Source organism: Microbacterium sp. NPDC008134 (genome assembly GCF_042957055.1).
Lineage (GTDB): Bacteria > Actinomycetota > Actinomycetes > Actinomycetales > Microbacteriaceae > Microbacterium.
Window position 1 is genome coordinate 1,077,442 of record NZ_JBIBHO010000001.1, and the last position, 452,439, is coordinate 1,529,880.

Below are 452,439 nucleotides of genomic sequence, written 5' to 3' on the forward strand. Positions count from 1 at the left end.
TCGAGGCCTATCAGAAGCTCTCTGCGGCCTCGATCGCGACGGCGAAGGATGACGCGATCGATCTGGTGATCGACGAGCTCACCGACCGGTACGGCACGCCCCCGACCGAGGTCGAGGGGCTCATCGCGATCGCTCGTCTGCGCCGTCGCGCGGCTCGTGCCGGGCTGGCCGACGTCGTCGTGATGGGATCCAACCTGCGCATCGCTCCTGCCCGCCTGGAGGACTCGATCAAGGTGCGCCTGCAGCGTCTCTACCCGAAGGCGAAGCTCGTCTCCGGCGGCGAAGCTCTGGTCGTGCCGATGCCGACGGTGCCGGCCACGGTCGGTGTCGGTCTCGAACCCCTGCCGGACGCCGAGCTGCTCGAATGGGTCGGGCAGCTGTTCACCGCGATCTTCCCGGAGCCCGTGAAGGCCGAGACCGCGGGTTGAGCCCGAAGAGCTGAACCCGAGGAGGAGAGCGGGCGATCTAACCCGGGGACGGCACGCCGAGGTAGAGCGCGTTGCCGTCAGGATCCCTCACCTGAGCGACCATCTCGCCCCAGGGCATGGCGGCGGGAGCGTCCACCGAATCCGCGCCGGCGGTGACCGCACGGCGGTAGGCCGCATCGATGTCATCGACGTACAACCACAGCGCGATGCTCTCGCCGCGGTCGACCTCCGGATCCCAACCGAGTGCGAGAGAGCCGCCCCCGATCTCGAACGCGACATAGACCTCGATACCGTCCTGCTCATACCGGTACGAGACCCGCGCGCCGAAGGCATCCGTATAGAACCGTCGCAACCGTTCGAGGTCGCGCGTGCGGAGGATGGGGAAGAGTGACTTCACCGCCATGCACGAAAGCGTAGATCCCCGCTCTGCGTCGATCAACGGCCATCGCCGCGTGCCACACGGCTACAGCGAGAACCCTCCGTCGGACGTGAGCACCTGGCCGACCACCCACGAACCGGCGTCGGTGCAGAGCCAGCCGATCAGCGAGGCGGGGTCGTCCGGTCGCCCGACACGTCCGAACGGAGTGCCGGAGATCCAGTCGGCGACTCCGGACAGATCGCGATCAGTGGTGTCCTCATCGAGGTATCCCGTGTTCACCGGACCGGGATTCACGGTGTTCAGAACGATCCCGACATCGAGCAGCTCGGCCGCCGTGGTGCGCGTGATCCCGGCAAGAGCTGCTTTGCTCGTGGCGTAGGACATCTCTCCCCGCATCGCCCCGTGCCCCTGTCCCGACGTCATCCAGATCACGTGCCCCGTCGGCTTCTCGAACGCGCCGGCCTGCACGACACGGTCGCCGGGGCGGGCAGCGGCGGAGCCATCGACGCCGAGTTCGGTGCGACGGCGTCGGGCGAGACCGGCGGTGAGCAGCAACGAGGCTCGCGCATTCGCCTGCCAGTGCGCGTCGAGTACATCCGCGGTCATGTCGAAGATGCTGCCGTCGCGCCCGCTCATCGCCTGATTGCACACGAGGATGTCCAGGCGGCCGGTGAGCGCGGATGCCGCGTCCAGCAGGGGCTCGATCGTCGCTGGGTCTCGCAGGTCTGCGTGATTATCGCCCATCACCGCACCCGGAGTCAGAGCATCCGCGATGCCGGTGCAGACCGCGTCGATGTCGTCGGCTCCCCATGGATGGTCGACATCGTGCGGCCGATAGTGGTGGAGGAAAACGCTCGCGCCGAGCACGGCGAGGGTGTTCGCGGTGGCGAAACCGATCCCGCGGCGGCGGGAGACACCCGTGACGAGAGCGGCCTTGCCGCTGAGGGGGAGATCCTGGGTATGCATGCGCTGACCTTTCTAGCCGAGGGGTGCGATCGCGTCAACGGGGTGTGGCGCCTTCGTCGCCCGGCGGATGCTGGGGGCATGTGGACTCTTCTGATCATCCTGCTCGTCGTGTGGGCCGGCCTCGCCGTGTTCGGCTTCGTGGTCAAGGGCCTCGTCTGGCTCGCCGTCCTCGGAATCGTTCTGTTCCTCGCGACGCTCGTCATCGGCATGCTCCGGCGCACCGCCGCGACCAAGGACTGACCCTCCCGCCACGCGCTCCGGCACCACTACGCTGTGTGCATGTTGTACGAGCACCTCGGGGCTCGGCCCCGGATCCATGACGCCGCCGTCATTGCTCCCACCGCCGTCGTCTCCGGCGACGTCGAGATCGGACCCGGCTGCCAGGTATTGCACGGCGCCGTGATCACGGCCGAGGGCGGACCGATCACGCTCGGTGCGCACGTGATCGTGATGGAGAACGCGCTCATCCGGGCGACCGCCGCGAATGCCGTGCACATCGGCGACCACACCCTCGTCGGAACGCTCGCGAGCATCGCCGGTGCCACGGTGGGCGAGGAGGTGTTCCTGGCCTCCGGGGCGCGGGTTTTCAACGGTGCGATCATCGGGGCGCGTAGCGAGGTGCGTGTCAATGCGATCGTGCAGCGGCGCGCTCGCGTCCCCGAGGGCACGGTGGTGCCGATCGGCTGGGTGGCGGTGGGGAACCCGCTTCAGTTGTTCTCGCCCGACCGGGATGCCGAGATCGCGGCGGCGCAGCCCGACCTCGACTTCCCCGGGCATGTGTTCGGCGTTGATCGGGACACTCCGGATCTGATGGTGCAGCTCACCGAGCGGTACGGCTCGTCCCTCGCGCGGCACGTCGACGACCGCCCGCTCGATGATGAGGGCACTCCGACCTGACACGGCGGTCGCCGCGAGATGCTTCGAATCGCGCGTATTTTCTTCATGTTAAATACGCATTTCGAATCGAATTGGGGGTCGCGCTGAGGAATACCAGTGCTCCATACTGATCCTCACACGTCGGACGACCCGAGTCCGGCCCTGGCGCTGTTCCACCGAGGAGTACCCATGGCACTGAAGACGAAGCCGCTCGCCCAGGGCGGCGGAACGCTCAGACGGAATCTCGGCCTGTGGGCCATCGTCGGTCTGGGGCTCGGATACATGACGCCCACCGTGGTGTTCGACACCTTCGGCATGGTTGCGCGCGACACGAACAACGTCGTCCCCGCCGCCTACCTCGTCGCGCTGGTCGTGATGGTGTTCACGGCCATCAGCTACGGCAAGATCGCCGGTGCTATCCCGAGCGCCGGTTCCGCCTACACCTACGTGCGCGAATCGATCCACCCGAATCTCGGCTTCATGGTCGGGTGGACGTCGTTGATCGACTACGTGCTGCTGCCGATGGTCAACTGCCTCATCATCAAGAGCTATCTCGAGGCGATGTTCCCCGAGGTGCCGGCCTGGATCTGGGTCGTGCTCTACTGCATCCTCGTCACGAGCATCATCTACATGACCATGCGCGGCACGTCGAACCTGAACGTCGTCCTGCTGGTCTTCTCGATCATCGTCATGATCGTGTTCGTCGTCCTCGTGGTCGCGCAGCTGCTGCGCGGCGACGGCGCGGCGACCATCCTCTCGGTCGGAGCGCTCCTGCACGACGACGTCACCTTCACCGCGGTACTCACCGGCGCGACCATCGTCTGCTTCTCGTTCATCGGATTCGACGCCGTGACCATGTACGCCGAGGAGGCGAAGGACCCGAAGGTCATGCCGAAGGCGATCCTGCTCACCGTCCTCATCGGTGGCGGCATCTTCCTCGTCTCCTCCTACGCGTCGCAGCTGCGGTTCCCGGACTGGAACGAGTTCGCCCCCGGCGGCGACATGCAGTTCGTCGAAGACTCGACGCTCCCGATCATCGGCGACCTCGTCGGCGGCAACGTCCTCATGGCGGTGCTGACCGCGGCCGGGTTCTGCGCCACACTCGCCTCGGGTCTCGCATCCCACGCCTCGGTCTCGCGCATGCTGCTCGTGATGGGGCGTAACAACGTTCTGCCTCAGAAGGCCTTCGGCTACATCAATCCGCGCACCCACACGCCGACGTTCAACATCGTGCTGGTCGGGGCGATCTCGTTGCTCGCGATCCCGTTCACGCTCGAGCTCATCGCGGCGTGGATCAACTACGGGGCGCTGATCGCCTTCACCTTCGTGAACGTCTCGGTGATCGCCTGGTTCGCGATCCGCAAGGGGCGCCGCAAGACGCCGGCCGACATCTTCAACTTCATCGTCATGCCCGGCATCGGCATGCTGCTCACGGGGCTCCTCTGGGCGAATCTCCATCAGGACGCGCTCATCGGCGGTCTCACCTGGACCGCGATCGGCTTCGTCTACCTGCTCGTGATCACTCGGGGCTTCCGCAAGAAGGTCGCGGCTTTCGACGAGAACCAGGCGGTGACCGGTTTCAACAAGGTCGTGAAGGTCCCCGTCGACGAGGGCTGAGCGCCCCCGGACGCACGAAAGGCCGTCTCCCGAGGATCACGGGGGACGGCCCTTCGACAGAGGTCAGATGACGCCCTGCGCGAGCATCGCCGCAGCGACTCGCTCGAAACCGGCGATGTTGGCGCCGGCCACGTAATCGCCCGCCACGCCGTAGCGCTCGGCGGCGTCGAAGGATGCCGTGTGGATGTCGGCCATGATCTCGCGCAGCTTGTTCTCGCTGTCGCCGAAGGTCCACCGCTGACGCGAGGCGTTCTGGCTCATCTCGAGAGCAGAGGTCGCGACACCGCCGGCGTTGGCCGCCTTGCCGGGGGCGAAGAGCACGCCCGCCTTCTGGAACGCCTCGACGGCTTCGGGAATGCACGGCATGTTGGCGCCCTCGGAGACCGCGCGCACGCCGTTCGCGATGAGCGCCTGCGCGTCGGCGAGGGAGACCTCGTTCTGCGTCGCCGAGGGCACGGCGATGTCGACGGGCACCTCCCAGACGCTGCCGCCTTCGACGAAGCGAGCGCTCGGGCGACGGTTCGCGTACTCGACGATGCGTGCGCGCTCGACCTCCTTGATCTGCCGCAGCAGTTCGACGTCGATGCCGGCGTCGTCGACGACGTAGCCGGAGGAATCGGATGCCGTCACCGGCACGGCCCCGAGCTGCGTGGCCTTCTGGATCGCGTAGATCGCGACGTTGCCCGAACCCGAGATGCCGACGCGCTTGCCCTCGAAGGAGTCGCCCTTCACGGCGAGCATCTCCTGTGCGAAGAAGACGGCGCCGTAACCGGTGGCCTCGGTGCGCACCTCGGCTCCACCCCAGCCCGTGCCCTTGCCGGTGAACATGCCCGACTCGTGGCGGTTGGTGACCTTGCGGTACTGCCCGAAGAGGTAGCCGATCTCGCGGCCACCCACGCCGATGTCGCCCGCGGGGACGTCGGTGTGCTCGCCGAGGTGGCGGTAGAGCTCGTTCATGAACGACTGGCAGAAACGCATGATCTCGGCATCCGAGCGGCCGTGCGGATTGAAGTCCGCACCGCCCTTGCCGCCACCGATGCCCTGGCCGGTCAGCGCGTTCTTGAAGATCTGCTCGAAGCCGAGGAACTTGATGATCGAGAGGTTGACCGAGGGGTGGAAGCGGAGTCCGCCCTTGTACGGTCCGAGCACCGACGAGAACTGGATGCGGTAGCCGCGGTTGACCTGCAGCTTGCCCGCATCGTCGACCCACGGAACACGGAAGAGGATCTGCCGCTCCGGTTCGACGAGGCGCTCGAGGATGCCGCCGTCGACATACTCCGGGTGCGCCGCGAGCACCGGCGCGATCGAGTGCAGCACTTCGTGCACCGCCTGGTGGAACTCGGGTTCGTGCGGGCTGCGGGAGAGCACCGTGTCGAACACGGGCTGCACGGCGGCGTCGAGCGGGTGGAAGGCGGCAGGGGAGAGTGCGGTCACGCGAAAAGACTTTCTGGGGTGGGGAGGGTGGTGCAGCGATCGTGTCGCGTGAGGCTTCGCCGGATCGGGCGCGAGTTTTCACTCTAGCGCGCACGCTCCGTCGAGCCTCTCGCGAGCACGACGCCCGCGATCACCCGGTGTTCTGCAGGCCCGCCGCGACGCCGCTGACCGACAGCAGCAGCAGTCGCTGCTGCTCGGCGTCGGCACCGGAACCCGTCGGCTCGGCATCCGCCGGCGACCGCAGCGCTCGCAGTGCGCGCAGCTGGAGGAGGGAGAGGGCGTCGACGTACGGGCTGCGCAGCTGCACCGCGCGCTGCAGCACGGGCTTGTTCTCGAGGAGCCCCTCGCCGCCGGTGAGGCGGATGACCCACTGACGGGTGAGAGCCAACTCGTCGAGAACCAGGGCGGCGAGGTCGTCGCGGTCGCCGAGGGCCAGGTACTCGCGAGCGATGCGCTCGTCGGTCTTGGCGAGGCTCATCGCGACGTTGTCGATCATCGTGTGCAGCAGCGGCCACTCGCGGTACGCCTCGGCGAGCAGGGCCTCGTCGCCGACGGCCTCGAGCGCGGTGCCGAGGCCGAACCAGCCGGCGAGATTGATGCGGGCCTGCGTCCACGCGAACACCCACGGGATGGCGCGCAGGTCTTCGAGCGACTCCACCGAGAGACCGCGGCGCGCGGGGCGGGAGCCCAGGGCCAGCAGACCGATCTCCTCCATGGGGGTCACCGTCGCGAACCAGGGGGCGAAGCCCTCGGCCTTGACGAGCGAGAAGAAGCGGTCACGAGAGGACCGGTCCATCACGGCCGCCACCTCGGCGTAGCGGGCGGCGGCACCGCTCGTGCGCTCCTCGACCGAGGGGGAGGAGGCGAGCAGCGTCGCCGCGGCGACCTGGTCGATGTGCCTCATCGCGATGGCGGGCTCGCCGTAGCGGGCGAAGATGACCTCACCCTGCTCGGTGAGCTTGAAGCGTCCATCGACCGAGTGCGGCGGCTGGGCGAGGATCGCCGAGTTCGCGGGGCCGCCGCCGCGCCCGAGGGCGCCTCCGCGGCCGTGGAACAGCGTCAGTTCGATGCCGGCGTCCTTCGCCCAGAGCGCGATCTTCTCCTGTGCTTCGTAAAGCGCGAGGTTCGCGGCCACCGGCCCGACGTCCTTCGAGGAGTCGGAGTACCCGAGCATGACTTCGAGGCGGTTGCCGGTCTCGGCCATGCGTGCCCGGAACTCGGGGAAGGTCACGGCCTCGGCGAGGATGCCGGGTGCCGCCTGCAGGTCGGCGAAGGTCTCGAACAGCGGCACGACGTCGAGCACCGGGGCATCGTCGCCGAGCGCGTGGCGGGCGAGACGGTGCACGTTCGCGAGGTCGGAGGCCGCCTGGGTGAACGAGACGACGTAGCGCCCGGCGGCGCGCAGGCCGCGGTCGCGCTGGATCTCGGCGATCGCACGGAAGACCTCGAGAACTTCCTCGGTCTGCGCGCTGATCGGCTCGCCGCTTTCCAGCTCGGCGAGAGCCTTGGCGTGCACCTGCGAGTGCTGGCGCACCTCGAGTTCCGTGAGGTGGAAGCCGTAGGTCTCCACCTGCCAGATCAGGTGCTGCACCCCGCCGAACGCGTGGCGGCGTGCGCCGGAGGCGACCAGGGAGGCCTGCACGGCGCGCAGGTCGGCGAGCAGCTCCTCGGGCGAACCGTAGCGCTGCGCGCCATCGCCCTGACGCGTCGCTGCGACACGGTGCGCGAGCAGCAGCAGCACGCGCCGGTGCGGTTCGTCGGGGGAGCGGGTGGCCAGCGCCGCCGCGGCGTCCGCATCGGCGTCGGCGAAGTCGTTCCAAAGGGCGGCGACCTCGGCACTGGGCGGCGTGGTTTCGGCGTCGAGCGTGAGCGTGCGGCCGATGCGCTCGAGCGCACGCTCCAGGCCGCGGAGCACGTGGTCCGAGGCGATCTGCGACGCTTCGCGGGTGACGGATGCCGTCACGAACGGGTTTCCGTCTCGATCGCCGCCGACCCACGATCCGATGCGCACGAACGCGGGGACGACCGGCGCGCTGGCCCCGGACTCCTCGCCGCGGAGGGCATCGTCGATGCGGCGGTAGACGTGCGGCACCGTCGTGAACAGGGTCTCGTCGAAGACGCCCATGACCGTGCGCACCTCGTCGGTCGGGGAGGGTTTCTGGGCGCGCAACGGTGCGGTGCGCCACAGGGTGTCGATCTCCTCGAGCATGCGACGACGGGCGCGGTGCTGCTCGGCGCCACCGGCGCTCGAGGCATCGTGCTGCGTCAGCAGATCGGAGAGGCGGCGGATGCTCGACGAGACGGCCCGGCGGCGCGCCTCGGTCGGGTGAGCCGTGAAGACGGGGTGGAAACGCAGGCCCGCCAGACGACGACGGGCCTCCTCGTCACCGACCTCGGTGCGCAGACGCGCATAGGCGGTCGCGACGGTGTCGGCGGCGTCCTCGCGACCGGGCTGGCCCGCGCGCTCGCGCAGCACGCGCACGCGCTGGTGCTCCTCGGCGAGGTTCACGAGGTGGAAGTAACAGGTGAATGCGCGCGCGACCTCGTCGGCACGGGCGATCGTGAACGACTCGGCGATCGCCGAGGCTCGCTCGAAGGCATCCGAGGTCGAGTCCTCGTAGGCCTGGATGGTCGCGAGGCGCAGGCGCTCGACGTCGTCGAAGAGGTCGTCGCCGCCGGCCTCGCGGAGCACCTGTCCGAGGAGCCCGCCGAGCATGCGGACGTCGGATCGCATCGCATCCGGTATGCCCTGGCCGGCCTCGAAGCGCCCGATGACGCGGATGGCTTCGGTGTTGGTGGGCTCGGTGAAGACGTGTTCGGGGGTCACCCGTCGAGCGTATCCCGGTCGGCGGGGGTGCTCCGAACGCATGACGGCGTGCGACGTCGTGACGCCGCCTAGCCTGGTGGGGATGCGCATCTCGGCGAACCCCCTCCGCGGCCAGCAGTTCCCCGCCGTCCTCCTTCTGGTGGCAGCGGGCCTCGGCCTGCTGCTCGCGAACCTCCCGACGCACGACCCGATCGCGGCGGCGCTCGACGTCCATCTCGCGATCCCGGGCACGGGCCTCGACCTCTCGCTCGCGCACTGGGTGTCGGACGGTCTTCTCGCCGTCTTCTTCTTCGTGGTGGCGATCGAGTTGCGGCACGAGCTGACGCACGGGGAGCTCGACTCCTTCCGCAAGGTCGTCCAGCCCGCCATCGCGGCGACGGGTGGCGTGCTCGTGCCGATCGCGATCTACCTGCTGATCGCGGGCGACGGGGCGACGGCATCCGGCTGGCCGATCCCCACGGCCACCGACATCGCGTTCGCGCTCGGAGTGCTCGCGATGTTCGGCCGGGGCCTGCCGTCGACCGTGCGGGTGTTCCTGCTCGCCCTCGCGATCCTCGACGACATCATCGGCATCGTCTTCATCGCGGTGCTGTTCGCGCACGACGTGCAGTGGGTGCTGCTCGCGGCGGCGATCGTCGCGGTCGCCGTCTTCTGGGCTCTCAGCAGATGGCTCGGCGCCACCGGACACACGGGTATCGCCGTGCTGATGGTGCTGGTCGGCATCCTCTGCTGGGGTCTGGTCGCAGTCTCCGGCATCCACGCGACGATCGCCGGGGTGATGCTGGGCCTGGTGATGGCCCCGACCCCTGCCGAGCGTGCGCGTCACGCGCTCGAGCCGACGGTCAACGGTGCGATCCTTCCGCTGTTCGCGTTCGTCGCGGCGTTCGTGGTGATCCCCGCCGTCTCCCCGACGCAGCTCTCCCCGGCGTTCTGGGCGATCGTGGTCGCCCTTCCACTCGGCAAGCTCATCGGGATCGGCCTATTCGGCTGGCTCGCGATGCGCATCCGCCCGCGCGGCACGGAACCCGCGCTCGTGCTGCCGGACATCCTCGCCGCCGGTGCCCTCGGCGGCATCGGGTTCACCGTCTCGCTGCTGCTCGCCAACCTCGCGTTCGCGTCCGACGCCGGCATCCGCGATCAGGCGATCCTCGGCGTGCTGGTCGGTTCGCTGCTGTCGCTCCTGTTCTCGGGGGTGGTCGTGTCGGCGCGGGCGCGGCACTATCGTCGGATCGCAGCGGCTTCGTCCTGAGCATCGCGTCCGGACCGCCGTCGATCGAAGGAGAGCCCATGCCCCCGCACGATTCCCTCCGCGCCGCGGCCGACACCATGCGCGCCGTGCGGGAGCGCTGCGTGTGGTCGCAGCAGATCACCCACCGCGACCTCGTGCCCTACCTGATCGAGGAATCCCACGAGGTGATCGACGCGGTCGAGAGCGGCAGCCGCGACGACCTGCGCGAGGAGCTCGGAGATCTGCTGTGGCAGGTGCTCTTCCACGCGGCGATCGCCGCGCAGGACCCCGACGACCCCTTCGACATCGACGATGTCGCCGACACTCTGACCGAGAAGATGGTGCGGCGGCATCCGCATGTCTTCGCGGGAGAGACCGCCACCACGCCCGACGATGTCCTCGTGCACTGGAACGCCGCGAAAGCGGCCGAGAAACGCACGCGCACGAGCGTGCTCGACGGGGTTCCTCGGGGGATGCCGGCGCTGGCGCTCGCGCAGAAGCTCACCGGCCGCGCGGCGGGGGCGGGGATCGAGACGCCGGTGGCCGAGGGGCCGTCGACCGAGGCGGAACTCGGTGAGGCTCTGCTCGCCCTCGTGGGGCGCGCCCGCGCTGAAGGGTGGGATGCCGAGAGGGCGCTGCGCGAACGGCTCCGCTCTCTCGAGAACGACGTGCGCGCCGCCGAAGCCTGAGTCCCCTGGGCCGCTGCGCCGCCGCCCTGGGTCGCTGAGCCACCCCCTTCTGGGTCGCTGAGCCACCCCCTTCTGGGTCGCTGAGCCTGTCGAAGCGTCCCAGCCCCCGGAGCAGACCTGGAAGGATGGAGTCGTGGCTACTGTGAACCCGCCGCGCGGTATGCGCGACATCCTCCCCGCCGACAAGGCCCGTCGTGAGCGCGTGCTCTCCGTCATCCGCGAGCGCTACCGTGCGCACGGTTTCGACGAGATCGAGACGCCGGTCGTCGAGGAGTACGCCCGCCTGCATGCCGGCATCGGCGGCGACAACGAGAAGCTCGCGTACAACGTCCTCCGCCGCGGCCTCGACGCCGACGCCATCCGCGAAGCCGCCGACGACCCCGCCGCGCTGTCCGACCTCGGTCTGCGCTACGACCTGACCGTGCCGCTCGCGCGTTTCTATGCCAGCAACCGTGCGCAGCTGCCCGCCGTCTTCCGCTCGATCCAGATCGGTGCGGTCTGGCGGGCCGAGCGGCCGCAGAAGGGGCGCTATCGCCAGTTCGTGCAGTGCGACATCGACATCATGGGTGACGATTCCTCGCGCGCCGAGGCCGAACTCATGGTCGCCTCGCTCGACGCGGTCGACGCGCTGGGGCTCGAAGGGGCGACGGTCCGCATCAACGACCGTCGGGTGCTCGACTGGATGCTCGGGAGCTTCGGGTTCTCCGAGGACGAGCGTCCCGGGGTGCTCATCACGATCGACAAGCTCGACAAGATCGGCCCCGACGGCGTCGCCGCAGAACTGCGCGAGCGCTCCGCGACCCCGAGCGCCGTCGACGCGTTCGAGGCGTTCCTGCGCCGCCCGCAGACGCGCGAGTACCTGCCCTATGGTGAGGCCCAGATCCGCAAGGCATTGCCGGCGGATGCCCCCGATGAGATCGTCGACCACCTCGTCGGCATCGGCGAGGCCGTCGCCGTCGGCCGCGCGTCGAGCGACATCCCGCTCGTGTTCGACCCGTTCCTCGTGCGCGGCATGGGCTATTACACCGGCACGATCTTCGAGCTCGCGCACCCCTCGGTCGGCTATTCGCTGGGCGGTGGCGGGCGCTACGACGGCATGATCGGCCGTTTCCTCGGCCAGCAGGTGCCGGCGGTGGGTTTCTCGCTCGGGTTCGAGCGCCTCGTCGACCTCGTCACGGCCGGCGATGACGACCACGAGGACGCGATCGTCCTGGTGCACGACGCCGACGTCCCGGTCGCCGAGCTGCTCGCGCACAAGACCGCCTTGATCGCCGAGGGTGCGCGTGTGCGTCTGGAACGCCGCCCCAAGAACCTCAAGGGGCTGCTCGAGCGGGCGTCCGCCGACGGCTTCACGTCGTTCGCCACGGTCTCGGCCGGGGTGGAGTCGGTGGAGCGCAAGCCTCTCGCCTGACAGCCTGGCCCGCGCTCGCGTTCACGCGGCGTTCACGTCTCCGGGATCGAATCGGGGCATGGGACGAACACGCCTCTCGGTCCTCCTCGGCGCCGGCGCGCTGACCGCGAGCCTCGTTGTCGGGAGCCGGATGCTCCTCACCCGTCAGGCGGCGATCGCCCGCCGTCGGATCGGCAAGCCGCTGGGGGAGGATTCGCTGGACGCGGATCGTATCTGGCGGCGCTCCCTCGACGGTGAGCCGATCGAGCTCCTCGTTCTCGGTGACTCGCTCGCCGCGGGTCTCGGCGCGGCGAGGCGCAAAGAGACCCTCGGCGGGCGCCTCGCGAAGGGGCTGGCTCTCCGTGAGCACCGGCCGGTGCGGTTGCGCACCGCGGCGGTCGTCGGGTCGGAGTCCCCGGACCTCGATGCGCAGCTCGACGGGCTCGCGACCGGATACCGGCCCGATGTCGCGGTGATCGTGGTGGGCGGCAACGATGTCACCCACCGTCTGCCGGTCGCGACCTCGGTGCGCCATCTCGATGCGGCGATCCGGCGGCTGCGATCCCTCGGCACGGAGGTGGTGGTGGGCACCTGCCCCGACCTGGGATCGCTGCGTCCGGTGCCGCAGCCGTTGCGGAGGATCGTGTCGAGCCTGTCGCGGCGGCTCGCGATCGCGCAGACGGATGCCGCGCGCCTCGCCGGAGCCGAGCCCGTGGATCTGCGCCGATCGGTCGGCCCGATGTTCTTCGACGAGCCGGAGCAGATGTTCAGCCTCGATCGTTTCCACCCCAGCCCCCTCGGCTACCGTCGCACGGCCGAGGCCCTGCTGCCGGCGGTCGGCCGCGGAGCACAGCGGGCGGTCAGGAGGCGTCCGAGTCCGACGTCGCGCTGAAGGAGGCGGCCCACTCGGCGACCCGGCGGGCGCTCTCCTCGTCGGAGAGATCCTCGACCCGGCTCATGATCGACCAGCGCACGCCGAACGGATCGCGGATGCTCGCATAGCGATCGCCCGAGACGAAGTGCGAGGGTGCTTCGCGCACCGTCGATCCCGCGTCGATCGCCCGCGCGACCACCGCATCGACGTCTTCGACGTACAACCCCATCGAGTAGCAGTCGTCGTCACCCGCCGGCGCCGGCACGAGGTGGTAATCGGGGCTCGGTTCGCCGAGCTGGAGCAGTCCCGTGCCGAAGTCGAGGTCGGCGTGCGCGACGACGCCGCCGAACTCGGTGACGTCGACGACGCGTGCTCCGAAGACGTCGCGGTAGAAGGCGATCGCATCGCTCGCGCGAGGGATCGCGAGGAAGGGGGTGAGAGACGTCGCGCTGTGCGGACGGCCCGCGGTGGTGTGGGTTCCGGTCACGCCGGTGGTGGGGATGTCGGTGTTCATGCGACGACCGTACGGCGGTGCGGATGCCGCACGCTTGAAGATCCGCGACAACCCGTGTCGGCCGCTCGATCTAGGGTGGGCGCATGGTGGATCCGACCCGAGGCGTGCTGTACCCCGAGCGCCTGCCGACGTTCCACCGGGTCGCGCCCGAGGGGGCGACGGCAGAGCTCGTGGAGTGGTTCTGGATCCCGGAGTGGCGGCTCCCAGCCGACGAGGTCTCCCGCCAGCACGTCGTCGGATACCCGGCGGTGAACCTCGTGGTCGAGCGCGACGGCGTCGGCGTGTCCGGCGCGACGACCCGGGCGTCGTTCCGGGATCTGCGCGGGGAGGGATGGGCGGTCGGCGCCCTCCTTCGTCCGGCAGCGGTCGGCGCGCTCCTCGACGATCCTGCGGCGCTGGTCGACGGCATCCGCCCGTTCGCTGCGCCCGATCTGCACGACGCCGTCGCCGAAGCGATGCGCTCGGGTGAAGGGCACCGCGCGCGGGCGACCGAGGCGTTCGGTGCGTGGCTCACCGCGCGGGTCGGCGTGCTCGACGACGCCGCACGCCAGGCGAACGCGCTCGCTGTCGAGCTGCTGGGGGAGCGCGGAGCGACCTCGCCAGAGGAGGCGACGACGCGGCTGGCCGTGTCGGTGCGCACGCTGCAGCGGATGGCGCACCGCTACGTCGGGATCGCTCCCGCGGCGATGATCCGGCGTCGGCGGCTGCAGGAGGCCGCGCAGCGGGTGCGCGATGACCCGGGCGTCGACCTCTCACGGATCGCGGCCGAGCTCGGCTATGCCGACCACGCGCATCTCACCCGCGATTTCCGCGCGGTGCTCGGGTTCGCACCGAGCGATTACCGGTCGGATGCCGGTGGCTGAGGACGAGACGCTCGACGGCACCGGACTTGGAGCACGAATGCTCGTCCGACGGCGCCGACGAGCACGACCGCCGTGCCGATGATCGATGCCACCACAGGGAGAGTGTTCACGAGCAGCAGGCATCCGAGCGCGCCCACGACCTGCAGTGCGCGGGGGAAGCGACGAGCCGCCCCCTGCTGTCGGAAGGCGGCGGCGTTCGCGATCAAGTAGTAGAGCAGCACCCCGAACGACGAGAATCCGATCGCGTCGCGCAGATCGGTTACCGCGACGATGCAGATCACGATCAGCCCGATCGTGATCTCGGCGCGGCGGGGCACCTGCCAGCGCGGATCGACCTTCGCGAGCGCCGCGGGAAGGTCGCGTTCGCGAGCCATCGCGAGGGTCGTGCGCCCGATTCCCGTGAGCAGTGCCAGGAGAGCGCCGAGGGAAGCGGTGGACGCCGCGACGCGCACGACGGGAGCGAGTGGTTCCCAGCCCGTCGCCGAGAGCACATCGACCAGCGGGGCGGGGCTCGTCGCGGCATCCGCCCCCAGCGTGAGCACCACGACGGTCGCGACCGCGCCGTAGACCACGACCGCACCGCCGAGGGCGAGCAGGATCGCCCGGGGGATCGTGCGCCCGGGGTCCACGACCTCCTCGCCCATCGTCGCGATGCGGGCGTACCCGGCGAACGCGAAGAACAGCAGGCCCGCGCCCTGCAGCACGCCATAGGCCGTCGCATCGGGAAGGGGAAGGGCAGCGGTGGCCGGCGATGCGCCGAACCCCGCGGCGACGACTGTCGCGAGACCGATCAGCGAGGCCACCACCAGAAGGCGCGTGACCAGAGCCGTGCGCGTCACGCCGAAGCAATTCACCGCGACGAGGGCGGCGACGGCGACCACCGCGACGGGCGTCTCCCACCCGGCGGGCGCGGCGTAGGCGGCGAAGGTCATCGCCATGGCCGCGCAACTCGCGATCTTGCCGATCACGAAGTTCCACCCGGCGACGAATCCCCACCACGGGCCGATCTCGGCGCGGGCGTAGGCGTAGGTACCGCCCGCCACGGGGTGGGCCTCGGCGAGCTGGGCCGAGGCGGTGGCGTTCGCGTAAGCGACGATCGCCGCGATCGCGAGGGCGACGGGAAGCCCCGCGCCGGCGACGCCGATCGCGGGCGCCCAGACCGAGAAGACTCCGGCGCCGATCATCGAACCGAGACCGATGAACACGGCATCGGAAAGTCTCAGTCGGCGAGCGAGGGGCATCCGCTCATCGTCGCATCGATCGGTGAACGGCGGGTGACCCGGGTCACCGACGTGCGTCGGTCACCCGTTTCTTCTCGCGGATGTAGACCTCGCGCCGCACGCGGGCGACGACGTCCCCTTCCCGATCGGTGATGACGGTCTCGAACCACTCGAGCACCTTCGCACCTCCCTGCGCCTTGCGTCGGATGTCTTCTGCCCGTGCCTTCGAGACCGCGAACTCCGCGGTGAGCACTCCGCGCCCCGGTTTGATGAGGTCGATCTCGCCGCGGGTGTCCCACACGACATAGTCCCGGCCGAGCTGGTGCATGACCAGCATGAAGAAGTACGGGTCGGTCATCGCCGACATCGATCCGCCGAACGCCGTCTTGACGTAGTTGCGGGTGAAGACGTTGACGTGCAGCTCGACGGTCGCCCGGGTCCAGTCCTCGCTGAAGCGGCGGACGCGGATGCCGCTGAACAGATTCGGGGCCCACAGGCTCATGCCGATCGCGAGGCGGCGGGGAGTGATGCGCATGGCGCCAGTGTGGCGGAGGGCGCTCGGGGCAGGAAGTTCGCTGGAGGCTTGCGACAATTGTTCTAGTTTTCATAGAATTAATCAAAGAAAGAAGGTCGGATGCTGATCAGGGTCGACATGGCGAGCGGGACGCCGCTCTACGAGCAGGTCGCCGCCTCCGTGCGTGCCGACGTCATCGCGGGATCGCTCGCGCCCGGCGACCGCCTGCCCTCGGCGCGCGAGGTCGCCGAGACCCTCGAGATCAATCTGCACACCGTGCTGCACGCTTACCAGCAGCTGCGTGACGAGGGCTTGATCGACCTCCGACGGGGGAGGGGTGCCGTGGTCTCGACATCCATCGGACCGCTCGCCGAGCTCACCGTCGACCTTCGGGCGCTCGTCGCCCGCGCCGCTTCCCTCGGGGTCGCTCCCGCCACCCTTGCCGCTCTCGTGAAGGAGATCGCCGTATGACCGCCGCCGTCCGCCGAGCCCGCACCGCTTTCCTGTGGGTGGGGGTGATCGTGCCGCTCACGATGATCGCCGTCACCGCGATCATCGTGGTGCTGTGGCTGCCCGAGATCCCGGAACCCGCGGCGATCCACTGGGGCACCGACGGCGTCGACGGCTATGGCCCGGGATGGACGCACCTCGTGGTGCTCGCAGGGATCGCGCTGATGATCGCGGTGTTCGCCCTGCTCGCGTGGTTCGCCCACCGTCTGCCCGAGAAAGGCGGGACGGCCGCCACGTCGACGGGGGAGCGTGCCCAGTGGTCGCCGACCGCGCGTTTCCTGGGGGCCACGAACCTCGGCATCGCCGGGCTCATCACGTTGGTCACGCTCGTCGGAGTCGGTTCGCAGCGCGGTCTGACGGATGCCGCGCAGACACCCGACATCGGTTTCGCCGTCTTCGGCGGATTCGTCCTCCTCGTCGTCGGAGCAGTCGTGGGCTGGTTCGCGCAGCCGTCGACACCGTCCACGGCATCTGACGCGGTCGTCGATGCCGCACCGTTGCCGGCCGCGGCATCCGAGCGGGTGGTCTGGATCGGTACGGCGACGATCGCGCGGAGCGGGCTCGCCGTGCTCGGGGGCTCGGTGCTCGTCGTGAGCGCGCTCGCCGCGGTGATCCTCGCCACCGGCTCGGGTGACGCCTGGTCGCTCGTGATCATGCTGGCCTCCGTCGCCGTCGTGATCTTCGCCCTCGTGGTCACCTTCGCCTTCCGCGTGCGGATCGGGCCGGCAGGACTCCTCGTCCGCTCGCGGGTCGGCTGGCCGAAGGTGGAGATCCCCGCGCGCGACGTGGCCTCCGTGCGCACGGTCGACGTGCACCCCTTCGGCGAGTTCGGTGGATGGGGCTTCCGCTACGGACTGGACGGACGCACCGGCGTCGTGCTGCGGCGCGGCGAGGGGATCGAGGTCACGCGCGCCGACGGGCGCCGCTTCGTCGTGACGATCGATGACGCCGAGACGGCGGCAGCGGCCCTCGCCACCGCCGCCCGGAGAGAGGCCTGAGACATGACCGCACCGACTCCCGAACTGCCGCGCGTACCGTGGCCGTCGGTCCTCGCGTTCGTGGCGATCGCGTGCGGCCTCGCCTGGCTCGTGGCGCTGCCGCTCTGGCTCGGCGACGGCCTCGCCGAGCCCGTCGCCGGGCTATTGCTTCCGGTGATGATGTTCACGCCCGCGGTGGCGACGCTCGCCGTGGTCTTCGCTCTGCGCGCGCCGACTCGCGAGCGCGCACGTTTCCTCGGGCTCTGGCCCCTGCGCCCGGCCCGTCGCGTCGTCTGGCTGATGGTGGCCGCGTGGCTCGTGCCGCCCGTGCTCGTGGCCCTCGGGGTACTCGTCGCCGCGGCGCTCGGTTTCGTGCAACTCGACCTCGCGTTCGCCGGGTTCGCGGCGCAGATCGAGGCACTCCTCCCGCCGGGAGCATCCGCCCCGCCGATCGAATTTCTCGTCTTCGCGCAGTTCGCCATGATCCCCGCGGGCGCCCTCGTCAACAGTGTGCTCGCCTTCGGCGAGGAGCTCGGATGGCGCGGCTGGCTGCTGCCCGCCCTGCGTCCGCTCGGGACCTGGCCCGCGCTGGTGCTCAGCGGCGCGATCTGGGGTCTCTGGCACAGCCCGGTGATCCTGCTCGGCTACAACTTCGGACGCACCGACATCACCGGTCTGCTCTTCATGGTCGGCGGGTGCGTGGCGTGGGGCGTCCTGTTCGGCTGGCTGCGGCTGCGATCCGGATCGGTGTGGCCCGCGGTCATCGCGCACGGTGCGCTCAATGCGGCGGCCGGTATGGTGCTCGTCGTCGCGGCGACGCCGCCCGACATGGCGCTGGCCGGTCCACTCGGGGTCGCGACCTGGATCGTTCTCGTCGTCGTCGTACTCGTGCTGCTCGTCACCGGTCAGTTCCGACGCCAACCCGAACTCGCGCGGCGTCAACCCTCTTGACCCCGCCGCGACCGCCGGGTTGGCTGAGGCCATGGAATCCACACCGCAGACCTGGTCGGACGCCGATGTCTACCTCGCCGACACCCTCGTCGGACACGATGATGCACTGGAGGCGGCACTCGCCGCCCAGCGTGCCGCGGGCCTGCCCGAGATCGAGGTCGCGCCGGTCAGCGGCAAGCTGCTGAACCTCCTCGCACGGATCAGCGGCGCACGCCGAGTGCTCGAGATCGGCACTCTCGGCGGGTACTCGACCATCTGGTTGGCACGAGCGGTCGGTCCCGAGGGGCGCGTCGTCACGGTGGAAGCCGAATCAGCCAACGCGGCCGTCGCCCGTGAGAGCATCGACGCCGCCGGCGTGGGGGAGCGGGTCGACATCCGGATCGGCCGTGGCGCGGACGTCCTGCCGACCCTCGTCGGAGGCTTCGACCTCGTCTTCATCGACGCCGACAAGGAGTCGAACACGATCTACCTCGACTGGGCCGCGAAGCTCGGGCACCCCGGCACCGTGATCGTGCTCGACAACATCGGCCGCGAGGGCGAGATCGTGCGCGAGGACGCGGCCGATCCGAAGGTGGTCGGCACGCGCGACGGACTGCGGATGCTCGGCACCGATCCGCGATTCGACGCCACCGCGCTGCAGACGGTCGGCATCAAGGGATGGGACGGTGTGGCGATCGCCGTCGTCGTCTGACGTTCGGCTGCCGTTCGCCCTGCGGGGGCTTCGGAGCGTCGGAGGGGGCGGGCTAGACTGGGCGACGGATCGAAGACGCTCCACATCACTTTTCCCCCTGAACAAGGAGCACATCAGTGGCACTGATCGAGGCTGTAGGCGCACGTGAGATTCTCGACTCGCGCGGAAACCCGACCGTCGAGGTGGAGGTGCTCCTCGACGATGGCATCGTCCAGCGTGCCGCCGTTCCCTCCGGTGCCTCCACGGGCGCGTTCGAGGCGTACGAGCTGCGCGACGGCGACAAGAGCCGCTACAGCGGCAAGGGTGTGCTGAAGGCCGTCGAGGCCGTCATCGATGAGCTCGGCCCGGCCCTCGAGGGCGTGGAGGCCAGCGAGCAGCGCATCGTCGACGAGATCCTCATCGAGGTCGACGGCACCGAGAACAAGAAGCGCGTCGGCGCCAACGCCATCCTCGGCGTCAGCCTCGCGGTGGCGAAGGCCGCGGCCGACTCCGCCGACCTGCCGCTGTTCCGCTACCTCGGCGGACCGAACGCGCACGTCCTCCCCGTGCCGCTGTTCAACGTCATCAACGGTGGCGAGCACGCCGACAACGGCATCGACATGCAGGAGTTCTTCCTCGCCCCGATCGGTGCGGAGACCTACTCGGAGTCCCTCCGCTGGGGCGTCGAGACCTACCACGTGCTGCGCAGCGAGCTGAAGGCCGCCGGCTACGCGACCGGCCTCGGCGACGAGGGCGGCTTCGCCCCCGACCTGCCCAGCAACCGTGAGGGCCTCGACTTCCTCGTCAAGGCGATCGAGAAGGCCGGCTTCACGCCGGGTCGCGACATCGCCCTCGGCCTCGACGTCGCCGCGACCGAGTTCTTCACCGACGGCGTCTACCGCCTCGACAACAAGGACTGGGATGCCGAAGCGCTGACCGAGTACTACGTCGGTCTCGTCAACGACTTCCCGATCGTCACGATCGAGGACGCCCTCGCCGAGGACGACTGGGACAACTGGAAGCACCTCACCGAGGCGCTCGGCTCGAAGGTCCAGCTCGTCGGCGACGACCTGTTCGTGACCAACCCGGCTCGTCTCGCCGACGGCATCAAGCGCGGCGTCGCCAACTCGCTGCTGGTCAAGGTCAACCAGATCGGAACGCTCACCGAGACGTTCGACGCGGTCAGCCTGGCGCAGCGCTCGGGCTACACCGCGATGCTCTCGCACCGCTCGGGTGAGACCGAGGACACCACGATCGCCGACCTCGTCGTCGCGACGAACGCGGGTCAGATCAAGGCGGGTGCGCCTGCTCGCAGCGAGCGCGTCGCGAAGTACAATCAGCTTCTGCGCATCGAAGAGGAACTGGGCGATGCGGCGGTCTTCGCCGGCCGCTCGGCGTTCCCGCGCTACCAGGGCTGATCACAGCTGAGACATCGACGAAGGAGGAGCCGTGGTACGACGACCGGCTCCTCCTTCGGCGTCTCCGGGCGCGTCCAAGACGGCCTCGGGCAGGGGGGCAGCGACCAAGCCCTCGCAGCGCCGAGCTCGCGCGGCCGAGGCGAAGGTCGACGTGCGGGAGTGGGCCGCCGGCATCCGTCTCTCGGCATTCTCGGTGATCATGCTGTCGCTCGTGGTGCTGGGCGCCTGGGTGCTCGTCCCGACTCTCGGCACGTTCATCGACCAGCGGCAGAAGATCGCGGCCCTCGAGGCCTCCGTGCAGGTCAGCGAAGAGCAGATCGCCGAGCTCGAGCAGGAGCGCGAGCGCTGGGACGACCCGGCGTACATCACGACGCAGGCGCGCGAGCGCCTCTACTACGTCAAGCCCGGTGAGGTCGTCTTCCTCATCGACAACGACCTCGACGCCACCGACCTCCCGCGCGAGCAGGAGCCGGTCAGCGACACGCTCGAGGAGAGACCTGCCGACTGGATGCCGCAACTCCTGCGCACCCTGGTGTCGAGCGGTCTGAGCGATACCGCCGCCGTCGCGCGGTGACCGCCACTCCGAGCATCCTCTCGGCAGCCTCCCCTACGCTGGTGGGGTGACCACGCCGCCTTTCTCCGCGCCCACCGCCGCCGAACTCGCCGTCGTGTCGGCCCAGCTCGGGCGGCCCGTCCGCGGAGTCGTCGGCATCGCCGCGCGCTGCGCCTGCGGCAACCCGACGGTCGTCTCGACGACGCCCCGTCTGCCCGACGGCACCCCCTTCCCGACGTTCTACTACCTGACGCACCCGGCGGCGACGGCCGCGATGTCGACGCTCGAGGCCACTCAGGTGATGCCCGAGCTCGCCGCGTTGCTCGAGACCGACGACGAGGTGGCCGCGGGGTACCTGGCCGCGCACCGGGCGTACCTCGCCGACCGCGCCCAGTTCGGCGATGTCGACGAGATCGATGGAATCTCCGCCGGCGGGATGCCGACGCGGGTGAAGTGCCTGCACGCGCTGGCGGGCCATGCGCTCGCGGCTGGCCCCGGCGTCAACCCGATCGGCGACCTCGCGCTCGCCCGCTCGAGCTGGTCGCCGGAGGTGTGCCGGTGCGAGAACCCCGGAGCGGCGCTCCGCGACGAGACGGATCCGTCGGCGTGACGGTCGGGCGGACGCTGCGAACCACCGCCGCGGCGGCGCTGGTGGCGGTGTCCGTCCTGCTCCTGGGCGCGACGGCGACTCCGACCCCCGGACCGGGGACCGGTCCCGTCCCGGATGACCCCACCGATCCCGTACGTGCGCAGGAGTACTGGCTCGACGGCGCGCGGATTCGCGAGGCGTGGCAGACCACGCGCGGTGAGGGCGTCACGATCGCGGTGATCGACACCGGGATCGGTCGAGTGCCCGAAGCGTTCGGCGACGCCGTGGTCGGCGGCACGGACGTCTCCGGCACGGGCTCGCCCGACGGCCGCACCGCGCTGGGTGCGGTCGACGGAAACCACGGTTCGTGGGTCGCATCTCTCGCGGCCGCTCGCGGTGCCGCCGACGGCACCGGCATGATCGGGGTCGCCCCCGAGGCGAATCTGCTGTCGATCTCGGTCGGGTTCGGTGCCGCGGCCGCCGTGCCGTTCAGCGAGCAGGTCGCCGAGGGCATGCGCTGGGCGGTCGACCACGGTGCTGACGTGATCAACCTCTCCTTCACCACCAACACGCTGGACTGGGACGAGAGCTGGGACGACGCGTTCCTCTACGCCTTCGAGCATGACGTCGTCGTCGTGGTCGCCGCCGGCAACAGGGGGAGCGGCACGAGCATCATCGGCGCACCCGCGACCATCCCCGGCGTGCTCACCGTCGGCGGCGTCGACCAGACCGGCACGGCCAGCGTCGAGGCATCGACTCAGGGCATCACGATCGGTATCTCGGCGCCGAGCGAGGGGCTGCTGGGGATCTCGGCCGACGGCAAGCTCGCCTCCTGGAGCGGCACGAGCGGCGCGGCCCCGATCGTCGCGGGCATCGCCGCACTGATCCGGTCGGCCCACCCCGACCTCCCGGCGATCGACGTGATCAACCGCATCATCAAGACCGCGATCCCCGTGCCCGGTGTCGCGGATGTGCCGGACCCGCTCTACGGCTACGGACTCGTGGATGCGCAGGCGGCGATCTCCGCCGATCTCCCGGCGGTCGACAAGAACCCGATGGGCGATCTGGCCGAGTGGGTGCGGTTGTATCGTCGGGCCGCGGCGGCCGATCCGGAGCCGGAACCCGAGGCGACGCCGGTGCAGGTTCCGCCGCTCCCCGCAGCCGATGCGCCGACCGAAGCCGGTTCCCCGCTCCTTCCCAGCGCTGATTCACTGCGCTACGGTACCCTGCCGCTCGTCGCACTCACAGTCCCTGGTATCCTGGTGGGGCTTGGCGTCACCGCAGCTGCCCGGCGCATCCGATCGGCGCGCGTTCGACGTACGCCACATTCCTGACTCCGAGGAGTTGTCCCCCTGTGCCTCAGAACAGCACTGTGCCCAAGATTCTGATCGTCGGTGGAGGCTACGCAGGCTTCTACAGCGCATGGAAGCTCGAGAAGCACCTGCGCAAGGGCGAAGCCGACGTGACCATGGTCGACCCGCTGCCGTACATGACGTACCAGCCGTTCCTGCCCGAGGTCGCCGCAGGTTCGATCGAGGCCCGTCACTCGGTCGTCGCGCACCGTCGCCACCTCAAGCGCACGAACGTGATCACCGCCAAGGTGACGAACATCAACCACGCCGAGAAGGTCGCCACGATCACGCCGCCCTCGGGCGAGCCGTACGAGTTCGCGTACGACCAGATCGTCGTCACCGCCGGTGCCGTGTCGCGCACGTTCCCGATCCCGGGCATCGCCGACAACGCGATCGGCCTCAAGACGATCGAAGAGGCCGTCGCGATCCGTGACCGCGTGATGTCGAACTTCGACAAGGCGGCGTCGCTCCCCGCCGGCCCCGAGCGCGACCGCCTGCTGACGGTCGTGGTCGTCGGTGGCGGGTTCGCCGGTATCGAGGTCTTCGCCGAGCTGCGTTCGCTCGCCTCGTCGCTGGTAGCCAAGTACCCGCAGCTGAGCTTCGACGACACGCACTTCCACCTCATCGAGGCCATGGGCCGCATCATGCCCGAGGTCTCCCTGCAGACGAGCGAGTGGGTGCTCAAGGACCTCGCCAAGCGCGGTGCGAACGTGCACCTCGACACGCAGCTCACGGGCGCCGTCGACGGCAACGTCGAACTGTCGACCGGTGAGATCATCCCGACCGACGTGATCGTCTGGACCGCCGGCGTCATGGCGAACCCGACCGTCGTGCGCGGCGGTGACCTTCCCGTCGAGGAGCGCGGTCGCATCCAGACCCGCGCAGACCTGCGCGTCGGAACCCCGGAGGCCTTCGTCGAGGGCGCCTGGGCCGCCGGTGACGTCTCGGCCGTCCCCGACCTGTCGGGCGGTGGCGTCGGAGGCTTCTGCGTCCCCAACGCGCAGCACGCCGTGCGTCAGGCGAAGCTGCTCGCGAAGAACCTCGTGGCCGTCCTCCGTGGCGAGGAGCCCAAGGAGTACTTCCACAAGAACATGGGCGCCGTCGCCGGTCTCGGCCTCTACAACGGTGTCTTCCAGTCCGGAAAGATCGCGCTCAAGGGCTTCGTCGCCTGGGTCGCGCACCGTGGTTACCACGGCCTCGCGATGCCGACGTGGGAGCGCAAGTGGCGCGTGCTGTGGGGCTGGTGGAACAACCTGTGGCTCGGTCGCGACATCGTGAACCTGCAGACGGTGCAGAACCCGCGCTACGTCTTCGAGGAGTTCGCCGCCCGTCCGCGTCCGGCCGCTCCGGCCACCGCCCCGGCAGTGCCCGCCGAGAAGGCGCCGGCGAAGGCGGATGCTGCGGCCGAGAAGGCCGAGAAGGCCGAGAAGGCTCCTGCGAAGAAGGCTCCCGCGAAGAAGCCCGCCGCGAAGAAGCCGGCTGCCGAGAAGGCCGCCGAGCCCGCCGCCGCGAAGTAGTCCGTGTCGCGAACGCCCCGACTCCCGTCCGGAGTCGGGGCGTTCGTGCGTCTGCCGGCATTCGCACGGAGCTCATAGGTGCGTTCATTACGCTCGTGCGTGCAAGGGGAGTACTCCCGTCTGCGGTGGTGTCGTCATTACGGACATGTCGACGTGTCCCGGCCCACCGGCCCCGACCGGGGTGGAGGAGACCTGGCGTCCGCCGTCGCGGACAGCCGTGGATCCCGCGTCCCTTGCGTCGTGGTTCCCCTGGTCGTCCGCACACGACCCGAAGGAACCGCATCTCATGGGAAAACTCTCCCGACTCATCGGAATGGCCACGCAGGCGCTGGATCTCGACTCCGGTGATCGCAGTCGACACCAGACCGCACCGCAGACGGCAGCGCCGCGTCAGCCGGCGGGCGGCCATGACCCCTACGCACCGCCGCCCGCTCCCGGAGCGCATGGCTCGGCGTCGCGCGCGGGCGCCGCGACATCCGACGCCGATCGCGCGGCGATCGCGCGCTACGACTATCTGATGCAGACGGCCGATCCGCAGCGGATCGAACAGATGCACCGCGAGGCCTTCGAGCGTCTCACCCCGGCGCAGCGCGCGCAGGTCCAGGAGCGCATGCATGCGGAGCTGCCACCGCACGAACGTCCGGCATCGGCGTCGTCCGACAACCTCGCTCGGGCGGCCGGCCGGGCCGAGGCGGCGAAGCCCGGTCGGATGCGGGGACTGCTCTCCCGCGTCGGCGGGGGTGGCCGCGGAGGTGTCCGTGGCCTCGGGGCGGCGGGCGCAGTGGGCGGCGCGGCGGTCGGCGTGCTCGGGGCCGTCGCTGGCGGCGCGGTGCTCAGCAGCGTTGCCGGCCCCCTGCTCGACCAGGCAGCCAACCTGGGCGTCGACTTCACGGCGCTCGCCGAGGGAGTCGACCTCGAGGCGATCGCGGCGGGAGTCGATGTCGACGGATTCGCCGGAGCAGCGGAGGGGATCGCCGGGACGGCCGGAGAAGCGGTCAGCGGACTGGGCGAGACGGCGAGCGGCTGGGGGGAGAAGCTCGGAGAGTTCGGACTGCCCGACATCCGCGATTTCTTCGGGCGATGATCTGCGACCACGAGGAGTGCCCCCGCTGGGACTCGAACCCAGACTGAAGCGATTTTAAGTCGCCTGCCTCTGCCATTGGGCTACGGGGGCCTCTTCGTGGCCAGCCTATCGAAGCATCCGCGTGCGATCCGGTTCCGCGATCCGTGACCCTGAGTCCTGGAAGCCGTAGGGTGGGGGAGTGCTCGACCTCACAGCCGAACTGAGCCCCGATCCGCACCGATCCGTGGTGTCCCCCGAGTGGGAGGACCCCGCGCGATACTGGTCGCGCCTGTCGGCCGCCACCGCGCATCTGCCGGCGCCGGTCGCGGTGATCGATCGTGACGCGCTCCGCTACAACGCGATGGACATGCTCGTGCGCGCGGGGGGTCTGCCGATCCGTGTCGCCTCGAAGTCGGTGCGCGTGCGTGCCGTGCTCGACGCCGTCCTCGCACTTCCGGGCTACCGCGGCATCCTCGCCTTCACACTCCCCGAGGCGCTGTGGCTGGCGGAGACGCACGACGACATCGTCATCGGCTACCCGACGGTCGACCGCGCGGCCCTCGCCCAGCTGTTCGCCGACGAACAGGCCGCGCAGCGCATCACCCTGATGGTCGACGACCCCGTGCACCTCGATGTCATCGACAGCGTGGCGGCCCCCGGGAGCCGCCCGGAGATCCGGGTCGCGATCGACGTCGACGCCTCGTGGCGCTCGGCCGTGCTCGGCCACATCGGCGTTCGCCGATCCGCCCTCTTCACCGCGGGCGAGGTCGCGGCGTTCGCCCGCGAGGTGGCGGCGCGCCCCGGGTTCCGGCTGGTCGGGCTGCAGATGTACGACGCCCAGATCGCGGGGCAGGGTGACGACGCGGGATCGGATGCTCCGCTCATCCGTCTCGTCCAGGCACGCTCCCGGGCCGAGCTGCGCGAGCGGCGGGCCGCGATCGTCGCGGCGGTTGCGGACGTCGTCCCGCTCGAGTTCCTCAACGGCGGCGGCACGGGCTCCCTCGAGTTCACGGCGAGCGACGAGTCGCTCACCGAGGCGAGTGCCGGGAGTGGCCTTCTCGGCGGTCACCTCTTCGACGGCTACCGCTCGTTCCAACCCGCCCCGGCATCCGCGTTCGCCTTCGATGTCGTGCGGCGGCCCGCCGGTGACATCGCCACGGTGCTCGGCGGGGGATGGATCGCGTCCGGTCCGCCCGTCGCCTCCCGTCAGCCCCGGCCCGTATGGCCGACCGGTCTGCGCACGCTGCCGCGCGAGGCCGCGGGCGAGGTGCAAACGCCGTTGCAGGGGCCGGCGGCGACATCGCTCGGCGTCGGTGACCGGGTCTGGTTCCGGCACGCGAAGAGCGGTGAACCCGCGGAGCGCATCGACCACTACCACCTCGTCTCGGGTGACGAGATCATCGACGAATTGCCCACCTACCGCGGCGAAGGAAAGGCGTTCCTGTGACGAGAATCGGCGGCACCTGGCAGAACTGGGGGCGGTCGGCATCCGTCAAGCCCGTCCGCGTCGAACGTCCGCGCTCGCCTGAGGGGGTGCAGCGCGCCGTCGTGGCCGCGGCGTCGCAGGGGCTGACGATCAAGGCGGTCGGCGCCGGGCACAGTTTCACCGGGATCGCCGTCGCCCCCGGGGTACTGCTCGAGCTCGACGACCTGCAGGGGCTGGTGTCAGCGGATGCCGCGACAGGCCGGGTGACGTTGCTCGCCGGCACTCGCCTGCATCGCGTTCCCGGCCTGCTCGCCCCGTTCGGCCTCGCCATGGAGAATCTGGGAGACATCGACCGGCAGTCGATCTCCGGCGCGATCTCGACGGGCACGCACGGCACCGGCACCGGCTTCGGCGGACTCGCGACGCAGGTCGTCGGTGTGACCCTGGTGACCGCGGCCGGCGAGTTCCTCCGCGTCGATGACGACCAGAACAGTGATCTGCTGCCCGCCGTCGCGCTCGGTCTCGGGGCGCTCGGCATCATCGTCGAGGTGACGCTGCAGTGCGTTCCCGCGTTCGTGCTGCACGCGGTCGACGAGCCGGCGCCGTTGACCGATGTGCTCGCGACGCTGCACGACCGCGCCGCGGCATCCGATCATTTCGAGTTCTACTGGTTCCCGCACACCGACGTCGCTCTCACGAAGCGGCAGACCCGCCTGGACGAATCGGCCGTACGCAAGCCGCTCCCGATCGTGGGCAAGTGGATCGACGAGACGCTGCTGTCGAACGGCGTCTACCGTGCGGTGTGCGCGGCGGGTCAGGTGGCACCGACCATCACACCCCCCTTCAGCCGCCTCGCCGTGAAACTGACGGGCGACCGGGAGTACACCGACCGCTCCCACCGCGTGCTCACGCAGTCGCGCACCGTGCGCTTCCGCGAGATGGAGTACGCGGTTCCGGCGGACCGGATCGTGCCGGTCTTCCGCGCAGTGCAGGCTCTGATCGCGCAGCGCGGCTGGCGGATCGAGTTCCCGCTCGAAGTGCGCTTCGCGGCAGAGGACGACCGCTGGCTGTCGACCGCCTACGGGCGTGCCAGCGCCTACATCGCGGTGCATCGCTATTGGCGCGCGGACCCCACGGAGTACTTCGAGGCGGTCGAGCAGATCATGCTCGAGCACGGAGGGCGTCCGCACTGGGGGAAGTTGCACACGTTGAACGCCGATCAGCTGCGCGAGCGGTACCCGCGATTCGATGACTTCGTCGCAGTGCGCGACCGACTCGACCCCGATCGGCTCTTCCGCAATCGGTACCTGGATCGCATTCTCGGAGCCTGAAGGCATTCACAGGTCGGAGACGCGTCATGCCCAGTCCACGTGCAGGAGCGATGGATAGGATGAGAGAAACACGAGGAAGGGTGGGCCTCTGATGGAATGGCTCGTGCCGGTACTGATCATCGTCGGCGTGATTCTGCTGGTCGGAATCTATCTGTGGGCCACGTACAACTCCCTGGTGCAGTTGAACGTCCGCGTCGACGAGGCATGGAGCGGCATCACCGTCCAGCTCAAGCGTCGAGCGGATCTCATCCCCAACCTGATCGAGACCGTCAAGGGCTACGCCTCGCACGAGAAGGCCGTCTTCGAGAACGTCACACGTGCGCGCGCCGAGACGCTGTCCGCCAGCGGTCCCGGTGCCGCCGGTATCGCCGAGGGGCACCTGCAGCAGGCTCTGCGCAGCCTGTTCGCCGTCGCCGAGGCGTACCCGCAGCTGCAGGCCAGTACGAACTTCCTGCAGGTGCAGCAGGCTCTCGTCGACACCGAAGACAAGATCCAGGCTGCCCGGCGTTTCTACAACGGCGGTGTGCGCGAGCTCAACACCAAGATCAAGGTGTTCCCGAACAACCTCTTCGCCAAGGGGCTGGGCTTCACCGAGCGCGAGTTCTTCGAGGTCGCCGACAGCGGCGCGATCTCGGAGCCGCCGCGCGTCCAGTTCTGATCGCGCCCCGCTTCCTGCTCCTTGCATGACCCTCACCACACGGTGAGGGTCGTCTCGTTGCCGGCGAACGACACCTCGCCGTGTACCGCCCAGTTCTCGCTGCGATAGGTGGTCGTGCGCTCAGTGCCGTCGTGAGCGGTGCCGGTCAGCGTCGCGACGAGCTCTCCTCCGCTCGCGGTGAAGCTCGTGCCGTCGTCGGCGAGCACCACGGTCGGCAGCGTCTCGATGCGGAAGGCGACGTCGTCGACCGCGCGGAGTTCGGTCCCCCACGGGATCCGGACGCCGCAGCCGTCAGACGGAAGGGCCGTCTCGGCCTCGCACTCCTGGAGGAGCTCGTCGAGTCGTTGCTGCACGGCATCCGTCGCGTCGGGCCGGAACGACGCCTCGATCGCGGTCTCGTCCGTCGCGCCCGGAAGGGCCACGACGCCGATCGACCCCGACAGGTATGCCGCGGGCGCGACCGCGACCGTGTAGGCGGCGGGGAGGAGGGAGAGCGGCTCGGAAGTCTCGAACACCGCTTCTCCGATCGAGACGGCCGTGCCCACGGTCTGCGAGACGGTCACGGCGGCCAGACCGGAGTCATCGGGGATCCAGCGCCCGTCGCTACGGGCGAGCGTGAGGACTGCTTCGTGCGCGGCGTCGCCCAGCACGAAGGAAACGCGCGCCGTCGCTTGCGATCCCGTCTCGTCGACCGAGGTCACGGTGGCATCCGAGACGAGCGACTCCGCGCTGTCGAACGCCAGCAATGCCTCGTCCGAGACGACGATCCCGGTGGCCTCGACCGCCGAGCGCTCGCCGGATTCGAGCGCCCTCAGATACGCCTCCGCCGCATTCTCGGCGGAGTCCGACCGTGAGGACGACTGCCAGATGATGAGGCCCGCGACGACGAGAAGCACGACGGCGGCTGCGGCGATGACCCACCCCCACACCCGCTTGCTTCGGCGCCGTGCGCCTGCATGCTGATCCGTCGCGCGGTGATCGCTCATCCGGCGGCCTCCCGAAGGTGCACGTGTCTGCGCACGACGCCGCCGAGGGCGTGCAGTGCACCGTGAATCGCGTCGGCGGCGTCTCCCCAGCCCGACACCGAGACGTGCTCGAGGCCCTGCCAGGAGGCCGCGAGAGCGAGCTCGCGGGCGATCGGTTCGGCATCCTCGGGCCGGGCCTGCGGCTCCCACCAGGCCGACTGCACCTGCAGGGTCGACGACGAGCGGTCGGCCTTGAGGTCGACACGGGCGACGATGCGGTCGCCGACGAGGACGGGCAGCGAGTAGTAGCCGTAGCGACGTTTCTCGGCCGGGACGTAGATCTCGATGCGGTAGTCGAGGTCGAACGTGCGCAGCGCACGATCGCGGAACCATACGACGGGATCGAACGGGGTGAGCAGCGCCGCCGCTCCGACGGTGCGGGGGAGGACGCTGTCGCGATGCCGCCATGCCGGGAGGGGGCGGCCGCCGCGCTCCCACCCGCGCACCTGCACGGGGACGAGCTCCCCGTCATCCGTGAGGTCGGCGATCGCCTGGGACACCGCGGCGCGATCGCGGATGCGGTAGTAGTCGGCGAGGTCGGACTGCGTCGCGAGGCCCGACGAACGGGCGGCACGGCGCACGAGTTCACGGATCGCCTCGGCGCGGGGAACCGTTCGGGCTCGCACCTCGGCCGGGATCACGTGCTCGGCGAGCGCGTAGGTGCGCTCGAATCCCCTCCGGCCGCTGATCGCGACGTCGCCCGTGCGCCACATGTGTTCGAGAGCGAGCTTGACGTCGTCCCAGTCCCACCAGGTGCCGCGCTCGCGGGGAGCGTCGTCACGCAGATCCACCGGGCGCAACGGGCCGCGCCTGCTCATTTCGTCGCGCACCCAGGCCAGGGTGCGGGCGTTCTGACTCGTCCAGGAGTCTTCGCCGGACCAGCGACGGCGGAAGTCGTCCATGCGGAACTGCCAGAGCGGCCAGTCCTCGACCGGGATGAACGTCGCCTCGTGGGCGAGGTACTCGACGTAGTGCGTCGTGCGCGACAGGAACACCCGGTCGAGGAGGGCCGGATCGTAGGCTCCCAGGCGCGAGAACAGGGGCATGTAGTGCGAGCGTGCGAAGACGTTGACGGAGTCGATCTGCAGTACGCCGAGCCGCTCCATCGCGCGGTGCACGTGCCGCGACGAGACCGCGGCCGGGCGTGCGCGGGTGAACCCCTGAGCGGCGAGGGCGATGCGTCGCGCCTGGGTGGCGCTGAGGGTTTCGGTCACGTCGGAAAGCGTAGCCTCGGCCGCCGACATCGCGAACGTGTCGCCCGGTGTCGAAGGATGCTCCTGACGGCATACGGCCTCGCCGTAGACTTGGGCGATGAGCGACGAGCAGCGACCGCGGTTGAGGGATCTCCTGCGTCCGCGTCCGGTCTCGACAGAGCGGACGGTGACGACCGAGGCGGAAGAGGCCGTGCCGCTCCCGCTCCGGATCACCGCCGGCTACGCGTGGCGCCTCCTGCTGATCGCCGCAGTGGTCGCCGGGTTCATCTGGATCGTCATCCAGCTCAAGCTGCTCGTCATCCCGCTGATGGTCGGCATCCTCATCACGGCTCTGCTGTGGCCCGCGTTCGAGTGGATGCTACGGCACCGGTTCCCCCGATGGCTCGCCGTCGCCGTCTCGATCCTGGGCACGATCGCGATCGTCACCACGCTGATGTGGCTCGTGGTCTGGCAGATCCGCGCCCAGCTCCCCGACGTCCAGGAGCGCACGGGAGCGGCGATCGAGCAGTTCCGTCAGTTCCTCCTCGAGGGCCCACTGCACCTGACCGAGAAGCAGATCCAGGGATACATCGACCAGGGCTTCGCGCTCCTCAACGAGCAGGCCCAGTTGCTGTTCAACGGCGCGCTCGCGGTCGGCACCACGGCCGCGCACGTCGTCACCGGCGCGGTGCTGTCGCTGTTCATCCTCATCTGCCTGCTGGCCGACGGCGCCGGTATCTGGCGCTGGACGCTCCGACTCTTCCCGCGCAAGGCCCGTCCCGCCGCCGACAGCGCCGCCCGCAACGGCTGGTCGACGATCATCAACTACGCGCGCACGCAGCTGCTCGTCGCCGCGATCGACGCGGTCGGCATCGGCACCGGCGCCGCCCTCCTCGGCGTGCCCCTCGCGCTCCCGGTGGCCGTGCTCGTCTTCCTCGGCTCGTTCATCCCGATCGTCGGTGCCGTCGTCACCGGCGCGATCGCGGTGCTGCTCGCCCTCGTCTACAACGGCCCGTGGATCGCGCTGGCGATGCTCATCGTCGTGCTCGGGGTCCAGCAGCTCGAGGGCCACGTCCTGCAGCCGATCCTCATGGGGTCCGCCGTGAAGGTGCACCCGCTCGCGGTCGTGCTGGTCGTGGCCGGAGGATCCATGATCGGTGGCATCCCGGGCGCGCTGTTCGCCGTGCCCCTGGCCGCATTCGTGAACGTGGCCGCCGTGACCGTCAGTACCGGGTCGTGGCGCACCGGAGACCAACCAGACGCAGACTTGATCTGGAGCACAGTACCGCGACAGCGGAGACGGAGAAATCGATGAGCGCAGTCCCCAGCCTGACCGAGTTCGAGCACGCCGCTCAGAGTCTGGCTGAGGTGATCTCGCACACGCCGACCCTGCCCTCGCGCGCCCTGTCCGACATCCTCGGCGCCCCGGTCCTCCTCAAGATGGAGAACCTGCAGCGCACCGGATCGTTCAAGATCCGGGGCGCGGCCTACCGCCTCTCGCGGCTCAGCGCCGAGGAGCGCTCTCGCGGCGTGGTCGCGGCATCCGCGGGAAACCATGCGCAGGGCGTCGCGCTCGCCGCGCAGGCCCTCGGCATCCCGGCGACGATCTTCATGCCGCTGGGAGTGCCCGTGCCCAAGCTGCTCGCCACGCGTGGCTACGGCGCCGAGGTCGTGCTCGAGGGGGAGACCGTCGCCACGTCGCTGCGACTGGCCGCGGAGTTCGCCGAACGGACCGGCGCCGTGCTCATCCCGCCGTTCGACCACCGCGACGTGGTGATCGGTCAGGGCACGCTCGGCCTCGAACTGCTCGACGATGCTCCCGACGTCGACACGATCGTCCTCGGCATCGGCGGGGGAGGGCTCATCGCGGGTGTGGCCGCAGCGGTCAAGGCGCGCGCAGCCGAGCTCGGCCGCGAGGTGCGCATCATCGGAGTCCAGGCCGAGAACGCGGCAGCCGTGCCGCCATCGCTCGCAGCCGGCCGCCCGGTCGACATCGAGACGCGCCCCACGATCGCCGACGGCATCCTCGTGGCGCGGCCCGGTGCGATCCCCTTCGACATCATCCGGGACCTCGTCGACGAGGTCGTCACGGTCTCCGACGACGATCTCGCCCGCGCGATCCTCATCCTCCTCGAACAGGCGAAGGTCGTGGTCGAGCCCGCGGGCGCGGCGGGCGTCGCGGCGATCCTGGCGGGCAAGGTCGAGGCCACGGGCACCACGATGGCGGTGCTCTCGGGTGGCAACATCGACCCGCTCCTGCTGCAGCGCGTCGTCTCGCACGGTCTCGCGGCCTCCGGTCGCTACCTGACGATCCGCATCCCGCTGCCGGATCGGCCGGGCCAGCTCGCGCGAGTCTCCGAACTGATCGCCGAGGCCGGGGCGAACGTCATCGAGGCGATGCACACCCGTCACGGGCACGGTCTGCAGATCAGTGACGTGATCCTCGAACTCAGCGTCGAGACCCGCGGGCCCGAGCACTCCGGGCACACGCTCGACACGCTGCGGCGCGAGGGCTTCGAGCCCATCGTCGTCCCGGACTGACACGGTCCGTCGACCCGAAAGCAGAACGCCCCTCCGCCTGACGGCGCGAGGGGCGTTCTGCAGACTGAAGCGTCAGCCGGTGTAGGTCTCGACGTTGACGATCTCGACCGAGATCGAGCGGCCGTTCGGTGCCTCGTACGACGACTTCTCGCCGACCTTCAGGCCGAGGATGGCCTGGCCCAGCGGGCTGGCCTCGCTGTAGACGTCGAGGTCGCTGCCGACCGCGATCTCGCGGCTGCCGAGCAGGAAGACCTCTTCACCACCCGCGACGAGCGCCGTGACGACCGTCCCGGGCTCGACGACTCCGCGACTGGCCGGAGCCTCGCCGACCTTGGCGGTCTTGAGCAGGTTCTCGAGCGTGCGGATGCGCGCCTCCTGCTTGCCCTGCTCGTCCTTCGCGGCGTGGTAGCCGCCGTTCTCCTTGAGATCGCCCTCTTCGCGGGCGGCCTCGATGCGCTTCGCGATCTCGTCGCGGCCCGTGGTGGAGAGGTTCTCGAGCTCGGCGACGAGCCGGTCGTAGGCTTCCTGCGTGAGGAAGGGAACCTGAGCGTCCGTGGACATGACGAAGCTCCTTCTATCGGTATCGCTCCCGCTCGCGGCGGGGGATATGCCAAGACGCCCCGGCACTTGCCAGGGCGTCGTCGTTCTGCGTCGAGTCTAGGCGACCCAGCAGGTGTTCACCAAACCTGTCGTCGCCTCGGCGACGGTCGGGATGGTGGCGGCCAGGGCCTGAGCATGGCTGTCTCCGGCGGGGATCTCGACGACCTTCCACCCCACGACCCCGAACTCCTCGTCGAGCGCCTCGACGATGCACACCACGTCTTTGCCCTGCACGCCCGTGATCTGGAACCGCACGTCGACGCTGTGCTCGTCGACCAGGGTGTAACCCAGATCGTCGGCGTCGACCTGGTTCATCGACTGCGCCACGATGCCCCAGCCGTAGCCGCCCACGAGCAGGATCGCGACGATCCCGGCGATGATCCACGGGGTGCGCCGCCGACGGGTGCGGCCGTAGCGTTCGTCGAGCTGCTCTGGGGTCGTCACGTTGCAGGTCTCCCGATCGTTAGGCTGGTGATACCAGGTTATGCGACCTGCGTACGAAAGGCCGATTCATGCTCGCTCTGTCCGAGACCCCGATGCCGACGCCCACGATGACCGTCGACCCGGAGTCCGTCACCCCCGGCTTCGTCGGGTTCGCGGCGATCGTCGTCGTCCTGATCGCCGTCATCCTGCTGATCTGGGACATGAACCGCCGCATCCGCCGCGTGCGCTATCGCGAAGAGGTGCGCGACGAGCTCGATGCCGAAGAGGCGGCGCGCGCCGCCGATGAGGCGACCGAGACGGATGCCGACCTGCCGATCGTGCGCGAGGGCGACGACGGCCCCGCAGACGACGGCCCCGCAGCAGACGGTCCGCGCCCCGCCTGATAGATCAGGCGGGAACGCCGAGCGACGGCGACAGCGGCGCGAGGGTGATCAGCAGGCACGCCGTCCAGTGGCAGAGGAACGCCAGCACCGTGCACACGTGGAAGATCTCGTGGAAGCCGAAGTGGCCCGGCCACGGGTTCGGCTTCTTGAGCGCGTAGACGATCGCACCGCCCGTGTAGAGCAGCCCACCCACGATGACGAGCACCATCATCGCGACGTTCGCGTTGAGCAGGTCGACGATGTACATCACGGCGGCCCAGCCGAGCAGCAGGTAGAGCGCGACGTAGAGCCACCGCGGCGCGTTGATCCAGAACACCCGGAACAGGATGCCGAGCAGGGCACCGCCCCAGACGAGGAAGAGCAGCAACGTTCCCTTCTCCGGAGGGAGGGCGAGGGTCGCGAGTGGCGTGTAGGTGCCGGCGATCAACAGCAGGATGTTCGCGTGATCGATGCGCTTGAGCACGATCTTGGTGCGCGGTCCCCAATCGAAGCGGTGGTACACGGCGGAGTTGCCGAAGAGCAAGAGCGACGATGCCATGAATACGGCCGCGGCCCATTTGGCCGGCGCTCCCTGCGAGAGCACGATGAGCACCACGCCGGCGGCGATCGCCACGGGGAAGGTTCCGGCGTGGATCCATCCGCGCCAGGAGGGCTTCAGCTCGATCGCGGCGTCGGCCGCGGCGGCCTCCATCAGAGGAAGCTGGGGGAGGTCGGGTCCGGAGTCTTCGGGAGTGCTCACGTGCACACTCTATGCGGGGTGGCATTCCGCCTGCCGTACATGTCCACAGCATCCACCCCGGTGGCACAGGGGAGGACGCTGTAGCGTAGGAAGGTGATGTCAGGGGAGAACCAGGGGCGCGGGCCGCTGTACCGGCTCTACAGCAATCGGTTGCGCCGCCGCCTCGATCCGGCGTCCGTTCCGCACCACATCGCGATGATGATCGACGGCAACCGTCGGTGGGCGCGACAGCTCGGCTACGCCACGGCTGCGCACGGCCACCGTGCGGGCGCGATCAAGATGCGCGAGTTCCTCGGTTGGTGCGACGAGCTCGGCGTGCGCGTGGTCTCGCTGTATCTGCTCTCGAGCGACAACCTCCTCAAGCGCGACTCGGCCGAGCTCGCCGACCTGATCGAGATCATCGCCGACCTCGCCGACAGCCTGTCGCGGGAGGGGAACTGGCGCGTCCAGCACGTCGGGCGCTCCGACATCCTCCCGGCGGATCTCGCTCGCGTGCTCGCCGATGCCGAAGAGCGCACGAAGGATCACACGGGGCTCCACGTCAACCTGGCCGTCGGGTACGGCGGCCGCAACGAGATCGTCGACGCGGTGCGCAGCATCCTGATGACGCACGAGGCGTCCGGCGGCACGATGGAGGATCTTGCGGCGCAGCTCACGCCCGAGATGATCGGGGAGCACCTCTACACCGGGGGACAGCCGGATCCGGATCTCGTGATCCGCACGAGCGGCGAGCAGCGCCTCAGCGACTTCCTCCTGTGGCAGAGCGCGCACAGCGAGTTCTACTTCGTCGAGGCCCTCGGGCCGGATCTGCGCGAGGTCGATTTCCTCCGTGCGATGCGGGACTTCGCGGATCGGGACCGTCGCTTCGGTCGGTGACGAGCGGCCGGGCAGGTATCGTCGCGCCGACGGCGTCGTGCCAGACTTACTCGGTGAGCACCATCCACGACTACCTGGCCACGTTCGACGTCGAACCGGGGTATCTCAATTGGGCCGCGTTCGGGCCGCTGTCACCGTCGGTGCGCGAAGAGGTCTTCGCCGACGCCGACCTGCTCGGTAGCGGACGCCCCGCCTCGCTCGCGCTCGTCGCGGAACGCGTCGGGCAGGCTCGCGAGATCGTCGCCGACATCCTGCAGGCGGATGCCGAGGACGTGACGGTGCAGCCCTCGTCCACTCAGGGTCTCGCGCAGGCGCTCTACGGTGCACGGGGCGCGGTGATCGCCTCGACCGCCGAGTTCCCCAGCGTCAGCCTCACCCTCGACCGCGCGGCCGGGTTCTCCCAGGGTGCGCTCTCTCCTCGGTGGATCAGTCCGGCCGACGGCCGCGTGACCCCGGATGCCGTCGCGCAGGCGCTCGACGACGACGTGACCGCTCTCGCCGTGAGTCACGTCGATTTCCGCACCGGCTATCGAGCCGACCTCGCGGCGCTGCGCGAGACGATCGGCCCGGACCGGCTGCTCATCGTCGACGCCGTGCAGTCGTTCGGCGTCGTCGACACCGACTTCCGGGTGGCCGACGTTGTCGTGGGCCACGGTTACAAGTGGCTGCGGGCCGCCCGCGGGACCGGCTTCGCGTGGTTCTCGGCCCGGGCGCGCGAGCGCATCGTCCCCGTCTTGAGCGGGATCACCGGCACCGAGGGGGAGGGGCTCGCCGTCGACGAACGACCCTCGCCCACGGCATCCGCTCGTGCCTTCACCACCAGCGGCCCCGATACGCTCGCCGCCGGTCGTCTCGCCGTCGGCGCGCGCAGCGTGCGCGATGCCGGCATCGCCGAGATCGAGGAGCATCTCGCGAGCCGCGTCGACGCGATCATCGAGATCGCCGACCGCCACGGTATCGCCGTCGTCTCCCCGCGTGAACGCGAGCGCCGCGCAGGAATCGTCGCCCTCGCCCCGGAGGAACCGGCCCGCCTCGCCGCCGCCCTCGCCAACGCCGGAATCGTCGTGACCGCCCGCGGTTCGGCGGTTCGCGTCGCCCCGCACGCCGGTACCGACGACGAGACGATCCGGATGCTCGACGACGCGCTCGCCGGATTCGGCAACGAGACGTTCACCATCGCGTAACACTTCGCTGGCGTGTCGAGCCGCGGAAATGTCGGCGGCTGGTCGTACCTTCAAGGCATCGGGCATGGTGCCCGGTCGGGTCGGCCACAGGCAAACGACTCGTGACCCCCTGGTCGACTCGTTCGAATAGCCGGGATTCCCCGGGTCGGGAGTGGGTCGTGACCACACGTTCAGCGCAGCAGTCCACCAGCACCGCGCAGCAGTCCACCCGTCAGTCGGATCGACGGGCGTCGTCATCGGATCCGGATCAGGATCTCCGCACGTACGTCCTCGACACCTCGGTTCTGCTGAGCGATCCGCAGGCGTTCTTCCGATTCGCCGAGCACTCCGTCGTGCTCCCGGTGGTCGTGATAACCGAGCTCGAGGGCAAGCGGCACGACCCCGAGATCGGATATTTCGCCCGGCAGGCGCTCCGGCATCTCGACGACCTGCGCATCGAGCACGGTCGTCTCGACTTCCCGGTCGAGGTCGGGGAGGGCGGCACTCTCCGCGTCGAGCTCGCGAACACCGACTCCTCGGTGCTCCCCGCCGGCATCCGCCTGAGCGACAACGACACGCGCATCCTGTCTGTGGCGATGCACCTGGCCCAGGACGGCCAGGACGTCACGATCGTCTCGAAGGACCTGCCGATGCGGGTGAAGGCGGCGTCCCTCGGTCTCCGGGCGGAGGAGTACCTCGCCGAGCAGGCGATCGACTCGGGCTGGACCGGCATCTCGACGCTGAATCTCTCGGGCGACGACATCAGCGACCTCTACGAGAGCGAGGTCGGCATCAGTGAGGACGCACGCGGGCTTCCCGTGAACACGGGCCTCATCATCCACTCCGAGCGGGGCTCCGCCCTCGGGCGGGTGACCGGAGAGGGCGAGTACAAGCTGGTCCGCGGCGACCGCGACATCTTCGGGATGCACGGACGATCCGCCGAGCAGCGGATCGCGATCGATCTGCTCACCGACCCGGACGTCGGTATCGTGTCGCTGGGTGGTCGTGCCGGCACCGGAAAGTCGGCCCTGGCGCTGTGCGCGGGACTCGAAGCCGTGCTGGAGCGGCAGCAGCAGAAGAAGATCATCGTCTTCCGTCCGCTGTTCGCCGTCGGCGGGCAGGAGCTCGGGTATCTCCCGGGCGACCAGGGGGAGAAGATGGGGCCGTGGGGCCAGGCGGTCTTCGACACCCTCGGGTCCGTCGTCTCGGGCAACGTGATGGAGGAGGTCGTCGAACGAGGGCTGCTCGAGGTCCTTCCCCTCACGCACATCCGCGGTCGCTCGCTGCACGACGCCTTCGTGATCGTCGACGAGGCGCAGTCCCTCGAACGCAACGTCCTCCTCACGGTGCTCAGCCGCATGGGCCAGAACTCGCGGGTGGTGCTCACGCACGACGTCGGACAGCGCGACAACCTCCGCGTCGGACGACACGACGGCATCGCCAGCGTGATCGAGACCCTGAAGGGACACGATCTGTTCGCCCATGTCACGCTCATGCGTTCCGAACGCTCCGCGATCGCGGCGCTGGTCACCGAGCTGCTGGAGGGCGGCGAACTGAGCTAGCAGTCCTCCCCGTCCGCGCAGGAAGACGAGAACGCCGGCCCCGCGAGGGACCGGCGTTCTCGTGCGGGCGGGCGGTTCAGCCCGCGTGGGTCATGGACAGCAGGTCGAGCTTCTCGTCGAGCTGCTCGAGCGTCAGGTCGCCGCGCTCGACGTAGCCGAGATCGATCACGGCGTCGCGCACCGTGATGCCCTGGGCGACCGCGTGCTTGGCGATCTTGGCGGCGGCCTCGTAGCCGATCAGCTTGTTCAGCGGCGTCACGATCGACGGGCTCATGCCGGCGAACGCGGCGGCACGGTCGAGGTTGGCCTGCAGGCCGTCGATCGTCTTGTCGGCCAGCACGCGCGAGGCGTTGGAGAGCAGGCGGATCGACTCGAGCAGGGCCGTGCCCATGACGGGGATCGCGACGTTGAGCTCGAACGAGCCGGAGGCGCCGGCCCAGGCGACGGTCGCGTCGTTGCCGATCACGCGCGCGCACACCATCAGCACGGCCTCCGGGACGACCGGGTTGACCTTGCCGGGCATGATCGACGAGCCGGGCTGCAGATCGGGGATGTGCAGCTCTCCGAGGCCCGTGTTCGGGCCGGAGCCCATCCAGCGCAGGTCGTTGTTGATCTTCGTCAGCGAGACGGCGATGGTGCGCAGAGCACCGGATGCCTCGACGAGGCCGTCGCGGTTGGCCTGCGCCTCGAAGTGGTCCTTCGCCTCGGTGATCGGCAGTTCGGTCTCGGCAGCGAGCAGCGCGATGACCTTCTGCGGGAAGCCGAGCGGGGTGTTGATGCCGGTGCCGGTGGCGGTGCCGCCGAGGGGGACCTCCGCGACGCGGGGGAGCGCCGACTGCACGCGTTCGATGCCGAGACGCACCTGACGGGCGTACCCGCCGAACTCCTGGCCGAGCGTGACCGGGGTCGCATCCATGAGGTGGGTGCGGCCGGACTTCACGGCGTCCTTCCACAGCTCGGCCTTCGCCTCGAGCGCCACGGCGAGGTGGTCGAGCGAGGGGATGAGCGTGTCGATGAGCGCCTGGGTCACCGCGATGTGCACCGAGGTCGGGAAGACGTCGTTCGACGACTGCGAGGCGTTGACGTGGTCGTTGGGGTGCACGTCCGCGCCGAGGATGCGCGTCGCCAGCGTCGCGAGCACCTCGTTCATGTTCATGTTCGACGACGTGCCCGAGCCGGTCTGGTACGTGTCGACCGGGAACTCGCCGTCGTGGGCGCCGGTGGCGACCTGGTCGGCCGCCTGCGCGATCGCGTCGGCGATGGCGCCGTCGAGCGTGCCGAGCTCCTTGTTGGCGAGTGCTGCGGCCTTCTTGATCCGGGCGAGGGCTGCGATCTGCGTCGACTCCAGCCCCTTGCCCGAGATCGGGAAGTTCTCGACGGCGCGCTGCGTCTGCGCTCCGTAGAGCGCGTTCACGGGCACCCGCACTTCACCCATGGTGTCGTGCTCGATGCGGTACTCGGTGTCGGTCATTCCGATCCCTCCTGCGTTTCGGGGTCGATCCCCACGGTGATGACGGGCACGGCCGTGCCCTCGGCCAGACGGTAGTTGGCGCCGACGATTCCGAGGCGACCCTCCGCGACGGCATTGCTGATGATCTCGGACGACTGCAGCAGGTCGGCGACGGTGTTGCGCAGGTGCTCCTGCCCGACGAGCTCGGCGTCGATCTCGGCGACCGTCGTGCCGCCGCTCTCGGCGAGCACCTTGCGGGCAGCGGGGACGATCGGCGCGATGAGCTTCCAGATGTGCGGGGGGACGGGGGCCGCGTCGATCGCGGTACCGTCGATCGCGGCGCGCACGGCACCGCAGGAGTCGTGCGCCAGAACGACGATGAGAGGAACGCCCAGCACGGCCACCGCGTACTCGAGGCTCGCGACGATCGACTCGCCGATCACCTGGCCGGCGTTGCGCACGACGAACAGGTCGCCGAGTCCGAGGTCGAAGATGATCTCGGCGGCGAGACGCGAGTCCGAGCAGCCGAACAGCGTGGCGACCGGGTTCTGCGCCTCGGCGAGGTTCTTGCGGCGGGCGACGTCCTGATTCGGATGCCGCGGCTCCTCGTTCACGAAACGGCGGTTGCCGTCGAGCATCTGCTTCCAGGCTGCGGCGGGAGTCAGGTCGTGCGTCATGAGGCCTCCGAGAGGGTGCGGATCTGGGGAGTGAGCGATGCGGCGAGTTCGGCGGTGGAATCGGCCGACCGTGATCCGTACAGCAGCACGTAGTCGTCGCCGGCCTGCGTGCCGAGGGCGTACGAGATGTTCGAGGCCGAGTCGCCGGGGGAGAAGACGTCCCACTCGATGCCGTCGATCGTGACGGTGTCGGTGGGAGCGGTTCCCTCGAGGCGCTGCGGCGCCCACCGGGAATCGGCATCGAAGGCCTGGGCGACCTTGATGAACCCGCGCTCGTCGTCGGCGGCCGGGGCGAGCGTGATGTCCCACACGACGGTGGCGCCGCTCTGCAGCTCGGCGGCGTTGACGCGCCAGAAGTCGCCGAGCTCCGGCACGATCACGGCGCTGTCCATCGTGTTCTCGACGTCGGCGGCGATACCGGTGAGGTCGACCGACGGAGTGGATGCCGGCTCACCGCGCGGAACGGCGAAGATGATCACGGCCAGCACGGCGAGCGTCGCGAGCAGAGCTGCGATGAGGCTGCGCACGGTCTGACTCGACCGGTAGGCCTTGCTGGATGCGGCCTTGCGGGCGGCGGTCTCCTCCGGGGTCTCGGGGCGTCCGAGCTCCGCGACGATGGGAGCGGGCTTGTTCATCGCTCGTCTCCGTCGTCGGCGGCGGCGCGGGCGGCCTCGAGTCGGCGCTTCGCGCCGAGCAGCCACTCTTCGCAGCGGGCGGCCAAGGCTTCGCCTCGCTCCCAGAGGGCCAACGACTGCTCGAGAGTCGGCGCACCCTGTTCGAGCTCCGCCACGACGGTGACCAGCTCGTCACGAGCGGCCTCGAACGTCAGCGTCTCGACAGGGGTATCGTTCAGCGCGCTCACTCCTCCATCCTACGGCGTGCTGTCGTGATCGGTGAGCGGCTGCCGGCCGCGCGGGATCAGGAGGCCTCGGCGATCTCGCCCTCGGACCGGGCGGCCACCGACCCTCGATCGACGGTGATGGTCAGGGCGCTGCCGGCCGGGGCATCCGCCGCATCGCGCAGGATCACACCGCCCTCGAGGTGCGCGATCGCATAGCCGCGCGCGAGGGTCGCCGCCGGCGACAGCGCGCGCAGGGATGCCCGCAGTTCGCTCGTGCGGCGACCGGCGGCATCGAGGTGACGGGTGAGGGTGTCACGACCGCGCGAGACGAGCAGCCACAGCTCCTGCGAGCGGGAGTCGATGATCGGATCGGGGGAGCGGAGCACCGGGCGCGACCGCAGTTGTTCCAATTGTGCGATGTCGTGCGACAGCCGCTGGGCGAGCCGCGTGGTCGCGCGGGAGCGGAGTTGGCCGATCAGCGCGCGCTGCTCGCCGACGTCGGGAACGACCCGCTTCGCGGCATCCGTCGGCGTCGAGGCGCGCAGGTCGGCGACGTCATCGAGCAGGGGATGGTCGTTCTCGTGCCCGATCGCGCTCACGACCGGGGTGGATGCCGCGGCGACCGCCCGCACCAGACGCTCGTCGCTGAAGCCGAGCAGGGTCTGCGGGTCCCCGCCGCCGCGGGCGATGATGATCACGTCGACGTCCGGGTCCGCGTCGAGTCGGGCGAGGGCGGCGAGCGTGTCGGGCACGCATCGGTCTCCCTGCACCGCCGCGTACTCGGTGCGGAAGCGCACCTGCGGCCAGCGCAGCTCGGCGTTGCGGTGCACGTCTTTCTCGGCATCCGATCTCTCGCCCGTGATCAGTCCGATGACGTGGGGGAGGAAGGGGAGTCGTTTCTTGCGCGACGGGTCGAAGAGCCCTTCCTGCCGCAGCTGGGCGCGCAGCTTTTCGAGTCGCTCGAGTTGATCGCCGAGGCCGACGTGCTTCATCGCGGAGACGGTGAAGCTGAAGTCGCCGGCCTTGACGAAGTAATCGGCCTTGACCGCGGCGACGACGTGATCGCCGACGGCGAGGTCGGACGGGATACGCCCGCGGACGCTCGACCACACGCGGATCGAGATCTGCGCATCGGACTGGACGTCCTTGAGGCGTGCGAAGACGTTGCCGCCGCGCACGTTCCACGAGGTGATCTCGCCCTCGACCCAGACCGTGTTCCAACGGGCGACGAAGTCCCGGATGGTGGCGTTCAGGCGCGCGACCGAGGTCGGGGCATCCGCCGTCGAGTCGCGGGGCGCGACGGCATCCGCCGGAGGGGTCTCGCCGGGGCCGGCGGCTGCTTCGAAGACCGTCATCTGCTCTCGTCCCTGGGGGTTGTCGTGCGGGGAGGATTCCCGGCTTTCTCAGGGTCGACGCCGGTAGAATCGCCGGGTGACCTCGACTGCCGTGCATCTCCCCGTCCCTCGCCTCCCACGCGTGCGTGCGGCGGCCGGGCGGCTTCAGGATAACGCGGTCGCCGGACGCAAGCGTGTGCTGCTCGCCGCGCCGCGCGGATACTGCGCCGGTGTCGATCGTGCCGTCGTCGCCGTCGAGAAGGCGCTCGAGCGCTACGGGGCGCCGGTGTACGTGCGCAAGCAGATCGTGCACAACATCCACGTCGTCAGTGAGCTCGAGGCGAAGGGCGCGATCTTCGTCGAGGAGGTCGACGAGATTCCAGCCGGAGCTCACGTGGTCTTCAGCGCGCACGGTGTCTCGCCGGCGGTCGTGAACGCGGCATCCGATCGCGGGCTGCACGCGATCGACGCGACCTGCCCCCTGGTCACCAAGGTGCACCGCGAGGCCGTGCGCTTCGCGCGCGACGACTTCGAGATCCTGCTGATCGGCCACGAGGGGCACGAAGAGGTCGAGGGCACCGCCGGCGAGGCACCCGATCACGTGACGATCGTCAACTCGCCCGACGAGGCCGACACGGTCGTCGTGAAAGACCCGAACAAGGTCGTCTGGCTGTCGCAGACCACCCTCTCGGTCGACGAGACGATGGAGACGGTCAACCGTCTGCGCACGCGCTTCCCCGAGTTGCACAACCCGCCGTCCGACGACATCTGCTACGCGACGCAGAACCGTCAGGTCGCGATCAAGAAGGTCGCCGTCGGTGCCGACCTCGTGATCGTCGTCGGATCGGCGAACTCCTCGAACAGCGTGCGACTGGTCGAGGTCGCCCTCGAGTACGGGGCCAAGGCCGCGTACCGCATCGACTACGCCGAGGAGATCCAGCAGGAGTGGCTCGACGGCGTCGAGACCGTCGGCGTGACGAGCGGAGCATCCGTGCCCGAGGTTCTCGTGCGCGAGGTGCTCGACGCGATCGGCGACGCCGGATACCGCGATGTCGAAGAGGTGAAGACGGCCGAGGAGGACCTCATGTTCTCGCTGCCGAAGGAATTGCGTCAGGACGCCTCGGGCAAGCGCGACGATCGGGCCCTCGGCGGACGCGCGTCCGGAGGAGGCGCATAGCGTTGAGCGCCGCCGAGGCGCCGGAACCCACGCTCATCGGATCGGTGCAGCGGGCTCTCCGTCTGGTCGACATCGTCGCCAACTCTCCCCGTCCGCTGCCGACGAAGATGCTGGCGGCGATCACCGGGCTCACCCCCGGCACCACGTACAACCTCGTCCGGACGCTCATCCACGAGGGGTATCTGGCGGCCGAACCCGACGGGCTCGTGCTCGGGGCGCGCTTCCCGACGTTCCAGCGCGAGATCGACACGCGCGGCGTCTTCCTCGCCCGCGTGCGGGCGGCGCTCCGGTCCGTCACCGACGAGGTCGGGGCCACGGCATATCTCTCGCGCTACGACGACGGGGAGATGCACCTCATCGACATCGTCGACGCCGAGCAGAACCCGCGGGTGGAGCTGTGGGTCGGACTGCAATCGAGCGGCCATGCGACGGCCCTGGGCAAACAGATCCTGGCGGAGCTCCCCGACGAGGACCGCTTCGACTACCTCTCCCGGCATCGGCTCGAAGAGCTCACGCCGCGGACCATCAGCGACCGACGCACACTGCTCACGCAACTCGAGCATTCGCCGGGATGGACCCTCGACCAGGAGGAGTACGTCATAGGCGCGACCTGCGTCGCGGTCCCCGTGATCGCGCCCGATGTCACCGCTTCGCTCGCGATCTCGCTGCCCTCGGATCAGGCGATCGTCGACCGCGAACTGGTGACGAAGCTGCAGAGGGCGGCGCGGCGGTTGTCGCTCCAACTCGGCGCGGACACGCTGGGTGGCATCGATCCGGGGCCCGAGTTCACTATCTGAAAAACCTCAGTGGTATCGGGTTCCGCCGTTGCCTATTCTTGTATCCGTAGGCGTCTGTACATCACGGCACTACGAGTCGCGAGCAGGATCCCCAGTCCTTCGCGACTGACTGGGATGAGGAAGCGTCCCCAGCGCTCCTCGTCCGCGGCCCCGAGGAGTCCCCACTTCTCCGGGGCCGCCACCATTTTCGGCGGGTCCGCTGCTGGGAGTCCGAAACGGCTGCGGCCGTTAGCATGGCGGGATGAGCGAACAGCGGCCCCAGTACGGCGAGATCGCCACCCCGGAGGAGCAGCGGCGCGCCGCAGGCCTCCCGCCTCTCTCCGAGATGCCGCCTTCGCCTCTCGCCGAGAACGCGCCGCCCGTCGAGAGCTCCTCGGATGCACCGAAGCGGGCGCATCCTGTCGACCGGTTCGTGACGATCGGGCTGCTCGCCTACGGGCTGGTGAACGTCGTGGTCACCGGCCTGCAGTACCTCGACCTTCCGACCGTGATGAACCAGGTGCTGTCGGTCCTGGGCGTCTCCGGCGAGTTCACGAACTTCGCACAAGGCAGGGTCTGGGGGACGATCGCCGCCGTGGTGCTCGTCGCCGGATGGGCGCTGACGGCCACTCTGTCGATCCGTCGCCTGCGCCGCGGGAAGCTCACCTGGTGGCTGCCGATGGTCGGTGCCGTGGTGACGCTGGGCATCGCCGCGATCTGCATCTCCATCCCGATGATGGGAGACCCCGCATTCATGTCGTTCCTGCAGGCCCCGCCCGGCTCCTGACCTCGCACGCCCGCAGAGACGAGAACGGGTGCCCCGCCGGAAGGCAAGGCACCCGTTCTCGTGTGTGCGGTGGTCAGCTCTTCGACTGGCCGTACGAGCCGAGCTGACGCGTCGACTCGATGACGCGGGCGGCCATCGCGGTCTCGGCGACCTTGCCCCAGGCGCGGGGGTCGTACTGCTTCTTGTTGCCGACCTCGCCGTCGACCTTCAGCACGCCGTCGTAGTTCTTGAACATGTAGTCGGCGATGGCACGCGTGTAGGCGTACTGCGTGTCGGTGTCGATGTTCATCTTGATCACGCCGTTCGCGACCGCGGTGGCGATCTCCTCGTCGGTCGAGCCCGATCCGCCGTGGAAGACGAGGTCGAGGGGCTTCGGGCCCGTGCCGTACTTGGCGGCGACCTCGGCCTGGATGTCGCCGAGCAGCTCGGGGCGCAGCTTCACGCCGCCCGGCTTGTACACACCGTGCACGTTGCCGAAGGTGAGGGCGGCGATGTAGCGGCCCTGCTCGCCGAGGCCGAGCGCCTGGACGGCCTGGTCGACGTCGGAGAAGGTCGTGTAGAGGGCGTCGTTCGAACCCTCGTGCTGGACGCCGTCCTCTTCGCCGCCGACGACGCCGATCTCGACCTCGAGGATCGCGTTGATCGCCTTCATGCGGGGGAGGAGGTCCTTCGCGATCTCGATGTTCTCGGCGAGCGGCACGGCAGAGCCGTCCCACATGTGCGACTGGAAGATCGGGTTGCGGCCGGCCTTCACCTCTTCTTCGGAGGCGGAGATCAGCGGCTCGACGAAGCCGGCGAGGGCGTCCTTCGGGCAGTGGTCGGTGTGGAGGGCGACCGTAATCGGGTAGTTCTTGGCGACCTCGGTCGCGAAGCGGGCGAAGGCGAGGGCGCCGGTCGCGCGGCCCTTGACGGTGTGGCCGGCGAAGTAGTCCGCGCCACCGGTCGTGACCTGGATGATGCCGTCGGAGCCGGCTTCGGTCAGCCCCTGGAGGACGGAGTTGATCGTCTGCGAGCTCGAGACGTTGAACGCGGGGTACGCGAAGCCGCCGGCCTTCGCGCGGTCGAGCATTTCGGCGTACTGATCCGGGGTGGCGACGGGCATGAGAACTCCTGCGGTAGATGAAGCCTGGGACAGCAGTCACTCTAGCCGGGAGCGTGGACGGATGACGGGGGCCGGCGTTCGATGCCGGTGCGTGTCTCCTATCGTTCTGTTAAGAAACGCGAATCCTTCACTGTCGTGGCGGTGCAAACGGGGAGGTTCGGCCATACCGGCTGGCTAGGCTGACCTCATGGTGAGTCTTACTGCTGATCTGAGCCCGCTTCGTCCTGACCGCAACCTCGCGATGGAGCTGGTGAGGGCGACGGAGGCGGCGTCGATCCGTGCCGTGCCGTTCATCGGGCGGGGTGCGAAGGAAGCAGCCGACGGGGCAGCGGTCGACGCGATGCGCGCCTTCCTCGGAACGGTCGACTTCCAGGGTCGTGTGGTGATCGGCGAGGGCGAGAAGGACAACGCCCCGATGCTGTTCAACGGCGAGATCGTGGGCACGGGGCGTGGCCCCGAGTGCGACATCGCCGTCGACCCGATCGACGGGACCTCGCTCACAGCTGCCGGTCGGCAGAACGCCCTCTCGGTCATCGCGGTCTCGGACCGCGGCACGATGCTCGATGCCTCGAGCGTCTTCTACATGGACAAGCTCGTCACGGGACCCGCGGGTGTCGGCGTCGTCGACATCCGTCTCCCGATCGCCGAGAACATCCGCCGACTCGCCGGCGCTCTCGAGAAGCCCGTCGACGAGATCGTCGTCTCGGTGCTCAACCGTCCCCGCCACGAGCAGCTCATCCAGGAGATCCGCGACGCGGGTGCGGGAACGCGTCTGATGAGCGACGGCGATGTCGCCGGCGGCATCAACGCGGCACGCCATGACGCGCGCACAGACATGTGCGTCGGCGTCGGCGGCAGCCCGGAGGGTATCGTCACCGCCTGCGCCATCAAGGCCCTCGGCGGCCACATCCAGGGACGCCTGTGGCCGCGCGACGACGACGAGCGCCAGCGCGGGATCGACGCCGGACTCGAGATGGATCGCGTCTACGAGGCGGATGACCTGGTGAAGGGCAATAACACGATCTTCGTCGCGACCGGCGTGACCGACGGGCAGCTCGTCGCCGGAGTGCGTCGCGAGCGCGGGTACGTATACACCGAGAGCGTCGTGCTGCGCGGAGCCTCGGGAACGCTGCGCCGGATCGCGTCGGAGCACCTCGTCTCGAAGTGGTTGTAAGTCTCGGACGGTGACACGTCGAGGCCTCCGGCGGATGCCGGTGGCCTCGGCATCGTTACCGACCCGGTATCGCTCCTGCACTCACGATCCTGCGATTCGGCGCGGGTCGTGTCAGACTTGAGCCTGGGTTTGTCGCCGAGGACGGAGCCGTTCGGCACCGCAGGCACAGGAGGGCGAACACATGACCACGCCGCAGACACGCAGCTCGAAGGCTGCACCGACGAAGATCGTCACCACGAACACCGGACGCATCCTGCGTGTGAGCGCATCGGATGCCGAGGGCAGTATCGCGGCGGCCACTCCTGCCGTTCCCGCCGCTCAGCCGGTCGTCGACCCGGCTCGTCGTGCCGACGTGCTCTTCCGCAAGCGCCGCGCCGAAGGTCAGGAGATGAGCGCCTGGTGGATGATCGGGGCCTTCCTCGCGACGAGCGGACTCGTCATCATCCTGCTCAGCGGCGTTCCGGTGTGATCGGGGCGTCGATCCGGTCGCGCACCGCACCGATCTCGGCCTGAACCTTCTCTTCGCGCTCCGGCGCCTCGACCGCTTCAGGCTCTGGCGCCTCGACGAGTTCGGACGCCGTGAATCGGCGTGCGTTCGCGGTGATGCTCGCCGGCTGCGCGTCGAGGGTGGTCGCGTCGATGCCGGGGAACTGACGCGCTGTCACGAGGACGCGGGTCTCGAGTGAGCCGGCGAAGCGGTTGTAGCTGTCGACCGTGCGCTCCAGTGCGCGACGGAGGTCGTCGGCGTGCCCGGCGAGAGTACCGAGGCGGTCGTACAGCTGCGTGCCGAGGTTCAGAAGCGTGCGGGCCTCGGTCGAGACCTCCTGCTGCGTCCAGGTGTACGCCACGGTCTTCAGGACGGCCCAGAGGTTGACCGGGGAGGCGAGCGCCACGCGTCGACCGAACGCGTAGTCGAGGAGCGTCGGATCCTCGTCGATCGCGGCGGCGAGGAGGGATTCGCTGGGAAGGAAGCAGATCACGAACTCGGGGCTCGATTCGAGTCCGGCCCAGTACGCCTTCTTCGCGAGAGCATCGACGTGTGCGCGCACCGCCTTGACGTGCTTCTGCATGTGCGCGCGGCGCTGGGTCTCGTGCGCGTCGCCGACGGGGAGCGCCGACGCCTCGAGATACGCGTCGAGCGGCACCTTCGCGTCGACCGCGATGGAGGCGCCGCCAGCGAGGCGGATGACCATGTCGGGGCGGCCCTGCCCGTGATCCGATGAGATGTTCACCTGCAGGTCGAAGTCGACGTGCCGTGTGAGGCCTGCGGCCTCGACGACCCGCCGAAGCTGCGTCTCACCCCAGACGCCGCGCGTCGCGGTCGAGCGCAGGGCGCCGGCGAGCGACTCGGTGGTCGTCCGCAGCGCCTCATCGGACTCCTGTGCTCGCCGTAACTGCTCCGCGAGCGAACCGAACTGTGCGTGGCGCTCCTGCTCGATCGTCGCGACCTTCTGCTGCATCTGCTGCAGACTCTCGCGCACTGGGGCGAGGGCGGTGAGCACGGCGTTCTGCTGCTGCACCCGCTGCGCCTCCGCACGTTGCTCGACGCGCGCGTGCTCGACGGCATCGCGGTAGAGGTCGTACTGGCGATCACGGTCATCGCGGGCCGCGGCGAGTTCGGCCTGCACCCGAGCGAACTCGGCGGCTCCGCGACCGGCGCGCAGGAACCATCCCACAGCCGCTCCGGCGCACAGCGCGGCGACGACGAGGAGAACCATCAGGAGAGCATCCATGTGCTCATGATGCCCCCGGCCACCGACATTCTCGGGAGGCGTCCCGATCAGGCGACCGCGCGCTCCTCGCGGGCGACCGGCGCGCCGCCGAGGCGAAGTCCCAGGACCTCGGCGAGCATCTCGACGTCGGAGGCCGCTGCGCGGCGTGCGGCGTCGATCACGATCTGCGCGCAGGCCCGAGCATCCGCCAGTGCGTCGTGATGCGAGAACTCGGCGAATCCCGCCGCCGCTGCCGCCTTCGGGAGACGGTAGGAGTCGAGCTGGTAGGTCTTGCGCGCGACCTGCAGACTGCAGAGCGAGCGGTACGGCGGGCAGGTGCCCCCGGTCGCCTCGGACGCTCGACGGAGCACATTGAGATCGAAGCCGGCGTTGTGGGCGACGAGCACATCGGACCCGGCGAAATCGCACAGACGATCGAACTGCTCGGTCCACGTGGCCGCCGTGAGGACGTCTTCGGGCTGGATGCCGTGGATACGGACGTTCCATTCCTGGAACTCGTCGTGTCCGGGCGGAGGCTGGATCAGCCATCCGGCCTGCGCCACGACTTCGCCGCCGCGCACCCGCACGAGCCCGACGGAGCACGCGGAGGCGGGGCTGGAGTTCGCTGTCTCGAAGTCGATCGCGGTGAAGTCCAGGGGCACGCATCCACTCTCGCCCGGGCGTCCTGTTCGCCGCGGGCGGCGCGCCGTATGCTGACGACATGGCGGACAGCAGAGCGACGTCGTTCGGCGCGCAGGCGCAGGACTACGAGGCGGGGCGACCCGAGTACCCCTTCGACGCGGTGGCGTGGATGCTCGAGATCCTGTCGCCCGGAGCCCGGCGCATCGCCGATGTCGGGGCCGGAACGGGCAAGCTCACCCGGGCCCTCGTCGAGGCACCGGGGGCGCAGATCGTCGCGATCGATCCCGACCCCGCCATGCTCGCTGCGCTCCGTGAGAACGTCGCGGCAGTGCCCACCTTCCTCGGCACAGCCGAGTCCCTTCCGCTTCCGGACGACAGCCTCGATGCCGTCGTTCTCGGCCAGGCCTGGCACTGGGTCGATCCCGCTCGGGCTTCCGACGAGATAGGGCGTGTCGTGCGCGCGGGTGGAGTCCTCGGACTGATCTGGAACATCCGCGACAAGCGGGTCGGGTGGGTCGGCGACCTCAGCCGCATCATGCACCGCAGCGCGGCGGAAGAGGCGCTCGCCGCCGGAGATCCTGTGGTGACCGCGCCCTTCGGGCCGCTCGAGACCGAGGTCTGGGAATGGTCGCGGCCGATGACGCGTGAACAGTTGCACCGCATGGCCTCGTCGCGCAGCGCCGTGATCACCGCCTCGGCCGAGGAGCGGGATCGCATCCATCAAGAGATGGACGCGCTCTTCGACTCGCTGGAGTTCGCCGATGGGGTCATCGATCTCCCCTACGTCACGAAGGCGTTCCGCGCGCGTCGCGGCTAGTCATGACCGAGCCCGCCGTCGACGAGGGGAGCGGGAGCGCCCGAGGCGGATGGGCGCGCCGACACCGCCGCACGGTCACGGTTCTCACGGTGCTGTCCGTGGTGGTCGCGCTGCTCGTCGCCGACGGCATCCGCCGCTATGCCGAGGGCGAAGCGGAGCTCGCCAGCGATCCCGCGTTCTACGCACTGCCGTCACCTGTGCCGACAGGCCAGGCGGGCGCGATCATCCGCCGCGAGTCGATCGCGAGCGCGCCCGCCGGGTCGACGGCCTGGCGCGTCATCTACCACTCGCGCGATCTCGCGGGGGAGGACATCCCCGTCTCGGGCATCGTGATCGTTCCGAACTCGCCTGCACCACTCGACGGGCGCCCCATCGTGGCGTGGGGGCATCCGACCACCGGAGCCGCGACGCGGTGCGCGCCCTCGCTCGGCCTGGACCCGTTCCAGCTCATGGAGGGGATGCACGAGCTGCTCGCCGAGGGATATGCGATCGCGGCGACCGACTACCCGGGCCTCGGCGTGGCGGGTGGGTCGTCGTACCTGCTGGGTGTGCCCGAATCCAATGCCGTGCTCGACAGCGTGCGCGCAGCGCGGGGTATCGACGAGGCGCAGATCGGCGATCGGTTCGTGCTCTGGGGGCATTCGCAGGGCGGGCAAGCGGTGCTCTTCGCCGCCGAGCGCGCCGCGGACTACGCGCCTGAGCTCACGCTCGAGGGTGTCGCCGTCGCCGCCCCGGCAGCCGACCTGAGCGCGCTCATGAGCGACGACATCGTAGACATCTCGGGCGTGACCATCGCCTCGTACGCGATCCCGGCCTACACCGCGGCATACGAGGATCGATTCGGCGAGGAGGCGATCTCGGCGATCCTCACTCCGGCGGGGGCGACGGCGACGCCGAAGATGGCCGAGCTGTGTCTGCTCGCTCAGAACGAGCAGATCCACGCGATCGCCGATCCGCTCGTCGGCGGATACGTCACGAGCGATCCGGCCACGACCGAACCCTGGCGGACGATGCTGCGCGAGAACAGCGCCGGCGCTTCACCGATCACCGTGCCCGTGTTCGTCGGGCAAGGCGAAGCCGACGAACTCGTCATCCCTTCAGCCACGGAAGAGTACGTCGCGCGACTGTGCGCGCAGAAGACCAACGTGTCGTTCCACCGCTTCCCGGGCGTCGATCACGGCTTCGCGGCCTACGCCTCGGTGCCCGCGCTGCTGTTGTGGCTGGCGGAACTCGAATCCGGGACGCCGAAGGGCAACTGCCCCGCGTGATCGCGGGTGGCGGCGGCCGCTCCGGGTAGACTCGTTGCCCGTGGCTCTCACTATCGGAATCGTCGGCCTGCCCAACGTCGGCAAGTCCACCCTCTTCAACGCTCTGACCAAGAACGACGTGCTCGCGGCGAACTACCCGTTCGCGACGATCGAGCCCAACGTCGGTGTCGTGAACCTGCCGGATCCGAGGCTCGACAAGCTCGCGCAGATCTTCGGCAGCGAGCGCATCCTCCCCGCTGCGGTGTCGTTCGTCGACATCGCCGGCATCGTGCGCGGTGCCAGCGAGGGGGAGGGGTTGGGCAACCAGTTCCTCGCGAACATCCGCGAGGCCGACGCGATCGCGCAGGTCGTCCGCGGGTTCGCCGACGACGACGTCGTGCACGTCGACGGTGCGGTGAACCCGGCATCCGACATGGAGACGATCAACGCCGAGCTCATGCTCGCCGACCTCCAGACCGTCGAGAAGGCGATCACGCGGTACGAGAAGGAGGTGCGCGGCAAGAAGATCGACCCGTCGGTCCTCGACGCGGCCAACGCGGCGAAGGATGCCCTGGAGCGCGGTCAGCTGCTCTCGATCAGCGGCCTCGACCTCGAGCCGATCCGGGAACTCGGCCTCCTCACCGTGAAGCCCGTCATCTTCGTCTTCAACGTCGACGAGGCCGTACTCACCGATGACGCGCGCAAGGCGGAGCTCGCCGCGCTCGTCGCTCCGGCCCAGGCGATCTTCCTCGACGCGAAGATCGAGTCCGAGCTCATCGACCTCGATCCCGAGGATGCCGCCGAGCTGCTCGCAGCGACCGGTCAGGACGAGTCGGGCCTCGACCAGCTCGCTCGCATCGGCTTCGCCACCCTCGGCCTGCAGACCTACCTCACCGCGGGTCCGAAGGAAGCACGCGCCTGGACGATCCCGCAGGGCGCCAAGGCCCCGCAGGCAGCCGGCGTCATCCACACCGACTTCGAGAAGGGCTTCATCAAGGCCGAGATCGTCTCGTTCGAAGACCTCGTCGAGACCGGTTCGGTCGTCGAAGCCCGTGCCAAGGGCAAGGCCCGCCTCGAGGGCAAGGACTACGTCATGAAGGACGGCGACGTGGTGGAGTTCCGCTTCAACAACTGAGCGCTCCGGCGGCTCATAGACTCGCAGCGTCTCCATCGTCTTCGCAGGTCTCCGGCGTGAACGGAATGCATGTACGAAGAACGTCACCCCGACTCGTCCGTGCTGGAGTGCGTGTGGCAGGCGCGGGCGACGCGAGATGAGCGCTACCTCGTCTCGGCGGTCGAGTACTGGGATCTCTGGTTCACCCGCGAGCCGGGCGGAGCGACATTCGCCGGCCTGACGGGTCCCACCCTCGGACACCGCTGGATCCGCTCGAAGGTGGGCGAGCACAGCTGGGGCATCCAGCTGAAAGCTCACGTCATCGTTCCCGGAGTGAGCAAGCAGCTCCTGCGTGGTGGCGACCAGTCCCTCGTGGTCGAAGCGGGGAAGATCACGATCGCACAGCATTCGCTGCCGTTCCCGGAGTCCGAGGACCTCGAGAGCTTCACCGATCGGCTCCTCGAACTCGACGTGTTGCGCGACGACGACGAAGTCAGGCGGATGCTCGCCGGCGATGACGCGGGCTACTCGGAAAGGCACCGTCAGCGCCGGGTCCGCGACGTGACAGGCCTCACCCGCAAGCAGATCGATCAGCTGTCGCGTGCGCGTGAAGCGTACGCGCTGCTGCTGCAGGGTGTGCGGCCGATCGAATGCGCGGCGCGCTGCGGTTTCGCCGACCAGGCTCATCTGACTCGCTCGCTGCATGCCTTTCACGGCCAGACGCCGGCCCAGGTGCTGTCAGGTCGATGATGGCGGAAATGTTCAAGACGGGGCGCGTCACCCGGTGATGGACTGAGGGCATCGCATCCATCACCAGCAGAGGAGCAGATGATGTCCGCACCTGCCGCCCCCGAGGGCTACGCGACCGTCAACCCGTTCATCATCACGACAGGAGCCGAGGAGCTGACTCGCTTCGTGATCGAGGTCCTCGGCGGAGAGGAGCGTACCGAGGCGCGCACCGTCGATGACGACGGGCTTCTCCTGCAGGCAGAGGTGCGGGTGGGCACGACCACCATCATGCTCGCCGAGCGCAAGCCGGGCTGGCCGTTCACTCCGAGCCTGCTCCAGGTCTACGTCGACGATCTCGATGCCGTGCTCGAGCGCGCTCTCGCGCGCGGGGGCCGTCTCGTCACGAAGGCTACAGATTTCTTCGGCACGCGGTTCGCGCGTGTGCAGGATTCCAGTGCGAACCTCTGGTGGATCTGGCAGCACGGTGAGGTGGTCTGGGACGCGGCTGACGGGGAGAGCGAGTGGGATGTCGAGGTGGGTGAGGCCGGATGGGGCGAGGTGTCGCCCGAGCTCGCATACATCCACGACACGTTGCTCGAGGCGATGACCGCACTGCGCGACCCGGAGGCCTGAGAAGCGCCTCGTCGCTGTCGAGGACGTGCGCGATATGCGACGTGCGACACCCGGGATCGCCGTCAAGCGGGTCAGGTCCGACGGTCGAGATCCCGCCTCAGCGCCTCGGGCCAGGTCTCGATGTCTCCCGGCGTGCCCGCAACCGTCAGGGTCGCGTTCGGGAGCAGGGCGACGAGTGCTTCCGCCGTCGACAGCGGATGCCCGGGGTCGTTCGTCCACGCCAGGATCGTCGTCGGCACCTCGATGCGTGCGACGGTTTCCCGCGCGGGGAGGTCGCTGAGCGCCGCGCCCCGCAGGACCGAGGGCAGGAGTTCCCCGGTGACATCGGGCCCGGGGTCGGGTACGGCCTCGGCTTCGGGGGAAGGCGCAGCGCCGCGCGTGCTCGCGAGGTATGCCTCCATGCCCTCGGTGTCGATGAGATCGGCCGCCGCTCGGTAGTTGGCCGCCTGCGCGGGGCGGGTGTCCCACGCCGTCGGCGGCGCCATGAGTGTGAGTCCCGTGAAGCGGTCCGGATCGATCGTCGCCGCGTGCAACAGTGTCGCGGTGCCCATGGACGGGCCGACGCCGTGCACGCGCTCGTCGGGGAACCAGTGGTCGAGCAGTCTCAGAAGGTCGTCGGCGAGGTTCTGCCAGCGATAGTCCTCCGGAACTTTCTGACCGGACGATCGGCCATGGCCACGTGCGTCGTAGCGCAACAGCCGCGTTCCGCTGAGACCTCGGCCGAGGTCGAGCTCGAGTCCTCGGTCGCGCTCTCGGCTCGCGGTGAGCCCGTGCAACTGGACGACCGGCTGTCCGCCTTCATCGCTCATGGCGACGGCCAACTCGGCTCCGGGGACCGCGAATGTATGCATCAGGCTCCTCGCTCGTGACGACCGCATCGGCTGGGCGGTCGGTGTGATCTTCAGGTTATCCGGGGGCGATATGGTGCTACGCATGCGCCTGACCAATGTGACGCACCTCCGTCTCCCGTTCGGACGGCTCTGGGGATACGCCGTCACGGCGTCCGCGCCTGGCCGTCGCCTGCCGGTGTCTTTCGACCAGCGCCTCCACGTCGGGGCGGGCGATCGACGGGGCTCGTGGATGGCGCTGTCCTTCCGCCTCCCCGCGCCGATCCCTCGCGAGTCGATCGCGGAGGCCTGGCTGGCCGTGATCGGCCGGCACGGCACACTGCGGACGGCGTTCACGCCCGGTGCGGACGGCGAACCCCTGCTCCACGAGATCGAGGTCGGCCCCGGGGAGTGGGTCGAGCACGAGATCGCGCCCGGGCAGGCCGTCAACGATGCTCTGCGGGACGTGCTCGATGACGCGTGTTCGCCGTACCGGCATCCGTCCCACCGTCTGTGCGTGCTGGAGACGGCGGCAGGATTCACGATCGTGATCGCCGCCGACCACGCGCACGTCGACATGTGGTCGATGCTCGTGCTCGCGCGCGACCTGCTGGCCGCGCTCGACACGCGGCACGCCGGAGCGCGGCCGATCCCGGCGCCGGCATTCGTCGAACACACGCAGGCGCTGTTGGATCGGGATGCCGCCCCCGACAACGTGCGTCGGCGGTGGGAGGACATCATCGACGGCAGCGGCGGTGTGATGCCGCAGTTCCCGTTGTCGCTCGGCACGCCCGAGCCGCATCGTGAGCGCGTGGAGGTGCGTGACGTGTTCGATGTCGACGACGCCGCGGCGTTCGCCGCGCAGGCCCGCGACGACGGCGTGTCGACGCTCGCGCGCGCCGTGGTCGCGATGACCGCGGTGACCAGTGAACTGGCGGATGCTCCGCTCCGCGCCGTCTTCCCCGTGCACAGCCGATTCGACGATAACTGGCACGACTCGGTCGGCTGGTTCATCACGAACTCCGTGCTCGAGTCGGATGTCGACGAGCCGAAGGCCGCGGCGGCTGCGGTGAAGGAGGCGGTGCAGCTCGGCACATGGCCGCTCGCCGACGTACTCGCACCCTGGGGAGGTATGCCGGTCGCGCCCGGGATGTTCGCGATCTCCTGGCTGGATCTGCGCAGGCTTCCCGTACGCATCGACTCGGTCGGGCTCGACGCGCAGTACGTGAGTGCGGCGACCGACACCGACGGCGTGATGCTGTGGTTCATCCTGGACGAGTCGGGACTGCACCTGAGGTGCCGTTACCCCGACACCGTGGAGGCGCGCGCGAACGTCGGTGGATGGCTCGACCTGCTCGTCGCCCGGCTGCAGGCGGATGCGCGGTCGTCCGTGCGCGGGCGACTGCACGTCGCCGGACGGACCTTCCGGCTCGAGAGGGCGAACCGTGACGACATCGAGGCCATCGCCGCGCTGCTGTTCGACGACGATTTCGGCCCGGATCGGGAGGGGGTCGAACTCGAGCGCTACGAGGCGGCCTTCGGTGCGGTCGCGCGCGACGGCTCCAACTACCTCGGGGTCGTTCGCGACAGCGACGACCGTCCGGTCGCGACGATGCAGTTGACCGTGATCCCCGGCCTCTCCCGCGGCGGTTCGACCCGGCTGCAGATCGAGGGCCTGCGCGTCGCGGCCGGCGCCAGGTCCCAGGGGCTGGGGGCGGCGATGCTCGAATGGGCGCACGAGTTCGGGCGGGTGCGCGGGGCGCGGCTGTCGCAGGTCACCACCGACGACGCGCGGGACCGGACGCGAGCCTTCTACACCCGGCACGGGTACGAGACCGCGCACGTCGGGATGAAGCGGGCGCTGTGAATGACGCAGCGCGGCTAGGGTGGCACCGTGTCTGAGCCCACCGCATCGCATCCCGCCGAAGAGCGGGTGCAGAAGTTCATGGCCGAGTTCGAGGCGCAGTGGCGGATCGCCGCTCCCGCCTTCGAGGACCGCAACCCCGACGAGCCCCGCCGGGCGTTCGACCTCTGGCGCGATTTGATGGTCGAGACCACGCGAGAGCACTTCACCGACGACACCGGCGTGAACCTCGCCGGATCGTTCAGCCGGCCATCCGTGTACGGCCCCGACGTGGAGAAGTTCGTCCGCTCGGAGCAGGTCGATGACGTCTTCTACGTTCTGACGCAGACGACGTTGCCGCTGAAGAGCTTCCATGAGTACATGCTTCGGGAGCAGGCAGGCCAGTGGCGGATCGCTGCGATCGCCGACCACTACGGCGACCCCACTGAGCCGTTCGAGGACCCGGAGCACATGCGAAAGCGCGTCGCCGAGTGTGGTCCCGACGCGCCCTTCGACGAGATGCCGGAGGCTCAGGCGCAGCTGGATGAGCGACGCATGTTCACCGACCGCGTCGTCACACGCCCGCGAGACGGCGAGACGGACGAGGCGCGGGTGTCGCGGATCGGGACCCTCCGCACGGGGTCCGGTGTGCTGTCGGTGCTGGACTTCGGATACGACAACGACGACGCACGACCTCTCGCTCGCACGGTCTCGCCCGGAACGTACGTCGTGGAACGCGTCACGGCCTTCGGCCGCAACGCCGCGGTTCGAGTACTCTTCTCCGACCGGGACCCCGTGGCGTGGCATCCGGCGTCGATTCCGGGCAGCGGCCACGTCATCGGAGTGGATGCCGGGTGCGTCTGCATCGTCGACTACCCGGCGTACGCATCCGTCTCACGGCGTGCGAAGGCGGCAGCGTTCGACCGGTTCATCGCCGCGGAGAGCCCCACGGCGATCGAGATCTCGCTGGGCGCCGAGGAGGTCGGGATCGCGGTCGACTCCGGGTACGGCGACGGCAGTTACCCCGTCTACTGGGGAGTGGATGCCGAGGGCATGATCGTCCAGTTGGTCGTGGACTTCATGATGCTCGTCGACCAGGACGACGACGGCGTGCTCACCACTCTCTGAGCAGCCCCGTGAACACAGTCAGCTCGACCAGACCGAGAGCATCTGCCAGCCCTCGGGAATCTGCGCCTCGAGCGCGGCCATGTCGTCGGCCTCGATCTGGCGGACGCCGTCGCGGCGGTCGAACCGCGCGGTGGCCTCGATGCCCTGCGCGCCCTTGAGCATGCGCACGGGAGCCGACACGAGGTCGAACCCGTCCGGTGCGTGACTCTCGATCTGGCTGTAGACCTCGTCGAGCGAGATGCCGGCGACCTCGACGGTGTGGGATTCGACGGGACGGATGAGAGCGGCGAGCATCCGACCAGCCTACGACGGCTGCGAACGCAGTGCCCGACTTCGCACGTCGGCTGACGGGCAGATACGCTGGGTAAGGCCCACCTCACCAAAGGAGACTGCCGCACTATGGCTGACATTCAGATCTTCGAACCCGCTGGACGCGCGATCCCTTTCACCGTGGAAGGTGAAGGCCCCGCACTGATCCTGATCGCCGGGCACGGTCTGAACGTCACGTATCTCGAGCTTCTGTCTCATTCGGTGTCGGAGGAGGACTTCCGTGTCGTGAGCATCGGTTCTCGTCGTCCTTCGGGCGACGCGGTCACGATGCACGATCTCGCGCAGGACGTCGTCGATGTCATGGCGCACCTCTCGATCTCGGATGCCTGGGTCGGCGGTCACGCGTTCGGCGGCGCAGTCGCGCGCGTCGTCGCGCTCGACCACCACGATCGCGTCAACGGTGTGCTGCTGCTCGGCGTCGACGAGACCGGCCCGTCGGCCGAAGCGCTCGACGCGATCCCCGCCCCCGCGCGTGACGCCGAGGTCGATGCACTGCAGGCTGCCGCATGGGAGGCTCCCGCCCCGCTCGCCGAGGGCGTTCCCGTGCTCGTCGTGCAGGGGACCGAGGATCCGATCTCCCCGCTCGCGAACGGTGAGAAGCTGCAGGCCGCAGCTCCCGACCGCGTCAGCGTGGTGGGCGTGGACGGCGGCGGATACCTCTTCCCGTTCACCCACATGGGGGCGACGTCGTGGGCGATCGAGGACTACCTCGACTGGGACTGACCGCCCGGGCTGAGAGGATGGTCTGATGACCGCCACCCTCGTCGCCCAGAACCTCTCCGGCGGCTACGGCCACCGCATCCTCTTCGACGGCGTCGATCTGACGGTCGCGCCGGGCGACGTCATCGGTCTCGTCGGCGCGAACGGTGCCGGCAAGTCGACGCTCCTGCGGTTGCTCGCCGGGGCGAACGCACCGATCGAGGGAAGCGTCGCACTCGCTCCCGCCGATGCCTTCGTGGGCTGGTTGCCGCAGGAGCACGAACGTGTCGAAGGTGAGACCGTCGCGGAGTACATCGCGCGCCGCACGGGGTGCGCAGAGGCGACACGCCAGATGGATGCTGCGGCCGAGGCTCTGGGCGACCCCTCGCTCGCACAGCCCGGCGTCGATCCGGCCGACGCGTACTCCACCGCGCTCGAGCGCTGGCTCGCGTCCGGTGCCGCCGACCTCGACGAGCGGGTGCCGTCCGTCCTCGCAGACCTCGGATGGTCGAGCGGCGGTGCGCTGACTCCCGACGCGATGATGACCTCACTCTCGGGCGGCCAGGCGGCCCGCGTCGGGCTGGCGGCGCTGTTGCTCTCGCGATTCGACATCGTGCTGCTCGACGAGCCCACCAACGACCTCGACCTCGACGGTCTCGACCGGCTGGAGGCGTTCGTGCGCGGGCTCCGCGGCGGCGCGGTCCTCGTCAGCCACGACCGTGAGTTCCTCGCACGCAGCGTGACCAAGGTGCTCGAACTCGACCTCGCGCAGGGGACGCATCGTCTCTACGGCGGCGGGTACGACTCTTTCATCGAGGAGCGCGCGACGGTCAAACGGCATATGCGTGAGCAGTACGACGAGTACGCCGAGAAGAAGGCCGATCTGGTCGCTCGCGCGCGCACGCAGCGCGAGTGGTCGAGCCAGGGCGTGCGCAACGCGATGAAGAAGTCTCCCGACAACGACAAGATCAAGCGCAAGGCGTCGATGGAGTCGAGCGAGAAGCAGGCGCAGAAGGTGCGCCAGATGGAGAGCCGCATCGCGCGCCTCGACGAGGTCGAGGAACCGCGCAAGGAGTGGAAGCTCGAGTTCACGATCGGCTCCGCCCCGCGCTCCAGCACGGTCGTGTCGACACTGAGCGGTGTGGTCGTTCGGCAGGGCGGATTCACGCTCGGACCGGTGAACCTGCAGGTCGACGCCGGCGACCGCATCGGGATCACCGGGCCGAACGGCGCGGGCAAGTCGACGCTGCTGCGTACCCTTCTCGGCACCCGCGCCCCCGACGAGGGGAGCGCGAGTCTCGGTACCAGCGTGCAGATCGGTGAGATCGATCAGGCGCGCTCCCTGCTCGTCGGAGATGCCGCGCTCGCCGAGGCCTTCGAGCTCCTCGCGCCCGAGATGGCGTCCGCCGACGTGCGAACACTGCTGGCCAAGTTCGGGCTCAGAGCAGACCACGTCACGCGTCCCGTCGACGGTCTGTCACCGGGGGAGCGCACCCGCGCGGCTCTCGCGCTGCTGCAGGCCCGCGGCGTCAATCTGCTCGTGCTGGATGAGCCGACGAACCACCTCGATCTCCCGGCGATCGAGCAGCTCGAGCAGGCTCTCGAGTCGTACACGGGCACGCTAATGCTCGTCACGCACGATCGGCGGATGCTCGACGCGGTCGAGACCAACCGTCGGTGGAACGTCACCGACGGCCGGGTCACCGAGCTCTGAGCATCAGCGTCCCTGGCGCTTCTTGTACGGCTTGGGCTGGCCCTTCACGATGGGAGCCCGGCCTTTCCCCTTCGACGCCTTGGCCTTGCCTCCTGCGGGCGCGACGTTCTTCGGCGCGGGCGGGGGAGCGGCCGCGACGGCGGCCCGCGCCTCGACGAGGAACAGCTCGCCGACGCTCGTGAGTCGCGGCGTGCCCTCGCGGTTGATCAGTGTGTGCCCCACCTCTGCCTCGAGCTTGTCGAGCGACGTGTAGAGCGAGGCGAGCGGGATGCCGAGCTCCTTCGCAGCGCGCGGGAAGTGCAGGGACTCGGCGAGGACGACGTAGCGGCGCAGGAGGGCGATCTTCATGGGGAGGCTTTCGGGTCCGCGGCGATCGCGGCTCTCCTCTCAACCTACGGGATCGGTCGGACGCAGCGGATGCCGCGGCTCTGGCGAGCCGCGGCATCCGAAGTCTGGACTCAGGCGACCTGGGGCAGGACCGCGAACGACACGGCCCCTTCGTCGTCGACGCCCGCATCGAGGATCTTGTCGTCGAGCGCGACTGCGGCCGTCTCGTCGAGGAAGAGGCGGGTGCCCGAGATCTCGACCACCTGGTCCTGCGGTTCGGGATCGGTGGTCACCAGCACGGCGAGCCGGGACTCGCCGGTCGGGCCCTGGGCCTCGGTGGAGTGGATGCGCAGACCGGCATCCGGAGCCTCGCTCTGTCGACTCACGAGCGTGGTGACGATGGCGGAGGCGTTGTCGGTGAGGGTGAGCACGAGACTCTCCTTCCGGTTGGGGAACGCCGCGGTACCGCGACGTGTCCGGGCCACGATTCCGAACCACGACGAGGCTTTCAAGCCCGACGCGCCGGTTCGGAGGAACCTCTCACCTGCGCAACAGCTTTCGCAGGAAGACCTGATCCGTGCCGTCACCCTGAGGGATCCGCTCGCTCTCCTCGTACCCGCACGCCTCGTACAACCGGAGGTTCGCCTCGCTGAGGCTGCCGGTGAAGAGTTCGGCCTGCGGTGCGGTCGACGCCTGCTCGGCGGCATCCAGGAGCGCTCGACCGATGCCCTCTCCCTGCATGTCGGGGGCGATCGCGATCCGCCCGATCAGCAGGAGCTCATCGCTCTCCCGATAGCGGATCGCGCCCACCAGGCGTCCGTCGATCCGCGCGGCGAATCCGGTGCCGGTGGCGAGCTCCGCCCGCACCTCGTCGAGGGTCTGGGTGAGCGGCGGCATGTCCGCGCTGCCGTAAATCTGTGCCTCGGAGACGAACGCGGCGCGCTGGATCGTCATCACCTCACCGGCGTCCTCCTCTCGCACGGGCGCGATATCGATCCGCGAGGCGGCGCGCCGATCGTTCTGGTGTGTGGTTTCTGATGCAGTCACCCGCCCACGTTCGGTGGTGGCGGCGCAGAGTGTCAACCCCCTCGGAAAGGCCGCTCGATATCGATACCGTCGCGGTCAGGAGGTCAGAACATGGCAAGCAAGAGCACATCCACGACGGCCGCGAAGAAGGCCGGCACGAGTAAGCGCGGTGCGAAGACCACGCGTCCGCAGAACGCGGAGCAGGGCTTCACGGCCTCGCCGACGCTGGCCGCGAACCTTCAGTCGGTCCTCGTCGATCTGGTGGAACTCTCGCTGCAGGGCAAGCAGGCGCACTGGAACGTCGTCGGACGCAACTTCCGCGACATGCACCGTCAGCTCGACGAGATCATCGACGACGCCCGCACGTTCAGCGACACGATCGCCGAGCGGATGCGTGCGCTGCACGCCGTGCCGGACGGTCGCAGCGCCACGATCGCGTCGACCACGTCGCTTCCCGAGTTCCCGGCGGGTGAGGTGTCGACCACTGAGACGGTCGACCTCATCACCGAACGTCTCGAGGTGACAGTGGGCACGTTGCGTGACGTGCACGATGCCGTCGACGACGAGGATCCGACCTCGGCAGATCTTCTCCACGCCATCATCGAACGCCTCGAGCAGTTCGCCTGGATGGTGAGTGCGGAGAATCGAGAGCCTGCGGGGCGCTGAAGGGAGTGACCCGCACGGCCGCGCGTCAGGGGAGCGGCGCGCTGGGGTGCGGCCGGGTCAGTCCTTCGGGCTGCCTCCCGGCCGCACTGCGCTGCGGATGACGCGAGGCAAGACGATCCAGAGCGCGGTGACCGCCACCAGTGCGGCACCGAGCGCGATGAGTCCGGCGGTGCGATTCACGGTGAAGTCGACGATGAGGGTCGTGACTCCGATCGTCAGCGCGCCGATGACGATGAGATCGATCTTCGCGATGCGCGCGGCGATGTGCACGAGTTCGGGCTTGCGCCGCCGACCGAAGAAGGCGCGGTGCATCCCGACCGGGGCGAGGGCGAGGATCGTCGCGATCGCGGCCAGCGCCACCAGCACGACATACAGGTCGCGTTGAAGCTCGTCCATGTCGGTGAAGCGCGGCTGGAAGGCGACGGCCAGCAGGAAACCCGTCAGGATCTGCGTGCCGGTCTGCATCACCCGGAGCTCCTGCAGAAGCTCGTCCCAATTGCGGTCGGCCCGCTCGTTCGGGGTCTCGTCCCGGCCGTCGGCGCGGTCGTCGAACTCGGCTGCGGACGCATCGTCACGGCTCATGAGTTCAGTCTGTCCGCCGCTTCAGATCCGTGTCCAGACGCTTGACGTGGGAGGGAGAATGACAGCATGACCCTTCCCCCGATCCGCGACTGGTGGCCGCATCTCTCGACCGAGGCCCGTCGCAGCCTCCTCGACGGAGACCTCCCGCACCTGACGGAGGAGGTGCGCGAGGAGATCCGCGACGTCACCGGCGCCGTGGTCGGCATGCAGGAAACGCTTTCGGACGATGACCTCGAGTACGCGCGTGCCGAGGTCGAGGCATCCGACGAGTGAGCGCTCAGCCGATGGCCGAACCGGATGCCTGCTCCTCGCGCAGCCGCGGTTCGGTGCGTCGCTCGGGGCGCACGCCCGCCTTGTCGGCGTAGAACGCGCGGATGCGGTCCATGTCCGCGCGTACGTCGCCCGTGACCTCGATGGTCGGGCCGAGACCCGTCGTCATTGTCGTGCGATCCACGAAGCCGAGCGTCAGCGGCATCCCGGTCTCGGTCGCGATGCGGTAGAAGCCGGATTTCCAGAAGTCGTTGCCGCCGCGGGTGCCGTCCGGAGTGATCACAAGGCCGAAGACCTCGCCCGCGTGCACTTGGCTGACGACGTCGGCGACGACTCGTCCGGGGTTCTCGCGGTCGACGGGTACACCGCCGAGACGTCGCATGATCGGACCGCGCCAGCCGCGGAAGAGGCTCTTCTTACCGAGCCAGTGCACCTCGATCCCGAGCCGCCAGGAGATCGCCAGCATGAGGACGAAGTCCCAATTCGAGGTGTGGGGTGCTCCGATGAGGATCGTCGGTCGGGTGGGGACGGCGTCGTTCCCGACGAGCGTCCAACGGCTGAGGGCCCAGAAGAGGCGGGCTATCGAACGCGTGATCATGTCTCCACCGTACGGGGCACGGCTATCGGTCCGCTGGCGGCGAGGGTTCCTCGGAATCGCCCGCGAGACGGATGAGAGCGGCGGCCGTGCCCGGCGGGAGTCCCGGCACCGCATCGACGGGCACCGCGAGCGCCTGCAGCGCTCGACTGAAGTAATTGCGGAGCGAGGCCGCGAGCGCGATGTCGACGATCTGTCGATCGCTGAAGCCGAGATCGCGCAGCTCCTGCGAATCGGCATCCGTCATCGCCCTCGAGGTGGTCGACAGACGCGCCGAGAAGCGCACGACCGCCTGCTCGGCCGGCCCGAACCCGCGATCGTCGTGAGCGCTGAACGCCGCAAGCCCGTTCTCGTCGAGCACTCCGACCGCGAGGGCCCGACGGCCGTGCGCGAGAAGGCAGTGCGTCGAACCGATCGCGCGGGCGGCACCGAGGGTCGCCGCTTCGTACACGCGCACCCCGATGGACGGAACGATCGCATCGATGAGGTCCTCGAATGCGGCGTGCGCTTCGGGATTCATCGCCATGGCCTGCGTATGGGCGTAGACGAACCCGTCGTCGGAGATGTCGTCGGCGTACATCTCGGCGGCGTGCCCGTCGACGGATGCCGCATCCGGGGGAGTGATGATCATCGCTGCTCCTTCGCGTCGACGCTCGGGTTCCCAGCGAACGTTACGCCGCGCGGGCGTGCCACAACACCCGGATCGACGCCGACAGCTCAGGACAGGCGTACGATCGAGGGATGACCGATCAGCAGGGAGACGCCACCGAGCAGGACGCAGCCCTCGGGCTCGCGCCTCTGCCCGGAACCCTCAACCTTCTCGACGGGGATGCCGCGGGCCTCTGCAGCGGCGGCGTCTGCCACTTCCCCGCTCCGAAGAGGAGATAAGCGCCGGACGCCGCCGATCGGCGTCAGTGACCGCCGTGGAACTCTCCGCCGACGTCGTCGGCCGGCTTCCGCACGAACGGGCTCAGCGCCACGGCCGCGAGCGAGATGATCGCCGCGATCAGGAACGCCATACGTGCGCCGGGCGCACCCGCCAGCGCGGTCGACAGGCCCTCGTCCTCACCCGCGTGCAGGATCGCGGAGTACGTCACGAGCAGAACCGCGACTCCGGCCGCACCCGCCACCTGCTGCATGGTGTTGAGCACCGCCGAGCCGTGCGAGTAGAGCGAGCGCTGCAGTGAACCGAGCGATGCCGAGAAGAGCGGCGTGAACGACATCGCGAGACCGACCGACATCACGGCCTGCACGATCACGAGCACCCACCACTCGGTGTGCTCGCTGACGGTCGAGTAGAAGAACAGCGACGCCGAGACCAGGATCGTGCCCGGGATGAGCAGGGGACGGGTGCCGCGTGCGTCGTAGATGCGGCCCATGATCGGGCCGAGCAGACCCATCATGACCGATCCCGGCAGCAGGATGAGGCCCGCGTAGAACGACTCGAGGCCGACCACGTTCTGCAGGTACTGCGGAAGCAGCGTGAGCGTGCCGAACATCGACAGGGCGAGGATCGACATGATGATCACCGAGAAGGTGAAGTTCGTGGAGCGGAAGACGCGGAGGTCGAGCAGGGCGTCGTCGACGCGCTGGAGCACGAGCTGACGCCAGACGAAGAGCGCGAGCGACACGACGCCGACGACGAGCGCGACGATGCCGGCGGTCGCGCCGGCGCCGGCGCCTTCGCCGCCGAGCTGGCTGATGCCGAACACGATTCCGCCGAAGCCCAGTGCGGCGAGCGGGATCGAGACGATGTCGAGCGGCATGCGGCGGGTCTCGCCGAGGTTCGTCATCCAGCGGATGCCCATACCGAGGGCGATCAGCGCGATCGGGAGGATGATGGCGAAAAGTGCGCGCCAGTTGAACGCCTCGAGCACGGCGCCGGCGAGCACCGGGCCGGTCGCGGGGGCGAGCGAGATGACCATGCCGACACGACCCATCATCCGACCGCGGGACTGCGGGGGCACGACGTTCATGATCGTCGTCATGAGCAGCGGCATCATGATTCCGGTTCCGACGGCCTGGATCACACGGCCGATGAGCAGCACGGCGAAACCGGGCGCGATCAGCGACACCAGCGTGCCGAGCGAGAACGAGATCATCGCGGCGATGAACACCTGACGCGTCGTGAAGCGCTGCAGGATGAACCCTGTCGTCGGGATGACCACGGCCATGGTGAGCATGAAGGCGCTCGTGAGCCACTGACCGAGCTCGGGCGGGATGCCGAGGTCGGTGTTGAGGTGGGGGATCGCGATCCCCATCGTGGTCTCGTTGAGGATCGCCACGAACGCGGCGACGAGAAGCAGCCAGATCACGCGCATGTCGGAGCGAGCGATCGCCCCGTCGGCGGGAGCGGTGGTCGGAATCGACCCGGTGTCGACGGCAGACATACGGCCTCCAGGGCACAGGAAGGGAAGAGGTGCGCGAGAGCGCCAAGGTCATTCAGCGTAACCTCAGGGTCGGACATTTCATTCCGCGTCGGCGATATATCTGCCGAGGGCGGATGCCGCGGCCCCGGATGTCCGCACCGCTGGCTACGCTGACGTCATGAGCATGGGCGGCGGAATGGGCGGGCGGCACCCCGGAGGTTTCCGCGGTGTCGACGAAGAGGCCCAGCGCCGGTTGAACGCCGAGGCCCCGCGGATCAGCGGACTCGGCGCCCGGGTCGTCACGCTCTTCCGCCCCTACAAGTGGCGGATCGTCGTGACGGGCATCCTCGTCGTGCTGGGCGCCGGCGTCGCCGTGATCCCGCCGCTGATCGTTCAACGCGTGTTCGACGACGCCCTCTTCCCCGTCGACGGCGGCGGACCGAACCTCGATCTCCTGGTGTGGCTCGTGGTCGCCATGATCGGACTGTTCCTCGGGTCCGCGGCGCTCGGCGTCGGGCAGACCTGGCTCACCGCGACGGTCGGCAACAGTGTCACCGGCGATCTGCGGGTACGCCTGTTCGAGCACCTCCAGGCGATGGAGCTGGGGTTCTTCACCCGCACCAAGACCGGCGTGATCCAGTCCCGCCTGCAGAACGACGTCGGCGGCGTCTCGGGTGTGTTGACGAACACCGTCACCAGCATCCTGGGCAATGCGGTCACCGTGATCGCCTCGCTCGTCGCGATGATCCTGATCGACTGGCGACTGACGCTCATCGCGATCATCCTCATGCCGTTCCTCATCATCGTGCAGCGCCGCGTCGGGCAGGTGCGGGCGCGCATCGCCGGCGAGACGCAGGAGTCCCTCTCGGAGCTCACCTCGATCACGCAGGAGACGCTGAGCGTCTCGGGCATGCTGCTGTCGAAGGCGTTCAACCGGCAGCGGGCGGAATCGTCGCGCTACCAGGCCGAGAACCGCAACCAGGTGCATCTGCAGGTGCGCCGGGCGATGAGCGGACAGGGCTTCTTCGCGGTCGTGCAGGTCATCATGGCGAGCGTTCCCGCGATCATCTATCTCGTCGCCGGGTATCTCATCGCGGGCGGCACCGGCGCCATCACGGCCGGAACGATCGTCGCCTTCACCACGGTGCAGGCGCGGCTGCTGCAGCCGCTGATGGGGCTGATGCGCGTCTCGCTCGATCTGCAGACCTCGTCGGCGCTGTTCGCCCGCATCTTCGAGTACCTCGACCTGGTGCCGGAGATCGAGGACGCCCCCGACGCGATTCCGGTCACGGAGGCTCCCGGACCGCGTGGTCGCGTCGAGTTCCGCGAGGTCGTCTTCCGCTATCCCGACGCGACCGATGACGCGCGCCCCACGCTCGACGGCGTGTCGTTCGTCGCTGAGCCGGGACAGCACGTCGCGTTCGTCGGACCGTCCGGGGCGGGGAAGACGACGGTGCTCTATCTCGCCCCGCGCCTCTACGAAGCTCGCGGGGGAGCGGTGCTCTTCGCCGGTGCCGATGTGCGCACACTCACACAGGAATCGATCATCGACGACGTGGGCATCGTGTCGCAGGAGACCTACCTCTTCCACGCGAGCATCCGCGAGAATCTGCTGTACGCCAAGCCCGACGCGAGCGAGGCCGAACTGATCGAAGCGACGACGGCGGCGAACATCCACCACATCATCGCGGGCTTCGAGGATGGCTACGACACCGTCGTGGGCGAGCGCGGGTATCGCCTCTCCGGCGGCGAGAAGCAGCGCATCGCCATCGCGCGCGTGCTGCTCAAGGACCCGCCCGTGCTCCTGCTCGACGAGGCGACATCGGCTCTCGACACGGTATCGGAGCGCGTCGTCCAGGAGGCGCTCGACGAGGCGGCCAAGGGGCGCACGACCATCTCGATCGCGCATCGGCTCTCGACGGTGATGGGTGCCGACGTGATCCACGTGCTCGAAGCGGGCCGCATCGTCGAGTCCGGCACACACTCCGAGCTGCTCGCCCAGGACGGGCTCTACGCCGAGCTCGCGGCTCAGCAGGTCGCCGCCTCCCGTGTCCTCGCGACCGAGGCGGCCGTCGAGAAGACCGTCACCGGCGGCATGGCCACCGCGCTGAGCGATCGCCGCGCCGATCGCGCTCCCGACGACTCCGTGTCGGCGGACGCGGTCGAGACGTTGACGGCATCCGTTCCGTTGCTCGACGCGGAGACCGACCGTCGGATCTACCCGACCCAGAACTGAGCGACCGCGATCCGGTCGCGATCAGTGCGCCGACAGGCCTCCGTCGACGAACAGCGAGTGCCCGGTCACGTAGGCCGAGCCGGCGCCGGCGAGGAACACAGCGGCACCCGCGAAGTCCTCGGGAAGACCGTTCCGCCCGATCATCGTGCGCGCGGCGAGGCCGGCGACGGCCTGCGGGTCCTGCTGCAGCCGAGCGTTGAGCGGGGTCAGCACGAAACCGGGAACGAGCGTGTTGCTCGTGACTCCGGTTCCACCCCAGGCTTCGGCCTCGGAGCGCATGAGGGATTCGACCGCGCCCTTCGACGCTCCGTAGATGCCGCTCGTGGCGAAGGCCCGGTGCGCCTGCTGCGAACTGATGTGGATGAGGCGCCCGTACCCGCGCTCCACCATTCCGGGTGCGAAGCGCTGGCCGAGAAGGAACGGCGCGAGCGCGTTGACGGTCATCGTCGCGTCCCAGTCGTCCTCGGTGATCTCGACGAAGGGCGGGCGGATGTTGATCCCGGCCGAGTGCACCACGATGTCGGGCTCGCCGAACGGGCGCACCGCGTCCTCGGCGACGGCATGGATACCGGCGCGGGTGCTGAGGTCGCCGACGACGCCGTCCGCGGTTCCCCCGGCGTCGCGCAGTGCGCCGACGGTCTCGGCGATGCGCTCGGCACCGCGCGCGACGATGACGGTGGAAGCTCCCGCTCCGGCGAGGGCGGTCGCGATACCGCGTCCGATCCCGGAACTGCCGCCGGTGACGAGCGCCGTCCGTCCGGTCAGCGAGAACAGGCTGTCGAGGTAGGTCATGGGTCTCCGGGGTCGGTCACCAGCCGAGGGCGGCCGTGAGCGAGTGGTCGGGTGCGGCGTCGGCGTATTCGGACAACGCCTCGATCTCGGACACGAAATCCGAGACCGCTGAGGCATAGGCGGGGTCGAGGTGCGTGCGTGCGATCTCGTGCAGCGGCGGCAGGTCCATCGCGATGATGAGCGACAGGCGGGCTGCGACGGCGGCGTGCGCCCCGGCATCCTGCAACACGCGGATGCCGCCGCGCAGCGCCGCGAGATAGTCGAGCAGTACCGGGAGTCGTGCCTTGCCCTGCGTGATCGAGGTGCCGTCCGCCCGCACCCGCCAGTGCGCGACGACGTCGGGGATCACATCGAAGGCGGACGCGCGGGTGTACATGAGCTGCGCGACCACCTGATCCTCGTAGGCCACGCCCTCGGGGAAGCGGAGATCGCCCCAGAAATCGGTGCGGCTGATCTTCGACCAGGCCACGATGTTCGCCGATGCGGCGGGGTGGGCGAGGATCGTCGTGCCGAGGCGCTGCGGATCCGTCGCCCGCGCGACCCAGGGCTGAACCCGTCCGGCGACGTAGGAGTCGCCCTGCAGACGGGAGCGCACGTACGCCCCCGCCACGAAGTCGCTGCCGCTCTCGGTGAGAGTGCCGGTCAGCCGGGCGAGGGCGGTCGGGGTGAGTTCGTCGTCGGCATCGAGGAAGCCGAGCAGGGGGGTGTCGACGAGTTCGACTCCCGCGTTCCGCGCGGCTCCGAGACCGTGCGCCTCGTCTCGGCGGAGCAGACGGAATCGCGAGTCGTCGGCCGCTGCGGCCCGGAAGACGTCGGTCGTGCCGTCGACCGATCCGTCGTCGACGAGGATCGCGCACCAGCGCAACTCGGTCTGCGCCCGCAGTGAGTCGATCGCGGCGGGGGCGAAGGCGGCGATGTCGCGCCCGGGGACGATCATCGTCACGATCGGGTCGGTTGCGCTCACTCACCGATTCTATGGCCGCCGGGTCAGGCGAGGATGGCGCGCACCGACTCCGCGACGAGCCGGGCGAGATGTTCCGGGGCGTCGTCAGGGAGGGTCCCGCGGCCGAACGTGAAACGAACCGACGTCCGCGCGGTCACGGGTGCGATACCGCACGCCAGCAGCACGGGGGAGGGCTCGTCACTGCCTGCCGCGCACGCCGATCCGCTCGACGAGACGACTCCTCGGCGCTCGAGCTCGAGGAGGACGGACTCCCCGCTCGTGCCGGCGAACGTGAAGCTCGCGGTTCCCGGGAGCCGTCGCACGGGATCTCCCGTGAGCGCGGCTTGCGGGATCTCCGCCAGGATCGCGGCGATGAATCGTGCCGATGCCTGCCCGACCCGCGCGACGACATCGATCCGCTCGGCCTCGGCCAGGTCGAGAGCCGTCGCCAGCGCGACAGCGCCCGCGACGTTCTCGGTGCCCGATCGGCGCCCGCGCTCCTGCCCGCCGCCGTGCAGCAACGGTTCGAGCGGCACGCGGCCGCGGACGGCGAGTGCGCCGGTGCCCTTCGGCGCGCCGAGCTTGTGCCCGGCGATCGACACGGCATCCGCGCCGAGCCCGTCGAGGGGAAGCCACCCGGCGGACTGCACGGCGTCGAGGTGCAGTGGAATTCCGGTGGCGCGCGCGACATCGGCGAGAGCCGCGGCATCCTGCACCGTGCCGATCTCGTTGTTCGCATGGCCGATGCTCACGAGCGCGGTGTCGTCACGCAGGAGCGCCTGCACATCGGAGGGCGTGATCCTCCCGAACCCGTCCACAGCCAGCGGGGACACCTCGACGCCGTGGAAACGACGCAGGAAGTCGGCGGACTCCAGGATCGACTCGTGCTCGATCGGCGAGACGATCAGGTGGCGTCGGCCGCGCTCCAGTGCACCGAGCACGATGCCCTTGACCGCCAGGTTGTTCGCCTCGGTGCCGCCGGACGTGAAAACCACGTCTCCCGCCCGCATGCCGAGCACTCGGGCGACACGGCGACGCGCGTCACCGAGCGCGCGCGCCGCGGCCTCGCCCACGGTGTGGTGGCTCGAGGGGTTGCCGAAGACGTCCGTGAGGTACGGACGCATCGCTTCGAGAACCTCCGGGCGTACCGGTGAGGTCGCGGCATGGTCGAGGTAGAGCACCGCGTCAGCCGATCCGCAGGTCCAGGCCGAGGTCGAGCGCCCGCGCGGAGTGGGTCAGCGCGCCGACCGAGATCACATCGACGCCGGTCGCGGCGATCGATGCCACCGTGTCGAGGTTCACGCCGCCCGAGGCCTCGACCGTGGCGCGCCCGTCGACCAGCGCGACGCCCGCACGGAGGTCATCGAGGGTGAAGTTGTCGAGCAGCACGGTGTGCGCGCCGCCCGCGAGCACGGCCGGGATCTGGTCGAGACGATCGACCTCGACCACAACGTGCGCCGTGTGCGGCAGGCGCGCGATCGCAGCGCGCAGCGCCGTGGCGGTGTCGAGACCCCCACGCGTGAGGACGGCGAGATGATTGTCCTTCGCCATGACGGCATCCGACAGTGAGTACCGGTGATTGCTGCCTCCGCCCGAGGCGACGGCATGGCGCTCGAAAGCGCGCAGACCCGGAGTGGTCTTGCGGGTGTCGGCGATGCGGACGGGGGTTTGCGCGACCGCCCGGACGTAGTCGGCGGTGATCGTCGCGATGCCGCTCATGCGCTGCGTGAAGTTCAGCGCGACGCGCTCGGCGGTGAGGATGCTCCGCGCCGGTCCCGACACGGATGCGAGCACGTCGCCGGCGACGAACGCATCGCCGTCTCCGACGTGCAGGTCGACGCGTACCGCGGGATCGGTCAGGGCGAAGGCGGCGGTGAAGACGGCGCCGCCGCTGAAGACGCCCTTCTCCCGCGCGACGAGATCGGCGGTGGCCGTCGCATCGGTGGGGATCAGCGCGTCGCTCGTCAGGTCGCCCCACGGGGCATCCTCCTCGAGGGCGGCGGCGACGACACGGGTGAGGGTGGCGGCGGTCAGCATCAGACTCCGATCAGGGCGGGTTCGCGGAAGTGGGCGCCGACGGAGGCGGTGCGGTGGAGGGCGGCGGATGCCGTCGCCTCGGCGAGCAGGAGCAGATTCGCGTCCTCGTGCGCGGCCACGTCGGCGAGTGCGAACGGTCGTCCGCGCCAGGCGCGGATGGTCGTCAGCGCGTGACGCAGCCCGTCGTCGGTGCGCAGCAGCCCGACCTCGTTCCACATCACCCGTTGCAGAGCGTCGCGGGAGAACGGCGGAGCGACCGGTGTCGGAGAGGTCTGCGTCGGGGAGGTCTGCGCGGGTGAGTATGCGCCCGCGCGCTCGGCTGACGGTGTCTGCAGCGGGGCCCAGGGCAGCCCGATCGCTTCGGCAGCGCGGGCGCCGAACACAGCCCCCTCGAGCAACGAGTTCGAGGCGAGACGGTTCGCCCCATGCACTCCGGTGCGGGCGACCTCGCCGACGGCGAAGAGACCGGGCATCGTCGTGCGGCCGTCGAGGTCGGTCGCGATCCCGCCCATCAGATAGTGGGCGGCCGGGGTCACGGGGATCGGTGAGCGCGCCCAATCGAAACCGCGCTCGCGAGTGACGCGATCGATCGTCGGGAAGCGCCGGGCGAGGGCCTCGGCTCCGAGCATCGTGGCGTCGAGGCGGACCGGCGATCCCTGCTGCGCGGCCTGACGGGCGATGGCCCGGGACACGACGTCGCGCGGCGCGAGCTCACCGTCGGGGTGGCTGTCGAATGTGAAGCGCCTTCCGGCGTCGTCGATCAGTGTCGCCCCCTCGCCGCGCACGGCCTCGGAGATGAGGAAGGCCGGGTGCGCGTCGAGGATCGTCGGGTGGAACTGCACGAACTCGAGGTCGGCGACCGCCGCGCCCGCGCGCAGGGCTGCGGCGATCCCGTCGCCGGTGGTGCCGTCCGGGTTCGTGGTGTGCGCGTAGAGGTGCCCCGCGCCTCCGGTGGCGATCACGACGGCATCCGCGGTCAGGTCGGACAGCACGCCGCCGTGCAGCAGACGGATGCCGTTGACGGCCGCTCCGTCGACGATCAGGTCGACGAGGAAGGCGTGCTCCACCACCGTGATCGCCGTGCCCCGTACGGCGGCGGTCAGTGCACGGGCGATCTCGGCGCCGGTCGCGTCGCCGCCCGCGTGCACGATGCGCGCGTGGCCGTGCGCGGCCTCGCGTCCGAGCAGGAGCGTCCCGTCGGGGGCGCGGTCGAAGGCCGTGCCGCGGGCGATCAGCTCGGCGATCCGCGTGGCCCCGTCGGCGACGAGCACGTCGACCGCCGCCTCGTCCGACAGGCCGGCGCCCGCGGTCAGCGTGTCGGCGGCGTGCAGGGCGGCCGAGTCGCCCGCGCCGTAGACGCCGGCGACTCCGCCCTGCGCGTAGCCCGTGCATCCGTCGCCGAGCGCGCCCTTCGTCACCACCGTGACGGCGTGGCCCGCCTCGTGCGCGTGGAGGGCCGCGGTGAGACCCGCGATCCCCGACCCCACCACGACGATGTTCATCGCGCGCCCGCAACCACCGGCGGCTTCGCGGCGAGCATCCGTTCCAGGGAGACGCGCGCGGGATCGGCGACGTCGGACGTGACGCTGATCCGGTTCGGCGTGCGGCCGGCGACCAGTTCCTCCAGCACCCAGGCGAGGTACCCGGGGTGGATGCGGTACATCGTCGAGCACGGGCAGACGACCGGGTCGAGGCAGAAGATCTCGTGCTGCGGGTGCTGCGCCGCCAGCCGCTTGACGAGGTTGATCTCGGTGCCGATCGCGAACGTCGTCGGTTCGGTCGCCGCGTCGATCGCACGTCGGATGTAGTCGGTCGATCCGGCCTCGTCGGCGGCATCCACGACCTCCATCGGGCATTCCGGGTGCACGATCACCCGGACGCCGGGGTGCTGGGCGCGCGCCTGCTCGATCTGTCCGACCGTGAAGCGGCGGTGCACCGAGCAGAAGCCGTGCCACAGGATCACCCGGGAGCCCTCGAGGATCTCGGCACTCGATCCGCCGAGGGGCTTACGGGGGTTCCACATCGGCATCTGCTCGAGCGGGACCCCCATCGCCTTGGCGGTGTTGCGGCCGAGGTGCTGGTCGGGGAAGAACAGGACGCGGCGTCCGCGTTCGAACGCCCACTCGAGCACGGTCTGCGCGTTCGACGACGTGCAGACGATCCCGCCGTGCCGACCGACGAACCCCTTGATCGCGGCCGAGGAGTTCATGTAGGTGACCGGGATCACGGGCACGCGCCCGTCGTCGTCGGTGGCGTCGAGGTCGCCGAGCACGTCTTCGAGCTGCTCCCAGCACTCCTCGACCTGGTCGATGTCGGCCATATCGGCCATCGAGCAGCCGGCGGCGAGGTTCGGCAGGATCACGGCCTGATCGGGGCCGGACAGCAGATCGGCGGTCTCGGCCATGAAGTGCACGCCGCAGAACACGATCGCCTCGGCATCCGGTCGTCCCTTGGCCGCGGTGGCGAGCTGGAAGGAGTCGCCCACGTAGTCGGCGTGGCGCACGACCTCTTCACGCTGGTAGAAGTGGCCGAGCACGACCACCCGGTCTCCGAGCGTCTGCTTGGCGGCCCGGATGCGCTCGTCGAGCTCGGCCTCGTCCGCTTCGCGGTACTCGACGGGGAGCTCGCCCTGACGCGGGGCGCCGGTCGGGATCACGTCACCCATCGAGGAGCCGGGGCCGTAGCCGGGGCGCGTGTCGAAGTCCCAGGGGCCGACGGCGAGGTCGGTCGTGCAGGTCTCGTCGACGGAGGCGCCCGTGACGATGGCCTGGATCGCGTGGTCGACCGAACCGTCGCGCGGCGGGACGGCGGGGGCGGGAACGAAGGTGATGCTCATCGGATGCTCGTTTCTTCGGGACCGAGGGGGCCGCGGGCGGCCAGTTCGACGTCGGTGTTGTCGCGGTACAGGCGGGCGGGACGGTGGCTGCCGGTGCGGAAGCGGTCGGTGGGGATGAGGTTCCCGGTCGCTTCGACCTGGCGCCGGAAGTTGGCGGGGTCGAGCTGCCGGCCGAGGATCGCCTCGTAGGCCTCGCGCAGGTCGGCGAGGGTGAACTCGGAGGGGAGGAAGCCGTGGGCGACCCGGCTGTAGCCGACCTTGCTGCGCAGGCGCCAGAGGGCGTACTCGATGATGTCGGCGTGGTCGAAGGCGAGCTCGGGCAGTGCCTCGACGTCGAACCATTCGACGTTCTCGGGGGCGCGCCCGGATGCCCGATGCGCGGCGCTCTGAGCGAGCACCTCGTCCTGACGCAGGAGCGCCCAGTAGACGATCGAGATCACGCGGGTGGGGGAGCGGTCGACGGCGCCGAAGGCGTACAGCTGCTCGAGGTAGGAGGGCGTGAGACCGGTGGTCTCGGCCAGTGTGCGCGCCGCGGTGTCGATCGGGGACTCGTCCGGGGCGATCCAGCCTCCGGGCAGCGCCCACCGGTCGGCGTAGGGCTCGCGAGTGCGCCGCACGAGGGGGAGGGCGAGCGTGGGCGTGCCCGACGGCGACGGGCGCAGCGTCAGGATCACGGTGGATCCTGCGACGCGGATGTCGTCAGTTCGAGTCATAGTTACCTTAACCTCCGACTCGATCTTAGTGTCATCGAGACACTTAGTGCGAACGGATGACGCGCGATGGCGTCGAGTCCGAAACGTTATGCGAACGCGGAGAGAACTCTTGTTCCCCCGGACGGGGTTTGTTAGGTTACTGTCCTAACAAACCCCGTCGCTCGGCAGAGCAGCCGACGACGGCCACGATCCCCACCCCCGAGGATCGGCTCCGCACCCGGAGCACCCCTCCTGCAGTGCAGCACCGAGAGGAAACAAGAATGATCCGTAATGGCAAGCGCAAGATCGCGCTCACCGCGGTAGCGGGGGCATCCGTCCTCGCTCTGGGCCTGACCGCCTGCGGTTCGGGCGGCAGCGGCGACTCCGACGCGAACGGCGACCGCGCCCTCCGTGTCTGGGCGGGCAGCCAGACCCCGATCACGGCCAACTACAACCCCTTCGCGCCCACCGTGCTCCACGGTGCGCTCGGCCCGATCTACGAGCCGCTGTTCTTCTTCAACAAGACCGCGGACACCGAGCCGGTCGGCCTCATCGGCGACACCTACGAGTACAACGAGGACGGCACGGTGATCACCGTCACCATCAAGCCCGACCTCAAGTGGAGCGACGGCGAGCCCCTCACCGCCGGCGACGTCGCCTTCTCGTTCTCGTACGAGGCCAACAGCCCCGACACCAACGGACTCGTCTCGGCCGAGGCCACCGACGACACCACTGTCGTGCTCACCTACGACAGCGCCCAGTACACCACCGAGTTCCAGCGTCTCGGCTCGACGTACATCCTCCCCGAGCACATCTGGAAGGACATCGAGGACTACGCCAACTTCGCCAACGAGGACCCGGTCGGATCCGGTGCCTACGTCGTCGACAAGACCACGAGCGAGTCGTACACCCTGGTGGCGAACGAGAACTTCCGCGACGCCGCCGACCTCGGCGTCAAGAAGGTGCAGTACATCGCGGTCGACAACAACCAGACCGCTCAGGACCTGCTCGCCGCCGGCAAGCTCGACTGGACGGGCATGTTCATCCCGAACCCCGACGACGTCACCGCGAACGGCGCGATCGACTGGATCAACACGCCGCAGGACCCGACGGTGCTCTACACCTGCTCGAACGCCGACCTGGGCTGCACGGGCCCGCAGACCGACGTCGCCGTGCGCCAGGCCCTCAACGCGGCGATCGATCGCGGCACGATCAAGGAGAAGGCGTTCGTCGACCTGACCGCCGAGATCTCGCCCACCTACGCCCTGCTGCCGCGCGACGAGAAGTGGGTCGCCGACCCCGCGAACGAGCTCAGCCCGCAGGAGGCCAACGCCGCCGAGGCCGGGTCGATCCTCGAGGCCGCCGGCTACACGAAGGGCTCCGACGGCATCTACGAGAAGGGCGGCGTGCCCGTCGAGCTCAGCCTGACGTCGGTCGACGGCTGGACCGACTACAACGACGCCGCGAAGCTCATCGCCGAGCAGGCCGAGGCCGCGGGCATCAAGATCAACGCCTCGACGGTGCAGTGGCAGGAGTTCTCCGACACCCGTCAGAGCGGTGAGTACCAGCTCATCGTCGGCGGCATGATCGGCACCTCGGTCGCCGACCCGTTCCAGATCTACCGCGACTGGTTCGGCGGAACCGCCGTGGCATCGACCGGCCCCGTGGGCGAGGAGATCCCCACCGGCCGCTGGAACTTCAGCCGCTACGACAACCCGACCGTCGACGCCGCGATCCAGTCCGCGATCAGCACGAACGACGAGGCGACGAAGAAGGAGCTCTACGCGACGATCCAGACCGAGATCGTCCGTGACCTCCCGTACATCCCGCTGGTGATCAACGCCACCCAGACCTTCTACAACACGAAGGATTACACGGGCTGGCCGACGGAGAGCGACCTGTACGCGTTCCCGCCGTCGTGGGGTGCGATCGCGGCGGGCTACGTCCTGACGCATCTGCAGCCGGTCAAGTAACCGTCGATCATCGGGGAAGCAGGAAGTCAAGGAAGACTCGCACATGAAGTTCTATGCACGACGGATCGGGTTCTACGCGTTCACGCTGTGGGCCGCGATCTCCATCAACTTCCTGCTTCCCCGAATGATGCCGGGCAATCCCGCCGACATCATGATCGCCAAGATGCAACGCGCGGGCGGCGACGTCTCCGAGACGACCATCCGCAACATCAAGCTCCTCCTCGGCGGTGACGACTCGTCGCTGTGGGAGCAGTACCTGTCCTACTGGGGGCGGATGTTCCAGGGCGACCTGGGCGTCTCGGTGACGAAGTTCCCGACCCCCGTGACCGAACTCATCGGGCAGGCACTGCCCTGGACGCTGATCCTCGTCGGCACCGCCACCGTCATCTCGTTCATCCTCGGCGTCGTGCTCGGCGCCTGGGCCGGGTGGAAGCGCGGTACGTGGGTCGACCACCTGATCCCCGCCACGACCGTGCTGCAGTCGATCCCGTACTTCTGGATGGCGCTCATCCTCGTCGCCGTGTTCGCGGTCGGCCTCGGCTGGTTCCCGATCTTCGGCGGCTACGACGTCTTCGACTTCCCCGACGGACCGGAACCGACGTGGGCGTTCTTCACGAACGCGGTCTCGCACGCGATCCTCCCGGCAGTCACCATCGTGATCAGCTCGGTGGGTGGATGGCTCTTCGGCATGCGCAACATGATGGTCTCGACCCTCGCCGAGGACTACGTGCTCACCGCCGAGGCCAAGGGCCTCCGCCCGCGCCGCATCCTCACGACCTACGCCGCGCGCAACGCCGCCATCCCCTCGATCGCGGGCTTCTCGATCACCCTCGGGTTCGTCGTCGCCGGCTCCATCGTGATGGAGCAGGTGTTCACATACCCCGGCATCGGCAAGCTGATGTTCCAGGCCGTCACCAACAACGACTACGCGCTGATGCAGGGGCTCTTCCTCGTCATCACGATCACCGTGCTCGCCGCCAACTTCTTCATGGATCTCATCTACGGATTCATCGACCCGAGGGCTCGCCAGAATGTCTGACACCAAGCTCACCCCGATGCAGATCGTCAAGGAGCAGCCGACCGACGAGCCGGCGACCACCATGACGCTCGCCACCGCGACCGGCCGCCCGAAGCGGGGCCGCGGGCTGATGCCCACACGCTCGGCGAAGTTCATCACCGGTCTCGTACTCGTGCTCGCGATCGTGCTGTTCGCGATCATCGCGCCGCTCTTCACCCAGAACCCGCGCAGCACCGACAACGCGGCCCTGCAGCCACCCTCCGCAGAGCATTGGCTGGGTACGACGAAGCTCGGCAACGACATGCTCGCCCAGCTCGCGATCGGCGCGCAGGGATCGTTGCTCGTCGGCGTCACCGCCGGCGGCATCGCGATCGTGCTGTCGCTGCTCTTCGGCGTGCTCGCCGGATACCTCGGCGGGTGGCGCGAAGACGGGCTCGCCCTCATCACGAACGTCATGATCGTCATCCCCGGTCTGCCGCTCGTGATGGTGATCGCGTCGTTCGTGCCGCAGCGCAGCTGGCAGCTCGTCGCGTTCGTGCTCGGCATCACGTCGTGGGCGGGGGCGGCGTACGTGCTGCGTCTGCAGACGCGCTCGCTCCGCACCCGCGATTACGTGTCGGCCGCGAAGGTGGCGGGGGAGCGGTCCTTCCGCGTCATCCTCGTCGAGATCATGCCGAACCTCCTGCCGCTGCTCACCGCCCAGTTCCTCTTCGCGATCATCTTCGCGATCCTCGGCGAAGCGGGCCTGTCGTACCTCGGACTCGGCCCGAACTCCTCGATCACCTGGGGCACGATCCTCAACGACGCGCAGTCCGGGCAGGCGCTGGGCCGCGGAGCCTGGTGGTGGTTCGTCCCGCCGGGTGTGATGATCGCGCTGCTCGGCGCGGGACTCGCGCTGATCAACTTCGCCATCGACGAGATCATCAACCCGAAGCTGCGCAACGCGCCGGATGCGGCTCGTCGTGTGCGCAAGGCCGCCAAGAAGAAGGGGGTCGTGGCATGAGCGACGCCGTCCTCACCGCCCGCGACGTCTCGATCGAGTACGAGGTCGACCCTCCGGTCAAGGCCGTGCGCAACGTCTCGCTGACCCTCCACCGTGGCGAGATCCTCGGTCTCGCCGGCGAATCCGGGTGCGGCAAGACCACGCTCGCCTACGGCATGAACCGGTTGCTCAAAGCGCCCGCGCTCATGACGAGCGGCGAGATCGTCTTCCACGACCGTGACGGCGACGACATCGACATCGTCGGTCTGCGCGACGACGGGCTGCGCGCCTTCCGCTGGGACAAGATCTCGATGGTGTTCCAGGGGGCGATGAATTCGCTCAATCCCGTGATCGATGTCCGGGCCCAGATCTACGACATCTTCGACACGCACCGCCCCGGCATGACGCGCGCCGCGAAGAAGAAGCGCGCGGAGGAGCTGTTGACGCTCGTGGGGGTCGACCCCGCGCGGCTCACGAGCTTCCCGCACGAGCTCTCCGGCGGCATGCGCCAGCGCATGATGATCGCGATGGCTCTGGCGCTCGACCCGCAGGTCATGATCATGGATGAGCCCACCACGGCGCTCGACGTGGTGGTGCAGCGCGGCATCATCCGCGAGATCATGCGATTGCGCGAGAAGCTCGGCTTCGCGGTGATCTTCATCACCCACGACCTGCCGATGCTCATCGAGATCTCCGACCGCATCGCCGTGATGCTGCAGGGCGAGATCGTCGAACAGGGCACCGCCGAGGAGATCTACCGGTCGCCGCAGCACGAGTACACGAAGCGGCTGCTGTCGAGCTTCCCCAGTCTGCGCGGCGAGCGCGGGGACTTCGTCCGCACCGGGATGCACGAGAGTCAGGAGCAGGTGCGATGAGCGCTATCCACACGGATGCCGGTGGCACGACGCGCACGCTGGAGGCGCGCCACCTCACGAAGGACTTCCACCTGCGGTCGGGCTTCCAGACCAGCATCCTGCACGCGGTGAAGGACGTCTCCTTCACGCTCGAGGCGGGGAAGACGATCGCGCTGGTGGGGGAGTCGGGGTCGGGCAAGTCGTCCATCGCGCGCATGCTCATGAAGCTCGAGACGCCGACGAGCGGACAGATCCTTCTCGACGGATCAGAGACCGGCACACGGGGTCAGGCGCTCGCCCGCTACCGCTCCGACGTGCAGATGGTGTTCCAGGACCCGTTCGCCTCGTTGAACCCCTTCCACTCGATCGTCCACCACCTCGAGCGCCCCCTGCGCATCCACCACCCGGAGCTGAACGGAGCGCAGGTGCACGAGCGGGCTCTGGAACTGCTCGAGCGCGTGCGGCTGTCGCCCGCGACGGGGTTCGCCGAGCGCAAGCCGCACGAACTGTCGGGTGGGCAGCGCCAGCGTGTCGCGATCGCCCGTGCTCTCGCTCCGGGGGCGCGTTTCATCGTCGCCGACGAGCCGGTGTCGATGCTCGACGTGTCGATCCGTCTCGGGGTGCTCAATCTGCTCGCGGACCTCCAGCGCGAGGACGACCTGGGCGTGCTCTACATCACGCACGATCTCGCCACGGCCCGGCACTTCTCCGACGAGATCATGGTGCTCTACAAGGGCGATGTGGTCGAGCGCGGGCCGGCGGACGAGGTGATCCTCAACCCGCAGCACGAGTACACCAAGACGCTGTTGGGAGCCGCCCCGGAGCCCGAGAATCTCGGCCGTCTGCGCGACGAGGTCAGGCAGGAGCTCGCGACGGAGACCCGCTAGACTGAGCGGACAATCGAACACGGGCCGAATGACCCCCGCGGGAGAGCCCCGGCGAATGCAGCCGGGCACCGAAGGAGCAAGCCTCCCCGCCAATCTCTCAGGTACGCGTACCGCGCGGTTCCGGCCACTCTGAAAAGCGATCCCGCCCGTCGGGGGATCCGCCGACGGTGAAAGCCCTGCGTCCGCGCGGGCGAAACTCTCAGGCCCATGACAGAGGGGGAGTTCCGAGGAACGGCGACGCCGTCGTTCCGCCCGTCTGCAACCGGGAGAACTCCATGTCCGATCCCCGTTACACCCCGCTCCGCGAGCGCCACGAGGCGCTCGGTGCTTCGTTCACCGACTTCGGCGGCTGGCAGATGCCGGTGCGCTACACCTCCGATCTCGCCGAGCATCACGCGGTGCGGCAGGCGGCCGGTCTCTTCGACATCTCGCACATGGCCGAGTTCACGGTGCAGGGTGCAGCCGCCGATGCGTTCCTCGATCACGCACTCGCCGGACGGCTCTCCGCGCTCGCGATCGGCAAGGCGAAGTACTCGCTGCTGCTCGCCGAGACGGGCGGCATCATCGACGACGTGATCGTCTACCGACTCGGTGACGACGATTTCCTGATCATCTCGAACGCGGGCAACCGCGACGCGGTGCGCGAGGCGCTCGCGTTCCGGGCCGGCGGCTTCGACGTCGAGGTGCGGGACGTCTCCGACGACTACGCACTCATCGCCGTGCAGGGTCCCGCTGCCGAGACGATCCTCGCGGCCACCGCCGGGATCGACGAGGTCGGCATCCCCTGGGCCGAGCAGCGGTATTACGCCTGGGCGTCGGCGACGTTCGGCGGTGAGCCGCTGCTGCTCGCCCGCACCGGCTACACGGGCGAGGACGGCTTCGAGCTGCTCGTCCCCGCCGCCCTGGCCGTGAGCCTCTGGGACGCGGTCCTCGCCGCCGGCGAGGCGTTCGCACTCGTGCCCGCCGGGCTCGCCGCGCGCGACACGCTGCGGCTCGAGGCGGGCATGCCGCTCTACGGTCATGAGCTGAGTCTCGAGACCCGACCCGCGCAGGCCGGACTCGGCCGTGTGGTCGTGACGGCGAAGGAGAGCTTCGTCGGCAAGGACGGAGTGGATGCCGCCGCCGACGCCCCCGTGCTCGTGGGGCTCATCGCCGAGGGGAAGCGGGCCGGTCGCGCCGGCTACGCCGTGGTCGACGCCGACGGCGTGCCGCTCGGCGAGATCACCAGCGGTGCTCTCAGCCCCACTCTCGGCCATCCGATCGCGATGGCCTACGTGACCCCTTCTTCCGCGGAAGAGGGAACCGCAGTATTCCTGGATGTGCGGGGAACGAGGATCCCCGCGACCGTGACCGCTCTGCCTTTCTACCGGAGGACGAAATGACCGATCTCAGCACCCTGCACTACACCGAGGAGCACGAGTGGATCGCCGCGGACGGCGACACCCTCACCGTCGGCATCACCGACTACGCCGCCGAGAAGCTCGGTGACGTGGTCTTCGTCGAGCTGCCCGCCGTGGGCGCCGAGGTCGCCGCGGGCACCGTCGTCGGCGAGATCGAGTCGACGAAGTCGGTGGGCGAGCTCTACGCGCCCGTCACCGGCACGGTCGTCGAGGTCAACGACGCCGCGGTCGACGACCCGTCGCTCGTCAACGCCGAGCCCTTCGCGGGAGGCTGGCTGATCAAGGTCTCCGTCGAGGGCTTCACCGCCGACGGACTGCTCGACCGCGATGCCTACGTCGCACTCACGGAGGGCTGATCCGCACGTGGTCTCTTTCGCCGATCGTCATATCGGACCCACGGCCGACGCGCAGCGTCGGATGCTCGATGCTCTCGGTATCGGGCCGGACGCCGACCCCGAGGGTCCGCTCGAGGCGCTGATGACCGAGGCGGTGCCCTCGTCGATCTTCACGGCGGCGCCCTCGGCGTCCGCGCTCGCGGGCAGCAGCATCCCCGCCGCAGCCAGCGAGACCGAGGCGCTCGCGGAGCTGCGCTCCCTCGCCGCGCGCAACACCGTCAATCGACCGATGATCGGGCTCGGGTACTACGGCACGATCACCCCGCAGGTGATCCAGCGGAACGTGCTCGAGAACCCGTCGTGGTACACGGCGTACACGCCGTACCAACCGGAGATCTCACAGGGCCGCCTCGAGGCGCTCATCAACTTCCAGACGATGGTCGCCGACCTCACAGGGCTCTCGACTGCCAACGCGTCGATGCTCGACGAGTCCACCGCCGTCGCCGAGGGCATGCTCCTCGCCCGACGCGCGTCCAAGGCGAAGACCGACGTGTTCGCGGTCGACGCCGATGCCCTTCCGCAGACGCGTGCGCTCCTCGAGAACCGGGCGGATGCCGTGGGCGTCCGTCTCGTCACGGTGGACTTCGCCGCGGGGGAAGAACTCCCCGCCGAACTGTTCGGCGTGTTCGTGCAGTACCCCGGCGCCTCCGGTCGCGTGTGGGATCCGTCGGCGGTCATCGACGCGGCGCACGTCGAGGGCGGCCTGGCGGTCGTCGCGGCCGATCTGCTCGCGCTGACACTCCTCACGTCGCCGGGCGCGCTCGGCGCCGATGTCGCGGTGGGCACGACCCAGCGCTTCGGGGTGCCGATGGGCTTCGGCGGTCCGCACGCCGGCTACATGGCGGTGCGCGCCGGACTCGAGCGTCAGCTGCCCGGTCGCCTCGTCGGCGTCTCGGTCGATGCCGACGGCAAGCCCGCCTACCGTCTGTCGCTGCAGACCCGCGAGCAGCACATCCGCCGCGAGAAGGCGACCTCGAACATCTGCACCGCCCAGGTGCTGCTCGCGGTCATGGCCTCCATGTACGCGGTGTACCACGGGCCGGACGGACTGACGGCGATCGCGCAGAGTGTCGCGGGCAAGGCCGGTCTGCTGCGCTCCTGGCTCGTCGAGGACGGCGCCCACGTCGTGCACGACGCGTTCTTCGACACCCTGCAGGTGCGCGTCCCCGGGCGCGCGGCCGAGTACGTCGAGCAGGCGCATCACGGCTACGGCATCCTGTTGCACGCGGCGGATGCCGACACCGTGGGCATCTCGGTCGATGAGACCACGACCGTCGACGAACTGCTGCAGGTCGCCCGCGTCTTCGGCGGTCGCGACGAGCGCGCCTTCGCCTTCGCCGCCGGCGCGAACGCACTGCCCGAGAGTCTGCGGCGTCAGGACGAGTTCCTCACGCACCCCGTCTTCCACGCGCACCGCAGCGAGACGGCCATGATGCGGTATCTCAAGAGCCTCGCCGACCGCGACTACGCGCTCGACCGCGGCATGATCCCGCTCGGGTCATGCACGATGAAGCTCAACGCGGCGACCGAGATGGCGGCGATCACGTGGCCGGAGTTCGCGGGCATCCACCCGTTCGCACCGGCATCCGATGTCGCGGGCTACCTCGACCTCATCGATCAGCTCGAGGCGTGGCTGGCCGAGGTCACCGGGTACGACGCGGTGTCGCTGCAGCCGAACGCGGGTTCGCAGGGCGAGCTCGCGGGGCTCCTGGCGATCCGCGGTTACCACCTCGCGAACGGAGACGAGCAGCGCACGGTGTGCCTCATCCCGTCGTCGGCGCACGGTACGAACGCCGCGTCCGCCGTGCTCGCCGGGATGAAGGTCGTCGTCGTCGCGTGCGACGAGCTCGGCAACGTCGATCTCGACGACCTTCGGGCGAAGATCCAGACGCACGCCGAGGAGCTCTCGGCGCTGATGATCACCTACCCGTCGACGCACGGCGTGTACGAGCACGACGTGGTCGAGATCACCTCGGCCGTGCACGACGCGGGCGGTCAGGTGTACGTCGACGGCGCGAACCTCAACGCGCTGCTCGGCTACGCCCGCTTCGGCGACCTCGGCGGCGACGTCTCGCACCTCAACCTGCACAAGACGTTCGCGATCCCGCACGGCGGCGGCGGACCGGGCGTCGGCCCGGTCGCGGCCAAGGCGCATCTCGCACCCTTCCTGCCCTCGCACCCCCTCGCGCAGCGCGCGGAGCACGCGGGCGGCCACGTCTTCGCGGGCGGCGTGGTCTCGGGCGCCCCGTACGGCTCGGCCGGTGTGCTCCCGATCTCGTGGGCGTACGTGCGGATGATGGGCGGCGAGGGTCTGCGCCGCGCGACCGCCGCGGCCGTGCTGTCGGCGAACTACATCGCCGCGCGCCTGGGCGAGCACTACCCGGTGCTCTACACCGGCGAGAACGGACGCGTCGCGCACGAGTGCATCCTCGACCTGCGCCCGCTGAAGGAGGCGACGGGTATCACCGTCGACGACGTTGCGAAGCGTCTGATCGACTACGGTTTCCACGCGCCGACCATGTCGTTCCCGGTCGCGGGGACGCTGATGGTCGAGCCGACCGAGTCGGAGGACCTGGGCGAGATCGAGCGATTCATCGAGGCGATGATCCAGATCAAGGCCGAGGCGGATGCCGTCGCCGCGGGTCGCTGGCCCGCCGATGACAACCCGCTCGTGCGCGCCCCGCACACGGCCGTGTCGCTGATCGCGGAGGAGTGGACGCACGCCTACACCCGCGAAGAGGCCGCGTATCCGGTGCACGCGCTGATCGCCGGAAAGTACTGGCCGCCGGTGCGGCGCATCGATCAGGCCTACGGCGATCGCAACCTCGTCTGCGCCTGTCCGCCGATCGAGGCGTTCGCCTGAACCGTTAACACGCCGACGGCACCGTTCTTCTCCGAAAGGCGGTGCCGTCGGAAGTTTTACGGCGTGTTGCCGTGTGTTTCGGCGATGTTTCAGATGGTCACCACTCAGTAACGGTTGATTAGCCGGGCGCGTCGGGCGTCAGATGCCGGGATACTCTGAAATATCCCTACGTGCTCGACGATGAGCGCGCAGTCAGAAGGACACGTCCTAGGAGGACACATAGTGAAGCGCAACAAGATCGCCCTTGCGGGCACCGCGCTGTTCGCGATCGGCGCCCTGGCGCTCGCGGGCTGCGCGAGCGGTGGTGGAAGCGACTCCGACGGCGGCAGCGCCTCGGGCGAGGCGAACCCTGACGCCATCATCACCACGAACGGCTCGGAGCCGGAGAACCCGCTGATCCCGACCAACACCAACGAGGTCGGCGGCGGAAAGATCCTCGACGAGATCTTCGCGGGACTCATCTACTACGACGCCGACGGCGAGCCCGTCAACGACGTCGCCGAGGAGATCACGACCGAGGACCCGCAGCACCTCACGGTCAAGATCAAGGAAGGCCTCACCTTCACCGATGGTGAAGAGGTCACGGCCGACAACTTCATCAAGGCGTGGAACGAGGGCGCCAAGCTCTCCAACGGCCACCTGTCCAGCTACTTCTTCGAGGACATCGAGGGTTTCAGCTACGACGAGGACTCCGAGCTCACGGGTCTGCAGCAGGTCGACGACTACACCTTCACGATCGCGCTGAACAAGCCGGCATCCGACTTCGCCCTGCGTCTCGGCTACTCGGCGTTCTACCCGCTCCCGGACGTCGCGTTCGAGGACATGGACGCCTTCGGCCAGAACCCGATCGGCAACGGCCCGTACAAGATCGACGGCGACGACGCGTGGCAGCACGACGTGCAGATCGACCTCGTCCGCAACGACGACTACGAGGGCGGCCGTCAGGCGAAGAACGGCGGTCTCACGATCAAGTTCTACGCGACGCAGGAAGCGGCGTACGCCGACCTGCTCTCGAACGAGGTCGACGTCATCGACGCGATCCCGACGAACTCGCTGGCCGTTTTCACCGACGAGCTCGGCGACCGCGCCGTGAACCAGCCGTCGGCCGTGTTCCAGTCGTTCACCATCGGCCAGTTCCTCCCGCACTTCTCGGGCGAAGAGGGCAAGCTGCGTCGTCAGGCGCTCTCGATGGCGATCAACCGCGAAGAGATCACCGAGACGATCTTCTCGGGTTCGCGCACCCCGGCCTCCGACTTCACCTCGCCGGTCATCGCCGGCTGGTCGGACTCGGTCCCCGGTTCCGAGGTCCTCGACTTCGACCCCGAGAAGGCGAAGGAGCTGTGGGCCGAGGCCGACGCCATCTCGCCGTGGGAGGGTGACTTCAAGATCGCCTACAACGCCGACGGCGGGCACGACGCCTGGGTCGACGCGGTGAGCAACCAGATCAAGAACAACCTCGGAATCTCGGCTTCGGGCGACCCGTACCCCACCTTCCAGGACCTTCGCACGAAGATCAACGACCGCACCATCACCACGGCTGCGCGTTCGGGATGGCAGGCGGACTACCCGGGTCTGTACAACTTCCTCGGACCGCTCTACGCCACGGGCGCAGGTTCCAACGACGGTGACTACTCGAACCCCGAGTTCGACGAGCTCATCTCGGCCGGTATCAGCAACCCCGACGCCGACGCGCAGATCGAGGACTTCACCAAGGCCCAGGAGGTTCTCTTCCAGGACCTGCCCGCCATCCCGCTGTGGTACTCCAACGTCACCGGTGGATTCAGTGAGAACGTCGAGAACGTGACGTTCGGCTGGAACTCCGTGCCGCTGTACTACGAGATCACGAAGGCCGGCGAGTAAGATCTAACGGCACTTCACCTGTGAGGCGGTGACGATTTTCGTCACCGCCTCACAGGCTTGTGTTCGCACGGTTTTCTTACTCCCCCTTCAGAAGGGACAGCGGATGCTCGGTTACATCCTGAGACGTCTCCTGCAGGTGATCCCCGTCTTCTTCGGCGCCACCCTGCTCATCTACTTCCTCGTGTTCGCCATGCCCGGCGACCCGATCCTCGCCCTGTTCGGCGACAAGACCCCCAACCCGGCGGTCGTCGAGCAGCTGCGCGAGCAGTACCACCTGAACGACCCGTTCATCGTGCAGTACTGGTACTACATCACCGGTGTGTTCCAGGGAGACCTCGGCAACACGTTCTCGGGTCGCCCCGTCTCCGACGTGCTCGCCGCGACGCTCCCGGTCACCGGCCGCCTCGCGGTCATGGCGATCGGCATCGAGTTCACGCTCGCGATCATCATCGGAACGATCTCGGCGCTCCGCAAGGGCAAGATCTTCGACAACGTGTCGTTGATGGTCGCGCTCGTCGCGATCGCGATCCCGATCTTCGTCGTCGCCTTCCTCGCGCAGTACTTCCTCGCGATCAAGCTGGGCTGGTTCAAGCCGACGGTCGGTGCCGATAACGACTGGGGTGGCCTCTGGCTCCCCGCCATCGTGCTCGGCTTCAGCCTCTACGCCGTGAGTATGCGTCTGATGCGCAGCTCCGTCATCGACACGCTCAACCAGGATTGGGTGCGCACCGCGTACAGCAAGGGCCTGTCGCGCGGTCGCGTGATCCCCGTGCACGTGCTGCGCAACTCGCTGATCCCCGTGATCACGAACTCCGCCACCAACTTCGGCGTGCTGCTCGTGGGTGCGACCGTCACCGAGGGCATCTTCAACGTGCCCGGCGTCGGCAACACCCTGTTCCAGGCGATCCAGCGCGGCGAGGGACCGACCGTGGTCTCGTTCGTCACCGTGTTCGTCATCCTGTACGTCCTGGTGAATCTGCTCATCGACCTGCTCTACGGTCTGCTCGACCCGAGGATCCGCTATGTCTGACCCCACGACCCAGAAGCACTACGTCGCTCCGGTCGAGACCGAGTCGATCGCGGTCGACGCGGTCCGCATCTCCGAGAAGCCCAGCAACCTGTGGCGTGACGCGTGGCAGGACCTGCGCCGTCGCCCGCTGTTCTGGTTCTCCGTCGTCCTCGCGCTCGTCTTCCTCGTGATGGCGCTGTGGCCGACGCTGTTCACGGCGACCCCTCCGGATTCCTGCGATCTGGCGAACAGCAACGGCGGACCGGAGGCCGGACACCCGCTCGGCTTCACGTTCCAGGGCTGCGACATCTACGCCCGCATCGCCTGGGGTGCGCAGACCTCGCTCGCGGTCGGCCTGATCGCCACGCTGATCTCGTCGTTCCTCGGCCTGATCATGGGAGCCCTCGCCGGCTTCTACGGCGGATGGCTCGACGGCGTGCTCTCGCGCATCGGCGACATCTTCTTCGCCATCCCGTACATCCTCGCGGCCGTCGTCGTCATGACGGTCTTCCGTGACGCGCGCTCGGTCTGGACGCTGGCGCTCGCGATCGGTGGCTTCGCCTGGGCCTCCACGGCCCGCGTCGTGCGTGCAGAGATCCTCCGGGTGCGGCAGGCGGACTTCGTCATGGCCTCGCAGGCGCTCGGCCAGTCGAAGTTCAAGACGCTGCTCAACCACGTGATCCCGAACGCGATCGCGCCGCTGCTCGTCGTCTCGACGCTCGGCCTCGCCGCGGCGATCGTGGCGGAAGCCACGCTGTCGTTCCTCGGCGTCGGCTTGGGCAGTGACGTGATGTCGTGGGGCAACGACATCAGTGACGCCCAGGCGTCACTGCGCGTCGCCCCGATGGCGCTCATCTATCCGTCGATCGCGCTGACCCTCGCGGTGCTCGCGTTCGTGACCCTGGGTGAGCTCATCCGAGACGCCCTCGACCCGAAGGCGAGGGCACGCCGATGAGCGAGCGCATCACCGATCAGGCGCCCCTGCTGAGCATCCGCGACCTCAAGGTCGCCTTCCGCACCCAGGAGGGTCTGCGCGAAGTGCTCCACGGCGTCAGCTTCGACGTCTTCCCGGGCGAGACCGTCGCGATCGTGGGGGAGTCGGGTTCCGGCAAGTCCACGACCGCCACCGCGATCGTCAACCTCCTGCCCGGCACCGGCACGGTCACGGGCGGATCGATCACCCTCGAGGGGCGCGAGCTCACCACGCTGAGCCGCACCGCGATCGAGAAGGTGCGCGGCCGCGACATCGGCTTCGTGCCCCAGGACCCGATGTCGAACCTGAACCCGGTGTGGAGCATCGGATTCCAGGTGAAGGAGGCCATCCGCGCCAACGGCATCGCCCAGGGGCGCCAGGCCGTCAAGGCCCGTGCGGTCGAGGTGCTGCAGCAGGCGGGTCTCGCCGACGCCGAGCGGCGTCTGCACCAGTTCCCGCACCAGTTCTCGGGCGGTATGCGCCAGCGTGCACTGATCGGCATCGGCCTCGCAGCCGACCCGAAGCTCCTGATCGCCGATGAGCCGACCTCGGCCCTCGACGTCACGGTGCAGCGTGTGATCCTCGATCACATGGCCTCGCTCACCCGCGACAAGGGCACCTCGGTGCTGCTCATCACGCACGACCTGGGTCTGGCCGCCGAGCGCGCCGACAAGATCATCGTGATGAACGGCGGCAACATCGTCGAGGCCGGGCCCAGCCGGCAGATCCTCGAGGATCCGCAGCACCCGTACACCAAGCGGCTCGTCGCCGCGGCTCCCAGCGTGGCGTCGCAGCGTATCCAGGCCGTCGTGGAGGACCGGGGCATCGAGACGCTCGACGACCTCTCTGCCCTGCCTCCGACGGTGCGAGTGGCGGGTCTCACGAAGGACTACAAGATCCGCCAGGGTGGCTTCCGCAGCGAAGCCTTCCGTGCGGTCGACGATGTGTCGTTCGAGATCCCCAAGGGCAAGACGCTCGCCCTCGTCGGCGAGTCCGGCTCGGGCAAGTCCACCGTCGCGAAGATGGTGCTCAAGCTCGAGGAGCCCACCGCGGGCACGATCGAGATCGATGGCGAGGACGTGTCGCGGCTGTCGAACGCCCAGGCGTTCGGTCTGCGTCGGCGCATGCAGCCGGTGTTCCAGGACCCGTACGGCTCGCTCGACCCGCTGCGCAACATCGGCAACACCATCGCCGAGCCGCTGCAGATCCACGGCGTCGGCGATCGCGCATCGCACCGAGCTCGCGTGGAGGAGCTGCTCGACCAGGTCGCGCTTCCGCGGGCCCTGGCGACGCGCTACCCGAACGAGCTCTCCGGCGGTCAGCGGCAGCGCGTCGCGATCGCCCGTGCTCTGGCGCTCAAGCCCGACATCATCGTGCTCGACGAGGCCGTCTCGGCCCTCGACGTGCTCGTGCAGGACCAGGTGCTCCAGCTCCTGGCCGAGCTGCAGTCGGAGCTCGGCCTGACCTACCTGTTCATCACCCACGACCTCGCGGTCGTGCGCGTGTCGAGCGACCTGGTCTGCGTCATGGAGAAGGGCCGGATCGTCGAGCAGGGGACTGTCGACGAGATCTTCGCCAACCCGCAGCAGGAGTACACGGATCGTCTGCTCCAGGCCATCCCGGGTGCCTCCATCCCGCTCGGCGGAAGCGGCGCGTGACCGCTGCCGACAAGCCCGAGGACGCGCGGACCTTCCGCGCGTCCTCGGGCACCGCCGTGCTCGTTATCTCGGGAGCGCTCGCGCTCTTCCTGCTCGGCGACACGGTCGTGCGTGGGAGCTGGACGCAGATGCTTCTGGTGGCGCCCTGGGTGCTGCTCGGGATGTGGGTCGTCTACGAGCTGAGCTTCGTGTCGATGGTGCGCATCGACGACCGCGGCGCGGTCGTGCAGAACATGCTCCGACGCACCTCTTTCGGCTGGGCCCGGGTCCGCGATGTTGACTTCCGCTGGCAGCTCGAGTTCTCCCTCGACGACGGCTCGCGCGTCAGCGCATACGGCGGGCCCGCCCGCGCCCGTCCGTCACGTCGTGAGGCCGCCGAGGGCGAAGCATCCAAGGCCCCGGCCGGCATCCGCGATCTCACCGAGATCCGTGACCGCTGGGCGGCGGCGAGCGGCGCGGATGCTCCCATCCGCCGGGAGTGGGACGTCTATGCGCTCCTCGCCCTGGGCGCCATCGCGCTGTGGGCGGTCGGTGCGATTCTGATCGCGAACGCCGGCTGAGGCGGGATCGCTTCGCTCAGCCCGGGAGACCGAAGAGCGTCGGCCATGTCGCCGCCGCCCACGGGTAGCCGACGAACACCGTCGCATCGATCAGGAAATGCGCGACGAGGAACGGCAGCAGGCGTCCCGTCCGCAGGAACAGCCAGCCGAACAGCAGCCCCATCGCCAGATTGCCGATGAACGCTCCCGGTCCCTGGTACAGGTGATAGGTCGCCCGCAGCACCGAAGTGGCGATGATGATCGTCCACGGTGACCAGCCCAGCTGCTTGAGCCGGGCGAACAGGTAGCCGAGCACGACGAACTCCTCCTGCAGCGACGCGCGCGCGGCGGCCAGCAGCAGCACCGGGATCGTCCACCAGTGCGTGTCGAGGCCGCCCGGGTTCACGGCGACGAACAGGCCGAGCGCCCGGCCGACGAGATACAGCCCGAGGCCGGGCACGCCGATCGCCAGCACGAGCAGTGTGCCGCGGCCGATGTCGCCCCCGACGCGCGTGCCGTCGAGACCCAGACGCGCGAGGTGGGGTCGGCGCCGCTGCCAGAGCAGGAAGCAGACCAGGAGCACCGGAACGAGCGAGAAGCCGATCGAGAGCACCTGATAGATGAGGTCGAAGATCTCCCGGTCGCTGCGCGAGGGGTTCAGCGTCGCGGTCTGGTCGGCGAGGGGCGTGTCGTCGGTGAGTCGGTACGCGAGCTGCACGATCGCGTAGATCGCGGACTGGCCGAGGCCGAGGGCGAGCACGATCGCCATCTCCCACCAGAGGCGGGTGCGGGACGGTGTCGGGGTCACTTTTCCGATGGTATTGCTTCTGATCAGGAACGAGCCGTGTGTGTGCGTTATCCTGGAACGTCGGCTTCCCGGCACCACCCCAATCCCTTCTTAGGACTTCTTCATGGCGCATGCCCTCCGCTCTGACCTCCGCAACGTCGCAATCGTCGCTCACGTCGACCACGGCAAGACCACGCTCGTCGATGCGATGCTGCGCCAGACGGGCTCGTTCGGCGAGCACTCGCACGTCGAAGAGCGCGCGATGGACTCGAACGACCTCGAGCGTGAGAAGGGCATCACGATCCTCGCCAAGAACACGGCGATCACCTACAAGGGCAAGCACGCCGACGGCAAGGAGATCACGATCAACGTGATCGACACCCCCGGCCACGCCGACTTCGGCGGCGAGGTCGAGCGCGGCCTGTCGATGGTCGACGGCGTCGTGCTGCTCGTCGATGCGAGCGAGGGCCCGCTCCCGCAGACCCGCTTCGTGCTGCGCAAGGCGCTCGAGGCGAAGCTGCCCGTCATCCTCCTGGTCAACAAGACCGACCGCCCCGACGCCCGCATCGCGGAGGTCGAGGAGGAGGCCCACGACCTGCTTCTGGGCCTGGCGTCCGACCTCGTCGACGACGTGCCCGACCTCGACGTCGACGCGCTGCTCGACGTGCCGGTCGTCTACGCGTCCGGCCGTGCCGGCGCGGCGTCGCAGAACCGTCCCGCCGACGGCTCGCTGCCCGACAACGACGACCTCGAGCCGCTCTTCGAGGCGATCCTCGAGCACGTCCCGGCCCCGGCCTACGACGACGAGGCTCCGCTGCAGGCCTGGGTCACGAACCTCGACTCGAGCCCCTTCCTCGGCCGTCTCGCGCTGCTGCGCGTCTTCAACGGCACGATCAAGAAGGGCCAGACGGTCGCCTGGGTGCGCTCCGACGGCACCACCAGCAACGCCCGCATCACCGAGCTGCTGATGACCCGTGCGCTCGAGCGCTACCCGGCCGAGTCGGCCGGCCCCGGTGACATCGTCGCGATCGCGGGCTTCGAGAACATCACGATCGGCGAGACGATCGCCGACCCCGAAGACGTGCGCCCGCTTCCGGCGATCACGGTCGACGACCCCGCCATCTCGATGACGATCGGCACCAACACCTCGCCGCTGATGGGCAAGGTCAAGGGCCACAAGCTCACGGCGCGCATGGTCAAGGACCGTCTCGACAAGGAGCTCATCGGTAACGTCTCGCTCAAGGTCGTCGACATCGGGCGCCCGGATGCCTGGGAGGTCCAGGGCCGCGGTGAGCTCGCTCTCGCGATCCTCGTCGAGAACATGCGTCGCGAGGGCTTCGAGCTCACGGTCGGCAAGCCGCAGGTGGTCACGAAGAAGATCGACGGCAAGACCTACGAGCCCTTCGAGCACCTCACGATCGACACTCCGGAGGAGCACCTCGGCGCGATCACCCAGCTCCTCGCGAACCGCAAGGGTCGCATGGAGAACATGACCAACCACGGCACCGGCTGGGTGCGCATGGAGTTCATCGTCCCGTCGCGCGGCCTCATCGGATTCCGCAGCGAATTCCTCACCACGACGCGCGGAACCGGCATCGCGAACGCGATCTCGCACGGTTACGAGCCCTGGGCCGGTTCCATCACGACGCGTCAGAACGGCTCGATCGTGGCCGACCGTCAGGGTGTCGTCACCCCGTTCGCGATGATCGCCCTGCAGGAGCGCATGTCGTTCTTCGTGCAGCCGACCGCCGAGGTCTACGAGGGCATGGTCATCGGCGAGAACTCGCGCGCCGACGACATGGACGTGAACATCACCAAGGAGAAGAAGCTCACCAACATGCGTGCGGCGAGCTCCGACTCGTTCGAGTCGATGACGCCCCCGCGCGTGCTGACGCTCGAGGAGAGCCTCGAGTTCGCGCGTGACGACGAATGCGTCGAGGTCACGCCCGAGTCGGTGCGCATCCGCAAGGTGAACCTCGATGCCAACACGCGTGCGCGCGAGACCGCCCGCCTGAAGCGTCAGGACGCCAACGCCTGAGTCCGATCCGGACCCGAGAAAGAGGGCCTCGCACCGCAGAAATGCGGTCGCGGGGCCCTCTTCTCATGAAAACCCCAGGTTAGGCCTATATTCCGCCCAGGCTTCCCGGAGGTTTCGTCCAGAAACATGACGCAGAATCGATGACTTGCGTCCGATGAGTCGGCTCCCGATGAGCCGCCCTCTCCGCAGGTCCGGGCGCTCGACGACCCGAAAGTCGAATCTTTGCTTCACCTTCAGAACACCCGTGCTTCCCGGCGCGCCCTCGAGGCCGCCTCCGCCCACTCCGCCGTCCGTTCGCGTCGGCCGTTGCTGCTGCTCGGCACCGCCGTCGGCGCGATGCTCGGCATCACTCTGAGCGCCGGACTCGTGGCGGGGCCGGCTGCCGGCGCCGTCCACCCCGATGACGCGTCGCCCTCGGCGACCACCGGCACCACGACGACCGTCGAAGCCTCCGACGACATCGCGGCGACGGCATCCGCAGCGACCGATGCCATCGACGCCGCGGATGCGCTCTCCGCCGAGATCGACGCCGCCGGCTTCGACCTGAGCGGGGTCGTCCCGGCCGTCGAGACCGCACAGCTGCAGAGCAGCATCGACACCCTCGATGGTCGGAAGTCCGTTCCGGCCATCGAGCTCTCGCTCACCACGGTCATCGCCCAGGAGCACACCGAGAAGGTGATCGCGCAGACCGCTGCGCTCCAGTCCGCGTTCACCGCGGCGCAGGAGAAGAAGGCCGCAGACGACGCAGCCGCCGCCGCAGCCGCTCAGGCGCAGGCGGAGGCCGAGGCGGCAGCGGCCGCTCTCGCCTCGTCGAACACCCCCGAGGGGGCCAAGGCGACCGCGCGCGCGATGGCGGCCAACCAGTACGGCTGGGGCGAGGACCAGTTCTCCTGCCTGAGCTCGCTGTGGCAGAAGGAATCGAGCTGGAACTACCAGGCCTACAATCCGAGCGGCGCGACCGGCATCCCGCAGGCGTTGCCCGGCAGCAAGATGGCCTCGGCCGGAAGCGACTGGCAGACCAACGCCGCGACCCAGATCGCCTGGGGTCTGGGCTACATCTCCTCGGTCTACGGAACCCCGTGCAGCGCATGGGGGCACTCGCAGGCGATGAACTGGTACTGAGCCCGTAGACACCCCCTGAACGCCCCCGGCAGATCTCTTCTGCCGGGGGCGTTCGAGCGCTATCGTGGCGAAGGACGGCTGGGGCGTCGTCGAGCGCGAGGAGAGCCCGTGGATACGGCCGGATGGGACGACGTCCCGCAGCAGGTCTCGACCGGGGCATTGCCCGGATGGGGTGACGTCGAGCGGCTGGTCGAAGACGCGCACGCGCGCTTCGCCGGCGACATCGACGGCGTGGTCGCCGACTACATCCCCGTGCTCGCCGAGGCCGATCCCGACCTCTTCGGCCTCGCCGTCATCGAGGTCGGCGGGGGAGTGCACGACGCGGGCGACGCGCAGTATCCGTTCTCGATCCAGTCGATCTCGAAGATGTTCGTCTACGCCCTCGCCATCCAGGAGCACGGGCACGCGCACGTCCGCGACATCGTCGGCGTCAACAACACGGGGCTGCCCTTCAACTCGGTGATGGCGCTCGAGCTGAACGCCGGGCATCCCATGAACCCGATGGTCAACGCGGGCGCGATCGCCACCACTGCGCTCATGCCGGGGCAGACGTCCGCTGAGCAATGGGAGCGCATCCGCGAGGGGCTGTCGGCGTTCGCGGGTCGCGCCCTCGGCCTCGACGGGGTCGTCTACGCCTCCGAGGCTCGCACCAACGACCGCAACCGGGCGTTCGGTCGTCTGCTGACCAGCTACGGCCGCCTGGAGGGCGACCCCGACGAGGTCGTCGACGTCTATACGCGTCAGTGCGCTCTCTCGGTCACCGCGCACGATCTGGCGGTCATGGGGGCGACGCTGGCCGACGGCGGCGTCAACCCGATCACGGGGGAGCGGGTCGTCTCGGCCGACGTCTGCCGCGACACGCTCGCCGTCGTCGCGGCCAGCGGCCTGTACGAGCGCTCGGGGGAGTGGCTCTTCGAGATCGGGCTCCCGGCGAAGTCCGGCGTCTCCGGAGGAATCGTCGCGATCGCCCCGGGCAAGGGCGCCGTCGCCGGATTCTCGCCCCGCCTCGACGACGCCGGCAACTCCGTCCGCTCGCAGCGCGCGATCGGTTATCTCTCCCGGTCGCTCGGGCTCAACCTCTTCGCGTCCGCCCCGGTCCCCGCCCCCGAAACCGTTCCCGCCTCCGCCCCCGGCCCCGAGGAGTCCCGATGACCGAGTCCGCGCCGCAGACGGCATCCGCCCCCGCCGCGTCGTCCTGGCTCCCCATGATCAGCCTGTTCATGGCGCAGGTGCTCATGTCGTTCAACGTCGCCGCCCTTCCCATCTCGATCGGCGGGATGGTGAGCGAGTTCGGCGTGCCGCCCACGGTCGCGAGCACCACGATCGTCATGTACGGGCTCGCCGTCGCCGCGCTCGTGATGACCGGCGCGAAACTCGGCCAGCGCGTCGGGTGGGTGCTGATCTTCCGCGTCGTGATCGCGCTCTTCGCGGCCTCGTCGGTGCTCATGCTGATCGCGCCGAGCATCGGGTGGGCGATCGCGGGCCAGGCGGTCGCGGGAGCGGCGGCCGCGATCATCGTGCCCTCGATCGTCGCGCTCATCGCCGAGAACTACCGCGGCGCTCAGCAGGCCACCGCGATCGGTGCGATCGGGTCGGCTCGGGCGATCTCGGGCGTCACCGCCTTCCTCATCGGCGGCACCCTGGGCACGCTCGTCGGATGGCGCCCGATGTTCTTCATCGTGCTCGGCATCGCCGTGCTCGTCTTCGCCTTCAGCTTCACGCTGCGCGGGGATCGCGGCGACGCCGGCATCCGTATCGATCTCGTGGCCTCGTTCCTCATCGGCGCGGCCATCGTGCTCCTCACCCTCGGGTTCAACAACCTCAACGGCTGGGGCGCGATCGAAGCGACGGATGCCGCACCGTTCGACATCCTGGGACTCTCCCCGGCGCCGCTCTTCATCGTGGCGGGCGTCGTTCTGGGCCAGGCATTCTTCCTGTGGACCCGTCGACGGATCGCCGAGGGGCGGGTGCCGCTGATCGATCTCAGCATCCTGCGCTCCTCGAAGGAGCGCGCAGCCGTCTACGCCATGTTCATCGTCGTCGCGCTCGAGGCCTGCGTGAACTTCACCATTCCGCTGTACATCCAGATAGTGCAGGGGCGGACGCCGTTCGACACGTCGATCGCGATGATGCCCTTCAACCTCACCGTCTTCATCACGGCGACGCTCGTCGTGCGGTTCTACAAGCGGTATCCGCCGCGCGTGATCGGTGTGTTCGGCTTCCTGCTCACGACCTGCGCCCTCGTCTGGCTCTCCTTCGTCGTCACCAACAACTGGGAGACGCTGCCGACGATCCTCGGGCTGATCGTGTTCGGGATCGGCCAGGGTGCGCTCGTGACACTCGTCTTCAACGTGCTCGTCACTTCGGCGCCGTCGTCGCTCGCCGGGGACGTCGGCTCGCTGCGCGGCACGACCCAGAACCTCGCCTCGGCGGTGGGCACGGCGGTCGCCGGCGCGCTGCTCGTCTCGCTTCTCGGCCTGAGCGTCGGGCGCGCGGTCGTGGAGCACCCGGAGCTGCCTCCGGAGCTCGTCGCCCAGGTCGACCTCGACAGCGTGAACTTCGTGAGCAACGACGATCTGCGCATCGTGCTCGAGGGCACCGACGCGACACCCGCGCAGGTCGACGCCGCGGTCGCCGTGAACGAGGAGGCCCGACTGTCGACACTGCGGCTGGGGCTGCTCGTTCTCGCCGGGGTCAGCGCGCTGGCGGTCCTCCCGGCCTCGCGGCTCCCGAGGTACAAGCCGGACGAGATCCCCGATCCGTCCCCCGTGGCCGCGTCGGACTGAGGATCAGCGCAGCTCCGAGATGAGCACGGCGCTCGTCCCCGGGGCCGTGGCCTCGAAGATGTGCGGGGCATCGCCGGGGTAGGTCAGGTAGTCGCCGGCATTCAGCAGGGCGGCGGTCTCGACGGGGCCGACCCGGGCCTGCCCTGAGATCAGCACGACGTGCTCGATCGTTCCGGAGTGGTGCGGATCCGAGCGCCGGGCCTCGCCCGGTTCGGCGGAGATCAGGTAGAGGTCGCGCCGCGCGCCGGGCGGGGAGGCGGCCAGCAGGGTCGCGCTGTACGCCGCGGCCGACGACGGGACGCCCGTGAGGTCCTCCCGCCGGATGAGGGTGGGGCCGCTCTGCGGAGGGTCGACGAAGACGGCGAACGGCACGTCGAGCGCGACGCCGAGCGCCCACAGGGTTTCGACGCTCGGATTCCCGGCGCCGCTCTCGAGCTGGGAGACCGTCGCCTTGGAGACGCCGGCGCGTCGGGCGAGTTCCGAGACCGAGAGCGCTGCGGACTCCCGCTCCCGGCGCAGGGTGCGGGCGATGCGGGCGCGGAGATCCTCCATTCGTTCATCATGTCAAACGATCGTTCGCTTGACTAGTCACCGTTCCGTGTTCAGAATGATGGTCATGTGTTCAGTGCAGCGAACGACTCCGGGCGTCGCCGCGTGACCGCCGAGCGGGAGGTCTGGCGCGAAGCCCTCGGCGTCGTGCTCGCGACCAGCGCCTACGGCATCTCATTCGGTGCCCTCGCGGTCGCGGCGGGAATCGACGTCTGGCAGACCTGTGTGCTCAGTCTGCTCATGTTCACCGGGGGATCGCAGTTCGCCTTCGTCGGCGTCTTCGCGGCCGGCGGTCTCGCCGCTCTGCCGTCGGCGATCGCCTCGGCCGTGCTCCTCGGTGTGCGCAACGTCGCCTACGGCATGCGCATGTCGCCGGTCATCGGGGGAGGGGCAGCGACCCGCGCGCTGGCCGCGCACTTCACGATCGATGAGTCGACGGCCGTCGCGATCGCCCAGAGCGACCCGCGGCTGCGCCGCGTCGGGTTCTGGGTCACCGGCATCGGGATCTTCGTCGGGTGGAACGTCACCACTCTCGTCGGCGCGCTCGTCGGCAACGTGCTCGGCGATCCGAAGGATTGGGGGCTGGATGCCGCGGCATCCGCCGCGTTCCTGGCGCTGCTGTGGCCGCGCCTCCGGCAACGACAGGCGATCGCCGTCGGCGCCGCCGCGGCGGTCGTGGCCGCGGCACTCACACCGTTCCTCCTGCCGGGACTGCCGGTGCTCGTCGCGGCCGTCGTGGCCGTGATCGTCGGGTGGTTCAACTGGTTGGGGTGCCCGGCATCCGATGGTGGCGCGGTGGATGCCGGCACGAGGGGGGCATCATGACGCTGTGGAGTGCGATCCTGCTGGCGGCTCTCGTGTGCCTCGCGCTGAAGGCCGCCGGATACCTCGTGCCGCCGAAGGTGCTCGAGGCGCCACGCCCCGCGCGCATCTCCGACCTGCTGACCGTGGCACTGCTCGCGGCGCTCGTCGCGGTGCAGACGCTGGGCGACGGCCAGGCGATCGTCGTCGACGCGCGCGTACCCGCCCTCCTCGTCGCTGGCGGTCTGCTGTGGCTGCGGCAGTCGTTCCTCGTCGTGGTGTTCGCGGCGGCGCTCACAGCCGCCCTGTTGCGCCTGTTCGGACTCGCGGTCTGACCGCGCGTAGGATCGGAGGGTGCGGGTGAGTCGGTTGTCGAGAGTTCTGTCGTGGGTGGCCTCGGCCCTGGTCGGCGGCGTGTACGGCGTCGCCGGCACGATCGCGCACAGCCAGACCTGGGGGCCGATCCCCACGGGCATGATCGTCGGCGCGATCGCGTGCGCCGCGATCCTCGTCGCCATCCGCGTGCTCACCCACGACCGCGGCGCCGCCGTCGCGGCCGGCATCGGGATGGTGGGCATGCTGCTGCTGATCTCCGGGCGAGGGCCCGGGGGATCCGTCGTCGTCGAGAACACGCTCGCCGGTCAGATCTGGACGTACCTCATCGCCGCGATCGTTCTCGTCGTCATCGCGTGGCCCTCGTTCCGACCGGTGCCCGTCGCCACGGAGGCGGAGAAGTAGACTGGAGCGGTGACGTATGTGATCGCCCTCCCGTGTGTCGATGTGAAGGACCGAGCCTGCATCGACGAATGCCCCGTCGACTGCATCTACGAAGGCGAGCGCTCCCTCTACATCCACCCCGACGAGTGCGTCGACTGCGGCGCCTGCGAGCCGGTGTGCCCCGTCGAAGCGATCTATTACGAGGACGACCTGCCCGATGAGTGGCAGGACTACTACAAGGCCAACGTGGAATTCTTCGACGAGGTGGGCTCGCCCGGCGGCGCGGCCAAGGTCGGCGTCATTGCGCACGACCACCCGATCGTCGCGGCCCTGCCGCCCCAGGGCGAGTGAGTCGCGTCCGTGAGCGTCCGCGACCTCCCCGACTACCCCTGGGACGCCGTCGTCCCGTTCCGTGAACGGGCCTCTGCGCATGACGGCGGCCTCGTCGATCTCTCGGTCGGTTCGCCCGTCGATCGCACTCCCGAGATCGTCCGGCGCGCGCTCGCCGAGGCGACCGATGCGCATGCCTACCCGCAGACCGTCGGAACGCCGGCCCTTCGCGAGGCGATCGTCTCCTGGTACGCCCGTCGGCGCGGGGTCGACGATCTCACCGTCGCGAACGTGCTCCCGACCATCGGGTCGAAGGAGTTCGTCGCGCTCCTCCCGACGCTGCTCGGTCTGGGGGAGGGCGACATCGTCGTGCACCCCGAGATCGCGTACCCGACCTACGACGTCGGCGCGCGCGTGGTCGGGGCGACACCGCTTCCTGCTGACGACCCCGCGGACTGGCCGGAGGGCACCAAGCTCATCTGGATCAACACCCCGGGCAACCCCGACGGACGTACCTGGACCGTCTCCGAGCTGGCCGCGGCGGTGCGCCGTGCGCGCGAGCTGGACGCCGTCATCGCGAGCGACGAGTGCTACGCCGAGCTCGGCTGGGACGGCGCCTGGGCGACCGAGACGATCCCGTCGATCCTCGACCCACGGGTCACCGGCGGATCACGGGCCAATCTGCTGAGCGTCTACTCGCTGAGCAAGCAGTCGAACCTCGCGGGCTACCGCGCCGCGTTCGTCGCCGGGTGCGCGCGCATCGTCGCCGACCTGCTCACCGCGCGCAAGCACCTCGGCCTCATGCCGCCGGAACCCGTGCAGCACGCCATGGCGGTGGCTCTGGGCGACGACGAGCACGTCGCCGCGCAGAAGGAGCTCTACCGGGAGCGGCGCGATCTGCTGCGTCCGGCCGTGGAGGCCGCCGGATTCCGTCTCGACGGTTCCGAGGCGGGGCTCTACCTCTGGGTGACCGAGGGGCGCGACGCCTGGGAATCGATGGAACGCCTCGCCGATCTCGGCATCCTGGCCGGCCCCGGACCGTTCTACGGCGCCGCTGCCGGCTCGCACGTCCGGCTCGCGCTCACGGCGCCGACGGATCGCATCGCCGAGGCCGCGCGACGGTTGCATGCTGCGGCATCCGGAGGGATTCTGTAGGTTTCCCCCTTCTATGCCCGATCCGTTTGGCGGATGCGACAGTAGGCGCGTGCGCCTACTAGGCTGTAAAGGCGATTCGGTCGTGACCCGACCTGGCGCTGTGCGCCGTGCGATCGCCCGCTCCGATGAGATCAGGTTCCAAGGATGACTGACCGGCTCGGAGCGAGACGAGACAGACTACGGGCAGAAACCCCAAGGAGGTCCGCGTGAGTGCAGCGGCAGACCAGCAGGCCACGGCGAAGCTGACGATCGGTGACACGACCGCCGAGTTCCCCGTGCTGCAGGGCACGGCGGGTCACAACAGCATCGACTTCTCGACGCTGACCCGTCAGACCGGTTACACCGGGCTCGACTACGGGTTCGTCAACACCGCGTCGACGAAGTCCGACATCACCTTCATCGACGGTGACAAGGGAATCCTGCGCTACCGCGGATACCCGATCGAGCAGCTCGCCGGCCGCACCAGCTACCTCGAGGTCGCCTGGCTCCTCATCTACGGCGAGCTCCCCTCGGAGTCCGAGCTGGCCGAGTTCGACGAGAAGATCCGTCGCCACACGCTGCTCCACGAAGACCTCAAGCACTTCTTCTCCGCGCTGCCGCACACGGCGCACCCCATGTCGGTGCTCTCGTCGGCCGTCGCCGCTCTCTCGACCTACTACGAGGGGCAGACCGACCCGCACAACCCCGAGCACGTCGAGATCAACACGATCCGCATGCTCGCGAAGCTTCCCGTGATCGCGGCCTACGCGCACAAGAAGAGCGTCGGGCAGGCCTTCCTGTACCCCGACAACTCGCTCGGATTCGTCGAGAACTTCCTCAAGCTCAACTTCGGCGTCAACTCCGAGCCGTACGAGATCAACCCGGTCATGTCGAAGGCCCTCGAGCTGCTGCTGATCCTCCACGAGGACCACGAGCAGAACGCCTCGACCTCGACCGTGCGTCTGGTGGGCTCGACCGGCGCGAACCAGTTCGCCTCGGTGTCCGCCGGCATCCAGGCCCTCTCCGGGCCGCTGCACGGCGGCGCCAACGAGGCCGTGCTCACGATGCTCGGCCAGATCCGCGACTCGGGCCAGAGCGTCTCGCGCTTCGTCGAGCGGGTGAAGAACAAGGAAGAGGGCGTGAAGCTGATGGGCTTCGGGCACCGGGTCTACAAGAACTACGACCCGCGCGCCAAGCTCGTCAAGGATGCGGCAGACGAGGTGCTCGCCTCGCTCGGCGTCACGGATCCGCTGCTCGACCTCGCCAAGGAGCTCGAGGAGATCGCGCTCGCCGACGACTACTTCCGCGAGCGTCGCCTGTACCCGAACGTCGACTTCTACACCGGCGTGATCTACAAGGCGATGGGCTTCCCCACTCGCATGTTCACGGTGCTGTTCGCGATCGGTCGTCTGCCGGGCTGGCTGGCGCAGTGGCGCGAGCTGCAGCTCGACCCGCAGACCAAGATCGGCCGTCCGCAGCAGCTGTACACCGGCTCGCCGGAGCGTTCCTACCCGACCCGCTGAGCCGCCGTCGCGATGGCCGTCGTCAGTGCCGAGGCGTTCGTGCCGGTGGACCCGGCGACGGCGTTCGCGGTCTCTCAGACGACCGGAGCGGTGCGTCGACGCTGGGACGGTTTCATCAGCGAACAGCACTTCCTCGACGGTGCCGAGCATCCGGGCAAGGGCGTTCGCACGTTCACGCGCCAGCGGTTCGGCCTGTCGATGGTGAGCCGCTACGTCTCGTATGCGCCGCCGACCAACGTGGGGATGGTCATGGAGACCGGCCCCTGGTTCTTCGAGAAGCTGGGCGGAGGCTGGCGCTTCGTCGCCACCGAGGACGGATCCGGAACGATCGCGACCTGGAAGTACAACTTCTCCTGTCGGCCGGCGTGGCTGGCGCCGCTGGCGGAGCGCATCGGCCGGATGATCCTCGGATTCGAGATCCGACGTCGCCTCGCAGGTTTCGTCGCCGGATGCACGGACCCCGAGGTCATCCGTTCTGTGCGGAACGGGACCCCGGGGTCATAGGACGCGTGCGGATGCTGCGGGTCAGCGTCCCTGAGAGCCGCGACCGCCCTGGCGGGACTGACCACCCTGGCCGCCACCCTGACGGGACTGACCACCCGGACGACCCTGGCCGCCCTGGCGGGCGAAACCGCCGCTCTGGCTCTGGCCCTGTCCGCCGCCCGAGCGGCGGCGACGACGGGCGGGCGGGGTGGCAGCACCGCTGCGCTCGCCGCCGGCGGGACGCTGCTTGGGTGCCTGGCGCTGGGGAGCCTGCACCGGAGCGGGCCGCACGTGCGGTGCGCGCTCCGGGACGAGTTCGGTCACGGCGCCGGCGGTGAGATCCTCCAGCGGGGCGGTGATCGCCGCCTTGCGGAGCAGATCCTTGACGTCGCGGCGCTGCTCGGGGAGCACGACCGTGACGACGGTGCCGGCGGCACCGGCGCGGGCCGTGCGGCCCGAGCGGTGCAGATACGCCTTGTGCTCCATGGGCGGGTCGACGTGCACGACCAGGTCGACGTTGTCGACGTGCACGCCGCGGGCCGCGACGTCGGTCGCGACCAGCACGCGCACGCCGCCGTCGGCGGGGTCGGAGGAGAAGGCGCCGAGGTTGCGCTCGCGGGCGTTCTGCGAGAGGTTCCCGTGCAGGTCGACGGCGGGGATGCCCGCGGCGGTGAGCTGCTTGGCGAGCTTCTTCGCCTGGTGCTTCGTGCGGGTGAACAGGATGCGGCGGCCGGTGCCGGACGCGAGGTCGCGCACGAGGGTCGTCTTGTTCTCCGTGGAGTCGACGACGAGCACGCGGTGGGTCATCTCGCCGACCGGCACGCTGGCCTCGTCGACCTCGTGGCTCACCGGGTTCGACAGGAATCGGCGCGCGAGCGTGTCGATCCCGCGGTCGAGCGTGGCGCTGAAGAGCAGACGCTGTCCGCCGGCGGGGGTCGCGCTCAGGATGCGCGTCACGCCCGGCAGGAAGCCGAGGTCGGCCATGTGGTCGGCCTCGTCGAGGACCGCCACCTCGACCTCGCTGAGGCGCACGATCTGCTGCTTCATGAGGTCTTCGAGGCGGCCGGGGCAGGCGACGACGATGTCGACACCGCCGCGGAGCGCCTGCTCCTGCGGGCGCTGGCTGACACCACCGAAGACGGTGGTCACGCGCAGGCCGGCGGCCTCGGCGAGAGGCGCGACGGTCGCGGCGATCTGGGTCGCCAATTCACGGGTCGGTGCGAGCACCAGGCCACGGGGGAGACCCGAGCGGCGCTGCTTGCCGGACGCGGCGAGGCGTGCGACGAGCGGGAGAGCGAAAGCGATGGTCTTGCCGCTGCCGGTGCGGCCGCGGCCGAGCAGGTCGCGCCCTGCGAGCGAGTCGGGGAGGGTGTCGCGCTGGATCGCGAACGCCTCGGTCTTGCCGGAATCGGCGAGGACGGCGGCGAGTTCGGCGGGAACGCCGAGTTCGAGGAAGGTGGGCATGGATGACTCCGTCCGTGCGTGAGAGAAGACACGCACGATAGTGGGCTGAGGTGGGCGACGGCGCTCGCAGGGGGCGTGCGCATCGGTTCGCCGTGCGAAAGGCCAGCAGATCGCTGGTGATGGGAGCCGGGTGACTCGCTTCGGTCCTCAGAGACCCCGTGACGACGACGACGTTGGCGAGCTCGTGCTCGGGCAACAGGCACAGTCTATCAGCGCCCGCCTGGCGACGGCCGCAGGTGGGGATGACCGCGCGTCAGGCGTGCAGCGCCTCGTTGAGGGTGACTCCGACGCCGGCGCGACGGACGGCCTCGACCGCGCCGCTGATCGAGTTCCGGCGGAACAGCAGCCCGTTCTGCCCCGACAGTTCGGCGCCCTTGACGCTCGTGCGGGTGCCTTCGGTCGTCACCGAGCCGTCGACGAGCACGATCTTGGTGCCCGCGGTGACGTAGAGGCCGGCCTCGACCACGCAGTCGTCGCCCAGCGAGATGCCGATGCCGGCGTTCGCGCCGAGGAGTGTGCGCGATCCGATCGAGACGCGGTGCGAACCGCCACCCGACAGCGTGCCCATGATCGAGGCGCCGCCGCCGATGTCGCTGCCGTCACCGACGATGACGCCCTGCGAGATGCGCCCCTCGACCATCGAGGCCCCGAGGGTTCCCGCATTGAAGTTGACGAAGCCCTCGTGCATCACGGTGGTGCCCGGAGCGAGGTGGGCACCGAGGCGCACGCGCGACGCATCGGCGATGCGCACGCCCTGCGGCTGGACGTAGTCGGTCAGGCGGGGGAACTTGTCGAGCCCCTGCACCTGGATGCCGGCGCGCTGGAGCTGCGGGCGGAGCCGGGCGGCATCGGCGGGGAGCACGGGGCCGGCGTTCGTCCACGCGACGTTCGGAAGGTGCCCGAAGATGCCGTCGAGGTTGAGGTCGTTCGGGCGCACGAGCAGGTGCGAGAGCGCGTGCAGGCGCAGGTACGCGTCCGCGGTCGAGGCGGGGGCGGCGTCGAGGTCGATCTCGAGCCGCACGAGGTCGACCGTGACGTTGCGCCGGGCGTCGGGCCCCGTGAGTCCGTCGAGGTCGGGCGCTGTATCGGCGGGCACGGAGCCGGTGCCGAGGGCGGAGTACCAGGCGTCGAGGACCGTGCCATCGCCGGCGATGGTCGTGAGTCCGATTCCCCATACGGTGCGCGCGTCAGTCATGCCTCCACGCTACCGGCTCCGGGGAGGCGATCCCGCCCCTGTGACCGCCGTCCCGCTTCGGTGCGGCGAGGTCATAGGCTGGGGGCATGGTGCTCGATCTGACCGCATCCTCCCTCGAGCTCACGCGCGCGATCTGCGACATCGCGAGCGTGTCCGGAGACGAGAAGACCCTGGCCGACGCGATCGAGCAGGCGCTCGCCCCGCTCGACCATCTCGAGGTGATCCGGCACGGCAACACGATCGTGGCGCGGACCGATCTCGGCCGCGCCCAGCGGGTCGCGATCGCCGGGCACATCGACACCGTCCCGATCAACGACAACCTGCCCACCCGGCTGATCGACGTCGATGGGGAGCCGTACCTCTGGGGCCGCGGCACGGTCGACATGAAGGCGGGCACGGCGGTGCAGCTGAAGCTCGCCGCGGAGATCACCGACCCCGCGGTCGACATCACCTGGATGTGGTACGACAACGAGGAGGTCGAGGCGTCCAAGAACGGACTCGGTCTACTCGCCGCCGTGCGTCCCGATCTCTTCGCCGCCGACTTCGCGATCCTCGGGGAGCCCTCCGACGGCGAGGTCGAGGGCGGATGCAACGGCACCATGCGCGCGATCGTGCGCACGAGCGGTGTCCGCGCCCACAGCGCGCGTGCGTGGGTCGGAGAGAACGCCATTCACCGCGCGGCCCCCATCCTCACCCGCCTCGGCGAGTATCGGGCGCGCGAAGTGCTGGTCGAGGGTCTCCTGTACCGCGAGAGCCTCAGCGCCGTGCGGATCAGCGGCGGCGTCGCGGGCAACGTCATCCCGGACGCCTGCGAGGTCGAGATCAACTACCGGTTCGCCCCGAGCAAATCGGCGGCGGATGCCGAGGCCCATCTGCGCAGCGTGCTGGCGGGCTTCGACCTCGAGGTCACGGATTCTGCCGAGGGTGCACGTCCCGGTCTCGACGCGCCGATCGCGCAGCAGTTCGTGGCCGCCGTCGGCGCGGAGCCCCGTCCCAAGTACGGGTGGACCGATGTCGCCCGGTTCTCGGCTCTCGGCATCCCGGCCGTGAACTACGGACCCGGCGACCCCCACCTCGCGCACCACGACGAGGAGCGCGTCCCCGTCGCGCAGATCGATGCCGTCGAGCGGGGCCTGCGGGCGTGGCTCGGCTCGCACTGAGCGCCGCGCGTCGGTGGGCGCAGACGCCGCTGCCGTTGCGCATCGCCGTCGTCTACCTGCTCGCCCGACTCGTCACGACGGGCTTCTTCCTGCTCGCGGCATCCGCCTCGACCTCGCTGTCGCGCTTCGGTGCTGACGCCGGACTCGTCGATTTCGTGCTCGGCTGGGACGCGCAGTGGTACTGGCTCGTCGCGGAGAGCGGGTACCCCTCGACCCTCGAGCTGACCGACGCAGGGACCGTCGTCGAGAACCAGTGGGCGTTCATGCCGGTCTTCGCCTACGCCGCGAAGGCCATCGGATTCCTCTTCGGCTCCTGGGGCGTCGGTGCGTTCCTCCTGTCGTTCACAGCGGGCTACCTCGCGTGCCTCGCGCTGCACCGGCTGCTACGCGACCGGATCGGGTCGTCCGCGGCGCTCTGGGCGGTGGTGTTCTTCGCCGCGGGGCCACTCGCCGCGATGTTCCAGGTGGGATACGCCGAGACGCTATTCCTGCTCCTGCTCTTCCTGGCGCTGGATGCGGTGATCCGGCGCCGGTACGTCTGGCTGTACCTCTTGATCCCGGTCATGGCGTTCACCCGCCCCGGCATCCTCGCGTTCGCCCTGTTGCTCGGACTGCACGGGATCGCCCGCTGGGTGAACCGTCGCCGCGAGCCGCTGGCGACCGTGGAAGTCGTGCACATCGTCGCGACGGGGGCACTGGCCACCGTCGCCGGGTTCTCGTGGCAGGTGATCGCCGGTCTCGTCACCGGCGACATGGGGGCCTACCTCGCGACCGAGCTCGCCTGGCGGCAGCACTGGATCAGCGGGGGAGTGGCCGGATTCGTGCCCTTCGAGGGCTGGATCCAGGCCGCGCAGTTCTGGTTCGCGCAGTGGGGGATGCCGGCGTGGGTGGGTCCGATCGGACTCGTCGTCCTCGTCGTGGCGACGGGGCTCGTACTCCTGCGCTCGCCGCAGGTGCGGGCGCTCGGGCTCGACCTCCGGCTCTGGAGCGCGAGTTATCTGCTGTACCTCCTCGCCGTGTTCTTCCCGCAGTCGAGCACTTTCCGGCTGCTCCTGCCGCTCAGTCCGCTCTGGGGCGCGGTGGCGGTGCCGCGCTCGCGCGTGTGGCGGCTGAGCGTTCTGGTGCTGTGCCTCGTGGGGCAGGGTGTCTGGATCTTCTTCATGTACGGCCTCGGGAACACGTTCTGGCAGGTGCCGTGAACATGAAGAATCGATGCATTTCTTCACAGGTGACGCTCAGGTCGCGGCGACACCGATAAACTCTTCCCATACCACCGAGGAAAGGAAGCCGCGATGGCAGCGATGAAGCCGAGGACCGGGGACGGCCCCATGGAGGCCGTGAAAGAAGGACGACTCATCATCGTGCGCGTTCCGCTCGAAGGAGGAGGCCGTCTGGTCGTCTCCGTGAACGACGCCGAGGCCAAGGAGCTTCACGACGTGCTGGCCGCCGTCGTGGCACCGGCCTGAGCCACCCCGATCCGTCTCGACGGGTCATACCGAAGGAGGCGGCGGATCATCGGATCCGCCGCCTCCTTCGTCTGTTCCGGGACGTCAGTCGCGCTCGGCGACGCTGATCAGCTGCAGAAGACCTTCGCCTGCGGGGGAGACGGTGGCGAGCACGGCAGAGGATTCCTGCGTCTCCTGGATCAGCGAGCGGTACCCCGTGGTGATCTCGTCGCGCTGCACCGGATCGGCCACGCGGCCGCCGGCGAGGACGCGGGGGACGAGCACGATACCGCCCCGGCGCACGAGGCGCAGGCCGTGTTCGACGTAGTCGATGACGTTCTCGGGGTCGGCGTCGACGAGCACGATGTCGTAGGCGTCCTCGTTCATGCGCGGGAGCACATCGGCGGCGCGCCCCGTGATGAAGCGCGCGCGTGTCGCGGGGATCTTCGCGTCGGAGAAGGACTGCCGGGCCGCGGCGAGGTGCTCGGGCTCGTTGTCGATCGAGGTGAGCACAGCCTGCGGTGCGCCACGCAGCAGCCAGAGGCCGGAGACACCGGCACCCGTGCCGATCTCGACGATCGAACGGGCGGCGGTCGCGGCGGCGAGCACCGCGATCTGCGAGCCCACGGCGGTGCTGATGGGCGCCGCGCCCAGCTCGACACCGTGCGCCCGGGCGCGGGCGATCGCTTCGGGTTCCGTGAGGGACTCACGGATGAAACGTGCGTTCGCGTCGTGTTCGCTCATGACCTGATCCTCCCGTCCACGCTGTGACTCCTCCCAGCGTATTGGCTCGGTGCGCACGAGGAGTGCAGGCACGGCGGTAGCCTGGACAGATGCAGTTCGGGTTGACCTTCGAGAAGCTTCTGCTGATCGGTCTCATCGCGGTGCTCATCGTGGGTCCCGAACGCCTTCCGCGCATGGCCGAAGGTTTCGCCAAGGTCGTGCGCCGCGCCGGGGAGTACCTCCGCGACACGCGTACCCGTGTGCGCGATGAGATGGGCCCGGAGCTCGATGACGTCGACTGGCGCAAACTCGATCCGCGCCAGTACGACCCGCGCCGCATCATCCGCGACGCGCTGCTCGAGGAGCCGGCTCCTCCGGCGCACCCGATGGCAGCCGCCGTCATCGCCGAACCCGAGCCGCGCACCCCGCCGCAGAGATTCACGCCGGGCGAGCTGCCGCCGTTCGACCTCGAAGCCACCTGACCCGATCCGGCGGACGGCCGGGGCGATTCAGCCGATCGACATCGGCAGCGGGCGTCCGGCCAGTCCGCGTCCGCGCCCGGCCAGGGAACGGGCGAGGGATCGGATGGCCGTGGCCGCGGCGTCCGTCTCGTCATCCCGCACGACCGGGGCACCCGCATCCCCGCCGGCGCGCAGAGCCGGGCTGAGAGGGATCGAGGCCAGGAGCGGGACGTCCGTGCCGTCCGTCGACAGCGCCTCCGCGACCGCCGCGCCACCGCCCGCACCGAACAGGTCGACCACGGTGCCATCGGGGAGGGTGAGCCCCGCCATGTTCTCGACCACCCCGATCACGCGCTGACCGGTCTGGCGGGCGACGAGCCCGCTGCGGATCGCGACCTCGGCCGCGGCCGCTTGCGGGGTCGTCACCACGAGCACCTCGGCATGCGGCAGCAACTGGCCGATCGAGATGGCGATGTCGCCCGTGCCCGGTGGCATGTCGATGAGCAGCACGTCGAGGTCGCCGAAGTGCACATCGGTGAGGAACTGCGACACGGTGCGGTGGAGCATGGGGCCACGCCACGCGACCACGCCCTCGCCCTCGCGCAGGAACATCCCGATCGAGATCGTCTTCACCCCGTGCGCGACCGGCGGCAGCATGAGGTCGTCGATGCGGGTCGGCTGCGTCCCCGCGGGGATGCCGAGCAGTCCGGGGATCGAGAAACCGTGCACGTCCGCGTCGACGAGGCCGACCGCCAGGCCGAGGTCGGCGAGGGCGACGGCGAGATTCGCGGTGACCGTCGACTTGCCGACTCCGCCCTTGCCACTGGAGACCAGGATCACGCGGGTGAGGGAGTCCGGGCCGAACGGCATCTGCCGGGGTGGTCTTCCATCGCGCAGTTTCTCGGTCAGACGCTTGCGTTCCTCGGGCGTCATCACCCCGACCTCGACGTCGACGGCGTCGATGCCGGGAACGGATGCCGCGGCGCGGCGCACGTCGGACTCGATCTTGTTCGCGGCGGGGCAGCCGACGATCGTCAGGACGATCCCGACCGTCGCACTGCCACCCTCCACACGGATGTCGCGGACCATGTCGAGGTCGCCGATCGGTCGACGGAGCTCAGGATCGGACACCGCGGCGACGGCACGCCGGACGTCATCGGCGGACGTCATGCGCGCGGGCGACGCGGAGGCCTCGTCGCGACCGGCCCCGTGGCCGGTGAGGAGGAGGCCTGCGGGGTCTCGGCTTCCGCGTCGTGGTCCTCGAGGTCTGCGAGCAGCGCCTTGAGCTCCTGACGGAGCACATCGCGCGTGACGACGTGCGAGTTGCGCTCCTCGAGCGCCATGCGGAGCGCGACGATCTCTCGGGCGAGGTACTCGGTGTCGGCGAGGTTCCGCTCCGCGCGCTGACGGTCCTGCTCGATCTGAACCCGGTCGCGGTCGTCCTGGCGGTTCTGCGCGAGCAGGATCAGCGGCGCGGCGTACGAGGCCTGCAGGGACAGCACCAGGGTCAGCGCGGTGAAACCGAGGGCGGCGTCGTCGAATCGCAGGCTGGTCGGCGACATCGTGTTCCACACGATCCACAGGATGCAGAACAGACTGAGGATCAGCAGGAACGCCGGAGTGCCCATCGCGCGAGCGACCCACTCGGTGAACCGCCCGAAGCGGTCGCGCGAGGTCGGGCGCTGACGGGTCGTGCCACGCCCGAGTGGCGCGTCGAGGCGGGGGGAGCGGGCCATCAGCGCACCTCCGTGGTCTTGTCGTCCGACACCTCATCGACGTCGTGCGTACGCCAGTCGTCCGGCAGCAGGTAGTCGAGCACGTCGTCGACGCTGATCGCGCCGACCAGACGGTGCGCGGCGTCGACGACCGGGAGCGAGACGAGGTCGTAGCTCGCCAGCAGGCGGGCGACCTCGGCGGCGGAAGCCGTGGCGGACACGGGTTCGAGGCTGTCATCGACGATCGCGCCGAGGCGCTCGTGCGGCGGGTAGCGCAGCATCCGCTGGAAGTGCACGACCCCGAGGAGTCGGCCGGTCGGCGTCTCGAACGGGGGAAGGGTCACGAACACGGCGGCCGCGAGGGCGGGGTGCAGTTCGTGCCGGCGGATGAGCGCGAGCGCCTCGGCCACCGTCGCATCGGCCGAGAGCACGATCGGCTCGGGGGTCATCAGCCCGCCGGCGGTGTCAGGGCCGTAGCGCAGCAGCATCCGGACGTCCTCGGCCTCCTCGGGCTCCATGAGTTCGAGGAGGTGCTCCAGGCGGGTCGGCGGGAGTTGAGCGAGCAGGTCGGCCGCGTCGTCCGGTTCCATCTGGTCGAGGATGTCGGCGGCGCGCTCGTCGCCGAGTCGGTCGAGGATGTGCACCTGCTCGTCCTCGGGCATCTCCTCCATGGCGTCGGCGAGACGGTCGTCCGACAGCTCCTCGGCGACCTCGATCATGCGCTGCTGCGGAAGATCGAGGAGGGTGTTGGCGAGGTCGGCCGCGTGCAGCTCGGAGTACGACGCGACCAGCTGCTCGGCGGACTGCGATTCTCCGGGAGCGCGCTGCTCGACGACTTCGTTCCAAGCGGCGAACGTCGTCGACCCCTTCGCGAACGGGGAGGCGCTGGTCTTCGGCTTGCGGAGGAACAACTGGCTCACGGCCCACTCGCCGAGGCGGTTCGGCTCGATGGCGACGTCTTCGATGACGGCCGTTCCGCTGCCGTCGGCGAAGCTGACGCGGCGGCCCAGCATCTCCGCGAGCACGCGCACCTCGCCGGCGCGCGGCGAGAACCGGCGCACGTTGATGAGACCGGTGCTGATGACCTGACCGGAGCGGATCGAGGTGACCCGACCGATCGAGAGGAAGACGTGGCGTCGGCCCGGGATCTCGACCACGAGTCCGATCACACGGGGCGCCGCGGTACTTCGGTACACGATGACGACGTCACGGACCTTGCCGAGCCGGTCGCCCACGGGGTCGAAGACGGCGCAACCGGCCAGGCGCGCGGCGAATACCCGTTGTGTGCTCACTCCACCAGCGTAGTCCGCGCGGCCCCGCTCGTCCCCCGGATCGGTGCTCCGAGGACGCGCACGACGAGGCGTGGGACAATGGGCGGATGAGCATGCTCAACCGCCCCGTGAACAGCACCGACACCGGCGAGATGGTCGCGTCCACCCGTGAGTACGAGACCGCGCAGAAGACGGTGTCCACGCTGATCGCCGCCGAGATCCCCGCCCGCGACATCGCGATCGTGGGCCAGGGCGTCCGCACGGTCGAGCGCATCACCGGCCGTCTCGGCTACGCGACGGCTGCGCGCTCCGGCGCGATCAACGGCGTGCTCATCGGACTCTTCCTCGCGGCGATCCTCATGATCGGCAACCCCGAGGTCCCGATCCAGCTGTTCCTCGGATTCCTGCTCATCGGAGTGGCGATCGGAATGATCCTCAGTCTCGTGACCTTCGCGATCGTGCGCCGCCGCCGCGATTTCGCGAGCGTCACCCAGCTCGCCGCCGACCACTACGAGGTCACCGTGCAGCCGGCGTCACTGGCGAAGGCGCGGCAGGCGCTGGGAACCGCGCGTCAGGCACCGGTGCGTCCGCCGGTCGATCTCGACGAGCCCCCGCGTTACGGCGAGCGGATCACGCCGGGAACCCCGGCCCCCGGACAGACGCCCGCGCCCACCGGTGAGCCGGTCATTCCGCCGCGTCCGGCCGATCCGGCGGCTCCCGGAGCCGATGCTCCGGTCGCGCCGAAGAGCCCGGAGCCCACCGGCGACGAGTCGGGCTCCTCAGCGAAGCCCGCCGCGGGCGAAGGCGACGCTCCCGCTACGGGTTCACCCGAGCCCGCCTGATGCCCGACACCGAGCGCTCGACGTTCGAGGTCGCCCTGCCCGCGGGACCCGCACCGGTGTCGGTCGCGCGGACCCGGGGGACCACCGGGACGACGATCCTGATCGCCCACGGGGCCGGTGCCGGAATGGATCACCCGTTCCTGACCGGACTCGCCGAGGCGCTCACCGCGGCCGGATTCTCGACCGCACGCTTCAACTTCCCCTACGTGGAGGCGGGGCGACGGATGCCCGGACCCGCCGCTCACGCGATCGCCGCGTGGCGTGCTGCGGTGGCGGCGGAGCGCGAGCTCGATCCGTCGGCGCGCCTCATCGCCGCCGGGAAGTCCTACGGCGGGCGCATGGCCTCGATGGCCGTCGCGGAGGGACTCGACGTCGATGGCCTCGTCTACCTCGGCTATCCGCTGCACCCGCCGGGGGCTCCCGAGAAACTGCGCGCCGAGCATCTGCCGGCGATCGCCGCACCGCAGCTGTTCATCGAGGGCTCGAACGACCCGTTCATCCAGCCGCTGACGCAGTTCGAGGAAGTCGTCGCGACCTGCCGGGATGCGCGCGTCGCCTGGGTCGACGGCGGAGGGCACAGCTTCGAGGTGAAGGGGCGCAAGCGTCCGGCATCCGATATCGGTGCCTCGCTCGCGCCCCTCCTCGTGGACTTCGTCGCCGGGATCTGACTCCCGCAGCCTCAGCTCTGGACGCGCGCGATCCAGGCTTCGATCTCGTCGGCCGTGCGCGGGATGCCGGCGGAGAGGTTGACGGGGCCGTCCTCGGTCATGAGGATGTCGTCCTCGATGCGCACGCCGATCCCGCGGAGCTCGGCGGGCACGGTGAGGTCATCGATCTGGAAGTACAGGCCGGGCTCGATCGTGAACACCATGCCCGGGGCGACGATGCCGTCGTAGTACATCTCGCGGCGGGCCTGAGCGCAGTCGTGCACGTCGATGCCGAGGTGGTGCGAGGTGCCGTGCACCATGTACCGGCGGTGCTGGCCTCCGGCATCCGCGTCGAGGGCCTCCTCTGCCGTGACCGGTAGCAGGCCCCACTCCGCGACGCGTGCGGCGATCACCGTCATCGCCGCGGCGTGGATGTCGCGGAAACGCACGCCGACCTTCGCGGCGGCGAAGGCGACGTCGGCCGCCTCGCGGACCGCTTCGTAGACGCGGCGCTGCACCTCGGTGAACGTGCCGGAGACGGGCAGTGTGCGGGTGATGTCGGCGGTGTAGAGGCTGTCGGCCTCGACACCGGCATCCACGAGGATCAGATCGCCCGGCACCACGGCGCCGTCGTTGCGGGTCCAGTGCAGGTAGCAGGCATGGGGGCCCGAGGCGGCGATGGTGTCGTATCCCTCGCCGTTGCCGTCCTCGCGGGCGCGGCGGTGGAACACGCCCTCGACGACGCGCTCGCCGCGCGTGTGCGCAACGGCGGACGGGAGTTCGCGGATGATGTCGTCGAACCCGGCGGCGGTGATGTCGACGGCACGGCGCATCTCGGCGATCTCGAAGTCGTCCTTGATGAGGCGCAGCTCGGAGACCACTCGCGTCAGCGTCTCGTCCTCGTCGAGCACCAGCTCGCCGGAGGCCGGTGCGAAGTCGGCCAGGTGCGCGGTGGTGAGAGCGAGGTCGGCCGCGACGCCGCCCAGGGAGGGGCGTGGCCCGATCCAGAACTCGCCGACGGTGGCATCGGCGTAGAACTCGGTCGTGGTGCGGTCGGCGCGCTCGCGGAAGTACAGGGTCACGTCGTGGCCGTCGTCGGTCGGGTCGAAGACGAGCACCGAGTCGGGCTCCGTGTCGGATGCCCAGCCGGTGAGGTGCGCGAACGCGGAGTGCGCGCGGAACACGTAGTCGGTGTCGTTGCTGCGCTGCTTGAGCGAGCCCGCCGGGATGACCAGGCGCTTGCCGGGGAACGCGGCCGAGAGGGCGGCCCGGCGCGTGGCGGCATAGGGTGCCTGCTCACGGGCGGAGGGAAGCGTCTCGGGGCGCTCGGCCCACCCCGTCGAGATGGTGTCGAGGAAGCCCTGCGGGAACGGCTGCTTGCGATTCGTGTTGCTGTTCTCGACGACGGGTTCGGCGATCGTGTCGCGTTCTGCTGCGGTGCTCATCCCCCCAGTCTCTCACCCGGGGGTGGGCGGTGCCTCTCAGCCGGCCGGCTCGAGCTGCACGACGAGCGCACGGTGATCGCTGCCCCCGGCGTCGTCGAGCACCACCGATCCGGTGGGCGTCCAGTTCTGCGAGGCCATGACGTGGTCGATCGGCGCGCCGGCCAACGAGGGCAGCGAGCTCGGCCAGGTGCCGACGACGCCGTTCCCGGTGCGCGAGGCGACATCGCGGCAGTACCCGATGTCACCGCCCTCGACGCCGAGGCCGGCCATGTGATCGATCGTCGCGTTGAAGTCGCCGGCGAGGATGAAATCGCCCGCGGGGCACTGGTCCGCGATCCACTCGAGGTCGGACTGCCACTGCTGCATCTCTTCCATGCGCGGGGCCACGGCGTGCACGGCGACGACCGTCGGCCCGGTCCCGTCGACGGGCATCAGTACGACGCTCGGCACCGACCCGGTGTTGCTCGAGCCGTCCTGCGACGACTCGATGACCGAGTACTCCCCGAGATCGGGAGAGACGAGGACGGTCGTCTGCCAGGACTGCGGACCGTCGGGGACTTCGGGTCGGAACTGCACGTGGTGCACCCACATCGGATGCCCCTGCTCGCGCAGCATGAGTGCGATCCGTTCGCCCACGGCCTCGGTCGTCTCGGGGAGCGCGACGATGTCGGCTCCCTGGTCGAGGATCTCCTCCGCGATCCGATCGGCCGACACGGCTTCTCCGGCGGTGTTCCAGGTCAGGACGCGGATGCTCGTCTCCGTGCTGTCGGGCAGTCCGGTCGTACCGAATCCGCGCGTCGCGCCGATGATGCCGGTCGCCCCGGCTCCGAGCAGCGCGACGATGAGGATCGATGCGGCGAATCCGCGGAGCGGGCGGGCGAGGAGAAGCAACAGCGCGAGGAGCGCGATGACGACGAAGATGCCCAGCACCACCCCTCGCGCCGCGACGATCTGCGCGAAGGGATAGGTCTGCTCCAAGCGGAAGAACTGCGGCCACACCACGACGGCCGTGGTGGCGGCGAACAGCACGGTGATCAGGATTCCGAGGAGGCGAAACATCCCCTCCAGCCTAGGAGCGCCGCCTGTGAAGTCCCTGCCGCGACAGGCGGTCGCCCTACGCGTGCGCCCCGCGTGCGCCCCGCTCGGTACGCTCGGAGGATGGCCCCTGAGCACTCCCGTCGATTCGTCGGTCCCGCCGACCTGCACCTGCACTCGAATCACTCCGACGGAACCGAGGCGCCGGCCGAGGTCGTGCGTCAGGCGCACGCGCACGGGCTGCGCACGATCGCGCTCACCGACCACGACCGCACGACGGGATGGGACGAGGCCGCCGACGAGGCCTCGGCGCGGGGGATGACCTTCCTGCCGGGGATGGAACTCTCGGCGAAGCACGAGTGGCGCAGTGTCCATGTGCTGGGCTACCTGTTCAATCCGGACGACGCCGCGCTCCGCGCCGAGACCGATCGCATCCGCGGCGACCGGATCGGTCGGGCGGAGCGGATCGTCCGCAGCATCGGCCGCGACTACGACCTGCGGTGGGACGACGTGCTCGCCCAGACCACCCCCGACGCGACGGTCGGTCGCCCGCACATCGCCGATGCGCTCGTCGCCCGGGGGATCGTCCGCGATCGCACGGAGGCGTTCGACGGCATCCTGCACCCGCGGGAGGGGTACTACGAGCCGCACTACGCACCCGACCCCCTCACCGCCGTGCGACTCATCACGGATGCCGGGGGAGTGGCGATCATCGCCCATCCCGTGACCTCCGGCCGCGACCGGATGATGCCGATGCCGTTCCTGGAGCGGCTGATCGATGCGGGGCTCGGCGGGTTCGAGATCGATCACCGCGAGAACACCGAGGCGGGGAAGGCGCTGCTGCGCGAACTCGCTGCTCGACGCGACCTCATCGTCACCGGCTCCAGCGACTACCACGGCAGCGGCAAGCCGAACCGGCCGGGTGAGAACACCACGAGCGATGAGATGGTCGAGCGGTTGATCGCGCGCGCCACCGGTACCACACCGCGCTATCCCTGACCGGGTTTCCCGGGATACTGGCGGTCGACTCCCGGGGCTCTCGCGAACGTCGTCGGTACGCTCGCCCGATGCAACGCGCCACCTCGCTCGAACGCCGCATCGACGCGGCCGCCCACCGTCTTCTCCGGGACGCCCCGGCCGGCGGCATCCGTGCGTTCCTCGTCGAGTTCGCCGTGTTCGTGCTCAAACAGGCATGGGCCTGCATCTTCGGCGCGGCGCTCCTGGTCGTGATCGTCGCGGCGCGGCTCTGGTACCCGGATGACGCTCTCGTCGCCCGCAACGACGCCCTCACGATCGCCGCCGTCCTCATCCAGGTCGCGATGCTGGTCTTCCGGCTCGAGAGCGGGCGCGAGCTGTGGGTCATCCTGCTGTTCCACGTCACCGGAACGGTGATGGAGTTGTTCAAGACCGACGTGGGGTCGTGGGCGTATGCCGCCGACGGCATCCTCCGGATCGGCGGGGTGCCGCTGTTCAGCGGCTTCATGTACGCCGCGGTCGGCTCCTACATGGTGCGCGTCTACCGCCTGTTCGATCTCGGTTTCACACGCTACCCGCGGCGCTGGGTCACGGCGATCGTGGCCGCGGCGATCTACGTGAACTTCTTCGCGCACCACTACTGGTGGGATGCGCGCTGGGTGCTCCTGGTGGGGGTGCTCGTGCTGTGGCTGCCGACGGTCATGCACGCACGGGTCTGGCGGCGGACTTTGCGGATTCCCCTCCTGCTCGCTTTCGCGGGCGTCGCCGTCTTCATCTACTTCGCCGAGAACATCGGCACGCTGGCCGGAGCCTGGGCGTACCCGGATCAGGTCGACGGCTGGCAACCCGTGTCGCCGAGCAAGCTCGTGTCGTGGTTCCTGCTCATGATCATCTCGGTCGTGCTCGTCACCTGGGTGTATCCGCCGAAAGTACCGGCGCGGCTCCGCGCGGGGAGATGAAAGGGGGCGGATGCCGCAGCATCCGCCCCCTTCTCGGAAAAACTCAGGCGCCGGTGACCGGTGCCGCCCCGGCTCCGCCGGAACCTCCGCGCCGACGGCGGCGACGACGGGCCGGTGCCGGCTTTCCGTCGTGGTGCTCCTTGCCGGCGCCGTCGTGCGTACCGGCGCCCTCGGCACCGCGATCAGCGACCGGGGCGCTGTCAGCCGCACCGGAAGTCGCAGGAGCGGTGCCCTCGGCGAACGTCGAGCCCACCGGGGTCGATCCTCCGCGACGGCGGCGGCGACGACGGGTGCCCCCCGCCGAGGTGCCCTCGGCCGCGGCATCCGCAGCGCGCTCCGGGCGCGGGGCGCGCGGGGGACGGGTCGACTCCGCCTTCGGAGCCGAGACGAGTCGACCCTTCGTACCGGCGGGGATGCCGAGATCCTCGTAGAGGTGCGGGCTCGACGAGTAGGTCTCGAGCGGCTCGGGCTGGCCGAACTCGAGGGCGCGGTTGATCAGCGCCCACTTGTGCAGGTCCTCCCAGTCGACGAACGTGACCGCGATGCCGGTCTTGCCCGCGCGGCCCGTACGACCGGCGCGGTGCAGGTACGTCTTGTCCTCGTCCGGGATCGTGTGGTTGATGACGTGGGTGACGTCGTCGACGTCGATGCCGCGCGCGGCCACGTCGGTCGCGACGAGGACGTCCTTCTTGCCGGCCTTGAACGCGGCCATCGAGCGCTCGCGCTGATCCTGTCCCATGTCGCCGTGGACGCCGCCGACGTTGAAGCCGCGGTCGCTCAGCTCGTCGACCAGGCGCTGGGCCGCACGCTTGGTGCGGGTGAAGATCACGGTCTTGCCACGGCCCTCGGCCTGCAGGATGCGGGCGATGACCTCGTCCTTGTCGAGGGAGTGCGCCCGGTACACGAGGTGCTTGATGTTCGCCTGCGTCAGGCCCTCATCGGGGTCGTTCGCGCGGATGTGGATCGGGTTCGTCATGAAGCGACGAGCAAGCGCGACGATCGGGCCGGGCATCGTCGCCGAGAAGAGCTGGGTGTGGCGCACGGCCGGCACCTTCGAGAAGATCTTCTCGATGTCGGCGAGGAAGCCGAGGTCGAGCATCTTGTCGGCCTCGTCGAGCACGACCTCGGTCGCGTTCGACAGGTCGAGCAGGCGCTGGCCTGCGAGGTCGATCAGGCGACCCGGCGTGCCGACGACGATCTGCGCGCCGGCCTTGAGCTGGTCGATCTGGCCCTCGTAGGCCTTGCCGCCGTAGATGGCGACGACGCTGGTCGCGCGATTGCTGGTGAGCAGATCGATGTCCTCGTACACCTGCACCGCGAGCTCGCGTGTCGGCACGACGATGAGGGCCTTCACGCCGGGCTCGGGGTCGAGGCCCAGGCGCTGCACCACGGGGATGCCGAAGCCGAAGGTCTTGCCGGTACCGGTCTTGGCCTGGCCGATGATGTCCTGGCCCGGGAGGCCGAGGGGGATGGTCTGCTCCTGGATGGGGAACGCGTCGACGATGCCCTTCGCGGCGAGTGCGTCGACGATGTCCTGATCGATCCCGAGATCGGAGAAAGTAGTCACTGTATTCAGATTGCCTGTCCGGCGGTCGTGCTCAGACCGCCACGTTAACGATCCACGCCGTCTCTTGTGCCACAGGCGCGGGCCCCGCTCCGACGGCGGGGACACGCCCAGCCTACCGGAGGGGGCCGGAACGCCCGAGGAGGGCCTCGCCCCCGGGTATTGTGATCGTCGTGGCGAACTCGGTAGGGAGACCTCGTGGTTAAGTGGTTCTGGCAGCGCGATGAGGCGCCGCGACGCACGCTCTCCCTGCGCAGTCGAGGCGATCAGGGGGATGCGACCCGCGTCGACTTCGCCGATCTCGCGCCCGAGCTTCCGCGCTTCCTCGGTCAGGCCGCGTACCTTCAACTGGGCTACTTCGAGACGCTCACGCGCCTGATCCGTGCGACGCCGGAGCTCTCCGAGAAGGAGGCGCTCTCTCGAGCGGCCGGTGCGGCGCTGACCAAGCATCGCGGCATCGTCGAGGTGATCGCCGAGCGTGGCGACGACCCGACGCAACTGATGCTCCCGTTCCGGGAGAACCTCGACGCCTTCCGTCGCAAGACGATCGGCGCGCGGCCGCGGGAGACGCTCCTGGCGGTCTACATCACCGCGGGGATGCTCGACGACTTCTATCTCGCCCTCGCGTCCAGTTACGGCGAGACCGGTCGGCGCATCGCCGAGATCCTGCGCGAGGACGACGCCCGGCACGAGATCGTCTCGATCATCCAGGAGACGATCGAGAGCGACGAGGAGTGGCGCTCGCTGCTGTCGATGTGGGCGCGGCGTCTGGTCGGCGACACGATCCTGGTCTGTCGCTCGGCGCTGAAGCCCGAGGTCTTCGTGGCCCCCGACGACGAGCGCATCGAGCCCGTGTACACCGAGCTGATGGGCGCGCACGCGCGTCGGATGGACGCGATGGGCCTCGCCTCCTAGGAGGCCTGCGTGCGGTCGCCCCTGGGCGGGGCAACCGCATCGGGCGATCCGGTCAGATGCCGAGCGCTGCGCTCTTCGCCGCGTCGGAGCGGCGACGAGCCGCGACCAGCACGAGGGTCACGACGACCGCCACGGCGACGCCGCCGAGGATGCTGGCGAGCCACAGCCACACGTTGTCCTCGGCGAGGCCCGCCCACTGCAACCCCGTGTACAGAGCCGCGGCGACGACCGTCGCGATGCCCGGGGTCAGTGCTGCGCCGCGGAGGTCGCGGCCGTCGATGAGGAAGTGCGCGGCGATGCCCAGAGCGCAGGCGGCGACGAGAGCGAGGAGGATGTACATCGCGATCAGGCGACGAAGCCGACCCGGCGCGACTCCTCGGTGCCCAGCTCGATGTAGGCGAGGTTCGCGGTAGGGACGATGTACGAGTTGCCCTTGACATCGCTGAAGCTCAGGTGCGCGGTGCTCTGGTCGAGCGCTGCCGCGACCTGGGTGCGGATCTCTTCTGCGGCGGTGGCGGTCTCGAAGCTCAGCTCGCGGCCGGTGTTGATGATTCCGATGCGGATTTCCACGCGTACTCCTTGGAGTGTCAGGACGATGTCGTCGTCCGAGGTCTGCGCCAACTCTACCCCGCGGACGCACCGCCGGATCGGCGGGCGAGAGCGGTTTCGCCGTGAGCGCACACCCGCCCGGCCCGCCGCGGGACGCGATGTCGGAGCACGCCGCTAGCGTGGAGTGCATGACAGGGGATGCCGCGCAGCGAGCCGTGATCGACGCCGCGGCGACCGCATCCGGAGTCATCATCGGTGCACCGGGCACGGGCAAGACGCGCACACTGATCGATCGGATCGGACGGCTGCTCGACGACGAGGGCCTGCGCCCGGAGGAGGTGCTCGCGCTCACACCGAGCAGGCAGGCCGCGACAGCACTCCGCGACCGGATCGGCGTGCGCGTCCGGCAGGCGACGCCCGGCCCGCTCGCGCGTTCCCTCGGGTCCTTCGCGTTCCAGATCGTCCGCGGGGCGATGGTGCACGTGGGCTCCGAGCCGCCCGCGCTGCTCACCGGTGCCGATCAGGACCGGATCATCGCCGAGCTCCTCGCCGGCGATGCCGAAGACGACGGCATCCGCTGGCCCGACGCGCTCAGTGCACCGGTGCGTGCCTCGAAGGGGTTCCGCTCCGAGCTGCGCGCCCTCATCGCCGAGTGCACCGAGCTGGGTGTGCTTCCGGCCGAACTGAAGGCGTCCGGAGACCCCGTCTGGGGAGCCGCAGCCGACTTCGTCGGCGAGTACCGCTCGGTGCTCGACGCGCTGCGCTCGGCGCATCGCGACGCCGCAGACCTGCTCAGCGAGGCGAGCACGATCCTGACCGATGCGACCCCCGGCACGCTCGGCCCCCTGGCTCCGCTGCGTGCGGTGCTCATCGACGATGCGCAGGAGCTGACCCGCGGCGGCGTCGCGGTCGTCCAGGCGCTGCGCGCCCGCGACGTGGCGGTCCTCGCCTTCGGCGATCCCGACATCTCCTCCGGCGCCTTCCGGGGAGCGAGCCCCGACCTGTTCGCCGATCTGGTGTCGGCGCTCGGCGCGGTGCACGTGCTCGACGGCGGGCACCGCCAGCACCCTGCACTCACCGCGCTCACTCGCACCGTGACGCAGGCGATCGGGGTCTCGGGGCGGGTCGAGCACCGCCGCGCGCCGCAGGTCGGACCGATCGAGGGAGCGGATGCCGCGGTCGCGTCGTTCCTCGCCCCGTCGCCGCACGAGGAGTTCGACCGCATCGCCGGCGTCATGCGCGAATGGCACCTGATGCAGGGCGTCGCCTGGGATCGCATGGCCGTCATCGCGCACGACACGCGACAGGTGACGCTGCTCGAGACCGAGCTCGCCGCGCGGGAGATCCCGACGCGGGCCGCCGGTGTGCAGCGTCCGCTCGGGAGTGAGGGGGTCGTGCGCGACATCGTCGGCATCGTGCGTCTGGCGCTCACCCCGGCAGCGGATCGCACGTCGGCGGATCTCGAAGAGGCGCTGCGCACGCCGTTCGGGGGGATGGATGCCATCGCCCTGCGTCGCCTGCGCGCACGACTCCGGCACCTCGAGCTCGAACAGGGCGGAGCCACGCCCGCCCGGGAGCTCCTGCGCCGGGCGATGACCGATCCCGAGCACTTCACGCTCATCGACGCTCCGGAGTCCCGCACGGCCCGTCGCTTCGCCGAGACGATCGAGGCCGTCTCGGCCGCCGCACGAGTGGGGGAGACCATCCACGATCTGCTCTGGCGCATCTGGGAGCAGTCCCGGGCGATCGACGGCCGCCGCCTGCACATCGCGTGGCGGGAGGTGTCGACGCAGCCCGGCGGCGCGGAGACCGCACGATCGCTCGACGCGCTCGTCTCGCTGTTCGACGCGGCCAAGCGCTTCGTCGAGCGCACACCGAACGAACGCTCCGAGACCTTCGTCCGCGACATCCTCGACAGCGAGGTGCCCGAGGACTCGCTCTCGACACCGGATCGACCCGGTCGGGTCACTCTGCTCACGCCGGCGACCGCGCTCGGCACCGAGTTCGACGCGGTCGTCGTGGCCGGTCTGCAAGACGGCATCTGGCCGAACCTCCGGCTCCGGGGAGGGATGCTGCAGACCTGGCGTCTTCCCGACGCCGTGAGGTCGATGCGCACCGGGGTCCCGGTCGAGACCCCGGGCATCCTGGATCGGCGCCGCGGAGCACTGCACGACGAGCTCCGGCTCTTCGTCCGTGCGATCTCGCGCGCACGCACGCGACTCCTGGTGACGGCGGTCGACGACGACGACCAGAGCCCGAGTCCGTTCTTCGCGTTCCTCCCCGCGCCCGACGCTCCGGAGGATCACGCATCGGCCGAGCATCCGCTCACCCTGCGCGGCCTCGTCGCCCGCCATCGACGCACCCTCACGACGGCGACCTCCGACCCGTCGCGCCGTGCCGCAGCGGAACAGCTCGCGATCCTCGCGGCCGAGGGCGTCTCCGGCGCGGACCCGCGGGACTGGTATGGAATCACGCCGCCGAGCACCGACCGCTCCCTGCGGGATCTCGCCGCAGACGGTGCGCGGGTGTCGCCCTCGAAGATGGAGTCCTACGAAGAGTGCGGCCTGAACTGGGTCGTCTCGGCGCTCGGTGGCGACACCGTGATGCCGCCGACGGCGGGGATCGGCACGATCATCCACGAGGCGATGGAGAAGGTGCCCGACGGCGACCTCGAGCAGATGAGGGCGATCGTCGCGGAGCACTGGCCGGAGCTGGACTTCGAGACCGAGTGGATCGGCCGCAAGGAACGGCGCCGCGCCGACCTTTACGTCGACCGGCTGCACACCTATCTCGGAGACGTCCGGCGAGATGGCGGGCGGGTCGTCGGCAGTGAGACGCGGTTCGACTTCGCCGTCTCCCTGCCCGATGACGACGGACTCCCGATCGTGCACGACGTCACAGACGATGACAGCGGCGCGCGCGCGATCGTGAGCGGGTACATCGACCGCGTCGAGACGTATCCGCCGGGGGCGGGGGAGCACCCTCCGGCGCGAGGGCGGGGCTGGACCGAGATGACGGCGGCGAGCGAGGGCGAGCGCGCGGTGGTCGTCGACCTCAAGACCGGGCGCACCGATCCGGAGGCCGACGCGGGAGTCCGCGAACACGCCCAGCTGGCGGCCTATCAGGTGGCGGTGCAGCAGGGGCTCATCGAGGGCGCGCCGTCGGATGCGCTCGGCGGGGCGCGCCTCGTGATCGTGTCGAAGACCCTCGCCAAGAGCGACTACCGTATCGCCCACCAGCACACGCTCGACGACACCGCTCGCGCGGCGTTCCTGCGCCGCGTGGCCGACGCGGCCCGAGGCATGTCGGCGTCGAGTTTCACCGCTCAGGTCGAATCGCACTGCGCCGACACCCAGCGCCGCATCCACCCCTGCCGGATCCACACCGTTCCGGCGGTGAGCGCGTGAACGGGTGGGACGGCGGCCTCGGGCTGTCGGCGCTCGACGTCGCGGCGGCTCTCGGCCAACCCTCGCCCACGCCCGCTCAACAGCAGGTGATCGAGGCGCCCCCTTCGCCCGCCCTCGTCGTCGCCGGAGCGGGGAGCGGAAAGACCGAGACGATGTCGGGTCGCGTGGTGTGGCTCGTCGCCAACGGTCATGTGCGACGCGACGAGATCCTCGGCCTCACCTTCACCCGCAAAGCGGCGGGCGAGCTCGCCGAACGCATCGGTCACCGCCTCGCTGTGATCGACGAGTTCGGCCGCCGCGGCCTGTTGCCGCACGTGTCGGAGATCGTGGCATCGAACGCCCTGCGGCGGGTCGAGGAGGCGTCGGCGGGTCGCCAGCGCGATCTCGTGCGGATGCACGTGCTCGATGAACTCGCCGAGCGCTACGGAACGGGCTGGGACCCGACCGCGCCCCGAGCGGCCGAGGAGTTGATGATCCGCCCGCGGGTGTCGACGTACAACGCCTTCGCCGACGGCATCGTGCGCGAGCACGCCGCCCGGATCGGGCGCGATGCCGACGTCGCGATGTTGAGTCAGGCGGCGTCGTGGATGCTCGCGCGAGAGGTCGTGCTGCGTGCCGACCTGCCGGAGCTCGAAGGCATCGACTACGCACTCGGCACGGTGATCGATGCGGTGCAGCGCCTCGCGGGCGAAGCGCTCGACCACCGCGTCGACCTCGACGAGGCCGTGCGCCTCGCACGCGAGACCGCGGTGTCTTTCGAGCCGTATCGCGGCAACGGCGACGTCGACAAGGCGGCCACCAACCTCCTCGGCCTGTCGACCCTCGCCGCCCTCGTGCGCGAGTACATCGCCGAGAAGGGACGCCGCGGCGTGCTCGATTTCGCGGATCAGGTCGGTGGAGCCTACGACATCGTCGAGGCCGCTCCCGATGTGCGCGCGGAGCTGCGCGAGCAGCATCGTGTCGTGCTGCTCGACGAGTATCAGGACACCTCGGTCATCCAGACCCGTTTCCTCGCCGAGCTCTTCCGCGACAGCGCGGTGATGGCCGTGGGCGATCCGCACCAGTCGATCTACGGATGGCGCGGCGCGAGCGCCGACAACCTCTACGCGTTCTCGAGCGCGTTCGCCCGGGAAGAGACGGCGCAGACGTACAGCCTCATGACGAGCTGGCGCAACGACCGCGGCATCCTCGACATCGCCAATCGCGTGCTCGAGCCGCTGCAGCGACCGGGACTCGATGTGCCCCCGCTCGAACCGCGGCCGGGTGCCGGCGCGGGAACCGTCGAGGTGCGGTTCCCGTTCACGGTCGACGACGAGGCCGCCGATGTCGCCCGCTGGTTCGTCGAGAGACGTGCCGCGCACGACGCATCCGCCGCCGGGCGCCCGCACACCGGGGCACTGCTGTTCCGCTCCAAGCGTCACATGCAGACGTTCGCCGCGGCGCTCGCGGCAGAGGGCGTGCCGCACCGCATCCTCGGTCTCGGCGGCCTACTCGCCACCCCCGAGGTCGTCGATGTCGTCTCGACCCTCCGCGTGGTGCATGATCCGACCGCGGGCTCGGCGCTGATCCGCCTGCTCACGGGCCCGCGTTTCGGGGTCGGGGTGGCCGACATGGCAGCGCTCTACGATCTCGGCCGCACCCTCGCCGAACGCGACACGTCGATGATGCCGCTTCCCGAAGAGGTGCGCGTGCGACTGCGGTCGTCCCGCGGTGCCGACGAAGCCGTGTCGATCATCGATGCCGTCGACGTCGTGCGCGCCGTGCGCGACGACTACCGCCTGCTCGAAGGGTTCACTGCGGAGGGCCGCTCGCGCATCCGCGCGGCGGGGGAGATGCTCGAGCGGCTCCGGCGCGCCTCCTCGCAGCCGCTCACAGAACTGCTGCGACTGATCGAACTCGAGCTGCGCCTCGACATCGAGCTCGCGGCGAACGAGACCCGGGGTCCGGCGCGGGTCGCCTCGACGCAGCTCCGTGCGTTCTCCGACGAGGTTCGTGCCTTCCTCGCCGCCGACGACCGCGGCACGATCGGTAGCCTGCTCGCCTGGCTCGACAAGGCGGAGAGCACCGACGAGCTCATGCCGCGGCCCGAGCCGCCGGAACCCGGTGTGGTGCAGTTGCTGACGATCCACGGATCGAAGGGGCTGGAATGGGACGCCGTCGCCGTGGTGCGTCTGGTGGCCGACGAGCTTCCGAGCCGCGTCTCCGACACCTCGGGCTGGTTCGGCTTCGGGGTCGTGCCGTTCGCCCTCCGCGGCGACCGCGATGCGCTGCCGCGATTCGACTGGGATCCCGAGGCGGCCGTCGACGGCGAGCTCGATCCGAAGAAGCAGCAGACCCTCGCCCAGGCTTCGCTGTCGGGCGGCGCCACGAAGGCCAATCCCCAGGGCGGCGCGATCAAGCGCTTCAAAGACGCGTACCGCGCCTACCAGCAGCAGGAGGAGCGTCGACTCGCGTACGTGGCGTTCACGCGCGCCCGCACCGACCTGCTCCTCAGCGGCGCGCACTGGGCGGGGCAGAAGGCCCCGCGCACACCGAGTCCCTTCCTGCTCGAGGCGATCGACGTCCTGGAGCACGACCCCATCGAGCCGGTCGATCCCGAAGAGAATCCGTACGACGGGCCAGGGGCGACGATCTCCTGGCCGCTCGACCCTCTCGGAGCGCGCCGTCCGATCGTCGCATCGGCGGCGGAGAGGGTCGCGGAGGCACTCACCCGACCCGAGACCCTGGTGCCCGCCGATGAGCTCGAGCGTCTTCTCGCGGAGCGCGCCGCGCGTCTGCGCGGCATCGATGCGGCCGCGCCGACGCGCGTTCCCGCCTCCCGCTTCAAGGACTACGTCACCGACTACGGCGGCACGGTCTCGGCGATCATCCGCCCGATGCCGGAGCGCCCGTATCGACAGACCCGCCTCGGCACGCTCTTCCACGCCTGGGTCGAGCATCGGTCGTCGATGGTCGGAGTCGGCGCTCGTGTCGATGAGGCGCTCTGGGAACTCGATGAGGACGATGCGGTCTCCTCGATCGGGCCGGGCGCGGGCGAGTCGCCGAGCGACGCGGCGGATGCCGCCGATCTCGCCACCCTGCAAGCGACGTTCGAGCGCAGCGAGTGGGCCTCGCTGCAGCCGATCGCCGTCGAGATCGAGATCGACTTCGCGCTGGGTGCCGGGCTCGCGGATGCCGCCGCAGACCGCACCGACGAATCCGGTGGTGCGCACATCGTGATCTGCAAGCTCGACGCCGTGTACCGCCGTGACGATCGTGGCGGGCGGATCGAGATCGTCGACTGGAAGACGGGTAAACCGCCGAAGGGCGACGCGGAGCAGGACGAGCGCATGCTGCAGCTGGCGCTGTACCGCCTCGCCTACCATCGTCGATTCGGCGTACCGCTCGAGGAGATCGATGTGGCGCTCTACTACGTCGCGGACGACCTCGTCATCCGCGGAGACCGGATCTACTCCGAGTCGGAACTCTTCCAGCGCTGGAGCGCCGCGCGCGCCGCGCGCTGAGCCTCGTCGTCGCCTTCGTCGTCGGTGTCGTCCTCGGCGGACGCCGATGCGGTGAAGATGTCGCCGACGCCCGTGAGGTCCTCGGTCTCGACGTCGACCATCGCCGCGCGGCGGGCGGCCTCGGAGGCGTTCCGGTCCGAGGGGGACTCGTCCTCCGTCTCCTGAACCCAGAGTTCGTCGGGGTTGTACGCATCGGTCTGCATCGAGGTGTCGATCAGCGCTGCGGCTTCCGCGGGCACACGGTCGAGCGCGTCGAGGGCCGAGTCCACGCCCTCGTTCCGCGCGGCGACGACGGCCAGGTCATCGGCTCGGAGACCCTCGGCGAGGGCCTCCAGCAGGGCGGCGGCGTCATCGACGATGTCGGAGCGGCGCAGCGAGTCGCCGTGCACCAACCAACGGGCGAACTCGAGCTCGGCGAGCATCCGTGCTCGCACGTCGATCGCGGCGTCCGGCGACCGCTCCGAGGAGCGGGCGTAGGCGGCCTGCACGTCTGGTGCGGCATCCGGCGCGGCCGACAGCCAGGCGAGGTCCACCGCTGGATCGCCGACCGAGAGCCCGTGCCAGTTCAGCAGCCCGGTGACCTGAGGGCCGCGCTCGTCGTGGTCTTCGAGCAGGAAGGAGGTCGACTGCACGCCGTTCAGCGTCACGGTCGACTCGAAACGCCACAGCTCGTCGTCTTCGACGGCATCCCGCCAGCGTGCCGTCAGCCGAGCGGGGACGCGCCCCGTCGAGGCGGCCTCGTCGACCAGGCGCCGGACGTCTTCGCGGCTCTCCTCGGCAGATCGGGAGACGAGCCCGGCACTCCGCACGATCGAGACGGGGAGGCCGTGCACCGCCGCGATCGCGGCCCCCATCGACTCCGCCGTACCGCGACCGGCCGGCACATGGGCCGCCTCGACCTGGAATCCGGGCAGCAGTTCGGTGACGAGGGCGCTGCCCTCGCCGACGCGGGTCTCGCCCACGTACTCGGGCGCGCGGAACGGAAGGATGGCCCGCGCGCCGGCCGTCAACGCCCGCAGCGCCAGGGACTCGGCAGCGAGCTCACGGGCGGCTTCGTCGTCGTCCGCGACGCGGATCGCGAGTTCGCGCCCGTCGGCCAGCGAGGCGACGGCGGAATCGAAACGCGCGTCACCGTCTGCGCTCAGCGTGCGAGTACCCGTGACCTCCGCACCGGGCAGTGCCGCCGTCACGGCCGCGGCTAGAGTGAAAGGTGAGCGTCCCATGCCCTAAGGGTAGGTCGGCTCAGGGGCGGTCCCGCCTCCGCCACGCCCGTGAGAGAGGGAGTCGATCACCCATGCACCTTCCATCCCTCGATCGCGCGGCCGAACTCCGCGAGGAATCCGGCGTCATCGATCGTCTGCGCACGGAACCATCGACGCGTGTGATCGTCGTCCGCGACGGTCGGGTGCGGGTGGCCGACGACCTGCTCGTCCGCGTCGCGCCGACCGAGCCCGTCGATGCGACCTGGGCGCTCCTCGGCCGAGACGACTCCGGAACGCCACTGCTGCTCGCGGCGCTCCCGTCCGAGAGCGCGTCGATCGATGCGGCCCCGGAGGAGACCTGGTTCGGGCTGCGTGATCTCGGTGGACGCCTCGCGGCCGCCGAGAGCGAGATCCTCGTCGAGGCGTTGGCGCTCGCCGCATGGCTGCGCGATGCGCCGTTCTGCCCGACCTGCGGCGGAGGGACCGAGATCCGTCAGGCGGGGTGGTCGCGTCGCTGCCTGGTCTGCGGGCGGGAGCACTTTCCCCGCACCGACCCCGCCGTGATCGTGGCTGTCGAGAGCCGTGACGGCGAGCGCCTGCTGCTCGGCGCGAACGCGAACTGGGGCGGGCGGATGTACTCGTGCTTCGCAGGATTCGTCGAGGCCGGTGAGTCGCTCGAGTCGACCGTGCACCGCGAGCTCGCCGAGGAATCGGGTGTCCGTCTCTCCGCATTGCGGTACGTGTCCTCGCAGCCCTGGCCGTTCCCGCGGTCGCTGATGGTCGGCTTCCGCGCGGTCGTCGACGACGAAACGGATGCCCGCCCCGACGGCGAGGAGATCATCGACGTGCGCTGGTTCACGCGAGCGGAGATCACGTCATCGTTGGCCGGGGAGGGGCCGGTCGGCCTTCCCGGTCGCGCGTCGATCGCGCGCGCCCTCATCGTGGACTGGCTCGAGGGCGGCGCGTGAGCGCTCTCGACGCCCTCGACGAGCGGCAGCGGCAGGCGGCATCCGTCCTGCGCGGTCCCGTCGCGGTGCTGGCAGGTGCCGGTACCGGCAAGACCCGCGTGATCACCCACCGGATCGCGCACGGCGTCGACACCGGCGCGTACTCGCCGTCGCGGGTGATGGCGGTGACGTTCACGGCGAAGGCCGCGGGTGAGCTGCGGGGGCGCCTGCGCGCACTCGGGGTCGAGGGCGTGGCCGCCCGCACCTTCCACGCCGCTGCGCTGGCTCAGCTCAACTTCTTCTGGCCGACCCTCGCCGGACAGCCCGCACCCGCGATCATCGACAACAAGGTGCGGATGCTCGGGCAGGTCGCCGACGCCATCCGACTGCGCCCCAGCACCGCGACGCTGCGCGACATCGCATCGGAGATCGAATGGCGCAAGGTCTCCATGCTCTCGATCGATCAGCACGCGGCCCTGGGGAGGCTGGTGTCCGGCGTCGACGCGACGCAACTCGCCGAACTGCAGCGCGGGTACGAGGCGCTCAAGGACGAGCGGCACCAGCTCGATTTCGAGGACGTGCTGCTGGCGTGCGCCGGGATGCTCGAAGCCGAACCGCGCGTCGCGGCGTCGGTGCACGAGCAGTACCGGCACTTCACGGTCGACGAGTTCCAGGACGTCTCGCCGTTGCAGAACCGCCTGCTCGAACTCTGGATCGGCGACCGCCACGACATCTGCGTGGTCGGCGACGCCAGCCAGACCATCTACTCCTTCGCCGGTGCCGAGCAGCGCTTCCTGCTCGAGTTCGAGCGCCGCCATCCCGATGCGACCGTGGTGCGACTCGAGACCAACTACCGCTCGCAGGCACCGATCCTCTCCGCCGCGAACGCACTCATGAAGGGGCGTCCGGGGGCGTTGGAGCTGGTCCCCGCACGCGAGCAGTTCGCGACCGATCCGCCGACCGTCACGGCCTACGACAGCGAACGCGACGAGGCGGAGGGTATCGCCGCCGCCGTCTCCGCGCAGATCGCCGAAGGCATCTCGCCGGCCGACATCGCCGTGCTCTACCGAGCCCATGCGCAGTCGGCCGCACTGCAACAGGCGCTCGCCGCGGAGGGCATCGCGACCACCGTTCTCGGGGGCACCCGCTTCTTCTCGATGCCCGAAGTGCGTCAGGCGATCCTCGCGTTGCGCGCGGCGGCGGTGGCGCCGGTCGAGCAGGGCTTCGTCCCGGCCGTGCAGCGCGTGCTGCGCGAACTCGGACTCACCGAGGAGCCCCCGGCGGCGGGAGGTGCCCAGCGCGACGGCTGGGAGGCTCGACGTGCGATCCTCCGCCTCGCCGAGGAGGCCGGCCCCGAGACCACGCTCCGCTCCTTCGGCGATGCGCTCATGGCCAGGGCGAAGGACCAGCACGAGCCGACCATGCGCACCGTCACGCTGTCGACGCTGCACGCGGCGAAGGGCCTGGAGTGGTTGCACGTGCACCTCGCCGGATGGGCGGAGGGAGCGCTGCCGATCTCCTACGCGACGAGTTTCGAATCCATCGACGAGGAGCGACGTCTCGCGTACGTCGGCGTCACGCGAGCCGCGCGAACCCTGTCACTGTCGTGGTCGCGTTCGGCGGGACGAGGTGAACGGGCTCCGTCGCGGTTCCTGGCCGAGATCGGGACGACGGGGCGCGGCACAGGCATCCTTCGTGAAACCTCACCGCTCGCGAGTCGCGCGAGCCGTCCCCGCTGAGCCGGACGACCTCGCTCTCCGCCGAGAGAGTGGCGGCGAGGAGGTGCGCGGCGATCGCACCTGCGTTCGCGACGAGCACGGCGCGAACCCGCCCGGGGTCACGAGCCACCAGCTGCGTGTGCAATCGAGGCCAGGCGGGGTCGAGATCGCGGGCGTGGAGGTCCCGACAGGTGAGGCACGGCGTGCGACCGGGCACGACCAGCGGGCCGATCGTCGCCTGATCGCGTCCGACGGCGACAGGGAGATGGGGGATGTCGTCGCGGAGATGGGCCGCGAGCTGCACGGCGGCGGCGCTGCCCGCGACGAGGACCACCGCCGCATCGGATCGGCGCGCGCGTTCACCGGTCGGGACGCCCTCGTCGGCGAGACTCTCGCGCAACCGGTGTTCGGTGCGCGCATCCGTCAGGCCGAGGCGCTCGACCCATGCCGCGCGCGGGGCGGGCGAATCGTCGACGAGGAGATGCTCCAGCCTGCCGAACAGCGCTCGCGCAGCGGCGCGCGGTGCCCCGACGGCGTGTGCGACCACGTCGAAGGACGCCCGTCGGAAACCGGCGCGCATACGCGACAGCAGCAGTTCCACCCACTCCGCCTCGGCGTCGATGTGCACATCGCCGTCGAGACCGAGCTGCAGCGTGCGCTCGTCCCGCCAGAGCAGCGGAACGGCAGGGGACAGGCGGGTGAGTGTCGTCGGCGTGAGCGGAGGCATCCACCGATTCTGGACACTCGGCGGCCCGTGTGGGGCGCGCGGGGGACATCCGTGGAGAACGTGACTGCCCCACCCCGGTGGGGAGGGGCAGTCACAGATCAGACCGGGCGATCGCCCTCCGGGCGGTCTCCGTGATCGTCTCCGTCCTCCGGCGTGCCACCGGCGTCGCCCGAGAAGTCATCGCCGTCGAGCAGACGGGCGAGGGCTTCATCGAACTCGTCGGCGGCCGGCTGCTCGCCGCGCGCCGTCGCCTGCAGGCGGGCGACGAGGGCCGTCGGGTCGTCGATGTCATCGGCGGTGGGCATCAGGTCGGGGTAGTCCCAGAGCGCATCGCGCGCGGCGATGCCAACGGCATCCGTGACCTGCTGCCACATGGCGGCGGCCTCGCGCATGCGGCGCGGACGCAGCTTGAGACCGACGAGTGCGCCGAGTGCATCCTCGGCAGGTCCGCCGACCGCGCGCCGGCGACGGGCGGCCTCCGCGAGTCGGGCACCGTCGGGGAGTCGAGCCGTCGCCTGCGTGGTGACGACATCGACCCATCCGTCGATCGTCGCGATGAGGTTCTCGAGCCGCGTCAGAGCCTCCCGCTGCGCTTCGGTCTGGGTCGGCAGCAGGGCACCGCCCTCGATCGCGGCCCGCAACTCCTCGGGGTTGGAGGGGTCGAGGCGGCTCGCCACGTCCTCGAGCGCATCGACGTCGACCGTCACACCGCGCGCGAAGTCGGTGATCTGCGCCATCACGTGCAGGTGCAGCCATTTCGCATGCCGGTACAGGCGGGCGTACGCGAGCTCGCGGGCGGCGAGGTAGAGGGCGATCTGGTCGTCGGGGATCTCGAGCCCCTCGCCGAAGGCGGAGAGGTTCTGCGGGATGACCGCGGCCGTGCCGGCCGGGAGCACGGGGATGCCCACGTCGCCGCCCGACACGACCTCGAGCGAGAGGTTGCCGAGAACCTGGCCGAACTGCGCGGCGAAGACCGAACCGCCCAATCCGCGCATGAGCTTTCCGGCGCCCTGCACGACGTCGCGCATCTCCTCGGGCACCTGGGTGTCGAGGGCGCTGGTGAGCGCATCGGCGATGCTGGTCGAGACGGGGCCGGCGATCTCCTTCCACACGGGGAGGGTCTTCTCGACCCACTCGCCGCGGGTCATCGCGACCGGCGGTTGAGCGAGATCCGAGATCGTGGTGGCCTCGCCGAGCCAGAGCCCCGCCAGCGCGAAGGCGTCCACGAGCGAGGAGCGCGAGCCGTCGGTGATGCCCTGGCCATCGCGGTTCGCGATGTGCAGCGCCTGCCGTTGCGCGTTCACCCACGCATCGCCGCCGAAGGCGCCCTGCAACTGAGACATGATCGTCTGCATCATCGCGGGATCGAGCGCCAGGCCGTCCATGCCCTCGAACGCTCCGCGCAAGGCCTCGGGGTCGATGTCGCCACCCTGGCCTGCGAGCATCCGTCGCAGGAACTCCTGGAAGTCCTCGGGTGTCGGGTCGTTGTCTGCCATGTCGATCGCCCTCTCAGCACGCCTATAGCCGTGCCATCTACGCTAGTCACAGGTTCATGCGAGCGAACCCGATGCGGGCAGATCCCTGTACGCCGCTCGCGAACGACGGAGGATGCTGTGGAACGAACGCGGCCTGTGAAGCTCGGACTCGGCGTCTGGGCGTTGATCGTCGCACTCGTGGCACTGGTCGTCCTCACCTTCCTCCCCACCCCGTACGTCATCCAGCGGCCGGGCCCCGTCTACGACACCCTCGGCACGGCCGCGGGCGCGGACGGCGAGAAGGTGCCGCTCATCAGCATCGAGGGCGCCGAGACCTTCGAGACCGGGGGCACGCTCGACCTGACGACCGTCCAGGTCGTCGGCAACCGCGAGCGCACCCCGAGCTGGTTCGAGCTCGCGCTGGCGTGGACCGATTCGTCGCGCGCCGTCGTGCCTCTCGACTCCGTGTTCCCGGAGGGCGTGACCACCGAGCAGCGCGACGAGCGCAACGCCACGCTGATGGTCGATTCCCAGCACGAGGCCACCGCCGCGGCGCTCGGAGAGCTCGGCTACGACACCGGGGCCGAGGTCGTGGTCGTCGACACCGTCGAGGATTCCCCGGCCGAGGGCATCCTCGAAGCCGACGACGTGATCACCGCGATCGACGGCGACCCGGTGACGTCGGCGAAGCAGCTGCGCTCTCGCATCCAGGACGTCGGGGGAGCGGAGATCGACCTCACCGTGCTGCGCGACGGTCAGGAGCAGGACGTCACGATCACCCCGGAGGAGTACACCGAGGGTGACACGACGACGTGGCTGATCGGCATCACGCTCCGCACCGACTACGACTTCCCCGTCGACGTGACGATCCAGCTCGACAACGTCGGCGGCCCCAGCGCCGGCATGATGTTCGCGCTCGGGATCATCGACCAGCTCACCCCGGGCGAACTCAACGGCGGCGAGAACGTCGCCGGCACCGGGACGATCGAGGCGGACGGCACGGTCGGCCCCATCGGCGGCATCCGTCAGAAGCTGTACGGCGCACGCGATGCGGGGGCCGATTTCTTCCTCGCTCCGGCGTCGAACTGCGACGAGGTGGTGGGTCACGTGCCCGACGGGCTGCAGGTGATCCGCACCTCGACGCTCGAGGAATCGCTCGACGCCCTCGAGGTCATCGCCGACGGCGGAGACCTCTCGGAGCTGCCCGCCTGCACCGCGTCGTGATCTCGCCGTGACCGGGATGACAGCCGCAGCCCAGTAACGCGTGCCTAGGATGGGGGTGTGACCTCGACCTCAGCTCCGAACCCGGCCACTCCTCGAACCTCCCGACGCATCTTCGGCATCTCACTGGTGATCATCGCCGCGTTGATCGCGGTGTTCTTCGTCTTCGCGTCGCTCTACACGGAATTCCTGTGGTTCGACCAGGTGGGCTTCACCGGCGTGCTCACGACCCAGTGGATCGCGACCGTCGTGATGTTCGTCATCGGCTTCCTCGGGATGGCGGTGCCGCTGTTCGTCGTGATCCAGCTGGCGTATCGCCTGCGTCCGGTCTACGTCCGTCTGAGCTCCCAGCTCGACCGCTATCAGGAGGTCATCGAGCCCCTGCGCCGTCTCGCCATGTGGGGTATGCCGATCTTCTTCGGTCTGTTCGCCGGTTTCTCGGCGGCCGGGCAGTGGAAGACGGTGTGGCTGTGGATCAACGGCGTCGCGACGAGCGAGGTCGACCCGCAGTTCGGCATCGACACGGGCTTCTACATGTTCGCGATGCCGTTCTACTCGATCGCCCTCGCCTTCATCTCGGCGGTCCTTCTGCTCTCGTTGCTGATCACGGCCCTCGTGTCGTACCTCTACGGATCGGTGCGCATCGGTCAGGGTGAGCTGCGCATCTCCAAGCCCGCGCGCATCCAGCTCGCGGTCATCGCCGGTCTCTACCTGCTGGTGCAGGCCGTCAGCCTGTGGCTCGACCGCTACAAGACGCTCGTCACGCCCGATGACCGCATCACCGGTGCCGCCTACACGGGCGTCAACGCCACGATCCCCGGCCTCGCGATCCTCGCGATCATCGCCGCGCTCGTCGCGATCCTCTTCTTCGTCACGGCCGTGATCGGCCGTTGGCGCTTCCCGCTGGCCGCCACCGCGCTGCTGATCGTCGCCTCGCTCGTCGTCGGCGTCGGTTACCCGTGGGTCGTCACGACGTTCCAGGTGAAGCCGAACCAGAACGCCTACCAGGCCGAGTACTACCAGCGGAACATCGACGGCACGAAGGAGGCGTACGGGGTCGCGAACCTCGAGACCACGACCTTCGAGGCCGAGACCGATCCGGAGGCCGGTCAGCTGCGCGCCGATGCCGAGACCACGGCCTCGATCCGCATCATGGATCCGAAGGTCATCAGCCCCACCGTCCGTCAGCTCGAGCAGTACCGCGCGTACTACCAGTTCGAGGAGACGCTCGACGTCGACCGGTACGAGATCGACGGCGAGATGCAGGACACCGTCGTGGCCGTCCGTGACCTCGACATCACGAAGCTCGGCGAGGGCGACAACTGGAACAACCGGGTCGCCGTCTACACCCACGGCTACGGCCTCGTCGCCGCAGCGGGCAACCAGCGCACGAGCGACGGCGAGCCCGTCTTCCTCGAGCGCGGCATCCCTTCGTCGGGATTCCTCACCGACCGGGAGAACTTCGAGCCCCGCGTGTACTTCGGCGAGAACTCTCCCGAGTACTCGATCGTCGGCGGCCCGGAGGGGGCCGACCCGGTCGAGATCGACTACCCGCGCGGACAGGACGGCGCGAGCGAGACGAAGACCACCTTCAGTGGTGACGGCGGACCGGCGATCGGCTCGACCTTCACGAAGCTGCTCTACGCGCTCAAGTTCCAGTCCGAGCAGATCCTCTTCTCGAACCTGGTGAACGACGACTCGCAGATCCTCTACGACCGCGACCCGAAGACGCGTGTGCAGAAGGTCGCACCGTACCTGGAGCTCGACAGCGACCCGTACCCCAGCGTGGTCGACGGGCGCATCGTCTGGATCGTCGACGGCTACACCACGAGCTCGACGTACCCGTACTCGACGAGCGTGAGCCTGTCGGATGCGATCGCCGACTCGAACACGCGGGCGCCGAGCCTCGCCATCGACGAGATCAACTACATCCGCAACTCGGTCAAGGCCACGGTCGACGCCTACGACGGCAGCGTCACGCTGTACGCGTGGGACGACGAGGACCCGATCCTGGAGACCTGGCAGAAGGTCTACCCGTCGACCGTCAAGCCGATCAGCGAGATGTCGGGCGAGCTGATGAGCCACGTGCGCTACCCGACCGACCTGTTCAAGGTGCAGCGTGACATCCTCGGGGTCTATCACATCGACACCGCCGGCTCCTTCGCCCAGCAGGACAACCGTTGGCAGACGCCGAACGACCCGCGCAGCGACGCGAGCCTGCAGCCGCCGTACTACCTGACGATGCAGATGCCGGGTCAGGACAGCGCGCGCTTCTCGATGTTCTCGACCTTCATCCCGGCATCGCAGGGTGCCGGCAGCACCCGAGACGTCCTCATGGGATACCTGGCGGTGGATTCGGATGCCGGGTCCGAGAAGGGCGTGAAGGCGGAGGGCTACGGCCAACTGCGGATGCTCGAGATCAATGACGACATCACGGTGCCCGGACCCGGACAGGTGCAGAACACCTACAACTCCGACACCGCGGTCGTTCCGCAGCTCAACCTGCTGCAGCAGGGTGAGTCGGAGGTCATCTACGGCAACCTGCTGACGCTCCCTGTCGGTGGCGGTCTGCTCTACGTGCAGCCGGTGTATGTGCAGTCCTCCGAGGGCACGCAGCTCCCGCGCCTGCAGAAGGTGCTCGTCGCCTTCGGTGACCGCGTGGCATTCGAGAACACGCTGACCGAGGCACTCGATGCGCTGTTCGGCGGTGACTCGGGAGCCACCGGTGGCGACGACGAGGTTGAACCTGTCGATCCCACCGAGGTGGATCCCGATACCGGCGAGGTGCCGACCACCGAGCCGACCGAGCCCACCACGCCGACCGGCGAAGAGGCGACGGCTCTCGCCGATGCGCGTCAGGCGCTCCTCGACCGCGACACCGCGCTCAAGGCAGGCGACCTGGAGGCCTTCGGTGAGGCGGACAAGCGCCTGACCGCGGCCGTGCAGAAGCTCCTCGACATGGAGGGCGAGTCGGGGGAGTGATCCTCCGTCAGAACTGACGAACGCCGCACCCTCCGGGGGTGCGGCGTTCGTCGTTCGCGGCATCAGACGATCAAGCACAGCGAAAGGCCCCTGACCGGATTTCTCCTGATCAGGGGCCTTTCGTGTGTCGCATTCTCGTTGCGGGGACAGGATTTGAACCTGCGACCTCCGGGCGCTAGGCGCGCCTGGTGCATAGTCTGTGTTGGTTTGCGCATTCTTTGGCTGATCTGGTCTTTCTGTCAGGTCATCTAATCAGCGCAAGTCACCGCGAATCAGGCATAGCGTTTGATTTCTGTCGAGCGAATGTGTCGAGCTGTCATCGTCGCGCGTCAGCGGCGTTCCCTCGGCCCTCTGGAGCGCCCTCAGCGCTTTATCGACTTCGATTCGTCTCTATATACGCTCGCGCGAAGACGGGCGCGTACGTGAGCGTCGGATCGCTCAGCTGTCTCGTAGCCGGTTAGCGCTCGTGCATGAACGCCGTCGAGCGTCGTTCGCGCCGACTAGAGAAGTACGAGTAGAACGCGACGATCAAGGAAAACGTGTGCCCTGCGAAGAAGTCAGATCCGTCCACGATGTCATCGACCTCATGGCGAACCTAGAGAGTATGCATCGGTGCGCGAGGTCGTGCTCATGCGGTCACGGAACGCCATGCGATCATGAGCACGCATGCATCCGCTGCCCGATGCTCCGCTCGGACCCGGCGCAGCGTCACCGCCTCGAGGCCTTCCTCGCGAATCTGCACGATCTATGGGCAGAGGCCAAGCGCATGGGGTGGCTCGGCGAACTCGAAGGAATCAAGAATCAGCATCGGGGAAACCGAGGAGAAGCGAGGACAGATGAGTCAGGTTGTCCGGCTGACCCTCGAACGACGACGCCCGGACGGTGCAAAACACCACCCCTTGACCCCTCGCGGTTTCCGGACAGATCTCCAGCCGCAAACGGTACACCACCCGTTTCGGTGTGGTTTGGTTTCGGCAGGGGGTTACGGCGGGTCGTTCCTCGGCGTGTCGCGCTTGCGGCAGGCAACCTCCATCAGACCACCGAAATCGATCGTTTCTGGCAGACGCGCCGGCGGTTAATCTGCTGAGTCGCGAAGAGATCCATACTGAGGGCATGGTGGAAGTGACTCGATCGGTGCCGCCGCCCGTACAGATAGCCGGAGCATTCGGCGGCGTAGGAGTGCCGGAGCTGCTGCCCGGCGGGCGGGGTCTGACGTGGCGGGTTGGCGACGTGGTTCTGAGACCGACGGGGGACGTCGTTGAGACGGCCTGGAAATCGGGAGTCTTGTCTAAGTTGGGCAAGTTCAGCGAGTTCAGCGTCCCCCGGCCTCTCATGGACCACGAGGGCAGCTGGGTGCGAGACGGATGGCATGCGATGGAGTGGGTGCCCGGCGCGCCAGACGAAACTCGTGTCGATGACATCGTGCGGGCGGGGCTGTCGTTTCAAGAAGCCATTGCCTCCGAGCCTCGCCCGTCGTTCATCGAGGCATCCTCGGACCCGTGGAGTCGCGCTGACCGGATCGCCTGGGGTGAGACCGCACCGCCGTCCGATAGCTTCCTCGAGCGCCTCGAGAGTGAGTGCGTGTCGATCGCAGCATCCCACCAGGTGATCCACGGCGACCTGTTAGGCAATGTCATGTTCGCCGAGGGGCATCCTCCCTTCGTTATCGACTGGGCCCCGTATTGGCGTCCTTCCGGTTTTGGCGCTGCTATTGCCGTGGTCGACGCCGCCTGTTGGCATGGGCATCCCGTGCACGAGTTGAGCCGCGACTTCGGGATGGAGCACTGGCGCCAGCTGCTCCTACGAGCGTTGCTATTCCGGACCGCGACGCTGCACCTACTCGGCTACTGGAGCGAAGATCAGCGACGCCGGCATGCCCCCGTAGCTGAGGCCATTATCGCCTTACGCGACTAGTCGCTGACCACCGTGCCCGTTAGGGCGAGAACCGCAGCCTCCTAAGCTGGGCTCATGCGCGATGAGGCCCATCACACCGACCCCAGCGGGCGAGATCGCCCACGGGAGGTATTGCGCATCCCGGCTTTCCGGCTCTTCTGGAGCGCGATCACCATTCGCGCCTTCGGTGGCTCGATAGCGGGAGTCGCGTTCCAGCTGCTGATCGTCACGGTCGTCGCGGCCACACCGTTTCAGATCGGCATACTGAGTGCTCTCAGTGTCGTTCCGTACCTGTTCCTCGGCCTGATCATCGGCGCGCTGATGGATCGCTGGAACCGGCAACGAACATTAGTGCTCACAAGCATCGGCCGGGCTATCGTCCTCGCCGCTATCCCTGTATTGCTTCTGTTCGACGCGCTCACCTTCTGGTCCCTCGCAGCAGTGATTCTCGCGCTCGGAGTCCTGACACTCTTCGCGGATTCCGCAGCCCAGCCGTTCCTTCCCCACATCGTGCCGCGATCCTTCCTCGTCTCAGCGAATGCGAGACTCGGGCAGAGCGAGACAGTCGCGGGCACAGCTGGTCCCGCTCTCGGAGGCGCGCTGTTCAACGTGCTCGGTGCCCCGCTGCTTTTCGTCATCGAGGCTGTCGTCCATGCAATCTCGGCGGTGCTCCAGTCGCGGATCTCGGTTGTCGAGACCGCACCGCCGCCACGGGCGCACGGACGCCACATCGGTCACGACATTGCGGACGGGATGCGTTTCACCTACCGCCACAAGACGTTGCGCCCACTCGCGTTGTCCGTGCACGTTTGGTTCCTGGGGAACAGCATCGTGGCGACCGTGTTCGCGGTCTTCGTCCTTCGAGAGCTCGAGCTCCCAGCCTGGGCTTTCGGTATGGCGTTGGCGTTCGGCGGTGTCGGCGGGTTCTTGGGCGCCGTGATCGCCCCGACCATCGGGGCGAGGATCGGCGCCGGACGGGCGATCCTCTTGGGTCGGTGCCTGGTCGTCGCCCCGTGGGCAGTCCTCGCACTCGCGCCCATCGGCCCGGACAGCAGCGTCACGCTGCTCTTGACCCTCGTGTCCGCCGCGCAGTTCCTGTATGGCCTCTCGATGGGCATCGAGGACGCGAATGACATCGCCTACCGACAAGCTGCCGCCCCCGACGCGATTCAAGGCCGCATGAACGCGACCATCCGCACGACCAACCGGGTGGTCTTCTTCTTCGGCGCCCTCTTCGCGGGTGCACTCGCCACGTGGCTGGGCTACCCGGTCAGTCTCGGGCTCGCCGCAGCAATCTTTGGGGTCGCCGCACTCATCGTCGCCTTCTCACCGCTGCGCACTGCGCGCCACGAAGACGTAGCACACGCGGTGACCTGACCCGTCGCCGCTGCTGCCGAAAACGTCTGCCGGAACCGGCTTTCGGAGAACGTTAGTGGCGTCCCGTTAAGGGCGCCGGCGTCAAGCCTGCCGCAAACGATCGTTTTCGGCAGGTGTCGACCACGGCAGCGAATTGAAGCCCTGATCGTGCGAGGTACCGTTGGGGGAAGGGCTTTCAGGCAAACTGGAGCAATGAGCGAAGCGGACGTCGAGTGGTTCGACCAACCAATCGGTGAGGCTGTGGAGGTTCATGATCCGTCCGGCGAATGGGCTGCGATCGGACGCAGTTGGGAAGAGCGCCTCGGGCAGGCGCTTGCGCCGCTCGCCGTTCGAGTGGATCACATCGGTTCGACTTCCGTGCCGGGGCTCGGAGCCAAGCCGGTCATCGACATGCAAGTCCAAGTGCCTGACCTCACAGACGAGCCTGCCTACGTGCCCGCGTTGGAGGGCCTGGGAATGGTACTGCGGGCTCGCGGAGCTGACTTTCGTTTCCTCCGGCCGCCGGCGGGACGCGTGCGCAACGTGCACATCCATGTCTGCGAGGCCGGTTCAGCTTGGGCTGAGGAACATTTGGCCTTCCGCGATGCGCTCCGAGGGGATGCTTCTCTCGCCCGAGAATACGAGGGTCTGAAGCGACGGCTGGCGGAGGCGGTTGTTGAGCGCGCTGATTACAACCTCGGCAAAGAATCGTTCATCCGTGAGGTCGTCGCGCGGCACCTACGCTCGCCTCAGTAGACGCCACCGAAAATCCCCGCCGATACACGGTTGAGGTTGACGTTATTGGTGTTCGCTCCGGGGCCGTTTCCCCGAACTCGCCGGAAACGATCGTTTACGGCGGGGCGAGGGCGTCAGCTTAGGAGTGACCCCAGACCGCGGGGAGGACTAGCTATGGTGTCGGAATGAGCGAATCATCCCCGGCGGTCGAAGTGCTGTCGTCGGTCACTGACGACGATGCGGCAGACGTTGCTCGGCTGCTCGCGCAACTATCGAAGAGCGCCACGTTCGACCGCTCCCGTTTGGAAGCGATCGTCGCCCATGACGCGACGGAGTTGCTTGTCGTGCGATACGCCGACAGGATCGTCGGCACCGCCACTCTCGTTACGTTCCCGTTGCCGACCGGGTTGCGTGGTCATGTAGACGACGTCGTGGTTGATGAGGCGATGCGCGGGAGGGGTATCGCTCGGACTCTGCTGATGCGAATGACCGAAATCGCTAACGAACGAGGTCTCCGCACACTCGACCTCACGTCGCGTCCATCGCGGGAGTCAGCGCTGCGTCTATATGAGTCAGTGGGTTTCGTGCGACGTGAGACGAATGTGCTTCGGTTCACGCCCCCAGCGCATCCGTAATCGTCGAGCAGCCAGCGGTTCTACACCGCCTTTTTGGCGGACCTCTCTAGGACAAGACGGCCCGGCACCGAAAACGATCGTTTTCGGCGGGTGCCTTCCTAGTTCGGTGAAGCTATTGATCGGGTTCTGGGCTCCGTCCTTCACTGCGGCCCGATGCGTAGTCCCGATGCGGGGCTACTTCGAATGGACATGGGAGGAGGGCGACAAGACGCCGTGCTTCCTTCACGGACGGACTGTTCGCTGCTGCTGGGCTTACGTGGTCGATGGATGTGAAGGGCGAGCAAGTCCGTTGCTTCGTTGTCATCACCAGAGAGGCCCGGGACGCTGGGGGCGAGGTGCACGACAGGATGCCTGCGTTCCTAACCGACGACGCGATGGACGAGTGGCTGGAGCCGGTGAAGCTCGACCGACCAGGCCGAGACAACACGATCGCCACGCTCGACGGTTCCTCGGAAGCAGTCGCATCGACGATTCAGCAATACATCGTCGAGCGGAAGCTGAACAACTCTCGGACGGCGAACGCAGCGGATCCGACGCTCGTTGAGCCAGCGGGGCAGTGAGCACCGCGTTGGTCCTAAGACTTAACTGAGCGACTCAATCCACTCGTTCATGTCGCTGAGAATCACGTTGCCCGAGTACACCGTTCCCTGCCCGCTGAGGTAGCTTGAGTTCAGCCAAGACTGATCCCCTTCCTCCAGGTTGTAGTAGATGTCTCCGCCGACGTAGATGGGTTGGTTCCATCCGCGTCCGGCCTCGTGAGCGAGGTGCGCGGCACTGTTGACTACGTCGCCCATGTAGATCACATCGTTGATGCCGCTGCCGCTGAACCCCGCCTTGATCATCAACGCGCGACCGTAATCAACACCTATTCCGATTTTCATAGGGTCGATGCCCTTCTTGGCATAGTGATGGTTCAGCAACTTGAGTAACGTGTTCGCGCGGCACGCGGCCGTGAAGACCTCAGCGATGTTGGATGTGTAAGGAGTGTTGTACACGGCCCATACGCAGTCTCCGACGATGTTCACTTCGCGAACGATCGGGACAGAATTGAGCGTCGCCACCATCTCCGAAACGAAAGCTCGGTATATTTTCGCGAGAGTTGGGCGTTTGTGTTTCTGGGTCAGTCCAGATGAGTCACGGATGTCGATGAAGATGGCTGAGCACTTTGCGTAGAACCCATTGGTGTACGTCAGCTTGTCTCTGTCGGGTAGCGAGTCGGTTTCCTCGAACGTGCCTACAGGCTGATTCAGGATCGAGCTGATGCGCTCCGAGCTACTCAAGTAGTTGTACGGCTTGTAGTTGCCGTCCATGTTTCCTCCTAAGAATTCGAGATCCCGATGACGACGGCCAGTGCGGCAACCGCTGCGCCGGATGCCAACGCGGACCGAATTGCCCACTTGGCATACGTCGCCTTGACGGTAGCTATGTTTGCGTTTGCGTGAATCTGGTCAGCCAAATCGTTCGTCAGTTCCACCGGGTTCGCGGTCAGTGTGTGAAGGACGTCCACGTACTGCTCACGCTTGTCCTTGAAGTTGCGGCTGATGCTGACATAGAACAGTCGATTGATTGCGTCCCGGCCTGAATCTTTGTCGTTGACCCGAGGGGTGAGGGTCCAGCCGCAAAGCGCACCTGTCACGACGAGCAGCGAGCAAGCAAGGACCACAAGCACATCGAAGAACGTGGACCGAGCTTCGAAGTTCTTCGCGAGATTGAAGGTCATCGTGCCGAGCACACCGACGAACGCGAGCGTGACGCCAGCCTTGGCGTCCGAGTGCCGTATCCACTCATTGACCAGCGCGAGGGCCTTCCACGCGTGATCAGGATTGGGAGACGGAGATGGCTCCACTTTGAGGTTCGTCGTGCGTGAGCGCCGCACGAGAGCTAGCAGTTGACGCACGTCGCCAGACTAGTAGGTGGCACCCATTTTCAGCTCGTGCGGGCTTGCTCCCTTGCCGACTTGGTCACTCGGTAGACGGTCGCGACACTCACGCCGAGCGTCTTGGCGATATCCGGAACGCTCTCGCCTGCGTCCCGGAGTGTCTGAGCCTGGCGATGCTTCGCGTCGTTGACCTTCTTCGGTCTTCCGCCCACTCGTCCCTGAGCACGAGCAGCAGCGAGGCCGGCCATAGTGCGTTCTTGGATGAACGACCGTTCCAGCTCAGCGAAGATCGCGAGCATCTGGAGCATGGCCTTTCCCGTGGGCGTCGTCGAGTCCAAGCCGTCGCTCAAGCTTCGGATGTGCACGCCTCGCTGAGTGAGTTCCTCGAGGAGCGAGGCGACGTGGGCTGTCGATCGTCCGATCCGGTCGAGCTTGTAGACCGTGATGACGTCTCCTGTCGCGACGTCCGCGAGTAGGGCATCGAGCGCAGGCCGTTCTGTCTTCGCTCCGCTGATGCCGTGGTCAACGTACCGGTTGCGCTTGAGCACGCTGGCTTGGTCGAGTGCATCGTGCTGGAGCTGCTCGTCCTGCTTGCCAGTGGAGACTCGAATGTATCCGAGAAGATGACCGGTCGTTGTAGAAGGCTTCATACTCTAGTTTAGTCGCAGCAACTCATACCTTTTCGAGTCTCGCTAATCGCACGAGTTTCGAGACTAGCTTTTCAGTGCATTTGAGATGCAATCTTGTTCGACGCGCGATTCTCAAGAAGCATTCGTTTTTGAGAACGGTTAGTCAGCCCCTAGGCCTTCCTGTAGTAGACGCGGTCGCCGTAGCGAGAATGGAGCGTTGACTCGGGAAGGCCGACCAGATGGGCTGCTTGCTTCCAGGTCAGCCGAGAGTTCCTTGACGGCATGACCAGCTTGCTGAGTTCGTCCACCACGAGCGCGTCCACCACATCGATCATCGAGTGCGCCACTTGGAAGCGATTCATCGGGGTGACGGCGTCGTACCCGCTGACGGTGCCGCGTAATACTTGCGAGGCGATGCTCATGTCGGGCCGTCTGCCATCGATGACATTCTTGGTCAACACGGTCTTCACCAGTTCGGCCGTAACGTCCGCAAGATACCTTGGCTTGTTGTTCTGCATGCTTCGAGCTTCGGGACCGGTTTCACGCAGGACGTCGCCAAACGAAATCTCGGATGGCAACTCGCACATTCGCGCGATAAGCCGTCGCCAGGCATCCTCGTCCGCAGCGTCAATCGTCATCCTCGATCCCTTCTGGTTCGGGAACGTGCAGGAGAATCTCTCCCGGCCTTCCGGTCAGAGGTACGAGTTCGATCCGTAGCCCGTGCTCTGCCCAGAGACGTACCGCGTGTTCGAGCTGCCAGGGTTCGAGGTGGACGCCGTCTCGTTTGCCGTAGCTCTCATCCGCGTTAGGCCGCACGTGCCCACGCTGGACTACAGAGGCGAGTTCAGCTAGGAATGCTTCACGCATCAAGGTGCCTCGGTTGTCGAAGTGTGGTTCTTCTCGGCGCGAGTAGCTGTGCATTGATCTCGTCCGATCGTTCCAGCGCCACGCCTCGGCTGACACGAGATCATCGATCAGCTCGGCTTCATCGGAGCCATCGAGGTAGGCACCTACTGTCTCGATGTACAGCGGCGTGAGCCCGACGAAGAAGTCAGGTTGGAGTGCGAGCAGGTCTGCGAGGGGAGTGAGGCTGGCGTCGGCAGTCGCCTCGTCGTCATCGAGCCATACGACTCGCTGCCGGTTGGCTCGGAGTAGCTCGATGCGCAGGGATCGCACCTTCCCGCATCCGCACGTGTTCCCCAAGGGCAGGATCCTGAACTCGAGGTCGAGTTGCGCGTTGATGCGTTCGATCAGATCGCGTGGCCACCATGAGAGCCAGACCACTTCGGTGTCCTCGCGCCGGTCGAGGTCAGCCAGGCGTTCGATGAGCTCTCGATGGATATGCGTCCGTCCGGGCGTCGAGGCCAGATCGGAAGTCCATCCTGAACTCCGTTCGGGGAATTCCATAGAGCGCATCGCGTTCACAGTGCCATCGATATCGACAACTACCAGGTTGGGTTTGACCCCCATTGATGCTCCTCTCGCGCGATTCGCTATTACGAGAGTCTCGCAGGGGCATCGTGCATGCATCTTCTGTCCGAGAATTCGTTTCGCGTATGAGTCGCGGTTCGGGGTGATATTGCCTTCTATCTTCGAGATAGAACGTCGAACTGAATTACGGCGGAGGGATTAAAGAATGGGTTATCTCAAGCGAAAGGCTAAGCAAGTCGCTGTCTCTGCGGGTGAGCGCTTTATGGAGCGACACGTGATTGGTGAACGCCGACCTACGCGTTCGTTGCGTGGAGCACAGCCACATGAGCGTCTCGACGCACTGCGTCCAGACGTGCCATGGTTCCAGGCCTGGGTGCTTCGGCCGGGCCTGCTGATCGCTGCCGGGTTCGGATCGTGGATGGTGCAGTCAATTGCGGCTGGCAGTACAGGGTGGGGATGGGCCATCGCAATAGTGGTCCCGGCGCTCCTGTTTCATCGCACCGTGTTTCGATGGTGGCTGATCGTACAAAAGGAGCCGTACACGCATGGCTTTTGGTTCCCGACAAAGAAGTTGTTCAGCGGTGCGTTCCGAGTGCTCGGGCCTTCACGCATTGCGCTGATAGCGCTTGCGGTCACTGCCGTGTTTGACCTCCTCAATCAGTCGGCCGGCAGCTCGCCGTCATCGTTCTTCGTCATCGTGGCCAACCTCTTCTTCGTCGTCGCGCTAGGTGCGCTGACGTACTCCGCACTGAAGCTCGGACGCACCTACAGCGAGAGGATGGACGCTGAGTATGAGCTTCTGTGGGCGTATCAGGTCAAGCACATTGATGATCTCCCGGACGAGCACGAGGGTGGGATGCCGTTCAAGGTCGCGCACCTGGCTGAGACTTTCACGCTCGCTGATCTTCCGAACCTCCAGCAGTACGCCGAGCCCTTGGGGTACACGATCACCGACTACGACATCGTGGGGCGCGGCCGCACCGCCGAGCTGACGCCGGTGAGTCCGATCGAGATGAAGATATACGAGGACGCAGCTCGCAACCTCGGCAAGCCTGTGTATGACTTCCGCTTCCGCTTCCGCTGGGTGGACAACGACGAGCCTGACCTTGATCGCCACCCGCAACGCATCGAGACCCTGATCATTGAACGTGCACCCATCGCGGGTCTGACACCTGAGAAGCGCGAGGCATTCCTACTCGCCCTGCGTGACTCACTGCCGAAGGGATCGAACGGCTGGAAGATCACCGACAAGCAGGACGATCCATTCAAGGTGCTCCAGTACGGCAAACCGCTCTCGCTGCCAGATGTCGTGGCTCTGGAAGAGAGCCTGCCGCGGGCTCCGGGTATCTCAGGCTGGGCACGAGTACCGGTTGGCAAGAACAGTGCAGGCACGTTCATCGGCATGAACCTTAAGCGAGTGCCGCATCTCTTGATCGCCGGTGGAACCAACTCCGGTAAGTCCACTCTGCTGCGAGCGGACATGCTCGGCCGACTCGCTCGTGGCCATGAGATCGTCGTCATCGATACGGTCAAGGGAGCGAACGACTTCCTCACCCTCAAGCCGTGGACATTGATGTGGGGTGAGACGATCCCCGAAGCGGCCAACATTCTTGCTCACGTCTACGAGGAGTCCGTTCGTCGTCGCGCTTTTCTCAAGAAGTACAAACGGGGTAACTGGGCCGACCTCACTCCTGAGCAATGCGAAGAGGGCGGTATCCGGCCACTCAGTATCTTCTACGACGAGTACGAGAACAGCATCGTTCCGAAGACCGTTCAGAAGGCTCTCGGTGCCGACCATCCTCTCGTCCTCGCAGCACAGGCGCACAACATGGGCGTCGGATATATCAACGAGTACATGCCACAGCTCGCGAAAGAGGCGCGTTCCGTTGGCATCCACTTGGTAGTCGCCACACAGACTCCGCACTCGACGCGCATCGGAGAGGCCCTTCGCGGCAACCTCGGAGGAGCGATCCAACTCTCGGCTGGCAAGCTCGAACAGCACATCGTGCGTCTGACGATGGGTGAGGCCACCAGTCAGGCGATGGATCAGTTCAACACGTTCAATAAGCCCAAGCTCGATGAGCATGGCAAGGAAGCGCTCGATGAAGAAGGCAACGTCATCATGCTCCCCGGTCTTGGCGTCGTACTCATCGACGGTGGTGCGCCGACTGCAATGCGCGTGGGCTATGCCTCGGAGCCTCGCGTCGTGAAGATCCTGAATGAGCTTGGGGTCGCCGAAGTCGAACCGTGGCAGCTAGATGACGCTCTTCAGCTCGACATGGTTCCGACCGAGGATGAGGACGACACCCGCACGTCGATCAAGCCTCCGTTCGCAAGGATGAGCCACTTGCTCGGCAATGAGCCGGTGAATCCCGTCAAGCAGCCCGGGACCGACCCGAGTGCCAGCGATACTGCGAAGCCCACTCGCTCGATCTTCGATCCGGACGTCTGGGGAGACGCCTCAGCGTAGATCTGAGCGCCCTCAAGGATTCGAAGCGCTCTCGCATCGCTCGACTAGAGCAAGGCTCTCCACGGCGCGCTGAGTGACTCGGGTGCGTATTGGAACCGGATCGCGAGCGCGTATCAAGGCCCATGAATCCGCCAAGGCGCGCGATCAACTAGACGTACGAGTTCGAGAACGTCGGGCTCATCGACCGAGAGGAAGAACCATGACGATTCTGCATGTCGGCAAGCCGATATCGCTGCCCGATCTCGTGCCGATGCGCAACCTGCTGTCCGATTATGATCCGTCAGGATGGAATCGCCTGGATCTCGGAATCGATTCTTCGGGCGATCCTCAGGGCATCGACAACCGATACCGAGCGCCGCATACCCTGGTCTCAGGTTCGACCGGCTCTAGTAAGACGATCACCCTTCAGATGCTCGCAGCGCAGGCGCTAACTCGTGGGCATGAAGTCGTCTACATCAACGTTGCGGGCCACTTGGACTTCGCTGGATTTCAGCCCTGGATGAAGCACGTGGCTGAGGGCTCACCGGAAGACGTTGTGATCAACGCCGCCGAGCTGATCGAGCGCGTCTACACCGAGCTGCGGCGTCGCTTTCGTGCGCTCGCCCAGAACATGTGCGGATTCTGGATGGACCTCCCCGATGATGTCCGTCGGCGTGAGCAGATCCGCCCGCTCACCGTGATTGTCGATGAGTTCGATCTGCTCTCCGACAAGCAGCCCGTGAGCGGAGCATTGCCGTCTGAAGAGGTCGAGCGCATCGAGGGGATCGCCACGGCAAAGGCGAAGCTGGTTGAGTACGCCGGTCAGATTGCTCGGAGCGGTCGAGCAGCGGGCGTGCACCTGGTCATCGGCACGCAGAGAGTTGGCCTCGAGTACCTCAATGGCTCGCTCCGCTCGAACCTCACTGCTCGAATCCTCACCGTGCCTCCCACTACACCGCCCACTGGGATTGTTCAAAGGCTGATGTTCGACGCGAGCGCTGGCGAGGCTGAGCTCCTGATTGACACCCTGCGCAGTGGCCACCCGGGACTCGCCATTGTTCAGCAGAAGACTGGTTGCGAGCCGCACGGCGTCAGGGTCGGCTATGCCCACTGGGAGGACATCGCCGCGATTCTCGAGGAGCTGAACGTTCCGCGCGCAAATCCGGGGTTCCCCGAATACACGCCAATGCGGGATGAGGACGATTAGCAGTATGGAGCGCCACAGAAGCCAAACAGGGCTGGCGGACGAGCCGAAGCCCGAGCCGACCTATTCCATCTGAGTATTCGTATGCGAGTGGCGTTCACGGCATCAGCCTGCTGAACTTGTCCAAGTCGCGCACATGAGCTGTCACGGGGTTCTAGCTGTCTATCCCTACGTCGTGTGAGGGAAACTCGACGCGCCTCACCTCCGTGACAATCGCCCGGCCTAATCCACCGGACACAATGCCGGACTGGTCCTAATCCGAGCCACATATTCGACCTTTGGTGGCAGGGCCAGTCCGGCATTCCTATGCCTAATCACGATTCGCGTATGAGTAAGAGGAATTACGCGATGCGCCTAGAAGACTTAGTCGTAAGCGAAAGCTACTTCGACCAAGGGATTGATATGAAGAGCACGACAAAGGCATTGGCGACCGGAGTTATCGCCGCCGCGATGCTCGCGACCTCCGTATCGGCACACGCCGCTGACGAGCCGAGATTCCCAGCGATACCGGGAGCTCCGACTTGGTACTCGGCTGCATCCAACGCGCCGTATGCGAGCAACGACGCGACGATGTCCGACCAGTACGTCGCACAAGAGGACGAACAGTGGCACGCCAGCGCATGGTGGTATGACCCGAACGGTGGAACCCCTGGTGGGACTGAGCCTGACATCATCATGGAGACGCTCCTCCGGCTGCCCGGGGAGGCCGGAGCCACCGATCCCAACCTCATCGTTCTGTCGCTGAATGCGGCCTTCCCCGAGATGACTGTTTCGCTGGGCACCGAGTTCACGAACGGCGTCGTGCTCGCGACCGGCTCGGCCGATGCGAGTCCGAAGCTGACCTTGCCCGGAGACGGCATCATCATCGTGCAGCGCCCTGCTCGGGACTGCACAGTCACGAATGACTTGAAGGATCCCGACCGATTCATCGTCAACCTCGCATTGCTCGGGGAGAACCAGCGTCGCTATCTCACGAACCTGACCGTCGAGTTCGGCACTCGCACATGGAACGAAGCTTGTGCAGCTCTCGTCGGTGGCCAGAATGCCGAGGAGACTGTTGAGCCCGAGAACGCGTCGAAGCCAGCTCAGAAGGCCGAAGAGGTCAAGCAGAGCAATGAGACCGGAGCGGAAGCAAACGGCGAGAAGGTCACCGAGGTCGAGGGCGATGCACCAGCGTCCACTGAAACCGAGGCGATGAGCCTTTGGGGGTTCATTGGCATCTGTGCGCTGCTCTTGGGCGCGACCGCAGCTATCTGGGTCGCAGTAGTCGTGACTCGCCGTCGCAGGTCTCGTGAGTTTGAGAACGACGGCACGCCAATCGACGGATCAACCGGACACCTCGGCGTGGACCCATCGCGCCCGGCCGTGAAGCGCAGTGAGTTCTGAAGGGTAGGTGATCGATCATGTCGCAGGAGGCCGAACTGCCACGGGTATCCATCGGGGAAATCCTGGGTCGCCTGGTCTCCGTGGGGCTTCCCCTGGGAGCAGTCTTTGCCTTCTTCTCTCTGGTTGCGTCCGGGCCATTGCTCAATTGGGTCACGACCGTCTTCCTAATGAGCGCCATCGCTTTCAACACGTTGACAAGATCGGCATTGGCGAAGTCAGCGGAAGAGCCGAGGCTTTCCGTCTTCGGGTTCCTGCTCCGAGTGTTGGCAAGGCTCCTGCGGGTGCCTCTTCTGACCAACCCCTTCACGCTTCGAGTCATCGGTGCCGTGATCTTTGGACTCGTGGTGGCAACGGTCGATTGGCTCGTCGCCACGTTTATCGTCGGCACGTGGGGAATGAGTGCCGACCTGACCGGCCTGATCAGCCTTGGATTAGTTCTCCTGGCGACCTACTTCGCGGTGTTCTACTTTCGACTACGCCGTGACGACGGTACGCCCACGATGTGGGACGAACTATCCGAAGAGTACGAGGAGTGGCGAGGACGCCCGCTTCCGGTTCCGACATTGGAGCTTGAGCCGTGGATGCGCGCACTCTTCAACGCTGCCGCGCAGACGTTGGTCACAGTGATCGTGAGGGCATTTGCGATCTGGGCCATGCCGCTCCTGTTCGCTGATTGGCGTGGCGGGCTCTCCTTCTTGCTCACGCTCCTGACGGCTGCAGTGGCCCCTGAGTACGTCGTATGGGTCTGGCGAAAGGTCGTGAACCGGATTGAGACCAAGAGTACCCACCACTCCGACGAATCCAACCCCAACGAAAGGTAAACATCATGAACAAGTTCAAATCGGGAATCAAGTACGTAGTGCAGCGCATTATCGAACGACCAATGATCCTTGGTGTGCTCTTCTTTGGCGTGCTGGGAGTCGCCTTGGAGATCAAGTACCTCGTGACTGAGGACGATGCGGTGGCTCACCTCGTGCTCCTGTGTCTCATCATCTTCATCTCATTGGCTCACAGTGTGCACCACGACGACATGAAGGACGAACTCGCTGAACTTCGTGCTCAGGACGCATCCGAAGGGGCGACGGAATGAGCCGCCGTGCGATACGAGCCGCCATGACCTTCAGCGTCGTGATGACACTCGTCACGTCCTTCGTACGAGGAATGATCAACGGGCTCTTCGTCGCAGGCATCCTGGCACTCCTGCTGGTCGTGTTCGTGCGAGGCAACGTGTTCCTGCTCGTGAGCGGCCTGTTGGTACTGCTCCTCTGCGTTCTCGCCTACACAGCCTGGACGATGCTCAGTGCCTTCCGTCTTGAGTTCGGGGCGACGTCCGGAACAATCCTCGGAGTCGAGCGTTTGATGGCGTCGGAGACAGCGCCTCTCGATGGCGAGGCGAGGACAAATGCTGACCGTGCGTAGCGTCATCCTGGCGGCGGTGCAGAACCGAGTGGTCTGGGCGGAACTCATCATTCTCGCGCTCTTCACCGCGCTTATCGCTGGATTCTTCCTCGACCCCGATAACGAGAAGCTCGCCGCCCTCGCCGTCGGCGCACTTCTGGTGTGGTCGCTGCCTGTAGATCTGCAGGACGACAACGAGGAGGATGAATGACCGCTCGGATCAAGCGGCCGGCCGTCGTAATTCTTGGCGTGCTGGCGCTGCTCTCGCTGACAGCCTGCACCGACCCCAGCGCACTCGGTGCGATCCCAAGCGATGCGCCCATCGATACCGTCGCTGAGCCCACGCCGACCGGGACCCCGGACGACTGGTACTCCGCGGCTGTCTCCGACGAGCCTGACTGGGAAGGCATGTCCCTCGGCGAGGTGACGGTCAACGGTGAGCAATACAGCTATCTCGAGGTCGAAGATGAGGAGCCGACTTATCGGAACATCACTGAGATTCCGTTCGAGGTAGGCGACACCGAGCCGAAGCTCGATACCTCCAAGCCGTTCGTGCTGAGCTTCAAGTCCGGGTGTCGCACAACGTGGACGGATGCCTCAGCGCACCTGAATGACGAGGGCGAGGCCACCGAGCCGAAGTTTCACATGTTCATCGCCAAGACGGAGAAGGCCCTCGACGGAGCTCCCGTCTCGTGCACGACCGACAACATGAACTATGAGGGCGAGCCGAACAGTTGGGCCTGGTTCGACGATCCCAACTTCAGCGACGGCCAGTACTTCCTGATCACGACTGTCGAGGACTCAGTCTGGCGGCAGGTCGTACCCATCACGATCTCCACCGGCATCCTGGACAAGCAGAATTTCGGGATCGAGGAGAACGGCATCTGGCACGATTCTCGCGCCGCTGCGCTTCCGGGTGAGCAGAGAGAGATCAACTGGTTCGAGCTGACCAAGGTCAAGCCGAAGAGCCTCGGCAATGACGAGTGGTGGGATGAGCCGAGGCGCGAGAGCTTCTTCACCGTGCCGGAAGTCAGCATTGCTGGTTCGGGGACGAACAGCGACCCGATCTCCGGCTCATTCGTGGCCGTGCTCGAAGGAGAGCATCGGATAACCCGAACTGAGACCTGGGTTCTCGGCCGGGAAAAGGACGCAACCTCCGGCCCGGAGATCAGTTGTTCGTTGGTCGAGGACGACGAAGCAGCCAGCGCCGCCCGTCGATACGAGTGCGACATCTGGGAGTTCGTGGACACCAAGGGCAACGCCGACAAGTACTACCTGATTCTCACTAGCCAGCCTGGGGACGTGCGTCAAGTGTTCGAGGTAGCTACCAAGTAGCCAAGAGCGCGCAGAAGCCCGGGACCGAATTGCGATCAGTCCCGGGCTTCGTCTCGTCTAGGTTCAGTGTGCGGCGTCGTAGGCCTCGATGACGTTGGCGGGGATTCGGCCACGCTCGCTTACGGCGTGGCCGTTATCGCTGGCCCACTTGCGAATGGCCGCGAGGTCTCTCCGGCCCGTGCTCTTGCTCGAAGTGCGGGCAGACGACGAGCCCTCCTTCTTAGCTTTGCGAGCAACGTCGGTCCACGGCTTGAGAGCTTCGTGGAACTTCTCGGCATTCGCGTCGTTGAGGTCGATTTCGAAGTTGGTGCCGCCAACCGCGAACCTGATCGAAGTGGTTGCCTCGGTGCCGTCAACGTCATCGATTAGTTGGGTAATTTCGCGCTTGGCCATCGTGCTCCGTTTCGCTTGCGGGCGGTTCCCGGGAATGCAATCCCCACGATCACATACTAGACCTCCCCTTATCAAAAGGACCGCCTAACTGAACCGATCAGCATCCCAGGTTGTTGAGAACAACGAAGATACGCTTTCCCGGCTGACCATCTGCCCACGCCTGTGCTGCTGATGTTGCCTCTGCCTGAGAGTCGTAGGTGCCGACTGGGCCGGGTTCGCTTACTGCCCAAGCCGGGGCGAAGGAGTTGATGGAGGTGGAGAAGCTCAGCGCGCACTGAACAGCGGTGACGGTGATGCCTCCGAGTTTGTCGGATTCTGCTTGGAGCTGAGCCTGCAGGTTGGCCTGTTCCTGATCCATCGCAGCGCCCGTGCCTGTTCCGTGCGATGCTCCTACACCTGCGTTGACCTGAGCGTTGACCTCCTGGAGAACGGGCTCCGGAATGGGCTGCCCCCAGCGAACCGCGATGAACTTGTCACCGACGGGGTAGGCCACGGTGAGGTCGTTGGAGTCGTTCAGCTCCTGAGCCTGCTCGGCTGTGAGTTCATCACCGACCTGAATCTCCTCGGCGGGACCGGGCTTCTCCGTCTCGACGGGCTGGGAGGCGGCAATAGGGCTCGGGTGGGGCTCGGAGGCAGGCGTACAGCCGGCCAGGACGAGGGCGCCCAGGACCGCCATGACGATAAGAGCGCTGGACTGCTTAAGCAAAGGTTCGGTCACGATCTCATAATGGCGTGCGACACAGCCTGGGACCAACCGCTTGTTAGGCGCGTCGTTCTGGCAGGAGCTGGTGTCGCACAGTAGCTCGGAACTGGGGCCATGGAGCCCTCAGCGTCGATCTGAGCGCTTTTGTCGCCCTCGACGTATCGATATCGCTTCGAACGATTCTGACGCGTTTACGACGCTTTGAGGGAAGCTCGCTATTTCGCGTAGATGTGCCGCACAATGACCCTCCGAACCTCGTATCGTCGAAGTAGATCGCGATTCCAGATCCGGTCACAACAATAGGAGGTGCGAAATGGGTGGATCCAAGGCTGAGGGCAGCGCTGCGAAGGGCGCTGGCAAGGGCGGCAAGGCTTGAGTCGCATTATGGAATCCCTCTACCAGGTCATTCCTGGTAGAGGGATTCCTCTTTTCGTTCTCGCGTTAGTGGGCTCATGCTCAACGATCGCTTGACGATCAAATAGAGCGAGAACGAGAAAACCTCGCTCCGAGGAGAAAGGATCATCATGAAAATCAGACGGGTTATCGCGGCGACCGCAGCTGCCACGATGCTTGCTGGCTCCATGCTCTTCGGGGCAAGCGCAGGAGCTCTAGCAGCGGGACCGGGCGACTGGGATTACATCCCGGTCGATCCTGAGTACGTTACCGGGACACCGGATGGCGTCAGGGTCTGGATGAACAACTGCTACGTGAAGGACGGAGAGCCGACACCCGGCATGCTTGATGGTGAGGTCACGCATCCGGGTCGGCACTATGGCTGCAACATTGGCATCGAGGTCAGCGAAGGCTACGAACAGGAGCATGGCCCCTACACGGTGTCCACCGATGCCATCGCCGCAACGGCAACCTTCCAGGCGCTCGGCTCGCCGTTCGCCGGAGTCGGTGGCGCAGTGCCCTGTGCAACTGGTGAGAAGCCGCATTACATCGGTATCGCTGCTGCCGGTGAAGCCGGAACGTATGGTTCCGACGCGGGCGGGTTCCACGTGAACTACTTTGACGCGGCATGCTACTCAGTCAACGAGTTCCCGCCAGATCCGGAGCCGCCTGTTATGCCCGAGCCTGAGCCGGAAGAGCCGGAGCTGACACCCGAGACTGAGCCGGAGCCTGGGTTTCCTCCTGTTGTCGTGGAGGAGCCCGCACCCATTGTGGACCCACTTCCTCAGCCGACGCCGGAGCCGGTCACGCCTCGCGCAGTACCGGAGGCAGTTAAGACCGGTGTCGGCCCGGTGAACGCATCGTCGGTGGTGTCACCATCAGGTCGAGCGAAAGTATCCGAACCGACAGATCTCACGATTCGGGAGCTGCTCGATCTGCTCTACCGCGCCAAGAGCGATGTCGCCCCGGTGCTGGCTCTTCCGGAACCTAAGACGATGCCTTTCAGCAACGTTCTTGAGCCGGCGACCTTCGATGACCTCTGGGTGATCGATGACGCGGCGAACGGCTACACGGCCGATGGGCCGCAGTACTTCCTTGCGCACACCCACACACAGGGAGGCGCCGTCGGCAACGTAGTCAACGAGGCCGGCCTTGAGCCTGGCACGGTGGTCGAGGTCGCGGGAGTTCGGTTCGACGTGACTGAAGTCAGCACGATTGCCAAGCCTGATATTGGCACGCTCCCGATCTGGCAGTCGGACGATCCAGAGGACGCCTACCTCGTGGTGTGCCTGTGGAACAACGGATCGCTGGCTACGCACAACCTGGTGATCGAGTTGCACCGATCCTGACGCCAGCATAGGAAACGCCCTCTCGGCTCATCGCTTCCGAGAGGGCGTTTCTCAGTTCCGCTACCGTGCAGTTCGACTCTGCTGTTGAGCGGAAGCCTCGGTCGTCATGGCCTAATCCCTGACCGGACGACGGAGGGGATCAGAGGGTCTGCCAGGTGGCGACGCTGTTGCGCAGATCCTCGTCGTCGGTCACCAACGCGCGGCAGTCGTAGTTGTACTCCACGCAGGAGACCGGGCGGGGGGAAGTATCGCTGATCACGAGCACCGAGTCGTCCTTGAGCTGCTGTGCCGCAACGTAGTGAGTGCGCTCGGGGTTCAGTGAGTAGGAGATAGTGAGGTCGTCAACAGCTCCGATATTGAAGAGGCCAGGTCCATCTTCTTCGCATGCCTCGCCGAAGACGGAGGCAATGTCGTCGGCGCAGAAGGTCCGCTCAAGCGATGCGAACTGCTCGGCATACGTGCCATCGCCAGTGAGAGTGAGCTCCTGGATCTCCGCGAGTTCGGTCAGGTTCGCAGCGGACGCTGCCTGTGCTGCATTTGCGCCGAGTGCCATGCCCGAGGTTGCGGCGACAGCGGCGAGAATAATTCCAAAAGCCCTGACGTAGCTGAACATCTCTGAATCCCTTTCGATGAGTAACCGAGTTGTTTGCTTTCTCGATCTAATACGAGAATAAGTCGTCTTTCGGGAAATGTACAGTTCAATGTACGCGCTCGGATTCACTGTCTATTTCGGTGGTCGTGAACCTACTCCTCAGAACCCCTGTTGATAGCCCAATTCGTAGGTGCCGCCGCCAGGGCTTCAAGGTCAAGAATGCGATATGTTGACTTGACAACTGACCCATTGGTCGAGACCCGTGCCAGCCACTTTGCTTTTGCGCCAGCGCTGACGACCTTGTTATGGACCGTCGCCCGAGAGAGGCCCAGAAGTGCGGCGGCCTCGCTCATCGAGTATCCGGGCTTGTCCATCCGAGCTTTCGGAGCAGTGGTGAACCTTTTCATCGCTGCGTCCGAGTTAATGCTTAGCGCCTTGGCGATCTCGGTCCACTTGGCGCGCTGATGCACAGGCAGGTCCCGAAGGTCATGAACAAGATCGGACACCTGTCCTTGAGCAATCCGGATGATGTGGTCGAGGACCGTCAACCGCTCGAGCATGAGATCCCGCATGCACGCATCACCAGAGACAGACCCTCCGGCCACAGCTTCCACTGAGAGCTTGCTCACTTCCTGGTGGAGATCAAAGGGCAGCCCCTTCATGTCTTTCCTCAAAGCAGTCTCCTTTCAAGAGAACGTCTACTTTGATTGTGAACGGTCAGAACTCAGCAAGGGCTGCCTCAGTACGCGAGAGCGGTAGTGCCGATATGGCCTCATCCCCAACGGGCTGAATCCATATCGGCCCCGCACCGTCATCCGATGGATGGCTGACTTGTTGTAGGGATGGTCTTCTCACAAGACCATCCCGGCCTGCTCCCGAGCTACAGCGTGGCCACCAACTGACCCCAGCCCGTGCTCAACCCGACAGGGCCTCCGCATCTCAACAGGCGCCGTCCCACAAGGCGCCCTGCTTCGCAGTGCCCCTTGCTCATACAGCTTCATGCCGTCATCCAGATTGCACATCGGAGTCATGCCGAGGGGTTTCCCCTTCACCCCAACGGGCTATTGTCCATCCGTCGTATTGCCTCAAGGCAGGGTGCCGCCCGAACTGATGCCTTTGACCAGTAGGGCTACGTCAACGCGGGCTCATTGGCAAGAATCAGCCTGGAAGTCATGCCGAGCATCCGGATAGCGATGATAGGGCCCACATTGTTCGATGACCATACTTCTTGAAGTCGTCCCTGAGTATAGCCGGTGCGCTTTCTGATAGCTTTACGCGCATTTCTATATGACAACGCTGTTCCATCTAGTCATATAGAAATAGCGAACTATCAGAAAGAGCACCTCATGTCAGTCATCACTTCAGAAGTTGACCTCTCCGAGCTGGACCCTATCCTCGGGCCGGTACTGGCCTCTTCCAACGGATTAGCCAAGTCCCGTGTGCTCGCCCTACTGGTCAAAGGCATCAGTAACGAGGTGCCCGTCGAGGCAATACGCCTATGGATCAAGAGTCGATGTGTCGATGGGTACATGTTCGGCAGCTCCTCCAGTTCAATCGGGGGGCGGCGTGAACCCAATGTGCGAAGGGGACCCACTCGAAGCAGGCGCACTCGCGACATAGCCCATGACATGCGGAGCCTTACCGAGTCTGAGGGCTGGGGTCAGTTGGTGGACAGCGCTCGGGAGCGGGGCCTCAGCTCTTCTGGAGATGGGCGCGATTCGCGCGGCGCTTCTCTCGACGTTGCTCGGCGGATTATGTCGGGGGTTGTCATGTATGGAGCCGATCAGCCCGCGCTGCTCAAGAGGAACGTAGGGGAGCGTGCAGTGCTCATGACTCTTGGTCTCAAGATGCTTGACGCTGACGAAGTCTGGGACTCGGTACTGGTCACGCAGCCATGGTTGGCGATGGAGCTTGGCGTCGATGTGCAGACGGTCGCGCGGCTTCTGAAGTCACTCACGGATCGTGGCATCCTGACGCACCCTCGAGGAGGTCCGTTCCGTGCGGGACGGTATCGGGTGAAGGCGCTGACAAAGAAGCGAATCAAGATCGTCCGGGAGTGGGACGGTGTTGCGCGAGGGCTGATCGGTGAGGAGGCTGGCCCTATCGCGCGGGTGCTGACTTCTGTGACGCATCCGACATGGACGTATAGCGACAAGTTGGGGCTGACGCATTGGGCGATGCTTCTCGCTGACACTGCTGAAGTCGATCCGATGAAGTTCGGGATCCGACCTCGAATGGCGACGAAGCTTCGCCGGGAGCTGAAGGCAGAATACGAACTCGTGCCGGGTGTGGTGGTGCCCTACCTTGAGAGGGTTCTGGAGCGCCTTGCGGATGACATCGACTATGGGACCACCGATAAGAAGACCGGCGAACGGATCACGGCACGAGTCGCGAAGGCGCGGGCGATGGTTGCATACGAAGTGCAGAAGGCAGCGAATAAGGCGGCGGCTGAGGAAGCGACAAGGCGGAGGAAGGGCGGACACGCGACCCTCAACGCACTGCTGGAGCTTCACCCGATTCCTAGGACGCCGTTCGACAGGCGTTTGTCAAAGAAGAGCGGTGACGTCCGAGAGCAGGATTCGTTGGCGTGGGTGAACGCGGTGCACGGGCTGATCATTTCCGAGACTCCGAATGACAAGGCGAGGAAGATCGTCGGCGAGCTGCTGACCAAGCGGCTTGTGAAGCACGGGTATCCGTTGGGCTTTGCCGAAGGTGTCGTTAGCTACATCATGCAGGCAGGCGATGACGTCACGCTTGAGGAGTGGATATCTCGTCTCTCAGGCGACGACCGTCCTTCCACGCCTTCACGACGACGGGGACTAGCTGCACGATGACTGCTCCGGTGACGGATGCAGCGAGGCCGATGTTGTTCGAGTGCTTCTGCACCTTCGCCGCGCTGGCAGCTGCTCGCAACTCAGCGAATACGGATCGCCGGCCGTCGTAGAAACCCTTGCCATAGACGGGACTGCCCATGGGTCCTCCTCGACTCGATAGTGAAGCAGATCGTAGCCGGGCTCGTCCTTATCGGGCTACGTCTGCTGTTGTCGGTACGCTCAGCCAATGGTCTCATTTGCTCAACGGATGCGTCTCCGTCCCATTCGCTCACTTGTTCAGACTGATGCACTCGATGAGGAGACGCGCACCGAGTTGTGGAACGTTGTCCTAGTGACCTACCGGACGATGTCACAGAGGGAGATGAGCTACCAGCCAGTGGGCAACCTCACGTCAGCGATGTGGGCTTGGGAGTTCAAGAAGCCTCGTGATGAGGAGCCCGGCGAGCAGAAGGTCTGGAGCTTGGTCAAGACGCAGGTGCTTACCGGCGAATGGTTTGATGCGCTCGACATCATCGAGGCATACGTCGGATACCTGGAGCGGTTTTGCACCTGGCACTCCGAAAACCTCGTGGCCCAGACAGTCAAAGCCTTCAACGGCGTGTTCGAGTCGTACATGGTCGGGTACCGATTCATCGAGCAGAAGATTGTTCCCTTGGACAACGATGCCGATGCCGAAGCCGTGACTTCAGCCATCGAAGCTGCGGGTGACTTCAGCGGAGCGCGAGGCCATCTCCAGCGAGCGGCAGATCTCCTGGCCGATCGGAAAAACCCGGACTACGCCAATTCGATCAAGGAGTCTGTCTCAGCAGTCGAGGCAGTCGTGCGGAAGGTCACGAAGGAAGGCACGCTCGGCGCGGGGCTGAAGAAACTCAAGGATGCCGGTGTCACGATCCACTCTGCGCTCGAAGGCGCATGGTCGAAGATGTACGGCTGGACCTCCGACGCACAAGGTATCCGTCACGCAGCGGTAGAGGCAACCGAGGCGGACCAGGCGATTGCGAAGTACATGCTGGTCACCTGCTCGGCGTTCGTGACGTACCTGATCGAGTCGGGCCGGAAAGCAGAGCTGGTCTAGATCCACGCCACCCTTCGGTGTGGAGAGCACGTTTGTCGGTAGGGTCTGCCAGGATCGTGAATGTGTCTGATGCTCTCCCTGTGACTAACGCTCCCGTCGATGTCCTGCGCAAGCGGCTGACCGAGTTCGCGGCATGGCGCGAGGAGCACCTGACTGGGGACGAGAAGGGGCAGTCCCAAGTCTTTCTGGATCGTCTGTTCCAGGCACTCGGCTGGCCGGGGGTATTCGAAGCTGGCGCGACGCTCGAATACCGAGTGACCAAGACGACGGGCGGTACCTCATTCGCGGACCTCCTGTGGAAGCCTCGCGTGCTTATCGAGATGAAGCGATCAGGCACGAAACTCGCTCGGCACCTGTCGCAAGCCTTCGACTACTGGGTGCGCGCGGTTCCGGATCGCCCTCGGTACGTCATCCTCTGCAACTTTGATGAGCTGTGGATCTACGATTTTGACCACCAGCTCGATGCGCCCATCGAGATGCTGCGCCTCACTGATCTCAGTACTCGGTGGGAAGCGCTGGGCTTCATGCTTCCCGAGGAGGTTCGACCTCAGTTCGGTAACGACCTTGTCGCTGTGACGCGTGAGGCCGCCGCTGAAGTGGCGAAGGTCTACCGCTCGCTGAGGGCACGCGGTGTCGAGTCCAAGGATGTGCAGCGCTTTACGTTGCAATGCGTGATGGCCATGTTCGCCGAAGATACTGGGCTCCTCCCCGAGCACTCCTTCACCAAAGCGCTTGCTGATGCGACAACGGGTGCAGAAGCCTACGACCTGATCGGCGGGTTGTTCAATGAAATGAACACGCCAGGAAAGACGCCGGGTGGCCGATTCAAGGGCACCCCGTACTTCAACGGTGGTCTGTTCTCGAAGGTAGTGCCGCTGGAGCTGACAACGGCGGAACTCAAACTTCTGCGTCATGCGGCTGGCACTGAGTGGTCGCAGGTGCGACCGGAGATTTTCGGCACCCTGTTCGAAGGGTCGATGGACGCAGGAGAGCGCCATGCCACTGGAGCTCACTTCACTTCACAGGCAGACATCCAGCGAATTATTCAGCCGGTCATCGTTCGCCCGTGGCGCGACAGGATCGATGCTGCCACCAACATTCCCCAGCTTGAGGCGATCCTGGGCGAGATGTCGCAGTTCAGAGTGCTGGATCCTGCGGTGGGCTCCGGTAACTTCCTGTACATCGCCTATCGGGAGCTTCGCCGCCTCGAGCGCGAAGTAATCGAGCGCATTCGCGAGCGGCGACAGGCTAGCGGCCTGGCAACGCAGGAATCGTTCGGATATGTCACGCCCGAGCAGTTCTTCGGCATGGATGTGAACCCGTTCGCCGTAGAGGTGGCGAAGGTCACGCTGCTGCTCGGCAAGAAGCTTGCGGATGATGAGCTTGAAGAGGCTGGGCAAACGTTGCCACTCGACAACCTGGACAAGAACATCCTTCACGCGGACGCACTGTTCGAGGAGTGGCCCAAGGCGGATGCCATCATCGGGAATCCACCGTTCATCGGTCGGCGAAAGATGGTTCTCGAACTTGGCGCGGACTACAACGCACGGCTTGATGAAGCGTACGGGCCCAAGGGCGTGTCTGACTTCGTGACTTATTGGTTCCCGAAGGCACACGATCATCTCCCCGAGGGAGGGCGGGCCGGCCTCGTCGCCACAAAGTCTGTGAAGCATGGTGATGGTCGAAAGGCGTCACTCGACTACATCGTGGACAACGGCGGAGCCATCATCGAGGCGGTCTCATCCATGCAGTGGTCCGGTGAAGCGGCAGTCACGGTCGCCGTCGTGAACTGGCAGAAGGGCGGATCTCTCCCAGGCAAGCGCACTCTCTGGCTTGATCTCGAGGAGCCGCCGCTGGAGCTTGACGAAATCACGTCTGCGCTCTCACCCGAAGTAAACGTTCGAGATGCAAAGGACCTGCGCGTCAACGCCGGTGGCGTCTACCAGGGTCAGACGCTTGGTATCACCGATGCGTTTCGTATCGACACCGTTGCAGCGCGCAGAATCAAGAAGATCGAGCCATCCTCGTCAGAGGTTGTTCATCCCGTGCTCGGCGGCAAGGAGCTACTCCAGAAGACCTCCGTGGAGACGTGGGTGATCGACGTGCCAGACGTATCCGCCGATGAAGCCTGGCGAAAGCATCCGAAACTGATGCAGTCATTGACCATTTCGGCGTTGCCCACTCGGGAAGAGAAGGCAGCCACGGAGCGCGAGCGCAACGACATCGCACTCGCGCGGAACCCGAAGGCGCGAGTCAATCGCCACCATGCTGGCTTCCTAGAACGGTGGTGGATGCTTGGTTGGAGGCGTGAAGACTACCTCGCCGCAACTACAGAATTGCCCAGGTACATCGGTCTCACGCGTGTCTCCAGCGAGTTGCGTGGGCCGGTATTCAGTTTCGTAAGCGGTGAGTTCCACATCACTGACGCGATGGTTGCATTCCCGTACTCAGACGACTACTCATTCGGCATCTTGCAGAGCACTGCACATGAGACGTGGTTTCGCGCGAGATGCACAACGCTGGAAACCCGTCTGCGGTACACGACCGAAGCAGTGTTCAGTAGCTTTCCCTGGCCTCAGAACCCTTCGCAGGAGGCTGTTGATCAGGTCTCCATCGCAGCGCGGAAAATCGTGGAGCACTGCGCACACGCGTTCAAGCTCGGACAGCCGCTGGCCGCCCAGTTCGATGTTCTAAGGCGCCCGGGGGCGTCCACGCTCAGAGCGCTCCGCGAGGAGCTGGATTCCGCGGTGCTCGCCGCATATGGGTTTTCTGCCGAGGAGGATCTCCTCACTCAACTGTTCGAGGCCAACCTCCTGGTCGCAACGCGCGAAGAGGTCGGGGAGGAAGTCACTCCGCCTGGGCCACGTCCCACGGATGCGAAGCCGTCTGACTGGATGTGGCCAGCACCGACGCTCTGACGAAGCCCACGGACAGAGGATGGGCGACTAGACAGACAGAACAGTCCTAAACTCGGGGCGCGCGCATCTTGCTTCACCTTTCGAGGTCACGAACGCCACGGCACCCAAGTCGAAGTCGGTCAAAAACTGTTCCCTCGTGGAGTAGTGCGTACTCGTCGGGGACGCTCAATGGCTTCTCAGCGATCATCAGCGCTTCGTGGAGCTCCCTCTGGCTCGTCGTCGTCTCGTCGCTCGCTCTCGTCAGGTCGGGGCGTCGGAAGAGCGTCGAAAGATCCGGCGTCGTTGCTCTCCGGGAAAAGACCCGTGGTGTCTGGCGTCAACTTTGGGAGGTGCTCTGCGAGATCGCCGTACTCCTCGCATATCTGAGGAGCGTGTCTCTCGCAGAACGGGACGACGATGGTCGGCGCGTTGAAGGTGATGAACACGACATCGGCGGAATGGCCACAATCGAACACCGAGCAGTCGTCGCCGTATCGATCTCGGAGGAGCGCCGCGAGTGCCAGGGATGTTGTGCCGGTGCCGTGCTTGAGTGCCAGGTACTCATCCATGCTCCTGATGAGGAGCGTGTCATTCCCGCGGAACTCCTTCTGCAGGCCCGAGGTCATCGCCTGCCGTCCTCGGTCGGCGTCTCGTCGTAGACATCACCCTCTACGAACCGGATGCGTGCGCGAGTGACGGGATGCGTCGCCGTCCAGAGATAGGCGGCCTCCCAGCTGACGTACCATCCGGCGTCCTGTACGGCTTCCCCCAAGATGTCGTCGGCACCATCGGGGAAGAAGGCGTCACCAGCGCTGGGCCCCTGGAAGCGGTTCAGGATCACAGCGAGCTTGTTGAAGGTGTCTGGCTTCTCTTCGCGAATGTCGCGCAGAGTCAGGCTGTAGAGCTTCCAGAAGTCGTCCAATAGGTTCACGATGACTCCTTGCATGCCGAGTTGGTGAGCCCACGAGGGCGTCCGAAGTTGTCGGGAGTTGGAAGTCCCGGGTATCCGTCGTAGAGGCTGATCCGAATGACTCTGGTCGTACGACGCCACGTGTCGGTGTAAGCAAGATCCTCGCCGTAGCCCTCGGACCGGATCAAGCGGAAAGAGGCCTCGTCGCCGACATGGATCTCCTGATACTCGGCAGGTAGCCAGTCGCTGTCACCGACGAAGTCGCCGTTGGCCTGGGGTCGGACTTGGCGCACGAGTGATTCAGCAGCGGAATCGTTGACGACGAGATGCATGGTGTCGGTGATCGTGCGCACGACGAAGGTGCCTGGCATCCAGGGGTGGATGGCGCTGAAGTTGTAGGAGTAGTCCGGCACAGCTCGATGGTCGGTCATTGTTTGCCTCCCAGCACTCCCTGCACGAAATCTCGGATGACCTCTACATCATCGAGCGTTAGGCCGATGGCCGGATCCGGGGATATGAGTAGACGTTGTCTCGGGCCGATGTCGCCGCCACGGAAAGCCGGAGAAACTCGGAACGCGAACTCGATGGCGCTGTTGTCTGCCCAGACGAACGCTGGACTGCCGACTGATTCGAGGTAATCGAGAAGAACAACCATCTTCCAGTTGCTTTGTCCGTGCTCGTCTACGAGGACAACCCCATCAGCGAGGCGGCCACCGAACGCCAACTCGACTGCTCTGGGCACGAACCGGGGAGCGGCAGTGACCCATAGAAGCTGTACGCCAGTTGGCTGCACGATCTCGTCCAACTCGACGGTCACGGCGGGAGCTGTGTGCAGAAGCCGGGTAGTGCCCTGATGATCATCGACCCATGCAGCACCGAACGATACGTCGGCGTAGTCGTCGGGAGCGTGCTGGAGCTCAACGTCATCGATCTGGCGACTCAGGACGCCATCGATGTCCAGTGCAATGACAATTCTTGGTGGCTCCGAATCATCACTCAGCAATTCCGTTCCATTGGCAATAAGAGATTTCATGTAACTCCTGTTCAGATAATGGAAAGCGTTGATCTCGAGCGTATCTAGAAATGTGCGAATCGAGATACCGAAAAAAGCACATCGTATAGTACACTCCCACGCGAAACGAGAGATCGACTCAAATTCAGCGCCAGGAAAGGACCAGAAATGACCCAGCAAAGCATCACCTCGGATGATGTGCTCGCCAATCTTCACAGGACCGTTCAGAAGAACTTCCAGAATCATTTTGGACCACTTACTCTGCCGAGCGACCATCTCTCCAACGCTGAGATCGACGCCGTCGAGCCGTTCGATTTGCAGCGGGCTACTGGGACTGAGTTTCGAGTGAAGATGCGCCGGTGGCTGAGGCTTGAGGGGATGCACGCCGGGAGGGTCGCTCGGCATCTCGACATCGACGTGAGGCTCGTCATCCGGGAGGCACAGAAGATGCGCCTCGAGGACCCCAAGACCAACGCGCAGATGCGGGACGCCCTGGTCGGTCCCGGACGCAAGGATCACGTAGACATCGCCCAGCAGTTCGGTGTCGCTAAAGCTGACGTCGATCAGATCGCCCGCGACATGCTCGCCGACGATCCCGCTTTCTTGGAGCTGTTCGCATGAGCCTCGCGCGCGTCCACGAGTGCCAAGCCATCCAGCGCAACGACCGGTACTCGGAGCCGCCGAATCTCGATCTGATCGAGGAGCACCTGGACAGGCTCGAAAGGCTGCGAGAGCGAGTGCTGCGCCAGAGCATGCCGAACTACGAGCTGGTCAATCGGTTCGATGAGGTCGAGCGCTGGCTGCACATGAACCTTGCGTATGGCGAGGGCAACGTGGCGATCCTTATACCTCTGCGGGAGAGCTTCGCTTGGGGTCGCGCCATCTACTCAGCAAAGCAATTCCGTCTCGCGTCTGAAGCAGTCCTCTCATCGATCTCTGAACTGCCCACGCCGATTGATCTGCTGCTGACCGAGCTTGGCCTTCGTCCGGAGTGGACAGTGACCGAAGACAGTCAATTCGCACACTGGAGAGGTCGAGCTGACGTGCTTCGTCGTCTCGGCGCTGTGATGACCGAGGGGAGAACACGAGATCGGCGTGCCGAGGACCCTGAGGTTCGGGAGTCCTTCTTTGAGCACGTGCAAGCTGGCTATGACGCCGCGGTAGTCGCAGGGCACGTCGGGGTCAGCCACGAGATCGCATCTCGCTGGGCGCTGGAGGGAGAGGGCGATGGTGACCTCTAGCACGTCGGACACGTCTCAAAAATTAGTTATGCGCAGAACTTCAATCAGAACGAAAATCGCCGCGTACCATCGCCACGAAGCTTGCGAGAATCGCAGATCCAGGAGGAAATCATGAGCCAGGCCATCAGTCACGAATGCCGCAACCTGTGCCAGCTAAGGACGCCGGACCCTCTCGACCCGACGTTGGCGAGGACCATCAGCAACATGCTCGAAGCGATGCTGCTCACACGACGAGTGAGCATCTTCGACGACGAGCCCGCCAAGCCCGTTCGGGCCGACGCAACTCACTTCGGTGTATCTGAGAGTGATCCCGCAGGGCTGCTTGCCTACACGATTGAAAAGTGGCTGCGCCGGGCCATCCGTTACGTCACGGGGGACACAATTCTTCTGCCGTTGGACACCGAACGAGTATGGGGTAAGCGCATCGACAACGAGGTCGACTTTGAGTACGCGGTGCGTGATCTGCTTCTGATTGCTGATCGATTCATCCGGGCCTTCCGGAGCAAGCGCACCGATGACCAAGGTTGGGCATTCGTTATGGCCTGCGAGGAGCAGCGCTGCGCGACACGGGGCCTCGCATGGGACTGGGATGACGACGAGGACATGGTCGCCCGAATCGCGAACGCTCCGACGGCACAGATTCTGCAGGAACAGGAGCTGCCCGAGGCGTCCGCTCAGGAGCGAGCCGTTCTTCGAGAACACTTCGGGCTGGGATTCGGGGTGTCCGAGATAATCGATCACCTTGGACTCGCGCCGCACATCGTTTTCGCGGAGTTCGCGCTTTGGCGTCGTGAGGAGCAGGAATTGCTTGAACGGCTCGAAGCGCAGGGCGGTGAGGAAGCATGAGTCACCTGCCCGGGACATACGGCGCTCGGGGTCGAGTGGGCGCCGCGGGTGAGAACTACTTTGCGCGGGGGCTCAAGAGGGCCGGCCTCACGAAGTTCGAGGTGTTCTACTCGCTGAACATCCCGGACGTGCCAGGCAAGGCGAGAATGCGCGGCGACATCGACTGCGTGATCGCGAACGGGGCGAAAGTCGTTCTGATTGACGTGAAGAGGTGGGCCGGGAGCTGGCTCTGGACGATCCCCGGAACAGACAAGCCTCTGAACGGGTTCCTGCCTTACTCCAAGGATGGAGAGTGGGGACTGAGCAAGAACATGATCACTGCGCTCGACCGCATGAGGCTCCGGCTTCCAGAAGCCGACATCTCGGCGATGGTCGTGTTCGTCCCGACGAAGAACCATGATCCTGAGTCCGTGCCACGCAGCGTCGATTTCCTCATCTGGCCAGGCATGATCCGCAGCTACATCTCCGGACACGCTTTCGGGGAGCTGAACCTCCGGTTGGGGAACGAGGTCGTAGATGTTCCGCCTTCCGCGCTGCACCTACTGACCCAGCTCAAGCGGAACTGACCGAGGAGAGGAGACGGACGGATGGCACGACGAAAGCACCAGACGCGGGTCGGCAAGGTCATGCCCAAGAAGGCCCCACGCTCAAAGAAGGGAGGGCGCACCGGGGCTAAGCACTCCGCGAAGCCGGACGACTTGCGCGTTGACGCTCCCAGCAGCGAGGTCGTGGTTCGCACGATGACGGATGAGGACCGTGCTCGATTCGAGGCGCGTAAGCGTAGTCGGGCTTGAGCCGAGGCCATGAGCCGAGACACAGGTAGTCTCGGCTCATGGCCAACGGGATCAGCGGAGACGGCGAAGCAGCGCAGAGAAAGAGAGGCCCCGGCCGACCCCGCAAGTACGAGACGGAAGAGAACCCACTGCCACGTCCCATTCCGGTGAATTGGCACATCGAACCTTCAGCCCACGCTCGTTTGACGGAAATTCAGAAGGCGACAGAGGAGCGCCCAGGCGCGATAGCCTCCAAGGCCATCGAGTACTACTACAAACACGAATTCCCCAGCGGTGACTCGACTCCAAAGGGCGGCAAGGCGTGACGCGCCTGGTGGGCCGCTGAACGCCCGCAACTCTCGCTAACGATAACGAGTCGATCTCGCCATCAAAGCGCGTCCAGGGTGCGTCTATAGCTTCTGATGCGCGACTGACGAGCACGTGGCTATCGTGCCTCCACTGATACGACGAGCAAGGAGGTCATGAAGGTGTCGAAAGTTTTCCCCATGGAATCCACGGCCATCGAGCAGCTTGTCGAGCCGCTTGATCATTCGCCGCTCTGAGGTGCTGGAAGCCCAGCGGAGGGCCCACTCGAACATCGCGAAGGTGAAGTGCGGCGCCATGCAACAGTCGCTTTGTCGCGCGCTCAGGTGCCAGCCCAGAGACCCGAGAAGCGAAGCGGCCTGATGGAGGTTGCTCAGGATGTCCAGGTACAACTCCGGATTCACTTCCCGAGTGCCAACCTGCACGGCGTCCTCGGACTTGTCGCCCAGGCGGATGCTCACGAGAGGATCAGGATCCAACCGCATGAGCACGGCTCGGTCGAGTAATGCCAGTGCGCGCTCGGGCGCGTCGGTGACCTGCATGTTCGTTCTCCTTCGGATCGGCGTATCGAGTCGAGCGAGCGAACTGTACTAGGCGAATCGTTATTGAAGGAAGTTCCCGAGAACCGCGAAAAGACGTGAAGAAACGCACGGGCCCCCGACCAGAAAGCCGGGGGCCCAAGACTGAGATCAGAAGAGTGACAAGCTCTTCGGGTGCGATCTACGCTTTGATTCTATCGCCCGAGGCGACATTGTGAACCTACGTCTGGGAACTCGGACGGAAAATCCCCGGTTGGCACAGTAAAGACGAGAGTCGCCTGCTAAAACTACTTCTAAGCGACGAGCCGATCAGCCTGACAAGCCGATCATTCTCGGGCTCGCGCACGCACAAAGACTGAGCTCAGGTGACGCATCGATAGGTCGCGCCTGACTCCTCATCCGATAGGAGCAGTAGCAAGTGACCGCATCTACCTTAGAGCTCGTGAACCCGCGCAGGTCGCGTGGCGAACTTAACGCTGAGTCAACTACTGCCTTCCAGGCCAGGGGAGAGGAGCGCTGGTTCGACGAGGAGCAGATCGTTGAAGGCGCTCATACGTTCTTCAGCACCCCCGCTTCGAGCCCGCTCCCAACTCGGGACGCAGCCGGTGATCAAATCCGCTACAACGGCTTCGTTCAGCAAAACATCATTGATCTCCTCTCCGTTGTCCACGCGCACGCAATCCGAGTCGCCCGGGACAAGGAGCATCTAACCGGTGGCCGCAAGGAATACCTCGGGTACGAGGTCCAGGCCGACCGTTTGCAGGACTACATGTACTGGGCTCCGTCATGGTCGAAGTACATTCCGGTGATCACGTTCGACGTTGACAATCCCTACGACCACACGACATGCAACGACCTGCCTCTGCCGCCCAACTGGCTCGGGGAGAACCCCGAGAAGCACACCTGGCAGGGCATGTACTTCCTGGACTCCCCGGTCGCTGGCGCAACCAACCCGCTCCGCCGTGTCGTGTCCTCGATGCGCACCGAGATTCACAAGGCGCTCAACGGCGATCCGAACTTCGTCGGCAACGTCGCACGAACTCCGGGCCATGAGGCATACGAGTGGCACCACCAGCACGATTACCGCTACTCGCTCTCGGAGCTGATGACAGCGTTCCTGCCTGCGACGACGAGTGCTCCGCCGAAGCAGCAGCGCTTCGTGAATCTGCGCACGCGTCAAGCCGAGATGACCCGAGACGACGCTGGGCTCATCATGCGTCAGATGTTCCTCTTCGAGAAGGGGCGACTGCTCGCCTACTCTCGGTTCGCGTCCGGTGCAGTGGTCGATGAGCGTTGGCTGCTCCATGAGGTCCTGACCCCGCTCGAAGCCGAGCTTGCCAAACTCGAGGACCGTGAACCCATCCCGGTTCACAAGGTCAAGTCCATCGCCCGGTCGATCGTCAACTTCTGCAACACCAAGATGAGCCGAGACTACGCACGTGGCAACGGCGTCTCCTTCTACACCCATGAGCAGCGAATCAAGGGCGGTCGAACGCAGGGACGCATCAACGCCTCGAACGGGCACATGGGGCGCATCGTCGCTGTTCGATGGGAGAGCAGCCGACGTCTCGGTCTTCCCGCGTTCCCTCGTGAAGCATCAGTGAAGGGTGGCCAGACTCAGGGGGCCGTCAACGCCAAGTCCGGGCATATGAAGCGCATCCAGCAACAGGGCAGTGAGCTCGGCTCGATGACCAACAGGATGAACGCGATCATCAGCTACTCGGAGATCCGTGCCTTTATGGCCGACACCGGGTTGTCCATTCGCAAGACCGTGGTTGCGCTTGGCGTTGGCAAGTCCACTGTGGAGCGAGCTGTGAAGGACGGCAAGTAAGGTGTCTTCACCTCTAATGCTCTACATGGTTAATCAGAGAATGCCGTAGAGAAGAACCTTATCCATGAGGGTATCTGTGGAAGACACAGTAATCATCATTCGTGAGTCACTAAAACTCAACAGGAAATGAGTATTACCTCATCTAGTCCGAGACGAGGGAGTGCAAGTCGTACTGATCATCCGGATACAGCTCAACTTGATTGGAGTCCGAGCAACCCCAGCCGGACTATTGGTCAGCTGGATAAATAGAAACGCATCAGCGACGATCTGAGGGCCCGCAATGGGATAGACGTAGCGAGAGAGCTAGACGAACATCTGGGACGTCCACGACCCCCTCAAGTGCTTCTGATGACTTCCTCCGGACGAGTGCTCGCTCGAAGTTCACGAATCCGCCGCCGTCGCCCCATAACTGAGTCCACACCGGAGGCTTTCAATATTCGAGTCTCGGTGCACACTTTCACAGGGCAGCCCCGACCCAACCAGCGCGGTGTGCTGACTGAGCCGGGGCTGATCTCACGCCTTGCCGCCCTTGACGATGCCGATTGAGCGCAGGTATTGCTCCTGCTGTGCTGCGTGTCGTGCCTTCCACTCGTCCGCATCTCCCGGATTCCAGCTCCGACCAACTTGGAGGACATGCACCCGGTCGCCGGGCTTGATCTTTCGCTGACGAGCCGCACCAGGCGATAGAACTTCATACGGCGTCGGAGTTGGAGGGAGCCCGTCGAAGGAGAGCTGAGGTCGGGTCGGACGACGCCAATCCGGGTGCACGAACGTCTCACGAGCGCGCTTGCTGGCGGCCTTCCACACTGGATGATCGGTGCTCGACCGCGAGGCCGTGAGCATCTTGAGGCCGTGCAGCGCTCGGACCAGCTCTTCCCACTCGTCACCGCGGCTCTGCCATAGTTCGTTGATGCCTCGCTCACCATTTTCGATGCAGTGGGCACACGGGGAGAAAGAAGGTGCAGCATCCAACGTGCTGACTGCACCCGCAACGAATTGTGCAAAGCCAGCGACATCGTATGATCCCACGAGGATGGAAGGCGCGATGCCGCACGTATAGGCGCTGTGCCGCCTGACCCGGCGCCCATGCCTGTGAGTCAACCGGAGCGCCAAGCCTTCCCAGTTAATCGGCACCGCTTGTCGTGCAAGCATCACCCATCGTTCGACCGCCCAGCGCCGCTTCTCGTTGTCACGCTTGACGTTCAGAACGCAGAGGTAACCCTGGACATCGAAAATCCTCTTGAATGCAACCCACGCGCCGCCGCCAACCATGTGGTTGAAAGCCTCCTGCTCGACCTCGAGAACGCTGGCGAGCGGCTCGTCGGGCGCTCCGTAGAGGCCAAACTGCGTCGCCTCGACCGCGCCGCCATGCTCGCTCCAGGCCTTGAGGATCAACGCGATCCGATCCATGTGCATCCGACGCTTACCGAGCGCGCATCCGAATGGATCTCCTGGGCGACAAGTGATGGAGCCACAGCGGTATCGGTCGCTGATGAGGCGATCCTGGTGCCTCTTGAACGGGAGCTTGTAGGTCCGGAATCGTCTCTTGCCGTTCAGTCCACTCGATTCGCGCTGGACGGTTTCCTCCTCCGTCATCTCGTCCTCGTGAACCACGTGCCAGGCACCGGACTTGCTGAGCAACTTGTCGTTGAACTGCCAGCGCAGAACCTCTTCGTCCGGCACGATGCTGCAATCGTCGTGGACACCTTGGACACCGTTCTCCCACTGCTCACTCAGTAGTACCAGGCTGCGCTGCTGGAGGGCGAAGTACCGTTCTCGGTCGGCGCGGAAGGTCTCGATACGGGCGCGGACCTCCGGTAACTGGCGATAGTCAGCCCAGTCCGCCCTTAGGCGCTCGCTCACATCGTCGATGTCGCTCTTGTGGGAAGCCATGAAGGCGGTCTTGGGGATGCGGTTTGGTCGTGTCATGGCCCCAGAGTCGCGCACGCGGAAGCATCGCGAGGTTGATTATGGGCAGAACTAATCTTGCCCGCTGAATCTGGCTGATCTAATCTCTCTCGTGACGACGAACTCGATCTCCGAATACACCGGCTTTGACCAGCCGACGCCCTGGTCAGCCGCTGATTCCGTCGCGTCCAGTCACGTAGTCGTGCCGCGTCTGATGTCGATTGAAGAGGTCTCTCAATACACGGGCATCGCCGTCGCAACGCTGCATACGTGGAGGTCGCTCGGCAAGGGACCGAAGGCCCTGAAGCTCGGAAAGCGCCTGCGCTACCCGGCTGACCTGCTCATGCAATGGCTCAAAGAGGAATCCGCTATTCAGTGGCTAGACAAGGAGTTGGCTGATGGCCCGAAAGAAGAAGTCCAACATCGAGAGGGACATCAAGGTGAAGCAGCTGGACACAGGTGCGTGGGAAGCCTTCAGGCGGCATGAGGACACCGACGGCAAGGTGCGACCGGTGACAGCTCGTGGTGAAACGAAGTATGCGGCTATCGCTTCGTTGAACCACAAGGTCGCCAACCGCGTGATCCCGGCGCAGCGCATCAAGACGCTCGATGACATCTGCGCAGACCACACCGTGGCTGAGGCTGCCGAGATCTGGCTCGCCAAAGAAGAGGCCGCGAAGGATCTGAACAAGGCCTCGCTGGACTACTACCGGCGCACGGTGAGCAGCACGATCGTTCATCGTCGGGGCATCCGCACACAGAAGATCGGCACGGTGACCGCTGGTCAGATCGAGAAGCACATGGTGGGCATTCGGAACGGCACCATCACGCTGCCGGAGTCGCGGCTCAAAAGGGCAGGGAGGGAAAGCAAGGGCTCGCCTAGCCAGGCTCAGAACTTCCGGAAGGCGATGTCGCTGATCATCAAGCAGGCGATCCGTGACGGTGCCCGCATCGACAACCCGGTCGTGAATCTCAAGAGAACCAAGAAGGTAATCGAGCAGCCCGTGGCGCTGAGTACCGATCAGATCGAGACGACGCGCCAGGCCATCGTCCGGTGGCGTGAAGGTGTGGACCTCGATCAGAAGAAGGGAGGCCGGCCGCGCGATCCCGACAACGTGATGGGCGACCTCGTGAGCCTCCTTCTCGGCACCGGCGTCCGCATCTCGGAGGCGCTCGCGTTGCGCCCGCAGGACTGTGTGCTCGACGCGCCGACTCCTTACATCAGTATTCGAGGAACAGTGAAGGTCGTGACCGGCGAGGGCCTGATTCGTGAGGACCTCGTAAAGACCGACGCCTCGAACCGAGACCTGGCCGTTCCGAAGTTCGTCGTCGCTGCGCTTCTGCGCCAGCTCGCTCTCCATGGGCAGCACGGCTATGTGTTTGCGACCAGCAAGGGGACGCTGGTCAGCCCGAACAACGTTCGCCGGAATCTGCGCGCTGCTTTGAAGCTCGCGGGGGTGAGCAACGCGGAGCTCAAGCAGGACGGACTGTCACCCGTAACACCTCATGCGTTCCGTCGAACCCTGGCGACCGGACTCGCCGGGGCAGTAGACGACGAAGCAGCTCGGGACTACCTCGGCCATGCCGATGTCTCGATCACGAAGCAGTCCTATATCCAGAAGCAGCGCGAGGTCATCGGTGATGCCTCGCTCATCCAAGACCTCTTCGGGCAGCCGTCCGAGGATGACGCCGCGTGAGCGGTCGAGATAGGAGCAGAACATGAACGAAGCAGAACTGTCCGCCTACGCAAGGGCCATCCGCCCGTTTCGGCGAACTGAGGTGGTGATGGGAAGCGACTTCGGGGAGCGGCACTTCGTGGTGGTTCTGCGGCGAAACAGCACTGAATGGTTCGACGTGATCCAGTTAGTCAGGGCCGACCTCTCCCGGGCATGGGAGGGTCGCCCTTCCGCTTGTTGCGAAGATACGAACTGCTGTTTCGATCTCCAGAGCCGGAGTGAGTACGCCGCGCTATTCGCGATGGAGTACGCCGCGCTCGGGGCCTCTACTAAGGAGACGGTGAAGATGACCCTCGACCTGCACGATGCGTTGGATCGGGAACATCACGTAGCGGAGGAGCCTGCTGATCTCGCTGTGCTGCACTTCGCTGCTGTCCACCCGGATCGTGAGCTGATGGCTGCATAACTGTCGACCGAATCTGTCGAGTCGTGCGCGATTCAAAAGGTGAAGGCCCCGAGATCGTAGTGATCTCGGGGCCTTTCTTGTTGCGGGGACAGGATTTGAACCTGCGACCTCCGGGTTATGAGCCCGGCGAGCTACCGAACTGCTCCACCCCGCGGCACAAGGAATAGCCTAACACGGGAATCGGGAGCGCGCGAATCGAGGCGCGTTCCGCGGCGATGGGGGAGGATGAGGGCATGTCCGTGAGTCCCGCCGTTGCCGTCGCCGTCTGCCAGTTCGCGCCCACCGATTCGCGGGAGGGCAATCGCGAGCGCATCGCGGAACTCGTGGCGGATGCCGCCGCTCGGGGCGCACGTCTGATCGTGCTGCCGGAGTACTCGAGTTACTTCGTGAACCCGATGGACGAGACGTTTGTGGCCCACGCCGAGACGCTGGAGGGGGAGTTCGTGCAGACCCTGACCGCGCTGGCCGGGGAGTACGCGGTCGTGATCGTCGCCGGACTCGTCGAGCGGGCGGGCGACGACCGCCGCGTTCGGAACGCTGTCGTGGCCGTCCGCGGCGACGGCATCCTGGCCGTCTATCGCAAGCAGCACCTCTACGACGCGTTCGGGCAGACCGAGTCGGACTGGGTCGAGCCGGGCGCGGTGGGCGACGCCGCGACCTTCGAGGTCGGCGGCCTGCGCTTCGGTCTGATGACCTGTTACGACCTGCGGTTCCCCGAGGTCGCCCGCACCCTGGTCGACGCCGAGGCGGACGTCCTCGTGGTGCCGGCCGAGTGGGTGCGCGGTCCGCTCAAGGAGCATCACTGGACGACTCTCCTCGCCGCTCGGGCGATCGAGAACACGGTCTACGTCGTCTCCGCCGATCATCCCGCGCCGATCGGGGTCGGGCACTCGCAGATCGTCGATCCGCAGGGGGTCGTGCTCGCCGGCGTCGGCAGCGCCGAGGGCATCGCCATCGCACCGGTCGAGCGCGCGGTCATCGATCGGGTGCGTGAGACGAACCCATCTCTGCGGGTTCGCCGGTACGCCGTCGTTCCGCGCTGACCGCAGACGCGCTGACCGACGGCGGCAGGATCAGCCGTTCAGGCGCGCGAGACGAGAGACGGCCTCCTCGAGCACGTCGACCTTCTTGCAGGCGGCGAAGCGCACGATTCCTGCGTACTCCGGGTCGGCACGATGCTCCGGGGGGAGGAACGCAGCCAGCGGGATCGCCCCGACGCCGAAGCGTTCGGGCAGGCGCCGGCAGAGCTCCGCGCCATCCGCACCCCCGACCGCGGTGGCGTCCGCGAGAGTGAAGTACCCGCCCTGCGGGGCGAAGACCGTGAAGCCGGCCGCGCGCAGCCCGTCGCCGAGCACTTCGTGCTTGCGCGCGAGTGTCGCCGCGGCATCCGTGAAGAAGGCGTCTCCGAGGCGCAGCCCGACCGCGACGGCGGGCTGGAAGGGGGCGGCTCCGACGTAGGTGAGGAACTGCTTCACGGTGATCACGGCGGTGATCAGGGCCGCGGGGCCGTGGATCCAGCCGACCTTCCACCCGGTGGCCGAGAACGTCTTGCCCGCAGACGAGATCGTGAGTGTGCGCTCGGCCGCGCCCGGCAGGGTCGCGATGGGGATGTGCGGTGCGTGGAATGCGAGGTGCTCGTAGACCTCGTCCGTGACGATGAGCGCATCGTGCTTCTCGGCGAGGCGCACGATCTCGGTGAGCACGTCCGTGCCGAACACCGTTCCGGTCGGGTTGTGCGGGTCGTTGATGAGGATGATCCGGGTGCGGTCGGTGACGGCATCCGCCAGCCGGTCGAGATCCGGCTGGAAGTCCGGCACGCGCAGGGGCACCGTGCGCAGCGTGCCGCCCGCGAGCGACACCGCGGCCGCGTACGAGTCGTAGTACGGCTCGAAGACGACGACCTCGTCGTCCGGACCGTCGATCAGCGCGAGGAGCGTCGCCGTGAGCGCCTCGGTCGCACCGACCGTGACGAGCACCTCGGCGTCGGGGTCGACCTCGAGTCCGTAGAAGCGCTTCTGGTGCTCGGCGATCGCGAGCCGGAGGTCGGGGGTGCCGCGCCCCGGCGGGTACTGGTTCACGCCGTCGGCGATCGCCCTGCGGGCGGCTTCGAGCACCTCCGCGGGGCCGTCCTCGTCGGGGAATCCCTGCCCGAGGTTGATCGCTCCCGTCGAGGCCGCGAGGGCCGACATCTCTGCGAAGATGGTGGGCGCCACGGCCCCGTCGGGCGAGAGCAGGCCCGCGCCCGCCGCCGTGCGTCGCCATGCACCGGTGATGACACTCATGAAGAACAGGCTATGGCCATAAGGGAAACTCACCTTCGCCATATGAAACGCACAGACTCGGAGAGCACTCTGAAAGGGCGTTGTTGAAGGAGCACACACCATGAACGAAGACAACACCCCCGACCACTCGGCACCCGACGTGCCGTCCACCGAGGCAGCAGAGGTCGCCGACCGTTCGGCGCCGCAGCCCGCCGCTGACATCCCCGCCACGCCGGCCGCAGAGTCCGCCGCCCCCGTGGCGGCCGAGTCCGCTCCCGCACCGCAGTCGTCCGCCGGGCACCAGATGCCCGCGACATTCGCCTCGCCCGCACCCGCGCCCCTGATCGCCCCGGTCACCGCACAGCAGTTCGCCGGCTCGACGGCGACCGCGCCGGGCGCCGCGTTCGGACTCCACTCCGGGACCGCCCACACCCAGCCCACCGTCCCGCTCGGTGGAACCGCGCCCCTCGGCCTCGGTGACGCTCCGGTGGACCCGAATGTGAAGACCAAGGATGCCAAGCCGCGCGGCGGCGTGCGCCTCGCGGCCATCGTGGTCGCCGCCGCACTCGTCGGCGGAGTCGCGGGCTTCGGTGGCGGCGCGATCTGGAACGCCGTCGGCACCACGCCCTCCACCGGCGTGGCGGAGGGACCGCAGACGGTCACCGTCAACAACCCCGGCTCCGTGAACGAGACCACCGCCGTCGCCACCAAGGCGCTGCCCTCGGTGGTCACGATCGAGGTCGCCGGCACCAGCGAGGCTGGCAGCGGATCCGGTGTCATCATCAGCGACGACGGGTACGTACTCACCAACACGCACGTCGTGACGCTCGGCGGTGCCGTCGCCGACCCGACGATCCGTGTCACGACGTCCGATGGTCGCATCTACTCGGCGACCGTCGTGGGCACCGATCCCATCTACGACCTCGCGGTCATCAAGCTCACCGACGCCACCGATCTCACCCCCATCGAGTTCGCGGATTCGTCCGAGCTGAACGTCGGCGACACGGCCGTGGCGCTCGGCGCTCCGCTCGGGTTGTCGAATTCGGTGACCACCGGAATCGTCAGCGCGCTGAACCGCAGCATCCAGATCGCGTCGTCTGCCCTCCCCGACTCGTCGAGCGAGGACGCCCCGCAGGAGCAGGCGCCGGAGGACGGCCAGGAAGACGGCCAGCAGGGTCCGTTCCAGTTCGATCTGCCGGGCAACGGCCAGCAGCAGACGTCGGAGTCGATCTCGATCGCCGTGATCCAGACCGACGCCGCGATCAACCACGGCAACTCCGGTGGCGCTCTCGTCAACAGCAAGGGCGAACTGATCGGCATCAACGTCGCGATCGCCAGCTCCGGCTCCTCGGAGGAGTCCGGGTCGATCGGCCTCGGATTCTCGATCCCGTCGAACATCGCCCAGCGCGTGTCCGAGGAGATCATCGCCGACGGTGTGGCCACGCACGGTCTGCTCGGCGCCTCGGTGCAGGACGCGGCATCCGTGCAGGGCGCGGACGTCGCCGGTGCCTACATCGCCGATGTGACCAGCGGGGGAGCGGCGGCCGCCGGCGGCCTCAAGGCCGACGACATCGTCACCGCCTTCAACGGGGTGCCGATCACGAGCGCGAGCGACCTCACCGCGCAGGTGCGTGCCGCGGCCGGCGGCAGCGACGCGGACGTGACGTACATCCGCGGCGGCAAGGAATACCAGATCGAGGTGACGCTCGGCGAACTCGCCGGCTGACCCCGCCGCCCAGAGAAGGACGCCACCTCCGCGATAGGCTCGCGGGGTGGCGTCCTTCTCTTTCGGGTCCGGCAATGCGGCCAAGCTGCTGAGGATCCCGCTCTCCCTCGCAGGGCGCCTCGGCACGCTCGTCGTGCCGCGCGGTGACCGGTGGGTCTTCGGGTGTGGGGCCGGGATCGGCGACGGCGCCCTCGCCCTCCACCGGTACGCGACCGCGCAGGGGCATGATGCCGTGTGGCTGACCCGCTCGCAGCGCGAGGACGACGCCGCCGCCGCACTCGGCATCCGCACGTTGCGCCGATCGAGTCTCCGCGGTTGGTGGGCGACGGCCCGAGCCGAGGTCCTCGTCGTGACGCACGGTCTCGGTGACGTCAACCGCTACGCCGACGGAGGCGGATTCATCGTCCAGCTCTGGCACGGCATCCCGCTCAAGCGCATCGGACTCGATTCCCCGGCGACGACCCAGGTCCCGAACGTTCCGGGATCGGGCATCCTCCGGCGGGCGATCGCCGTGCTCTATCGTGCGTCCGCGCAGCGGATCCGCGTGCTCCCGGCTGCCTCCGACCGCTCGCGCGGACGCCTGGAATCGGCATTCGGGCTCCCGAGCGACCGTGTGGTCGTGACCGGCGAGCCGCGCGTCGACGTGCTGTCGGCAGGGTCACCGGAGGAACGCCGCGCGGCCGCATCCGCCCGGCTGCACGCCGCGCTCGATGATCTGCCCGACACGACCACCGTCGTGCTGTACGCACCGACGTGGCGCGACGGTGCAGTCGACCCCGCGGTGCCGTCGGCCGACGACTGGGTGCGGATCATCCGGGTGCTCGAAGAGCGCGACGCGGTGCTGCTCATCCGCTCGCATCCGCTCGGCGAAGGCGGGTACGCGCCCCCGCTGCCGAGTCGCCGGGTGCGGATGCTCGGCTCCACCGTCCTCGCGGACGTGACACCGGTGCTGCCCGCCGTCGACGTGCTCATCACCGACTACTCGTCGCTCGCCTACGACGTCGGCCTGCTGGCGATGCCCGTTCTCTTCCTCGCGCCCGATGCGACGGACTACGCGCGCTCGCGTGGTTTCTACGGTCGTTTCAGCGACGTCGGGGGAGCGGATGCCGCCACCTCCTGGCCGGACGTGTTGGCGCAGCTCGAGCGGTTGCTGTCCGACGAGGTGGCGTTCACCGAGCGGGCCCGCCGTTCCGCTACGCTCAGCGCGGAGATGCACGCTTTCCGCGACGGTAGAAACACCGAGCGGGTCTATGGTGCGATCCGCGCGCGGGGGATCCGCGCACCGAAGGGAGCAGTATGACAACGGCCCGGATCGATGAACAGGCGCAGACGCTGGTCATCGCAGGAACCGGACCGCGCCCGGCGCACGCCGAGCTGGTCGGCCCACGCGCGCGCGTCGACGCCCGCCTCTCGGGCGGGGGGAAGACCTGGAAGGCGGTGTTCGCGCTGCAGACCGCCCGGTGGGGCGGACCCGCGCTCCCGCTTCCCACCGGCGAGTACCGCCTGTCGATCGCCGAGACGGCAATCGACGACATCGATGTCGCCCCACTGCTGCTTCCCGGACTCCGTGTCGCGCTCGCCGCTGACGTCGTGCACATCGCCGCACCGATCGATCCGATCTACGAGACCGCCGAGGGCCAGGCGACGCTCGAGGAGCGTTATGTCGCCCAGGCCGGCGGCACCGAGAACGCGGTCTTCTTCGAGAGCTTCTACGGCCGGAGTGTCGGGTGCAACCCGCAGGCCATCGACCGCGAGATCGCGAAGCGCGCCCCCGACGTCCGCCGCTACTGGAGCGTGGTGGACTTCTCGGTCCCCGTGCCGGAGGGAGCGATCGCCGTGGTCGAGGGGAGCCCTGAATGGTGGCACGCGCGGGGCGCTGCGCGCCTGCTCGTGGTGAACGACTGGTTGCGCCGGAGGTTCTCCCGCAAGCCCGGGCAGAAGGTGCTGCAGACGTGGCACGGTACCCCCCTCAAGCGGCTCGCGCTGCATCGTCCGGGCTTCGACCCGCGACGGATGGCGGCCGTCGTCAAGGAATCGCGGCGCTGGGACGTGCTGCTCGCACAGAACACCTACGCCGAGCGGATCCTCAAGAAGGCGTACGCGTTCTTCGGCCGTCCTGTCTGGGTCGAGGGATACCCGCGCAACGATGCGCTCACCACGACCGATCCCGCGGTGATCCGTGCGGCGCTCGGCATCGGAGCCGAGGAACGCGTGCTGCTGTACGCGCCGACGTGGCGCGACGACCGTTCCGAGATGGTCGACTTCATCGACGCCGAGCGTCTGGCCGAGCAGACCGATGCGGTCGTCCTGGTGCGCGGGCACTCCCGTACCCTCGACGCCGGACGCGACCACGCCGGTGCACGCGTGATCGACGTGACCGGGTACCCCGAGACCGCGCAACTGCTTCTCGCGGCGGACGCTCTCATCACGGACTACTCGTCGGTGATGTTCGACTTCAGCGTCACGGGCAAGCCGATGTACTTCCTCGTGCCCGACATCGAGCACTACCGCGGCACCCTGCGCGGGTTCTACTTCGATCTCGACGCCCGTGCCCCCGGACCGCTCGTGGCGACGCAGGACGAACTCGTGCAGGCGCTCGCCGCGACCGACCACGAGCAGGTGTACGCCGAGCGATATGCCGCGTGGCGACGTCAGTTCAACACGCGCGACGACGGGCGCGCGGCGGAGCGCGTCGTCGACCGCATCCTCGATCAGGGTTTCCTGACGGCCTGACCGGCTGCTGCCGCGTCCGGGCAGGTCAGGGCAACGGAGTGTTGCGGGTGCCGAGGCGTGAGGCGTCGACGGTGTCGCCGGCACCGCGCAGCACGCCGCCGAGGAACCCCCACCCCCAGGCGAGGTGCATCGTCGGCAGCACGAGCAGGGTCCACAGCCGTTGCCGGATGCCGCCTCCCCCCGGTGCTGCAGCGACGGCGATCACGAGCAGCGCGTAGGCCGCGAGCGGCGCGTAGACGATCGAGGCGATCAGCGAGGCGAGGCCGCTGAGCACCCCGGTGAGCTGCAGGACGCCGACGATCACTGCGACGATCGTGAGGAGGACCAGCGCGGGAGGAGCGAAGAAACGGATGCCGTTGCGTCGCCCGAAGCGTCGGACGAGTTCCCCGCGCCAGGCGCCGGTCGCGCGGAACTGGCGCGCCAGGCGCACCCAGCTCTCCCGGGGCCAGTACGTGACCGCGAGGGCGGGGTCGAACCAGACGCGGTGGCCGGCCTGACGGATGCGGAGATTGAGCTCCCAGTCCTCGCCGCGGCGGATCGTCTCGTCGAAGAGGCCCACCTCGTCGAGGACCTCTCGGCGCATCACCCCGAGGTAGGCGGATTCCGCCTCTCCCTCGTGCGCGCCGCCGTGGTAGGCCCCGCCGCCGAGGCCGACGGGGGAGTTGTAGAGGCGGGCGACGGCCTTCTGGAACGGTGCACGCCCCTCGGCGTGCATGACGCCGCCGACATTGGCGGCCCCCGTGCGCTCGAGGGTCTGCATCGCACGCACGGCGTAGCCGGGCGAGAGCTCGGAGTGCGCGTCGACTCGGATCACGGTCGAGTAACGACCTGCGCGGATCGCGGCGTTCAGTCCCACCGGGATGTGGGCGGCGGGGTTGTCGACGAGGCGGATGCGATCGTCGGCGGCGGCGAGCCTGATCGCGATCTCGGTGGTGCCGTCGGTCGAGGGGCCGAGGGCGAGGACGAGCTCGACGGGAACGTCGAGATCCTGGGCGAGGACCGACTGCACGGCGTGCTCCAGATACCCCCGTTCGTTCAGCACGGGCATGACGAAGGAGACCCCGACGGGCGGTGTGTGCGAATCGTCATCGTGCATCCGTCGATCATGTCATGGGGCGTCGGACGTTCGCTGATCGAGATCTCGGGCCCGCTGCCGGCTCGGTATCCTGGAGGGATGGGTGCATTCTCCGACGCGAAGAAGGCGTACCGTCTGCTGAAGCGGGCGGTCGCGTCGAGAACGGCCGTGCAGCGAGTGCGGCGCACCCTCGCGACGAGCGAGAAGTTCCCCGACGGGCACTTCAAGATCGCCGTCTACTTCGCCGACGGCGCGGTGAACATGTATCAGATGCGCCAGTGGTACCGGCCGCTCGCCGAACTGTCGAAGCGCTGGCCGGTCGTCGTCCTGTCGCGTCAGGCGACGGGGGCCGAGAAGATGATCGCCGAGGACGCCCCTCCGGTCGCCTTCGTGCCGACCGTGCGCAGCCTCGAGAAGTTCGTGGCGCAGCACGACATCCGCATCGTGCTCTACGTCAACCAGAACACCCGCAACTTCCAGATGTTCCGCTACGGGCGCCGCTGGCACGTGTTCATCAACCACGGTGAGTCCGACAAGATGTACATGACCACCAACCAGTACAAGGCGTACGACTACGCGATGGTGGCAGGACAGGCCGCGCGTGATCGTCTCTCGCGCACACTCTGGGGCTACGACGTCGACCGGCGCACGATCGAGATCGGACGCCCGCAGGCCGATCACTACTCGGGCGAACTCCCGTACACGCCCGACGATCGCACGGTCGTCCTGTACGCCCCCACCTGGGAGGGCGACCGACCGAGCGCGCACTACGGCTCGATCGCCACGCACGGCGAACGCCTGGTGTCGGCGCTCCTGGCGACCGGATCGCACCGGGTCATCTATCGGCCGCACCCGCGAAGCGGTGTCGTCGACCATGAGTACGGGGCGGCGCACCGCCGCATCATCGCTGCGATCACCGCGGCGAACGCCACCGATCCGCGTGCGCAGCACGTGTACGACGACGGCCCCGAGCTCGGATGGCAGCTGTCGGCCGCGGACGTGGCGGTCGTCGACATCTCCGCGATGGTCTACGACCGGCTCGCCGCGGGCAAGCCTTTGATGATCACGCGTCCGGCCGACGAGCGCGCGTCGATCGACACCACGGGCTACCTCTCGGATTGCGAGTGGCTGACTGCGGATGCCGCCGCCGACATCGTGTCGGAGGTCGAACGGGTCCGTGCCGACGAGGCCGCGATCGCCCGTCTGCACATGTGGGTGCAGCACTACTTCGGCGACACGACGCCGGGCGTCGCGACGGCGAAGTTCCACGCGGGCATCGAGCAGCTCATGGCGAAGTGGGACGACTGGGAGGCGCACGAGATGGGCGCCGTCCGTCCGGACCTCGACGACGACGACGAAGAAGGCGATGAGGAGGAGATCTGACCATGGATCTCCCTCTCGCCCGCGACGTCGCTCCTCGGATCGAGTACGTGCCGGCGTCGGCATCCACCAATGCCGATCTGCGGTCCCTCGCCGCCGACCCGCTCGGCTGGCCCCACCTGTCGACCCTGATCACCCGCAACCAGACGGCCGGTCGGGGGCGACTGGATCGCGTCTGGACGGCGCCCGACGGTGCCGCGCTGGCGATCTCGGTCGTCGTGCGCGTCTCGCTCGAACCTGCTCTCCGCGGCTGGGTCCCCCTGATCGCGGGGATCGCGATGGCGGATGCCGTCGCCGCGCAGCTCCCCGCACATGCCGTGGGTGTGAAGTGGCCGAACGACGTCCTCGTCGACGAGCACAAGATCTGCGGCATCCTCGCCGAGGCGATGACCGATGCGATCATCGTCGGCGCGGGCGTCAACACGGCCATGACGGCGGATCAGCTGCCGGTGCCCACGGCCACGTCGTTCGGCGTGCTCGGGGCCGTCGCCGACGAGGACCGGTTGCTCGCCGACTACCTCCGCGGGCTCGATGCGCACCTCTCCGCCCTCGCCGATTCCGGCGACGCGATCTCCAGCGGCCTGCACGCCGCGGCGACGACACAGAGCACGACTCTCGGTCGCGCCGTGCGGGTGTCTTTGCCGGGGGAGCGGATGCTCGAGGGCATCGCACGCGAGCTCGACGAGGAGGGGCGTCTGGTGGTGCGCGACGACCGGGGGGACCACTCGGTCTCCGCCGGTGACGTCGTGCACGTGCGCCCGCTCGCCGACTGACACGCCGCCCGCCCGCGCGTCGATGTCGGACATCACGGGCACAATGGTGGGGTGACGCAGCCTGTGACGCTCAGCGGTCGGCCGATGATGCCGCCGCCCGGCGCGCCGTCCGAGGAGCGGCTCATCGCCCGCTTCCGCAGTCATGCGCGTCGGCTCTTCTGGTCGGCACTCGTGCTGGTGGCGACCTTCGGGGCGACCGCCTACTTCTACGACAACCTCCCGGCGCCGTTCGAGAACTGGATGCTGTTGGCGGCTGCCGGCGGGGTGGTGCTGCTGCTCGTCGTGATTCCGTTCACGGTGTGGCTCGCGCGCTCGACCACCGTGACGACTCGGCGGGTGATCGTCCACGGCGGTGTCGGCGCACGCAACCGCCGAGAGATGTCGCACGCCCGCGGGTACACGATCGGAGTGCGTCGCGGACCGCTGCAGCGCCTGTGGGGGGTCGGCACGATCACGCTCTCGAACGGTGTCGATGCCCCGTTGCGCCTGGTCAACGTGCCGAACGTCACTCTCGTGCACGAGACGCTGGCCGACCAGATCGAGGTCAGTCAGATCCTCGCTCACCGCGACGCGCAGACGGGCACCGAGGGCTTCGCATCCGCGTGAGTTCCGCTCGCGCCGCCCTGCGCCCGGATCGTCGTGATGTCAGCCGCATCGCCGACGATGCGCGAGAATGGTCGAGACGAAAGGGAGACGGCACATGGCTTTGCGTGTGGGCGTGATCGGCGGCGGACAGCTGGCTCGGATGATGATCGCTCCGGCGGTCGAACTGGGGCTCGACCTGCGAGTGCTCGCCGAGGGCGAGGGCATGTCGGCGCAGCTCGCCGCGACCGCCGTCGGCGACTACCACGATCTCGATGTGGTGCGCGCTTTCGTCGCGGACGTCGACGTCGTCACCTTCGACCACGAGCACGTGCCGCAGGACATCCTGCGCGCCCTCATCGCCGACGGCGTGGCCGTGCACCCGGGACCCGACGCCCTGCAGTTCGCCCAGGACAAGCTGGTGATGCGCGCGCGCCTCGCGGACCTCGGGGTGCCCCAGCCGGACTGGGCGGCGGTCGCCACCGAGCAGGAACTGCAGACCTTCCTCGACGCCCACGACGGCCAGGGGGTCGTGAAGACTCCCCGCGGCGGGTACGACGGCAAGGGCGTGCGTGTCGTCCGTGCCGCGAGCGATGCCCGTGACTGGTTCGCCGCCGTGCCCGCGGGCGAGGCGCTGCTGGTCGAAGAACTCGTCCCCTTCGTGCGCGAGCTCGCGCAGCAGGTGGCCCGACGCCCGAGCGGCGAGATCGTCGCGTACCCCGTCGTCGAGACCGTGCAGCGCGACGGCGTCTGCGCCGAGGTGATCGCACCGGCTCCCGCGGCCGCCGAAAGACTCGCCGAGGTGGCCGAGAGCATCGGCGTCCGCATCGCCGAGGGGCTCGGCGTCACCGGAATGCTCGCCGTCGAGCTCTTCGAGACCGACGACGAGCGCATCCTGGTCAACGAGCTCGCCATGCGTCCGCACAACAGCGGGCACTGGAGTCAGGACGGAGCGGTCACAGGGCAGTTCGAGCAGCATCTGCGCGCCGTGGCGGATCTGCCCCTCGGCAGCACCACGCCGCGCGCGCCGTGGTCGGTCATGGTCAACATCCTCGGTGGACCCGCCGAGGGCACCCTCGGAGATCGCTTCTCGAGCGCGATGGTCGCGCATCCCGAGGCGAAGATCCACACCTACGGCAAGGATCCGCGCCCGGGGCGCAAGGTCGGTCACGTGAACGTCTCGTCGAGCGATCTCGACGACGCCGTGTACGTCGCGCGCGCCGCCGCCGCGCATTTCGCCTGATTCGATCGACGAGGCTGTCCGTCGGCCGCGTGCCGTGGGGGCAATCTCCAGCACCAGACCGTAGCCTGTCATGGTGACCGAGCCACTGCACTCTTCCGCCGCGCCCCTGGTCGGCGTCGTCATGGGATCCGACTCCGATTGGCGCGTCATGAGCGACGCGTCCCAGGCGTTGACCGACTTCGGTATCGCGCACGAGGTCGAGGTGGTGTCGGCGCACCGCACGCCCGACAAGCTGATGAGCTACGCACGCGAGGCTCGCGCCCGCGGCATCCGCGTCATCATCGCCGGCGCGGGCGGGGCGGCCCATCTTCCGGGCATGCTCGCCTCGATGACCCCGCTGCCCGTGGTTGGTGTTCCCGTGCCGCTCGCGTACCTCGACGGCATGGATTCGCTGCTCTCGATCGTGCAGATGCCCGCCGGCATTCCGGTGGCCACCGTGTCGATCGGGGGAGCGCGCAACGCGGGTCTGCTGGCCGCTCGGATCCTCGCGACGGCCGATGAGTCCCTCGCCGACCGCGTCGAGCAGTACGCCCGCGACCTCGAGGCCCAGGTCGAGGCCAAGAACGAACGGCTGAAGGACTCGCTGTGACCCTCGCGCCGCCGCGGGCGGGCGGGCGGCCGCTGATCGAGACCCGGCCGATGCGGCATCCCGACTCCGCGGATGCCGGGGCGATGACGAAGCGTGGATGGTGGCTCATCGCGCTCAACCTTCTTCTCCCCGGATCCGCTCAGATCGTCGCGGGCAACCGCCGTTTGGGGCGCATCGGCCTGCGCGCCACACTGCTCGCCTGGTTCCTGGTGATCGTCACCGCCGGGCTGGCGCTCTTCGCGCGCCCGGTGCTTCTGTGGCTGACCGTCGGCGCGGGATGGTTCTCCGCGCTCATCCTCACGGTCGTGCAGATCCTCCTCGTCGTGTACGTGGTTCTCTGGGCCGTGCTCACCTTCGACGTCCTCCGCATGGTGCGTCTGGTCAAGGTGCCGACCGCCTCACGCTTCGCGATCCCGGTCGTCGCGCTGATCCTGCTGGGCCTGGTCGGTGGGGGAGCAGCCTATGCGGCGACCGTCGTCGGATCGACGCGCAACACGATCAGCTCGATCTTCGGTCAGAGCGGGCCGAGCCTGCCGCCCGATGACGGTTACTACAACATCCTGCTGCTCGGAGCCGACAGCGGCGACGGGCGTGATTCGATGCGCTTCGACAGCATCTCGGTCGTCTCGGTCAACGCCGACACCGGGGCCGTCACGATCACCGGCATCCCGCGCGAGCTGCCGAACGCCCCGTTCAGCGAGGGCAGCCCGATGCTCGAGCTCTATCCGAACGGCTTCGAGGGGCACGGTTCGTCGACCTGCGGCTGGAACGGCTGGATGAACCACGTGCGCAACGCGGCCGAGGTGTGTCGCGACGACAACGGTTCAGGTCTGTACCCGAACGCACAGGCTCAGGGCTCCGAGCCCGGCATCGAAGCGACGAAGGATGCCGCGGAAGGCGTACTGGGGATCAAGATCCCGTATTACGTCTTCGTCGACATGCACGGTTTCGCCGATCTGGTGGATGCGCTCGGCGGAGTGGACATCACCGTGACCGAGCGCCTTCCCAAGGGCGGACCGCCCGAGGGCTGGCACGGGACGGATGTGAACGAGTGGGCGATCGGCTGGATCGAGCCCGGTGCGCAGCACATGGACGGCGACACGGCGCAGTGGTACGCGCGCTCGCGGTACACGACCAGTGACTGGGATCGTATGAAGCGCCAGCGCGAGCTGCAGGCGGCGATCCTCGCGCAGTTCACCCCGCAGACCGTACTCACCCGTTTCAACGAGGTGGCGGCGGCGGGTACGGCGCTGATCAGCACGGATCTGCCCCAGGACAAGCTTCCGGAGTTCTTCGATCTGATGATGAAGGCCAAGGAGCTACCGGTGAACACGATCGAACTGACCCCCGAACAGGGTGTCGATGAGTTCCAGCCGGACTACGCCTACATCCACGAGATGATCCAGCAGGCGCTCCACCCGCCGACGGCCACACCGACGCCTTCGCCCTGACGGCGGCGCCGGCACCGCGCCCGGATGTGAATGTGCCCACGGCCACCTCGGGAGAGTGTGGAGGGGCCGTGGGCTTCCGGTGTATCACCGGATTCACCAGACGACGGTGATCGGAGGGGGAGGGATCACCGTCGTCCAGTCGACCGCCGCACGAGGCGACGATCAGATCTAGGCGCGCTTGCGGCGGGCGGCTCCGATGACCACGAGGCCACCGCCGACGGCGAGTGCCGCGGCACCGCCCCCGATGACCCAGGGCGAGATGCTTCCGCCGGTGAGCGCGAGCTCGATCGAGCCGTCACCGGTGAGCGGCAGCTCGGTGCCCGCAGTCGCGACGCTCGGGTCGTGGTTGCAGCTCGACGTGCCACTGACCGTGATGACGGCGGTGTACGGCCCGATACCGGCGACCGATGCTGCACGAGCCGCGACGTTGGCCCCCGCCCCCGTGAAGGTGATGGCGTACGTGCCGGAACCGCCGGACGGCGGGCGGAACGAAACCGTGAGGCTGCCGTCGGCGGCGGCGGTGTTGCCCGAGATCTCGGCCTCTTCGGCGCGGAGGCCGGAGACGGAGACGCCGACGACCTCGGAGGGCTGGAACGAGCCGGGCCCGAAGACGATGGTCGAGACGTCGCAGATGTCGATGATCGGGTCGTCGACCGTCACACTCGGCTTGTCGGCATAGGAGTCGGACGACGCCGCAGAGGCGGCGGTCGGTGCGGCGAGCATGATGACGCCAGCGGCAAGGCTGATAGCAGCCAGTTTCTTCAGCATGATGTTTCCCCAGAATTTCACGCGGAATCACACCCGGATACACCCCTGCATCCGACTGCGCGAGCCCTCCCTGCCCCCACGGCAGGTTTTTAGAGCCCAGATATTCCCCAGTGAGATGAAGGTACCCCATCCCGGGGAGAAAGTCACGACGTGCAGCGCAGTTCTTCGCGTGTCGCCGTCGGCGTGTCGATCGTGGGCGTCTGCATGACCGAGTCGACGTGACGCCCCGCGCCCTCTCCTTGGAACTGCACGGTGACGGTGGTGGATTCGCCCGGCGCCAGAAGTACGTCGTGCTGCACGGTCGAACGGTCGCCCAGGAGCGCGGTCTGGACGGGCTCCTCGACGCCGTCGCGATCGGCACGCGACAGGGTCGCGCCCTCCGGGCCGTAGATCGCGATCAGAGTCCGGGTGCTGCCCGGCGGGACGCCGAAGTTCCCACCGCCCGTCACGTACGGGGGCAGAGCGGTGGCAGCATCCGCTGGTGCATCGTTCTTCCACGTCACGCTCACCTGCGTCGTCGGCGTACCCGCGCAGTTCCCGATCGCCGTGGAGACCGTGGCCTGCGCGTAGAAGTCCATCTTCCCGCCGGTGGTGTCGTTGATCAGCACACCCACATGCGCTCCCGCATCGGTGTCGACGGGAAGCGTACCCCCGACCGTCGAGGCGGCGAGGATGCGCTGCTCGTCCTCGTGCGCACTCCAGATGCGGATCCGCCCTTCGCCCGCCGACGTGGCGAGGGCGCCGAGGAGCGCACGTGGATCTCCGCCGGAGAGCGCGGCGCCGAAGAGCCCGGTCGCGGCTTGGGCGAACACCTGGTCCTGGACGACCGGATCCGGGATCGCGGCGTAGATCTCCGAGAGGAGAATGCCCACCACGTTGTCCGGGGTCGCCGTGAACGGACCGAAGGTGATCTCGCCGATCGCGTCGAGCAGGTGCTTCGCGACGACCGTGTCGACCGCGATCACTCCGTCGACCGGCCCGCCGAACACACCCTCCCAGCGGGCGGCGATCGCGGGTCCCGCCTCGGCGAAGTCCGGGATGCTCGTCAGATTCTGCAGATAACGACCGGGTCCGTCTTCGAAGAGCGCGACCGTGCTGTCGCTCAGGGGGAGCGGATCCGTCAGCGGCGGGAAGTCGAGGGTGGATGCCTGCCGTTCCAGGGAGATCCGACCGTTCTCCGCCCGGAGCAGCGCGATCGAGCCGATGATGCCGCCCGATGAGCGCAGCTCCGCATTGTTCTGCATCGCGAGCACATAGGTGCGCTGCCCTTCCCCGCCGAGCATGGTGGGGAGCAGGACCGATGCGCCGTGCAGCGTCCCGACAAGCGTCGCCGCCTCGGTGACGTTCGAGCGGACCTCGCGCACGGCATCCGCCAGCGGAGGAAGGGTGGCATCCGCATCGATGTTCTCCGCTCGTACGAGCGCGTCGTCGAGCACGGACGAGGCCTCGGAGAGGGGCTCTCGGATCGTGGCGAACGGTGCGAGATCGATCGATCCCCCCGAGAGGCCCAGGCTCGCCAGATCGACCTCGGAAGACACATCGAGCAACGGCGTGAGGGCGTCGGTCGCGACACTGTCGGCGATATCGGCGATGTCGCTCACCGCGCGGAAGTTCGGGCCGATGAGGGGAACGACGGCGAAGGCCTGCCACACGGGGTCGGAGGTGAGGTCGTTCGCGGATGCCGCATTCCGGGCGATGCTCTCGGAGACTCGGGCGGCCGTGTCGAGGTCGCCCTCGGCGATCGCCGCTTTGAGGTCGGCGGACTGGTCGGCGACCTGCGTCAGGTTGTCCACCGCGCCGATTCCGCGGACCGTCACCCAGCCGAGAGCGAGGACGAGGAGCGTCAGGACGATGCCGACGGTCCATCCCACCCATCGGCGCCGTCGTGGAAGTCGCCCGTCGCTCACGTGAGCATTCAAGCATGAAGGCCCCGGCGCGGGCGAGGATGCTGAGGGAACCCTGTCAGTCCGCGCGACTCGACGGTGTCCTCCGGGCTGCCGGGGGAGGACGGCGATACTCTGAGCGCATGGGTGCTCGACTGCGTGTGGTTCTGGATCAGCTCGTGCAGGTGGTCGACCCGGACCACGCCGCCGCATCGATCGAACTGACGCGCGGACTCGTCGCCACAGCGCCCTCGGGGTGCGATGTCGAAGCGATCGTCCCGGCGGGGAGCGAGGCGTCGATCCCCGGTGTCGCCGAGGTGCGAACCCTCGGGCTCGCGCGGCGAGAACTCACGGCGTCCTGGCAGCTGGGGATCGCCGCGGGCGCCGGCGGAGGACTGATCCACTCGCCGACGCTGATGGCGCCCCTCGTGCGGCACGACCGCACGCACGACAACGATCAGACGACGGTCACGGTATGGGGGCTCGAAGCCTGGGAGGCCCCGGAGACCCTTTCCCGCGCCGCCGTCGCCTGGCAGAAGTCGATGCTGCGCCGGGCGGCGAAGCACGCGGACGCGGTCGTCGTGCCCACGCACACCATCGCGCAGCGCATCCAGGAGATCGCCCGTGTCGGTGATCGGGTGCGCGTGATCGCCGGGGCCGCGCCCGAGGGGTTCGTCACGCCGTTCGACGCCGGTGAGCGGCGTGCCGGGCTCTCGTTGCCCGAGCGATATGTCGTCGTGCACGGGACGTGGGACTCGCTGCCCGACGGATTCCGCGGTGCGCTGGCAGCCGGTGCGCACGCGGTCGTGCTCGATGCGGAGGAGGGGGCGGAGCCCCGCTACTCCGACATCGCGTCGTCCGCCGGACTGGCGGAATCGCGCGTGCACGTTCGAGGCGCTCTCGACGCCGACGACCGCGCAGCCGTCCTCGCGGGAGCGGCAGCGTACGTCGCGAGCAGCCCGACGGCCGCGTGGCCGTGGCGTGCGGTCGAGGCCATGCGTCTCGGTGTGCCGGTCGTGGGTGTCGATTCGGGAACCCATCGCGACGTGATCGCCGACGGAGGGCTGCTCGTCGATTCGGGGGATCTGCCCGATGCCGTCGAGCGTGCGACCGGAGGAGAGAGTTCACGACTTTCCGTGCTCGCGGCGGACCGCTCACGAGCGTTCTCGTGGGCGGGATCGGCCGAGCGCGTGTGGGGTCTGCACGCGGATCTGTGAGTGCGCGACGACGCCTGGGAGACGTCTTCGGATCCGTCGGACACGCCGACACGCGGTAGCCGATATTCCGTAACAGTGGCATCATCACGCGACTTCCGTCACACTGGTCACATGTCTCGACGTGCCCCACGCTCGCGAAACAACCGGAAGATCACCCGTCTCCTCACTTGTTTCCTCGCTGTCACCGCTGTCGTCGCCGGCACCGTGCTCCCCGCCGGCGCCGCTTCCGCGGCAGCCCCCGCGACGACGGTTGCATCGAACGCCGTGTCCCAGGCGGTCGGCGACCCCGCGGCATCCGGCATCGTCAAGAGCACTCTCGTGGGCTTCACCCCGGGCAACATCATCAGCGACGCCGTGTTCACGAACAAGAGCACGATGACCGAGGCGCAGATCCAGGCGTTCTTCAACAGCAAGGTGTCGAGGTGCCTCGGCGGCACCGACGAGAACGGCAAGCCGATCGTCTGCCTCAAGGACTTCAAGATCACGTCGGTCACGCGCCCGGCCGACCAGTACTGCAGCGGATACACGGGAGCGGCGAACGAGTCGGCCGCGCGGATCATCTACCGCGTATCGCAGGCGTGCAACATCAACCCGCAGGTCCTGATCGTCATGCTCCAGAAGGAGCAGGGCCTCATCACCCACACGTGGCCGAGTGCGTGGCGCTACAACATCGCATTGGGTCAGGGATGCCCCGACACCGCTCCCTGCGACCCCAACTACATCGGCTTCTTCCACCAGATCTACGGCGCTGCGCGCCAGATGCAGATCTACATGGAGGGGCGCTGGTTCCAGTGGTACGCGCCGGGCAAGACCTGGAACATCCTGTACAACCCGAACGCGAACTGCGGCTCGTCGCCGGTGTACGTCGCGAACAAGGCGACCTCGGCGCTCTACTACTACACCCCGTACCAGCCCAACGCCGCGGCACTGCGTGCCGGCTACGGGACGGGCGACGGATGCTCCGCCTACGGCAATCGCAACTTCTACAACTACTTCACCGACTGGTTCGGGTCGACGCAGGGCATCAAGTACCCGGACGGTCCCATCGTGAACGTCGGCAAGGACATCTACGCGATCTCCAACGGCACGGCGTACCACATCACCGCCGAGGTCTGGCCGGAGTACAAGGCTGCATACGGCAACCCCGAGGCCACGGTCGGTGCCCACATCGCGTCGCTCGGCCAGGGGGGCGCTGCGTCGCTCTTCCTGCGGGACAGGTCGACGGGCACGGTCGCCTATCTCAACGGTGGCAAGATGCACCGCTTCGCGAGCTGCGATCTGGTAGCGCAGTGGAGGGGAAGTTGCAGCTCGCTCACCACGTTCGACTCGGATGATTTCCAGCGGCCCGGCAGCGGCCCTGAGATGACGACGCGCGCCAACGTGAGAGGTGACACCCGCATCTTCTCGATCGAGGGCAAAGATCTGGTGCCATACCAGAACGCAGCAGCGATGTCAGCCTGGGGCCAGAACGCCTCCCTCTACGCGGCGACGATGCCCGCGGCCCATGCGGCGCAGTATCCCGCGGCGCGCACTCGCTTCGTGCCGGGTCAGCTCATCACCGTCGCCGGGTCCGACCGCGTTTTCCTGCCGAGTTCCGACGGCCAGCTGATCTATGTGCCCGTCTTTGCGAACGTCACGAGCATGGGGCTGTCGACGAGCGTGCTCAAGGCCGTTCCGGCGCAGTGGATCGCGCAGCACCCGGGTCGCTCGAACCTCGGTCGCTACATCGTCTGCAACGGAGCGACCTACTTCACCTCGGGTGGGCTGTTGTACCGCTCTCCCTCATCCGGAGGGTTCGTCACTGTCGCGCCCGACAGCCGCACATGCGCGAAGTTGAAGGTCGGTGACGATGCGGCGGGTCCGCTCTTCGTGCGATCCACCGCTGACGCAGCAGTGTTCTACGCAGACGGGGGAACGTTCCGCCACGTCACGAACCAGGCGAGTCTGGCGGCGCTTCGTGGTCCCGGCGCCACCCGCCTCGTTCCGATGAGTCCGGCCGACCTCGCGTCGCTTCCGAAGGGGCCGCCCCTGCGCACCGATATCGGGCTCGTGACCACCGCGGGCGATGGAAGGGTCTACCTCGCGGATGCCGGGCGATTGATCTATCTGAGCTCGTGGGCGACGGCCGATGACCTCGGGCTTCCCCGCGCAGCGGTGACGATTTCCGACGCCGGTGCCGCCTCGATGCCTCGCGCGGGGACGGTCACCAACGTGGTGAGCTGCAACAGCATCGTGTACACCGCGCGCGCCGGTGTTTACACTAAGATCGCCGATACTTCGGGACTGACCCCTATGGTGCTGTCGGCCGACAACTGTGTGGCACTGGGCATTCGCTGACACACTCTGAGTACTCTCCGTCCGATCGCCAGCGTTGCCCCGCGTACCGGTCGCTCACAGTCGGACGGGCTACGATGGATGGCGCTATGCACGCCTGTCCGGTCGTGCGACGAGGAGGCGTGGTGGTAGTCAGTTGAGCGCGGTCGACGCGAGCTTGTATCAGTCCCCTGGGCGTGGGCGTGGCGTGATCGACGTCTTCCGGCGAGGCTATCTTCTCCGGCTGCTCGTACGTAAGGCGACGGCGACGCGGTATCGCAACTCGGTGCTGGGCTGGACCTGGTCCTACGTTAAACCGCTGGCCCAGTTCGCGGTCTACTACTTCGTCATGGGGATCATCCTCAACGCGCATCGCGATGTGGACAACTTCGCGATCTACCTGTTCTCCGGCATCGTGATCATCAACCTCTTCAATGAGGGCTTCGGCAACGCGACGAACTCGATCGTCGACAACGGAGCGTTGGTGCGCAAGATCTATCTGCCACGCGAGCTCTTCCCCGTGGCAGCGATCATCGTGTCGTTCGTGCATTTCCTTCCGCAGGTCGCCGTTCTCCTGGTGATCTGTCTGCTGCTGGGTTGGACGCCATCTCTCATCGGGATCGCGGCGATCCTCGGCGGGGTACTGCTGGTGCTGGTCTTCGCCACAGGGCTGGGGTTGTTCTTCAGCGGTATCAACGTTCGTTTCCGCGACGCGCAGAACGTGGTCGAGATCATCCGAATGTTCTCGACGTGGACATCGCCGGTGCTGTACATGTGGACGCTCGTCATCGACAAAATGCCAGCCTGGCTGTTCCACATCTACATGTCGAACCCGCTCACCGTCGCGGTGGAGTTCTTCCACCTGGGATTCTGGGCACCGACCGCTTCGTCGACGCCCGGTCTCCCGCCGCACTTCATGTTCTATGCCCTTGCGGCCTGCGTGGTCAGCCTGATCATGCTCCTCATCGGCCAGACCGTTTTCCGGCGCTTCGAGCGCAGCTTCGCCCAGGACCTGTGAGCACATGCAAGATCTGATCACCGTCGAGACCTCGACCCCGCCGACGATCATCGTCGAGAATGCGTCGAAGTTCTTCCTACGACGCAACTCCCACTCCTTCAAAGAAGCCTTCATCGGCTGGATCCAGCGCAAGAAGGTCGGCACCGACCATTTCCTCGCGCTCGACGACATCAGTTTCCAGGTGGGAGAGGGGGAGTCGGTCGCGATCCTCGGGATGAACGGTTCGGGGAAGTCGACCACCCTCAAGCTCGTCTCCGGGGTCCTCGAGCCGGATTCGGGGCGGGTCCTCACCCGTGGACGTGTCGCGGGTCTCATCGAGGTCGGCGCGGGATTCCACCCGGACCTCTCGGGGCGCGAGAACGTATATCTCAACGCCGCAATCCTCGGGATGTCGCGCAAGGAGACCGATGAGAAGTTCGATGACATCGTCGCCTTCTCTGAGATCGGCGACTTCATCGACCAGGAGGTCAAGCACTACTCCTCGGGCATGTTCATGCGCCTTGCGTTCTCGGTCGCGATCCACGTCAAGCTCGACACGCTTCTCGTCGACGAGGTCCTGAGTGTCGGCGACGCGCCGTTCCGGGCCAAGTGCGCGCAGAAGATCAAGGAGCTCACCGGTCGGGGCGTGACGATGCTCGTCGTCAGTCACGACAGCAACATGGTCAAGCAGTTGTGCTCGCGCGGGATCGTGATCGCGAAGGGCAAGAAGGTCTTCGACGGCCCGATCGACGAGGCTGTGGAATTCCTCAAGGCGTGAGCCGCTGAGGGCCGCTCCGCGACCCTCAGCGGCGACGCAGACGACGCAGGGCGCGTCGCCAGAACGAGGAGGCGACGATCTCCGCCCGGATGCCGTTCTCGACGTCGACGAAACGCTGGTCGATGAACTTCGTCAGGTACAGCACGAGCCCGGTGCCATTGTCGCCGACCCAGTCGCGCAGAGCCTCCTCGCGGATGCTCGCGTCGTACTTCGCGTGGTCGCTGCGTGCGCCGGCGACACTGTTGGCGGCGTTCCCGGACGCGCCGCGGCGCTGATGCCAGTATGCCAACGGCTGATCGCCGAGGTACTCCAGGGGTCCGCGAGAGAGGACCTTGAGGTTGAAGTCCCAATCGCCGACGACCGGGAGCCTGTCGTCGTACAGGCCGATCTCCGCGTGGAGCGACCGCCGGTAGAGGAAACCGATCGGCACGAAGCGGTTGAAGAGGAGTGTGTCGGTGAGAAGCGGAGCGGTCAGTTGCGCCTGGAACTCTTCGCGCTCGTCCACGACGAAGCGGCCGTTCTCTTCGCGCTCCCAGACGATCTCGATGCGCGAGACGACGCCCTGACGGTCGGCGTGGGTGTCGAGGTACTCGACCGATCGCGCGAGGAAGTCGCTGTGCCAGGAGTCGTCGTCATCGTGCAGCACGAGATAATCGCCCGTCGCAGCGAGGACCCCGGCGTTCGCCGACACCCACCGCCCCCGAGATTCCGCGTGGTCGATCACGCGGATGCGTTCACGATCAGCCGAACGGGAGAGGCCGGCGACGAGAGCCGCGACCTGTGCGGCATCGCCCCCGTCGTTGACGATGATCGCCTCCCAGTCGTCGAAGGACTGCGCGGTGATGCTGGAGAGCGCTCGCGCGAGGAAGTCGGGACGATTCTTCGTCCTGACGACGATGCTGACTCGCGGGTTCGTCATGGGCGACCCATACCGAAGTAGGCCCATCCCGCTGCCCGCCACGCCGCGGGGTCGAGGCAGTTGCGGGCATCCACGATTATCCGCGCCGACGTCGCCGCCGAGACCGTCGTCGGATCGAGCTCGCGGAACGCGCGCCACTCGGTCGCCACGACCACGACCTCGGCGTGCTCGACGGCTCCGATGACGGAGTCTGCGTAGGACAACTCGGGGGCGACGCGGCGCGCGGTCTCGTTGGCCTCGGGATCGAAGGCCGTCACCTCGACGCCTGCGGTGTGCAGACGACGGGCGACGTCGAGCGCGGGGGAGTCTCGGGTGTCGTCGGAGTCCGGCTTGAATGCGAGACCCAGAACGGCCACGCGACGCCCGGCAGGAGCGCCGTCGAGCGCGTCGACGACGAGATCTGCCACGCGCTGGCGGCGGCGCAGGTTGATGGCGTCGACCTCGTGCAGGAAGCGGACGGACTCGCCCACGCCGAGCTCTTCGGCGCGGGCAGCGAAAGCACGGATGTCTTTGGGCAGGCATCCGCCGCCGAAGCCGATACCGGCGTTCAGGAAGCGGCGCCCGATGCGAGCATCGAATCCGATCGCGTCGGCGAGCTGCGTGACGTCCGCGCCCGTGACCTCGGCGATCTCGGCCATGGCATTGATGAAGGAGATCTTGGTGGCCAGGAACGCGTTCGCCGAGACCTTGACGAGCTCTGCCGTGGCGTAGTCGGTCACGACCCGCGGGGTTCCCGCGTCGATGGCCGGCCGATAGATCTCATCGAGGACGGCGACGTCACCCGCGGAGAGGTCATCGCTCTCGACGCCGTACACGAGGCGGTCAGGCTCGAGCGTGTCCTGGATCGCGAAGCCCTCGCGCAGGAATTCTGGATTCCAGACGAGGCGCGCGCCCGTCGACCGGATCGCGTCCGCGAGTCGCCGCGCGGTGCCGACCGGCACGGTGGACTTGCCGACCACGAGGTCGCCGGGGGAGAGCACAGCGGTCAGCGATGCGATCGCGCTGTCGACGTAGCGCAGATCCGCGCCGTCGCCGTCAGCGCGCTGCGGTGTCCCGACCGCGACGAAATGCGCCGTCGCATCGGACGCTGCGGCGAAGTCCGTCGAGAAGGTCAGTGTTCCCCGGTCGCGCGCCGCGGTGAGGAGATCGTCGAGACCGGGTTCGAAGAAAGGAGCCTTCCCCGAGGCGAGCATCGCGATCCTGGTCTCGTCGACGTCGATCCCGACCACCTCGTGGCCGAGCGAGGCCATCGCGGTCGCGTGAACGGCCCCGAGGTATCCGCAGCCGATGACGCTGAGCTTCATTCCATCAACCCTTCAGTCCTGCGACGTACGCGCGCAGGGACTCTTCTGCCGGAGCAGGCGCATAGCCCGTCGAAGCGATCTTGGCGAGATCGAGGTGGCTGTTGCGCGGACGGGGAGCGATCGGTCCGCTCGCGGAGGAGAAGTACTCCTCCGTGGTGACCGGTGTGACCCGCTGCGGGTCGTGCCCGGTCAGTTCGAAGACCTGTCGGGCGATCTCGGCCCAGGACTGCACCTCGCCCGCGCCCGTGACGTTGTATACGCCGTAAGGGGCACCGCTCTCGTAGAGGTGGGCGATCGCGTTCGCGATGTCGGGGGTGAAGGTGAGACGGCCGACCTGGTCGCCCACGACACGCGGATCGATGCCCCGCTCGGCGAGAGAGTGCATCGTGCGGACGAAGTTCCCGCCCTCACCGATCACCCACGAGGTACGGACGATGTAGTGTCGGGCGGCCGTGGACGCCGCCAGGTCGCCGGCCGCCTTGGTCTGCCCGTAAACGCCGAGCGGACGCAGGGGGGCGTCCTCGGGGTACGCGCCCTCGAGCGTGCCGTCGAAGACGTAGTCGCTCGAGACGTGCACCAGGGTGATGCCGTGGTCATCGGCGACGCGGGCGAGCGCGGCGACGGCCGACGCGTTCGCGGCCCACGCCTGCTCCCGTCCCTCGGCCGTCTCGGCCGTGTCGACGGCCGTGTACGCGGCGGCGTTGACGATGAGACCGTAATCGCGCCAGCGCCGAGCGGCGGACATATCGGCGGCCGTCACGTCGATGTCCGCGCGTGTGGCGTACTCAATGTGCGAGGCATCGCCGAAGCGCTCGCGCAACGCGAGTCCCAACTGGCCGGACGCGCCGAGCACGAGGATGCGCTTCGGCGGGATCGGGGTGACGTCGGCCAGCCGCGGATGCGCCTTGTCCTTCTCCGAGATCTCGACGTCTGCGAGCGGGATGGGCCAGGCCACCGCCGCGGTCTCGTCGGCGAGGTTGAGGAAGGAGTACGACGCATCGGGTGACCAGTGGTCGTTGACGAGGTACGTGTAGGCGGTGTCGGCCTCGAGCGTCTGGTACGAGTTGCCCACGCCCCGGGGCACGTAGATCGCTCGGGAGGGGTCGATCTCCGTCGTGAACACGGTGCCGAAGGTCGGCCCTTCGCGCAGGTCGACCCACGCACCGAAGATACGTCCGGTCGCGACCGAGACCCATTTGTCCCAGGGTTCCGCGTGGATGCCGCGGGTCGTGCCGACGGCGTCGTTGAACGAGATGTTGTTCTGCACCGGGCCGAAGTCCTCGAGCCCGAGCGCCAGCATCTTCTCGCGCTGCCAGTTCTCCTTGAACCAGCCGCGCGAATCGCCGTGGACGGGAAGCTCGAAGACGACGAGGCCCGGGATGGGGGTCTCGATCCGTTCGAGCTTCTTCCCGAACGAGGCGCTCACTGGCCCTTGCCCGCGTAGAACGCCTCGACGGCGTCCTTGGACGGCGCCCACCAGGCCTCGTTGTCGCGGTACCACTGGATCGTCGAGGCGAGTCCGGCCTCGAAGTCCGAGAACTGCGGAGCCCAGCCGAGCTCCTCGCGCAGCTTGGTCGAGTCGATCGCGTAGCGGAGGTCGTGACCAGCGCGGTCGGTCACGTGGTCGTAGGCGTCGGCGGGCTGGCCCATCTCGGTGAGGATGAGCTCGACCACGGACTTGTTGTCCTTCTCGCCGTCCGCGCCGATGAGGTAGGTCTCTCCGATCGCGCCCTTCTCGAGGATGGTGAGCACGGCCGACGAGTGGTCGTCGGCGTGGATCCAGTCGCGGACGTTCTGCCCTGCGCCGTACAGCTTCGGACGGATGCCGCGGATCACATTCGTGATCTGACGGGGGATGAACTTCTCGACGTGCTGGTACGGGCCGTAGTTGTTCGAGCAGTTCGAGATCGTCGCCTGTACGCCGAACGAACGGACCCAGGCGCGGACGAGCAGGTCGCTTCCCGCCTTGGTGGAGGAGTACGGCGAGGAGGGGTTGTACGGCGTCGACTCGGTGAAGCGCTCGGGGTCGTCGAGCTCGAGGTCTCCGTAGACCTCATCGGTCGAGATGTGGTGGAGTCGGACGTCGTGGCGGCGCGCCGCCTCCAGCAGCGTGTACGTGCCGATGATGTTCGTGTCGAGGAACGGGCGCGGGTCGTTCAGCGAATTGTCGTTGTGGGACTCCGCGGCGTAGTGGACCACGGCATCCGCTTCGGCGAACAGGCCGTCGACCAGACCGGCGTCCGTGATGTCGCCGTGCACGAACGTGAGCCGGTCCTCGGGAAGCCCCTCGAGCGAGCGACGGTTGCCGGCGTAGGTGAGGGCGTCGAGCACCGTCACGTGGTGGTCGGTGTTCTCGATCACGTGGTGGACGAAGTTGGAGCCGATGAAGCCAGCCCCTCCGGTGACGAGCAGACGGGTCATGCGTGGCCTCTCTTGAGGATGTCGAGCAGGTAGGCGCCGTAGCCGGACTTGACGAGCTTCTCGGCGCGTTCGCGGAGTTCATCATCGGTGAGGAAGCCCTGACGCCAGGCGACCTCTTCCGGCATGCCGATCTTCATGCCGGTGCGGCGCTCCATCGTGCGCACGTACTCGGCAGCATCGGTCATCTGGTCGAACGTCCCCGTGTCGAGCCAGGCGGTGCCGCGGGGGAGGACCTCGACCTGCAGTTTGCCGCGTTCGAGGTACTCACGGTTGATATCGGTGATCTCGTACTCGCCGCGGGCGCTGGGCGCCAGGTTGCGCGCAATCTCGATCACGTCGTTGTCGTAGAAGTAGAGACCGGGGACGGCGTAGTTGCTCTTGGGGGAGGCGGGCTTCTCCTCGAGGGAGACCGCGCGTCCTTCGGCATCGAACTCGACGACGCCGTAGGCCTCGGGTTCGGCGACCCAGTAGGCGAAGACAGCCCCGCCGTCGATGTTCTCGAAGCGCTGCAGACGGCTACCGAGACCCGGGCCGTAGAGCAGGTTGTCGCCGAGCACGAGCGCGACGGAATCGTCGCCGATGAAGTCCGCGCCGATCGTGAAGGCCTGCGCGAGACCGTCGGGAGAGGGCTGCTGCGCGAACGAGAGATTCACTCCGAACTGCGATCCGTCGCCGAGGAGCCGCTCGAAGTGCGCCGCGTCGTGCGGCGTCGTGATGACGAGGATGTCCTTGATCCCCGCGAGCATCAGCGTCGAGAGCGGGTAATAGACCATCGGCTTGTCGTAGACCGGGATCAGCTGCTTCGAGACGCCCAGCGTGATCGGGTGCAGACGCGTGCCGGACCCGCCGGCGAGAATAATGCCTTTCACGCCTCTATGTTGTCATACCGAGCCTGGATCGCCCGTGTCAGGAGGCGCCCGGAGTGCGCTTACCGAGATCGCAGCCCCGCCGGGATATCCTGGGTCGGTTGTCGGTGAGAGGGTCTGGAACACATGGAAATGCTCGAACTGCTCTGGCCTGCCGCCGTGCTTCTCGCGCTGTACGCCGTCCTGGGCGGAACGCTGGCGTGGCTGATCGGGCTGCGCGGCCTCTGGACCGTGGCCGCGGCGCCGGCCTTCGCGATGACGGTGGTCGGCGGTGCGAGCCTGCTGGCGGGATTCGTCGGAACCGGCTGGTCGATCGTTCCGTGCCTCATCGTCGCCGCAGTGATCGGGGTGGGGATCCACCTCGTGCGTCGCCGCGGACGGCGCGGCGTCACCTCCTCGCCCTCGACGTCGCGCTGGTGGACCATCGTCGCCGCCATCGGCGCGGCCGTGGTCATCGGACTCCAGATCTTCGCGGTGATCGGTCAGCCGACGGCGATCTCGCAGACGTTCGACAACGTCTTCCACCTCAACGCCATCCGCTACATCATGGAGACCGGCGCCGCCTCGCCCCTCGAGCTCGGTCAGATGACGAGCCCGAACGGCGGAGTTCCCTTCTACCCCTCCGCCTGGCACGCGACCGCGGCCATCGTGGCGCAGCTGAGCGGCGCCGGCATCCCCGCGGTCGTGAACGCACAGACGCTCGTGATCGCGGCCGTCATCTGGCCGTTGAGCGCGATGCTTCTCGCCCGGACGCTGATGGGGAAGACGGCGACGGTCACCGTCGCTGCAGCGGTCGTGAGCTGCGCCGTCCCGATGTTCCCGCTGCTGCCGATGGACTACGGGGTCCTGTATCCGTTCCAGCTGGCTCTCGCGATCGTTCCGTTCACGGTGGCGGCCACGGCATCCGCCTTCGGCATCGGCACCTCGGCGAAGGACCTCGCGCCCGGCTGGTGGGGCTTCGTCGCGCTCGGTGCGATCCCGGGAGCCGCGCTCGCCCACCCGGGCGGGTTCGTCGCTTGGCTCGCGTTCTCGGTTCCGATCGTCCTCGTCTTCGTCGTGCGCCTGTGGCGCGCGCACCGATCCGGTCGGGTGCGCGCGACCCTCGCCGCCGGTGTGCTCGCGTACTTCGGCATCGGCATCCTCCTGCTCATGGTTTTGCGCCCACCACTGCCGACGCGAGGATGGCCGACACAACTGACCCCCGCGCAAGCGGTGACGGAGGTCGCGCAGGTGTCGATGTTCTACGGAACGATCGCCATCGGTGTCGCGATCGCCGTGCTCCTCGGCCTCTTCTGGGTGGTGAAGGAGCGCACCGAGGGGCTCATCGTCGGAGCGGCGCTCTGGGCGATCGGCGCAGTCCTCTTCATCGTCGTGATCTCCCTCCCGATCGGCCCCATCCGCGACGCGCTGACCGGGAGCTGGTACAACAACTGGCCGCGTCTGGCCGCGGTGTTCGGGATCGCCCTGGTGCCCGTCGCGGCCCTGGGGATCGCCCGCACGGTCGAGTGGATCGGGAGTCTGTGGACTCGGGTCCAGCCGGACGGACACGTCCTCCGCGTGATCGCCGGTGCCGTGGTCGCCGCGATCGGCTTCGTCGTCCTGCCCCTTCCCGCCATTCCCGCCGCCGTCGCCCAGGCGCAGATCCGGTTCGTGCTCGACGAGGGCTCGGCCCTCATCAGTTCGGATGAGATGGCCCTTCTCGAGCGCCTTCCGGAGCACGTCCCCGCCGGCGCGGTGATCGCCGGTAATCCGTACACCGGAACCGCCCTCGCTTACGCGATCGGTGGACGGCAGGTGCTGATGCCGCACATCCTGGTGGATGTCTCGGACGACGCGGCGACGATCAACGACCATCTGGCGGATGCCGAATCGATGCCAGCGGTCTGCGATGCGGCCGAGGCGCTCGACGTCCGATTCGTGCTCGACTTCGGCGAGCGGGAGGTCCACGGCGGGTCGCACCCGCTCGAGGGTCTCGAGGATCTCGCGGATTCGGGAGCGGTGCGCCTGGTCGACAGCCAGGGCGATGCCAGACTGTACGAAGTGACCGCCTGCGGTCTCGGCTGAACACGGAGAGACTTCCCCCATGAGCGACACCACGCGCATCGATCGCGTTCTGGTCCTCGTCCCCGCGTGGAACGAGGAGCGGAGCGTCGGTGACACCGTGCGCGAGATCCGCGCTGCATCGTCGCGATACGACGTCGTCGTGATCGACGACGGCTCCACCGACGGTACGGCGGAGGTCGCCCGCGCCGCCGGGGCTTCCGTGCTCTCCCTGCCCTTCAACCTGGGGGTGGGTGGGGCGATGCGCACCGGATTCACCTATGCGGCGCGCGAGGGGTATGGAGCCGCCATCCAGGTGGATGCCGACGGGCAGCACGACCCTGTGGACATCGACCGGGTGCTCGCCGGCCTCGAACACGCCGACATCTCGATCGGAGCGCGCTTCTCCGACGTCGGTGACTACTCGGTGCGCGGCCCGCGCCGCTGGGCGATGGTCTTCCTCGCCTCCGTGGTGTCGCGTATCGCGAAGACGCGACTGACGGACGTGACCAGCGGTTTCCGCGCCGCGAACACGCGCGCGATCGCGCAGTACGTGCACTACTACCCGGCCGAGTACCTCGGCGACACCCTCGACTCCCTCGTCGCCGCCCTGCACGCGGGGCTGACGGTCACGCAGGTCGGCGTCGCGATGCGCCCGCGAGCGCACGGCAATCCCAGTCAGGGCCCCCTCGGTTCCACCGTCTACCTGCTGAGGTCGGTGTTCGCGCTGCTTCTGGCCGCGATGCGACGCACGGGCTCGCGGAAGCAGGAGGAACGCGCATGATCGTCTTCGTCGGCATCGCCCTCGCCGTCCTGATCCTCGTGATCGTCCTGTGGATGCTCCTCACGCGCAAGCTGCGCGAGAAGTACGCCGTGCTGTGGATCGTGATCGCCGTATCGGTGCTCATCGTCGGGCTGTTCCCCGGCCTGTTGGGCGGGCTCACGGCCTTGCTCGGTGTGCAGCTTCCTTCGAACCTGCTCTTCGCGACGGCGATCCTCCTGCTGCTCGGAGTCGCGCTGCATCTCTCCTGGGAGTTGAGTCAGGTCGAGGAGGAGACGCGGCGCCTCGCCGAGGAGGCCGCGATCCTCCGCACGCAGCTCGAAAGCGTCGAGGATCGACTCGCGAAACTCGAGAACCCGCAGCCCGAGTCGCCCGGCGACCGTTCGTAGGTTCGCGCGGGCTCAGCGCCGCGGGGCTGTGACCGCTCGGGTGACGGCTCGACGCCCACCGCTGAGCGCACCACCGATCCAGCTCGCCCGGTACTCCCAGGTGAAGCGCCCCGGCACGATCTCATGCGCTCGTCCCGCACGGAGCAGCGACAGCGCGGTGCGCAGGCGGCGCGAACGACCGAACGCCAGCTCCTGGCGGGAATCGGTCGTCTCGTCGGTGCGGCGCGCGGCGAGAGTGTCGACCATCAGCTGTCGCCAGCCCACGTAGGCCCAGAACGTCATCCGGAGGATCGCCCGAGGGCTCCGCGAACCTTCGTAGCGCCGGGACTGCGCGAGCACGTTGGTGATGGAGCTGCGGATGCTTCCGCTGCCCATCGTGCTCGGATCGCCGAACACGTTCGAATCGTGCTGGACGTAATCCTGGACGACGTCGTCGATGATGCGGGTGCCCCGGTGCGCGGACGCGACGACGGCGAGCCAGTGATCGTGCGCGGCCGCGCGAGTCGACGCCCGGGGGAACGGCAGCGCTGTGGGCAGCAGCTCGGGGTCGAACAGGCAGAGGGAGCCGGTGAACTCGTTGTTGAGGATCGTGAAGATCGCGCCGTGATCGTGCCGCGCAGTGCGTCCCGTCTCGACTTCGGAGGGGTAGGAGACGAGCCGGGCCTGCGCCGAGATCAGAGACACCTCGTCGAGGTGCGGGAGGAGCTTCTCGATCTTGTCGGCGTCCCATCGGTCGTCCTGGTCGCAGAGAGCGATCCACTCGCTCCTCTCGTCGACGGCGAGGATGCCGCGCTCGAAGTTCAGGTAGAAGCCGAGGCGGGTGCCGTCGCCGACGATGCGGAATCTGCTGTCCGCATCGGTGATCTCCGCGACCAGGTCGGCGATCGGTTCGGGGTCGCCGTCGACCGAGATGACGCACTCCCACTCGCGGACCGTCTGCGCCTGAAGAGACGTCAATTGCCGCCGGAAGAGCTCGGGGTCGGGGGAGTAGGCGGCGAGCACGATCGTGCCGAAGGGACGTGTCGACACAGGCGGCCTTCCGGGTCTGCGGGGATTGAACAGCGAATGAAGCTAGTCTAAATGCGCCATGCTCGTGATTCCCGCCTCCCCTCGTCGCCCGGTGCGTTTCGGATGAGCGCTTCCCCTGTCTGGGCGGTGTTCTCGACCTTCCGCCCGGGAGACGGTGCCTTCGACGCCGTGTCCTCCGTGATCTCTCAGATCGAGGGCGTGATCGTCGTCGATGACGGTTCCGGGCCCGCTGCGGAGCCCGTGCTCGTCCGACTCGAAGCGGCCGGAGCGTCCGTCGTCCGCCGACCCTCGAACGACGGGATCGCGACGGCGCTCAACGACGGCATCGAGCGCGCGATCCGCGCCGGAGCGGAGTTCGTGATCACCTTCGATCAGGATTCGCGAGTCGAGGACGGATTCGTTCAGGATCTCGTCGCCGCCCACGATGCCGCAACCCGCACGGGTGCCCGCGTCGGCCTCGTCGTGCCGGAGTACTTCGCGGGGGTACGGCAGCAGACGGGACCGGTGGCCCCCTTCGGCGACGCGGCGAACGTCATCCAGTCGGGGATGCTGATTCCGGCGATCGTGATCGCTGAGGCGGGTCCCCTGCGGGACGACTTCTTCATCGACCTCGTCGACATGGAGTTCGGTCTCCGCCTCCGCGCGCGCGGATGGCGCGTGCTCGCGGCCGGAGGCGTGCGCATGGAGCACACGCTCGGCACCCGGTATCGTCGCGAGTTGTTCGGCCGCACGGTGGCACTCCCCGGGGTCCCGTCGGAGTTCAGCCTGAGCACGCCCTTCCGCTACTTCTATCGCGTGCGCAACCGTCTGATCCTCAACCGCGAATACTTCTTCTCGGCGCCCGGTCAGATCATCCGCGAGACAGTGCTCGACGGCATCCACTTCGTGAACGCGTGGTGGGTGGCGAGGCCGCGCCGTGCGCTGGCACGCGTGTACCGGGCGGCGCTCGTCGCGGCCGTGCGCGATCGGATGGGACGGATGCCGGAGGCGCTGATGCCGATCGCGGCCGAGATCCGGTGGGACGCCCCCGTGGTCGCGGAGGGCGAGAAGTGAGCGGGCACATCCGGACGGCGGTCGGCCGTCTCAGCGGGTTCACGATCTCCGTCGGCGTCGTGACGCTGATCGGGATCGTGTCGATGCCGCTCCTGAACCTCGCCCTCGGCGAAGCCACGTGGGGCACGCTCGCGCTCGTGCAGGCCGTCTCGCAATTCGGCGGCATCCTCGTCGCCTTCGGCTGGGGGGCGACCGGGGCAGCCACCGTCGCCGGCATCCCCGCCGGTCAGCGGCAGGCGTTCTATCGCACGTCGTTGCGCGCCCGGGGCCTGCTCTATCTGCTCGTGCTGCCCGTCATCGCCGTGATCCTCTCTCTCCTCACGCGCGGCGACGTGCTGATCTCGGTACTCGGTGCCGCGGTGTACCTGCTGCCGCACCTGGGCGCGATCTGGTACTTCACGGGCGAGGGGAAGCCCATGCGGCTCTTGCTCTGCGACACCCTCCCGACCGTCGCCGGAGGCGTCGCGGGCGTCATCGGCGCCGTCGTCACCGGGGAGCTCTGGGTGTATCTCGTCGCGCAAGGGCTCGGGTTCATCGGCGCCGTCGTGCTCGACGCCGTCGTCGTCCTGCGAGGCTCGTCCAGGAACGACCACACGCAGGTTCCGCTGCGCACCGCGCTGAGCGGCCAGCGTCATGCCGTGTCGGCGACCCTCGTCAGCGGCCTGTACGTCACCCTCCCGATGGTCGCCGTGCAGGCGTTCCTCCCCGCGCTGCAGCCGATGTACGCCGTCGCCGACCGCCTCTTCAAGTACGCGTCGATCGCGCTGCTGCCGATCCAGCAGTACTTCCAGAGCTGGGTGCCCGACCCCGAGGCCGACTTCCGTCACCGCGCACGCATCGCGACTCTCGCCGGCGTGGTCATCGGCGTCGTCGGTGGTGCGTGCATCGCACTGCTGAGCCCCTGGGCGTCGATGATCCTCTCCGCCGGGAAGATCAGCGTGCCGTGGCAGGTGTCGCTGCCCCTCGGCGTGGCCTTCGTGGGGATCGCCACGGCGGCCATCGTCGGCTATGCGTGCCTCGTCGTCGTCGGGCGCGTGCGCGCGCTGGCGGTGTCGACCCTCATCGGTGCCATCGTGGGCGCGCCCCTGATCCTCCTCTTCGCCGCGGCCGGATCCGTGCCACTCGTGGCCTGGGCGGTGGCGGTGTCGGAACTGTGCGTCGGGGGCTATCAGGTCTTCGTCCTGCGCAGAGAGCTGCGCAAACCGATCGCGGAGGTGGTGTCGTGAGCGCGGTGCGTGTGAGCGTGTGCATGGCGACGTACAACGGCGAGCGGTTCCTGGGTCCGCAGATCGAGTCGATCCTCCGGGAGCTCGAGCCCCAGGATGAACTCGTCGTCGTCGATGACGCGTCGAAGGACGGGACCGTCGCTGCTCTGGAGGCGTTCGACGATCCGCGCCTCCGCATCCATGCGCGGACGGAGAACCGCGGGTACGTGCGCACCTTCGAAGAGGCCCTGGGGCGAGCGACCGGAGACATCGTCATGCTCTCCGACCAGGACGACGTCTGGGTGCCGGGCCGCCGTGCGCTGTTCGTCGCTGCTCTGAAGGACTCCGCGGTCGCGGCCTCCAACCTGGTGCTGCTCGGTTCGGACGATCCGCTGCCGAATCCGATCACGCGGCGCCCGTGGCGGTTGCGCGCCGCGTGGTCCCGTCAGGGGATCCGCAATGCAGTGAGGATCTTCGCAGGAATGGCTCCGTACTATGGCTGCGCGATGGCGATTCGTCGCGACGCCGTGGATCGGGTCCTTCCGTTCCCGGCCTTCCTCGACGAGAGCCACGACCTCTGGATCGCGCTCTTCGGCAACGCCCACCGCACGATGACGCACATCGAGACGGCGACGATCAGGCGACGCATCCACGACGCGAACGCGTCCCCGTCGAAGCCTCGGGGTGTCGGCGCCGTGCTGCGTGCGCGGGTCATGCTCCTGCGGGCGTGGGGGAGCGCTCGACGGCGCTGACCGGTCGATTCGATCGGCCCGGCCGATCAGCGGAGAATGTGCCGCCACAGAGCGCGACGGCCCGCGGCATCGCCATGGCGGAGCACCGTCGGAACCGTCGTCAACGCGTGGAGCCGGGCGAACAGGCGCGTCCGAGCGGCTCGAGCGGTCGATCTCCAGCCGCGTTCGTCCGCGCGGCTCGCGGTCTCGAGGAAGAATCGGCGATCGTCCGTGAAACGCGAGCCGTCGAGGATCGCCTTCTGCGAGGCGCTCTCGGTGTGCCGGCGGTAGGCGAAGACCTCGTCGTCGATCACTACGAGGGATCCGCCGGCGAAGGCGATATCGAGCAGGATCGCGAGGTCGAGCACGATGGGCAGGTCGTCGCGGAACTCGTGCGCACGGATAGCCTCGGTCCGGAAGAGGAGCGAGGGCCAGTACAGCCAGTTGCCCCGGGTGATGCTCGTGGTGAAACGTTCGCCCGTCAGCACGACGTCGCCGGAGCGCGTGTCGGGGCGGAGCATCCGCTGCTTCACGCGGTCGACGAGCGGGAGCGACGGCACACCGTTTTCGTCGACGACCTGAACGCCCGGCTGGAACACTGCGCCATCCGGATGCCGTTCGACGGCGGCGCGGAGAGCTGCGACGTAGCCGGGGAGGAGGAGATCGTCGCTGCCCAGCACCATCAGGTGTTCGGCGGTCGCGAGACCGACGCTCGCTCGGAAGTTCTCGATGATCCCCACGTTGACGTCGTTGCGCAGGTAGCGGACGCGCGGGTCGTCGAGCGCTGCGAAGTATTCGGCCACCGCCGGATCGGGGTACGCATCGTCGATGACCGTCAGTCGCCAGCCGGGATCGTTCTGCGCGATCACGGATTCGACCGTCTGCCGGAGCAGCACCGGGTCGCCCCAGAAGGGCAGCATGATATCGATGGTCATCGTGCCTCCAGCATACGAAGTGCCCGGTCGTCGGCGTCTCAGCCGCGCGTGAGCAGGTCGAGACGTGCGCGCATCACACGGTCGAGCCCCTCGGGGAGGCCCGTGCCGATCAGGTCATCGAGGTCGTGCCACACTTCCGACCTCACACGCAGATCCAGTGCCTGTCCGATCGCAGCGCCCTGTCCGACGAGCGAGAAGCCGGAACGGCGTCGTAGCCGCCGCAGCTCGCCGATGATGGCGCCGACCGAGACGGCTCGGCCGGTGCCGATGATCTTGGTCACGGTGCGACCGGCGTCGAGTGAGCGTGCTCGGGCTGCCGAAGCGCTGATCACCTGTGCGGCGTCGTCTTCGTAGATGTAGTCGCGCAGCGTGTCGAGCGAGACGTAGATCGTCGCCGGCTGCAGGGTGATCGCGCTGTTGACCAGGGTCGAGATCAGACCCTGGCCCTTGGACAGGTCCTGTCCCGGACCGTAGAGGTTCGTCAGGCGTCCGATCACCGTCCGCCACCCGTGCTTCTCGCCGTACTCCCGCGCGAGCCGCTCCATGCCGAGCTTGGCTTCGCCATAGGCGGATGCCGATACCGTCGGGCTGTGCTCGGTGAAGGGCCCGCCGCTCGCGCCGCCGTATGCGCCGCCGACCGAGGAACTCAGGAAGAGCACGACGACGGCATCCGATCCCGCGCAAGCGCGTCCGAGCGCTGCGAGGAAGGACTCGAAGACATCGACCTCCTCCTGCAGGCGCTCACGGGGCGTCGACGTCACGCCCTTCCCCGCGCACCAGTAGATCTCGTGCACCCCCGAGGGGTCGAGGAAGTCGGTCACCGTGGAGGACAGCGTCCGCGTCGCGCGCTCCGCGTCCGCCCAGTCGATGGGCACGGAGAAGGGGATGTCGGACCGGGAGCGCGCGACGGCCTCGCCGAGGAGCCCGCGTCCGATGATCCACCTACGCGCCGCGCTCGCCACCCGGTTCCTTCGAAGCCGGCTCGCGGTGGCCCAGCGGGCCGGAGAGCGGGTCGCGCACGATCAGGTACGTCGGGCGTCCGAGCGCGGAGCTGACGGCGACACCCAGGTACTCGGCGACGATCCCGAGCGCCATGAGGATAGCTCCGATCCCGACGGCGGTGAGCACCATCTGAGAGGTCCAGCCCTCGGGGATGTCGACGGCGAATGCACGCATGATCACGAGATAGAGCGCGAAGAGGATCCCGCCCGCGAAGAAGAGCGCTCCGACGGCGGTGACGAAACGCAGGCCCCGGGTGCCCGAGGTCAACACCATGCGCCAGAAGTGGGCGAAGAGCCTGCGATACGAGTAACCGGAATCACGATCGCCCTCCTCGCGGAGGAGGACGGGAGAGGTCACGGTACGCGCCGAGACCCAGCTCAGAGCCACATCGAGATAGACGCCGGTGCCGGCGTACGCCGCGACGCTGCGCGCGATCTCTCCGAGGACCAGTCGATAGCTGTTGAACTGCGAGGCGCGACCGCCACCGAGGAACGACTCGAGCAGCTTCTTGGAACTCTTCGAGGCCGTATTGCGCACGAAGCCGTGCGGAGGCCGGTTGCTGGGGGCGGCGTACACGAGGTCCGCCTGCTCGCGCAGCGCCGTGTCGATCATGCTGCCGATGAAGAGAGGGTCGTGCTGGCCGTCCTCGTCGAGGGTCACCACCCACTCGCCCCCGGAGCTCGCGATACCGGCGAGTGTGGCCGCGTGCTGCCCGTAGTTCCGGCTGAGCCAGACCGGACGGATCCACGAATGCGTCTCGGCCAGGCGCCGGATGACCGACGCCGAGTCGTCGGGGCCGCGGTCGTAGCTGAGGATGACCTCCGTGACGACGGCGCGATGTCCGTCCGGAGTGGAGAACTCCTGCGTCCAGGGTGCGACCGTCTCGATCAGCGAGTCGAGGGTGCGCTCGCCCTGGTACACGGGCGTGACCACGCTGATGCGGTGCACGTAGGGATCGCTCATCGGTTCCTCCATCTGAGCACGGTGTACGAGAGGCGTCGCAGCCGGGCCATCACGCTCGCGCGGACGTTGCCGATGCGCAGGTCCCACGCCGAGACGACGGACGGGTGCTCGGAATGGAACCAGCGGTGGAAGCGTCGCGCCTGGTCGGCCTGCGCGGCGATGAGCACGGCACTCCACTGGGAGTCGGAGAGCCGGAACGTCGCGCCGGTATCCGTGTCGGGGACGAAGTCGCCCTCGAGGAGCACGCGCGAGTACGTCGCCTGATCGATGAGGTAGGGGAAGGTGGCGTCCCATCCGCCGATCCGTACCAGGGCGTCCCGTCTCATCATCACCGAGGCGGGTTCGCCGAAGAGATTCGATCCCGCCCGCACCGCCTTGGCGGCAGCCCGTGACCCCGGCATCCGGGTCGCGATACCCCGAAGACCCCAATCGGGCATAAGCACCTTGCCCTCGGCATCCGTCACGTCGCGGCGGCAGGCGGTCAGCACCGCGCCTGTCGTGTCGAGCAGTTCGGCCTGTCGGGCGAGTATGCCGGGGCGCAGGACGTCGTCGCCGCAGACCAGCTTGATGAGGGGGCCCCGTGCTTCGTCCGTCACCCGGTTCCAGTTGCGCTCCGCGCCGCCGCCGCTCGGGGTCGTGAGAACCCGGACTCTCGGGTCATGGCGGTAGGCGTCGAGGACGGCATCCGATCCGTCGGTCGACGAGTGGTCGGCGACGATCAACTCGAAGTCGATGCCTTCCTGCTCGAGCACCGAATCGATGGTCTCTGCGAGCGTGGCGGCGTTGTTGTATGCGGGGATCACCACACTGACGGACGGGATCGTCATCCGGCGTGCTCCTTGCGACGGAACGAGAAGAGGCTGTGCCCGAAGTAGCTCACCATGGTCGTGACGAAAACGATGAGCGCCTGAGCGATGATTGGCTCGAGGTGCGCGAACTCCACGAGGAGCGGCAGCAGGACCGCGTTGATCCCGAGCGAGGTCAGGTAGACGAGTTCGAAACGCATGAGGTCGGTCCACACGTGTCCGCGCACGCGGAAGACCAGGCGGCGGTAGAGCACGAAGGCGCAGAGAACGCTCGCGACGTGAGCGAACAGAAGCGTCACCATGTATCCCCACAGCTGGCCTACCGTGATGTCGAACAGCGCGAACCAGCCGAAGCCGACCACGGTGTTGATGCCGCCGACGAAGAGGAAGGCGATGCGCCGATCGCGGAAGAGGCGAAGGAGGGGGCCGTCGGGTCCGCTCATCCCCGCGACGGAGCGATCCTCTTCGTCGGTCTCGGGGTCGATGCCGTTCGACTCGTGGTCGTCTCGACCGGTGCTCATCGGCTCGCTCACCTGACCTGCGCTTTCGCTCTCCACCGCCGTGCCGGTGCCCATCGAGAATACCGTACGGCTCCCCGCGAACCCTGATCGGTCGACGACGTCGTCCCCGGTAGCATGGAAACGCCACACGGCCGCCCACCGACAGGACCGGCCGCGACGGGTCCCCCGAGGGATCCAGACAGGAAAGAAGCACCCATGGATCTCCTCATCGTCGGCTCCGGTCTGTTCGGACTCACCATCGCGGAGCGCGCGGCCGCGGCCGGACGCAAGGTCACCATCATCGACCGGCGCCACCACATCGGCGGCAACGCCTACAGCGAGGCTGAGGCGACCACCGGCATCGAGGTCCACCGCTACGGAGCGCACCTCTTCCACACCTCGAACGCCACCGTGTGGGAGTACGTCAACCGCTTCACGACCTTCACGAACTACGTGCACCGCGTGTACTCCGCTCACAAGGGCGTGGTCTACCCCCTGCCTATCAACCTCGGCACGATCAACCAGTTCTTCCAGGCCGCCTACAGTCCGGCCGAGGCCCGTGCGCTCATCCAGGAGCAGGCCGGCGAGTTCGACGCCGCATCGGCGAGCAACCTCGAGGAACGCGGCATCGGGCTCATCGGACGCCCGCTGTTCGAGGCGTTTATCCGCGACTACACCGCCAAGCAGTGGCAGACCGAGGCGAAGGACCTCCCGGCGTCGATCATCAGCCGGCTGCCCGTGCGCTACACCTACGACAACCGCTACTTCAACGACACGTGGGAGGGCCTGCCGACCGACGGATACACGGCGTGGCTCGAGCGTATGGCCGACCACCCCAACATCGACGTGAGTCTCTCGACCGATTTCTTCGACGAGACCCAGCCGCTCAACAAGAAGGCCGTCGTGGGGCAGACGCCCGTCGTGTACACCGGACCCGTCGATCGCTACTTCGACTACACCGAGGGCGAGCTGAGCTGGCGCACGATCGACCTCGAGGAGGAAGTCCTCGACATCGGCGACTTCCAGGGGACGAGCGTCATGAACTACCCGGATGCCGACGTGCCCTTCACGCGCATCCATGAGTTCCGTCACTTCCACCCCGAGCGCGCGGACCGCTACCCGAAGGACCGCACGGTCATCATGCGCGAGTTCTCGCGCTTCGCCGGCCGCGACGACGAGCCGTATTACCCGGTGAACACCGCGACCGACCGTGAGCGACTCCTCGCCTACCGCGAGCTCATGGCGGGGGAGAAGGACGTGCACTTCGGCGGACGCCTCGGCACCTACCAGTACCTCGACATGCACATGGCCATCGGCTCCGCGCTGTCGATGTGGAACAACTCGCTCGCCTGATCGGCGGCCGGATGATGGGCCTCACAAAGGGATGAGCGAGACCTCGATCGGTGCGCCGGGTTCGGCGCGCCGCTACCTGCATTCCCTCTGGCTTCTGTCGGCCCGTGATCTGCGCGTGCGCTATGCCACGAGCTGGCTGGGCTACCTATGGTCGGTGCTCGATCCGCTGCTGATGAGCCTGATCTACTGGTTCGTTTTCACGCAGGTGTTCTCGCGCACGGTCGGCGAGCAGCCCTACATCGTGTTCCTGATCTCGGCGCTCCTGCCCTGGGTATGGTTCAACTCGGCGGTCACCGACTTCACCCGTGCGTTCAGCCGCGACTCCAAACTCGTCCGCTCGACCGCGATTCCGCGGTCAATCTGGGTGAACAGGATCGTGCTGAGCAAGGGGATCGAGTTCCTCTGCTCTCTGCCGGTGCTCGCCGTCTTCGCGATCTTCGCGGGAGCGACCGTGTCGTGGCAGTTGCTGTGGTTCCCGGTCGCCGTCGCGCTGCAAGCCGTTCTGCTCGTCGGACTCGGTCTCCTGATTGCGCCACTGTGCGCGTTGTACGCCGACCTCGAGCGCACCACCCGCCTGATCCTGCGCGTGCTCTTCTACGCCTCGCCGATCATCTATGCCGGATCCGATCTTCCGGGGGCATTCGCCGACTTCGCCGCAGCCAACCCGCTGTTCGGCATCTTCAGCCTCTATCGCGTCGCATTCTTCCCCGACCAGTGGAACCTCACCGAGATCCTGGGGGCAGTGCTCGTCAGTGCCGTCGTTCTGGTCCTCGGCGTCCTCGTCTTCCGGCGCCTCGAACCCGCCGTCCTGAAGGAGCTGTGATGAGCGCGATCGAGGTCGTCGACCTGGGTGTCCGCTTCCGTCGTAATCGACGGGGACGACGAAGCTTCAAGGATCTCTTCGGAGGAAAGGGGCGCGGCAAGCGCCCCGGCGAGTTCTGGGCGCTCCGCGGAGTCTCGTTCACGGTGCAGCCCGGAGAGTCCATCGGCGTCGTCGGGCGCAACGGCCAGGGGAAGTCGACCCTGCTCAAACTCGTCGCCGGCGTTCTGCTCCCCGATGAGGGAAGAGTCGACGTCCATCAGGGCGTCGCCCCGCTGATCGAGCTCACGGGAGGGTTCGTCGGCGATCTCACGGTGCGAGAGAACGTGCGTCTGACAGCCGGGCTGCACGGCATGAGTCGCGCGGAGATCGCGCGGCGGTTCGACGGCATCATCGAGTTCGCCGAGCTCCAGGACTTTCTCGACACCCCGTACAAGCACCTCTCGAACGGCATGAAGGTGCGTCTGGCGTTCTCGGTCGTCTCGCAGCTCGAGGAGCCGATCCTGCTCGTCGACGAGGTGCTCGCGGTGGGTGACAAGGCGTTCCGAGAGAAGTGCTACCGGCGCATCGACGAGCTGCTCGCCGAGGGGCGGACGCTCTTCTTCGTCAGCCACAACGAGCGGGACCTGCGTCGGTTCTGCGTCCGAGGTCTCTACCTCGACAAGGGCGGACTCGTGCTCGACGGGCCGATCGGCGACGTGCTCGATCGATACAACGCCGACAACGCCCCGGTCTGACGCTCAGCTCTCCGGTGTGCCGGGGGTGCGGTAGAGGATCAGTTGGGGGCCACCGTTCGCGCCGCCGGCGACCTTGACCAAGAAGTCGATGCTCTGCCAGATGCGCATGGGTTCCCAGGGGGAGGGAGCTGCGACGCTGACACTGTTCCAACGCGTATCGACCGGCAACTGCTGGATCGCCGAGTAGACCGCCTGCTCCTCGGGCATGTTGTCGGCGCGGAGGTAGCGGTTGACCATCGACGACGAGGTGAGGATGTACGGCAGGGTGTCGATGCCCTCTCGTGGTTCCACCACTCCGTCGACCACCTGGAGTTCCCTGGCGAGATTGCGCGGGCCGTCGGTGTTGAAGGGTGTGTAGCCGTCGTAGAACGTGTCGTCGGCGGCTATTCCGCGCGCGGCGAGATCCGCCGCCGCGGTCTCTCTCGTATCCGGGGCCAGGCCCGCGGCGAGTTGGGAGACGGAGGCCAGGACGAGCGACACCGCGGATGCCGTCGCGAGGACGATCACGACGATCCGGCCGGCTCGGCCGCGGGAGGACGCCCATCGCCATGCCGCGTCCAGTCCCACCGCAGCGAGGAGGAGCGGTGTGATGAACATCGGCAGACCCCAGCGGTCCCAATGCAGGGTGAGGATCGAAATGGCGAACCAGAACAACACGCCGGTCAGCAGCGGAGCCATGTCCCATCGGCGACCGACGACGGCGGCGACGAGACCCAGGATCGCGAAGAGGACGACGATCGCTCCACCGCTGTTCCAGAACGACGTGGCGTAGAAGAGCGCGTTCCCGGACCAGTCCAGACCGTCGGCGCCGAGGTGCCCCGTCGAGTTCTGCTGGGTGAGTTGGGCGCGGACGGCCGAGAAGTTGGTGAAGAGCGTCGGGGACAGGGCGAAGGTGAAACCCAGGACCATTCCGATCGACGCTGCGCCGCGCACCAGGATCCTCCAGTACCGGCGAGACCGTATCGAGGCGACGACGATGGCGACGGCGATGGTCGCGGTGGCGGCGACGGCGGGATACTTCGCGGTGATGCCGATCGCGACTCCGGCTGATGCGAGGACGAGCCACGGCCAGCTCTCACTTTGGATGTAACGCACGGCTCCGAGCACCGTCAGCAGCACGGCGAAGACGAGAGGCACGTCGGGGGTCGCGTAACGGGAGTGTTCGACGAGCGGCGGGAAGAACGCGATCGCGAACGCCGACCACAGGCCGACGGAGCGAGCGTAGGAGCTGCCGATGAAGTAGGCGACGACGATGGATGCCGTGCCGAGGGTCGCGGTCGTCGCGCGCGCGAGGGCGTAGAACGGGGCCTGATCTACGGCGAAGAGCGCCTCGGGAGAGCCGCCGCCGAAGAGATGTGACCACGCCTGATAGACGATGTAGCTGAGTTGAGTCTCGAGGTGATCCGGACGGAAGAAGAAGGGCGGTGCGAACGAGTTGCGCTGCGCCATGTCGATGGCGCCTTCGACGACCACCCACTCGTCCGCGTGCAGCTGCAGCGGCAGCCCCCATCCGATACCGCCGAAACGGACGGCTGCTCCGACGACGACCGTCGCCAGGAGGGTCCAGCCGATCAGGTCGGGCCGGTGCAGACCATGACGCGGAGCGCGCGTCTCCGACGCGGTCACCGGCGGCCCTGCGCAGCGAGATCGGCGATGGCCCGGTCGAGGAGGATCCGCGCACGTGCGGCGAACGAATGCTCCTCGCGAATGCGTTCGCTGATGCCGCCGAGAGCGTCGGCGTCGGGGAAGCGCTCGTCGAGATCGCTCTCGAGGAAGGGGACGATCTCGGAGACGGCGTCGTACGTCTGCACGGCGCCGCCGAAGATCTGGTCGATCCCGGGGACATCGTCGCTGAAGGCGCGGCCGCCAGCGGCGACGACGTCGAACAGTCGGTTGGAGATGAACCCCTCGCGCTGCATGTCCGCCCAGTGATCGTTGAGCACGACGGATGCCGTGGCGTAGAGCTTCCCGAGTTCGGCATTGTCGACGCGCTCGCCCGTGATCGCGTCAGCCGGGATGAATCGCTTCCAGTCGCCTCCGTAGAGATCGAGGGGAAGGCCCGCTCGAACGGACTCCATCACCGTCGGGCGAGGGACTCCGCGGCTGTTGCCGACGAAGAGCGGGCCGCCGGTCCCGAGCCTCGGAGCAGCGGGACCGGGGTGGAAGCGCTCCGGATCAGTGCACTGCAGAAGTGCCTCGACGGGGATGCCCCATCGCAGGGATTGCTGCGCAGACCAGCTGAGAGACGCGGCGAACACGCGATCGAAGCGCTGCGCTTCCGCTCTGCTCACCATGTCGGGGTGGCTGATCACCCAGAGGTACGACAGCGTCGCGGGAGACGGTACGAACTCGTCGAGCCCTCGGAGATGGATCACGACGTCGTCGAGGTAGTCGGTCTCGCGGCGCTGCGCCTCGCGGGCGTCGACGACGGCCTCCTGCCCGAGAGACTCGAGCGCGGAGGCGAGCGACCTGCCGAAGTGCGTGTCCCCCCATGTCTCTCCGACAGGCCCTGCCGGAGACGCGGTCTTGATCGCCCAACGAAGTCGAGGAACAGTGCGTCCGCCGACTTCGACATCGCGTCTGTCGCGCACGACGACGGGGCGCAGAGTCGACGACTCGGCTGGATCAGTTCGGGGGAACTCCTCGCTGAGATTCGTGTCGGTCTGACGCCAGTGCATCACGCGCAGACCAAGCGGTCCGTATACGGAGTCGGTACCGGCGCCAGTCCAGGCATGCGGCTTGCCCCTCAGGGTCGCGGCCGTGCCGCCCGGATCCTTGGTGTTGAACGCTCGAACGTCAGCCACCTGGACGAATGTGATGTCCGAACGCACGGCGAGCTTCTTATCGGTGAGAGAACGGCTCATGCCCGCGAGCTCGTGTTCGTTGAAGAGTAGGGGATCGAGGCCGCCGACCTCATCGAACGCCGTGCGATCGATCGCGAAGGTGCGCCCCGAAAGACCGTCGACGAGAACTCGGCTCTCCAAGCGTCGGGCGTCCTCGGCCGGATGGTCGACGAGGAGGGGAGCGGGAAGACCGTGTCGCCCGACGAAGGTGGTGCCGAGGCTCTCGACTGTTCCATCGGTGGCAATCGTGAGTGGTATCGCGGCATCGGAACGTGCGGACCGCACTTCCTCGACGAGGGCTTCGATGGACGACGCATCGAACACGGAACGAGGGTCGATGACGGTGAGAACCGCGCTACGGCTCCTACGCAACTCGAGGTTCACGACGTAGGCGAATGCCTCACCCTCCTGGTGGATTCGGGCGACGACGTCCGGGTGCAGATGGGTGAACGTGCGGATGCGGCGCCACTCATCGGGCTTCATGCCGACGCCCGCGATGACGATCTCTCGGTCCTCGGAGCGGAGTTCTTCGAGTGCGTCGAGCTTCGCGGCGAGGGTCGGGTCCGCGGACTGGAACAGGGCCACGATGGTGGCGTCGGTCGACACGGTGGACGCGGGTGCCTCGGCATGCCGAAGGCGAACGGCCGTGTTCCACCCCCGGGCCTCGCTCGTCGAGATCCGGTCGGTGGATTCGTCGGAGTTGTCATACCGTGCCCCGAGGGTCGGTACGTGTGCGATCGTCGTCACCTCGGCGACTTTGAGGATCAGGTCGTAATCGACGGCTCGGCGGAGACTGATATCGAAGGCTCCGACGCTCTCGACGACATCGCGGCGCACGATGAGAGTGTTCAGATCGATCGAATTGCCGAGCAGCAGACTCTCGCGATCCTGATCACCATGACGGTAACGGATGCTCTCGCCGTCGTCGACCTCGATGCTGGCATAGGCTGCGCTGAGCCCTTCGCCCGCCATGCTCGTCACCATGTCCCTGAGGTAGGTGGGGAGCCACGTGTTGTCGCTGTCCAAGAAAGCGATGTACTCGCCGCTCGCAGCACTGATACCGGCATTGCGCGCGGCGCAAACGCCGCCGTGCTCCCGCCTGATCAGACGGATGCGGTCGTCTCGGGCGACGAGCAGCTCGGCCACGGCGAGAGTGTCGTCCCAGGACCCGTCGTCGACGATCAGCAGCTCCCAGTCTTGCCAAGCCTGCGCGAGTATCGACTCGACGGCACGACGAAGGCCACCTCCGCGGTTCCACACGGGCATGATGATGCTTACTCGCGCTCCGTGGGCGGTGCCGGCTGCGGCCGCGAGGGACTCCGGGTGCGGAAGGTCCGGGCGCATCGCTCGGGCGTCACGCATTCGCTGGATTGTCGCCCACTCCTCAGTTGCAGCGAAGAGAACCGGGTAGAGGTCACTCCACGCGATCTGCTGCCCGCCGCCGAGGTTCACGGTCACGGTCGTCGTCGGGTCGTGCTGTACCCGATCCCACAGGTGGCCGATCGGGCCGGACGGATGCATGAGAGATTCCGGATACTGCTTCGCGTATTCGCCCGAACTCCATACCTCGGTGGACACGGTCTGCCACGACTTTCCGTTGAAGTAGTCGTAGATCGATGGCCGACCGGTCGGTGTCATACCCCGCGCCGCGACGTACGGATCGATGAGCACGTTGAGCGTGTATCCGAGGTCATGGCCAGCGGAGACATAGTGGGCGGCCGCGGCGCTCTCGTCTATTTCAGCCACACCGAGTTGAGCCGCATAGAGTGCGGTGTCGATGATGCCGAGTCGGATCAGTCGTTCGGCTCGACGACGAGGATCGCTGGCTTCGAGAGCCGTTCGGACGAGCGGGACGCGCCGCGCCAGGCGGGAGAGATCACGCACCGAGGACATGCTGCGTTCCCTTCGTTTCCTTGTGGGGTGGGCGATAGCCCACGGTGACCTTCTGCAGCGGTGTCAGACGGGCGGGCTCGTGGTTCTCGAAGGGGCGGTTGCCGTACGAGCTGCGCGTCTCTCGCAGGAACGCGGACACTCCGTCCATCTGAGCGGGATATCTCTTCTCGAGATCGGCGAGAAGGGACCGCGAGTCTAGCCAGTAGGGGTCATTGCGCAGGACGTCGATCTTGATGACCGGAAGGCGACCACGGTCCAGTGTGGAGTCTGCGAACGCGCTCGACCAGTTCAGGTTGTCGGCCTGCAGCGGCTCCCGCTTTCGTCGGCTGTCGAAGTAGCCATCGCTCGCGCGGTCGAATCGCGCATGGAACACCTGCTGGCGTCTGTGAAGCCAATGCGCTCCGCGCCGATTGGCGCGAAGCCGTTCCGCTATCGTGGGTTCGAAGTACGAGCCGATCCCAAACCCGGCGTCGGTCATCGCACGACTGATTCCGACTTCCTGTTGAAGGATCGCGCTCATGCGATCCGGCGCAGGCTTCGCGTCGACCCAGAACCGGCGGAACGCTTGCGAACGCAGGGCCGGCTGGGTGAAGTGCAGGAAGTAGCTCTGCGCATGCGGTGCGACACGGTTCGTGCGAGTGATGCCCCACAGCTCGACCGGCCGCGCGTTCATGGTCTTCATGATCTCGCCGAGCGGGCGGAAGAAGCCGACGTAGGAGTCGTTGGTCAAGAGGAGTTCGTCGTAGGACTGCGCCCAGTCGTAGCGTTCGAGGCAATCCCGCCACGACCCGAAGTCGTGGCCGTAGTTCGCGCGCCGGATCAGCGTCGCGCGCGAGGAGATCGCGGTTGCGGCCGCCGGGGAGAGATCGACGGTCGTCGCGAGCACGACGTCGTCGAATTGGGTTCCGAGTTCGTCGAGCTGGCGGAGCACGTGCGGCGCTGCCTCGCCACGCGGGTCGTAGTGCGCGACGATCGCCAGGCGCTTCGTCATTCGTTCTCTCCGGAGATCTTCCGCTCAGCCATGTTCGTGTCCTTCGTCCGATCGACGGGCATCGAGCGCATCGTGCGCAAAACTGCAGTTTACTGGTCGCGTCGACACATCGACGCCGGATCAGATCTCGACGAGATCCCGCAGCGGCTGGAGCCGCTCTCGAGCGGTCGTCACGGCGTCGGCCGTGTTTCCACCGCTCTCGGCGGCTGCGCGGACGTCGGTCAGCGCGGAGGAGTACTCCGACACGGCGGTGAACCAGGCATCCGAGATCGATGACGGTGGTGTCGTCTCCGCCAGCCGCTGGGCATCCTGCTGGAGCTGATCGACCACACCGACGGCATCCTGGCCGCTGAGCTGGGCGAGCATGTCGAGGCCGCGGATGCCGTCGTCCAGGCGAGGCTGCACCTGGGTAACGAAGGCGTCCAACTCAGGCGCCGGGATCACCGGCGGAGTTCCGGGGTCTTGCGACGGCGTCGCCGAGGCGCCGGGCGAGGGCTCATTCGACGGTGTCGGGCTCGCGGTCTGCGACGATGACGGGTCCGGCGTGGGAGCACCGCCGGGCGTGTTCCCGCGGAGCAGGAAGAACCACAGAAGCGCCGCAACGATCGCCACGGCCAGGATCACCGATCCGATGATGATCCAGATGCGTGCACGATTCTTAGGCTTGGGCGGGATCGGCGCCCAGCGCAGTTCCGGCTGAGGAGTGTCCGACATCATGCCTCCAGGGGCGCCATCGGCTGCCAGTTGCGATCCCGGGAGATCTTCCGCCCCTCCTTGAGGCCTCGGAACAGGTTGCTGGTGCCGCGCACGGTGCGCTCGACGAAGACCAGGCGGATCAACTCCTTGGCGAACGTCATCGCCGTGCCGAGTCCGAAGAGCACCGGGTCGTAGTTGTCGTGGATCCGGTAGTAGTGCTTGATGTGCGCTCGATTGCGCATGATGTAGAAGCGGTAGGCGTTGCTCGAGGCGTTCATGTGCCGGATACCCATATCCCACTGCTTGATCTCGCGAGTGCGCCGCAGCACGAACTCATCGACGATCACGGCGGTCGTGAGGCGCGAGGCCAGCCAGCCGTACATCTGGTCGTCCCAGTAGATGAAGAAGCGGTGGTCGGGGAGGCCGATCTGCTTCACGATCGAGCGATGGATGAACATGCCCTCGAAGCATCCGCTGTTCATCTCCTTGAACCCGGAGGCGTCGAAGCCGGACGGCGCGAACGGGATCGGGATGCCCATCCGTTCGGCGATCCGGTACTGCCAGTAGAACTCGCTGCCGTCGTAGTCGTAGCGGCGTCCCTGGATGCTCTTGAAGCGCGAGGACCAGGTGCCCATCTTCGCGAGGCCGTCGGGGATGACCTCGACGTCGTCGTCCATCATCCAGATCCACTCGGAACCCAGCTCGTACGCCGTGCGCATGCCTTCGCTGAATCCGCCGGAGCCGCCGGTGTTCGTCTCGAGGCGGCGGTAGACGATATCGGTGCCGATGCGGCTGCGGAACGACTCCACGACCTCGGTCGTGTCGTCGGCGGAGGCGTTGTCGATGATCACGACATGCCCCGGCTTCGGGTCCATCGTCGTGATGCTCTCCAGCAACCCGGTGAGCAGGTGCGAGCGGTTGTAGGTGACGATGACGATCGTCGCCGTGGCCGGGTCGAAGGCGACGGATGCCGCGGTCATGCCTGCTCCTCGAAGATCTGCTCCCAGGATTCTGGTGAGACGAGTCCGGGCAACGCCTCGCGGTACTGCTTCTGCAGCTCCGGCCATCTGCGCTGCAGTTCTGCATGGAGGCGCACGCTCTCGCGCAGCATCCGACGGTACTTAGCGCGGTCGCGCGTGTAGATGTTCTTCCCCGATCCGTCCGCCGTGCTGACGAGCGCACTGTCGAAGACCGGCAGACGCCACCAGTGCGCGTCGTCCTTGCCGAACTCCACCTCGGGCTGGGCGACGTTCGCGGGGTTCGGCTTGTGCAGCCAGTGCGCGATCAGCGTCGTCAGCGTGAACTTGCGCAGCGCCCAGCCGCTCGGGCTGTCGTACTCGTGACGTGAGCGCTGCCGCTGGAAGACCTGGCGGCCGCGACGGGAGTGCAGCACCGCCGACGGATCCTTGTGGATCACGGTCTCGGGGTACTCCTTCGAGAGCGCACGCGCGGCGGGCATCGCGGTTGCCAGGTTGCGGCGCATGTGATCCGGCCCCGAGAGCACGTCGCGCAGGGCCCGCGCGCGGAGGGCCACCGGGTAGTACTGCATCATCATCAGGTGCTTGAGGTCCACGCGACGGCTGTGCCGGATCAGGTGGCCGCCCTTCGGGGCGTTCGAGTGGAGGAGCCCGGCGACGATGCGGTTTCGGGCGTGGAAGTAGGCCTGCCAATCGATCGAGTCATCCTTGTTGAGCCACGACACGTGCCAGAGCGCGACGCCCGGCATCGACACCGTGGGGAACCCGGCCTCGCCCGCACGGAGGCAGAACTCGGCGTCGTCCCACTTGATGAATGCGGGCAGCGAGAGGCCGACTTCGCGGATCGTGTCGAGTGGGATGAGGCACATCCACCACCCGTTGTAGGCGGAGTCCATGCGCATGTGCAGCAGCGGCGACTGGCGCAGGTTGGAGGCGCCGAAGTCGTGCGGCATCTCCTCCTGGTAGAGGTTGCGCCACATGAACGGAGCCTCGTCGACGACCTCGGCCCATCCGTGGAGCTTGGGTCGGTCGAGCAGGTCGAACATGTGACCACCCACGAGCACCGGGTTCGTGGCGTACTGTCCGAACACGATGGAGCGGCGCAGGGACTCCGGCTCGATGCGCACGTCATCGTCGAGGAGCTGCACGAAGTCGCTCTCCGGCCGCTGAAGCGTCTCGTGCATCGCGCGGGCGAACCCGCCGGATCCGCCGAGGTTGGCCTGCCGGATCACCTGGAGCGTGTCTCCGAGGTCGGCCGCGACCTCCGTGAAGCCCTCCTGATCGGCGACGAGCTGCGTTCCCTGGTCGACGAGGAAGATGCGGTCGACGAACTCGAGTGCGTCTGGCGAGGTGGCGAGAGCCTGCAGGGTCTCGACGCAGTAGTCGGGCTTGTTGTAGGTCGTGATGCCCAGCGAGGCCTTGCCCGTGCGGGCGGGAGCCTGCTCGGTCGTCCACTCCGCGCCGTCGAGGATGACGTTGCTCTCGTCGGCGACGACATCGAACCAGAGCCATCCACCGTCGCTGTACTGGGTGAGCTCGAGATCGAAGGTCGTCGACGACTCGCCGGTGACCTCGCTCGTGGCGACGCGCTGACGTACACCGGAACCGTTCGACCGGTACACGAGGATGGTGGCGGATCCGTTGGTGCGGACGGTGAGCTGCACCTGACGGATGCTCGTCCAGTGCTGCCAGTACGAGGCGGGGAACGCGTTGAAGTAGGTGCCGAGCGAGACGCGCCGACCGGCGACGATCCGCGCGCGGTGGCGGCCGAGGATGTTGCCCAGATGCGCGCGGTTCGACACGCGCACCGGCTCGTTCTCGATGACGGACCACGTCTCGGGGTCGGCGTACAGCGGGAGGAGGTCGGGGTCGCGATCGAGCGGGAAGACGACGTTCTGCAGGACGTGGGCCACGGGGGAGTTCTCCGGAGGGGTTTGCGCCGACTGCCGCCGGACGGGCGGAGCAGTGGACTCTGCGAGCAGTGAGTAGCCTACCCTCCGCCACCTCGGGATCCGCGGAGAGCGCCCGCCCCCCGGGCGGTGTCGGGGCTGCGGGATAGGATGGCGGGCGATGAAGGTATTGATCACCGGCGGTGCGGGATACATCGGATCGACTGTCGCGACGGCGTGCTTGGAGGCCGGGATCGAGACGGTTCTGCTCGACGATCTGTCGACGGGGCTGCGCGCGTTCGGCGAAGGGCGTGGCCTCTACGTCGGCGACATCGCGGATGCCGCGGTCCTCGACCGAGTGCTGGCCGACCACCCCGACATCGACGCCGTGGTGCACTGCGCCGCGCGGATCGTCGTTCCCGAGTCCGTCGACGACCCGCTCGGCTACTACGACACGAACGTGGGCAAGACGGTGCTGCTCCTCGAGCGCCTGCGCGCGGCCGGGATCGACCGGATCGTCTTCAGCTCCTCCGCCGCGGTCTACGAGGCCGAGGCCGGAGGCGGGGTGGATGAGTCGGGGGCGCTCGCTCCGTCGAGCCCGTACGCCTCGACCAAGGCCATGGTCGAGCAGATCCTCCACGATACGGCGGCGGCCGGTGCCTTCCGCGCGATCGCGCTGCGCTACTTCAACCCCATCGGTGCCGACCCGCGCCTGCGCACCGGGCTGCAGAACCCGCGGCCGACCCATGCGCTCGGCAAGATCATGCAGGCGAAGGCCGAGGGCGTGCCCTTCACGATCACCGGCACCGACTGGCCCACGCGCGACGGCTCGGGCCTCCGCGATTACATCCACGTCTGGGATCTCGCGCTCGCCCACGTCGCCGCCGTGCAGCGCTTCGACGACATCGTGACGACGCCTGACCCCTATCGGGTGATCAACCTGGGCACCGGCGACGGCGTCACCGTGCGTGAGCTCGTCGCCGCGTTCGAACGGGTGACCGGCGAGCCGCTCCCTGTCGTCGAGGCGCCGCGTCGCGCCGGCGACCAGGCCGGAGCGTTCGCGATCGTCGAGCGGGCGCACGACCTGCTCGGGTGGCGTGCGCAGCGATCGACCGACGACGGCGTGCGCGACGCGCTGGACTGGGCGGAGAAGCTGCCCGCCGTCCGCGCCGCCTCCGACGCGCTCTGACCGTCCGCTCGCTCAGCCCTGCGCGCGCAGGGTGGGGATGAGGCCCGTCTGCGCGGCGTCGATATTCTCGCGCCACGAGCGCGACTGCCCGGCGCGCAGCGCGCAGAGCACGAGCAGGAACCACCCGGCGCCGACCAGGGTGAAGCTCTCGAAGACCGAGTCGACGGCGAGGGTGACCAGTGTGATGGGAGTCCACGCGTAGACGACCGAACGTCGCACGCTCGCGACAAGCCAGGAGCGGACGAGGGCGACGCCTCCGAGCAGGAGGAAGAGGACGAGTCCGGCGGTGCCGAGCTGCAGCAGCACGTCGAAGAAAGCGTTCAAGGCACTCTGATGACGATTGTCGAGCAGGAAGTTGATGTACGTGAACGGATACTCGCCCCTCGCCCAGGATCCGAACCAGCCCCAGCCCTCGATCGGCTTCAGGGCGACGAAGTCCAGGATGGTGTTCCACAGGGTCGCGCGGATCGAGAAGTCGGAACCGGCGTCGAGGAGCGCGATGATCTGGTGCCGGAACCCGAACGCCACGGCGAGTGCTGCGGTCACGAGAACGCCGAGTGACCATTGCACGATGCTGCGCCGCGCCGGGGGCGAGTGGCGGACCAGGGTGAGGGCGGCCGTCACGATCCCGACCGCGACGGCGAGGACGATCACGGTCGGGGACGACGACAGCACTGCGAGAGCGCCGGCGAGAGCGATCGACGGAATCGCGATCGCCCTGCTCACCGACTGCGTGCGCCATTCGATCACGAAGGTGATGAGAGCGAGCACGGCGACGAAGCCGAGCATGTTGCGGCTGCCGAAGATCCCCTGGATGGGGCCGCCGACCGCGAGATTCCCCTGGATGCCGAGGGCGACGAACGGCACATCGAGCAGGATGCCGGAGAGGATCTCGAGCGCGAAGGAGACGACCAGCAGGCCGCGCAGCGCATCGCCGATGGCGCGGACCGTCTGCAGGGTGTCGCGGACGTGCCCTACGGCGAGCGCGAGGAACGCGTAGCCGAACAGGGACGCCCACCCCAGTAGCGTCTCGCCGCGATCGGTCGTCCACACCAGGCTCACCAGCGCCCAGCCGAGGAATGCGTAGAGCGAGAACGGTGCGAGACGCAACGCGGAGAGCTCCTCGCGCCGCGCCCAGAGGATCGCCGCTCCGAGCACGCAGAGCACGGCGATGACCGTGGCGAGCGTCACCCGCGAGGTCAGGCGCTCGATCGCGAACGATCCGAAGACCGCGGTGATCACGGCGAGCGTGAACGCCCGAGCCATCTCGACCGATCCGAGCAGGCGGACCGTCCGGCTGGCCGACGTCACGGGATCCGCCGGGCGCGCGCGCCGCGGTCGAACAGCTGCTCGCGCTCGCCGACGCCGATCAGCGGTACGGACTTCAGCTTGAAGGTGAACATCACCAGCAGCATCCATCCCCAGAGCATGATCGGGGTGGACTCGGAGAGCCCCTGGACCAGCAGCACGATCGTGAACAGGCTCGGCAGGAGCGTGATCGGGGAGAAGTTGCGCGACGAGTTGAGGTCCCATCGCGGACGATCGACGGCGAAGAACCACGACCGCCAGAGCAGGCTCAGATACGAGATCCCGATCAGGATCACGCCGAGGACGCCGAGCTGCATCAGCACGTCGAGCCACATGTTGTGGGCGTGGAACACGGTGAGACCGTGGTCTTCGATCCAGCCGGCGAAGGCGGGGTCCCAGGGGATCCACGGGCTGGAGAAGCCGTTGCCGAACATCGGATGCTGGGCTGCCCGCTCGAGCACTGCGGTCCAGATCTTGTCGGAGCGCCCCGTGAGGTCGGCGCTGCGGCCGACCAGGCCGAGGAGTGGCTCCCGCAGCAGCCAGACCGCGGTGGCCACCACGGCGGTGCCGCCGATCGCGATCACGTAGATACGGGTTCGATCGCCGGGGGTGCGTGCGCGGCGCATGAGGAGAGCGACCGCAAGCGCGACTCCCGCCACTGCCGCGCAGATGAGAGCGGTGGTCGATGCGGTGCGCACGAGGAAGAACGCGGCGAGGAGCATCCACAGGGCGAGCGTGGTCCGCCACCGCGCCCGGGCGGCGAAGAGCACTCCGAAGGTGATGATCGCGAACAGCGAGATGATCGCGAGGATGTTCGCATTCGCGACGATGCCCTGCAGGCGGCCACCGTCGAACAGATTGTCGCGCACCCAGTACAACTGCGGGTCGATCCCGCCCTCGGGGATGACGGCGAAGTTCGGGAGCAGCGGACCGTGGATGACGAGCGACACCCACAGTTCGAGGGCGATGGACGAACCCAGGATCCACTTGAACGTCGACGAGAGCGCGCGGACGATCTCGTGCCAGGTCAGCACGTGCGCGACGAACAGGCCGTTGATGGTCACGGCGGCGAGGAGCAGCCACGTGAGCAGCGTGGGGCCCCGCCACTGCGACCAGGCGACCGAGACGAGCGCGAGGGTCGTGTAGGCGAGAGCCGTCCAGGGGAGGCGGCGCCAACGGAAGGCCTGGGGGCGGTTGCGCGCGAGCATCGGGACGCCGATCGCGACGGTGGCGAGCGTGAAGACGACGAGCACGACGGCGGCGCCGACCGCGCCGAGGAGGTTGTAGACCGCGGTATGCGCGAACGTCACGAACAAGGTGAGGATCACGTAGCCGCGCAACAGCAGATGCCCCGTCGATTCCCGCTCGGGGGCTGTCGGCGGGGCGCTCACCGGATGCTGGGTGTACTGGGCCATCGCGATCAGGGTACCGCGCGGGGGTCGCGCGCGTCTGTGAGCGGCGTGGCGCGGCTCTACGCTGGGAACATGCTGCTGCACCTCACCAATGCGCCCCGTGACTACGCCTGGGGATCGGAGACCCTTCTCGCCGAGCTCGAAGGGCGTGCGCCGAGCGGCGCCCCCGAAGCCGAGGTGTGGTTCGGGGACCACCCCGGCGACCCTGCGGATGTCGTGGGCGGCGGCACGCTCGACGCGGTGACCGGTGGCACGCTGCCGTACCTGCTGAAGCTGCTCGCGGCGGCGCAGCCGCTGTCGATCCAGGTGCACCCGACCATCGCGCAGGCGAAGGCGGGGTGGAAGCGCGAGAGCGATCTCGCCCTCGACGACCCCGAGCGCAACTACCGCGATGCGAACCACAAGCCCGAGCTGCTGGTCGCGCTGAGCGAGCGGTTCGAATCGCTCAGTGGACTGCGCCCGGTCGCTCAGACGCTGCAACTCATCGACGCGCTCCACCCCACCCCCGGCGTGGTCGCGCTCCGCGAGCGGCTCGCCGGCGAGGGAGACGTCCTGCGTGACACGCTCGAGTGGCTTCTCGACGGGTCGGCGGGCGACGCCGTCGGCGACATCATCGACGCGGTCGTCGCCGCCGCCGCGGGCGCCCCGGGGGAGTCGAACGACACCCTGCGCGCGGTCGCTCGGATCGCGGACACGTACCCCGGTGACCCGGGGGTCGTCGTCGCGCTGCTGATGAACCACGTCGTTCTCCGGCGGGGCGAGGGCGTCTTCCTCCGCGCCGGCCTTCTGCACGCCTACCTGTCGGGCCTGGGCGTCGAGATCATGGCGGCGAGCGACAACGTGCTCCGAGGCGGACTCACCCCGAAGAGGATCGACGTTCCGGAGCTGCTGGCGCTCGTCGACACCACACCCGGGTCCGTGCCGGTGCTGCGCCCCGCCGAGGACGGGGCGGTCACGACCTACGATGTGCCCGTCCCGGACTTCGCCCTGCGCCGCATCGTGCTCGACGGCACGCCGGCGACCGTCCCCGTCGACGGTCGGACGATGGTGCTGGTCACGGGCGGCGCAGTTCGCATCGAGGGCGCGGATGCCGCGGTCGACCTGCCCGTCGGCGCCGTCGCCTATGCATCGGATGACGAGACCGAGCTGCGCCTCTCGGGCGTCGGCGAGGTGTTCGTCGCCTCTCCGGGACGCTGACGCGCCGAGCCTCCGCCGGCGGCGCAACCGGCATCCGCGACACGCCGATATGCCGTCAAGAACCTTCAAGACATGATTGAGGGTTTACGATCCGCGACTTGACCCGAGCGAATGACACGGGTGTAATTAGTGGTGCACGGCCCGGCGGGGGGCGAGATATGAGGGGTTGGAGGTCGAGATGACGGGATACCGATCCGACGTTCCGGAGAACTGGTTCGTCGACCCGGTCAACCTCGGTGTACCCGGGGTTCGCAAGGTCGAGGCAGACGACGACAACGCTCTCGCCTGGCAGACCGACGCACTGTGCTCTCAGACCGACCCCGAGGCCTTCTTCCCCGAGAAGGGCGGCTCGACGCGAGACGCCAAGCGCATCTGCACCTCGTGCGACGTTCGTGGAGAGTGCCTCGAATACGCGCTCAACAACGACGAGCGGTTCGGTATCTGGGGTGGGCTCTCCGAGCGCGAGCGCCGCAAGCTCAAGCGCCGCGCCAGCTGATCCGAGGGTTCGAGGTTCCTCGAGCGCATTTCTCCTTCGGTCCTTCGCGGGCGCGCCGCACCGGCTGCCTTCTCCCGCGTCGCACCCCGCTTAGGCTGACGATGTCATGCCAGCCCGTGTTCACGCCATCATCGTCGCGCGCCCCGGATCCTCAGCCCGCGCGCAATTGCTCCGCACCCTCGAGGCCCTGAGAGCACAGACCGCGCCGGTGGAAGCCGTCACTCTCGTGATGTGCGGCGATGCCGCGTCCGCACGTACCAGTGAGGCCGTCGCGCAGACGGTCGAGGGGATCGTCGAGGCTCGGCAGTCCACCTCGTTCGCCGAGGCCGTCGAGCTCGCGCGTCCTCGCGTCGCGGAGAACAGCGCCGTCTGGCTCCTCGCGCACGACACCGCTCCGCATCCTCGGGCACTGGAGCGCCTCGTGGGAATGCTCGAGCGGTCACCGTCGGCGGCGATCGCCGCGCCCAAGCTCGTCGCCACCGACAACGACCGCGAGATCGTCTCCCTCGGCGTGAGCATGACGGGCCTCGGCCGCTCCGTCGAGCTGTCGGCGGGTGAACTCGACCAGGGGCAGCACGACGGTCTCGATGAGGCGCTCGCCGCCGACGTCCGCGGCATGCTGATCCGCAGCGAGGTGCGCGACGCGCTCCGCCCGGACCCGGCGCTCGCCGGCGCCGACGAGGGGCTCGACCTGGGCGTGCGGGCTCGACTCGGCGGTGGCCGTGTCGTCCTCGCCCCGACCGCGCGGATCTCCGTCTCGCCGGAGGGGCCGGCGTCGCTTCCCCGCGGCCGTTCGCGGCGGGCCTACGTGACACGTCTCGCCCAGCTGCATCGGCGCCTCGCCTATGCGCCCGTGATCTCCGTGCCCCTGCACTGGATCGCACTCCTGCCGCTGGCGGTGTGGCGCTCGATCGCGCACCTCGTGGGCAAGCGGCCCGAGGAGGTCTTCCCCGAGTTCGGTGCCGCCGTCGTCGCGATGCTCCGCTTCGGCGCGATCGCCCGCTCGCGCGCCGCGATCCGATCGTTCCGCACGTCCTCGTGGGCCAGCATCTCGCCCCTCCGCGTCACGGCATCGCAACTGCGCCGTCGCCTCGACGACGGACACGGCAGCGAAGGCGGCGCGGTCAGCGAACTGCACTTCTTCGGCGGCGGCGGGGCCTGGGCCGTGCTGGCTGCGCTTGCCGTGAGTGTCGCGTCCTTCACCTCGTTGCTCGCCTGGCCATCACTCGGCGGGGGAGCGCTGTTGCCGCTGCGTCAGACCGTCGCAGGGCTCTGGCATGACGCCATGTGGGGTGTTCGCGGGCTCGGTCTCGACATCGTCGGACCGGCGGACCCCTTCGCCGGCGTCGTCGCGGTTCTCGGCACCCTCTGGCCGGGCGCCCCGTCCTTCGCTCTCGTGCTGTTGTGGCTCCTCGCTCTGCCCCTCGCGGTTCTCGGCGGGTGGTTCGCCGCGACACGGGTGACGGATCGCGCGGGACTCCGCATCTTCGCCGGCGTCGGCTGGGCCCTCGCCCCGACGTTCCTCACCGCACTCGTCGACGGCCGCCCGACCGGAGTCCTCGTGCACCTCCTCCTGCCCTGGCTGTTCCACGCGGCGGTCGTCGCTCATCGTTCCTGGGGAGCCGCGGGAGCGGCCTCGCTGCTGTTCGCCGCCGTGGCCGCCTGCTCCCCGTCCCTCGTCCCCGCACTGCTCGTGCTGTGGGTCGTCGGGCTCGGCATCACACTGGGAACCGCCCAGTTCCGCGGCGCCGTTCGCCTGCTCTGGACGCCGATCCCGACCCTCGTGCTCTTCGCACCGCTCGCGTACGCGCACCTCGTCGACGGGTCGCTCGTTTCCCTCTTGGCCGACCCGGGAGCTATCTGGGCCGGCCAGCAGGCGACGGCGGACGCCGCCGGACGTCTGGCCCTCGCGACGGGCTATCCCACCGCGGATGCCGCGGGTTGGGCAGCGTTCCAGATCGCGCCGATCGGCGCCTGGGCTGCCGTGTTCAGCGCTCCGCTCGCGCTTCTCGCCCTTGGTGCCGCCGTCGCGCCGCGGTGGCGGGCCGGCATCACCCTCCTCGTCGTCGCCCTCGCCGGTCTCGCCACCGCGTTCCTGGCCGTGGGGATCACAGTGAGCTTCGCGCAGGGCACGCCGGTCGCCATCTGGCCGGGTGCCGGCCTCTCGCTCGCCTGGATCGGCATCGTCGGTGGCGCGGTCGTCACCCTCGACACCGCCGTCAGGTTGCCGCGACTGCGGACGGCCGTCACCGGCATCACCGCGGTGGCCCTGCTCGTCGGTGCAGTGCCGGCGCTGACGGCACTGCACCTCGACGCGTCCGCCCTGCGCAACGGGCCCGAATCGACGCTCCCCGCCTACGTCGCGGCGCAGGCGGGCGGTGACCGGCAGATCAGCACGCTCGTCCTCACGCCGCAGAACGACGGCGGTCTCGCCGCCGAGGTCGTCTGGGGCGCGAGCGAGACCCTGGGTGCGCAGACGACGCTGCTCTCGACGGCGGAGGAGCCGCGTGGCACCCACATCGCAGCACTCTCGGTCGACCTGCTCTCGGCGCGCGACTTCGACGCTCCCGGCGAGCTCGCCGCGCTCGGGGTCAGCTACGTGCTCGTCGCCCAGGTGCCGGACGACGAGGCCGATCAGGCCCGGTCGATGCGCACATCGGCGATCACGGCTATCGATCAGCGCGCCGGATTCGTGCACGCGGGGACGACCGATCGCGGCGTGCTGTGGAGGGTCGACACCGAGATCGCCGCGCCGGCGACCCTGACGAACGCGCAGGCGCACCAGGCGCGACTCGTCGTCACGTTGCAGTTGATCTTCCTGCTCGCCGCGCTGCTCCTGGCACTGCCGACGCGCGCCTCGCGCCGAGCGGCGCGCGCGCAATCCCGCATCGTCGGGCGCGCCCCCGAAGAGCCGCTCGTGCTCCCGCGCCACCGTGAGGAGCTCGCTGAAGCGTCGATCATCGAGCCGGGCGGTGTGGACGAACTCGCCGAGGCTGCGATCGTCGGCGAGACGCCAGCCGACGCCCTCGAGGAGCCGGCGGTCGCGAATCCCGAGACCGAGACCTTGGGCGACACCGAGACCGACGCCGAGCCGCGCGAAGAAGCAGCCGATCCGCCGGAGGCGGACGTGATCGTCGCTGAGGACGACGCCGATTCCGGCCGAGAACCCGAGACCGAGGAGGAGCAGCGATGAGCCGTACGCGTGTCTTCCGCGTGGTCGCGACCGGTGCGCGCGTCGCCGTCGGGGCCGTCGTCGCGGTCGCCTGCGTCGCGGGCGTGGTGGCGGCGATCCACGCGCCCTGGCCGGAGGTCTCGCACGATCCCGCGCAGGTGGAGGTCACCCCGCTTCCCGGCGCGCCGACGCTCGTGTGCAATGGCGACTTCCGAGCGATCGGTCGGGACTCCTCCGATCCCTTGAGCATGCGATCGGCGGGGTCGCCATCGGTGACCGTCGACGGTACCGGCGGAGCTCCGGCATCAGCACCGATCGCCGCGCCCGATCTGATCGGAGGTGGCGAGGTGAACCGATTCACGGGTGAAGTGGTCGACCGCACGGCGCCGCTCATCGCCGCGACCGAATCGATCTCACTGTCGGCGACCGATCTGGCAGGCTTCGCCGCCGTGCCGTGCGGCGGGAGCGGACTGGAATCCTGGCTGGTCGGCGGTAGCGTCGCGACCGGGACGAAGGACATCGTGATCCTGACCAACGCCGCCGCAGTGACGTCGACCGTCACGCTGTCGACCTACGGCGATTCGCGGAGCAATCGCACCGTGATCATCCCGGCCATGACGCAGGTCGCTCTTCCGCTCAGCTCGATCGCCGCAGGCGACACCGCGCCTGTCGTCCGTGTGGCGGCCGAGGGGGCGCCCGTGCGGGCCGTTCTGCAGTCATCGTTCGTGCGCACGCTCGATCCGGCGGGTATCGACCTTCAGGAGGCGGTCGCCGGGCCGCAGCGGCATCCGGTGATCGTCGGCATTCAGTCGTTCGACGGCGAGGGGGACAACGCCGACATGACGGTGTTGCGGATGCTCTCCGCCGGGGCGGATGGCCAGGCCGTCGTCACCGTACGCGCCGTCGGCTCTCCGGCGATCGTCGAGGAGTTCACGGTCGATCTCGTGGCCGACACCCCGGCGGAGGCTTCGCTCAGTGCCCTCGAGCCCGGGTCCTACACGGTGTCGATCGACGCCGACACACCCGTGGTCGCCGGGGTCCGTCAGCAGCACGGATTCGGCAAGGGGGCGGACTTCTCCTGGATGACGCCGGCGCCGGAGATCGGAACGGATGCCGTGTTCGCGGTGCCGAACGGGCCGAAGTCGGTGCTGTACCTCATGAACGAGGACGGCGCGGACGCGACCGTCACTCTCGAGAACCTCGGCACAGGAAACTCCCGCGAGGTGGTCGTCCCCGCCGGTGCATCCGTGGCGGCGACCGTCAACGGTGACGCGGTATACCGGATCAGCACCTCCGATGCCGTCCGAGCCGCGGTGAGCATGTCCGGTGCCGGGGCTCTCGCGACGTGGCCCGTGCAGCCGAGCGCGGGCGCGGAGAAGAGCATCACGGTCTACCCGTAGGCCGGGCGATGTGCTCGGTCAGTGGTCGTGGCCGAGATCCCACGGTTCGCGACCGACGTATTCCGCTGCTGCCCGGAACACGGCGCTCTCGATCGCCATGCGCCGGTGCGCGTTGTCGTCGTGCCCGGGCGGGAGCAGACGCTCGATGGGCAGGCGGAAGAGCACGATTCGCGCGTGCTCGCGATCGAGATACCAGCGCGGCACCTCATCACCCGACTCGAAGCCGGGCATCGCTCCGATCTCGAACCGCACGTCCTGCAGTTCCGGCCAGGTGCCGCGGAGGAACTCGACCGCGGTTCCCACCGAGAGGTCGAAGCGGTCGAGGCGTCCGTCGAGAGGGGCCAGGGGAGGCCTGACGACCTCGCTGCGTCCGAGACGGCCGTGACGACCGTGCCGTGCGCCGCGCCGGGGAGCTTCAGAAGTGCGGGCGGCGCGTCGACGGGGCATGACGAAAGTCTAGGCGGTGTGCGGCAGCGATCGGCGCGGCATCCGTTCTGTGCGTCGACCGGACCGTAGCCTGGCACGGATGGACGGACGACTCTGCTCGAAGGTGGGCTGCGCGCGCGAAGCCGTGGCCACGCTCACGTACGACTACGGCGACCAGATGGCCGCGCTCGGGCCGCTCGGACTCGAGCGCCACCCCCACGCGCACGACCTCTGCGCGCAACACGCCGACCGCTTGTCGGTGCCGGCGGGGTGGATCGTCGTGCGCCACGAGGCGCTCCGCGCCTGAGCGTCAGACGCTGACGCGCCGCCCGGTGAGCCGCTCGGCGCGCGCGTCGGAGGCGGTCAACGCACGTCGCTCGCGCTCCCGCCGGATGACCGTGATCGCGACCAGCGCCCGCTCCGGTGCGGCCTGCGGCAGGGGCGAGACGAAGGCGGATGCTTCGGCGAGCAGTTCTTCCGCGACACGCGCACGCGCGCCGGGCATGAGCTGGTGCGCCGAGGCGAGGAACTGCGAGATGCGACGGGCGAGACGGTCGGGCAGACGTGCGACGTCGGCGATCTGCGACCAGCCGAGAAGCTCTCCGGGCATGACCGGAGTGTTCTGGACCAGTGCCGGCGTGCGGACGCGCTGACTGTAGGTGCCCGCGACGAGATCTCCCAGACGCTGGGATCGGGCGGTGAGGGCACCCGCGAGCACGGCGAGGCCGCCGAAGGTCATATAGATCTCGAGGACTCCGAGGAGAGCGCGGATGAACGCGTGACGGAATCCCGTCGCCCCACCGTCGAGACGGACGATGCGCCCGCCCACGGCGAGTTTGCCGAGACTACGGCCCTTCGTCAGCATCTCGATGCTCAGCGGTAGTACGAGGAAGCTCACGACGAGCGATACGACGGTCGCGATCCGGTCGGTCGCCTCGGTCAGGATTCCGGCGTCGAGAAGCCAGACGCGGAGGAACAGCCACAGGATGAAGACACCGTAGCCGAGAAGCATGTCGATGAGCGCGCCGAGCGAGCGCATCAGGAACCCGACGGGTTGGACATCGATCGCGACCGCTTCGCCGGAGAGCATCTCATCGGTCGTGTCGATCGGCGCGGACATGAGTACAGTAAATCAGGTGGATGCCGACGCGTTGACCGATGCACGCCGCGCCGAGTGGGCGCGACTGGACGAGCTCAGCACCTCGCGGCTGGATGGCGCCGGCGTCGACGAACTGATCGTGCGCTACCGTGCCGCATCGGCGGATCTCGCGGAGCTCAAGACATCGGTCGGTGACTCACCGCAGGGCAACTACCTGTCGACGATCCTCGTTCGCGCACGTATGCGGCTCACCGGCGCATCGGACAGCGTGCTGACCCAAGCCTCGCGGTTCTTCGTCGACCAGCTTCCTGCTGCGTTGTACCGTCTGCGGTGGACGACGCTCGTCATAGCCGTATCCTTCATCGCGATCGCACTCGGATCAGCCTTCTGGATCTCGAGCGATCCGGCGCTGATCGCCACGCTCGGACCCCCTGACGCGTTACAGCAGTATGCGGATGAGTCGTTCACGGGCTATTACACCGAGAACCCCGCGGCAGTGTTCATGGGGATGGTCTGGACGAACAACGCGTGGATCGCGTTGCAATGCGTGCTCTTCGGTGTCACCGGTATCTGGCCGCTCTACATCATCGTGCAGAACGCCTTCGGCCTGGGGGTATCCGGCGCCGTCATGATCGCGCACGGCCAGGGCGATGTGATGCTGTTGTACATCCTGCCGCACGGAATGCTCGAGCTCACCTGCATCTTCGTCGCCGCCGCAGCCGGTCTGCATCTCTTCTGGGCGTGGGTCGCTCCGGGCGATCGCTCTCGCGCCGAATCCCTGGGCACGGAGGGGAGGGCCCTCGCGACGGTCGCGCTGGGCCTGATCTTCGCCCTCTTCCTCGCCGGCCTGGTCGAGGGGTTCGTGACCGGCTGGGCTCTGCCCTGGCCGCTCAAGATCGGCATCGGCGCAGCAGCGCTTGCCGTGTTCCTGATCTACATGCTCGTGATCGGTGGACGCGCGTACCGCCGCGGCGAAACGGGTGATCTCGTCGAATACGAGGCGGGCACCCCGCGACTTCTCGCCGGGTGACGAGGAGCGATCTCAGAGTCGGCCGGCGGCCTTGAGCTCGAGATAGCGGTCGGCGATCCGAGGCGGCAGGCCCTCGGGGTCCGCGGAGATCGCCTCCCCACCCGCGCGGCGGATCGCGTCCTCCACGTTCTCGGCATCGCGAAGGGTGCGCTCGGCTGCCGCAGCGAGGTAGACCTCCTCGCGCGAGCCGCGCTGCTTCGCCAGCTCGGTGATCGACTCGTCGGTGACGGAGCCGACGAGAATCGACGTCGCCCGAGAGGCATCCGGGAAGGCCCCGAGGAAGCTTCGTGCCGACTCCGCAGCATCCTGCGCGGTGAGGACGACGATCAGCGAGGGGCGCGTCGTCAGCGTGCGCACGGCCGCGAACGCCCCGTGCCAGTCGGTGTCGACGAGTCGCGCGTGCACCGGAGCCATGGCATCGGTCAGGGCAGGCAGCAGCGCGTTGCCCTCGACGCCCGTCACGCGCGCGCGCACCACGCGGTCGTACATCAGCAGGTGCACGTGGTCTCCGGCGCGTGCCGCGAGCGCCGCGAGGAGGAGCGCGGCCTCGAGCGAGGCATCCGCTCGCGTTCCGTCTCCCACGCGCGCGGCCGCGGTGCGTCCGGTGTCGATGATGATGACGACGTGCCGATCGCGCTCCGGCCGCCACGTGCGCAGCATCGTGGTGCCGGCGCGGGCGGTCGCGCGCCAGTCGATCGATCGCACGTCGTCGCCACGAACGTACTCCCGCAGCGAATCGAATTCGGTTCCCTGACCGCGCACCTGGATGCTCGTATTGCCGTCGAGTTCGCGCAGGCGTGCGAGGCGCGAGGGGAGGTGCTTGCGCGAGGAGAACGCGGGGAGCACGCGGATCGCTCCCCGCACGCGGTGGATGGCCTGCCGTCCGGCGAGGCCGAGGGGGCCACGGGAGCGGATCACCACGAACTCGCTCGTGAGTTCACCGCGGCGTCGGGGAACGAGCGGGATGTCGACCCGGCGCCGCTCACCGCTCGGGATCTCGAGAGCCTGCCGTGCGGTTCCCGCGCCGGCGGTCGGCTGCCATGCGTCGCGGAGGAGCGCCTGCAGTTCGCGGGAACCGTGATTGTGCACGGCCACGCTCACCGGAACCGCTTCGCCCAGACGAGCGCGTGCGGGAACGCGCCGGGTCACGGTGACCGTGCGCGGACTCGCGGCGAAGACGATGTCGACGACCACCAGTACGACGCACAGTCCCACCCATGCACCCAGCACCGCATACGGCGGAAATCCCGCCAGCCCGGCGATGACCAGCGGAACGATGCCCGCACCCACCGCGAGCGCGAGGCGACCCGTGACGAACACTTAGATCGGTACCCGGGTCTGCTGCACGACCGACGTCAGCACGGCATCCGCCGAGACGCCTTCCATCTGCGCGTCCGGGCGCAGCTGCAGTCGATGCCGCCAGACCGGCACGAGCATCGTCTGCACGTGGTCGGGAGTGACCGCCGTCGATCCGTTGAGCCAGGCCCAGGCCTTCGCAGCGGCGAGGAGGCCGGTCGACGCACGAGGGCTCGCGCCGAGTTCCACCGACGGGGACTGGCGCGTGGCGCGGGCGAGGTCGACGACGTAGCCGAGCACGTCCTCGGTGACTTCGACGCGTCCGGCGGCGGCCTGCGCCGCACGGATCTCCTCCGCGGTCACGACTGCTTCCACCCCCGTGAGCTCGCGGGGAGAGAATCCCGAAGCGTGCTTGCGCAGCACGGCGACCTCCGCGTCGCGCTCGGGCATCCCGACCACCAGCTTCATCAGGAATCGGTCGAGCTGGGCCTCCGGCAGCGAATACGTGCCCTCGTGCTCGATGGGGTTCTGGGTCGCCGCGACGAGGAACGGATCCGGGAGCGCCCGGCTCGTGCCGTCGGCCGACACCTGCCGCTCCTCCATCGCCTCGAGCAAGGCCGCCTGGGTCTTCGGGGGAGTGCGGTTGATCTCGTCGGCCAACAGGATGTTCGTGAACACCGGGCCGGCGCGGAAGTCGAACTCGCCCGTGCGCGCGTCGTACACGAGCGATCCGGTCACGTCGCCGGGCATGAGGTCGGGCGTGAACTGCACGCGCTTGGTGTCGAGACCGAGGGCACGCGCGAAGGATCGCACGACCAGGGTCTTCGCCACGCCCGGAACGCCCTCGAGCAGCACGTGGCCCCGGGCGAGCAGCGACACCAGAAGACCGGTCACGGTTCCTGCTTGACCGACGACGGCCTTGTCGACCTCGCTGCGCACGCGGTGCATCGCCCCGCGCAGGGCGGCGTCGTCGGTGGGAGTGTACTCAGCGGTCACGGGTGTCCTCGGCTTCCGTCGTGGATGGACTGTGTGCGGATGGTGCGCCCGCCGCGCGGGCGGGTCGATGGGTCTGCTCGACGGCGTCCTCGAGCTCGGCGAGACGTCGGGCGAGCTCGACGAGTGCGGCGTCGTCGGCGGGCAGCGGTCCCGCGAGGAGCGACTGGAGCGTGCCGCGGGGGATGCGCAGACGATCGGATGCGGCGTCGGCCACCTCGTCGGGCGTCGCCCGCGCCGTCAGCCCGAGTCGTCGGGCGAGGCGCCGCTGCGCGCCGTCGCGGATCGCGAGCGCCGCGTGCGGCGCATCCGCCGCCTTCGCCGTCAGGCGTGCGCGCCCGTGCATCGTCTCGGACGCACGGACCGTGACCGGCAGCGTCTCGGCGACGAGCGGACCGAACCGTCGCCCGCGCCACAGCGCCGCCGCGATCCCGGACAGCATCAGGAGGATGATCGCGGGGGTGACCCAGGGCGGCGTCAGGGTCCCCAGCGTGTCCTCGGACGTGCCCTCGAGGTCGGAGTCGCCGAGCGAGGGGACGTACCAGACCACCCGATCGGTCTGACCGAGCAGGGCGAGGGCGAGAGCCGCATTCCCGTTCTCTGCGAGGTAGGCGTTGCTGAACAGACGCGTGCCGTCGACGATCGAGGTGCGCCGACCGTCGGCATCGTCGATGAGCACGGCCGCGCCCTCGTCGTCGCCGAAGCACCACTCCACACCCGGTGCGGGAGTCATCAATCGATCCGGCTCGATCGTGCCGACCCGCGCGAACTCTCCGGCAGAGCACTGCGCGTCGACTTCGGAGAGCGGTGCCGAGGAGTAGTCGCCGAGACCGAGGCTGTCGAGCAGGTGGGCGCCCACGGAGAGGAAGACGACGCGGTCGGCCGGATCCATCAACTCGGCGACGGCCTCATCACTGAGCGTGTAGGGATTGGTCATCACGAGTGTGGTGTCGTCGTCGATGGCCGCGCGCGCCTCGGCGCGTGAGCGATGCACCTCGACCTCGACCCCCTGATCCCGAAGGATCTCGGCCAGCGCCAGTGCGCCGGAGTCGCCTCGCCCCTCGGGATCGAGCGAGCGGCGATCGCTCGGCGCGGTCGCGGCGATCTGGATCCCCACCCACGCGACACCGACGACGAGTGCGGCGATGATGACCCAGCCGATCACCGCGCGCAGTCGTCGCGTCGGTTCGGCGGTGGCGGAGGGGGTGTCACGCTCCTCGACGACGGTCATGCGGTCATCACCGCCGGCCGACGGGACCGCAGGCGCTCATCGGTGGCGGCCAGGGCGGCATAGGATTCGGGAGTCGCGGGGTGACGCAGGTAACGAACGTCGTCGAAAGCCGTCGCGGCGCTGCGCATGGGCACCGACTCGTCGGCGAACACCGCGCTCGCGTCCCGCGCGATGGCCTGCGCGGTGGCGCCCGGGGCGGGATCGATGAGGTCGCGCTCGAGGAGGTCCCGCGCGATCGCGCGGAACCGCAGGACGGTGGCGGCATCCCAATCCTCGGCGCGGGCGCTACGCTCCGCGTCGGCGCGCAGCTGCGCCGCCGTGCGATCGTCGTCGACACCGAGGAGGTCTGTGCGGGCGCGGGCGACGGCGCGTGAGCGTCGCGGGCGGCCCCAGACGATCAGAGCGACGATCAGGGCGGTGCCGACCAAGATGGAGACGATCACGAGCGCCGACGGACCGACGGCCGCGCCGTTGTCGGAGCTGAAGAGGTTGGCGATGAATCGGCCGATGTCGCGCGCCAGGTAGTCGAACCACGTGGGTTCGGCATCCGCATAGCGCGGGTTGCTCAACTCTTCTTCGGCCCAGCGGCGCGCATCATCGCCATCGGGGATGAACAGATCGTCGAACGGTCGGATCATGCCGGCGAGTCACCGTCACCCGGGGCGATCCACGGCGCCGCCGCGTGCCGTGCGGCTGCGGGCGGTGCCGGGGGAGCGGGCGGCGTGACGTACGCGGGCGGCGCGGCGTTTGCCGGGGCCGCGGGAGGCGCACCGTACGGCTGCGGAGGCTGCGCGTACCCGTAGGGCGGGGGCTGCACCGGGTGCGGCTGAGCAGGAAGAGGCTGCGCCGGTTGCTGCGGCGCGTACCCGTACGGGGCCTGGTAGCCGGGCTGCTGCGGTGCGCTGGAGAGACCGGGGTACGAGTACGGCTGCGCCATCAGCACGTAGTCGGGAACGGCCTTGGGAGGAGGGGCACTCGAGACCGCTCGAGCCGGGTCGACGGCGTACGGGTCACCGAGCTGCTCCTCGGTCCATCCCATGTCGCTGCGCTCGACGTAGGAGACGAGGGTCTGGTCGAGCCCTTCGTAGCGCATGCGCGAGTCGAGGTAGATGAGAGCCGCACTCGTGCTCTGCACGACCAGAGTGATCGCCTGGATGACCAGGGTGAGGATCTGCGGGGCCAGGAGCAGCAGGAGCATGCCGATGATCGCGCTCGGCTCGGGGTCGCCGGTGGGCACCAGCACCGCGCCGAACATCTGGGCGAACAGCTGCGCGGGCAGGGCGACCACGTTCATCGCGACGCCCATGATCATGCTGATGATGATGCTCACGCCGAAGGCGACCCAGAAACGGCCGCGGATCAGTCGCCAGGAACGCACGATCGCGTCCTTGAGTCGCGCGCGCTCGAACACGAGGATCGAGGGTACGAGCATGAGCTTGGTGCTGAGCCAGACGTAGAGCGGGATCCACGCGAGGAAGAAGATGACCGCGATCAGGACGATCAGTCCGACCGTCTCGGGGGATGCTCCCATTCCGCTCGCGATACCGCCGGCGATGACCCCGAAGAGGAGGAGCGCGAAGACGATGAGGAATCCGAAGACCGCCACGATCACCAGCGCGGAGTAGGCGACGAGACGCCAGAAAGCGGGGGCCATCCGTCGCCACAGCATCCGCAGCGTGGCCTTCGTTCCGATCGTCGCGTAGCTGACGTCGGCTGCGATCACGCCCTGCATGATCGCGGTGACGGCGATCGAGGCGAGACCGACCACGATGCCCGCGATGACGTTGATCGCGATCGTTCCCGCGGCGACCGCCTCGAAATTCGGGCTCGAAGGAGAGAGGGTATCGAGCCGGGAGAAAGTGGTGAAGAGGACGAGGCCCATCGCGAGTGCCGCGAGGATCAGCACCACGAGCTGCAGGACGACGGCGAAGCCGAAGAGGACCTTGGGGTTGTGCCGCAGCGCGGCGAACGCCTTCCCGAGCAGCGTTCCGAAGGTCATCGGATGCAGGGGGATGATGCCCTTCTTCCGGGCAGGGGTCCAGGTCTGGGCGCTCACAGCACTTCCCTCCGTCGTGCGCCTCCATCGTGCCATATCCCCGGTGTTGGCGCGCAGACCTGGGGAACGTGAGACCGAGTGCCATAAGGTAACAGTTATGACCTCACGCATCCTTGTGGTCGATGACGACACCGCGCTCGCCGAGATGATCGGCATCGTGCTGCGCACCGAAGGATTCGAGCCCGTGTTCTGCGCCGACGGAGCACGTGCCGTCGACGAGTGGCGCGCCCAGCGCCCGGATCTCGTCCTCCTCGATCTCATGCTCCCGGGCATGGACGGCATCGAGATCTGCACGCGCATCCGCGCGGAGTCCGGAGTGCCCGTCATCATGCTCACGGCACGCACCGACACGGCCGACGTCGTCCGGGGACTCGAGGTCGGCGCCGATGACTACATGGTCAAGCCCTTCAACCCGAAGGAACTGGTCGCCCGTATCCGCACACGTCTCCGCCCCGTTCCGCAGGCGACCAGCGAACAGCTCCGCGTGGGTGATCTGACCGTCGACGTCGATGCGCACGAGGTGCGCCGTGGCACGGAGCCGATCGCCTTGACCCCCCTCGAGTTCCAGCTGCTCGTCGCTCTCGCGTCGAAGCCGCAGCAGGTGTTCTCCCGCGAGATGCTCCTCGAGCAGGTCTGGGGCTACCACTACAAGGCCGATACGCGACTCGTGAACGTGCACGTGCAGCGACTGCGCGCGAAGGTCGAACTCGACCCCGACAACCCGCGGATCGTGATGACCGTCCGGGGCGTCGGCTATCGCGCCGGGAGCGCTGTCTGACGCGCCCATGGCCGTGACGTCAGCGACCACCACGGCGGTCGCCGTCCTGCGCGATTGGCGCGGCTGGCCGACGGTGCTGGCGTCGCTGTGGCGCCGGTCACTCCGGTTCCGCACACTGGCGGTGACCCTTCTCGCGACCTCGCTCGCGATCCTCATCACGTGCGTCACGATGGCGCTCGTGATCCAGAACGACCTCTTCGTCTCGCGCAAGAACCAGGCGCTCGAAGACGCGCGACGTGCGGTCGACGTGGCCCAGAGCACCCTCGACGTCGCGGAGGTCGGAGACGATCCGGCCGCGCTCGCCGATCTGTGGAACACGATCCAGGCGGGATTCGCCCAGAACTCGAACGCCGATCAGCTCACCGGCATCCGGATCGACGCCGACGCGAACGGCGTCCGCCTCAACGGCTTCACCGCCGGGCTCAGCGCGAGTCTGCTCAGTGACGGCCTCCGCGCGCGGGTCGTCGAGTTCGACGACCGTCAGGCGTGGCAATCGGTCGCGCTCCCCGTCGAAGGAGGGGGAGAAGTGCCGGGAATCATCGTCGGACAGCAGGTCGTCGTGCCCGAGGCGGGCCCCTTCGAGATCTACTTCGCGTACGACCTGTCCGACGCCGATCAGACCCTGGTGTTCGTGCAGCGCACCCTGTGGATCGCGGGAATCGGTCTGGTCGCCATCGTCGCGGCCATCTCGTGGATCGTCCTGAGGACGGTGTCGACGCCGATCATCCAGGCGGCGGAGACGAGTGCGCGCCTCGCCTCCGGTGATCTGGCCGTGCGGCTGGAGGTGCACGGCGAGGACGAGCTCGCGACTCTGGGTCGCTCGTTCAACGCGATGGCGGACAGTATCGAGGCTCAGATCAAGGAACTCGGAGAGCTGTCGATGGTGCAACAGCGGTTCGTCTCCGACGTGTCGCACGAGCTGCGCACGCCGTTGACCACGATCCGGCTCGCCGCCGACATGCTCAACGATCAGCGCGCGGACTTCGACCCGGTCACCGCGCGCGCCGCCGAGCTCATGCACGCGCAGGTTCAGCGATTCGAGACGCTGCTGTCGGACCTGCTCGAGATCAGTCGTTACGACGCCGGGTCGGTGCAACTGGAGCTGGAGGCGACGAGCCTCGCGCACGTGGCGGAGGACGTCATCGAGCAGATGCGTCCCCTCGCCGACGGACACGGCACGGAACTGCGACTGGTTGCACCGGGAGGGTACTCCCCGGTCGACATGGACCCGCGGCGGGTGCGACGCGTGCTCCGGAACCTCATCGGCAATGCGATCGAACACGGCGAGGGGCGTCCGATCGTCGTCACCGTCGACAGCAACCAGCATGCGGTCGCCGCAGGTGTGCGCGACTTCGGGTTGGGTATGGACCCGGAGGATGCCGAACGGGTGTTCGACCGCTTCTGGCGCGCCGATCCTTCGCGCCAACGCACGATCGGAGGAACGGGCCTGGGACTGTCGATCGCGCTGGGCGACGCAACGCTGCACGGTGGCACACTGGCGGTGTGGTCGGAGCTCGGCGTCGGGACCAACTTCGTCCTCACCCTTCCGCGTCACGGCACGACGCTCGACGGCCCGAGCCCGGTGGCCGTCGAACCGCAGGATTCCCTCGCCGAGATCGGCGATGCCACGCAGCCCCTGTCGCTGACCGACGTGCGGCGCGAGATGCTCGACGGAGGCGAGGCTCCGTGAACGCCGAACGGATGAAGATTCTCCTGCGAGGCATCGCACTCACCACCGCGAGCCTGCTTCTGCTCACCGCGTGCACCGGTCTGCCGACCTCGGGCGACGTCAACGTCGGCCTCGAACTCGGTGAGTCGCCCGACGACGCGGACTTCCTCCCGCTCGCCTCCGGACCGGCCCCCGGCGCGAGTCCCCGGGAGATCGTCGAAGGTTTCATGGAGGCGGCGATCACGCCCGCGGAGAATTGGGAGATCGCGCGCCGATTCCTCACGCCGGACATGCAGCGCTCGTGGCGACCGAGTACGGGCGTGGCCGTCGACGCCACCGCCGCGGACAGGTCCGTCTCATCGTCGGTGCTCGACGAGGACGTCGACGATGCGGATACCGCGGACGTGCAGGTGCAGCTCGATCAGGTGGCGAGCGTGGATTCCTCCGGAGAGTATTCCGCGGCGGCGGGGCCGGCGAATCTGGCCTTCACTGTGGAGCGTTCCGAGGCGGGGGAGTGGCGCATCTCGCAGGCGCCCGACGGCGTCGTGATCGACGAGGAGAGATTCTCGACGGTGTTCGAGGGGTATCCGCTCCAGTACTTCGATCGTACGTGGTCGCGGCTCGTGCCGGACGTGCGCTGGTTCCCGCGCCGCACGAGCATCGCGACGACCGTGGTGCAGGCCCTGATCAACGGGTCTCCGAGCTCCTGGCTCGAGCCCGCGGTGCAGACCGCCTTTCCTGCCGACGTGCAGCTCGCGCAAGATGCCGTGCCGATCAACGCCAATCAGGTGGCGGAGGTCGCGCTGACCCGCTCGGCCGCTGCCCTCGAGACGCAGACGCTCGCCCGCATGCGCACGCAACTGCAGGAGACACTGCGCGCTGCGGGGGTGAACGTGTCACAGGTGCGCTTCACCGTCGACGGGCGCACGCTCGACGCGGGGGTCGTGAACGTCGTCTCACCTCCCCAGGAATCCGCTCCGGTCGTGCTCACCGGCAGTGCGTTCGGCACCATCGTCGGCGACGAGGTCTCTCCGATCGACGGACTCAGCGACGAGATCCTCGCCCTCTCCCAGCCGATCACCGCGATCGATGTCGCGGCGGACGACAGCGCGGCGGCCGTGCAGCTCGCCGACGGACACGCGTACCTGGTCCGCGAAGGGCGGCTCGATGAACTCGACCTACGGGACGGGTTGATCGCTCCGTCGCTCGATCCGTACGGCTACACGTGGACGGTGCCGACGGCGAGCCCTGCCGAGGTGTTCGTGTCGGGCAACGATGCGGTGCCGCACACGGTGGCGAACGCGTGGCCGGATGCCTCGGCCGTCCTGCAGATGCGGGTGTCGGCGGACGGCTCTCGGATCGCTGCGGTGATCGAGGTGGGCAGCCAGCGCTGGGTCGTGGTCGCCGCGGTCGTGCGCGACGAGAGCGGTCTCCCGACCGAACTCGGCCCGATGAAGCAGCAGACCCGTGTCGACGGAGATACGCAGGGGCTCGTCTGGGTCGGTGACTACCGTTTGTCGGTGATGGCGGACTCGGCCAGCCCGGACCTGCTCACCCAGGTGGTGGGCGGGACCGCGACCGTTGAGGCGGCACCGGCGGGCGCCACCGCGCTCTCCGGTGCACGAACTCTGTCGGGTGTGCGAGTGCTGTCGACCGACGGATCGCTTCTCGCCCACGCAGGGTCGGCGTGGCGCGAGGTGGCGACCGACGTGCGTGTACTCGCCACGCGCGCGGGGCAGTGACGGACGTCTCTTCCTGCACAGGACGGGGCGAGGGAGAGTTTCCACGAAGCGTGCGGTGATGGTCGGAGAGTCGTCCGTCGTCGCGTGAGCATCGACGGATGTCCTCTTTCTCGAGTCTCGCATCCGTCGGCGGCGAGATCCTCGCCTTCCTCCTCGCCGCATCCTGTGCAGGCTGCAGCGCGGGCGGCACCGTGCTCTGCACGGAGTGCCGTGATGCTCTGCGCCCCGCTGCCCGCACGGTACGCACGCCGGGCGGGCTCGAGGTGCGGGCGGCGCTGGAGTTCACGGGTGTCGCCGCGCGATGCATCCGCCGGTTGAAGGGTGAAGGGGAGACCCTCCTGGCCGCGCCGCTCGGCGCCGCTCTGAGCGACGTGCTGTCGCCGCTGGCGGCGCAGGTGCGGCACATCGTGCCGGTGCCCACGTCCCGATCGGCCTTCCGTCGTCGCGGGTATCGGGCACCGGAACTGCTGTTGCGCAGGGCCGATACGGCTCCGGCGCGGTTGCTGCGGATGGCCGTGCGCCGGGCGGACCAACGCGGCCTCGATGCTCGGGCGCGGGCAGCGAACGTCCACCGCAGCATGATCGCCCGACGTCGCGACGACGGTGCATCCGTGCTGGTGATGGACGACGTGGTGACCACCGGGGCGACGCTCGATGAGGCGGCGCGAGCGCTCACCGCGGCGGGCTATCGAGTCGTCGGCGGCGTCGCGCTCGCCGCCACGCCGCGTCACGGGAGACTCATCGAAGACTCTTCCGCGACACGGAGGAAGTGACCCGTGACATCCGCACTCAAGCGGACTAGCGTGGGGGGTCACAAGGCGACCACGGTCCGCCCTTGGCCGGGAGGACCGGGACAAGGAGGCAGCAATGGAAACGAGCATCGTTGGCGTCGGAGTGGGTATCACCGATCGCTTCCGAACCGTTGTCGAGGAGAAGATCGCCCGGATTCAGACGTTCGCGGCTCGCGCGCAACGACTGGACGTGAAGGTCACCCACCGGGTCTACCGCAACGGGCAGGTCCCGGAGGAGACCGTCGAGCTCACGCTGGTGAGCAAGGGTCCGGTCGTCCGTGCCGAGGCGACCGACGGCGACAAGTTCGTCGCACTCGATCTCGCGGTCGACAAGATGGCCGAGCAGTTGCGTCGCGCGAAGGAGAAGCGAGTCGACGGCCGCCAGCACCCGCGGGGTGCGCACTTCGAGAAGGGCAGCGGAGCCCTCGAGGGGATCGATGTCGAGCCGGCGTCCGTCGACGTTCTCCGGGCCGTGGCCACGGGCAACATCCCGGTGCAGAACGACGAAGAAGAGGTCTACTCGCCCGTCGTCATCCGCACGAAGAACTTCGATGCCGAGTGGATGACGGTCGAGGAGGCCGTCGACCGGATGGAGCTGGTCGGGCACGACTTCTTCCTGTTCGTCGATGCTCGCACCGATCACCCGAGCGTGGTCTACCGCCGCAAGGGCTGGGACTACGGTGTCATCGCGTTGAGTGCGCAGGCTCCGCCCGCCGAGGCGCTCGCCTCCTGACCGCATGAGAGAGCGGCCCGGCCCTGAGGGGGCGGGCCGCTCTCTCATGCGCGGGGCGTCAGTCGAAGATGCCGTCGAGGAGGCTGCCGATGACCAGTCCACCGAGGATGCCGGAAGCGATGTCGCCGCCGCCTCCGCCGCGTCGACCGCCGCCACCCCATCCGCCGCCGCCCCAACCGCCATCGCCACCCCAGCCCTGATCCTGCGGGCGGGAGGAGTCGATGTCGCGCTGAGCGAGCTGGAGGGCCTCGGAGGCGAGGTGCGCCACGCGCCGGGCGACGGCGAGCGCCTGCTCACGCGTCTCCTCGGCGGGGACGAGGTCGCCGAGATCGACCCGCAGACGCTCGGATTCGGCGAGCCGTGTGCGGGCATCGGCGCCGATCCACCCGCGGTGGCCCGAGATCAGCCCGCGGGCGACGCCGAGCTGGCGGTCGGCGTCATCGATGGCGTGCTGCACCTGGGCGAGCGAGGGGAGCGGGTTCGCGGCGCGATGCTCGGCGGTCGCGATCGCTTCATCGAGGCCCGTGTTCGCGTCGCGCAGGCGGGAGAGCTCGGCGAAGGGATCGTTCGGAGTCCCTGACGGGGTGAGAGCGCTCAGGGCTTCCTGGAGCGTGGAGACGGCGGCGGCGACCGCGGGCACCTGCGGAGCGTTGCGCGCGGCGATCAGATCGCCACGGGAGTCGGCGACGACCTCGGCCAGCGTGGATTCCGCGCGCAGAGCCTCGATCTCGAAGTCCTCGACGGCGTCGAGCAGCGTGGCGGCCCGTCGAGTCGCCTCGGTGGCGGTCTCGAGCGCGAGGTTCGCCTCCTCGTTCTGCTTGGCGGCGCGACGGCGCTCCGACACCGATGCTCCGTGCACCGCGAACGCGACGAGCTGCTCGGCCTCACGTGCGCTCGCGGTGATTTGCGTCATCGCCGATTCCGCGTAGCGGGAGGAGAGCCGTTCGATCGTGGCCGTCGTCGCCGGGATGCGGGCGCTGAGCGACTCGGCATCCGCGCGTACCTTCGCGATCACCTCGGGGGCGCGACGAACCTTCGCGATCGACTCGGCCAGGACGGCGGTCTTCTCATCGAGGAGATCCTGCGCCCAGTCGCACAGCTGGACGATGCGCGCGTTGCGCGTGCGCAGCTCTTCGGGGGTGTCGGGGATCTCGTCGTGATTGAGCTGATGGAGCTGGAACGCCTCGCGCAGGTGGGTGCGGACGGCGGCGAGCGCCTTCTTCAGATCGCCGGTGAGCGATTCGCCCAGCTCGGCCTCGGCGAAGGCCAGCTCGTCGGATGTCGACCGGATCCGCTCATCGGCGGAGACGAGTGCCTGCTCCGCTCGGCGTGCGAGATCCGCGTCCTGGACCGCGAGGGCTTCCTGTTCGCGTTTGCGTCTGCCCCAGATACCTGCCATGACCCGATCCTACTTTCCGCAGGCGAGCGGATGCCTGTGCATCCGCTCCAGGCGAACGCGGGCTCCGTGACCGGAGTCTCAGATCAGTACCGCGTCGCCGGTGCTCTTCGACGGGCGGCCGCGCTTGGGGCGCTCCTGCGCGAGTCCGAGCGTCAGGGCGTGCCGAGGATGCGCCGCCAGCCGCTCCTCGAGATGTGCGAGCCAGCGCTCCTCCGCCTCCGCCGAGAAGATCAGCGAATCGATGACCAGCGACCGCGCGAGGTGCTCGGGGTCATCGGCATCCGCGCCGGTCGTCGCCTCTGTGCGGAGACGGGCGAGGTGTTCGCTCGTCTCGACCCGCTGCGCTTGGATCGCCGCGCTCGCGTCGACGCCGGGCAGCGTGGCGGCCACGGCGAGTTTGATCGCGACCTCGTCGCGGACGGCGGCCGTGCGGACGACGGGCGAGGAGAGCCAGCGGGCGACCTCGGACGAGCCGGAGGCAGTGATCTGCCAGTAGATGTGGCCCTGGGCATCCGCATCGAGCCGAGCGACGAGACCGTCGCGCTCGAGTCGCTCGAGCGTGTTGTAGATCTGGCCGACGTTGAGCGGCCAACGCGATCCCGTGCGGCGGTCGAACTCGTGCCGGAGCTGATAGCCGTAGCACGGCCCCTGATCGAGGATCGCGAGCAGACTCTGCCGTACGGACATCGTGGCCTCCTGAAGTGCTTTCCCAGCATATGCATACCTGGAAAAGTGTGGGAGCGCGTCCATGCAGGCGACGTGGAGGTCACGGCCCGGTAACATGACAACATATGCCCGGGCGCGCACAGTCGTGCGTCGGGACTTTACCCACCAACAGGGAGATGACATCCGTGGCCAATCCTCTTGAGAAGCTGCTGCGCGCCGGCGAGGGGCGGGTCATCCGCCGCCTGAACCAGGTGGTCAAAGCCGTGGGAGCACTGGAAGAGGACATCTCCAAGCTCACCGACGACGAGCTGCGCAACGAGACCGCTGAACTGCGCGCGCGCTTCGAGAAGGGTGAGACGCTCGACCAGCTGATGCCCGAGGCATTCGCCGCCGTCCGCGAAGCGGCCAAGCGCACGCTCGGCATGCGGGCCTACGACGTGCAGATCATGGGTGGTGCCGCGCTCCACCTCGGCAACATCGCCGAGATGAAGACCGGTGAGGGAAAGACGCTCGTCGCGACGTTCCCCGCGTATCTCAACGCGATCGCCGGCAAGGGCGTCCACGTCATCACGGTCAACGACTTCCTCGCCAGCTACCAGGCGGAGCTGATGGGACGCGTCTACCGCGCCCTCGGGATGACCACCGGGATCATCGTCTCGGGGCAGACCCCGGCCGTGCGCCGTGAGCAATACGCCGCCGACATCACGTACGGCACGAACAACGAGTTCGGATTCGACTACCTGCGCGACAACATGGCGTGGCGCAAGGAGGACCTCGTCCAGCGCGAGCACTTCTTCGCCGTCGTCGACGAGGTCGACTCGATCCTCATCGACGAGTCCCGCACCCCGCTCATCATCTCCGGTCCGTCGTCCGGAGAGGCCAACCGCTGGTTCGCCGAGTTCGCCAAGATCGCCCGCACGCTCGAGGCCGGCGTCGATTACGAGGTCGACGAGAAGAAGCGCACCGTCGGTGTTCTCGAGCCCGGCATCGAGAAGGTCGAGGACTATCTCGGTATCGACAACCTCTACGAGTCGGCGAACACCCCGCTCATCTCGTTCCTCAACAACTCGATCAAGGCGCTCGCGCTGTTCAAGAAGGATACCGACTACGTCGTCATGAACGACGAGGTCATGATCGTCGACGAGCACACCGGGCGCATCCTCGTCGGTCGCCGGTACAACGAGGGCATCCACCAGGCCATCGAGGCGAAGGAAGCGGTGCCGGTCAAGGCCGAGAACCAGACGCTCGCGACCGTCACGCTGCAGAACTACTTCCGTCTCTACGAGAAGCTCGCTGGCATGACGGGTACGGCCGAGACCGAGGCCGCGGAGTTCATGTCGACGTACAAGCTCGGCGTGATCCCGATCCCGACCAACAAGCCGATGATCCGCAAGGACCAGCCGGACCTCGTCTACAAGAACGAGACGGCGAAGTTCGCCCAGGTCGTCGAGGACATCGCCGAGCGCCACGCGAGCGGTCAGCCCGTCCTCGTCGGTACGACGAGCGTGGAGAAGAGCGAGTACCTCTCTCGCCTGCTCTCGAAGAAGGGCATCAAGCACGAGGTCCTCAACGCGAAGAACCATGCGCGCGAGGCCGAGATCGTCGCGCGCGCCGGTCGTCTGGGTGGCGTCACGGTCGCCACGAACATGGCCGGTCGAGGCACCGACATCATGCTCGGGGGAAACGCCGAGTTCCTCGCCGTGCAGGAGCTCAAGTCGAAGGGCCTCGACCCGGTCGAGACCCCCGAGGAGTACGAAGCGGCGTGGGACGAGACCTACGAGGCGATGAAGAGCACAGTCGCGGAAGAGGGCGAGAAAGTCACCGAAGCCGGCGGCCTGTACGTCCTCGGAACCGAACGGCACGAGTCGCGTCGTATCGACAACCAGCTACGCGGTCGTTCCGGCCGTCAGGGTGACCCGGGCGAGAGCCGCTTCTACCTAAGTCTCACCGACGACCTCATGCGTCTCTTCCAGTCGGGAGCCGCCGAGGCGATCCTCTCGCGCACCAACTTCCCCGACGACGTCCCGATCGAGTCGGGCCTCGTCTCGCGTGCCATCCGTAGCGCGCAGTCGCAGGTCGAGGCGCGCAACGCCGAGATGCGCAAGAACGTCCTGAAGTACGACGACGTCCTCAACCGTCAGCGCGAGGCCATCTACGCGGATCGCCGTCACATCCTCCAGGGCGATGACATCGCCGGTCGCGTGCAGCACTTCATCGAGGACGCCATCAGCGGCGTCGTGCGCGACCACACCGGCGAGGGGCACAACGAGAGCTGGGACTTCGACGCTCTCTGGACCGAGCTCAAGACCCTGTACCCCGTGAACGTCACGATCGACGAGGTCGTCTCCGAGGCGGCCGGTCGCAAGGGCGGCATCTCCGCGGACGGACTGACCCGCGAGCTGCTCTCCGACGCGAAGATCGCCTACGAGACGCGCGAGGAGTCGCTCGGCGAAGCGGCGACGCGTGAGCTGGAGCGGCGCGTGGTGCTGCAGGTTCTCGACCGTCGCTGGCGGGATCACCTCTACGAGATGGACTACCTCAAGGACGGCATCGGCCTGCGCGCGATGGCGCAGCGCGATCCGCTCATCGAGTACCAGCGCGAGGGTTACGCGATGTTCCAGTCGATGATGGGGCAGATCAAGGAGGAATCCGTCGGATACCTCTACAACCTCGAGGTCGAGGTGCGTCGCGCCGGTGACTCGCAGGTGACCGAGGTCGAGGCGAAGGGTCTCGCGGAGGGCGCCGGAGAGCAGCGACTCGAGTACTCCGCGGCCAACGACGCCGGAGAGGTCGAGGTCCGCAACGATCGCGGCCAGGTCCAGCAGGCTGCGACCGACCGCCTGCGTCAGGCGGCCGCGCGTTCACAGGCATCGCAGGCCGAGCCCGAGGAGGCCCCGCGAGGAGCGTTCGGACAGCGCACGGATGCTCCGGCTCCGGCTCCGGCCGCGGGTAACCGTGAACAGCGCCGGGCGCAGAGCAAGAAGAAGAAGTAGGTCTCACGCCGGATCACGAGGGCCAGTCCATGTGGATTGGCCCTCTTTCCGTCCCTGTAGGCTTGGGCGATGACACCAACGCGCAACTTCGACCAGTCGTCGAAGCTCAAGAACGTCCTGTACGAGATTCGCGGAAACGCCCTCGTCGAGGCGGCGCGATTGGAAGCGGAGGGTCACAAGATCCTCAAGCTCAACACGGGAAACCCGGCGATCTTCGGCTTCGATGCGCCGCAGCAGATCGTCCAGGACATGCTGGCCGCGTTGCCGACCGCGCACGGATACAGCGACAGCAAGGGCATCGTCTCGGCACGACGCGCCGTCGTCAGCCGCTATGAGGAGATCGAGGACTTCCCGCGCTTCGGCCCGGAGGACGTGTTCCTCGGCAACGGCGTGTCCGAGCTGATCACGATGACCATGCAGGCCCTCCTCGACGAGGGGGACGAGGTGCTGATCCCCGCGCCGGACTATCCGCTCTGGACCGCGATGACGAGCCTGGCCGGGGGAACGCCGACGCACTACCTCTGCGACGAGGAGAACGGCTGGCAGCCGGACCTGGAGGACATCCGGTCGAAGATCACGCCGCGCACCAAGGCGCTCGTGATCATCAATCCGAACAACCCGACCGGTGTCGTGTACTCCCGTGAGGTCCTCGAGGGGCTCGTGCAGATCGCGCGGGAGAACCAGCTGCTGCTGCTCTCCGACGAGATCTACGACCGCATCCTGTTCGACGGTGCGGTGCACATCCCGACCGCCACTCTCGCGCCCGACCTGCTGTGCCTGACCTTCAACGGTCTTTCGAAGACCTACCGGGTTGCGGGCTATCGCTCGGGGTGGCTCGTGATCACGGGGCCGCAGGAGCATGCGAAGGGCTTCCTCGAGGGCATCACGCTCCTCGCCTCCACGCGTCTCTGCCCGAACGTGCCCTCGCAGCACGCCGTGCAAGCGGCGCTGTCCGGGGTGCAGTCCATCGACGCCCTCATCGCGCCCAGCGGTCGGCTCCATGAGCAGCGCGACGTGGCCTGGCAGGGGCTCGAGTCGATCCCCGGTGTGTCGTGCGTCAAGCCCGAGGGCGCGCTGTACGCGTTCCCGCGACTCGATCCGAACGTGCACGAGATCCGCGATGATGCGCGACTCGTGTACGACCTGCTGGTCTCCGAGCAGATCCTCCTGGTGCAGGGCACCGGCTTCAACTGGCCGACACCGGACCACCTCCGGATCGTCACGCTTCCCGAGCCGCGCGTGCTGAGCGAAGCAGTCGAGCGCCTCGGGAACTTCCTCGCGAGCTATCGGCAGAACTAGTCGTCGCCGCGGCGCTCGGACTCAGTGCGGTCGCCACTCGTCGCGCTCCCGCGACGAGTGCTGATCGCGGAGTGAGATCCGACATCGGCCGGGCGTGCAGCAGGGCGGCGTCTGTCGCACGCAGATCGTGCGGCAGGAAGATCGGATCGACGATCCCGGCGAACCGATCGAGCGTGTTCCGGATCTGCCCGCGGGCGTCCATGCCGAGCGGTCCCGGTCGCACCTGATTGACGACGACGGTGACCGGAGTGGGCGCCGTGAGGTTGCGCAACTCGGCGTAGTCGCGGAGGAATCGGCTGATGCCGAGAGGGTCTGCGGAGGCGACCGCGATGATCGTATCCGCTTCGTTCAGAGCAGCCGTCGTCGCGGCATGACGGCGGGGCCCGAGAACGTCGTACGTCGCCTCCTCGTCCGCATCGAAGGACCCCGCCACGTCGACGACGGTCTCTTCGGTCCATTCCCGGCAGACCTGCAGGGCGCGGGTGAGGCGGGATGCCGAGAGCTCCGGCCATCGATTCGGGCGATTGATGCCGGGGAGGACATCGAGGTCGCCGGCGCTCGTCGGGACGACGGTCGAGAGTCGGGTGAGTTCGGCGCTGTCGAGCCCACCGAGTTCGGCTCGGCGGCATGCTGCGGCGATCCCCGGAGAATCGTCACCGAGGCCCAGGAGAAGCGCGAGCGACGGGGCGACCGTGTCGGCGTCGACGAGGGCGGTGCGTCGGCCCAGACGGGCGAGTTCGACGGCGAGGAGCACCGCCACGGTCGAGCGTCCGGGCGATCCGTGCGGCCCCCACACGGCGATCAGGCGGTGCGCGAGGCCGGCGGGTCCGCGGTCGCGAGCCGTTGCGGGCGTGCGAAGCGCACTCGAGATCTGCCAGCCGGATGCATCGATGGGCAAGCCCGGTCCGAGACCGAACCGTTGGAGCAGGCGGCTCTCCGAACCGCCGAGGGCGAGGTTCCGCACTCCCGCTCGGTCGCAGGCGGAGACCAGCTCAGGTGTGAGGGCCTCGCGGCTCGCCGGGATCACAAGGGCGCGGGCATCGGAGAGAATCGACATCGCCGAGGTCGCCGATGCGACGGCGATGACGTGCTCTCCCGCGAGCTCGAGCTCGCGAGCGAGAGCGCTCGCCCGCGGCTCATCGATGGCGACGATCAATCCCGTCATGACCCGGCACCGACCGGAACGACCGAGAGAGCGGCATCGCCCGAGATCGCCGCGAGCACGTCGGCGACGGCGGCACGGTCGATCACGATCTCGATGGTGCTGCGCGACGCGGAGAGCATCCCCTCGGAGTCGATCACCTCCGACACGATCGCGTCGCTGACGAGGATGCGTGGCGCGTCGTGGGCACGGCCGTCCTCGAGCAGCGGCGCCTGCCAGACCTCGATGACCGTGCCCGTATCGACGCCCTCGGGAATGGTGATGCTGCTCTCGATGACCAACGTCGTACTCCGACTGTCGCCGGCCGTGCCGGTCGCCGTCTGCGGGACGAGCTCGCCCTTCTCGATGGTCCGGGCGGCGACCTGCCCGGACTCGAGGTCCTGGGGCTGCAGATAGTCGTCGGTCAGCGCCCCGAGGGAGACGTCGACGACCCGGAAATCAGCGGCGGTGATCGTCTCGCCCTGGACGATCGTGCGGTCGGCCTGCAGGACCGGCGTCGCGGAGTCGGCGGAGGACACGATCAGCCAGACCCCCGTGATGGAGAGCCCGACGAGGGCGATGCCGATGAGGAAGCGGAGATCGCCCCAGAAGGCGCGACGGGGCCGGGAGAAAGTGCTCATGGCGACCCATGCTCACAGAAATCCGCGAACCGGTCCGGAAGTTATCCACAGCGGGCATGCCCGGCTGCGGAGCGGCTGCCGAGCGGGGCAGAATGGGTGCATGCCCGATTCCGCCAGCGTCGCTCCGCGCTACCTCGCTCCCGCGCAGGTGGCGGAGCTGTTGAGCATCGAGATCGACGAGGTGATCGATCTTGTCGTGTCCGGGCATCTGCGGGGAGCCCAACTCGGCGTACCCGCGCGGTGGCGCATCGAAGAGGCGAGCATCGAGGGATATCTGGCCGCTCAGTCTGAGGAATCCCGTCGCATGGCGCTGTGGCGTCAGTCCCAGGAGGCGAGCTTCCCCGAGATCTGGGGTGCCTCCGCTGCTTACAGGCGCTGATCGCCCGCGAGCCGGATGGCGACCAGCGCGTCGAACGGCACGATGCGGAAACTCTGCACCGCACTCGCCAGCCGGGCGGTGCCCGCGTCGTGCACCGCGAGATCGAGGTGATCGGAACCCGCACGATCGATGGTTCCGTGCACGTCGTCGCCCCGCGTGGTGGTGAGGTGGAGCGCGACCCGTCGGCGGGCCAGGTCGCGGAGGACGAACCCGAGTGTCATGCGCTCGCGGAGGGCGCTCGGGGGAGCGGTCTCCTCCTCGAGGCTGCTCAACAGCATTCCGTGATCGCTGCCGAGGCTCCGGATCGCGCGAAGCGGGACGACGATCATCGACCGGGCGGCGACCGCACCGAGCGCGGTCGAGATCTCGGCGGCGAGCCAATCGGCGCCGACGGTGCGCAGGATCACCGGCATCCGTCGACCGTCGGCGAGTTCGATCACGATCGATGCGCGCCGGGCGCTCATCGCACGAAGACGCGTTCGCAGCGCGAGCTGTGAGATGCGCACGCGCTCCGACTCCGCATCGAGAGCGGCGCGTTCCGCCTCCCACTCCGACGCGAGTTGACCCTCGAGGTCTTCGAACAGCCTGTCCCAGTTCATCGGATCGAGCGTAGGGGACGGCAGAGGGCGACATACGAGTTATCCACATACCTCTTTCGACGGCCCCTGCGCGTGGGTGTCCGCGTGCTCTACTGGCTCGCGTTCCCCCGACTGAGAGTGTGACGATGACGCTTCATGAGTACTTCGCGCGGCAGCAGACGCCGACCGTCGAGCTGCCCGATCCGGCCCCGCTGCTGCGCAGCCTGACCCAGGGTGTGCTCGAGGTGCTCGCCGGCGTGCGCGAGGTGGACCAGCTCGCGCGCTGGTTCAGTGAAGAGGCCTACCGCAGTCTGGTCACGCGGTCGAACCTCTCGGCGCGTGCACGCAGCGCCCGGGGTGTGGTGCCGGCGCGCCCCAGCTTCGAGATCCGCTCGCTCCGCATCTCCGAACCCGTCGACAGCGTGATCGAAGCCGTCGTCATCGTGGCGGGACCCGGACGCACGCGCGCGGTCGCCGTGCGTCTGGAGGGTCTGGACCGGAGGTGGCGCGCGACATCGCTGGCGATCCTCTAGAGCGAAGGACCGTAGGCTGGTGGGGTGTCGACCCTCACTGATCTCGCCCATGCCCAGGGCCGTCTGAACGACGGCGATGTCGAGTGGCTGCATCGCCTCGCCGGGGACGGCCAGCTCCTCGCCGACCTCTCCTCGGCAGACATCGTCGTCTGGGTGCAGACCGATGACGGCTCCTTCATCGCGGTGGCCCATGCCCGTCCGAGCGGCGCGGCGACCCTCTTCTATCGGGACATCGTCGGCGAGCGGGTGCGTCCTCAGTGGCGCACTCAGGTTCAGGGGGCGTTCGACACCGCGGAGATCGTGGACTCGTCCTCGCCCGACTGGTTTGAGGAGACGCCGACGCGAGTGCGCGCCGTGCCGATCGTGAACGTTCGGGGCTCGGGTGATACCGCACCGTCCGTCATCGGGGTCGTCACCCGGCACACGAACCTCGGTGAGGCGCGCACGCCGTCCCGCCAGCAGATCACGTTCGACGACTGCGCGAACGACCTGTTCCGTATGATCGCCGACGCGAGTTTCCCGGACCTCGCGGCCCCGACCTCGCCGCGCCGCGGCGCACCCCGTGCGTCGGATGGGCTCATCCGCATCGATGTCGACGGCATCACCACGTTCGCGAGCCCGAACGCCCTGTCGGCGTTCAACCGCATGGGATTCGACGACGAGCTCGAGGGAGAGTCCCTCGCCGAGGTGACGACCCGGCTCGTGCCGCCGTCGCGACAGGTGGACGAGTCCCTGCCCGTCGTAGTGACGGGCCGGGCGCCGTGGCGCACGGACATCGAGGCGCGCGGGGTGACCGTGTCGCTGCGGGCGATCCCCCTGAAGGATCACGGCACCCGCATCGGCGCGATCCTCCTTTGCCGCGACGTCTCGGAGTTGCGCCATCAGGAGCAGGAGCTCATCACCAAGGACGCGACGATCCGCGAGATCCACCACCGCGTCAAGAACAACCTTCAGACGGTGGCCTCTCTGCTGCGCATCCAGGCGCGCCGGACGCACTCCGACGAGGCCAGAGACGCGCTCACCCAGGCGATGCGCCGCGTCGATGCGATCGCGGTCGTGCACGACACGCTCGCTCAGGGACTGACCCAGAAGGTCGACTTCGACGAGGTCTTCCACCGCGTGCTCAAGCTCGTCGCCGAGGTCGCCTCCGCGCCGAACACGCGTGCGCGGACGCAGTCGACCGGTCGGTTCGGCGTGCTGCCGAGCGAGTATGCGACGCCGCTGGCTCTGGCGCTCACCGAAGTCGTCACCAATGCCGTCGAGCACGGGTTGGCGGGGCAGGAGGGCCTCGTCACGATCGACGCAGCCCGCACCGAGGAGAACCTCCGGGTCACGGTGCATGACACCGGTCACGGCCTTCCCGAGGGACGGATCGGTCAGGGGCTCGGTACGCAGATCATCCGCACCCTCATCCAGGGCGAACTCGGGGGCACGATCGAGTGGCGCGGCAGCGAGGGGGAGGGGACGTCCGTGGTCATCGACATCCCGCTGCGGTGGTTGCAGAAGTGAAGCCCCGCACGCACTGAGGGCACACGAAAGCCCCGCCGGACGAGGAACACTCGCCGGCGGGGCTTTCGCGATGCGTCAGGAGGCGCGGCGTGCGCGCGCGGCGCGACGCTTGAGGGCGCGGCGCTCGTCTTCGGAGAGGCCGCCCCACACACCGGAGTCCTGGCTGGACTCGAGCGCGTACTGGAGGCAGATCTCGGTGACCGTGCAGGTGGCGCAGACGGTCTTCGCCTTCTCGATCTGGTCGACGGCCGGACCGGTGTTGCCGACCGGGAAGAACAGCTCGGGATCGACGGTCAGGCAGGCGGCTTTGTCACGCCAGTCCATGGGGGCTCCTCGGTGTGGATTTCAGAATCGCGTTGCGATGTCTCGATTCGGGCAATGGCTCGGGATCCGTTACCCTGTGTGAGATGCGGACGGTTGCCCGCGAAGTGTGATGCGGGCAGAGAGCCCGCCCCACGCCGCTGTGGGAGCACATGACTGTTTCTATTGTGTTACAGGAAACCTTCGAAATCAAGGCTTTTCGCCATTCACTCTCGATTCCCAGGAGACTCCGTGCGCGCCCCCGGACTTGCCCTCGCCGCCGCAACGGTGCTCGCCGCCGAAGGAGCCGCGCTCGTGGTCGTGGCCGTGATCGAGCTCACGGGGATCGGCGCCGGTGACGCGGCATCCGTTTCGACGGCCATCGCACTGACCGTGCTCACACTGATCGGCGCGGCTGCACTCTTCGCCTTCGCCTGGGGCGCTCGCGCAGGGCGTTCCTGGGCGCGATCCGGGGGAGTGGTGTTCCAGATCCTCGCGGTGGTGATCGCTCTCGCCTCGCTCACCCTGCAGCCGGTCCCGTGGGCGTTCGTGCTCGGAGCGGGGCTGCCGGGACTGCTCGGTTTCGTGCTCCTGATCGCGAGCACGCGACGCGAGGCCGAACTGCGCGAGTCCGACGGGCCCGCGCGCGACTGACGGTCTCAGGCGTCGAGGCCGAGGAGCTTCCGCAACCGGGCGACGTGTCCGGTCGCCTTCACGTTGTAGAGGGCGTGCTCGATCACGCCCTCCTCGTCGAGGACGAACGTCGATCGGATGACGCCCTCGATCACTTTGCCGTAGTTGACCTTCTCGCCCCAGGCTCCGTAGGCGCTGTGCACGGCGTGGTCGGGGTCGCTCAGAAGGGTGAACGTCAGCCCGTCGCGCTCTCGGAACGCCGCGAGCTTCGCGGGCTCGTCGCGCGAGATGCCGATCACGCGATAGCCGGCGCCCTGGAGCGACGAGATGCTGTCGCGGAAGTCGCACGCCTGCGTGGTGCAACCGGGGGTCATCGCGGCCGGGTAGAAGTAGAGCACGGTCTTCTCGCCACGGAGATCGGCGAGCGAGACGCTCGTGCCGTCCTGGTCGAGAAGGGTGAAATCGGGGGCGGGCGTTCCGGCTTCGAGGCGCTGAGTCACCCGCCCAGCCTATCGGCCGGTCGCCTGCTCCGCCTTGTCGGCGAAGGTCTGCAGAAGTCGCTGCAGCGAGTCCAGGCGAGCGAGAGCCGTGTCGCTGAGCTCACCACGCTCGGCGGCTTCGATGAGGGCGCAGTCCGGAGCGTCGGCGAGGTGCGTGCAGCCGCGCGGGCAGTTCTCCGCGATCTCGGCGAGCTCGGTGAAGGCGGCGAGGATGTTCTCGGGTTTCACATGCCCCAGACCGAACGATCGCACACCGGGGGTGTCGATGACCCATCCGTTCCCGGTCGGGCCCTCGTAGCGCAGGGAGACCGTCGACGACGACGTGTGCCGCCCGCGCCCCGTGACCTGGTTCACGTGCCCCGTCGCCCGGCCGGCGCTGGGCACGAGCGCGTTCACGAGCGTCGACTTGCCGACGCCCGAGTGGCCGACGAAAACCGTCGAATGCCCGATGAGCGCGGCACCGATCTCGTCGACGGGCATGACGTCCCGAGCGCTGGTGAAGACCGTCAGGTCGAGACCGTCGAAGTGCGAGAGGAACTGGGCCGGGTCGGCGAGATCGGTCTTGGTGACGACGAGGAGCGGACGGATGCCCGCGTCGAGGGCGGCGACCAGGTACCGGTCGACGAGGCGCTCCCGAGGTTCGGGGTCGGCTGCGGCAACGACGATGAGCATCTGATCGGCGTTCGCGACGATCACGCGTTCGACCTGATCGGTGTCGTCGGCGCTGCGGCGCAGGAGGGACGTGCGCTCGACGATCCCGACGATGCGGCCGAGGGTGCCGTCGTCTCCGGAGAGGTCGCCGACGACGCGCGCCCGATCACCCGTGACGATGGGAGTGCGGCGCAACTCGCGTGCGCGGGCTGCGGTGATCGTCCGCTCGGTCGGGGAGTCCTCGTCGAGGAGTACCGAGTATCGACCGCGGTCGACGCCGAGCACGCGCCCGATCTCGGCATCCTCGTGGGCGGGCCGGCGCTTGGTGCGCGGTCTGTTCGCCTTCGGGTTGGGCCGCGTGCGGATCGCGCTCTCGTCGTAGTCCTCGAAGTCGTCTTCGAGGTCGTCGTCGCCGTCGAGCCAGCTCACGCGGCTGCGCCTCGCAGCATCCGCTCCCACAGCAGGGTGAACTCGGGGAGCGTCTTCGCCGTGGTGCCGATGTCGTCGATCTCGACTCCGGGGACCCGGAGACCGATCAGAGCGCCGGTGGTCGCCATCCGGTGATCGTGGTGAGCGGCCCAAGTACCGCCGTGCAGCGGGCGGGGGATGATCCGCAGGCCGTCGGGGAGCTCTTCCGCCTCGCCGCCGAGCGCACGGAGGTTGCCGATGAGGGCGGCGATCCGATCGGTCTCGTGCAGGCGGATGTGGCCGATCCCGCGGATGGTCGTGGGGCCGTCGGCAAAGGCCGCCAGGCCCACGAGGGTCGGGGTGAGTTCGCTCGCCGCCGACAGGTCGAGGTCGAGACCGCGGATGCTCCCACCCGAGCGGACCGTGAGCGCACCGCCGTGACGGCTGGCGTGCGCACCCATCGCCTGGAGGATCTCGGGGAGCAGCGCCCCGGGCTGGGTGGAATGCGCCGGCCACCCGGTGATCGACACCGCGCCTCCGGTCACCATGGCCGCCGCGAGGAACGGCGCGGCATTGGAGAGATCGGGCTCGATGGCGATCTCCTTGGCGCGCGGCACTCCCGCCTCGACGAGCCATTCGCCGGCCGCCGGCCGTTCGATGCGGATGCCGCGACGGCTGAGCGCCTCGATGGTCATGTCGATGTGGGGGAGGCTGGGCAGATGCTCGCCGGTGTGCACGAGGTGCAGGCCCACGTCGAAGCGCGGGGCGGCGAGCAGCAGCCCCGAGACGAACTGGCTCGAGGCGGAGGCGTCGATCTCGACGCGACCGCCGCGGATGCGTCCGTGCCCGCGGATGGTGAACGGCAGCGCCCACGTGCCCTCGTCGTCGATGTCGACGCCGAGGTCGCGGAGCGCGCTGATCAGGCCGCCCATCGGGCGGTGGAGGGCGTTCTCGTGCGCGGTCAGGTGCACGTCGTGGGCCGCGAGTCCGGCGAGGGGCGCGATGAACCGCATGACCGTTCCGGCCTGGCCGCAGTCGACGGTGGTGCCGCCGGCGAGCTTCGCGGGGGTGACGACGAGGTCGGGGCCGAACTCGCCCCCGGCATCCACCTCCTCGATGCCGACGCCGAGCGCGCGCAGCGCGTCGACCATCCGCCGGGAGTCGTCAGAGTGCAGCGGGCTGATCAGACGACCCGGGCCGTCGGCGATCGCCGCGATGATGAGTTCCCGGTTCGTGAGGGACTTCGAGCCGGGGATCGTCAGCGTCGCGTGGATCGGATCGTCGAAAACCGGCGCGGTGTAGGCGCCCGTGACGGGGGGAGGGGAATACCTTTTGGCGCTCATCGGTTTCCACCTTAGTGAACGGCGGCACACCCGCCGAGGAGGAGAGCAGGATGCTGGCGACCTTGGAGCGTGGGTCGGTGGACATCGGCGGCCTAGACTGGCCGGTGATGGATGACACCGCAACCGCAGCGACCTCGAGCGACTCTCAGCGTGAGTTCGAGGAACAGGCGATCCCGTTCATGGATCAGCTGTACGCCGCCGCCATGCGCATGACGCGCAATCCCGCTGACGCCGCCGACCTCGTGCAGGAGACGTTCGTGAAAGCGTACGGCTCGTGGGCGACCTTCTCGCAGGGGACGAACCTCAAAGCGTGGTTGTATCGGATCCTCACGAACACGTACATCAACATCTATCGCAAGAAGCAGCGCGAGCCGTTCCAGGGCACGATCGACGAGCTCGAGGACTGGCAGCTCGGCGGCGCGGAATCGACCACCGCGTCGCACAGCCGGTCGGCGGAGGCCGAGGCGATCGACCACATGCCGGCGTCCGTCGTGAAGGATGCGTTGCAGGCCGTTCCGGAGGACTTCCGGCTGGCGGTCTACCTCGCGGATGTCGAGGGCTTCGCCTACCAGGAGATCGCCGACATCATGAAGACCCCCATCGGCACCGTGATGAGCCGTCTGCACCGTGGAAGACGGATGCTGCGGGAGCTGCTGGCAGATTACGCCGCGGAGCGGGGCATCGCCGCGGCTGAGAAGAGGAGCGGGAAATGAGCGACTGCGGTTGCGATAAAGCGCGTCAGGATCTGGAGGAGTACCTCCGCAACGAGGTGTGCAAGACCGAGCACACCGAGATCCGCGAGCATCTCGAGAACTGCCCGTCGTGCCGCGACGAGGCGCTCGTGGCGACGACTCTCACCGACGTGATCGCGCGCGCCTGCAAGGAGACCGCACCCGAAGAGCTGCGCGATCAGGTGTTCGCACGGCTGCGTGAGGCGCAGGCGGCACAGCACTGACGTCGCGGCATTCGATGTCGGCGCCCACCCGTAGGGTGGAGGCATGACGCTCATCGATGCCCGCGACATCCCCGCCGACGCGACCTCCCGCGACCGACTCGACGGTTCGGGTCTCGACTATCGCGTCGTCGATCTGGACGACGACGCGGCCTCGACGCCGTTCCTCCGAGCGGTCGGTCGAGGCTTCCTCGGTGAGGAATCGACTCCCGAGGCACTCGCGCACAGTCGGTCGACGGTCGCGCAGCGTCGCACGATCGGGGTCTTCGAGACCGCCGCGGATGCCGGGGCACTCCCCGTTGCGACCATCGATTCGTGGGTGACGCCGCTGACGGTTCCCGGCGGCGCCGAGGTCGGGATGTGGGCGATCAGCGGGGTCACCGTCGCCGCGACGCACCGACGCCGTGGCATCGCCCGTTCGCTCCTCGAAGGCGAGCTGCGCGCCGCGCGCGACGCCGGGGTGGCGATCGCGGGACTCACGGTGTCGGAGGCCACGATCTACGGCCGCTACGGCTTCGGCTCGGCGCTTCCCGCCGTGCGCTTCACCGTCGACACCCGGCGGGCGGGTTGGGCCGGATTCGAACCCTCCGGCCGTCTGGAGTACCGCGAGCGTGAGCAGCTCGTCGGCGACCTCGCGACGGTCCACGACCGCGCCCGTCGCACGCGTTCCGGCCGGATCGCGGGGTGGTCGGGGCGCTGGGAGCAGTTCGCCGGCACCGCTCCGGGCGAGACCGACCGCGACAAGGTGCGCGGGGTCCGACACGTCGACGCCGACGGCGAGACCCGCGGCGTGCTCGTGTACACGGTGAGCGACCGCAGCGGCAGCTTCCGATTCGGACTCAACGTGCGGATGCTGGTGGCCGAGACGGTCGACGCCCGTGCGGCGCTGTGGCGGTTCGCCCTGCAGCACGACCTCGTCGATGAGGTCACCGCCGATCTGCAGACCGCCGACGATCCGCTGCCGTGGCTGGTGGCCGATCAGCGCGGCGTCGCGCAGCAGGTGCACGATCATGGATGGCTGCGGGTGCTCGACATCGCTCGCGCGCTGACCGCCAGGACGTTCTCGGCTCCGGTCGATCTCGTGCTCCGCGTGCACGACCCGCTCGGTTTCGCCGCGGGGGACTGGCGCCTTCGCGTCGACGCCTCGGGTGCGGCGACGGTCGACGCGACGGAGTCCACCGCGCCGGACGCCGTCCTCGGTGTCTCCGCCCTGTCATCCCTGTACGCGGGGGCGGTGCGCGCGACCGCGTTGGCCGGGGCGGGGCTCATCGAAGCGGAGGCATCTGTCGTCGATCTCCTCGACCGGGCCTTCTTCACCTCTCCCGCGCCATCGCTCGATATCTGGTACTGATCGCGCGCGCTTCCAGACACACGGAGAAGGCCCCCGACCGAAGTCGGGGGCCTTCTGAGTGTGTCGCCGCGGGTCAGGCCGTGGTCAGCGCGTCGCGCAGCAGAGCGGCCTGCTCGGCCGCGTGCACCTTCGACGATCCGGTGGCCGGCGACGCCGACGCGGCGCGCGCGACCGGGCGGAACGTGCGGTCGCCGGGGACATCGGCGAACGCGAGCGCCAGGAACGGCCATGCGCCCTGGTTCTCCGGCTCCTCCTGCACCCACACGAGTTCCGCATTCGGGTACGAGTCGGTGATGGCCTTGAGCTCGTCGATCGGCGTCGGGTAGAGCTGCTCGAGACGAACCAGCGCGACCTCGGGGTTCGGCTTCTTCTCGAGCTCGGCGCGAAGATCCCAGTGGACCTTGCCCGAGTGCACGAGCACGCGCTTCACGGCGTTGCGGTCGAGACCGCGGTCGTCGTCGATCACCGGCTCGAAGCGTCCCTGCGTGAACGCCTCGACCGGGCTGGTGGCACCGCGAAGACGCAGCATGGCCTTCGGCGTGAAGACGATCAGCGGCTTGCGCGGGCGTGCGTAGGCCTGGCGGCGCAGCAGGTGGAAGTACGACGCCGGCGTCGACGGGCGCGAGACGATCATGTTCTCCTGGGCGCAGAGCTGCAGGAATCGTTCGATGCGGGCCGACGAGTGGTCGGGTCCCTGGCCCTCGTAACCGTGGGGGAGCAGCAGCGTGACGCTCGACTGCTGACCCCACTTCTGCTCGGCCGCCGAGATGTACTCGTCGATGACCGACTGTGCGCCGTTGACGAAGTCGCCGAACTGCGCCTCCCACAGGACGAGAGCCTCGGGCGCCTCGACCGAGTAGCCGTATTCGAAACCGAGTGCGGCGTACTCGCTGAGCAGCGAGTCGTAGACGAAGAAGCGGCCCTGCGCATCCGAGAGGTTGGAGAGCGGCAGCCACTCCTGGCCGTTCGCGCGGTCGTGGAGGGTGGCGTGACGCTGCACGAAGGTGCCGCGGCGCGCGTCCTGACCCGCGAGACGCACCGGCGTGCCCTCGACCAGAAGCGAACCGAACGCGAGAAGCTCGCCGAAGCCCCAGTCGATGCCGCCGTTGCGGCTCATGTCGAGACGCTTGTCGAGCAGCTGCTGGATCTTCGGGTGCACCGTGAAGCCCTCGGGCTTGTTCACGAACGCGTCGCCGATCAGCTGGATGACCTCGCCGGCGACGCCCGTGACCTCGGGGGCTCCCACCTGGTCATCGACCGGTGTCAGCTCGGGTGCGATCGGGGTGGCGCCGGTCTCTGCCGCGTGGGTCTCGGCGAAGGCGATCTCGAGGCGGTTCTGGAAGTCTGCCTTGGCCTCGTCGTACTCCTGCTCGGTGATGTCACCGCGACCGACGAGCGACTCGGTGTACAGACGGCGCACGGAGCGCTTGGCCTGGATCAGGTCGGTCATCAGCGGCTGCGTCATCGAGGGGTCGTCGCCCTCGTTGTGACCGCGACGGCGGTAGCAGACGAGGTCGATCACGACGTCGCGGTGGAAACGCTCGCGGTACTCGAAGGCGAGCTGCGCGACGTGGATGACCGCCTCGGGGTCGTCGCCGTTCACGTGGAAGACGGGAGCCTGGATGGTCTTGGCGACGTCCGTCGCGTACACCGAGGTGCGTCCGTCGCTCGGCGTCGTCGTGAAGCCGACCTGGTTGTTCACCACGACGTGGATCGTGCCACCGGTGCGGTAGCCGCGCAGCTGCGACATCTGCAGGGTCTCGACGACCACGCCCTGGCCCGCGAACGCCGCGTCGCCGTGCACGAGGATCGGCAGCCAGGCGAACGTGCCGATCGGCTTGCGGTCCTGCTTCGCGCGGACGATGCCCTCGAGCACGCCGTCGACGGTCTCGAGGTGCGACGGGTTGGCGGCGAGGTAGACCGGGAGCTCCGATCCGTCGTCGGCCACGAAAGTTCCCTCGGTGCCGAGGTGGTACTTCACGTCACCGGACCCGCGCTGGTTGCCCGGCGCCTGGGTGCCCTCGAACTCCTGGAACACCTGGCCGTAGGTCTTGCCGGCGATGTTCGTGAGAACGTTCAGGCGGCCGCGGTGAGCCATGCCGATGGCGGCTCCCTCGAGGCCGGCGGTCGCCGCCCCCTGCAGGATCTCGTCGAGCAGCGGAACGAGCGACTCGCCACCCTCGAGCGAGAAGCGCTTCTGGCCGACGAACTTCGTCTGCAGGAAGGTCTCGAAGGCCTCGGCCTCGTTGAGCTTGCGCAGGACACGCAGTTGCTCGTCGTGGCCGGGCTTCTGGTACTTGACCTCGACCTTCTCCTGGAACCAGCGGCGCTGCTCGGGGTCCTGGATGTGCATGTACTCGATGCCGAGCGTGCGGCAGTACGAGTCGCGCAGAACGCCGAGGATGTCGCGCAGCTTCGCGACGCGCCGGCCGCCGAAGCCGCCGGTGACGAACTCGCGGTCGAGGTCCCAGAAAGTGAGTCCGTGGCTCTCGATCTCGAGGTCGGGGTGCGACCGCTGACGGTACTCGAGGGGATCGATGTCGGCCATGAGGTGGCCGCGGACGCGGAAGGAGTTGATGAGCTCCTGCACGCGCGACTGCTTGTCGACGCGCTCGGCGAGATCGACGGCGATGTCGGGGTTCCAGTGGATCGGCGCGTACGGGATGCGCAGTGCAGCGAAGATATCGTCGTAGAAGCCGCGCTGCCCGATGAGGAGCTCGTGCACCTTCTTGAGGAACTCGCCCGATCCCGCACCCTGGATGACCCGGTGGTCGTAGGTGCTGGTGAGGGTGATCGTCTTGCCGATCGCGAGCTCGTTGAGCGTCTTCTCGCTCGCGCCCTGGAACTCGGCCGGGTATTCGAGGGCACCGGCGCCGATGATGCAGCCCTGGCCCTTCATCAGACGCGGAACGGAGTGCACCGTGCCGATACCGCCCGGGTTCGTCAGGGAGACCGTCGTGCCCTGGAAGTCACCGGCGGTGAGCTTGTTGTTGCGGGCGCGGGTGACGAGGTCCTCGTAGGCGGAGAGGTACTCGGTGAAGGTCATCGTGTCGGCGCGCTTAATGCTGGGCACCATGAGGGCGCGCGTACCGTCGGGCTTCGGCAGGTCGATCGCGATGCCGAGGTTGACGTGCGCCGGGGCGACGACGGAGGGCTTGCCGTCGACCTCGGCGTAGAACACGTTCTGGCTGCGGAACTCGTCGAGCGTCCGGATGAGCGCCCAACCGATGAGGTGGGTGAAGCTGATCTTCCCGCCGCGGGTGCGCGCCATGTGGTTGTTGATGACGATGCGGTTGTCGATCATCAGCTTGGCAGGGATGGTGCGGACGCTCGTCGCGGTGGGGACGGTGAGCGACTCGTCCATGTTGGCCGCGAGGGTCTTGGGCATGCCCCGGAGGACGGTGACCTTATCCTCGTCCGCCTCGTCAGCGGGCGCCGGAGACGCGTCCTTCGCGGCGGGCTTGGGAGCCTGCGCGGGGATCGGAGCGGCCGCGGCGGGCTTCGCCGTCGTGCGTGCGACGGGCTGCGCGCCGATCACGGGGATCGGGGCCGTCACCGGGTGGGCGGGCTGCTCGGCAGCCTGGGAGCTGGCGGGCGTAGAACCACCGGCGTTCTCGGAGTGGTACTTCTCGAGGATCGGCCACCATTCCTTGTCGACGGAATCGCGGTTCACCTTGAACTGCTCGTAGAGCTCTTCGACGAGCCAGGAATTGGCTCCGAACCCCCCGTCGCCACCGACGCCGGTCACCTGGTTCGACACGCTCGATCGCCCTCTTTCATCGCTGAAGATTCACAGTGCTCGCCGGGCGCAGGATGCGCCCAGGTCCGCACACTCTCGATCGACAAGCCTAACGTGTTTCGCTGTGCGAATCTTCGACGCCATGCCCAGGGAGTGCTCGATCTCGATACCGTGGAGTCATGGAGTTCTCAGGTGCGCAGCCGACCGTCGATCTGACCTATTCCGACGTGTTCCTCGTGCCCCGACGATCGTCGGTCACCAGCCGGCTCCAGGTGGACCTGGCGCCGCAGGACGGCACGCCCGCGACACTCCCGCTCGTGGCGTCGAACATGAACTCCGTGACCGGCCCGCGGCTGGCCGCCGTGATGGCGCGACGCGGAGGGCTCGGGGTGCTCCCGCAGGACATGCCACTCCAGGATCTCGATGCCGCCATCCGCGACGTCAAGGCGCAGCCGGTGCTCTGGGACACACCGCTCGTCCTTCCGCCCCACGCATCGGTCGCCGACGCCCTCCGTCTCGTGCCCGCCGCTCCCGGGCACGGGATCGTCGTCGCTCACGGCACCGCGCCGATCGACGTCGAGGACATCCTCGGCATCCTTCCCGCGAACCGCCTCGCGACGGCCCTGCCGGACGCGCAGCTCGGCGACCTCGTGCACCGGGGGACCCCGTCGATCGACGCCGACGACATCGGGTCGGAACGGCACGCCTTCGACGTGATCACCGAGGCCGGCGCCGAGATTGTCACGGTCGTGCACCACGGGCACCTCGTCGGGACGCTGAGCGCTCGCAGTGCGCTGCGTTCGACGCTCTACCGCCCTGCGGTCGACGCCGACGGACGCCTCACGGTCGCCGCCGCGGTGGGGATAAACGGCGACGTCGCGGCGAAAGCGACCGCGCTCGCGGGCGCGGGGGTCGACGTGCTCGTGCTGGACACGGCCCACGGTCACCAGGACGGGATGCTGCGCGCACTGCGCACCGTGTCGGATCTGAAGCTCGGACTCCCGATCGTCGCCGGGAACATCGTGACCGCCGACGGCGTGCGCGACCTCGTCGACGCGGGGGCATCGATCCTCAAGGTCGGTGTCGGTCCGGGCGCGATGTGCACGACCCGCATGATGACGGCGGTCGGCCGCCCCCAGTTCTCGGCCGTGCTCGAGACGGCGCAGGCGGCCCGCGAACTCGGAGCGCACGTGTGGGCGGATGGCGGCGTTCGCTATCCGCGCGACGTCGCCCTGGCGCTCGCCGCCGGTGCGGCATCCGTGATGATCGGATCGTGGTTCGCCGGAACGATCGAGGCTCCCGGTGAGTTGCAGCGCGACACCGAGGGACGCATCTTCAAGGAGTCGTGGGGGATGGCATCGACCAAGGCCGTCCAGGCCCGTTTCGGTCGACTCGACGCCTACGAGCGGGCGCGCAAGGAACTCTTCGCCGAGGGCATCTCGTCGTCGAAGATCTACCTCGATCCGCTGCGGCCCGGTGTCGAAGACCTGCTCGACATGATCACCTCGGGCGTGCGCTCGTCGTTCACCTACGCCGGAGCATCCGCGGTGCCCGAGTTCCACGATCGCGCCCTCGTGGGCCTGCAGTCGGCCGCGGGGTACGAGGAGGGCAAGGCGCTGCCGGTCAGCTGGTAGCGGAATCGCGCGGGCGAGACGCGACCGTGCGCGACCGGATTCGCTAGAATCGTCCTCACTATGGACGACCCTCCCAGTTGCAGTAGATCGCCCCACCGTCCGCCTCTCTCACCGGAGAGGAACCACTGATGGATTACGTCATGTTGGGCGTGGGGCTCCTGCTCACGATCGGCACCGGCCTGTTCGTCGCGAGCGAGTTCGCACTGGTCAATCTCGACCGGGCGGATCTCGAGGCGCGGCAGGCCCGCGGTGAATCCCGACTCGCTCTCACGATCAGTGCCCTCAAGCACACGTCGACTCATCTCTCCTCGGCGCAGCTGGGCATCACGCTCACGACGCTGCTGACCGGTTACACGATGGAGCCGGCGCTGTCGAACCTGCTCCGGCCGACGCTCGTCGCCTGGCACCTCCCGGAGCCCGCGATCGCGCCGATCGCCACCGTCGTCGCGATGTTCGTCGCGACGGTGCTGTCGATGATCCTCGGCGAGCTGGTGCCGAAGAACTTCGCGCTCGCCCTGCCGCGCGCCACCGCCAAGCTCGTGGTGCCCTTCCAGGTCGCCTTCACCGCCGTCTTCAAGCCTGCGGTCGTCGTGCTCAACGGCAGCGCCAACGGTGTGCTGCGCAGCATGGGCATCGAGCCGAAGGAGGAGCTCTCCGGTGCGCGCAGCGCCGAGGAGCTCTCGTCGCTCGTGCGCCGCTCCGCCAGCGCCGGGGTGCTCGAGGCCGACACCGCGACCCTGCTCGATCGCACCCTCACGTTCTCGCGCCTCACGGCGGCCGACGTGATGACCGCGCGTCCGAGCATGCACGCCATCGCCGCCGGTGATTCCGCCGACGATGTCATCCAGCTCGCCCGCCGCACCGGTCACAGCCGGTTCCCGGTCTACGACGACGACCTCGACGACATCATGGGCGTCGTACATCTCAAGGCGGCTATCTCGGTGCCGCGAGATCGTCGTACCGAGGTGCCGGTCGGCGCGCTCGCCACCGAGCCCCTGCGTGTCCCCGAGACCGTGCATGTCGACGGCCTCATCTCGGAGCTGCGCGCCCGCGGGTATCAGCTCGCGGTCGTCGTCGACGAGTACGGCGGAACGGCCGGTCTCGTCACTCTCGAGGATCTCGTCGAGGAACTCGTCGGCGAGGTGTCGGACGAGCATGACCGCACGCGTGCCGGTGTGATCCGCGGGCGCGACGGTCTCACCTTCCCGGGCGAGCTGCGTCCGGACGAACTGCGCAGCAGAGCGGGGATCGACGTCCCGGAGGGCGATGTGTACGACACGGTCGGCGGCTATGTGATGAGCGTGCTCGAGCGCGTTCCCGCTGTCGGTGATGAGGTGTCGCTCGACAGCGGCATGCTGCAGGTGGTCCGGATGGACGGACGCCGGGTGGACCGCATCCGCTTCGTTCCGAGACCCGCCGACGAGGATGAGGAGGTGACCCGATGAGCGATTGGGGAGGACTCGCCTGGCTCGTCGTGCTGCTGCTCGCGAACGCGTTCTTCGTCGGCGCGGAATTCGCGGTGATCTCGGCACGCCGCTCGCAGATCGAACCGCGCGCCGAGCGGGGATCCCGGGCGGCGAAGACCGCGCTCTACGCGATGGAGCACGCGACGCTGATGCTCGCGACCTCGCAGCTGGGCATCACGATCTGTTCGCTCCTGATCCTGAACGTCTCGGAGCCCGCGATCCACCATCTGTTGGCCGTGCCGCTGCACGCGCTCGGATGGCCCGACGGCGCCGTGGACGCGGTCTCGTTCACGATCGCCCTGCTGATCGTCTCGTTCCTGCACGTCGTGTTCGGCGAGATGGTTCCGAAGAACCTCGCGTTCTCGGTGCCGGATCGTGCCGTGCTCATCCTCGCGACCCCGCTGGTGTGGGTGTCGAAGGTGTTCATGCCCGTGATCTGGGTGCTCAACGCGGCCGCGAACGGCGTGTTGCGCCTCTTCCGGGTCGAACCCAAGAACGAGGCGGCCTCGACGTTCACGCTCGAGGAGGTCGCGACGATCGTCGACCAGTCGCGTCGCGAGGGCGTGCTCACCGACACCGCGGGCGCGGTCGCGGCCGCCGTCGAGTTCACCGACAAGAAGGCGCGCGACGTCGCGGTCCCGCTGAGTGACCTCGTCACCCTGCCGGCCACGACGACCCCCGACGACATCGAGAAGGCGGTCGCGCGGTACGGGTTCTCCCGCTATGTGATCGTCGACGCCGACGGCGCCCCGATCGGGTACGTCCACCTCAAGGACATCCTCCGGGCGTCGGACGGTCCGGATGCCGAGGTGAAGATGGTCGAACCCCTTCCCGCCAAACGCATCCACCACATGGTGCCGGTGCAGGAGGACACCGACCTCGAGGACGCCCTTGCGGTCATGCGCCGCGCCGGCCGCCACCTCGCCAAGGTGCGCGACGCACGGGGCGAGACCACGGCCGTCCTCTTCCTCGAGGACATCCTCGAGGAGCTGGTCGGAGAGGTGCAGGACGCGACGCGGCGCGTGCGCGGGCACTGACCCGCACGACTTCGCAGACGCACGAAGGCCGCCGATGCCCTGATGGGTCGGCGGCCTTCGTCGTCCAGCGGGATCAGGAGCGCCAGCGGGCGCGGTCGTACTGCGGGGGCCAGGTGACGTCGACGCCGAGGTCGTGCGCGGCACGCAGGCCGAAGTGCGGGTCGCGCAGCCACTCGCGGCCCGCGAAGATCGCGTCTGCCGCGCCGTCCGCGAGCACCTGTTCCGCCTGCTCGGCTGCGGTGATCAGACCGACGGCCGAGACCGGGATGCGGCCTCCCTGGCGGACGGTCTCGGCCAGCGGAACCTGGTACCCCGGGAACACGCTGATCTGCTGGTGGGCGACGAGACCGCCGCTCGAGACGTCGATGAGGTCGGCGCCGTGGGCGGTGGCCCACTCGCCGACCGTCGTGGCTTCCTCGGCGGTGAACCCGCCGTCGGCGTGGTCCGTGGCCGAGATACGCACGAACAGAGGGACACCGGGTCCCGCGACCTCGCGTACCGCATCGAGGATGCGCAGCAGCAGACGAGCCCGATTCTCGAGCGGTCCGCCGTACTCGTCATCGCGCCGGTTCGACAGCGGCGAGAGGAACTGGTGCACGAGGTAGCCGTGGGCGCCGTGGATCTCGAGCACGTCGAATCCGGCATCGAGGGCGCGGCTGGTGGCATCCGCGAAGCCCTGGACGACCCGCTCGATCCCCTCGGCGTCGAGGGCGTCGGGTTCGGCGTAGCCCTCGAATGCGAGGGTGGACGGCGCGGTCGTGGTCCAACCGCCGTCGCCGACCGGAACCGAGCCGCGCCGCTCGGCCCAGGGCCACCAGGTCGAGGCCTTGCGGCCCGCATGGGCGAGTTGGATGCCGGCGAGCGATCCGCGTTCGTGGATCGCCCGCACGATCGGCACCCAGGCATCGCGCTGCTCGTCGTTCCAGAGGCCGACGTCGCGCGGTGAGATACGCCCCTCGGGAACGACGGCGGTGGCCTCGGCGACGATCAGCCCGGCACCGCCCGAGGCGAACTGCGTGAGATGAGTGTGGTGCCATTCCTGCACGACGCCGTCGATCGCGCTGTACATGCACATCGGCGACACCCAGAGACGGTTGCGGAACTCGACGGATCGGATGCTCAAGGGGGAGAAGAGAATGCTCACCGTTCGACGCTACCGTCGCACGCACGGCCCGAGGGCCGTCGCACTAACGTGGAGTCATGGTCGAGGTGCGCGAGTGGTCCCGCAGCGATACGGCGCGATACCTGCGCCGACCGACGGCGGACGACGACAAGTACTCGCGCGGTGTCGTTGCGCTGCGCACCGGCTCCGAGGCATACCCGGGAGCCGCGGTCCTGGGCGTCGAGGCGGCCTGGCGTGCCGGCGCGGGATTCGTGCGCTTCGTCGGCGACCGACGGGTGGCGGATGCCGTGCTCGCACGGCGCCCCGAGACCGTGACCGGCAGTGATGTCGGGCGCACTCGCGTGGATGCATGGGTGATCGGATCCGGGACGGATGCCGAATCCCGCAGCGCCGACGAGGAACGGGCGCTCCGCGCTCTCCTCACGGGAACGACCCGGGTCGTGGCCGACGCCGGAGCGCTCGACCTCGTCGATCGCGCGTCCGCTCACGTGCTGCTCACGCCGCACGGGGGTGAGTTCTCGAAACTGCGCGCGCGCCTGCGCTTGGCGGCCGCCGACGGAGATCGTGCAGCGGGAGCGGCCGAGGTCGCCCGCGCTCTCGGCGTCACCGTACTGCTCAAGGGGGCGCGCACGCTGATCGCCGCACCCGACGGCGGAGCGATCGCCGTCGACGCCGGGACGGGCTGGCTCGCCACGGCGGGCACGGGAGATGTGCTGGGCGGCGTTCTCGGTGCGCTTCTCGCCGCGAATCCCACGGCGCCGCTCGAGGAGGCGGCTGCCGCCGGGGCGTGGCTGCACGGTTACGCCGCACGGATCGCCTCCGGAACGGCGAACGGTGAGCCAGGGCATCCGATCGTCGCGTCGGACGTCGCGCAGGCACTGCCGCGCGCGATAGCGGACGTGCTGGCGTGACACGGGGCGCGGAACGGCTCATCGCGCTCTGGGTCGTCTTCGTGGCCGTCCGCGCCCTCACCGCCTGGCTCGGGTGGATCTATCCGAGCCAGCCGATGGGCGACGTCGTGCTGGTCTACGAACCCTGGGCGACGACCGCCGCGAGCGGGGGACCGATCGTCGGGGTCACCGAGACGTGGGTGTACCCCCAGCTCGCCCTCGCACCGCTTCTCCTGGCGAAGGCCATGTCGCTGCCCCTCGTCGGGCTCCTCGGTGCCTCCGGCGCCTACCTCGTCGCCTGGGCCGTGCTCGTGACCGCTCTCGACGCACTGGCCTTCGCGGTGCTCCTCGGGCGCTCTCCGTCGGCGGCGCGTCGCACCGCCGCGTGGTTCTGGAGCGCCGCTCTCCTCCTGCTGGGGCCGATCGCGCTGTATCGGCTGGATGCCGTCACGCTTCCGATCGTCGTGATCGCCGGCCTCTGGCTCGTCTCCCGCCCCGCGCTCGCCGCAGCGCTGCTGGCGGTCGGGGCATGGATCAAGATCTGGCCCGGTGCGGTGCTCCTCGCGGCGATCGTCGCCGCGCGCCATCGCCTGCGCATGATCATCGCGGCTGTGGCGGTCACGGCCGCCGTGATCGTCGCACTCCTCCTGCTCGGGGCTCGCGACCACCTGTTCGGCTTCCTCACGCAGCAGGGCGGCCGCGGCCTGCAGATCGAGGCCGTGGCGGCGACGCCGTTCCTCTGGGCGGTACCGGGCGGATCGGCTCGCATCGTGTACAGCTTCGACATCCTGACGTTCCAGGTGGCCGCTCCCGGCGCCGACCTGGTGGGCACCGCGCTCTCCGCGGTGATGCTCGTCGTGGTCGTCGGCATCCTCGCGCTCGCCGGGCGGAAGGCGACACGCGGCGCACCCGTCGCCCGCCTCCTCCCGCCGCTCGCGCTCGCGCTCGTGACGGCCCTCATCGTGACCAACAAGGTCGGCTCGCCGCAGTTCCAGGTCTGGCTGATCGCGCCCGTGATCCTCTGGATCGTGTTCGACCGGGTGCGAGCGGCCGTGCCCGCCGTCGTCGTTCTCGTACTCTGCGGCCTCACCTGCCTCGTGTATCCCCTCGGATACGACGCGCTCCTGCGGGGCGAGGTCCTGCCGATCGTGATCCTGTCGGCGCGGAACCTGTTGCTCGTCGTCCTGCTCGTGATCGGCATCCGTGCGGTTCTGCGGGCACCCGCCGACGGCAGGGGACGAAGCCTATGATGCATTCTGTGGGAGCAGCAGAGGTCGCGCAGGCGGCGGACGGACGAGAGCTCTGGATCACCCGTAGCGGCGCTTCGGATGCTCCCCCCGTGGTCGTCCTCCCCGGCGGGCCGTGCCGGCACCCCGAGTACCTCGGCGATCTCGCCGGCCTCGCGGACATCCGCTCGGTGGCGATCCTGCACGTCCGCGGCACCCCGAAGACCGGGGGCGTGTCGCGCGGGTGGTGGCACGATGCCGCGGATGCCGTCGCCGCACTCGATCGTCTCGGGCTCGGCGCCGCCGACGTGCTGGCGCACTCCGCAGGCACTCGGCTGGCGCTCTCGCTCACGGTTCAGCACCCCGACCGCGTCCGCTCGCTCGCGCTGATCACGCCGCCGTCCACCTGGCTGAGCGGCGTCGACCACGATGGCACCGACCTCGTCGCGGATCGTGCCGAACCCGAGGTCGCGCAGGCGTTCGCCTCGATGCTCGGCCCGGACCCCGTCGATGAGGCGGCGTTCCAGCGCGCGTGGGAGCGGGAGCAGCCCGCCGGTTACGGGCACTGGACGGAGCGGGAGAAGCGCCACGCGCTTGTGGGCGGGATGTCGCTCGCCGCCTCCCTGGCCTGGTTCGACGACATCCCCGCCGATGCGCGCGAGCGCATCCTCCGCGCTCCGCTGCCGCCGACGCTGGTCGTCGGTGGTGCCCTCGACATCCTGACCGGCGTCGCGCCGGTCCGCGCCTACGCCGAGCGTCTCGGTGCCCGGCTCGAGATGATCCCCGATGCGGGGCACTACCCGTGGGTCGAGCAGCCGGCGGCGTTCCGCCGGGCGATCGACCCCTGGGTGACGTCGTCCCGCTGAGACCCGCAGACCACCACCGAAGAGATACGAGGTCCCCATGCTGATCGCCTTCTCCGTCGCTCCCTCCGGAACCGGACGCGAGGACGGCTCCGTGCACGTCGCCGTGGCAGCCGCCGTGCGCGTCGTCCGCGAATCCGGGCTGCCGCACCGCACGACGAGCATGTTCACCGAGATCGAGGGACCCGACTGGGACACCGTCATGGACGTCGTCAAGCGCGCCACCGAGGCGGTCATGCCGTTCGGATCCCGTGTGTCCCTCGTACTCAAAGCCGATATCCGTCCCGGCTTCACGGGCGAGCTCGACGGCAAGATCGAGCGGCTCGAACGCGCGATCGACGAAGCCGAGTAGTCGCGCCTCCCTGCGACGGCCCGTGGTGCGTTCGCACCGCCGCGGGCCGGTAAGCTGGACCGGTGAATCCCTCGACTGAATCGAGGGGTGCGGCGAAGAGGGCGCTCCTCTCTCTCGCCATAGGCAGTTTCGGCATCGGCATGACCGAGTTCGTCGTCATGGGCCTGCTCCCGAACATCGCCGCCGACCTGCTTCCGTCGCTCTGGGCCTCGAGCCAGGAGGACGCGCTCAGCCAGGCCGGCTGGCTCATCTCGCTGTATGCGCTCGGCGTCGTGGTCGGTGCACCGACCATCGCGGGATTCGTCGCCCGCTTCCCCCGTCACCGCGTCATGATCGTCCTGGCGATCGCGCTCACGGTCTTCAACGCCCTCACAGTGGTGCTGCCGACGTTCGAGCTGGTCGGGGCATCGCGCTTCCTCGCCGGCCTCCCGCACGGCGCGTACTTCGGTATCGGAGCCCTTGTCGCGGCCGATGTCATGGGGCCGGGCAATCGTGCCAAGGGCGTCGCCTTCATCCTCACGGGTCTTACGGTCGCGAACGTCGTCGGCGTCCCGCTCGGCACGTTCCTCGGGCAGACCTGGGGATGGCGAGCCGCGTTCGGCGTCGTCGCCTTGGTCTTCGCGATCGCGACGATCTGCATCGTGTTCTTCGTTCCCGAGCATCCGGGTTCCCCCGGCCGGACGATGCGTCAGGAGCTCGGTGTGTTCCGCATCGGGCAGGTCTGGTTCACGCTGGGCATCGGTGCGATCGGTTTCGGCGGTTTCTTCGCCGTGTACAGCTACATCGCCCCGCTCGTGACCGAGGTCGCCGGGTCGCCCGAATGGGTGGTCCCGATCGTGCTGGTGCTCATGGGTATCGGCATGACGGTCGGAAACCTCGTGGGCGGTCATCTCGCCGACATCGATCTGCGCCGCACGCTCCTGTTCGGGCTCGGGGCGATGGCGGTCGTCTTCGCTCTGCTCGCCCTCCTCTCGTTCTGGTTCATCTCGCTGAGCCTTCTCGTACTGATCGTCGGCTTCGTGTCGTCTGTGCTCAGCCCGACGATCCAGACCCGCCTTATGGATGTCGCCGGCGACAACCAGTCGATCGCCGCGGCGATGAACCACTCGGCGCTGAACATCGGAAACAGCCTGGGGGCGTTCCTGGGCGGCGTCGTGATCGCCGTCGGGTGGGGCTTCACGGCGCCGGCATGGACGGGTGCGGTGCTCGCGATCGCGGGTCTCGTGATCGCCCTGCTCTCGTACCGCGTCGAGGCGCGTCGCCCGGCGGCGCTGGTCGGATCGCCGTCGTAAGCGGGTCGTAGGGTGAGGGGATGCAGATCCCCGATGGTCTTCCGGTGGCGGGCACCGCAGTGCTGGTGCGCGACTCGGCCGACGGCGGCATCGAGGTGCTGATGATCCGTCGTCCCGCGCAGGGCTCCTTCGCGGATGCGTGGGTGTTTCCCGGCGGCAAAGTGGAGGACAGCGACCGGCGGGATGGGGCGGAGGAGATCGACGACGCCCGTCGCGCCGCGATCCGCGAGACGCGGGAGGAGGTCGGTCTCGAGATCGATGCGCTGAGGCCGCTGTCGCAGTGGCACCCGCCCGCGGAAGCGCCGACACGGATCCGGACGTGGTTCTTCGTCGCCCCGGCGCCGGATGCTTCGCCCGTGCCGTCTCCGGAGGAAGTCGTCGAATACGCGTGGACGACACCGGCCGCGGCCCTCGCACGGCATGCGACGGGGGAGTGGACCCTTTTCCCGCCGACGTGGATGACGCTGCACGGGCTGTCGGTGGCCGTCGACGCCGACGCCGCCCTGGTTGCGGCATCGGCGCCCGCTCTGTTCCGCACGCGGGTGATACCCACGGATGCCGGGCGCGATTTCGCCTGGGAGCAGGGGCGATTGCTTGCCGGCGGGCTCCCGTGGCGCTTCGTCGAGGCGTGATCGCCGGGAAGAAGGCGCCGTTTCAGCTGTCGAGCAGTCGGCGCAGGTGAGCGCCCACGGCCTCGTTCTCGATGAGGAAGCCGTCGTGCCCGAAGTCGCTGGTCAGCACGATCGCGTCGTGACCGTCGAGAGTGTTCGGGATGCTCCGGGCGATGCGGTGCTGCCCGTCGACGGGGAAGAGCCGGTCGCTGTCGATCCCGAGCACGAGCGTGGTCGCGGTGATGGTGCGCAGAGCCTCCTCCACACCGCCGCGATCGCGCCCGACGTCGTGCGAGTTCATGGCCTCGACGAGCGTGATGTAGCTGTTCGCGTCGAAGCGACGGGTGAACTTGTTGCCGTGGAAGTCGAGGTAGGACTCGACCGCGAAGCGTCCGCCGTGCCCGAGCGGTGAGACGCCCGACTGCCAGGAACGCTGGAACCGCTGGTTGAGCTCGATCGGGCTGCGGTAGTTCAGCAGGGCCATCCGGCGGGCGAGGGCGAGGCCGCGGTGGGGGCCGTCGCCGTCGCCGAGGTCGTAGTACTCGCCGCCCTGGAACCGCGGATCCATACGGATCGTCTCGAGCTGCACGGTGTTGAGCGCGATCTGATCGGCGGTCGTCACGGGAGGCGACGAGAGCACGGCGAGGCGCTCGACCCGCTCGGGGTGCGTCACCGCCCATTCGAGCGCGTGCATGCCTCCCATCGATCCTCCGATGACCGCTGCCCAGGTCTCGATGCCCAGGGCGTCGGCCAGGCGAACCTGGGCGGCCACCTGATCACGGATCGTCAGGTACGGGAAGCGAGATGCCCACTCGTACCCGTCGGGCGCGATGCTCGCGGGTCCGGTCGAACCCTGGCAGCCGCCGAGCATGTTCGGGGCGATGACGAACCAGCGGTCGGTGTCGAGGGGAGCGCCGGGGCCGGTGAGCTCGTCCCACCACCCGGCGGTCGGATGCCCGGCGCCGGCCTCGCCGCGCACGTGGCTGTCGCCGGTGAGGGCGTGCAGCACGAGCACCGCATTGTCGCGAGCGTCGTTCAGCTCGCCCCAGGTCTCGTAAGCGATGCGGATGCTCGGCAGTTCCGCTCCGCTCTCGGTGCGGAATGGCCCGGAGCTCGCGAAGCGGCGTCCACCGGCGGGGTCGCCGTCGCGCCAGGCGCCCGTCGCGGGAGGCCGCGCGCGGAGGAGACGGACGTCTGCCTCCGTCACGAGCGCCGAGGGCACCGTGTCTTCAGAGGTCGTCTGCCAGTCCATGCTTCCATTCTCCCGTGACCTGCGCGTCGGGCGGTGAAGGTTACGACGCCCGAAGACACGGATGCCCCGGACTCCGGGAGTCCGAGGCATCCGTGTGCAGAGGAATCGTCAGGCCCGAGCGGCCTCCGACACGCGACGGGCGGCGTCGAGTGCCTGGTCGAGGTCGGCCTTGAGGTCGTCGACGTTCTCGATGCCGACCGACAGGCGCACGAGGCCCGGGGTGACGCCGGCGGTGAGCTGCTGCTCGGGGGTGAGCTGCGCGTGCGTGGTCGATGCCGGGTGGATGACGAGCGAGCGCACGTCGCCGATGTTCGCCAGGTGGCTGAACAGCGAGAGGCTGTTCACGAACTCGCGTCCCGCCTCGACACCGCCCTTCAGTTCGAACGACAGCACGGCACCGACGCCCTTGGGGGCGTACTCGTTGGCCTTGGCGTACCAGGGGGAGGAGGGCAGACCCGAGTAGTTGACGGTGGCGACGTCGTCGCGTCCGTCGAGCCACTCGGCGATCTCCTGGGCGTTCTGCACGTGGCGCTCGATGCGCAGCGAGAGCGTCTCGACACCCTGGATCAGGTTCCACGCGCTCTGCGGTGCGATCGCGGATCCGAGGTCGCGGAGCAGCTGCACGCGGGCCTTGATGATGTAGGCGAGCGGGTCGCCGACCGCGGTCGTGTAGCTCGCGCCGTGGTACGAGGGGTCCGGAACCGTGAGCCCGGGGAACTTCTCGACGTTCTTCGACCATTCGAACGAGCCGCCGTCGATGATGACGCCGCCGATCGTGGTGCCGTGGCCACCGAGGAACTTCGTGACCGAGTGGATCACGATGTCGGCGCCGTGCTCGAACGGACGGATGAGGTACGGGGTGGCGATCGTGTTGTCGACGATGAGCGGCACGCCGCTGGAGTGCGCGACATCGGCGACGGCGCGGATGTCGAGGACGTTGATCTGCGGGTTGCCGATCGTCTCGGCGAAGAAGAGCTTGGTGTTCGGGCGGACCGCGCGACGCCACTCCTCGGGGTCGTCCTGGTTCTCGACGAACGTGACCTCGATGCCGAGCTTGGCGAGCGTGTACTTGAAGAGGTTGTACGTACCGCCGTAGATCGAGCTCGACGCGACGAAGTGATCGCCGGCCTCGGCGATGTTCAGGATCGCGAAGGTCGATGCCGCCTGGCCGCTGGAGAGTACCAGTGCTCCCGTGCCGCCCTCGAGGGCCGCGAGACGCTGCTCGAGGACATCCTGCGTCGGGTTCTGGATGCGGGTGTAGATGTTGCCGAACTCGGCGAGCGCGAAGAGGTTCGCCGCGTGGTCGGCGCTGTCGAACACGTACGACGTGGTCTGGTAGATCGGCGTGGCGCGTGCCTTGGTGACGGGGTCGGGTGCGGCGCCTGAGTGGATCTGCTTGGTCTCGAAACGCCAGGTCTCGGGTGCGGACATGTTGTTCCCCCTGGAACGATCGATGGTCGGGTAGCGGATGCCGTTGCAGCGAGAGTACGGAATCTTCCGTGCTGTCAACAACGGGTGGGAAATGTGACGTAACACTCCCGATCGGCGAAAAATCGCGGAACATCGTACGGTGGAGACATGGTGAACAGACGTGCAGTGGTGACGGGAGCGAGCTCGGGGATCGGGGCGGCGACGGTGCGGGAGCTACGCTCGCGCGGATGGGACGTCGTGGGCGTCGCCCGCCGGGAGGATCGGCTCGCGGCTCTCGTGGCCGAGACCGGGGCATCCGCCATCGCCTGCGACCTCACCGACTCCGCCGCCGTCGACGCGCTCATCGCGGAACTGGAGGCCAGCGGCCCCGTGCACGCGCTCGTGCAGGTGGCCGGGGGAGCGCGCGGGACCGACCGCATCGAGGATGCCTCGGCCGAGGACTGGCAGTGGATGTTCGACGCGAACGTGCTGTCGACGCAGCGGCTCGTCAAGGGCCTGCTTCCCCTGCTCCGCCGCGCCGCGGCGGCCGACGGTCACGCCGACACCGTGTTCGTGACGTCGACGGCCGCCCAGTCCGCGTATGCGGGTGGTGCCGGGTACAACGCGGCGAAGGCCGCCGAGGCGATGCTCGTGCGGGTTCTCCGTCAGGAGCTGAACGGCGAGCCGATCCGGGTCGTCGAGATCGCACCGGGAATGGTGCACACCGAGGAGTTCACCCTCAACCGTCTGGGCGGGGACTCCGTCGCGGCCGAGGCCGTGTACGCCGGGGTCGAGGCCCCCCTCGTCGCCGGAGACGTCGCGGACGTCATCGCCTACGCGCTCGACGCGCCCGGTCACGTGAACCTCGACCTGGTCACGATGCGTCCGGTCGCGCAGTCGGCTCAGCATCTGCTGGCCCGCGGGCCGCTGCGCGTGCGCTCGGCCGAGTGACGATGGCGCGCACCCTCGCCGCGCTCGCCGCGGACGGCGAGATCGACCCGGGATGGGCGGAGGCGCTCGCGCCGGTGCAGCAGGACATCACCGCGCTGGGCGAGCGGCTGCGCGGCGAGGTGGAGGCGGGGCGCGGATACCTCCCGGACGGGGCGAGCGTGCTCCGGGCCTTCCGGCGGCCGCTGTCCGACGTACGGGTGCTCATCACCGGACAGGATCCCTATCCGACTCCCGGGCATCCGATCGGCCTCTCGTTCGCGGTCGACGCCGACGTGCGGCCGCTGCCGCGCAGCCTCGCCAACATCTACCGCGAGCGCGAGAGCGATCTCGGCATCCCACCCGCGCCGCACGGCGACCTCTCCGCATGGAGCGACCAGGGAGTTCTGCTCCTCAACCGCGTGCTCACCGTGCAACCGGGGGCAGCGGGGTCGCACCGCAGGTGGGGATGGGAGAGGGTCACCGAAGCGGCGATCCGAGCGCTGGTCGCGCGCGATCAGCCTCTCGTGGCGATCCTCTGGGGGAAGGATGCTGAGAACCTCCGCCCCCTCCTCGGATCGACGCCGGTCATCGCGTCGCCCCACCCCTCACCGCTGTCGGCGCGCCGGGGGTTCTTCGGATCGCGCCCGTTCTCCCGAGCGAACGATCTGCTCGCGGGCCTGGGGGCTTCGCCGATCGACTGGCGGGTAGAGGGCGAACGCCCCGGCTCCCTAAGCTGAGCGCATGCAGTTCGAACCGGGGGACCGACGTCGCATTCTGCCGCGCCACCTGCGACCCGCAGCGGCCCCCGAGATCTTCGCGTACACGATCCGCCCCGCTCGCCCCGGCGATCTGCACTCGGTCCGCGAGATCTACAACCACTTCGTGAGCAACTCCGCCGTCACACTCGACGAGAAGACCAGCAGCATCCCGTACTGGCGCGACAAGTTCGCCCTGCTCGAACGGCTCGGGCTCCCGTTCCTCGTAGCGGTGTCGCCCTCGGGGGCGGTCATCGGTTATGCGCTCGCGCAGCCCTGGGCGGGGAAGAATGCATACCGCTACACGGTCGAGGACTCGATCTACCTCGGCCCGGGCGCCGGCGGAAAGGGCCTCGGCGCTGCTCTGCTGCAGGCGCTCATCGATGCCTGCGAGCAGTTCGGCATCCGCGAGATGGTCGCGGTCATCAGCGACAGCGGTGCGGAAGCGTCGATCCGTCTGCACGCACGCCTCGGTTTCGTGGAGGCGGGACGCATGGCGCGCGTCGGTCACAAGTTCGGTCGTGAACTCGGCACCGTCTACATGAAGCGCGCGCTGCGGCCGGTCGCTCGGCGCCGACGGTTCCTCTCGGGTGCGCGCGGTCACTGATCGCGCGGGATCACCGGGATCGCGGCGAGCAGCGCCTTCGTGTAGTCGTGCTGCGGTCGCAGGAGGACGTCGTCGGTCGTGCCGCGTTCGACGATCCGGCCATCTTTCATCACGACGACCGTGTCGCTGAGGTTCTGCACCACGCCGATGTCGTGCGACACGAGCACGAGGGTCAGATCGGTCGTGCGCCGCAGATCGGCGAGCAGCTCGAGGATCTGCGCTCGCACGGTCACGTCGAGTGCGGAGAGCGGCTCGTCGCCGACGAGGATGCGGGGGCCGTGCACGATCGCGCGAGCCAACGCGATGCGCTGACGCTGGCCCCCCGAGAATTCGTGCGGGTACCGGTCGCCGGCATCGGCGTCGAGCCCGACGCGGGCGAGTACTTCGCGCACGCGCGTCCGGTGGTCGCCGTCGATGCCGAGGGCCCACAGCGGCTCGCGCACGATCTGCCCGGCGGTCATCCGGGGATCGAGGGAAGCGTAGGGATCCTGGAAGACCAGTCCCGTCTGTCGGCGCAACCATCTGAGGGACTTCGCGGATGCCGAGGCGTCCACGAGCCTTCCGTCGACTGTCACCGTCCCCGTCGTCGGTCGGTCGAGGCCCAGCAGTAGGCGGACGAGCGTCGATTTTCCCGAACCGGATTCGCCGATGATGCCGACGGACGAACCCTCGACGATATCGAGGTCGGTGGGCTCGAGCGCGGTCTGCCGGCGTGTGCGCTCCAGCGGGGACCGCTTCGGGACGACGAACTCACGGCTCAGGCCGCGTGCTTCGACGAGACTCATGCGGAGCCTCCGTCCGGTCGCCACAGCGTCGCCGTCGCATCGCGGAGCAGTCCCTGCGTGATCGGGGAGCTCGGCGCCGTGAGCAGCGTCGAGACCGGGGCGGACTCGACGACGTGTCCGTGTTCGAGCACGACGCCCTCTGCGGCTACCTGGGCGAGGACGGCGAGGTCGTGGGTGATGAAGACGAGCGACATGCCCTCGTCCTCGACGAGGCGCAGCAGGAGCGCCAGGATCTCGGACTGGATGGTCACGTCGAGCGCCGTGGTCGGTTCGTCGGCGATCAGCACCCGCGGACGGCAGGCGAGCGCCATCGCGATCGCGACGCGCTGACGCTGACCGCCGGAGAGCTGGTGCGGGTAGCGATCGACGATGGACTCCGGGGCGGGGAGGCGCACGCGGGCGGCTTCCTCGATCGCGCGTGCGCGCGCCTCGCGTCGTCCGATCCCTTCGTGGATGCGTATCGCCTCCGCGATCTGCCGCCCGACCGTGCGGATCGGGTTGAGCGCGGTACGTGGCTCCTGGAAGACGATGCCGATCTCATCGCCGCGCAGACGGGCGAGCTCGCGGTCCGGCATCCCGATCAGCTCCGTGCCGTTCCATCGGATGCTGCCGGTCGCCGTCGCGCCGTCGGGGAGGAGCCCGAGGATCGCGAGGGCGGTGAGCGATTTACCCGAACCCGACTCGCCGATGAGCCCGAGGCGTGCGCCGTCCGCGACCTCGAACGAGACACCGTCGACGACTCGGCGTGCGTCGATCTCGACGGTCAGATCTTCGACGACGAGGCTCATGCGACGACTCCGGGGGTGTGCGTCTCGGCGCGGCGGTGGCGCAGGGTGGGGTCGGTCGCCTCGCGGAGCCCGTCGCCGAGGAGGTTCAGCGCGAGGACGGTGATCGTGATGGTGAGCCCCGGCCAGATCACCGACAGCGGATGCACGCCGATGTAGCGCTGCAGATCGGCGAGCAGCAGGCCCCAACTGGGTTCGACGACGGATGCGCCGAAACCCAGGTACGACAGGCCTGCCTCGGCCAGCACGGCGACGGCCATCGACCACGACAGTTGCACGATGAACACCGGGGCGACGTTGGGGAGCAGGTGGCGCAGCAGGCTCTGCGCGGGGGTGAGGCCCGAGGCCCGGGCCGCGAGGATGAAATCGCTCTGCTGCACGCGGCGCAGCTCGGGGCGGGTGACGCGCGCGATGTTCACACCGAACCCGATGCCCACGGCCCAGATCACGACCCACAGCGAACCGCCCCAGACCGACGAGATCATCATCGCGATGAGGAGCACGGGGAAGGCGATGAGGATGTCGACCAGCACCGCGATCGTCTCGCGCATCCACCGCGCGGTGAGGGCGCCGAGCGCGGCCAGGGCGATGCCGACGACCGTGGCGACGACTCCGGCGCCGACGCTCACGAACACGGTCGTGCGCGCCCCTGCCATGATCAGGCTCAGGATGTCGCGCCCGGTGTCGTCGGTGCCCAGCAGATGCGGCCAGCTCGGACCGAGCCACCGATCGCTGATGGTGGAGGACTGCGGGTCGAACGGAGTCCAGAACAGGGCGACGAGCGCGGTCAGTGCGATGACGGCGACGACGACCAGGCCGAAGGCGCCCGTCGGGGTCGCCCACAGCCGGCGGAGCCACACGGGGGCCATCATGCCTCCCTCTGGCGCGGGTCGATCGCGCGGTGGATAAGGTCGACCAGGAACCCGATCACGAGCACGAAGCCGGTGAGCACGAGGAGCTCGCTCTGCACCTTGATGAGGTCGCGGGTACCGACATCGGCCACCAGCATCCGCCCGATGCCCGGAAGGGTGAACAACTGCTCGATGACGACCGAGCCCACGATGATGCCGGCGACCTGCAGGCCGAGAACGGTGACGATCGACAGTCCGACGGCGGGGATGCCGTGCCGGATCAGCGCCTGCGTGCGGGTGAGACCCTTGGCGGCGGCCGTGCGGACGAAGTCCTGACCGGCCGCCTGGAGTGTCGCACTGCGGACGAATCGCATGAGCATCGCGCCCTCGACGATCCCGATCGTCAGAGCGGGGAGGAGGAGCGCCTGGATCGCTTCACCGGGCGTGCTCCAGCCTGTGCGGGGGAAGCCCTGCGGGGGCAACCACCCGAGCCAGACCGAGAAGACGACGATGAGCATCATGCCCGCCCAGACGACGGGGACGGCCGCGAGGGCCTGCGCGCCGACACTGAGCGCGGTTCCGGCGCGACGCCCCCGAGCGAGCGCGGCGAGGATGCCGAAGGGGATCGCGATCACGACGGCGATGAGGAGCGACATGAGCCCGAGCGGCACCGTCACCTGCGCCTTGAGGAAGAGCTCTTCTCCGACCGAAGCGCCGGAGAGCAAAGAGGTGCCGAGATCGCCCCGGAAGATCCCGCCGATCCAGTCGGTGTACTGCGCCAGCAGCGGGCGATTCAACCCGAGCGACTCGCGCAGCGCGTCGACCTCGGCGGGCGAGGCCTGGGTCCCGGCGATGAGCTGGGCGACATCACCCGGGAAGACGCGCAGGGTGAGGAAGATGAGCGCGCTCGCGACGAGGAGCCCTGCGATGAGCAGGGCTCCTCGGACGAGCGCGTAGCGGATCACGGAGGGCGAGACCGTCGCTTACTCGGCGGACGAGACCGTCACGCCGGCCAGGTTGATGCGCGAGTTGATCGAGTCCTCGGGGAATCCGGTGACGAACGGAGCGACGGCGGTGATCGTCTGGCCGTTGTAGAGCCAGTCGGCCGCGTGGTCCTCCGAGACGATCCGCGCCGCCCGGGCGAGCAGTTCGGCGGACTTGTCGGGGTCGACCTCGGCGAGGGCATCGGCGTACAGGCCCTGCACCTCGGCGTTGTCGTAGCCGAAGTAGTAGTCCGGGTTCGCGAAGTTGCCGAAGTCGCGCGGCTCGACGTGCAGCACGTAGCTCAGGTCGAAGTCGTGGTTCGTGTAGACGTCTTCGAGCCAGGTCGCGAACTCGACCGAGTCGACGTCGAGGGTGACGCCCACCTTCGCGAAGTCCGAGATGAGCACCTTGGGCACCGTGGTGCCGTAGAAGGAGGGGATCGTGAGGGTGAGCTCGAGATCCTCCTGCCCGGCCTCGGCAAGGAGCTCCTTCGCCCGCTCGGGGTCGTAGGAGACGATGTCGGAGAGGTCCTCGTAACCCGGGTCGAGCTCGGGGATCGGCCCGTACAGCGGGGTGCCCGCCCCGGCCGCCTCGATGAGCGCTTCGTGGTCGATCGCCAGGCGCAGTGCCTCTCGCACGCGGACATCGTCCAGAGGCGCCTTCGCGTTGTTGAACGCGAGCGTGGCCTTGTCGGTCGTGCGGCCGGTCGTGAGAGTGAAGTCGCCCGAGTCCTCGAGCTGCGACGCGAGGTTCGGGTCGACGGCGGTCAGCACGTCGACGTCGCCCGCGATCGCGGCGTTCACACCCGCGGTGAAGTCGGGGATGTACTGGAACTCGACCGACGCGACTCCGGCCGGCTCGCCCCAGTACGCGTCGTTGCGCGCGAACGTGATCGTGCTGCCCTTGTTCCAACGGGTGAGGGTGAAGGGCCCGGTGCCGTTCTCGGCCGTCTGCAGATCGGTGGTGTCACCGCTCTTGAACACGAGACCTGCGGGACCGGTCAGGGCGAAGAGGAAGTTCTGGTTCGGCTCCGAGAGCACGATCTCGACGGTCTTCTCGTCCGGCGCGGTGATCGAGGCGACGGAGGCGAACTCGGCGTTGCCCTGGATGGTCGCGTCCGAGCGCACCTCCTCGTAGGAGGCGACGACGTCCGCCGAGGTCAGTGGCGATCCGTCGTGGAACACCACGCCGTCGTTGAGGGTGAAAGAGTAGGTCAGTCCGTCGTCGGAGACCGAATAGTCCGAGGCGATGCGCGCCTCGATCTCGTTGTCCTGCGTGCGGGTGACGAGGCCCTCGTAGATGTTGTCGATGAGGATCTGCTCGAGCGCCGCACCGCTGGTGTGCCGGATGTCGAGGTTGGTCGGCTCGAGGACGAGACCCACATGGAGCGTCGCGTCGGGGTCGACCTCACCCGTGGAGGTGGCTTCGGGCTGCGGGCTGCCGGTGCACGCGCTGAGGATGACAGCGGTGGCGGCGAGCGCGGAGATGAGCGCTACGCGTCGGGAGCGTCGGAACATGGTGGTTTCCTCTCGGTGCGGCAGGTGCTGTGTGCCGGTGGAACGAGCCTAGGGACGGGTGAGAAATCGAAGGGTGCGGTGTGGAACGCGACGTCACATTGCGTTTCACACCGACGCGGAGGCAGCGGCGACGAACTCGGCGAGCTCGACGGGAGCGGTCTCCTGCACGTTGTGGGTGGCCTCGAAGACCGCCACCCGTGCGTTCGGGACGCGGCGCTGAAGCTCGTCGGCATCCGTTTCGCTGACGAAGCCGCGCGTCGCGCGGATGAGCGTGAGGGGAGCGCGCACCGCGGCGAGGTCGTCCCATCCGGTCTCGTGCAGGACGGACGGTGCCGCTGCGTTTCCCGGCGCGGGAGAGGCGAGGGCCTGCGCGGCGAGGTGCGCGAAGTGATGCTTCCACTCGATGCGTCCGTCCGGGCGCACGCGCGTGTTCAGGAAGACGCCGCGCTCGGTCTCGGGGCGTGTGCCGCCGAAGCCGAGCGAGATGGCCTTGTCGACGAGTTCGTCGCGGGTAGCGAAATCCACCGGGCCGGCGTAGAACTCCCGAAGAGCTGCGGGGCCGGCGGAGGTGTCGATGCCGGGGGTGATGTCGACGACGATGAGTTCGGCGACGAGGTCGGGACGGGTCGCCGCCAGCGCTGCGCCGGTCAGGCCGCCCAGGGACTGGCCGACGACCACCTGAGGACCGCTGGTCCAGGCATCGAGCGCTGCGGCGACATCGACGGCGAGCGTGCGCGGTGTGTAGTCGAGGTCATCGCGCCACGACGAGTCGCCGTGCCCGGCGAGGTCGATCGCGAGCAGAGGGGTGCTGAGGGCGAGCGCGGTGGTGTCCCACGTGTGGGCGTTCAGGCCCGCACCGTGCAACAGGGTCACGCGCGGCGGCTCTGCGCCGAAGCGGAGAGCACTAGCCGTACGACCGTCCGGCAGCGGGAGGGTGAGCCGCTCGACCAGAGGAACGGGAACGCCGAGGGCCTCTGCTTGCGCGGGGAGATAGCTGAACTCGCTGATGTCGATCGCCACGCCCATATTCTGCGCCCCGGGGACGGACATCGCGAAATGGCGGATCAATCTGCACGCTCAGTATGCCGATTGAGTTGCATTATTGACATATTTCGGGTTGGTCAACTTGGCGTTCTGAATTTCCTGATGACGCAATGCGTCGGCCGGATGATCGCTTCCGCCGAATATCATGGAGTCATGAGCGAGACGCGAGTGCACCTCTCCAAGACCGAGCCGACCGCCTACCAGGCCCTGGATGCGTTCTCGCGCACCGTGGGCGAGATCTGCGCCGCCAACGGGATTGACGATCGTCTCAAGGAACTCGTCATGATCCACTGCTCGCAGCTGAACGGATGCGCCTACTGCACCCGCATCCACGTCGACCGTGCCGAGGCCGCAGGCATCGACGCCGACACCATGATGCAGATCGCGACCTGGCGCGAGAGTGGGGTGTTCAGCGAGCGGGAACGTGCCGCACTCGAACTGGCCGAGGCGTTCACGTTCATCTCGGACGAGGGCGTGTCCGACGAGGTCTACAACCGGGTCGGCAGCGTCTTCACCGAGAAGGAGTACGCCGCGCTGAGCTGGGCGTGCGTGTCGATCAACGCGTTCAACCGTGTCGTGGTCGCCGGGCGGTACCCCGTGCCGGCGCGCTCGCCGCAGGCGCAGCCATGAGCGTGCTCGACGTCGGCGGCGTCAACAACGTTCGGGACGTCGGCGGGATGCCGGCGGCAGGCGGTCGCATCCGACAGGGCGTCCTGTTGCGTTCCGGCCAGCTCTCCGGAGCGACGGCGAAGGGGGCCGAGGAACTCCGCCGGCGCGTCGCGCACATCGTCGATCTGCGGGACGGCGAGGAGGTGGCGGCGGAGCCCAGCGAGATCGTCGGACCCGACACCACGCATCTGCCGCTGTTCCTGGGGTCCGTTCGCTCGTTCTTCGAGACCGATACGAGTCTCGAGGACCTCTACCTCCATCTCCTCGAGGAGAGCGGTGAGAGGCTCGTCGAAGCCATCCGCATCATCGCGGAGGGGGAGCCCACGCTCGTCCACTGCACGGTCGGCAAGGACCGCACCGGAGTGACCGTCGCGCTGGCGCTGTCGGCGGTGGGGGCTGATCGCGAGGCGGTGATCGAGGACTATGCGATGACCGAGTCGCAGCTCCCGCCGGAGCGGAACCGTCGGATCGCCGCATACCTGACCGAGCTCCACCCCGAGGCCGTGAACGCCGTCGCTCTCGCGACGCAATCTCCGGCGCCCGTGATGCGCCGCCTGCTGGAAGTGATCGACGAGCGCTGGGGCTCGGCGGCCGACTATCTTCGCGCACAGGGGATGACGGATGCCGAGCTCGATGGCCTCGTCGCGGCTCTCGTCGAGCCCATCGGGTGAGCCGGATCCGCGTAGCAAGGTTAGGCATGCCTTCATCGGTGTTACGATGTAAGCACCATGGACACCTCGTTCGACACCCGTAGCACGCGCGCAGCGCGTCGTGCCGCACGTCAGCGCTCGCACCACCTCGTCACGGCGGACGAGAAGTCGCTCGTCGACCTCGAGGTGTTCCTCTCCACGTTGCCGCTGTGCGCCTCCGGTCGCATCTTCATCGAGGTGCCGACTGCCGACGACATCCAGGTCATCGATGCGCCGGCGCGCATGACCGTGACCTGGCTGGCGCGCGCTGACCGTTCGGGTGCCCCGGGCTCCGGTCGCTCCTGCGCTCCCGGCCAGGCACTCGCACGTGCCACGTGCGCGTGGGCCGACGAGATGCTGTGCGACGACGAGGTCTCGACTCAGGTCACTCTTCTCGGCGGTTACCTCGGCAGCGCCGACATCGTCGATCACCTCACGACGCGTCTCGCGGTCGAGGCGACCTCGATCCACACTCCTGAGCGCTTCGGCCTGCTCCCGATCGATCGCTGAGCGTCAGCGCGAGCGTCGCACGTAGTTGCCGTCCTCCAGGCCCGCTTCGATCTCAAAGCGGTTCCGTAGCGGGTCGCGTCCCGCGACGAAGTACAGCACCGGCATGAGGAATCCGTAGCGCAGCCACTGCGCCTTGTGCACCGCCTCGTGCCGCAGGACCGCGTCCGTCGGACGAACGTCGCCGGTGAGGAAGCATCCTCCGACGCACACCCCGCCGCGGTTGTAGGTCCACGACGGCATGCCGCGGAAGATCCAGAGCCCGGCGCGGCGCTCGACGGGGCCGGTGCTCCACAGCGACCCCCAGATCCACCCGACCGCCGTGCCCCACGCGTAGCCGATCCGGCTCACGGGGGAGCGGAGCAGGAACGCCGGGATGCGGCGATCGAAGCGTCGGCCGCGGGCGAGGGCCTCATCGGCGGCGGGTCGCCAGTCCGACGTCATGCCACTGCGCCGATCAGACGCAGGATGGCTCCGAGGTCGTCCACCGCATCGGCAGGCGTGCGCGGCGCGAATCCCGATACGGTGGCGCCCGCGAGGGGGAGCTCGTCGCGCAGTCGACGGATCGCAGAGGCGAGCGCCGCGGGTGTGAGCCCGAACGGTGCGGGATCGGAGACACCGGCGATCTCGGCGGGGTCGAGTACGTCGACGTCGATGTGCACCCAGACCCGCGACGCACCGGTCGCGCGCACGGCATCGAGCAGAGCGTCCGTGTCGTCGAGATCGGCGACCTGCAGGTGGGTGAACGAGGAGATCTCGTCGACCTCGGCGTCGTCGAGGGCGCGCATGCCGACCGACACGATGCGATCTCGAGGGAGCGGCGCGGTGAGAGCGAGCTGCGGCTCGCCCTCGCCCAGGATCGCGCGAAGCGCCATCCCGGAGAACGCCCCGGAGGGAGAGGTCTCGGGGGTGTTCATGTCGGCGTGCGCGTCGCACCACACCACGGCCAGGTCGTCGTTGCCGCCCGGCAGTGCGTCCAGAGCCGCGACCGTGATGCTGCAGTCGCCGCCGATCAGCACGGTGTACTCGTCGGTGAGATGCTCGCGGACGAGTTCGCGGGTGCGCAGCAGAGAACTGAGCCGGTGCACCCCGGTGCCCAGCGACTCGCCGGCTTCAACCGGCACGTCGAGAGTGGTCGTGCGGGCACGCGGCAGATCACCGGCGATGGCCGATGCGCCGTCGACGAGGAGCATCGCGCGGGCGGCCGGCGACCCCTGCCACTGCGGGACGACGAGGAATCGCACCATGAGTGCCTCCGGGAAGAGGAAGTGCGGATGCCCCGGACAGTGGGTCCGGGGCATCCGCGGGGTGGGTCAGTTGCCTTCGATGGCCTGACGGGGAGCGGTTCCGCCGGCCTTCAGCTCGGCGAGACGCGCCTCGACCTCGGTGAGCTCGCCGAGGTCCTCGAGGCTCTCGAACTGGGCGTCGAGGCTCGACGCGGCGAGCTCGATCTTGCCCTGCGCGATGGCCTCCTGGCGGCGCACCTTGTCTTCGAAGCGGCCCAGCTCGCTGGTGGGGTCGAGCACGTTGATCGATCCGACGGCGTCCTGCACCTTGGTCTGCGCCTCGGCGACCTTGGCGCGCGCGAGGAGCTCGCTGCGCTTGTTCTTCAGCTCGCCGAGCTTGTCCTTCATGCCGTTCAGGCCGCTCTTGAGCTTGTCGACGATCTCGGTCTGGGCGGCGATCTGCGGCTCGGCGCCGCGAGCCTCGCGCTCGGCGCTGATCTGACGCTGCAGCGCGATCTTCGCGAGGTTGTCGAACTTGTCGGCGTCGACCGTGTCGCCGGAGCCGCGCATCTCGTCGGCCTTGCGGCTGGCGGCGAGAGCCTTGTTGCCCCACTCCGTGGCGGACTGGACGTCTTCCTCGTGATCGCGCTCGAGCAGGCGCAGGTTGCCGATCGTCTCGGCGATCGCGGACTCGGCGTCGGCGATGCTGTTGGTGTAGTCGCGCACGAGCTGGTCGATCATCTTCTGCGGGTCTTCGGCAGAGTCGAGGAGCGAGTTGATGTTCGCGCGGACGAGGGTCGAGATTCGTCCGAAGATGGACTGCTTGGTCATGCGAGGTTCCTTTCAGAGGGTCGGAATCGAAGTCTTGTCGAATGGCCTATGAGGTTCAGAAGCGCCCACCTCCCGAGCGGCCGCTGCGGCCTCCGCCGGAGCGACCGCCACTGGAACGACCGCCGCCGAAGCCGGAGCTGCGGAACCCGCCGCCCCCGCTCGACCGCCAGCTGCTGCTCCGAGAGGAGGAGCGGCTGCCGCCCCCACCCCCGCCGGCGAGGAGACCGCCGATGATGCCGCCGAGGATGTCGCCGCCGAGTCCTGAGTTCTGGGATCCGCCGGAGCCCCCGAACGGTCCGCCGCCCCACCCGTCGTAGTCGCGCGAGTTGTACGCGGAGACATCGGCGGACGCGGAGGCGGTGGCCTGGCGGGCGAGATCGAGCGCCCGGGTGGCCTCGGCGAGTGCGGCGTCGGGCGACGTGCCGCGCAGGCTGAGCGCCTGGGTCAGGCTCGCATCGGCCTGCGACAGACGGGTGCGAGCGGTGGAGCCGACCGTTCCGCGGCGGGTCTCGATGAACTCCCGTGCGGTGCGGATCTCGGATCCCGCCTGGGTGAGCGTCTGCTCGAGCATCTGCTGAGCGCGTCGCGTGCGCTCGACGGCCTCTCGGCCCTGTGCGATGGCCGCATCGATCTGGGTGTTCGCGGCGGTCAGGGCGTCGAACGCACGCTGGGGATTGCGGGCGGTTCCGCTGAGGTCGGTCTGTGCGGCCTGCAGATACTGGAGCGTGGTCGACGCGGCGGCCGAGAGCGCCCCGGTCGAGTCCGGAAGTTGCTGTGCGGCGGCGACGTCGGAGTGCAATTCGGCCACGAGCGCCTGCGTCTGCGCCTCGACGGCCGCGAGATCCGAGCCCAGGGCCGTGATCGCCTGTACGAGCTGATTCGCCTGAGCGACGGACTGTTCGGCCGTGCGGATGGCGAATGCCGCTTCGCCCGTGCGGTCCGCCGAGATCGCCTGCGCTGCGGCATCGATGGCATGATCGGCGAGAGCCGCGCGCTCCTGTGCCTGGGCGGGGTTGTCGGCGACGGTGCTCAGGGCGTCACCCGCGTACGTGGTCGACAGCGTCGCCAGCGCCGAAGCCGCTCCGGCGAGGACGGGCGTCAGCGCGGCGCGCTCACGGCGTACCCGCTCGAGTTCCTGCGGAGCGTTCTGCTCGAGCTTGCGCAGGGCGTCGAACGCCTCGGTGTTCGCGTCGAGGACGTCGTCGATCTCGTCGGCGATCTGGATGATCCGGATGTTCCAGGCGCGCTGCTCGTGCACCGTGTCTTCGATCTCGTCGTCGAGCTTCTGTTTGAGGTCGAAGGCCTCCGACAGCTTCGCCTTCGCCTGATCGACGACGGTCGTGAACTCCGCGGTCGCGTTCTCCCCGAACTGGGCGATGGCGAACCCCAACTCCTCGCGACTCGAAGTGATGGCGTCGTCGGCCTGGACGAGCGCGGAACCCGCCTGCGTCTGCACCTGCTCGTCCGTGAGTGTCGAGAACGGATCGGCCGGGTCCGGATGCTCGGGCATCGCCCCGCGCTTGCGGATCGCCGCCGCGCGGCGGCTGCGTCGGACGAGGGCGATCACCAGCCATGCCACGAGAGCGAGCGCGATGAGGCCGGCTACGACCAGGAACGCCTGCAGGGCGCCGGCACCGCCGTCGCCCTGGATCTCGTCTGCGGCGAGCAGCACGGCACCGTCCCAATCGTCCTGCGCGAGCAGCGGCTGGATCTCCTGCTCGATGTCGTCGAGGCGCGAGTTGCTCAGGGGGCCGCCCTCGGCGGCGGAGATGTAATAGCTGCGCTGGTCCGTCGCGATCGCCAGCAGGTACTGGTCGGGGCCGAGGTTGCTGCGCGTCGCGGTGGTGTCCGCCCACTCGACCCGGTCGCTCGGAGAGGTGAACTCGTCGACGAAGACGACGAAGAGATCGGCGGAGGAGTTCTCGGTGAGCTCTTGGAGGCGCTCTTCTACGGCGTCCTTCTCGCTCGAGGTCAAGACCCCCGCGGAGTCGGTCACGTATCCGGAATCGAGCGGGAGGGGGTCGGTCGCGGAGGCGGCGCCCGCAGAGAGCAGACCCGCCGCCGCGACGAGGGCCGCGGCGCTCAGCGCCAGCCACCGTGTCTTCATCGTTCTTCCTCCGACCGGCAGGCGAGCCCCATGTCCCGAGTCTATTCACACCGGCCGACACGCGACAGCATCCTGCGCCGGATCGCCGTTCGCCCTCAGCGGAGACGCATACGCTGGGAGGCATGGACGACAGGTACGGATCGGATGTGCTCGCAGCGGGCTGGCGGGAACGCGGTGCGAAGCAGGTACCGACGGTCGCGGCGGAACTCGATCTCGTCGTCGAGGTCGCCGAGGACGGATACTGCGGCGCGGTCACGCGCGTGCAGGGCGGCAACGTGGAACTCGAGGACTGGAAAGGCCGGAAGCGCCTGTTCCCGCTCGGCGGCGGGTTCCTCCTCGAAGGACAGCCGGTGCGGCTGGCGCCGCCGGCGCCGAAGACGCAGGCGCCGCAGCGCACGGCATCCGGGTCCTTCGCCGTCGGCGACCAGCGCGCGCGCATCGCGCTGCCGAGTCGCATCCTCGTCGAGGGCAAGCACGATGCGGAACTCGTCGAGAAGGTGTGGGGCGCCGACCTCCGCGTCGAGGGCGTCGTGGTCGAGCACCTGCAGGGTGTCGATCTCCTCGACGAGCTGCTCGCCGAGGAGCCGCCGTCCGCGAAGCGGCGGTACGGCGTGCTCGTCGACCACCTCGTCCCCGGCTCGAAGGAGTCGCGGATCGCGGATGCCGTCGCCCGGGGTCCGCACGGGCGTCATGTGCGCATCGTCGGGCATCCGTTCGTCGACGTGTGGCAGTGCGTCACCCCGCGGGCCCTCGGCATCGCGCGTTGGCCCGAGATCCCGCGCGGTATCGACTGGAAGACCGGCATCTGCCGCGCCTTCGGCTGGCCGCACGAGACCCAGGCCGACACCGCACGCGCGTGGCAGCACATCCTGAGCAAGGTGCACTCCTATCGCGACCTCGAGCCGGCGCTGCTCGGCAGGGTGGAGGAGCTCATCGACTTCGTGACGGAACCTGCGGGCTGATCTGCGCGTCGGGCCCGGGGACGCACCCGACTACCCTGGAAGCATGCCCGAACCCCGAACCTTCCGTGACGAGCCGGTGTCCTTCGTGCGCCGGAGCGGGCGGATGTCCGAGGCGCAGGACCGCGCCTTCACCGACCTCGCCCCGCACTACCTGCTCGACGTGCCGCGGGCCGTCGCCTGGACGTCGGTGCACCCGGAGGCCCGCCTCGACGTCGCCGCCGAGTACGGCCGCGACGCTGCCCTGATCGTCGAGATCGGCTCCGGCCAGGGCCACGCGATCGTCGCCGCGGCGGCATCGCGACCGGAAGACGACTTCCTCGCCGTCGAGGTGTTCCGTGCGGGACTCGCCCGAACCATGCTCGACGCGGATCGTGAGGGCGCGAGGAACCTGCGGGTGGTCGAGGCGAACGCGCCCGAGGTCCTCTCGTCGTACCTCCCCGAAGCCTCGGCCGCCGAGACGTGGATCTTCTTCCCCGATCCGTGGCACAAGAAGAAGCACACCAAGCGTCGCCTCGTGCGCCCGGGCTTCGCTGACAACGCGGCGAGGGCTCTCGTCGACGGAGGCCTGCTGCGTCTTGCGACCGACTGGGAGGACTACGCGCTGCAGATGCGCGAGGTGCTGGACGCCGAGCCGCTGTTCGAGCGGGCGTTCGAGGGGGAGTGGGCCGAGCGCTTCGATGGACGCGTCATGACGGCGTTCGAGCGCAAGGGAATCGCGAAGGGGCGCGACATCCGCGACCTCGTCTATCGGCGTCGCCCGCGCTCGTGACCGACGCGCGGAGCGACCTGCGCACGCGGGGCATCGTCCCCGCAGTGTTCGTGTGCGCCGCGGCGCCCGCGTTCTTCGTCGCGGAGATCGCCTGGCTCGGGTGGGTGCTGCTGGCGCTCGGCATCGGTATCGCCTGGGTGATCGAGCGCGGGCGCGTCACGGCGTCCGCTCCGTCGCTCACGCGCGACCTGTCGCTCGTCGCCCTCGGCCTGCTCGTCGTGAGTGTGATCCCGTTGGCGGCCGAACTCGACAACCTGGCGATGTTGCGCTTCACCCTCGCGCTCGGTGGTGCAGTCGCGGTGCCCTACCTCGTGTCGCGCTTCGTCTATCGCGACCGGGCGATCTCGTTCCCCTGGCGGGCGCACCGCCGATGGGGCCGATTGCAGTGGGGCTGGCTCGTCGCCGTTCTGGTGCTCGGCTGGCTGATCCTGCCGTTCTACTTCATCACGAGCGGCGTCTACAGCAACTGGCCCGTCGTGGACACCCCCGATCTGATCGCCCGACTCTTCGTCGGCGTCGGCGCCGTGGGAATCTGGGACGAGTTGTTCTTCATCTGCACCGTATTCGCACTGCTGCGCCGTCACTTCCCGGATGCCGTGGCGAACGTGCTGCAGTCGATCGTGTTCGTATCGTTCCTCTGGGAGCTCGGGTACCGGGAGTGGGGACCGCTCCTGACGATCCCGTTCGCGCTGCTGCAGGGGTTCATCTTCCTGCGCACGCACTCGCTCGCCTACGTGGTGACGGTTCATCTGCTGTTCGACGCCGTCGTGTTCGCGGTTCTCGTGCACGCGCACAACCCCGGACTGCTGCCGATCTTCCTGGTCTGAGTGCGTCGCGTGATGGCGCGGGTCTGCCACAATCGGAAGATGCTCATCGCCGGACTCGTCCTCGCCGCGGCTGCTGCCGCCTTCCACGTCTTCATCTTCGCGCTCGAGTCGCTGAAGTGGACCGAGCCCGAGACCCGCAAGATCTTCGGCGTCGCCAGTGAAGCGGATGCCGTGACGATGAAGCAGCTCGCGTTCAACCAGGGCTTCTACAACCTGTTCCTGGCGCTCACGACCCTCTTCGGCATCGGGTTCACGATGTTCGGGTTCACGGCGATCGGGCTGACCCTGGTCTTCGCCGGTACGGGGATGATGCTCGCTGCGGCTCTCGTGCTGGTGCTGTCGGACCGTACGAAGGCGCGCGCCGCCGCGATGCAGGGCACGCTGCCGCTGCTCGCGGTCGTCGTCACCGCGATCGGCGCGTCGCTCGCCTGAGAATCATCGCTCCGTCCGCGTGAGTCCCTGCAATCATCCGGGCACAGAAGGGCCGGGCCGCCGACATCGGCGACCCGGCCCGCTCCGGTCAGTGCGGTGTCAGAAGCGCAGGAGCACCTTGCCGACACGACCGGGGGTCTTGCTGAGGCGCACGGCATCCGCGATGTCGGCCGCCTCGAACGTGCCGGCGACCGGGAGGGTGAGCGTGCCGTCGGTGACCCGCTGGATCAGCTCCCCGAACAGGGCGCCGCGCGTGGAGGCATCCATGGTCTGGATGACCTTGCTGCCCCAGAAGCCCCTCACCGTCGCCTGCTTGAAGATCACGTCGGATGAGGCGATCTCCATGACGGGGGAGTTCATCGCGCCGAAGGCGACGAGCGTTCCGCCCTCGCCGATCAGCGAGAGCACGTCGCCCGCCGACGATCCGCCGACGGAGTCGACGCCGGCGACGGGAGCGGCGCCACCGGTGAGTGCGGCGGCCTGATCGCGCCAGTCCTCCCGGTCGGTCGCGATGACGTTCTCGATGCCCTGGGCGCGCAGTTCCTCGACGCCGGCCGTGCGGCGGACGAGTCCGAGCACGTTCACTCCGCGCGCGGCGCCGAGCTGGGCGAGCATGCGCCCGACGGCGCCGTTCGCGGCGTTCTGGACGATCCAGTCGCCCTCGTTCACATCGAGGAACTGCAGCAGGCTGATCGTGCTGAACGGCATCGAGACCAGCTGCGCGGCGCTCTCGTCGGACAGGCCGTCCGGCACGGGGATGAGCCCGGCGGCGTTCGCGACGATGTATTCGGCCCAGGCGCCGAACGTGCCGCCGGTGGCGACGCGCTGGCCGACGGTGAGATGCTCGACGCCGTCACCGAGCGCGTCGACGATGCCGAGCGCTTCGGTGCCGGAGGCGGCGGGAAGCTCGGGCTTGAAGCCGTAGGTGCCGCGCACGGTCCACAGGTCGTGGTTGTGGATGGGGGAGAGGACGACGCGGAGGCGGACCTGGCCGGGGGCGGGCTCGGGAACGGGCCGCTTCTCGACGGCGAGCACGTCCTCGGCTTCGCCGAAGGCGTGGTGGATGAGTGCGTGCATGGCGTGCTCCTTCGGGGGTCAGTCGTCGGAGACGGTGATGGTGACGTCGATGTTGCCGCGCGTCGCGTTGGAGTACGGGCACACCTGGTGCGCGGCACCCGCGAGCGCCTGCGCCTGCTCGTGCGGGAGGGTCGGGATGACGACCTCGAGCTCGACGGCGAGGCCGAACCCGCCCTGGCCGTTGGAGCCGATGTGCACGCGGGCGCCGACCGAGGAGTCCTCGATCTGGACCTTCTGCGCGCGGGCGACGGACTGCAGCGCCGAGTGGAAGCAGGCGGCGTAGCCGGCGGCGAAGAGCTGCTCGGGGTTCGCGCCGTCGCCGCTCCCGCCCATCGCCTTCGGGATGGCGAGATCGAACTCGACGCGACGGTCGTCGGTCGCGACGTGTCCGTTGCGTCCGGCGCCCGTCGCGAGTGCTTCGGCGGTGTAGAGAGCTTCCATGGGGGTGTTTCCTTCCGGGAGGGTGGTCATTCGGAGCCGCGGTCGCGTGCGGCGCCGGCGGGAGTCGGGGTGGATGCCTGGAGCAGGCGCGTCAGCTCGTGGAGCTCGGCGATGAGACGGCGCCGGTGTTCGTCGTCGCGGATGCCGGAGAACCCGGCGACCTCGGCCGGGATCGTCGCGAGGTCGCCCCGCAGGGTCTGACCCTCGGCGGTGAGCTGCACCGTCACGACCCGCTCGTCGTCGGAGCTGCGCTGCTTGCGCACGAGGCCCGCCTGCTCGAGGCGGCGCACGAGCGGGGAGAGCGTGCCGGAATCGAGCTGCATCGCCTCGCCGAGCGAGCCGATCGTCTGCTCTCCCTCGTGCCAGAGGATCGCGAGCACCAGGTACTGCGGGTAGGTCAGACCCCATGGGGCGAGGAGCGCGCGGTACGCCTGCGTCGTCGCACGGGCGGCGGAGTACAGCGAGAAGCACACCATCTCATCGGTCACGGCCATGAAGTGAGTATTGCACGCAATTCAATTGTGCACAAGCCAACTCGGTGGCTGCTCCCGTGGCGCGGTCGCGCCGCGCAGGATGCGGGCGAACGCGGTGATGAGGAAGAGCTGGCCGGTGACCGCCTCGACGACGGCGATCGTCTGCCCGGCGGTGGTCTCGGGAACGAGGTTTCCGTACCCGGTCGTCGTCAGCGTCGTGAACGAGAAGAACAGTTGGTGGGCGAGGGAATCCTCGTGGGCTTCGCCGAACACCGGATGAGGGGAGAGCAGGCCGAGCAGGTTGAAGGCGAAGGCGAAGGCGATCTCTACGAGCGCGTATGCCGTGATCGCCGCGAGGAGAGCCTCGAGTTTCAGACCTCGACGACAGATCTGGTGCGCGATGATCGCGACGGGAGCGATGAGGAGCGCCACGAGCATCGCTGCGGAGAGACCGATGTCGAGGAGCAGCTGATCGGTGCCCGAGAACACCGCGACGACCGCCCCCACTCCGGCGACCGAGAGGATCACCCAGCTCTTGCGTTGAAGCACGGCGTTCGCCCCGGTGATGCGGAAGACCACGGCGACGGTCGCCAGGATGAGCATGAATGCGATCGGGCTCGGGTTCGTCGACTGCTGGGTGGCGGAGAGGCCGTACGAGACCACGAGAAGGGCGAGCACACCGCAGTAGCCGATATCGCCCTCGCTCGGCCGGCGTCGGCCGTCTCCCTCGACCTCGTCGTGGCTCGACACGCCGCCAGTATGGCACCGCGCTCACGGCGCATCCACCGTCGGTTCACCTCTGCAGGGTCTCGCTCACCCAGCGCGCGTACTGGTGCCACGGGGCACCCGCGCGACGCAGACCCCGCGTGTGCGCTTCGAGCGGGGCGCAGAAGGTGAACCACTCGCCGGCCTCGCGCCACTCGGCGAACTCCCCGTGCCGCTGCTGTTCGAGAGCACGGTCACCTCGCTCGAATGCGAGCAGTTCGTCGTGGCGGATGCGTGCGAGTCGCTGTCGAGGGTTCGCGCTCGTGCCGATCTTCACCCGTCGCTCGTAGCGGAGGTAGTAGACGACGTCGACGCGTGGGCGCGGAAGATCGTCGTCGGGAACGTCGCCGTACCGCCAGCCGCAGATCGCGCACAGCCAGCGGCCGTCCTTCCGCTCGCCGTCGCCCCCGCCGCAGAGGAGGCAGGGCCCGGGGAGAGGAGAGAGGCGGATCATATTCGCAGGCTAGACGCCGCCTCCGACACGGCCGCGGTACACCTTCGCCGTCGGAACCCGCAAGGGGTGACGCTCGCGGGGCCGGGTGTGACAGGTTGGGCGCATGTTGCGAGACGGGAGAAACGCATGAGCACTGCGGCCGATCCGGCACCGCCCACGGCATCCATCCCCATCCTCACCCAGGAGCCGTTCCCCGACACCCCGGGCAGCCCCGCGCCCGAGTGGTTCAAGACCGCCGTGTTCTACGAGGTCCTGGTCCGCTCGTTCAAGGACGGCGACGGAGACGGGTCGGGTGATTTCCGCGGATTGATCGACAAGCTCGACTACTTGCAGTGGCTCGGCGTCGACTGCCTCTGGATCCCGCCGTTCTTCCCCTCCCCGCTGCGCGACGGCGGATACGACGTCGCCGACTACACGGGCATCCAGTCCGATCTCGGCACCACCGCGGACTTCCAGGAGTTCCTCGACGCGGCCCATGCGCGCGACATGCGCGTGATCATCGACTTCGTCATGAACCACACCAGCGACGAGCATCCGTGGTTCCAGGCGAGCCGCACCGATCCCGACGGACCCTACGGCGATTTCTACGTGTGGAGCGACACCGACGACCTCTACCAGGACGCGCGGATCATCTTCGTCGACACCGAGCCGAGCAACTGGACCTGGGATCCCGTGCGACAGCAGTACTTCTGGCACCGGTTCTTCTCGCACCAGCCCGACCTCAACTTCGACAACCCGAAGGTGCACGAGGCGATGATCGACGCCATGCGGTTCTGGCTCGACATGGGCCTCGACGGTTTCCGCCTCGACGCCGTCCCGTACCTCTACGAAAGACCGGGGACCAACGGCGAGAACCTGCCGGAGACGCACGACTTCCTCAAGAAGGTGCGGCGGATCGTCGACGACGAGTACCCCGGTCGTGTGTTGCTCGCGGAAGCGAACCAGTGGCCGGCCGACGTCGTCGACTATTTCGGCGACCCGGATGTCGGCGGCGACGAGTGCCACATGTGCTTCCATTTCCCCGTCATGCCGCGGATCTTCATGGCGGTGCGGCGGGAGTCCCGGTACCCGATCAGCGAGATCCTCGCGGAGACGCCGTCGATCCCGTCCGGCTGCCAGTGGGGGATCTTCCTGCGCAACCACGACGAGCTCACCCTCGAGATGGTCACGGACGAGGACCGGGACTACATGTGGAGCGAGTACGCCCAGGATCCCCGAATGAAGGCCAACATCGGCATCCGTCGTCGCCTCGCGCCGCTGCTCGACAACGACATCGACCGGATCGAGTTGTTCACGGGGCTGCTCCTGTCACTGCCCGGATCACCGGTGCTGTACTACGGCGACGAGATCGGGATGGGCGACAACATCTGGCTCGGCGACCGCGACGGCGTGCGCACTCCCATGCAGTGGACCTCCGACCGCAACGCGGGCTTCTCGACCGCCAACCCCGGACGCCTCTCGCGTCCGATCGTGCAGGACCCCGTCTACGGGTATCTCGCGGTGAACGTCGAGGCGCAGCAGGAGGACAGGTCGTCGCTGCTGCACTGGACGCGGCTGATGATCCACGCTCGCAAGAAGCATCCGGCGTTCGGGCTCGGCAGCTTCAACGATCTCGGGGGATCGAATCCCGCCGTCCTGTCGTACACGCGCGAGCACACCAACGACGACGGCACGGTCGACGTCATCCTCTGCGTCAACAACCTGTCGCAGTTCCCGCAGCCGGTCGAGCTCGACCTCCGTCGCTTCGAGGGGATGGTGCCGGTCGAACTGGTGGGCGGCGTGCCCTTCCCCCGCGTCGGCGAGCTGCCGTACCTGCTGACTCTCGGCGGGCACGGGTTCTTCTGGTTCCAGCTGCAGGAACCCGCCGACGATGCCGACGATCGGGGGATGCTGTGAACGTCATCGCTCCGGAGGTGCTCGAGGACTACCTCGTGCGGACCCGCTGGTTCGCCGGGAAGAGCCGGCCGTTCCGTGTATCACAGGTGCGGCGGATCGCGGACCTCGACGGGTCGGACCGGGGTGTCCGGGTGGCGGTCTTCCTCGTGACGGTCGACTACTCCGACGGCGAGGGTGGGAACGAGACATATCAGGTGCCGCTGTCGCTCTACGACGAGCCGCAGGAGGCGATCGCCCACGCGTTCATCGGAGCGGCCGACGAAGAGGGGCGCATCACGCACGTCTACGATGCCGTGCACGATCGCTACGCCATGGCGCTCTGGACCAGCGGTCTCGTGGCGGCGGAGGAGAGCGGGGTCGTCGAGCGTGGCGGGCTGCGGTTCCACCGCGTGCCGGGGACCGAGCCGCTGGATCCGCGCCTGCGTGCGTCTCCGCTGAGCGGCGAGCAGTCGAATTCCTCGATCCGCTTCGACGACATCGCGATCATGAAGGTGTTCCGCAAGGTGACGCCGGGGGCGAACCCCGACATCGAGATCCACCGGGAACTCACGCGCGAGCACTCCGAGCACGTCGCCGCGCTCTACGGGTGGGTCGAGACCGACGTCGACGGGGAGACCGTGCAGCTCGCGATGGTCCAGGAATTCCTGCGCACCGCATCCGACGGATTCGAACTGGCGATCGGGAGCGTGCGATCACTGCTCTCCGACCCGTCGCAGAGCGTCGAGGAGTCGGGAGCCGACTTCGCCGGCGAAGCCGCCCGCCTGGGCGCCGCGGTCGCCGAGGTGCACGCGGCGCTCCGTGCCCGGTTCCCCTCCGAGACGCGGGATGCCGCTGCCGCGCGTTCTCTGGCTCGTGCTCTGGAGGAGCGCCTCGATCACGCCCTCGGTGTCGTGCCGGAACTCGCGCCGTTCGCGGAGCGTCTGCGTGCGACGTACGGCGCGGTCGCTGTCCTCGGCAGTCTCGCCGTGCAGCGCGTCCACGGCGACCTCCACCTGGGGCAGACATTGCGCACCGCGCACGGCTGGCGCATCGTCGACTTCGAGGGCGAGCCGGGGCGACCGTTCGCGGACCGCTCGCTCCCGGATTCGCCGTGGCGCGACGTCGCCGGGATGCTGCGATCCTTCGACTACGTGCCCGGCACGGTCGCCCTCGCGCAGACGGGGGAGGAGGCATCCGAGCCCGATCCCGAAGACGACCTGCGTGCCGAACGCGCCCGCGAGTGGGCGCGTCGCGCCCGCGGGCACTTCCTCGACGCCTATGTCGCCGCGCTCTGCCGCACCGAATCGGTGGGGGCGGATGCCGCGGCCCCCGGTGAGGAGGAGCGCATCCTCGCCGACAACCGCACGCTCCTCGACGCGTACGTCGCCGACAAGGCCGTCTACGAGGCGGTCTACGAGAAGCGCAACCGTCCCGCGTGGATCGCGATCCCGCTCGCCGCGCTCGCCGACGTCGTCTGACGCCGGGGCCGGTGCGCCGACGCCGCAGGATCAGGATGCCGAGAGAACCGAGAGGACGTTGCCAGCCGGGTCCGTGAACCAGGCGATGTCCGGCCCGCGATCGGGTCCGCCGTGCATGATGCCCTTGGCGTCGGTGCCCATCTCATCGTCGTAGATCTTCGTCACCACGCCACGGGCATTCAGGTCGTCGACGGCCGCTTCGACGTCGTCCACGGGGAAGTTGAGGATCGTGAAGCTCGCCGGCGTGTGGTCGGGCTTCGCGTAGACGAGGATCGAGCCGCCGTCGGGAAGACGGATGTCGAGGAAACCCATCGCATTGGTCGTGACGTCCAACCCGAGGGTGTCGCCGTAGAAGGTGCGGGCTGCATCGATCGAGTCGACGCTGAACCCGCTGAAAGGGTGCGTGATCTGGAATCCGGTCATGGGATCAGCATGCGCTCGCCGCGGGACGGTGTCCAGGGTTGTCTGCTCCGCTCAGAGGAATCAGACCCCGGAGGAATCGTCGTGCTCCCGGCCGCCGGGGATCTGGAGCAACCGGCGTCGAACGACACCGCCGAGCCAGAGCAGGGCGGAACCGCGTCGCGCGTCGAACTTCGGCGCGTGCGTCCAGACGTCCACGTAAACGCCCTGCAGTACCGCCTCCGCCACGATGGGGTCGCCGACCGTTCGTCGGATGAGGCCGAACACTCTTCCGGCCGTGCCGTCATACAGTTCTGCGAGCGCGAGCCGGTCTCCCGTCGCCACCCTCGTCAGGACGTCGTCGGCCGTGGCCCAGGGGTCATCTTCACTCGCTCGGGTCGGAGGCGCGAGGGTGGTCATGACTCGAGGGTGCCACGATCCGCCGGAGACTCCCGGGCGCTTGTGTGAGCTCTGCGTGCATGGTAGGCCCATGGCCATCACGCAGAAGAGCCGCCTGTGATCAGGCGGCTCTTCTGATACGCGTGGGTTGTACGCGGATGGTGTTTTGCCGCGTGATTCCGGGGGATTTGGCGTGGCTCACGGATGTCGATCCTCCATGACCTCCGTCATCGCGTCGCCCACGATGCTCCGGGCTGCGCCCCGTGCCTCTCGCATCTTTCGAGTCTCGCAGGTACTCGCGAACCGTCATCGTCGCCATGGCCGCACCTCTCACTAGGCCCCCATCACTTGTACGCCGGGAACCCGCGCTACGGAAGGCCTCACGCGCCGGGACATGCTCCGAGAGCGTTTTAGGCGCGGGAGGCTCAGTTCTGCGCTACTGCCATCGAGGATGACGACGCCTCACATCAACACAAGGAGCGCCGCTTTGACTTAGCTAGTTAGCCTAGTAATCTAGTCGACATGTCTATTGTTATCTCTCGACGGTTGCAGGCTGAGCTTCCGCAAGACGGTATGCCCGTCTCATCCCGCTCTGCTGTGGGGCGACGCAGCGGGATGCTTCGGCCTGCGCGACTTGAGAGCGGGTTTGTGGCTGCCTCGGCTGCAGGAGTCGGTGCGATGGCACTCTTCTTTTCCGGGGTGGCGATTCTGGCGATGGGATGACACCTCGAAAGCTGCTTTCGACGGTGCGAGCGACCATGCCCGCACTCGCGGCCGCTGTGGCTGTTGTCACGATCACCTCGGTCTCATCGATGTTGCTGGTGGGCTACGCCGGCTGACCTACTCAGCGAAAAGGAGAAGAAATGCGTCCTCGGAGAGATTCGTCCAGCTCGGATGTGGTTCCCACTGCGGAGGAGAGCGAGTTCGGTCGCTGGCTCGCGCTCATCAACGGGGGTGAGTGAGGATGTCCGTTGTTGACAGCTCCTCGGCGATTTGGACATCCGTTGCATCGACGACCGTGCTCGACGTGACGAAAGCGGTCGAGCGGGTGCGGCTTGCGGAGGACCAGCTGGCCCGGCGTCGGCACGCGTCCTGTGGCCCCAGTCCTCTGCTAAGGGAGATCACGCGGCTCATCGCCGAGGCAGATCACCGTCACGAAGCGATCACCCCGAGTGACCTCGCCAACGAACTGCAGGTCACCACGGCTGCCATCACGAAAGCGATTGAGAAGCTCGAGACGGCTCGCGTCATCACGACGCAACGCAATCCCGCAGACAGTCGCTCCAAGCTCCTCGTGCCCCTCCGCCGAATCGACCCGACGGAAGGGTTGGATGCGACTGCGCTGGCGGTTCACGAACGAGCCGCCCAGCTGTCTCCCGAGGAAGCAGCGTCCATCGTCACATTCCTCGAAGAGGTGGCAGACCTCATCACTCGAGAGTGCCGGGACTGATGGCACCACGAGCCGTGCCGCTCCGGGCTATCACGCGTTTTACGACGACTGAGCTCTGAACCACTGACTCAGTTCGCGCAACGCGCGCAGCGCAGCCGCATCGGCGGCGTTGTCGATGGAGTCGAGGTCGTTGAACGCGACACGGAAACCGATAGGCATCGATCCGGGTTCGAAGTCTTCAGAAACGTAGCCCATCGTCCAATGTGGGAAATGCCGAGTGGTGTATCTGTCGTCGATGATCACACGCACTCCAGTGTGCCGAGGATCTGAGGCTATGCGCTCGATGAGAGCACGCACCTCCCTCTCGTCGCCTTCGAGGTACTGAACGAATCGACCTCGCCGGTACAGCAACACACCGGTGATGCCCGCCTTCTCGTTCCTGTCTCGAGCGTGGACGAGGAGAGCCTCCAGATCTTCATCGTCGAAGACTGTCGTCTCTGCGCTGGTATATACAACGGAGTAAACGAAGGGGCCCAGCGAATCGGTCATGGACAAAGATTACGGCCACGCCCCCAAGGTTGCGCGACGGAGCCCAGCGCATGCGACCGCCGTGTCTACCGACTGACGAAGCTCAGAAGTGCAAGCCCCAAACGGTGAGCGGCTTCTTGCCGTAGCTTGGGCGAATGCCAGAGCGCGATTCGTTTGAGCTGATCAATCCCGTCACCCAGTACGAGCGGGTCGAACCGCCTCTGCAGCACCAATCTGAACCTGGAGTACAGGCTGAGATGACGCCGGTGCCCGATCTCGGTGAAGATACGTATAGAGGGTCCGGGCGATTGTCAGGACGCAAAGCTCTCATCACTGGTGGTGATTCGGGGATCGGCGCGGCCGTGGCAATTGCGTTCGCTCGCGAGGGTGCGGACGTCGTCATTTCGCATCTCCCCGGGGAGGAAGAGGATGCGGCGCGCGTCCTTGGGGCTATCGGCGCCGCTGGCCGACGGGGAAGAGCCGTCGTTGCGGATCTTTCTGAAGCCGCGCAGTGTCGTGAGCTCGTGGCTGTGGCTGCGGAATTCCTTGACGGTCTGGACATCCTGGTGAACAACGCTGGTAAGCAGGTTGCCGTAGATCGGGTGGAGAACCTCTCCGACGAGCAGTTCGAGAACACCTTCCGCGTCAACGTCTTCGCGAACTTCTGGGTCACCAAGGCCGCTCTGGCCCACCTTCAGGCTGGAGCGAGCATCGTCAATACTGCCTCGCTCGAGGCTTACAAGCCCTCTCCCGACAGGATCGACTATGCGGCGACGAAGGCTGCGGTCAACAACTTGTCAAAGGGGCTTTCCCTCCAACTCGCGTCGCGCGGCATTCGCGTGAACGTGGTGGCGCCTGGACCCGTCTGGACGGCCCTTCAAGTGTCGGGAGGAGTCTCGGACGAGCAGATGCGGAACTTCGATGATGAGAACACCTATCAGCGTGCTGGCCAGCCCGCAGAGCTCGCGCCAGCTTACGTCTACCTGGCATCGCCCGAGTCGGGATATGTCTCGGGAGCGACGTTGAACGTCAACGGGGGAATGGTCACGCCATGACTGGTTCACGGTGCACTATCGTGTTCCTGCCCGGCCTTGGACTCGACCGAACTGCCGCGGGGTCGGTCATGAATTCGCTCGACGAGCGGTTCGATTTGGTCGTGGTCGAACTGCCCGGGCACGGGGACGCACCTGATGCCGGTGACGGATCGGTGGCCTCTCAGGTGGACTCCGCCATCGCAGCCATCGAGTCGAAGGTCGACGGCGGACCCTGGATGCTCTGTGCGCACAGTATGGGCGGTAAGGTCGCGGCTGGGATCGCCGCGCGTGTCCGTGACGGACACGCTCCGCTGTTTGGCCTGATGGGCGCGGTTCTACTCGCCCCATCGCCACCCACCCCTGAGCCGATGCCGGACTCGAAACGGGACCAGATGCTCGCCTGGGTCGATGGCGGGCGTATTGCCGAGGCGGATGCACACACCTTCGTGGACGACAACGTCGGCGCGACCCTGCCTGGGGTGGTGCAGGAGGCGGTCGTGCGATCTGTGAGGGCGATGTCGCCGGTCGCTTGGAGACGCTGGCTCGAGCAGGGCAGCACCGAGGATATTTCGTCCGAAGTCGGCATCCTCGACCTGCCGTGCACCGTGCTCGGCGGGGACCAGGACGAGCTCCTGGGTGCCGAGGCACAGCCGGGGTTGATATCGAACGTCTACCCGCGTGCACGCTTCGTGGCCTTGCCGGGTGCCGGACACCTACTGTCTTACGAACGCCCGTCCGAGGTGGCGCGAGCTATCAGCGAGCTGTGGGGCGAGATCTCCACGCACAGCGCGCTCGTACCGCCCGAATGGGGACTCGTCATCGCCTCGCAGCGCACCTCCCCGAAGGTACGCAGTGCTCTTGCTCGCCGAGCACTACCCGACGACCCGCAGTATCGCCCTCGCGTCCTCAGCGCCGCGCACCTCGACCTGCTCCGGCACATCGCCGACCGCCTCGTCCCGCAGCCCGACGGCGGACGCATCGACCTCGCGGCGCGTGTCGACACCGACCTGGCAACTGGAGGAGGAGACGGATGGCGACCCGCAGGGGCTCTCTCTGACGTCGAGGCGTACCAGGCGGGTTTGGATGCCCTGGCGACCGCCTGGCCGGAAAACCCCGATGAACAAGACGCACTGATCCGCGGCATCATGGACGGTTGTGGAGTCGTCGGTAGCGCCCTGACGGCCGACGAGATGCGTCGCTGGTTCGAGGACGTGCGCGTTGACGTGATTCGAGAGTGGCTCACACATCCCGCATCTCTGGCGCGGGTCGGCTACGACGGATTCGCGACGGGGGCAGAGGACGTCGACTTTGCCGGCTACCGAGACCTCGCCGCAGGCGCCCGGGACGAGTGGGAGCCCTCCGATCTCGGAGTCAGTTCGACTCCTGACCTCATCGTGGGTGCGACGGAGGAGGACGCGGCATGAACCTGGACACGATGAGGACGTACTCCCTCGACGAAGCTGTCGATGTCGTAGTCGTCGGGACGGGCGCAGGAGGCGCCCCGCTGCTGGCGCGATTGGCCGAACGCGGTCTGCGCGTCGTAGCCCTCGAAGCTGGCCCCAACCACGACCCTGCCGATTACACCCCAGACGAGATCGATGCCACCGCCATCAACTGGATGTCGAGCCGCTTCAGCGGCGGTGACACCCCGACAGCATTCGGCCCGAACAACAGCGGGTTCGGGGTCGGCGGCGGCACGGTGCACTGGGGGGCTTTTACCCCTCGACCAGATGCACGCGACCTGCGGTTGCGTACCGAGACGGGTGTCGGCCGCGACTGGCCTGTCGATCATTCCGAACTCATCCGCTACATCGAAGAGGTCGAGGCGTACATCGGGGTTTCCGGTCCGACTCCCTACCCATGGGACCCATCGCGCCACTACCAGTACGAGCCGCCGCAGCGGAACGCGCCGGCCGATCTCATGGCGACAGGAACGGCCGCGCTCGGCATCCGATCTGCAGACGCACCCGCTGCGATCATCACCCGAGACCGGCAGCAACCGCACCACGGGCTCCGACACGCGACCACGAATGTCGGCTCAATCCATCAAGGAGAGAGACACGGCGCAAAGGCCACCACCGCGATCACCTACCTTCCTGCCGCCGTCGCTGCCGGGGCAGAAATCCGACCGGACGCCGTAGTACACACCATCGAGCGCGACGCACGCGGTCAGGTGAGCGCTGTCGTGTACCGAAAGGACGGGACCGATCACCGACAGCGCTGCGCTGCGCTCGTGCTGGCGGGTGGCGGCATCGAGACCCCCCGGCTGCTGCTGCACAACGGCATCGCCAACTCCAGCGGACAAGTCGGACGCAACTTCCTCGCACACGGCGCCGTACAAGTGTGGGGACGTTTCGACGAGCAGATCCGCGGTTACCGAGGCTATCCGTCGGCGCTCATCACCGAAGACTTCCTGCGCCCGGAAGACGCGGACTTCGCTGGCGGATACTTGTTGCAGAGTCTCGGCGTGATGCCCTTCACCTACGCCACGACCCTCGTACGCGGCGGCGCGCTGTGGGGACCAGAGCTCATGCAGGACCTAGATACGTCGCGCTACAGCGCCGGCATCGGAATGAACGCCGAATGCCTACCCTCCGACGCCAATCTGCTGGAGCTGTCACCGGAGATGGACGAATGGGGCATACCCCGCGCGAGCATCTCGTTCTCGCAGGGCGCGAACGAGGAGGCACTCGACCAACACGCCATTAAAACCATGACAGCCATCCTCGAGGCCGCAGGAGCGCGCAGCACGCGGGTGCTCGCGCGCACCGCGCATACCCTCGGGACGTGTCGAATGAGCGACAATCCCGCCGACGGCGTGGTCGACGGCAATGGTCGCTCGCATGACGTCGACAACCTCTGGGTGTGCGACAACTCGACGTTCCCCTCCGCACTCGCCGCCAACCCCGGACTGACCCAGATGGCCTTGTCATTACGTACCGCCGACCGCCTACTTGCCGCGGGGCAGTCGGATCGATGACGCGAACATGATCGCTCGAGCGCTACGGCGGGCTCTCAACTTCGGACTATCTCGGACCCACTGACCCCCGCCAATATTCTGAGCTGGGACGGGTCGCCACACCGACGTTTTGTGCCGCGGAACTTGCAACGGTTTCCCGGTCAATTAAGATCCGTCACTCGACGCGCGCCGAACGCCCCTGCCGCAGAGTTCGACACTCCATCTGTTCGCCTGGAAATCGCCCATAAGCGGAGTGCGTTTCCAGAAGCAGGAGTGGGACCGGGTCCGAGCGGACCGTGCGGAGATCGCTGAAGTACTCTCCGTTCGCGCGCACCGCGCCGACGAGCTGATGAACCTGCTCCTTCACGCGACCTACATGTGGATGCCAAAGCGCTTACGCCCCGACAAGGTCTCCGTCACCATCGACGCGACGGCGGTTCGCGTGCATGCACGCGGTGTCGGCATCACCCGGCTTTCCAAGCTCGGCGCCGAAGAGCTGGTCTCCATCGAACCCGACGCCGCGTTCTGGGCCGGGGAACCGACGACCACTCCGATGATGGCAAGACCTCCATCACGAAGATGAAGTACGCCTACGAGCTGGAGCTCGGAGTTCTCACGAGCAATGACCCAACGCGCCCGGAAGCCATCCCGCACATCGTCGTCGGCATCGGTCACCACGCCCCGGCGTTCGGACCGGGCAAAGCGGCACGAGCGATGTTCGAGAACATCGTGAGCCGTGGACTCCGGCTCGACCACGTTATCGGCGACCGCGCCTACCTTCCGGGCGCCAAAGAAGCCGACCTCCAGAACTACCTTCGCTCCGCCGGTGCGAAGCTCGTCATGGATTACCACAAGAACTTCCTCGTTACCAGGACAGCTATGCCGGAGCCATCATGGTCGACGGCAACTGGTACTGCGCCTCGATGCCACAGACGCTAATCGACGCGAGCAAGCGGTATCGCCAAGGTGAGGACGCTGACGACAAGAACCGTTCCCTCACGAAGTCTCAGCGCGCAGCCCGCGCTCGGGCTCGGGCTCGCCTCGAGCAATGGCAGAGCGACGTTGCAGCACGCACTCCCTACCTCTTCAGCCGCAAGGAACTGCCGGACGCCAAGGGGCGTACACCCTGGATGTGCCCCGCCGCAGGCAACTCACCTACCGTTTCCTGCCCCCGCAAGCCGACCAACCTGGCCTCCGGCAAGGTTCCGCTGACCATCATCAAGCGCCCCGTCGAAGGCCCCGCGAAGGTCTGCGACGACAAGACGAGCACCACCTTCCCCGCCGAAGCAGGAGGCAAGTTCGCCCAGGGATACCAGTACGGCTCCAAGGCATGGCGCGAGATGTACGGTCAGGGCCGCAACAGCGTCGAGTCCTTCAACGCCTACCTCAAGGACGGCGGGACCCACGCGCTTGAGGACGGATCCCGCCACCGCCTGCGCGGCTCGGTAAAGCAGTACTTCCTCGCCACCATGGCCGTCGTCGCGGCCAACCTCGACAAGATCATCGACTTCGCCGCCCAGAAGGCCGAGGACGGCGACGATCACGAAGCCGGCACCGAGGCACCGCGCGCCAAGCAGCGAAAGCCACGTCGAAGCTCGGCACTTCAGCGAGTCATCCACCAGCGCGGCCGAGCGCGACGAAACCCCGTCCGCACATAACCGGCCGCAGGCCAGCACCACTCACATCACCGGCTCGAAGGTCGGCGCCAGCATGCCCAGAAGTGGTTGCGGCGCCGGCCTTCGAGCCGTTTCTGCGCCGACGTCGATCTCCTCGGACGGCGAACCATCAGCGAGAAGTGCCTCCAACGAGAAAAGCCGCCTGAAATCAGGCGGCTTTTCTCATGCTTGCGGGTTACGCGTACGTATTCACATACCATCCGCGTACAACCCCGCGTGCCCCCGACAGGAGTCGAACCTGCGACCTACGGTACCGGAAACCGGCGCTCTATCCACTGAGCTACGGAGGCGTACCGAACGACGATATCACTGCTCGGGGGTCGTCTCCGACTCACCGGCGATCGTGACCGGCGCGCCGCTGAGCGCGTCGAGCGCGGCGGCCACGCGTTCGGCGAGGTAGCGGTGCCCGGCGGAGGACGGATGCTTGCGCCCCACCTCGACGTCGATGACATCGAGGTAGTTCTGCTCGGTGATCCAGTTCTCGGCGACGGGGGAGATGTACCACCAGCCGCGGGCGGCCGCGAGGGCGGAGAGGTCGGCGTCGATGCGCGCGGTGCCGTCACCCACCGGGAGTTCGTGCGGTGCGGGGCCGAGGATGACGATCGTCGCCTCGGGGTAGGTCGCCGACATGGCATCCCAGGCCGCGTTCACGGCCTCGCGGTATCCGGCCTCGCCCTGCGCGCGGTCGTTGATCGATCCCTGCAGGATGATGAGGTCGGGAGTGAGCGCGGGGTCGAGCGCCGCGATGCGCTCGCCGAAGGCGGGGCCGTCGAGTCCGGGCTTGAGGTAGCCGCTGCCGCGCACGCCGTTGACGATCGTCTCGCCGTCGAGCAGATCGGCGAGGAGATACGCGTAGCCCTCGGTCGGGACCGTGGCCGCCGAACCGTAGGTCCAGGAGTCGCCGAACACGAGGACGGTCGGGTGCTCGGGAAGCACGACCGGAGCGGGGGCGATCGCCGCGGCGGGCTCTCCCTCCGCCGCGCCGACGGGTGCGGTCGACGGCAGCGGCGACCAGGGGCGCCAGACGCCGAGAACGCCGGCGACGACGGCGAGGGCGAGCACAGCGGCGACGCCGACGAAACGCAGTCGGAGGCGGGCGGGAGCGACGGTCATGGCATGAGGGTAAGTCACAGATCGGTCTGCGCAAATTCGACACCGTTCAGAGCCGTAAACTTGATGGTCTATGAATCCTGAAACGCTCGCCGAAGCCCTCCTCGCCGTCCTCGCTCCGATCGCGGACGAGCGACGCCCCGGCGAACCGCTCGGGCTGTCGGCATCCGACATCGTCCTGGAGCGCCCGCGCAACCGCGACCACGGCGATTGGGCCTCGAACATCGCGATGCGCCTCGCCAAGCCTTTCGGCACGAACCCGCGGGAGCTCGCGCAGCAGATCGCCGACGGCCTGGTCTCCGTCGACGGCATCGCCAGCGCGGAGGTCGCCGGTCCCGGATTCATCAACATCCGTCTCGAAGCCGCGGCCGCGGGCGCACTGGCGAAGACGATCGTCGACGCCGGCGTCTCCTACGGCACGAACACCTCCCAGCAGGGCGTGAGCGTGAACGTCGAGTTCGTCTCGGCGAACCCGACCGGACCGCTGCACATCGCGCACACCCGTTGGGCGGCGCTCGGCGATGCGATCGTGCGGCTGCTCCTGGCCAGCGGCGCGCACGCGGTGCGCGAGTACTACATCAACGACGCGGGTGCCCAGATGGACCGCTTCGCTTCGTCCTTGGTCGCCGCCGCGAAGGGCGAGCCGACCCCCGAGGGCGGGTACCCGGGGGAGTACATCACGACGCTCGCCGGCCGCATCCTCGAGGCGCGCCCGGATCTGCTCGAACTCACGGACGAGCAGCAGCTCGCGGTCGCGGGCGACCTCGGATACGAGTATCAGCTCGCCGAGATCAAGAGCTCGCTCGACCGCTTCAACGTGCCGTTCGACGTGTGGTTCTCGGAGCGCACCCTGCACGCGAAGGACGCGTCGGGCACCAGCCTGATCGATCAGGCTGTCGAGCGTCTGCGCGAGCAGGGCCACGTCTTCGACGAGGACGGTGCCGTCTGGGTGCGCACCACCGACTTCGGCGACGACAAGGATCGCGTGATCCGTCGTTCCAACGGCGAGTACACCTACTTCGCCGCGGATGCCGCGTACTACCTGAACAAGGGCGACCGCGGGTTCGAGAACAAGATCTACCTTCTCGGTGCCGACCACCACGGGTACGTGCACCGCCTCAAGGCGGTCGCGGGTGCCGCGGGCGAGGACCCGGAGCGTAACGTCCAGGTGCTCATCGGGCAGATGGTGTCGATCAACGGCGCCCGCCTCAGCAAGCGCGCGGGCAACATCATCGAGATGGACGACCTGCTCGAGTGGCTCGGCGTAGACGCGTTGCGTTACTCGCTCGAGCGCTCGCCGGCCGACTCGCCGCTCGACCTCGACCCCGAACTGCTGCAGAAGCGCACGAACGACAACCCCGTCTTCTACGTGCAGTACGCGCACGCCCGCACGCACAACGTCAGCCGGAACGCGAACGATTCGGGTGTCGACCGCTCGGAGTTCGCGCCCGAGACGCTGATCCACGAGTCCGAGGCCGCGCTGCTCGGTGCACTCCAGGAGTTCCCGCGCATCGTGGCGTTCGCCGCCGAGGTGCGCGAGCCGCACCGCGTCGCGCGCTACCTCGAAGAGCTCGCCGGTCTGTACCACCGCTGGTACGACAACTGCCGCGTGATCCCGCAGGGCGACGACCCGATCGAGAGCGTGCACCGCACGCGCCTCTGGCTCAACGACGCCGCCGGCCAGGTGTTCCGCAACGGACTCGACCTGCTGGGTGTCTCCGCACCGGAGCGCATGTAACCCCTCCCGTTCGCATCACCGACGTAGGGCAGGATGGCCGCATGAGCGATGACAACCGCACACTGCCGTACCCGGAGCCGGATGCTGAGCATCCGACGCTCGTGATTCCGGGCGACGGCACCGCCGACGATGCCGGCACCGATGGCGGCATCGCATCTGCCCGTCGTCGTCGGCGGTGGCCGTGGGTGGTGCTGGTCATCGTCGTCGTGCTCGCGGCGCTCGTGGTCGCGGCCGAGTTCGTCGCGCGGGCGGTGCTTCCCGGAGTCGTGCGCTCGATCGTCATCGAGCAGTTGGACCTCCCGGGCGATCAGCAGCTCGAGGTCGATGCCGGCGGCATCCTGCTGCCCCAGCTGATCGCGGGCCGTCTCGACAGCCTGCACCTGTCGACCGACGCGGTCACCCTCGAGGGGATCACCGGGGCGGTCGACGTGACCGCGACGGGGGTGCCTCTGCGCGGCGGTGATCTCACGAGCGCGTCGGGCACGATTCGCATCGACGAGGATCAGTTCACGTCACTGCTGTCGACCACCGATCTGCCCGTCGACACGGTCACCCTCGATGAGCCGAACGCCACCGTCAGCGGATCGATCACCGTTCTCGGGTTGGCGGTTCCGATCTCGCTCACCCTCACCCCCGGAGCGATCGAGGGCGATCTCGAACTCACGCCCGTGTCGCTCAGCGTCGGCGGGGTCGAGATCGATGCCGCTCAGGTCGGCTCCAACCTCGGTGCCATCGGCGCGGACCTCACCCGACCGCAGCGGATCTGCATCGCCGATCAGCTCCCGGCGGGGCTCACCCTCACGGGACTCGAGATCGATGGCTCCGTCGCCGTGATCGACATCGACGTCGACGGAGCGATCGTCACCGACGAGAGCCTGCTCGAGAAGGGCACCTGCCCGGCGGCGTGACTCAGGCGTCCTTCGCTGCCTTCTGCGCCTCGCGCAGCTCGTCGGTCGCGATCTTCACGCCGATCTCGGCGCGCTGCACGCGGCGCTGAGGGAAACTGGTCGCGCCGAAGCGGGCGCGCACCCGATCCTGCACCTCCTCCTCGCCGGTCACGATGTAGGCGCAGGCGATCAGCATCACCTGAGCCGACAGGTTCAGCCAGATCAGCAGGGCCAACAGCGACGCGAACGACGCGAGCAGCGGGTTGCTGGTCGCTCCGCCGACGAACAGCGACGAGAGCTCCTGCAGAACCAGCAGACCGACCGCTCCGAGCAGCGCCCCGCTCCACAACGATCGCGCGGCGGGCTTGACGCCGGAGAGCAGCAGGAAGACCGCGATCAACAGGCCGGTGTTCAGCGCGAAGACGACGATCAGCGACAGGATCCGCACGCCCCAGGTAGCGAGGGGCGAATCTGCGGGGAGGCCGAGAAGGCCGCTGAACCACTCCACCCCGACTCGTCCGGCGATCGTCAGGAAGGCAGCGGCGACGAACGATACGCCGATGCCGATCGCGAGGGCGAGATTGCGGAGCATCACCCAGATGAAGAGGATGTCGCTCTGCGCTGTGCCGGCGATCACACGGACGGCCGTGCGGAGGGAACCGACCGCTCCCAGCGCCGCGCCGATCAACGCGACGGTCGAGATCGCGCCCGCGAGCGAGAGCGAGACCGGCTGCTGCAGATCGGCCGGATCGATCACTCCGTCGGAGCCGATCAGACCCGGGACGACCGATTGCACGGCGTCGATGATCGCATCCCACGCCTGCGGGTTCCCGGCCAGCCAGAGCGCGGCGATCGAGAATCCCAGGAGCACGCCCGCGAACACGCTGAACAGCGCGCGGTAGGTGATGCTGTCCGCGAGCATGGCGCCGCGTCGCTCGCTGTAGAGCAGGAACGCGCGCACGGGTTTGCGGATCAGCGCCCACCGCGTGACGGCGGCGACGGCGCGAGGAATCGGCCCGGGGCGGGCAGGGGTTTCGGGCTTCGACGGAGCTTCCACGCTCTCACCCTAGGAGCAGGCGGCGGCTGTCGTCACAGGGGTTGCGGGACGCGCGTCACCATGGCTAGGGCGGCATCCGCGTTGCCCTAGAATCGGGGTCAGTCTCGTCGTGCGCTTCCCGCCCGAGTTCCGCTCCACGATTGGTGTCCTTTGCTTCCCGCTGCCGATTCGCTCGCGCCCGAGTGGCTCGCCGTTCCCGATGACGCGAATGACCTCGCGATCGGGGTGTGGCCCGAGCGTGCCGCCCGAGACGCCGACGGCGTCCTGACCCTCGCCGGCGTGGATGCCGCAACCCTCGCCCGCTCCTACGGCACCCCGCTCCTCGTGCTCGACGAGGACGAGGTGCGCACCCGTGCGCGGGAGTTCCGCCGGGCGTTCGACCAGGCGGCGTCCGAGCACGGGACCGTCGCGCAGGTGTACTACGCCGGCAAGGCGTTCCTGAGCGCCACCGTCGCACGCTGGGTCGTCGACGAGGGGCTCCGCGTCGACGTGTGCACCGGGGGAGAGCTCGAGGTCGCGCTGGCGGCCGGAGTCGCTCCGGCATCCATCGGCTTCCATGGCAACAACAAGTCGACGCGCGAGCTCGAGCGAGCGGTCGAGGTCGGCGTGGGCAGCATCATCGTCGACAGTGCCATCGAGATCGAGCGCCTCGCTGCGATCACGGCGCGCGTGGATGCCGTGCAGCGGGTGCTCGTGCGGGTGATCAGCGGCGTGCACGCCGAGACCCACGACTTCCTCGCCACCGCGCACGAGGACCAGAAGTTCGGATTCCCGCTCGTGGAGGCGGAGGCCGCCGTCGCGCGGATCCGTGAGATCCCCGGCCTCGACTTCGTGGGTCTGCACTGCCACATCGGCTCGCAGATCTTCGGCGTCGCGGGCTTCCGCGAGTCCGCCTCGCGCGTGCTCGAACTGCACGCGGCGCTGCTCGAGGGCGGCCCCGTTCCCCAGATGAACCTGGGCGGTGGCTTCGGCATCGCGTACGTGCGCACCGACGACCCCACCCCGATCGACGTCCTCGCCGGTGAGATCGTGTCGTCCGTCGCCGAGGGATGCGCCGCGCGCGGCATCCCGGTGCCCGCGCTCTCGTTCGAGCCCGGCCGCGCGATCGTCGGAACCGCGGGCGTCACGATCTACGAGGTCGGCACCACCAAGGACGTCACGATCGACTCCGGTGCGGTCCGGCGCTATGTCAGCGTCGACGGCGGTATGAGCGACAACGCCCGTCCCGCGCTGTACGGCGCTCAGTACTCCGCGCGCATCGCCTCGCGCGTGGGCATCGGTGCCCCGCAACTCAGCCGCGTGGTCGGCAAGCACTGCGAGTCCGGCGACATCGTCGTCGATCACGAGTACCTGCCCGCCGACCTGGTGCCGGGCGACCTGCTCGCCGTGCCGACCACGGGCGCGTACTGCGTGTCTCTGTCGAGCAACTACAACCATGTTCCGCGTCCGCCGGTCGTCGCCGTGCGCGACGGTCGCTCGAGGGTCATCGTCCGCGGTGAGACCATCGACGATCTGCTCTCCCGTGACGCGGGCATCGACGGGGCGAACGCCCCCGAGGGAGAGAAATGACCCACCTCCGAAGGAGCAACAATGGCTGAGTACCGACGACTTCGAGTGGCGCTTCTCGGCGCCGGAGCGGTCGGATCCCAGGTCGCCGACCTCCTGCTGCGTCACGGCGACGAGCTCGCCGACCGCGCGGGCGCCTCGCTGGAGCTCGCCGGCATCGCGGTGCGCGATGTCGATGCGCCGCGCGACGTCGACCTTCCCCGAGAGCTCTTCACTACGGATGCCGAGTCGTTGATCCTCGGATCCGACATCGTGATCGAGCTCATGGGCGGCATCGAGCCTGCGCGCACGAGCATCCTGCAGGCGATCGGTTCGGGCGCCGATGTGGTCACGGCCAACAAGGCGCTCCTCGCCACGCACGGCCCCGAGCTCTTCGAGGCCGCCGACCGCGTCGGTGCCTCGGTGCACTACGAGGCCGCGGCGGCCGGCGCCATCCCGATCATCCGTCCGCTGCGCGACTCGCTCGCCGGCGACCGCATCGTGCGCATCATGGGCATCGTGAACGGCACGACGAACTACATCCTCGACCGCATGGACACCGAGGGTGCCGACTTCGCCGACGTCCTCGCCGACGCGCAGCGACTCGGGTACGCGGAGGCCGACCCCACGGCCGATGTCGAGGGCTACGACGCGGCGCAGAAGGCCGCGATCCTCGCGAGTCTCGCCTTCCACACGGCGGTGCCGCTCGACGCCGTCCACCGCGAGGGCATCACCACCGTCACGGCATCGATGATCGAAGAGGCGCGCGCCGCCGGCTTCGTGATCAAGCTCCTCGCTGTGTGCGAGCGCCTCGACGTCGACGGCACCGAGTCGATCTCTGTGCGTGTGTACCCGGCGCTGGTGCCGCACTCGCACCCGCTGGCTTCGGTGCACGGGGCCAACAACGCGGTGTTCGTCGAGGCCGAGGCCGCCGGATCCCTGATGTTCTACGGCGCGGGAGCGGGTGGAGTGCAGACGGCATCGGCCGTGCTCGGCGACGTCGTCTCCGCCGCTCGTCGCCACATCGCCGGTGGCGTGGGCGTGGGCGAGTCGACGCGCGCGAACCTGCCCGTCGTGCCCATCGGGCACGTCACGACCCGCTACCAGGTCACCCTCGAAGTGGCGGACGCCCCTGGCGTGCTCGCCACGGTCGCCGGACTCCTGAGCGACGGCGGAGTCTCGGTCGCCACGATCGTCCAGACGGTCGAGGGCGACGAGGAGACCACCGCTCGCCTCATCATCGGTACGCACCGGGCAGCCGAGCAGTCGCTCAGCGCGGCGGTGGCGGCACTCGCCGACAGCTCGGTCGTCGAGCGCGTCGTGTCGGTGCTGCGCGTGGAAGGCGAGTGACGGTGGCGGAAGGGCGCACGATCGAGGTCCGCGTTCCCGCCACGAGCGCGAACCTCGGCCCGGGGTTCGACACCCTCGGCCTCGCACTCAGCGTTTACGATTCGCTCGTCGTCACCGAGCTTCCGGCGGGTGATCTCGACATCGAGGTGTCTGGCTCCGGCGCCGAGGAGATCCCGCGCGACGAGTCGAACCTGATCGTGCGCACGGTCGCGCACGTCTACGCCGACGCCGGGCGGGAGATGCCGGGGCTTCGGATCGTCGCCGAGAACGGTGTGCCGCACGGCCGGGGCCTCGGATCGTCCGGTGCCGCCGTCGTCGCGGGTGTGCTGATCGCGAAGGGTCTGCTCGCCGGAGACGTCGAGATCGGCGACTCCGACCTGCTGCGACTCGCGACCGAGCTCGAGGGCCACCCCGACAACGTCGCGCCCGCCCTGTTCGGCGGCCTGACGATCGCCTGGATGAGCGAGCGCGGCGCGCAGCACAAGAAGCTCCTCGTGCACCGGGGCGTCTCGCCCCTCGTGCTCGTGCCGGCCTACACGATGTCGACGTCGCAGGCGCGCTCTCTGCAGCCGCCCCAGGTGTCGACCGCGGACGCCGTGTTCAACGTGTCGCGTTCGGCGCTGCTCATCGCGGCGCTGACGCAGAGTCCAGAGTTGCTCCTCGACGCGACCGCCGACCGGCTCCACCAGGACTACCGCGCCGAGGCGATGCCCGAGACGCAGCGTCTGGTGCAGGCGCTCCGCGCCGCGGGGTTCGCAGCCGTGGTGTCGGGTGCGGGACCCAGCGTGCTGGTGCTCGCGGACGGACCGGGAAGTCGTCAGGACGCGGTCGAACTCGCCGGACGCGTGACCGACACTCCGTGGGAATCCCTCCTGCTCGCCGTCGATGTACGTGGTGGTACAGTGGGGGATCGAGCGGAGGGCTCCACGTAACGTCTTCGTGAATCTGGCCCCATTGCAACTCTTGCAAGACCCGCACGTCCAACCTCACGGCACAAGTGCCCAGGCCGGCTGGCGCCGAGCGTCAGCCCGTGCGAACGCGCGCAGCACCCGTTGCGCGTGTGGACCGCTCACTACCCCCGAGAAATAGAGGGAGTACTCGTGGAGAACTTCTCCGAGACCCAGAACGACCAGGCCGCTCCGGTCGTCGATGCTCCGGCGGCCGCCGGCTCCGACGCATCCGCCGAGACGGCACCCGCCCGCAAGCGCGCACCGCGACGTGCGACGACGGCGACCGCCGCGGCGAAGGCCGAGAAGGCGGCGGAGGCCGCTCCGGCCGCCGACACGGCTCCGGCCGAGGCCGCAGGCGACGCAGCCGAGGCTGCTCCGAAGGCCAAGGCACCGCGCCGCAGCCGCGCCAAGAAGGCGGATGCCGAGGCGCCCGCCGCCGATTCGGCAGGCGACGCTCCCGCCGAGAAGTCGGCCGAGAAGGCCGCGCCGGCGAAGTCCGCCGCCGAGAAGAGCGACGAGAAGCCTGCGGATAAGTCCACCGACGCCGCAGCTCCGGAAGCTTCCGCCGAGGCCGCCCCGAAGACGACGGGCCGCGGTCGCCGCGCGCCCAAGAAGGTGGCGGAATCGGATGCTCCGGCCGCCGAGGCTCCCGCAGCGGAGTCCGCTCCCGCCGACAACGCTCCCGCCGCGGACAACGCCGCGGACGGCGGAGACAGTGGCGACGAGCCGAGCGGCCGTGGCCGCAGCCGCAACCGCAGCCGTAACCGCGGACGCGGTCAGAACGGCTCGGGCGCCGCGCAGGAGCAGCAGGCTCAGCCCGCCGGAGACGACGAGCAGGGCGGCACCGGCCGCAACCGTCAGCGCAACAAGCGTCGCGGCAACGCTCAGACCGACGAGTTCGACACCGAGATCGGCGAGGACGACGTCCTGATCCCGGTCGCCGGCATCCTCGACGTGCTCGACAACTACGCTTTCGTCCGCACCACCGGCTACCTCGCCGGCCCCAGCGACGTCTACGTCTCCCTCGGACAGGTCAAGAAGTACAACCTGCGCAAGGGCGATGCCGTCGTCGGATCGATCAAGCAGCCCCGCGAGGGCGAGCAGCAGGGGCGGCAGAAGTACAACGCCCTGGTCAAGGTCGACTCGATCAACGGCCTGTCCATCGACGATGCGGCCACGCGTGTCGAGTTCGGCAAGCTCACGCCGCTCTACCCGCAGGAGCGTCTGCGTCTCGAGACCGCTCCCGAGAAGCTCACGCAGCGCATCATCGACCTCGTCGCGCCGATCGGCAAGGGTCAGCGCGGCCTGATCGTCGCACCGCCGAAGGCCGGTAAGACGATCGTCCTGCAGCAGATCGCGAACGCGATCGCGCAGAACAACCCCGAGGTCCACCTCATGGTCGTGCTCGTCGACGAGCGCCCCGAAGAGGTCACCGACATGGAGCGCACGGTCAAGGGCGAGGTCATCGCCTCGACCTTCGACCGTCCGGCCGAAGACCACACCACGGTCGCCGAGCTCGCGATCGAGCGCGCCAAGCGCCTCGTCGAGCTCGGACGCGACGTGGTCGTGCTCCTCGACTCGATCACCCGCCTCGGCCGTGCGTACAACCTCGCGGCTCCGGCCTCGGGTCGTGTGCTGACCGGTGGTGTCGACGCCTCGGCGCTCTACCCGCCCAAGCGCTTCTTCGGTGCCGCCCGTAACATCGAGAACGGTGGATCGCTCACGATCCTCGCGACCGCTCTCGTCGAGACCGGATCCAAGATGGACGAGGTCATCTTCGAGGAGTTCAAGGGCACCGGCAACAGCGAACTGCGACTGTCGCGCGCGCTCGCCGACAAGCGCATCTTCCCGGCCGTCGACGTCAACGCGTCGAGCACGCGTCGCGAAGAGATGCTGCTCTCCTCCGACGAGGTCAAGATCACCTGGAAGCTACGTCGTGCCCTCGCGGGCCTCGACACCCAGCAGGCCCTCGAGGTCGTGCTCGGCAAGCTCAAGGAGACGCAGTCGAACGTCGAGTTCCTGGTGCAGATGCAGAAGTCGATCCCGACCCTGCCCTCAGGCTCGCACGACAACAACATCCGCTGAGCGGAGCGTCCGTGTTCGAGTCCGTCCAGGCTCTCATCGACGAACACCGCCGGGTGCAGGAGGAACTCTCCGACCCGGCGGTGCACGCCGATGCCGCGCGCGCGAAGCGCGTGAACCGTCGCTACGCCGAGCTGTCGCGGATCGTCGCGGCGCACGAGGCGTGGGTCGCGGCATCCGACGACCTGGATGCCGCGCGCGAACTCGCCCGTGAGGACGACGCGTTCGCGGCGGAGGTCCCCGGGCTCGAGGCGGGACTGCAGAACGCTCAGGAGAAGCTGCGGCGACTCCTCATCCCGCGCGACCCGGATGACGCACGCGATGTGATCATGGAGATCAAGGCGGGGGAGGGCGGCGCCGAGAGCGCGCTCTTCGCCGCCGATCTGCTGCGCATGTACGTGCAGTACGCCGCGTCGATGGGCTGGAAGACCGAGCTGCTCGAGCGCAACGAGTCGGACCTCGGCGGCTACAAGGACGTCCAGGTCGCGATCAAGGGCTCTTCGACCGACCCGGCACAGGGCGTCTGGGCGCACCTCAAGTACGAGGGCGGCGTGCACCGCGTGCAGCGCGTGCCGGCGACCGAGTCGCAGGGGCGCATCCACACCTCGACCACCGGTGTGCTCGTGTTCCCCGAGGTCGACGAGCCGGACGAGATCGAGATCAATCAGAACGATCTCAAGATCGACGTCTTCCGGTCTTCGGGGCCGGGTGGTCAGTCGGTCAACACGACCGACTCCGCGGTGCGCATCACGCACGTCCCGACCGGGATCGTCGTCTCCATGCAGAACGAGAAGTCGCAGCTGCAGAACCGCGAGGCGGGCATGCGCGTGCTCCGGGCGAGGCTGCTCGCGAAGCAGCAGGAAGAGCTCGACGCCGCGGCATCCGACGCTCGACGGTCGCAGATCCGCGGCATGGACCGCTCCGAGCGCATCCGCACGTACAACTTCCCCGAGAACCGGATCGCGGATCACCGCACGGGCTTCAAGGCGTACAACCTCGATCAGGTGATGGACGGCGCGCTCGGGCCGATCATCGAATCGGCGATCACGACCGACGAAGAGGCGCGGCTCGCCGCCGTCGGCACCGAGTCCTGATCCCGCGCCCGCGGGGCGCTAGGCTCGGCGCGTGATCGCATTCTTCTTCCGCACCCTCATCTACATCGTGTCGGCGGGACTCGGGCTGATCGTGGCCGATCTCCTGCTCGACGGGTTCCAGATCGAGTGGTCGAAGTGGTGGGGCTTCGTGCTCTGCATCCTGATCTTCGCGCTGCTGCAGAGCATCCTCTCGCCGTGGATCAGCAAGATCGCCGACCGTTATGCACCGGTGCTGCTCGGAGGCATCGGCATCTTCTCGACGCTGGTCGCGCTGATCATCGTCGTGCTGCTCCCGATCGGGGGTCTGCGGATCGTCGACGTGACAGGCTGGTTGCTCGGCGCGGTGATCGTCTGGCTCATCACGGCGCTGGGCACGGTACTGCTGCCGTTGATCTTCCTCAAGCGCCGTGTCGGCGACGCGCGCGAGAAACGCGATCGTCGCGCACGCTGAGCGGGTTCAGATCGAGTAGTCCGGCACGGTCAGGAGCGCTCGGGTGTCCTCACCGCTGGAGCGCTGACGCGGCTTGGCCGGAACTCCGACGAGAACGCTGTCGGCCGGTGCATCACGAGTGACGACGGCGTTCGCTCCGACGACGGAGCGCGCCCCGATCGTCACCGGACCGAGGATCTTCGCACCCGCTCCGACGGCGACGCCGTCACCGAGCGTGGGGTGGCGCTTGCCGATGCTGCGCGAGCGTCCGCCGAGCGTGACCCCGTGATAGAGCATCACGTCATCGCCGATCTCCGAGGTCTCGCCGATCACGACGCCCATGCCGTGATCGATGAAGAAGCGGCGGCCGATCCGTGCCCCCGGATGGATCTCGATCCCCGTGAACCACCGGGCGAGCTGCGAGTTGGCGCGCGCGAGGAACCGCAGCCGCCGGCGCCACAGGGCGTGCGAGACGCGGTGCGCCCAGATGGCGTGGAGCCCGGGGTACAGCAACGCGACCTCCGCGGCGTTCCGGGCCGCGGGGTCGCGCAGCCGTGCTGCGGCGATGTCCTCGCGCATTCGACCGATCATGCGGTGGTCGTCAGTCCTCGCGCAGGTCTTCGAACAGCGCGGTCGACAGGTAACGCTCGCCGGTGTCGGGGAGGATGACGACGATCTTCTTCCCCGCGTTCTCCGGGCGCGCAGCAACCTGCAGCGCGGCCCAGGTGGCGGCGCCGCACGACATGCCGACCAGCAGGCCCTCGCGTGCGGCGAGGTCGCGAGCCGTGCGGATGGCGTCGTCGAACTCGACGGGGATGACCTCGTCGATCACATCGCGGTCGAGGATCGCGGGCACGAAGTTCGGCCCGATGCCCTGGATCTTGTGCGGCCCGGGGTGCCCTTCGCTGAGCACGGGGGAGTCCTTCGGCTCGACGGCGATGACTTGTACGTCGGGCTTGGCAGCCTTCAGCGCCTGGCCCGTGCCCGTCACCGTGCCACCGGTGCCGACGCCGGCGATGAAGATGTCGACGTCGCCGTCGGTGTCACGGAGGATCTCCTGCGCGGTGGTCTCTCGGTGGATCTGCGGGTTGGCGGCGTTCTCGAACTGGCGCACCCAGACCGCACCGGGCGTGTCGGCGACGATCTGATTCGTGACCTCGATCGCGCCGCTCATGCCCTTGGTGGGGTCGGTGAGCACGATCTCGGCGCCGAAGGCCTTGAGGAGCACTCGGCGCTCCTTCGACATCGAGGCGGGCATCGTCAGGATCACCTTGTAGCCGCGTGCTGCACCGACCATCGCCAGCGCGATGCCCGTGTTGCCGCTCGTCGACTCGACGATTGTTCCGCCCGGCTTCAGCTCACCGGATGCCTCGGCCGCATTGATCATCGCGATGCCGATGCGGTCCTTCACGCTGGAGGCCGGGTTGTAGTACTCGAGCTTCGCGAGGACGGTGGCGCCTGCGCCTTCGGTCACGCGGTTCAGACGGACCAGCGGAGTGTTGCCGAACGCGGTCGTGATGTCGGAGTGGATGCCGGGCATGGAGGAGCCTTCCTGTGCGGGTCGCTTCGCACTCAGCCTATGGGAGCGGCGTGGGGGAGAGGGCAATGTGACACCCGGTCGGCGCTCTACGCTGGAGATCATGCCCGATACGTCTTTCTCCGCGCTCGTCAGCGCCGCCGCTCAGCGACTCGCCGATGCGGGTGTGAACGATCCGCTGGTCGACGCGGAGCTGCTGATCGGTCATGTGCGCGGCCTGCGTCGCGGCGAAGTCCAGGCGGCCGTCGTGCGCGGAGATGCGATGACCGCCGAGGAGGTCGAGCGGCTCGATGCCCTCGTGACGCGCCGTGCGTCGCGGGAGCCTCTGCAGCACATCACCGGCACCGCGCCGTTCCGGCATCTCGAGCTCGCAGTCGGGCCCGGGGTCTTCGTGCCCCGGCCCGAGACGGAGATGGTGGTGCAGCACGCGATCGACGCGCTCCTGCACGCGCCCGATCCGCAGCCGATCGGCATCGATCTCGGCACGGGGAGCGGGGCCATCGCGCTCGCGATGGCCACCGAGGTTCCTCATGCGCGGATCTACGCGGCCGAGCTCTCACCCGACGCGCATGCATGGGCGAGCCGCAACACCGCCGGTGTCGAGAACCTCACGCTGGTGCTCGCGGACATGGCCGATGCGTTCCCCGAGCTCGCAGGCACCGCCAGCGTCGTCATCTCCAATCCGCCGTACGTGCCGGACGCGGCGATCCCGCGCGACCCCGAGGTGCGCCTGTTCGACCCGGCGATGGCGCTCTACGGAGGCGAGGACGGCCTCGATCTCGTGCGTGCGTTGAGCAGCAACGCGTTGCGCTTGCTCCGGCCGGGTGGACTGCTGGTGATCGAGCACGGCGAGCTGCAGGGAGCCGAGATCCGCGGCATCCTCGAGCGCGACGGCTGGCGGGCCACGGCGACGCACCGCGACCTCACCCTGCGAGACCGCGCCACCACGGCCATCCGTCCCTGATCCGTCCTCCCAGCGCCCTCCCGTAGAATCGGAACGACATGTCCTCCATCTTCGACTGCGGCGACGAGGCGCAGCTGCTCTCCGGTATGCGCCATGCACGCCAGGCGATCGGCCGCGGCGAGCTCATCGTCATGCCCACCGACACCGTCTACGGCGTGGCCGCCGATGCCTTCTCGCCCGCTGCCGTGCAGCGATTGCTCGACGCGAAGGGGCGCGGACGCGATCAGCCGCCGCCCGTCCTGATCGGCACGAAGGAGACGCTGACGGCCCTCGCGGAGTCGATTCCCGAGCCCGTTCAGCGACTCGTCGATGCGTTCTGGCCCGGCGGGCTCACCATCGTCCTCCCGGCACAGCCCTCGCTCGTCTGGGATCTCGGTGAGACCCGCGGAACGGTGGCCGTCCGCATGCCCGAGGGTCGCGTCGCCCTGGAGCTCCTGGCCGAGACGGGACCGCTGGCGGTCTCGAGTGCGAACCTCACCGGACAGGCGGCCGCGATCTCCGCCTTCGACGCCGAGAAGATGCTCGGCGACAGCGTGGCGGTCTACCTCGCCGACGGCATGAGCCGCGACGGCGTCGCCTCCACGATCGTCGACGCCACGTCGCTCGTGCGTCCGGCCGCGGATTCGGATGCCGGACGCGTACGCATCCTGCGCGACGGGGCGATCAGCAGGGAGCAGCTGGAGGAGGTGCTCGGCGAACTGCTCGAGCCCGCTCCGGAGCCGGACTCCGCGGCATCCGCGCCCCGACAGGACGGGGATTCGTGAAGCAGTATCTCTTCACGATCATCCTGACCGCCGCGATCACCTGCGTGCTCACCTGGGCGGTCCTCCGGGTGAGCCTGCGGTTCAAGCTGTATCCCGAGATCCGCGATCGCGACGTCCACACGCGTCCGACCCCTCGACTCGGCGGCGTCGCGATCTTCCTCGGCATCGCCGCCGCGATGGGCATCTCGGCGGCGAACCCGTTCTTCCAGAGCATCTGGATGCCGCCGCAGACGATGTGGTCGATCCTGGCGGCCGCGTTCCTGATCGCCGTGATCGGGGTCGTCGACGACCTGTGGGATCTCGACTGGATGATCAAGCTCGGCGCGCAGTTCCTCGCCGCCGGGATCCTCACGATCGGGGGAGGGCTGCAGATCCTCTCCCTCCCGTTCGGCGATCTCATCGTCTTCTCGAGCTGGCTGAGCATCACGATCACGATGTTCGCGATCGTGGTCGTGATGAACGCCGTCAACTTCATCGACGGTCTCGACGGTCTGGTCGCCGGCGTCTGCCTCATCGCCAACGGCGTCTTCTTCGCCTACTCCTACATCTTCACCCGCGACTCCGGCGCGTCGAGCTACTTCAACCTCTCGACCTTCATCGCCGCCGTCCTCATCGGTGCCTGCATCGGCTTCCTGCCCTGGAACTGGAGTCCGGCGAAGCTCTTCATGGGCGACTCGGGTGCACTCGTGCTCGGCCTTCTCATGGCGGTCTCGGCGATCTCCCTCACCGGGCAGATGGACCCCTCCGCGCTCGACCCCGAGCGGCTCGGCCGCTCTCAGCTGCTCGGTGCGTTCATCCCGATCCTCCTTCCGCTGATGGTGGTGCTGCTGCCGCTGCTCGACTTCGGCCTCGCGGTGCTGCGGCGCATGCACGCCGGAAAGTCGCCCTTCTCGCCGGACCGCAAGCACCTGCACCACCGCATGCTGGACCTCGGTCACCGCGACCGCGACGCCGTGCTCATCTTCTACGCCTGGACGGCCGTGATCTCGCTCGCCGTGCTCCTCATGTACGTCGGTGCCCGTGAGGACTGGCCGGGCCAGTACCTGCCCGGCGTGGCCTTCGGCATCGTCGGCATCGCCGCCTGCCTGGTCCTGACCCTGAAACCCTCCCGCCGCGTCGTGCCGGCGGTCCCCGACTCCGATCCGACGACCGTGGAGCCCTCATGAGCCCGAACCCCGTTTCCAGCACGCCGATCCTGCGGCGCACCCTCATCTGGTCGGCCATCGCGACCGCGATCCTCGCGATCGTCGCCGCCGTCGTGGGCTTCGTCGTCGGTCAGGAGAACGGGCTGATCAGTGGCCTGCTCGGCGTGCTCATCGCCGCGGTGTTCCTCGGGATCACCGGAGCGAGCATCCTGATCGCGAACCGCTGGTACGGCGAACCTCTCTACGTGCAGTTCTTCTTCGCGATCGTGCTCGGCGGCTGGCTGCTGAAGCTGATCGTCTTCTTCCTCGGGGTCATCGTCCTCAAGGACCAGCCCTGGCTCGACCCGGTGATCTTCTTCGTCGCGATCGTCGCCGGCGTGCTGATGTCGTTGATCGTCGATGCCGTCGTCCTCATGACGATGCGCCTCCCGAGCGTCAGCGATGCGACGCTTCCCTCGGTCGCGCCGGAGGACGTCGCTCCGGGTACTCCGTCGACCGATGAAGGCCCCCGGACGTCTTAGGGCCGCCTCATACTCTGATAGTGTTGAAACGTGCCCGCCGCTCGCCCGCGAGCGCTTGCGCTGTGAAGCACACCGACCATCGTCGCCCCGGTTCTGACCGGTGCCCCGAAGCTGGAGCCCGCGCTGTTTAATCTTGCTGCGACCCTGACGCCACGACTTGCCACCGATGACGAGTTCCATGCTCCGTCGATCGCGGAGTTCTTCCCCGATGCGGTGTTCCAGATCGGCGACCTGGTCATCCACCGCATCCACCTCATCCAGTTCCTGGCCACGATCGCGGTCGTTCTGATCCTCTGGCTCGGCACGCGCAACATGCGTGTCGTGCCCGGGCGCTTCCAGAGCCTCGTCGAGATGGGCCTCGACTTCGTTCGGGTGAACGTCGCCGAAGACCTGCTCGGGCGCAAGGACGGCCGTCGGTTCCTGCCGATCCTCGCCACGATCTTCTTCATGGTGCTGTTCATGAACATCACGGGAATCATCCCGTTCCTGAACATCGCCGGTACGAGCATCATCGCCGTGCCGCTGCTGCTGGCCGTCGTCAGCTACGTCACCTTCATCTACGCCGGCATCAAGAAGAGCCCCAAGGGCTTCTTCAAGAACTCGCTGTTCCCGTCGGGCGTCCCGCCGTTCCTCTACATCATCGTGACGCCGCTCGAGTTCCTCTCGACCTTCATCATCCGGCCCGTCACGCTGACCCTCCGACTGCTGATGAACATGATCGTCGGGCACCTGATGCTCGTTCTGTTCTTCTCCGCAACGCAGTTCTTCGTCATCACTCTCGGAGGGTGGTGGACGGCACTCGGCGCGGGCACGCTCGCGTTCGGCTTCGCCTTCACCCTGTTCGAGATCCTGGTGGCGTTCCTGCAGGCCTACGTCTTCACCATCCTCACCGCGGTCTACATCCAGCTCGCGGTCGCAGAAGAGCACTGAGCGGGTCGGCAACAACCGCCTTCCCACCCAACGAAAGGAAAAACCCGTGGACGCAACTACGGTTCTCGCTGAAATCTCCGGCAACATCGGCACCGTCGGCTACGGCCTCGCGGCGATCGGACCGGCCATCGGCGTGGGTATCGTCGTCGGCAAGACGATCGAGGGCGTCGCCCGTCAGCCCGAGCTGGCCGGTCGCCTCCAGGTCCTCATGTGGATCGGTATCGCCTTCACCGAGGCGCTCGCCTTCATCGGCATCGCGACCTACTTCATCTTCCAGTCCTGACAGACACCCTCTGCGATAAGGAGACAGGATGCTGAACGCTCTTGTCACGTACGCGGCGGAGGAAGCGGACCACAATCCGCTGATCCCCGCCTGGTACGACATCATCTGGTCGGCGGTCTGCTTCGTCGTGATCCTGATCGTCGTCTGGAAGGTGGCGCTGCCCAAGCTCTACACCCTCCTCGACGCTCGCTCCAACGCGATCGAGGGCAACATCGCCAAGGCCGACGAGGCTCAGAAGCAGGCTGAGGCTGCGCTCGAGGAGTACACGCGTCAGCTCGCCGAGGCACGCACCGAGGCCGGTGAGATCCGCGAGGCCGCCCGTGAGGACGGCAAGAAGATCGTCGCCGAGGCCAAGGACGCCGCGACCACCGAAGCCGCTCGCATCACGGCGACCGCGCACACGCAGATCGAGGCCGAGCGTCAGACCGCTCTCGTCTCGCTGCGCAGCGAGGTCGGCTCGCTCGCTCTGGACCTCGCCGGTGGCGTGGTCGGAGAGACGCTGTCGGATGACGCGCGTGCGAACGCCGTCGTCGATCGCTTCCTCGCCGACCTCGAGGCATCCGAGAAGGCGGCTCAGTAATGGGCAGCGCGACCACTCAGGCACTCGCGGCATCCACTCAGGCGCTTGCCGCAGCGAAGGACGTCACCCTCGACACCGCGCGGGAGCTCTTCGCCGCCGCGCACGCCGTGGGCGAATCGTCTCAGCTGAGCGGCGCGCTGGCTGACCCGGCGGCACCGGAAGCGGCACGGCAGAACGTCGTGTCCGCGGTCTTCGGCGGCCTGTCGGCGAACACGCAGGCGATCCTCCGTGCTGCCGTCGCCGAGCGCTGGTCGAATTCGACCGAGCTCGTGGACGGAGTCGAGGAGCTCGCGATCCGGGCCACCGCGATCGCCGAGTCCGGCGTCGACATCGAGGGGGAGCTGTTCGGCTTCCTCCGCATCGTCGCCGCGAACCCCGAACTCGAGCTGGCTCTCGGCAGCCGCCTCGGTGCTCAGGACGCCAAGGGGGTGCTCGTCGAGCGTCTGCTCACCGGCACCACCAGCGCTGCGGCTTCTCTGATCGTGTCCTCGCTCGTGCGCCAGCCGCGTGAGCGTCGGGTGCGGCAGCTGCTGAGCCGTGCCATGCGCATCGTCTCGAGCCAGCGCGGTCGGGTCGTCGCCACGGTCCACAGCGCCACCGAGCTGAACGACGCGCAGCGCACCCGGCTGAGCGACGCGCTCTCGCGCCGGTACGACGGACAGGTCGCCTTGAACGTCGTCATCGACCCCACCGTCGTCGGAGGTCTGCGTGTGCAGATCGCCGATGACGTGATCGACGGCAGCATCTCCGCACGACTCGCCGACCTTCGCCAGAAGCTCGCGGGCTAACACGACTTCGCGCGGGGAACCGCGCACCCAGATACAAAGGGAAGACAATGGCAGAACTATCGATCAGCCCCGACGTCATCCGTGACGCGCTGAAGGACTTCGCCGCCGCATACGAGCCCACCGGGGCAGCGGCGACCGAGGTCGGCACGGTCATCGACGCCGCTGATGGCATCGCGCACGTCGAAGGACTGCCCGGTGTCATGGCGAACGAGCTCGTGACCTTCGCCGACGGCACCAAGGGTCTCGCTCTCAACCTCGACGAGCACGAGATCGGCGTGGTCGTCCTCGGCGACTTCACCGGCATCGAGGCCGGCCAGGAAGTCACCCGCACGGGTGAGGTCCTTTCGGTCCCCGTCGGCGACGGCTACCTCGGCCGCGTGGTCGACCCGCTCGGCAACCCGATCGACGGCCTCGGCTCGATCGCGACCGAGGGCGTCCGCGAGCTCGAGCTGCAGGCGCCCGGCGTCATGCAGCGCAAGTCGGTGCACGAGCCGATGCAGACCGGTATCAAGGCCATCGACGCGATGATCCCCGTCGGCCGCGGCCAGCGTCAGCTCATCATCGGCGACCGCCAGACCGGTAAGACGGCCATCGCGATCGACACGATCATCAACCAGAAGGCCAATTGGGAGTCGGGCGACGTCAACAAGCAGGTGCGCTGCATCTACGTCGCCATCGGCCAGAAGGGCTCGACCATCGCTTCGGTGAAGGGCGCGCTCGAAGAGGCCGGCGCCCTGGAGTACACCACGATCGTGGCCGCTCCGGCATCCGACCCCGCGGGCTTCAAGTACCTCGCCCCCTACACCGGTTCGGCCATCGGCCAGCACTGGATGTACGGCGGCAAGCACGTCCTCATCATCTTCGACGACCTGTCGAAGCAGGCTGAGGCCTACCGCGCCGTGTCGCTCCTCCTGCGCCGCCCGCCGGGCCGCGAGGCTTACCCGGGTGACGTCTTCTACCTGCACTCGCGTCTTCTCGAGCGTTGCGCGAAGCTGTCCGACGAGCTCGGCGCCGGTTCGATGACGGGTCTCCCGATCATCGAGACCAAGGCGAACGACGTCTCGGCGTACATCCCGACCAACGTGATCTCGATCACCGACGGCCAGATCTTCCTGCAGTCCGACCTCTTCAACGCCAACCAGCGTCCGGCGGTCGACGTGGGTATCTCCGTCTCGCGAGTCGGTGGTGACGCTCAGGTCAAGTCGATCAAGAAGGTCTCGGGAACGCTGAAGCTCGAGCTCGCCCAGTACCGCTCGCTCGAGGCTTTCGCGATGTTCGCCTCCGACCTCGACGCGGCTTCGCGTCGTCAGCTGTCGCGTGGTGCGCGTCTGACCGAGCTGCTCAAGCAGCCGCAGTACTCGCCGTACCCGGTCGAGGAGCAGGTCGTCTCGATCTGGGCCGGAACCAACGGCAAGCTCGACACGATCGAGGTCGAAGACGTCCTGCGCTTCGAGCGCGAGCTGCTCGACTACCTTCGTCGCAACACGAAGGTGCTCGACACCCTGCGTGAGACCAACGTCCTCGATGACGACACGGTCGCAGAGCTCGGCAAGCAGACGGATGCCTTCATCCTGGAGTTCCAGGGCGGCAAGGGCCACGCCATCGGCGCCCCGGGCCACGAGGAGCACGCGGCAGCCGAGGCGGACGACGTCAACCAGGAGAAGATCGTCAAGGGTCGTCGCGCGTAATCGCGTGAGGTACTGATTCATGGGCGCTCAACTCAGGGTCTACAAGCAGAAGATCAGTTCTGCTCAGACGACCAAGAAGATCACGAAGGCGATGGAACTCATCGCGGCTTCGCGCATCCAGAAGGCGATGGCACGCGTCAAGGCGTCCACCCCCTTCGCGCGTGCCGTGACGAGGGCCGTGTCCGCCGTCGCGACGCACTCGAACGTCGACCACCCGCTCACCCGCGAGCCCGAGACGATCAGCCGCTCCGCGGTCGTCGTCTTCTCGTCGGATCGCGGTCTGGCCGGAGCCTTCAACTCGCAGATCCTCCGTGAGGCTCTCGAGGTTGCAGAACTCCTGCGCGGACAGGGCAAGGAGCCGGTGTTCTACCTCGTCGGTCGCAAGGCCGTCGGCTACTTCCAGTTCCGTCGCATCGAGGCGGCTGCGGAGTGGACCGGTGACACCGACACCCCGTCGTTCCACACGGCCGAGGAGATCTCGTCGACACTGCTCGACGCGTTCAACCGCGGCGGTGCGGCCGGTGGCGTCGACGAGATCCACCTCGTGTACAACCGCTTCGTCAGCATGATGACGCAGTCGCCGGAGTCCGTGCGTCTGCTTCCGCTGGAGATCGCGGAGGCCGACGACTCCGAGGCGGGCAGCGCTGTCTACCCGCTCTACGAGTTCGAGCCCGACGCCGAGACCGTGCTCGACGCGATCCTGCCGGTGTACATCCAGAGCCGCGTCTTCAACGCTCTCCTGCAGTCGTCTGCCGCAAAGCAGGCCGCCACGCAGAAGGCGATGAAGTCCGCCAGCGACAACGCCGACAAGCTCATCACCGACTACACCCGTCTGCGCAACAACGCGCGCCAGGCGGAGATCACGCAGCAGATCGCGGAGATCGTCGGCGGCGCCGACGCCCTCTCGTCTGGCAAATAGACCCTCAGGAAAGAGACGAAGAAATGACCACCACCGCTACGGCTGACCAGCCCGCGACCGCGGTCGTCGGGCGCGTCGCACGCGTCAACGGTCCGGTTGTCGACATCGAGTTCCCGCACGACTCGATCCCCGACATCTACAACGCGCTGAAGACGACGATCACGATCGGCGAGGAGTCGACGGAGATCACGCTCGAGGTCGCTCAGCACCTCGGCGACGACCTCGTGCGCGCCATCGCCCTCAAGCCGACCGACGGCATCGTCCGCGGCCAGGAGGTTCGCGACACGGGAGAGGCCATCTCGGTCCCCGTCGGTGACATCACCAAGGGCAAGGTCTTCAACGTGATCGGCGAGGTCCTCAACGGCGAGCCCGGTGAGACCATCGAGGTCACGGAGCGCTGGCCGATCCACCGCAAGGCGCCGAACTTCGACCAGCTCGAGTCGAAGACCACCATGTTCGAGACCGGCATCAAGTCGATCGACCTCCTGACCCCCTACGTGCAGGGTGGAAAGATCGGTCTGTTCGGTGGTGCCGGTGTCGGAAAGACCGTCCTCATCCAGGAGATGATCCAGCGCGTCGCGCAGGACCACGGTGGTGTGTCGGTGTTCGCCGGTGTCGGTGAGCGCACCCGTGAGGGCAACGACCTCATCCACGAGATGGAGGAGGCGGGCGTCTTCGACAAGACCGCCCTCGTCTTCGGCCAGATGGACGAGCCGCCGGGGACGCGTCTGCGCGTCGCCCTCTCGGCTCTGACGATGGCGGAGTACTTCCGTGACGTGCAGAAGCAGGACGTGCTGCTCTTCATCGACAACATCTTCCGCTTCACGCAGGCCGGTTCCGAGGTCTCCACGCTGCTCGGCCGCATGCCCTCCGCGGTGGGTTACCAGCCGAACCTCGCCGACGAGATGGGTCTCCTCCAGGAGCGCATCACCTCGACGCGTGGTCACTCGATCACCTCGCTGCAGGCGATCTACGTGCCGGCCGATGACTACACCGACCCGGCTCCGGCGACCACCTTCGCGCACCTCGACGCGACGACCGAGCTCTCGCGTGAGATCGCGTCGAAGGGCCTGTACCCGGCCATCGACCCGCTGACCTCGACGTCGCGAATCATGGATCCCCGCTACCTGGGCGAGGACCACTACCGCGTCGCCACCACGGTCAAGCAGATCCTCCAGAAGAACAAGGAACTGCAGGAGATCATCGCCATCCTCGGTGTCGACGAGCTCTCCGAGGAAGACAAGATCGTCGTGTCGCGTGCACGTCGTATCCAGCAGTTCCTCTCGCAGAACACCTACATGGCCAAGAAGTTCACGGGCGTCGAGGGTTCGACGGTGCCGCTCAAGGAGACCATCGAGTCCTTCGATGCGATCACCCGCGGTGACTTCGACCACGTCGCCGAGCAGGCCTTCTTCAACGTCGGTGGAATCTCCGACGTCGAAGAGCAGTGGGCGAAGATCCAGAAGGAGAACGCCTGACCATGGCGCTCAATGTCAGCCTCGTCTCCGCCGACGCGGAGGTCTGGACGGGAGAGGCGAGCCTCGTGATCGCCAAGACCGTCGAGGGTGAGATCGGATTCATGTCCGGTCACGAGCCGGTGCTGGCCATCCTCGCCGAGGGCCAGGTCCGGATCACCCAGACCGATGGCACCAAGGTGCTGGCGAACGCTCAGGATGGGTTCCTCTCGATGGAGGGCAACGTCCTGACGATCGTCGCCGGCAACGCGGCGCTCATCGCCTAGCAGTCGATTACATGCGTCCGCCTCGGACCCGATTCCCGGGTTCCGAGGCGGACGCATCTGCATTCCCGAGGACCCATGAAGATCCTTCTCCCTCCGTCCGAGACGAAGCATCCGGGCGGGACCGGTGACCCGATCGACCCGGCGGCGCTGGCGCTCCCGGAGCTGCACAGTCATCGCGCGGCGGTGATCGATGCCCTCGTCGATCTCGCCGCCGACGAGGCGCACTCGCGACGAGTGCTCAAACTGAGCGCGCGTCAGGCGGGTGACATCGTTCACAATCGGATGCTGCGGACCGCGCCGACGATGCCCGCGATCGACCGTTACACGGGTGTGCTCTTCGACGCGCTCGACGCGCCCTCCCTCCCTGCTGCTTCGCGCCGCTGGTTGGGGGAGCACGTATGGATCCACTCGGCACCGTTCGGTCCGATCGGCGCGCTCGACGGCATCCCCTCGTACCGGCTGGCAGCGGGGACATCGCTTCCGGGGGTGGTCCCGATGCGCCGCCATTGGGCCGACGCCACCAGCGATGCGATCGCCGCGGCCGAACCCGCGTTCGTCCTGGATCTGCGCAGTGAAGCGTACGTCGCGCTGGGCCCGATTCCTCCCGCGCTGCCATCGGCCTACGTCCGGGTCGTCACCGACGACGGCGACGGGGGAGCGCGGGCGTTGAACCACTTCAACAAGAAGTCGAAGGGCCAACTCGTCCGCGCCCTCGCGGAGAGTCGGCCCCGCATCGGCTCGCTGAGCTCCCTCCTCACCTGGGCGTCGAAACACGATGTCGTCCTTCGGCGGACGGCGGATGCCGGAGTGCTGGAGCTGGTCGTCGCGGAATGACGCGCGCCCGCCCATGGGCATATCTCCCCGTCGAGGCGATTGCTGGTGGTATCGGTACACCGCTATGGTGGGTGTCGCGACGTGAACCGCGTCGATTCATTCGGATCCGGAGGGGATCATGAACCCTTACTACGACTCGGGATACTGGGCCGCATTCGCGGGCGCCATCATCTTCGGTCTCATCATCGGACTGGCCTTCTACGTGGTCAGCTCGATCTTCCTGATGAAGGTCTTCGAAAAGGCCGGCGTCGAAGGCAAGTGGCGCGCTTGGGTGCCCGTCTACAACCAGATGGTGTTCTTCAAGCTCGGTGACCTGAGCCCCTGGATCGTTCTCTACGGTCTGGGCGGCGCTCTTCTTCTCTCCTGGATCGGAATCGGCGCGCTGTTCTCGCTCGCGCTCGGAGTCTTCTCGGTAATCGCCGCCTGGCGCGTCGGACTGAAGCTGCAGAAGGATGCCGTCTGGGTCGTCCTCTACATCTTCCTCTCGATCGTGTGGCTGGGTATCAACGCCTTCGACAAGTCGCGGTGGAACCCGAACATCCAGCCGGCGTCCTGGGCAGGAAACGGATTCCTCGGCGATCGCACGGTCTGGGCCGGCATCCCGTCGCAGCCTTCCGCGGCCGCGCCGCAGCCCGGTTACGGCGCTCCCGGTTATGGCGCTGCTCCGCAGGGCTACGCCCCGCCCGCGCCGCAGGGTTACGCGCCCCCGGCGCAGCCCGGATACGCTCCGCCCGCACAGCCCGGATACGGCGCCCCCGCGGCACCGCCGGCAGGTGCTCCGGCCACCCCGCCCGCGCCGCCGGCACCCGCGACGCCGCCGGCGCCGCCCGCAGCTCCGCCGGCGCCGCCCGCAGCTCCGCCGGCACCGCCGACGGATCCCACGCAGCCCCCGGCCTGATCGGCCGTGCGTCAAGAGCCCTCGACTTCCGGGTCGGGGGCTCTTCCCGTGTGTCGACACTTCGGCTCGGCGCCGCCGAGCGCCGTGCCCCTGGGATAGCGTGAAGTCATGGTCATGTCACAGCGCCGCGTCGGCGCGTCCGGGCTCCTCGTGTCCGCCACCGGTCTCGGCTGCAACAACTTCGGGCGAGCCGGCACGGCCACCGAGACGATCGAGGGAACGCGAGAGGTCATCTCCGCGGCTATCGCGAACGGGATCACGCTGTTCGACACCGCCGACATGTACGGAGCCGTCGCCGGCACGAGCGAGACCCTCATGGGCGAGGCGCTTCAGGGGCGACGCGACAGCGTCGTGCTCGCGACCAAGTTCGGGCATGAGCGGGACATGGGGTACGCCTTCCCCGCGGCGCGTGGTTCGCGGCGGTACGTCCGTCGCGCGGTCGAAGAATCCCTGCGGCGTCTGCAGACCGACTGGATCGACCTGTACCAGTTGCACCTTCCCGACCCGGAGACGCCGATCGCCGAGACGACCGATGCGCTCGACGAGTTGGTGCGCGAGGGCAAGATCCGGTACTACGGTCACTCGAATTTCACCGGGTGGCAGATCGCCGAGGCCGAGTTCACTTCGATCGCTCGTTCCAGCGGGCGGTTCATCTCCGCTCAGAACCACTACTCGCTTCTCGCCCGTGCGGCTGAGAGGGAGGTGCTCCCCGCGGTCGAGCGCTACGGGCTGGGCTTCTTCCCGTTCTTCCCCCTCCACAACGGACTCCTCACCGGGAAGTTCAGCCGCGAGGGCGGCCCCGCGAACAGCCGGATCATGTCGTCGCGCCGCCACGTGTGGGATAACGCACCATGGGAGGCGCTGGACGCGTATCGCGTGTTCTGCGAGGAGCGTGGGATCACGATGGTCGAGGCGACCTTCGGCTGGTTGCTCTCCCGGCCGTCGGTCTCCAGCGTCATCGCGGGCGCGACCTCGGCAGCGCAGGTGGAATCGAATGCGCGAGCGGGCGATGCGTGGCGGCCGGATGCCGAAGAGCGCGCTCTCATCGACGCGCTCTTCCCGCTCCCGGAGGATCCGGGGGCGCAGGTGTGAGCGCCATCGGCGATTCGACTACGATGTGGGAGTACCTCGCGGGCGTCCGATCCGTCGCGGGACCATCGGAGGCAGCACGTGGCTGAGACGACGACAACGACGACGCGCAGCGTCACGGTCGCGCAGCGCCCACTGGTCCTGTCCTGGGCGGGGACGACCGACCAGGGCCGTCGTCGTGACACGAATCAGGATGCCTTCCTCGCGGAGTATCCGCTGTTCATCGTCGCCGACGGAATGGGCGGGCACGCCGGTGGCGAGATCGCCAGCCGGAGCACGGTGCAGCGCCTGCAGGCACTGGTCGATGGCGGATCGGTGGAGCGCGGGGCGATCGAGAAGGCTCTCGAGCTCGCGGTGGGCGACATCGCCGATCACCCCGAGACGACCGATGAGGGCACCGGGACGACATTGACCGGCGTCTTCCTGGAGCTTCACGACGGGGAACCGCACTGGGTGTCCCTGAACATCGGCGACTCGCGTGTGTACCTCCTGCGCGATGACCGTCTCGTGCAGGTGACGACGGATCACTCGGTCGTGCAGGAGCTCATCACGGCGGGGAAGCTGAGCCCGGAGGAAGCCGAGGGGCATCCGTACAGCAACGTGATCACGCGGGCCGTCGGAGCGAGCGAACTGACGCCTCCGGACTATCTGACGATCGAGGTCCGAGCGGGCGACCGGTTCGTGATCTGCTCGGATGGCCTCACCAAAGAGCTCACCGACTACGGCATCCAGCACTTCCTGCGCGAGAACCCGGAACCGGGACCCGCCGTCGACGCCATGCTCGCCGCGGCTCTCGAGAACGGCGGCCGGGACAACGTGACGGTCATCATCGTGCAGGTGACGGACCCGGAGGACTCCTCCTCCACATCGGGCGAAAGCGGCGAATAGCCCTTTCGCCCTGTGAATGGCGGTTTCCCGATCGCTACCATGCCGTCGAATGTGAGGCATGGATCCGCTTCCCATCGCGCTGCCAGCTATGCAGGTGCCGCCCCGACGCGCGCCCCTGCCGTTCCTTGCCGCAGGCATGCCCGTCATCGCCGGTGTCGTGCTCTGGCTGATCACCGGCTCTCTCTTCTCGCTCTGCTTCGCCGCGCTCGGACCGTTGATGATGGTCGCGTCGCTCGTCGATTCCGCGCGCGGGCGCCGGAAGGAACAGAGGCGCATCGCCGACGAGGAGGAGCGGTCATGGGCGAGCGTCGAAGAGCAACTGTCCTCGTTGCATGCAGAGGAGCGTCGGCGCCGCTGGGATCAGCACCCCGACACGGCGACCTGCTCGCTGAACCCGCCATTGCGCGGCACCGAGGCGGTGGATCCGACGACGGCCGTCGTGATCGGTGCCGGTGTCGTTGCCAGCAGTATCCGCACGACCGGGGGTGAGGGAGAGCGGGCACGTGACGTTCAGGAGCGTGCGCGCGTTCTCGAATCCGCGCCGATCTCGCGGCCTCTGGGAGCGGGGATCTGCGTACGGGGTCCCCACCCTCTCGCAATCGCGATCGCCCGTGCGCTGGTGCTGCAGCTCTGCCTGAGATTCTCGCCCGGACAGCTGCGGCTCGTCGGCGGCTTCCCCGACGGCGACTTCGCCGGCCTCCCGCACGCTTCGTCCGTCCGACGAGGGTTCCGTCTCGGGGTCGCCTCGGCATCGACGAGAGAGATCGACGCGGACGCGACGATCTGGCTGGCACGGCCAGGAGAGGAAGTGCCCGACGGGATCCTTTCGGTCCTGGATGTGCAGGAACCGGGCGAGACCGCTCTCCGCACGCCAGAAGGCACCGTCACGATCGCGGCTGAGGGGGTCTCTCGCCAGCAGTTCGAGGAGATCGCCTCTCGACGAGTCGCTGCCGACGACGAGACGGAGACGTTGCCGGACGCGGTGGAGTTCGCGCAGCTCGTCCAGCAGCCCGCGGTGTCCGGTCTGCGTGCGGTCATCGGCCGAGGGGCCGGTGCGGATGGTGAGGTCGACATCGTCGAAGACGGTCCGCACGCCATCGTCACCGGTACCACGGGAACCGGCAAGAGCGAACTCCTCGTGACGTGGGTGACCGCTATCGCCGCGGCCCACGGACCCGAGCGCGTCAACTTCGTCCTCGCCGATTTCAAGGGCGGCACGGCCTTCGAGCCGCTCCGGGAGCTGGCTCAGGTGACCGCCGTGATGACGGATCTCGACGAGGCCGGGGCCACCCGTGGCGTGCAGAGTCTGCGTGCCGAACTGCGTCGTCGGGAGGCCGCCCTCGCCACCGCCGGGGTCCGCGACATCGCCGACGTGGAGATTCCGCGACTGCTGATCGTCGTGGACGAGTTCGCGGCACTCCTCCAGGACCATCCTGATCTCGGTGCGGTGTTCACCGATATCGCCGCGCGGGGCCGTGCGCTGGGCATGCACCTGATCCTCGGTACTCAACGTGCTTCGGGGGTGGTGCGGGATTCCCTCGCGGCGAACTGCCCGCTGCGGCTCAGCCTCCGGGTCAGCGATCCGTCCGACAGTCGGGCGATGATCGGTTCTGCTGCGGCCGCCGAGATCCCCGGAGGAGCAGCTGCGCGGGGGCTCTGTCTTGTGCGGCGTCCGCAGGACGACGACGCCGAACCTGTCCGCGTCGCGTTGACCCGTGAGGACGACCTGAGTGTCATCGTGCAGCGCTGGGCGCACGTGCCCCGGCCCGAGAGTCCCTGGTTGCCGCCTCTCGCGGAGACGATCCCTCTCCCGGAGGACGCGAATCGGTCCGGGGGCTCGGAGATCGTGTGGGGGATCGCCGACATCCCGGAGTCTCAAGCGCAACCGCGGCTCCGCTTCCGGGCTGGACAGGAGCGCGGCGTCGCCGTGATCGGCGCACCCGGATCGGGGCGAACTTCCGCCCTCCGGGCGCTCGCCGCGCAGGCTCCGCAGGCGCTCTGGATCCCAGGCGATGCCGAGCAGATGTGGGACATGGTGGAGTCGTTGGTCGAGGGACGGATGCGGATGCCTTCGCTCGTCCTCTGCGATGATCTCGACGCCCGGGTCGCGGACTTGCCTCCTGAGTACGCTCAGACTCTGGTGCAGCGGTGGGAGCAGATCCTGCGCGGCGCGACCGCGAGCAGTGTGGTGATCAGCGCGACCCGGTCGAGTGGGGCGGTGGGGAGAGTGCTCGACGCGCTCCCTCGACGAGCGCTCCTCCGCACAGGGAGCAGGGTCGATCACGTCGCGGCCGGCGGGGAGAGCGCGACGTTCGACGAGCGCCGCCCACCGGGCCGCGCCCGTCTCGACGGGCACGAGGTGCAGCTCTTCTGGACGGCCGAGGGCGTGGAGAGAGACGACGGCGCAGAACTCCGCGGTGGGCCGGTGCTCTGGGAGCCGAGCACAGGGCTTCACGCCGTCGTCACCGCCGGGGCCGCTTCGCTCGTCGCTGGCGTGCAGAGTGCGTATCCCTCGGCTCGGGTGAGCACGATCGGGGCGGCGGTCGCGGACGGATCCTCGGCCGGGGCCTGGACCGGGACCGCGGCCGCGGCCGGTGCCGGTCCCGGTGCCGCGCCGGGTGGCGCCCTGGGGCCAGGAGGTGAGTATGCGCCGGTCATCCTCCTGGGCGATGCCGATGCCTGGCAGCGCGAGTGGTCGCTTTGGCAACGCGTGCGTTCCGAAGGCGAGGTTCTGATCCGCGCGGAACGCCCCGCAGATCTCCGGCAGCTGGTCGGGTACCGGGAGCTGCCGCCGTTCGCACGGCTTCATACCGGTCGCGTGTGGGCGCTACGCGGGGCGGAAACACCACGCCGTCTGGTGATGCCCGCGCTGGTCGGTGAGCATGCCCCCCGTGCCTCCGGGATCCCGAGCACAGGGCGGAGCGGTGTAGAGCTGTCGTCGGATCAGCCCCGCACGCGGCGGAGCCTTCGGGATCGGCGGCGGTGACCGTCAGATGGTGGGGGAGACGAGAACCCGGCCCACGGGCTGTCCTCCGCCGAGCACGTCGAGCGAGAGTGCATCGGCGAGGTCGGCGACGTCGCTGTCGGTGAGAGCGCCGACCCGCGCGAGCAGCGTCGCCGCGACGATCGTCGACGCGCGCGCTCCGCCGTCGAGCATCTTCAACGCGACGGTCGTACCGTTGGGAGCCACCATCACCATGACGCCCTCGGCGCCTCCCTTGGCGAAGACTCCGAGCTTCTCGATCGCGATCGTGTCGGGCCGTCCGGGGCCCTCGATCGTCCACGGGTGCTCGCGAACCGCGCGCACCAGCGAACCGGCCACGCGATGGAGGGCGAACGGGGAACGATCGGATGCCGAGCCGATCCGGTGGATCGCGCGGGCGAGGCCCGTCAGAGTCATCGCGTACACCGGGGCGCCGCAGCCGTCGATCGAGGTGTGGGAGATCTTCTCGCCGGTGAGGCGTTCGATCACCTCGCGGATGTGCGCCTGCAGCGGGTGGTTCTCCTCCAGATAGCCGTCGGTGGGCCAGCCGGTGGCGATGCACGCCCGCAGCATCGCGGCGTGCTTGCCCGAGCAGTTCATCCGCACACTGGCCTGCTGGCCGTGCTCGCGCACCATCTCGTCGCGGGTGCCCTGATCGCTCGGCCACGCGGGCGGGCAGGCGAGGGCATCTTCGTTCAGGCCTCCGGCTGTGAGCATCTCGCGCACCGCCGCCGCATGCCGATCGGTGCCGACGTGGCTCGCGGTCGACAGGGCGAGGTGCTCGCCCTCGAGCGAGGCGCCGGCGGTGATGCAGGCGACCGCCTGCAGGGGCTTCATGCTCGAACGCGGAAGGATGAGCGCGTCCGCGTTGCCCAGTCGGCTGACGACCTCGCCATCGGCGGAGATCACCACCGCCGCTCCGGCGTGACGTGACTCGACGAAGCCACTCCGCTCCACGACGGCGAGTTCGACAGAATCCTGAACGGTGAGAGTCTCCAGCACCCGTCCAGACTATCGCCGCTGCCGGAGGAGCGACCGAAGTCGGAGGGCGTCGGGAGTGTCGGCCGGCGGTGGCACACTGGGGGCATGGCAGAACACGCACCGCGCATCCTCGGCGAGCACCGCTATGCGCTCACGAGCATCTGGACCGGCAACACCGGGACGGGCACGAGCGGCTACCGCGACTATCGGCGCGACGTCGAGATCTCGGTCGACGGCAAGCCGATGCTTCTCGCATCCGCCGACAAACCGTTCCGCGGCGACCCCGCACGATGGAACCCCGAGGATCTGCTCGTGGCATCGCTGTCGGAGTGCCACCTGCTGTCGTACCTGCACGCGTGCGTCACGGCGGGCGTGGTCGTCGTCTCCTACCGCGACGACGCCACCGGCACGATGCGCGAGAACGGATCGGGCGGCGGCGCCTTCACAGAAGTGACACTGCATCCGCAGGTCGTCGTCGCCGACGCGTCGATGATCGAAGCCGCCGAGCGCGCACATGCTCAGGCCAACGAGTGGTGCTTCATCGCGAACTCGATGAACTTCCCCGTCCGGCACGAAGCCACCGTGACCGCGCTCGGCTGAGCGTTCGACGGCGCCTCAGCGACGCTCGTGCGGCAGGGCCTGCTTGATCTTCTCGATCGCACCCTGCGCGGGCGCTTCGTTGTACGCGCCGGCGAGCTCCTGGCCGGACAGCGCATGGATCGCCGCCATGATCTCGTCGGTCGCACCGCGACGGGCCCGCCCGCTCGATGCCGGACCGTGCGGGGCGAGATCGAGCGGCTCGCCGAAGCGCACCGTGATGCGCTCCTTCGTCGTCGGGATCTTCGCACCGACGGGCATCACCTTGTCGGTGCCGATGAGGCCCACCGGCACGACGGGCGCACCGGTCTGCAGCGCCAGGAACGCCACGCCCGTGCGTCCCTTGTAGAGGCGGCCGTCGGTGGAACGGGTTCCCTCCGGGTAGAGGGCGACGGCGAGTCCTTCATCCAGCAGCTGCCGCTGCAGGTCGAGGGCATCCAGCGCGGCCTGACCCGCACCGCGGCGTACCGGTATGGCCCCGATGGACTCGAAGAAGGTCTTGCTGAGCCATCCCTTGGCGCCCGTGCCCTCGAAGTAGCTGGACTTCGCGAGGAAGTGCACGGGACGAGGGGCGGCGACCGGGATCGCGATGGAATCGATGAAAGACAGATGATTGCTCGCGAAGATCACGGCCCCGGTGCGCGGGACGTTCTCCCTGCCCTCGACACGGGGACGGTAGATCAGTCGCGCGAGCGGGCTGATGATGCTGCGCCCCAGTGCGTACGCGAATCCGGCGTGGCGAGGCTCCGCTGACTTCGAGGTCTCTGCGGTCTCTGCGGGGGACGATTCCGGGTCCACGGACGGCTCAGAGGTCATCAGGAAAGGCTACTCCGAGATCCATGCCGGCACGGGAATGAAGCGGTTGTGTCGCGTCTCCCAGCGCGGCCCAAGCGAAATGCGAGAGGATGAAGCGTCCCGCCCGCGATCTCGAAGGCTCAACTGTGCGCAAGCGTCCGCTTCTCCTCCTGTCCACCGTCGCCGCGGCGACCCTTCTGCTGGCGGGCTGCGCCGGCGGTGCAGAGCCCGAGAGCTCCGCCACCCCCGATGAGACGGCTGGCACGACGTCGTGCCTCGCAGACGTCGCATCCGGCGCCGGCTCCGACGCCGTCACGGTCGACGGGACCGACGCAGACGCGAAGGTGACGGTGCCCGAGGGTACCGAGATCACCGAGCCCGAGCGTTCGGTGATCACCGAGGGAGACGGCGACGAGGTGGTTCCCGGTGACCTCGTGTCTCTCCGCTACCAGCTCATCGACGCGACGACCAACGAGGTGCTGAGCAGCTCGGAGCGTGGCCCGGACGGCATCCTCTCCGCCCTGCTCGCCTCGCAACAGCAGCAGATCTCGGATCCCACGCAGTCGACCGTGTTCACGGTCGCCGCGGAGTGCCTCCCCATCGGGTCGAGTGTCGTGCTCACCCTCCCGGCCTCGCAGGAGGGGCTGAACCCGAGCGTTCTGTATGTCCAGACCATCGAGAAGCTCCCGACGATCGCGTCGGGGACCGACGTCGATCCCGAAGCGGGGATGCCCACCGTCGAGCTCGACGCGGACGGCGCTCCTACAATCACGCTCCCGGACGGTGATGCTCCCGCCGAGACGAAGGTCGCCGTCCTGAAGCAGGGCGACGGTGCGACGGTCGCCGAGGGTGATCTGGTCACCGTGCAGTACCGCGGCATCAAGTGGTCGGATGGCTCGGAGTTCGACTCCAGCTGGAGCCGCGGCGCGGCACCGGCGCAGTTCCCCACGACGGGCGTCGTCACCGGCTTCAAGAAGGCGCTCGAAGGTCAGAAGGTCGGGTCGCAGGTCATCGTGACGATGCCGCCGTCCGAGGCGTATGGCGACAACGAAGGGAACGAACTCCAGAACGAGAGCCTCGTTTTCGTCGTCGACATCCTCGCCACGACCCCGCCGGAGCAGGTCCAGCAGTAATCCGGTCGAGCCGAGGGCGTGTCATAGGCTGACATGATGCAGCGCATCATCGTCCTCGGCTCCACCGGTTCCATCGGCACGCAGGCACTCGACGTCATCCGCGCGAACCCCCGTCGGTTCGAGCTGGTCGGTCTTGCCGCCGGGTCGAACGCGGAGTTGCTGGCTGATCAGGCCGAGAGCTTCCGAGTCGAGAACACCGCGCTGGGTGCCGTCGAGGCGGAGCAGCTCGTGCGCGACGTCGACGCGGATGTCGTGCTGAACGCGATCACGGGGTCGATCGGACTCGGTTCGACGCTCGCCGCGTTGAAGGCCGGACGCACTCTCGCGCTGGCGAACAAGGAGTCCCTCATCGTGGGCGGAGAGCTGGTCCTCGCCGCCGCGCGGCCGGGGCAGATCGTGCCCGTCGACTCCGAGCACTCCGCGATCGCGCAGGCCCTCCGCAGTGGCACGCACGCCGAGGTGCGGCGACTCGTCGTGACGGCATCCGGTGGTCCCTTCCGCGGACGCAGCCGGGAGGACCTGGCCGAGGTCACGCCCGCCGAGGCGCTGGCGCACCCGACCTGGGACATGGGGCGGATGGTGACCACCAACTCCGCGACGCTCGTCAACAAGGGACTCGAGGTCATCGAGGCGCATCTGCTTTTCGACATCGCCTACGACGACATCGACGTCGTGGTGCACCCGCAGTCGATCGTGCACTCGATGGTCGAGTTCATCGACGGCTCCACCATCGCTCAGGCATCGCCGCCCGACATGCGCCTGCCGATCTCGCTGGGACTCGACTGGCCGAACCGCGTCGGCGGGGTGGGACGCCCCCTCGACTGGCGGACGGCATCGTCCTGGACGTTCGAGCCGCTCGACGAGAAGGCCTTCCCGTCCGTCGCTCTCGCGAAGACCGTCGGTCGTGCGGGAGCGACGTTCCCCGCCGTCTACAACGCCGCGAACGAGCAGGCCGTCGATGCCTTCCACGAAGGGCGACTGTCGTTCCTCGGAATCGTCGACACGATCGCCCGCGTCGTCGACGCGCACGAGCCGCCCGAGCAGCTCACGGTGGAGTCGCTCGCGGCGGCCGAGCTGTGGGCGCGGGAGAAGGCGGATCGGCTGATCGCCGCCGCCTGAACTCAGTCCTCTTCGGGGTAAGGCACGGGCCAGCGGGAGTCCGGCACGGGCCATCCGGCCGCGCGCAGCGCGCGTCGGGCGAGTTCCCTGGCCGAGTAGGGCGTGCGGACTCCGCGGATGTCGCGGTAGTCCTGGTGTCCGGGGCCCGCCCAGAGGATCGCGTCGCCGTCGCCGACGAGCGCGACCGCGGCCACGATCGCCGCTTCCGGCGGTGAGTACTCGTGGATCTCGGCATCCGGACGCGCCTTCCGAGCACCCGCCACCAGCGTTGCCCGGATCGACTCGGGGTCCTCGAACCGCGGGTGATGATCGGTCACGACGAGGATGTCGCTGCCCTGCACGGCCGTACGGGCCATGTCGAAGCGCTTGCTCGCGTCGCGGTCGCCGTCGGCACCGAAGAGCATGACGACGCGTCCCGGGGTGACTCGGCGCACGGCGGCGAGCGTCTTCTCGAAGGCGTCGGGGGAGTGGCCGAAGTCGACGAACACGGCGGGGCCGCTCTCGCCCGAGACGAGCTGCGTGCGTCCGGGCAGGTAGGCGCGGATGCCGCCGTCGCGTTCGAGGGCCGAGGCGATCCGGTCCCAGGCGTAGCCGCCTTCGAGGAGCATGACGATCGCCAGCGCGGCGTTCGCGGCCATGTGCGGACCGATCACCGGGACCGTCGTCGTCAGGGTCCCCGCGGGGCCCGTCATCGTGAACGTCGTGCCCGCAGCACGCTCGTCGTCGATCGTGACGACCCAGTCCGCCTTCGCCGCGGAATCCGGGTCGGCGGCGATCGACGGAGTGCCGACCGTCACGACGGGGATCTCGGCGCGCTCGACGACGACCGCGCCCGACGGGGAATCGAGGCAGATGACACCGCGCTTCGCCCGGTCGGGGCGGAACAGCGGAAGCTTCGCCTCGAAGTACTCCTCCATGTCGGCGTAGTCGTCGAGGTGATCGTGGCTGAGGTTGGTGAATCCGGCGACGTCGAAGTGGATGCCGTCGACCCGGTGCCGCGAGAGCGCCTGGGCGCTCACCTCGACGGCCACGGCCTCGACATCTCGCTCGCGCATGAGGGCGAGGAGGGCGTGGAATTCGGACGCCTCGGGGGTCGTCAGTCGCGAGACGATGACCTCACCGGCGATGTGCCGCTCGGCGGTCGACGAGAGCCCCGTGACCACACCGATCTGGTCTAGGATCCCGGCGAGCAGGTGGGAGACGCTCGTCTTCCCGTTGGTTCCGGTGGTCGCGAACAGCAGCGGGAGCGGGTCGTCGGCCCCGGTGCCGTAGACCCAGGCGCTCAGGTCACCGAGAATCGCGCGCGGGTCTTCGACGATGAGGGTCGGAAGGCCGGCGGCCTCGGCGATCGCTGCACCGGCGTCGTCGGTGATGATCGCGACGGCGCCCTTCTCCGCGGCCGCTGCCGAGAACTCGGCTCCGTGGCGGTTCACGCCGCGGATCGCGACGAATGCCTCTCCCGCGCGGAGATCGGCGGTGGCGAGGGTGATGCCGCTGACGGCCACCCCCTGCAGGTCGCCGCGCGTGTCGCGCGCGAATCGAGAGGCGAGTTCGGACAGCTGACGCCGGGGCGGGTTCGCGGGGCGGAGCACGGGAGGCAGGCTCGGTTGTTGTTCAATCGACATGTCTCTTCCATGATCTCACGCGCCGGGCGGATTCCTAGGCTCCACGCAGTAGCGTTGGCGGGTGGAAACCCTGCTCTATGTGGGTGGCATCCTGTTCATGCTGGTCGGGCTCGCGCTCTCGATCGGACTGCACGAGATCGGTCACCTCCTGCCCGCGAAGCTCTTCGGCGTACGCGTCGGCCAGTACATGATCGGCTTCGGGCCGCGTGTCTGGTCGCGCCGGATCGGGGAGACGGAGTACGGGTTCAAGCTCCTGCCGATCGGCGGATTCATCTCGATGTCGGGGATGTACCCGGCGTCGAAGAACTCCCGCGCGGCCACCGGGATCTTCCGATCGCTGGTCCAGGACGCGCGCGCCGCGAACGACGAGACGATCGCGGAGGGCGAGGAGGACCGCGTCTTCTACAAGCTCCCCGTGTGGAAGCGTGTGATCGTCATGCTCGGTGGGCCGTTCATGAATCTCGTGCTGGCCGTGCTCATCTTCACGGTGCTCGCGTCGGGGATCGGGCTGCAGCAGGGAACGACCACGATCGCGTCCGTGACGGAGTGCGTGCTGCCGGCCGGGTCATCGCAGACCGAGTGCACGGCCGATGATCCGGCGTCGCCCGCGGCGGAGGCCGGGATCATGCCGGACGACGTCCTCGTCTCGATCGACGGGACTCCCGTCTCGACCTTCTCCGAGGCCACAGCGATCGTGCAGGCGTCGCCGGGCGAGACGCTCGATGTCGTCGTGCGTCGCGACGGCGCCGAGCAGACCCTCGAGATCACCCCTATCGTCGCCGAGCGCACGCTGACGGATGCCAGTGGTCAGCCGATCCTGGGCGAGGACGGAGAGCCGGTCGTCAAGGAGGTCGGCTACGTCGGCATGGGCGCGCAGATGGGCTTCGTCCCGCAGCCACTGTCGGTCGGGCCTCAGATGGCGGTCGAGAACGTCGGGCGGGTCGCGAACCTGATCGCGACGCTGCCGGTGCGACTCTGGGACGTCGGCGTCTCCCTGGTCACCGGCACGGAGCGCGACCCGAACGGGCCCCTCAGCGTCGTCGGTGTCGGGCGCATCGCCGGTGAGGTCGCGGCGACCGATGCGCCGGTGCTCAATCGCTTCGCCGTGCTGCTCAATCTGCTGGGCTCGCTGAACATCGCCCTCTTCGTCTTCAACATGATCCCGCTGCTCCCGCTCGATGGCGGGCACATCGTCGTCGCGCTGTGGGAGGGGATCAAGCGGGGCTGGGCGCGACTATTCCGCAGACCCCCGCCCGCACCGGTCGACGCCACGAGGCTGGTACCGCTCACCGTGGTGGTCGCGGTCCTGCTGATCGGGATGGGTGCGCTCCTGCTGCTCGCCGACCTGTTCAACCCGGTGAACATCCTGCAGTAGCGGTACCGATCAGCGGAGGGCGTGGGTGACGAGGCGCTCCAGGGTGCGGATGCCGTCGCGCGACAGGATCGACTCGAGATGCCCCTGCACCGATGCGTAGCGCGGCCCGCGCAGAGCGTAGACGTCGCCGTTGGCGGGATCGGCCGAGACCTCGGTGTCGTCCACGACGGTTGTACCGGGCGACACACGTGCGGTGAACGTGTTGTAGAAACCGATCGACGCGTCCTCGCCGAAGACGGGCACCGACTTCTGGAGACCCTGGTGGGGGGCATCCAGCGGGGTCAGCGCGATGCCGAGCGAGTCGGCGAGGATCTGGTGACTGAGGCAGACCGCGAGGAGCGGCGAGGCCGAGGCCCGGCGGCGTGCGACGACGTCGCGCATCCGCGAGATACGAGGGCTCTCGGTGTCGCGGGGGTCTCCCGGACCGGGACCGGCGACGACCAGATCGACGGCGTCGACATCGGCATCGTCGACGTCGCTCCACGCGGCGATCCGCACGTCGAGACCGAGATGCCGCAGCTGGTGGGCGAGCATCGTCGTGAAACGATCCTCCGCGTCGACGACGAGGGCGCTGCGCCCGGCGAACGGTCCGGAATCGTCGTCGCCCTGCGGATTCAGCCAGAAGTCCGCCAGGCGCGCGTTCCGCGAGGAGAGCAGGGCCGCGACCGTCGGATCCTCGGCGAGCGAGAGCGGCACGCCCGGGGCGTCCGCATCGCTGCGCTCCTCGGCCGCGCGGGGGCGATCGATCGCCCCGATGGCGCCGAGAACGCCGGCGGCCTTCCCATGGGTCTCGCTGACCTCCCCGTGCGGGTCGGAATGGCGCACCAGCGTCGCGCCCACCGGTACCCGCACCTCACCGTCCTTCAGATACACGGTGCGGATCAGGATCGGCGCGTCGAGATCGTGGCCGCCCTCGTCGTTCGGGGTGAACAGAGCGGCGACCCCGGAGTAGTACCCGCGCGGTTCGCGCTCGTGGCGGCGGATGACCGCGCAGGCGTTCTGCATGGGAGAGCCGGTGACGGTCGGCGCGAACATCGTCTCGCGGAGGATGTCGCGCGGGTCGAGACGGCTCCGTCCGCGGAGCATGTACTCGGTGTGGGTGAGCCGTGACATCTCCTTGAGGTGCGGCCCCGTGATGCGACCGCCGTCGGAGCAGACCGCGCTCATCATCTTGAGCTCTTCGTCGACGACCATGAAGAGCTCCTCGGTCTCCTTCGTCGACGACAGGAAGTCGACCAGAGTCTCTTTGGTCGCCCCTCCTGCGGGGTGGCGGAACGTACCCGAGATCGGATTCATCGTGACGATCCCGTCACGCGCGACGACGTGCGCCTCGGGGCTGGCCCCGACGGCGATGTGACCGGGCGTGAAGACGGCGAAGGTCCAGTACGCACCGCGCTCGTGCGTGAGCAGGGCCCGGAACCAGGTGAGAGCCGCGGTGCGCTCGTCGACGTCGATGCGCGCGGTGAAGTCGCGCCGGATGACGAAGTTGGCTCCTTCGCCGCGGCCGATCTCGTCGGCGATGACGCGTTCGACGATCGCGGCGTACTCGTCGTCGGCGGTGTCGAAGCCGTCGTCGCGCAGGGGGACGCTCGCCGCGGGCAGGGAGGCGAGGAGCGCGGGAGTGGGGAGGTGCAGATGTTCGTCGACGACGATGCAGCGCAACGGAGCGCCGTCGTCCTGCGAGACGAAACCACGCTCGCGCACCTGTCGGTAGGGAACGAGCGCGAACACCTCGCGAGCCGTGCCCTCGGTGGTCAGCGGGATGTCCGCGAGCAGGTCGACGTCGAGGACATCACCGGTGAGCAGCTCGACGGTGTCGGAGCCGTCGCGTGCGATCAGCACGAAAGAGGAGTGCGGATCGGCCGTGAGTGCGGCGAGTCGTGAGAGGGTCATCGATGTCTCCTGTGCAGGGCTCCGGCTCGGCGCAACGAAAAGACCGCCCCGGAGGCGGTCTGGATTCGTGGGAACGCGAACACACCGCCTAGGAGGCGGGCCACCAGGTGAAGTTCGCGAGCATGGGCCGAAACTACCACACCGGGAGTGCGTCGCCCGGGCGCATGACGGTCCGTTCCGCCCGCTCGGCTTCCAGCCTGCGTCCATCCTGGCGGCGTAGTCTGGTGCGGTGCCAGCAGTGAACCTCGGAATGCCGAAGATCCCCGAAGTCCTCGCCCCTCGCCGCAAGTCCCGCCAGATCAAGGTGGGCAAGGTGCTCGTGGGTGGCGACGCTCCCGTCACCGTGCAGTCGATGACGACGACCAAGACGACCGACATCAACGGGACTTTGCAGCAGATCGCCGAGCTCACGGCATCCGGCTGCGAGATCGTGCGCGTGGCCGTTCCCCACCAGGACGACGCGGACGCGCTCAAGATCATCGCGATGAAGAGCCAGATCCCCGTGATCGCCGACATCCACTTCCAGCCGCGATACATCTACACCGCGATCGACGCCGGTTGCGGCGCCGTGCGAGTGAATCCCGGCAACATCCGCGAGTTCGACGGCAACGTGGGCAAGATCGCCGAAGCCGCCAAGGCCGCGGGCGTCTCGCTGCGCATCGGCGTGAACGCCGGTTCGCTCGACAAGCGCATCCTCGCGAAGTACGGCAAGGCCACCGCCGAGGCCCTCGTCGAGAGCGCGGTCTGGGAGGCCTCGCTGTTCGAGGAGCACGACTTCCACGACTTCAAGATCTCGGTGAAGCACAACGACCCGATCGTGATGGTGAAGGCGTACCGCCAGCTCGCCGAGCGAGGGGACTGGCCGCTCCACCTCGGTGTGACCGAGGCAGGCCCGGCTTTCCAGGGCACGATCAAGAGCGCCACGGCGTTCGGCATCCTGCTCGGTGAGGGGATCGGCGACACCATCCGTGTGTCGCTCTCCGCGCCGCCGGCCGAAGAGGTCAAGGTCGGTCACCAGATCCTGCAGTCGCTGAACCTGCGCGAGCGCAAGCTCGAGATCGTCTCGTGCCCCTCCTGTGGTCGTGCGCAGGTCGATGTCTACACGCTCGCCGAGAACGTCACCGACGGCCTCAAGGACATGACGGTGCCGCTGCGCGTGGCCGTCATGGGCTGCGTCGTCAACGGACCGGGCGAGGCGCGCGAAGCCGACCTCGGCGTCGCCTCCGGCAACGGAAAGGGCCAGATCTTCGTCAAGGGCGAGGTCATCAAGACCGTTCCCGAGGCCGACATCGTCGCGACGCTGATCGAGGAGGCGAACCGGATCGCCGTCGACATGGGGCCCGACGCCCCGCTCGGCACCGCGCAGGTCGTCACCGTCTGACCCTGCAGGGAGAAGCAATGTCGTCGACCATCGTGTCTTTCGCCGACGGTTCCGTCCGGGGCGAGAGCGTCATCACCCGCATCGATCGGACGGCTGACGACGCCGTCGTGGTCGTCGTCGCGGAGACGCCCTTCCACCCCGTCGATCACACGTGGCCCGATCAGCCGGGCGATGCGGGGACGATCATCGTGGGCGAGGAGAGCGCGTCGGTGGTGGAGGCCGTCATGGCGGCCGTCAGCGAGGAGGGCGACTTCGCGGTCGGTTCGGAGATCCCCGCGCGACGCGGCGCCGACGGGTGGACCTGGTTGGTCGCCCATCGGCTCGAGGGCTCCGCACCGGCCGGTTTCATCGCAGGGGCGAGCGCGCGTCTCGTCGTCGACGAGCGGCGTCGCGCCGGCCTCAGCCGCGGTCACACTGCCTGCCACCTCGCGTCCCTGGCACTCGACCTGGCCGTCGCGGATCTCTGGCGCAAGGACCCCGGCGTGGATGCCCTCGGCACGCCCGACTTCGAGGGGCGTGCGAACCAGTCCAGCCGGATCCACGAGAACGGCAGCGTCGACGAGTATCGCCTGGGCAAGAGCCTGCGACGCGCCGGCTTCGACACCGAGACCTTCGCGGCGACGCTCGCAGAGCGCGAGGCATCCATCAACGCGCAGCTCGCTGCGTGGGTGGTGACGGCCGCACGCAGCCGGATCGTCACGGAGGGGCCGACGATCGTCGACCGGCGCCGTTGGTACTGCGAGCTCCCCGAGGGAGAGGCGGTGATTCTCTGCGGCGGTACGCACGTGGATTCGCTGGCGGAGTTCTCGTCGATCCGGGTCTCCCTCGATCTGAGCGATCCCCAGCTCCTCGTGATGACGACGACCGTCGTCCCCGCGACCTGACGAAGGTCAGCCGAGCGAGAACTCGATCTCGCCCGCGGCGATGTCCGCACGTGCGACGCGCAGGCGGACGACATCGCCCGGGCGCGCCTCGGGCGGAACGGATGCGGATGCCGTGACGGCGGGGTCGCCGAGTTGGATGCGCGCACGCTCGCCGCGCAGCTCGATGATCGTCGCATCGACCCACGTGCCCACCAGCGGAGTGACCAGCGCGGCCTCCACGGCGTTCACGGTAGCGGCGTCGAGTCGGGAGGCCCGCTGGGAGGACTCCTGCATCAGCCCCGGAAGATCGGCGAGTGAGTCCCGCACCCACGCGGGGACCGGCTCTCCGCGGGATACGGCGAGGCAGATGGTCAGCGTCCACCGATCGACGAGGCGACGCAGCGGTGCGGTCGCGTGCGCGTACGGTGCGGCGATCGCGGCCTGCACGGTCTCGTCCGGCACGGACCCGTCGAAGGTCGCATAACCGGCGCCTCGGAAGAGCGTCGCGGCCGCCTGCAGAACGGGGAGCGTGAGCGGGTCGGTGCGGTCCAGGCCACGGAGGAAGTCCCCGTACTCGCCGCCGGCCCAGGGCCGTCCGAGTGCAGCCGTCTGTCGTCGGAACGTGTCGAACGCCGCGTCGTCCGGCCGGGGCATGGTGCGCAGGATGCCGATGCGCGCCTCGAGCATGAGCGAGGCGGCCGCCATCCCCGTCATCAGGGACAGCTGCGCGTTCCACTCCTCCACGGGGAGCGGGCTGCGCCGGCGGATCGCGTATCCGCCGCCGTCGGTTCGGATGACCTCCTCGTCCGGCAGATTCAGGCTGGCACCGCCCCGGGCCCGTTCCTGCGCGATGCGCAGCCGACCGATCTCGGGGAGGAGGGAGACCGCCCCGCCCTCGCCGCGATCGATCGCGGCCTGTGCGCCGGCGTAGTCGAGCTGCGCCCGCGAACGGATGAGAGCGCGTTCGAGGCGGGTCGCGATCACGACCCCGTCGCCATCGAGCCCGAAGGTCCAGACGAGAGCCGGCCGATCGACATCGGGAAGGAGCGAGGCGCGATTCTCGCTGAGTACCGGCGGATGCAGGGGGATCGACCCGTCGACGGCGTACAGGGTCTGACCGCGGCGTCGTGCCTCGAGGTCGATGGCGCCTCCGGGGGCGACGAATCCGGGGACGTCAGCGATCGCGTAGCGCACCCGATAGCCGCCGCCGTCGCGATCGAGATGGAACGCCTGGTCGAGATCTCGGGACCCGGGTGGATCGAGCGTGACGAACGGCACGTCGCGCAGATCGAGTTCGGGAGCGGGCGAGGTCGAGGAGCGCGCCTCGTCGAGTACATCGGCGGGGAAGTCGACCGGGGCATCGAGTTCCGCACGCAGTCCCGCGAGTGCTGCGGCGAGCTCGGTCTGAGCGGCGGAAGGGGCGACATGCGAACGACGCTGCGGCATGCGTCCACCCTAGGCGGATCTCCACGGCCCGATCGTCGGGGGTTCGCGTTAGCGTGGAAGGCATGACCACTTCATCCCAGGCACAGACCCTCGTCGACCTCTATGACGCCCCCGAGATCCTCCGCGTGGTGAACGTGTGGGACGTGGTATCCGCCGGAGCGGTCGCCAAGCTCCCCGAGACGAAGGCGATCGCGACGGCCGGTCACGGCATCGCCTCGTCTTTCGGTTACGACGACGGCACGATCCCGCGCGACCTCATGCTCGACATGGTCGGCCGGATCGCGGCATCCGTCCACGTCCCGGTGACCGCCGATCTCGATGACGGTTACGGCGACGCGGGGGAGACCACGCGTCTCGCCATCGCGGCCGGGGTCGTCGGAGCGAACGTCGAGGACCGCCTCAAGCCGCTCGACGAGTCCGTCGCGGTCGTGGAGGCGATCGTCAAGGCGGCCGAGGCTGAAGGGGTGCCGTTCGCGCTGAATGCCCGCACCGACGCATTCGTCCGTGCCGGTGGACGCCCGGTCGAGCAGAGCATCGCCGACGCGATCCAGCGCGGTCGCGCGTTCATCGACGCCGGTGCCACCTCCGTGTTCGTCCCCGGCATCCTCGACGCGCACGTCACGCGTCAGCTCGTCGAGGGCATCGGCGAGCGGAAGGTGAGCGTCATCGGTCTGCCCGGTGCCCTCAGTGCCGCGCAGTACGAGAAGCTCGGCGTCGCCCGCATCTCGTACGGACCGCTGCCGCAGCGCGCCGCGTTGACGGCGCTGCAGGAGCTCGCCGCCAGCCTCTACAAGGGCGGCGTCGTGCCCGAGGGACTCCCGGCGCTCAACTGAGTCATCCGCCGAAGAGGAGTGACCACGGGTCAGTAGACTTGGCCCGTGGTCACTCGTCTTTCGAATTTCTTCCTCCGTACTCTCCGTGAAGACCCTGCAGGTGCAGAGGTCGCGAGTCACAAGCTGCTCATCCGGGCCGGTTACATCCGGCCGCAGGCGGCAGGCATCTTCGCGTGGCTGCCGCTGGGGCTTCGCGTGAAGTCGAAGATCGAGACCGTCGTTCGCGAGGAGATGGCCGCGGCCGGCGCGCAGGAGGTGCACTTCCCGGCGCTCATGCCGCGCGAGGCCTACGAGGCGACGGGGCGCTGGGACGAGTACGGCGATCTGCTGTTCCGCCTGAAAGACCGCAAGGGCGGCGACTATCTGCTCGCGCCCACCCATGAAGAGGCGTTCACCCAGCTCGTCAAGGATCTCTACTCCTCGTACAAGGATCTCCCTCTGACGATCTATCAGATCCAGGACAAGTACCGCGACGAGGCCCGCCCCCGGGCGGGACTGCTGCGCGGCCGCGAGTTCACGATGAAGGACGCCTACTCCTTCGACGCATCCGACGAGGGGCTGGAGGCCAGCTACCAGGCGCAGCGCGATGCGTACGAGCGCATCTTCCAGCGTCTGGGACTCGAGTACGTGATCGTCCAGGCGGATGCCGGGGCGATGGGCGGTTCGCGCAGCGAGGAGTTCCTGCACCCGACCCCGGTCGGCGAGGACACCTTCGTGCGCAGCGCCGGCGGGTACGCCGCGAACGTCGAGGCATTCACCACCGCCGTTCCGGACGCCGTCGCCTTCGACGCCGATGCCGCGCCGGTCGTGTTCGACTCCCCGGACACTCCGACGATCGACACGCTCGTCGCCCACTCCAATGCGGTTCTCGATGGGGAGTACTCCGCCGCCGACACTCTCAAGAACGTCGTCCTCGCGCTCACGCATCTCGATGGCACGCGCGAACTGGTCGTCGTCGGCATCCCGGGCGACCGTGAGGTCGACGAGAAGCGCGCCGAGGTGGCCTTCGCCCCGGCCGAGGTCGAGACCGCCACTCCGGAGGACTTCGAGAAGCACCCCCTCCTGGTGAAGGGGTACATCGGTCCGTGGTCGACCACGGGAGCGGTGCTCGGGGAGGAATCCGCCACCGGCATCCGCTATCTCGTCGACCCGCGGGTCAGCGAGGGCACCAGCTGGATCACCGGAGCGAACATCGATCAGAAGCACGCGCACTCCGTGGTCGCGAGTCGCGACTTCACGGCCGACGGCATCGTCGAGATCGCGAACGTGCGCGCCGGCGACCCCGCGCCCGACGGCTCCGGACCCGTGGAGCTCGCCAAGGGCATGGAGATCGGCCATGTCTTCCAGCTCGGGCGCAAGTACGCCGAGGCTCTCGGCCTCAAGGTTCTCGATGTCAACGGCAAGCTCGTCACCGTCACGATGGGCTCGTACGGCATCGGCGTCACCCGCATCCTCGCGATCATCGCCGAACTCAACAACGACGAGAAGGGCCTCATCTGGCCGGCGTCGGTCGCGCCCTTCGACGTGCAGGTCGTCGCCGCAGGCCGCGACCAGGTCGCTTTCGACGTCGCCGCCGATCTCGCGTGCACGCTGGAGGGGGCCGGGCTCGACGTGCTCTACGACGATCGCCCGAAGGTCTCTCCCGGTGTGAAGTTCGGCGATGCCGAACTCGTGGGCGTGCCGAAGATCGTGATCGTCGGGCGCGGTGCGGCCGAGGGACAGGTCGAGCTGTGGGACCGCGCAACGGGCGACCGCGACGCCGTGTCGATCGCCGACGCGGTCGAACGACTCTCCCGCTGAACCGATCACGAGCGCCGCGTCCTCCGTCGGGGCGCGGCGTTCGTGCATGCGGAGTGGCGCCTCGCGCCCGTCTGTCGGGTCGTGACAGGGTGGACGCATGATCGACGAACCGCTCCCGGAGGCACTCAGTGCCGAGATCAACGCCGTGCTGGACGATGCGGGGGTGCATGCGGATCGTCGGCTCGTGATGCGGATGCTGCGCACCGCGATCCTGCTGGGGGAGGACGGCACCGATCGTCTCGATCTCAAGATCGCCTCGGCGGCGCTCGCGGAGATGCGCGACGCGTTCCGGTTGTTCGCGCCGTACCGGGGCGTGCCCAAGGTCACGGTCTTCGGGTCCGCCCGCACGCGCACGGATGATCCGCTGTATCGCCAGGCCCGAGACGTCGCCGCCGCACTGGCCACCGATGGATGGATGGTCGTCACCGGTGCGGGGCCGGGGATCATGCAGGCCGCGGCGGAGGGGGCCGGGCCCGCACTGTCCCTCGGCGTCTCGATCCGCCTGCCCTTCGAGGAGAAGGCCAACGCGATCGTGTCGGGGCAGGACCACGTCGTGGCGATGAAGTACTTCTTCACGCGCAAACTGATGCTCATCAAGGAGTCGGAGGGCTTCATCTGCCTACCTGGCGGGTTCGGCACGCTCGACGAGATGTTCGAGCTCCTCACCCTGCAGCAGACCGGCAAGGCCGAACCGATGCCGATCGTGCTCCTCGACGAGACCGGAGGACGGTTCTGGGAAGGGCTGCGCAGCTTCGTCGACGAGCACCTCGCGCCGGCGGGGGTGATCTCGGAGGGCGACTTCGATCGGGTGGTGATCACGGACTCCGTCGAGGCAGCGCGCGCGGAGATCACAGGTTTCTGGCGGAACTACGACTCTCTGCGCTGGTTCGGGGACACGCTGGTGCTGCGGCTCCGGGCGGAACCGACGGATGCCGAGCTCTCCGACCTGAACGAGCGCTTCGCCGCCATGCTGGCATCGGGCCGCATCGAGCGCGCCGCACCGCGATCGCCGGAGATCGCGGATGCCGATGCAGTCGATCTTCCGCGATTGGCGCTCCAGCTCGATCAGCGGCGCGTGGGCGACCTGTTCCGATTGATCGGCGCGATCAACGCGCTGCCGTCCGCGGATGCGCTGCCGGAGACGTCGCCGTCGGTCTGACGTGACGACCCCGGCGGGGCACGGTATCGTTGTACGGATGTCGCGCGTGTGATTCCGCGTGACGAGAGCTGAATAGGGAGCCGTCATGGATATCGAACTGAGCCTGTTGCGTGGAATCGAGAAGGAGAAGGGGATCCCCTTCGACGAGCTCGTCGCGATCATCGAGCAGGCGATCCTGACCGCCTACTCCAAGCATGTCTCGGCCGAGGGCGACCTCCCCGAGGGCGTGCGCGTCGACCTCGACCGCAAGACCGGTCACGTCGCGGTGCTGCAGGCGGTCTCCGACGACGAGGGCGCCATCATCGGCGAAGAGGACGCGACGCCGAGCGACTTCGGCCGGATCGCGGCATTCGCCGCCAAGCAGGTCATCAGCCAGCGACTCCGCGACATCGCCGACGAGGCGGTGCTCGGCGAGTTCCGTGGCAAGGAGGGCGACATCGTCGCCGGTGTCATCCAGCAGGGACCGAACCCGCGCATGATCCACGTCGACCTCGGCTCCGTGGAGGCCATCCTCCCGCCCGAGGAGCAGGTTCCCGGTGAGGAGTACGCGCACGGATCGCGCATCCGCGTCTACGTGACGAGCGTGGCAAAGGGACTCAAGGGGCCGCAGATCACCGTTTCGCGCACGCACCCCGGTCTCGTCCGCAAGCTCTTCGCACTCGAGGTTCCCGAGATCGCGGCAGGCCTCGTCGAGATCGTCTCGCTGGCCCGCGAGGCAGGGCACCGCTCGAAGATCGCGGTCAAGGCCAACGACCCGTCCATCAACGCCAAGGGTGCCTGCATCGGCGAACTCGGCCGCCGCGTGCGCGCCGTCACCGAGGAACTCTCCGGCGAGAAGATCGACATCGTCGACCACGACCCGGAGCTCGCGGCCTTCGTGGCGAACGCGCTCTCTCCGGCGAAGGTCACGAGCTCGTTCATCCTCGACGCGAGCACCAAGGCCGTGCGGGCGCTCGTGCCGGACTACCAGCTCTCGCTCGCGATCGGCAAGGAGGGCCAGAACGCCCGCCTCGCCGCGAAGCTCACGGGCGCCAAGATCGACATCCAGCCGGACAGCGTCCTGGACTGAGCGCCCACCGTCCGCTCGGCACGCCCCGTCCGCGTGCCGAGCGAGAGGAAACGCAGGTGTAAGATGGAACCCGTACGAACGTGCGTCGGATGTCGCATGCGTGCTCCCCGCTCCGCCCTCCTCAGGGTGGTGTCCCAGAACGAAATCCTCATCATCGATGAGCGTGCCGTCCTGCCGGGGCGTGGCGCGTGGATGCATCCGACGCAGGAATGCATGGAGGCCGCACTGCGGCGCCGCGCTTTCGGACGAGCACTCCGTGTGTCCACCGCTGTGGACACGCAGACCATCGAGAAACGGCTGAACGGCTATGGAAACAAAGTGAACGGCTCGAAATGAGACCCGTCCGCGACTAATGGTCTGCCCTGTCTGGGCAGACTGCCCCAGACAGGAGAATTGTGGCTGGTAAACCACGCGTACACGAGATCGCCGCCGAACTCGGCGTCGACAGCAAGGTCGCACTTGCAAAGCTGAAGGAACTCGGCGAGTTCGTCAAGAGTCCTTCGTCGACCATCGAACCGCCGGTGGCGCGCAAGCTGCGCGCAGCGATCGATGCCGACCCCTCGCTCAAGGCATCCGCCGAGCCCGCACAGGCTGCGAGCCCCGCCGCCGCGAAGCCGGCAGCGGCGAAGCCCGCCGCCAAGTCGGCGCCCACTCCCGGGCCGAAGCCCGGGCCCAAGCCCGCTCCCGCACCGGTCGTCGAGACGCCCGCTGCGGAGGCTCCCGCTGCCGAGAAGTCCGCGCCCGCGGCGCCGACGCCGGCAGCACCGGCATCCGAGAAGCCGGCGCCCGCTGCGCCCACAGGTGACAGCGGAACCCCCAAGCCCGGCGCTCCGCGCCCCGGCAACAACCCGTTCTCGTCGGCGCAGGGCATGGGACAGCGTCCCACCGGTCCTCGCCCGGGTAACAACCCCTTCGCCTCGGCGCAGGGCATGGGCCAGCGCCCGACGCCGGGGAACATCCCGCGTCCGCAGGCTCCGCGCCCCGGCGCTCCCCGTCCGGGCGCACCGCGTCCCGGTTCGCCCCGTCCCGGCGCCCCGCGTGGCGGTCAGGGCGGTCGTCCCGGCGCTCCGTTCCAGCAGCGTCCCGGGGGCCCCGGTCGTCCCGGCGGTGCCGGTGGACCCGGTGCCGGCCCCGGCGCACGTCCCGGTGGCGGTTTCGCCGGTCGTCCCGGCGGCGGCGGTCGTGGCCGTGGTCCCGGCGGTGGTACCGCCGGTGCATTCGGTAAGGGCGGCGGCAAGAGCAAGCAGCGCAAGTCCCGGCGGGCGAAGCGGCAAGAGTTCGAGATGCGGAGCGCCCCGGTCGTCGGTGGCGTCAACGTCACCCGTGGAAACGGGGAGATCATCCGCATGCGCCGTGGCGCATCGATCGCGGACTTCGCCGACAAGATCGAGACGCTGACCGGTTACACCGTTCAGCCCGGAACGCTCGTCACGATCCTCTTCAACCTGGGCGAAATGGCCACGGCCACCGAGTCCCTGGACGAGGCGACGTTCGAGGTCCTCGGTGAGGAGCTCGGCTACAAGATCCAGATGGTCTCGCCCGAGGACGAGGACAAGGAGCTCCTCGAGGGCTTCGGTCTCGACCTCGAGAAGGAGCTGGAGGAGGAGAGCGACGACGACCTCGAGATCCGTCCTCCGGTCGTCACCGTCATGGGCCACGTCGACCACGGTAAGACCCGACTGCTCGACGCGATCCGTCAGACCAACGTCATCGAGGGCGAAGCCGGTGGCATCACCCAGCACATCGGTGCGTACCAGGTGTGGACGGAGCACGAGGGCGTCGATCGCGCCATCACCTTCATCGACACCCCCGGTCACGAGGCCTTCACGGCCATGCGTGCCCGTGGTGCTCAGGTCACCGACCTCGCGATCCTCGTGGTCGCGGCCGACGACGGCATCATGCCGCAGACGGTCGAGGCGCTCAACCACGCTCAGGCGGCGAACGTCCCGATCGTGGTCGCGGTGAACAAGGTCGACAAGCCCGAGGCCAACCCGGCCAAGGTTCGTCAGCAGCTGACCGAGTACGGTCTGGTCGCCGAGGAGTACGGCGGCGACGTCCTGTTCGTCGACGTCTCCGCGCGTGCCAACACCGGCATCCAGGAGCTCCTCGACGCCGTGCTGCTCACGGCCGACGCAGGACTCGACCTCACCGCCAACCCGAACAAGGCCGCTCGCGGTGTCGCCATCGAGGCGAAGCTCGACAAGGGCCGCGGTTCTGTCGCGACGGTGCTCATCCAGTCCGGAACGCTCCGCGTCGGAGACGCGATCGTCGCCGGCACCGCCTACGGGCGTGTGCGTGCGATGGCCGACGAGAACGGCGAGCAGGTCCTCGAGGCCTACCCGTCGCGTCCGGTCCAGGTGCAGGGTCTGAACTCGGTGCCGCGTGCCGGTGACGTGTTCATCGTCACCGACGAGGACCGCATGGCCCGACAGATCGCCGAGAAGCGTGAAGCGGTCGAGCGCAACGCGCAGCTGGCGAAGGCCCGCAAGCGCATCTCGCTCGAGGACTTCACCCGCGCACTCGAAGAGGGCAAGGTCGAGTCGCTCAACCTCATCATCAAGGGTGACGTCTCGGGTGCCGTCGAGGCGCTCGAGGAATCGCTGCTCAAGATCGAGGTCGACGATTCCGTGCAGCTGCGGATCATCCACCGCGGCGTGGGTGCCATCACCGAGTCCGACGTCAACCTCGCGACGATCGACAACGCGATCATCGTGGGCTTCAACGTCCGCCCCGACACGAAGGCGCGCGAGCGCGCCTCCCGCGAAGGCGTGGACATCCGGTTCTACTCGGTCATCTACAACGCGATCGACGAGATCGAGAACTCCCTCAAGGGAATGCTCAAGCCGGAGTACGAAGAGGTCCAGTCGGGTGTCGCCGAGATCCGCGAGGTGTTCCGCTCCTCGAAGTTCGGCAACATCGCCGGTGTCATCGTGCGCTCGGGAACGATCACGCGCAACGCGAAGGCCCGTGTCATCCGCGACGGCGTGGTCATCGCGGACGGCCTGGCGATCGAATCGCTGCGTCGTTTCAAGGACGACGTCACCGAGGTGCGGACGGACTACGAGGCCGGTATCGGCCTCGGCAAGTACAACGACATCCAGATCGGTGACGAGATCGAGACGACCGAGATGGTCGAGAAGCCGCGCGGCTGATCCTCGGTACATCGCTCCGGCGATGGATGCCATCGGGATAACGGGAACCCCAAGACCCCGACTGTCCGGATGGCATCCATCGCCTCCGCTACAGTTTCACGCCGCTGCGGCGGTGGAAGAGAGAGAATCAAGCATGGCTGGAGAACGACAGGCACGCCTCGCCGACCGGATCCGCGTGATCCTCGCCGAGCGGCTCGAGAAGGGGCTGCGGGATCCGCGGCTCGGGTTCGTGACGATCACCGACGTGCGCGTGAGCGGTGACCTTCAGCACGCATCGGTGTTCTACACCGTCCTCGGCACGGAAGAGGAGCGCGTCGCCAGTGGCGCCGCTCTCACCTCGGCCACCGGGATGCTCCGCAGCGAGGTCGGGCGGCAGCTCAGCACCCGCCTGGTGCCCACGCTGGAGTTCATTCCCGACGCGCTTCCCGAGAACGCCGACCACATCACCGCCCTGTTGCGCCAGGCTCAGGAACGCGACGCAGAGGTGGCGAAGCTCGCCTCGTCGGCCTCGCATGCAGGCGACGCGGACCCGTACGTGCGCGCGGAGGACGAAGACTCCGACCGCTGATACCGCCGACGCGGAGACGCGTAAGGTATATCGGTCGATGACCGCTGCGGCGGTGAGTCTGCTTGCTACCGTCGCACCGGATGAGACACATCTCATCCGGTGCGAGGGGGTGCATCATCGAGGGGTCAGGTGTGTCGGGGGCGACCAGCCCGACGTGGGTGACGGGCGGTCCGTTGCTCGAGGAACTGCTGGTCGACGAAGTCGGCTGCGCGCCGCACGTGCTGTCGCGGCTCATCGTCGAATTGGGCGCGCACACGCTCACGATCCGGCAAGTGGCCACGGCGCTGACGCGCGCGCAGCGTCAGGGGCTCCTCCCGCTCCCGTCTCCGCTTCCGTTCGTTCCCGCGATCGCCGACGCTTTCCGCAGTCTGGATCCGGCGGAGCGCGATCGTGCGCTCCTCATCGCCGTCTCGGTGACGCTGACGGACGAGCTCGCGCCGATCCTCGCGTTCGACGGGCGTTCGGCCGAGCAACTCGCGACGTCCGCGATCGGTGCACTGCTCCACCTGCACGCCGGGCGGATCCGCCTGCGGGATCCCCGTCTGGCGGTGTGGATCCGCGACTCACTGACTCCGGGCGAGGCCGCGCACGTGCACGCACGACTGCGTGAGGTCTTCATCGGCACGGGTGGTGAGGCCGAAGCGGACTGGCATCGCGCACGCGCCTCCTTGGAGATGGATCCCGTGTCAGCGCGGGAACTCACGCGCATCGCGCGCGGACTGTCCGAGGCAGGGGACGCGGATCGGGCCCTGATGATCGCGCGCGAAGCGGCGGCGCACGCCGCAGGGCGGGATCTGGATGAGGCCAGGCTGGTCGCGGGTGCGGCGGCGATCGGGGCCGGATACGCGCTCGAAGCGGCCGCATGGCTCGGAAGCCTGGTTCCGCACGGGACCGAGCGCTATCGTCTGCAGGGGCTCGCCGGCCTGCTCATCGCTCAGGCTCACTTGCTGGGTTCGGTCCCCGAGATCGATCCGTCGACGCTGTGCCCGGCGTCCGACGCCCCGGAGGATTGGTATTCGGTCGCTCGGGGAGCGGCGCTGGCGGTGCCGCTGTGCGCAGAGCGCGGCGATCGACAGGGCATGCGGACCTGGCGCGAGACGCTGAGATACGCCTCCTCCCGTGTCGGTGTCGAGTCGAAGCTCCGGGACCCGGCCGTTGCCCTCGCCTGGCTGCTGGTGGGGGAGTCCGACAAGGAGGATGCCGAGGGTACGGGGCCGGTGACGGGAGGGCTGCTGCGTGCGCTGACTGCTGCGCTCGACGGACGGATCGACGTCGGTCTGCGCCTGCTCGCCCACGAGGACGCGCTCGCATCCGGTGTGGATCCGCTCGTGGAGGGTTTCGAACGGAGCCCGCTCGTCGACGCCTATCGCGCGGTCGCCCACGCGCTTCTCCTGGTCTGGCGAGGTGACATGGGCGAGGCTCGCGAGCATCTGCTCACGGCATCGATGACCCTTCCGGTGAGCATGCCGTTCGCCGGACTCGGTGTGGTCCTCGCGCGGCGACTCGACCTCGCGGTCCTGGGCGAGCTCGGGCCCTTCGCGCGCGCACTGACCGGCGTGCTCCCGGCGCCGCAGCGGATCGATCTGCTGATCGATCAGGGCATCGAGGCGTTCCTCGGCGGGGACTTCGATGCAGCCGCCGGGTTCGTCAGGTTGTGGCGCGAACTCGGGGCGCCGCAGACATCGTTCGCCGTTCCCGGCCTCGAGGAGATCCGCCCCGGCGGCGACGAGGAGCCGGTCGTCCGTCTCATCGAGCCGCCGGAGGTTCGCCTCGCACGGTCGCTCCGCACACGCGTCGCGACCGCTCCCGATGTGCGTTGGCACTCCGAGCGCGATGAGGTCCTGACCGCCGCGCGTACGCTGAGGTCTCCGTTCGCACGCGGACGCATCGAGGCGATGCTCGGCACCCGCGCGGCGATCCGAGGCGAAGCGGTTCTCGCCCGCGAGCACCTGCGCACAGCGCACCGCCTGTTCGAGCTCTCCGGTGCCCACGCGTGGGCACGCTCGGTCGTCCGCCGGATCGCGACTCTCGACGCCGACGACGGGTCCTCGCCGATCGACCCGCTCGCGGCGTGCCGGGCGGCGTGGTCGCAGCAGCTGACCGCGCGCGAACTCGAAGTGGCGATGCGGGCGGCCGCCGGTGCGAGCAACCGGGAGATATCGGGAGCGCTCGTCGTGTCGGTCCGCACTGTCGAGGTGCACATCGGGCGGGCCTTCGCGAAGCTCGGTGTGCGCTCGCGGGTCGAACTCACCGTGCTGGCGCACCGCACGAATCAGCTCCTCTGAGAGTCAGCGCGGCAGCGCGAGTTCGCCGGCGGTCGCTTCGGCGAGTCCGTCGGCGACGAGTGAGTCGATCGCGCGGTCGCGTTGCAGCCGATCCGGCCAGTCGGGCAGCAGAGCGTCCAGAGGGACGCCGGCGGGGGCGACCTCCCGGAGCATGCGCAGCACCGCGCCGCGCGCTTGGCGATCCGAACCTTCGTAGGCCGCCTGCTTCCGTCGGGTGTCGGCGGTCGCGGGGCTCCCCGCGGCCAGCCACGCGCACCGGTCGGCGATCGGGCATTCCCCGCACGACGGTGTGCGCGCGGTGCACACCGTCGCCCCGAGCTCCATGACGGCGGCGTTGAACATCGCGGCGGCGGAGTCGTCCGACGGGAGCTGCGCCTCCATCAGGTCGAGGTCGCGTCGGGACGGGGGACCGGGGTGCGCGATGCCGTCCACCGCGCGCGCCAGAACGCGGCGCGTGTTGGTGTCGACCACCGGATGCCGGTCGCCGTAGGAGAATACGGCGACCGCGCGAGCGGTGTAGTCGCCGACCCCGGTCAGTGCGAGCAACGCGGGGACGTCACGGGGGACCGTCCCGTCGTGCTCGCGGACGACCTCCATCGCGGCACGATGGAGCCAGAGTGCGCGGCGCGGGTATCCGAGGTTCGCCCACTGCTGAACGACCTCGGCGGGGGAGGCCTCGGCCATCTCCGAAGGCGACGGCCAGCGCGAAAGCCAGGCATCGAGGCGGGGGATCACGCGAGCGACGGGGGTCTGCTGCAGCATGAACTCGCTCACGAGCACCCCCCACGCGCCGAAGCGCTCGTGGAACTCCGGCCGACGCCAGGGGAGATCGCGGGCCGCGGAACGATACCAGGCGATGACCGCGGCGGCGATCGCATGATCGCGGATCTCGGGCGTCTCCGGCATCCGACCAGCCTAAGCGAGCCTCGATCGCGTGATCGCCCGCGCGCTCGGCCCCGTAGGCTGGAGGGATGGTTCTGCCGGGCATCCTCCTCGTCGACAAGCCCGCAGGGCTCACCAGCCACGATGTGGTCGCGCGCACGCGTCGCGCGTTCGGCACGCGCAAGGTCGGGCACGCCGGCACCCTCGACCCGATGGCGACCGGTCTGCTCGTGATCGGCATCGAGGGTGCTACGCGGCTCCTCACCTACATCGTGGGTGCGGGCAAGACCTACGAGGCGACCATCCGCCTCGGGCAGACCACCGGCACCGACGATGCCGACGGCGAGATCACGGCGCACGCGGATGCCTCCGCCTGGACGGGTGTCTCCGATGCCCGCATCGCCGAGGAGATCGCGGCCCTGACGGGTGAGATCTCCCAGGTTCCCAGCGCGGTGTCGGCGATCAAGGTCGACGGTCGCCGCGCATACGATCGAGTGCGCGCGGGCGAGGAAGTGGTCCTCGCCGCACGGGACGTCGTCGTCTCGCGCTTCGACGTGGTCGCCGACCGGCCGGGCGACGGCATCCGGGATCTCGATGTGATCGTCGACTGCTCGTCGGGCACGTACATCCGATCGTTGGCGCGCGACCTCGGATCCGCGCTCGGCGTGGGCGGGCACCTCACCGCGCTGCGCCGTACCCGAGTGGGATCGTTCGACGTCGCGGATGCCGTCGACATCGACTCTCTCGACGGAGCTCCGGTGCTCACCCCGGCGCAGGCTGCCGAGCTCATCCTTCCCGTTCTGGCCGTCACGGCCGACGAAGCGCGGGATCTGCGTCACGGCAAGCGGCTCATCGGGCAAGCGGGGAGGATCGAGGCGCCGCTCGTCGCCGCGATCGATGACGAGGGAATCATGGTCGGCGTGGTCGAGAAGCGCGGAGCCGACCTGAAGAGCGCCATGAACATGCCGGAGAGTGCCCGATGATCCTGTGGTTCACGATCCTTCAGATCGCCGTGGCGGTCATCGCGGGTGGCTTCTGCGTCGTCGCGGGGCTCGCCGGTCGTCGCCCGAGCGACTGGTCGGTCGGCGCCGTGGCGGTCGTCGAGGCGCTATTGGTCGCACAGGTGATCACGGCGATCGTCGCCCCACTCGCGGGGAACCCACCCACCGGCGATCTGCTGGAGTTCTGGGTGTACCTCGTCTCCGCCGCGCTCCTGCCGATCGGCGCCGTTCTCTGGGCGCTCATGGAGCGGAGCCGGTGGAGCACCGTCATCCTGGGCGTCGCCGCACTGGCGATCGCGATCATGGTGTGGCGCATGCATGTCATCTGGACCGTGCAGATCGCGTAACCCGGAGCCGCACACGGACGTCGCCCGGCTCTGGCGCATCTAGGATGGAATGCGCTATGAGCACCACCGCCCCCACCACCAGGATGACCGGAATCGGTCGCGTCCTCGTGATCGTCTACGCCGTCATGGCGCTCGCGGCCACCGGCCGGAGCTTCGTGCAGATCTTCCGACGGTTCGACGAGGCGCCCCTCGCGTACTCGCTGTCGGCCCTCGCCGCCGTCGTCTACATCCTGGCGACGCTCGCTCTCGTGCTCGCGCGGCGACGGGGCTGGTACACGGTCGCCTGGGTGGCGATCGTCTTCGAGCTCACCGGAGTCCTCGTCGTGGGGTTGCTCAGCATCCTGATCCCCGAGCAGTTCCAGCACGAGACGGTCTGGTCGCTGTTCGGACGCGGATACCTCTTCATCCCGCTGGTTCTGCCGGTGTTCGGCATCTGGTGGCTACGGACTCACCGTCCCGGCGCCGCGCACGAGCCCGCCGAGGTCGAGGCGTGATCGTCTTCCGCGATCTCGCCGAGGTCCCGGACGGCTTCGGGCCGAGCGTCGTGGCGATCGGCAAGTTCGACGGCGTGCATGCCGGGCATCGTGCCGTGATCCGGCGGCTCGAGGAGCGAGCGGCAGAGACGGGCGCGCGATCCGTCGCCGTCACGTTCGATCGCAATCCGCTGGCGATCCTGCGACCGGACAGGTGCCCCGAGAACGTGGTCACGGTGGAGCGCAAGCTCGAGCTGCTCGGCGAACTCGGTCTGGACGCCACGCTGCTGCTGACTTTCGATGAGGAGATGGCCTCGCTCAGCGCGGAGGACTTCGTGACAGAGATCCTGGTCGCGGCCCTCAGGGTATCGACCGTTCTGGTCGGTGAGGACTTTCGGTTCGGGCACCTCGGCGCGGGAACCCCCGAACTCCTGCGCGCGATGGGACCGAGCCACGGCTTCACGGTCGAGGTCGTCGACGACGTGTACCTGCCGGGTTCCGCACGACGGGTGTCGTCGACGTGGATCCGCGAGCTCCTCATCTCGGGCGATGTCAGTGGCGCGGCGCGCGTGCTCGGGCGTGCGCCCGACGTGCGCGGCGTCGTCGTCCACGGCCTCAAGCGAGGACGCGAGCTGGGATTCCCGACGGCCAACCTGTCGACGATCGTCGATGCGTTCGTTCCCGCCGACGGCGTGTACGCCGGATGGCTGATCGACCACGACACGGGCATCCGCCACCCCGCCGCCATCTCCGTCGGAACGAACCCGACCTTCGACGACGTTCTCGAGCGCCAGGTGGAGGCGCACGTTCTCGGCGAGACCGGGCTCGACCTCTACGGGCACGACGTCACCGTCGAGTTCACCGAGCGTCTGCGAGGCATGGTCGCTTTCGAGGGAATCGAGAAGCTCACGGCGCAGATCGCCGCCGACGTGACCGACGCGGAACGCGTGTTGCGCGACCAGACCGACTGATCGCATCCGCCGCGCGCGTCGCCACGGGTGTTCCTGCCTGCGAATGGCGTAGAGTGGTCGCAGTCATCGTCGTGTCTTCCGCGTCCTGCGCGCATCGGCGAGACGATCGATCTACCGTCCGCACGGTCCTGGTTCACGCCACACGCGGATAACAGAGCGCCGGAGCCCCTGAGGCGTTCCGGCCTTCACGCTCAGGAGGAGCATGCCGACCACGGCAACCGCCGCCACACGGCGCAAGAAGTCGTCCCGTCGCGATGACGAGGCGCCCCTCATCCCGATCCTCGCGCGCAAGGTGCGCGAGATCGAGGCCAAGTCCCAGCGCGGAAAGCTGGGGCCGACGAATCGGGTCAAGTTCCAGGTGATCGCCTTCCTGGTGCGCGAGGAGCGCGCCAGGGTTAAGGCGGATGCCGACATCGGCGATGCCGCACGCACCGAACTGCTCAAGCGGCTCGATGGCGTCGCGACCATCCTCGCCAAGACGGCGGCGCGCGACACCTCGCTCATCCAGCTGCTCGAAGCCGACCAGGCGACCTCGCCCGTCGCCAAGCGGATGCGCCGCGACTGGCTGCTCGAGTCCGGTGCGGAACTCGCCCCGGAAGAGTTGATCATCGCCGATGCCGCACCGGTGCAGATCTCGGTGGTTCCCGCCGCGATCGCCGAGCGGCAGGTCACTCCGCCGTCGGTCGAGGCGCGCCAGCTCGCGAATCCGTTCCTCGCTCCCGACCTCACGCCGCGCGTCACGACCACGCCCCGCCGCCGCCTCGACGGCTGGGAGCTGATGGGTCCGCTGTACAAGGCGTTCGAGACGGGTGCGGGTGGGGCGGCGGCGAGCATGGAGTTGCCTCCGGCGCCGGAGTACGACCACATCTCGCCGAAGGGCCTCGAGGTGATGGTGCACCAGTCGCGCTTCCTCGAGGCGGTTCGCGACGGGCACCGCAGTTTCCTCCTGGCCGACGAGCCCGGCCTGGGGAAGACCGCTCAGTCGGTTCTCGCCGCGTCGGTCGCGGGCGCCTACCCGCTCCTGGTCGTCGTGCCCAACGTCGTCAAGATGAACTGGGCGCGCGAGGTCGAGCGGTGGACGCCGCAGCGGCGCGCGACCGTGATCCAGGGCGATGGCGATGACATCGATGCGTTCGCCGACATCTTCATCGTCAACTACGAGATCCTCGACCGGCACCTCTCGTGGCTGTCGTCGATCGGTCTGCGCGGCATGGTCGTCGACGAGGCGCACTTCATCAAGAACCTCTCGTCGCAGCGTTCCCAGAACGTGCTGTCGTTGGCATCGCGCGTGCGTGAGCGCACGCCGGGCGGGAAGCCGCTCATGCTCGCCCTGACCGGTACGCCGCTGATCAACGACGTCGAGGACTTCGACGCGATCTGGCGGTTCCTCGGCTGGACGACGGGGGAGAAGCCGGGACCCGAGCTCATGGAGAAGCTCGACGCGACGGGATTCACCCCGGCCGACAAGGCGTTCTATCCCGAGGCTCGCGATGCTGTCATCTCGATGGGGATCGTCCGCCGTAAGAAGAAGGACGTCGCCGCCGATCTGCCCGACAAGCTGATCGCGGACCTCCCGGTGCAGCTCGACGACGAGTTCGGTCGGAGCATCCGTCAGGCCGAGCGCGAGCTGGGGGAGCGTCTCGCGGCCCGGTACCGTCGGATCATCGAGGCGCGGGGAGACCGTGGCCTCGCACCGGGCGAGATCGACGACGACATCGTGCGTCTCGTCGCCCAGAACGAGCTCGAGGAGTCGAAGGCCGCCGGAACCGGCGGTGACAACGTCTTCACCATGGTGCGGCGCATCGGCCAGGCCAAGGCCTCGTTGGCCGCGGACTATGCCGCGCAGCTGCAGCGCTCGGTGGGCAAGGTCGTGTTCTTCGCGAAGCACATCGACGTGATGGACCAGGCGGAGGCTCACTTCGCCGCGGCCGGCATCCGTGCGGTCTCGATTCGCGGCGACCAGACGACGACCGTCCGCCAGCAGGCGATCGACGACTTCAACGGCGACCCCGAGGTCGGCATCGCGGTCTGCTCGCTCACGGCCGCGGGTGTCGGTCTCAACCTGCAGGCGGCATCGAACGTCGTGCTCGCCGAGCTGTCGTGGACGGCAGCCGAGCAGACGCAGGCCATCGACCGCGTGCACCGCATCGGTCAGGACGAGCCGGTCACCGCCTGGCGGATCATCGCCGCGCACACGATCGACACGAAGATCGCCGAGCTCATCGACCAGAAGCAGGGCCTGGCCGCCCGCGCGCTCGACGGCGAGGCGGTCGACGACGCAGCCGCCGAGCCCGTTCAGCTCGGCGCGCTCATGCATCTGCTGCGGGAGACGCTGCAGAGCGCGTGAGAGGACGTTAAGAATCGCGGTTCTTGAGCGCGATTCGAGGGCCGAGAAGGGCCATTCGGAGCAATTGCTCCGAATGGCCCTTTATCGTCGGCAAGATCGACGGTTTTCGACGCTCTCGAATGGCGCTCGACAGGCGCATGACGCTAGTGTCGAACGCGGGCAGCGTCGCCTTTACCTTTTCTTTTCCCGAGCGTCTGAAGGCGGAAGCATGAAGATCGGAATCCTGACGAGCGGTGGCGACTGCCCCGGTCTCAACGCGGTGATCCGCGGCGTCGTGCTGAAGGGCACGACGACATACGACATCGAGTTCGTCGGCATCCGCGACGGCTGGCGAGGAGTCGTCGACGGTGACTTCTTCCCGCTCACGCGTCACGAGGTCAAGGGGCTCTCGAAGGTCGGCGGAACGATCCTCGGCACGAGCCGGACGAACCCGTACGAGGGGCCGCGCGGCGGCGCCGAGAACATCGCGAAGACGCTGGCGGCTCACGACATCGACGGCATCCTCGCCATCGGTGGAGAGGGCACGCTGGCCGCAGCCAACCGCCTCGCGAACGACGGCATCAACGTCATCGGTGTGCCGAAGACCATCGACAACGATCTGCGCGCGACTGACTACTCGTTCGGTTTCGACACGGCCGTCAACATCGCCACGGATGCCATGGACCGACTGCGCACCACCGGTGATTCGCACCAGCGTTGCATGGTGGCCGAGGTCATGGGGCGTCACGTCGGATGGATCGCGCTGCACGCCGGAATGGCCGCCGGCGCCCACGTCATCTGCATCCCCGAGGTCCCGATGTCGATCGAGGAGATCACGGCGCTCGTCACGAGTGCTCACGATCGCGGCCGCGCGCCTCTCGTCGTCGTCTCGGAGGGCTTCACTCTCACCGGAATGGACACCGCATACAGCGACAAGGGCCTCGACGCGTTCAACCGTCCTCGGCTCGGCGGCATCAGCGAGGTCCTCGCGCCGGAGATCGAGCGGATCACCGGCATCGAGACGCGCTCGACCGTGCTCGGTCACATCCAGCGCGGCGGATCGCCCTCGGGCTTCGACCGCGTCCTCGCGACGCGTCTCGGTCTGCACGCGGCCGACTCGATCGTCGCGAAGTCCTGGGGCAAGATGGTCTCGCTCCGCGGTACCGACATCGTCGAGGTGCCGTTCGCCGAGGCGCTGGGAGAGCTGAACACGGTTCCCCGCAGCCGATATGACGAGGCGGCTGCGCTCTTCGGCTGAGTCCGCCCTCTTCGGAAAAGCGATCGCGCCGGGTCGGGCCCGCCTCCTTCGGAGTGGGCTCGACCCGGCGCGATCGCTTTCCTCTGCAGTCAGTCGGCGAGACCGAGCGTGTCGAGCAGCCAAGCGAGTTCGAAGGCCCGCTCGCGCCAGGAGTTGTACCGCCCGCTGACCCCGCCGTGTCCCGCGACCATCTCGCACTTGAGAAGGACATCGGATGCTCCGGCCACCCGCAGCCGTGCGACCCACTTCGCGGGCTCCACGTAGAGGACGCGGGTGTCGTTGAGCGACGTCACCGCGAGGATGCGCGGGTATCGCACGCCGTCGCGGACGTTCTCGTACGGCGAGTACGACTTCATGTAGGCATAGACCTCGGGGTCGTGCAACGGATCGCCCCACTCGTCCCACTCGATGACGGTGAGGGGGAGCGAGGGGTCGAGGATCGTGGTGAGGGCGTCCACGAACGGGACCGCGGCGAGCACACCCGTGAACAGCTCGGGGGCGAGGTTCGTGATCGCGCCCATCAGGAGTCCGCCGGCGCTACCGCCCTCGGCGATCAGCCGGTCGGATGCCGTGACGCCGGTGTCGATGAGGTGACGGGCACTCGCGACGAAGTCGGTGAACGTGTTGCGCTTGTTCAGCAGCTTGCCGTCCTCGTACCACTGGCGGCCCATCTCGCCGCCGCCGCGCACGTGCGCCACGGCGAAGACGACGCCCCGGTCGAGCTCCGACAGGCGCGCGACGGAGAATCCCGGGTCGATCGAGTGCTCGTACGAGCCGTAGCCGTAAAGGTGCAGGGGGCGCGGCGACTCACCGGGGGCGCCGTACTGCTTCTTCCAGACCAGGGAGATCGGCACGCGGGTGCCGTCGTCAGCCGTCGCCCAGTCGCGCCGCTGCCCGTACTCGGTCGGGTCGTACCCGCCGAGCACGGTGACGCGCTTGCGGAGCAACAGCTCCTTGGTCGCGAGGTCGAGGTCGTAGACGGTGCCCGGGGTGACGAACGAGGTGTATCCGAGGCGGAGGAAGGGCGAGTGCCACTCGGGATTGCCGCTCACTCCGGCGGAGTACAGCGGCTCGTCGAAGGCGATGTCGGTGACGGCATCCGTCGTGTAGTCGAGCAGGCCGACCCGTTCCAGGCCCTCCGCGCGGTACTCGACCGTCGCGAAGTCGCGGAACGCATCGACACCGAGCAGCCGTCGTCCCGGCTCGTGCGGCAGGATGACGCGGCGCGCGCCCTGCGGCGCATCGGCCGCGACCGAGACCAGTTCGAAGTCGAGCGCGTCGTCGTTGTGGAGGATGAGGAGCCGGTCCTCGCCGTCGACGATCGCGTGCTCGACCGAGTACTCGACGCCCTCGGTCCGCGGCCAGATCATCCGGGGCTCAGCGGTGAGAGGACCGGCGAGATCGACCAGGTACTCCTCGCTCGTGATGCTCGAGCCGACACCGATGACCAGGTACTTTCGGCTACGGGTGATGCCGGCGCCGAGCCAGAACTTCTCGTCCGGCTCGTGGAAGAGCTGCACGTCGTCCGACACCGGCGTGCCGAGTGCGTGCAACCACAGGGTGTCGGGACGCCAGGCATCGTCCCGCGTCGTGTAGAGGATCGCTGAGCCGTCGGGTGTGAAGAACGCGCCGGCGGTGTTCGGGATCTCATCGGCGAGCGTCTCACCGGTCGTGAGGTCGCGCACTCGGATCGTGTAGACCTCGTCGCCCTCGAAATCCGTCGACCACAGCAGTTTCGTCGCGTCGTCGGAGGTGTCGAAAGCACCGAGGGCGAAGAACTCGTGCCCCTCGGCCTCGACGTTGCCGTCGAGGAGGACGATCTCGCCCGGGACCGCGACGTTCGGCTCCAGCTGCGGGGGAGTCCAGTCGTCCGGGCCGGCCGCCGCGCGGCAGTGGATCGCATACTGCGCTCCCTCGACGGTGCGGCTGTAGTACCACCAGTCGCCGCGGCGGGTCGGCACCGAGAGGTCGGTCTCCTGCACGCGGCCCCTGATCTCCTCGAAGAGGGTCTCGCGGAGTCCGGCGAGGTGCGCGGTCTCCGATTCCGTGTGCGCGTTCTCGGCCTCGAGGTGCGCGACCACGTCGGCGGATTCCTTCTCGCGCAACCATTCGTACGGGTCGTCGAACGTGTCGCCGTGGTGCGTGCGGAGGGTCGAACGTCGGTCTGCGATCGGGGCGTTGCTCACCGTTCCACGCTATCCCAGGTCGAGTTGACCGTCACCGGCGACGGTGGGAGGATTTACCGGGGCCGGTTAACGGAAGTCAAACCCACGGTGAACTCTTCGTTCATCACGTCGATCACGTCGACATCTCCCTCTTCCTCAACGACCGAAAGCGAACGGTGGAAACCGCAGCCCTCCTCGTCGTGCTGGTGATCCTGCTGGCACTCTTCTTCGACTTCACCAACGGCTTCCACGACACCGCGAACGCGATGGCCACGCCCATCGCCACCGGTGCGCTCAAGCCCAAGACGGCCGTGCTCCTCGCCGCGGTGCTGAACCTCGTCGGCGCCTTTCTGTCGACGGAGGTCTCCAAAACCGTGTCGCACGGCATCATCCACGAGGACGGCATCCAAGCCGCCGTCTTCCTGCCGATGATCTTCGCCGGACTCATCGGCGCGATCACCTGGAACATGCTCACGTGGCTGCTCGGGCTGCCCTCGAGCTCGTCGCACGCGCTGTTCGGCGGTCTCATCGGTGCCACGCTCGTTGGCGTGGGAGTGCAGGGCATCGACTTCGGGATGGTGCTGTCGAAGATCATCCTTCCCGCGCTGATCGCGCCGGTCACCGCCGGGATCATCGCCTTCGTCGCCACCAAGGCGGCGTACTCGATCACCCGCCGATACGACGGCAAGCCCGACGGCCGCGACGGCTTCCGCTGGGGGCAGATCTTCACGTCGTCGCTCGTCGCCCTCGCGCACGGCACGAACGACGCGCAGAAGACCATGGGTGTCATCACGCTCGCCCTCATCACCGTGGGATGGCAGAACGCGGATCAGGCCGATCCGTACCTCTGGGTGATCATCGCCTGCGCCGTGACGATCGCTCTCGGCACGTACCTCGGAGGCTGGCGGATCATCCGCACGCTCGGCAAGGGCCTCACCGACGTGAAGCCCGCGCAGGGTTTCTCGGCCGAGAGCGCGACGGCTGCCACGATCCTCGCCTCGAGCGCCTTCGGTTTCGCGCTCTCGACGACCCAGGTCGCCTCCGGATCGGTGATCGGCTCCGGTCTGGGACGCCGCGGGTCGACGGTGCGGTGGCGGACCGCGGGCCGCATCGCGATCGGTTGGCTCCTCACCCTTCCGGCAGCCGGTGCGGTCGGTGCTCTGGCGGCTCTTCTCGCGCTCTGGCTCGGGGGATGGGGCATCGCGATCGACGCGGTCCTCGCACTCGTGGTCATCATCGGCCTGTTCCTGCGCTCGCGCCGTGACGCGGTCACCCACGCCAACGCGATGAGTGACGTCGCCGAGTCCGGTCTGGCGGTCGACCTGCCGGACGCTCCTCCGCCTACGCGTCGTCAGCAGCGGATCGAGCAGGCGAAAGCCGAGTCGAAAGCCCGCAAGCAGGCGAAGGCCGATGCGCGCGCCCAGGGCAAGCCTGCGGCACGAACGAAGAGTACGACGACGGTGCGTGACGAGAACGAGAAGGGTGCGGGCGAATGAGCGTCTCCATCGATTGGCTCGCCTTCTTCCAGGTGTTCGTCGCGGCGCTGATCGGCGCCGTCGCGATCGTCACGTTCTACGCGCTGGGTCTGCGTCTGCTGGTGCGGAGCGGGCACGCCCCCGTGGTGAGCCCTGCGGAGTTCACCGACGCGATCACGGTGATCACCGAGAAGGACCTCAAGAAGGCCGAGAAGCAGGCCGCCAAGGCTGCCCGCAAGAGCCCGTTGACCGATGGTCAGAAGCGCCTGTCGCTCGTCGGTGCGTACGGATGCTTCGCCCTCTGCGGAGTCGCGGTCATCGCCGGAATCCTCATCATCGTCGTCGGGCACTGAGGCGACAGGGCGCTCGCGCGTCACACCCCCGTCGTAGGCTGGTGCCATGCCAGGGCCCTACGTCTTCGGTCGGCATCAGCCGGCGTCGCACACCGTCATCCATGTCAGCGACCCGCACTTCCTCGCCGGAGGGGCGCGGCTGGGTGGACGCTTCGACGTCGACGACACGTTCGCCCGCACTCTGGAGGCGATCCGGGCGGTGCACCCCGCCCCGGCGGCGATCGTCCTCACCGGCGATCTGACCGATCTGGGGGAGCCCGACGCGTACCGCCGGCTGCGTGCCGTCGTCGAACCTGTCGCCGAGGAACTCGGGACGCGGGTGATCTGGGTCGCGGGCAACCATGACGAGCGTCCCGCACTCCGGGCGGGATTGCTGGACGCGCCCGCGACGGAGGAACCCGTCACCGGAGTCTGGGAGATCGACGGTCTGCGGATCATCGCCCTCGACACGTCCGTGCCCGGCTGGCATCACGGAGACCTCGACGACGACCAGCTCGTGTGGCTCGCGGGTGTCCTGGAGTCTCCGGCGCCGCACGGGACGCTGTTGGCCATGCACCACCCGCCCCTGCCGAGTCATCTGCCGCTGTTCGACATCCTCGAACTGCGCAATCAGGAGAAGCTCGAGGCAGTGATCCGGGGGAGGGACGTGCGCGGAATCCTCGCCGGCCACCTCCACTACTCCTCGACCGGCGTGTTCGCCGGGGTGCCCGTGAGCGTGGCCTCCGCCACCTGTTACACCATGAACGTCGCCCGCCCCGCGGCCGAGGTCAACGGCATGGATGCCGCGCAGGCGTTCAATCTCGTGCACGTCTACCCCGACACCATCACGCACACCGTCGTTCCGGTGACGACGGCGGAGACCGGCGACTACTTCTCGGAGGCATGGCTCGAGAAGATGGCGGCGCTCGATCCGCACGCACGCCTGGAGGCGTTCTCACGGAAGCCGACGCGCTGACGAGTCACCCCGAACGCGGAGAGGACGCGGGCGTAGACTGGATGCATCCCCCACTCCACTCATTCGCCACGACCCACAAGGATGTGACATGGCATCTGCCGCGCCTACCCTGACCCGTACTGAGACCGACTCCCTCGGCAGCATGGAGATCCCCGCCGACGCGTACTGGGGCATCCACACCGCCCGCGCCGACGAGAACTTCCCGATCACGAAGCGACCGATCTCGGTCTACCCGGATCTCGTCCGTGCGCTCGCGATGGTCAAGCAGGCCAGTGCTCGCGCGAATCGCGAGATCGGCGTGCTCGACCCGGAGAAGGCGGATCTGATCGACCGCGCGGCCCAGCGTGTCATCGACGGCGAGTTCCACGACCAGTTCACGGTCGGCGTGATCCAGGGAGGTGCCGGCACCTCGACGAACATGAATGCGAACGAGGTCATCACCAACATCGCGCTCGAGATGGCGGGGCGTGAGAAGGGTGACTACGCGTTCCTCTCGCCGATCGACCACACCAACCGCAGCCAGTCCACCAACGACGTGTACCCCACGGCGGTGAAGATCGGGCTGTCGCTGACCCTGCAGGCGCTGCTCGAGGAGCTCGACCTCCTGCGCCGCTCGTTCCTGGCGAAGTCTGGGGAGTTCCACGACGTTCTGAAGGTCGGCCGGACGCAGTTGCAGGATGCCGTGCCGATGACGCTCGGCCAGGAGTTCCACGGCTTCGCGACGACCCTCGGCGAGGATCACAGCCGGCTCACCGAGAATGCCTCGCTCATGTTCGAGATCAACATGGGAGCGACGGCGATCGGCACCGGGATCACCACCCACTCCGACTACGCGCCCGCCGTGCTCAAGCACCTGCGCGAGATCACCGGACTCGACCTGGAGACCGCCACCGACCTCGTCGAGTCGACGAGCGACACCGGCGCTTTCATGTCGTTCTCCTCGTCTCTCAAGCGCAACGCGATCAAGCTGTCGAAGATCTGCAACGACCTGCGCCTGCTCTCGTCGGGCCCGCAGGCCGGTTTCGGTGAGATCAACCTCCCGGCCCGTCAGGCGGGGTCGAGCATCATGCCGGGCAAGGTCAACCCCGTGATCCCCGAGGTCGTCAACCAGGTCGCGTTCGCGGTCGTCGGCGCCGACATGACGGTGACGATGGCGGTCGAGGGCGGGCAGCTGCAGCTCAACGCCTTCGAGCCGGTGATCGCGCACTCGATCTTCCAGTCGATCACCTGGATGCGCCAGGCGATGTGGACCCTGCGCGTGAACTGCGTCGACGGCATCACGGCCAACCGTGATCGCCTCGGCACCATGGTCGGTGCTTCGGTGGGTGTGATCACGGCGCTCACGCCGTTCATCGGCTACGCGGCAGCCGCGGCACTGGCGAAGACCGCCCTGCTCACGAACCGGAGCGTCGCCGATCTCGTCGTCGAGGCCGGCCTCATGTCCCGCGAAGAGGTCACCAAGCAGCTGTCGCCCGCACGCCTGTCCGGGCTCGAGGCCGTGACGGCCGCGATCCCGATCATCCCGACCGACGACCTCATCGAGATCTGACCCCTCGGTCGAGTTCCGGGCGAAGACGGAAGAAGGGCGGATGCGTCGGCATCCGCCCTTCTTCGATTCCGCTTCCGGATGGTGTCAGTCGAGGATGCGGCAGTGCGTCGTGAGTTCGCCGATGCCGTCGATGCCGACGGTGACGCTCGAACGGTCGCGGAGGAAGATCTGCGGGTCGCGCGAGTAGCCGGCACCGCCGGGGCTGCCGGTCGAGATCAGGGTGCCGGGGAGCAGAGTCAGCGACTGAGAGAGGTGCGCGATGAGCGTCGCGACCGAGCGCACCATCTGTCCGGTCGTCGCATCCTGCACGGTGTGACCGTCGACGACGGTCCAGATGTGCAGATCCTGGGGATCGGGGACCTCGTCCGCGGTGACGACGAAGGGGCCCGTCGGCGTGAAGCCGTCGAAGGACTTGCATCGTGACCACTGCGCCTCGGCGAACTGGATGTTCCGGGCGGTGATGTCGTTGACGACGGTGTAGCCCCAGACGTGCGAGAGTGCATCGCTCGCCGTGACGTCCTTGGCCGGCGTGCCGATCAGAACCCCGAGCTCCGCCTCGTAGTCGACCGCTTCGCTGAGTGCGCGGGGCCAGGAGGTCGTCTGCTCGTGGCCGCTGAGCGAATTGGGCCACAGGGTGAACACGGTCGGGGCGGCGTCGGTCTTCAGGCCCAGCTCGCTCGAGTGGGCCGCGTAGTTGAGGCCCACCGCCAGCACGGCCGGGGGAGCCAGCACGGCCGAGGCGAAGGACCAGTCGCCGAGCGGATGCCGTGGAGCAGTGCCCTCGGCGAGGGCGGAACGGAGCAGCTCGAGCGCGGCATCCCCGCGTTCGATGAGCTGCTGCAGCGTCGCCGGAGCGTCGGAGAGGAGATCGGAGACGAGGATGGCGTCGGCGTCTTCCACCACGGCGAGAACCGCGGAAGGGGAATCCGGACGGCGCAGATGAGCGAACCGCATGCCTCTACGCTACCCGGTGGTCGCGGCCGGTCAGTGGAGGCGTCCGGTATACCGCGACCGGCACCGCTCCGGCCCCTATGCTCGTGGCTATGAGTTTCGGAGGACCGTCCCAGCCGCAGCAGCCCTCGCCGTACACGCCGCCGCCGGCTCCGCAGCCCTCGCCTGCAGCGCAGCCCGCTCCTCCGCAGTACGCCCCCGCCGCACCGCCCCAGCCGCCGGCGTACGCCCCCGCCACACCTCCTCAGCCTCCGGCTCCGCAGCAACAGGCGCCCACCCCGCAGCAGCCTCCCGCCCCGCAGTTCTCGCAGCAGCAGTACGCCCAGTCGGCGTACACGCCCCGACAGTTCTCGCAGCAGCCGGTGTACGCCTCCGCCCTCGCGCAGCCGACTCCCTATACCCCGCCCGCGCCGGCCGCGCCTTCGCCCGCCGAGGGGCTGCCCGCTCTTCCGGTGCCGACGCGCAAGGGGCGCAGCGTCTCGATCTGGCTCTTCGGGTTCCTCGGTCTGCTGCTCCTGGCGCTGATCGGCTACTTCGTCGTGGCACTCGGGCCCTCGGCATCCGTCATCGGGCTGGTCCTCGCGCTCATCCCTCTCGCGATCGTCTTCCTCGGGGTGCGCCTGATCGACCGGTGGGAGCCCGAGCCCAAGAGTCTCGTGATCTTCGCGATCGCGTGGGGTGCCATCGCCGCCGTCGGTCTCACCCTGCTGGTGGATCTCGCGCTCACCCTCGCCTTCGGCTTCCGCTCCGAAGAGATCGCCGCGGTCGTGCAGGCTCCGATCGTCGAGGAGTTCTGGAAGGGCTTCGGCGTCTTCCTCATCTTCCTCGTCGCTCGCCGCGCGTTCGACGGTCCCATCGACGGCGTCGTCTACGGCGCGCTCGTAGGCGCGGGCTTCGCCTTCACCGAGAACATCCAGTACTTCGCGATCAGCCTGATCGAGGGCGGGGGAGAGCAGCTCTCGGTGACGTTCGTCGTGCGCGCGCTCCTCTCGCCCTTCGCCCATGCGATGTTCACCTCGTTGACGGGTCTCGCGATCGGGCTGGCGGCCCGGCGTCACTCCTCGGCGTGGGCGGCGTTCGGGGCCGGGCTCCTCGGTCTCCTCGGGGCGATCCTGCTGCACGCGCTGTGGAACGGATCCGCGACGTACGCCGACTTCTTCCTGCTGTACTTCACGTTGCAGGTGCCGCTGTTCGCCGGGTTCATCATCGGCATCGTCGCGCTGCGCCGTGAGGAGGCGCGTCTGACGAAGGCACGTCTGGGTGACTACGCGGCCGCCGGGTGGTTCACCCCCGAGGAGGTGACGATGCTCGCGACTCCGGCCGGTCGCAAGGTCGGGATGGCCTGGGCCGCGCGGTTGCGCGGGGATCGTCGACCGCTCATGCGGGAGTTCATCAAGGACGCGACGACGCTGGCATCCGTTCGTCAGCGGGCCATCACCGGACGCGATCCGCTGGCGTCCGAAGACGAGCGCGCGCTCCTCATCCGCACTCGCGCGACGCGTGCCGCGTTGCTCGCGTACTGAGCGGTCCGGCACGAACCGGTTCCCCCGGACAGACTCAGCGCCCGGTGCTGCGGCGATGCCTGCATGTCTCCCGGGCGCTGAGTTGGTCTGAAACCAGGGTGCACCCGCCTCCGAGGAGTGTCAAGGGTGACTTCCTCGGGTGTTCGCTGTGAGCAGGTGCGGTCGCGTTGACCGTTCGCCGTCACCTCGGGTTTGATGGAGTCATGACTGATCGTACGAAGCCCGAGTTCGACGCCCCCACCGGTCCTGCGCCCGCAGAGCTGGTCATCCGCGACATCATCGAGGGTGACGGCGCCGAGGCCAAGCCCGGTGACACCGTCACCGTCCACTACGCCGGTGTCGAGTTCGAGTCCGGCGAGGAGTTCGACTCCTCGTGGGGCCGCGGCGAGACCATCCAGTTCCCCCTGCGCGGCCTGATCCAGGGCTGGCAGGACGGTATCCCCGGCATGAAGGTCGGCGGACGTCGTGAGCTCACCATCCCGCCGCACCTCGCCTACGGCCCGGCCGGCGGAGGACACTTCCTCTCCGGCAAGTCGCTGATCTTCATCATCGACCTCGTCGCCGTCGGCTGATCCGACGTTCACGAAGACGCCTCGTCCCGTTCGCGGGCGGGGCGTCTTTTGTTGCACTCAGGAGATTCTTATTCATGGGAATATATCTTTCGAGGGCACGGTTCCCTTTCCTGTCGCGACACGAGCGGCCCCCACGTCCCAAGGAGATCCCATGACCAGCATCGACATCCCCGGCTACCGCCCCGGCACGTACGTCCTCGACCCGTCCCACAGCGAGGTCACCTTCAGCGTCCGCCACATGATGATCTCGAAGGTGCGCGGCACGTTCGGTGTGAAGAGCGCGACGCTGACCGCCCCCGAGAACCCGCTCGAGACGACCGTCGAGGCGAGCGTCGACGTCTCGTCCGTCGACACGAAGGACGAGGGCCGCGACCAGCACCTGCGCTCGGCCGACTTCTTCGACACCGAGAACTTCCCGACCATGGACTTCGTCTCCACCGGTGCCCGTGCCGAGAACGGTGAGCTCTTCGTCGACGGCGACCTCACCATCCGCGGCATCACCAAGCCCGTCAGCTTCGAGGTCGACTTCGGTGGCTTCGGATCCGACCCGTGGGGCAACTACAAGGCCGGCGCGTCGGCCAAGGCCGTCATCAACCGCGAGGACTTCGGCCTGACGTGGAACGCTGCCCTCGAGACCGGTGGCGTGCTCGTCGGCAAGGACGTGACGATCAACCTCGACCTGCAGGCCGCTCTGCAGCAGGACTGATCTGCGTGCGATGAGGACCCCGGGCCGATCACGGCTCGGGGTTCTCCGCGTCGTAGGCGCGGAAACGCGGGCTGCGGCGGACGAGGATCGCGACGAGACCGATCACCAGCAGCCCGCCCAGCAGCGGCGGGAACCAGAGGGCGGTGAACGTCGAGAGCGTGCCGGCGTAGAGCGCTCCGACGCGCGGCCCGCCCGCGACGACGACGATGAAGACGCCCTGGAGACGACCGCGCATGGTGTCGGGGACGGCGGCCTGCATCATGGTGTTGCGGTAGATCGCGCTCACGTTGTCCGCCGCACCCGAGAACGCGAGTGCGACGCCGGCGACGGCGATGAGTGCGACGTTCGGGGCGGTCTCGGACGCCGGTGGGAGGAAGACGCCGACGAGCAACACGAGTCCGAATGCCAGGATCGATGCCCCGTATGCCTGGACGGCGCGAGCGATGCCCCGGCCGTGCCACCGATACTGCACCACACGCCCGGAGAACAGGCTCGAGGCGAAGGTCCCCAGGGCCACCGCCGCGGTGAGGAGGCCGGTCGTGACCGCCCCGCCGCCGAGCAGGATCGTGCCGAGCGCCGGGAAGAGAACGAGGGGCTGCCCGAACGTCATCGCGATGATGTCGAGGACGTACTGCATGCGGATGTTGCCGGCTCGGCGCAGGAAACGCCACCCGTCGACGAGCGACGCGAGTCCCGGGCGCACGATGTCGCCCTCGGGGCGGAGCGCGGGCAGGGTCCAGAGTCCGAGGAACATCGACAGCATGAGGACGACGTCGATCGTGTAGGTCCACCCGTACCCGGTGAGGGCGACCAGCACCCCGGCGATGGCCGGGCCGGCCATGACGGTGAGGCCCATGGAGATCCCGTTCAGGGCGGATGCCGGGGCGAGCAGATCGCGTGGGATGAGGCGGGGGACGATCGCGGTGCGCGTCGCCATGCCGACCGAGTTCGCGGCGGCGGTGATCATGCTCAGGGCGTACAGCCACCAGATGGTCTCCGACCCCATCCACGTCAGCGTCGCGAGCAGCGCGGTCGAGGCGAAGGTGACGGTCGCGGCGATCAGTGCGACGCGACGCCGGTCGAAGGCGTCCGCGAGCATTCCTCCGTAGAGGCCCGCGAGGATCATCGGGACGAGCCCGGCGACCGCGATCATCGAGACCGCGAAGGTGCTGCCGGTGAGGCTGAACACGTGCAGCATCACCGTGACGAGAGTCAGCTGCCCTCCGATGCCGGCGAGGGCCGAGCCGATCCACATGCGGGCGAACGCGGGGCTCGCCTTCAGAGGGGAGAGGTCGATGAAGTGTCCGCGTGATCCGCTCATTGCGGGGCCTGGCCGTACTGCACCTCTCGAGCGTATCCGAGGCGTGCTGCGGAGGGCGCGAATGGCGGTCGTCGACAGGGGCTCGCTGCTGGTAGACTCTTCAGGTTGCCGTTTGATCGGCCGCGGATAAAGAGAGCCCTCGCATCAGGCGTCGGGCGCCGCGCAACAAGCTGAAAGGGGATCGAATCTATGGCACTCGAAGCAGACGTCAAGAAGGCGATCATCGAAGAGTACGCGACGCACCCCGGTGACACCGGATCCCCCGAGGTGCAGGCCGCAATGCTGACGCAGCGCATCAAGGACCTCACCGAGCACCTGAAGGAGCACAAGCACGACCACCACTCACGTCGTGGTCTGTTCCTGCTCGTCGGTCAGCGCCGTCGTCTCCTCGGCTACCTCCAGAGCGTCGACATCGAGCGTTACCGCTCGCTGATCGCTCGCCTGGGTCTCCGTCGATAAGGCAGAGCACGCCAGCGTACAATCGCGCAAAACATTCTTGAGAAGGCCGCCCCAGGTGTGGGGCGGCCTTCGGCGTTCACGGAGGGGTTGATCCCGCCTCGACTTTCCCGTAGGAAAGTATGGAGCTTTCCGATTGGAAAGTGGAGGAGGTCGACCAATGGATCAGAAGCCCGTCCCCGGGCATGACGCTCTCGTGCCGCCCGATGCGGAGACGGCGCGCCGATATCTCGACGAGGCGGATGCCGTTGCCGTGCGCCGCGATCGCGCCGTCGATCGACGCGCGATCGCCCGACTGCAGATCCTCAACGCGGTGGTCACGGCGGCCTTCCTCGTCGCCAGCGTGATCGCGCTGCGACGATCGCCGGACGGTGGAGCGCAGGTGCTTCTCTTCGCCTTCCTCGTCTACGGTCAGATCCTCAGTGGTGCCGCCCAGCGCAGCGGGCTGCAGTGGCGTCTCACGCGGGGTCGCTGGCAGGTGGTCGTCGTTGGGGCGGTCATCATGGTGGCCGCGCTCGTCACCTTCGGTGTCGCCGTTTTCGCGCCCGAAGCTCCGTGGGTGATGGTCGTGCTCCCAGGAGCGCTGGTTCTCGCTGCGCTCGGCGGGTATGGCGCCGTCCAACTCGCGCGCGCGTCGAACGATCCGCACCGACCGGCTGCGCCTCGCACTCCCTTGCCGAGGGGTGCCCGTGCCGGCACGGTCGGCGTCGGCGCCGTGTTCGCAGCACTTCTCATGCTCGCCGCCGCCCCCGAGGGCGTGCTCGCGAGCGTGCTCCTGTTGTTGATCGCTCTGTGCGTGCTCGCCTGGTTGTGCGCCGGCGCCACCGATCTCGGTCTCCCCGCCCTCGGCGCGCGGTGGCGGTGGCCGCACGAGACGGGGCTCGCTATCGCCGCCACTGCGCTGGTCGCTCTGACGCTGTTCGGCCGCGGGGGAGCGGAGGGTGAAGCGACGGCGGGTGTGATCGTCGGATGCGGCGTCGTGCTGCTCTTCGGGGGACTGTCGTTCGTGCCGGGGCGTGATCTGCGTGGCTGATCCGGCCCCACACCCCCGCACGCGTCTCGATGACAACTTCGCGTCGCCGCTCCGGTTCTCGCTGCTGGCGACGCTCGGTGACGGGATCGAACTCGACTTCGCGACGCTGCGGGAGATCCTGCAGTGCGCCGACTCGCCGCTGAGCAAAGCGATCAGCCACCTGCAGGCCGCCGGTTACGCCACGGCCCGCAAGGCGAGTCTGGGCGGCCGACAGCGCACCTGGGTGCACTCGACCCGCGAGGGACGCGACGCGTTCGCCGGTCACCTGCAGGCGTTGCGGGAGATCGTCGCGCAGGGAGGCGGCGCGACGATCTGAGGCTCAGGCACCGGTACCCACCAGGTCGGCGTGGTGGATCGCCGCGACGTCGGGATGCGCGCGCAGTCGCGACTTCAGGGCGTTCTCGCCGTAGAGGGCGTGGATCGGGTTCGCCGGATCCTCGGTCACCCCGGTGGCGGCGGCGGCGAGGTCGGCTGGGAGCTCGATCAGGGGCAGACGCTTGTCGAGTGCGGGGTTGAAGAAGAACGGGATCGAGATGCGCTCGTTCGGTGCCTGCGGAGAGACGACGCGGTGGTTGGTGGCCTTGAGGTACCCGCCGGTCGCGTACTCGAGGAGCTCGCCGATGTTCACGACGAAGGCTCCGGGCACAGGGGGAGCGTCGACCCACTCGCCGTCGCGCTCGACCTGCAGGCCGCCCTTGCCGGGCTCGACCCACAGCAGCGTGAGCACACCGGAGTCCTTGTGGGCACCGACGCCCTGCTGAGGTTCCGGCTCGTGCGTGCCGGGGTAGCGGACGATCTTGATCAAGGTCGAGGGCTCGCCGAAGTGCTCATCGAAGTAGGAGGCGTCGGCACCGAGGGTCTCGGCCCAGGCGCGCAGGAGCTTGCGTGCGACCTCGGAGAGGGTTGCATGCCATTCGGCGACGATCTCCTGCAACTCGGGCTGTGCGGAGGGCCAGAGGTTCGGGCCGATCAAGCGGTTGAACGCCGGGCCGCCGTCGATCGCGTCGCGTTCGGGGCCGATGTCGATCTGTTCGCGCCAGTCGACCTTGCCCTGGGTCCGCTCGCCGCCGATGCGTGTGTATCCGCGGAAGTGCGGGCTGTTGACGTTCTCGATCGCCAGCTTGTCGGCCTCGGGCAGCGCGAAGAAGTCGAGGGCGGCCTGGTGCAGGCGCGATTCGAGCTCGGGGGAGATGCCCGTGCCGGTGAGGTAGAAGAATCCCACGTCGTGCGTGGCGGCGCGCAGCTCGTCGCGGAAGCGCGCGGCGGCAGCGGGGCCCTCGTCGAGCTGGGAGAGGTCGAGGATCGGAAGCGAGAGTTCAGCCATTGCACGAGAGTACGTCGGTGCGATGTTGAGAGGGACGTGTATTGCGGAGGATTACCGCGGTGCTACAGTCTCGTAGGTAAGGGATGCCTTACCTCAGTAATATTCTGCAGAGAGTTCCCCCGTGCTCGCCACATTCCTCATCGGCCTCCGTGAAGGCCTGGAAGCCGCCCTCGTCGTCGGCATCCTCGTCGCCTACCTCGGCCGCCTCGGACGACGCGACGTGTTGCCCCGTCTGTGGGTCGGCGTCGGCCTCGCCATCGCTCTCGCGCTCGGCATCGGTGCCGTGCTGACGTTCGGGGCGTACGAGCTCACGTTCGTGGCTCAGGAACTGATCGGTGGGCTCCTGTCGCTGCTCGCGGTGGCGATGGTGACCTGGATGATCTTCTGGATGCAGAAGGCCGGGCGCACGATGAAGGCGACGCTCGAGGGCGGCATCGACCGCGCCCTCACTCAGGGCGGACTGTGGGCTCTCGTCGCGATCGGCTTCGTCTCGGTCGCCCGGGAGGGGATCGAGACCACCCTGCTGCTGTGGTCGATGGTGCAGTCCTTCGGCGACGCGCCGTCCGCTCTGCTCGGAGCGCTCCTGGGTCTCGCCGCGGCCATCGTGATCGGCGCTCTGATCGCGCGCGGTGCCGTGCGTCTCGACCTGCGGCGCTTCTTCGCCTGGACGGGCGGCTTCCTGGTGCTCGTCGCCGGCGGTGTGCTCGCGTACGCGTTCATGGATCTGCAGGAGGCGGGTGCGTTGCCCGGGCCGTTCACGGCTGCCGCCCCCATCGACGCCGTGACCGGAACCGTGGCCGTCGGCTGGCAGGCCTTCCCGTTCGGGTGGGCGTTCGACGTGACCTCGACGATCGCGCCGGACAGCGCCTGGGCCGCCATCCTCCAGGCCACCGTCGGCTTCATGCCGCGGATGACTTGGCTTCAGGTGACCGCCTGGGTCATCTACATCGCCGTCGTCGGCTTCCTCTTCGTGCGCGGTCTCCGCTCGCGTCGTCCCTCGGCACCCGCCCCGGCCGTCTCCTCGAGCGCCGCGGATGCATCGGTTTCCTCACCCACACAGCAAGGAGCAGCATGACCACCTCTCACCGGATCCTCGGCGCCGTCGCCGCGACGGGCGCGGCAGCGCTCGTGCTCAGCGGCTGCGTCGCGAAGAGCGATGTCGCCGCCGGCGCGGCCTTCGACGTCTCGTCGACCGACAGCGCGTGCACGGTCTCGGGCACCATGGCCGAGAGCGGCACCCTGACATTCGAGGTCACCAACGACAGCGGTCAGGTCTCGGAGTTCTACCTGCTCGCCGATGACGGCCTGCGGATCGTCGGCGAGGTCGAGAACATCGCCCCCTCCGCATCGCGCACGCTCACCGTCGTGGCGCAGCCCGGCGATTACTTCACGCTTTGCAAGCCCGGGATGATCGGCGAGGGCGTCGGCAAGTCCGCGTTCACCGTGACCGGTGAGCGCGTCACGATCGACGGTCCCGACGCCGAGCAGAAGCAGCAGGCCGTCGACCTCTACGCCGCGTTCGTGAAGGACCAGGTCGGGCAGCTCGTTCCGGCCGTCGAGGACCTCGTCGCGGCGTACGAGGCCGGCGACGACGAGACGGCCCGAGAGCTGTTCCCCCTCACGCGCGCGTTCTACGAGCGCATCGAGCCGGTCGCCGAGGCACTCGGCGACCTCGATCCGCGCATCGACTACCGCGAGGTCGATGCTGTGGCCGAGGGCCTGGACTGGACGGGCTTCCACCGCATCGAGAAGGACCTCTGGGTTCCGGCGCAGGATGCGCTGAACGCGGACGGCGAGACGCCCGCCTGGCAGGACTGGGCGCCGTCGACACCCGAGGAGCGCGCCGACTTCGGTGACCTGCTGCTCGCCGACGTGCAGGAGCTGTACGACTACGTCCACTCCGACGACTTCACCGAGACGCTCGATGATCAGGGTATCGGCGGGATCTCGAACGGTGCCATTGCGCTGCTCGACGAGGTCGCCACGGGCAAGATCTCGGGCGAGGAGGACTGGTGGTCGGGGACCGACCTCTACGACTTCGCGGCGAACGTCGAGGGATCCAAGATGGCGTTCTCGCTGGTCCAGGACTTCGCCGAGGCGCAGGGCGAGGACGGTGCCGCTCTCGTCGCGGAGATCGAGTCCGGCTACGCGGCGCTCGAGGAGTCGCTCGCGGCCCACGGCTCGCTGACCGATGGCTTCGTCGGGTACTCCGAGCTCACCGACGCCGACAAGCGCGAGTTCACCGACCTCATCAACGCGCTGGCCGAGCCGCTCTCGCAGCTCACCGGCACCGTGCTCGAGTGAGCTCGGGCATCGACGGAACGGTACGATCACCCACGTGAACGACACAGGAGCGGATGCCGCGGCCGACTCGTCCTCCGACGAGGCGGTGGCCGCGGCATCCGCTCCGACCGGCCTGAGCCGCCGGGGTCTGCTCGGCCTCGCGATCGGCGGGGGAGTCGCGGGCCTGGCCGTGGGCTCGGGAGCCGGCCTCGCCGGCGGCGTCGCCCTCGGGCGCTCACGGGCCGCGGAGGACTCCCTCGCCGCGTACGACTTCTTCGGGGAGCACCAGGCGGGGATCACGACGCCGGTGCAGGATCATCTTCACTTCGCCGCGTTCGACATGATGCCCCGCACGGATCGCGATGATCTCGTCTCGCTGCTGCAGGACTGGTCGTACGCCGCATCCCGCATCACCCAGGGTCTCGAGGTCAGCGCGACGGGCGCCGTGGGCGGCTCGGCGGAGGAGCCGCCGGACGACACCGGCGAGGCGCAGGGTCTTCCGGCCGCCGGACTCACGATCACGATCGGCTTCGGTCCGGGGTTGTTCGAGAACGAGGACGGTGACCGGTACGGGATCGCCGCGCTCCGGCCCGCGGGCCTCGAACGGCTGCCGGCCTTCCTCGGCGACGACCTCGACCCGCAGACCTCGCACGGAGACCTCTGCATCCAGGCGTGCGCCGACGATCCTCAGGTCGCCGTGCACGCGATCCGCAACCTCAGCCGCATCGCCTTCGGCCGTGCCCGCCTGCGCTGGTCGCAGCTGGGTTTCGGCAAGACGTCGCGCACCACGGCCGCCCAGGCCACGCCGCGCAATCTCTTCGGGTTCAAGGACGGCACCGCGAACATCCTCGCCGACGACACGGCCGCGCTCGACGCCCACGTCTGGGTCGCGGGCTCCGATGAGCCGGCATGGATGGCGGGCGGTTCGTATCTCGTCGCCCGCAAGATCGCGATGCTGATCGAGACCTGGGACCGCGTGCGGCTGTCGGAGCAGGACGCGATCATCGGAAGGGACAAGGGTGCCGGGGCGCCGCTCTCCGGTGGCACGGAATTCACCGAACCGGACTTCGCGGGACCCGCGATCGACGCCAACGCCCACGTGCGTCTGGCGCACCCCGAGCAGAACGACGGCATCCGTATCCTGCGGCGCGGGTACAACTACGTCGACGGGAACAACGACCTCGGTCGGCTGGACGCGGGGCTCTTCTTCCTCTCGTACCAGCGCGACCCCACGCAGTTCATCACGCTGCAGCGTCGGTTGTCGACCGATCTCATGAACGAGTACCTGCGCCACGTCGGATCGGGGATCTGGGCGATCCCGCGTGGTGCGACGGCAGGGTCGTACATCGGGGCCGAGCTCTTCGCCTGAGCCCGTGCCCTACGGGTGCGTCAGGCGAGTCCGTCCGCGATCATATGCATGATCGTGGCGGCGACGGCATCCGCTCCGGCGTGGTCCTCGGCGGTGATCGTGACGACCGTGTCGTCGACGAAGATCAGCAGCTGCCCGTAGGCGCCGTGCAGTCGCCATCCCGGGCCGGGGCCATCCCACCCGGCAAAGGCATACCGCTCGTAGCCGGGGGATTCGCCGCACGGCACCCACTCGGAGTGCATCCGGTCGATCCACTGCGCATCGATCAGGCGATGCCCCTGCCATTCGCCGCGATCGCGGATGAGGCGTCCGATCCGAGCCATCTCCTCGGTGCGCAGGAAGAGTCCGCCGCCGGCGATGATCCGGCCGTTCGGGCATCGCTCCCACTGCGCGTCTCGGATGCCGAGCGGAGCGAACAGCCGCGGTTCGAGGTAGGCGTGCACATCGCCCACGTGCTCGGCGAGCACACGCATCGCGGTGTACGTGCTCGCGTTGGAGTACTGGAAGTCGCGTCCGGACGTCGGTCGGCTCAGGAACTCGGCCGCGAGGTCGGGCCAGTCCGTCATCATCGTCTCGGACCAGGGGAGATCGATTCCGCTCGACATCGTGAGCAGGTCGCGCAGCGTGACCTCGTCGACGCCCGCGCCGAGCTGCCATCCGGGGACGGTTGCCGCCACGGGTGCATCGACGGAGATCAGCCCTTCATCGGCGGCCATGCCCGCGGCGAGCACGCACACGCCCTTGGCGACGGACTGGATGTCGATGCGCTCATCGGCCGCCCAGCGATGCTCGGCGCTGTCGTCACCCGCGAGGACGTGGAGTCCGAGGGCGCCGAAACCGCTGCTCTCGATCTCGCGGACGATACGGTCGCGGAGTGTCGAGGCTCGGGTCACGTGCTCCAGGCTATCGCGGGCGTCGCGAGCCCGTCGGGTCGTTGCGCCTGCCCTCGCGAGAGGTCAGCTCGGGATCGCGGAAGAGCCAGGACGGCCGAGGCTCCACGAGCGGTCGGAAGATGCGGCGCACGGGCTTCGTCGCGAGCGCGAGGGCGACGACGACCGAGAGCACGGTGACCAGCGGCAACCAGATCCAGGTGGGCTCGAGGTCGCGCAGGACGCCCGACTCGCGGAACGGGTAAAGCACGAACGAATGCAGGAGGAAGACGTACATCGTGTACTGACCGAACGTCGTCCACCAGTGAGTGCCCCGGGGGATCAGCGCGAAGAACGCCGCGCACAGCACAACGGCGAGCAGCATCAGAGCGATGCGGACACCGCCGGCCCACCACTGCTCGCCGCCGAGACCGAGATCGGCGTAGGAGTCCTCGTAGAAGAGCCAGTGGCGCAGGTCGAACTCCTGCCAGAACGGGAGCCAGTTCCATGCTGCCCACCCGGCGCCGGCCAGCACGACGACCGCCGCGACCCGGATCCACCACGGGCGGAAATCGAGAAGGCGCAGCCGCGCGACGACGTCCCGTTCGCGCAGCCACCATCCGAGGGTGAAGAACGGGAGGAGGCCGAGTGTGCGCGAGAGCGAGAAGGTGCTGTCGATGTTGGGGAGGTAGCCGACGCCGATCGAGATCACGACGGTCCACAGCAACGGCCAACGCAGGAGGGCGAGATAGGGGAGCACCAGACGGAAGATGCCGAGAGCGAGAAGGAACCAGAGGGTCCACGACGGCTGCGTCGGGTTGGGGTTCGCCTGTCCTTCGACGAGCCACTTCGTCAGGGTCCACAGCCCCTCGAAGATCAGGTACGGCACGAGGATGTCGGTGATCACCCTGGCCATCTGCGTCTTGGTCGGCGACCCCGACTTCGAGAAGTATCCCGAGATGATCGCGAACGCCGGCATGTGGAAGGCGTAGAGCGCGAGATAGAAGGCGAAGGCGATGTCCGAGTCGTAGATGAGACGTTGGATCGCGTGGCCCAGGACGACGAGCACGATGCAGGCGTACCGCGCGTTGTCCCAGAACGGGACACGACGTCGGGGGCGCGGAGTGGATCCTGTCGCGGGCTGCGTGGAGTCCGCTCCGGTGGTGCTCATCCTCCGAGGCTACCGCCGGGAATAAAGTTGGTGCGATCGCGTTGACTCATATACATTCAAGTGAATAGAAACGGATGCCATCATCCGGTTCGGAGAAGTTGGAGAGAAATCATGAGCGAGCAGTCAGGGGCACCCGCGATGCAGTTCGGCATCATGTCGGTGAGCGACATCACGCGCGACCCCACCACCGGAGTGACGCCGAGCGAGCAGGAGCGCATCAAGGCGACGCTGGCGATCGCGAAGCACGCCGAGGAGGTCGGTCTCGACGTCTTCGCCGTCGGCGAGCACCACAACCCTCCGTTCTGGTCGTCCAGCCCCACCACGTTCCTCGCCGCCCTGGCGGCGCAGACCGAGCGTCTCGTCGTGTCCACCTCGACGACCCTCATCACGACCAACGACCCCGTGCGCATCGCCGAGGAGTACGCGATGCTCCAGCACGTGTCCGACGGCCGGATGGACCTCATGCTCGGCCGGGGCAACACCGGACCGGTCTACCCCTGGTTCGGCCAGGACATCCGCCAGGGTCTGCCCCTCGCGATCGAGAACTACGCGCTGCTGCACAAGCTGTGGCGTGAGGACGTCGTCGACTGGGAGGGCAAGTTCCGCACTCCGCTGCAGGGCTTCACGTCCACCCCGCGCCCGCTCGATGGCATCGCGCCGTTCGTCTGGCACGGATCGATCCGCACGCCCGAGATCGCCGAGCAGGCCGCGTACTACGGCGACGGTTTCTTCGCGAACAACATCTTCTGGCCCAAGGAGCACTACCAGCGCCTGATCGAGCTCTACCGTCAGCGTTACGCGCACTACGGTCACGGCACGCCCGAGCAGGCGATCGTCGGTCTCGGCGGCCAGGTGTTCATGGCGGCGAAGTCGCAGGACGCGGTGAACCGGTTCCGTCCGTACTTCGACAACGCACCCGTCTACGGTCACGGTCCGAGCATGGAGGACTTCACCGAGATGACGCCGCTCACGGTCGGCTCGCCGCAGCAGGTGATCGATCGCTACGCCGGTATGCGCGAGCACTTCGGCGACTACCAGCGTCAGCTGTTCCTCATGGACCACGCGGGTCTGCCGCTGAAGACCGTGCTCGAGCAGCTCGACATCCTGGGCGGCGAGGTCGTGCCGGTCCTGCGCAAGGAACTGGCGAAGAACCGTCCGGAGGCGGTGCCGGATGCCCCGACCCACGCCGCGCGCGTGAAGGCGGAGTTCGGCGACGGCCCCACGCGCCAGGCGCGCCCCGGAGCCAACCGCGGCGACAACCTCACCGGCGACAGCCCCTACCAGGACACGCCGGCTCCCGCCGGCGCGTCCTTCGGCCTCGGCCGCACGGAGGCGTGAGATGACCACGCGTCGGATCGCCGTCGTCTCGGCCGGACTCTCGAACCCGTCGTCGACCCGCATGCTCGCGGATCGTCTCGCGGCCGAGACCGTGAAGGAACTCGCCGCTCGCGAGATCGAAGCGACGGTAGACGTGATCGAACTGCGCGACTACGCGCACGACATCACGAACAACCTGCTCACGGGGTTCGCCCCGCCCGCTCTCGAGACGGCGATCAACACGGTGGTCTCGGCCGATGCCCTCATCGCGGTGACGCCCATCTTCTCGACGAGCTACTCGGGGCTGTTCAAGTCGTTCATCGACGTGCTCGACCCCGATGCTCTCACCGGCAAGCCCGTGCTCATCGGAGCGAACGCCGGTACGGCCCGTCACTCGCTCGCGATCGACTACGCGATCCGTCCGCTCTTCGCCTATCTGCACGCCGATGCGGTCTCGACCGGGGTCTTCGCGGCCTCGAGCGACTGGGGCGGCGCGGGTGACGACGTCGCCCCGCTCGCGAAGCGCGTCGAGAAGGGTGCACGGGAGCTGGCCGACGTCATCGCACGTCGCGACGCGGCGGTCGCCACCGATCCGTTCGACCCCGCGACCTACCTCGGCGAGGGACGCTCGTTCGGGCACATGCTCGGAGGCCTCGCCGGCGAGTGAGCGCGCCAGGCATGACGCCATCGACAATGTCCGAGGGGCATCGTACGGTGGCGTCATGTCAGCATCCGAAGCAATCGCGATCCTCCGTCGTTCGTTCGGAGGGCGGTTGCTGCTGCCTGACGACGCAGGATTCGACGCCGCGCGAGCGCCATGGAACCTCTCGATCGATCAGCACCCGGCAGCGGTCGCGCATCCGCGCGATGTCGACGACCTCGGAGCGTTGATCGTCGCGGCGCGTGAAACCGGAATGCCCCTCGCGGTGCAGCCCGGGGGCCACGGGGCCGGGAGCGATGTCACCGGGGCGTTCCTCGTACGGATGGGCGGCTTCGACGCCCTCGAAATCGACACGGATGCCGGGACGGCCGTCATCGGTGCCGGCGTGCGTTGGGGGCGCGTGATCGACGCGCTCGAAGGTTCGGGATGGGTGGCCCCCGCCTGGAGCAGCCCGGTCGTCTCGGCGGCCGGTTACACGCTCGGCGGCGGTCACTCCCTGTTCAGTCGCACGTCGGGGCTCGGCTCCGACAACCTGCGCGCCGCATGGGTGATGCGTACGGACGGCCGCCACGAGCGCGTCGACGATGCGAGCGATCCGGATCTGATGTGGGCGCTCCGCGGCGCGGGCGGGGTCGCCGGCGTCGTCACGGCCCTCGAGATCGATCTGGTGCCCGCGCCCGCCGTCTGGGGCGCGTCGGCGGTCTTCGATATCGCGGATGCCGAGGCGGTCATCCGCGGTGTGCGCGACCTCGCGCCGAGCGTACCTTCGACCCTGAACGTGACGGTCACGTCGAACCGCATGCCCGACGCGCCGCAGCTGCCCGAAGCGATTCGTGGCAAGAGCTTCCTGACCGTGCAGATGATCTCGACGGACGGCCCGGTCGACGACGTCCTCGAACTCGTGCGGAGCATGGCCCCCGTGCTGCGCGAGGTCGTGGGGCAGACCTCTCCCGCCGCGATCGCTGCGCAATCGGGGGAGCCGACCGACCCCACACCGAGCCGCGGCGCCTCTGCGGCACTGGCGGTTCTCGATGATGCCACGATCGATGCGCTCGTCGCGTTCCACCGACACGATGATCAGTGGCCGGTGATCGGGATCGAGTTCCGCATGCTCGGGGGAGAGCTGGCGTCGCCGAAGCGCGAGGGATTCGCCGGTCTCGAATCCGCCGGGTGGCTCGTCTACGCGCTTGCGCCGCTGTTCCCGGGCGCTCCGATTCAGCCGGGCGATGCGAGCCTCGCGCTCTTCCGCGAGCTCGTCGCACCGGCATCGGCCGAACGCACGGTTCCCACGTTCCTCACACCGGGGCAGACGCTCGCCGACGCCGCGACAGATGAGACGCTCGCTCGCCTGCGCGCGCTGCGGGAGCGATTCGACCCGGAGGGCATCCTGCATCACGGACGTCTTCCGCGCTGAACCCGCGCCCGTGCGGACCGCTCACGATCGCGCGTCGCCTCCTCGTCGCCACGTGTATTCGGTCTCCGGGCGACCGCGGGTTCCGTAGCGCGCCCCGCGGTCCACGAGTCCTTCTTCGGCGAGGTGCTCGAGGTACCTCCGGGCGGCGACGCGCGACATCCCCAGTTCGATCGCCGCTTCGCTCGCCGAGAGCGGACTGCGGGCGCGCAGCGCGGCGGTCACGCGATCCAGGGAGGAGGGAGAGAGGCCCTTGGGAAGGGAGATTGTGCCGGTTGATCTCCCCAACAAGGCGTCGATCTCGGACTGGGTGGCTTCGCCGTCCGTCGCCCGGGCCTGGGCGCGATGCGCACCGTACTGGGCCAGCCGCTCCTGGAAGACGGCGAACGAGAAGGGCTTGACGAGGTACTGGAAGACGCCGAGTGCTGCCATCTGACGGACCGTCTCGGCGTCGCGTACCGCGGTGATCGCGATCACGTCGACGGCGGCCGCCCGGGCGCGGAGGGTGCGCAGCACGTCGAGTCCGGAGCCGTCGGGCATCGTCACGTCGAGGAGCACGAGATCGAAACCGTCGGCGTCGGTGCGATCGAGGACCGCGTGCACCGCAGCCCGTGCCCCGGTGCATTCGCCGGCGACGACGAATCCGTCGAGCCGGTCGACGTAGGTGCGGTGCAACTCGAGAGTGAGGGCGTCGTCATCGACGAGAAGGACGCGGATCATCGTCTTCCCCAGGGGCGTGCAGCCGGAAGAGCGACGTGGAAGGTGGTCGGATCATGGCGCAGCTCGAGCCGACCCCCGGCGCCGAGCACGAGGGAGCGCACGAGCGCCAACCCGACTCCGCGCCCGGCGGCGCCGGCCTCCTTCGTCGAGAACCCCGAGGTGAAGATCTCCTCGCGCAGCGCAGGAGGAATGCCGGGACCGCTGTCGGCGACGTCGAGCTCGATCCCGTCGTCCGCCGAACGTCGAAGCGTGACCGACACCCATCGGTCTTCGGCATCCGTCACGGCATCCATGGCGTTGTCGATGAGGTTCCCCAGCACCGACACGCTGTCGACCGCCGACAGCGGGGAGGGCGGCGTGTCGGGTGCGATCGTCATCCGCCAGTCGATGCCCCGCTCCTTCGCCTGGGAGGCCTTTCCGAGCAGCAGCGCCCCGACCGTGGGGTCGCCGTGACGGCGGGCGGTGACCTGGTCCACCAGCGACTGGCTCTGGCGCGAGGTCTCGGTGAGGATCTCGATCGCCTCGTCCGTGCGGCCCAGCTCGAGGAGTGCCACCGCGGTGTGCATGCGGTTGCCGTGCTCATGGGTCTGCGCGCGCAGCGCGTCACCGAGGGTGCGGATCGACTCGTAGGACGACACGGCGTCCCTCACCTGCCCGGGCGGGAGATCCCCGGCGATCCGACGCGTGACCCGCCGTGCCGCCCACGCTCCGAGAGCGCCGGCCGCGACCAGCGCGGCGGTGATGCCGAGTGAGAGGGGGAGACGGCGCAACAGGGTCTCGCTGATCGTCTCGGTGGTGACGCCGGCGGCCACCCAACCGACGAGACTGCCGTCCGCGCTCGTCACCGGAACGATCGTGCGGACCGAGGGGCCGAGCGTGCCGGTGAACTCCTCGGTGAGTGGTATCGGCCGATCGGGGATCGTGCCGAGGTAAGGCTTCCCGATCTCGTCGAGGTCGGGATGGGTCACGCGGATGCCGGTGGGCGTCATGATCGTGATGAAGTCGAGTCCCGCGGCGTCGATGACCTCCAACGCGTACGGCTCGAGGGTGCGCGTCGCGCGTTGCCGATCCTCATCCCCGACCGAAGCGGTGACGAGGGGTGACGCCGCGAGCGCGATGGCAGTCGAGGAAGTGACGCGCTCCGCCTCCGCGCGAGTGGCGCGCTGAGCTTCGACGACGAGGAACAGCGCCACCAGGGCGCCGATGACGACGGCGGACAGGAGGAGGACGACGAACACGCGCGAGGCCGCGCTGCGGGCGGTGCGGGCGTGCGGCATCGCGGCTCCCTTCGTCGGCGATGGCGAATGTGACCAATACGACCACAAATGGTGTCGTCGTGCGAAGTCGGAGACGTTGGGGTCACTGCCGGCGAGGGCGCCGGCCCGAACGACGACGTTCATCCCCGAGGAGGAGAAATGGCCATCACCACCGGATTCACACTGCCCGGTTTCCATTGGAGGCGCGGCAAGCAGTCCTGGGACCGTCACACCTGGCTCTATGTCTCGGTGATCATCGCGGTCGTCCTGGGCGCACTCGTCGGGCTCATCTGGCCGGAGGTCGGGCAGAGCTTCGAGCCGCTCGGCAAGGGGTTCGTGGCGCTGATCAAGATGATGATCGCCCCGATCATCTTCTGCACGATCGTCGTCGGGGTCGGATCGATCGCCAAAGCGGCCACGGTCGGCAAGATCGGCGGACTCGCGTTGCTGTACTTCATGGTTATGTCGACCTTCGCCCTCGCGATCGGGCTGGTCGTCGGCAACCTCATCCACCCCGGGTCGGGCCTCGACATGGCCGGCGCGACCTACGACGCTGAGACCGGGGAGGCGAAGAGCACGCAGGACTTCGTCCTGGGGATCATCCCGGCGACCTTCTTCTCGGCGTTCACCGGGGAGAGCGTGCTGCAGGTGCTCTTCATCGCGCTGCTCACCGGCTTCGCGCTGCAGGGCCTCGGAGATCGCGGAGCCCCGATCATGGACGCGGTCAAGAACCTCCAGAAGCTCGTGTTCCGCATTCTCGGCATGATCCTCTGGCTCGCTCCACTCGGCGCGTTCGGAGCGATCGCCGCGGTCGTCGGCAAGACCGGCATCTCTGCGATCTGGAGCCTGGGCATCCTGATGGTGGCGTTCTACATCACCTGCATCCTGTTCATCGTGGTGATCCTGGGCGTTCTGCTTTTCGCGGTGACTCGGGTCAACATCTTCCGGCTGATGAAGTACCTCGCCCGGGAATACCTGCTGATCGTCGGCACGTCGTCGTCGGAGTCGGCTCTGCCGAGACTGATCGCGAAGATGGAGCACGTAGGGGTCTCCAAGCCGGTCGTCGGCATCACCGTTCCCACCGGCTACTCGTTCAACCTCGACGGCACGGCGATCTACCTGACCATGGCATCGCTGTTCATCGCGACCGGCATGGGGCAGCCGATGTCGATCGGTGAGCAGATCGGTCTGCTCGTGTTCATGATCATCGCGAGCAAGGGCGCGGCCGGGGTCACCGGTGCCGGGCTCGCGACGCTGGCCGGCGGACTGCAGGCCTACCGGCCGGATCTGGTCGACGGCGTGGGCGTCATCGTCGGCATCGACCGGTTCATGTCGGAAGGACGCGCGCTCACCAACTTCACCGGCAACGCCGTCGCGACCTTCCTGATCGGCACGTGGACGAAGCAGATCGATCGCGATCGCGTCGAACGGGTGCTCAGCGGCGACCTGCCGTTCGACGAGTCCCTGCTCGACGGGGTCGATGGGCACGGGATGTCGGACGAGCACGGGGCCGCCGACGTGCAGGAGCTCAAGGAGTCGGCGCTCGACGAGATGTCGGCGAAAGAGGAGCGCGCGCGTCGGCGTGCGCTGCAGGGCTGAACCGGGAACCGGATGAAGATGCGGGAGCCGACGGACGTGTCGGCTCCCGCATCGGTGGTCAACCGCTCTTGCGTCGGAACTCGCGCCGCGTCTGCGGGGCCGCACCGCCGTGGACGGCGGAATCGCCATCCAGGTGGGACTCGCCCTGACGGTGCTGCGCGTTCTTCTTCTCGAGCGCTTCCTTGAACTTGCGCTTCATCTCCTCGGAGGAGGAGACGGCGCCTTCTTCGGTGCTCATGTCCGCCAGCCTAGGCCACGGGCGTCTCGTCCGGGAGGTCTCGCCGGCTGCGTCGCGTGATCAGGTCGATGAGCAGACCGAGGCCGATGGCGACGGCGATCGACACGGGAACCGCGACGATCGGTCCCCCGGGGAGGATCGCGGCGACGGCCGCGCCGACCGAGGCCTGATACGCCGCCCAGCCGAGCGCCGCCACCGTCACCAGGGCGAGATAGCGCGGAGGGTGCACGCGGGATGCTCCGGCGACGAGGTTGATCGCGAGACGGACGAAAGGGACGAACCGTGCGGTGAACAGGACGGTCGCCATTCCGCCGTCGAGTCGCCGCCGTGCCCAATCGAGGGCGCGTCGCACTCGGGGCGCGCGCATCCAGCGCCAGCGGTCGGTCCCGACGAACCGGCCGATCATGTAGCACGCGATGTCGCCGAGAGCGGCAGCGGCCGCGGCGCAGGAGATGACGGCCCAGAGCGGCGGAGCTCCGGTGGATACGGATGCCGCACCGAGGGCCGTGACAGCGACCTCTCCGGGGATCACGACCAGGAACGCATCGCCGAAGACGAGCAGGCACATGATCACGAGCGCCCAGGGGCCGGAGAGGACGTCGGCGAGGAGTTCGGTGGGCACGTCACCACGGTGCCCTCCGGCGGTGAACGGCGACTGAAATCCGGATAGCCGGTGACGGGCTTTCGTGCATCCGGTGAACATCTGGTGCGCACGACCGTATCGGGGCTCGACAACTGATCCCTGCCTTCATCCTGGGGGTGTGAGAGTCGCGATCGTGACAGAGTCCTTCCTTCCGCACATGAACGGTGTGACCGGATCCGTGCTGCAGATCCTGCGTCACCTCGAACGACACGGCCACGAGGCCCACGTCATCGCTCCCGCTGCCGCCGGAATGCCGCGGCAGATGCACGGTGCCCCGGTCGAGGCGATCCCGAGCCTCGCGCTCCCCGGGTATCGCAACGTGCGGGTCGGCACCTCGCCGGCCTCGCGTCTGGCGGGCTCTCTCCGACGCTTCCGTCCGGACGTCGTCCACCTCGCATCGCCGTTCGCGCTCGGGTGGCGCGGCGTGCTCGCGGCCGAGCGCCTCGACGTGGCATCGGTCGCGGCGTACCAGACCGATGTCGCGGCGTACACCGAGCGCTATCGGGTCGCTGCGACGACCGGGATCGCCCAGACGCACATCGCTCGCCTCCACCGGCGCGCAACGCTGACCCTCGCCCCGTCGTCGGAGTCCGCCCAGCAGCTCGAGCGCCTCGGCGTCGACCGTCTCCGTCGCTGGGGGCGAGGCGTCGATGCGGAGCGTTTCCACCCCGCTCACCGGGATGAGAGCCTGCGAGCCGGGTGGGGCGCTGACGTCATCATCGGATATGTCGGGCGCCTCGCACCGGAGAAGCAAGTCGAGGACCTCGTCGCCCTGCGCTCCGTGCCGGGAACGCGCCTCGTGATCGTCGGGGACGGTCCGAGCAGGGCGCGCCTGGAATCGCTGCTCCCGGATGCCGTCTTCCTCGGCCACCTCGACGGCGATGCCCTCGCCGCCGCCGTCTCCTCGTTCGACGTCTTCGTGCATCCGGGCGAGAGCGAGACCTTCGGGCAGACACTGCAGGAGGCGCACGCGAGCGGCGTACCCGTGGTGGCCACCGGGCGGGGCGGGCCCCTCGACCTCGTCCGGATGGGGATAGACGGATGGCTGTACCGACCGGGAGATCTCGACGATCTCCGGATGCGAGTGGCCGATCTGGTGGGCGACGCCCGCAAGCGACGGGCATTCGGCGAAGCCGGCCACGACGGGGTTCAGGCGCGCTCGTGGTCGAGCGTGTGCGATCGGCTCCTCGAGCACTTCGACGAGGCGCGAACGCTCAAGGGGGTCGACGTGTCGCTCCGCGCTCGCCGCAGCATCCGTCCCGAGACGCCCCTCCCGGTGGAGCCCGTTCGGTGGCAGCGGTACATCGCTCTGGGTGACTCGCTCACCGAGGGACTGTGCGACCCGGCCCCGGACGGCGCCCTGCGCGGGTGGGCCGACCGCCTCGCGCTCCTCCTCGCCTCGCGGGGAGGCCTCCACTACGCCAACCTCGCCATCCGCTCGAAGCGAGTCGCCGATGTCTGCGGCCCTCAACTGGAGCGCGCCCTGGAACTCTGTCCCGACCTGGTCTCCGTGCTCATCGGTGCGAACGACCTGGTGAAGCATCGTGTCGACATCCCCGCGCTCGCCGCGGACCTCGAGCGTGCGATCGTGCGCCTGCGGGCGACGGGAGCCATGGTCGTCCTCGTGACGCCGTTCCTGCCGGGTCGACGCGCTGCCGCCATCTACGCCGCGCGATTCGCGGCCTTTGCCACGGCGCTCAGCGGCATCGCCGCGCGCACGGGTGCGGTGCTGATCGATACCGACCTCCACCCGTCCCTCCGAGAGCGCGAGCACTGGGGGGAGGATCTCGTGCATCTCAGCAGCAGTGGGCACCGCTTCCTCGCGTATCGCGCGGGAGACATCCTCGGCGTCCCGCATGCCGAGGCGCTCGGTGCACTCGATGCTTCGCTGCACGAGCAGAACGACATCGGAACGGGTCTGTGGTGGTCCCGCCATGCGCTGCCGTGGGTGTGGCGTCGCCTGCACGGACGCACGGCCGGCGACGGCCGTGCGGCGAAACACGATGACTACGTCTACCTGGGGCGCTCGACGGTTCAGCGCGGCGTGCCCGCGGGACGGGGGTGAAATCGGGCGTCCCTGGTAGGGTTGACGAGGCCGACCTGTGTCGGTCGCACAACTTCACATCGACTCATGGAGCGATCGGCGGAGGAGCTGGTCCCCTGTGGTGGGTTCCTCGGCACACGATGCGTCGGGTGGCTTTCTACTGGTGGCCAGCGCAGGCGACATTCGCGAGAGTGCTCGCGCGCCCGGATCCTGCCGTTCCGCTCCTTCATGAACACGCTCGCGCGTCACACGGATTCGCGAGTCTAAACAAAGAAGGAGAGACCTCTTGGAAGGTCCTGAAATCACCGCCACCGAGGCCGTTCTCGACAACGGCCGCTTCGGCACCCGCACCATCCGCTTCGAGACCGGCCGCCTCGCGCAGCAGGCTCAGGGCGCAGTCGCCGCGTACCTCGACGGCGAGACCATGCTCCTCTCGGCCACCAGCGCCGGCAAGCACCCGCGTGAGGGCTTCGACTTCTTCCCGCTGACGGTCGACGTCGAGGAGCGCTCCTACGCCGCCGGCAAGATCCCCGGCTCGTTCTTCCGCCGCGAGGGTCGTCCCTCGACCGAGGCGATCCTCGTCTGCCGCCTGATCGACCGTCCGCTGCGTCCGTCGTTCGTCGACGGCCTCCGCAACGAGGTCCAGATCGTCATCACCGTTCTCTCGATCGCTCCGGGCGAGTTCTACGACGCTCTCGCGATCAACGCGGCATCCGCGTCGACCCAGATCTCGGGTCTTCCGTTCTCCGGCCCCGTCGCCGGTGTGCGTCTCGCGTTCATCCCCGGCCAGGGCGAGCACGCCGACCAGTGGGTCGCGTTCCCGACGGCCGCACAGGTCGACGAGGCCGTGTTCGACCTGATCGTCGCCGGCCGTGTGGTCACCAAGGCCGACGGCACCGAGGACGTCGCGATCATGATGGTCGAGGCCGAGGCGACCGAGGGCAGCTGGAACCTCATCAAGGCGGGCGCCACCAAGCCCGACGAGGCCGTCGTCGCCCAGGGACTCGAGGCGTCGAAGCCGTTCATCGCCCAGCTCGTCAAGGCTCAGGCCGAGCTCGCCGCCACGGCGTCGAAGGAGCCGGGTGTGTACCCGGTCTTCCCGCCGTACACCGACGAGGTCTTCGACTTCGTGTCGGAGCGCGCGTTCGCCGAGCTCAGCGACGTCTACCAGATCGCCGACAAGACCGAGCGTCAGAACGCCGACGACGCGATCAAGGACCGCGTCAAGGGCGAGCTTGCGGCCGCCGTCGAAGCGGGCACGCTGCCCGAATCGGCTCTGAGCGAGTTCGGGGGCGCGTACAAGTCGGTCACCAAGAAGATCGTCCGTGGCCGCATCCTCACCGAGAGCGTCCGCATCGACGGTCGTGGTCTGGCCGACATCCGTCCGCTCGACGCCGAGGTGCAGGTCATCCCGCGTGTGCACGGCTCCGCGATCTTCCAGCGCGGCGAGACCCAGATCATGGGTGTCACCACGCTGAACATGCTCAAGATGGAGCAGCAGATCGACTCGCTGTCGCCCACGACGAGCAAGCGCTACATGCACCACTACAACTTCCCGCCCTACTCGACCGGTGAGACCGGCCGCGTGGGATCGCCGAAGCGTCGTGAGATCGGGCACGGCTTCCTCGCCGAGCGCGCGCTCGTGCCGGTGCTGCCGAGCCGCGAGGAGTTCCCCTACGCGATCCGTCAGGTGTCGGAGGCGCTCAGCTCCAACGGTTCGACGTCGATGGGCTCGGTCTGCGCCTCGACGCTGTCGCTGCTGAACGCGGGTGTGCCGCTGCGCGCTCCCGTCGCCGGTATCGCGATGGGTCTCGTCTCTGACGAGGTCGACGGTGAGACCCGTTACGCGGCGCTCACCGACATCCTCGGTGCGGAGGACGCACTCGGCGACATGGACTTCAAGGTCGCAGGTACCAGCGAGTTCGTCACGGCGATCCAGCTCGACACGAAGCTCGACGGCATCCCGTCGTCGGTGCTCGCGGGTGCGCTGACCCAGGCCCGCGACGCGCGTCTGACGATCCTCAACGTCCTCAACGCCGCGATCGACGCGCCCGACGAGATGGCGCCGACGGCGCCGCGCGTCATCAGCGTCCAGATCCCGGTCGACAAGATCGGTGAGCTGATCGGCCCGAAGGGCAAGACGATCAACGCGATCCAGGACGAGACCGGCGCGCAGATCTCCATCGAGGAGGACGGCACCGTCTACATCGGTGCGACCGACGGCCCGTCGGCCGAGGCCGCCCGTGCCCAGGTCAACGCGATCGCCAACCCGACCAACCCCGAGGTCGGGGAGCAGTTCCTCGGTACCGTCGTGAAGATCGCGACCTTCGGCGCGTTCGTCTCGCTGCTGCCCGGGAAGGACGGTCTGCTGCACGTCACCGAGGTGCGCAAGCTCGCCGGTGGCAAGCGCGTCGAGAACGTCGATGACGTGCTCTCGGTCGGGCAGAAGATCCTCGTGAAGATCACGAAGATCGACGACCGCGGCAAGCTCTCGCTCGAGCCCGTGATCGACGAGGCCCCTGCGGCCGACGCCGCTCCGGCCGAGGAGGCCGCAGCCGAGTAATCGGTTCCCTACGACGCGAGCCCGGTGCCTTCCCGCAGGGGAGGGCATCGGGCTCTCGTCGTTCCCGTGACCAAACCGTTACGGGAAGTTTGCCCGCCGTTCCGCGGATTGGTCGGTGAGTTCGTCGGTTTCGCATACTCTCGAAGTACGCACCGGGGGGTGCATGAATGCAGGTACGAAGATCGGCTCGCACCGATGGACGTGGGGGTGAGAGTATGCGATTGTTCGGCGTAGGCGCAGGAGCCCCGGACGATCGCGCGCTCGCGCAGGGCGCGGAGCATCCGTCCGCCCCGATCCCGATCGTGGGTCCGGGGGTCGGCGAGACCATTCGGGTCCCGCTCGGTGAGACCGGGATCGAGACGTTCCCGCTGATGCTCGGCGCGGCCGAGTTCGGGTGGAACGTCGATCTCGAGACGAGCCACGGCATCCTCGATCGCTACATCGAGTTCGGCGGCAACGCGGTGCACACCGCCGACGGTTTCTCCGGTGGTCGCAGCGAGCACATCATCGGTCAGTGGCTGCGTTCCCGCGGTCTGCGCGACGAAGTCGTGCTGAGCGCACGGATCGGCGCGCATGCCGACAACCCGGGACTCGGATCGGTGAACCTCGTGCGTGCGGTCGAGGGTTCCCTGACGCGTCTGGGAACCGAGCGTCTCGATGTGCTCTACCTCGATGCCACACTCGACGCCACGACGAACCTCGAAGACACGCTCGCGACGGTCGAGTGGCTGGTCGATGCGGGAAAGGTGGCGGCCGTCGGGGCGTTCGGATTCGCCCCGGAGCGCCTGGTGGAGGCGCGCATCCTCGCCTCGGCGGGCTACCCGCGCATCGAGGTCGTCGACGCGCCGTACAACCTGATCCGCCGCCAGTCGTTCGAGGGTGATCTCCGTCTCGTCGCCGGCGCGCAGAACCTCGCGGTCACTCCGTCTCACGCGCTCGAGCACGGCTTCCTCTCGGGGCGTCACCGCAACAAGTCGGTCGCCTCCCGCGGGGTGAGGGGCGAGCAACTGCGCGGGAACCTCAACCGTCGCGGCATCCGCATCCTTCGAGCCCTCGATCAGATCGCCGAAGAGCTGAGCGTGCCGGTGGCCGCCGTCTCGATCGCCTGGCTGTTGGCTCAGCGATCGATCGTCGCCCCGATCGTCAACACCTTCGCCGCCGAGCACGTCGACGAGCTCATGCAGGGGGCAGGCGTCGCCCTGTCGCGCGCGCACCTGGCCGATCTCGCTCGTGCGGCCACCTGAGCAGCTTCACACGACCGTCATATGCGTGGCATAGGGTGGAGTGAGAGTCCGGCAGACGCTGGCGATGAAGCGAGCGAGCAGTGACGCACTATATCTATCTGGTCAGACACGGTGAACATCAGGATGCCGAGCACGGCCTGGCCGACGGCCCCCTGTCCCCGCGGGGGCAGCGCCAGGCCGAGTTGATCGCCGACCGCCTGGGCGGGCTCCCGCTCGATGCGGTCTGGCATTCCCCGCTGCTGCGGGCGAACGAGACCGCGCGTGCCATCGCGGCGCGACTTCCCTCGGTCGACCCCAAGCCGACCCCGCTGCTGTTCGACTGTGTTCCGACCGGCATGACCGAGGAGACTCCCGCCGCCTTCGAGCCGTTCTTCGGATCGATCACCGATGCGGAGATCGAGGCCGGCGGCGCGCAGATGTCCGACGCCGTCAACGAGTTCCTCGTGCGCAAGACGGGCGAGGTGCACGAGGTTCTCATCACCCACAACTTCGTGATCTCGTGGTTCGTGCGCGAAGTGCTCGGAGCGCCGGAGTGGCGGTGGATGACGCTGAATCAGGCTCACTGCGGACTCACCGTCATCGCGCAGAAGCAGGGCCGTCCGTGGACGTTGCTGAACCACAACGACACCGGGCATCTTCCCATGGAACTCCGCACGGGTATGCCCGACGCGATCCCGGTCTGAGTCCCGGGACTGCCGCGCGCCCCGGGGTGAGACGCCGGATGCCCGAAATAGACTGGAGCCATGACCACGCAGGTAGCACTCGTCGGCGGGACCGGCAAGCTCGGGGCGATCATCCACGCCGTCATCGACGATCTCGAGGGCTTCGAGGTGAGTCGCGTCCTGTCGTCCTCGAGCGATCTGTCGGACCTCGCGGGAGCCGACCTGGTGATCGACGCGTCGACGCCGCAGGTGAGCATCGATGTCGTGCGATCCGCGGTGGAGCACGGGCAGAACGTGCTCGTCGCCACATCCGGGTGGTCGGCGGAGCGCATCGCGCTCGTGCGACCACTGGTCGAGGCCGCCGGCACGGCCGCCGTGTTCATCCCCAACTTCTCGCTGGGCTCGGTGCTCGGATCGGCCCTCGCCGCTGCCGCGGCGCCGTTCTTCGACTCCGCCGAGATCGTCGAGGCTCACCGTGAGACGAAGATCGATTCGCCCAGCGGCACCGCCGTGCGCACGGCGGAACTCATCGCGGCCGCCCGTTCCGAGCAGGGGCCGGTGAGCGCACCGCACGCGGATCAGCGCGCACGCGGTCAGCAGGTCGGCAGTGTCCCGATCCACTCGCTCCGCCGCCCCGGTGTCATCGCGAAGCAGGAGGTCGTGCTCGCGGGCCCCGGCGAGTCGCTGACGTTCACGCACGACACCGTCGAGCCCGCGCTCGCCTACGCCCCGGGCATCCGCCTCGCCGTTCCGTTCACGCGGGATGCGACGGGGATCGTGGTCGGCCTCGAGAACATGATCGACATCGGCATCCGCTCATGATCTCGCGCATCGGGGTCGGCGTGATGGCCCTGTGCCTCGCGCTGTACATCGTGGTCGTCGGATACCGCGCGGTGCTGATGCTCGGCACCGGCGAGCCGATCGCGATCGCCATCGGCATCGCGCTGCTGGTCATGCCGCTGATCGGCGCCTGGGCGCTGATCCGCGAGATGCAGTTCGGCTTCGCCGCGGATCGTCTCGGGCGCACGCTCGATGCCGAGGGCGGGATGCCGGAGGCGGAGACCGAGCTCACCCCGAGCGGGCGCATCGCTCGTGCGGATGCCGACCCGCTGATCCAGCGTTACCGGGCGGAGGCCGAGGCAGCACCGGAGGAGTGGCGCGCGCGCTTCCGTCTGGGGGTCGTGCAGGATGCCGCGGGGCGGCGCAAGGACGCCCGCGCGAGCATCCGCGAGGCGATCAGGCTCTCCCGCGGCTGACCGGTCTGGGGGCCTCAGGCCAGAGTGGCTTCGAGCGTGATCTCGATGCCCGCGAGCGCCTGGGAGACCGGGCATCCGGACTTCGCGCCTTCGGCGATCTCCTGGAACTCGTCGGCGGAGAGACCGGGCACGACGGCATTGACGTTGAGGTGGCTTCCGGTGATGCCGACTCCCGGCTTGAAGGTCACGGATGCGCTCGCGTTCACGCGCTCCGGCGGGGTGCCGTTCTCGCTCAGTGCATGGGCGAGAGCCATGCTGAAGCAGGATGCGTGCGCGGCTGCGATGAGCTCCTCCGGCGTGGTGGTGGTATCACTGCCTTCGCTGCGCGCCTTCCAGTCGATGGGGAAGGTGCCGAGCTTCGACGACGAGAACGCGACGGTGCCGGAGCCCTCCGCCAAAGATCCGGTCCAGGTGGTGGTCGCTTCGCTGGTGACGGGCATGATTCCTCCGGTTCTCGCACTGCGGGGGCGCAGTGTCTCGTCCGCGCCAGCCTAGCGAGCGGTGTTCTCGGAGGGAACGGCGTCAGGCCGCTCGGGTGTGGCCGAGGAGTCCTGCGCGCTGCAGCAGGAGGTAGAGCTGGCAGCCGAGGCAGAGGCCGATGGCGGCGTTCAGGAATGCGGCGATGAACGCGGCGGCGGTGGCGAGGGGGAGGGCCCAGGGCACACCGGCGAGCTGGAGCACGAGGCCGACGGTCACGACGAAGAGTCCGACGCCCTGCGCGAATCGCGGGGGTCGCGGGTCCTCGAGCTCTGTCGGGGGCGCGAGACGCGGACGGATCGCGCGACGGAAGATCACTCCCCAGGGGGCGGTCGCGGGGGACAGGATGCTCCAGAGGAAGAGCAGCGCGATGATCACCGTGACCAGGAACGCCGGATCGAGCGCGCGCTCGGCGAGAGACGCCTGGGTGATCAACCACGCGCCTCCCGGCACGAAGGTCGCATCGGCGAGGGGCTGATAGGCGAACCATCCGAACGTCGCCGCGCCGCGCGCCGTCGCGATCCCGGTGAGTCCGAGGAACGTCGCGAGCAGCAGCAGGACGGCCGTGACGGTCGCGGCGAAACGCGGGCCGCGGGGATCGATGCCTGCGGGAGAGACCATGGATGCTCCTGACGTCGTCTCAGAGGGAGGCGAGGGCTTCGGTGAGGGCGTGTCGCTGCGGCACGCCGTGGAATCTGGAACGAACGGCGCCGGACTCGTCCACGACGAAGGTGGTCGGGGTCTGGAGGACCCGATAGCGCGACGAGAGGTCGGGGCGATGCGTGAGATCGACCTCGACGTGGCGCAGTCCGTCGCTCTCCTCGGCGTACGAGTGCAGCATCCGCCGGACCTGTGGGCAGCGTGCGCACATCTCGGTGCTGAACTGCACGAGGGTGGCGCGTGATCCGAGTTCGGCGGGATAGGCATCCCATGCGTCGAACCGCAGAGTTCCCCCTGCCCGGCGCAGTCCGTCGCGCCGTTTCGCCACCGCACCGATCGCGACGGCGAGCGCCACGAGGGCGACGAGGATCGCGAGAGCGACGGCGGGAGACATGCATCGAGGGTAAGGCGCAGCCGCAGGGGGAGGGGCCGTTGTGTCCGATGATGACGCGACGCGGCGCGATGCTCCTCCGCCCGTGCCGTGACGCGGGAAGGTATCCTGGCTCTCATGAGCGCAGCCGTCCCGACGCCGTACGAAGACCTCCTCCGCGACGTCCTCGAGAACGGAACGCACAAGTCCGATCGCACCGGAACCGGGACGACGAGCGTGTTCGGTCGGCAGATCCGCTTCGACCTGTCTCAGGGCTTCCCGTTGATCACCACCAAGCGCGTGCACTTCAAGTCGATCGCGTACGAGCTGCTGTGGTTCCTGCGCGGTGAGTCGAACGTGCGGTGGTTGCAGGAGAACGGCGTGACGATCTGGGACGAGTGGGCGGATGATGCCGGAGAACTCGGCCCCGTCTACGGCGTGCAGTGGCGTTCCTGGCCGACGCCTGCGGGGGAGAGCATCGACCAGCTCGCCGAGGTCATCGAGCAGATCCGCCGTTCGCCGGACTCGCGCCGCTTGATCGTGTCGGCGTGGAACCCCGCGGACATCCCCGACATGGCGCTCGCCCCGTGCCACGCGCTCTTCCAGTTCTACGTCGCCGACGGCAAGCTGTCGTGCCAGCTCTACCAGCGCAGCGCCGACATGTTCCTCGGCGTGCCGTTCAACATCGCCTCCTACGCGCTGCTCACCCTGATGATCGCGCAGCAGGTCGGTCTCGAGCCCGGCGACTTCGTGTGGACCGGTGGTGACTGCCACATCTACGACAACCACATCGAGCAGGTGACGGAGCAGCTCACGCGCGATCCTTACCCGTACCCGACGCTGCGCCTCGCGCGCACGCCCGCGTCGATCCTCGACTACACCTACGAGGACTTCGTCGTCGAGGACTACCAGCACCACGCTCCGATCCGCGCGGCGGTCGCGGTATGACCTGGGTGGGTCTGATCTGGGCGGAGGCCTCCGGCGGCGTGATCGGCGCCGAGGGCGGCATGCCGTGGCACGTTCCCGAGGATCTGGCCCACTTCAAGGAGGTCACACTGGGTACGCCCGTCGTGATGGGCCGCAAGACGTGGGACTCTCTCCCCGAGCGGTTCCGACCGTTGGCGGGCCGGGAGAACGTCGTCATCACCCGCCAGCAGGATTGGACCGCCGAGGGCGCACGCCGTGCGGCGACCGTCGCCGAGGCGGTGCGGGGTCAGGACCGGGTCTGGATCATCGGAGGAGCAGAGATCTTCCGACAGGTGATCGGTGATGCCGATCGGTTGGAGGTCACCGAGCTGGACCTCGAAGTCGACGGCGACGCGTTCGCTCCCGCGAAGACCGGATGGCGACTGGTCGAGGAGGGGGAGTGGCTCACTTCTCGTACGGGTGTGCGCTACCGCTTCCTCGGATACGAGCGCTGATGCCCACCGCGCTGATCACCGGAGCGAGTGCCGGCCTCGGAGCCGAGTTCGCGCGTCAGCTCGCGCGGCGACGCGCGGATCTCGTCCTGGTCGCGCGTTCGGAGGAGGCGCTGACCGCCTTCGCCGCCGAGTTGCGGAGCGAGTTCGGGGTCGCCGTCGAGGTGCTTCCGGCCGATCTCGCGATCGAAGAGGGCGTCGAGCGGGTCGAGCAGCGGCTCGAGGACGCGAGCGACCCCATCGACCTGCTGGTCAACAACGCCGGGTTCGGCCTGCCGCTGCGGTTCGCCGACAACGACGTCGCCGACGAAGTGCGTCACCTGCGGGTGCACGTCGAAGCATCCATGCGCCTCATGCACGCTGCGTTGCAGACCATGCGCGGTCGCGGCGGGCGCATCGTCAACGTCGCCTCGGTCGCCGGGTTCATCTCGCGCTCGACGTATTCGGCCTGCAAGGCGTGGCTCATCCAGTTCAGCCGGTGGGCCAACGCCGAGTACGCGCGGGACGGGGTGAGCGTGACGGCGCTGTGCCCCGGGTTCACGCACACCAGCTTCCACGAGCGGATGGGGCTCGCCCCCGGCCAGGAGGGCGTTCCCGCGCTCATGTGGCTCGACGCCCGCGATGTGGTCCGGGAGGGGCTGCGGGATGCGGCTCGGGGGAAGTCCGTGTCGATCCCGTCGCTGCGCTACAAGGCGATCGTGGCGGTGACCGGTCTGCTGCCGCGGTCGATCACCGCGGGGATCGCGCGGCGCGGCCGCGTCTGAACGCCAGCCTCACCGGAATCGGCCCAGATGGATGCCGGCGAGAGCGAGAGCCGCGATCGTCTCGCCGTCCCTGATCCGGCCATCGGCGATCATCGCCAGCGCCTCGGAGAACGGCACCCACGAGACCTGGTCGATCCCCTCCTCTCGCTGACCCTCCGCGGCGGTTGCGGGGTCCGAGATCGCGAGGCCGCGGGCGAGGAACACGTGCTCCGGGGCATCCGCGACGCCGTTGAGGGCGTTCACGGTGCCGAGCGCGTGCCACTCGGATGCCGCGAACCCGGTCTCCTCGAGGAGTTCGCGCCGCGCGGCGACGAGAGGGTCCTCGCCGTCGCTTCCCCCGGCGGGGATCTCGATGGACGTTCCGGTCGTGTAGCGCTCGAGGGTCACGAGGCAGACGCGTTCGTCGTCGTCGAGGGCGACCACGAACACGGCGGGATGCTGCATCCGCACGACCCCGTAGATGCCGTCGACGCCGCCGGGGCCGGTGACCCTGTCCTCCCGTACCTCGATCCAGCGGTTGGCGTAGACGATGTCGGACTCGTGCGTGACCCATGCCATGCCACGAGCCTACGGCGCAGTCGCTGCCTAGGATCGGTGCATGGGATGGCTGTTCGGTCGGAAGAAGGCTCCGGAGAGCGCGGACGAGATGCTGCGCCGTTACAACGACGAGCAAGCGGCGCGGCTGGGCGCGATGGCGGGGAACGCGAGAGCGGGGGTGGGCCCCGTGCCCATTGTGAGCGGGGCGGGTGGCGGTGAGCTCACGGTCGAGGACGTGTTCACGATCACCGGGCGCGGCACGGTCGCGACGGGGCGGGTGACGGCGGGCATAGTGCGCGTCGGCGACCGCGTCGTGGTCCTGCGTGACGGCATGCCGCCGATGCCCGCGGAGATCGCGGCGATCGAGATGTTCCGCAAGAAGGCGAACGAGGCGGGCGTCGGTTCGACGGTCGGCATCCTCTTTCGGGATCGTCTCGACGTCGCGCGCGGCGACGTCATCCGGACGACCGCGTCCGCGTGAGGTCGGGCCGAGACGATACTCTGGTTGCATGACGCACTCGGGCAACCCTTTCGGACAGGTTCTCGTCGCGCTCGTCACTCCGATGACGGCCGACGGTGAAGTCGATTGGCCCGCCGTCGAGAAGCACATCGATGACGTCATCACCGCGGGTGCTGACGGTGTCGTCGTGACGGGCACGACCGGCGAGACCTCGACCCTGACGGACCCCGAGAAGCTCAAGCTCGTCGAGATCGGCAAGTCCGTCTCCGCGGGTCGCGCCAAGATCATCACGGGTGGCGGGTCGAACGAGACCGCCCACGCGATCGAGCTCTACAAGGCGAGCGAGAAGGCCGGCGCCGACGGCATCATGATCGTCACGCCGTACTACAACAAGCCGACGCAGGCCGGCATCCTCACGCACTTCCGTCTGGTGGCCGACGCCACTGATCTGCCGGTCATCCTCTACGACATCCCCGGCCGCACCGGGGTGCCGATCAAGTACGAGACGATCCTTCGCCTCGCGAAGCACCCGAACATCCTCGCGGTCAAGGACGCCAAGGGCGACTTCTCCGAGGTCAGCCGCGTGCTCAACCAGACCGACCTCATGTACTTCTCGGGCGACGACGCGAACGTGCTCCCGCATCTCGCGATCGGTGCGACGGGAATGATCGGCGTCACCGCGAACGTCGCTGCGGCGCCGTACCGCACGATCGTCGACGCCGTGAACCGGGGAGACCTCGCCGCAGCGACCGCCGAGCACAAGCGCCTCGAGCCGCTGGTCCGCGCCGTCATGACGCACGTTCCCGGCACGGTCGCCGCCAAGTACATCCTCCACGGCCTCGGCCGTATCTCCAGCCCGCGCGTGCGTCTTCCGCTCGTGGGGCCGGAGGAGTGGGAGGCCGCACTCATCGAAGACGAGCTCGATCTCGTCTCCGGCGTTCCGGGCGCCGATTTCTCGAACTTCCGCCCCGACCGCAATGCGGCCGCAGGTGGTGCCCTGCCCAAGGTGCACGGCACGACGCGCTGAGCCGCGTCGCCATGAACGAACGGACGCGCCGAGTGTCCGACTGAGGAGACAGCATGTCCATTCCCCTGGCCGAACCGTCCGCTCTCGACGAAGGGACGCTGCGGGTCATCCCGATCGGCGGTCTGGGCGAGATCGGCCGGAACATGACCGTGTTCGAGTACGACGGCAAGATCCTGATCGTCGATTGCGGCGTGCTCTTCCCCGAGGAGCACCAGCCCGGTGTCGACCTGATCCTCCCGGACTTCGAGACGATCCGCGACCGCCTCGACGACATCGTCGGTGTCGTGCTCACGCACGGTCATGAGGACCACATCGGTGCCGTCCCCTACCTGCTGCGTCTGAAGAGCGACATCCCTCTGATCGGTTCGGGACTGACCCTGGCGCTCGTCGAGGCGAAGCTCAAGGAGCACCGCATCAAGGCGTTCACGATGACCGTCACCGAGGGGCAGCAGGAGAAGGTCGGGCCCTTCGATCTCGAGTTCGTGGCCGTGAACCACTCCATTCCCGACGCGCTGGCCGTCGCCATCCGTACGCCCGCGGGCATGGTGCTCGCGACCGGCGACTTCAAGATGGACCAGCTGCCGCTCGACGGCCGCATCACCGACCTTCGCGCGTTCTCACGCCTGGGGGAGGAGGGAGTCGACCTCTTCCTCGTCGATTCGACGAATGCGGACGTTCCCGGGTTCACCCCCACCGAGCGCTCGATCGGCCCGGTCCTCGACCAGGTGATCGGCAAGGCGCCGCGCCGTGTGATCGTCGCGAGCTTCTCGAGCCATGTCCACCGCGTGCAGCAGGTCATCGACGCGGCTCACGCCCACGGTCGCCGCGTGGCGTTCCTCGGCCGCAGCATGGTGCGCAACATGACGATCGCCGAGCAGCTGGGCTACCTGAAGGTACCGGCCGGCGTCCTCATCGACTTCAAGAAGGCGCGTGACCTCCCTGACGAGCAGATCGTCTACATGTCGACCGGTTCGCAGGGTGAGCCGATGGCCGTGCTCAGCCGGATGGCGAACATGGACCACGCGATCGAGGTCAGCGAGGGCGACACCGTCATCCTCGCGTCCAGCCTCATCCCGGGGAACGAGAACGCCGTCTACCGCGTGATCGACGGTCTCACCAAGCTCGGCGCGAACGTGGTGCACAAGGCGAACGCCCGCGTGCATGTCTCGGGGCATGCCGCGGCGGGAGAGCTGCTGTACTGCTACAACATCCTCAAGCCCAAGAACGTGCTGCCGGTGCACGGTGAGTACCGCCACCTCATCGCGAACGCCAAGCTGGCGCAGGACACGGGCATCGCCGAGGAGCGCACGATCATCGCCTCCAACGGTACGGTCATCGATCTCCGGGACGGCGATGCGCGCGTCGCCGGACAGCTCGATCTCGGGTTCGTGTACGTCGACGGATCGACGGTCGGAGAGATCACGGATGCCGATCTCAAGGACCGCCGGATCCTGGGCGAGGAGGGTTTCATCTCGGTCATCGTCGTGGTGGATGCCGCGACCGGGCGGATCATCTCCGGTCCGGAGATCCACGCGCGCGGTGTCGCCGAGGACGATTCGGTGTTCGACGACGTGACCCCGAAGATCGTCGCCGCGCTCAAGGAAGCCTCTGGCAACGGCGTGCGCGACACCCACGCGCTCTCCCAGGTCGTCCGGCGAACGATCGGTCGCTGGGTCAACCAGCGTCTGCGTCGACGCCCGATGATCGTGCCGCTCGTGATCGAGGCGTGATCAGCGGGATCGACTGAAAGCCGCGTCGATACGCGGGAATGTCGGCCGCTGGTCGTAACGTGAGGTCATGGCCAGGAGTATGACCAAGTCCGAGCGCGCGTCCGGGAGCACGCCGTCACGCCCGAAGCGGCAGACGGCTCCCAAGGCCTCGCCTGCGCCGAAGAAGCCCGTCCCCAAGAAGTACATCGACGAACTCGACAAGCCGCCGGTGGCGGTCCGAGCCTGGACGGGGCTCGCGCACGGTGTCGGCGGACTCTTCCGCGCCTTCGGCCCGGAGACGCTGGAGAAGGACGACCGTCGTGACGGTTTCCCGTTCCTCCTGGTCCTTCTGGCGGTCCTGGGGGCGGTGAACGAGTGGTTCTTCATCGGCAACGAGGTCGCCGCGAACATCAGTGCCTTCTCGGTCGGCGGGCTCGTCGGACGCATCGCGTTCGTCATGCCGGTCCTGCTGCTACTCCTCGCAGGATGGTTGTTCCGTCATCCGTCCTCGGTCCATGACAACGGGCGCATCGGCATCGGCTTCGGCCTGTTCGTCCTGGCGCTGGCGGGGATCAGCCACGTCGCGGCCGGAGCGCCGACGGGGGTCGATGCCGAGCGTGCGCACCCGAACATGGGTATGGCGGCCATCAGTGAGGCGGGAGGCGTCTTTGGGTGGCTCGTTGGCGAGCCGCTCGCGCTGGTCTCTCCGGTTCTCGCGTACGTGGTTCTCGGTCTCGTGATCGCGCTCAGCATCCTGATTCTCACCAAGACCCCGCCCAATCGGATCGGCCGCCGCCTCGGCGATCTCTACGCTTGGATGTTCGACGCCGAACGGCCGCAGCAGGCGGCCGCGGCGCCCGAGATCGACGACGCCGACAAGACCGACGACGAGAACGTCCTGCCCTGGTGGCGGCGCAACAAGAGCGGTCGCGAAGAGGATCCCGATGAGGGCACCCTCGGATCCGACGACATCACCGCGCTTCTCTCGACCGCGGAGTCGACCCCGGCTTACGACCAGGCCGTGGTCGTCGAGAACGCCTATGACGCAGCGACCGAAGTCCTGTCGGACGTGCGTTCGGTCGCAGATTCGCTCGCCGAACAGCAGACGACGGCGCTGCTGGACGACGACTCCGACACGGGAGAGATCCCCGAACTCCCGGGCCTCGACGGCTTCGGGACCGAGGGGCCGGGCGATCGCGGCCCGCAGGCGCCCGTCGCGCCCTACATCCTCCCGTCGCCGGGTCTGCTGGTCGAGGGTCCGCCCCCGGTCATGCGCTCGGAGGCAACCGACCGGGTGATCGAGCAGATCACGAGCGTGCTCACCCAGTTCAAGGTCGACGCGAAGGTCACCGGTTTCTCGCGCGGCCCGACGGTGACGCAGTACGAGGTCGAGGTCGGCCACGGCGTCAAGGTCGAGAAGATCACCCAGCTGAGCAACAACTTCGCCTATGCCGTGGCCTCGAACGATGTTCGGATCCTCTCGCCCATCCCCGGCAAGAGTGCGATCGGTATCGAGATCCCGAACGCCGACAAGGAGATGGTCGCGCTCGGCGATGTGCTGCGTTCTCCGGCCGCGCAGAAGAGCACGCACCCGATGACCATCGGTGTGGGCAAGGACGTCGGTGGCAACATCGTCATCGCGAACCTCGCGAAGATGCCCCACCTCCTGGTCGCCGGTTCCACCGGATCCGGTAAGTCTAGTTTCGTCAACTCGATGATCACGAGTCTGCTCATGCGTGCGCGCCCGTCGGATGTGCGAATGGTGCTGATCGACCCCAAGCGCGTCGAGCTCACGAGCTATGCCGGAGTCCCGCACTTGATCACCCCGATCATCACGAACCCGAAGAAGGCGGCCGAGGCGCTGCAGTGGGTCGTCAAGGAGATGGACATGCGGTACGACGACCTCGCGTCGTTCGGATTCCGCCACATCGACGACTTCAACCGCGCGGTGCGCGCCGGGGAGGTCGAGGTGCCCGTCGGTAGCGAGCGGGTGCTCAAGCCGTATCCGTATCTCCTCGTGGTGGTCGACGAGCTCGCCGACCTCATGATGGTCGCCCCGCGCGACGTCGAGGATTCGATCGTGCGCATCACCCAGCTCGCCCGTGCATCCGGTATCCACCTGGTGCTCGCGACCCAACGCCCGAGCGTCGACGTCGTCACCGGTCTGATCAAGGCCAACGTGCCGTCGCGCCTCGCCTTCGCCGTGACGAGCGTCACCGACAGCCGCGTCATCCTCGACAGCCCCGGTGCCGACAAGCTCATCGGTCAGGGTGACGCGCTGTTCTCGCCGATGGGGTCGTCGAAGCCGTTCCGTCTGCAGGGCGCGTGGGTCGACGAGAAGGAGATCGACGCGGTCGTCAAGCACGTGACGCGTCAGGCGCGACCCGAGTACCGCAACGACGTGCAGGAGGCGCTCGAGCCGCGCAAGAAGGAGGTCGACGAGGACATCGGCGACGATCTCGAGCTGCTGCTCGCCGCCGCCGAACTCGTGGTGTCGTCGCAGTTCGGGTCGACGTCGATGCTGCAGCGCAAGCTCCGCGTCGGATTCGCCAAGGCCGGGCGATTGATGGATCTGCTCGAGTCGCGGGAGATCGTCGGTCCGTCCGAGGGATCCAAGGCGCGTGACGTCCTCGTCACGGCCGAGCAGCTCGGCGGCGTGATGGCGAAGCTGCGCGGTGAGGACGTTCCCGCGGCGTCCGCGACCCCGGCGGTTCCGGCTGCTCCGGCTGCGGCGACGGCCTCCGATCCGCTCGAGGCCCAGTTCGAGGGTCTCCCCGTCGTCGAAGCCGAGGGCGATGAAGACGCCTGGGGCCTGACGGGGCGCGACTGATGGCGATTCCCCGGCAGCTGCCCAACGCGATCACGGTCGCGCGCATCCCGCTCGCGGTGGTGTTCTTCGTCCTGGTATTGCTCGGGGGTACCTATGGCGTCCCCGACCTCGGTCTGCGGTGGACCGCGGCGATTCTCTTCATCTTCGCGATCTCGACGGACTGGGTCGACGGCTACCTCGCCCGCCGGTACGAGATCGTCAGCGATTTCGGCAAGCTGTGGGATCCGATCGCCGACAAGCTCTTGACGGGTGCGGGCTTCATCGGTCTCGCGATCCTGGGCGAGGTGTCGTGGTGGATCGTCGCCATCATCCTCGTGCGCGAGTGGGGGATCACGATCCACCGACTCATGATCGTCAACGAGCACGTCGTCGCCGCCGCGTGGATGGGCAAGGTGAAGACTGCTGTGCAGGGAGTTGCCCTCGCCTGGGCGCTGATGCCGCTGCACGTGCTGATCGGTCTGCCCGCCTGGACGCTCATCACGTTCGTCCTGATGCTCGTGGTGCTGGTGCTGACCATCTGGAGTGGGATCGATTACGTCCTCGCCCAGGTGCGCGGAGCGCGTCGGAGCCGATGACCGACCTCGCCGCCGCTGTGATCGAGGCACTCGAGCGTCGCGGATGGACGCTGGGAGTGGCGGAGTCGCTCACGGGCGGTGCGGTGATCTCCGAACTCGTGAGCGTGCCCGGTGCCTCTTCCGTGATCGTCGGGGGAGTGGTGGCGTATGCGACGCCGGTCAAACACACGTTGCTCGGCGTGGACGAAGCCCTCCTCGATCGTGAGGGGCCCGTCCACCCGGAGGTCGCCCGGCAGATGGCGCAAGGCGTGCGACGTGCCGTGAGGGTCGACGGCATCGACGCGTCCGTCGGTGTCTCGACGACGGGTATCGCCGGCCCGGTCTCGCCCGACGGCCAGCCGGTCGGGACCGTGCACATCGCCGTCGCCACGCCCGAGAGTCTCGAAGCGCGGTCCTTCCTCTTCCCGGGGGACCGCTCTGAGATCCGCTCGGCATCCGTCCGAGCCGCTTTCGAGATGTTGCGGGAGCTTTCGCGGGAATAGTCTCCGCGATGACGAGGTTGTTGATTTCGTGCTCACACTCAAACCACAGAGTGCAGTTGTAGATTTTATGAAGGTCGGCGAGGTTATACTGGCCATCACTTCGGGGGAGACTCCGAGCAACCGATTGGGGAGGAGGTTCCGATGATTCTTGTACGACAGGAAATCGGCGATGTGCTGAGGGACTTCCGTCTGCAGAAGGGGCGCACCCTTCGGCAGGTCGCGAGCAAGGCTTCCGTGGCGCTCGGCTATCTGAGTGAGGTGGAGCGCGGTCAGAAGGAAGCGTCGAGTGAGATCCTCGCTTCGGTCGCCGATGCGCTCGACGTTCCCATCTCGACCATCATGCGCGAGGTCGGAGATCGAATCTCCGTGCTCGAGGGCATCCAGGTGTTCCCCGACGTCGTTCCCGACGATCTGGTCGCCTCGATCGAGCCCGAGCTCTCGCTCCGCTGACCCGACGTACCCCGTCATCGCGCGATGCGTCGAAGTGAGTTCCTGCGTGCCGTCGAGGACGAGTTCCCCGGGCGCACGTCTTCTGTCCTGAACGATCTGGTGCTCAGCCCCCTGGCCGGTCGTACGGCGCGAGAGGCGCTGGCCGCGGGGACTCCGCCGCGCGAGATCTGGTTCGCGTTGTGCGACGAGATGGAAATGCCCGAGAATCGACGCCACGGTGCCGGACGGCTGGAGCCGCGGCGGCACTGAGTTCGCCCATGCGTTCGATCGAGGTCATGATCGGATGCCGAGATTCGGCGTGTCGTCGAATATCCGTTCGAAACGGGCGTAGTCTTCTGCACAGTGGTTCGGACGATCGTGTTCTCCACCGTTCACGGAAGCCAACGACGCAATGTCGGAGGCTCCTCCTACGGTGAATACATGGCCACCGAGCCATACGCCTTGTCGGAGAGTTGCTCCCAGCCGGAAGCGCCGCGACAGCCTACAGGCGGCACCACGCGAAGCAGAAGGAGCACGACATGCCATCTCCCGCCGACCGCGAGAAGTCCCTCGAGACCGCACTCGCTCAGATCGACCGTCAGTTCGGAAAGGGCTCGGTCATGCGGCTGGGCAGCGACGAGCGCGCCCCCGTCGCGGTCATCCCCACCGGTTCCATCGCTCTCGACGTCGCTCTCGGCGTCGGCGGCCTCCCGCGTGGCCGCATCGTCGAGATCTACGGCCCGGAGTCCTCGGGTAAGACGACGCTGACACTGCACGCGATCGCCAACGCTCAGCGTGCTGGCGGCATCGCCGCGTTCATCGACGCCGAGCATGCGCTCGATCCCGACTACGCCGCCAAGCTCGGCGTCGACATCGATGCTCTGCTCGTCTCGCAGCCCGACACGGGTGAGCAGGCGCTCGAGATCGCCGACATGCTCGTGCGCTCCGGTGCCATCGACCTGATCGTCATCGACTCCGTCGCGGCGCTCGTGCCCCGCGCGGAGATCGAGGGTGAGATGGGCGACTCGCACGTGGGCCTGCAGGCACGACTGATGTCGCAGGCACTCCGCAAGCTCACCGGTGGTCTGAACCAGACCAACACCACGATGATCTTCATCAACCAGCTGCGCGAGAAGATCGGCGTGTTCTTCGGCTCCCCCGAGACGACCGCCGGTGGTAAGGCTCTCAAGTTCTACGCGTCGGTGCGCCTCGACATCCGTCGTATCGAAACGCTGAAGGACGGCACCGACGCGGTGGGTAACCGTACCCGCGTGAAGATCGTCAAGAACAAGATGGCTCCGCCCTTCAAGCAGGCCGAGTTCGACATCCTCTACGGCGTGGGCATCTCTCGTGAAGGCAGCCTGATCGACTTCGGTGTCGAGCACGGGATCGTCAAGAAGTCCGGCTCGTGGTACACCTACGACGGGGATCAGCTGGGCCAGGGCAAGGAGAACGCCCGCACGTTCCTGCTGAACAACACCGATGTGGCACTCGCCATCGAAACGCAGATCCTGCAGAAGCTCGGCATCGGCAGCGCAGCTGCTCCTGTTGCGCCGGCAGACGAGCTCGCCGAGCGCCGCCCGGCCTGAACATGAACGGTGAGAACGGGGGTGGCCCGCGTCAGGACATCGGGCGGGTCGCCCCCGTCATCCCTCTCTTCGGTCCGCGGAGCGCCGAGCAGCCCGCGTCGATCGCGAAAGCGACCGACGCGGCGACGATGGGCCCCTCCGGAGAAGCACGGCGAACATCGGTATCCGCTTCCGCGTCCCGCACAGTCTCGTTCGTGGCTGACCAGGACGACAGCGCCGATGCACCCGATCCCGCCGAGGCTCGCAAAGCAGCCGAGGATAGCCTGGTGCGTAAGCTCCGTACCCGCTCGTTGTCGGTGTCGGAGGCCCGGCAGGTCCTCCGAACGCACGGACTCGACGCCGAGCAGGTCGACGACGTGATCGACGACTTCCTCCGGCGCCGATACCTCGATGATCAGGAGCTCGCGCAGATGCTCGTCTCCGCCGGGGTCGATCGCAAAGGGCAGGGGAGGGTCGCCATCTCCCGGTCGCTTTCGCAACGGGGGATCCCGCGTGAGGTGATCGCCGCGGCGCTCGACGAACTGCCGGACGACGACGCGGAGCGTGCGCTGGAGTTCGCCCGCACCAAGGCGCGCTCGCTCAGCCGCCTCGACCACGACACTGCGCTGCGACGACTACTCGGACAGCTCGCGCGTCGCGGGTACGGCGGCTCTGTCGCCACGACCGCAGCGAAGACGGCGTTGAACGAGGCATCGTTCGGGTCGAAGACTTCGGGTGTGCGCTTCGTCGAATCGGACTGACGTCTCAGCCCGGAGCAGCCGACTCCCGCTCGTACAATGGAGGGATCATGACTACTCCGCGCAGTGAACCGACGATCATCACCTCGTCGTCGGCAGCCGTCGACGCCGACGGTCGGCAGAGATCCTACGAAGTGCGCACGTTCGGATGCCAGATGAACGTGCATGATTCCGAGCGTCTCTCCGGCTCGCTCGAGAGCGCCGGGTATGTGCGTGCCGCCGCGGGCGACGAAGCCGACATCGTCATCATCAACACCTGTGCGGTGCGCGACAACGCGGCCGGAAAGCTGTACGGCACCCTCGGGCAGCTCGCCGGAGTGAAGCGTCGCAAGGACGGCATGCAGATCGCCGTCGGTGGCTGTCTCGCTCAGATGGACAAGCAGACCGTGCTCGACAAGGCACCGTGGGTCGACGTCGTGTTCGGCACGCACAACATGGGGTCACTGCCGCGTCTCCTCGAGCGTGCGCGCCACAACGGCGATGCCGAGCTCGAGATCCTCGAGTCCCTCGAGGTGTTCCCCTCCACTCTCCCGACCAAGCGCGACGCGGCTCACAGTGGCTGGGTGTCGATCTCGGTGGGCTGCAACAACACCTGCACGTTCTGCATCGTGCCGAGTCTGCGCGGCAAGGAGAAGGACCGGCGTCCCGGCGACATCCTCAACGAGATCCGGCTCCTCGTCGAGGACGGAGCTATCGAGGTCACTCTTCTCGGTCAGAACGTCAACTCCTACGGGGTCGAGTTCGGCGATCGCCAGGCGTTCAGCAAGCTGCTGCGCGCCGCGGGCGAGATCGAGGGACTCGAGCGCATCCGCTTCACCAGCCCGCATCCCGCCGCGTTCACCGACGACGTGATCGACGCGATGGCGGAGACGCCCAACGTCATGCCGCAGTTGCACATGCCGCTGCAGTCCGGAAGCGACCGCATCCTCAAGGCCATGCGCCGTTCCTACCGCAGCGAGAGATTCCTCGGCATCCTCGACCGTGTGCGGGAGCGGATGCCGGACGCGGCGATCACGACCGACATCATCGTCGGGTTCCCCGGTGAGACCGACGAGGATTTCGAGGACACCATGCGGGTCGTCGAACAGTCCCGTTTCTCGAGCGCCTTCACGTTCCAGTACTCGATCCGCGAGGGTACCCCCGCCGCGACGATGGAGGATCAGGTTCCCAAGGCCGTCGTGCAAGAGCGCTACGACCGCTTGCTCGCCCTGCAGGAGCGGATCTCACTCGAAGAGAACCAGAAGCAGGTCGGCCGGTCGGTCGAGGTGCTCGTTTCGACGGGGGAGGGCAAGAAGGATGCGGAGACCCACCGACTCACCGGACGTGCCCAGGACAACCGCCTCGTGCACTTCGAGGTGACGGAGGGCTCCGATCTGCCGCGACCGGGAGACGTCGTCACCGTGACGATCACGCATGCCGCGCCGTTCCACCTGCTCGCGGATGACCCGACCGGCGCTCCGCTGCAGATCCGCCGCACGCGGGGCGGCGACGCGTGGGACCGCGCGCAGTCCGAGTCGTGCGCCGTGCCGGCGCCCTCAGGCGACGGAGGCACACGCGCGGTGTCCCTCGGGCTCCCCACACTGCGCGTCGGAGTGTGAACGACTCCTCCCGCTCGGAGTCCGAGGGAGCGTCACGCCTCTGGGCCGTGGTCGGAGCCACCGGCACGGGGAAGAGCGAACTCGCACTGAACCTCGCGGAGTCTTTGCGGTCGCGCGGGAATCCCGCAGAGATCGTCAACGTCGATGCCATGCAGCTCTATCGCGGCATGGACATCGGCACGGCCAAGCTCCCCCCGCAGGAGCGGCGCGGCATCCCGCATCACCTCTTCGACGTCCGTGAGGTCGACCAGGAGGCCGCGGTCGCCTGGTACCAGCCCGAGGCGCGAGCAGCCGTCCGCGACGTGCAGCGACGCGGCGGCGATGCGATCCTCGTCGGCGGATCGGGGCTTTACGTCTCCAGCGTCGTCTTCGACTTCCGATTCCCGCCCCGAGACGAGGCAGTCCGCGAACGCCTCGAATCCGAACTCGCCGAACACGGAGCGGGCACGCTTCTCGCCCGGCTGCAGAAGGCGGACCCGGCGACCGCGGCCCGGATCGATCCCAAGAACTCCCGCCGCATCGTGCGCGCGTTGGAAGTGCTCGAGCAGGGAGCCACCGCTCACGGCGCCGCTCTGCCCGCCACCCCGACGCTGTGGCAGCAGAACACCCGGGTGATCGGTGTGCACGTCGACCGTGCAGCTCTCGTCGAGCGACTCGACGCCCGGGTGGAGCGCATGTGGGCCGACGGTCTTCTCGCAGAGGTCGAGCGGCTTCGCTCCCATGGCCTCGAGAGGGGTGTCACGGCGAGCCGAGCGATCGGCTATGCGCAGGCGCTGGGGCAACTCGACGGCCGACTCAGCGAGGCGGAAGCGATCGCTGAGACGCAGGCGCTCACGCGCCGGTATGCGCGTCGACAGGTCTCGTGGTTCAAGCGGTATCCCTCGATCGAATGGGTGGAGCATCCGATCGATGTCTCGGCGCTGATCGCCGGCTGACCGATGTCGGTGGTCGATGAGACCCTGAAGCCATGGCGACCCATTTCTACACGGCTTCGAGCCTCGACGGTTTCATCGCGACGGCGGATCACTCGCTCGAGTGGCTGCTGAGTCAGGAATTCGACCAGGAGGGTCCGATGGCCTACCCGGCCTTCGTCGACGGTATCGGCGCGCTCGCCATGGGCGCGTCGACGTATGAGTGGCTGTTGAATGCGCAGGGAGGCGAGCCCTGGCCGTATGTGCAGCCCACCTGGGTGTTCACGCACCGCGAACTCCCGGTTCCCGCCGGAGCCGACGTCCGTTTCGTCCAAGGCGGGGTCGGCGAGGCACACGCAGCGATGCTGCTCGCAGCGGGCGACGATGACATCTGGATCGTCGGTGGAGGTGATCTCGCCGGACAATTCGCCGATGCCGGGCTGCTCGACGAGGTGTGGATCCAGTTCGCGCCGGTGACGCTCGGAGCGGGAGCGCCGCTGTTCCCCCGCGCGCTGGAGTTCGAACTGCTCGATGTCGCCCGGAATCGCGGATTCCTATGTGGGCACTACCGCGTGATCCGATAGGGCCCCGGATAGGCTCGTTCTCCGACGTGATCTGGGAGACGTCGAGGAAGAGGAGTGCCATGGGCTGGAGCGTACGGGCGTTCGAACGGGCCGACACCGACGCGGTCATCGAGCTGTGGATCGAGGCCGGACTCACCCGGCCATGGAACGATCCTCGTCTCGACATCGACCGCAAACTCCGTGTGCAGCCGGAGCTCTTCCTCGTCGCGACCGATACCGAGGGGCAAACGGTCGTCGGTTCGGTCATGGCCGGATACGACGGGCATCGCGGGTGGATCTACTACCTCGCCACAGCGGCGTCTCATCGAGGCGAGGGGGTCGCCCGTGGTCTGGTCGCTGAGGCGGAGAGGCTGTTGCGGGAGCTCGGGTGCCCGAAGGTGCAGCTCATGGTCCGCGAGGGCAATGAGGGTGTTCTGGGTTTCTACGATGCGCTCGGATACGAGCGATTCGCGGTGTCGAACACCGGTAAGCGGCTCATCACCGACGCATAGCCGGAATCCCTAGACTGGAGGCATGGTCGCATTCACCAAGGGTCACGGCACGGGCAACGACTTCGTCATCATCGCCGACCCCGATGGAGCTCTCGACCTCACCGCCGATCAGGTCGCGGCGCTCTGCGACCGGAACTTCGGCATCGGCGCCGACGGCGTCCTTCGCGTCGTCCGCTCCGCCGCGATCGCCGACGGAGCCGCCTCGCTGGCCGAAGAACCGGATGCCGAGTGGTTCATGGACTATCGCAACGCGGACGGCTCGATTGCCGAGATGTGCGGCAACGGCATCCGTGTGTTCGCGCACTACCTCCTCTGGGCCGGTCTCGCCGTCATCGATGCAGGATCGACTCTCCCGATCGGAACCCGAGCCGGGGTGCGTGATGTCACCCGCAGTGAGAACGGCTACCAGGTCGACCTCGGCCGATGGCGTCTCGACGGAGATGACCCGCTGGTCACGGCCAGCGGGCTCGCCGTGACGCGACCGGGACTCGGTATCGACGTGGGGAATCCGCATGTCGTCGTGGCCGTCGCGAGCGACGCGGAGTTGGCCTCCCTCGACCTGCACCGCCCGCCGTTGCTCGACCCGCTGCCGCCCGCGGGCGCCAATGTGGAGTTCGTCGTGCCCGAGGAGCCGCTCGTGCGCGACGGCATCGGGCACGTGCGCATGCGCGTGTTCGAGCGAGGCGTGGGCGAGACCCTCAGCTGCGGCACGGGCGTCGCTGCCACGGCTCTCGCGGTCCGTCACTGGGCGGGGGAGAAGGCGCCCGACAACTGGCGCGTCGAGGTTCCGGGCGGAACTCTCGGCGTGCGGATGTTCGCCGCGGAGGACGGAGAGCACGTCGCTCTCGCGGGACCCGCACAGCTTGCCTTCCACGGCGAGATCGAACTCGCCTGAGGAACAGCGCTCCGGTGAACCGCCGGCGACGACTCAGGCGATCGTGATCGGTTCGGTCGGGGGCGTGCCGTGCTTGCGCACCTTGAGCACGCGGTAGCCCTTGCTGGTCGCAGTGCGGTAGACGCTGAAACCGGGGTGGAACGTCGCGCCGATCCAGCGCTGGAGGGAATCGGCACCGAGATTGCGCTGAACCACCAGCCACGCGTCGCTGCGTTCGTCGAGTCGCGGCACCCACTTCTCGAGCAGGTCGTGCAGAACGTTCTTGCCGACGCGGATCGGGGGGTTCGAACGGATCGTCCGGAAGGTGACGTCGGCGGGAACATCCTCGGGCAGCGATGCGTTGACATTGGTGAGCCCGAGAGACGCGGCGTTGCGACGCACGAGATCGAGGGCACGCTCATTGACATCGACCGCCCAGACCCTCGCGTGGGGCGAGGCAAGCGCCATCGACAGCGTGATGGGACCCCACCCGCTACCGAGGTCGAGAAGATTGCCTCCGGGTGGGACGGGCGGCATGTTGGCGAGAAGCACTGACGTTCCGGCGTCCAGGCGGTCCGGGCTGAATACACCGCCGGCGGTGGTGAGTTCGAGCTCGCGGCCTGCGAGCGTCACACGGATCGTTCGCAGGTTCTCAGGACTGGCCGGGGCCGCAGTGAAGTAGTGATCGGACCCCATACGGTGAGCGTACCGGAGAGCGCGGGCTAAGGTTAAGGCTCGAAACGAAAGCAAGAGATCAGGGACGGATGACGGAAACCACCACACAGCACGAAGACGGCGATGCACTCGATCGTGTGCTCGCGAATGCCGAGAGTCGCTCGGAAGTCCGCGTGTTCGGAGCAGCACAGGCGCTGCAGGACCGGTCGACCGCGGCGCATGCCGCATCGGACGGTGACCAGTGGGACCTGGAAGACCGCCACGCGCTCCGTCGCGTCGGTGGTCTCTCGACCGAGCTCGAAGACGTCACGGAGGTCGAGTACCGACAGCTCCGGCTCGAGAACGTCGTTCTCGTCGGCGTTTACCCGCAGGGCGCTCAGATCGACGCGGAGAACTCCCTCCGCGAACTCGCGGCCCTCGCCGAGACCGCCGGTGCCGTCGTGCTCGACGGAGTGCTCCAGCGTCGGCCCCACCCCGATGCGGCCACGTACCTCGGGCGGGGAAAGGCGCAGGAACTCAAGGACATCGTCGCCGCCGTCGGTGCGGATACGGTCATCGCCGATACGGAACTGGCCCCCAGCCAGCGCCGTGCGCTCGAGGATGTCGTCAAGGTCAAGGTCATCGACCGGACGACCGTGATCCTCGACATCTTCAGCCAGCACGCCAAGAGCCGCGAGGGCAAGGCCCAGGTCGAACTCGCCCAGCTCGAGTACCTGCTGCCGCGACTTCGCGGGTGGGGTGACTCGATGAGTCGTCAGGCGGGTGGACAGGTCGGTGCCGGTGGCGCCGGAATGGGCTCGCGCGGTCCGGGTGAGACCAAGATCGAACTCGACCGTCGCCGCATCCGCACGAAGATGGCGCTACTGCGTCGTCAGATCCGCGACTTCGGTCCGGCTCGTGAGGCGAAGCGTGCGGAGCGCAAGCGCAACACGATTCCTTCCGTGGCGATCGCCGGCTACACGAACGCCGGCAAGTCGAGTCTGCTCAACGCGCTGACGAGTGCCGGTGTGCTCGTCGAGAACGCGCTGTTCGCGACGCTGGATGCGACGGTCCGTCGCTCCGAGACCTCCGACGGGCGCGTGTTCACTCTCACCGACACGGTCGGTTTCGTCCGCAACCTGCCGCACCAGCTCGTCGAGGCGTTCCGATCGACCCTGGAGGAGGTCGGCGACGCCGACGTCGTGCTCCACGTCGTCGACGGTTCTCACCCCGACCCCGCCGGTCAGCTGCAGACGGTGCGCGATGTGATGGGTGACGTCGGCGTGCGCGACATGCCCGAGCTCGTCGTCTTCAACAAGGCCGACCTGATCGACGATGACGAGCGGCTCGTGCTGCGCGGCCTCGAGCCGAAGGCGCACTTCGTCTCGTCGCGTTCGGGGGAGGGCATCGCCGAACTCCGGGCGGCGATCGAGGACGCTCTGCCGAAACCGGCCGTCGAGGTGCACGCGGTGGTCCCGTACGACCGGGGTGACCTCGTCGCCGCGATCCACGAGACCGGGATGCTGCTCGCCGTCGATCATCGCGAGGACGGCACGGCCGTGCATGCTCGGGTGTCGGAGCGTCTCGCCGCGGATCTCGCGCCCTACGCGACCTGAAAGGCGCCGTCGCAGCGGTCAGGAGGCGATGAAGCGCCCCTCGACCGTTGCGGAGACGATGATCTCCTCCGGCTCGTACTCCATTCCCGGGGAGGCATCGGCCATCGCGAAGGCCGCGCCGCGCGCCTTCAGCATGGGCGCCGCGGGCTGCGCCTCGCGGTTCGAGATGAGTCCGACATCGGCGATCTCGACAGGTGTGACCGACTCCCGCCCGAGCGCACCGGCGTAGGCCTCGGCGCGGGTGACGGCGACGCCCACGGCCGCAGCGGCGACCTCGCGTTCGACGCGGGCGCGCGTCTCGGGGGTGAGGTGCCAGTTGACCCAGCCGACCTCGACGCCGTCCCAGGCGGAGATATCGGACACCCAGATCGACAGGTCGGATGCCTCGGTGAACGTCGCCGTGAAGTCGATGCTCGCGTAGTACACCGGGGCGAGGCGCTTGCCCTCGTTGTTCCACGGCCGTTCGGCGCGCACCGAGAGGCGCTTGCTCGACCAATCGACGACGGTCCCGGCATCACTGCGTTCGGTGATGCTCACGCGCAGCGGCTCAGCGAGACGCATCACGGTATCGACGACCGATGCGCGTTCGGGACCTTCGGCCCGGACGGTGACGCGGATGGTGGCGCGCTCCGGCGCGACGCGCGCCTCGTGCTCGCCGCGGACGGTGACGGTGACATCGCTCATGCGGCCGACTCTACGCCAGGCATCCGACGCTCGCCCGAACGCATGCCTCCGCTTCCGGGGAATGGCAGGCGAGCAGGATCCGTTGTACTCTGAGTAGCTGGATGCCACGGCATCCGGATGAAAATTCCACAGAGCGACAGCGGCTCCTTCGAGAGAAGGACCACGGGGCTGATCGGTTTCGACAGCGCCTGTGAATCCACGAGAAGCGGGCCGAGGATGCAGAGTTATCTCGTAAACGCCCTCTGCAAAACAATAGTTGCCGAATCCAAGCGCAACGACTTCGCCCTCGCTGCCTAAGCGAGCCCGATAGTCCGTCAGGCCGTATGTGATTCCGATACGGATCCTGGCGTCATCTAGGAATCTTGCTGTGCGACGGCGTCTGGACGTCGCATGGGACTCTTGCCAGGCTGGGCTCGTCGACTTAGGTGTCTGTGACAAAGGTCGGAGCCGAGCAGAACGTCTTCACAGACTGCGCCCGGAGAAGGCGTGGAGACTCAGCGTTGGACGGGGGTTCGATTCCCCCCAGCTCCACCAGGTCGCTGTCGCGAACAAGAGGCCCGGCCCCGTGAACACGGGGCCGGGCCTCTTGCGTGCGGGTGGCGTGTCAACTTTCGGTCGGATCCTCCGCGTCGACGGAATCGGCGTCGCCTTCGCCGGGCGGCACCGTCGCAGGGTCGCCCTTGCCGTCCTGGGCTCCGAGGTTGTCGTTCTCCTCCGGCCCGGGGGACGGCTCGGTGCTGATGTCGTTGCGGTCGCTGTCTGCGGTCATGATCTCTCCTCGTCTATCGGGGCGGTGGATGGCGGCGTGCCACTAGATCGGGATCGTGGGTTCCTGCGGGTTCGGGGCGAGCGGCTCGTCCGGGTGCGGTACGAGAGGTTCGTCCGGCGTCGGAGCCGTGGGCTCACCCGGTGTCGGGTCGAGGGGCTCCGGGCGCGTGGGCTGTTCACCCGGTGCAAGGGGAGTGGAGAACGGATCGGACATGTCTGCTCCTTCCGCGACGCGCTGGCGTCGCTGATTTCCAGCGCACCACGACGACCGGGAGATGTCGCGACCCTTGCGATTTCCCCGTCGATGTGGTGAGAACGGCAGTCGCAGCGCGTTGGTCAGGAATCCTCGGGGAGCGGCGTCTGCACCGGGATGGCTCCCGTGCGCAGGCGTTCGACCGTCTCCTTCTCGACGAGCACCGGCACGTAATCCTGGATACGACCGCCGCTGAGGCGTTCGTGCTCCTCGTGCGCGATGTGCTCGATGCTCTCTCGGGGTACGTCGGGGAATCGGGTGGCGATCCGGTCGAGCATCGCGGCGGTGTGCGCTTCGGCGGTGTTCACTTCGGCGGTGTTCACTTCGGTGGTGTTCACTTCGTCGTGGGGTTCGCTCATGGGCCGATTGTCTCCCGGGCCGACCTGCATCCGCAATGGAGCGCCGTCCGGGGGAGCGGTCGGTCAGGCTGCGCCTTCGATGAGGATCAGGCCCTGCTTCGTGTCGGCCAGCTTCACCCATCCGTCGCCGAAGAGGTACGTCATGCCGTATCCCTCGTCATCCGTGCCCATCGCGTACTGCGGGTCTTCGGTGATGTAGACGCCCTCGGGGCCGTCCTCGCGGTGCCACCCGGCGGCGAGGAGCGACGTCTGCGCATCGCTCGAGGCGCTCGCGCTCATCTCGGCCCAGCCGTACAGCTGACCGTGATCGGATGCGACGGCGTAGTCGCCCCAGAAGCACAGCAGTCCCTGGTCCGCCGGGATGGTGGTGTCACCGATGACGAAGTCCTTGGTCTCGGCCGTCCACCCCGCTTCGGTCAGCGCGCTGACGGTGCCGGGGGAGATCATCGACTCGCAGGTGAGCGCTGCGGAGGACGGTTCGGGCTCCGGCGTGGCGGCGGGTTCGACGCTCGTCTGCGGGGCCGGAGTGGCCGCGTCGGGGGTCGGTGTGGGGGTGCTCTCGCCGGGCGCCGAGCAGGCCGTCAGCGCGGCGAGGAGGAGGACTGCTCCGGCGGTGGCGGAGACGATGCGGGGAGGAGTCATCGCGAACCTCGGGAGATCAGGGGTGCAGGAAGGTCAGGAACGCATCGTGCAGGATGCCGTTGGTGGCGAGTGTCGAGCGCGTCGAGATCGTCTCGGCACCCGCGTAGTCCGTCATCGTGCCGCCGGCCTCGCGGACGATCGGGACCGCGGCGGCGATGTCGTACTCCTTGACGTCGAACTCCGCCACCATGTCGAGGCGGCCCTCGGCCAGGAGCATGTACGAGAACACGTCGCCATACGCACGGTCCCGCCACACGCGATCGGCGAGAGCGATGAGGGTGTCGAGTCGTCCGGCATCCGCCCACTGCGCGATGCTCTGAAAACTGACGCTGGCGTCATCGAGCGACGCGACGGACGAGACCTGCAGGCGGCGAGGTTCGTTCTCCGTCGCCGTCCAGGCGCCCGCGCCGGCGGAGGCCCACCAGCGCCGGCCCAGGGCGGGCATGCTGACGACTCCGACCTGCGGCACACCGTCGACCGCGAGGGCGATCATCGTGCCCCAGAGCGGCACGCCTCGGAGGAAGTTGGCGGTGCCGTCGATCGGATCGATGATCCACTGACGGTGGGTGTCGCCTTCGGCGCCGAACTCCTCGCCGAAGATGCCGTCGTCCGGACGCACGACGGCGAGCAGGTCGCGGATCGCCCGTTCGGTCGCGAGGTCGGCGTCGGTGACGTGCGAGTTGTCGGCCTTGGTCGAGACCTTCAGATCGGCGGCGTCGAAACGGGGGAGCGACTGCGCATCGGCCGCGTCGGCCAGGCGCAGGGCGAGTTCGAGATCGCTGCGGAAGTCGGATGCGCGGGGGATGGCGGTCACGCCACCAGCGTAGCCGCCCGACCTGAGCGTCCCCGTCGGCACGTGACCTTCGGTGACACGGCGGAGGGTGTGTCGGAGAAGCAGAAAAGCCCCGGAGACTGGCGAGAGTCTTCGAGGCTTATCCGTGCACCCCCTGGGACTTGAACCCAGAACCCACTGATTAAGAGTCAGTTGCTCTGCCGATTGAGCTAGAGGTGCGTGGCCCGGGATGACCCCGACCGAGGAATTACATTACCAGGGGATTGACGCGGTGCGAAATCGAGCCTGCATCCCCGGGAGTGTCGCACCGATCGACCCGGCGCGACACTCCCGGAAGGCCGGTCAGGCGGCGTCGCCGACGAGAATCGCCTGGGCGTCTTCGGTGGCGGGAACCGCGCCGTGGGAGTCGATGTGGGCCAGTGCGCGACGTCCCAGGAACACCGTAAGAGCGGCGATCAGGACGGATGCCGCGGCGAACAGGTACGGGACCGTCACGTTGAACGAGTGCCACAGCAGCGCCGCGAGCGGAGGGGCCATGGCGCCGCCGAGGAACCGCACCGCCGAGTACGACGAGGAGGCGACCGAGCGGGGGAGGTCGGTGGCCTCCATGACCGCCTCGGTGAGCACGGTGTTCATGATGCCGAGCAGAAGGCCGCCGATGATGATGCACACCACGAGGGCAGCGGGGCTGCCGGCGAGGAAACCCGCTGCGACGAGGTCGACGGCGAGCAGCGGCAGCACGGTCACGATGATGCGCGTGCGCGGCATCCGGCGCATGAGGAGCGGAGCGACCCACACGCTCGTGATCGCGAGGGCGACGCCCCAGCCGAAGAAGGTGAACCCGATGCCGAGTGCGCCGAACCCGAGGGGGAACGGCGAGAAGGCGAGGAGCACGAAGAAGCCGATGTTGTAGAACAGGGCGGCGATGGCGAGGATCGCGAGCGCCGGACGGCGGAGAGCGGTGAAGGGGGCGGAGAACGGTACGGGCGTGCGCTTCTCGGCGGGACCGCGCAGCAGTATGAGCACCGCGACGAATGCGATCGCCATGAGGGCGACGACGCCGAAGAAGGGGCCGCGCCAGCTCATCTCGCCGAGGAGGCCGCCCAGCAGCGGTCCGATCGCAATGCCGAGGCCGAGCGCTGCTTCGTAGAGGATGATCGCGGCGCCGCTCCCGCCGGATGCCGCGCCGACGATCGTCGCGAGAGCGGTGGAGATGAACAGGGCGTTGCCGAGACCCCACCCGGCGCGGAAGCCGATGACGGCGTCGACGCTGCCGCTGACCGCGCACAGCAGGGCGAAGGCGACGATCAGCGCGAGTCCGATCAGGAGTGTGGCCTTCGCGCCGATGCGGCTCGAGATCCAGCTCGTGACGAGCATGGCGAGCCCGGTGACGAGCAGATAGCTCGTGAAGAGGAGCTCGGTCTCGACCGGTGAGGCCTGGAGGGACTCGGCGATGGCCGGGAGGATCGGGTCGACCAATCCGATGCCCATGAAGGCGACGACGCAGGCGAAGGCGACGGCCCACACCTGCGCGGGTTGCTTCCAGACGGAGGGGGTGGCGGTCGCGTTCACTGCGCGGAGTCCTTTCGGTCGGTGGAGCCTGTGGGGTCGGTGTGTGCGGTGAGGATCTCGGCTGCGCGGGCGAGTGCTGCCCAGTCCGCATCGTCGAGTGCGTGGAATCGCGGCGCGAGCGTGTCGCGGAACTCATCGCGCCAGCTGGCGAGGGCCTGAGCCCCGGCCTCGGTGGTCTCGACGACGACCGCGCGGGAGTCGGCCGGATCGGGCGAGCGGCGCACGAGTCCGTCGCGCTCGAGGGCGCCGATCAGGCGGGTCATTCCCGGTTGTGTGGCGCGTGCCGCGGCGGCGAGTTCGCCGACCCTCGTGGCGCCCTGCCGGCCGAGCAGGCTGAGCACCCGCCACTGGGCGGCGGGTGCTTCGTTACCCGCGTCCTGCGCCGCGATGCGGCCGAGCGCGTACGCCGAGAGCACGATGGAGGGGATCACATCCGAACGTTGCATACCAAAAAGTATATACCCGATGGTATGCACTGTGATCTCAGTGGCGAGCCCCTGCGATCCGCGCCGAGAGCTCGTGGGCGTGGGCGAGCAGGGTGCGCCCGAGGTGGGCGAGTCGATCCGGGCCGAAGCGGAACTCGACACCCGTCAAGCTCAGGGCCCACTCCGGGCGGCCGTGGCGATCGAACACGGCGGCGCCGATTCCCCAGCTGCCCTCCACGATGAGGCCGGGATTGACGGCGAAGCCGCGCTCTTTGGTCTCGGCGAGGCGCGTACGCAGGGGTGATGGTGCGTGCGTGCGGCCCCAGGTCGACGAGAGCTCCGGGTGGCGACCGAGATACGCATCCACATTGTGGTCGGGGAGGAACGCCAGGATCGCGAGGCCGGCGCTCGCCACGCCTAGGGGGAAGCGAACGCCCTCGCTGAGTACGAATGATCGGATCGGGAAGGAACCTTCCTCGCGGAGCAGGCACACCGTCTCATCCGCTCGCCGCACCGAGAAGAACGCGCTCTCCTCCGTCTTGACGGCGAGCGAGCGCACGATGTCGCGGGCGAGTGCGGTGACGTCGTAGCGCGCGGCCGCGGGGGTTCCCATGAGATAAAGTTCCGGGCCCGGCATCCATCGGGCGGTCGTGTCGTCGCGATCGACGAGTCCCTCGGTGCGGAGGGCGCTGAGCAGCCGGTGCGTCGTCGACCTCGACAGGCCCGTGACCTCGGCGAGCTCCTGGAGCGCCATCCCGTCGGCGCGCCCACCCGAGACGAGGCGCAGGAGGCCGGCGGCCCGGGCGATGGCCTGTGTCCCGGGGATGCTGGCGATCGGGCGTTCCATAATGTGGACGCTACCCGGCGAAACGTCCACATCGCAAGCATCCGCTGTCGCTCCGCCGCGGAGGCGACCAAGCTGGAAGCAACGCCCGTTCGAAGGAGTACGCGTGATCGACAAGCACTGGCCATCCGCCGCGGAGGCGGTCGCCGACATTTCCGACGGGGCATCCCTCGCCGTCGGAGGATTCGGACTCTCGGGGAACCCCATCGCCCTCATCGAAGCCTTGCTCGCCCAGGGCACGACGGATCTGAGCGTCGTCAGCAACAACTGCGGCGTCGACGACTGGGGTCTCGGCATCCTTCTCGGAGCGCACCGCATCCGCAAGATGACGTCGTCGTACGTGGGGGAGAACAAGGAGTTCGAGCGTCAGTTCCTCACCGGTGAGCTCGAGCTCGAACTCACCCCGCAGGGAACACTCGCCGAGAAGCTGCGCGCCGGGGGATCGGGGATCGCCGCGTTCTTCACGCAGACGGGCGTCGGCACGCAGGTGTCCGAGGGCGGACTGCCCCGCAAGTACGCACCGGACGGCACGATCGCGGTCGCTTCGCCCGCCAAGGACGTGCGCACATTCGGTGAGGGGGAGGATGCCCGCGAGTACGTGCTGGAGGAGGCGATTACCACCGACTTCGCCCTGGTGCACGCCGCAGTCGGGGACCGCCACGGCAATCTCGTCTTCACCAAGGCCGCCCGCAACTTCAATCCGCTCGCCGCCATGGCCGGCCGCATCTGCATCGCCCAGGTCGAGCGCCTCGTCGAACCCGGCGAGATCGATCCCGACAGCGTGCATCTGCCCGGCGTCTACGTGCACCGCATCGTCGAGGTCGGCACCGACATCCCCAAGCGCATCGAGCGACGCACCGTCGCCACGGAAGGAGCCTGACATGGCGCTCACCCGAGACCAGATGGCCGCCCGCGCAGCCGCCGAACTCGAAGACGGCTCCTACGTGAATCTCGGCATCGGATTGCCCACCCTCGTGCCGAACTTCGTCCCGTCGGGCGTCACCGTCGTGCTGCAGTCCGAGAACGGCATCCTCGGGGTCGGCCCCTACCCGACGGAGGACGCCGTCGACCCGGATCTCATCAACGCGGGCAAGGAGACCGTCACCGTGCTCGCCGGGTCGGCGTTCTTCGACTCGGCGACGAGCTTCGGCATGATCCGCGGCGGCAAGATCGATGCCGCCATCCTCGGCGCCATGCAGGTGTCGGCCGCTGGAGACCTCGCCAACTGGATGATCCCCGGGAAGATGGTCAAGGGCCCCGGCGGCGCGATGGACCTCGTCCACGGAGCCGCCCGCGTGATCGTGCTCATGGAGCACGTCGCGAAGGACGGATCCGCGAAGATCGTCGACCACTGCTCGCTGCCGCTCACCGGTCGGGGAGTCGTCGACCGCATCATCACCGACCTGGCGGTGATCGACGTGACCGACGCCGGCCTCGTGCTCGTCGAGACCGCACCCGGGGTCTCCGTCGACGAGGTCGTCGCCGCCACCGAGCCTCCGCTCACGCTGTCGCCCGCGCTCACCGGTCTGAGAGGCTGAAGGACATGCACGACACCGATATCGTCATCGTCTCCGCCGCTCGCACACCGCAGGGCCGGCTCAAAGGTCAGCTCTCGGCATTCACCGCGCCCCAGCTCGGTGCCTTCGCGATTCGCGGTGCGCTCGAGCAGGCATCCATCGACCCGGGGGACATCGGCGCGGTCATCGTCGGACAGGTGCTCTCGGCCGGATCCGGACAGAACGCCGCACGCCAGGCGGCGATCGGCGCGGGCATCGGATGGGACGTGCCCGCGCACACGGTCAACAAGGTGTGCCTCTCGGGCCTCACCGCCATCATCGACGCCGCCCGGATGATCCGCACGGGTGACGCCCACGTGGTCGTCGCAGCGGGAATGGAATCGATGACCCGCGCCCCCCACCTGCTGATGGGCTCACGCGACGGATGGACCTACGGCAGCGTCGAGGTTCTCGACCACATGGCCTACGACGGACTGACCGACGCGTACGACCGCGAGAGCATGGGTGCCTCCACCGAGCGGCACAACGCCCGCTACGAACTCACCCGCGAGGCGCAGGACGCGGTCGCCGCACTCTCTCATCAGCGTGCCGCCGCCGCACAGGCGGCCGGCGTGTTCGACGACGAGATCGTCACCGTGACCGTGCCCCAGCGTCGGGGCGAACCCGTGCTCGTCACCGCGGACGAGGGCGTGCGCCCCGACACCACGGTCGACTCGCTCGCCGGGCTGCGTGCTGCGTTCGCCGAGGGCGGCACCATCACCGCGGGGAACTCCTCGCAGATCTCCGACGGCGCATCGGCCGTGATCATGACGACGCGCGCGCTCGCCGCGGAGAAGGGGTGGCCGGTTCTCGTCGCGGTCGGCGCGAGCGGGCAGACGGCCGGGCCGGACAACTCGCTCCAGGCGCAGCCGGCGCGCGCAATCGAGCGGGCGTGCGAGAAGCAGGGGATCTCGCCGGCGGATCTGGACCTGGTCGAGATCAACGAGGCGTTCGGCGCGGTCGTCGCGCGGTCTCAGACCGAGCTCGGCCTCGACCCGGCGATCGTGAACATCCACGGGGGTGGCATCGCGATCGGGCATCCGATCGGCGCATCCGGAAATCGCCTGGTCGTGCATCTCGCGCACGAGCTGTCGCGGCGCGGTGCGGGCACCGCTGCCATCGGTCTGTGCGGTGGCGGTGGTCAGGGCGAGGCGCTGATCCTCACCCGCTGACGGGCGCGCTCAGGAGGAGCGGCGGCGCGTGCGCTTCTGCGCCGCCGCCTTCTGCGCCTGCTTCTCGTCGCGGTTCGCCCGCTTCGCCTGCGCCGGGGCCAGGGGCGAATCCAGCGCGACCTCCAGGCCGCGATCGAAGCGGCGGGTGTCGCGCACGGCGCCGACCGCGAGCGCGAAGGTGATGGCCCAGCTGACCCAGGCGAGCACGGCGCGCCAGGTAACGGGGGACTCGCGGGTGCCGCGGAGGAGCGAGACACCCGTGGTGATCGCTCCGAACAGGCCAGTGCCGAACAGATAGCGCATGCCCCTACGCTACCGTCCGGCATCGGATCGGGGCGGGGGATTGACACGCACGGCGGATGCCGGGCATACAGCCCTCTCGGATCGGCACTGGCTATCATGGGTCTGTCGCGGCTCGTCCGCGACCGTAGAACCGTGTATCTACCGGCCGTCGGCACTCCGACGGACAGCGGCGGCACCCGATCACCGCGTCCGCGGGCGCGCGAGAGCCATGACCCAGACACACACCCACGCCGAGCCGAGCCTCTTCCGCCTCGCCGGCTTCCCCTACTTCCTCATCGCCTTCATCGCGAGACTGCCCTTCGCGATGATGGTCGTCGGCGTGCTGACCGTCGTCGTCTCGGCGCGCGGATCGCTGTCGCTCGGCGGCCTCACCTCCGCCGCGGTCGGCCTCGGCACGGCCTGCTTCGGCCCACTGCTCGGAGCCGCAGCGGACCGCTACGGCCAGCGGACCGTGCTGCTGCTGCTCGCGATCGCGAACGGCACGATGATGGTCGTGTTCACGCTCGTCGTCTACGGCGAGTCCGCCGACGCGCTCGTACTCCTGGCCGCGGTCGGGATCGGAGCCACGGCGCCGCAAGTCGCGCCGCTCTCGCGCGCGCGTCTGGTGACGATGATCAGCGAGCGGATGCCGGAGTCCCGCCGTGCGCGGACCGTCTCGGGCACCATGGCCTACGAGTCCGCCGCCGACGAGACGGTGTTCGTCTTCGGTCCGTTCATCGTCGGCATCCTCGCATCGCTGATCGCGCCGTGGGCGCCCCTCGTGGGTGCGGCGCTGCTGACGATCGTCTTCGTCGGAGCGTTCGCCCTGCACCCGAGTGGTCGACACGTCGCCGCCGTGCGCGGTGCCGACGGCGCCGCTCCGTCGTCGGTCTCCGAACTCTTCCGTCCGCAGCTTGTGATCGTCGTGATCGGCATCCTCGGAGTCGGCATGTTCTTCGGGACCATGCTCACCTCTCTCACCTCGTTCATGGCCGACCGCGGCGCCTCCGAGCAGGCGGGGCTCCTCTACGGCGTGATGGGGGTCGGTTCGGCGGTACTGGCCCTCGGCGTCGCGTGGCTTCCGGCCCGATTCTCGCTGCGCGCCCGCTGGCTCGTCTTCTCGGGCATCCTCTTCGCAGGCACGCTCCTGCTCGGGATCGTGGACTCGCCGGCCATGATGATGCTCGCCCTCGGCATCATGGGCGTCGGCATCGGCCCGACGCTCGTGACGCAGTACAGTTTCGGTGCCGCGCGCAGCCCGCTCGGCCGCTCCGCCACGGTGATGACGATGCTCGGATCGGGGATCGTCGTCGGGCAATCGATCGGTGCGGCGGTCGCGGGCGAGCTCGCCGAGAACGTCGGGACATCTGCGGCTCTCGTGCTCCCCATCATCGCCGCAGGCGTGGCGTTCTCGGCCGGGCTCGTCAACTGGGTGCTGAGCCGCCCGCGTGCGCAGAACGTCATCGTCGCGGCGTGACGCGGTGAGGCGACCCCGCCAACCTCGATAGCCTGGAGGCCCCCCCAGGTGTGAGGAGCCGTCATGGCCGCAGCAGAGTTCGTCGTCGTCGCCAACCGTCTGCCCGTCGACCGGGTGGTGGGCCCCGACGGCGAAGAGACCTGGCGCACCTCGCCGGGCGGGCTCGTCGCCGCACTCGAACCGATGATGCGCCGCACCAACGGGGCGTGGGTCGGCTGGGCAGGCCAACCGGACGTCGAACTCGAGCCCTTCGAGGCGGACGGCATCGACCTCGTGCCGATCGCCCTGAGCGCCCAGGAGATCGCCGACTACTACGAGGGCTTCGCCAACGACACGATCTGGCCGCTCTACCACGACGTGATCGCGCCGCCGCAGTTCCACCGCGAGTGGTGGGACGCGTACGTCCGCGTCAACCGGCGATTCGCCGAGGCCGCGGCCGCCGCGGTCGCCGAGGATGGCACGGTCTGGGTGCACGATTACCAGCTGCAGCTCGTTCCGCAGATGGTGCGCGAACTCCGCCCCGATGTGACCATCGGCTACTTCCACCACATCCCGTTCCCCGCCCACGGGCTGTACGCGCAGCTTCCCTGGCGCGATCAGGTTCTGCAGGGGCTCCTCGGCGCCGACGTCATCGGATTCCAGCGGGCGCAGGATGCCACGTACTTCCTCACCGCCGTGCGTCGCCGCCTCCGCTACGAGGTGAAGGGCCCGAGCATCGCCGTCCCGCTCGACGACGAGTCCGGCTCCACGCGGACCGCGGTTGCGCGGGCCTTCCCGATCTCGATCGACACCGAGCCGTATCTCGCGCTCGCCGCGCGGGGGGACGTCCAGGCGCGTGCCGCGGAGATCCGAGCGAGCCTCGGCAATCCGAAGCACATCCTGCTCGGCGTCGATCGCCTGGACTATACCAAGGGCATCCGCCACCGCATCAAGGCATACGGAGAGCTGTTGCAGGACGGCCGCATCGACATCGACGACGTGACCCTCATCCAGGTCGCGAGTCCGAGCCGCGAGCGGGTCGATGCCTACGTGCACCTGCGCGACGAGATCGAACTCCTGGTCGCCCGCATCAACGGCGATCACGACACTGTCGGGCACAGCGCCATCCGCTACCTGCACCAGGGATTCCCCCGCGAGGAGATGGTCGCCCTTTACCTGGCGGCCGACGTCATGCTCGTGACCGCGCTGCGCGACGGCATGAACCTCGTCGCAAAGGAGTATGTCGCGACTCGCGCAGACGACCGCGGGGTGCTCGTGCTCAGCGAGTTCACCGGTGCCGCCGACGAGCTCCGTCAGGCCGTGCGGGTCAACCCGCACGACATCGACGGTCTGAAGGACGCGATCATGACGGCCATCGAGATGACTCCGGCCGAACAGAGCAAGCGCATGCGTTCGCTGCGGCGCCGAGTGCTCGAGAACGACGTCGACGCGTGGTCGTCGTCGTTCCTGTCCGCGCTCGACGACGCCCGCAGTCGCTGACCTCCTCGACGTCCTCACTCACCACCCGCAGATCCGACCCTGGAGACCTCCCCATGACGCGCCCCTGGACCCCCGGCACCCCTTCCGCCGAGATCAGCGCCATCGCCCGCACCGAACGCCTCGTCGTCGCGCTCGATTTCGACGGCGTCGCCTCGCCGCTCGTGCCCGACCCCATGGCGGCACGCGCGCTGCCGGAGACCGTGGAGCAGATCCGCCGCCTGACCGCCTTGCCCGACACGATCGTCTCCTTCGTCTCCGGACGCAGCCTGCACGATCTGCGCATCATCACCGAGCACGAGGACGACTCGCCCGTCGCTCTCGCGGGATCGCACGGCGCCCAGTACTGGTTTCCCGGTGAGGGCGAGGCTGCGCCGACGGGCGACCCGACGGAGGAG

General features: G+C 68.1%; 438 protein-coding genes, 4 tRNA genes, 1 other RNA gene and 1 riboswitch (2 of these 444 cut by a window edge). Of the genes, 277 read left to right on the top strand and 166 right to left on the bottom strand.

Features of this window, described 5'->3' with window-relative positions:
* Positions 1–428 carry the end of a transcription-repair coupling factor gene (gene mfd / locus ACFY9N_RS04980; RefSeq protein WP_391477198.1) on the top strand. The gene continues 3,157 nt to the left of window position 1, outside the view, so the window shows 428 of its 3,585 coding nt (coding positions 3,158–3,585); the start codon falls outside the window, past its left edge; it ends in the stop codon at positions 426–428.
* Between the two features lie 37 nt (positions 429–465).
* Here mfd and ACFY9N_RS04985 read toward each other — a convergent pair whose 3' ends face one another.
* Both ACFY9N_RS04985 and ACFY9N_RS04990 read right to left on the bottom strand, forming a co-directional pair.
* Positions 466–867 (bottom strand): VOC family protein, encoded by a 402-nt coding sequence (locus tag ACFY9N_RS04985; protein ID WP_391477199.1) that lies wholly within the window; start codon positions 865–867, stop codon positions 466–468.
* Between the two features lie 24 nt (positions 868–891).
* The gene (locus ACFY9N_RS04990; RefSeq protein ID WP_391477201.1) at positions 892–1,773 is read right to left on the bottom strand and encodes an SDR family oxidoreductase; all 882 of its coding nucleotides are present in this window, start codon (positions 1,771–1,773) and stop codon (positions 892–894) included.
* Between the two features lie 78 nt (positions 1,774–1,851).
* Here ACFY9N_RS04990 and ACFY9N_RS04995 point away from each other — a divergent pair, with 78 nt between their 5' ends.
* From ACFY9N_RS04995 to ACFY9N_RS05005, 3 genes are all read left to right on the top strand, one after another.
* The gene (locus ACFY9N_RS04995) at positions 1,852–2,013 is read left to right on the top strand and encodes a hypothetical protein (protein WP_391477202.1); all 162 of its coding nucleotides are present in this window, start codon (positions 1,852–1,854) and stop codon (positions 2,011–2,013) included.
* A 39-nt stretch (positions 2,014–2,052) separates the two neighbouring features.
* Complete coding sequence (locus ACFY9N_RS05000) at positions 2,053–2,670, top strand: gamma carbonic anhydrase family protein (protein WP_391477203.1); 618 nt, start codon at positions 2,053–2,055, stop codon at positions 2,668–2,670.
* A gap of 168 nt (positions 2,671–2,838) precedes the next feature.
* Entirely contained in the window at positions 2,839–4,266 is a 1,428-nt protein-coding gene (locus ACFY9N_RS05005) for an APC family permease (RefSeq protein WP_391477205.1), read from the top strand.
* A 63-nt stretch (positions 4,267–4,329) separates the two neighbouring features.
* Here the strand turns inward: ACFY9N_RS05005 and gdhA are convergent, their stop codons facing one another.
* Both gdhA and ACFY9N_RS05015 read right to left on the bottom strand, forming a co-directional pair.
* On the bottom strand, positions 4,330–5,700 hold the full coding sequence (gene gdhA / locus ACFY9N_RS05010) for an NADP-specific glutamate dehydrogenase (protein WP_391477206.1): 1,371 nt from the start codon (positions 5,698–5,700) through the stop codon (positions 4,330–4,332).
* A gap of 130 nt (positions 5,701–5,830) precedes the next feature.
* Positions 5,831–8,527: a phosphoenolpyruvate carboxylase gene (locus ACFY9N_RS05015; protein WP_391477208.1), complete on the bottom strand. Its 2,697-nt coding sequence runs from the start codon at positions 8,525–8,527 to the stop codon at positions 5,831–5,833.
* 82 nt (positions 8,528–8,609) lie between these two features.
* On the opposite strand from ACFY9N_RS05015, the gene ACFY9N_RS05020 reads away from it, so the two are divergent.
* The 4 genes from ACFY9N_RS05020 (at position 8,610) to ACFY9N_RS05035 (ending at position 12,726) form a co-directional block, all read left to right on the top strand.
* Positions 8,610–9,776: a Na+/H+ antiporter NhaA gene (locus ACFY9N_RS05020; protein WP_391477209.1), complete on the top strand. Its 1,167-nt coding sequence runs from the start codon at positions 8,610–8,612 to the stop codon at positions 9,774–9,776.
* A gap of 38 nt (positions 9,777–9,814) precedes the next feature.
* A complete protein-coding gene (locus ACFY9N_RS05025) occupies positions 9,815–10,444 on the top strand; it encodes a MazG family protein (RefSeq protein ID WP_391477210.1) in 630 nt (209 codons plus the stop codon).
* Between the two features lie 160 nt (positions 10,445–10,604).
* Positions 10,605–11,855, top strand: coding sequence for a histidine--tRNA ligase (gene hisS, locus ACFY9N_RS05030; RefSeq protein ID WP_391478453.1), 1,251 nt, complete (start codon positions 10,605–10,607; stop codon positions 11,853–11,855).
* A 58-nt stretch (positions 11,856–11,913) separates the two neighbouring features.
* Positions 11,914–12,726 (top strand): SGNH/GDSL hydrolase family protein, encoded by an 813-nt coding sequence (locus ACFY9N_RS05035; RefSeq protein ID WP_391477212.1) that lies wholly within the window; start codon positions 11,914–11,916, stop codon positions 12,724–12,726.
* Here ACFY9N_RS05035 and ACFY9N_RS05040 read toward each other — a convergent pair.
* Positions 12,695–13,222 carry a VOC family protein gene (locus ACFY9N_RS05040; RefSeq protein ID WP_391477213.1) on the bottom strand — a complete coding sequence of 176 codons (528 nt, stop codon included), beginning with the start codon at positions 13,220–13,222 and terminating at the stop codon, positions 12,695–12,697. The genes ACFY9N_RS05035 and ACFY9N_RS05040 overlap by 32 nt on opposite strands.
* Before the next feature lie 83 nt (positions 13,223–13,305).
* Between ACFY9N_RS05040 and ACFY9N_RS05045 the strand changes: the two genes are divergently transcribed.
* Positions 13,306–14,085: a helix-turn-helix domain-containing protein gene (locus ACFY9N_RS05045; RefSeq protein ID WP_391477214.1), complete on the top strand. Its 780-nt coding sequence runs from the start codon at positions 13,306–13,308 to the stop codon at positions 14,083–14,085.
* Here ACFY9N_RS05045 and ACFY9N_RS05050 read toward each other — a convergent pair.
* Complete coding sequence (locus tag ACFY9N_RS05050; protein WP_391477215.1) at positions 14,061–15,326, bottom strand: APC family permease; 1,266 nt, start codon at positions 15,324–15,326, stop codon at positions 14,061–14,063. The genes ACFY9N_RS05045 and ACFY9N_RS05050 overlap by 25 nt on opposite strands.
* Before the next feature lie 43 nt (positions 15,327–15,369).
* Positions 15,370–15,840, bottom strand: a complete 471-nt coding sequence (locus ACFY9N_RS05055; protein ID WP_391477217.1) for a PaaI family thioesterase — start codon at positions 15,838–15,840, stop codon at positions 15,370–15,372.
* A gap of 99 nt (positions 15,841–15,939) precedes the next feature.
* Between ACFY9N_RS05055 and ACFY9N_RS05060 the strand changes: the two genes are divergently transcribed.
* The 10 genes from ACFY9N_RS05060 (at position 15,940) to ACFY9N_RS05105 (ending at position 25,440) form a co-directional block, all read left to right on the top strand.
* A complete protein-coding gene (locus ACFY9N_RS05060; protein WP_391477218.1) occupies positions 15,940–16,290 on the top strand; it encodes a GntR family transcriptional regulator in 351 nt (116 codons plus the stop codon).
* A complete protein-coding gene (locus tag ACFY9N_RS05065) occupies positions 16,287–17,327 on the top strand; it encodes a DUF1648 domain-containing protein (protein ID WP_391477220.1) in 1,041 nt (346 codons plus the stop codon). Before ACFY9N_RS05060 ends, ACFY9N_RS05065 begins: the two co-directional genes overlap by 4 nt.
* 3 nt (positions 17,328–17,330) lie before the next feature.
* Positions 17,331–18,257: a CPBP family intramembrane glutamic endopeptidase gene (locus ACFY9N_RS05070; RefSeq protein ID WP_391477221.1), complete on the top strand. Its 927-nt coding sequence runs from the start codon at positions 17,331–17,333 to the stop codon at positions 18,255–18,257.
* Between the two features lie 31 nt (positions 18,258–18,288).
* Entirely contained in the window at positions 18,289–18,948 is a 660-nt protein-coding gene (locus tag ACFY9N_RS05075; RefSeq protein ID WP_391477222.1) for an O-methyltransferase, read from the top strand.
* A gap of 116 nt (positions 18,949–19,064) precedes the next feature.
* On the top strand, positions 19,065–20,345 hold the full coding sequence (eno, locus tag ACFY9N_RS05080) for a phosphopyruvate hydratase (protein WP_391477223.1): 1,281 nt from the start codon (positions 19,065–19,067) through the stop codon (positions 20,343–20,345).
* A gap of 31 nt (positions 20,346–20,376) precedes the next feature.
* Positions 20,377–20,919 carry a septum formation initiator family protein gene (locus ACFY9N_RS05085; RefSeq protein WP_391477224.1) on the top strand — a complete coding sequence of 181 codons (543 nt, stop codon included), beginning with the start codon at positions 20,377–20,379 and terminating at the stop codon, positions 20,917–20,919.
* 46 nt (positions 20,920–20,965) lie between these two features.
* Positions 20,966–21,508, top strand: coding sequence for a DUF501 domain-containing protein (locus ACFY9N_RS05090; protein WP_391477226.1), 543 nt, complete (start codon positions 20,966–20,968; stop codon positions 21,506–21,508).
* Entirely contained in the window at positions 21,505–22,821 is a 1,317-nt protein-coding gene (locus tag ACFY9N_RS05095) for a S8 family serine peptidase (RefSeq protein WP_391477227.1), read from the top strand. Before ACFY9N_RS05090 ends, ACFY9N_RS05095 begins: the two co-directional genes overlap by 4 nt.
* Positions 22,822–22,859: 38 nt before the next feature.
* Complete coding sequence (locus tag ACFY9N_RS05100) at positions 22,860–24,356, top strand: NAD(P)/FAD-dependent oxidoreductase (protein ID WP_391477229.1); 1,497 nt, start codon at positions 22,860–22,862, stop codon at positions 24,354–24,356.
* Positions 24,357–24,642: 286 nt separating this feature from the next.
* On the top strand, positions 24,643–25,440 hold the full coding sequence (locus ACFY9N_RS05105; RefSeq protein WP_391477230.1) for a cation-transporting ATPase: 798 nt from the start codon (positions 24,643–24,645) through the stop codon (positions 25,438–25,440).
* Between the two features lie 17 nt (positions 25,441–25,457).
* On the opposite strand, the gene ACFY9N_RS05110 is transcribed toward ACFY9N_RS05105, so the two are convergent.
* A tRNA-Leu gene (locus ACFY9N_RS05110) sits at positions 25,458–25,530 on the bottom strand.
* 88 nt (positions 25,531–25,618) lie between these two features.
* Here ACFY9N_RS05110 and ACFY9N_RS05115 point away from each other — a divergent pair.
* The 3 genes from ACFY9N_RS05115 to ACFY9N_RS05125 all read left to right on the top strand — a co-directional run bounded on the left by ACFY9N_RS05115 (position 25,619) and on the right by ACFY9N_RS05125 (position 28,834).
* Positions 25,619–26,866 carry an alanine racemase gene (locus ACFY9N_RS05115; protein WP_391477231.1) on the top strand — a complete coding sequence of 416 codons (1,248 nt, stop codon included), beginning with the start codon at positions 25,619–25,621 and terminating at the stop codon, positions 26,864–26,866.
* Positions 26,863–28,176, top strand: a complete 1,314-nt coding sequence (locus ACFY9N_RS05120) for a D-arabinono-1,4-lactone oxidase (RefSeq protein ID WP_391477233.1) — start codon at positions 26,863–26,865, stop codon at positions 28,174–28,176. The genes ACFY9N_RS05115 and ACFY9N_RS05120 overlap by 4 nt, the downstream gene beginning before the upstream one ends.
* Positions 28,177–28,267: 91 nt before the next feature.
* Entirely contained in the window at positions 28,268–28,834 is a 567-nt protein-coding gene (locus ACFY9N_RS05125; RefSeq protein WP_247623022.1) for a LemA family protein, read from the top strand.
* A gap of 32 nt (positions 28,835–28,866) precedes the next feature.
* Here the strand turns inward: ACFY9N_RS05125 and ACFY9N_RS05130 are convergent, their stop codons facing one another.
* Together ACFY9N_RS05130 and ACFY9N_RS05135 are read right to left on the bottom strand one after the other, a co-directional pair.
* Entirely contained in the window at positions 28,867–29,820 is a 954-nt protein-coding gene (locus tag ACFY9N_RS05130; RefSeq protein ID WP_391477234.1) for a hypothetical protein, read from the bottom strand.
* Complete coding sequence (locus tag ACFY9N_RS05135) at positions 29,817–31,073, bottom strand: winged helix-turn-helix domain-containing protein (protein ID WP_391477236.1); 1,257 nt, start codon at positions 31,071–31,073, stop codon at positions 29,817–29,819. Before ACFY9N_RS05135 ends, ACFY9N_RS05130 begins: the two co-directional genes overlap by 4 nt.
* Positions 31,074–31,170: 97 nt before the next feature.
* Here ACFY9N_RS05135 and ACFY9N_RS05140 point away from each other — a divergent pair, with 97 nt between their 5' ends.
* Together ACFY9N_RS05140 and ilvA are read left to right on the top strand one after the other, a co-directional pair.
* Positions 31,171–32,367, top strand: a complete 1,197-nt coding sequence (locus ACFY9N_RS05140; protein WP_391477238.1) for an AI-2E family transporter — start codon at positions 31,171–31,173, stop codon at positions 32,365–32,367.
* Complete coding sequence (ilvA, locus tag ACFY9N_RS05145) at positions 32,364–33,593, top strand: threonine ammonia-lyase (RefSeq protein WP_391477239.1); 1,230 nt, start codon at positions 32,364–32,366, stop codon at positions 33,591–33,593. Before ACFY9N_RS05140 ends, ilvA begins: the two co-directional genes overlap by 4 nt.
* Positions 33,594–33,665: 72 nt before the next feature.
* Here ilvA and greA read toward each other — a convergent pair whose 3' ends face one another.
* On the bottom strand, positions 33,666–34,154 hold the full coding sequence (gene greA, locus ACFY9N_RS05150; RefSeq protein WP_247623017.1) for a transcription elongation factor GreA: 489 nt from the start codon (positions 34,152–34,154) through the stop codon (positions 33,666–33,668).
* 96 nt (positions 34,155–34,250) lie between these two features.
* Entirely contained in the window at positions 34,251–34,637 is a 387-nt protein-coding gene (locus ACFY9N_RS05155) for a DUF4307 domain-containing protein (RefSeq protein ID WP_391477240.1), read from the bottom strand.
* Positions 34,638–34,705: 68 nt separating this feature from the next.
* On the opposite strand from ACFY9N_RS05155, the gene ACFY9N_RS05160 reads away from it, so the two are divergent.
* The gene (locus ACFY9N_RS05160) at positions 34,706–35,020 is read left to right on the top strand and encodes a hypothetical protein (RefSeq protein ID WP_391477241.1); all 315 of its coding nucleotides are present in this window, start codon (positions 34,706–34,708) and stop codon (positions 35,018–35,020) included.
* Positions 35,021–35,024: 4 nt separating this feature from the next.
* On the opposite strand, the gene ACFY9N_RS05165 is transcribed toward ACFY9N_RS05160, so the two are convergent.
* Entirely contained in the window at positions 35,025–35,711 is a 687-nt protein-coding gene (locus ACFY9N_RS05165) for a hemolysin III family protein (RefSeq protein ID WP_391478454.1), read from the bottom strand.
* 144 nt (positions 35,712–35,855) lie between these two features.
* On the opposite strand from ACFY9N_RS05165, the gene ACFY9N_RS05170 reads away from it, so the two are divergent.
* The 3 genes from ACFY9N_RS05170 to ACFY9N_RS05180 all read left to right on the top strand — a co-directional run bounded on the left by ACFY9N_RS05170 (position 35,856) and on the right by ACFY9N_RS05180 (position 39,360).
* A complete protein-coding gene (locus ACFY9N_RS05170) occupies positions 35,856–36,635 on the top strand; it encodes an isoprenyl transferase (protein ID WP_391477242.1) in 780 nt (259 codons plus the stop codon).
* Between the two features lie 53 nt (positions 36,636–36,688).
* Positions 36,689–37,819: an aminotransferase class V-fold PLP-dependent enzyme gene (locus tag ACFY9N_RS05175; protein ID WP_391477244.1), complete on the top strand. Its 1,131-nt coding sequence runs from the start codon at positions 36,689–36,691 to the stop codon at positions 37,817–37,819.
* Positions 37,820–37,977: 158 nt separating this feature from the next.
* Positions 37,978–39,360 carry a PhoH family protein gene (locus ACFY9N_RS05180; protein WP_391477245.1) on the top strand — a complete coding sequence of 461 codons (1,383 nt, stop codon included), beginning with the start codon at positions 37,978–37,980 and terminating at the stop codon, positions 39,358–39,360.
* Positions 39,361–39,436: 76 nt separating this feature from the next.
* On the opposite strand, the gene ACFY9N_RS05185 is transcribed toward ACFY9N_RS05180, so the two are convergent.
* The 5 genes from ACFY9N_RS05185 to xseA are packed head-to-tail and all read right to left on the bottom strand — an operon-like array spanning position 39,437 to position 43,683.
* A complete protein-coding gene (locus ACFY9N_RS05185; protein WP_391477246.1) occupies positions 39,437–40,831 on the bottom strand; it encodes a class II fumarate hydratase in 1,395 nt (464 codons plus the stop codon).
* Positions 40,828–41,487, bottom strand: a complete 660-nt coding sequence (locus ACFY9N_RS05190) for a carbonic anhydrase (RefSeq protein WP_391477247.1) — start codon at positions 41,485–41,487, stop codon at positions 40,828–40,830. The genes ACFY9N_RS05185 and ACFY9N_RS05190 overlap by 4 nt, the downstream gene beginning before the upstream one ends.
* Entirely contained in the window at positions 41,484–42,122 is a 639-nt protein-coding gene (locus ACFY9N_RS05195) for a DUF4245 family protein (protein ID WP_391477248.1), read from the bottom strand. The genes ACFY9N_RS05190 and ACFY9N_RS05195 overlap by 4 nt, the downstream gene beginning before the upstream one ends.
* Positions 42,119–42,349 (bottom strand): exodeoxyribonuclease VII small subunit, encoded by a 231-nt coding sequence (locus ACFY9N_RS05200; protein WP_391477250.1) that lies wholly within the window; start codon positions 42,347–42,349, stop codon positions 42,119–42,121. Before ACFY9N_RS05200 ends, ACFY9N_RS05195 begins: the two co-directional genes overlap by 4 nt.
* 56 nt (positions 42,350–42,405) lie before the next feature.
* Positions 42,406–43,683: an exodeoxyribonuclease VII large subunit gene (gene xseA / locus ACFY9N_RS05205; RefSeq protein ID WP_391477251.1), complete on the bottom strand. Its 1,278-nt coding sequence runs from the start codon at positions 43,681–43,683 to the stop codon at positions 42,406–42,408.
* Positions 43,684–43,759: 76 nt separating this feature from the next.
* Between xseA and ACFY9N_RS05210 the strand changes: the two genes are divergently transcribed.
* The 3 genes from ACFY9N_RS05210 to ACFY9N_RS05220 all read left to right on the top strand — a co-directional run bounded on the left by ACFY9N_RS05210 (position 43,760) and on the right by ACFY9N_RS05220 (position 46,402).
* The gene (locus tag ACFY9N_RS05210; protein ID WP_391477252.1) at positions 43,760–44,839 is read left to right on the top strand and encodes a 4-hydroxy-3-methylbut-2-enyl diphosphate reductase; all 1,080 of its coding nucleotides are present in this window, start codon (positions 43,760–43,762) and stop codon (positions 44,837–44,839) included.
* A gap of 2 nt (positions 44,840–44,841) precedes the next feature.
* Positions 44,842–45,636, top strand: a complete 795-nt coding sequence (locus ACFY9N_RS05215; protein ID WP_391477253.1) for an IclR family transcriptional regulator — start codon at positions 44,842–44,844, stop codon at positions 45,634–45,636.
* A gap of 241 nt (positions 45,637–45,877) precedes the next feature.
* Entirely contained in the window at positions 45,878–46,402 is a 525-nt protein-coding gene (locus ACFY9N_RS05220) for a DUF6264 family protein (RefSeq protein WP_391477255.1), read from the top strand.
* 73 nt (positions 46,403–46,475) lie between these two features.
* Here the strand turns inward: ACFY9N_RS05220 and fbaA are convergent, their stop codons facing one another.
* On the bottom strand, positions 46,476–47,504 hold the full coding sequence (gene fbaA, locus ACFY9N_RS05225; RefSeq protein WP_391477256.1) for a class II fructose-bisphosphate aldolase: 1,029 nt from the start codon (positions 47,502–47,504) through the stop codon (positions 46,476–46,478).
* 187 nt (positions 47,505–47,691) lie between these two features.
* Between fbaA and glpX the strand changes: the two genes are divergently transcribed.
* Both glpX and ACFY9N_RS05235 read left to right on the top strand, forming a co-directional pair.
* Positions 47,692–48,678, top strand: a complete 987-nt coding sequence (gene glpX, locus ACFY9N_RS05230; RefSeq protein WP_391477257.1) for a class II fructose-bisphosphatase — start codon at positions 47,692–47,694, stop codon at positions 48,676–48,678.
* A gap of 181 nt (positions 48,679–48,859) precedes the next feature.
* On the top strand, positions 48,860–49,147 hold the full coding sequence (locus tag ACFY9N_RS05235) for a hypothetical protein (protein WP_391477259.1): 288 nt from the start codon (positions 48,860–48,862) through the stop codon (positions 49,145–49,147).
* Here ACFY9N_RS05235 and ACFY9N_RS05240 read toward each other — a convergent pair.
* On the bottom strand, positions 49,128–50,411 hold the full coding sequence (locus ACFY9N_RS05240) for a DNA recombination protein RmuC (protein WP_391477260.1): 1,284 nt from the start codon (positions 50,409–50,411) through the stop codon (positions 49,128–49,130). The two genes, ACFY9N_RS05235 and ACFY9N_RS05240, sit on opposite strands and share 20 nt — an antisense overlap.
* A 47-nt stretch (positions 50,412–50,458) precedes the next feature.
* Positions 50,459–51,052 carry a 3'-5' exonuclease gene (locus tag ACFY9N_RS05245; RefSeq protein WP_391477261.1) on the bottom strand — a complete coding sequence of 198 codons (594 nt, stop codon included), beginning with the start codon at positions 51,050–51,052 and terminating at the stop codon, positions 50,459–50,461.
* Between the two features lie 59 nt (positions 51,053–51,111).
* Between ACFY9N_RS05245 and ACFY9N_RS05250 the strand changes: the two genes are divergently transcribed.
* From ACFY9N_RS05250 to ACFY9N_RS05270, 5 genes are all read left to right on the top strand, one after another.
* Positions 51,112–51,849: a class I SAM-dependent methyltransferase gene (locus tag ACFY9N_RS05250; protein ID WP_391477262.1), complete on the top strand. Its 738-nt coding sequence runs from the start codon at positions 51,112–51,114 to the stop codon at positions 51,847–51,849.
* 2 nt (positions 51,850–51,851) lie between these two features.
* Positions 51,852–53,117, top strand: coding sequence for an alpha/beta fold hydrolase (locus ACFY9N_RS05255; protein WP_391477263.1), 1,266 nt, complete (start codon positions 51,852–51,854; stop codon positions 53,115–53,117).
* A gap of 40 nt (positions 53,118–53,157) precedes the next feature.
* On the top strand, positions 53,158–54,231 hold the full coding sequence (gene ychF, locus ACFY9N_RS05260; RefSeq protein ID WP_391477264.1) for a redox-regulated ATPase YchF: 1,074 nt from the start codon (positions 53,158–53,160) through the stop codon (positions 54,229–54,231).
* 312 nt (positions 54,232–54,543) lie between these two features.
* Positions 54,544–54,960, top strand: a complete 417-nt coding sequence (locus ACFY9N_RS05265) for a helix-turn-helix domain-containing protein (RefSeq protein WP_391477265.1) — start codon at positions 54,544–54,546, stop codon at positions 54,958–54,960.
* Between the two features lie 81 nt (positions 54,961–55,041).
* Positions 55,042–55,572, top strand: coding sequence for a VOC family protein (locus tag ACFY9N_RS05270; RefSeq protein ID WP_391477266.1), 531 nt, complete (start codon positions 55,042–55,044; stop codon positions 55,570–55,572).
* Positions 55,573–55,643: 71 nt separating this feature from the next.
* On the opposite strand, the gene ACFY9N_RS05275 is transcribed toward ACFY9N_RS05270, so the two are convergent.
* Positions 55,644–56,423: an alpha/beta fold hydrolase gene (locus ACFY9N_RS05275; protein ID WP_391477268.1), complete on the bottom strand. Its 780-nt coding sequence runs from the start codon at positions 56,421–56,423 to the stop codon at positions 55,644–55,646.
* Between the two features lie 82 nt (positions 56,424–56,505).
* Between ACFY9N_RS05275 and ACFY9N_RS05280 the strand changes: the two genes are divergently transcribed.
* The gene (locus ACFY9N_RS05280) at positions 56,506–58,266 is read left to right on the top strand and encodes a GNAT family N-acetyltransferase (RefSeq protein ID WP_391477269.1); all 1,761 of its coding nucleotides are present in this window, start codon (positions 56,506–56,508) and stop codon (positions 58,264–58,266) included.
* A gap of 27 nt (positions 58,267–58,293) precedes the next feature.
* Positions 58,294–59,370 carry a DUF4241 domain-containing protein gene (locus tag ACFY9N_RS05285; RefSeq protein ID WP_391477270.1) on the top strand — a complete coding sequence of 359 codons (1,077 nt, stop codon included), beginning with the start codon at positions 58,294–58,296 and terminating at the stop codon, positions 59,368–59,370.
* Positions 59,371–59,388: 18 nt separating this feature from the next.
* Here the strand turns inward: ACFY9N_RS05285 and ACFY9N_RS05290 are convergent, their stop codons facing one another.
* Positions 59,389–59,664 (bottom strand): hypothetical protein, encoded by a 276-nt coding sequence (locus tag ACFY9N_RS05290; protein WP_391477271.1) that lies wholly within the window; start codon positions 59,662–59,664, stop codon positions 59,389–59,391.
* Between the two features lie 105 nt (positions 59,665–59,769).
* On the opposite strand from ACFY9N_RS05290, the gene ACFY9N_RS05295 reads away from it, so the two are divergent.
* Together ACFY9N_RS05295 and ACFY9N_RS05300 are read left to right on the top strand one after the other, a co-directional pair.
* Complete coding sequence (locus ACFY9N_RS05295; protein WP_391477272.1) at positions 59,770–60,423, top strand: alpha/beta fold hydrolase; 654 nt, start codon at positions 59,770–59,772, stop codon at positions 60,421–60,423.
* A gap of 25 nt (positions 60,424–60,448) precedes the next feature.
* Entirely contained in the window at positions 60,449–62,113 is a 1,665-nt protein-coding gene (locus tag ACFY9N_RS05300) for an ABC-F family ATP-binding cassette domain-containing protein (protein WP_391477273.1), read from the top strand.
* Positions 62,114–62,116: 3 nt separating this feature from the next.
* Here the strand turns inward: ACFY9N_RS05300 and ACFY9N_RS05305 are convergent, their stop codons facing one another.
* The 3 genes from ACFY9N_RS05305 to ACFY9N_RS05315 all read right to left on the bottom strand — a co-directional run bounded on the left by ACFY9N_RS05305 (position 62,117) and on the right by ACFY9N_RS05315 (position 63,394).
* Positions 62,117–62,461 (bottom strand): LysR family transcriptional regulator, encoded by a 345-nt coding sequence (locus ACFY9N_RS05305; RefSeq protein WP_391477274.1) that lies wholly within the window; start codon positions 62,459–62,461, stop codon positions 62,117–62,119.
* 110 nt (positions 62,462–62,571) lie between these two features.
* On the bottom strand, positions 62,572–62,871 hold the full coding sequence (locus tag ACFY9N_RS05310) for a Fe-S cluster assembly protein HesB (RefSeq protein WP_391477275.1): 300 nt from the start codon (positions 62,869–62,871) through the stop codon (positions 62,572–62,574).
* Between the two features lie 109 nt (positions 62,872–62,980).
* Entirely contained in the window at positions 62,981–63,394 is a 414-nt protein-coding gene (locus ACFY9N_RS05315) for a GNAT family N-acetyltransferase (RefSeq protein ID WP_391478455.1), read from the bottom strand.
* 183 nt (positions 63,395–63,577) lie between these two features.
* On the opposite strand from ACFY9N_RS05315, the gene ACFY9N_RS05320 reads away from it, so the two are divergent.
* Positions 63,578–64,132, top strand: a complete 555-nt coding sequence (locus ACFY9N_RS05320; RefSeq protein WP_391477276.1) for a Dps family protein — start codon at positions 63,578–63,580, stop codon at positions 64,130–64,132.
* A 57-nt stretch (positions 64,133–64,189) separates the two neighbouring features.
* On the opposite strand, the gene ACFY9N_RS05325 is transcribed toward ACFY9N_RS05320, so the two are convergent.
* Positions 64,190–64,714, bottom strand: a complete 525-nt coding sequence (locus ACFY9N_RS05325) for a DUF6328 family protein (protein ID WP_391477277.1) — start codon at positions 64,712–64,714, stop codon at positions 64,190–64,192.
* Between the two features lie 66 nt (positions 64,715–64,780).
* Between ACFY9N_RS05325 and ACFY9N_RS05330 the strand changes: the two genes are divergently transcribed.
* Positions 64,781–64,987, top strand: a complete 207-nt coding sequence (locus ACFY9N_RS05330; RefSeq protein ID WP_391477278.1) for a hypothetical protein — start codon at positions 64,781–64,783, stop codon at positions 64,985–64,987.
* Positions 64,988–64,991: 4 nt separating this feature from the next.
* On the opposite strand, the gene ACFY9N_RS05335 is transcribed toward ACFY9N_RS05330, so the two are convergent.
* Positions 64,992–65,582 carry a 1-acyl-sn-glycerol-3-phosphate acyltransferase gene (locus ACFY9N_RS05335; protein ID WP_391477279.1) on the bottom strand — a complete coding sequence of 197 codons (591 nt, stop codon included), beginning with the start codon at positions 65,580–65,582 and terminating at the stop codon, positions 64,992–64,994.
* 22 nt (positions 65,583–65,604) lie between these two features.
* On the bottom strand, positions 65,605–66,210 hold the full coding sequence (locus ACFY9N_RS05340) for a carboxymuconolactone decarboxylase family protein (RefSeq protein ID WP_391477280.1): 606 nt from the start codon (positions 66,208–66,210) through the stop codon (positions 65,605–65,607).
* A 110-nt stretch (positions 66,211–66,320) separates the two neighbouring features.
* On the opposite strand from ACFY9N_RS05340, the gene ACFY9N_RS05345 reads away from it, so the two are divergent.
* The gene (locus ACFY9N_RS05345; protein ID WP_391477281.1) at positions 66,321–66,467 is read left to right on the top strand and encodes a hypothetical protein; all 147 of its coding nucleotides are present in this window, start codon (positions 66,321–66,323) and stop codon (positions 66,465–66,467) included.
* A gap of 23 nt (positions 66,468–66,490) precedes the next feature.
* On the opposite strand, the gene ACFY9N_RS05350 is transcribed toward ACFY9N_RS05345, so the two are convergent.
* Entirely contained in the window at positions 66,491–67,969 is a 1,479-nt protein-coding gene (locus tag ACFY9N_RS05350; RefSeq protein ID WP_391477282.1) for an MDR family MFS transporter, read from the bottom strand.
* A gap of 163 nt (positions 67,970–68,132) precedes the next feature.
* Between ACFY9N_RS05350 and ACFY9N_RS05355 the strand changes: the two genes are divergently transcribed.
* Complete coding sequence (locus ACFY9N_RS05355) at positions 68,133–70,184, top strand: ABC transporter ATP-binding protein (protein WP_391478456.1); 2,052 nt, start codon at positions 68,133–68,135, stop codon at positions 70,182–70,184.
* A 21-nt stretch (positions 70,185–70,205) separates the two neighbouring features.
* On the opposite strand, the gene ACFY9N_RS05360 is transcribed toward ACFY9N_RS05355, so the two are convergent.
* Genes ACFY9N_RS05360 through ACFY9N_RS05390 form a run of 7 tightly spaced genes read right to left on the bottom strand, consistent with a single transcriptional unit; the run spans position 70,206 to position 77,505 of the window.
* On the bottom strand, positions 70,206–70,976 hold the full coding sequence (locus ACFY9N_RS05360; RefSeq protein WP_391477283.1) for an SDR family NAD(P)-dependent oxidoreductase: 771 nt from the start codon (positions 70,974–70,976) through the stop codon (positions 70,206–70,208).
* Positions 70,977–70,992: 16 nt separating this feature from the next.
* The gene (locus ACFY9N_RS05365; RefSeq protein WP_391477284.1) at positions 70,993–71,940 is read right to left on the bottom strand and encodes a glycosyltransferase family 2 protein; all 948 of its coding nucleotides are present in this window, start codon (positions 71,938–71,940) and stop codon (positions 70,993–70,995) included.
* A 23-nt stretch (positions 71,941–71,963) separates the two neighbouring features.
* Entirely contained in the window at positions 71,964–73,100 is a 1,137-nt protein-coding gene (locus tag ACFY9N_RS05370; protein ID WP_391477285.1) for a cysteine desulfurase family protein, read from the bottom strand.
* A gap of 4 nt (positions 73,101–73,104) precedes the next feature.
* Entirely contained in the window at positions 73,105–73,956 is an 852-nt protein-coding gene (nadC, locus tag ACFY9N_RS05375; RefSeq protein ID WP_391477286.1) for a carboxylating nicotinate-nucleotide diphosphorylase, read from the bottom strand.
* Entirely contained in the window at positions 73,956–75,458 is a 1,503-nt protein-coding gene (nadB, locus tag ACFY9N_RS05380; protein WP_391477288.1) for an L-aspartate oxidase, read from the bottom strand. Before nadB ends, nadC begins: the two co-directional genes overlap by 1 nt.
* Positions 75,455–76,792 (bottom strand): quinolinate synthase NadA, encoded by a 1,338-nt coding sequence (nadA, locus tag ACFY9N_RS05385; protein WP_391477289.1) that lies wholly within the window; start codon positions 76,790–76,792, stop codon positions 75,455–75,457. Before nadA ends, nadB begins: the two co-directional genes overlap by 4 nt.
* Positions 76,789–77,505, bottom strand: coding sequence for an NUDIX domain-containing protein (locus ACFY9N_RS05390; protein WP_391477290.1), 717 nt, complete (start codon positions 77,503–77,505; stop codon positions 76,789–76,791). Before ACFY9N_RS05390 ends, nadA begins: the two co-directional genes overlap by 4 nt.
* A 260-nt stretch (positions 77,506–77,765) precedes the next feature.
* Here ACFY9N_RS05390 and ACFY9N_RS05395 point away from each other — a divergent pair, with 260 nt between their 5' ends.
* The 13 genes from ACFY9N_RS05395 (at position 77,766) to ACFY9N_RS05455 (ending at position 93,916) form a co-directional block, all read left to right on the top strand.
* Positions 77,766–79,457, top strand: a complete 1,692-nt coding sequence (locus ACFY9N_RS05395) for an ABC transporter substrate-binding protein (protein WP_391477291.1) — start codon at positions 77,766–77,768, stop codon at positions 79,455–79,457.
* 43 nt (positions 79,458–79,500) lie between these two features.
* Positions 79,501–80,496, top strand: coding sequence for an ABC transporter permease (locus tag ACFY9N_RS05400; protein ID WP_247622971.1), 996 nt, complete (start codon positions 79,501–79,503; stop codon positions 80,494–80,496).
* Positions 80,489–81,478, top strand: coding sequence for an ABC transporter permease (locus ACFY9N_RS05405; protein ID WP_391477292.1), 990 nt, complete (start codon positions 80,489–80,491; stop codon positions 81,476–81,478). The genes ACFY9N_RS05400 and ACFY9N_RS05405 overlap by 8 nt, the downstream gene beginning before the upstream one ends.
* Positions 81,475–82,332, top strand: coding sequence for an ABC transporter ATP-binding protein (locus tag ACFY9N_RS05410; protein ID WP_391477293.1), 858 nt, complete (start codon positions 81,475–81,477; stop codon positions 82,330–82,332). The genes ACFY9N_RS05405 and ACFY9N_RS05410 overlap by 4 nt, the downstream gene beginning before the upstream one ends.
* Positions 82,329–83,198: an ABC transporter ATP-binding protein gene (locus tag ACFY9N_RS05415; protein WP_391477294.1), complete on the top strand. Its 870-nt coding sequence runs from the start codon at positions 82,329–82,331 to the stop codon at positions 83,196–83,198. Before ACFY9N_RS05410 ends, ACFY9N_RS05415 begins: the two co-directional genes overlap by 4 nt.
* 28 nt (positions 83,199–83,226) lie before the next feature.
* A riboswitch (glycine riboswitch) is annotated at positions 83,227–83,321 on the top strand.
* Positions 83,322–83,473: 152 nt separating this feature from the next.
* Positions 83,474–84,580 carry a glycine cleavage system aminomethyltransferase GcvT gene (gcvT, locus tag ACFY9N_RS05420; protein WP_391477295.1) on the top strand — a complete coding sequence of 369 codons (1,107 nt, stop codon included), beginning with the start codon at positions 83,474–83,476 and terminating at the stop codon, positions 84,578–84,580.
* Positions 84,577–84,954, top strand: a complete 378-nt coding sequence (gcvH, locus tag ACFY9N_RS05425; RefSeq protein ID WP_391477296.1) for a glycine cleavage system protein GcvH — start codon at positions 84,577–84,579, stop codon at positions 84,952–84,954. The genes gcvT and gcvH overlap by 4 nt, the downstream gene beginning before the upstream one ends.
* The gene (gene gcvP / locus ACFY9N_RS05430) at positions 84,926–87,856 is read left to right on the top strand and encodes an aminomethyl-transferring glycine dehydrogenase (RefSeq protein WP_391477297.1); all 2,931 of its coding nucleotides are present in this window, start codon (positions 84,926–84,928) and stop codon (positions 87,854–87,856) included. The genes gcvH and gcvP overlap by 29 nt, the downstream gene beginning before the upstream one ends.
* 222 nt (positions 87,857–88,078) lie before the next feature.
* Positions 88,079–89,716: an ABC transporter substrate-binding protein gene (locus ACFY9N_RS05435; protein ID WP_391477298.1), complete on the top strand. Its 1,638-nt coding sequence runs from the start codon at positions 88,079–88,081 to the stop codon at positions 89,714–89,716.
* Positions 89,717–89,819: 103 nt separating this feature from the next.
* Entirely contained in the window at positions 89,820–90,746 is a 927-nt protein-coding gene (locus tag ACFY9N_RS05440; RefSeq protein WP_391477299.1) for an ABC transporter permease, read from the top strand.
* Positions 90,739–91,680, top strand: a complete 942-nt coding sequence (locus ACFY9N_RS05445) for an ABC transporter permease (protein WP_391477300.1) — start codon at positions 90,739–90,741, stop codon at positions 91,678–91,680. Before ACFY9N_RS05440 ends, ACFY9N_RS05445 begins: the two co-directional genes overlap by 8 nt.
* Entirely contained in the window at positions 91,677–93,356 is a 1,680-nt protein-coding gene (locus ACFY9N_RS05450) for a dipeptide ABC transporter ATP-binding protein (protein ID WP_391477301.1), read from the top strand. Before ACFY9N_RS05445 ends, ACFY9N_RS05450 begins: the two co-directional genes overlap by 4 nt.
* A complete protein-coding gene (locus ACFY9N_RS05455; RefSeq protein WP_391477302.1) occupies positions 93,353–93,916 on the top strand; it encodes a PH domain-containing protein in 564 nt (187 codons plus the stop codon). The genes ACFY9N_RS05450 and ACFY9N_RS05455 overlap by 4 nt, the downstream gene beginning before the upstream one ends.
* A gap of 16 nt (positions 93,917–93,932) precedes the next feature.
* On the opposite strand, the gene ACFY9N_RS05460 is transcribed toward ACFY9N_RS05455, so the two are convergent.
* The gene (locus tag ACFY9N_RS05460) at positions 93,933–94,664 is read right to left on the bottom strand and encodes a CPBP family intramembrane glutamic endopeptidase (RefSeq protein WP_391478457.1); all 732 of its coding nucleotides are present in this window, start codon (positions 94,662–94,664) and stop codon (positions 93,933–93,935) included.
* A 142-nt stretch (positions 94,665–94,806) separates the two neighbouring features.
* Between ACFY9N_RS05460 and typA the strand changes: the two genes are divergently transcribed.
* From typA to ACFY9N_RS05480, 4 genes are all read left to right on the top strand, one after another.
* A complete protein-coding gene (gene typA / locus ACFY9N_RS05465; RefSeq protein ID WP_391477303.1) occupies positions 94,807–96,720 on the top strand; it encodes a translational GTPase TypA in 1,914 nt (637 codons plus the stop codon).
* 222 nt (positions 96,721–96,942) lie between these two features.
* Positions 96,943–97,842 (top strand): phospholipase, encoded by a 900-nt coding sequence (locus tag ACFY9N_RS05470; protein ID WP_391477304.1) that lies wholly within the window; start codon positions 96,943–96,945, stop codon positions 97,840–97,842.
* Positions 97,843–97,950: 108 nt separating this feature from the next.
* Positions 97,951–98,994 (top strand): glutaminase A, encoded by a 1,044-nt coding sequence (glsA, locus tag ACFY9N_RS05475; protein ID WP_391477305.1) that lies wholly within the window; start codon positions 97,951–97,953, stop codon positions 98,992–98,994.
* Entirely contained in the window at positions 98,991–100,628 is a 1,638-nt protein-coding gene (locus ACFY9N_RS05480; RefSeq protein WP_391477307.1) for an MFS transporter, read from the top strand. The genes glsA and ACFY9N_RS05480 overlap by 4 nt, the downstream gene beginning before the upstream one ends.
* Before the next feature lie 3 nt (positions 100,629–100,631).
* Here the strand turns inward: ACFY9N_RS05480 and ACFY9N_RS05485 are convergent, their stop codons facing one another.
* Positions 100,632–101,180, bottom strand: coding sequence for a helix-turn-helix domain-containing protein (locus ACFY9N_RS05485; RefSeq protein ID WP_391477308.1), 549 nt, complete (start codon positions 101,178–101,180; stop codon positions 100,632–100,634).
* A 102-nt stretch (positions 101,181–101,282) separates the two neighbouring features.
* Here ACFY9N_RS05485 and ACFY9N_RS05490 point away from each other — a divergent pair, with 102 nt between their 5' ends.
* From ACFY9N_RS05490 to ACFY9N_RS05520, 7 genes are all read left to right on the top strand, one after another.
* On the top strand, positions 101,283–102,002 hold the full coding sequence (locus ACFY9N_RS05490) for an AzlC family ABC transporter permease (RefSeq protein WP_391478458.1): 720 nt from the start codon (positions 101,283–101,285) through the stop codon (positions 102,000–102,002).
* Complete coding sequence (locus ACFY9N_RS05495; protein ID WP_391477309.1) at positions 101,999–102,313, top strand: AzlD domain-containing protein; 315 nt, start codon at positions 101,999–102,001, stop codon at positions 102,311–102,313. The genes ACFY9N_RS05490 and ACFY9N_RS05495 overlap by 4 nt, the downstream gene beginning before the upstream one ends.
* A 55-nt stretch (positions 102,314–102,368) precedes the next feature.
* Positions 102,369–102,716, top strand: coding sequence for a histidinol dehydrogenase (locus ACFY9N_RS05500; protein ID WP_391477310.1), 348 nt, complete (start codon positions 102,369–102,371; stop codon positions 102,714–102,716).
* A 9-nt stretch (positions 102,717–102,725) separates the two neighbouring features.
* Positions 102,726–103,046, top strand: a complete 321-nt coding sequence (gene fdxA / locus ACFY9N_RS05505; protein ID WP_391477311.1) for a ferredoxin — start codon at positions 102,726–102,728, stop codon at positions 103,044–103,046.
* Positions 103,047–103,055: 9 nt separating this feature from the next.
* Complete coding sequence (gene dapC, locus ACFY9N_RS05510) at positions 103,056–104,180, top strand: succinyldiaminopimelate transaminase (protein ID WP_391477312.1); 1,125 nt, start codon at positions 103,056–103,058, stop codon at positions 104,178–104,180.
* Between the two features lie 206 nt (positions 104,181–104,386).
* Complete coding sequence (locus tag ACFY9N_RS05515) at positions 104,387–105,682, top strand: citrate synthase (protein WP_391477313.1); 1,296 nt, start codon at positions 104,387–104,389, stop codon at positions 105,680–105,682.
* Between the two features lie 12 nt (positions 105,683–105,694).
* On the top strand, positions 105,695–106,186 hold the full coding sequence (locus ACFY9N_RS05520; protein WP_391477314.1) for an SRPBCC family protein: 492 nt from the start codon (positions 105,695–105,697) through the stop codon (positions 106,184–106,186).
* A 21-nt stretch (positions 106,187–106,207) separates the two neighbouring features.
* Here the strand turns inward: ACFY9N_RS05520 and ACFY9N_RS05525 are convergent, their stop codons facing one another.
* Together ACFY9N_RS05525 and dapD are read right to left on the bottom strand one after the other, a co-directional pair.
* Positions 106,208–107,629 carry a DEAD/DEAH box helicase gene (locus ACFY9N_RS05525; protein ID WP_391477315.1) on the bottom strand — a complete coding sequence of 474 codons (1,422 nt, stop codon included), beginning with the start codon at positions 107,627–107,629 and terminating at the stop codon, positions 106,208–106,210.
* A 253-nt stretch (positions 107,630–107,882) separates the two neighbouring features.
* Entirely contained in the window at positions 107,883–108,824 is a 942-nt protein-coding gene (gene dapD / locus ACFY9N_RS05530) for a 2,3,4,5-tetrahydropyridine-2,6-dicarboxylate N-succinyltransferase (RefSeq protein ID WP_391477316.1), read from the bottom strand.
* Between the two features lie 86 nt (positions 108,825–108,910).
* Between dapD and dapE the strand changes: the two genes are divergently transcribed.
* The 3 genes from dapE (at position 108,911) to ACFY9N_RS05545 (ending at position 111,450) form a co-directional block, all read left to right on the top strand.
* Positions 108,911–109,984: a succinyl-diaminopimelate desuccinylase gene (dapE, locus tag ACFY9N_RS05535; protein ID WP_391477317.1), complete on the top strand. Its 1,074-nt coding sequence runs from the start codon at positions 108,911–108,913 to the stop codon at positions 109,982–109,984.
* Positions 109,966–111,183 (top strand): hypothetical protein, encoded by a 1,218-nt coding sequence (locus tag ACFY9N_RS05540; RefSeq protein ID WP_391477319.1) that lies wholly within the window; start codon positions 109,966–109,968, stop codon positions 111,181–111,183. Before dapE ends, ACFY9N_RS05540 begins: the two co-directional genes overlap by 19 nt.
* Positions 111,184–111,276: 93 nt before the next feature.
* On the top strand, positions 111,277–111,450 hold the full coding sequence (locus ACFY9N_RS05545; RefSeq protein ID WP_017203323.1) for a DUF3117 domain-containing protein: 174 nt from the start codon (positions 111,277–111,279) through the stop codon (positions 111,448–111,450).
* Positions 111,451–111,534: 84 nt separating this feature from the next.
* Here ACFY9N_RS05545 and ACFY9N_RS05550 read toward each other — a convergent pair whose 3' ends face one another.
* Positions 111,535–112,173, bottom strand: coding sequence for an O-methyltransferase (locus ACFY9N_RS05550; protein WP_391477321.1), 639 nt, complete (start codon positions 112,171–112,173; stop codon positions 111,535–111,537).
* A gap of 89 nt (positions 112,174–112,262) precedes the next feature.
* Here ACFY9N_RS05550 and ACFY9N_RS05555 point away from each other — a divergent pair, with 89 nt between their 5' ends.
* A complete protein-coding gene (locus ACFY9N_RS05555; protein ID WP_391477323.1) occupies positions 112,263–112,634 on the top strand; it encodes a Sec-independent protein translocase TatB in 372 nt (123 codons plus the stop codon).
* Between the two features lie 27 nt (positions 112,635–112,661).
* Here the strand turns inward: ACFY9N_RS05555 and ACFY9N_RS05560 are convergent, their stop codons facing one another.
* From ACFY9N_RS05560 to ACFY9N_RS05570, 3 genes are read right to left on the bottom strand one after another with little or no spacing between them, the layout of a single operon-like run.
* Complete coding sequence (locus ACFY9N_RS05560; RefSeq protein WP_391477324.1) at positions 112,662–113,783, bottom strand: Mrp/NBP35 family ATP-binding protein; 1,122 nt, start codon at positions 113,781–113,783, stop codon at positions 112,662–112,664.
* Positions 113,780–114,349: a DUF1003 domain-containing protein gene (locus ACFY9N_RS05565; protein WP_391477325.1), complete on the bottom strand. Its 570-nt coding sequence runs from the start codon at positions 114,347–114,349 to the stop codon at positions 113,780–113,782. Before ACFY9N_RS05565 ends, ACFY9N_RS05560 begins: the two co-directional genes overlap by 4 nt.
* Entirely contained in the window at positions 114,349–115,620 is a 1,272-nt protein-coding gene (locus ACFY9N_RS05570; protein WP_391477327.1) for a magnesium transporter MgtE N-terminal domain-containing protein, read from the bottom strand. Before ACFY9N_RS05570 ends, ACFY9N_RS05565 begins: the two co-directional genes overlap by 1 nt.
* Positions 115,621–115,706: 86 nt before the next feature.
* Between ACFY9N_RS05570 and ACFY9N_RS05575 the strand changes: the two genes are divergently transcribed.
* Complete coding sequence (locus ACFY9N_RS05575; protein WP_391477328.1) at positions 115,707–116,441, top strand: general stress protein; 735 nt, start codon at positions 115,707–115,709, stop codon at positions 116,439–116,441.
* Positions 116,441–117,109 carry an alpha/beta family hydrolase gene (locus ACFY9N_RS05580; RefSeq protein WP_391477329.1) on the top strand — a complete coding sequence of 223 codons (669 nt, stop codon included), beginning with the start codon at positions 116,441–116,443 and terminating at the stop codon, positions 117,107–117,109. Before ACFY9N_RS05575 ends, ACFY9N_RS05580 begins: the two co-directional genes overlap by 1 nt.
* 11 nt (positions 117,110–117,120) lie before the next feature.
* On the opposite strand, the gene ACFY9N_RS05585 is transcribed toward ACFY9N_RS05580, so the two are convergent.
* Entirely contained in the window at positions 117,121–118,533 is a 1,413-nt protein-coding gene (locus ACFY9N_RS05585) for an aminopeptidase P family protein (protein ID WP_391477331.1), read from the bottom strand.
* Positions 118,534–118,569: 36 nt separating this feature from the next.
* On the bottom strand, positions 118,570–119,592 hold the full coding sequence (locus tag ACFY9N_RS05590) for an endonuclease/exonuclease/phosphatase family protein (protein WP_391477332.1): 1,023 nt from the start codon (positions 119,590–119,592) through the stop codon (positions 118,570–118,572).
* Between the two features lie 99 nt (positions 119,593–119,691).
* On the opposite strand from ACFY9N_RS05590, the gene ACFY9N_RS05595 reads away from it, so the two are divergent.
* Both ACFY9N_RS05595 and ACFY9N_RS05600 read left to right on the top strand, forming a co-directional pair.
* Positions 119,692–120,567 (top strand): PHP domain-containing protein, encoded by an 876-nt coding sequence (locus tag ACFY9N_RS05595; RefSeq protein WP_391477333.1) that lies wholly within the window; start codon positions 119,692–119,694, stop codon positions 120,565–120,567.
* A gap of 68 nt (positions 120,568–120,635) precedes the next feature.
* Positions 120,636–121,502: a DUF817 domain-containing protein gene (locus ACFY9N_RS05600; RefSeq protein ID WP_391477334.1), complete on the top strand. Its 867-nt coding sequence runs from the start codon at positions 120,636–120,638 to the stop codon at positions 121,500–121,502.
* A 43-nt stretch (positions 121,503–121,545) separates the two neighbouring features.
* Here ACFY9N_RS05600 and ACFY9N_RS05605 read toward each other — a convergent pair whose 3' ends face one another.
* Positions 121,546–123,069, bottom strand: a complete 1,524-nt coding sequence (locus tag ACFY9N_RS05605; protein WP_391477336.1) for a DEAD/DEAH box helicase — start codon at positions 123,067–123,069, stop codon at positions 121,546–121,548.
* Positions 123,070–123,264: 195 nt separating this feature from the next.
* Here ACFY9N_RS05605 and ACFY9N_RS05610 point away from each other — a divergent pair, with 195 nt between their 5' ends.
* Positions 123,265–123,981 carry a ferritin-like fold-containing protein gene (locus ACFY9N_RS05610; RefSeq protein ID WP_391477337.1) on the top strand — a complete coding sequence of 239 codons (717 nt, stop codon included), beginning with the start codon at positions 123,265–123,267 and terminating at the stop codon, positions 123,979–123,981.
* A gap of 52 nt (positions 123,982–124,033) precedes the next feature.
* On the opposite strand, the gene ACFY9N_RS05615 is transcribed toward ACFY9N_RS05610, so the two are convergent.
* Both ACFY9N_RS05615 and ACFY9N_RS05620 read right to left on the bottom strand, forming a co-directional pair.
* Complete coding sequence (locus ACFY9N_RS05615) at positions 124,034–124,321, bottom strand: hypothetical protein (protein ID WP_391477338.1); 288 nt, start codon at positions 124,319–124,321, stop codon at positions 124,034–124,036.
* A gap of 5 nt (positions 124,322–124,326) precedes the next feature.
* The gene (locus tag ACFY9N_RS05620; protein ID WP_391477339.1) at positions 124,327–124,551 is read right to left on the bottom strand and encodes a DUF3107 domain-containing protein; all 225 of its coding nucleotides are present in this window, start codon (positions 124,549–124,551) and stop codon (positions 124,327–124,329) included.
* A gap of 167 nt (positions 124,552–124,718) precedes the next feature.
* On the opposite strand from ACFY9N_RS05620, the gene ACFY9N_RS05625 reads away from it, so the two are divergent.
* Positions 124,719–127,937: an ATP-dependent helicase gene (locus ACFY9N_RS05625; protein WP_391477340.1), complete on the top strand. Its 3,219-nt coding sequence runs from the start codon at positions 124,719–124,721 to the stop codon at positions 127,935–127,937.
* Entirely contained in the window at positions 127,934–131,440 is a 3,507-nt protein-coding gene (locus ACFY9N_RS05630) for an ATP-dependent DNA helicase (protein WP_391477342.1), read from the top strand. The genes ACFY9N_RS05625 and ACFY9N_RS05630 overlap by 4 nt, the downstream gene beginning before the upstream one ends.
* Here ACFY9N_RS05630 and ACFY9N_RS05635 read toward each other — a convergent pair.
* Positions 131,386–132,663 carry a phosphotransferase gene (locus ACFY9N_RS05635; RefSeq protein WP_391477343.1) on the bottom strand — a complete coding sequence of 426 codons (1,278 nt, stop codon included), beginning with the start codon at positions 132,661–132,663 and terminating at the stop codon, positions 131,386–131,388. The genes ACFY9N_RS05630 and ACFY9N_RS05635 overlap by 55 nt on opposite strands.
* 71 nt (positions 132,664–132,734) lie before the next feature.
* On the opposite strand from ACFY9N_RS05635, the gene nudC reads away from it, so the two are divergent.
* Entirely contained in the window at positions 132,735–133,610 is an 876-nt protein-coding gene (gene nudC / locus ACFY9N_RS05640) for an NAD(+) diphosphatase (protein WP_391477345.1), read from the top strand.
* Positions 133,607–135,328 (top strand): ATP-dependent helicase, encoded by a 1,722-nt coding sequence (locus tag ACFY9N_RS05645; RefSeq protein ID WP_391477346.1) that lies wholly within the window; start codon positions 133,607–133,609, stop codon positions 135,326–135,328. The genes nudC and ACFY9N_RS05645 overlap by 4 nt, the downstream gene beginning before the upstream one ends.
* 804 nt (positions 135,329–136,132) lie before the next feature.
* On the opposite strand, the gene ACFY9N_RS05650 is transcribed toward ACFY9N_RS05645, so the two are convergent.
* Entirely contained in the window at positions 136,133–137,530 is a 1,398-nt protein-coding gene (locus ACFY9N_RS05650) for a zinc-dependent metalloprotease (RefSeq protein WP_391477347.1), read from the bottom strand.
* Between the two features lie 117 nt (positions 137,531–137,647).
* Between ACFY9N_RS05650 and ACFY9N_RS05655 the strand changes: the two genes are divergently transcribed.
* From ACFY9N_RS05655 to ACFY9N_RS05685, 7 genes are all read left to right on the top strand, one after another.
* A complete protein-coding gene (locus ACFY9N_RS05655) occupies positions 137,648–138,733 on the top strand; it encodes a PDZ domain-containing protein (protein ID WP_391477349.1) in 1,086 nt (361 codons plus the stop codon).
* A gap of 57 nt (positions 138,734–138,790) precedes the next feature.
* Entirely contained in the window at positions 138,791–141,712 is a 2,922-nt protein-coding gene (locus ACFY9N_RS05660) for a UPF0182 family protein (RefSeq protein WP_391477350.1), read from the top strand.
* Positions 141,713–142,825: 1,113 nt separating this feature from the next.
* Positions 142,826–143,626, top strand: coding sequence for a hypothetical protein (locus tag ACFY9N_RS05665; protein WP_391477351.1), 801 nt, complete (start codon positions 142,826–142,828; stop codon positions 143,624–143,626).
* A gap of 54 nt (positions 143,627–143,680) precedes the next feature.
* Positions 143,681–144,982, top strand: a complete 1,302-nt coding sequence (locus ACFY9N_RS05670) for an MFS transporter (protein ID WP_391477352.1) — start codon at positions 143,681–143,683, stop codon at positions 144,980–144,982.
* 192 nt (positions 144,983–145,174) lie between these two features.
* A complete protein-coding gene (locus ACFY9N_RS05675; RefSeq protein WP_391477353.1) occupies positions 145,175–145,717 on the top strand; it encodes a GrpB family protein in 543 nt (180 codons plus the stop codon).
* 164 nt (positions 145,718–145,881) lie between these two features.
* Positions 145,882–146,331, top strand: a complete 450-nt coding sequence (locus tag ACFY9N_RS05680; protein WP_391477355.1) for a GNAT family N-acetyltransferase — start codon at positions 145,882–145,884, stop codon at positions 146,329–146,331.
* 233 nt (positions 146,332–146,564) lie between these two features.
* Positions 146,565–146,891: an SOS response-associated peptidase family protein gene (locus ACFY9N_RS05685; protein ID WP_391478459.1), complete on the top strand. Its 327-nt coding sequence runs from the start codon at positions 146,565–146,567 to the stop codon at positions 146,889–146,891.
* 21 nt (positions 146,892–146,912) lie between these two features.
* On the opposite strand, the gene ACFY9N_RS05690 is transcribed toward ACFY9N_RS05685, so the two are convergent.
* From ACFY9N_RS05690 to ACFY9N_RS05710, 5 genes are all read right to left on the bottom strand, one after another.
* Positions 146,913–147,641, bottom strand: a complete 729-nt coding sequence (locus ACFY9N_RS05690) for an adenylate/guanylate cyclase domain-containing protein (protein WP_391477356.1) — start codon at positions 147,639–147,641, stop codon at positions 146,913–146,915.
* Positions 147,642–147,649: 8 nt separating this feature from the next.
* Complete coding sequence (locus ACFY9N_RS05695) at positions 147,650–148,228, bottom strand: Pycsar system effector family protein (RefSeq protein WP_391477358.1); 579 nt, start codon at positions 148,226–148,228, stop codon at positions 147,650–147,652.
* Positions 148,229–148,257: 29 nt separating this feature from the next.
* Positions 148,258–148,860: a recombinase family protein gene (locus ACFY9N_RS05700; RefSeq protein WP_391477359.1), complete on the bottom strand. Its 603-nt coding sequence runs from the start codon at positions 148,858–148,860 to the stop codon at positions 148,258–148,260.
* 149 nt (positions 148,861–149,009) lie between these two features.
* Entirely contained in the window at positions 149,010–149,477 is a 468-nt protein-coding gene (locus ACFY9N_RS05705) for a hypothetical protein (RefSeq protein WP_391477360.1), read from the bottom strand.
* The gene (locus ACFY9N_RS05710) at positions 149,467–150,309 is read right to left on the bottom strand and encodes an HAD domain-containing protein (protein WP_391477361.1); all 843 of its coding nucleotides are present in this window, start codon (positions 150,307–150,309) and stop codon (positions 149,467–149,469) included. The genes ACFY9N_RS05705 and ACFY9N_RS05710 overlap by 11 nt, the downstream gene beginning before the upstream one ends.
* Before the next feature lie 166 nt (positions 150,310–150,475).
* Between ACFY9N_RS05710 and ACFY9N_RS05715 the strand changes: the two genes are divergently transcribed.
* From ACFY9N_RS05715 to ACFY9N_RS05750, 8 genes are all read left to right on the top strand, one after another.
* On the top strand, positions 150,476–152,740 hold the full coding sequence (locus ACFY9N_RS05715) for an FtsK/SpoIIIE domain-containing protein (protein ID WP_391477363.1): 2,265 nt from the start codon (positions 150,476–150,478) through the stop codon (positions 152,738–152,740).
* Positions 152,741–152,939: 199 nt separating this feature from the next.
* On the top strand, positions 152,940–153,926 hold the full coding sequence (locus tag ACFY9N_RS05720) for an FtsK/SpoIIIE domain-containing protein (RefSeq protein ID WP_391477364.1): 987 nt from the start codon (positions 152,940–152,942) through the stop codon (positions 153,924–153,926).
* 324 nt (positions 153,927–154,250) lie between these two features.
* On the top strand, positions 154,251–155,309 hold the full coding sequence (locus ACFY9N_RS05725) for a hypothetical protein (protein WP_391477365.1): 1,059 nt from the start codon (positions 154,251–154,253) through the stop codon (positions 155,307–155,309).
* A gap of 17 nt (positions 155,310–155,326) precedes the next feature.
* Positions 155,327–156,130, top strand: coding sequence for a hypothetical protein (locus tag ACFY9N_RS05730; RefSeq protein ID WP_391477367.1), 804 nt, complete (start codon positions 155,327–155,329; stop codon positions 156,128–156,130).
* Positions 156,131–156,135: 5 nt separating this feature from the next.
* Positions 156,136–156,399, top strand: coding sequence for a hypothetical protein (locus ACFY9N_RS05735; RefSeq protein WP_391477368.1), 264 nt, complete (start codon positions 156,136–156,138; stop codon positions 156,397–156,399).
* 23 nt (positions 156,400–156,422) lie between these two features.
* Positions 156,423–156,728 carry a hypothetical protein gene (locus tag ACFY9N_RS05740; RefSeq protein WP_391477369.1) on the top strand — a complete coding sequence of 102 codons (306 nt, stop codon included), beginning with the start codon at positions 156,423–156,425 and terminating at the stop codon, positions 156,726–156,728.
* The gene (locus ACFY9N_RS05745; RefSeq protein ID WP_391477370.1) at positions 156,712–156,918 is read left to right on the top strand and encodes a hypothetical protein; all 207 of its coding nucleotides are present in this window, start codon (positions 156,712–156,714) and stop codon (positions 156,916–156,918) included. The genes ACFY9N_RS05740 and ACFY9N_RS05745 overlap by 17 nt, the downstream gene beginning before the upstream one ends.
* A complete protein-coding gene (locus ACFY9N_RS05750) occupies positions 156,915–158,042 on the top strand; it encodes a hypothetical protein (protein ID WP_391477371.1) in 1,128 nt (375 codons plus the stop codon). The genes ACFY9N_RS05745 and ACFY9N_RS05750 overlap by 4 nt, the downstream gene beginning before the upstream one ends.
* A 63-nt stretch (positions 158,043–158,105) precedes the next feature.
* Here ACFY9N_RS05750 and ACFY9N_RS05755 read toward each other — a convergent pair whose 3' ends face one another.
* Positions 158,106–158,435 (bottom strand): Lsr2 family protein, encoded by a 330-nt coding sequence (locus ACFY9N_RS05755; protein ID WP_391477372.1) that lies wholly within the window; start codon positions 158,433–158,435, stop codon positions 158,106–158,108.
* A 97-nt stretch (positions 158,436–158,532) separates the two neighbouring features.
* Positions 158,533–159,153 carry a hypothetical protein gene (locus tag ACFY9N_RS05760; protein WP_391477373.1) on the bottom strand — a complete coding sequence of 207 codons (621 nt, stop codon included), beginning with the start codon at positions 159,151–159,153 and terminating at the stop codon, positions 158,533–158,535.
* Positions 159,154–159,662: 509 nt separating this feature from the next.
* On the opposite strand from ACFY9N_RS05760, the gene ACFY9N_RS05765 reads away from it, so the two are divergent.
* Entirely contained in the window at positions 159,663–160,880 is a 1,218-nt protein-coding gene (locus tag ACFY9N_RS05765) for a hypothetical protein (RefSeq protein ID WP_391477374.1), read from the top strand.
* A 139-nt stretch (positions 160,881–161,019) separates the two neighbouring features.
* Here ACFY9N_RS05765 and ACFY9N_RS05770 read toward each other — a convergent pair whose 3' ends face one another.
* Both ACFY9N_RS05770 and ACFY9N_RS05775 read right to left on the bottom strand, forming a co-directional pair.
* Positions 161,020–161,493, bottom strand: coding sequence for a hypothetical protein (locus tag ACFY9N_RS05770; protein ID WP_391477375.1), 474 nt, complete (start codon positions 161,491–161,493; stop codon positions 161,020–161,022).
* Between the two features lie 131 nt (positions 161,494–161,624).
* The gene (locus ACFY9N_RS05775; RefSeq protein WP_391477376.1) at positions 161,625–162,134 is read right to left on the bottom strand and encodes a hypothetical protein; all 510 of its coding nucleotides are present in this window, start codon (positions 162,132–162,134) and stop codon (positions 161,625–161,627) included.
* A gap of 1,107 nt (positions 162,135–163,241) precedes the next feature.
* Between ACFY9N_RS05775 and ACFY9N_RS05780 the strand changes: the two genes are divergently transcribed.
* From ACFY9N_RS05780 to ACFY9N_RS05790, 3 genes are all read left to right on the top strand, one after another.
* Positions 163,242–164,306 carry a hypothetical protein gene (locus ACFY9N_RS05780; protein ID WP_391477378.1) on the top strand — a complete coding sequence of 355 codons (1,065 nt, stop codon included), beginning with the start codon at positions 163,242–163,244 and terminating at the stop codon, positions 164,304–164,306.
* 226 nt (positions 164,307–164,532) lie between these two features.
* On the top strand, positions 164,533–165,381 hold the full coding sequence (locus tag ACFY9N_RS05785) for an AbiJ-NTD4 domain-containing protein (RefSeq protein WP_391477379.1): 849 nt from the start codon (positions 164,533–164,535) through the stop codon (positions 165,379–165,381).
* 80 nt (positions 165,382–165,461) lie between these two features.
* On the top strand, positions 165,462–168,299 hold the full coding sequence (locus tag ACFY9N_RS05790; protein ID WP_391477380.1) for a DNA methyltransferase: 2,838 nt from the start codon (positions 165,462–165,464) through the stop codon (positions 168,297–168,299).
* Positions 168,300–168,475: 176 nt separating this feature from the next.
* Here the strand turns inward: ACFY9N_RS05790 and ACFY9N_RS05795 are convergent, their stop codons facing one another.
* The 4 genes from ACFY9N_RS05795 to ACFY9N_RS05810 are packed head-to-tail and all read right to left on the bottom strand — an operon-like array spanning position 168,476 to position 170,221.
* Positions 168,476–168,904: a hypothetical protein gene (locus ACFY9N_RS05795; protein WP_391477381.1), complete on the bottom strand. Its 429-nt coding sequence runs from the start codon at positions 168,902–168,904 to the stop codon at positions 168,476–168,478.
* Complete coding sequence (locus ACFY9N_RS05800) at positions 168,901–169,224, bottom strand: hypothetical protein (RefSeq protein WP_391477382.1); 324 nt, start codon at positions 169,222–169,224, stop codon at positions 168,901–168,903. Before ACFY9N_RS05800 ends, ACFY9N_RS05795 begins: the two co-directional genes overlap by 4 nt.
* Positions 169,206–169,619, bottom strand: coding sequence for a hypothetical protein (locus tag ACFY9N_RS05805; RefSeq protein ID WP_391477383.1), 414 nt, complete (start codon positions 169,617–169,619; stop codon positions 169,206–169,208). Before ACFY9N_RS05805 ends, ACFY9N_RS05800 begins: the two co-directional genes overlap by 19 nt.
* Positions 169,616–170,221, bottom strand: a complete 606-nt coding sequence (locus ACFY9N_RS05810) for a hypothetical protein (RefSeq protein ID WP_391477384.1) — start codon at positions 170,219–170,221, stop codon at positions 169,616–169,618. Before ACFY9N_RS05810 ends, ACFY9N_RS05805 begins: the two co-directional genes overlap by 4 nt.
* Positions 170,222–170,368: 147 nt before the next feature.
* Here ACFY9N_RS05810 and ACFY9N_RS05815 point away from each other — a divergent pair, with 147 nt between their 5' ends.
* The 5 genes from ACFY9N_RS05815 to ACFY9N_RS05835 all read left to right on the top strand — a co-directional run bounded on the left by ACFY9N_RS05815 (position 170,369) and on the right by ACFY9N_RS05835 (position 173,386).
* Entirely contained in the window at positions 170,369–170,821 is a 453-nt protein-coding gene (locus ACFY9N_RS05815; protein ID WP_391477385.1) for a hypothetical protein, read from the top strand.
* A complete protein-coding gene (locus tag ACFY9N_RS05820; protein WP_391477386.1) occupies positions 170,818–171,441 on the top strand; it encodes a hypothetical protein in 624 nt (207 codons plus the stop codon). The genes ACFY9N_RS05815 and ACFY9N_RS05820 overlap by 4 nt, the downstream gene beginning before the upstream one ends.
* Before the next feature lie 111 nt (positions 171,442–171,552).
* Positions 171,553–172,287, top strand: a complete 735-nt coding sequence (locus tag ACFY9N_RS05825) for a hypothetical protein (RefSeq protein ID WP_391477387.1) — start codon at positions 171,553–171,555, stop codon at positions 172,285–172,287.
* Positions 172,284–172,853, top strand: a complete 570-nt coding sequence (locus ACFY9N_RS05830) for a nuclease-related domain-containing protein (protein ID WP_391477388.1) — start codon at positions 172,284–172,286, stop codon at positions 172,851–172,853. The genes ACFY9N_RS05825 and ACFY9N_RS05830 overlap by 4 nt, the downstream gene beginning before the upstream one ends.
* A 266-nt stretch (positions 172,854–173,119) precedes the next feature.
* On the top strand, positions 173,120–173,386 hold the full coding sequence (locus ACFY9N_RS05835; RefSeq protein WP_391477389.1) for a hypothetical protein: 267 nt from the start codon (positions 173,120–173,122) through the stop codon (positions 173,384–173,386).
* Between the two features lie 84 nt (positions 173,387–173,470).
* Here the strand turns inward: ACFY9N_RS05835 and ACFY9N_RS05840 are convergent, their stop codons facing one another.
* The gene (locus tag ACFY9N_RS05840; RefSeq protein WP_391477390.1) at positions 173,471–173,926 is read right to left on the bottom strand and encodes a hypothetical protein; all 456 of its coding nucleotides are present in this window, start codon (positions 173,924–173,926) and stop codon (positions 173,471–173,473) included.
* 415 nt (positions 173,927–174,341) lie between these two features.
* Here ACFY9N_RS05840 and ACFY9N_RS05845 point away from each other — a divergent pair, with 415 nt between their 5' ends.
* Positions 174,342–175,754 carry a replication initiation protein gene (locus ACFY9N_RS05845; protein WP_391477391.1) on the top strand — a complete coding sequence of 471 codons (1,413 nt, stop codon included), beginning with the start codon at positions 174,342–174,344 and terminating at the stop codon, positions 175,752–175,754.
* 513 nt (positions 175,755–176,267) lie between these two features.
* On the opposite strand, the gene ACFY9N_RS05850 is transcribed toward ACFY9N_RS05845, so the two are convergent.
* Positions 176,268–177,683, bottom strand: coding sequence for a hypothetical protein (locus ACFY9N_RS05850; protein ID WP_391477392.1), 1,416 nt, complete (start codon positions 177,681–177,683; stop codon positions 176,268–176,270).
* Positions 177,684–177,774: 91 nt separating this feature from the next.
* Between ACFY9N_RS05850 and ACFY9N_RS05855 the strand changes: the two genes are divergently transcribed.
* Genes ACFY9N_RS05855 through ACFY9N_RS05865 form a run of 3 tightly spaced genes read left to right on the top strand, consistent with a single transcriptional unit; the run spans position 177,775 to position 179,804 of the window.
* Positions 177,775–178,149: a helix-turn-helix transcriptional regulator gene (locus ACFY9N_RS05855; RefSeq protein ID WP_391477393.1), complete on the top strand. Its 375-nt coding sequence runs from the start codon at positions 177,775–177,777 to the stop codon at positions 178,147–178,149.
* The gene (locus ACFY9N_RS05860) at positions 178,061–179,359 is read left to right on the top strand and encodes a tyrosine-type recombinase/integrase (RefSeq protein ID WP_391477394.1); all 1,299 of its coding nucleotides are present in this window, start codon (positions 178,061–178,063) and stop codon (positions 179,357–179,359) included. Before ACFY9N_RS05855 ends, ACFY9N_RS05860 begins: the two co-directional genes overlap by 89 nt.
* A 22-nt stretch (positions 179,360–179,381) precedes the next feature.
* Complete coding sequence (locus ACFY9N_RS05865) at positions 179,382–179,804, top strand: hypothetical protein (protein ID WP_391477396.1); 423 nt, start codon at positions 179,382–179,384, stop codon at positions 179,802–179,804.
* A gap of 80 nt (positions 179,805–179,884) precedes the next feature.
* Here the strand turns inward: ACFY9N_RS05865 and ACFY9N_RS05870 are convergent.
* A tRNA-Met gene (locus tag ACFY9N_RS05870) sits at positions 179,885–179,958 on the bottom strand.
* Positions 179,959–180,037: 79 nt separating this feature from the next.
* On the opposite strand from ACFY9N_RS05870, the gene ACFY9N_RS05875 reads away from it, so the two are divergent.
* A complete protein-coding gene (locus ACFY9N_RS05875) occupies positions 180,038–180,847 on the top strand; it encodes a carbon-nitrogen hydrolase family protein (RefSeq protein WP_391477397.1) in 810 nt (269 codons plus the stop codon).
* Between the two features lie 30 nt (positions 180,848–180,877).
* Here ACFY9N_RS05875 and ACFY9N_RS05880 read toward each other — a convergent pair whose 3' ends face one another.
* Positions 180,878–182,086, bottom strand: coding sequence for an aminotransferase class I/II-fold pyridoxal phosphate-dependent enzyme (locus ACFY9N_RS05880; RefSeq protein ID WP_391477398.1), 1,209 nt, complete (start codon positions 182,084–182,086; stop codon positions 180,878–180,880).
* A 100-nt stretch (positions 182,087–182,186) separates the two neighbouring features.
* Here ACFY9N_RS05880 and ACFY9N_RS05885 point away from each other — a divergent pair, with 100 nt between their 5' ends.
* From ACFY9N_RS05885 to ACFY9N_RS05895, 3 genes are read left to right on the top strand one after another with little or no spacing between them, the layout of a single operon-like run.
* Positions 182,187–183,791, top strand: a complete 1,605-nt coding sequence (locus tag ACFY9N_RS05885) for a S1C family serine protease (RefSeq protein ID WP_391477399.1) — start codon at positions 182,187–182,189, stop codon at positions 183,789–183,791.
* A gap of 46 nt (positions 183,792–183,837) precedes the next feature.
* Positions 183,838–185,091 (top strand): CDP-glycerol glycerophosphotransferase family protein, encoded by a 1,254-nt coding sequence (locus ACFY9N_RS05890; RefSeq protein WP_391477400.1) that lies wholly within the window; start codon positions 183,838–183,840, stop codon positions 185,089–185,091.
* A complete protein-coding gene (locus ACFY9N_RS05895; RefSeq protein ID WP_391477402.1) occupies positions 185,088–186,524 on the top strand; it encodes a CDP-glycerol glycerophosphotransferase family protein in 1,437 nt (478 codons plus the stop codon). Before ACFY9N_RS05890 ends, ACFY9N_RS05895 begins: the two co-directional genes overlap by 4 nt.
* Positions 186,525–186,549: 25 nt before the next feature.
* Here the strand turns inward: ACFY9N_RS05895 and ACFY9N_RS05900 are convergent, their stop codons facing one another.
* The gene (locus ACFY9N_RS05900; RefSeq protein WP_391477403.1) at positions 186,550–187,620 is read right to left on the bottom strand and encodes a glycosyltransferase family 2 protein; all 1,071 of its coding nucleotides are present in this window, start codon (positions 187,618–187,620) and stop codon (positions 186,550–186,552) included.
* A 78-nt stretch (positions 187,621–187,698) separates the two neighbouring features.
* Here ACFY9N_RS05900 and ACFY9N_RS05905 point away from each other — a divergent pair, with 78 nt between their 5' ends.
* From ACFY9N_RS05905 to ACFY9N_RS05930, 6 genes are all read left to right on the top strand, one after another.
* Entirely contained in the window at positions 187,699–188,982 is a 1,284-nt protein-coding gene (locus ACFY9N_RS05905) for a CDP-glycerol glycerophosphotransferase family protein (protein WP_391477404.1), read from the top strand.
* A 2-nt stretch (positions 188,983–188,984) separates the two neighbouring features.
* A complete protein-coding gene (locus tag ACFY9N_RS05910; RefSeq protein WP_391477405.1) occupies positions 188,985–189,752 on the top strand; it encodes a biotin--[acetyl-CoA-carboxylase] ligase in 768 nt (255 codons plus the stop codon).
* 87 nt (positions 189,753–189,839) lie between these two features.
* Positions 189,840–190,358: a PH domain-containing protein gene (locus ACFY9N_RS05915; protein WP_391478460.1), complete on the top strand. Its 519-nt coding sequence runs from the start codon at positions 189,840–189,842 to the stop codon at positions 190,356–190,358.
* 67 nt (positions 190,359–190,425) lie between these two features.
* A complete protein-coding gene (locus ACFY9N_RS05920) occupies positions 190,426–191,577 on the top strand; it encodes a 5-(carboxyamino)imidazole ribonucleotide synthase (protein ID WP_391477406.1) in 1,152 nt (383 codons plus the stop codon).
* A 121-nt stretch (positions 191,578–191,698) separates the two neighbouring features.
* Entirely contained in the window at positions 191,699–192,166 is a 468-nt protein-coding gene (gene purE / locus ACFY9N_RS05925; protein ID WP_391478461.1) for a 5-(carboxyamino)imidazole ribonucleotide mutase, read from the top strand.
* Positions 192,163–193,617, top strand: coding sequence for an LCP family protein (locus ACFY9N_RS05930; protein ID WP_391477408.1), 1,455 nt, complete (start codon positions 192,163–192,165; stop codon positions 193,615–193,617). Before purE ends, ACFY9N_RS05930 begins: the two co-directional genes overlap by 4 nt.
* A 168-nt stretch (positions 193,618–193,785) precedes the next feature.
* Here the strand turns inward: ACFY9N_RS05930 and ACFY9N_RS05935 are convergent, their stop codons facing one another.
* Positions 193,786–194,385: a hypothetical protein gene (locus tag ACFY9N_RS05935; RefSeq protein ID WP_391477409.1), complete on the bottom strand. Its 600-nt coding sequence runs from the start codon at positions 194,383–194,385 to the stop codon at positions 193,786–193,788.
* A gap of 143 nt (positions 194,386–194,528) precedes the next feature.
* Positions 194,529–196,292, bottom strand: a complete 1,764-nt coding sequence (locus tag ACFY9N_RS05940) for a DUF4012 domain-containing protein (protein ID WP_391477410.1) — start codon at positions 196,290–196,292, stop codon at positions 194,529–194,531.
* A gap of 119 nt (positions 196,293–196,411) precedes the next feature.
* Here ACFY9N_RS05940 and ACFY9N_RS05945 point away from each other — a divergent pair, with 119 nt between their 5' ends.
* The 4 genes from ACFY9N_RS05945 (at position 196,412) to ACFY9N_RS05960 (ending at position 201,573) form a co-directional block, all read left to right on the top strand.
* On the top strand, positions 196,412–197,485 hold the full coding sequence (locus ACFY9N_RS05945; protein ID WP_391477411.1) for a glycosyltransferase: 1,074 nt from the start codon (positions 196,412–196,414) through the stop codon (positions 197,483–197,485).
* 111 nt (positions 197,486–197,596) lie between these two features.
* Entirely contained in the window at positions 197,597–199,822 is a 2,226-nt protein-coding gene (locus ACFY9N_RS05950) for a hypothetical protein (protein ID WP_391477413.1), read from the top strand.
* A gap of 133 nt (positions 199,823–199,955) precedes the next feature.
* A complete protein-coding gene (locus ACFY9N_RS05955) occupies positions 199,956–200,816 on the top strand; it encodes an ABC transporter permease (RefSeq protein WP_391478462.1) in 861 nt (286 codons plus the stop codon).
* Between the two features lie 4 nt (positions 200,817–200,820).
* Complete coding sequence (locus tag ACFY9N_RS05960) at positions 200,821–201,573, top strand: ABC transporter ATP-binding protein (protein ID WP_391477414.1); 753 nt, start codon at positions 200,821–200,823, stop codon at positions 201,571–201,573.
* Between the two features lie 25 nt (positions 201,574–201,598).
* Here ACFY9N_RS05960 and ACFY9N_RS05965 read toward each other — a convergent pair whose 3' ends face one another.
* From ACFY9N_RS05965 to rfbA, 5 genes are read right to left on the bottom strand one after another with little or no spacing between them, the layout of a single operon-like run.
* On the bottom strand, positions 201,599–202,492 hold the full coding sequence (locus ACFY9N_RS05965; protein WP_391477415.1) for a glycosyltransferase: 894 nt from the start codon (positions 202,490–202,492) through the stop codon (positions 201,599–201,601).
* Entirely contained in the window at positions 202,489–203,796 is a 1,308-nt protein-coding gene (locus ACFY9N_RS05970) for a UDP-glucose dehydrogenase family protein (protein ID WP_391477416.1), read from the bottom strand. The genes ACFY9N_RS05965 and ACFY9N_RS05970 overlap by 4 nt, the downstream gene beginning before the upstream one ends.
* Positions 203,797–203,800: 4 nt before the next feature.
* Positions 203,801–205,222: a sugar nucleotide-binding protein gene (locus ACFY9N_RS05975; protein WP_391477417.1), complete on the bottom strand. Its 1,422-nt coding sequence runs from the start codon at positions 205,220–205,222 to the stop codon at positions 203,801–203,803.
* Positions 205,219–206,217: a dTDP-glucose 4,6-dehydratase gene (gene rfbB, locus ACFY9N_RS05980; RefSeq protein ID WP_391477419.1), complete on the bottom strand. Its 999-nt coding sequence runs from the start codon at positions 206,215–206,217 to the stop codon at positions 205,219–205,221. The genes ACFY9N_RS05975 and rfbB overlap by 4 nt, the downstream gene beginning before the upstream one ends.
* Positions 206,214–207,086: a glucose-1-phosphate thymidylyltransferase RfbA gene (rfbA, locus tag ACFY9N_RS05985; RefSeq protein ID WP_391477420.1), complete on the bottom strand. Its 873-nt coding sequence runs from the start codon at positions 207,084–207,086 to the stop codon at positions 206,214–206,216. The genes rfbB and rfbA overlap by 4 nt, the downstream gene beginning before the upstream one ends.
* Before the next feature lie 123 nt (positions 207,087–207,209).
* Here rfbA and ACFY9N_RS05990 point away from each other — a divergent pair, with 123 nt between their 5' ends.
* Genes ACFY9N_RS05990 through ACFY9N_RS06000 form a run of 3 tightly spaced genes read left to right on the top strand, consistent with a single transcriptional unit; the run spans position 207,210 to position 210,293 of the window.
* Entirely contained in the window at positions 207,210–209,147 is a 1,938-nt protein-coding gene (locus ACFY9N_RS05990) for a DUF6541 family protein (protein ID WP_391477421.1), read from the top strand.
* 19 nt (positions 209,148–209,166) lie between these two features.
* Positions 209,167–209,907 carry a glycosyltransferase family 2 protein gene (locus ACFY9N_RS05995; protein ID WP_391477422.1) on the top strand — a complete coding sequence of 247 codons (741 nt, stop codon included), beginning with the start codon at positions 209,167–209,169 and terminating at the stop codon, positions 209,905–209,907.
* Complete coding sequence (locus ACFY9N_RS06000; RefSeq protein WP_391477423.1) at positions 209,904–210,293, top strand: DUF2304 domain-containing protein; 390 nt, start codon at positions 209,904–209,906, stop codon at positions 210,291–210,293. Before ACFY9N_RS05995 ends, ACFY9N_RS06000 begins: the two co-directional genes overlap by 4 nt.
* Positions 210,294–210,305: 12 nt before the next feature.
* On the opposite strand, the gene ACFY9N_RS06005 is transcribed toward ACFY9N_RS06000, so the two are convergent.
* Complete coding sequence (locus tag ACFY9N_RS06005; protein ID WP_391477425.1) at positions 210,306–211,322, bottom strand: glycosyltransferase; 1,017 nt, start codon at positions 211,320–211,322, stop codon at positions 210,306–210,308.
* Between the two features lie 102 nt (positions 211,323–211,424).
* Here ACFY9N_RS06005 and ACFY9N_RS06010 point away from each other — a divergent pair, with 102 nt between their 5' ends.
* Genes ACFY9N_RS06010 through ACFY9N_RS06020 form a run of 3 tightly spaced genes read left to right on the top strand, consistent with a single transcriptional unit; the run spans position 211,425 to position 214,332 of the window.
* Positions 211,425–212,375 (top strand): glycosyltransferase, encoded by a 951-nt coding sequence (locus ACFY9N_RS06010; RefSeq protein WP_391477426.1) that lies wholly within the window; start codon positions 211,425–211,427, stop codon positions 212,373–212,375.
* Complete coding sequence (locus ACFY9N_RS06015; RefSeq protein WP_391477427.1) at positions 212,372–213,601, top strand: lipopolysaccharide biosynthesis protein; 1,230 nt, start codon at positions 212,372–212,374, stop codon at positions 213,599–213,601. Before ACFY9N_RS06010 ends, ACFY9N_RS06015 begins: the two co-directional genes overlap by 4 nt.
* Positions 213,598–214,332, top strand: a complete 735-nt coding sequence (locus ACFY9N_RS06020) for a glycosyltransferase (protein WP_391477429.1) — start codon at positions 213,598–213,600, stop codon at positions 214,330–214,332. Before ACFY9N_RS06015 ends, ACFY9N_RS06020 begins: the two co-directional genes overlap by 4 nt.
* Positions 214,333–214,358: 26 nt before the next feature.
* On the opposite strand, the gene ACFY9N_RS06025 is transcribed toward ACFY9N_RS06020, so the two are convergent.
* From ACFY9N_RS06025 to ACFY9N_RS06045, 5 genes are read right to left on the bottom strand one after another with little or no spacing between them, the layout of a single operon-like run.
* Positions 214,359–215,246, bottom strand: a complete 888-nt coding sequence (locus tag ACFY9N_RS06025) for a glycosyltransferase family 2 protein (protein ID WP_391477430.1) — start codon at positions 215,244–215,246, stop codon at positions 214,359–214,361.
* Between the two features lie 38 nt (positions 215,247–215,284).
* The gene (locus tag ACFY9N_RS06030; RefSeq protein WP_391477431.1) at positions 215,285–216,208 is read right to left on the bottom strand and encodes an NAD-dependent epimerase/dehydratase family protein; all 924 of its coding nucleotides are present in this window, start codon (positions 216,206–216,208) and stop codon (positions 215,285–215,287) included.
* Complete coding sequence (locus ACFY9N_RS06035) at positions 216,189–217,211, bottom strand: glycosyltransferase (RefSeq protein WP_391477432.1); 1,023 nt, start codon at positions 217,209–217,211, stop codon at positions 216,189–216,191. The genes ACFY9N_RS06030 and ACFY9N_RS06035 overlap by 20 nt, the downstream gene beginning before the upstream one ends.
* Positions 217,208–218,038, bottom strand: a complete 831-nt coding sequence (locus ACFY9N_RS06040; RefSeq protein WP_391477433.1) for a glycosyltransferase family 2 protein — start codon at positions 218,036–218,038, stop codon at positions 217,208–217,210. Before ACFY9N_RS06040 ends, ACFY9N_RS06035 begins: the two co-directional genes overlap by 4 nt.
* Positions 218,035–218,592, bottom strand: a complete 558-nt coding sequence (locus tag ACFY9N_RS06045) for a GtrA family protein (RefSeq protein WP_391477435.1) — start codon at positions 218,590–218,592, stop codon at positions 218,035–218,037. The genes ACFY9N_RS06040 and ACFY9N_RS06045 overlap by 4 nt, the downstream gene beginning before the upstream one ends.
* Positions 218,593–218,733: 141 nt before the next feature.
* Between ACFY9N_RS06045 and glf the strand changes: the two genes are divergently transcribed.
* The 3 genes from glf to ACFY9N_RS06060 are packed head-to-tail and all read left to right on the top strand — an operon-like array spanning position 218,734 to position 221,427.
* The gene (gene glf / locus ACFY9N_RS06050; RefSeq protein WP_391477436.1) at positions 218,734–219,870 is read left to right on the top strand and encodes a UDP-galactopyranose mutase; all 1,137 of its coding nucleotides are present in this window, start codon (positions 218,734–218,736) and stop codon (positions 219,868–219,870) included.
* A 31-nt stretch (positions 219,871–219,901) separates the two neighbouring features.
* Positions 219,902–220,693, top strand: coding sequence for an ABC transporter permease (locus ACFY9N_RS06055; RefSeq protein ID WP_391477438.1), 792 nt, complete (start codon positions 219,902–219,904; stop codon positions 220,691–220,693).
* Positions 220,693–221,427 carry an ABC transporter ATP-binding protein gene (locus tag ACFY9N_RS06060; protein WP_391477439.1) on the top strand — a complete coding sequence of 245 codons (735 nt, stop codon included), beginning with the start codon at positions 220,693–220,695 and terminating at the stop codon, positions 221,425–221,427. The genes ACFY9N_RS06055 and ACFY9N_RS06060 overlap by 1 nt, the downstream gene beginning before the upstream one ends.
* 3 nt (positions 221,428–221,430) lie before the next feature.
* Here the strand turns inward: ACFY9N_RS06060 and ACFY9N_RS06065 are convergent, their stop codons facing one another.
* The 6 genes from ACFY9N_RS06065 to ACFY9N_RS06090 form a co-directional block, all read right to left on the bottom strand.
* Positions 221,431–223,053: a phospholipid carrier-dependent glycosyltransferase gene (locus tag ACFY9N_RS06065; protein WP_391477441.1), complete on the bottom strand. Its 1,623-nt coding sequence runs from the start codon at positions 223,051–223,053 to the stop codon at positions 221,431–221,433.
* Complete coding sequence (locus ACFY9N_RS06070) at positions 223,050–226,163, bottom strand: glycosyltransferase (RefSeq protein WP_391477442.1); 3,114 nt, start codon at positions 226,161–226,163, stop codon at positions 223,050–223,052. Before ACFY9N_RS06070 ends, ACFY9N_RS06065 begins: the two co-directional genes overlap by 4 nt.
* On the bottom strand, positions 226,147–227,154 hold the full coding sequence (locus ACFY9N_RS06075) for a rhamnan synthesis F family protein (RefSeq protein ID WP_391477444.1): 1,008 nt from the start codon (positions 227,152–227,154) through the stop codon (positions 226,147–226,149). Before ACFY9N_RS06075 ends, ACFY9N_RS06070 begins: the two co-directional genes overlap by 17 nt.
* A gap of 120 nt (positions 227,155–227,274) precedes the next feature.
* Positions 227,275–227,868, bottom strand: a complete 594-nt coding sequence (locus ACFY9N_RS06080) for a hypothetical protein (protein ID WP_391477445.1) — start codon at positions 227,866–227,868, stop codon at positions 227,275–227,277.
* On the bottom strand, positions 227,868–228,830 hold the full coding sequence (locus ACFY9N_RS06085) for a glycosyltransferase (protein ID WP_391477447.1): 963 nt from the start codon (positions 228,828–228,830) through the stop codon (positions 227,868–227,870). The genes ACFY9N_RS06080 and ACFY9N_RS06085 overlap by 1 nt, the downstream gene beginning before the upstream one ends.
* A complete protein-coding gene (locus ACFY9N_RS06090; RefSeq protein ID WP_391477448.1) occupies positions 228,827–230,740 on the bottom strand; it encodes a glycosyltransferase in 1,914 nt (637 codons plus the stop codon). The genes ACFY9N_RS06085 and ACFY9N_RS06090 overlap by 4 nt, the downstream gene beginning before the upstream one ends.
* A gap of 157 nt (positions 230,741–230,897) precedes the next feature.
* Between ACFY9N_RS06090 and galE the strand changes: the two genes are divergently transcribed.
* The gene (gene galE / locus ACFY9N_RS06095; protein ID WP_391477449.1) at positions 230,898–231,905 is read left to right on the top strand and encodes a UDP-glucose 4-epimerase GalE; all 1,008 of its coding nucleotides are present in this window, start codon (positions 230,898–230,900) and stop codon (positions 231,903–231,905) included.
* 12 nt (positions 231,906–231,917) lie between these two features.
* On the opposite strand, the gene ACFY9N_RS06100 is transcribed toward galE, so the two are convergent.
* Positions 231,918–233,216, bottom strand: coding sequence for an O-antigen ligase family protein (locus tag ACFY9N_RS06100; protein WP_391477450.1), 1,299 nt, complete (start codon positions 233,214–233,216; stop codon positions 231,918–231,920).
* Positions 233,213–234,628 carry an O-antigen ligase family protein gene (locus ACFY9N_RS06105; protein WP_391477452.1) on the bottom strand — a complete coding sequence of 472 codons (1,416 nt, stop codon included), beginning with the start codon at positions 234,626–234,628 and terminating at the stop codon, positions 233,213–233,215. Before ACFY9N_RS06105 ends, ACFY9N_RS06100 begins: the two co-directional genes overlap by 4 nt.
* Positions 234,629–234,697: 69 nt before the next feature.
* Between ACFY9N_RS06105 and manA the strand changes: the two genes are divergently transcribed.
* The 4 genes from manA to ACFY9N_RS06125 all read left to right on the top strand — a co-directional run bounded on the left by manA (position 234,698) and on the right by ACFY9N_RS06125 (position 240,890).
* The gene (gene manA, locus ACFY9N_RS06110; RefSeq protein WP_391477453.1) at positions 234,698–235,822 is read left to right on the top strand and encodes a mannose-6-phosphate isomerase, class I; all 1,125 of its coding nucleotides are present in this window, start codon (positions 234,698–234,700) and stop codon (positions 235,820–235,822) included.
* A gap of 178 nt (positions 235,823–236,000) precedes the next feature.
* Complete coding sequence (locus tag ACFY9N_RS06115) at positions 236,001–236,318, top strand: WhiB family transcriptional regulator (RefSeq protein WP_247622876.1); 318 nt, start codon at positions 236,001–236,003, stop codon at positions 236,316–236,318.
* Positions 236,319–236,424: 106 nt separating this feature from the next.
* On the top strand, positions 236,425–239,511 hold the full coding sequence (locus ACFY9N_RS06120) for a glycosyltransferase family 2 protein (RefSeq protein WP_391477454.1): 3,087 nt from the start codon (positions 236,425–236,427) through the stop codon (positions 239,509–239,511).
* Complete coding sequence (locus ACFY9N_RS06125; protein WP_391477455.1) at positions 239,508–240,890, top strand: DUF5719 family protein; 1,383 nt, start codon at positions 239,508–239,510, stop codon at positions 240,888–240,890. Before ACFY9N_RS06120 ends, ACFY9N_RS06125 begins: the two co-directional genes overlap by 4 nt.
* An 18-nt stretch (positions 240,891–240,908) precedes the next feature.
* Here the strand turns inward: ACFY9N_RS06125 and ACFY9N_RS06130 are convergent, their stop codons facing one another.
* Complete coding sequence (locus tag ACFY9N_RS06130) at positions 240,909–241,337, bottom strand: hypothetical protein (protein WP_391477456.1); 429 nt, start codon at positions 241,335–241,337, stop codon at positions 240,909–240,911.
* A 79-nt stretch (positions 241,338–241,416) separates the two neighbouring features.
* On the opposite strand from ACFY9N_RS06130, the gene ACFY9N_RS06135 reads away from it, so the two are divergent.
* A complete protein-coding gene (locus ACFY9N_RS06135) occupies positions 241,417–241,623 on the top strand; it encodes a DUF3499 family protein (protein ID WP_247622872.1) in 207 nt (68 codons plus the stop codon).
* Positions 241,624–241,626: 3 nt separating this feature from the next.
* On the opposite strand, the gene ACFY9N_RS06140 is transcribed toward ACFY9N_RS06135, so the two are convergent.
* A complete protein-coding gene (locus ACFY9N_RS06140; RefSeq protein ID WP_391477458.1) occupies positions 241,627–242,436 on the bottom strand; it encodes an RDD family protein in 810 nt (269 codons plus the stop codon).
* 16 nt (positions 242,437–242,452) lie between these two features.
* Here ACFY9N_RS06140 and ACFY9N_RS06145 point away from each other — a divergent pair, with 16 nt between their 5' ends.
* Entirely contained in the window at positions 242,453–243,445 is a 993-nt protein-coding gene (locus ACFY9N_RS06145) for a stage II sporulation protein M (protein ID WP_391478463.1), read from the top strand.
* 12 nt (positions 243,446–243,457) lie between these two features.
* On the opposite strand, the gene ACFY9N_RS06150 is transcribed toward ACFY9N_RS06145, so the two are convergent.
* The 5 genes from ACFY9N_RS06150 to ACFY9N_RS06170 are packed head-to-tail and all read right to left on the bottom strand — an operon-like array spanning position 243,458 to position 249,021.
* Positions 243,458–244,765 carry a DUF58 domain-containing protein gene (locus ACFY9N_RS06150; protein WP_391477459.1) on the bottom strand — a complete coding sequence of 436 codons (1,308 nt, stop codon included), beginning with the start codon at positions 244,763–244,765 and terminating at the stop codon, positions 243,458–243,460.
* Positions 244,766–245,689 carry an AAA family ATPase gene (locus ACFY9N_RS06155; RefSeq protein WP_391478464.1) on the bottom strand — a complete coding sequence of 308 codons (924 nt, stop codon included), beginning with the start codon at positions 245,687–245,689 and terminating at the stop codon, positions 244,766–244,768.
* Between the two features lie 37 nt (positions 245,690–245,726).
* Complete coding sequence (locus tag ACFY9N_RS06160; protein WP_391477461.1) at positions 245,727–246,965, bottom strand: DUF4350 domain-containing protein; 1,239 nt, start codon at positions 246,963–246,965, stop codon at positions 245,727–245,729.
* Positions 246,962–247,603: a DUF4129 domain-containing protein gene (locus ACFY9N_RS06165; RefSeq protein ID WP_391477462.1), complete on the bottom strand. Its 642-nt coding sequence runs from the start codon at positions 247,601–247,603 to the stop codon at positions 246,962–246,964. The genes ACFY9N_RS06160 and ACFY9N_RS06165 overlap by 4 nt, the downstream gene beginning before the upstream one ends.
* Positions 247,600–249,021, bottom strand: coding sequence for a hypothetical protein (locus tag ACFY9N_RS06170; RefSeq protein WP_391477464.1), 1,422 nt, complete (start codon positions 249,019–249,021; stop codon positions 247,600–247,602). Before ACFY9N_RS06170 ends, ACFY9N_RS06165 begins: the two co-directional genes overlap by 4 nt.
* A gap of 97 nt (positions 249,022–249,118) precedes the next feature.
* On the opposite strand from ACFY9N_RS06170, the gene mtrA reads away from it, so the two are divergent.
* The 5 genes from mtrA to hpf all read left to right on the top strand — a co-directional run bounded on the left by mtrA (position 249,119) and on the right by hpf (position 254,734).
* Positions 249,119–249,799 (top strand): MtrAB system response regulator MtrA, encoded by a 681-nt coding sequence (gene mtrA / locus ACFY9N_RS06175; protein ID WP_391477465.1) that lies wholly within the window; start codon positions 249,119–249,121, stop codon positions 249,797–249,799.
* 7 nt (positions 249,800–249,806) lie between these two features.
* Entirely contained in the window at positions 249,807–251,489 is a 1,683-nt protein-coding gene (gene mtrB / locus ACFY9N_RS06180) for an MtrAB system histidine kinase MtrB (RefSeq protein ID WP_391477466.1), read from the top strand.
* Between the two features lie 11 nt (positions 251,490–251,500).
* Positions 251,501–253,210, top strand: coding sequence for an LpqB family beta-propeller domain-containing protein (locus ACFY9N_RS06185; RefSeq protein ID WP_391477467.1), 1,710 nt, complete (start codon positions 251,501–251,503; stop codon positions 253,208–253,210).
* A 98-nt stretch (positions 253,211–253,308) separates the two neighbouring features.
* On the top strand, positions 253,309–253,983 hold the full coding sequence (locus ACFY9N_RS06190; RefSeq protein ID WP_391477468.1) for a ComF family protein: 675 nt from the start codon (positions 253,309–253,311) through the stop codon (positions 253,981–253,983).
* A 94-nt stretch (positions 253,984–254,077) separates the two neighbouring features.
* The gene (hpf, locus tag ACFY9N_RS06195) at positions 254,078–254,734 is read left to right on the top strand and encodes a ribosome hibernation-promoting factor, HPF/YfiA family (protein ID WP_391477469.1); all 657 of its coding nucleotides are present in this window, start codon (positions 254,078–254,080) and stop codon (positions 254,732–254,734) included.
* Positions 254,735–254,792: 58 nt separating this feature from the next.
* Here hpf and ACFY9N_RS06200 read toward each other — a convergent pair whose 3' ends face one another.
* Positions 254,793–256,133, bottom strand: a complete 1,341-nt coding sequence (locus ACFY9N_RS06200; protein ID WP_391477470.1) for a hypothetical protein — start codon at positions 256,131–256,133, stop codon at positions 254,793–254,795.
* 78 nt (positions 256,134–256,211) lie between these two features.
* Positions 256,212–256,820: a PadR family transcriptional regulator gene (locus tag ACFY9N_RS06205; protein ID WP_391477472.1), complete on the bottom strand. Its 609-nt coding sequence runs from the start codon at positions 256,818–256,820 to the stop codon at positions 256,212–256,214.
* A gap of 164 nt (positions 256,821–256,984) precedes the next feature.
* Between ACFY9N_RS06205 and secA the strand changes: the two genes are divergently transcribed.
* Entirely contained in the window at positions 256,985–259,792 is a 2,808-nt protein-coding gene (secA, locus tag ACFY9N_RS06210) for a preprotein translocase subunit SecA (RefSeq protein WP_391477473.1), read from the top strand.
* A 69-nt stretch (positions 259,793–259,861) separates the two neighbouring features.
* On the top strand, positions 259,862–261,091 hold the full coding sequence (locus ACFY9N_RS06215; RefSeq protein WP_391477474.1) for a pyridoxal phosphate-dependent aminotransferase: 1,230 nt from the start codon (positions 259,862–259,864) through the stop codon (positions 261,089–261,091).
* On the opposite strand, the gene ACFY9N_RS06220 is transcribed toward ACFY9N_RS06215, so the two are convergent.
* Together ACFY9N_RS06220 and ACFY9N_RS06225 are read right to left on the bottom strand one after the other, a co-directional pair.
* Positions 261,012–262,256: a CpaE family protein gene (locus tag ACFY9N_RS06220; RefSeq protein ID WP_391477476.1), complete on the bottom strand. Its 1,245-nt coding sequence runs from the start codon at positions 262,254–262,256 to the stop codon at positions 261,012–261,014. The two genes, ACFY9N_RS06215 and ACFY9N_RS06220, sit on opposite strands and share 80 nt — an antisense overlap.
* Positions 262,253–262,873 (bottom strand): SAF domain-containing protein, encoded by a 621-nt coding sequence (locus ACFY9N_RS06225; protein ID WP_391477477.1) that lies wholly within the window; start codon positions 262,871–262,873, stop codon positions 262,253–262,255. The genes ACFY9N_RS06220 and ACFY9N_RS06225 overlap by 4 nt, the downstream gene beginning before the upstream one ends.
* A gap of 100 nt (positions 262,874–262,973) precedes the next feature.
* Between ACFY9N_RS06225 and ACFY9N_RS06230 the strand changes: the two genes are divergently transcribed.
* Complete coding sequence (locus ACFY9N_RS06230) at positions 262,974–263,252, top strand: helix-turn-helix domain-containing protein (protein ID WP_391477478.1); 279 nt, start codon at positions 262,974–262,976, stop codon at positions 263,250–263,252.
* On the opposite strand, the gene ACFY9N_RS06235 is transcribed toward ACFY9N_RS06230, so the two are convergent.
* Positions 263,240–263,851, bottom strand: a complete 612-nt coding sequence (locus tag ACFY9N_RS06235; RefSeq protein ID WP_391477479.1) for a hypothetical protein — start codon at positions 263,849–263,851, stop codon at positions 263,240–263,242. The genes ACFY9N_RS06230 and ACFY9N_RS06235 overlap by 13 nt on opposite strands.
* A 125-nt stretch (positions 263,852–263,976) precedes the next feature.
* Between ACFY9N_RS06235 and ACFY9N_RS06240 the strand changes: the two genes are divergently transcribed.
* Together ACFY9N_RS06240 and ACFY9N_RS06245 are read left to right on the top strand one after the other, a co-directional pair.
* The gene (locus ACFY9N_RS06240; protein WP_391477480.1) at positions 263,977–264,363 is read left to right on the top strand and encodes an Rv3235 family protein; all 387 of its coding nucleotides are present in this window, start codon (positions 263,977–263,979) and stop codon (positions 264,361–264,363) included.
* A 24-nt stretch (positions 264,364–264,387) separates the two neighbouring features.
* Positions 264,388–265,872: a sensor histidine kinase gene (locus ACFY9N_RS06245; RefSeq protein WP_391477481.1), complete on the top strand. Its 1,485-nt coding sequence runs from the start codon at positions 264,388–264,390 to the stop codon at positions 265,870–265,872.
* A 75-nt stretch (positions 265,873–265,947) separates the two neighbouring features.
* Here the strand turns inward: ACFY9N_RS06245 and ACFY9N_RS06250 are convergent, their stop codons facing one another.
* Positions 265,948–266,196 (bottom strand): WhiB family transcriptional regulator, encoded by a 249-nt coding sequence (locus tag ACFY9N_RS06250; protein ID WP_028503730.1) that lies wholly within the window; start codon positions 266,194–266,196, stop codon positions 265,948–265,950.
* Positions 266,197–266,424: 228 nt separating this feature from the next.
* Here ACFY9N_RS06250 and ACFY9N_RS06255 point away from each other — a divergent pair, with 228 nt between their 5' ends.
* Entirely contained in the window at positions 266,425–266,826 is a 402-nt protein-coding gene (locus ACFY9N_RS06255; protein WP_391477483.1) for a hypothetical protein, read from the top strand.
* 5 nt (positions 266,827–266,831) lie between these two features.
* Here ACFY9N_RS06255 and bcp read toward each other — a convergent pair whose 3' ends face one another.
* From bcp to aroA, 3 genes are read right to left on the bottom strand one after another with little or no spacing between them, the layout of a single operon-like run.
* Positions 266,832–267,305, bottom strand: a complete 474-nt coding sequence (gene bcp / locus ACFY9N_RS06260) for a thioredoxin-dependent thiol peroxidase (protein WP_391477485.1) — start codon at positions 267,303–267,305, stop codon at positions 266,832–266,834.
* 9 nt (positions 267,306–267,314) lie between these two features.
* A complete protein-coding gene (rsgA, locus tag ACFY9N_RS06265) occupies positions 267,315–268,385 on the bottom strand; it encodes a ribosome small subunit-dependent GTPase A (RefSeq protein ID WP_391477487.1) in 1,071 nt (356 codons plus the stop codon).
* Positions 268,382–269,707, bottom strand: a complete 1,326-nt coding sequence (gene aroA / locus ACFY9N_RS06270) for a 3-phosphoshikimate 1-carboxyvinyltransferase (protein ID WP_391477488.1) — start codon at positions 269,705–269,707, stop codon at positions 268,382–268,384. The genes rsgA and aroA overlap by 4 nt, the downstream gene beginning before the upstream one ends.
* A 50-nt stretch (positions 269,708–269,757) precedes the next feature.
* Here aroA and ACFY9N_RS06275 point away from each other — a divergent pair, with 50 nt between their 5' ends.
* The 3 genes from ACFY9N_RS06275 to ACFY9N_RS06285 are packed head-to-tail and all read left to right on the top strand — an operon-like array spanning position 269,758 to position 272,010.
* A complete protein-coding gene (locus tag ACFY9N_RS06275; protein ID WP_391477489.1) occupies positions 269,758–270,420 on the top strand; it encodes a sigma-70 family RNA polymerase sigma factor in 663 nt (220 codons plus the stop codon).
* Positions 270,417–270,662: a zf-HC2 domain-containing protein gene (locus tag ACFY9N_RS06280; protein ID WP_391477490.1), complete on the top strand. Its 246-nt coding sequence runs from the start codon at positions 270,417–270,419 to the stop codon at positions 270,660–270,662. The genes ACFY9N_RS06275 and ACFY9N_RS06280 overlap by 4 nt, the downstream gene beginning before the upstream one ends.
* Positions 270,663–270,705: 43 nt before the next feature.
* Positions 270,706–272,010 carry a GNAT family N-acetyltransferase gene (locus ACFY9N_RS06285; protein WP_391477491.1) on the top strand — a complete coding sequence of 435 codons (1,305 nt, stop codon included), beginning with the start codon at positions 270,706–270,708 and terminating at the stop codon, positions 272,008–272,010.
* Positions 272,011–272,083: 73 nt separating this feature from the next.
* Here ACFY9N_RS06285 and ACFY9N_RS06290 read toward each other — a convergent pair whose 3' ends face one another.
* The gene (locus tag ACFY9N_RS06290) at positions 272,084–275,770 is read right to left on the bottom strand and encodes a multifunctional oxoglutarate decarboxylase/oxoglutarate dehydrogenase thiamine pyrophosphate-binding subunit/dihydrolipoyllysine-residue succinyltransferase subunit (RefSeq protein WP_391477493.1); all 3,687 of its coding nucleotides are present in this window, start codon (positions 275,768–275,770) and stop codon (positions 272,084–272,086) included.
* Positions 275,771–275,928: 158 nt separating this feature from the next.
* Here ACFY9N_RS06290 and ACFY9N_RS06295 point away from each other — a divergent pair, with 158 nt between their 5' ends.
* From ACFY9N_RS06295 to ACFY9N_RS06305, 3 genes are all read left to right on the top strand, one after another.
* A complete protein-coding gene (locus tag ACFY9N_RS06295; RefSeq protein WP_391477495.1) occupies positions 275,929–277,383 on the top strand; it encodes a GuaB1 family IMP dehydrogenase-related protein in 1,455 nt (484 codons plus the stop codon).
* Between the two features lie 128 nt (positions 277,384–277,511).
* Positions 277,512–278,828 carry a hemolysin family protein gene (locus ACFY9N_RS06300; RefSeq protein WP_391477496.1) on the top strand — a complete coding sequence of 439 codons (1,317 nt, stop codon included), beginning with the start codon at positions 277,512–277,514 and terminating at the stop codon, positions 278,826–278,828.
* The gene (locus tag ACFY9N_RS06305; RefSeq protein ID WP_391477497.1) at positions 278,825–279,886 is read left to right on the top strand and encodes a hemolysin family protein; all 1,062 of its coding nucleotides are present in this window, start codon (positions 278,825–278,827) and stop codon (positions 279,884–279,886) included. Before ACFY9N_RS06300 ends, ACFY9N_RS06305 begins: the two co-directional genes overlap by 4 nt.
* 73 nt (positions 279,887–279,959) lie before the next feature.
* Here ACFY9N_RS06305 and ACFY9N_RS06310 read toward each other — a convergent pair whose 3' ends face one another.
* A complete protein-coding gene (locus ACFY9N_RS06310; RefSeq protein ID WP_391477499.1) occupies positions 279,960–281,030 on the bottom strand; it encodes an NADH:flavin oxidoreductase/NADH oxidase in 1,071 nt (356 codons plus the stop codon).
* Positions 281,031–281,086: 56 nt separating this feature from the next.
* Between ACFY9N_RS06310 and ACFY9N_RS06315 the strand changes: the two genes are divergently transcribed.
* The 6 genes from ACFY9N_RS06315 to ACFY9N_RS06340 all read left to right on the top strand — a co-directional run bounded on the left by ACFY9N_RS06315 (position 281,087) and on the right by ACFY9N_RS06340 (position 286,264).
* On the top strand, positions 281,087–281,920 hold the full coding sequence (locus tag ACFY9N_RS06315) for an NAD(P)H-hydrate dehydratase (protein WP_391477500.1): 834 nt from the start codon (positions 281,087–281,089) through the stop codon (positions 281,918–281,920).
* Complete coding sequence (locus ACFY9N_RS06320) at positions 281,917–283,149, top strand: hypothetical protein (RefSeq protein ID WP_391477501.1); 1,233 nt, start codon at positions 281,917–281,919, stop codon at positions 283,147–283,149. Before ACFY9N_RS06315 ends, ACFY9N_RS06320 begins: the two co-directional genes overlap by 4 nt.
* A gap of 8 nt (positions 283,150–283,157) precedes the next feature.
* Positions 283,158–283,991, top strand: a complete 834-nt coding sequence (locus ACFY9N_RS06325; protein WP_391477503.1) for an alpha/beta fold hydrolase — start codon at positions 283,158–283,160, stop codon at positions 283,989–283,991.
* Positions 283,992–284,028: 37 nt separating this feature from the next.
* Positions 284,029–284,340 (top strand): thiamine-binding protein, encoded by a 312-nt coding sequence (locus tag ACFY9N_RS06330; protein WP_247622837.1) that lies wholly within the window; start codon positions 284,029–284,031, stop codon positions 284,338–284,340.
* A 62-nt stretch (positions 284,341–284,402) separates the two neighbouring features.
* Positions 284,403–285,632 carry an MFS transporter gene (locus tag ACFY9N_RS06335; protein ID WP_391477504.1) on the top strand — a complete coding sequence of 410 codons (1,230 nt, stop codon included), beginning with the start codon at positions 284,403–284,405 and terminating at the stop codon, positions 285,630–285,632.
* A 20-nt stretch (positions 285,633–285,652) separates the two neighbouring features.
* Positions 285,653–286,264 carry an NUDIX domain-containing protein gene (locus tag ACFY9N_RS06340; RefSeq protein ID WP_391477505.1) on the top strand — a complete coding sequence of 204 codons (612 nt, stop codon included), beginning with the start codon at positions 285,653–285,655 and terminating at the stop codon, positions 286,262–286,264.
* 22 nt (positions 286,265–286,286) lie between these two features.
* Here ACFY9N_RS06340 and ACFY9N_RS06345 read toward each other — a convergent pair whose 3' ends face one another.
* Positions 286,287–287,495 carry a homoserine O-acetyltransferase gene (locus ACFY9N_RS06345; RefSeq protein WP_391477506.1) on the bottom strand — a complete coding sequence of 403 codons (1,209 nt, stop codon included), beginning with the start codon at positions 287,493–287,495 and terminating at the stop codon, positions 286,287–286,289.
* Between the two features lie 108 nt (positions 287,496–287,603).
* Positions 287,604–288,926 carry a bifunctional o-acetylhomoserine/o-acetylserine sulfhydrylase gene (locus ACFY9N_RS06350; RefSeq protein ID WP_391477507.1) on the bottom strand — a complete coding sequence of 441 codons (1,323 nt, stop codon included), beginning with the start codon at positions 288,924–288,926 and terminating at the stop codon, positions 287,604–287,606.
* A 147-nt stretch (positions 288,927–289,073) separates the two neighbouring features.
* Between ACFY9N_RS06350 and ACFY9N_RS06355 the strand changes: the two genes are divergently transcribed.
* Genes ACFY9N_RS06355 through ACFY9N_RS06365 form a run of 3 tightly spaced genes read left to right on the top strand, consistent with a single transcriptional unit; the run spans position 289,074 to position 291,197 of the window.
* Positions 289,074–289,856, top strand: a complete 783-nt coding sequence (locus ACFY9N_RS06355) for an SDR family oxidoreductase (protein WP_391477509.1) — start codon at positions 289,074–289,076, stop codon at positions 289,854–289,856.
* Positions 289,857–289,858: 2 nt separating this feature from the next.
* Positions 289,859–290,572, top strand: a complete 714-nt coding sequence (locus tag ACFY9N_RS06360; RefSeq protein ID WP_391477511.1) for a uracil-DNA glycosylase — start codon at positions 289,859–289,861, stop codon at positions 290,570–290,572.
* Between the two features lie 4 nt (positions 290,573–290,576).
* The gene (locus ACFY9N_RS06365; protein ID WP_391477512.1) at positions 290,577–291,197 is read left to right on the top strand and encodes a GNAT family N-acetyltransferase; all 621 of its coding nucleotides are present in this window, start codon (positions 290,577–290,579) and stop codon (positions 291,195–291,197) included.
* Here ACFY9N_RS06365 and ACFY9N_RS06370 read toward each other — a convergent pair.
* The 6 genes from ACFY9N_RS06370 to ACFY9N_RS06395 all read right to left on the bottom strand — a co-directional run bounded on the left by ACFY9N_RS06370 (position 291,191) and on the right by ACFY9N_RS06395 (position 297,145).
* Positions 291,191–291,982, bottom strand: a complete 792-nt coding sequence (locus ACFY9N_RS06370; RefSeq protein ID WP_391477514.1) for an ABC transporter ATP-binding protein — start codon at positions 291,980–291,982, stop codon at positions 291,191–291,193. The genes ACFY9N_RS06365 and ACFY9N_RS06370 overlap by 7 nt on opposite strands.
* Positions 291,979–292,770: an ABC transporter ATP-binding protein gene (locus ACFY9N_RS06375; RefSeq protein ID WP_391477515.1), complete on the bottom strand. Its 792-nt coding sequence runs from the start codon at positions 292,768–292,770 to the stop codon at positions 291,979–291,981. The genes ACFY9N_RS06370 and ACFY9N_RS06375 overlap by 4 nt, the downstream gene beginning before the upstream one ends.
* Complete coding sequence (locus tag ACFY9N_RS06380) at positions 292,767–293,639, bottom strand: ABC transporter permease (RefSeq protein ID WP_391477516.1); 873 nt, start codon at positions 293,637–293,639, stop codon at positions 292,767–292,769. The genes ACFY9N_RS06375 and ACFY9N_RS06380 overlap by 4 nt, the downstream gene beginning before the upstream one ends.
* A complete protein-coding gene (locus ACFY9N_RS06385) occupies positions 293,636–294,583 on the bottom strand; it encodes an ABC transporter permease (RefSeq protein ID WP_391477518.1) in 948 nt (315 codons plus the stop codon). Before ACFY9N_RS06385 ends, ACFY9N_RS06380 begins: the two co-directional genes overlap by 4 nt.
* 18 nt (positions 294,584–294,601) lie before the next feature.
* Positions 294,602–296,119 carry an ABC transporter substrate-binding protein gene (locus tag ACFY9N_RS06390; protein WP_391477519.1) on the bottom strand — a complete coding sequence of 506 codons (1,518 nt, stop codon included), beginning with the start codon at positions 296,117–296,119 and terminating at the stop codon, positions 294,602–294,604.
* Between the two features lie 105 nt (positions 296,120–296,224).
* Positions 296,225–297,145 (bottom strand): alpha/beta fold hydrolase, encoded by a 921-nt coding sequence (locus ACFY9N_RS06395; protein WP_391478465.1) that lies wholly within the window; start codon positions 297,143–297,145, stop codon positions 296,225–296,227.
* A gap of 171 nt (positions 297,146–297,316) precedes the next feature.
* On the opposite strand from ACFY9N_RS06395, the gene ACFY9N_RS06400 reads away from it, so the two are divergent.
* From ACFY9N_RS06400 to ACFY9N_RS06410, 3 genes are read left to right on the top strand one after another with little or no spacing between them, the layout of a single operon-like run.
* Entirely contained in the window at positions 297,317–297,793 is a 477-nt protein-coding gene (locus tag ACFY9N_RS06400; RefSeq protein ID WP_391477520.1) for a carboxymuconolactone decarboxylase family protein, read from the top strand.
* Entirely contained in the window at positions 297,790–298,503 is a 714-nt protein-coding gene (locus ACFY9N_RS06405) for a tyrosine-protein phosphatase (protein WP_391477522.1), read from the top strand. Before ACFY9N_RS06400 ends, ACFY9N_RS06405 begins: the two co-directional genes overlap by 4 nt.
* Before the next feature lie 57 nt (positions 298,504–298,560).
* Positions 298,561–299,031, top strand: a complete 471-nt coding sequence (locus ACFY9N_RS06410) for an SIP domain-containing protein (RefSeq protein WP_391477523.1) — start codon at positions 298,561–298,563, stop codon at positions 299,029–299,031.
* Between the two features lie 3 nt (positions 299,032–299,034).
* On the opposite strand, the gene ACFY9N_RS06415 is transcribed toward ACFY9N_RS06410, so the two are convergent.
* The 4 genes from ACFY9N_RS06415 to ACFY9N_RS06430 form a co-directional block, all read right to left on the bottom strand.
* Positions 299,035–299,472 carry a Fe-S oxidoreductase gene (locus ACFY9N_RS06415; protein ID WP_391477524.1) on the bottom strand — a complete coding sequence of 146 codons (438 nt, stop codon included), beginning with the start codon at positions 299,470–299,472 and terminating at the stop codon, positions 299,035–299,037.
* The gene (locus ACFY9N_RS06420) at positions 299,469–300,275 is read right to left on the bottom strand and encodes an arginase family protein (protein ID WP_391478466.1); all 807 of its coding nucleotides are present in this window, start codon (positions 300,273–300,275) and stop codon (positions 299,469–299,471) included. Before ACFY9N_RS06420 ends, ACFY9N_RS06415 begins: the two co-directional genes overlap by 4 nt.
* A 66-nt stretch (positions 300,276–300,341) precedes the next feature.
* Complete coding sequence (locus tag ACFY9N_RS06425) at positions 300,342–301,085, bottom strand: PspA/IM30 family protein (protein WP_391477526.1); 744 nt, start codon at positions 301,083–301,085, stop codon at positions 300,342–300,344.
* Positions 301,086–301,140: 55 nt separating this feature from the next.
* Positions 301,141–303,192 (bottom strand): TPM domain-containing protein, encoded by a 2,052-nt coding sequence (locus ACFY9N_RS06430; protein WP_391477527.1) that lies wholly within the window; start codon positions 303,190–303,192, stop codon positions 301,141–301,143.
* 122 nt (positions 303,193–303,314) lie between these two features.
* Here ACFY9N_RS06430 and ACFY9N_RS06435 point away from each other — a divergent pair, with 122 nt between their 5' ends.
* Genes ACFY9N_RS06435 through ACFY9N_RS06450 form a run of 4 tightly spaced genes read left to right on the top strand, consistent with a single transcriptional unit; the run spans position 303,315 to position 306,182 of the window.
* A complete protein-coding gene (locus ACFY9N_RS06435; protein WP_391477528.1) occupies positions 303,315–304,154 on the top strand; it encodes a DUF3097 domain-containing protein in 840 nt (279 codons plus the stop codon).
* Positions 304,155–304,197: 43 nt separating this feature from the next.
* Positions 304,198–304,923, top strand: coding sequence for a tRNA (guanosine(46)-N7)-methyltransferase TrmB (gene trmB / locus ACFY9N_RS06440; RefSeq protein ID WP_391477529.1), 726 nt, complete (start codon positions 304,198–304,200; stop codon positions 304,921–304,923).
* Positions 304,920–305,750 (top strand): CPBP family intramembrane glutamic endopeptidase, encoded by an 831-nt coding sequence (locus tag ACFY9N_RS06445; RefSeq protein WP_391477530.1) that lies wholly within the window; start codon positions 304,920–304,922, stop codon positions 305,748–305,750. The genes trmB and ACFY9N_RS06445 overlap by 4 nt, the downstream gene beginning before the upstream one ends.
* Positions 305,751–305,789: 39 nt before the next feature.
* Positions 305,790–306,182: a DUF1304 domain-containing protein gene (locus tag ACFY9N_RS06450; RefSeq protein WP_391477532.1), complete on the top strand. Its 393-nt coding sequence runs from the start codon at positions 305,790–305,792 to the stop codon at positions 306,180–306,182.
* A gap of 99 nt (positions 306,183–306,281) precedes the next feature.
* Here the strand turns inward: ACFY9N_RS06450 and ACFY9N_RS06455 are convergent, their stop codons facing one another.
* The 5 genes from ACFY9N_RS06455 to ACFY9N_RS06475 are packed head-to-tail and all read right to left on the bottom strand — an operon-like array spanning position 306,282 to position 309,392.
* Positions 306,282–307,259, bottom strand: coding sequence for a zinc-binding dehydrogenase (locus ACFY9N_RS06455; RefSeq protein ID WP_391477533.1), 978 nt, complete (start codon positions 307,257–307,259; stop codon positions 306,282–306,284).
* 18 nt (positions 307,260–307,277) lie between these two features.
* Entirely contained in the window at positions 307,278–307,700 is a 423-nt protein-coding gene (locus ACFY9N_RS06460; RefSeq protein WP_391477535.1) for an organic hydroperoxide resistance protein, read from the bottom strand.
* A gap of 26 nt (positions 307,701–307,726) precedes the next feature.
* Positions 307,727–308,194: a MarR family winged helix-turn-helix transcriptional regulator gene (locus ACFY9N_RS06465; protein WP_391477536.1), complete on the bottom strand. Its 468-nt coding sequence runs from the start codon at positions 308,192–308,194 to the stop codon at positions 307,727–307,729.
* A gap of 21 nt (positions 308,195–308,215) precedes the next feature.
* Positions 308,216–308,923 (bottom strand): ion channel, encoded by a 708-nt coding sequence (locus ACFY9N_RS06470; protein WP_391477538.1) that lies wholly within the window; start codon positions 308,921–308,923, stop codon positions 308,216–308,218.
* Between the two features lie 43 nt (positions 308,924–308,966).
* Positions 308,967–309,392 carry a GIY-YIG nuclease family protein gene (locus tag ACFY9N_RS06475; RefSeq protein ID WP_391477539.1) on the bottom strand — a complete coding sequence of 142 codons (426 nt, stop codon included), beginning with the start codon at positions 309,390–309,392 and terminating at the stop codon, positions 308,967–308,969.
* Positions 309,393–309,518: 126 nt separating this feature from the next.
* Here ACFY9N_RS06475 and treS point away from each other — a divergent pair, with 126 nt between their 5' ends.
* Complete coding sequence (gene treS / locus ACFY9N_RS06480) at positions 309,519–311,288, top strand: maltose alpha-D-glucosyltransferase (RefSeq protein ID WP_391477541.1); 1,770 nt, start codon at positions 309,519–309,521, stop codon at positions 311,286–311,288.
* Positions 311,285–312,745, top strand: a complete 1,461-nt coding sequence (locus ACFY9N_RS06485) for an aminoglycoside phosphotransferase (RefSeq protein ID WP_391477542.1) — start codon at positions 311,285–311,287, stop codon at positions 312,743–312,745. Before treS ends, ACFY9N_RS06485 begins: the two co-directional genes overlap by 4 nt.
* A 30-nt stretch (positions 312,746–312,775) precedes the next feature.
* Here ACFY9N_RS06485 and ACFY9N_RS06490 read toward each other — a convergent pair whose 3' ends face one another.
* Both ACFY9N_RS06490 and ACFY9N_RS06495 read right to left on the bottom strand, forming a co-directional pair.
* On the bottom strand, positions 312,776–313,168 hold the full coding sequence (locus ACFY9N_RS06490; RefSeq protein ID WP_391477543.1) for a VOC family protein: 393 nt from the start codon (positions 313,166–313,168) through the stop codon (positions 312,776–312,778).
* Between the two features lie 60 nt (positions 313,169–313,228).
* The gene (locus ACFY9N_RS06495; protein WP_391477544.1) at positions 313,229–313,564 is read right to left on the bottom strand and encodes a sigma factor; all 336 of its coding nucleotides are present in this window, start codon (positions 313,562–313,564) and stop codon (positions 313,229–313,231) included.
* Positions 313,565–314,507: 943 nt separating this feature from the next.
* Here ACFY9N_RS06495 and ACFY9N_RS06500 point away from each other — a divergent pair.
* Positions 314,508–314,993 carry a MarR family transcriptional regulator gene (locus ACFY9N_RS06500; RefSeq protein ID WP_391477546.1) on the top strand — a complete coding sequence of 162 codons (486 nt, stop codon included), beginning with the start codon at positions 314,508–314,510 and terminating at the stop codon, positions 314,991–314,993.
* Positions 314,994–315,032: 39 nt separating this feature from the next.
* On the opposite strand, the gene ACFY9N_RS06505 is transcribed toward ACFY9N_RS06500, so the two are convergent.
* Positions 315,033–315,482, bottom strand: a complete 450-nt coding sequence (locus tag ACFY9N_RS06505; RefSeq protein WP_391477547.1) for a BLUF domain-containing protein — start codon at positions 315,480–315,482, stop codon at positions 315,033–315,035.
* Positions 315,483–315,616: 134 nt separating this feature from the next.
* Between ACFY9N_RS06505 and ACFY9N_RS06510 the strand changes: the two genes are divergently transcribed.
* The 6 genes from ACFY9N_RS06510 to ACFY9N_RS06535 all read left to right on the top strand — a co-directional run bounded on the left by ACFY9N_RS06510 (position 315,617) and on the right by ACFY9N_RS06535 (position 321,112).
* Positions 315,617–316,516, top strand: a complete 900-nt coding sequence (locus tag ACFY9N_RS06510; protein WP_391477549.1) for an SDR family oxidoreductase — start codon at positions 315,617–315,619, stop codon at positions 316,514–316,516.
* Entirely contained in the window at positions 316,513–317,919 is a 1,407-nt protein-coding gene (locus ACFY9N_RS06515) for an alpha/beta fold hydrolase (RefSeq protein ID WP_391477550.1), read from the top strand. The genes ACFY9N_RS06510 and ACFY9N_RS06515 overlap by 4 nt, the downstream gene beginning before the upstream one ends.
* A complete protein-coding gene (locus ACFY9N_RS06520) occupies positions 317,916–319,475 on the top strand; it encodes a GMC oxidoreductase (protein ID WP_391477551.1) in 1,560 nt (519 codons plus the stop codon). The genes ACFY9N_RS06515 and ACFY9N_RS06520 overlap by 4 nt, the downstream gene beginning before the upstream one ends.
* A gap of 232 nt (positions 319,476–319,707) precedes the next feature.
* On the top strand, positions 319,708–320,037 hold the full coding sequence (locus ACFY9N_RS06525) for a hypothetical protein (RefSeq protein ID WP_391477553.1): 330 nt from the start codon (positions 319,708–319,710) through the stop codon (positions 320,035–320,037).
* Positions 320,034–320,393 (top strand): hypothetical protein, encoded by a 360-nt coding sequence (locus ACFY9N_RS06530; RefSeq protein WP_391477554.1) that lies wholly within the window; start codon positions 320,034–320,036, stop codon positions 320,391–320,393. The genes ACFY9N_RS06525 and ACFY9N_RS06530 overlap by 4 nt, the downstream gene beginning before the upstream one ends.
* The gene (locus tag ACFY9N_RS06535) at positions 320,348–321,112 is read left to right on the top strand and encodes a hypothetical protein (protein WP_391477555.1); all 765 of its coding nucleotides are present in this window, start codon (positions 320,348–320,350) and stop codon (positions 321,110–321,112) included. Before ACFY9N_RS06530 ends, ACFY9N_RS06535 begins: the two co-directional genes overlap by 46 nt.
* Before the next feature lie 235 nt (positions 321,113–321,347).
* On the opposite strand, the gene ACFY9N_RS06540 is transcribed toward ACFY9N_RS06535, so the two are convergent.
* Positions 321,348–321,420, bottom strand: a tRNA-Arg gene (locus tag ACFY9N_RS06540).
* A gap of 16 nt (positions 321,421–321,436) precedes the next feature.
* Positions 321,437–322,243, bottom strand: a complete 807-nt coding sequence (locus ACFY9N_RS06545) for an SGNH/GDSL hydrolase family protein (protein ID WP_391477557.1) — start codon at positions 322,241–322,243, stop codon at positions 321,437–321,439.
* A 70-nt stretch (positions 322,244–322,313) separates the two neighbouring features.
* Here ACFY9N_RS06545 and argS point away from each other — a divergent pair, with 70 nt between their 5' ends.
* Both argS and ACFY9N_RS06555 read left to right on the top strand, forming a co-directional pair.
* Entirely contained in the window at positions 322,314–323,978 is a 1,665-nt protein-coding gene (gene argS, locus ACFY9N_RS06550; RefSeq protein WP_391477558.1) for an arginine--tRNA ligase, read from the top strand.
* A gap of 41 nt (positions 323,979–324,019) precedes the next feature.
* On the top strand, positions 324,020–324,886 hold the full coding sequence (locus ACFY9N_RS06555) for a DUF2993 domain-containing protein (RefSeq protein WP_391477560.1): 867 nt from the start codon (positions 324,020–324,022) through the stop codon (positions 324,884–324,886).
* A gap of 1 nt (position 324,887) precedes the next feature.
* Here the strand turns inward: ACFY9N_RS06555 and ACFY9N_RS06560 are convergent, their stop codons facing one another.
* Positions 324,888–325,922 carry a YihY/virulence factor BrkB family protein gene (locus ACFY9N_RS06560; RefSeq protein WP_391477561.1) on the bottom strand — a complete coding sequence of 345 codons (1,035 nt, stop codon included), beginning with the start codon at positions 325,920–325,922 and terminating at the stop codon, positions 324,888–324,890.
* 150 nt (positions 325,923–326,072) lie between these two features.
* On the opposite strand from ACFY9N_RS06560, the gene lysA reads away from it, so the two are divergent.
* From lysA to ACFY9N_RS06590, 6 genes are all read left to right on the top strand, one after another.
* A complete protein-coding gene (lysA, locus tag ACFY9N_RS06565) occupies positions 326,073–327,491 on the top strand; it encodes a diaminopimelate decarboxylase (RefSeq protein ID WP_391477562.1) in 1,419 nt (472 codons plus the stop codon).
* 21 nt (positions 327,492–327,512) lie between these two features.
* A complete protein-coding gene (locus tag ACFY9N_RS06570) occupies positions 327,513–328,817 on the top strand; it encodes a homoserine dehydrogenase (protein WP_391477564.1) in 1,305 nt (434 codons plus the stop codon).
* Positions 328,814–329,749 (top strand): homoserine kinase, encoded by a 936-nt coding sequence (thrB, locus tag ACFY9N_RS06575; RefSeq protein WP_391477565.1) that lies wholly within the window; start codon positions 328,814–328,816, stop codon positions 329,747–329,749. The genes ACFY9N_RS06570 and thrB overlap by 4 nt, the downstream gene beginning before the upstream one ends.
* A 168-nt stretch (positions 329,750–329,917) precedes the next feature.
* The gene (gene rho, locus ACFY9N_RS06580; protein ID WP_391477567.1) at positions 329,918–331,852 is read left to right on the top strand and encodes a transcription termination factor Rho; all 1,935 of its coding nucleotides are present in this window, start codon (positions 329,918–329,920) and stop codon (positions 331,850–331,852) included.
* 11 nt (positions 331,853–331,863) lie between these two features.
* Positions 331,864–332,943, top strand: a complete 1,080-nt coding sequence (prfA, locus tag ACFY9N_RS06585) for a peptide chain release factor 1 (RefSeq protein ID WP_391477568.1) — start codon at positions 331,864–331,866, stop codon at positions 332,941–332,943.
* 31 nt (positions 332,944–332,974) lie between these two features.
* Complete coding sequence (locus ACFY9N_RS06590; protein WP_391477569.1) at positions 332,975–333,394, top strand: hypothetical protein; 420 nt, start codon at positions 332,975–332,977, stop codon at positions 333,392–333,394.
* A gap of 6 nt (positions 333,395–333,400) precedes the next feature.
* On the opposite strand, the gene epsC is transcribed toward ACFY9N_RS06590, so the two are convergent.
* Positions 333,401–333,964, bottom strand: coding sequence for a serine O-acetyltransferase EpsC (epsC, locus tag ACFY9N_RS06595; RefSeq protein WP_391477570.1), 564 nt, complete (start codon positions 333,962–333,964; stop codon positions 333,401–333,403).
* Positions 333,965–333,974: 10 nt separating this feature from the next.
* The gene (gene cysK / locus ACFY9N_RS06600) at positions 333,975–334,913 is read right to left on the bottom strand and encodes a cysteine synthase A (protein ID WP_391477571.1); all 939 of its coding nucleotides are present in this window, start codon (positions 334,911–334,913) and stop codon (positions 333,975–333,977) included.
* 100 nt (positions 334,914–335,013) lie between these two features.
* Here cysK and prmC point away from each other — a divergent pair, with 100 nt between their 5' ends.
* From prmC to ACFY9N_RS06685, 17 genes are all read left to right on the top strand, one after another.
* Positions 335,014–335,874, top strand: coding sequence for a peptide chain release factor N(5)-glutamine methyltransferase (gene prmC, locus ACFY9N_RS06605; RefSeq protein ID WP_391477572.1), 861 nt, complete (start codon positions 335,014–335,016; stop codon positions 335,872–335,874).
* A 38-nt stretch (positions 335,875–335,912) separates the two neighbouring features.
* Positions 335,913–336,638, top strand: a complete 726-nt coding sequence (locus ACFY9N_RS06610) for an L-threonylcarbamoyladenylate synthase (RefSeq protein ID WP_391477574.1) — start codon at positions 335,913–335,915, stop codon at positions 336,636–336,638.
* A complete protein-coding gene (locus ACFY9N_RS06615) occupies positions 336,635–337,804 on the top strand; it encodes an MraY family glycosyltransferase (RefSeq protein WP_391477575.1) in 1,170 nt (389 codons plus the stop codon). Before ACFY9N_RS06610 ends, ACFY9N_RS06615 begins: the two co-directional genes overlap by 4 nt.
* Entirely contained in the window at positions 337,801–338,304 is a 504-nt protein-coding gene (locus ACFY9N_RS06620) for a hypothetical protein (protein WP_391477577.1), read from the top strand. Before ACFY9N_RS06615 ends, ACFY9N_RS06620 begins: the two co-directional genes overlap by 4 nt.
* A gap of 123 nt (positions 338,305–338,427) precedes the next feature.
* Positions 338,428–339,234, top strand: a complete 807-nt coding sequence (atpB, locus tag ACFY9N_RS06625; protein ID WP_372491578.1) for a F0F1 ATP synthase subunit A — start codon at positions 338,428–338,430, stop codon at positions 339,232–339,234.
* A gap of 46 nt (positions 339,235–339,280) precedes the next feature.
* Positions 339,281–339,517: an ATP synthase F0 subunit C gene (atpE, locus tag ACFY9N_RS06630; RefSeq protein WP_045258877.1), complete on the top strand. Its 237-nt coding sequence runs from the start codon at positions 339,281–339,283 to the stop codon at positions 339,515–339,517.
* Positions 339,518–339,545: 28 nt separating this feature from the next.
* Positions 339,546–340,097: a F0F1 ATP synthase subunit B gene (locus ACFY9N_RS06635; RefSeq protein ID WP_391477578.1), complete on the top strand. Its 552-nt coding sequence runs from the start codon at positions 339,546–339,548 to the stop codon at positions 340,095–340,097.
* Complete coding sequence (locus ACFY9N_RS06640; protein ID WP_391477579.1) at positions 340,097–340,885, top strand: F0F1 ATP synthase subunit delta; 789 nt, start codon at positions 340,097–340,099, stop codon at positions 340,883–340,885. Before ACFY9N_RS06635 ends, ACFY9N_RS06640 begins: the two co-directional genes overlap by 1 nt.
* 47 nt (positions 340,886–340,932) lie before the next feature.
* A complete protein-coding gene (gene atpA / locus ACFY9N_RS06645) occupies positions 340,933–342,573 on the top strand; it encodes a F0F1 ATP synthase subunit alpha (RefSeq protein WP_391477580.1) in 1,641 nt (546 codons plus the stop codon).
* A 19-nt stretch (positions 342,574–342,592) separates the two neighbouring features.
* Positions 342,593–343,492 (top strand): F0F1 ATP synthase subunit gamma, encoded by a 900-nt coding sequence (locus ACFY9N_RS06650; RefSeq protein WP_391477581.1) that lies wholly within the window; start codon positions 342,593–342,595, stop codon positions 343,490–343,492.
* A 23-nt stretch (positions 343,493–343,515) separates the two neighbouring features.
* The gene (gene atpD, locus ACFY9N_RS06655; RefSeq protein WP_391477582.1) at positions 343,516–344,970 is read left to right on the top strand and encodes a F0F1 ATP synthase subunit beta; all 1,455 of its coding nucleotides are present in this window, start codon (positions 343,516–343,518) and stop codon (positions 344,968–344,970) included.
* Between the two features lie 2 nt (positions 344,971–344,972).
* Positions 344,973–345,233 (top strand): F0F1 ATP synthase subunit epsilon, encoded by a 261-nt coding sequence (locus ACFY9N_RS06660; protein WP_247622775.1) that lies wholly within the window; start codon positions 344,973–344,975, stop codon positions 345,231–345,233.
* A gap of 75 nt (positions 345,234–345,308) precedes the next feature.
* Positions 345,309–346,067, top strand: a complete 759-nt coding sequence (locus tag ACFY9N_RS06665; RefSeq protein ID WP_391477583.1) for a YaaA family protein — start codon at positions 345,309–345,311, stop codon at positions 346,065–346,067.
* A gap of 118 nt (positions 346,068–346,185) precedes the next feature.
* Positions 346,186–346,965, top strand: coding sequence for a large exoprotein (locus tag ACFY9N_RS06670; RefSeq protein WP_391477585.1), 780 nt, complete (start codon positions 346,186–346,188; stop codon positions 346,963–346,965).
* Between the two features lie 108 nt (positions 346,966–347,073).
* Complete coding sequence (locus ACFY9N_RS06675; protein WP_391477586.1) at positions 347,074–348,057, top strand: aldo/keto reductase; 984 nt, start codon at positions 347,074–347,076, stop codon at positions 348,055–348,057.
* A 78-nt stretch (positions 348,058–348,135) separates the two neighbouring features.
* Entirely contained in the window at positions 348,136–348,942 is an 807-nt protein-coding gene (locus tag ACFY9N_RS06680; RefSeq protein WP_391477588.1) for a PP2C family protein-serine/threonine phosphatase, read from the top strand.
* A gap of 58 nt (positions 348,943–349,000) precedes the next feature.
* Positions 349,001–351,928, top strand: a complete 2,928-nt coding sequence (locus tag ACFY9N_RS06685; protein ID WP_391477590.1) for an FtsK/SpoIIIE domain-containing protein — start codon at positions 349,001–349,003, stop codon at positions 351,926–351,928.
* Positions 351,929–351,931: 3 nt separating this feature from the next.
* Here the strand turns inward: ACFY9N_RS06685 and ACFY9N_RS06690 are convergent, their stop codons facing one another.
* Positions 351,932–352,927 carry an asparaginase gene (locus ACFY9N_RS06690; RefSeq protein WP_391477592.1) on the bottom strand — a complete coding sequence of 332 codons (996 nt, stop codon included), beginning with the start codon at positions 352,925–352,927 and terminating at the stop codon, positions 351,932–351,934.
* A gap of 84 nt (positions 352,928–353,011) precedes the next feature.
* Between ACFY9N_RS06690 and ACFY9N_RS06695 the strand changes: the two genes are divergently transcribed.
* Positions 353,012–353,506: an OsmC family protein gene (locus ACFY9N_RS06695; RefSeq protein WP_391477595.1), complete on the top strand. Its 495-nt coding sequence runs from the start codon at positions 353,012–353,014 to the stop codon at positions 353,504–353,506.
* A 15-nt stretch (positions 353,507–353,521) separates the two neighbouring features.
* Here ACFY9N_RS06695 and ACFY9N_RS06700 read toward each other — a convergent pair whose 3' ends face one another.
* Complete coding sequence (locus ACFY9N_RS06700) at positions 353,522–354,319, bottom strand: lysophospholipid acyltransferase family protein (RefSeq protein WP_391477598.1); 798 nt, start codon at positions 354,317–354,319, stop codon at positions 353,522–353,524.
* A gap of 89 nt (positions 354,320–354,408) precedes the next feature.
* Between ACFY9N_RS06700 and ACFY9N_RS06705 the strand changes: the two genes are divergently transcribed.
* Together ACFY9N_RS06705 and dxr are read left to right on the top strand one after the other, a co-directional pair.
* Positions 354,409–355,431, top strand: a complete 1,023-nt coding sequence (locus ACFY9N_RS06705) for an FKBP-type peptidyl-prolyl cis-trans isomerase (RefSeq protein WP_391477601.1) — start codon at positions 354,409–354,411, stop codon at positions 355,429–355,431.
* A gap of 36 nt (positions 355,432–355,467) precedes the next feature.
* On the top strand, positions 355,468–356,550 hold the full coding sequence (gene dxr, locus ACFY9N_RS06710) for a 1-deoxy-D-xylulose-5-phosphate reductoisomerase (RefSeq protein WP_391477603.1): 1,083 nt from the start codon (positions 355,468–355,470) through the stop codon (positions 356,548–356,550).
* 2 nt (positions 356,551–356,552) lie between these two features.
* On the opposite strand, the gene ACFY9N_RS06715 is transcribed toward dxr, so the two are convergent.
* The gene (locus ACFY9N_RS06715; RefSeq protein ID WP_391477606.1) at positions 356,553–358,175 is read right to left on the bottom strand and encodes a Mur ligase family protein; all 1,623 of its coding nucleotides are present in this window, start codon (positions 358,173–358,175) and stop codon (positions 356,553–356,555) included.
* 61 nt (positions 358,176–358,236) lie between these two features.
* Here ACFY9N_RS06715 and ACFY9N_RS06720 point away from each other — a divergent pair, with 61 nt between their 5' ends.
* A complete protein-coding gene (locus tag ACFY9N_RS06720; RefSeq protein WP_391477607.1) occupies positions 358,237–359,550 on the top strand; it encodes a M50 family metallopeptidase in 1,314 nt (437 codons plus the stop codon).
* 9 nt (positions 359,551–359,559) lie between these two features.
* Here the strand turns inward: ACFY9N_RS06720 and ACFY9N_RS06725 are convergent, their stop codons facing one another.
* A complete protein-coding gene (locus ACFY9N_RS06725; RefSeq protein ID WP_391477608.1) occupies positions 359,560–361,443 on the bottom strand; it encodes a chorismate-binding protein in 1,884 nt (627 codons plus the stop codon).
* Between the two features lie 250 nt (positions 361,444–361,693).
* Between ACFY9N_RS06725 and ispG the strand changes: the two genes are divergently transcribed.
* Positions 361,694–362,824, top strand: a complete 1,131-nt coding sequence (ispG, locus tag ACFY9N_RS06730; RefSeq protein WP_391478467.1) for a flavodoxin-dependent (E)-4-hydroxy-3-methylbut-2-enyl-diphosphate synthase — start codon at positions 361,694–361,696, stop codon at positions 362,822–362,824.
* Positions 362,825–362,841: 17 nt separating this feature from the next.
* A complete protein-coding gene (locus ACFY9N_RS06735) occupies positions 362,842–363,708 on the top strand; it encodes a hypothetical protein (protein ID WP_391477610.1) in 867 nt (288 codons plus the stop codon).
* Positions 363,709–363,714: 6 nt separating this feature from the next.
* Here ACFY9N_RS06735 and ACFY9N_RS06740 read toward each other — a convergent pair whose 3' ends face one another.
* Positions 363,715–365,133 carry an RNB domain-containing ribonuclease gene (locus ACFY9N_RS06740; RefSeq protein ID WP_391477611.1) on the bottom strand — a complete coding sequence of 473 codons (1,419 nt, stop codon included), beginning with the start codon at positions 365,131–365,133 and terminating at the stop codon, positions 363,715–363,717.
* Between the two features lie 62 nt (positions 365,134–365,195).
* Here ACFY9N_RS06740 and ACFY9N_RS06745 point away from each other — a divergent pair, with 62 nt between their 5' ends.
* The 8 genes from ACFY9N_RS06745 to ACFY9N_RS06780 all read left to right on the top strand — a co-directional run bounded on the left by ACFY9N_RS06745 (position 365,196) and on the right by ACFY9N_RS06780 (position 375,999).
* A complete protein-coding gene (locus ACFY9N_RS06745) occupies positions 365,196–365,966 on the top strand; it encodes an isocitrate lyase/phosphoenolpyruvate mutase family protein (protein ID WP_391477612.1) in 771 nt (256 codons plus the stop codon).
* A gap of 45 nt (positions 365,967–366,011) precedes the next feature.
* Entirely contained in the window at positions 366,012–367,766 is a 1,755-nt protein-coding gene (locus tag ACFY9N_RS06750; protein WP_391477613.1) for a proline--tRNA ligase, read from the top strand.
* 97 nt (positions 367,767–367,863) lie between these two features.
* Positions 367,864–368,925, top strand: a complete 1,062-nt coding sequence (locus ACFY9N_RS06755) for a TIGR00730 family Rossman fold protein (protein WP_391477615.1) — start codon at positions 367,864–367,866, stop codon at positions 368,923–368,925.
* Between the two features lie 85 nt (positions 368,926–369,010).
* Entirely contained in the window at positions 369,011–369,994 is a 984-nt protein-coding gene (gene nusA / locus ACFY9N_RS06760; RefSeq protein ID WP_391477616.1) for a transcription termination factor NusA, read from the top strand.
* A 63-nt stretch (positions 369,995–370,057) separates the two neighbouring features.
* Positions 370,058–370,330, top strand: a complete 273-nt coding sequence (locus ACFY9N_RS06765; protein ID WP_391477618.1) for a YlxR family protein — start codon at positions 370,058–370,060, stop codon at positions 370,328–370,330.
* 59 nt (positions 370,331–370,389) lie between these two features.
* Positions 370,390–373,146: a translation initiation factor IF-2 gene (gene infB / locus ACFY9N_RS06770; protein WP_391477619.1), complete on the top strand. Its 2,757-nt coding sequence runs from the start codon at positions 370,390–370,392 to the stop codon at positions 373,144–373,146.
* A gap of 133 nt (positions 373,147–373,279) precedes the next feature.
* Positions 373,280–373,714 (top strand): 30S ribosome-binding factor RbfA, encoded by a 435-nt coding sequence (gene rbfA / locus ACFY9N_RS06775; protein WP_391477621.1) that lies wholly within the window; start codon positions 373,280–373,282, stop codon positions 373,712–373,714.
* A gap of 131 nt (positions 373,715–373,845) precedes the next feature.
* Positions 373,846–375,999 carry a response regulator transcription factor gene (locus ACFY9N_RS06780; protein WP_391477622.1) on the top strand — a complete coding sequence of 718 codons (2,154 nt, stop codon included), beginning with the start codon at positions 373,846–373,848 and terminating at the stop codon, positions 375,997–375,999.
* 3 nt (positions 376,000–376,002) lie between these two features.
* On the opposite strand, the gene ACFY9N_RS06785 is transcribed toward ACFY9N_RS06780, so the two are convergent.
* Complete coding sequence (locus ACFY9N_RS06785; RefSeq protein ID WP_391477623.1) at positions 376,003–376,905, bottom strand: A/G-specific adenine glycosylase; 903 nt, start codon at positions 376,903–376,905, stop codon at positions 376,003–376,005.
* A gap of 65 nt (positions 376,906–376,970) precedes the next feature.
* On the opposite strand from ACFY9N_RS06785, the gene truB reads away from it, so the two are divergent.
* The 6 genes from truB (at position 376,971) to ACFY9N_RS06815 (ending at position 383,257) form a co-directional block, all read left to right on the top strand.
* Positions 376,971–377,864, top strand: a complete 894-nt coding sequence (gene truB / locus ACFY9N_RS06790; RefSeq protein ID WP_391477624.1) for a tRNA pseudouridine(55) synthase TruB — start codon at positions 376,971–376,973, stop codon at positions 377,862–377,864.
* On the top strand, positions 377,861–378,229 hold the full coding sequence (locus ACFY9N_RS06795; RefSeq protein ID WP_391477626.1) for a hypothetical protein: 369 nt from the start codon (positions 377,861–377,863) through the stop codon (positions 378,227–378,229). Before truB ends, ACFY9N_RS06795 begins: the two co-directional genes overlap by 4 nt.
* Positions 378,230–378,285: 56 nt before the next feature.
* The gene (locus ACFY9N_RS06800) at positions 378,286–378,723 is read left to right on the top strand and encodes a hypothetical protein (protein ID WP_391477627.1); all 438 of its coding nucleotides are present in this window, start codon (positions 378,286–378,288) and stop codon (positions 378,721–378,723) included.
* A complete protein-coding gene (locus ACFY9N_RS06805) occupies positions 378,720–379,673 on the top strand; it encodes a bifunctional riboflavin kinase/FAD synthetase (RefSeq protein ID WP_391477629.1) in 954 nt (317 codons plus the stop codon). The genes ACFY9N_RS06800 and ACFY9N_RS06805 overlap by 4 nt, the downstream gene beginning before the upstream one ends.
* Positions 379,674–379,875: 202 nt before the next feature.
* Positions 379,876–382,020 (top strand): DEAD/DEAH box helicase, encoded by a 2,145-nt coding sequence (locus tag ACFY9N_RS06810; protein ID WP_391477630.1) that lies wholly within the window; start codon positions 379,876–379,878, stop codon positions 382,018–382,020.
* 208 nt (positions 382,021–382,228) lie between these two features.
* The gene (locus tag ACFY9N_RS06815; RefSeq protein ID WP_391477631.1) at positions 382,229–383,257 is read left to right on the top strand and encodes an ATP-dependent 6-phosphofructokinase; all 1,029 of its coding nucleotides are present in this window, start codon (positions 382,229–382,231) and stop codon (positions 383,255–383,257) included.
* 89 nt (positions 383,258–383,346) lie between these two features.
* Here ACFY9N_RS06815 and ACFY9N_RS06820 read toward each other — a convergent pair whose 3' ends face one another.
* Positions 383,347–385,443 carry a S9 family peptidase gene (locus ACFY9N_RS06820; RefSeq protein ID WP_391477632.1) on the bottom strand — a complete coding sequence of 699 codons (2,097 nt, stop codon included), beginning with the start codon at positions 385,441–385,443 and terminating at the stop codon, positions 383,347–383,349.
* A 155-nt stretch (positions 385,444–385,598) separates the two neighbouring features.
* Here ACFY9N_RS06820 and ACFY9N_RS06825 point away from each other — a divergent pair, with 155 nt between their 5' ends.
* From ACFY9N_RS06825 to ACFY9N_RS06840, 4 genes are all read left to right on the top strand, one after another.
* A complete protein-coding gene (locus ACFY9N_RS06825) occupies positions 385,599–386,918 on the top strand; it encodes an anion permease (protein WP_391477633.1) in 1,320 nt (439 codons plus the stop codon).
* Entirely contained in the window at positions 386,915–387,250 is a 336-nt protein-coding gene (locus tag ACFY9N_RS06830) for a peptidase (RefSeq protein WP_391477634.1), read from the top strand. The genes ACFY9N_RS06825 and ACFY9N_RS06830 overlap by 4 nt, the downstream gene beginning before the upstream one ends.
* A gap of 46 nt (positions 387,251–387,296) precedes the next feature.
* Positions 387,297–388,205 (top strand): phosphodiesterase, encoded by a 909-nt coding sequence (locus ACFY9N_RS06835; RefSeq protein ID WP_391477635.1) that lies wholly within the window; start codon positions 387,297–387,299, stop codon positions 388,203–388,205.
* Between the two features lie 88 nt (positions 388,206–388,293).
* A complete protein-coding gene (locus tag ACFY9N_RS06840; protein WP_391477636.1) occupies positions 388,294–389,754 on the top strand; it encodes an aspartate ammonia-lyase in 1,461 nt (486 codons plus the stop codon).
* A gap of 84 nt (positions 389,755–389,838) precedes the next feature.
* Here the strand turns inward: ACFY9N_RS06840 and ACFY9N_RS06845 are convergent, their stop codons facing one another.
* The gene (locus tag ACFY9N_RS06845; protein ID WP_391477637.1) at positions 389,839–390,708 is read right to left on the bottom strand and encodes a fumarylacetoacetate hydrolase family protein; all 870 of its coding nucleotides are present in this window, start codon (positions 390,706–390,708) and stop codon (positions 389,839–389,841) included.
* Between the two features lie 89 nt (positions 390,709–390,797).
* Between ACFY9N_RS06845 and ACFY9N_RS06850 the strand changes: the two genes are divergently transcribed.
* From ACFY9N_RS06850 to ACFY9N_RS06860, 3 genes are all read left to right on the top strand, one after another.
* The gene (locus tag ACFY9N_RS06850) at positions 390,798–392,228 is read left to right on the top strand and encodes a PrsW family intramembrane metalloprotease (RefSeq protein ID WP_391477638.1); all 1,431 of its coding nucleotides are present in this window, start codon (positions 390,798–390,800) and stop codon (positions 392,226–392,228) included.
* Positions 392,229–392,431: 203 nt separating this feature from the next.
* A complete protein-coding gene (locus ACFY9N_RS06855) occupies positions 392,432–392,800 on the top strand; it encodes an FKBP-type peptidyl-prolyl cis-trans isomerase (protein ID WP_391477640.1) in 369 nt (122 codons plus the stop codon).
* A 151-nt stretch (positions 392,801–392,951) separates the two neighbouring features.
* Positions 392,952–393,506 carry a YceI family protein gene (locus ACFY9N_RS06860; RefSeq protein ID WP_391477641.1) on the top strand — a complete coding sequence of 185 codons (555 nt, stop codon included), beginning with the start codon at positions 392,952–392,954 and terminating at the stop codon, positions 393,504–393,506.
* Positions 393,507–393,534: 28 nt separating this feature from the next.
* On the opposite strand, the gene ACFY9N_RS06865 is transcribed toward ACFY9N_RS06860, so the two are convergent.
* The gene (locus tag ACFY9N_RS06865) at positions 393,535–394,827 is read right to left on the bottom strand and encodes an MFS transporter (RefSeq protein WP_391477643.1); all 1,293 of its coding nucleotides are present in this window, start codon (positions 394,825–394,827) and stop codon (positions 393,535–393,537) included.
* A gap of 189 nt (positions 394,828–395,016) precedes the next feature.
* Here ACFY9N_RS06865 and rpsO point away from each other — a divergent pair, with 189 nt between their 5' ends.
* From rpsO to ACFY9N_RS06880, 3 genes are all read left to right on the top strand, one after another.
* Positions 395,017–395,286, top strand: coding sequence for a 30S ribosomal protein S15 (rpsO, locus tag ACFY9N_RS06870; protein WP_017203073.1), 270 nt, complete (start codon positions 395,017–395,019; stop codon positions 395,284–395,286).
* Between the two features lie 157 nt (positions 395,287–395,443).
* Positions 395,444–396,316 (top strand): hypothetical protein, encoded by an 873-nt coding sequence (locus tag ACFY9N_RS06875; RefSeq protein ID WP_391477645.1) that lies wholly within the window; start codon positions 395,444–395,446, stop codon positions 396,314–396,316.
* Positions 396,309–396,632, top strand: a complete 324-nt coding sequence (locus ACFY9N_RS06880; RefSeq protein WP_391477646.1) for a transcriptional regulator — start codon at positions 396,309–396,311, stop codon at positions 396,630–396,632. The genes ACFY9N_RS06875 and ACFY9N_RS06880 overlap by 8 nt, the downstream gene beginning before the upstream one ends.
* A 3-nt stretch (positions 396,633–396,635) precedes the next feature.
* On the opposite strand, the gene ACFY9N_RS06885 is transcribed toward ACFY9N_RS06880, so the two are convergent.
* The gene (locus ACFY9N_RS06885) at positions 396,636–397,640 is read right to left on the bottom strand and encodes an isopenicillin N synthase family dioxygenase (RefSeq protein WP_391477648.1); all 1,005 of its coding nucleotides are present in this window, start codon (positions 397,638–397,640) and stop codon (positions 396,636–396,638) included.
* Between the two features lie 121 nt (positions 397,641–397,761).
* On the opposite strand from ACFY9N_RS06885, the gene efeU reads away from it, so the two are divergent.
* From efeU to efeB, 3 genes are read left to right on the top strand one after another with little or no spacing between them, the layout of a single operon-like run.
* On the top strand, positions 397,762–398,715 hold the full coding sequence (gene efeU, locus ACFY9N_RS06890; RefSeq protein WP_391477650.1) for an iron uptake transporter permease EfeU: 954 nt from the start codon (positions 397,762–397,764) through the stop codon (positions 398,713–398,715).
* Complete coding sequence (gene efeO, locus ACFY9N_RS06895) at positions 398,712–399,944, top strand: iron uptake system protein EfeO (RefSeq protein WP_391477651.1); 1,233 nt, start codon at positions 398,712–398,714, stop codon at positions 399,942–399,944. Before efeU ends, efeO begins: the two co-directional genes overlap by 4 nt.
* Positions 399,945–399,978: 34 nt before the next feature.
* The gene (efeB, locus tag ACFY9N_RS06900; protein WP_391477653.1) at positions 399,979–401,292 is read left to right on the top strand and encodes an iron uptake transporter deferrochelatase/peroxidase subunit; all 1,314 of its coding nucleotides are present in this window, start codon (positions 399,979–399,981) and stop codon (positions 401,290–401,292) included.
* Positions 401,293–401,312: 20 nt separating this feature from the next.
* Here efeB and ACFY9N_RS06905 read toward each other — a convergent pair whose 3' ends face one another.
* Positions 401,313–402,185, bottom strand: coding sequence for a serine hydrolase domain-containing protein (locus ACFY9N_RS06905; protein WP_391477654.1), 873 nt, complete (start codon positions 402,183–402,185; stop codon positions 401,313–401,315).
* Positions 402,186–402,195: 10 nt separating this feature from the next.
* Positions 402,196–403,332 (bottom strand): acyltransferase family protein, encoded by a 1,137-nt coding sequence (locus tag ACFY9N_RS06910; protein ID WP_391477655.1) that lies wholly within the window; start codon positions 403,330–403,332, stop codon positions 402,196–402,198.
* Between the two features lie 111 nt (positions 403,333–403,443).
* On the opposite strand from ACFY9N_RS06910, the gene ACFY9N_RS06915 reads away from it, so the two are divergent.
* Genes ACFY9N_RS06915 through ACFY9N_RS06925 form a run of 3 tightly spaced genes read left to right on the top strand, consistent with a single transcriptional unit; the run spans position 403,444 to position 406,724 of the window.
* On the top strand, positions 403,444–404,670 hold the full coding sequence (locus ACFY9N_RS06915; protein WP_391477656.1) for an LLM class flavin-dependent oxidoreductase: 1,227 nt from the start codon (positions 403,444–403,446) through the stop codon (positions 404,668–404,670).
* Between the two features lies 1 nt (position 404,671).
* Positions 404,672–405,316 (top strand): FMN reductase, encoded by a 645-nt coding sequence (locus ACFY9N_RS06920; RefSeq protein WP_391477657.1) that lies wholly within the window; start codon positions 404,672–404,674, stop codon positions 405,314–405,316.
* 55 nt (positions 405,317–405,371) lie between these two features.
* Positions 405,372–406,724, top strand: coding sequence for an FAD-binding oxidoreductase (locus ACFY9N_RS06925; protein WP_391477659.1), 1,353 nt, complete (start codon positions 405,372–405,374; stop codon positions 406,722–406,724).
* 21 nt (positions 406,725–406,745) lie between these two features.
* Here ACFY9N_RS06925 and ACFY9N_RS06930 read toward each other — a convergent pair whose 3' ends face one another.
* Complete coding sequence (locus ACFY9N_RS06930) at positions 406,746–407,441, bottom strand: response regulator (protein ID WP_391477661.1); 696 nt, start codon at positions 407,439–407,441, stop codon at positions 406,746–406,748.
* Positions 407,438–408,718, bottom strand: coding sequence for an ATP-binding protein (locus ACFY9N_RS06935; protein WP_391477662.1), 1,281 nt, complete (start codon positions 408,716–408,718; stop codon positions 407,438–407,440). The genes ACFY9N_RS06930 and ACFY9N_RS06935 overlap by 4 nt, the downstream gene beginning before the upstream one ends.
* A 138-nt stretch (positions 408,719–408,856) precedes the next feature.
* On the opposite strand from ACFY9N_RS06935, the gene ACFY9N_RS06940 reads away from it, so the two are divergent.
* Complete coding sequence (locus ACFY9N_RS06940; protein ID WP_391477663.1) at positions 408,857–410,296, top strand: cation:dicarboxylate symporter family transporter; 1,440 nt, start codon at positions 408,857–408,859, stop codon at positions 410,294–410,296.
* 58 nt (positions 410,297–410,354) lie between these two features.
* Here ACFY9N_RS06940 and ACFY9N_RS06945 read toward each other — a convergent pair whose 3' ends face one another.
* Together ACFY9N_RS06945 and ACFY9N_RS06950 are read right to left on the bottom strand one after the other, a co-directional pair.
* Complete coding sequence (locus ACFY9N_RS06945) at positions 410,355–410,534, bottom strand: DUF5302 domain-containing protein (RefSeq protein WP_391477664.1); 180 nt, start codon at positions 410,532–410,534, stop codon at positions 410,355–410,357.
* Positions 410,535–410,544: 10 nt separating this feature from the next.
* Positions 410,545–411,156, bottom strand: coding sequence for a DedA family protein (locus ACFY9N_RS06950; RefSeq protein ID WP_391477665.1), 612 nt, complete (start codon positions 411,154–411,156; stop codon positions 410,545–410,547).
* A gap of 154 nt (positions 411,157–411,310) precedes the next feature.
* On the opposite strand from ACFY9N_RS06950, the gene ACFY9N_RS06955 reads away from it, so the two are divergent.
* The 6 genes from ACFY9N_RS06955 (at position 411,311) to ACFY9N_RS06980 (ending at position 418,946) form a co-directional block, all read left to right on the top strand.
* A complete protein-coding gene (locus tag ACFY9N_RS06955) occupies positions 411,311–413,242 on the top strand; it encodes a GDSL-type esterase/lipase family protein (protein WP_391477667.1) in 1,932 nt (643 codons plus the stop codon).
* 265 nt (positions 413,243–413,507) lie between these two features.
* Positions 413,508–415,784 carry a polyribonucleotide nucleotidyltransferase gene (locus ACFY9N_RS06960; protein WP_391477668.1) on the top strand — a complete coding sequence of 759 codons (2,277 nt, stop codon included), beginning with the start codon at positions 413,508–413,510 and terminating at the stop codon, positions 415,782–415,784.
* 215 nt (positions 415,785–415,999) lie between these two features.
* Positions 416,000–417,028, top strand: coding sequence for an aldo/keto reductase (locus ACFY9N_RS06965; protein WP_391477669.1), 1,029 nt, complete (start codon positions 416,000–416,002; stop codon positions 417,026–417,028).
* Between the two features lie 80 nt (positions 417,029–417,108).
* Entirely contained in the window at positions 417,109–417,711 is a 603-nt protein-coding gene (locus ACFY9N_RS06970; protein WP_391477670.1) for a histidine phosphatase family protein, read from the top strand.
* Positions 417,712–417,771: 60 nt separating this feature from the next.
* Positions 417,772–418,512 carry a 4-hydroxy-tetrahydrodipicolinate reductase gene (dapB, locus tag ACFY9N_RS06975; protein WP_391477671.1) on the top strand — a complete coding sequence of 247 codons (741 nt, stop codon included), beginning with the start codon at positions 417,772–417,774 and terminating at the stop codon, positions 418,510–418,512.
* Positions 418,509–418,946, top strand: coding sequence for a hypothetical protein (locus ACFY9N_RS06980; RefSeq protein WP_391477672.1), 438 nt, complete (start codon positions 418,509–418,511; stop codon positions 418,944–418,946). Before dapB ends, ACFY9N_RS06980 begins: the two co-directional genes overlap by 4 nt.
* 14 nt (positions 418,947–418,960) lie before the next feature.
* Here the strand turns inward: ACFY9N_RS06980 and ACFY9N_RS06985 are convergent, their stop codons facing one another.
* From ACFY9N_RS06985 to ACFY9N_RS06995, 3 genes are all read right to left on the bottom strand, one after another.
* Positions 418,961–419,386, bottom strand: a complete 426-nt coding sequence (locus ACFY9N_RS06985; protein WP_391477673.1) for an OsmC family peroxiredoxin — start codon at positions 419,384–419,386, stop codon at positions 418,961–418,963.
* An 82-nt stretch (positions 419,387–419,468) separates the two neighbouring features.
* Positions 419,469–420,044, bottom strand: a complete 576-nt coding sequence (locus tag ACFY9N_RS06990; protein ID WP_391477674.1) for a DUF4395 domain-containing protein — start codon at positions 420,042–420,044, stop codon at positions 419,469–419,471.
* A 19-nt stretch (positions 420,045–420,063) separates the two neighbouring features.
* Complete coding sequence (locus ACFY9N_RS06995) at positions 420,064–420,477, bottom strand: thioredoxin family protein (protein ID WP_391477676.1); 414 nt, start codon at positions 420,475–420,477, stop codon at positions 420,064–420,066.
* Positions 420,478–420,591: 114 nt separating this feature from the next.
* On the opposite strand from ACFY9N_RS06995, the gene ACFY9N_RS07000 reads away from it, so the two are divergent.
* The 3 genes from ACFY9N_RS07000 to ACFY9N_RS07010 are packed head-to-tail and all read left to right on the top strand — an operon-like array spanning position 420,592 to position 422,635.
* Positions 420,592–421,401 carry a thymidylate synthase gene (locus ACFY9N_RS07000; protein ID WP_391477677.1) on the top strand — a complete coding sequence of 270 codons (810 nt, stop codon included), beginning with the start codon at positions 420,592–420,594 and terminating at the stop codon, positions 421,399–421,401.
* On the top strand, positions 421,398–421,874 hold the full coding sequence (locus tag ACFY9N_RS07005) for a dihydrofolate reductase (protein WP_391477678.1): 477 nt from the start codon (positions 421,398–421,400) through the stop codon (positions 421,872–421,874). Before ACFY9N_RS07000 ends, ACFY9N_RS07005 begins: the two co-directional genes overlap by 4 nt.
* Positions 421,874–422,635 (top strand): SDR family NAD(P)-dependent oxidoreductase, encoded by a 762-nt coding sequence (locus ACFY9N_RS07010; protein ID WP_391477679.1) that lies wholly within the window; start codon positions 421,874–421,876, stop codon positions 422,633–422,635. Before ACFY9N_RS07005 ends, ACFY9N_RS07010 begins: the two co-directional genes overlap by 1 nt.
* A 9-nt stretch (positions 422,636–422,644) precedes the next feature.
* Here the strand turns inward: ACFY9N_RS07010 and ACFY9N_RS07015 are convergent, their stop codons facing one another.
* Entirely contained in the window at positions 422,645–423,193 is a 549-nt protein-coding gene (locus tag ACFY9N_RS07015; RefSeq protein WP_391477680.1) for an NUDIX domain-containing protein, read from the bottom strand.
* A 40-nt stretch (positions 423,194–423,233) separates the two neighbouring features.
* Here ACFY9N_RS07015 and ACFY9N_RS07020 point away from each other — a divergent pair, with 40 nt between their 5' ends.
* The 15 genes from ACFY9N_RS07020 to dapF all read left to right on the top strand — a co-directional run bounded on the left by ACFY9N_RS07020 (position 423,234) and on the right by dapF (position 437,489).
* Positions 423,234–423,653 carry an EF-Tu/IF-2/RF-3 family GTPase gene (locus ACFY9N_RS07020; RefSeq protein ID WP_391477681.1) on the top strand — a complete coding sequence of 140 codons (420 nt, stop codon included), beginning with the start codon at positions 423,234–423,236 and terminating at the stop codon, positions 423,651–423,653.
* A gap of 28 nt (positions 423,654–423,681) precedes the next feature.
* Positions 423,682–424,659 (top strand): 4-hydroxy-tetrahydrodipicolinate synthase, encoded by a 978-nt coding sequence (gene dapA / locus ACFY9N_RS07025; RefSeq protein WP_391477682.1) that lies wholly within the window; start codon positions 423,682–423,684, stop codon positions 424,657–424,659.
* Between the two features lie 53 nt (positions 424,660–424,712).
* Positions 424,713–426,389 carry a ribonuclease J gene (locus ACFY9N_RS07030; protein WP_391477683.1) on the top strand — a complete coding sequence of 559 codons (1,677 nt, stop codon included), beginning with the start codon at positions 424,713–424,715 and terminating at the stop codon, positions 426,387–426,389.
* A 67-nt stretch (positions 426,390–426,456) separates the two neighbouring features.
* Entirely contained in the window at positions 426,457–429,198 is a 2,742-nt protein-coding gene (locus tag ACFY9N_RS07035; RefSeq protein WP_391477685.1) for a DNA translocase FtsK, read from the top strand.
* Entirely contained in the window at positions 429,198–429,773 is a 576-nt protein-coding gene (gene pgsA, locus ACFY9N_RS07040; RefSeq protein ID WP_391477686.1) for a CDP-diacylglycerol--glycerol-3-phosphate 3-phosphatidyltransferase, read from the top strand. The genes ACFY9N_RS07035 and pgsA overlap by 1 nt, the downstream gene beginning before the upstream one ends.
* On the top strand, positions 429,770–430,255 hold the full coding sequence (locus ACFY9N_RS07045) for a CinA family protein (RefSeq protein ID WP_391477687.1): 486 nt from the start codon (positions 429,770–429,772) through the stop codon (positions 430,253–430,255). The genes pgsA and ACFY9N_RS07045 overlap by 4 nt, the downstream gene beginning before the upstream one ends.
* A 141-nt stretch (positions 430,256–430,396) precedes the next feature.
* Positions 430,397–430,705: a helix-turn-helix domain-containing protein gene (locus ACFY9N_RS07050; protein ID WP_046014377.1), complete on the top strand. Its 309-nt coding sequence runs from the start codon at positions 430,397–430,399 to the stop codon at positions 430,703–430,705.
* Between the two features lie 24 nt (positions 430,706–430,729).
* Positions 430,730–430,954, top strand: a complete 225-nt coding sequence (locus ACFY9N_RS07055; RefSeq protein ID WP_391477688.1) for a DUF3046 domain-containing protein — start codon at positions 430,730–430,732, stop codon at positions 430,952–430,954.
* A 269-nt stretch (positions 430,955–431,223) separates the two neighbouring features.
* Entirely contained in the window at positions 431,224–432,273 is a 1,050-nt protein-coding gene (recA, locus tag ACFY9N_RS07060; RefSeq protein WP_391477690.1) for a recombinase RecA, read from the top strand.
* Positions 432,274–432,539: 266 nt separating this feature from the next.
* Positions 432,540–433,013: a regulatory protein RecX gene (locus tag ACFY9N_RS07065; RefSeq protein WP_391477691.1), complete on the top strand. Its 474-nt coding sequence runs from the start codon at positions 432,540–432,542 to the stop codon at positions 433,011–433,013.
* A gap of 47 nt (positions 433,014–433,060) precedes the next feature.
* Positions 433,061–434,608 carry a tRNA (N6-isopentenyl adenosine(37)-C2)-methylthiotransferase MiaB gene (gene miaB / locus ACFY9N_RS07070; RefSeq protein ID WP_391477692.1) on the top strand — a complete coding sequence of 516 codons (1,548 nt, stop codon included), beginning with the start codon at positions 433,061–433,063 and terminating at the stop codon, positions 434,606–434,608.
* A complete protein-coding gene (miaA, locus tag ACFY9N_RS07075) occupies positions 434,605–435,543 on the top strand; it encodes a tRNA (adenosine(37)-N6)-dimethylallyltransferase MiaA (protein ID WP_391477693.1) in 939 nt (312 codons plus the stop codon). Before miaB ends, miaA begins: the two co-directional genes overlap by 4 nt.
* A 32-nt stretch (positions 435,544–435,575) precedes the next feature.
* Positions 435,576–436,103, top strand: a complete 528-nt coding sequence (locus tag ACFY9N_RS07080; RefSeq protein ID WP_391477695.1) for a dihydrofolate reductase family protein — start codon at positions 435,576–435,578, stop codon at positions 436,101–436,103.
* A gap of 59 nt (positions 436,104–436,162) precedes the next feature.
* Positions 436,163–436,594, top strand: a complete 432-nt coding sequence (locus ACFY9N_RS07085) for a GNAT family acetyltransferase (RefSeq protein ID WP_391477696.1) — start codon at positions 436,163–436,165, stop codon at positions 436,592–436,594.
* A gap of 22 nt (positions 436,595–436,616) precedes the next feature.
* The gene (dapF, locus tag ACFY9N_RS07090; RefSeq protein WP_391477697.1) at positions 436,617–437,489 is read left to right on the top strand and encodes a diaminopimelate epimerase; all 873 of its coding nucleotides are present in this window, start codon (positions 436,617–436,619) and stop codon (positions 437,487–437,489) included.
* Positions 437,490–437,522: 33 nt separating this feature from the next.
* Here the strand turns inward: dapF and ACFY9N_RS07095 are convergent, their stop codons facing one another.
* Positions 437,523–438,164, bottom strand: a complete 642-nt coding sequence (locus ACFY9N_RS07095) for a class I SAM-dependent methyltransferase (protein ID WP_391477698.1) — start codon at positions 438,162–438,164, stop codon at positions 437,523–437,525.
* Positions 438,165–438,232: 68 nt separating this feature from the next.
* Here ACFY9N_RS07095 and hflX point away from each other — a divergent pair, with 68 nt between their 5' ends.
* Positions 438,233–439,738, top strand: coding sequence for a GTPase HflX (hflX, locus tag ACFY9N_RS07100; RefSeq protein ID WP_391477699.1), 1,506 nt, complete (start codon positions 438,233–438,235; stop codon positions 439,736–439,738).
* Between the two features lie 18 nt (positions 439,739–439,756).
* Here the strand turns inward: hflX and ACFY9N_RS07105 are convergent, their stop codons facing one another.
* Positions 439,757–440,422: an SIMPL domain-containing protein gene (locus tag ACFY9N_RS07105; protein ID WP_391477700.1), complete on the bottom strand. Its 666-nt coding sequence runs from the start codon at positions 440,420–440,422 to the stop codon at positions 439,757–439,759.
* Between the two features lie 164 nt (positions 440,423–440,586).
* On the opposite strand from ACFY9N_RS07105, the gene ssrA reads away from it, so the two are divergent.
* Positions 440,587–440,956: a transfer-messenger RNA gene (gene ssrA, locus ACFY9N_RS07110) on the top strand.
* Between the two features lie 70 nt (positions 440,957–441,026).
* Here ssrA and ACFY9N_RS07115 read toward each other — a convergent pair.
* The 9 genes from ACFY9N_RS07115 to ACFY9N_RS07155 all read right to left on the bottom strand — a co-directional run bounded on the left by ACFY9N_RS07115 (position 441,027) and on the right by ACFY9N_RS07155 (position 446,081).
* Complete coding sequence (locus tag ACFY9N_RS07115) at positions 441,027–441,191, bottom strand: hypothetical protein (protein WP_391477702.1); 165 nt, start codon at positions 441,189–441,191, stop codon at positions 441,027–441,029.
* A gap of 42 nt (positions 441,192–441,233) precedes the next feature.
* Entirely contained in the window at positions 441,234–441,404 is a 171-nt protein-coding gene (locus tag ACFY9N_RS07120; RefSeq protein WP_391477703.1) for a hypothetical protein, read from the bottom strand.
* A 122-nt stretch (positions 441,405–441,526) separates the two neighbouring features.
* Positions 441,527–441,802 (bottom strand): three-helix bundle dimerization domain-containing protein, encoded by a 276-nt coding sequence (locus ACFY9N_RS07125; protein WP_391477704.1) that lies wholly within the window; start codon positions 441,800–441,802, stop codon positions 441,527–441,529.
* A 63-nt stretch (positions 441,803–441,865) separates the two neighbouring features.
* The gene (locus ACFY9N_RS07130) at positions 441,866–442,444 is read right to left on the bottom strand and encodes a hypothetical protein (protein WP_391477705.1); all 579 of its coding nucleotides are present in this window, start codon (positions 442,442–442,444) and stop codon (positions 441,866–441,868) included.
* Positions 442,445–442,460: 16 nt separating this feature from the next.
* Positions 442,461–443,258 (bottom strand): inositol monophosphatase family protein, encoded by a 798-nt coding sequence (locus ACFY9N_RS07135; RefSeq protein WP_391477707.1) that lies wholly within the window; start codon positions 443,256–443,258, stop codon positions 442,461–442,463.
* A 125-nt stretch (positions 443,259–443,383) separates the two neighbouring features.
* A tRNA-Lys gene (locus ACFY9N_RS07140) sits at positions 443,384–443,456 on the bottom strand.
* 123 nt (positions 443,457–443,579) lie between these two features.
* The gene (locus tag ACFY9N_RS07145) at positions 443,580–444,809 is read right to left on the bottom strand and encodes an MFS transporter (RefSeq protein ID WP_391477708.1); all 1,230 of its coding nucleotides are present in this window, start codon (positions 444,807–444,809) and stop codon (positions 443,580–443,582) included.
* Positions 444,806–445,255, bottom strand: coding sequence for a MarR family winged helix-turn-helix transcriptional regulator (locus ACFY9N_RS07150; RefSeq protein ID WP_391477709.1), 450 nt, complete (start codon positions 445,253–445,255; stop codon positions 444,806–444,808). Before ACFY9N_RS07150 ends, ACFY9N_RS07145 begins: the two co-directional genes overlap by 4 nt.
* A gap of 37 nt (positions 445,256–445,292) precedes the next feature.
* Positions 445,293–446,081 (bottom strand): IclR family transcriptional regulator, encoded by a 789-nt coding sequence (locus ACFY9N_RS07155; protein ID WP_391477710.1) that lies wholly within the window; start codon positions 446,079–446,081, stop codon positions 445,293–445,295.
* Positions 446,082–446,184: 103 nt separating this feature from the next.
* Between ACFY9N_RS07155 and ACFY9N_RS07160 the strand changes: the two genes are divergently transcribed.
* The 3 genes from ACFY9N_RS07160 to ACFY9N_RS07170 are packed head-to-tail and all read left to right on the top strand — an operon-like array spanning position 446,185 to position 448,806.
* The gene (locus ACFY9N_RS07160; RefSeq protein ID WP_391477712.1) at positions 446,185–446,958 is read left to right on the top strand and encodes a CoA transferase subunit A; all 774 of its coding nucleotides are present in this window, start codon (positions 446,185–446,187) and stop codon (positions 446,956–446,958) included.
* 1 nt (position 446,959) lies between these two features.
* A complete protein-coding gene (locus ACFY9N_RS07165; protein WP_391477713.1) occupies positions 446,960–447,616 on the top strand; it encodes a 3-oxoacid CoA-transferase subunit B in 657 nt (218 codons plus the stop codon).
* A gap of 5 nt (positions 447,617–447,621) precedes the next feature.
* Positions 447,622–448,806: an acetyl-CoA C-acetyltransferase gene (locus tag ACFY9N_RS07170; RefSeq protein ID WP_391477714.1), complete on the top strand. Its 1,185-nt coding sequence runs from the start codon at positions 447,622–447,624 to the stop codon at positions 448,804–448,806.
* A gap of 9 nt (positions 448,807–448,815) precedes the next feature.
* Here ACFY9N_RS07170 and ACFY9N_RS07175 read toward each other — a convergent pair whose 3' ends face one another.
* Positions 448,816–449,109 carry a hypothetical protein gene (locus tag ACFY9N_RS07175; RefSeq protein WP_391477716.1) on the bottom strand — a complete coding sequence of 98 codons (294 nt, stop codon included), beginning with the start codon at positions 449,107–449,109 and terminating at the stop codon, positions 448,816–448,818.
* A gap of 208 nt (positions 449,110–449,317) precedes the next feature.
* Here ACFY9N_RS07175 and ACFY9N_RS07180 point away from each other — a divergent pair, with 208 nt between their 5' ends.
* The 3 genes from ACFY9N_RS07180 to otsB all read left to right on the top strand — a co-directional run.
* Complete coding sequence (locus ACFY9N_RS07180) at positions 449,318–450,565, top strand: MFS transporter (protein ID WP_391477717.1); 1,248 nt, start codon at positions 449,318–449,320, stop codon at positions 450,563–450,565.
* A gap of 63 nt (positions 450,566–450,628) precedes the next feature.
* The gene (locus ACFY9N_RS07185) at positions 450,629–452,044 is read left to right on the top strand and encodes a trehalose-6-phosphate synthase (protein WP_391477718.1); all 1,416 of its coding nucleotides are present in this window, start codon (positions 450,629–450,631) and stop codon (positions 452,042–452,044) included.
* A gap of 53 nt (positions 452,045–452,097) precedes the next feature.
* Positions 452,098–452,439, top strand: the 5' end (the start) of a protein-coding gene (gene otsB, locus ACFY9N_RS07190) for a trehalose-phosphatase (RefSeq protein ID WP_391477720.1). The gene runs 456 nt beyond the window's last position; the window shows 342 of its 798 coding nt (coding positions 1–342); the start codon lies at positions 452,098–452,100; its stop codon lies off the right edge, out of view.

Coding starts and splice junctions, on each gene's coding strand:
- ACFY9N_RS05190 (WP_391477247.1), bottom strand. CDS start 41,487: ATGACGCACGACCTGACTCCCGCCGCAGCCTGGAAGCAGATGCTCGAC.
- ACFY9N_RS06205 (WP_391477472.1), bottom strand. CDS start 256,820: ATGTCCGTACGGCAGAGTCTGCTCGCGATCCTCGATCAGGGGCCGTGC.
- ACFY9N_RS06965 (WP_391477669.1), top strand. CDS start 416,000: ATGCGATTGTTCGGCGTAGGCGCAGGAGCCCCGGACGATCGCGCGCTC.
- ACFY9N_RS05320 (WP_391477276.1), top strand. CDS start 63,578: ATGGCAAGCAAGAGCACATCCACGACGGCCGCGAAGAAGGCCGGCACG.
- ACFY9N_RS05710 (WP_391477361.1), bottom strand. CDS start 150,309: ATGGGGGTCAAACCCAACCTGGTAGTTGTCGATATCGATGGCACTGTG.
- ACFY9N_RS07165 (WP_391477713.1), top strand. CDS start 446,960: ATGGCGCTCACCCGAGACCAGATGGCCGCCCGCGCAGCCGCCGAACTC.
- ACFY9N_RS05795 (WP_391477381.1), bottom strand. CDS start 168,904: ATGACCTCGGGCCTGCAGAAGGAGTTCCGCGGGAATGACACGCTCCTC.
- ACFY9N_RS06465 (WP_391477536.1), bottom strand. CDS start 308,194: ATGGCCGTGACCGATGAGATGGTGTGCTTCTCGCTGTACTCCGCCGCC.
- ACFY9N_RS06695 (WP_391477595.1), top strand. CDS start 353,012: ATGGCAGAACACGCACCGCGCATCCTCGGCGAGCACCGCTATGCGCTC.
- ACFY9N_RS06475 (WP_391477539.1), bottom strand. CDS start 309,392: ATGATCCGCCTCTCTCCTCTCCCCGGGCCCTGCCTCCTCTGCGGCGGG.
- hisS (WP_391478453.1), top strand. CDS start 10,605: ATGCGCGACATCCTCCCCGCCGACAAGGCCCGTCGTGAGCGCGTGCTC.
- ACFY9N_RS06675 (WP_391477586.1), top strand. CDS start 347,074: ATGGTCATGTCACAGCGCCGCGTCGGCGCGTCCGGGCTCCTCGTGTCC.
- ACFY9N_RS06875 (WP_391477645.1), top strand. CDS start 395,444: ATGGATCAGAAGCCCGTCCCCGGGCATGACGCTCTCGTGCCGCCCGAT.
- ACFY9N_RS06345 (WP_391477506.1), bottom strand. CDS start 287,495: ATGGACTGGCAGACGACCTCTGAAGACACGGTGCCCTCGGCGCTCGTG.
- ACFY9N_RS06025 (WP_391477430.1), bottom strand. CDS start 215,246: ATGACCATCGATATCATGCTGCCCTTCTGGGGCGACCCGGTGCTGCTC.
- ACFY9N_RS05360 (WP_391477283.1), bottom strand. CDS start 70,976: ATGACCTACCTCGACAGCCTGTTCTCGCTGACCGGACGGACGGCGCTC.
- ACFY9N_RS05770 (WP_391477375.1), bottom strand. CDS start 161,493: ATGTTCAGCTACGTCAGGGCTTTTGGAATTATTCTCGCCGCTGTCGCC.
- prmC (WP_391477572.1), top strand. CDS start 335,014: ATGCCCGATACGTCTTTCTCCGCGCTCGTCAGCGCCGCCGCTCAGCGA.
- ACFY9N_RS05815 (WP_391477385.1), top strand. CDS start 170,369: ATGACCCAGCAAAGCATCACCTCGGATGATGTGCTCGCCAATCTTCAC.
- ACFY9N_RS05875 (WP_391477397.1), top strand. CDS start 180,038: ATGTCCGTGAGTCCCGCCGTTGCCGTCGCCGTCTGCCAGTTCGCGCCC.
- efeO (WP_391477651.1), top strand. CDS start 398,712: ATGACCACCTCTCACCGGATCCTCGGCGCCGTCGCCGCGACGGGCGCG.
- ACFY9N_RS06665 (WP_391477583.1), top strand. CDS start 345,309: ATGAAGATCCTTCTCCCTCCGTCCGAGACGAAGCATCCGGGCGGGACC.
- ACFY9N_RS05965 (WP_391477415.1), bottom strand. CDS start 202,492: ATGACGAACCCGCGAGTCAGCATCGTCGTCAGGACGAAGAATCGTCCC.
- ACFY9N_RS06410 (WP_391477523.1), top strand. CDS start 298,561: ATGGACACCTCGTTCGACACCCGTAGCACGCGCGCAGCGCGTCGTGCC.
- ACFY9N_RS07115 (WP_391477702.1), bottom strand. CDS start 441,191: ATGACCGCAGACAGCGACCGCAACGACATCAGCACCGAGCCGTCCCCC.
- ACFY9N_RS06360 (WP_391477511.1), top strand. CDS start 289,859: ATGGCGCGCACCCTCGCCGCGCTCGCCGCGGACGGCGAGATCGACCCG.
- ACFY9N_RS05880 (WP_391477398.1), bottom strand. CDS start 182,086: ATGAGTGTCATCACCGGTGCATGGCGACGCACGGCGGCGGGCGCGGGC.
- ACFY9N_RS06010 (WP_391477426.1), top strand. CDS start 211,425: ATGAGCGCTTCCCCTGTCTGGGCGGTGTTCTCGACCTTCCGCCCGGGA.
- ACFY9N_RS05390 (WP_391477290.1), bottom strand. CDS start 77,505: ATGACTCGAACTGACGACATCCGCGTCGCAGGATCCACCGTGATCCTG.
- ACFY9N_RS05895 (WP_391477402.1), top strand. CDS start 185,088: ATGACAACGGCCCGGATCGATGAACAGGCGCAGACGCTGGTCATCGCA.
- ACFY9N_RS05315 (WP_391478455.1), bottom strand. CDS start 63,394: ATGACGATCCAGCGCGCCGCGTTCGTCTCCGAGGCACAGATTTACGGC.
- ACFY9N_RS06365 (WP_391477512.1), top strand. CDS start 290,577: ATGCAGTTCGAACCGGGGGACCGACGTCGCATTCTGCCGCGCCACCTG.
- ACFY9N_RS05905 (WP_391477404.1), top strand. CDS start 187,699: ATGGGTGCATTCTCCGACGCGAAGAAGGCGTACCGTCTGCTGAAGCGG.
- ACFY9N_RS05775 (WP_391477376.1), bottom strand. CDS start 162,134: ATGAAGGGGCTGCCCTTTGATCTCCACCAGGAAGTGAGCAAGCTCTCA.
- ACFY9N_RS05835 (WP_391477389.1), top strand. CDS start 173,120: ATGGCCAACGGGATCAGCGGAGACGGCGAAGCAGCGCAGAGAAAGAGA.
- ACFY9N_RS07050 (WP_046014377.1), top strand. CDS start 430,397: ATGATTCTTGTACGACAGGAAATCGGCGATGTGCTGAGGGACTTCCGT.
- ACFY9N_RS05255 (WP_391477263.1), top strand. CDS start 51,852: ATGACCGAGCCCGCCGTCGACGAGGGGAGCGGGAGCGCCCGAGGCGGA.
- ACFY9N_RS06635 (WP_391477578.1), top strand. CDS start 339,546: ATGCTGAACGCTCTTGTCACGTACGCGGCGGAGGAAGCGGACCACAAT.
- pgsA (WP_391477686.1), top strand. CDS start 429,198: ATGGCGATTCCCCGGCAGCTGCCCAACGCGATCACGGTCGCGCGCATC.
- ACFY9N_RS05740 (WP_391477369.1), top strand. CDS start 156,423: ATGACCTTCAGCGTCGTGATGACACTCGTCACGTCCTTCGTACGAGGA.
- ACFY9N_RS06810 (WP_391477630.1), top strand. CDS start 379,876: ATGCCGACCACGGCAACCGCCGCCACACGGCGCAAGAAGTCGTCCCGT.
- ACFY9N_RS05105 (WP_391477230.1), top strand. CDS start 24,643: ATGGGAAAACTCTCCCGACTCATCGGAATGGCCACGCAGGCGCTGGAT.
- ACFY9N_RS05765 (WP_391477374.1), top strand. CDS start 159,663: ATGAAAATCAGACGGGTTATCGCGGCGACCGCAGCTGCCACGATGCTT.
- aroA (WP_391477488.1), bottom strand. CDS start 269,707: ATGAGCGCCAAAAGGTATTCCCCTCCCCCCGTCACGGGCGCCTACACC.
- glf (WP_391477436.1), top strand. CDS start 218,734: ATGGATCTCCTCATCGTCGGCTCCGGTCTGTTCGGACTCACCATCGCG.
- ACFY9N_RS06450 (WP_391477532.1), top strand. CDS start 305,790: ATGCTCATCGCCGGACTCGTCCTCGCCGCGGCTGCTGCCGCCTTCCAC.
- atpA (WP_391477580.1), top strand. CDS start 340,933: ATGGCAGAACTATCGATCAGCCCCGACGTCATCCGTGACGCGCTGAAG.
- ACFY9N_RS05220 (WP_391477255.1), top strand. CDS start 45,878: ATGAGCGAACAGCGGCCCCAGTACGGCGAGATCGCCACCCCGGAGGAG.
- ACFY9N_RS05665 (WP_391477351.1), top strand. CDS start 142,826: ATGGTGGAAGTGACTCGATCGGTGCCGCCGCCCGTACAGATAGCCGGA.
- nadA (WP_391477289.1), bottom strand. CDS start 76,792: ATGAGCATCACCTTCGTTCCCGCCCCCGCCGTCCCGCCGCGCGACGGT.
- xseA (WP_391477251.1), bottom strand. CDS start 43,683: ATGACGGTCTTCGAAGCAGCCGCCGGCCCCGGCGAGACCCCTCCGGCG.
- ACFY9N_RS06725 (WP_391477608.1), bottom strand. CDS start 361,443: ATGACCCTCTCACGACTCGCCGCACTCACGGCCGATCCGCACTCCTCT.
- ACFY9N_RS05305 (WP_391477274.1), bottom strand. CDS start 62,461: ATGAAGATCGCCCTCCTGCGCCGCTACGTCGTCCTCGCCGAGTCCCTG.
- dxr (WP_391477603.1), top strand. CDS start 355,468: ATGCAGCGCATCATCGTCCTCGGCTCCACCGGTTCCATCGGCACGCAG.
- ACFY9N_RS05990 (WP_391477421.1), top strand. CDS start 207,210: ATGGAAATGCTCGAACTGCTCTGGCCTGCCGCCGTGCTTCTCGCGCTG.
- ACFY9N_RS06405 (WP_391477522.1), top strand. CDS start 297,790: ATGAGCGTGCTCGACGTCGGCGGCGTCAACAACGTTCGGGACGTCGGC.
- ACFY9N_RS06155 (WP_391478464.1), bottom strand. CDS start 245,689: ATGCACCGCGTGCGCAGCGAGGTCGACAAGGCCGTCGTCGGTCAAGCA.
- ACFY9N_RS05785 (WP_391477379.1), top strand. CDS start 164,533: ATGGTCTCATTTGCTCAACGGATGCGTCTCCGTCCCATTCGCTCACTT.
- ACFY9N_RS07045 (WP_391477687.1), top strand. CDS start 429,770: ATGACCGACCTCGCCGCCGCTGTGATCGAGGCACTCGAGCGTCGCGGA.
- glpX (WP_391477257.1), top strand. CDS start 47,692: ATGGTGAGTCTTACTGCTGATCTGAGCCCGCTTCGTCCTGACCGCAAC.
- ACFY9N_RS06715 (WP_391477606.1), bottom strand. CDS start 358,175: ATGTCGATTGAACAACAACCGAGCCTGCCTCCCGTGCTCCGCCCCGCG.
- ACFY9N_RS06240 (WP_391477480.1), top strand. CDS start 263,977: ATGACGCTTCATGAGTACTTCGCGCGGCAGCAGACGCCGACCGTCGAG.
- ACFY9N_RS06505 (WP_391477547.1), bottom strand. CDS start 315,482: ATGACCGATTCGCTGGGCCCCTTCGTTTACTCCGTTGTATATACCAGC.
- ACFY9N_RS05415 (WP_391477294.1), top strand. CDS start 82,329: ATGAGCGCTATCCACACGGATGCCGGTGGCACGACGCGCACGCTGGAG.
- ACFY9N_RS05935 (WP_391477409.1), bottom strand. CDS start 194,385: ATGCTGAAGAAACTGGCTGCTATCAGCCTTGCCGCTGGCGTCATCATG.
- ACFY9N_RS05060 (WP_391477218.1), top strand. CDS start 15,940: ATGCTGATCAGGGTCGACATGGCGAGCGGGACGCCGCTCTACGAGCAG.
- ACFY9N_RS05555 (WP_391477323.1), top strand. CDS start 112,263: ATGCAGTTCGGGTTGACCTTCGAGAAGCTTCTGCTGATCGGTCTCATC.
- ACFY9N_RS05070 (WP_391477221.1), top strand. CDS start 17,331: ATGACCGCACCGACTCCCGAACTGCCGCGCGTACCGTGGCCGTCGGTC.
- hflX (WP_391477699.1), top strand. CDS start 438,233: ATGACGGAAACCACCACACAGCACGAAGACGGCGATGCACTCGATCGT.
- ispG (WP_391478467.1), top strand. CDS start 361,694: ATGCCGAAGATCCCCGAAGTCCTCGCCCCTCGCCGCAAGTCCCGCCAG.
- ACFY9N_RS07015 (WP_391477680.1), bottom strand. CDS start 423,193: ATGGCATGGGTCACGCACGAGTCCGACATCGTCTACGCCAACCGCTGG.
- mtrB (WP_391477466.1), top strand. CDS start 249,807: ATGGCCGTGACGTCAGCGACCACCACGGCGGTCGCCGTCCTGCGCGAT.
- ACFY9N_RS05545 (WP_017203323.1), top strand. CDS start 111,277: ATGGCAGCGATGAAGCCGAGGACCGGGGACGGCCCCATGGAGGCCGTG.
- ACFY9N_RS05280 (WP_391477269.1), top strand. CDS start 56,506: ATGCGCCTGACCAATGTGACGCACCTCCGTCTCCCGTTCGGACGGCTC.
- ACFY9N_RS05945 (WP_391477411.1), top strand. CDS start 196,412: ATGGGTGCTCGACTGCGTGTGGTTCTGGATCAGCTCGTGCAGGTGGTC.
- ACFY9N_RS05910 (WP_391477405.1), top strand. CDS start 188,985: ATGGATCTCCCTCTCGCCCGCGACGTCGCTCCTCGGATCGAGTACGTG.
- rfbB (WP_391477419.1), bottom strand. CDS start 206,217: ATGACCCGTCTGCTCGTCACCGGAGGGGCTGGCTTCATCGGCTCCAAC.
- ACFY9N_RS06435 (WP_391477528.1), top strand. CDS start 303,315: ATGGACGACAGGTACGGATCGGATGTGCTCGCAGCGGGCTGGCGGGAA.
- ACFY9N_RS05780 (WP_391477378.1), top strand. CDS start 163,242: ATGTATGGAGCCGATCAGCCCGCGCTGCTCAAGAGGAACGTAGGGGAG.
- ACFY9N_RS06080 (WP_391477445.1), bottom strand. CDS start 227,868: ATGTCGGACACTCCTCAGCCGGAACTGCGCTGGGCGCCGATCCCGCCC.
- ACFY9N_RS06225 (WP_391477477.1), bottom strand. CDS start 262,873: ATGAGCACTTTCTCCCGGCCCCGTCGCGCCTTCTGGGGCGATCTCCGC.
- epsC (WP_391477570.1), bottom strand. CDS start 333,964: ATGATCGGTCGAATGCGCGAGGACATCGCCGCAGCACGGCTGCGCGAC.
- dapE (WP_391477317.1), top strand. CDS start 108,911: ATGGTGCTCGATCTGACCGCATCCTCCCTCGAGCTCACGCGCGCGATC.
- ACFY9N_RS06545 (WP_391477557.1), bottom strand. CDS start 322,243: ATGACCGTCGCTCCCGCCCGCCTCCGACTGCGTTTCGTCGGCGTCGCC.
- ACFY9N_RS06945 (WP_391477664.1), bottom strand. CDS start 410,534: ATGAGCACCGAAGAAGGCGCCGTCTCCTCCTCCGAGGAGATGAAGCGC.
- ACFY9N_RS05810 (WP_391477384.1), bottom strand. CDS start 170,221: ATGAAATCTCTTATTGCCAATGGAACGGAATTGCTGAGTGATGATTCG.
- galE (WP_391477449.1), top strand. CDS start 230,898: ATGAAGGTATTGATCACCGGCGGTGCGGGATACATCGGATCGACTGTC.
- ACFY9N_RS06400 (WP_391477520.1), top strand. CDS start 297,317: ATGAGCGAGACGCGAGTGCACCTCTCCAAGACCGAGCCGACCGCCTAC.
- ACFY9N_RS06920 (WP_391477657.1), top strand. CDS start 404,672: ATGACCACGCGTCGGATCGCCGTCGTCTCGGCCGGACTCTCGAACCCG.
- dapD (WP_391477316.1), bottom strand. CDS start 108,824: ATGACTGACGCGCGCACCGTATGGGGAATCGGACTCACGACCATCGCC.
- ACFY9N_RS06380 (WP_391477516.1), bottom strand. CDS start 293,639: ATGATGGCCCCCGTGTGGCTCCGCCGGCTGTGGGCGACCCCGACGGGC.
- ACFY9N_RS07020 (WP_391477681.1), top strand. CDS start 423,234: ATGGGATGGCTGTTCGGTCGGAAGAAGGCTCCGGAGAGCGCGGACGAG.
- ACFY9N_RS06830 (WP_391477634.1), top strand. CDS start 386,915: ATGAGCGTCTCCATCGATTGGCTCGCCTTCTTCCAGGTGTTCGTCGCG.
- ACFY9N_RS07175 (WP_391477716.1), bottom strand. CDS start 449,109: ATGCGCTATCTGTTCGGCACTGGCCTGTTCGGAGCGATCACCACGGGT.
- fbaA (WP_391477256.1), bottom strand. CDS start 47,504: ATGCCCGTCGCCACCCCGGATCAGTACGCCGAAATGCTCGACCGCGCG.
- ACFY9N_RS06220 (WP_391477476.1), bottom strand. CDS start 262,256: ATGACGGGATTGATCGTCGCCATCGATGAGCCGCGGGCGAGCGCTCTC.
- ACFY9N_RS06925 (WP_391477659.1), top strand. CDS start 405,372: ATGTCAGCATCCGAAGCAATCGCGATCCTCCGTCGTTCGTTCGGAGGG.
- nadB (WP_391477288.1), bottom strand. CDS start 75,458: ATGAACATCGTCGTGGTGGGGTCGGGGATCGCGGGTCTCACCGCGGCC.
- ACFY9N_RS06785 (WP_391477623.1), bottom strand. CDS start 376,905: ATGCCGGAGACGCCCGAGATCCGCGATCATGCGATCGCCGCCGCGGTC.
- ACFY9N_RS06685 (WP_391477590.1), top strand. CDS start 349,001: ATGGATCCGCTTCCCATCGCGCTGCCAGCTATGCAGGTGCCGCCCCGA.
- ACFY9N_RS05720 (WP_391477364.1), top strand. CDS start 152,940: ATGACGATTCTGCATGTCGGCAAGCCGATATCGCTGCCCGATCTCGTG.
- ACFY9N_RS06700 (WP_391477598.1), bottom strand. CDS start 354,319: ATGACCTCTGAGCCGTCCGTGGACCCGGAATCGTCCCCCGCAGAGACC.
- ACFY9N_RS05595 (WP_391477333.1), top strand. CDS start 119,692: ATGGCCCCTGAGCACTCCCGTCGATTCGTCGGTCCCGCCGACCTGCAC.
- ACFY9N_RS05330 (WP_391477278.1), top strand. CDS start 64,781: ATGACCCTTCCCCCGATCCGCGACTGGTGGCCGCATCTCTCGACCGAG.
- trmB (WP_391477529.1), top strand. CDS start 304,198: ATGCCCGAACCCCGAACCTTCCGTGACGAGCCGGTGTCCTTCGTGCGC.
- ACFY9N_RS05705 (WP_391477360.1), bottom strand. CDS start 149,477: ATGACGATTGACGCTGCGGACGAGGATGCCTGGCGACGGCTTATCGCG.
- ACFY9N_RS06995 (WP_391477676.1), bottom strand. CDS start 420,477: ATGTCTCCCGCCGTCGCTCTCGCGATCCTCGTCGCCCTCGTGGCGCTC.
- ACFY9N_RS06340 (WP_391477505.1), top strand. CDS start 285,653: ATGCAGATCCCCGATGGTCTTCCGGTGGCGGGCACCGCAGTGCTGGTG.
- ACFY9N_RS05820 (WP_391477386.1), top strand. CDS start 170,818: ATGAGCCTCGCGCGCGTCCACGAGTGCCAAGCCATCCAGCGCAACGAC.
- ACFY9N_RS05735 (WP_391477368.1), top strand. CDS start 156,136: ATGAACAAGTTCAAATCGGGAATCAAGTACGTAGTGCAGCGCATTATC.
- ACFY9N_RS05000 (WP_391477203.1), top strand. CDS start 2,053: ATGTTGTACGAGCACCTCGGGGCTCGGCCCCGGATCCATGACGCCGCC.
- ACFY9N_RS06815 (WP_391477631.1), top strand. CDS start 382,229: ATGAAGATCGGAATCCTGACGAGCGGTGGCGACTGCCCCGGTCTCAAC.
- ACFY9N_RS06165 (WP_391477462.1), bottom strand. CDS start 247,603: ATGATCCGACCGTTCGACGATCTGTTCATCCCCGATGGCGATGATGCG.
- manA (WP_391477453.1), top strand. CDS start 234,698: ATGCTGCTGCACCTCACCAATGCGCCCCGTGACTACGCCTGGGGATCG.
- ACFY9N_RS06045 (WP_391477435.1), bottom strand. CDS start 218,592: ATGGGCACCGGCACGGCGGTGGAGAGCGAAAGCGCAGGTCAGGTGAGC.
- ACFY9N_RS05050 (WP_391477215.1), bottom strand. CDS start 15,326: ATGCCCCTCGCTCGCCGACTGAGACTTTCCGATGCCGTGTTCATCGGT.
- ACFY9N_RS06510 (WP_391477549.1), top strand. CDS start 315,617: ATGCCAGAGCGCGATTCGTTTGAGCTGATCAATCCCGTCACCCAGTAC.
- ACFY9N_RS06250 (WP_028503730.1), bottom strand. CDS start 266,196: ATGGACTGGCGTGACAAAGCCGCCTGCCTGACCGTCGATCCCGAGCTG.
- ACFY9N_RS06420 (WP_391478466.1), bottom strand. CDS start 300,275: ATGGTGCGATTCCTCGTCGTCCCGCAGTGGCAGGGGTCGCCGGCCGCC.
- ACFY9N_RS06085 (WP_391477447.1), bottom strand. CDS start 228,830: ATGACCGCGGCATCCGTCGCCTTCGACCCGGCCACGGCGACGATCGTC.
- ACFY9N_RS06515 (WP_391477550.1), top strand. CDS start 316,513: ATGACTGGTTCACGGTGCACTATCGTGTTCCTGCCCGGCCTTGGACTC.
- ACFY9N_RS07095 (WP_391477698.1), bottom strand. CDS start 438,164: ATGGGGTCCGATCACTACTTCACTGCGGCCCCGGCCAGTCCTGAGAAC.
- ACFY9N_RS05240 (WP_391477260.1), bottom strand. CDS start 50,411: ATGGATGCTCTCCTGATGGTTCTCCTCGTCGTCGCCGCGCTGTGCGCC.
- ACFY9N_RS07185 (WP_391477718.1), top strand. CDS start 450,629: ATGGCCGCAGCAGAGTTCGTCGTCGTCGCCAACCGTCTGCCCGTCGAC.
- ACFY9N_RS05650 (WP_391477347.1), bottom strand. CDS start 137,530: ATGGCAGACAACGACCCGACACCCGAGGACTTCCAGGAGTTCCTGCGA.
- ACFY9N_RS06670 (WP_391477585.1), top strand. CDS start 346,186: ATGAACCCTTACTACGACTCGGGATACTGGGCCGCATTCGCGGGCGCC.
- ACFY9N_RS05290 (WP_391477271.1), bottom strand. CDS start 59,664: ATGCTCGCCGCTCTCATCCGTCCCGTCGAATCCCACACCGTCGAGGTC.
- ACFY9N_RS05495 (WP_391477309.1), top strand. CDS start 101,999: ATGACGCTGTGGAGTGCGATCCTGCTGGCGGCTCTCGTGTGCCTCGCG.
- ACFY9N_RS05885 (WP_391477399.1), top strand. CDS start 182,187: ATGAACGAAGACAACACCCCCGACCACTCGGCACCCGACGTGCCGTCC.
- ACFY9N_RS06985 (WP_391477673.1), bottom strand. CDS start 419,386: ATGCCCGTCACCAGCGAAGCGACCACCACCTGGACCGGATCTTTGGCG.
- ACFY9N_RS05755 (WP_391477372.1), bottom strand. CDS start 158,435: ATGGCCAAGCGCGAAATTACCCAACTAATCGATGACGTTGACGGCACC.
- ACFY9N_RS05340 (WP_391477280.1), bottom strand. CDS start 66,210: ATGATCATCACTCCCCCGGATGCGGCATCCGTCGACGGGCACGCCGCC.
- ACFY9N_RS06865 (WP_391477643.1), bottom strand. CDS start 394,827: ATGAGCGGATCACGCGGACACTTCATCGACCTCTCCCCTCTGAAGGCG.
- ACFY9N_RS06885 (WP_391477648.1), bottom strand. CDS start 397,640: ATGGCTGAACTCTCGCTTCCGATCCTCGACCTCTCCCAGCTCGACGAG.
- ACFY9N_RS06415 (WP_391477524.1), bottom strand. CDS start 299,472: ATGACGTCGGACTGGCGACCCGCCGCCGATGAGGCCCTCGCCCGCGGC.
- ACFY9N_RS05825 (WP_391477387.1), top strand. CDS start 171,553: ATGAGCCAGGCCATCAGTCACGAATGCCGCAACCTGTGCCAGCTAAGG.
- ACFY9N_RS05400 (WP_247622971.1), top strand. CDS start 79,501: ATGAAGTTCTATGCACGACGGATCGGGTTCTACGCGTTCACGCTGTGG.
- ACFY9N_RS07120 (WP_391477703.1), bottom strand. CDS start 441,404: ATGTCCGATCCGTTCTCCACTCCCCTTGCACCGGGTGAACAGCCCACG.
- nusA (WP_391477616.1), top strand. CDS start 369,011: ATGGATATCGAACTGAGCCTGTTGCGTGGAATCGAGAAGGAGAAGGGG.
- dapA (WP_391477682.1), top strand. CDS start 423,682: ATGACGCACTCGGGCAACCCTTTCGGACAGGTTCTCGTCGCGCTCGTC.
- ACFY9N_RS05295 (WP_391477272.1), top strand. CDS start 59,770: ATGGCTGACATTCAGATCTTCGAACCCGCTGGACGCGCGATCCCTTTC.
- ACFY9N_RS06500 (WP_391477546.1), top strand. CDS start 314,508: ATGTCCGTTGTTGACAGCTCCTCGGCGATTTGGACATCCGTTGCATCG.
- ACFY9N_RS05850 (WP_391477392.1), bottom strand. CDS start 177,683: ATGACACGACCAAACCGCATCCCCAAGACCGCCTTCATGGCTTCCCAC.
- ACFY9N_RS06915 (WP_391477656.1), top strand. CDS start 403,444: ATGAGCGAGCAGTCAGGGGCACCCGCGATGCAGTTCGGCATCATGTCG.
- ACFY9N_RS06555 (WP_391477560.1), top strand. CDS start 324,020: ATGAGCGATGACAACCGCACACTGCCGTACCCGGAGCCGGATGCTGAG.
- ACFY9N_RS05005 (WP_391477205.1), top strand. CDS start 2,839: ATGGCACTGAAGACGAAGCCGCTCGCCCAGGGCGGCGGAACGCTCAGA.
- ACFY9N_RS05160 (WP_391477241.1), top strand. CDS start 34,706: ATGCTCGCTCTGTCCGAGACCCCGATGCCGACGCCCACGATGACCGTC.
- ACFY9N_RS05270 (WP_391477266.1), top strand. CDS start 55,042: ATGTCCGCACCTGCCGCCCCCGAGGGCTACGCGACCGTCAACCCGTTC.
- ACFY9N_RS05565 (WP_391477325.1), bottom strand. CDS start 114,349: ATGGCCCGCTCCCCCCGCCTCGACGCGCCACTCGGGCGTGGCACGACC.
- mtrA (WP_391477465.1), top strand. CDS start 249,119: ATGACCTCACGCATCCTTGTGGTCGATGACGACACCGCGCTCGCCGAG.
- ACFY9N_RS05585 (WP_391477331.1), bottom strand. CDS start 118,533: ATGAGCACCGCAGCAGAACGCGACACGATCGCCGAACCCGTCGTCGAG.
- ACFY9N_RS06035 (WP_391477432.1), bottom strand. CDS start 217,211: ATGAGCGATCCCTACGTGCACCGCATCAGCGTGGTCACGCCCGTGTAC.
- rpsO (WP_017203073.1), top strand. CDS start 395,017: ATGGCACTCGAAGCAGACGTCAAGAAGGCGATCATCGAAGAGTACGCG.
- ACFY9N_RS06295 (WP_391477495.1), top strand. CDS start 275,929: ATGGAGTTCTCAGGTGCGCAGCCGACCGTCGATCTGACCTATTCCGAC.
- ACFY9N_RS05450 (WP_391477301.1), top strand. CDS start 91,677: ATGAGCGAGCGCATCACCGATCAGGCGCCCCTGCTGAGCATCCGCGAC.
- ACFY9N_RS06660 (WP_247622775.1), top strand. CDS start 344,973: ATGGCGCTCAATGTCAGCCTCGTCTCCGCCGACGCGGAGGTCTGGACG.
- rbfA (WP_391477621.1), top strand. CDS start 373,280: ATGGCTGGAGAACGACAGGCACGCCTCGCCGACCGGATCCGCGTGATC.
- ACFY9N_RS06930 (WP_391477661.1), bottom strand. CDS start 407,441: ATGATCCGCGTCCTTCTCGTCGATGACGACGCCCTCACTCTCGAGTTG.
- ACFY9N_RS05140 (WP_391477238.1), top strand. CDS start 31,171: ATGAGCGACGAGCAGCGACCGCGGTTGAGGGATCTCCTGCGTCCGCGT.
- ACFY9N_RS06980 (WP_391477672.1), top strand. CDS start 418,509: ATGATCTCGCGCATCGGGGTCGGCGTGATGGCCCTGTGCCTCGCGCTG.
- ACFY9N_RS06130 (WP_391477456.1), bottom strand. CDS start 241,337: ATGCCCCGTCGACGCGCCGCCCGCACTTCTGAAGCTCCCCGGCGCGGC.
- ACFY9N_RS05405 (WP_391477292.1), top strand. CDS start 80,489: ATGTCTGACACCAAGCTCACCCCGATGCAGATCGTCAAGGAGCAGCCG.
- ACFY9N_RS05675 (WP_391477353.1), top strand. CDS start 145,175: ATGAGCGAAGCGGACGTCGAGTGGTTCGACCAACCAATCGGTGAGGCT.
- hpf (WP_391477469.1), top strand. CDS start 254,078: ATGGAAACGAGCATCGTTGGCGTCGGAGTGGGTATCACCGATCGCTTC.
- ACFY9N_RS05235 (WP_391477259.1), top strand. CDS start 48,860: ATGACCACGCCGCAGACACGCAGCTCGAAGGCTGCACCGACGAAGATC.
- ACFY9N_RS05840 (WP_391477390.1), bottom strand. CDS start 173,926: ATGCAGGTCACCGACGCGCCCGAGCGCGCACTGGCATTACTCGACCGA.
- ACFY9N_RS05185 (WP_391477246.1), bottom strand. CDS start 40,831: ATGACCGACACCGAGTACCGCATCGAGCACGACACCATGGGTGAAGTG.
- nadC (WP_391477286.1), bottom strand. CDS start 73,956: ATGCTGACCGCCGCCACCCTCACCCGTGTCGTCGCCGCCGCCCTCGAG.
- typA (WP_391477303.1), top strand. CDS start 94,807: ATGGCGCATGCCCTCCGCTCTGACCTCCGCAACGTCGCAATCGTCGCT.
- ACFY9N_RS06350 (WP_391477507.1), bottom strand. CDS start 288,926: ATGTCCGCACCCGAGACCTGGCGTTTCGAGACCAAGCAGATCCACTCA.
- ACFY9N_RS06935 (WP_391477662.1), bottom strand. CDS start 408,718: ATGCCGCACGCCCGCACCGCCCGCAGCGCGGCCTCGCGCGTGTTCGTC.
- ACFY9N_RS06860 (WP_391477641.1), top strand. CDS start 392,952: ATGACCAGCATCGACATCCCCGGCTACCGCCCCGGCACGTACGTCCTC.
- ACFY9N_RS06040 (WP_391477433.1), bottom strand. CDS start 218,038: ATGACGATCCCGTCCGTCAGTGTGGTGATCCCCGCATACAACAACGCC.
- ACFY9N_RS06120 (WP_391477454.1), top strand. CDS start 236,425: ATGCCAGCCCGTGTTCACGCCATCATCGTCGCGCGCCCCGGATCCTCA.
- ACFY9N_RS05335 (WP_391477279.1), bottom strand. CDS start 65,582: ATGATCACGCGTTCGATAGCCCGCCTCTTCTGGGCCCTCAGCCGTTGG.
- ACFY9N_RS06455 (WP_391477533.1), bottom strand. CDS start 307,259: ATGCACGCACTCATCCACCACGCCTTCGGCGAAGCCGAGGACGTGCTC.
- ACFY9N_RS07080 (WP_391477695.1), top strand. CDS start 435,576: ATGGCGACCCATTTCTACACGGCTTCGAGCCTCGACGGTTTCATCGCG.
- ACFY9N_RS05480 (WP_391477307.1), top strand. CDS start 98,991: ATGACCGAGTCCGCGCCGCAGACGGCATCCGCCCCCGCCGCGTCGTCC.
- ACFY9N_RS07125 (WP_391477704.1), bottom strand. CDS start 441,802: ATGAGCGAACCCCACGACGAAGTGAACACCACCGAAGTGAACACCGCC.
- ACFY9N_RS05690 (WP_391477356.1), bottom strand. CDS start 147,641: ATGGACGGCAACTACAAGCCGTACAACTACTTGAGTAGCTCGGAGCGC.
- ACFY9N_RS05485 (WP_391477308.1), bottom strand. CDS start 101,180: ATGGAGGATCTCCGCGCCCGCATCGCCCGCACCCTGCGCCGGGAGCGG.
- ACFY9N_RS05560 (WP_391477324.1), bottom strand. CDS start 113,783: ATGACGTCCGCCGATGACGTCCGGCGTGCCGTCGCCGCGGTGTCCGAT.
- ACFY9N_RS05170 (WP_391477242.1), top strand. CDS start 35,856: ATGTCAGGGGAGAACCAGGGGCGCGGGCCGCTGTACCGGCTCTACAGC.
- greA (WP_247623017.1), bottom strand. CDS start 34,154: ATGTCCACGGACGCTCAGGTTCCCTTCCTCACGCAGGAAGCCTACGAC.
- ACFY9N_RS05700 (WP_391477359.1), bottom strand. CDS start 148,860: ATGAAGCCTTCTACAACGACCGGTCATCTTCTCGGATACATTCGAGTC.
- ACFY9N_RS06105 (WP_391477452.1), bottom strand. CDS start 234,628: ATGGCCCAGTACACCCAGCATCCGGTGAGCGCCCCGCCGACAGCCCCC.
- ACFY9N_RS06640 (WP_391477579.1), top strand. CDS start 340,097: ATGGGCAGCGCGACCACTCAGGCACTCGCGGCATCCACTCAGGCGCTT.
- ACFY9N_RS05830 (WP_391477388.1), top strand. CDS start 172,284: ATGAGTCACCTGCCCGGGACATACGGCGCTCGGGGTCGAGTGGGCGCC.
- ACFY9N_RS07085 (WP_391477696.1), top strand. CDS start 436,163: ATGGGCTGGAGCGTACGGGCGTTCGAACGGGCCGACACCGACGCGGTC.
- ACFY9N_RS05950 (WP_391477413.1), top strand. CDS start 197,597: ATGTCTCGACGTGCCCCACGCTCGCGAAACAACCGGAAGATCACCCGT.
- ACFY9N_RS06185 (WP_391477467.1), top strand. CDS start 251,501: ATGAAGATTCTCCTGCGAGGCATCGCACTCACCACCGCGAGCCTGCTT.
- ACFY9N_RS06425 (WP_391477526.1), bottom strand. CDS start 301,085: ATGACCAAGCAGTCCATCTTCGGACGAATCTCGACCCTCGTCCGCGCG.
- nudC (WP_391477345.1), top strand. CDS start 132,735: ATGCACCTTCCATCCCTCGATCGCGCGGCCGAACTCCGCGAGGAATCC.
- ACFY9N_RS05275 (WP_391477268.1), bottom strand. CDS start 56,423: ATGCATACATTCGCGGTCCCCGGAGCCGAGTTGGCCGTCGCCATGAGC.
- ACFY9N_RS06495 (WP_391477544.1), bottom strand. CDS start 313,564: ATGACCACCCTCGCGCCTCCGACCCGAGCGAGTGAAGATGACCCCTGG.
- ACFY9N_RS06745 (WP_391477612.1), top strand. CDS start 365,196: ATGACCACTTCATCCCAGGCACAGACCCTCGTCGACCTCTATGACGCC.
- ACFY9N_RS06460 (WP_391477535.1), bottom strand. CDS start 307,700: ATGGAAGCTCTCTACACCGCCGAAGCACTCGCGACGGGCGCCGGACGC.
- ACFY9N_RS06570 (WP_391477564.1), top strand. CDS start 327,513: ATGGCTGAGTACCGACGACTTCGAGTGGCGCTTCTCGGCGCCGGAGCG.
- ACFY9N_RS06190 (WP_391477468.1), top strand. CDS start 253,309: ATGTCCTCTTTCTCGAGTCTCGCATCCGTCGGCGGCGAGATCCTCGCC.
- ACFY9N_RS07030 (WP_391477683.1), top strand. CDS start 424,713: ATGTCCATTCCCCTGGCCGAACCGTCCGCTCTCGACGAAGGGACGCTG.
- ACFY9N_RS05055 (WP_391477217.1), bottom strand. CDS start 15,840: ATGCGCATCACTCCCCGCCGCCTCGCGATCGGCATGAGCCTGTGGGCC.
- ACFY9N_RS06530 (WP_391477554.1), top strand. CDS start 320,034: ATGAAGTACGCCTACGAGCTGGAGCTCGGAGTTCTCACGAGCAATGAC.
- ACFY9N_RS04995 (WP_391477202.1), top strand. CDS start 1,852: ATGTGGACTCTTCTGATCATCCTGCTCGTCGTGTGGGCCGGCCTCGCC.
- ACFY9N_RS05580 (WP_391477329.1), top strand. CDS start 116,441: ATGCCCGACACCGAGCGCTCGACGTTCGAGGTCGCCCTGCCCGCGGGA.
- ACFY9N_RS06215 (WP_391477474.1), top strand. CDS start 259,862: ATGACACCAACGCGCAACTTCGACCAGTCGTCGAAGCTCAAGAACGTC.
- ACFY9N_RS05130 (WP_391477234.1), bottom strand. CDS start 29,820: ATGAGCGATCACCGCGCGACGGATCAGCATGCAGGCGCACGGCGCCGA.
- ACFY9N_RS05600 (WP_391477334.1), top strand. CDS start 120,636: ATGCAACGCGCCACCTCGCTCGAACGCCGCATCGACGCGGCCGCCCAC.
- ACFY9N_RS06230 (WP_391477478.1), top strand. CDS start 262,974: ATGCCCGATTCCGCCAGCGTCGCTCCGCGCTACCTCGCTCCCGCGCAG.
- ACFY9N_RS07105 (WP_391477700.1), bottom strand. CDS start 440,422: ATGAGCGATGTCACCGTCACCGTCCGCGGCGAGCACGAGGCGCGCGTC.
- ACFY9N_RS07035 (WP_391477685.1), top strand. CDS start 426,457: ATGGCCAGGAGTATGACCAAGTCCGAGCGCGCGTCCGGGAGCACGCCG.
- truB (WP_391477624.1), top strand. CDS start 376,971: ATGGTTCTGCCGGGCATCCTCCTCGTCGACAAGCCCGCAGGGCTCACC.
- ACFY9N_RS05035 (WP_391477212.1), top strand. CDS start 11,914: ATGGGACGAACACGCCTCTCGGTCCTCCTCGGCGCCGGCGCGCTGACC.
- dapB (WP_391477671.1), top strand. CDS start 417,772: ATGACCACGCAGGTAGCACTCGTCGGCGGGACCGGCAAGCTCGGGGCG.
- ACFY9N_RS06990 (WP_391477674.1), bottom strand. CDS start 420,044: ATGGTCTCTCCCGCAGGCATCGATCCCCGCGGCCCGCGTTTCGCCGCG.
- ACFY9N_RS05915 (WP_391478460.1), top strand. CDS start 189,840: ATGCCGCCGCCCGGCGCGCCGTCCGAGGAGCGGCTCATCGCCCGCTTC.
- ACFY9N_RS05995 (WP_391477422.1), top strand. CDS start 209,167: ATGAGCGACACCACGCGCATCGATCGCGTTCTGGTCCTCGTCCCCGCG.
- atpD (WP_391477582.1), top strand. CDS start 343,516: ATGACCACCACCGCTACGGCTGACCAGCCCGCGACCGCGGTCGTCGGG.
- ACFY9N_RS05020 (WP_391477209.1), top strand. CDS start 8,610: ATGCGCATCTCGGCGAACCCCCTCCGCGGCCAGCAGTTCCCCGCCGTC.
- ACFY9N_RS05920 (WP_391477406.1), top strand. CDS start 190,426: ATGGTCGAGACGAAAGGGAGACGGCACATGGCTTTGCGTGTGGGCGTG.
- ACFY9N_RS06535 (WP_391477555.1), top strand. CDS start 320,348: ATGGTCGACGGCAACTGGTACTGCGCCTCGATGCCACAGACGCTAATC.
- ACFY9N_RS05440 (WP_391477299.1), top strand. CDS start 89,820: ATGCTCGGTTACATCCTGAGACGTCTCCTGCAGGTGATCCCCGTCTTC.
- ACFY9N_RS06840 (WP_391477636.1), top strand. CDS start 388,294: ATGGCATCTGCCGCGCCTACCCTGACCCGTACTGAGACCGACTCCCTC.
- ACFY9N_RS05615 (WP_391477338.1), bottom strand. CDS start 124,321: ATGTACATCCTCCTCGCTCTCGTCGCCGCCTGCGCTCTGGGCATCGCC.
- treS (WP_391477541.1), top strand. CDS start 309,519: ATGAGCACTGCGGCCGATCCGGCACCGCCCACGGCATCCATCCCCATC.
- ACFY9N_RS06650 (WP_391477581.1), top strand. CDS start 342,593: ATGGGCGCTCAACTCAGGGTCTACAAGCAGAAGATCAGTTCTGCTCAG.
- ACFY9N_RS06300 (WP_391477496.1), top strand. CDS start 277,512: ATGGATTACGTCATGTTGGGCGTGGGGCTCCTGCTCACGATCGGCACC.
- ACFY9N_RS06855 (WP_391477640.1), top strand. CDS start 392,432: ATGACTGATCGTACGAAGCCCGAGTTCGACGCCCCCACCGGTCCTGCG.
- ilvA (WP_391477239.1), top strand. CDS start 32,364: ATGAGCGCAGTCCCCAGCCTGACCGAGTTCGAGCACGCCGCTCAGAGT.
- ACFY9N_RS05045 (WP_391477214.1), top strand. CDS start 13,306: ATGGTGGATCCGACCCGAGGCGTGCTGTACCCCGAGCGCCTGCCGACG.
- ACFY9N_RS05860 (WP_391477394.1), top strand. CDS start 178,061: ATGGCCCGAAAGAAGAAGTCCAACATCGAGAGGGACATCAAGGTGAAG.
- ACFY9N_RS06430 (WP_391477527.1), bottom strand. CDS start 303,192: ATGAAGACACGGTGGCTGGCGCTGAGCGCCGCGGCCCTCGTCGCGGCG.
- ACFY9N_RS05410 (WP_391477293.1), top strand. CDS start 81,475: ATGAGCGACGCCGTCCTCACCGCCCGCGACGTCTCGATCGAGTACGAG.
- ACFY9N_RS05725 (WP_391477365.1), top strand. CDS start 154,251: ATGAGTAAGAGGAATTACGCGATGCGCCTAGAAGACTTAGTCGTAAGC.
- ACFY9N_RS05460 (WP_391478457.1), bottom strand. CDS start 94,664: ATGGCGATCGTGCTCGCCCTCGGCCTCGGCCAGTCCGCGATCTACGCG.
- ACFY9N_RS05195 (WP_391477248.1), bottom strand. CDS start 42,122: ATGAACAAGCCCGCTCCCATCGTCGCGGAGCTCGGACGCCCCGAGACC.
- ACFY9N_RS06735 (WP_391477610.1), top strand. CDS start 362,842: ATGTCGTCGACCATCGTGTCTTTCGCCGACGGTTCCGTCCGGGGCGAG.
- gcvH (WP_391477296.1), top strand. CDS start 84,577: ATGACCGATCTCAGCACCCTGCACTACACCGAGGAGCACGAGTGGATC.
- ACFY9N_RS06395 (WP_391478465.1), bottom strand. CDS start 297,145: ATGGGCGTGGCGATCGACATCAGCGAGTTCAGCTATCTCCCCGCGCAA.
- ACFY9N_RS06610 (WP_391477574.1), top strand. CDS start 335,913: ATGTCCTCCATCTTCGACTGCGGCGACGAGGCGCAGCTGCTCTCCGGT.
- ACFY9N_RS06125 (WP_391477455.1), top strand. CDS start 239,508: ATGAGCCGTACGCGTGTCTTCCGCGTGGTCGCGACCGGTGCGCGCGTC.
- gcvP (WP_391477297.1), top strand. CDS start 84,926: ATGCCTACGTCGCACTCACGGAGGGCTGATCCGCACGTGGTCTCTTTC.
- ACFY9N_RS06520 (WP_391477551.1), top strand. CDS start 317,916: ATGAACCTGGACACGATGAGGACGTACTCCCTCGACGAAGCTGTCGAT.
- dapF (WP_391477697.1), top strand. CDS start 436,617: ATGGTCGCATTCACCAAGGGTCACGGCACGGGCAACGACTTCGTCATC.
- ACFY9N_RS06275 (WP_391477489.1), top strand. CDS start 269,758: ATGCTGGCGACCTTGGAGCGTGGGTCGGTGGACATCGGCGGCCTAGAC.
- ACFY9N_RS05625 (WP_391477340.1), top strand. CDS start 124,719: ATGACAGGGGATGCCGCGCAGCGAGCCGTGATCGACGCCGCGGCGACC.
- ACFY9N_RS06490 (WP_391477543.1), bottom strand. CDS start 313,168: ATGACCGGATTCCAGATCACGCACCCTTTCAGCGGGTTCAGCGTCGAC.
- ACFY9N_RS05250 (WP_391477262.1), top strand. CDS start 51,112: ATGGCGGACAGCAGAGCGACGTCGTTCGGCGCGCAGGCGCAGGACTAC.
- ACFY9N_RS06305 (WP_391477497.1), top strand. CDS start 278,825: ATGAGCGATTGGGGAGGACTCGCCTGGCTCGTCGTGCTGCTGCTCGCG.
- ACFY9N_RS05550 (WP_391477321.1), bottom strand. CDS start 112,173: ATGAGCGAACACGACGCGAACGCACGTTTCATCCGTGAGTCCCTCACG.
- argS (WP_391477558.1), top strand. CDS start 322,314: ATGAATCCTGAAACGCTCGCCGAAGCCCTCCTCGCCGTCCTCGCTCCG.
- ACFY9N_RS06160 (WP_391477461.1), bottom strand. CDS start 246,965: ATGACCGTCGTCGAGGAGCGTGACACCCCCTCCGCCACCGCCGAACCG.
- ACFY9N_RS05040 (WP_391477213.1), bottom strand. CDS start 13,222: ATGAACACCGACATCCCCACCACCGGCGTGACCGGAACCCACACCACC.
- ACFY9N_RS05805 (WP_391477383.1), bottom strand. CDS start 169,619: ATGACCGACCATCGAGCTGTGCCGGACTACTCCTACAACTTCAGCGCC.
- ACFY9N_RS06115 (WP_247622876.1), top strand. CDS start 236,001: ATGACGGGATACCGATCCGACGTTCCGGAGAACTGGTTCGTCGACCCG.
- ACFY9N_RS05575 (WP_391477328.1), top strand. CDS start 115,707: ATGAGCATGCTCAACCGCCCCGTGAACAGCACCGACACCGGCGAGATG.
- ACFY9N_RS05800 (WP_391477382.1), bottom strand. CDS start 169,224: ATGCAAGGAGTCATCGTGAACCTATTGGACGACTTCTGGAAGCTCTAC.
- cysK (WP_391477571.1), bottom strand. CDS start 334,913: ATGCCCGGCATCCACTCCGACATCACGACCGCGTTCGGCAACACTCCG.
- ACFY9N_RS05680 (WP_391477355.1), top strand. CDS start 145,882: ATGAGCGAATCATCCCCGGCGGTCGAAGTGCTGTCGTCGGTCACTGAC.
- ACFY9N_RS06070 (WP_391477442.1), bottom strand. CDS start 226,163: ATGTCCTCGGTGCGTGATCTCTCCCGCCTGGCGCGGCGCGTCCCGCTC.
- ACFY9N_RS05025 (WP_391477210.1), top strand. CDS start 9,815: ATGCCCCCGCACGATTCCCTCCGCGCCGCGGCCGACACCATGCGCGCC.
- ACFY9N_RS06390 (WP_391477519.1), bottom strand. CDS start 296,119: ATGTTCCGACGCTCCCGACGCGTAGCGCTCATCTCCGCGCTCGCCGCC.
- ACFY9N_RS05125 (WP_247623022.1), top strand. CDS start 28,268: ATGGAATGGCTCGTGCCGGTACTGATCATCGTCGGCGTGATTCTGCTG.
- ACFY9N_RS06620 (WP_391477577.1), top strand. CDS start 337,801: ATGAGCCCGAACCCCGTTTCCAGCACGCCGATCCTGCGGCGCACCCTC.
- ACFY9N_RS07000 (WP_391477677.1), top strand. CDS start 420,592: ATGAGCGCAGCCGTCCCGACGCCGTACGAAGACCTCCTCCGCGACGTC.
- ACFY9N_RS06765 (WP_391477618.1), top strand. CDS start 370,058: ATGGAACCCGTACGAACGTGCGTCGGATGTCGCATGCGTGCTCCCCGC.
- ACFY9N_RS05445 (WP_391477300.1), top strand. CDS start 90,739: ATGTCTGACCCCACGACCCAGAAGCACTACGTCGCTCCGGTCGAGACC.
- ACFY9N_RS05635 (WP_391477343.1), bottom strand. CDS start 132,663: ATGGGACGCTCACCTTTCACTCTAGCCGCGGCCGTGACGGCGGCACTG.
- ACFY9N_RS06355 (WP_391477509.1), top strand. CDS start 289,074: ATGGTGAACAGACGTGCAGTGGTGACGGGAGCGAGCTCGGGGATCGGG.
- ACFY9N_RS06000 (WP_391477423.1), top strand. CDS start 209,904: ATGATCGTCTTCGTCGGCATCGCCCTCGCCGTCCTGATCCTCGTGATC.
- ACFY9N_RS05670 (WP_391477352.1), top strand. CDS start 143,681: ATGCGCGATGAGGCCCATCACACCGACCCCAGCGGGCGAGATCGCCCA.
- ACFY9N_RS06850 (WP_391477638.1), top strand. CDS start 390,798: ATGAGTTTCGGAGGACCGTCCCAGCCGCAGCAGCCCTCGCCGTACACG.
- ACFY9N_RS04990 (WP_391477201.1), bottom strand. CDS start 1,773: ATGCATACCCAGGATCTCCCCCTCAGCGGCAAGGCCGCTCTCGTCACG.
- ACFY9N_RS05900 (WP_391477403.1), bottom strand. CDS start 187,620: ATGCACGATGACGATTCGCACACACCGCCCGTCGGGGTCTCCTTCGTC.
- ACFY9N_RS06135 (WP_247622872.1), top strand. CDS start 241,417: ATGGACGGACGACTCTGCTCGAAGGTGGGCTGCGCGCGCGAAGCCGTG.
- ACFY9N_RS06200 (WP_391477470.1), bottom strand. CDS start 256,133: ATGGCAGGTATCTGGGGCAGACGCAAACGCGAACAGGAAGCCCTCGCG.
- ACFY9N_RS07170 (WP_391477714.1), top strand. CDS start 447,622: ATGCACGACACCGATATCGTCATCGTCTCCGCCGCTCGCACACCGCAG.
- gcvT (WP_391477295.1), top strand. CDS start 83,474: ATGTCCGATCCCCGTTACACCCCGCTCCGCGAGCGCCACGAGGCGCTC.
- ACFY9N_RS06285 (WP_391477491.1), top strand. CDS start 270,706: ATGACGCTCATCGATGCCCGCGACATCCCCGCCGACGCGACCTCCCGC.
- ACFY9N_RS07155 (WP_391477710.1), bottom strand. CDS start 446,081: ATGGAACGCCCGATCGCCAGCATCCCCGGGACACAGGCCATCGCCCGG.
- ACFY9N_RS06835 (WP_391477635.1), top strand. CDS start 387,297: ATGCCAGGGCCCTACGTCTTCGGTCGGCATCAGCCGGCGTCGCACACC.
- ACFY9N_RS05165 (WP_391478454.1), bottom strand. CDS start 35,711: ATGGAGGCCGCCGCGGCCGACGCCGCGATCGAGCTGAAGCCCTCCTGG.
- recA (WP_391477690.1), top strand. CDS start 431,224: ATGCCATCTCCCGCCGACCGCGAGAAGTCCCTCGAGACCGCACTCGCT.
- ACFY9N_RS06280 (WP_391477490.1), top strand. CDS start 270,417: ATGAGCGACTGCGGTTGCGATAAAGCGCGTCAGGATCTGGAGGAGTAC.
- ACFY9N_RS06060 (WP_391477439.1), top strand. CDS start 220,693: ATGAGCGCGATCGAGGTCGTCGACCTGGGTGTCCGCTTCCGTCGTAAT.
- ACFY9N_RS05745 (WP_391477370.1), top strand. CDS start 156,712: ATGCTGACCGTGCGTAGCGTCATCCTGGCGGCGGTGCAGAACCGAGTG.
- ACFY9N_RS06330 (WP_247622837.1), top strand. CDS start 284,029: ATGCTGATCGCCTTCTCCGTCGCTCCCTCCGGAACCGGACGCGAGGAC.
- ACFY9N_RS06705 (WP_391477601.1), top strand. CDS start 354,409: ATGAAGCGTCCCGCCCGCGATCTCGAAGGCTCAACTGTGCGCAAGCGT.
- ACFY9N_RS07010 (WP_391477679.1), top strand. CDS start 421,874: ATGCCCACCGCGCTGATCACCGGAGCGAGTGCCGGCCTCGGAGCCGAG.
- ACFY9N_RS05590 (WP_391477332.1), bottom strand. CDS start 119,592: ATGTTTCGCCTCCTCGGAATCCTGATCACCGTGCTGTTCGCCGCCACC.
- ACFY9N_RS05350 (WP_391477282.1), bottom strand. CDS start 67,969: ATGTCTGCCGTCGACACCGGGTCGATTCCGACCACCGCTCCCGCCGAC.
- ACFY9N_RS05960 (WP_391477414.1), top strand. CDS start 200,821: ATGCAAGATCTGATCACCGTCGAGACCTCGACCCCGCCGACGATCATC.
- ACFY9N_RS07150 (WP_391477709.1), bottom strand. CDS start 445,255: ATGCAACGTTCGGATGTGATCCCCTCCATCGTGCTCTCGGCGTACGCG.
- ACFY9N_RS05395 (WP_391477291.1), top strand. CDS start 77,766: ATGATCCGTAATGGCAAGCGCAAGATCGCGCTCACCGCGGTAGCGGGG.
- ACFY9N_RS06235 (WP_391477479.1), bottom strand. CDS start 263,851: ATGAACTGGGACAGGCTGTTCGAAGACCTCGAGGGTCAACTCGCGTCG.
- ACFY9N_RS07180 (WP_391477717.1), top strand. CDS start 449,318: ATGACCCAGACACACACCCACGCCGAGCCGAGCCTCTTCCGCCTCGCC.
- ACFY9N_RS06740 (WP_391477611.1), bottom strand. CDS start 365,133: ATGCCGCAGCGTCGTTCGCATGTCGCCCCTTCCGCCGCTCAGACCGAG.
- ACFY9N_RS05355 (WP_391478456.1), top strand. CDS start 68,133: ATGGGCGGCGGAATGGGCGGGCGGCACCCCGGAGGTTTCCGCGGTGTC.
- ACFY9N_RS05970 (WP_391477416.1), bottom strand. CDS start 203,796: ATGAAGCTCAGCGTCATCGGCTGCGGATACCTCGGGGCCGTTCACGCG.
- ACFY9N_RS05865 (WP_391477396.1), top strand. CDS start 179,382: ATGAACGAAGCAGAACTGTCCGCCTACGCAAGGGCCATCCGCCCGTTT.
- miaB (WP_391477692.1), top strand. CDS start 433,061: ATGACTACTCCGCGCAGTGAACCGACGATCATCACCTCGTCGTCGGCA.
- ACFY9N_RS06845 (WP_391477637.1), bottom strand. CDS start 390,708: ATGCGGTTCGCTCATCTGCGCCGTCCGGATTCCCCTTCCGCGGTTCTC.
- ACFY9N_RS06755 (WP_391477615.1), top strand. CDS start 367,864: ATGATCGACGAACCGCTCCCGGAGGCACTCAGTGCCGAGATCAACGCC.
- ACFY9N_RS05300 (WP_391477273.1), top strand. CDS start 60,449: ATGACCGCCACCCTCGTCGCCCAGAACCTCTCCGGCGGCTACGGCCAC.
- ACFY9N_RS05525 (WP_391477315.1), bottom strand. CDS start 107,629: ATGCCCACCTTCCTCGAACTCGGCGTTCCCGCCGAACTCGCCGCCGTC.
- ACFY9N_RS06055 (WP_391477438.1), top strand. CDS start 219,902: ATGAGCGAGACCTCGATCGGTGCGCCGGGTTCGGCGCGCCGCTACCTG.
- ACFY9N_RS06315 (WP_391477500.1), top strand. CDS start 281,087: ATGGTCGAGGTGCGCGAGTGGTCCCGCAGCGATACGGCGCGATACCTG.
- ACFY9N_RS05075 (WP_391477222.1), top strand. CDS start 18,289: ATGGAATCCACACCGCAGACCTGGTCGGACGCCGATGTCTACCTCGCC.
- purE (WP_391478461.1), top strand. CDS start 191,699: ATGGGATCCGACTCCGATTGGCGCGTCATGAGCGACGCGTCCCAGGCG.
- ACFY9N_RS06795 (WP_391477626.1), top strand. CDS start 377,861: ATGATCCTGTGGTTCACGATCCTTCAGATCGCCGTGGCGGTCATCGCG.
- ACFY9N_RS07055 (WP_391477688.1), top strand. CDS start 430,730: ATGCGTCGAAGTGAGTTCCTGCGTGCCGTCGAGGACGAGTTCCCCGGG.
- ACFY9N_RS05520 (WP_391477314.1), top strand. CDS start 105,695: ATGGCCGTCGTCAGTGCCGAGGCGTTCGTGCCGGTGGACCCGGCGACG.
- ACFY9N_RS06800 (WP_391477627.1), top strand. CDS start 378,286: ATGAGCACCACCGCCCCCACCACCAGGATGACCGGAATCGGTCGCGTC.
- ACFY9N_RS06910 (WP_391477655.1), bottom strand. CDS start 403,332: ATGAGCACCACCGGAGCGGACTCCACGCAGCCCGCGACAGGATCCACT.
- ACFY9N_RS06940 (WP_391477663.1), top strand. CDS start 408,857: ATGGCCATCACCACCGGATTCACACTGCCCGGTTTCCATTGGAGGCGC.
- ACFY9N_RS05325 (WP_391477277.1), bottom strand. CDS start 64,714: ATGAGCCGTGACGATGCGTCCGCAGCCGAGTTCGACGACCGCGCCGAC.
- ACFY9N_RS06075 (WP_391477444.1), bottom strand. CDS start 227,154: ATGACGAAGCGCCTGGCGATCGTCGCGCACTACGACCCGCGTGGCGAG.
- ACFY9N_RS07130 (WP_391477705.1), bottom strand. CDS start 442,444: ATGACTCCTCCCCGCATCGTCTCCGCCACCGCCGGAGCAGTCCTCCTC.
- ACFY9N_RS05065 (WP_391477220.1), top strand. CDS start 16,287: ATGACCGCCGCCGTCCGCCGAGCCCGCACCGCTTTCCTGTGGGTGGGG.
- ACFY9N_RS07005 (WP_391477678.1), top strand. CDS start 421,398: ATGACCTGGGTGGGTCTGATCTGGGCGGAGGCCTCCGGCGGCGTGATC.
- ACFY9N_RS06375 (WP_391477515.1), bottom strand. CDS start 292,770: ATGAGCCTCGTCGTCGAAGATCTGACCGTCGAGATCGACGCACGCCGA.
- ACFY9N_RS05715 (WP_391477363.1), top strand. CDS start 150,476: ATGGGTTATCTCAAGCGAAAGGCTAAGCAAGTCGCTGTCTCTGCGGGT.
- ACFY9N_RS05750 (WP_391477371.1), top strand. CDS start 156,915: ATGACCGCTCGGATCAAGCGGCCGGCCGTCGTAATTCTTGGCGTGCTG.
- ACFY9N_RS06140 (WP_391477458.1), bottom strand. CDS start 242,436: ATGTCCGCGCCGATCGACACGACCGATGAGATGCTCTCCGGCGAAGCG.
- ACFY9N_RS05345 (WP_391477281.1), top strand. CDS start 66,321: ATGACCGATCAGCAGGGAGACGCCACCGAGCAGGACGCAGCCCTCGGG.
- ACFY9N_RS06370 (WP_391477514.1), bottom strand. CDS start 291,982: ATGAGTCTCGTCGAAGCACGCGGCCTGAGCCGTGAGTTCGTCGTCCCG.
- ACFY9N_RS05730 (WP_391477367.1), top strand. CDS start 155,327: ATGTCGCAGGAGGCCGAACTGCCACGGGTATCCATCGGGGAAATCCTG.